The sequence below is a fragment of the Rhodanobacter sp. MP1X3 genome, assembly GCF_014207165.1.
Classification (GTDB): domain Bacteria; phylum Pseudomonadota; class Gammaproteobacteria; order Xanthomonadales; family Rhodanobacteraceae; genus Rhodanobacter.
The window spans coordinates 114,697-538,794 of sequence record NZ_JACHCO010000003.1 but is presented as its reverse complement, the minus strand read 5'-3'; the positions used below and the strand labels follow the sequence as shown (position 1 = coordinate 538,794).

Genomic DNA, 424,098 nt, shown 5'->3' with positions numbered 1-424,098 from the left:
GTGGCCGACATCACTTTCGCGGCGGCGGCCGCATCGCCGATCAGCAGGTTGCCAAAGACGTTGATGCCGCCCACCTGGCCGGTACCTGACAGTGTTGTGCCCGCATCGACCTGCACGTCGCTGGTGATCGCGCCGTCCACCTGCAAATCACCGGACGCGACCTCGGTGGCGCCGGCGTAGGTATCGACGGCGGTCAATGCCGTGGTGCCGCTACCGGCTTGCAACAGACCGCCACTGCCGGAAATCACGCCGCTGAAGATGGCGTTATCGGAGCGATCGAAAGCGAGAGTGCCTTGATCCACGATATCGCCCAGCACGCTACCGCTGCTGCTGCCCGTACCTAGCTGCAGCATGCCGCCACTGATCGTGGTGCCACCGGTGTAGGTATTGGCACCGCTCAACACCAGCGTGCCAATGCCGATCTTGGTCAGGCTACCGCCGATGCCGCCGCCGATGCCGCCATCCGTGATGGCGCCAGCAAACACCGTGGAGTCCGCCGTGCCCACGGTCAGGGCATGACTGCCCAAAGCAATGACACTACCGGCGGCGCCGCTGAGATCCTGCAACGTCTCCGCACCCGCCTGGGAGATATCCAGCGTGGCACCGGCACCGGTCAGGGCGACACCGCTGCTGGAGGCGATACTGCCGGCGACGCCACTGCTGTTAGTGCCCAGATACAGCGTGCTGCCGGTGCCGATCGTGGTCGCGCCGGTGTACGTGGTGTTTTCCAGCAAGGTCAGCGGCAGTGCGCCGATCTGAGTCAGGCCGCCACTACCACTGATGTTCGAGAGCGACACGGCGGTAATGCCATCTTGCGCGCCGACGACGTTGTCGACGAGCAGTGTACCGTTGTCGGTGATGCGATCCGTGCTCAGTCCATCGGAGCTCTCGGCCGTCAGCAAACTGCTGTCGCCGCGCGAGCTGGAAAAATAACCGAGCTGACCTGGCGTGCCGGTGGAGTTGCCGACCGTACCATCACCCAGCTGCAGGATCGTGCCAGCATCAATCTGAGTCAGACCGTTGTAATCCCCCGGCTGAGTAAAGATGACATGGTTGGCATTGCTGGCGTTGCCGGTAATCACCACCGATCCGATACCGGGGGTGGACGTCGAGTCGTGATAGATCCCGCCGCCGATCGGCGTATCCAGGGTGACCGTGCCGTCGTAGTCGAAAGCGAGAATGCCGCCGTTGTGCAGATTGATGTAGCTGGTGTATTCGTTGCCAGGCAGGAAGATTTTGTCGGTGGTGCCATCGCCGAACTGGACCATGCCGCCTTCGATATTGAAGCCGCGCGTGCTGGCACTGCCGCGGATGATGGTGTAATTCAGGCTCGAATTAGACAGCGATGGATCGGTTTTCGCGTTTACTCCGCTATCGGTGTAACTGTAGACACCCGACAATACGATCAATCCACCATTACCGTCGATGTTGATATCGTTGCCGTAATGATTCTGCCATACGTTCTGAGACACCGACATGACACCGGGATTGCCAGACCCGTCGTTGATTGGCGTGTTCAGAATGAACGAGCCGTTGTTGAAAACGAACGACGAATCGGGGATAGCACCGTAAGTGTGATCGGTCCCCAAAAATAGCGTCTGGTTGTTTTCGATGATGGTCGCACCGGTATAGGTGCTTACGTTGGCAAGATAGGGCGAACCGGTTATCAGGTGCAGCGAACCGCTACCGCTGATGCTGCCGAGCGAAAACGCAGAACCATCGTTCGCGGCATTGATGGCGAGGGTGCCGTTGTCTTCGATATTGGCGTAGACACCCAGCGAACCCGTTACGCCGCCACCGCCCAGTTGCAAGGTGGCGCCGCTGTTGATGAAAACCTCTGGCGAATTGGGATTGACGAGGTTGTAGATCCAGCCACGAAACGGAGCCCCCGCAATGCCGTCGTAAATTTCGGAATTATCGTTGTAGTAACCCTTTGCTGCCGTGGTCTCCGTAGGGTTGGGCACGGTGAACGTATTGGTGCCGGTAAACACCAAGGTGTTGCTGGCGCCATTGACGGTCAGCGTGCCGGTGCCCGATAGAACGCCGCTATACGTGGTGGTCCCGCTCGGCAAGGCGACAGAATAGGCAGGTCCCTGAAGAACGATATTGTCGGTTCCCGCATCGGCTTGTAAAAGCGCCGTAATGTCGCCGCCGGAGCTGGGTGCGTTGACTGTCGTCTGGGCAAACGCGTCGACGCTGGTAGCAGCCAAGGCGATGCCGAGCATCGCTGCAAGTCGCTTTCTGACTGGCTCGCCATGGCCGGACTTTTCTCTCAACCGCCGACCGTCATAGCCGCCACCGACAATGTGCTTCATCTACTCGTCCCCTGACCTAGATTTCTCGATAAAGATGTCAGGGGAGTCCTGCGACAAGCCAAGGCATCAAGAGTCCCGAACTTCGGTTCGGAGCCTCTGACCTTTGCTCTTATCCAGCGATTGCTTGCGATGTCCCCCACATCGATCTGGCGCATCCTGCGATGCCGAAAGATCACCTACAATTATGAAATCGCGTACGACGATTCATGTTTTCCAAATTTGCGATGCTCTCGTCAATTCCAGCCAGCTAAAGTCGGGTTTCTCCTGCAATGACGTCGGCCGCTTTAGACGTTCTTCAGAGCAAACTGTGTTTGATAGGCAAGCATGTCCTGGAACACGCAATACTCCGGCGAACCTAATTCAATGACAGGCAGCTTTTTGTTGAGTCTATGCAACATCTTCACGTAGGAGGATCGATAGCTCGCCTCCGCAGCCGGCGAAAACAAACGCACGTAATACGCGAAGCTTGTGTGGAATCGGTAGTCATCATGATTGGCATGCCGGATGCCCGTTGCCAGGGAAATTGCGTCGCGTAATTTCCGCAGTCGGCGGTTTTCCGCTGCATCGACTGGTTTCAGCAACACGCCGGCCGGGATATTCTCTACTTCATCCATATCCACCACCATGCGAATGGGCGCAGCGATGCCTGCGCTCATATGCTGCAAGCGGTCAGCCACGTCGCGATTGCATTCGTCCATGCTTGCATTCAACGGCAGCATCTGCGGCCAGTCGCCGGGTCTGCGGTTCGCGTTTGTTGCCCCATCGAAAATGGTCGAATGGTATGAACTGGGTGGAAGCCATGCCAGATTTCCGGCACGTGTGTTAGTCCGTAATTCTTCATAGGCCGCGCATAGTTCGTCGAGCGCCGGATTGGATTCGGCAATCGGGCAAATGATGGTATTTCCCGGATAAGGCTGCGCCGCTCCATCGACACTGAATTTTTCGCCCGGCCCGACATCCCGCGGCACAGCTGGCGGAGAGGCCAAACAGTTCATCGCACTTTGACGGTTTTGCGCAGCCCCTACACGACTCCATAACCCGGCCGTCACCACACCCGCATATCCAACCGAATTTCTAACAAGAAAGTTGCGTCGTGCTCGATCCACCATATCCACCATATCCACCATATCCTCGCTACTTTTGGCACTCCCCGAATCCAACGCACCCCAAAACATTCGCTTGGATAGGTGCGCAGGACCTATAACAAACTGTGGGAATAGCCAGCCTGTCAGAATTTGTATTTCACTTGAAAATTGACTTCTCGCCCCTCGATGGAGCGAGCCAGAATGACCCCACCCGTGCTGGCCGTGCCGAGGATGCGGGCATTGCCTTCCGTCAGGCCAATCTGGTTGGTGACGTTAGTTCCCTGCAGCCGGTATTCCCATCGATCGCCCACATCAGCCACCACGCCAAACGCGAGATCGTAGTAGTGACCGAGTGGCTGCAGTTCCTGCTGATCGCTGTAATGGCTACCGATATATTCATAGGTGAGCCATGCAGATAGCGAACCCCAACTGGTAGGTAATGTGTAGGCTGGAGTCAGGCGAGCTTGAAACGTTGGCTGTCGCGCCAACTGATAGCCATCGAAATCATTCTTGGCACTGCATACCAACTGGGTCGTCGTGCCTTGATAGGTATAACAGCCGTTGCTGCCGGTGTAATGCGAATCCTGATAGTCCCCTGACAACGCGATCGAGAAATGCTCAAACGGCTTGATGGTCATATCGAAATTGATGCCCTTCGCCTCGGAGCCGTAGAGGTATGAGACCGTTTCTGTCGTGTCGCCTACGGCGACCAAAAGGCTGTTGGGTACGTCATCGAACAACCGGCGATAAACCGACACGTCGGCATAAATCCAGGTGTCCTGGAACTTGAAGCCTGCCTCCATGTTGTGGACTTTTTCCACCGGCATGCTGGAGAAGCTTATAAAGTCCGTAAAGGCCGGGAAGTGCACGCCATCGTTCAAGCGCACATAGGCGCTCATATTGCTGTTGAACTCGTAGTTGGCGCCGATCGTCCATGAGGGCGCTATCTTGCCTTCGTAAAGGTTATGGCTACCGGCTGCCTGATAGCGCGAGTTGTTGTTGTACAGCGTGTACGGATCATCATCCAGGTCGCCCGTGGCGGTGTTGGCCTGATTGACTTTTACATACTGATATTCGTCGCGAACGCCGGCGTCAAAGAGCCAGTGTCCAGCCTTCCAGCTATCACTTAGAAAGAACGCCGTGTTGAAGCCGGTACCAAGCAAATGGATGGCTGTCGTAGGGCCGCTGGTGAAACCTTGCGGACCAGCAAGCTGCCACGTTTGCGCGCCGTTGCTCAGGTTGACGGCAATAGGCGTTGGATTGCTTTTGGCCTGCAGCAGCATATCGCTGCCTTGAATGGCCAGTTCATTGGAGGTATAGGTAGTAGTGTAATTGCCCAGCGTTAGGGTGTTGCCTTCAAAAAGTTCCTTGCTGACGTGGAACTCATTGCTGACCACATGGAACTGCTGTGATATGTCGCGAAGTTCCTGCGTCACCACATTCTGATTCATGTTAGCTGCACCGCCCGTCGTATACGTTGCGGTAGCCACCAAGCTGGCCGGCAGGTGGTCGGCGGTTTCGGCATGCGCAATGTAAGTGGATAACGGCATCGGGTTGTTGCCGGTGCTAAAGAATGCAAGCACGCTCATCGTGCCACCGTTGAAACCCAACTTGTCGGAAATCGACCAGCCATTGCCAAAATCCCAATCAAAATTGGCGCCGGTAAAGAACACGTCTGGGCCACGGCCGTTGGCCAAATTTACTGACTTGCCGCCCGGTGTGCAGCCCGATGTGTAGCAAGGCGTGGTCTGCAGAAATTCGTATTGATCTGCCCTGCTACCCATCGTGCCCGTTAGCGGACTAAACCCCGGGTAGGCGTCGAACTGACCGCGACTCGGATTGAGAATCGGCGTATCGGTGACGAACTGGTTTTTGTCGTTGAGATAGCGAGCAAAGAACATCAATGAACCGTTATCCCAGTCACGCGTCAGTGTGGCCGTCAACTGACTACCTTTGTCAGCGGTAAATTGCGGATCACGCACGCCATCGGATTGCCGGAAGAAACCACCGACGCTGCCATACCAACCACTGTCCTTGGCGAGCGGAAATCCCACAAAGCCATCGATGCGTTCCATCCCTTCCGAACCCACGGTGAGACCAACATCGCCACGCGGTACATCGGTGCCTTGCTTAAGGATGAAATTGGCAAACAGGCCCGGCTGGGCGCTGCCGTACAACACTGCCGGGCCGCCTTGGACAAGTTCTGCGCGCTCGACGGTATCATCTAGGCGAAGCAGCGAGCCTTGCTCCAGATCGCCCAGTCCGGACATGGGGTAGAACGGTACACCCTGAAGCCCGATGGTGACGTATGGCGAACCACCGCTGCCGGGAAAACCGGCCACCTCGATATTGGCACCGGTCTGGCCACCCGATGATTCCACGTGCACGCCAGGCGAAGCTTTGAGCAGATCGTTGGCACTAGTCACATTGGCCTGACTGATCTGGTCTGCGGTGAGTGTCGTGATCGAGTAACTGGCATCGAGTTTCTTGACGCCACTCAGCGCCGCGTTGCCGGTAACGACGACCTGTTCCAGGCTCTTGGCATTGCTCTGGTTTGCTGTCGAAGTCGACGGGTTCTTATCCTTCGCCGTATTGCTCGGTGAGCTGGTGTTTTCAGGAGCTGCCTCTTGTGCCCAAGCGGGGCTAAGAGCGCTCAAGATGGCCGCTGCAAACAGGGTTCGTCGAAGCAGCGTACGGGTCGCAAGTCTGGTCATGGTTATCCCCAAAAGTCAGAAGCCAAAGCAACGGTGTGAAATTTAGTTACTTTAACTAGCTTATTCTAGTAATTTTTCGGCTTGATGACAGTCATTTTGTGCCAAAAACTTGTCATCTCAGCGCTTCCATGGCAAAAGTAGGAAGATTTAAATACATTATGTAGATAAATATCAGGATGACGATGGACAGTAACCTGGGTTACAACGAGCGGCGGATCCTGGACCTGTTGCGCAGCAACGGGCCGATGTCACGTGCCGGCCTGGCACGTATGACCGCCTTGACCACGCCAAGCCTGACCCGCCTGACTCAGGCGCTCTCGGACAATCAGCTGTTGCTGGAGCTGCACAAGGTGCGCGATGGCCAACGTGGCAAACCGGCACAGCTGATCAAGCTCAATCCGGATGGCGCCTTCGCTGTCGGCATCGCGGTGCAATCGGAATACCTGTCGGCCTGCATCACCGATTTCGAAGGCAATCTGCGTGCGAGCGCTGCGCACAATCTCGCAGAAGCCGACCCGACCGTTGTGGCGAATCTTTCGGCAACCATGCTCGATCGGTTGCTTATCGAGGCCAATGTTCCACGCGATCGTGTGCTTGGTGCCGGTATCTGCATGCCAGGCACCACCATGGGTGAATACGGTACGGGCTTGAAGCTTACGGGCGTGCATTCCTTTCCGGAGGAGTACAGCGCATGGAAGCAACTCGATATTCCCACCCACTTCCAACAGGCGCTGGGGTTTCCTTGCTGGCTGGAAAACAGTTCCAAAGCCGCCGCTTTGGCCGATATGTATTTTGGTGCAGGCCAGCGGCTGCGCAATTTCGCGGCTATCCACATCGCCTACGGCATCGGTGGCGGACTGATCCTGGAGCGCCGTCCTTATCGAGGTACGTTAGGACGTGCTGCCGAATTTGGCGGGCTATATCCGTATGGAGAACCAAGACCCTCTGGCCGCGACTTATTGCTTTTCCTCGCCGACCGGATGACAAAACCACCACAACTCATGCGTGATCTTGCCCAGTCGCATATCCCCGATGGTTTGATCATGGAATGGATTGAGCGAGTGGGACCTTATCTGCTCGACCTTTCGCGCCAATTGAGCGTCATCCTCGATATCGAGGCGATCGTATTGAATGGCCTGCTGCCACTCTCTGTCTTCACACATATCGCGCGTATGTTGCGTGAGCAGTTGCCGCGTGCGATCCCTGAAGGCTTGAGTGTGCCGGAGATTATCGTGTCGCAAAATGCCAAGTCGGGCCTTGAGCTTGGCGCATCAAGTCTTCCCTTGCACTTTATGACTTCCATTACGTCGTACTCGGAGCCCCAAAAGGGATGATCAAAACGATCATCTGCATCGCGCATTGAAATCAACACGCATACAGATCATTTTTTCACGATGCCATAAGCGCTGGCGTCAACCTGCAAGAATCCATCGCCATCCACGACGACGGGCATGGGATCGGTGAGATCGCCAACGAAACGGCCATCCTGATCGTTTTTGAGAAACGCCATGAATTGCAGCGAGCCGTCTTGAGCACACATCACGCGGCCGGCATACAGCCGTCCCAGCGCATCGCCCACCAAAAAATCGCCCGCTGCGAGACGCCATTCACCGAGCGGATGATCGGCGATCAGGTAATGCGTGCCGATCACGGGCGTCGATGCCGAGTCAGGTGTTTGCGTATCGGCACTTGCGGTTGTTCCTGTGCAGAACAGGCAATACCAGCGCCCTTCCAGCTCGAAGATTTGCGGTACTTCCATATGTCCGAATAGGCCGGATCGAAACAACGGCGGACGCAGCGACCAGTGCTGCAAATCCTTCGATACGGCATGAGCGATAACACCGCGGCCGCTGCCCGGCCCAACGGCTTCGCGAGCGGTGAACACCATATGCCAGCCATCACCGTCCGGATCTTCGAAGACCCAGGGATCGCGGCAAGCCTCCTCATACCAAAGTTCACGGTCCAACGTTTCGTAAAGCGTGCCATCGGCTTCGAGCACGGGATTGTCGTGCAAGCGTTCCCATTGATGCAGATCATCCGAAGCCGCCACACCAATCCGTTGAATCACCCCCTCTTCCGCACGACTGGTACCGGTATAGAACATCAGCCACTTGCCCTGCGGCGAGCGCACGACCGAACCGGTCCACGTGGTGTAGTCATCCCAGGCCGACATCAGCGCGGGACGTAGCGCCGTGCCGACCTCGGTCCAATGCAGCAAATCCTCCGACACGGCATGACCGATCGACACATGCCAATGGCGTTGATTGGGATCGTCTAGCGACTTGGGCGCCTGCAGGAAAAAAAGGTGTGTCCGTGCGCCCTCCTGGACCATCCAGAAATCCCAAACCCAACGGTCCTCCAGACGGAAAGCCATGTCGTTCGCTCGCAAGAAGTCAGCGCCGGTTGCGCCGAAAAATACTACTCATAAAGTTAGTTAATTGCACGCAAACTGACTTATTTAGATCTCGATAACATGCCTTCGCACGCGGACGATTCCTTACCTACGGCAAATTTTCCCATTTATACAGGTCTTTTTGGAGACAGAACGACGTCAAATTGAGACTATTAGCTTGAGCGAGAGATTGTAAAAAATATGACACACAATGAGTGATAATCTCTGCAGCATCGATTTCTACACCGGCGGCCGCGCGAAACAGCTCGCGCATGATCGGCCGAAGGACGCCTTCTCCATCGGCCGCATTTTGACGTACGCGCCGCATTCGCTTTGAGGTTTTCTGAAAATGCTTGACAAGCTCCATCAGCCGCTTAGCCACCTCAATCTCAAGTTCGATGCGCATGGCAACGTGCTGCGCCATCCAGGCAATACGCTTATTTGCCACGTCCCGTTGTTCACACCGTTATCGGATGGCTTGGTCGAGGTGCGCGATCGGATCAAGGCCGGCCCGTTCGCCGATTGTGTGACCATGCTGCCGCCGGAGAGCTATCACATGACGGTGTTCGAAGGCGTGGTGGATCAGCCTCGATCGAGGGAGCAATGGCCAATCGAGTTGCCGCTGAATACCACTCTGGCCGAATGTACGCGCTTCATGGCGAGGCGATTGCGCGCCTTTGACCTTGGCGGCGAGCCATTTTTTCGCATGCGGATCGCCGAGGCTGCCGAGCAGAGAGGTATCGGCATGGTGACGCTGGTCCCAACTGATGCCGAGGAGGTACGCAAGATTCGTGACTTACGCGATCGCCTGTCGAAGTGCTTGGGTATCCACAGTCCTAACCATGATCATTATGTGTTTCATATAACGCTTTCCTATCTCATCAAACCGATGAGCCTGGAGGCGGTGAAGCAGGCTCTGGATTTCAACAGCACGCTTTATAGCGAGCTAGCAGAACACATCGGCACCATCACGCTGGGCGCGCCGGAGTTCTGTACGTTCAACGATATGCACTGCTTCGACAATCAGTTTTTGCTGCTGCGTCAGGAGCACCCCGCATGAAGTCCAGCGCTGGCGCACGCATCCTCGCTTGGGTGCTGTCGGCTTTAGTAGCCGCAGCCCCGGCGGCGACGTGTGCTGCAGCGGATTTTGACTTCTGGTATGCGCACGGCGGGATTTACGCGCAAGCCATCGAATCGATGTGCGCGAACTTCAATGCGGCATCACTGCAGGATCATGTTCACTGTTTCCCGCAAGGCACCTACGAACAGACCTTGCGCAAGACGGTGGCTGCCTATCGGGCCGGTCGCCAGCCAGCGCTCGTTGAAATCTACGATATCGGTAGCGCCGACATGCTGCTGAGTGGCGCCGTTTATCCGGTCGACACGCTGATGCAAGCCATGGGTCACCCCATCGATGCATCGGATTACCTCAAGGGTATTCGGCGGTTTTATGCAACAGAGAATGGACGTCTGCTCTCGCAGCCGTTCAGTGCATCGACGCTAGTGCTTTATGCCAATCGGCAAAAATTGACGGCAGTCGGTGTGGACCACCTCCCGCAAACTTGGGAAGCTTTCGAAGCGGCGATGGAAGCACTACACGCGCACGGAAAAAGTTGTCCTGCTGTGTCCGACTACACGCCATGGAAGATGCTTGAACAAATCAATGCCGTGCAGGGAGCGCCCATCGCAAGCGCCAATAACGGTCATGAAGGGCTTCAAGCACGTTATGAGTTTGCCGACGGCGTGCATCGGCGTTTCATGAATGACGTAGCCCGCTGGTACTCACGAGGGCTGCTCGTACCCGCGATCATGACGCGCGCCAACGACCAGACCTTGGCGTTTGCCGACGGCGAATGTGCGATGTCGGTCGATGCGACGGGTGCCTATGCCATCGTGAAAAAAGCGGGACTAGTCGATGCCGAAGTTGGCCTGCTTCCTGTCTACGCAGGTACCAAGCGTTACGGCACCACGATCGGCGGCTCATCGCTGTGGGTACTCAAAGGACAGAGTGCTTCTGTCTATCCGGCTGTAGCCAGGTTCCTCGCTTATTTACATGACCCTCGACAGCAACTCATGTTCGCTCGGCGCACGGGTTATCTGCCGCTGACCCACCAAGCAGAAGAAGTCCTTACCATCGCACCGGACGCAGAGCCCGATGCGATCCGTGTGGGACTCGCTTCCTTGGAACTGCCAGACAACGACTATAACGCCGGCATACGATTGGGTTTCACGTCCCTGTTCCGACTGATCTGGCAGGACGAGGTGCAGCGTGCTCTGGGCGGCAAAGAAACCATGGATGCTGCGCTGGAAAATGCCCAGGCACACGGCAATCGCCTGCTTGAACGTTTCCAGGCGACTTATATGGCTGCGCCGCAAGCAGAGGCTGGGCCATGAAGTCCAGTGCACGCTTCCATGGCCATTGGATCCCCTTGGCACTGGGTTTGCCACAACTCGCGCTGATCACCTTGTTCTTCTATTGGCCAACACTCAAAGCGTTCTGGTGGTCGTTGCACCTCGTGTGCCCCTTTGGCAACTGCTCGACGTTCGTTGGCCTGGGCAACTACACACGCGAACTCACAGACAGCAGTTTCTATGCGGCACTACGCACCACAGCCCTCTTCGCCGCGTTTGGCGTCAGCCTGTCCATAGTCGTTGCACTGTTCTTAGCTGCCATGGTGGAGCTACACCGTCGCACCGGCGGATTATTCCGCTACCTGCTTATCTGGCCTTATGCAGTGGCGGGCTCTGTATTGGGCGTCATTCTCAAAGTCGCCGCCAGTCCCAGCATCGGACCGCTGGGCTATCTCAATACGTTATGGCCTGGCTTCTGGCAGCCCTATCTCAACGGAACACAGTCCATGCTGATGGTCGTGTTCGCTTTTGCCTGGACGCAGATACCGTTCAACTTCATCGTTTTCGTGGCCGCGCTGCGAGCAATTCCTGCAGAGTATCTAGCCGCTGCCGCGATCGATGGCGCTGGGCCTGTACGCCGCTTTATCGATATCCAGTTGCCGATGCTCAAGCCGCAACTGTTCTTCCTGGCCACCATCAACCTGATCGAATCCTTCACCAACAGTTTCGCGATCGTCGACACGATGACGCAAGGCGGTCCCGGGGGGGCGACGAACATCTTGGCCTATAAGATTTACACGGATGGCTTCATTGGTCTGGATCTCTCGGGCTCTTCCGCCTTGTCGATGATGCTTATGCTGCTGGTGTTCGCGGCATGCTTCGTCCAGTTCTTTGTTTTCGAACGCCGCGCACGGCAGGATGGCTGAGCATGGTCGAACGTCACCCGCTATTGAAAACCACCATCTTGATCTTGCTGGTTGTGGGTTTGGTCTTTGCACTGGGCCCCATCTATCTCGCGTTGTGTTCGGCTTCGGTAACGAGCCGGCAGATTCTTGTTCATGGATTGGCTTTGCTGCCAGGCCGCCATCTCTGGGAAAACCTGCGTATCGTCCTGCGCGATGCGCACATCGGGACTATGCTTTTCAACAGCTGCGTGGTGTCGCTGATCGTCGTAACCGGCAAATTGGCATTGGCCTCTACCAGTGCTTTCGCCGCGGTGTATTTCCGCTCACGCATTCGGCATGTGGTGTTCTGGGGCACATTCGTCACACTGTTGTTACCGTTGGAAGTGCGCATCGTGCCGACTTACGCGGTGGCATCCGATCTGTTCGAGCCGCTTCGCAGGCTGATCGCTGCCGTTACCGGACTACATCTGTCGGTGTCGATAAATCTGCTCGACAGTTACGCGGGCCTCTCCTTGCCATTGATGGCCTCGGCTACCGGCACCTTCTTGTTCCGCCAGTTCTACCTCACCGTGCCGACCGAACTGTCGGAGGCTGCACGGATGGACGGTGCGGGCCCGATTCGCTTCTTCATCGACATCCTGTTACCGCTGTCCAAGGCCAATTTCGCAGCCCTTGGCACCATCGTTTTTCTTGGCACCTGGAAGGACTATATGTGGCCTCTCGTTGCGACCAGCCGGCCTGACATGCGCACCATTTCGCTGGGCATTGCCACGTTTCTGCCGACCGAGACCGGCCAGCCGCCGGAATGGAATCTGGTCATGGCGGCGGCGTTGATTGCACTTGCGCCGCCGCTGTTCGTGATGGGGGTGACGCAACGCTGGTTTGTACGCGGCGTGACGGGGATAGGCAAATGAGTGCTGCAGCGATTCGCGTCCAAGGGCTATCGAAGCGCTTTGGCAGCCGTCTGGTCATGAACGACCTCGACATTGATTTTGCTGCGGGGCAATTCACCGTTGTGCTGGGGCCTTCCGGTTGCGGCAAATCCACGCTGCTGCGGTCGATTGCTGGTCTGGAAGAGACCGATCGCGGCACGGTGCATATCGGCGGCGCCGACGTCACCCACATCCCGCCCCAGCACCGTGGTTGCGCGATGGTGTTTCAGAATTACGCGCTGTATCCGCACATGAGCGTGAGCGACAACATCGGCTATGCCCTCAAACTGGCCGGGCTGGATCGTAAAGAACGCGAGCGCCGCATCAGCGAGGCTGCCGAACTATTGGGACTTGGCGCGCTTCTGGATCGTCGCCCCGCTCAGCTCTCTGGCGGCCAACGCCAGCGGGTAGCTATCGGCCGTGCCATCGCGCGACGACAGCGTGTGCTGCTGTTTGACGAGCCGTTATCGAACCTCGATGCCAAATTGCGTCAAGAGATGCGCATCGAGCTACGCCGCCTGCATGATGAGATTGGTGCGACGACCATCTTCGTTACCCACGACCAGACCGAGGCGATGACATTGGCCGACCATATCGTGCTGCTGAATAACGGACTCGTCGAACAAGCGGGCACACCGATGGCGCTTTACCACCAGCCACGCACGACCTTTGTCGCTGGTTTCATTGGAACGCCCCCGATGAATCTGCTGACCGCGCGCCATGAAGGCCACGACATAGTCGTCGACGGCGGCGGCTGTTTCCCTGCCGCCATCAAGGCGAATTCATCGGCAGCCGTGATGATCGGTATCCGACCGGAAGCCATCGATCTCGATGATCCACGCGGCATGGCGGCCGTCGTAGAGGCAGCCGAAGACTTGGGGAGTCATCGGGTCATCTATGCTCGTATCGGACAGCAGCGTGTCCTGGTTACCTACAGCGGTACGCGCACTTATGTCCGGGGTGAAACACTCCGCCTGAGCTTTTCATCACAGGCCATCTGCTGTTTCGACGCTATCAGTGGCGAACGCATCGAACCATACAGCACCCGACCCGCTTCTTTTTTGGCAGAAGGATGTCAACCTTGATTGATTTATATGCGCGTCTGCAGGCTGCCATTACCCTTGTCGAGAAAGGCGGCGATATTGCTCGCCGCTATTTTTCCGAACGTGAACAACTGACAACCACGTACAAAGGATTGATGGACTTCGCAAGCGACGCTGACACTACTGTCGAGCGATTTGTGCGCGATGAAATTGACACGCACTTTCCAGGTGAGGCAGTGGTCGGCGAGGAACTGGGCGGTGAACTGTGTGCGCATGCCTGGGTTGTCGATCCGATCGACGGCACCGGTAATTTTCTCCGCGGCTCACCGCTATGGGGCGTCGCAGTGGCCTACATAGCCGACACCGTTCCGGTGATCGGAGCGATTCGTTATCCGGCTTTGGACATGACCGTCGCCGCCGGCGCAGGCCTGGGCTTTTTCCTCAATGGCGTGCAGATAGAGCGCAAGGTTCCGTTTCCCGATGTCCGCATCGCCGCCATCGGTACCAATCCAATGTGGGCAACCACACAATCCGCGGCGCTTGAGGCCGAACTCAAACGCCGTCGCTGGTCCGTCACAGGCTATCGCTGCGCCACTATTGGTATGGGGTTTGCGGCACTAGGGCATGTCGATGGTTATTTCGAGGACTACACCAATCTCTGGGACGTTGCGGCAGGCATGGTGTTGTGTCGCGAGGCAGGTCTTATTGTCGATGCGGACTACACCACCCGCCGTCGCGGTGTGCGTATTGCTGTGGGTACCGAGCCGCTAATGCGTGTAGCCGGACCTCTGTGGTCGAAATTGAGCGGCGAATGTTGCGATGGTCACGCCTATATGTCCAAGAGTGAAGCAAATCCATGAACGCGAAAAGGGGGGGAAAGACGGCCTCACTATCAAAGCCTGCCGTGCCGAAAAAAAACGACGGTCTTTTGCTATCTCCTAGCGAGCGATTGATCCTCAATATCGTCCGCCGCCATGGCACGATGGCGCGAGCAGCCATCGCCGCCGAAACCGATATGGTGCAGCAATCGGTGCATCGCCTGGTCGAGCAGTTGACAGCGCGCGGGCTGCTGCGCGCAGGTGCCACCATCCGCAATGGTCGTGGCCAGCCTAGTCCGCGCATCGAGCTGGTGCGTGAAGCGGCATATACCGCCGGCATCTCCATCAACACCGATTCCATCACGCTGTGCCTGGCTGACCTGAGCTGCCACATCCTGGAAGAAGTACATATCCGGACCCCGCCCACGCACCGTAACGCATCGCTGACGGCCATCGGCGACGCACTGGAGCGCATCCTCGCGCGCAATGGCGTATCGCGCGAAAAACTGATCGGTGTCGGCGTGGCGATCGGTGGATTTTTCGTCGCCGGGCGACGTCAGATGAACGCGCCCGAGCCCTTGCAGGATTGGTCGCTGATCGATCTGGTGCCGATCCTGGAGGAGGCGTTGCATTTGCCAGTTTGGCTCGAAAACAATGCGACCACGGCAGCGATTGGCGAGAGCCTGCTCGGCGCCGGACTGTGGGCGCAGAACTTCGCCTATCTCTCTTTCAACTATGGCTTCGGTGCCGGCATGGTCGTCGGCGGCAAGCCGCTGTTCGGCACGCATGGCAATGCGGGTGAACTCACCTTGTTCACACCGGAGGAAGCCGCGCATCGACCCACGCTGAGTTCGCTGATGACCGAATTGCGCGCCAACGGTATCGCGATCGACTCAGTGGAAGATTTGCGCCAGCGTTTCGATCCGACATGGCCGGGTGTGGAAAGCTGGATTCAACGCACACTGCCGGCGCTGAATCGCACTGTCAACGCCATGACCGGCTTGTTCGATCCGGAAGCCATCGTGTTCGGCGGGCAATTACCGCTGCCGCTGGGGCGCCTGTTGATCGAGCGCGTGCGATTCGTCGATATCCATCGCTACGGCGTGGGCCCGGATCGGCCCAAGCTGGTATTGACTGAAACCAATGGCGATACCTCGGCCATCGGCGCCGCTCTTCTACCTCTGAAGGAGCGATTGTTCGAATAAACCAAACCACGTTTTTCCTGCACTAAGCACAAGCACGTACTCGAACTACGTCTGCCATTGGGGCAGACGGGCCGCCCAAGAACACTAAGACAGGGATTTCCGACGTTATTGAACTTCGACGCTTTGCGCCGATGCAGGTTTCTGCATGCTTTTTTTCATCCATGCCTGATAGCAATCCCACCCAAGTACCCCACTACTGACTGGAGTCTTTACCGTGAAGCACTTGTTCAAACGTAAACGCAGTTCGCTATTGATAGCGCAGACTCTAGCCGTTATGGCAGCGAGCCTGGCGATTCCCGCGCATGCCCAGTATTACAACGTGATTGACAGCAATACCCGGACGACCCTCATCGGCCTTCTGCAATTTCGTTTGCCAGGCGGTGCAAACAACCTCTCGGCCTACGACAAAGCTCCGGTGATTGTGGCCGCGCATCGGGGCGTGGTGGACGAGAATCATCCAGAAAATACCGTCGAGTCCGCAGTCAATACCATGAACTACGGCATTGAAAGTCTCGAACTGGACGTTTACGAAAGCAGCGACCATGTGCCCTACCTGATGCACGATAAAACTCTGCAGCGCATGGTCAATCGTCCGGAATACTCGGACATTTATCGCTGGGCACGGGAAGGCGGCGCCGCTGACTTGGAAACGCCCTCATGGTCCGACATTACCACCTCGCGGATGTGTACCGGCGCGGACGGCTACGGCAAGACCGACGCTCATCCCTTCTGTTACGACAGCAGCACGGCTGCCATGTTTCCCGACTCGCTCGAGGACGCTTTCCAGGCACTGTACAACGACAGCTACGAGGGCCTGGTATTCCTTGATCTACGCGAATACCAAAACGTGAGGGATGTGGCGGCACAAGTCGCCCGTGATGTGGCCGCTGGCAATCAATACGGTTTATGGGTGGCCAGGCATGTCGTACTCAAGTTCCAGACGGTGCTGTTCAACGGGCCGGAAGACTTCTATCAAAAGACCGCTAATTACTACCAGACAAGTTATGGCGGCACGCTGACGGAATCGAGCCTTGCCCAGTTGTATGTGATGCCGGTCTATACATCCAATGTAGCGGCGAACCAGGACGGCGGCGGTGCCAACGATTGGGCCATAAACGATTACAGCAACTGGATCAATTGGAATGAGGGCAACAACAACGTGTTGTCGCCAGAAGCCAGCCTCAAAGCCATCGGCAGCAGCCTTAACCATGGTCAAGACGATATGTTTACGATCCTATGGCAGGCTGGTCGGAATATCGGTGCCTACATTCCCGAATCGCTATGCACGGTGGCCCAACCGAGCGCGAGCAACGCCAACCTCAGCGGTAGCGAGGGCACCTATTGGGAGGGCGGCTTCTGCGGTCCTGTCGTACCTCCGATGAACGCCAACGAATGCGGCAATGCCAGTACGACGGAGTTCAACCGCGGGGGTATTGGTTGCACTGACCATCGTCCGTTCACCGAGTTCTGGCACGATTACGCCAACTTCGGTTTCATCATCACTGACCGTGCGGAAGCAGCGGTGCAGTACCTCTCGGGGTTTCCTGGCCAGCGTCCCAGTAACGCAAATACAAGCTGCACAGGCTCCACCACTGGCTCTTGCAACGAGGTCATCCACCTCCAGCAGCCTGCGCTGGTGGTCGCCGCCGACGGCAGTGGCAGCTATACCACCATCAATGCCGCGCTGGCTGCCATGCCTGCCACTGGCGGCATGATCCAGATCCGTCCCGGTACGTATCACGAAAAGGTCAACATTACCCAACCCAACGTGGAGCTGGTAGGTACAGGCAGCGATGCTTCCCAGGTGGTGATCACCAACGACGACTACTCAGGCAAGGTCGATGCCCTTGGCAATACACTGACCACCAGCACCAGCTACACCGTCAAAGCCAGCGGCGCCAATTTCTACGCCAGTAACCTGACCATCCAGAACACCGCCGACTACGAGTCACCCAATTTCCAGAACAATGGACAGGCCGTAGCCTTGTTCTCGCTGGGCGATCGCGCCGTGTTCCGCGCGGTGCTGCTGCTGGGTGGCCAGGACACGCTCTATCTCGGTAACGACAGCCGCGCCTACTTCAATAACAGCTATATCGAAGGCTACGTCGACTACATCTTCGGTAATGGCAAGGTGGTGTTCGACAACTGCCTGATCAAGACCAAGGTGCATGGCGACCTTAACGGCGAAGCGACCATCACTGCGCAGAACCGTGCGAGCGCGAGCGAAGACAGTGGTTTCGTGTTCACCAACTCGCAACTGCTGTTCGACAGCCCGTACATGACCAATGTCTGGTTGGGTCGTCCATGGGGAGCCTACGCCACCACTTACTTCCTCAATACCAAGATGGGTCCGGAAGTTGTAAAGCAAGGCTGGATCGAATTCATTCCGCTACCGGTTTCGCAAGGCGGTACCAACAACCTGCCCACCTCGACGTATCGCGAGTACGACTCGTATTACCCCGGCGCCAACAGCACCTGGACGACCTTCGATCTCAGCCAACGCGAAAGCACCTCGCCGCAGAGCAATGTGCCGCTCACTTCGTCGCAAGCCGCGGCACTGGCGCCCAACGTCTATCTGGCCGGTAGCGATAGCTGGACACCGATCTCCGTCACTTACGGCGGCAATACCAACCAGACACTGCCCGTTCCCACGCCCGCCGTCGGCGTACCCAACGCCCCGATCATCACGGCCACCACCGGCGGCAACGGCAATATCCAGGTGACCTGGGCCGGTCAGCCCGCCAACCCGGTCGAGCAGGGCTACACGCTCACCGCCACGCAGGACGGCAACACGTTCGGGCCGGTCAGCCTGCCACCCTCCGCTTCCACCAGCTATATCGATGGTCTGGCTAACGGCGTACCGGCGAAAATTACGGTGATGGAGTTCAACGCGCAGGGCAGTAGCGGCCCGTCGATTTCGAGTTCAGTGACACCGGTATCCCACGATCCGAGCGCACCAACCGACGTCCAGGTAACGCCAACTTCCAACTCGGCGACAGTGAATTTCAGCATCAAGGACCAAGGCATCCAGCCCGTATTCGGCGGTACGGTTGCTCATGCTGGCGTCTATGGCGCGCTGTATGCGAGCCAGGCCGATGCCTATGCCGGCAATGCGATCGCCGGTACCAACCAAGGGTTCACCACCAGCAGTTGGACCGTAACCAACTTGCAGCCCAACACTACGTACTGGTTATCGCTACAGGCCTATAACGGCTATTGGAGTCCGATAATGATCACGTCGTTTACCACTAATCAATAAAGCACTAACAGTCACGTAGACGTTCTCCGCATACAACCTGATCCAACTCGGCTCCTATCACTAAATGATAGGAGCCTTCTTTTAATGGTAGTCACTTCTGGATGGAGTCCCTGGTGAAAAAATTGAAATCGCACAAAGCGTGCACACGCGTTGAGCAATTCCCACCCACAGCCTCCGAACACGAACCAGCATTGGACCATGGCTTGATCGACGCCGACTTGTCGCGTCGTGGCTTTCTGTTTGGCTTGGGCTCCCTGGCACTCATGGCCTGCACTGGCCGCACATTCGCTTCGCAGCTCGGGACGATAAGCAGCAACGTTCCCAGCGCATTTGCGCATCCCGGTCTGATGCATACGCAGGCCGATTTTGTTCGGATGGCGCAGAAACACATCAGGTCACCCTGGGTCGGTAGTTGGGATTTGCTAGTTGCCAGCCCCAAGGCAACGCTTTCGTATAGCTCCGCCCCTGTGTCCACAATTTATCGTGGTCGCGATGTGACGCAGAATTTTTCGAGGCTCTACAACGAGTGCGCTGCGATGTACGGTATGGCGTTGCGGTGGAAGATTACGGGCGACGCGACATATGCCGCCAAAGCCACGAGCATGCTCAACGGCTGGGCCTCCACCCTGACCTCGATCCAAGGCAGAGACCGCGCGCTGGTCTCCGGCCCCCAAGGCTTCGAGCTTGCCAATATCGCGGAAATGCTGCGCGACTATAGCGGCTTCACTGACGGCAATTTAGCCTCAGTCAAGAACATGTTACGCACCATCTTCTATCCGATTTCGCATGACTTGCTGAGCAATCACGGTGGTCGCAGCCCACTGCAGATCAATGCCAACTGGTATCTCTTCAACATGGCCGCCATCATGGCCATCGGCATCCTGTGCGACGACCGGGTACTGTTTGACGAAGCTGTTGGCTATTTCAAGACGGGCAATGGCAATGGCTGTGTCATGCGTGCCGCGTACTACATGCATCCAGGTTATCTGTGCCAGTGGCAGGAATCCGGCCGCGACCAACCCCACACCATGGACGGCATTGCGGCTATGGCCGTAGTGTGCGAAATGGCCTGGCATCAGGGCGTGGACCTTTACGGCTACGACAACAACCGTTTCCTGGCCGGGACAGAGTATTCCGCCAAGGCAAACGTTATTGCATCGGGGACCACTTACTACACCGTTCCGTATGTGCCCTACCAGAACGGTGTCTACACCTGGAACACATTCTCAATCCTGAAGCAAGGCGACGCGACGCCATGCTGGGCTCTTATCTACAACCATTACGTCAACCGCAAGGGGCTTGCCGCGCCGTACTCCACCAAGAAGGCACTCGCCATTCAACCTGAAGGGGGCGACTGGGACTTTATTGGTTACGGCACCCTGGCCTACACGCTGGACGCGATTCCCACCGGCGCAGCACCGAGCGGACTTTCTGGTTACATCAGCGCGGGCGCTGTCGTGTTGTCCTGGTGGGGCGGTGTCTATGCCATCGACTACACCGTCAAGCGCTCCGCGCAGGCGGGCGGGCCATATACAACAGTCGCAAGCGGCATCACGGATTTGCTCACCTATACCGATACCCCACCAGCCCCTGGCACCTGGTATTACATCGTCACGGCCAACACCCCTCACGGTGAAAGTGCGCCGTCCAACGAGACAGCCGTGCTGACGGGCACACACTTGCATACGCATCTGCCATTCAACAACACGATTGGCACGAGCGCGGCAGATTCCAGCAGCAACGGCCACGCGGGCACGCTCAATGGCGGCGCTACCTGGGTCGCTGGTAAACAAGGCAACGCGCTTTCGTTGAATGGCAGCAACGGATATGTCGCCCTACCCAACCAGCTCATGGACGATGTCGCGGACTTCACGGTTTCCGTGTGGGTGTTCTGGAACGCCTCCAGAAATTCGGAGCGCGTATTCGATTTTGGCGCGGGCACCGATCGCTACCTGATGCTCACGCCATGCGCGAGCAGTGGCGTGACCTGCTTTTCCATGACCATTACCGGAGTCAGTGGTGAGCGGAGCATCAACGGCAACGCTGCACTGCCAATCGGGACCTGGGTCCATGTCGCGGTGACGCTGTCCGGCAGCGTCGGCACGCTGTACGTGAATGGCCTCGCGGTGGGCTCAAATACCGACATGTTCCTCGCTCCGTTCCGGATTTGGGATTCGAACCAAAACTGGATCGGGCGTTCCCAATACAACAGTGACCCTTACTTCAACGGCAAGATCGATGACTTCCGCATTTATCACGGCGCCCTCAGCGTGGACGATGTCGCCTCGTTGGCGAATGCGCCATAAGCGCTAGCGCGCCGGGTGACACGTGCTCGGAGTCCCTGTCTCAGACAGGCTGATGAACCGTGACGCGTGCTCGCGCCCTGTCCGGAAATGCCAGATAGGTGCCGCCCCGTGCGCTCTGTGACATGCTCCTCCCCAGCACCGCACTCGCTTGGCTGTAAATGTGCTCCTGTCATTGACGGGCTGGGGATCGCGCCGAAGCGCTTCGATTGAAAGCTGCAGATGGACAAGGGTAAATTACAGAACGCATAGAGCAAGATCTAATGTGGCACTCCCGCGAAGCGATTGGACGTGGTTCTGGCTGAGTAATACACCTCGCGAATTGCCAACTTGTCGCTCGTCCTCATGCCCCTTTGGTTCCAAGTCATCCTAATCAGATGGTGTGTACCCATGAGCTCCTTGCGGTAAGCAGTGAAAGGCGTGTGTAGGCCCGGAAATACGGGACCAGCAGGAAGTGCGTGATCTTCTCCGCTTCACCGGAAGTGAAAGGGTCGCCAACGTGTCGCTAGGTACTGGAACGTATCTAGGAAAAGGACGTCACTAAGATCGAAGTGTATCCACAATTTGTGTAGGACTTTTCTGACATGATGGCTCGAAGTCCACACGTTGGAACGATTAGCGTTAGACCCAAAATGTATAAAGTGATTAGCGTTAGACTGCAAGTTGTATAAAGCATGGAGCGCCGATTTATGCATAGCCAAAGCATGGCTGAACCGGGCAACACGTCGCATAGCTGTGGTCTCCCCAGCTATGCCGAAATGCGTGTATCACACAGTCAAGCTCTGATTGTTCTCTCCGTCGACGACCAAATCATCCCGCTCGGGACGATGGCGACCGAACACCTTCTATGGAGGCAGAAATTCCATGCTTAACCGCTTGACTGCAGTGCTGCTCTTTTCTCTGACCCTGATCACTTCCGGATGTGGCGCATCAACAATGAAAACTCCCGACATCAAGCAAAACCCAAACCCGAAGATGCGCTACGAAATCACCATCACGGTTCATGGGGCACCAAAGGATTTTGATACGGTGAAGGGATCGATGCAGTACGAGGTGAAAAGCAGCGATACCTGTGTGGCCGCCGATTCGATCAGCGGGCATCACAGCAACTTGGCACAGTTCATACCATTCGAGATTAAAAAAGTAGATGACCACACATACAAGGGAACAGTGGTCACTGATTATTTTCTCGATGAAGACTATTACGGCTTGGGCGTCTGTCATTGGGTCATGTCGTCCGCAATGACCGTGTTTAAGATCAATGGCAATGGCGTGGACTTCGGTCCGGGTATAGGTCTGAGTGATGTGCAGGGTCAAAAGTCGGTGGACCTTTATTTCCCGATTAAAACCCTCTCAAACGGCAGCGACCTAAGCTACGGCGATGGCGGACAAAATTTGTCGGATACGGTTAAGAAGCACAGGAGCGATTTCTTCGTCATCACGCTGTCTGCCAAGGGAGTCGCGCCATGACTATCGGTACCGAAGATCATGCGATGCTCGCGGACGATGCATACAACACCCACCGAATTGGCCAAGAGGTGATTTTGGGCAACGTTCACTACAAAGTTTTAGATGAAGTTCACAATAAGTTGAACGGGTATCAGGGAACTGCCTACGTGCGCGTGGACACGGGGGATATTGTTATTGCCCATTGCGGAACCGATGCACCTAGGATGAAGTACCAAGACATTGCGACCGATGCAGGAATGGTCACTGCCGGAGTTAATGCGCAGACACCCGACGCGATGGCTTTCACAAAAAAGGCTTTAGAGGAAGGAAAGCGCTTTGACGAACAAAACTATTTGTCCTTCCATGCCACCGTCACCGGCCATTCCCTGGGTGGCACACTGGCCGAAATAACGGCCTATAGATGCGGCCTGCATGGAGAAACCTACAATGCGTATGGGGCTGCTGGGCTTTTTCAAGGCATTCCCGAGGGCGGGAACCAGGTCATCAACTACGTGCGTGCTACCGACGTGGTCAGCGCAGCGAGCAAGCACTTTGGTGAGACCCATATTTACGCTTCGCAGCAGGATATCGACAGGCTTCAAAAGGCTGGCTATCGGGACAACGCTGGGCCGCTTAACCTCGGCAACCCGATTAAAGGAACGGACTTTGACGCGCATAGCGCGACCAATTTTCTCCCCAATAATCCCCGTCTCGGTCACTCGATTATTTCCAAGGAAAACGAGGCGCTATACGAATCCCATAAAGGGATGATTGACCATTACCGTCAAGATGTCCTCGTCACACGTTCCGTAGTTTCTTTGCCTTGGGAGGAGAGGAAAGCAGTTGTTGAGGTCGGTATGGCGACGGGGCACTTTGTCGACGAGAAGGCGATCCAAGGCGTTCACGCGACTGAGCAAGCCGCGCAATACGTTGGCCACGAGGCGCACCAGGGTTACGACTACGCTAAAGAAAAGGCGATTCAAGCAGCTCACGCGACCGAGCACGGGGCGCAGTACGTTGGCCATGAGGTGCACCAAGGTTACGACTACGCTAAAGAGAAGACGATCCAAGCAGCGCACGCGACCGAGCACGGGGCGCAGTACGTAGGGCATGAAGCGGTCAAGGGCTATAACGCCACCGTCGATGCCACGTCGCGCGGTATTGAGGCGACCGCGCATGCCGGACACCAAGCCTACGATGCAACTTCCCGCGGGATGGAGGACGTTACGAATTTCGCCAAGGCGCATCCGATCCAGCTGAACCATCCATCGCATCCCGACAATAAGCTGTTTCAGCAGGTGCATGACGGTGTAAAGAAGATCGATGCCCAGCACGGCCGCGCGTCGGACCATCACAGTGAGAATCTGGCCGGCGCCTTGACGGTCGAGGCCAAGGCGCAGGGCTTGAAGCGGATCGACACAGTTGCGCTGAGCGATGATGGTTCAAAGGCGTTTGCTGCTCAGAACGTCATCCCTGGCGCATTCAAGAACGTTGCTGGTGTCGAGACAGCCCAAGCGGTCCATATACCCATTGAGCAGAGCACACAGCAGATGACGCAGGTCAATCAGGCTTTGCCGCAGCACGCTCAGACGCAGCAGCAGGTTCAGTCACAACAGCAAGCAGCACCAGTGAATCCGCAACAGAGCAGTCCGACGATGACACGGTAGAGGTACTTGCGACAGGGCTATTCCGCCCATCTCTATCTAAAGTAAAAAGCAAATATTTAGCCGATCAGCTAGCGCCACACCGGCGCTTCCCTGTCTCAAGGGATGAAGTCGGCCGCTACCCGCCTGCTTGTTGGGCGTAACTATATGCAATCCTTTTTCGAGCCAACCGGAGGCGACATATCACTTGCTCGACATGATCGCCAGCGATCCAAGGCCCGCGCTGATCAGCTGTTATGTCTCTTGGGTTCTAACTAAAACATCCGGAAAGACGCTTTCCGGCGGCGCTATTTACCAAAACTTTGTATACATAGACTTGCTTTCGGGCACGCAAGAGAAAAGTGACTCGGCCGCCGATGGCGGACGAAAGCCCGCGGCAGGCGAACACGATTGCGTAAGTCGCCACAACTATCGCCGCCAATGATCAGCATCCCACCGGCAATGACAGGCAACCCTACCTTCCCCGACAATCACAAAGAGCCGATTCAGCGCAGCGCCCACTCCCTCACAATCCGATGAATCGCATCCAACCCATCAAACAATGCTGCCGGCCCCGGCTGCAAAATGATCGGTGATTTGATTTCGTAGAGATCCCCGTGGATCACCGCAGGAATGGTTTCCCAACCCGGTCGCGCCGCGACTTTTTCAGGTCGGAACCGTTTGCCGCACCATGAGCCGAGGATGATGTCCGGCGCGCGCCGGATTACTTCGTCACCATTGGCCAGAATGCGCTGCTTGGCCAGCGGCTCGCGCGCGAGTTCGGGGAAGCAGTCGTCGCCGCCGGCGATGCCGATGATCTCGGCAACCCAGCGGATACCGGTGATGATCGGCTCGTCCCATTCCTCGAAATAGACTTTCGGCCGGCGTGGCAGCTTCGCAACCGCCGCACGGATATCAGCGATGTACTGCTCGGCGCGTTGCGCGTAAACCTCCGCTTTTTCGCTTGCACCAACCATCGCGCCGAGCCGACGGATATAGGCGAGGATGCCATCGACGCTGCGATGATTGCTGATCCAAACCTCGACGCCGCACTTGATCAGCTCACGCGCGATATCGGCCTGGATATCGGAGAAACCGATGGCCAGATCGGGTTCGAGCTTCATGATTTCGCCGATCTTGGCGCTGGTGAAGGCGGAGACTTTCGGCTTTTCCTTGCGCGCCCGCGATGGCCTCACGGTGAAGCCGGAGATGCCGACAATGCGGTGTTCCTCACCGAGCGCGTACAGCACTTCGGTCGGCTCCTCGGTGAGGCAGACGACGCGTTGCGGATAATGATCCAACGGCTTGCGATCAGTCACGCGCGACGCGTCCAACGCTCATTGACCCAGCACCGTCACCATGACCTTGCGCTGGTGCGGATCGGTGCGGTGTTCCCACAGAAAAATGCCCTGCCATGTGCCGAGCTGCAACTTGCCGCCATGCACCGGCACCGTAAGCGTGACGCCGGTCAGCGTGGCACGGATATGCGACGGCATATCGTCCGGACCCTCTGCGTCGTGCTCAAAGATCGCATCGCCATCGGGTACAGCGCGAGCGAACCACCGCTCCAGGTCGCGGCGAACGGCGGGATCGGCGTTTTCACTGATCAGCAGCGAACAACTGGTGTGCGCGGTAAAGATATTCGCGATGCCCGTCTGCACATGGCTGGCTGATACGAGATTGTCCACCCGTGCCGTGATGTCGCTGAAGCCGCGACCATGCGTGTGCACCGCGAAGCTGTCCTGTGCGACCTGCTCGGCGGACATCGCGCGATTCATGGATAAAGCAACCGGCTGGTCCAGGTCTGGCCGTGGCGGTTCCAGCGCACGCGTTCGTGCAGGCGGAACTCGGCGCCGTACCAGAACTCGACCGTGTCAGGCTCGACCAGAAAGCCGCCCCAATGCGGCGGGCGTGTGACATCGCGGCCTTCGAATTCCTGCTCGTACTTCGCCACGCGTTGCTCGAAGGTTTCACGGTCAGGCAATGTCTGCGATTGCTGCGAGGCCCACGCGCCGATCTGGCTACCGCGTGGCCGGCCGGCGAAATACGCGTCGGATTCGGCAGCCTGCAGCTTGCGCGCGGCGCCTTCCACACGCACCTGCACGCCGTGGCGCAGCTGCTTCCAGTGGAAGCACAGCGCGACCTGGGGATGCACGTCGAGCTGGCTGCCCTTGTCGCTCTGGTAATTGCTGTGGAAGCGGAAACCGCGCTCATCGACGCCCTTGAGCAGCACGATACGCGAGGCCACCCGGCCAGAACCGTCCACGGTGGCCAGGTTCATCGCCGTCGGCTCGAGTTCACCGCTGGCCCTGGCTTCGTCCAGCAGCTGTACAAAAGTATTAAGAATTTCGGGGTTGAGCATGGCGGTAAAAACTTTCCTTTTGCATCGAGGCCAACACGCGCCATCATGGCGCGGATGAACACGACCGATGATAGTGCAATGCCGCATCTATCCCGTAACGCCCATGCATGTGGCGTGATGGCGCATTGCTGCGACACGGCTTTGCATCGCGGTTATCGCATGCCAGTTCTTGGCCGCTACCCGGGCCGTTCGCCATGACGGCCCAGGCCAGTGCGCAGAACGAGGCTCTTGCCGGCCACCTGCTGGATCAGTATGCCGGCCGCATCGCCCGCTCGCGTCGACCTTATATTCTGGGCCTGTCCGGCCTGCAGGGTAGCGGCAAAAGCACGCTCGCGCGGGTGATGAAGGCGCAGGCCGAAGCGCGTGGCTGGCATACCGACGTGCTGTCACTGGATGATTTCTATTACTCGCGCAGCGACCGCGAGGCACTGGCTCACCAGATTCACCCGCTGCTGCGCACCCGCGGCGTGCCAGGCACGCATGAGATCGAGCTGATGCTGTCTGTGCTGGCCGCGCTGCCCAAGGCATCGGACAAGCTGCCGGTGGCGCACCCGCGTTTCGACAAGGGCCGCGACACGCGCATTCCCCCCTCGCGCTGGCCACGTTCGATCCGACCGCCGAAGCTCGTCATCGTGGAAGGGTGGGCATTGGGCATTCGTCCGGAAACCGAAGCCGCCCTTGCCGACCCGGTCAACGAGCTTGAGCGCAAGGAAGATCCCGACGGCAGCTGGCGCCACTGGGTCAACAAGCAGCTGCGCGGTTATCAGCCGCTATGGCGCAAGTTCGATGCACTGATCGTGCTGCAGGCGCCGAGCTGGGATATCGTGAGTCGCTGGCGCAGTGAACAGGAAGAAGATCTGCTGGCGCGCCATGCGCCGCTGGCGATGGATGCCGAGGCGATGGTCCGCTTCCTGGCCCACTACGAACGCCTCAGCCGACATGCTCTCGCGACCTTGCCGGCAATCGCCGACAGCTGCGTCGAGTACGACGACGATCGGCATGTGACCGGACTCAGCCACGGTTGAGCTGGTCGACAACGATCGAACGATACAACTGCCGCGGATCTCGTTGCTGGTGCTGGCCAGATGATGCTGTTCGCCATGAGTGTTCTCTGTGGTCAAGTGAATGAGCTATCGAGCACAGCCGCGTAGCCCTCGCGCGAATCCGGCCAGCGCGGTGCAAAACCGCTGCCGCGCAGGCGCGCATTGCTGAGTCGCTTGCTGCCGATCGCGGCGGGCGTCGGTCCGTCCTGCGGCGGATCAACGCCGATCAGTTGCGCCAGTGCGTCGTACAACACATCCAGTGGCAGCGGCGTGTCGTCGGTACCGAGGTATAGCGGTAGCGGATCGGCGAGTTGCAGCAAATGCACGATCGCCGATGCCGCATCGTCGGTATGGATACGGTTGGCCCAATGTTTCGTCCTGCGCGGTACGCGAACCTGCTCTGTGCGCAGACGATCGAGCAACTGCAATTGGCCAGGACCATACAGCCCGGCAAGACGCAACGTGATTGAAGTAACGGATTGGCTCGCCAGCCACTGCTCCGCATCCAGCAAGACTTTGCCGTTGAAACCGCAAGGTGCCGCAGGCGTCGATTCATCCACCCAGTCACCGCCATGCTCGCCGTAGACCGCGCTGGAGGAGACAAACAGCACACGTTGCAATGCAGCACCGCTCAGCGCATCCAGCACATATCGCAGCCCATCGATAAAGGTGGCGCGATAGGCCGCTTCATCCCGCCGATCCGGCGTCGGCAGATAGACCAATTGCGTGATACCTGCAGGCAAGACGTGCAGGCTGTCGGCATGGGTGAGATCACCGCACAGCCAATGGACGCCGCTGTCGTCATCCACCGGCGGTTGGCGACGTAGCGCCCATACCTCGTCGCCACGCGCTAGCAGCCGATGCGCGACACGCAGACCAACGTCGCCACAGCCCGCCAGCAATACGCGTTCGCTCAATGCATCATCCTCAGTCGCCACAGCCTCGCTACAGCAACGGGTACGCGCCCTGTTAGCATTTGCGCATGAACCCGTCACGCAACCTGTTCATCGTCGGCCCGACCGGCGCCGGCAAAACGTCCATCGGGCGTCGCCTCGCCGTGCATTATGGCCTGCCGTTCGTCGATATCGATCAGGAGATCGAACACCAGTGCGGTGTGGACGTGAGCACCGTGTTCGAGATCGAGGGCGAGGCGGGCTTTCGCCAGCGCGAAACCGCGGCCATCGACGAATGCAGCCAGCGCAACGGTGTATTGATGGCCACTGGCGCTGGCGCCGTGCTGGCCGCATACAATCGCGCCTACCTGCTCGATCGCGGTTACGTGGTGTGGTTGCAGGCCAGCATCGCGCAGCAGTTGGAGCGCCTGGAACGCGACCACCATCGCCCACTGCTGGAAGTCTCCGATCGTCACGAACGGCTGCAATCGATGGCGCTGATCCGCGAACCGCTGTACCGCGACGTCGCCGATCTCGCGGTACCAGGCGAACACGGCAGCGTGGCCACCGCGACCGAACGCTGCATCGCGTTGATCGATCATTATTGGCAGCGTCATCCCCTTGCCTCATCCCAGCAGACCGCATGAATCTCCCCGACATCCAGACCATCACCGTCGCACTCGGCGAACGCAGCTATCCGGTTGAAATCGGCGCCGGCCTGCTGGCCGATCACGCACGCTGGCGCGCCGCGCTGCGCGGCCGACACGCTCTGGTGATCAGCAACACCACGGTGGCGCCGCTGTACCTCGATCACGTGGCGAAAGGGCTGGAAGGCCTGTCGTGGTCGTCCCTATTGCTGGAGGACGGCGAGGCACACAAGACCTTCGCCAATGTCGGCCTCGCGCTGGACGCGCTGGCCAAACTCGGCGCCACTCGCGACGCCAGCATCATCGCGCTGGGTGGCGGCGTGATCGGCGACATGGCCGGCTTCACCGCCGCCTGCTGGATGCGCGGCATCGACTTCATCCAGATGCCGACGACGCTGCTGGCCATGGTTGATTCCTCGGTTGGCGGCAAGACCGGCGTCAACCTGCCGGCCGGCAAGAATCTGGTCGGCGCATTTCATCAGCCGCGCGCGGTATTCGCCGATATCGACACGCTGATCACCCTGCCCGATCGCGAATACCGCGCAGGCCTCGCCGAAGTGGTGAAAGGCGCGGCGATCGGCGACGAACCGTTCTTCCACTGGCTGGAACACAACGCCAATCTGCTCGCTGCCCGCGACAGCAACACCTTGCTGGAGGCCATCGCGCGCAAAGTGCGCTACAAGGCCGGCGTGGTGGCGCGCGACGAGACCGAACAGGGTGAGCGCGCCCTGCTCAACCTCGGTCACACCTTCGGCCACGCACTGGAAACCGCCGGCCATTACACCACCCTGCTGCACGGCGAAGGCGTCGCCGTAGGCATGCTGTTGGCCGCACAGCTATCCGAACGCCTGGGCATGAGCGATCCAGCCGACACCACGCGCCTGCACAGCCTGCTGCACGCCATCGGCCTGCCCACGGCCATTCCACCCGGCATGGATCCGCAGCAGTTGCTGGCGCTGATGCGGCTGGACAAGAAAAACACTGCCGGTTCGCTGCGGCTGATTCTGTGGCGCGGAATGGGAAGAGCGGAGATTGTTTCGGATGTTAGCGAGGCGGATGTGCTTGCGACGTTGACTGCAGCCATCTAAAGAAATACACCCCATGACCGCAAAAATAGTATTTGCCATGCTTGTGGTTTTAAGCATCGAGGAACCGGTTAGCGCAGCGACTTTTGCGACGCCAAAGTTTTCGGACTATCCCGTAGTCGAGAAGCCTACTGCAAATGTTTCAGAGCCGCTTCTGAAGACCCCAAAAGATCACGAATACCAATCAACGATCCGTAACGCTGCACATATCGGCAAGGTCAACTTTGCAGGGCATTACGTTCTTTCAGCTGTCGGCTGTGGAAGCAGCTGTTCGATGGTTTTCATCTTGAATGCGAAGGACGGCAGCGTTTACTGGCTGCCCTTCACTGTGAGTTATACGGACCAGGCCGATCAAGGCATCGGCAAAGAATTTTATGCTTTTGATTTTCGTAGCAATAGCGAACTTCTCGTTATTCAGGGAAGCCGTAACGAACATGACGACAATGGCCTTTATTACTACGTTTTCAGTCATGGCCGCCTTCAACTCGTCAAATCGCAACGTTATCCATACAAGCATTAAGCATTAGCGCAAATACGCGCTGCGCAGACTAAGCTCGCTACCGAGCCGCCAGCCTTCTAGAATGCCAAGCTTTACGGTCTGTCTCGCCGTACTGCACATCGGGAAACCATGCGCCTCTATCTGCAAACCGTGCCCGGCAATTCCGACGCACCGCGCTACGTCCAGATCACGCTGGAGCAGGATCTGCTCGGCGGCTGGACGTTGTACCGCGAATCCGGCAATCAGGGCGGTCGCGCCTCGCTCAAGCGCGAGCAGTATCTGGAGCGTGACGAGGCCATTGCTGCGTTCGAGAAAGCCCGCGACGCGCAGCTAAAGCGGGGGTTTCGCGTGATGTTTGCGCAAGGCCTGGAAGGCCCGTACGGACGCTGACATGACCGAACTGAAGAACGACCGATTCCTGCGCGCACTGCGTCGTGAACCTACCGATACCACGCCGATCTGGGTGATGCGGCAGGCTGGCCGCTACCTGCCGGAATATCGCGCTACCCGCGGCCGCGCCGGCAGCTTCATGGCGCTGGCACAGAACCCCGAGCTGGCCTGCGAAGTCACTCTGCAGCCACTCGAACGCTTCGAACTCGACGCAGCGATCCTGTTTTCCGACATCCTCACCATCCCCGATGCGATGGGACTGGGCCTGAGCTTTGCGCAGGGTGAAGGCCCGCGCTTTGCGCACCCCGTGCGCACGCACGCCGACGTCGAAAAGCTCGCCGTGCCCGACATGGACACCGAGCTGCGTTACGTGATGGATGCCGTGCGGCTGATCCGCAAGGAGCTCGACGGTCGTGTGCCGCTGATCGGCTTCTCCGGCAGCCCATGGACACTGGCCTGCTACATGGTCGAAGGCTCGGGCTCGAAGGATTTCGCCACCCTCAAGGCGATGTGCTGGAACGAGCCCAAGCTCGCGCACCGGCTGCTCGATACTCTCGCGCAAGCCGTCGCTGCGTACTTCATCGCCCAGGCCGCCGCCGGCGCACAGACGCTGATGGTGTTCGATACCTGGGGTGGCCTGCTCGGCCCCGCCCCGTTCCGCGAATTCTCGCTGCGCTATATGGCTCATGTCGTCGATGCACTGAAAGCCAGCCCGCACAGCCGCGATCTGCCGATCGTGCTGTTCTCCAAAGGCGCTGGCCAGCACCTCGGCGCACTCGCTGATACCGGCTGCACTGCACTCGGCGTTGATTGGACCATCGACCTCGCCGATGCCCGCGCAGCCGTCGGTGGCCGCGTGGCACTGCAGGGCAACCTCGACCCCGCCATCTTGCGCGCCAGCCCGGAGGTTATCCGCCATGAGGCGCGCGCCGTGCTGGATAGTTACGGCAATCATCCGGGCCACGTGTTCAACCTGGGACACGGCATCACGCCGGAAGTCGATCCCGAGCACGTGAAGGTACTGGTGGATGAAGTCCACGCTTACGGGCGCACGCTGCGCGGCTGAGAATCTTCCGCTGGACGCTCCTGGTATAAGCCAGTGTTTGATCGCGACCCCGCTGTTTTACCAGGCGATGACGGCTGTCCTGATATACCTCTAACCCTCCGAGCGACTATCAGGGCAACAACATGGACCTGCAACTTTCCGGCAAACGCGTACTGATCACCGGTGGATCCAAAGGCATCGGGCAGGCCATCGCCGAGCTGTTGGCGGCCGAAAGCTGCGACCTTCGACTGGTCGCCCGCGATGCCGCTGCACTAGAAGAGGTTGCCACGGCTTTACGAGCTCGATTTCCGGTGAACGTGGAAACCATGGCGGCCGACCTGTCGACCGACACTACCGTTCGCGCTGTCGCCGACTGGGCAGGCAACGTCGATATCTTGGTGAACAACGCCGGCGCGATTCCGCCCGGCACGCTGACTTCGATCGACGACGCCGCATGGCGCAAAGCCTGGGACCTCAAGGTATTCGGCTATATCTCGCTCAGCCGGGCCGTCTATCCGATGATGGCCAAACGCAAACACGGCGTCATCGTCAACGTGATCGGCGCTGCCGGTCAGTGGCTTCCACCGGGCTATCTCGCTGGCGCCACGGGTAATGCCGCACTCATGGCTTTCACCAAGGCGCTGGCGCGTGGCAGCCATGTCGATGGCATTCGCGTGGTCGCCATCAACCCCGGCCCGGTCGAAACCAAACGTCTGGAAACCATGCAGCGCGCCAACGCCGAACGTGAACTGGGCGACGCCGAACGCTGGCGCGAAATGTTCAAGACCATGCCGTTCGGCCGCCCCGCCAAGCCGGCGGAAATCGCGGCGGCGGTGGCGTTTCTGGCGAGTCCGCTATCCGGGTATACGTCGGGGACGGTTTTGACGATTGATGGCGGGGTGTAAGCGCCAGACACCCGCCATTTTCCGGGGAAAGCTCTTGGCTTCAACAAGCTCACGAAGCGACAGCACTAGGGCCCACCGTTGAGTCGCACTGCACGATAGCGCATCAGTGCTTAGCCGCACTCGCCCTCGTCCACACCGCCACATAATCCACCACCATTGGATGCCCTGGCTCGGTCGTCTCATTTGGCGTTGGTATAGCGCCGGCCATCGCGTACGAAAATCCGCCACCCATGGCCACATTCAGTAGAAGAAAGTAGCCGCCCTGCCCGGTGATTTCCTTCCATGTTGCCGCCGGCAGCTGGTTTTGCGATACATGGTCAAAGAGCGTGCCATCGACGTACCAGCGTAATTGCACCGGCGATACGCTGTTGTCCCACTCGAAAGCGTAGATATGGAATGTGGCCTGGCACGTCGCGGGAGCGCACGCCGCACGGCGGCCGAGCCCGTCGGGTTCGCCGCAAGGACCTCCGGGGTAAACGCCGCAGTGCAGGATACCCCATACACTGTCGATGCCATTGACGTTTTCCATGATGTCGAATTCACCAGCCTGCGGCCATTTACCGTTGCGACGATAGCTATGGCCGAGTGCCCAGAACGCGGGCCAGTAACCCAGTGCGGCCTTGTCGCTGACGTCTGGCATCTGGATACGCGCTTCGATGCGCAACAGACCACCCTTTGGCGGCTTGAAGTTGTCTTTCCTGGTTTCGATGCGGGCCGAGGTCCAGTTGCCGGCATGATCGCGCAGTGGCGTAATGCGCAGGTTGCCGTGTCCATCCAGGGAAATATTGGCCGGATCAGCGGTGTAGGCCTGTATCTCGCCCGTGCCCCATTTGGGAGGGCCTGCCGGATACTGGTGGCCGGTATCGAAGCGCCATTTGGCCCTGGATGGGAGCTGATTCGCCGCCCCGACAAAGTCGTCACTGAATTGCAGAGTCCAACCTTTTGGCTTGGGTATTTCCGCGTACGCGTTGGAAATCCCCATCACGGAGATTGCGGTGATCCAACAAGTGGCCAGAATCCACGGCATATGCCGCTGCGGCCACCGAAAACACGCTTCCATCTTGTCCAGCACATACGTTTTGATCAATCGCACGCAAAAACCTTTTTTGGCCAAACCTTTTGGTCACACATCTTGCAGCAGACGCCTTGTTATCATCCCGGCGCCGAAATCAGGCAGCATCCACTTCAGATGCCCTGACAATATACGGTGGCGATGACGTGGGAGACGCGTCACTGCGGAGCTCGCCACCCATAGTCGTGGCAACAGCCGGACCATTAGGTGAACGCTGGATCTCGCGGACAGCCGCTCACTGAAGGCAGCTCCGCAGGGCAATCACCATTATGAATGCTTTGGCAGCTCTATCCCTGCCCCGTACAATGGGATTTCTGCCGTTGCCCATCTGCGCGCCCGAAACGGTGCGCCATTGCGAGTCCCCATGGAAAAGAGTTTCGAACCCGCCCAGATCGAGTCCAAGTGGTACGCGCGCTGGGAAGCCAGCGGTGCGTTCAAGCCAGCGGGCCATGACGATAAAAGCCGGGGCGAGCCGTATTGCATCCTGCTGCCGCCGCCAAATGTCACCGGCACGCTGCACATGGGCCATGCGTTCCAGCAGACAGTGATGGACATGCTGGTGCGCTACCAGCGCATGCGCGGCATGAATACGTTGTGGCAGGTGGGCACCGATCACGCTGGCATCGCCACGCAGAAGATCGTCGAGAACCAGCTCGCCGTCGAAGACAAGACACGCCACGACCTGGGTCGCGAGGCCTTCGTCGAACGCGTGTGGAAGTGGAAGGAGGAATCCGGCTCCACCATCACCAACCAGATGCGCCGGATCGGCACGGCAGCCGACTGGTCGCGCGAGCGCTTCACCATGGACGAGGGCCTGTCGGCTGCCGTGCGCAAGGTGTTCGTCGAGTGGTATCGCGCGGGGCTGATCTATCGCGGTAACCGGCTGGTGAACTGGGACCCGGTGCTGGGCACGGCGGTGTCCGATCTGGAGGTGAACAACGTCGAGCGCGATGGTTCGATGTGGTACATCCGCTACCCCTTCAGCGATGGTCCGATCGACGGCCTCGACGGCATGACCATTGCCACCACCCGCCCGGAGACCATGCTGGCCGATGGCGCGCTGGCCGTACATCCGGACGATGAGCGCTACAAACATCTGGTGGGTCGCTACGTCGACCTGCCGCTGTGCGATCGCCGCATTCCGATCATTGCCGATACCTATGTCGAGCCCGAGTTCGGCACCGGCTGCGTGAAGATCACCGGCGCACACGACTTCAACGATTACGAGGTGGCCAAGCGGCATAACCTCGAAATGATCATCATCATGACGCTTGATGCGCATATGAGCGACAACGCGCCGGAAGCGTATCGCGGGCTGGATCGCTACGACGCGCGCAAGGCCGTGGTGAAAGACCTCGAGCGCGACGGTTTCCTGGTCAAGGTCGAACCGCACAAGCTGCAGGTGCCGGTGAGCGATCGCTCCGACGCGGTGATCGAGCCGATGCTGACCGACCAATGGTTTGTTGACCTGACATCCGACACGCTGCCGGATGGACGTCCCGGCGGCCGCAAGGCAATCACCGAACCGGCACTCGATGCCGTGCGTTCGGGCGAGATCAAGTTTGTGCCGGAGAACTGGACCAGCACCTATACGCAATGGCTGGACAATATCCAGGACTGGTGCATCAGCCGCCAGCTCTGGTGGGGACATCGCATCCCGGCCTGGTACGACGAAGCGGGCACCATCTTTGTCGGCGAGGACGAGGCCGATGCGCGTGCCAACGCCAGCACACCGCCCGTCGGTGCGTTGCGCCAGGACGAGGACGTGTTGGATACCTGGTTCTCCTCCGCGCTGTGGCCGTTCTCCACGCTGGGCTGGCCCGCCAACGGACCGGTGAAGAACGAGCGCGGCGACATCGTGGCCAACTGGGAACACGACAAGATCTTCCTGCCCAGCGCCGTGCTGGTCACCGGTTTCGACATCATCTTTTTCTGGGTCGCGCGCATGGTGATGGCGACCAAGTATTTCACCGGCCAGGTGCCGTTCCGCGAGGTGTACATCAACGCCATCGTGCGCGACGCGGAAGGCAAGAAGATGTCCAAGTCCAAGGGCAATACGCTGGACCCGTTGGACCTGATCGATGGCATCGAGCTGCAGCCGCTGCTGGAGAAATCCACCAAGTCGCTGCTGATTCCGCAGGTGCGCGAGAAAGTCGAAAAACGCATCCGCAAGGATTACCCCGACGGCATTCCCTCGATCGGCACGGATGCGCTGCGCTTCACCTTCGCCGCGCTGGCCAGCTACAGCCGCACGATCAATTTCGACATCAAGCGCGCAGAAGGCTACAAAGCCTTCTGCAACAAGCTGTGGAATGCAGCACGCTTCGTGCTCATGAACGTGTCGGAAGGCGAGATAGCCACGCCCATGGGAGCACCAGCTACTGAAGCCGAACGCTGGATTCTTACCCGTCTCAAACAGACGTTGAACGAAGTCGAGCAGCACTTCGGCAGCTATCGCTTCGATCATCTGGCGCAAGCGCTGTACGAATTTGTCTGGAACGAGTTCTGCGACTGGTTCCTTGAGCTGTCCAAGCCCGCGCTGAGCGGTGACGATGCGGCCGCGGCGGCATCCACCCGTCGTACCTTGCTGGTGGTGCTGGAATCGGTGCTGCGCGCGCTGCATCCGATCATTCCTTTCATCACCGAGGAGATCTGGCAGGAGTTGCCTGCCCGCTCCTCCCTGAGCGCAAAGAACACGCCAGCATCCCTACCGGACTCTTCCAAGGAGCTCATCCTTGAATGCGCCTACCCGCGCGCTGACGACTACGCCGCAGACGATGCGGCTACTGCCGAAATCGAGTGGTTCAAGAACGTGCTCAGCGGCATTCGCCGCATCCGCTCGGAGATGAACATCTCGCCCGGCAAGGTGATCCCGCTGCTGCTTGCCGACGGCGATGCCAACGACCGTACGCGCATCACGAAATTCGCCGCGCAGATCAGTTTCCTCGCCCGCGTCGACGCACCGCAGTGGATCGATAGCGGCGCCGATGAACCTGCTGCGGCTGCCGCCGTAGTCGGCGCCCTGCGCGTGATGATTCCGCTGGCCGGCCTGATCGACCTCGGTGCCGAAAAGGCCCGCCTGGCCAAGGAAATCACCCGCATCGAAACGGAAATCAAGAAGTGCGAAGGCAAACTCAACAACGCCAACTTCGTCGCCAATGCCCCCGCTGAAGTCGTGCAACAGGAACGCCAACGCATCACCGACTGGACCCAACAGATCGACGCCCTGCGCGAGCAGGCGCAGAAGCTGGGGTAAGAAGGGGGAAAGTTACTCAGGCTCCACAGGAGCAGGAAAGCCCCACCTCGCATATCAATCCTCTCCCTAACGGGGAAAGGAGACAAAAGCGCAGCGTGCTACGTCGACGCTGCGCCCAACACCAGCACCATCACAATCGCATCTTCCCGCCCATTCTTGGCCGGGTAATAACGCGGCCGCTTGCCGATCTCCCTGAACCCGATCGACTCGTAGAGTGTCTTCGCCAGAGGATTGGACGGTCGGACTTCGAGGAAAATGCGCTCGGCGCCATTCCAGCGCGCGATATCCAGCAGCCGCCGCAGCAGATGCCGGCCAAGTCCCTGGCCGCGATACTCCTGATCGATGCATATATTGAGCACGTGCGCTTCGCCCGCACCCATCGACAGGATGCCGTAACCGGCAACCAACGCGTCCACACACAGCACCCAGCAAGGGTGGCCGGCTTTCAGGCAGTCGGCGAATACGCCAAGCGACCAGGGAAAATCATAGGAAGCGATTTCCAGTTCGCTGACCCTGGCCAGATCGTCGCTGCGCATCGCGCGTACCTGGATGACGGGCTTGACGACCGCGACCATCGCTCAGTTCTCCGGAGCGGCCAATGCGCGGCGCAGATTGCGCAACGCACTCCATAGCCGTCGCTTGGCATCAGCAGCGGTCAGCACCAGCGTCAGTTCATCCGCCAGCACGATCTGCGCGCGATGCATGACCGCCGCCGGCAACGTCCGCCCCAACGCATGCGCCTGCGCCTCGCCGAAAACCAGATAGGCTCGCGCGTGCGGCACGTCGGCCGTCAGCTGGCCGCCAACCACCCTGACGCGTGCAGCTCGGGCCAAGGTTGTCCCGCAAGCGTTGAGCAAGCGTCCGAGCAGATCGAGCTCGCGCGTGCTGCAGCCTTCGGGCAACACCACCACGCAGGCAACGCCGACCGCCAAGTCATGCGTGGAAAGCACAGGCTCGACCGCATCGGTTACAGGCACACTACGCTCAACGCGTTGCACCCAGGGCGTTACACCCAGAGCCCGTAGCACCCGGACTCGCTGGTTGGCGGCAACCGGCTGGCGCATTGGCATCGTCATCAGGCGTTGCTCCGGCGAATGCGGCGCCGATGGGTGGCTAGTCCCCACATCGTCCACAACGGCCCGGATAGCAGATACATCGTAAAGCCGACGAACAGCACCCATGCCGTATCGAGCACGAGCAGACCGAGCAGCAGTACCGCGCAAACCATCCAGCCGAACGGCACGCGTCCGCGTTCACCCATCGTCAGCGACTTGAAACTGAAGTAGCGGAACCGGCTGACCATCAGCAGGCCCACGATCACCGCAATGACCGGCGTGATGAAGCAGAACTCGCTGCCGGGCAAACCGGTCTTGTCCACCACCCACACGAACGACATGCACACCGCCGCCGCCGCCGGGCTCGCCAGGCCCTGAAAATAACGTTTGTCTGCCACGCCGACCTGCGTGTTGAATCGCGCCAGGCGCAGCGCGGCGCAGGCGGCATAAATAAAGGCGGCGGCCCAGCCCAGCTTGCCCCACAGCGGGCCAAAGTCCTTTAGCGTGGACAGCGACCATGTGTACATCACGAGCGCCGGCGCCAGCCCGAAGCTGATCAGATCGGACAGCGAGTCGTACTGCACGCCGAATTCGCTCTGGGTGCCGGTGAGCCGGGCCACACGGCCATCCAGACCATCCAATACGGCAGCAATGAACACCGCGACTGCCGCATCGGTATAGCGTCCGCCGATGCTGACGATAATCGCGTAGAAACCTGCAAACATCGCCCCGGTGGTCACCAGGTTCGGCAGCAGGTAGATACCGCGATGGGGCGGTTGACGGACAGGCATCGGTTCGCTCATGAATCAAGACCGTGGCAGGATGCGCGCAGTGTAAACCATCGGTCACTTGAGTCCGGACGGTAGGGGTGCTAACTAAGAACCGTTGATCTGGCCATCCGCCGGATTCATGATGATTTATCGCACGTCGATTTACCTCTGTCGTCGAACCACTTTTTAGGGAGAAAACCATGCATCGTTCACTCATCGCCCTGGCGCTGTTGTTGGTGGCCCCGCTCATCAGTGCACAGGTCTACAAGTGGAAAGATGCCAACGGCACGGTGCATTACTCGCAGTCACCACCCTCGACCCAGGGAACCAAGTACAAAGAAATGAAATCCAGCGGCGTCATTGATCCGGATACGCCGCCCCCTGTAACGGCGGCAGCCGCCAGCAAACCCGATGCCACGCCGACACCTGCCACCACAACGCTGGCCGACACCCCGGAGAACCGCAACAAGCTGTGCAGCTCGCTGACAACCAATCTGGCGGCCCTGCAAGGCAGTGCTCCGGTGGTGATGCAGCAGGACGGCAAACAGACCGTGCTTGATGACAGCGCGCGCAAGCAGCAGGCCAGCGCGGCACAGGCGCAGTACCAGCAGTACTGCGGGAAGTAAGTCTTTTCCCATTTGTCATACCGGCGCCCTGTTCTGCGCCGGTGGAGGTCTCTGCCGCACTCGGTGCCATTCACCTGAACGGCCTCGCCAGCGGCCCGCTACAATTGGCGTCTTTCATCACGCCGGAACCCCGCATGCGCCTCAGCCAATTCCACCTGGCCACCGTCAAGGAAGTACCCGCCGACGCCGAAATCGCCAGTCATCGGCTGATGCTGCGCGCGGGCATGATCCGCCGGCTGGCCTCGGGCCTGTACACCTGGTCGCCGCTGGGCCTGCGCGTGCTGCGCAAGGTAGAAAAGGTGGTGCGCGAGGAGATGGACCGCGCCGGCGCCATCGAAATGTTGATGCCCTCGATCCAGCCACGCGAATTGTGGGACGAAACCGGCCGCTGGCAGAAATTCGGTGGCCAACTGCTGAAGATCAAGGACCGCAAGCAACAGGAGTTCTGTTACGGCCCCACGCATGAGGAAGTGATTACCGACTTCGCCCGCAACGAGCTGAAGAGCTACAAGCAGCTGCCGGTCAACTTCTACCAGATCCAGACCAAGTTTCGCGACGAGATCCGCCCGCGCTTCGGCGTGATGCGCGCGCGCGAATTTCTGATGAAGGATGCCTATTCGTTCCACCTCACGCAGGAATCGCTGGCGGCAACCTATGAAGCGATGTACCAGGCGTACACGCGCATTTTCACCCGGCTTGGCCTGACCTTCCGCGCGGTGCTGGCCGATACCGGGGCGATCGGCGGCAACGCCAGCCACGAATTCCAGGTGCTGGCCGATTCGGGCGAGGATGCCATCGTGTTTTCTGACGGTTCGGATTACGCCGCCAATATGGAGAAAGCCGAGGCGCTGGCGCCCACGGCCGAGCGTCCGGCTCCGGTCGCCGAATTGCAGCGTGTCGATACACCCAGCCAGAAAACCATCGACGAAGTCTCGGCGTTCCTCAAGGTTTCACCACAACAGTGCATCAAGACCTTGCTGGTGCGCGGCCGCGACGGGCTGGTGGCGCTGTGCCTGCGCGGCGACCACGAGATCAACGAAGTAAAGGCCGGCAAGCTGGCCGAACTACCGGAGGAGTCCGTGTTGGCCTCGGAAGAGGAAATCCGCGCCGCCACTGGCACGCGTCCTGGTTTCATCGGCCCAGTCGGCCTGCCCGACACCGTCCCCGTCATCGTCGATCGCGATGCCGCGGTGCTGGCCGACTTCGTTTGCGGTGGTAACGCCGACGGCAGCCACTTCACCGGCGCCAACTGGCTGCGCGATGCGCGGGTTACCCGGATCGCCGATCTGCGTAACGTGGTCGAAGGCGATGTCTCGCCGGACGGCCACGGCATCCTGCATATCGCGCGCGGCATCGAGGTCGGCCATGTGTTCCAGCTCGGTCAGAAATACGCCGAGGCCCTGAAGGCGACCGTGGTCGACGACGACGGCCAGAGCAAGGTGCTGACCATGGGCTGCTACGGCATCGGCGTCAGCCGCATCGTGGCCGCTGCCATCGAGCAACGCCATGACAATGCCGGCATCGTATGGCCCGACGCGATGGCCCCATGGCGCGTGGTGGTGTGCGTGATCAATCCGAAGAACCTGCCGGAGGTCAGCGCGGCTGCCGAGGCGCTATACCAATCACTGAACGAACGCGGCATCGAGGCCGCGCTGGACGACCGCGGCCTGCGCCCCGGAGGCATGTTTGCCGACATGGAGTTGATCGGCATTCCGCACCGAGTGGTGGTAAGCGAGCGCGGATTGGCCGCAGGCACGCTGGAATATCGCGCCCGGCAGGACAGCGAAAGCCGCGCCGTCAGCCAGGACGAACTGCTCGCCCTGCTGGATTAACTCGCTGAATCGGAAATCACCCGGTAAAGGTGTCTGATTAAACACGCTCAACCAGACCCACCCGGACTTAATCGAAATGGCCGCCCTTGTGCGGCCATTTTCGTTTCGGTCATTCGGGTGGCACAGACGTCATTTCAATAGGTCGCGACAGTTATCGATCCGGCATGAATTAATCACCAGCTATCCGAAAATAGGTACGCCGATACCCATACCTTTACAATGCTTTGATAAATCAGCCAGAATCACCGGTGAAACACGATGATTGGGCCTGCCTTCCCTGCATAAGGGCCAGACCCTTTAATCAAAAACACATTAAAACGAATCGTTCAAAAAACCAATCAAACAGTCTCAATCAGACATCCTTACCCCGGGAATTCATCATGGCCGTCGATATCAAAAGTCTCAATCACACCCAGCTCAAAGACCTCATCAGCAAGGCGCAGATTCGCCAGACCGAGTTGAGCAAGGAAAAGGTCGTCAAGCTGCGCGATAAAGTCCACGCGCTGATCAAGGCCGAGGGTTATACCTTCGAAGACATTTTTGGTCAGGCTCGCGGCAAAGCCAAGCGCGCCGGCAGCCCGGTGGCGCCGAAATATCGCAACCCTGCCAACCCGGCACAGACCTGGTCCGGCCGTGGCAAACGTCCGCATTGGTTCAACGATGCGTTGAAGGCCGGCAAGAAGGAAAAGGATCTGGCGATCTGACCAGCGGGCCTATTTCACCAAGTTCTGGCGCAAGATTATCTAGCGCCGTTCCGTAAAGAAAAACACCGGCCTCAAGCCGGTGTTTTTCTTTACGGAGAACATAGATGCGCGTTCAGAAAAGATCGCTAAAGCCGGCTTTACTTACAGCGATCGACGTGGTGAAACCAGCAGCTCACCAAACATCAGTCCGCCAACAAGCGACACGAGCAGGGTCAGCAACAGCAAGCCCGTATCCATACCCAGCGATGTATCGCGTTGAAGCAGAAACGACATGCTGCGAAAACCAACACTGCCCGGCACCAGCAGGATAATCCCTGGCTCGCGGATCACCGCACCCGGTCGGTGGGCAAAGCGCGCATAGAAATTGGCCAGCGCACTCAGTAAAAAACCGCCGAGAAACACACCAAACGGCGCGGCCGGCAGCGAACCGGAAATCCTGCCACCCCAGCGCGTGGCGAGATAACCGACAATCACCGCCCCCATCACCACCAGCCAGTCTTTGCGAGCCGCGCGAAATAGAATGGCAAACCCGAACGCGCCAATGACCAGTGCCGGCAATTCGGTCCAACCCGGTAACGGCGGTAGCGTGTAATCACGCGCCTGAATGCCCACGGCCGTGCATAGCGTCGTTGCCGCCACCGTGCCAAAGGTCAGCTTGAGCAAGGTCGCGACCGCACCGCCCATACGCGCCATGCCGGCCACCAGATGCTGGCTGGAAATCTCGCGCACCGCCGTGGTCAGCGACATGCCAGGCACCAGCACAATCAAGCTGGCCAGTACCACCGACTTGATCGCCAGCGGCACCACGAAGGCGCTGACCACGATCGCCACCGTGGTCGCCACCAGCGCGCAGATCGCATCGCTGGCGATCGACAGTCGCGGTCGCTTGGCCGCCATCACGGTGATGCTGCCGATGATCAAGCCAATGAAGGCGGCCGTTAAGAGATCGGGCCACGCGCTGTGCAGAAACAACGCCACCACGCAGGCTGCCGACAGGCCGTAGGTCGCGATCACCGCCGCCTGTTCGCGCCGTGTATCCGGCCGGCCCAGTGCGCGCAACCGATGAAAGCCTTCGCGCAGACCGACCTCCCCGGCAATTACCTGATCCGCGATCTCATCCGCCTCGCACAACCGTGCCAGATTCACGTCGCCAGGCGCCAGACGCATAACCTGGGTGGTCTGTGCGACGCCTTCCTCACCCTGCCCCAGATCGGTAAACGAAATAATGACGGCGGTCGGGCTGGACCATACATCGGCCAGCAATCCCAAGCGCTGCGCTGAGCTGGAAATCGCCATCTCCAGTCGTGGTGACGCCGCACCGTACTGATGCAGCCGGCGTGCCAACTCCAGCAAAAACGCCATGCGCGTGCTGATCGCGGTGGTCGCGAACGACGGATGGATCACGCCGCTGCTGGCGCTACTCGCACTCATGCCGCTGCGCGTACCTTCAGCGTGGTGCCGTCGATCGCAACGACTTCGACCAGGCTGCCCAGCGGCAGATCGGGCCCGTTCACCAGCCACTGGCCATCGCCGACGCGCGCCTTGCCGCGACCGTTGATAATCGGTTCGATCAGCTCGTAGCGCTGGCCGATCATCCGCTCGCCGCGACGGTTGAGCGTCTCGCTACCGGGCTCGCGCTTATCCAGTTTGGGTCGCAACACGCGGGCATAAAGCACACAGGCGGCAAACGCCAGCACAGCAAATAGCACCGCCTGTACCAGCAACCCGAGCGGCGGTGTCAGCAAAAGCACCGCACCCACCGCTGCCGCGGCCAGACCGATCCATAGCAGAAAATACCCCGGCAGCAGCACCTCACTGCCGATCAGCAGCAGCGCGAGAATCCACCATAGGTAATGCACGGGAAAAGGCATGGCATCAGCCTCAGCGCTGCGGCGGCTGGAACGAAGTGGGCGTCGGCGGCTGCGCGATCGAGCGCTGCTGCTGACCCAGCGACTCCTTGGCCAGCTCGGCAATGCCGGCCAACGAACCGAGAATGCCGGTGGCCTCGATCGGCAGCAGCAGCATTTTCTGATTCGGTGATTTGGCCATCTCTTTCAGCGCCTCGACGTAGTTGTTGGCGACAAAATAATTCAGCGCGTTGACGTTGCCACCGGCGATCGCATTGGACACCATCGTGGTGGCCTTGGCTTCAGCTTCGGCGGAACGCTCACGCGCCTCGGCGGCACGGAACGCGGCCTCCTTCTCACCCTCGGCCGCCAGAATGACCGACTGCTTCGCGCCCTCGGCCTTGAGAATGGCCGCCTGACGGAAACCTTCGGCGTCGAGGATGTTGGCGCGCTTCTCGCGCTCGGCCTTCATCTGTCGCGCCATCGCGTCGATCAGGTCGCGCGGCGGCGCGATGTCCTTGATCTCGATACGGTTGACCTTGACGCCCCACGGGTGCGTCGCCTCGTCCACCACACGCAGCAGCTTGGCATTGATGCCGTCGCGCTGGCTAAGGCTTTCATCCAGATCCATCGAGCCGAGCACTGTGCGGATATTGGTCATGATCAACGCCAGCGATGCCTGTTCGAGATTGGACACCTCGTACGCCGCCTTGGAAGCGTCCAGCACCTGATAGAACACCACACCATCGACGCGTAACACCGCGTTGTCCTTGGTGATCACGTCCTGCGAGGGCACATCGAGCACCTGCTCCATCATGTTGATCTTGCGGCCAACCGTCTGATAGATCGGAATCAGCAGATGCAGACCGGGGCTTAGCGTGTGCGTGTATTTGCCAAAAGTTTCCACCGTCCACTCGAAACCCTGCGGCACGATGCGCACCAACTTGGCCAGGGTGATCACGACGACCAATACGATGACTAACGCGAGAATCTGACCCATTGCCTGTCCCCATCCGTGACGAAGTCACAAGTATAGGCGAGCTGTTGTTACGCGCACTGTCGGCGCTCGCCAATAAGAGCCTGTTTACGATCTCCACGTGGCCCGCGCCGGGAGCGGTTTGCGCTCAGGCCAAGGAAGAAGGAGGGAGTGTACGTCGGTACACGACCGAGTGATGACGCCGGCATGGGGGCAAACCGACCCGGCCCGAAGGGTTGCGTCGTGGCGACCGCCACGGCGCAACGCGAGCTACGTGGAGATCGTAAACAGGCTCTAACGAAGAACGGCAGTCTGCGGAAGCAACAGCGTAACGCGCAAGCCACCATCTTCACGGTTCGCTAGCAGCACGCGGCCACCATGCGCCTCGGCGATTTCACGAGTCAGGGCCAGACCCAGCCCGGTACCGGCACGCTTGGTCGAATAGAACGGCAGCAGCGCCTGCGCCAACACGGTTTCGGTCATGCCCGGCCCGCGATCGGCCACCTCGATGCGCAACTCGCGACCGACCTCGATGATGGAAAGCGTGACATCGTCTTCCGCACTGCCCGACTCATGCGCGTTCTTGATCAGGTTGATCAGCACCTGCTCGATCTGTACCGCATCGAAGTGGCCCGGCCGCGTCGGCGCGGGCGAGGCGAGGCGATAATTGCAGTGCAGCGCCAGCCCATCCAGGAAAGGCGCCCATTCGATAGCAACCGATTGCGGTGTCGGCAATTTGGCGAAACTGGCGTAGCCGGAGATGAAGCTGTGCAGATGCTTGGCCCGCTCGCTGATAGTGGCAAACACGCCGGGCAGCCGATCGATATCGCCGCGCCGCGCCAGCTCGGCACCGGAGTGTGCCAGCGAGGAAATCGGCGCCAAGGAATTGTTGAGCTCGTGGCTGATCACGCGGATCACCCGCTTCCAGGTCGCTACTTCCTGTCGCGACAGCTCGCGCGTCATCCGCCGGAACAACTGCAACCGATGTGGCCGGCCCTGCAGGCGAAACGCCCGCTGCGAAATGTGGAAGGTTTCCTCGCTGCCGTCCATTTCCACGCTGAGAAGAGCATCTTCGCCGTCTTCCACCGCGCGGCGCAGTGCCTCGGGCACCCCGTCCAGCAATCGGGCAAATTCCAGCCCGTGCAGGCTGCGTCCCTCGTTGAAAAGATGCCGCGAGGCAATATTGGCGTAGGCCACGCGGCCGACGCTATCGGTCAACACGAGGGCTACCGGCGTGTTCTGCACCACGGTATCCAGCAGCAGCTCGCGCTGCGCCAGATGCTGGCGCTGCTCGCGCAGGGTCTGACCCAGCGCGTTGTGCATGTGGATCAGTTCACCCAGTTCATCGCGACGGTGGATCGCGATGGAGATACTGAAATCACCGTCGCGATAGCTGGCTACGGCACCTTCCAGCGCGCGCAACAGGCGGCTCACCGGCGCCATCGCCTGGCCGGCCAGCCAGGACGCCAGTAGCAGCAACAGCACCGCACAAATACCGAGCGCGCTGTAGATGCCCAGGTGCGTTACCGGCGCGGCCTTGACTGCCAGAGATGCTGTCGAATCGTTGACCGTCAGCTCCGTCTGCATCCATGTCAGCAGCTGCGGTAGCGGCCATTGCGTAACGCCCGAGTAGATCAATGCGCCGGCCACGCTGGCCAACGCCAACAGCACGGTGAGCCGCGTCTGCAGTGAATTCAGGCGACGCCACATGTGACTCTCCCTGGCGTTTCATTTGGCCATCCCAATACCATCAGGCCGGTGCCGCCAGACCATAGCGCTCCATTCGCCGATACAAAGCCTGCCGCGATAGTCCGAGATTCTGCGCCGCGCGGCTGACGACACCGTCGGCCTTGTGCAGCGCGGCTTCCACCGTTTCGCGACTGGGTTCGTCGAGATTGCGCGTGACAGCAGAAACATGCGGCGCGAGATTCAGCAGCTCGGGCGTGATCGGAACGCCGCCAGCGAGCAGTGCCGCGCGTTCGATCGCATTCTTCAATTCGCGTACGTTGCCAGGCCATGGATAGTTGAGCATCGCATCGCGCGCCGCATCGCCGATCTCGGCACGGCCATCCAGAAAGAATTCCGCCAGCGGCAGAATGTCGTCGCTGCGTTCAGTCAACGGCGGTAGATTTACCTCGATCACGTTGAGCCGGTAGTAAAGATCCTCGCGAAAAGTGCCGGCGCGGATCATTGCCTTGAGATCGGCATTGGTCGCACTCAGCACGCGTACCTTCACCTGTCGCGTACGACCGGAACCAAGCCGCTCGAACTGGCCGGTTTCCAGCACGCGCAACAGCTTCATCTGGCCGGGTAACGGCAAGTTGCCGATCTCATCCAGAAACAGCGTGCCGCCATCGGCCAGCTCGAAGCGACCCTCGCGTGCCTTATTGGCGCCGGTATAGGCACCCGCATCGGCACCAAACAGTTCGGCCTCGATCAGCTCACCCGGCAATGCGCCGCAATTCACCGCGACAAACGCGCCGCGCCGCACGGCCGAATTGGCGTGCACGATCGCAGCAATCCGCTCCTTGCCGGTGCCATTGGGACCCGTGATCAGCACCGGTACGTCAGCCTTGGCGACCTGACAGGCCAGTTCCAGCGTGCGCGCCATCGCCTCGGAAGCAAATACCAGGTTGTCCAGCTCGTATTTGCCCTGCAGCGCCTCACGCCGACGTTTGCGCTCGCGCCGGGTGCGTGCCACCTCGCGGGTGGACTCCGACAGCTCCAGCAGATTTTCCACCGTGGCGATCAGTTTGCTGTCGTCCCACGGCTTGGCCAGATAATCCGCAGCGCCAGCCTTGACCAGCTCGACCGCAGTTTCCAGATGCGTCCAGGCCGTCAGCAGAATCACCGGCAGATCCGGATGCTGCTGGCGAATGGCCCGGAACAGTGCCACGCCCTCCTCGCCCGACGTGGTGTCGGCGGTGAAATTCATGTCCTGAATCACCACGTCGATCGACTCGTGCTGCAGCATCGCCAGGCCTTCGTCAGGCGTCAGCGCGGTGAGTGGTCGAATATCGTTTAACGACAGTGCCAGCGAAAGCGCCTCGCCAACGGCCGGGTTGTCGTCAATGATGAGTACGCTACGTGTCATTTTTTTTCTGCACATGCGGACATAGATGCCGCTCCGAGCCCAAAGGTTTGCATGACTATCGGGCTAGTGGGGTATCGATGGCAACGAAATGTATGAACGAGGTCATTTACTGGGTGAGGTCGGTTGTCCCGGCGATACGATACGTGAATAGTCGGCGGCCGCCACGGTAATCACCGGCGTGGCATTGCCACGACGCACATTCAGCTTCACCGTGGCCGCCCGGCTCGCACGCAATTGTGCCATCAGCTCGTTCACATGCTTCACCGGATGATTGTCGACCGCGGTGATCACATCGCCCTGCCGCAAACCCCACAAAGCGTCGGGGCTGATCTTGGTAACCGTAATCCCGGTCGTATTGTCCGACTGCAGTTTCAATACGTGATCGGGGATGCGCCAGCTGAGGCTGTCATCGGTATCGTGCTCATAGGTATACCAACCACTCTCCATCACGGGCGATGTGGGCGGTAAAGACGGAGCGGATGGGGCCGATGGCGTAGGCGGTACGGGCGCGGCGGGCGCGACCACTTGCCCGTACTCAGCCGCCGTCACTGTCAGCACGGGTGACTCGGCACCGCGACGCACATGCAACTTGACGTTGGAGGGGCTACTCGCACGCAACCGATCCATCAGCTGGCTCACGTGTTTCACCGGATAATCGTCAACCGCGACGATGACATCGCCCTTCTGCAAGCCCCAGACAGGCTCGGCGCCGATCTTGGTAACCGTGATGCCTGTGGTGCTATCCGAATGCAGCTTCAACGCATGATCAGCGATGCGCCAACTCAGGCTGTCGTCCGAGTTGAACTGATATTTCCAGTCAGCCATTGCCGACTGAGTCAGCATGCTGGCCAACACCAGCGTTCCGCCAAGTATCAGTCGTCGCATCACAACTCCCCGTATGACGTGATCAAAAGCGCTGCCCGAACCATGCCCGGGCAGCGCACCTGGATCAGCTCGCAGCCGCCGCCGGATGTGCCGGCGCCTTGCCTGACTTCACCGCCGCAATCCACGCATTGACCCGCGTCTCCAACACGTCCAGCGGCAGCGCGCCGCCATTGAGGATTTCGTCGTGGAACGCGCGGATGTCGAACTGGCTGCCCAGTTCCTTTTTCGCCCGCTCACGCAGCTCGAGAATCTTCAACTCACCGGTCTTGTACGCCAGCGCCTGGCCCGGCCAGGTGATGTAGCGATCGGTCTCGGCCTGTACGTCGGGTTCGTCCTCGCTGGAATGGGCATGGAAGAAATCGACCATCTGCTGGCGCGTCCAGTGCTTGTCGTGCACGCCGGTGTCGAGTACCAGTCGATCGGCACGCAGCAACTCGTCGGAGAGACGGCCGTAATCGGACAGCGGATCCTGATAGAAACCGATGTCCTTGCCCAGTTGCTCGGAATACAACGCCCAGCCCTCGATATAGGCGGTGTAGCCGCCCTGCTGGCGGAACGGCGGCAGCGCTGGCAGCGTCTGCGCAATCGATATCTGCAGATGATGACCCGGAATGCCTTCGTGGTAGGCGGTCGACTCGATCGTCAGCACGCTGCGATTGGCGAAGTCGCCGGTATTGACAAAAATCTGCCCGGGCCGCGAACCGTCCGGCGTGCCCTGATGATATTCGGCAGCAGCAGCCTCTTTCTCGCGGAAGGCTTCAACCGGCACCACCACGACCTTGGTTTTCGGCAACAGACCGAAGAACTTGGGCAACTGCGGCTGCATCTGCGCCAGATAGCCACGATAGCGATTGAGGATGTCCTCACGCGACGTCGCATGGGTCTTCGGATTGGCTTTCAGCGAGGCGCGAAAGCTGGCCAGATCAGCAAAGCCCTGCGACTTGGCGATGCCCGTCATTAACCCTTCGATGCGCTTGACCTCGGCCAGACCTAGCGCGTGAATCTGCTCCGGCGTCTCCTTGGTAGTGGTCATCTGCTCGACGTCGAAACGGTAAATGGCGTCGCCGTTCGGCAAATTCCAGATACCTGGTTCGGCGCGTCCGTGCGGCGCGTAATCCTTCGCCACAAACTCGCCGAGCTTCTTGTACGCCGGGCGCACATTGTCATCGATGGCTGCGAGAATGGCGTCGTGCAGGCGCTTCTGATCAGCCGCCGATACCGACGCCGGAAAATGCTTCAGTGGCTCGGCGAACACGCTCTCCATACCGGCCGATTTCTCAATGTTGTCGATCTGCACCACGACTTTTTCCAGCACGTACTTCGGCGGCATCATCTTGTCGCGCAAGCCCTGCTTCGCGACCTCCGTCACCTGATCGAACAACTTCGGCACGGCCTTCAGGCGGGCGAGGTAATCGTCATATTCCTTCGTGTTGTCGAACGGGATCGAGCTGACGAAACCGGCCAGCGCAATATGCGCGCCGCTCATCTGATCCAGCGGCATTTCATACAGCTTGAGATCGGTACTGCGCAGGCCGTCCTTGAGCTGGCGCACCATCAGCTGCTGGTTGAGCGCGTCGCTGTCGGAGAAACCAGTCGTATCGATTGCCTCGAAACGCTTGAGGAAATTCTCGGTAATCGTGCGTTCGCTCGCCACATGCGCCAGCGATGCATCGCTCCACAAACTGTTGTAGCGAAGATCGCCGAGCGTGGTGGCGAACTCCGGGCTGCTCTCCAACTGATGCTGCCACTGCTCCGCCAGCAACGCATTGAGCGCCGCCACACGACTTGCCACACTCATCGACGCCGCCTGCGTCGCAGGAGCCGCCTGCACGGATGCCGCAAGAGTCATCGAGCCCAGCAGGCTCATCGCAATCAACAACGGTAGCGTTTTCATCAAGCACCTCTCCCAGAATGTGAACCCCGATTGTGCCCCCAGCCACACCGATCCTCCCGTGCCAGAGTGCATGGTTTGATGAGAGACGAGCGGCGAGTAGCGAGGACGCAAGCGCATATGGCAGCGACGAACGTGTTGATTCCATCGCGACAACGCACCGCGATATTCATCGGTTCGCATTGGTCACACATAGCCACCCTCACACCTCACTACCCGTTCCTCATTCCCAATCTCCTTCACACCGACCGCGTCGCCACCACCGGCGACACGGCGGCGGCACGCAGCGCCGGGCCAAGTACCGCCAGCTGACCCAGCAGCCACAGCATCAGCGCACCGATCGGCAGGTAGTACAGCGGCAGCCGCGGCAGTTCGTAGAACTTCATCAGCGTGAGGTTCAGCGCAAAGGCCTGCAGCATGCCCAGCGCGATACCGAAGCTCACGATCAGGAAATTTTCGGTCTGGAAGTAACGTAGGATGTCGCCACGGGTGGCGCCGAGCGCCCGGCGAATGCCAATCTGCTTTTGCCGCTGACTGACCCAGAAACTGGACAGCCCAACGACGCCGCCAACGGTCGCCGCCAGCAGCACCGCGCAGATCATGCCAAGCAGAAGCGTCATGCCGCGATCGCGCCGGTAGCCCGTCTCGCGCAGGTCGCTGTAACGCTGCATCCCGCCAGCTTCATCGAGCACACGCATGCGATTGAGCGTGAACAGTGCGCGAGGTGCAGCACGCATGACGGCATCGAGCTGCCCCGATTGAGCCCGCACGATGTAGTAGCTGCCGTTATTGAAAAAGTTTGCATTGCGCCTTGGCAACAGCACCGCGCAATAGGCAAAGCTGTGCGTGCCGATGGCCGGCACCTGCAGATGCGCAATGACGCCGATGATCGTGCTGGGCGTGTTACCCAGATATACCGCTCTGCCGACCGCCACCTGGTGTGGAAAAAGCCGCTCGGCGAGATCGCTGGTAATAATGATGACCGGCGGCATCTGCGTGTCGGCATCGCCAACCGCCATGATTTCATCAGCCCTGAAATTTCGTCCCGCAATCAGACGAAGACCCAGCGTGGGTAGCGCATGATCGTCAGTGTAGTAAGGCTCGGCGTGCGAGGTCAGTGTGTGTTGATCGCGCGTCAAGCGAACGCTCGACAGTTGCGCCATCGGCCCGACAGCGGGGTATGTGTAGTCGTCATAGGCATCGACCACGCCCGGCAAACGCTGCAATGCCGCGAGATCACTTAACGTCATCGCATCCATCTGTGCAGTCGTGTACTTGCCTATCCACTGGTTGTGAATCACCGCGATATTTGCCTCATCGATACCCGTGGGCCGCGCGATGTGCTCCAGCCGCTGCTGGATGATGAATAGTGCGTTGCAAACAATGCCGAGCGTCAACGCGATCTGCAGCACGATAAGCACGGTGGCACCGCGGTGATGCCTGAGCGCGGCGAGGACGGGGCGGATCTGCAGGCTCGCCATATCAGTTGGCCTTCAATTGCCAGGCAGGCTGCACCTGCGCGGATCGCCAGGTCGGGTACAGCGCGGCGATAACCGTGGCCACGATGGCGGTCAGCAAGGTAAGGCCGAGCAAGCTCACATCAACATGCGCCAGCCGCGCCACCCGCGGTTCGAAAAATGAGCCCATGCCCGACACACCGAGAATGGTCAGCAGCAAACCCAGCGCACCGCCGGCAACACCGATCATGCCCGCCTCGGTCAAGAACTGCACGTAGATCGCGCGACGCGACGCTCCGAGCGCGCGCCGCACGCCGATCTCGACGCGACGGCGCATGAATTTGGCCAGCAGCAGGCCGATCGTATTCACCAGACAGACCAACTGCAGACCCATTGCCAGCAAAAACGAGACATGCGTTTCCTCAGGCACCGCATGCACGTAGTCCAGCCAGGGCAAGAGATTGTGCAAGCGATTGTTCGGCGCCCAGTGAAAACGCCCAACACGCTGTTGCTCGACGGCATAGCCGTTCAGAAATTCGCGATAACGTTGCACGGCGCCGGTCGTTGGCAGCTGTACCCAAAACGAAATCCATACGCACTCCGTTTGCAGCATTGCCTGCCAGTCCGAGTCCTTGGAGTAATCATCCGCTGGGCAAAAATTACCCCAACGCGACGTCATTTGTTGATTCACTGCGCGTGTGAATGGCAGAAAAAAGTCCGGTGCTTCGCCAACTTCACTGACGTCATGAATGTCTGCATTGGCATAAAACCGCGGCTGCGGATTCCAGTCATTCGCCACACCGATCACGCGATAGTCGTGATCGTCCAGACGCACTGCGCGCCCAATACTGTCGGTGCCGTCAAAAAGTTTTTCGTTGAGTCGGCGGCTTATCACCAGCGCGTTGCTGCCTTCGGTATCGTCCTTTTTGCTCCAGTCGCCACCGTAGAGAAACGGCACGCCAAACATCGCAAACGTATCGCCCGTCACCGCATAGCCCTGCACCGTAAAAGGCGCATGCGTCACGTCGGCCGGCACCAGCGAAAAACTCACCGGATAAAGAGCCGCTTCTCGCTCCGCTCTGTGTGCACGCAGTAATGCCATGGTGTCGATATAGCTCAACATCAGCGGCGGCTCGCCATCCGGCGTGCCGTGAACCGGCCCGAAGTTGTCGATCTGCGGCACAAAAAGCTGTGCCGATTTCGCCGGCAGCGGATCAGCCGTGATCGCACGTAGCGCCGCAAAGGTAATCATCGACGACGCCACGCCCGCGCCAATCAACATGATCATCAGCGCAGTAAGCGCCGGATTTCGCCTAAGGCTATGCAGCCCCAAGCCCAGGTAATAACGAAACATCGGTCAATCGCCCACTGACTTCATATCGATCAAACCGATCTCGTCGCCACCACCGGCGACACGGCGGCGGCGCGTAGCGCCGGGCCAAGTACCGCCAGCTGACCCAGCGCCCAGAGTGCCAGAGCGCCGATCGGCAGGTAGTAAAACGGCAGACGCGGCAGCTCGTAGAACTTCATCAGTGTGAGATTCAGCGCAAACGCCAGTGCCATGCCCAGCACGATTCCGCCACTGACGATCAAAAAGTTCTCGGTCTGAAAGTAACGCAGAATGTCGCCGCGCGTAGCGCCCAACGCGCGGCGAACGCCAATCTGTCGACGTCGTTGCTGCACCCAGAAGTTGGCCAGGCCAGCAATGCCAAGGGCTGTCACGAAAAGCAGGCCAAGACCTGCAGCCAGTAACAACCCGACCATGGTCTGGTCGCGATGAAAATAGCTGTCACGCACCTGAGTAAATGTTTGTGGCGATTTGAGGATGCGATTGCCATTAAGCCGGACCAGCACGGCGGAAGCTTCTTTCAGCACACGCTCACGGTCGTGCGGTGCAGTACGCATCACGTAGGTGACCTCGCTGTCATCGGGCTTCATTGGGAAAAGCATGGCGTATTCATTGGTAGCCGGATCGCGCAACGCTGGACGCAGCATGTGATCGACTACCCCAACGATGCGGGTGGGGTGAGTCCCGCTCGCGTAAATATCCTTGCCCAGTGCGGACTGCCCCGGAAACAATTGCTCGGCCAATGCCCGGGTCACGATGGTGACGGGTACCGTGTCGATACCCTTGTAACCATGCGGCACATCTTCGGCGATGTATTCATCGGCCTGGAAATCACGCCCCTCGATCAGGTGCAGGCCAAGCGTCTGCAGTTCACCGGGTGTGCCGTTGTATGCGCTCGCCCCCACATGTGTATCGGCATCGGGAACGGTGGTAATACCGTTGGTCCAGTTGTCGCGGTTGAGCGGCAAGGCATCTACCACCACAGCCGATTTCACACCAGCGATGCCGCGCAGAGCGACCAGATCCTGCTCGTGTCTGACCAACGGATTCTCGGTCGCATCAATACCCACCGAGTCGATCATGGCCAGCTCGTTTTCCGCGATACCACTGGGCAGACGCATCTGGCTGGTGCGGGTAGCAATCATGAACATCACGTTGCAGACAATAGCGCACGTGAAGGTCACTTGCAGTATCAGAAGGAACGCCGTGAGCTTGTGACGCGTCAGGCTGGAAAGGATCGGCCTCAGTTGCATGACATCACCTTATTGGGTCTTGAGTTGCAGGGCGGGCGTAATGCGGCAGGCACGCCAGGCCGGCAGCAGACCTGCCAAGACGCTGGCTACAATGGCCAGTACCAGGGTGCCCAACAACATCGAAACATCCATTTGCGCGAGATGCGCATAGTCATCCGGACGATGGCGCACGCTCCAAAGCCCCAGTTGTGCGATGCCAAGTCCGAGCAGGCCACCGGCGACACCGATCACGGCCGACTCGACGCCGAACTGCAGGAAGATGTCGCGCCGGCGTGCACCCAGCGCCCTCCTCACGCTCACCTCACCACTACGGCGCAAAAACTTGGCCAGCAGAAGGCCGACAATGTTGACCATGCACACCGCAAGAAAGCCCAGTGCCAACCACAGCTGCAGACGCACATCTCCAGGTACCAGCTGCATGTGGTCGAGCCATGCCAGCAGACCATAGAGCTTTGCATCAACCGGCCGTGCGAAGCGACCATGAGCTTGTTGCCGGCGCCAGTAATCCTCGAGAAACTGCTGGTACGCATGCACCTTGGTCGGGCCATCCAGGCTGACCCAGAATTGCAGCCAAGTGCATTCTCCGCTGGTGCGCTGATCTCCACCCGATCCCCAGCACGACATATTGCCGTTACTGTCGAATTTCAGATCCATCGCCGTCGTCAACGGCAGGAAAAATTCATCGGTCTTGCCAAAGGCATGGCCGCTCGTATCGCCATAAAAGGCGGGTTGCGGATACCAGTCATTCAGCACGCCGATGACCCGGAAGTCGGTGTCCTGCAGCCGAACGATCTTGCCGGTAGCGGACGTGTCGCCGAACAGCTTGCGAGCAAGGTCGCCATTGAGCACCACGACCCGCTCATGTTGCTCGTCCTGCACCTGCGTCCAGCCGCCGCCCGCGCGGAACGGCACGTCGAACATCGGAAAGAAATCCGCGGTGATGTAATGACCCGTCTCGAAAAACGGCCGCAGACTGGTTTGTGCCGGACGCACGAGAACGCTTCCACCCGCCATCGCCGCCTGTCGATCTCCTCGATGAGCTTGCAAGAGATTGCTTGCATCGATCCAGCTCAGATTCGCGCTGGGGTCAGGCGCATTCTTGTCGTCCTTCGAACTGAGCGGACGTGCATCGAGATGCGGGTAATACAGCTGCCCGCTGTGCTCCGGTATCGGGTCACCCGACATCACATGCAGCACCGTGAGCATCGTCATGCTCGCGCCGATGCCAAGCCCGATAGCCAGCACCATCATCGCGGTGAGAATCGGGCTGCGTATCAGGCTACGCCGTGCCAGATCGAAGTAATAGCCGAACATCGTGCCCCCTTGAGTACTTGAGTCATTGTTTCCTACTGATTGAAATGGCGTGGCGTGCGCAGCTTCATCCCGACCGCGTCGCCACCACCGGCGGCACGGCGGCAGCGCGCAACGCCGGACCCAGCACGGCAAGCTGGCCGAGTCCCCACAAGATCAGGGCTCCGGCGGGCAGGTAGTACAGCGGTAGTCGTGGCAATTCGTACTGCGTCATCAGCAACAGGTTCAACGCGTACGCCAGCAACATGCCGAGTGCGATACCCGACGTAACGATCAGGAAGTTCTCGGTCTGGAAGTAGCGCAGGATGTCGCCACGCGTCGCACCGATCGCGCGGCGGATGCCGATCTGCCGGCGCCGTTGCTGCACCCAGAAACTGGCGAGACCGACGATACCGAGCGCGGTGACCAGCAGCAGAGCCACGATCACGCCCAGCAGCATTCCCGCCATGATGCGGTCCTGACGGAAATAGACTTGCCGCAGATCGCCGATCGTCTGGCTGGCCTGTTGTTCGACTACCGCATCCGGCGCCAACTTGGCGATCGCGGCGCGCGCGTCCCGCAAGACGCGCGGGAGCTGTGCCGGATCGGCGCGCAGCAGGTAGACGCCCGAGAGATTCGCGCCCGGTTGTGCCGGCGTGAATACCGACCACTCGATGGTGCCGGGACCACCCTCACCGGCACTCGGACGCGCCAGATGCGCCACCACGCCTGTCACGCGAAAGTGGAAGTCCCCGCACCAGAATTCCTTGCCCAACGGATCGGTGTCAGGCCACAGGTGTTCGGCCAGTGAGCGGCTCACGATCACGTTTGCGCTCAAAGGAAGAAACGCTTTCATCGGTTGAAAATCATCTGCCCGCGGTGCGCGTCCGGAGATGAGCTGCAGGCCCAGCGCCTCGAAATTTCCCGGGCCGGCCACGTAGAAATCGACCACGCCAGCGAACTTCTGACCGGCGCTGTCCAGCGTGATGCCAGCGTTACCGGCGGTCTCGCCGAACGGCACCTCATTGATCACGCTGACCGACTGCATGCCCGGAATCTCGCGCAGACCGGACGTCACGCGGGCATTGAGATCGCTGGCCTTAGCCTCGTCGTAACCGGTCAGCTTGATCGTAGCCAGGGAACTCTCGTCCACGCCGCTGTCGACATGTGTCATCTGGATACGGCTGGCAATCAGAAAGCATGCGTTGCACAACACCGCGCACGCCAGTGCGATCTCCATGGCGATCAGGATGGTGGCGAGGCGATGGCGACGCAGGGCGGCAAGAACCGGCTGGATCTGCATGTCGAAAGTACCTGTAAGAAAACGCTCTTTTTGAGGAGTGCGGCCACGGATGGCCGCTTTCACGCGCATGGAAAGCGCATCACAAAGTCTTCAGTTGCAGACCAAGCGCAACACGGCTGGCACGCCAAGCGGGCACCGCACCTGCGAGCAGGCTGGCGACGATGGCCATGACGAACGTCGCCAGGAACATCGTGCTATCCAGGTGCAGCAGATCGGCGTACGCCACCGGCTGCTGGCGGATCAACGCAAGTCCGAGCAGTGTCAGAAGCCATCCGCCGAAACCACCGATCAACCCGATCAGACCGGCTTCAACCAGGCACTGCGTCAGCACGGCACCACGCGTCGCACCGAGCGCACGGCGTACACCGATCTCGCCGGAACGGCGCAGGAATTTCGCCAGCAGCAGGCCGACCGTGTTGAACAAACAGATCAGCAGGAACGCGAATGCCAGCCAGGTCTGCAGGCGCACGTCGCTGGGCACGACCTGGTTGAAATCGAGCCACTGCATCAGGCTGGGCATCCTCGTGTTGTCGGCATGCGTCAGGCGACCGAGCGCTTTCTGCTGCGTGGCGTAGTCGGTGATGAAGGCCTTGTAGTCAGCGACTTTGGCGGCGTTGCCGAGCTCCACCCACAACGCAACGCTGACGCAAGGCGATGTCGTCATCGACGTACCCGGATCCGGCGCACGCCAGCAGGTGAAGGCCATGAAGCCGTCGGTGTTGATATCCAACGAACTCGAAAACGGCATGAAGACTTCCTGCGGCTTACTGTAGAAGTCTGCCGTCTGGCCGTTCGAGAAACGGCCACCGACCAAGTCGTAGAACTGCGGCGATGGCCGCCATGGCGCGAGAACGCCGATAATGCGCACATCGCTGTCCTTGAGTCGTAACGTGCGGCCGACACTATTGGCGCCGCCGAATAGCTTGATGTTGAGATCAGAGGAAATCACGGCCACGCGCATGCGCTGCTGATCGTCCTGAGGCTGCCAGCTATCGCCGTACTGGAAAGGCACCGCGAACATCGGGAAGAAATCCGAAGTGGTCGAGAGCACTTGCGCCATCAATGGCGGCTGGTTCATATCGGGCGCGGTCAAGCGCAACGCACTGCGGCCGATGAGCGCCTGGCGATCGGCGCGATGAGCACTCCACAGATCCGTCGCCGAACGGTAATCCATCATGTCCCACGGTTTGTGGGTGTTCTCCGGATCGGGCAACGGCGACGGATCCACCTGCGGATAGAAGATGTGCTGGCTGCGCCCAGGCAGCGGATCACCGGACAGCAGGTGCATTACCGTCAGCGTGGTCATGCTCGCACCGATACCGACAGCAATCGCGATTACCATCAGCGCGGTCAGCATCTTGTTGCGCATGAGACTTCGCAGGGCAAGGTTGAGGTAATAACCAAACATGCTCATTCGCCCCCTGAAAAGTAAAGCATCTGAAAACGCCTTGCCCTCACACCGGATACGAAGCTCATACAAACTCCGCAGCAACGCGCTCATCGGATCGAGCCCGAGCCGCCAGCAGCAGAACGAATCCCGCCAAGACGTGAAGGCATGGGCTCAGTAGAACCAGGCAACCAGCCTCATGTGGGATAGCGACCCCAAGCGCGGTGATCGCGTTTGCGGCAGCATGGAAGACAACGCAGAGCAAGATGCTTGCGGTACGGCTGTACAGCCAGCCCAGCATCAGAGCCATGCCGACCACGCCCAGTGCAAAAACCGGGAAGTTGCTGCCGTACTGACTCACACCGGGGAGGAAAAAGAGCGGAACATGCCAGAGAGCCCAGACCAGGCCGACCCATAAAGCTGCCTTCGCAGACCCGATGGTGTGCGCGATCTCCGGTTGGGCAATACCCCGCCAGCCGGGCTCCTCCAGGCCGCCGCCCACGATCATGACGGCGAGCAGCGGCACGAACATGTACCAGGGCCGGATCGAAAGTGCGCTCGACAGATCCGGACGGAACAGCACGGCAATCATCGTCGAGGCGATAGCCAGAACTACTGGCAGGCCAATGGTCACGGCATACCACCAGCCGGCAACCCGCCAACGAAACAATCGTTGATGAAATTCCCTGAGCGGAGCCTGCGACGAAGTCGACAGCACGGCTACATATGCTCCGATCATCGGCCCGAGACCGCCGAGCACATAGAGCAGCATGAATGGCCATTGGCCATAGACGAGTTGCTGCGCACGTGCGAGCCAACCCAGGATGCCCCACGCACTCCACGTCACACTGAAGCAGACGATCAGGAAGACCAACAGACGCCGGCTCACAAAAGACTTCATCATCATGCCGACCTCGTCGCCACCACGGGCGGCACTGCTGCTGCGCGACGCGCCGGCCCGAACACAGCGAACTGACCGATCAGCCACAACGCAATCGCGCCACCTGGCAGGTAATACCAGGGCATGCGCTCCATCTCGTAGTGCTGCATCAGATACAGATTGATGCCGAATGCCAGACCCATGCCAATGACCACGCCAGCCGTACTGAGTAGAAAATTCTCGGCCTGGAAGTACTGCATGATGTGGCCGCGCGTGGCGCCCACGGCACGGCGAATGCCGATCTGCCGACGACGCTGCTGCACCCAGAAACTGGTCAGGCCAACGATGCCGAAAGCAGTCACCGCCAACATCACCACGCATACCAGCACCAGCATCCAGGCCATGCTGCTCATGTTCGCGAAATACCGTTCGCGGATATCGGTGTAGCTGTGGCCCTTGACGACCGCAATCGGGTCGAGCTCGCTCAAAGTCTGTTGGGCCTGCCGAACCACGCGGTCGCGATCCTGCGGCGCACTGCGCACCACGTAGTAGCTCAGCGCACCGTCGGGGCTGAGCGGAAAGAAGGTGCTGTACCAGGCCTTCTGGCTGTTCACGAACGGGCGCAGCACATCAGCCACCACGCCGACCACCGTGTAGGCCAACGGTTTGGAATAGAGCACCTTGCCCAGCGCCGACTGCCCCGGCCACATCCGCTCAGCCAAGCTTTGCGTGATGATGACGACATGCGTATCCACCAGTGGCATCGAGCCCCGCTTGCTGTCGGCGTATTCGTCTGAGCTGAAGAAACGTCCCTGCAGCAATTGCAGGCCAAGCGCCCTGTCGCCACCCTCACTGAGGAAGTACGCCGAGATATTCACGGCGTCGTTGAATCTGCTATCCGGCGTGGCACCAAACGCCCAGCCCCAGTTGTTGTTGCTCAATGGCACCGTGTTGGTTACCGCCACCGCTTGTACGCCGGCTATGGCACGCAACCGTGCAAGATTGCGCGGGATGTCACTGGAAGCCATCTTCGGGTCGCTGCCGTCCACGGTAATCACCCCGATGCCCCGCTCGTCGATGGCATTGGACCGCTGGATATCGACCACACGCTGGCCGATCATGAATACCGCATTGCACAGCACGGCACAGGCCAGCGCGATCTCCAGCACGATCAGGATGGCCGGAATCCGGTGTTTGCGCAGGCTGGCGAGAATCGGTCGGATTTCCATAAGTACCTCAGGCAGCCTTCAGTTGCGAACCGGGCGCAAGCCGGCTGGCCCGCCACGCCGGCAGCAAGCCGGCGACCAGGCTGGAAACGAGCGCCACCAGGAACGTAAGCAGAAACATGTGGACGTCCAGATGGGCAAGTCCGGCATATTCGGCCGGCTGGTGGCGGATGCACCAGAGACCAAACTCCGCAAAGACCAAGCCCAGCAAACCGCCTGCCAGCCCGACCATGCCGGCTTCGACCATGAACTGCGTGAAGATCTCACGCCGCATGGCGCCCAAGGCACGGCGCACACCGATCTCCTGCGAACGGCGCAGACACTTGGCCAGCAACAGGCCTACCGTGTTCACCACGCAGATCAGCAAAAAGCCAAAAGCGAGACCGGCCTGCAAGCGCACGTCGTCAGGCACCACCTTCTCGTTGCGCAGCCATTGCATCAGATCCGACAACGCCACCTCAGGGCGATAGAAGCGGCCCAGTGCGATCTGCTGCTGCGCATAGTTCGACAGGAATTGCCTGTACGCGGCGACCTCGGCATCGCTGGATAGCTCCACCCAGAAGCCCAGCCATATGCAAGGCGCCGTTTCCAGCTTGGTGACGTCAGCAACCGCCCAGCAGTCGTCGTTCGTCGGATCCATGTTGGCGGCACGCGCGGTCTGCAACGGCAGGAACACCGCATCACCGTCGCCATAGCTGCGTCCGCCCAACTCCTGCGCGTAGAAGCGCGGTTGTGGCGCCCATTTTTTCAAGACGCCGATGATGCGTAGATCGTGGTCATTGACGCGAATGATCCGGCCCACACTGCTGACGCCCCCAAACAGCTTGTCGTTGAGGAAGTCGGAGATCACCACGACCTGTGCACGGCTCTCATCGTCCGCCGAAGTCCAACCGGCGCCGTACTGGAACGACGCATCGAACATCGTGAAGAAATCCGCCGTGGTCATCACACCGTCGCTGAAAAACGGATGCTCGCCGCTGCGCAGCGGTGCAATTCTTGCGTCGGTCAATGCCAGCGCGACCTGCCGCTCGGCCTGGTGTGCGTGCAGCAGGTTCATCGCGTCGGTGTAGGCCATCAGGCGCTGCGGCTTGGTTTTCCCTGCCTCATAGCCATCCTTGGTATACGGATCGACTTGCGCATAGAAGAGGCGCGCACTCTTTTGTGGCAACGGATCGCCTGAGAGCAAACGCAGCACCGTCAATGTGGTGATCGACGCACCGATGCCCAACCCCAGCGTGACGATCATCAGCGCCGTAAGCACTTTGTTGCGCCGCAGACTGCGTAGCGCCAAGCCAAGGTAGTAGTCGAACATTTCGTACACTCCGTCAGCTTCTCCGCCCCTGCAAGCAGCGGAGGCAATCACATCAAGTCACACCGACCGCGTCGCCACCACCGGCGGCACCGCCGCCGCACGCAATGCCGGGCCAAGCACCGCTAGCTGCCCGATCACCCACAACGCGATCGCGCCAACCGGGAAATAGATGGCGGGAAGTCGTGGCAATTCGTAGTGCTGCATCAGGAACAGATTGATGCCGAAAGCGAGCGCCATGCCGATCACGATGCCGATGGTTGCCAGCAGAAAATTCTCGGTCTGGAAGTACTGCAGGATGTTGGCGCGGGTGGCGCCGAGCGCTCGGCGCACGCCGATGGTGCGTCGACGCTGCGCCACCCAGAAGCTGGCGAGGCCGACAATACCCAGTGCGGTGACGATCAGCAGCGCGAGGCACACGCCCACCAGGATGCCGGTCATCGCGCGATCGTTCGCGAAAAATGCGTGGCGCGCCTCGTCATAGGTGCGTTTCTGCAGCACCACGCGATTAGGGTCCAGCTGCTTCAGCGCAGCCAGCGCGGATTTCACAGTACCCGCTCGCGCTCCTGCGGCGCGCAGCGGATCAAGAAGCTGGCGCCCTGCGCCACGTTCATGCTGATCGGCCATACCGTGCTGTATTCGACGCCCTTTGACAATCGGTTCGGCCGAGCCAGGTGTGCGACCACGCCGACCACCCGGAACGGAAGGCCCTGGCCCAGATAGATCGGCTTGCCCAGCGCGCTCTGCCCCGGCCATAGCCTTTCGGCCAGCATCTGGGTGATCACCAGCACTTGCGGCAAGCCCTTGAGGTTCCCGCTGTGCAGGGCTGTCACGGCAGCATCGAGATCGACGAATTCGTCCGGCCGGAAATCACGCCCTGCCACCAGTCTTGTGCCCAATGTAGACAACAGGTTTTCACCCATGTACTGGGTGACGTCTACCGTGTCCTCCTGCTGCTGCGGATCGAGCTTGATACCGCTGTTCGACGAACCACCATCGGTGAATGGCATTTGGAAGACCAACGCCACCTGGGTTACACCCGGAATCTGCCGCAATGCCGCCAGATCGGTTTTGGCGCGCGCCTCGGCATCGGAGCGGTTGCCGATGTTGGCCAGTTGGACCTGCACCAGCTCATGCTCGGCGATGCCGCTGGGCAGATTCATGCGCTCCAGGCGCTGGCTGATCAGGAACACCGCGTTGCACACGATCGCGCAGGTCAACGCGATTTCCAGGATGAGCAGCCATGCGGTGATCTTGTGCCGCCGCAGAGTGGAGAGAATCGGCAGGATATCCATGTCAGTTGCTCTTCAGTTGCAGGGCAGGAGTGATCTGGCAAGCGCGCCAGGCCGGCAACAAGCCCGCCAGCAGGCTCGCGCCTAGCGCCAGCAGGAAGGTGGTCAGCAGCATCCAGGGGTCCAGATGCGCCAGTGCCGCGTAGCTGGTCGGTTGCTGGCGCACAAGCCACAGACCGAGAAAGGCCAGTAACAAACCGCCAATGCCGCCGCTGAGACCAATCACACCAGCCTCCACCAACAGCTGCCCGAACAGCGCACGGCGCGAGGCGCCCAACGCTCGGCGCACACCCAGCTCACCCGCTCTGCGCATGAACTTGGCCAGCATCAGCCCCACCGTATTGACCAGACACACCAGCAGGAAGCCGAACGCCAGCCATACCTGCAGGCGCACGTCCCCGGGCACCACCATGTTGTAGTCCAGCCAGCCCATCAGATTGCGCAGGCGTACATTCGGCGGCCGCTGGAAACGCCCTAGCGCTTTTTGTTCCTGCGAGTAATGCACCAGGAACTCTTTGTAGACCGCAGCCTGCGCCGGGTTGTCCAGTTGCACCCAGAACTGCAGCCACACGCAAGTTCCGCTGTGGTCCGGGCGTTGACCCGCCCCACCGTTGCCCCAGCAATCGACGGAGCCATCATGGACAAGCTGCAGATCCTGCGAGGTGGACAGTGGCATATAAACCCCCTCGCTCTCGGCATAGTTGGTCACATTGAGGTCATAGAAATGCGGGTTCGGGCGCCAGTCGCCGAGCACGCCGACGATGCGCAATGCCGTGCCCTCCAGCCGCAGCATCTGGCCAGTACTGTCCTTGCCGCCGAACAACTTGTCGTTCAACGCGCTGCTGATCACCACCAACCGTGCGCTGCTGTCGTCATCAGCAGCGTTCCAGCCATGGCCGTACTGAAACAGCACACCAAACATCGGAAAGAAATCGGCGGTGGTGAAGCGCGCGTCCTCGTAGAACGGGTCGAGCGCGGACTGCGTCGGCTGGACCGCCACCGTGCCGCCTGTCATCAGCGCTTGACGATTCGCACGCTTCGCTTGCAACAGATTCTTGCCGTCAGTCCAGCTCACCTGCTCCATCGGCTCTTTGTCGGAATCGTGACCGGCGCTGTCACGAGGATCGACCTGCGGGTAATACAATGTGTTGCTGCGCTCCGGCAGCGGATCACCGGACAGCACATGCAGCACGGTCAACGTGGTCATGCTGGCACCAATACCGAGCGCGATCGCCAGTACCATCAGCGCGGTGAGCGCCCTGTTGCGCATGAGGCTGCGCAAGGCCAGTTCGAGGTAATAGGCGAACATGCATCAGGCTCCGGGAAAAAGTAAGAGACGAGGGGCGAGTCGCGAGAGCGCAAGTCCGCGAGATGACCACCAGCCCGGCGGGTGCAAAGGCAACAGCACAACGTCGACAGCAGGCAACATGTGCAGCCCGACGCTGCTACCCTCGCCCTCCACAACTCGCCCGTCGCCCCTGCCTCCCATCACGCCGCTCGCGTCGCTTCGACCGGCGACACGTTGGACGCGCGCCGTGCGGGAACGAAGACAGCAACCTGGCCCAGTATCATCAGCGCGACCAGACCGACCAGCACGTAGGCCAACGGGATGCGATCCATCTCGAAATGCTGCATCAGCCAGGCGTTGAGCCCGAGGGCGAGTAGTACGCCAGTCACCGCGCCGATGCCGGCGATCATCAGGTTCTCGATCTGGAAGTAATGCAGGATGTCGATCTTGCGAGCCCCCAGCGCGCGCCGCACGCCGATCTGCCGATGTCGCTGACCGACCCAGAAACTGGTCAGGCCGACAATGCCCGCCGCGGTAACCCCGAGCAGAATCAGGCAGACCACACCCATCAGGATTGCCATACCGATATCGGCTCGGTAGGCACTGGCACGGATATCGGCGAACGACTTGACGCTGTCGTCGTCGAGGACGCGCAGCGGGTTGACCTTGTAGAGCGTCGACGGTATCGCACGCATAGCCGCCTCCAGACGACCCGGCTTGGCACGTACCACATAGCGCGCATAGTTGTGGTCGATCCGGGTTGGCTCCAGCGTGGCGTTGTAGGCGAAATTGTTGGTCCAGCTGCCGGAGCCCGGTACCTGCAGGCGTTCGACCACGCCAATGATGGTGGTCGGCGTGGTACCTCCATCGAGATACATCACCTTGCCGACCGCACTTCCCTGCGGAAACAGCTTGTCCGCAATGGGCTTGGTGACAATGACGATCGACGGTTCGGTCTGATCACGAAAACTATGGTGCTGGATGTCGCCCGTATTGAAGGCACGCCCGGCGATCAGACGCAGCCCCAGCGTGGAAAGCATCTGTTCGTCGCCAAAATAAAAGGTCGTCCGCGTGTTGCCCTTGCTCTCGGTCGCTCCCGGCTTGAGCGAAATCTCACCGTTCGATGAGGAGTTGAGCAACGGCAGCGAATTGATCGACGCGACCGAAGCGACATCCGGCAGAGTGCGCAGCGCGACCAGATCTTCCTTCTGCATGCTGTCGAGTTTTTCGACGCCGGCAGGGTCATCGCCGCTGGGAGCACCTACCCACTGTTGGGTAACCAGAAACAGGTTGCTCTCGTCGAGCCCGGTGAGCCGGTTCACCCGTTCGATACGCTGACCGATGATGAAGATGGCATTGCAGACGATCGCCAAGGTCAGCGCGATCTGCATCGAAATCAACACGACGCCGGACTTGTGCTTGCGCAATGCCGCGAGAATGGGATGGAGAGCCATGACGTTGTCCTCAGTTCGACTTGAGCTGCCACGCGGGCTGAACGCGTGCAGCACGGAAAGTGGGGTACAGGCCAGCCAGCAGCGTCGCGACGACGGCAATCAGCAGGGTCATGGCGAGCAACATCAGATCCACCCGGGCCAGCGCGGCGATGTCCTTCGGCAACACCCAGCCAACACTGGCCACGCCCACGCCGGTCAACAGCAGGCCGAGTACGCCACCGGCCAGACCGATCATCCCGGCCTCGGTAAGGAACTGCGCGTAGATCGACAGGCGCTGCGCACCCAGCGCGCGGCGCACGCCGATTTCGCTGCTACGGCGCAGAAATTTCGCCAGCAGCAGACCGGCCGTGTTGACCAGGCAGACGATCAACAACCCAAGCGCCACCAGCAATGAGACCTTGGTGTCACTGGGCACCACATGCTGCGAATCCAGCCAGTCCGGCAGATTGCGCAAGCGATTGTTGGGCGCCCAGGCAAAGCGGCCGGATTGCTGCTGCTGATGCGCATAACCGTCCAGATATGCCTTGTATGTACTTGCCGTCGCCGCGTCATCCAGTTCGGCCATGTAGGCGATCCAGACGCAGCTGGAATGCTGCAGGCCGACGAAACCCGATTCCGCAGGGATTGCGTTGCAGTTGGTGTTGCCGTCGTTGGGGATGGAGAGCGCAATCGCCCGCTCGAACGGCAGAAACACGTCGTCCAGACCGGTCGAGAATCCGCCGCTGTTAACGACATCGTAGAAGCGCGGCTGCGGATTCCAGTCGTTCGTCACACCAACCACACGGTAGTCCTTGCCTTCGACATTGACCGTCTTGCCCACGCTGTTGGCACCACCAAACAATTTCTCGTTGAGCTTGCTGCTGATCACCACCACCGCAGCGCGCTGCTCGTCGTCGTCCGCACTCCAACCGTTGCCATATTTGAACGGCACGTCCAGCATCGGAAAAAATTCGCTGTATACGGCATGCCCACTGACATTGATCGGATGTTTGCTGGCATCGGCCGGAACGATAGACGGGGAAACCTGGTACATCGCCGACTGCAGTTTGGCGCGGTGATCGCGCATCAGTTTCATCGCATCGGTATAGTCCATCGCGACGGGTGGCTCGCCATCGTCGCCGCGCCCCGTTGGTCCCCACATGTCGATCTGCGGTACGAACAGCTGTGATGATTTCCACGGAATCGGATCGCCCGACACCGCACGAAACACCGAATACGTCGTCATCGATGCGGCCACACCGAAACCGATCGAGAGCACCATCAGAATGGTCAGTCCGGGGCTGCGCTTGAGGCTGCGCAGGGCCAGTTCGAGGTAATAGGCAAACATGCGTCAGGCTCCGGTGCGGGTGAGTGGTGAAGGCGCAGAAAATAGAGAGGGGGAACGAGCAGCAAGCAACGAGGGTGTCGGTTCGTGAGCCTTCGATATGCAGGGCGTGAGCAACGCCGGCGCCACGGCGTTGTCACTGTTGCCCTTCACGATTCGCCCCTCGTCCCTGCTTTGCATCACGCCGCCCGTGTCGCTTCGATTGGCGACACGCGCGAAGCGCGGCGTGCCGGTACAAATACTGCCGCCTGACCCAGTGCCAGCAATGCGACCATGCCGATCAGCACGTAGATCACCGGCATGCGCGGCATCTCGTACTGACTCATCAGCCACAGGTTGAGCCCGACGGCGAGTACGACGCCGACCACCACGCCACCACCGGCAATCATCAGGTTTTCGATCTGGAAGTAATGCAGGATGTCGACCTTGCGTGCGCCAAGCGCGCGGCGCACGCCGATCTGCCGGTGCCGCTGGCCGACCCAGAAACTGGTCAGGCCGACGATACCTGCCGCGGTGACGCAAAGCATGATCAGGCAGACCACCGCCATCAAAATGGCCATGCCACGGTCGGCTCGATAAGCCTCGTGGCGTATCTCGGCAAAGCTGCGAATGCCACGATCCTCGTCGATGACCCGTTCCGGGTTGGCGGAAAACAGTGCTGTGCGTGCGGCCGCCATCACCGCGGCCTGCTGGCCCGGCCTGGTTTTCACTACATACCGCGAGATGTTGCCGTCCTGACGAACCGGCTCGATTATCGTGTAGTAATCGGAGTTATTGCCGAAAGTTTCCACCATGGACGACTCCAGCAGCTTGACGACGCCAATGATCGTGGTGCCCTTGGTGTCGCTGTAGATCGTCTTGCCCACCGCACTCTGGTTCGGAAACAATTTTTCGGCAGCGGCCTGACTCACGATGACCGAGGGCGGCAGCGCGTCATCGCGGAATCCCTGGTGCTGAACGTCGGCCGCGGTGAATGCACGCCCGGCAACGAGCTGTACACCCAGCGTGCTCATCAGCTTTTCGTCACCCAGAAACATCGTTGCCGACAGCGTCGAATTTTTCTGGTCCGGCGTCAGCGTGATGCCATTGATCATCGAGCTGTTGAACAGCGGCAGCGAATTGGTAGCGGCTACCGACTCCACACCTGGCAGCCGCCGCAAGGTATCCAGATCGGCACGCACCAACGAATCGATTTTTTCGACAGCGTCTGGCGCGCCATCCTCGGGCGTGCCCACCCATTGCTGCGAAATGACAAACAGATTCGCTTCGTCAATACCGGTGGGACGGTTAACACGATCGACACGTTGACCGATGATGAAGATCGCATTGCAGACAATAGCCAGGGTCAACGCAATCTGCAGGGCAATCAGGATGACGCCGGCCTTGTGTCGGCGCAGAGCGGCGAGGATCGGATGCGTGCTCATGATGGATTCCTCAATTCGATTTCAGCTGCCACGCGGGTTGCACGCGTGACGCACGGAAGGTGGGGTACAGGCCAGCCAGCAGTGCGGAGATCACCGCGACGACAAGGGTCAGCAGCAACAGCGAGAAGTTGACGTGCGCCAGCGCGGCAATGTCCTTGGGCAGCACCATGCCGACGCCGAGCACGCCCAGCGCCGTAAACACCAAGCCGACTACACCGCCTGCCAGACCCACGATGCCGGCCTCGGTAAGAAACTGTGCATAGATCGCCGCCTGCGGTGCACCCAGCGCACGGCGTACGCCGATCTCGCTGCTGCGACGAAGAAACTTGGCCAGCAGCAATCCAACCGTATTCACCAGACAGACGATCAACAGGCCCAGTGCCACCAACAGCGACACCTTGGTGTCACTCGGCACTACGTGCTGGTTATCGAGGAAGGCCGGCACATCGCGCAGGCGATTGTTCGGCGCCCAGGTGAAACGACCGGCGCTTTTCTGCGCCAGCGCATAGCCGTCAAGATACTCACGGTATTTTTGTATGGCGGTGGCATCGTCCAGCTCCGCCATGAACTCGATCCAGACACAGCTTGAACGCTGCATTCCTGCGAATCCGGCTTCCGCAGGATTGCTATTGCAAGAAGTGTTGCCGGCGTTGTTCATGTTCACGGCAATGGCGCGCGTGAAAGGCAGAAAAACGTCATCGGTATCGGTATCGAATCCGCCAGTGTCGACCACGTCATAGAACCGAGGTTGCGGGTCCCACTTACCGAGTACGCCGACAATCTGGTAATCCTTGCCGCCGATATCCAGTGTCTTGCCGACACTGTTCTGGCCATCGAACATTTTCTGATTGAGCTTGCCGCTGATCACTACAACAGCCGCCTGGTTGGTATCGGCATCGACCGACCAACCGCTGCCATAAGCAAACGGCACGTCCAGCATTGGAAAAAACTCGCTGTAAACCGCATGCCCGGAAATGCTGATCGGATGACGACCCGACCCCGGCACCTCCATCGTTGGCGCCACGCGGTAGCTCGCCGACTGCAGTTTGGCGCGGTGATCACGCATCAACGCCACGGCGTCGATATAGTCCAGCGCGTTCGGCGGCTCGCCATCCGCCCCTCGTCCGGCCGGTCCCCACATGTCGATCTGCGGTACAAACAGCTGCGACGATTTCCATGGAATCGGATCACCCGACACTGCGCGAAACACCGAGTACGTTGTCATCGACGCCGACACACCAAAGCCGATGGCCAGCACCATCAGAAGGGTAAGTCCGGGGCTGCGCTTCAGACTGCGCAGCGCCAGCTCAAGGTAATAACTGAACATGCGTATCTCCGGATTGGGGCGCCATCAGACAGGTAAATTCGATGGGATAAAATTTGAGGGTGTTCATACCGAGCGGGTTGCCTCCACTGGCGACACGCGCGAGGCACGCAGGGCCGGTGCCAACGTGGCGAGTTGGCCGAGCAGAAGCACCACAAGGACACCGACGCCGACATACGCAAGCGGCATTCGATTCAATTCGAAATACGCGATCAGCCCCAGATTCAAGCCCACTGCGAGTACCGAGCCGACTATCACACCGCCGGTGCTGATCAAAAGATTTTCGGTCAGGAAGTAGTCGAGAATATTGCGTCGAGTCGCACCCAGCGCACGGCGCACGCCAATCTGCTTGCGCCGCTGGCCCACCCAGAAGCTGGTAAGCCCGACGATGCCGGCAGCGGTGATCGCCAAAAGCACCACGCAAATCAAACCCATCATGATCGCCATGCCGCGATCACTCTTGTAGGCCTTGGTGCGTACATCACTTAAACGCTGCACACCATCCCGGGGGGAAATAATGCGCAGTCGATTGGCTGCGAATAAAGCCTTTGATACGCCATCAAACACCGCATCCATCTGACCCGGCTTGACACGCACCACATAGTTGTCGCCCCGCAACGTCGACAGCTGATCAGGCACCAGCGTCGAGCGCTCGGCCCAGTTGTCGGCAAAACTGTAGACCCATGGCACCTGCATGCGTTCGACGATGCCGACGATGGTGCTCGGCTTGGCACTGAGGTAAACCGCCTTGCCCAATGCATCGCCACGCGGAAACATTTTTTCGGCCAGGTCCCGGGTAACGATGATTTCCGACAACGCCATGCTGGAGACATCTTTCGCCTGCCTGATTTCATCCGCTTGGAAATTTCGCCCTGCGATCAACTTCAGACCGAGCGTCGGCAACGTGTGCTGATCCGCGAAGTAGATGGCCGTACTCGTCACCGATGCCTGCTTTTCAGGCGTGTAGCCCATGCCGAACGAGATGCCTCCGTTACCCAGTGGCCACGCATTGGTGGCGTAGGCATCGGCCACACCTGGTAACTGCCGCAACGTGGCCAGGTCGGCGGCCATCAACGACGACATTTCATCCGTCGAAGGTTTACCAGCCCACTGATTCTGGATGACCAGCAGACTCGCCTCATCGACACCGGTGGGACGGGAGAGATGCGCCATACGCTGACGAATGATGAATAACGCGTTGCACACAATGGCCAGCGTCAGCGCGATCTGCAAAGCGATCAGCGCCGTACCGGACTTATGGTGTCTGAGCGCAGCGAGAATAGGTTTTATCTGCATGCCGGCCATCTCAGTTTGACTTCAATTGCCATGCCGGCTGTACACGCGCCGCACGCCAGGTGGGGTAGAACGCGGCAACAACCGTAGCTGCGACCGAAACCAGCAACGTAAATCCGACCAGGCTGACATTGAGGCGCGCCAGTCGCGCTATTTCAGGTTCGAAAACCAGGCTGATACCCAGTACGCCAAATGCCGTCAGCAACAGACCGAGCAGACCGCCAGCAACACCGACAACCGCCGCCTCGGTGAGAAACTGCGTGTAAATCTGACGACGCGATGCGCCCAGCGCGCGACGCACACCAATCTCCGATGCACGGCGCATGAATTTGGCCAGTAGCAGACCAATGGTGTTGACCAGACACACCAGTAGAAAGCCGAGCGCCAGCACCAACGAGACCGTCGTTTCCTTGGGCACCACGTGTTCACGATCGAGCCATTGCATGAGATTGCTCAGCCGAATATTTGGCACCCAGTGAAAGCGACCGGCATGCTGCTGATCGGCGGCATAGGCTTCCAGATAGGACTGGTAGCGCGCCACGGCATTGGCATCGGGTAGCTCCACCCAAAGTGAAATCCAGGCACATTCCGAATGGAGCCAGCCGTCCCAACCCGGTGCCTGGCCTGTGGTGCCGTAGCAATTGTTGTTACCCAGGGTTTCGGTCTGAAGATCGATCGCACGCGTCAATGGCATGAACACATCGGGAGCATCACCGAAGCCGCTGCCGTTGTTGACGTCGTAGAAACGCGGCCGCGGATCCCAATCTGCCACGACGCCGGCAATACGGTAATCACGACCGTCCAATTGAATTCCGCGACCTACGCTGTTGGCGCCAGCAAAGATTTTCTGATTCAGCTCACTACTGATAACGACGACGTTGGCTCGATTATCGTCATCGGCGCCTTGCCAGCCGCTGCCATACTGAAAAGGCACGTCGAACATCGCAAAAAATTCGGCGTATGCCGCGTATCCATTGACGGCAAATGGCTGACTCGATGGATCGACCGGTACCAGGGTGAAACCGACCGGATAGATCGCGGTCTGCCTGACGGCCTTGTGCGCGTGCATCAAGGCCATGGCATCGGTGTAGCTAAGCGACTCCGGAAGATTGCCACCCGTCTTGCGACTCTGCGGCCCCCAGTTATCTATCTGCGGCACGAACAACTGACCTGACTTATCAGGTAGCGGATTGCCTGACACGGCACGAAACACGGCATATGTCGTCATCGACGCCGCCACGCCGAAGCCGATCGCCATGACCATCAGCGCCGTCAACACCGGGTTGCGCCGCAGACTGCGCAGGCCGAGTTCAAAATAGTAGGCAAACATTTCAGGCCTCCGTCATGTCGAACGTGTCGCTTCGACAGGTGACACGCGCGAAGCCCGCAAGGCCGGAGCCAGCGTGGCAAGTTGGCCGAGTAACAGCAGGATGATCACACCGTCGATCACGTAAGCCAGCGACAGCCGTGCCATCTCAAACCGAGCCATCATCCAAAGGTTGATCCCAACCGCCAGCACCGTGCCGACCATCACGCCACCCACGCTGATCAGAAAATTTTCGGTAAGGAAATAGTTGAGGATGTCTCCGCGACGGGCACCCAAAGCCCGGCGCACACCGATCTGCTTGCGCCGTTGGCCGACCCAGAAACTGGTCAGCCCGACGATGCCGGCAGCAGTGATCGCCAGCAATACCGCGCTGATGATGCCCATCAGGATCGCCATGCCGCGGTCGCTGTCATAGATGCGTTCGCGGATCTGGGCATAGTTGCCACCATCCTTGGGATCGATGATGCGCATGCGGTTTTGCGCGTATAGGGCCTGCGGAACCGCGCGCATAGCAGCGGCGAGCTGGCCCGGTTTGGCGCGTACGATGTAGTAGAGGCCATCTGTGTCCTCGCGCATCGGCCACAACAAGGACTCGTAGGCGTAGGGCTTGCTCCAGGTCTTGACGTCCTGTCTCTGCAAACGTTCGATGATGCCAATGATGGTGCTCGGCGTGCTGCTCATCGAGTAGATCGGCTTGCCCAGCGCCGAGCCATCCGGAAACAAGTGGTCGGCCAGGGCCTTGGTCACAATTACCACAGGCGGAATCACCACTTGGCGCGACGTCATCTGCATGACTTCGGAAGCGTTGAAATTGCGCCCGGCAATCAGCTTCACGCCCAGGGTATCGAGCATATGCTCGTCGCCCATATACACCGACGCGTCGGTGGTCTTCTCGATCTGCTCTGGCGTCAGCATCACGTAGTTGTCCCAGCCACCGCCGGTCAGCGGATAGCCATCGCTTGGCGAGGCATCGCGCACACTGGGCAACTGTCGCAAGGCGGCCAAGTCAGCCTGGATCTGCGCATCGACCTCTTGCGGCGACCTATGACCCGCCCATTGGTTGGAGATCACCAGCAGGTTCGCTTCGTCGATACCGGTAGGCTCGGACATATGCGCCAACCGCTGCTGGATAATGAATAGCGCATTGCAGACGATCGCCAGAGTCAGCGCGATCTGCAAGGCGATCAGCACGGTGCCGGCCTTGTGACGGCGCAATGCGGCGAGAATGGGTTTGATCTGCATGCCGGTCTCCGCCTCAATTGGATTTCAGCTGCCAGGCTGGCTGCACTCGCGCCGCACGCCAGGCGGGGTAGAACGCCGCCACCACGGTGGCGAGAATCGCAACAGCCAGGGTCAGCGCCACCAACGAAAAGTCCAGGTGCGCAAGGCGCGCGATCTGCGGCTGAAACAGCAGACCCACCCCGGAAATGCCCACGGTGGTAAGCAGCAGGCCCAGCACGCCACCGGCCAGTCCCACAGTAGCCGCCTCGATCAGATACTGCGTATAGATTTCCCGGCGCGAGGCGCCCAAGGCACGGCGTATCCCGATTTCGCCCGCACGACGCAGGAACTTGGCCAGCAGCAGACCAATGGTGTTGACCAGGCAGATCACGAAGAAGCCCAGCGACACCAGCAGCGAGATGCGACTTTCCGGCGGTACGACATGCTGGTAGTCAAGCCATTGCATCACGTTGCGCAAGCGCACGTTGGGTGCCCAGGCGAAACGCCCTGCACGCTGCTGATCCGTTGCATAGTCTTCGAGGAACTTGCCGTAGCGCGCAACTTCCACCGCACTATCCAGCTCCACCCATGGCGTGGCCCAGACGCAACTGCTGCGCAGCCAGCCGTCCCAGCCAGAAAAGTCCATATGCCCACGGCAGCTATTGCTACCCGGATTAGCCTGCACATCCAGTGCGCGAGTGAACGATAGATAGAAATCCGTGGCGTCCTTGAAACCGCTGGTGTTGAACAACGAGAAAAAGCGCGGCTGGGGATCCCAATGTCGGGTGACACCAGCGATGCGATAGTCGTGCCCATCCAGAGTGATTTCGCGGCCGACGCTATTGGCGCCGTCGAACAATTTCTGATTGAACTCCTCGCTCAGCACTACCACGGCCGCGCGCCGATCGTCGTCCGCCATGTTCCAGCCGCCACCGTAAAGAAAAGGCACTTCGAACATCGGAAAGAAGTCGCCGTATACCGCATAGCCGTTCGCGGCGACAGGCAAGCTGTCGTTGCCACTCGGTAGTACGGACATACCCACTCCATACAGCAGGGTCTGTCGCCGGGCCCGATGCGCACGCATCAGCGCCATGGCATCGATGTAATTCAGCGCGTCAGCAGGTTCGCCCTTGAGATTCTGCTGCGGGCCCCAGCTGTCAATCTGCGGCGTGAACAGCTGCGCGGATTTCTCCGGAATCGGATTGCCCGACACGGCGCGAAATACCGAGTAGGTAATCATCGATGCCGCTACACCAAAACCGATCGCCATCACCATCAGCGCGGTTAGCGCCGGATTGCGCCGCAGGCTGCGTAGGCCGAGTTCAAAATAGTAGGCAAACATTTAATAGGCCTCCATCATGTCGAACGTGTCGCTTCGACAGGCGATATGCACGAGGCGCGCAGTGCCGGTGCCAGCGTGGCAGCCTGGCCGAGCAGCAAAAGCAGCAGCACACCAACCAGCACGTATGGCAGGGAAAGCCGCTGCGTCTCGAAATGCATGACCAGCCACAGGCTCATACCGAGCGCGAGAACAATGCCAGCCAGCACGCCACCGAGACTGATAAGAAAGTTTTCCGCAAGGAAATAGCTGAGGATGTCCCCGCGCGTAGCACCCAATGCCCTACGCACGCCGATCTGCTTGCGTCGCTGGCTAACCCAAAAACTGGTGAGCCCCACAATGCCGGCAGCGGTGATGATCAGAAGTACCGCGCAGATCACGCTCATGATGATCGCCATGCCGCGATCGCTTTTGTAGGCCTGCTCACGCACCTGGGCGAAGCTGCGCACACCGGCACCCTCACCTTCGCCATCGGGAATGATCCGCATGCGATTGGTCTTGAAAAGTGCGGTTCGCACGACCTTGGTTATCGCGCTCAGTTGGCCGGGCTGCGCCCGAACCAGATAGGCATTTGACTTGTCGGTGAGCAGCTTTGGCTCGAGCACCACATAGTCTGAAATGGCATCGGACCAACTGCTCGCCGAACCTCCTTGTAGATGATCAATGATGCCAATGATCGTGCTGGGAGAAGTCGCAGCTGCAATGTACAGCGGTTTGCCCAAAGCCGACTGATTCGGATAAACCTTGTCGGCCAAAGCCTTGGTGATGATCAACTGCGCCGGCGTAACAAGGTTGTGCGAGTCCACCACGCGAATTTCGTCCGGACGAAAGTTGCGTCCGGCAATCAGTTTCGCTCCCAATACCGACAGCACATGGTCATCCACAAAGAACCGCCAGGCCAAGGCTGCAGATTGCTTGGCATCAGGTTTGGTACTTACGCCGTCGTTCCAACCACCACCGCGAAGCGGATAGCCGTAACTCACTCCCACATCCGCCACACCGGGCAGTTGGCGCAAAGTCTGCAAATCCGTGCGAACCAGAGATCCGACCTCCGCCCCACTGGCATTGGTCCATTCACTACCGACCGTCAACAGATCGCTTTCGACAATCCCGGTAGTCCGCGAAAGATGCGTCACTTTTTGCTGAATAAGGAAAAGCGCGTTGCAGACAATCGCCAGCGTCAGCGCGATCTGCAAACCGATCAGCACGGCACCTGCCTTATGCCGTTTGAGCGCAGCGAGAACAGGCTTGATCTGCAGCATGACCATCACCTCAGTTGGACTTCAGCTGCCAGGCGGGGGCGATCTGTGCTGCCCGCCAAGTGGGGTAAAACGCGGCTAGTACTGTCGCCAGTACGGCTACCCCTAGCGTCAGCGCGACCAGTGAAAAATCGAGCGTGGCCAACCGTGCAATCTGCGCGTCAAAGATCAAACCGACGCTCCAGACGCCTACACCTGTCAGCAACAAGCCCAGCACACCGCCGGCTAGACCAATCGTCGCGCCCTCGATCAGAAACTGCGCATACACCGTTCGACGCGATGCACCCAGCGCCCGGCGTACGCCAATGTCTGAGGCGCGGCGCATGAACTTGGCCAGCAGCAGCCCGACCGTGTTGACCAGGCAAATCACCAAAAAGCCCAACGACAAGTACAGCGAAAGCTTGCTCTCCGGCGGCACGGCATGTTCATAGTCCAGCCACTGCGATACATCACGCAGGCGTACGTTGGGAGCCCAGCCATACCGGCCTGCCCGTTGCTGCGCGGCGGCATAGTCACGCAGGTACTGGCGATAAGCATCGGCATCCGCCTTGCTCGGCAACTCGGCCCAGTAAATAACCCAACTGCAGCTGGAACGCAGAAAAGCATCCCAGCCAGTTCCGTAGTTCTGGGCACCGCAGTCCGTACCGCCTGCGGTAATGAGCTGCAAATCGACCGCGCGACTCATCGGAATAAACAACTGGATGGCATCGGCAAACCCGCCGTTACTCGCCAGATCGAAGAACAGCGGCTTGGGATCCCAGCTGTCCATGACGCCTGCGATGCGATAGTTGTGCCCGCTGAGATTGATTTCACGACCCACGCTATTCGCGCCGTGAAATAGCCGATCGTTGAGCGTCCGGCCGATCACCACGACCGACGCCCGATTTTCGTCGTCCTCCGCACCCCAGCCGCCGCCATACAGAAACGGAATATCGAACATCGGGAAAGCATTGCTGGAGACCGCATAGGTGGTCGGTCTGATCGGAAACTGACTTGCGTCATCCGATATCACCGAGAGCTTCACCGGGTACAGGGCAGTCTGTCGCGGAGCCCTGTGCGCCTTCAGCAACGCCATCGCATCGATATAGTCCAGCTCATCAGGCGGTTCGCTGTTCTGATTGTTCTGAGGCCCGAAATTGTCTATCTGCACGGCATACAGCTGCGAAGATTTCTGCGGAATCGGATTGTTCGATACCGCACGAAACACCGAATACATCGTCATCGACGCCGCCACGCCAAAGGCGATCGTTACGATCATCAACCCGGTTAACACCGGATTGCGCCGCAGACTGCGCAGGCCGAGTTCAAAATAGTAGGCAAACACAGTTCTGCCCTCCGCTCAGCTGCTCAGGCTTCCACTGCATGGCGTTTTGGCGGCGGCCGGCATTCACTGCAGCAACCGGTTGATATCTTCGAGATCGTGCATGTCGACGGTCCCGGCAGCCTGCTTGAGCAACAGCTTGTTGAGGATGAACTGGTGGCGCACGACGGTGTACTGGCTCTGTACTTCGGCCAGTGTCTGGATGGCGAACACCACGTTGGTTAACGTTTGCGTGCCGATGGCATAGCCCGCGCGCATCGAAGCCACGTATTTCGTGGCGGCCTCCTGCGATGTACGCGCGCTGCTGACCTGCTCGATGCCGTCGGTGACGAGGTTGAAATAATTGTTGGCGTCACGAGCGGCCTGGCGACGCAAGGTTTCGAGATTGCCTTCGTCTTCATCGCGCTGGTAGATCGCCTGACGCACCTGGGATTGTGTGAGTCCGCCACTGAAGATCGGCACGTTGAGCACCAGGCCCACCGTGGTGATGCCAGGCCCATTGGCGGAACTGCCAGGCACGGCACTGGACCAGCTGCCGAACTTGCCATAGTTCAGAGTGGCGCTGATGGTGGGCAGATGGCCGGCACGTGCAGCGGTGATCTTCCGCTCATCAGCGGTGACCGCGTAGTGACCGGCAAGAATCGTCGGGTTGGTTTCCATCGCTGCGTCCACCCAGGCTTTGGCATCATTCGGCACTGGCGGTTGCATGGGCAGATCTTCACGCAGTTTTTTCAGGGTGCCAGTGGGCTTGCCGGTGATCTGCTCAAGCCCACGCAGAGCGTCTTTCAGATTGTCTTGCGAGCTGATCCGCTGCGTCTTGATGTACTGGTAGTACGCCTGTGACTGCGTCATGTCTGCCGCAGTGGCAAGGCCATCCTTGAAGCGCTCGCTGGACTGCTCATACTCCTGCTTGTACGCATCCTCGTAAGCCTTGTTGATGTCGAGCGAGTCCTCCGCGACCAGCACGTTGAAGTAGGCCGAGGCGACGCGCACGTAAAGATTTTGCAGCGCTGCACGATAGGTCTGCTCCTGCGAATCGCTGGTGGCGTGTGCCGCGCGCAGCGTGGCGATGCTGGCGAAGTTGATGATCGGCTGACTCAACTGGGTACTGATGTCTCGCTCGCGGGTGTGGCCGATGCTGCTGGTAGTCACCGAGTTGCCGTTGGCGTCGACCGTCGAGCCGTCGCTGCCGTGGATCTGCTCCAGCCCAAGGCTGGCGGATAGCTGCGGCAGCAAGGCAGAACGCGCCTGCGGCACGCCCTCGGCAACCACCAGGCGTGTGGCATCGGCGGTACTCAGCACCGGGTCATTGGCGATGGCCTGCTGGTAGGCCTCCATCAAATCCTCCGCGTGACCCGACAAGGGAGCGATGGCCAGCAGGAGTAGCACGGGCAGCAACTTCACACGCATGGATGAATCTCTCAGGTTATAGACGGATAAACGGCCATCGCGAGACAGCAGATGAGATCAGTCCGAACGGGCGCCGCCCTGTGCCGCGACCACCGCACCGTGAAAGCGCGGGTCTTCCGACAGATCCACCACCTGGCCATCGATCACGTGCACGTTGCGCTGCGCGCGCGCAGCCAGCTCAGGATCATGCGTCACCATCACGATGGTGGCGCCGCCACGGTGGATGTCTTCGAGCAACTCGAGCACGCTGCGAGCCATCTGCGTATCGAGGTTGCCGGTCGGCTCATCGGCGAGCAGCAGACGCGGGGAACCAGCCAACGCACGGGCAATCGCCACGCGCTGCTGCTGACCGCCGGAGAGTTCGGCCGGGTAATGCTTGGCACGCGAAGCCAGACCGACGCGTTCCAGCGATTCCATGATGCGCTGCTTGCGCTCGGCGGCCTTCATGCCGCGGTAGCGCAAGGGCACCTCGATGTTGTCGAACACGTTGAGATCGGGAATCAGGTTGAACGCCTGGAAGATGAAGCCGATCTTTTCGTTGCGGATCTTCGAACGTGCGTTGTCGTTGAGGTTGCTCACCTCGATACCGTCGAGGTGGTACTCGCCACCGCTGAAGGTTTCCAGCAGACCGGCAATCGTCAGAAAGGTCGTCTTGCCCGAACCGGATGGCCCGGTGACAGCGACAAACTCGCCCTCTTTCACGTCGATATTGAAATCGCGCAGCGCGTAGGTCTCGACCACTTCGGTGCGATAGACCTTGGACAGGTGGCTCATCTTCAGCATGATGTTTCCTCGGTGGTGGTAGTTAGGTAGAGCGTGAACTGGAGAACGTGGAACGTTTTGATTGGAGCTTGCTTATGTTTTTCGTGGAGTGGGAGCTTGGTCGTGCCATGGGTGGGAATTTCACCGCACCGCATGTTCCGTGCCCCCTGCTCCACGCCTTCATCAATTACTGATGGCAACCTTTGCCGCATTCTTGAAGTTGTCGGTGCCGGAGATAACGATACGGTCGCCTTCTTTCAGACCGCCGAGTATCTCGACCTTGTCGATGCTGCTGGTGCCGACGCGAATCGGCGTTTTGGTGGCGATACCGTCGCGCACCACATAGGCATAGCTGCCACCGGATTCGTCGACGAACGAGCCGCGCTGCACCGTGAGTACGTTGTCGCGCTTGTCGAGTAACACGCGCACAGACAGACGCTGGTTCTGGCGCAGCTGTTTCGGCGTCTGGCCATCGAAACGCAGCCGCGCGGCAACTTCGCCATTGACCACTTCGGGTGAGATCGCACTGACCAGACCTTTCCACACGTTGCCGTTGCCGCTGATCTCACCACCCATGCCGATACCCAGATCGCGCGCGAAGCTTTCCGGCACCTGCATCTCCACCTGCAGCGCAGACAGATCGATGACGCTGAGCAACTGCGCGTCCTTCGCCACTGTGGCGCGCTCGGCAATAAACAGCTGACCCACCTGACCATCGACCGGCGACTTGACGTTGAGGTTGTCGACCTGGCGCTGCAGGTCCTGCACCACCAGCATCTGGTTATCGTGAGTGAGCTTCTTGGACTGGATGTTGAACTTCAGGCTGTCGTTGTTCATTCCCAGATCGGACTTGGCATGCACCAGCACGATGCGCGCCTTTTCCAGCGCGTCCTTGGACTGATCGACTTCGACGCCGGTGGCGGCACCAGCGGCAAAGGCTTTCTGTTCGCGGGCCAGATTGGTTTCAGCACTCTTTTCGTCAATCTGCGCGTTGTCGAAGGCTTTCTGCAGATCGCTGCGCTTGGTGCGCGCGTCAACCTGCGACTGCAGATAGTCCACCTGCATGGCATCAGCCTTGGACTGCTCCTGCGCCAGCTTGTTGCGCAGCTCGGGGCTATCAATGGTGGCCAGCACCTGATCTTTTTTCACCGTGTCACCGGCATGCACCTGCAACGTGACAGCGCCGCCGTAGGTGGCATATAGCGTCGGACTCACTGCTGCGACGACCTTGCCCTCGGCGGCGATGTCATTGATGAATTGACCTCGTTCGACCACGGCGAACGACAGCCGTGAACTGCTGACCGATGACGAGGCAGAAAACAGGCGACCAATACCCGGCACCAGCCATACCAGCAGAACCAGTACGACCACGCCGCCGCCGATCAGCATCAGCCGGCGCTTGCGGTTGGGTTTGACCTCGACGATACGGTCTTGCGCAGAAGTGTCGCGAATCATGTGATGCATCCCTGACCGCGCACCGGGCGGTCCCACACAGGGCATTGCAATCCACATGCCAACGCGAAGAATGAGTCAAAGTAAGGCTTTGCGCTCGTCGGAGACGCAGTGATCAGTGTCCGCGGACACTGCGGCGAGCGTGCCGGACAGTCACGCTGTACGCGGATCGCGCGTCGCTGTTTGATTCAGCCGACGCACACGTATTGCCCTTACGGCAACATGGGTGATCCATGCAGTAACAGTGGCTGCGCGCCCGCAATCGCCTGCGCGATGACCCGTCCCAGCGACGAGATGCGCGGTGGCAAAGCTTCGCCCAGACAGGTGATGGTAGCCAGCGACTGGCAGCGGAAGCGGATCAGATGCGTGGCCGCACCGCGGAACATCCGTGCTCTGCCATATCGCGGCACGCTATCGATCGTAACGCTTTCGCTGGGCAGGTTGTCCCAAGCCAGATAGTCGGTATCGGGCAATAAATGCAGCTCAGCGAGAATCTCGCCACGTACATCAAGGCATTCGATCCATTCGCGCGGGCCGTCCGCACTGACCATACCGAGTACCCGCAGATAAGACGTGCGGAGCAGCGGCGTCAGCAACGGACTTTCGCTGAGCAGGCCATTCGGCAATCGCGCGGAAGAATCAGCATGCATGCGCGAAGGCACGTACAACACGCTGCCTAGCAACGGCAACCACTGCACGAGTGCCGTGGGCGTGGTGCGCAGGCAGCGTTCACTCGGATCAGTAAACCATGCGCGCGCCGCGCATAGCGAAGTATCAAGCCAGCCGTACATGGTACCTCCAGCGGTAATGGGCATGCGGTGATGGCCGGCTGGAACCCGCAAGCAGCGGGCGGTCTGGCAAGGGCCTCGGGGTGCAGATGCAGCCGCGCAAGCACGGGCCTCGCGCGTCTACGAAACGAATTACTTGGTGAGGATCAGCTTGTCGTTGCGGGTCAGCCGCAGGTGGTATTCGCCACCTTGATGCTGAATCACCAGCTCGCGACCACCATCCAGAAGCAACTGGCTGGAGATGCGAGGGATCGCCGATGTATCCGGCGCCGCTGCTACCCGCGTACTCACCAGTTGCAGCGATCGCGCATTCGCCGTGATGGTAGGCGCAATGGAATGAGACTGAGACAGGGTGGAAATCGACATGGCACGCTCCGTAGAAAGTCAGTGACGCCTTTAATGATAATGATTCTCATTTAAGTGTCAACTGCTGTCTATCGCTGCGATTCACGCTGGCTATTGAACGACGGCTATTCGCAGACTAAATGACTTGCTGCGCGATCCTGCTGTCTGACATGGAACCGAAATGGCGACCAGCATGGACGAATACGAGCCGTTGGATTTACTTCAGCGAATTACCGTCGAGCGACGCCCCAAAGCGATTCCAGCGCGGCAAGTCATAGCGACCCGGATCAAGCGATGCGACCACGTAGCGCGAGCGTCCAACGATCTCCGCACGCGAAAAGAATCCCAGGTAACGCGAATCCTCGCTGTTGTCGCGGTTATCGCCAAGCAACAGGTAGTGCCCCTTTGGCACCTTCACTGGTCCGAAACTGGTGATCGGCGACGGCCGGTAAATCGAAAGGCGGATCGCATGGCTGACGTTGTCGACACTCTCGAGCGCATAACGCGCCGGATCATTGGCGTCATCGCGAATACCGGTCACCGACCCTGCAGCGTAAATCGCCGGTTTGCCATTGATGATGAGCTGGTTATTGCGCATTGCCACTACGTCGCCGGGCACACCGATTACGCGCTTCACCAGCTTCTCGTCCGCCGCATGCGAGTCCAGCACCACGATGTCACCTCGCATGGGATCAGCAAGATGCACCAATGAAACGTGAGTCAGCGGCAGGCGGATGTCATAGGCCGCCTTGTCTACCAGGATGCGATCGCCAATACGGATCGTCGGCTGCATCGAGCCGGTCGGAACTACATTCCAGTCCGCTGCCGCGCTGCGGAACATCACCATGCCAATCACGAAAACGAACAGGCCCCTGTTTCTGGCCAGAAACTGCATCAGGTTCTTCATGGTTGTTCCCTTGTGTTATCCGAGCCGTTGAGATCGATGCCACACGTACGCTCTACCCACAACCATGGGACTGCGCGCGTGGCACGAAGTTTCATCGCGCCGACAACTAGGGCGTGTCATCAATGACCAAGCGAGCCACTTGGTCATTGATGACACGCCCTAGACCATTGAGAACCGCGGGTTACACGACTGCCTGCCCGATCCGTTTTTGCAGCGCCTTGTCGATACGCGGCAGCACATCAAGCGCGTCGAGATTCTTTTCCAGCTGTTCGGTCTTGCTGGCACCCAGCATCACCGTGGAGACATGCGGATTGAGCAGGCACCACGCGATCGCCAGCTGCGCGAGCTCGACACCCAGCTCATCGGCGATCGGCTGCAACGCGCGTACCTTGTCGATCCGCTCCTTGCCTTTGCCAAGCACGCTCTCACGCAACCATTCGTAACCCGGCTGGGCGATGCGTGAATCCGCCGGCACACCATTGTTGTATTTACCCGTCAGCAGGCCGGACGACAGCGGCGACCAGATCGTGGTGCCCATGCCGTAAGCCTCGTACAACGGTGCGTATTCAACCTCAACCCGCTCGCGGTGCAACAAGTTGTACTCGGGCTGCTCGACCACCGGCGCGTAGAAATGATTTTCACGGGCCACCCGGTGTGCTTCGCGGATCGCCTCTGCCGACCATTCGCTGGTGCCCCAATAAAGCACCTTACCCTGCCGGATCAAGGTATCCATCGCCGCCACCGTTTCCGCAATCGGCGTATCGGGATCGGGTCGATGACAGAAGTACAGATCCAGGTAATCGACGCGAAGCCGCTGCAGCGCCTGATGACAGGCTTCGATCACATGCTTGCGCGACAACCCCCGCTGGGTCGGCAAAGGATGGTCCACCGCGCCAAAAAACACCTTGCTCGATACGCAATAGCTGTCGCGCGCAAAACGCAGGTCTGCCAGCACGTCACCCATCAGCTGCTCGGCCACGCCGTTGTTATACGTCTCGGCGTTATCGAAGAAATTCACCCCACGATCGTGCGCCAACGCCAGCAGTTCGCGCGCCTGCGAACGCCCCACCTGCTTGCCGAAGGTAACCCACGCGCCAAACGACAACACAGAAAGTTGCAGACCGGTAGTACCGACACGGCGGTATTGCATGGGGATGATCCTTTGGCAGGCAACAGAGATGACGAGCATGACAACAATGGCCTTAGCGCGTCCAACCCATGCGTCGGTTTGCCGGTGCGGAGTTGTGTAAGCTCCATGCAGCAATGACAGCGACGGGGGCAGAATGAGCACTATCGGACGCCGGACCTGGTGGGATCGCCACTGGAAGTGGTTCATGCCCGTCTTGTGCGTCATGGCAGCAGCGCTGTTTGCCGGTTTGTTCGTCAGCATCTTTGTGCTGGTGCTCGGCATGATGAAAAACTCGGGCGCCTATCAACAGGCGGTAACACAGGCAAGCAGGGAACCGGCCGTGATCGCTGCTCTGGGCCAGCCCATAGCAACCAGTTACTTCACCACCGGCAATATCAGCACCAGCAATGAGAATGGCGAGGCCCGTCTGATCATTCCACTGCATGGCCCCAAAGGCTCTGCCGCAATACATCTGCGTGCAAGCAAGCACGATGGCATATGGACTTATTCGCTATTGGCCGTCGATATCGACACAACGCACCAGCACATTGACCTGCTGCAGTCGCAGGTCGGCGCTCCAGCAAACTAGCTCAGCCGGCTAGGCCACGACACCGACATAATCCGCGAGTGCCAGCGCGAGATGGTCGAATACGAGACGCGTGCGGCGACTGGCTTTGAGATCCTCGTGCATCACCAGCCAGGTATCCAGGTTGGGCGCGAAAGCCTGCGGCAACAGACGCACCAGATTTTTATCGCGCTCGGCAAGAGCACACTGGCAGCCACCGATGCCGTACCCGGCACGGATGGCCGCCAGCTGCGCCAGATCACTATCGGTCCGCAGCGAAAAATCCTCGCGGCCAAACGGCAGCTTGTCGCGGATGGCACGCAGTGCCGGCATGTCATGGTCATAGCCGATGGTCGCGTGCCGATGTAAATCAGCCAACACCAGCGGCGTGCCGTTGGATTTCAGATAACGACGATGCGCATAGAGTCCAAGCGGGATAGCGCCGATATAGCGAGCCACCAGTGCTGCCTGCACCGGACGGATCATGCGCACGGCGATATCCGCATCCTTGCGCAACAGATCCTCGCTCCGATTGGATAGCGATAACTCGATCACGATGCCGGGATGCTGCTGGCGCAAGGCAGCCAGAATGGGCGGCAGCACCTCGGCGCCAATCACCTCACTGCAGGTCACGCGCACGACACCACGCACCTCGGCATTGCTGCCCGAGGCGGCACGACGCAGGGCCGCGGAGCTCGCGTACATCGCCTGGGCGTGTGTCGCCAGTTCATCGCCAAGATCGGTGGGAGCGAGCCCTTGCGGAGAACGCGTAAACAGGACGGCATCAAGATCGGATTCCAGCTGCCGGATATGCCGCCCCAGACTTGGCTGGGTCATGCCCAGGCTGCGCGCCGCTGCCGACAGGCTCCCTTCGCGGATCACCGCGAGGAAAGACCGATACAGCTCCCAACCCGGTTCTTTTATAGCCATGCATATATGTATAGCAGAAGTTCACATTTAGCCAATTTTCATTTGGCCTCGAAGCGCCCATCCTGATTCCCACATTCAACGGGAGAAGATCATGGAAACAGCACGCATAGCTCTGGTACTTGGCGCTACGGGCGGATCCGGCAGTGAAATCGCTTCAGCGCTTGTGCATCGCGGCTGGACGGTTCGCGGACTGGTTCGTGACGCCACGCGAGCCCACTTGGCGGCTGGTATCGAATGGCATGAGGGCGATGCCATGAACGCAAATGATGTAGCGAAAGCAGCGCGCGGCGTTGGCGTCATCGTGCATGCCGTCAATCCACCCGGCTATCGAAACTGGAATACGCTGGTGCTCCCGATGCTCGACAACACCATCGCCGCCGCAAGGGAAAACAACGCGCGTATCGTGTTGCCCGGCACCGTCTACAATTTCGGACCAGACGCGCTACCGCTGTTGGCCGAAAGCTCGCCGCAGCAACCGGAGACGCGCAAAGGTGCGATCCGGGTGCAGATGGAAAAGCGCCTCGAAGCAGCAGCGGTTGACGGCGTACGCGTGCTGATACTTCGCTGCGGTGATTTCTTCGGCCCACGGGCCGGCAACAACTGGTTTAACGCCATGGTGAAACCGGGGCAGAAGCTACGCTCCGTAAGTTATCCGGCACAGCGCGACTTGCCTCACGCATGGACTTATTTGCCGGATGTCGGCACCACGGTTGCGTTGCTACTGGAACGCGAGAACAAGCTGGCGGCCTTCGAGAGATTTCATTTTGGCGGCCACTGGGTTGACGGCAATACCTTGATGCATGCGGTTCGAAAGGCTGCCGCCAATCCGAAACTGCCCTTGCGATCGTTCCCCTGGTGGCTCGTCACGCTGGCATCGCCCTTCGTCACGACATTCCGCGAAGTACGTGAAATGCGCTACCTGTGGCGTCAGCCACTGCAACTCGACAATCGCAAGCTGGTCGCCCTGCTCGGTGCCGAGCCGCACACGAAGCTCGATACCGCGATTGCCGATACCTTGCAAGGCATGGGCTGCCTGTGAACGAACGCAGAGCGCTCGGTTGTTGCGAAGCGACGCATCACGCCCCACCGGAGCAAAAGCGCGTTTTTGCTAGCGACTTGAATACATCGCCAACGCCAGCACGATGGCCGCGAAAATCCCTGCCGCCACATCATCCACCATCACGCCCATGCCGCCCTTGAGGTGCCGATCCATCCAGCGGATCGGCCATGGCTTCCACACATCGAACAGGCGGAATAACGCGAAGCCAGCCAGCAGTAGCCACCAGATCGACAGGCGAATCGGCAGCAGCGCTGGAATCAATAATGGGACCAGCGCGATCCACTGGCCGATGAATTCGTCCCAGACCAGGCTACGGTGATCGTCCACGCCCAATGCACGACCGGCGACATCGCAGGCCCATACGCCCACGACGAAACCGACTACTAGTACCAAGAGGTAAAGCGGCATCGACAGGCTGCGCAGCAGCAGCCACGGCAATAATGCGGCAAGCGAACCAAAGGTGCCTTGCGCCACGGGTGTCAGGCCCGAACCAAAACCACAGGCCAACCAACCGGCGGGTGTGGAGAGCAGCGCGCGCCGTTGCTCGGCGCTGAGCGTTTTCTTGGTGCTCATGCGAAGTGGTCCCAGCCAGCGTACCCGCTTTCCAGCCATTCGCCATTCGCGCCACGCACTTTCACGCCACTACCTTCGACGATACGGCCGATGCGCGTAAAACCGCAGCCGATACGCGAAAGATCGGACTGCACGTTAGCCAGCCGTGCCATCGGTACGGTGAAGCACAGCTCGTAATCGTCACCGCCGGTGAGCGCAAACTGCTGCGCGCTGGCATCGTCGTAAAGCGCCATCAGTGCGGGCGACAACGGCATCAGCGCGGTGTCGATTTCCGCGGCAACGCCGCTTGCCGTGCAAATGTGACCGAGGTCGGCTACGAGTCCGTCAGAGATATCAATGCAGGCATGCGCCAGACCGCGCAGCGCTGAACCAGCAGCCAATTGCGGCGTGGGCCGATTGAGCCTGGCGACAAGAAAATCGCGCGCGCTGCTGTGCTTATCGTCTGCCTGGAATGGATTGCCCAGCGCATGCAAACCCGCCGCTGCATCGCCCAGCGTGCCGGTCACCAGTACCGCGTCGCCCACCTTCGCACCAGTGCGCACCAGCGCTTTTTCCGGCGCGACAAAACCATGCACCGCGACACTGATGCTCAACGGTCCGCGCGTGGTATCGCCACCGACCAACGCCAGCCGGTGCGGCCGCGCAAGCTCAGCGAAGCCTCGAGAAAAATCCTCGACAAAAGCCTGATTCGGCTGCGGCAAAGTCAACGCCAGTAGAGCCCAGGCAGGGCTTGCGCCCATCGCCGCCAGATCGGAGAGATTCACCGCCAGCGCCTTCCAGCCGATGTCGGCCGCCGCCGTGCCGGGCGGAAAATGCACACCTTCAACCAACGTGTCGATAGCAACGGCCAGGTCCTGCCCGACCGGAACAGACAGCAAGGCAGCGTCGTCGCCGATGCCGAGTCTGACGTCGTCACGCGGTTGTTCGGTGAGCGCGCGAATGCGTTCGATCAGGCTGAATTCCATCTCCTTATCTCTGGCAGCGTAGCGTTTACGTATCGCGCGTGAAGACGTGCACGGTAGAGCCGTGAACCTGGCCTTCCATCCAGAAGTTGAAGCCGGCTTTCGCGGCCAACCGCGTCGACGCCACGTTTTCCGGATCGATGATGCAGCAGGAGCGGTGCTTGCCGAAATGGCTGTCGCCCCACGTCTGCACAGCGGCCAGCGCCTCGCTGGCGTAGCCCTTGCCATGTGCCCGCGACGCCAGCACCCAGCCCAGCTCCGGCATACCATCCAGCGAAGGCGTCATGCCGCGGCGAAAGTCAGCGTAACCGATATCGCCGATCAGCTGGCCGCTGGCCTTTTCCTCCAACGCCCAATAGCCGTAACCGAGCAACGACCACAAGCCGGGGTAGCGCAGCAACCGCATCCACGCATCAGTCGGCGAAGCCGGTTGGCCGCCGAGAAAGCGATATACCGCCGGATCAGCCCAGGTCGCCGCGAACGCCGCATGGTCATCCGCCCGATGCGCGCGCAGGCGCAGACGTTCGGTTTCCAGCACCGGCGCAGCCATGTTGTGCTTACCGGCCGCGCCCGACATCAGCCGCGCTTCTCCACCGAACGCAATTCGGCAGCCAGCTTGTCCAGCACACCGTTGACATAGCTGTGGCCGTGATCGGCACCGAAGCGCTTGGTGACTTCGATCGCCTCGTTGATCACCACGCGATACGGTACGTCGGGGCGAAACTTCAGTTCATACGTGGCCAGTCGCAGCGCAGCGCGCTCGATCGGATCGATCTGTGCGACCTCGCGGTCGATATGCGGGCGCAACGCTTCGTCGAGCGCGTCGACGTTTTTCTCCACGCCGTGCAGCAAATCCTCGAAGTATTCGAGGTCGGCAATTTCCATGTCCTGTTCGTGGCGGAACTGGTCGATCACCGCGTTCATATGGCTGCCGCTGAGCTGCCACGCATACAGCGCCTGCAGCGCACGACGGCGTGCGCGCGAACGCGCGGCCATGTCCAGGCCCTGCGGCGCCTGTGCCATCACAGCTTGCCGTACAGGTTGACCATCTCGAGCGCGGCCAGTGCAGCGTCGACGCCCTTGTTGCCGGCCTTGGTGCCCGAGCGCTCGATCGCCTGCTCGATGCTGTCCGTGGTCAATACGCCGAACGCCACCGGCACACCGGAGCTGTATGCGGACTGGGCAAGACCCTTGGCGCACTCGCCGGCGACGTAATCGAAGTGCGGTGTGCTGCCGCGTATCACTGCGCCCAGTGCGATGACTGCGGCGTACTTGCCGGAGTTGGCCAGCTTGTGGGCGGCCAGCGCGATCTCCCAGGCGCCCGGTACGCGGATCAGCTCAATCGCGTCGTCCTTCACGCCATGGCGTACCAGCACATCGCGCGCACCGGCGACCAGTGGCTCGACGACGAAGCCGTTGAAGCGGCCGGCGACGATGGCAAACTTGCCCTTGGGTGTGGCGAAATCGCCTTCGATGATCTTCATTTACGTATTCCTTGGTGGACCGCAGTCCAGGCTGACTGCGTATTTTACGGGTTTGCCGGCACTCCTGCTTGATTGCGGGTGCCGGATGGCTATTCAGGCATTAGCGCTTGAGATGCGGATAACCGCTGAAATCCAACTGCGCCTTGCCGCCAGACGCCCGCAACCGCGCTGGCGCACCGAACGGCAAGGTGAATTTTTTCGGTTCGTGGCCGAACGGCAAGCCGTCGATGACCGGAATATCGACCACACCACGCAACTGCGCGAAACCTTGCGTCAGGTCGTAGCCGTTGTCGTAGCTGCTGGCCTTGCACTGGGTGAAGTCACCCAGCAACAGCGCGCGCTGGCGACCCAATACACCCGACAAATGCAGCTGATACAGCAGCCGTTCGATGCGGAACGGTGGCTCGGTGACGTCCTCGACAAACAGGATGCCGCCGTCGATCGCCGGGAAATACGGCGTGCCGATCAGGCTGCACAGCATCGCCAGATTGCCGCCCCAGAGCGGACCTTCCACGTCAATATCGACCTGATCGCTGGTACTCCAGGCGGCTGAAGACTGCGGCGCGCGCACGGTGCTCCAGAAATGCTGCAAGGTGAAATCGCTGGCGACCTCGGCACCGAAATCCGGCCCCAGCATGGGACCGCCGAAAGTCAGCAGCCCGCACTTCGCGTGCAGAGCCATCTGGATCGCAGTGAAGTCGCTATGACCGACCAGCACGATATCGCTGCCGGTCAAGCGTTCGCGCAATGCCTCGTAGTGCAGATGTGGCAACAGGCGCGTGGCACCGTACCCCCCACGCACCGCGAGTGCGATGTCGGGCAGGGAATCCATCGAAGCTAGCGCGTTGATATCGGCAGCGCGCTGCGCATCACTGCCGGCATAACGCAACTCGACGCGATCGAGTACATCCAGTCCACTCACCTCGCAGCCCGACTCACGCAGACGCGTCACGCCACGCGCCATCGCAGCGCGATCGTGCGGATAACCGGAGGGGGCCAGCAGGCGGACAGCTGTATGTGTCATCGTCACGGTCAGTCGGTGAGAAAGCTGGAGTATGCCGGTAAGCAGTACCTGCGGCATGTTGAAAACGGGGCACCAAAGAGCATTTGCGGTGGCGCGTCGCGCTCAGACGTACTCAGTCACCTCAAGTCCGAAGCCACCCAGGCCCACCAGCTTGCGCGGCGTGCCGAGTACGCGCAGCCGATGCACGCCCAGATCGACCAGGATCTGCGCACCCAAGCCGTGCTGGCGCCATTCCTGTTGCTGCATTTCTTCAGGCGCCTGCGTGGTGGGCTGGCGGTTGAGGCGTGCCAGCAGCGCTTCGGGCGTATCTTCGCCGGATAGCACCAGCAGTACGCCGCGATCTTCATCGGCAATGCGGCGCAAGGCCGAGGTGACGGTAAGGCCCAGATCGTCGCGCTGCAGATGAAGCACGTCCGAAAGCGTGTTGCGCACGTGGACGCGCGACAGCACGGGGGCGCCGTCATCGACGGTGCCGCGCACCAGCGCGTAGTGCAGGCCCTTGCGAATGGCGTCGCGATAGGCAATCAGCTTGAATGGACCGAATTCGGTCTGCACCTCGTCCTCATAGACACGTGTCACGGTCTTTTCGGTTTCCAGGCGATAACGGATCAGGTCGGCGATCGAGCCAATCTTCAAACCGTGTTTGGCCGCAAAGACTTCCAGCTCGGGGCGACGTGCCATCGAGCCGTCTTCATGCAACACCTCGATCAGCACGGCGGATGGCTCCAGCCCAGCTAGGCCAGCCAGATCGCAACCTGCCTCGGTGTGGCCCGCGCGTGTGAGTACACCACCCGGTTGTGCAGTCAGCGGGAAAATATGGCCAGGCTGGTTGATGTCTTGCGGCTTCGCATCGGGCTTCACCGCCACCTGGATGGTGCGCGCGCGATCGTGCGCCGAGATACCGGTGGTGACGCCTTCGGCCGCCTCGATCGAGACAGTGAAATTGGTGTGGTATTGCGAGGTGTTGTCACTGACCATCGGCTTCAGGCCAAGCTGGCGCGTGCGCTGTTCAGTCAGCGTCAGGCAGACCAGACCGCGCGCTTCGCGCACCATGAAGTTGATGTCTTCGGCGCGCACTTTCTCGGCAGCCATGATCAGATCGCCCTCGTTCTCACGGTCCTCGTCATCGAGGATCACCACCATGCGACCAGCGCGGATGTCTTCCAGAATTTCAGGAATGGTATTGAAGGCCATGAGTGTTCCCTGCAGGTTTTTTTGCGCGACGCCAAAGGCATCGCGAACTAGAAGCGTTGAACTCAGGCGAAGCCGTGTTGTTTCAGAAAGGCCTCGTCGAGCTTCGGCGCATCGCCGCTGGTCAGCAGGCGCTCGACGTAACGCGCGATCACGTCCACTTCGATGTTCACCGCATCACCGGCGCGACGCGCGTGGAAAGCGGTGTTTTCGACGGTATGCGGAATCAGGTTGACGCCGAAGCGCTGCCCGGCCACTTCGTTGACAGTGAGACTGGTGCCGTCGATACAGACCGATCCCTTGGCAGCGATATAGCGCGACAGCGCGGCGGGCACTTCGAATACCCAACGCTGCGAACGGCCATCCGGCGTGATCGACACCACCTTGCCCAAACCATCGACGTGACCGGAAACCAGATGACCGCCGAGACGATCGGCCAGGCGCAACGCCTTTTCCAGATTCACCGGGTCGCCGGCTTTCAGCTTGCCCAGTGTAGTCAGTGACAACGTCTCGTTGGAAACATCGGCGCTGAAGCCGCGCGTCTCCAGCGTGACCGCGGTGAGACATACGCCAGAGACGGAAATCGAGTCGCCCAGTTGCACGTCGGCGAGATCGAGTCCGGCCGTATCGATGGCCAGACGCACATCGCCACCACGCGGTTCGAGCCGCGCGATACGACCAACGGTTTGAATAATGCCGGTAAACATCAGCGCACCTCCGGCAGGAGGCGGATGCTCGAGAGGATGATCGACTGGAACAACTGGATCAATTTCATGAAACGTTTCCCGCGTTGAGTACATGCGAAGAAACGCCCCAAGGCACGAGGTCGGCGCGCAACCGCGAGGCTGCACGTTCGACCGTCTTCTTTTATCCGGACTTTCTGGAAACTGTCGCCAGCTTCCAACCGTCGGCTCCGGATTCTGACCGGATCTGCTGACCCTCGGTGTAGCTCCTCACGGAGTTGGCCGAGGCGCTCGCGGGCTCGTCGTTGGAAAGCCTCCGTAAAGACCGCCCTTCAACCTACCGCCGGTGGGGAATTTCGCCCCGCCCTGAAGACGCTAATGGTGTTTGCCGGCGAACCGGCTCACGAAGTTTAACACCATCTCTGGATTCGCCCGCGGCCGCCAGCGTGCATGGTGCAGGACGCTGTGTGTCAAACGATCTTATCAACCGGTCGCAACGTCTCTACCAGATAGTCGATCAGCCGCCGCAAGGCGGGCGCACTATCAGCGCCCGGAAGCCACAACAATTGGATCGGCGAGCTAGCAAGCTGCCACTCCGGCAGCACTTCAACTAACCGGCCGCTCGCCACCAGAGGATCGCCCATGTAGTCGCCCAGGATCCCGATTCCAACCCCTGCCAGTATCGCGTCTCGTGTGGCCTGGGAGTCGTTGCAGGTCAGTACCGGATCGATACGTACCGAGCTGCGTCTGCGCTGCTGACTGAATTGCCACAATGTGCCGGTGCGCAAGCCGCTGAAGGCAATGCAACGATGTGTCTTTAAGTCAGCAGGATCTGTAAGCGACGGAGCCGTCCGCATGTACGCTGGCGAGGCACACAGATAGCGGCGCATCGTGCCTAGCCGGCGCGCCACCAGCTGCGTATCCGCCAACCGGCCAATACGCACGGCAAGGTCGATCTTCGCTGCGACCAGATCAATATAGACATCGTCATAAACCGCCTCCACACGAATTTGCGGGTGCCTTTTCATGAAGGTTGCCAGTAAAGGCGCTATGCAATGACGTCCGTAAGCGCTCGGCAGATGCAGGCAAAGTCGCCCGGAAGGCTCACCTCCACGTGGACGAAGGTCTGCGGCCAGCTCTGTCATCACCACTTCCAGCCGCTCGCAATGCATCAGCAACTGCGCGCCTCGCGGGGTCAGCGTCATGCGCCGCGTAGTACGGAGGAACAGCTTGCCACCCACAGCCTGTTCTAGCGACGCGATGCGCCGGCTCAGCACTGAGGGCGTGCAGGCGACCTCGCGCGCCGCCTGCGAAAAATTGAGGCGCCTTGCCGCGATGGCAAAGCTACGCAGCTCGCGCAACCTGGTCGGCGTCAGCTCAAGCGATTTGTTCATACAGTGAACTAAAGATGTGTTGTTTCGATGGATTATCACCTAGGAACAATGGGCCCACCATGACTCCATTCCTAATGTCACGGAGCATCAGCATGCGCGCCCAACAACTCACCGCTTTCGGCTTGGACCATCTGCAGCTCATCGACCTACCAGCCCCGCGTCCTGGCCCGGGAGAAGTGCTGGTGAAGATGGAGGCCGCCTCGCTCAATTATCGCGATCACTTGCTAGTCAACGGCCAGCTCTACCGCGGCGTGAATCTGCCAATCGTGCCGGTCTCTGACGGCGCTGGCACGGTGCTTGAGGTCGGTACCGGCGTTACGCGCTTCAAACCGGGCGATCGCGTTACCACTTTCTACAAGTCGCGCTGGACCGCTGGCGCGATGCGACCGGAGTGGGAAGGTGCCGACATCGGCGGCCCTCAGGAGGGTGTGATGCGCGAGCTGACCTGCTACGACGCCTACTCGCTGGCACGCGCACCCTCGAATCTATCCAGCCTGCAGGCAGCGACACTGCCTATCGCCGCGCTCACCGCATGGACGGCGTTGGAACAGGCACGCGTTACTACGGGCCAGACGGTGTTGTTGCTCGGCACCGGCGGCGTCTCGCTGTTCGCCCTACAGTTTGCCAAGTTGCGCGGGGCACGCGCGATCTTGCTTTCATCGAGCGACGCCAAACTGGCTCGTGCGAAGACGCTCGGTGCCGATGTCGTCATCAACTACGTGGAACATCCCGAATGGGGCTCGATAGTGCGCGAGGCTACCGGCGGTATCGGCGTAGATGCCGTGATCGAAACGGTGGGCGCCTCCACCTTTGCACAATCGTTGGAAGCGGTCAGCATGCATGGCTTCGTGGGTGTGGTGGGCTTCATGGGCGGCATCGAGGCCACAATATCCCTGACCAAGATCATCCTAAAACGTGTAAAAGTTCAGGGAATCTCGGTGGCGTCACTGGAAGAACACGAACGCATGGTGTCAGCCATTGAGTCGACCCATTTGGTACCGGTACTGGATGACGTGTTCGGCTTCGAAAAGCTGACCGAAGCGTTCGAATATCTTGTGCAGGGCAAGCACTTCGGCAAGATCGGCATCGACTTTGCACGCTGACGGACCAGACTCTGCGCCCATTGGCGTAAAGCAGTGGATAGAGTCCAGATTTGCCATATGCAGGGGGTTTGCATAGCTTTTTAAGTACCGATCTCAAGCGTGCCTATCACTAGGCGTAAAACCTCGATCATGCGCCCTACCCATAGTCATCGGCCTGGTTGGCAACGATGCAACGTTGAATCAAGCAACTTTTATTGGACGCAAGCGACAACGCCAGTCGCTGCCCACCTGGCGCTGTTCGATCATCTGCAGTTTCCAACGGTCGGCCATGTCACTTAGCGTGGGCAGTTGCAGCAGTGGTCGCGCACTGTCGCCAAGTAGCAGCGGTGCGATGTAGAGCAACAGCTCGTCGACCAGGCCGGCGGCGAACAGCGCGCCACAGAGTACCGGGCCGGCTTCCACCTGGACTTCATTGCAACCGCGCTCGGCAAGCAGCGTCAGCACAGCCTTCAGGTCGAGCAGCTTGCCCTGCTCCGGCACGAACAGGTATTCAGACGGACTGGAGGGTCCGTCGCCTTCGTCAGCGGAATCAGCGATCGTCGCCGAGTGAAGAATCAGAGTCGGCACACTGCCGTCCAGTACATGACTGTCTGCCGGCGTGCGCCGCTGGCGATCCAGTACCACGCGCAACGGCGGTGTAAATACCTGATCGTCGGGCAACCGCACGGTCAGTCGCGGATTGTCCGCCAGCACTGTGCCACTGCCGGTGAGGATGGCCGAGCTGCGCGCACGCCAGCGCTGCACGTCGACCCGCGCGGCTTCGCCGGTAATCCACTTGGACTCGCCGTTGGCCAGCGCGGTGCGAGCATCCAGACTCATCGCCAGCTTGATGCGCAACCAGGGCCGGCCGCGCTCGATGCGGCTGAAGAATCCGATATTGAGTTCGCGCGCGGCATCACGCATCAAACCGTTTTCAACGCTGATGCCAGCCTCGCGCAGCATGGCAATACCTCGTCCAGCGACCTGTGGGAAGGGATCTTCCGCGGCGATCACCACGCGTGCCACGCCCGCCGCGATCAGCGCCTCGGCGCATGGCGGCGTTCTGCCGTGATGTGCGCAAGGTTCCAGTGTGACGTAAGCGGTCGCGCCACGCGCTTGCTCACCCGCTTCGCGCAGGGCGAACACTTCCGCATGCGGTTCACCGGCGCGCTGATGCCAGCCTTCGCCGACGACCCTGTCTCCTTGTGCGATGACGCAGCCCACGCGTGGATTCGGCTGCGTGGTGTAAAGCCCAAGCTCGGCCAGTCGCAGCGCGTGTGCCATATGGCCATGATCGATGGCGCTGAAAACCGTCACGAACTGGATGCCGCTTTGGATTCAGGGAATGGCGCCCAGCAATCCAGCGCACTTTCCAGCTCCTGCGGCGGCAGGCGTTCGATGATCGCCAGGGCTGCGCGCTCGCGCATGCCGGACTCGGCGTCATCGCCTTCCATCAACTGGAAAAAATGTTCGCGTGCCTCGCGCGAGGTCCACCGTGCGATTGCAACCCAACAGCCTTCCGTATCCTTGAACAGACTGGAGCCGCCCGAGCCGGCCGCAACTCCCAACAGCGTAATGCGGTGCCAGTTGGCGATGAAGTCCTGCTCCAGCTCGGGGTGCAGACGCCAACGGTAGATGGCCACAAACATGCTTGCTCCTTACATCGGTGCGCGAAGCCGATCAGCTTTTTTTGGTGCGCCTGGCGGCGGTTTCGCCGAGCAGCTGCAGCTGCAGTGTTTCCAGCCCCGGCAGATCGCGCTCGAGCTTTTCGATCTCTTCGCGAAAGGCGTGTACGTCTTCGAAACTGCGATAGACCGAGGCGAAACGCACGTAGGCTACCTGGTCGAGATTCTTCAGTTCGCGCATCACCAGCTCGCCAACCTCACGCGACGGCACCTCGCGGTCGCCGCTGCGGCGCAGGTCATTGACGATGGCGCGCACCGCGGCATCCACCGCGTCGCTGGTGACCGGACGTTTCTGCAGCGCACGCTCGAAACTCACCCGCAGCTTGCGCTCGTCGAACGTCTCGCGGCGCTCGCCACTTTTCACGATGGTTGGCAGCTTCAGGTCGGCCGTTTCGAACGTGTTGAAACGCTCGCCGCACTGCGGACACTCACGCCGACGCCGCACCGTTCCGCCGTCCTCGGCGAGGCGTGAATCGATCACGCGGGTGTCTTCGTGCTGGCAGAAGGGGCAATGCATGGTTACCGAGTGTGGATGATGGCTTCGACGAACGCACGCACCGGCGGTGATAGCCGACCTTTGAATACGTTCCGCTCATGCTGGAACAGCGTGGCAACGAAGAACGGATGGTTATCCAGTTCAATGCCGCGAATATCGTCACTATCATCGAGCGCGCTGACGCGGAGCGGACTGTCCGTCAGCGCGTGGCGAAAGTCGGCACTCAAGCCATAGCTGCAGTGATATCCCTCGACAATCGATGTCTCGCCATACGCGCGCGCCAGCCGCGAACCTTCGACCAGATGCACCGTGTCGGCAACCTCCACCAGGGAGCAGAGCAATGGCACGATGACCTGGCGTTCCGCCTGCGGCGCCGTCTCGGCATGCTCGGCATCCGTCCAGCCCATGACGTTGCGGGCGTATTCGATGACGGCGTGCTGGAAACCACCACAGGTACCCAGAAAGGGAATCTGTTGTTCGCGCGCGATGCGAATCGCCGTGAGCGCGCCATCCATATCGCGATACGGACTGGCCGGCACACACCACACGCCGTCAAGCCTGGACAAAGCCGCGCCATCACCGATTTGATCCGTGCCGATCCAGATAACGTCAATCGACACGTCACAAGCAACGGCCGCCATCTCGAGCGTCAACGGGATAGCGCGATGCGCAACGACAGAGTCATTGCGATCACCGATGAGTCCGATCTGCAAGGACGACATGCCAGAAAGCTCAGCCGTAAACCGGAAACTTCTTGCACTGAACGGTGACTGCCTCGCGCACCTTGGCAATCACGGCCTCATCGCCTGGCTTGTCCAACACGTCGCAAATCCAGTTCGTCAGCTCGATCGTATCGGCTTCGAGATAACCACGCGTCGTGATCGCCGGCGTACCGACGCGCAGACCAGAGGTGACAAAAGGCTTGCGCGGGTCGTTCGGTACGGCATTCTTGTTGACGGTGATATGCGCCTTGCCCAGCGCCTCTTCCGCGTCCTTGCCGGTAACGTCCTTGCCGATCATGTCGACCAGCATCAGGTGGTTTTCGGTACCGCCGGAAACGATCTTGTAGCCGCGCTCGATAAAGGTCTTGGCCATCGCCTTCGCGTTCTTGATGACCTGCGCCTGATAAGTTTTGAACTCCGGCTCCAGCGCTTCTTTGAAAGCCACGGCCTTGGCCGCGATGACGTGCATCAACGGTCCACCCTGGATGCCGGGGAACACGATCGACTGCAGCTTCTTCTCGATCTCTTCGCCTGCGCTTCCGCTTGCATTGCGGCTGGCGACGATGATGCCGCCGCGCGGGCCGCGCAGCGTCTTGTGCGTGGTCGAGGTGACCACGTGCGCATGCGGCAGCGGGCTCGGGTAGACGCCAGCCGCGACCAGGCCGGCGATATGTGCCATGTCGACAAACAGGTAGGCACCGATCTTGTCGGCGATGGCGCGGAAGCGCGCCCAGTCCATCAGCTGCGAGTAGGCGCTGTAGCCAGCCACCACCATCTTCGGCTTGTGTTCCACGGCGAGGCGCTCGACTTCGTCGTAATCGACCATGCCGTGTTCGTTCACGCCGTACTGCACGGCGTTGAATATCTTGCCGGAGAAATTGACCTTGGCGCCGTGGGTGAGATGGCCACCATGGGCGAGCGACATGCCGAGAATCGTGTCGCCCGGCTGCAGCAGCGCGAAATACACCGCCTGATTGGCCTGCGAGCCTGAGTGCGGCTGCACGTTGGCGTAGTTGGCGCCGAACAATTCCTTGAGCCGCTCGATCGCCAGCTTCTCGGCAATATCCACGTATTCGCAGCCACCGTAGTAGCGCTTGCCCGGATAGCCCTCGGCGTACTTGTTGGTGAGTTTCGACCCCTGGGCTTCCATCACGCGCGGGCTGGCGTAGTTCTCCGAGGCGATCAGTTCGACGTGATCTTCCTGGCGCTGGCCTTCGTCGGCGATGGCCTTGGCTAGTTCTTCGTCGTAACCGGCGATTGTGCAGTCCTTGGGGAACATTCGAACCTCATGGGTAATAGGCGGGGATGAACTCCGAAGTGTAGCGGCCATGGGCAATGGGGGCCATCGCCAGGCCTTGCGCAGGCATTTCCGTACGGTGTACCGTACGTTGTACGCAATCAACATTGAGGACCTCCATGCCGATCTCCATCCGCAGCGTTGCCACGCGCGCGTGGTGTCTCGCGATCCTGCTGCTCGTTTCTGCGCCTTCCGGTGTCTTCGCTCAGGGCACTTCCGGCGTGGGGTTCCATGCCATCCACATCCACGATCCGGTGAACAACGGCACGATGCCCGGCTGGGTGTTCTACCCCACAGCCCAGGCACCCGGCGAGACCACGATTGGCCCCTATCATGTCGCCGCCACCATTGATGCGCCGGCCATCCCGGGCGCGAAACCGCTGGTGGTGATTTCACACGGCAATGGCGGTTCGAATCTCGGTCACAACGAACTGGCGACCTATCTGGCAAGCCATGGCTTCATCGTTGCCACGCTCGAACACCCCAAAGACAACTTCCACGACGTGAGCGGCGTGGGAAACGCGTCGGTGCTGGTTGGCCGCCCCATTCAAGTCAAAGCAACGATCACGATGCTGCTCAACGATCCGCGCTGGAAGCCGCTGATTGATGCGAATCGCATTGGCGTCTCTGGTTTTTCGGCTGGCGGCTACACAAGCCTGATGGTTGTCGGTGCCATACCGCAATTTCGCCGCTTCATCGACTTCTGCCATCGCTATCCGAACGATCAGGGAGTTTGTCACGACGCGAAGCGAAGGATCGCTGAAGCGCAAAGCCACGGTCAGACCATTGAGCAAGTGATGGATGGTATCGAAAGCCAGCTCACGCGATGGGGCAATACCGCCGATCCGCGCGTCAAAGCAGCGTTCGTGATGGCGCCGCTGAGCTTGATCTTCGACCAGGCCGGTATCGAGAAGATCGATCGCCCGGTGTTCCTTTACTACGGCGATGCAGATCATGTGCTGATTCCGCCGGAAAATGCCGCACGCATCCAGCCATGGATGAAAACCTTGGTCGGCGTCAAAGTGGTACCCAGGGCAGATCACTGGGTGTTTATCGATCCCTGCACAGCGCAACTGAAGCAAGAGAACGCGATGATCTGCAGTGATCCGCCCGGCGTCGATCGGATCAAGGTACATCAGCAGCTCGATGCAGATGCGCTGGCGTTTTTCCGCAAGACACTGAACATATCGCCAAGCCACTGATCCGGAATCCGCGTGCCCAAAGCACTCAGCGAAAACGAAACCGAAGCTTTCCGCGCTCGTATCTGCCAGGCAGCGGCAAAAGTCTTCGTTGAAGAAGGCCCGGCGGCGGTCACCATGCGCCGCCTGGCTACCGAACTGGGATGCGGCACGATGACGCCCTATCGCTACTACGGCAGCAAGGACGAAATCATCACTGCGATACGCACGCGCGGCCTGCACGGTCTTTCCGAGACGTTGGAGAATGCGCTCGATTCACCCGGCGATGGCCGCACACGTAGCCGCAATGTACGCGATGCCTATATTGACTTCGCGCGCAACAACACCGCGACCTACCGGTTGATGTTCGAATATCCGGAGACCAACCGCGACGATCCGGCCTACCGCGAAGCGCATGCGCGCATGTGGCGCTGCATTGCGGCCGACACGCAGGTGATGATCGACGAAGGCACCATCGACGCCGAGGCGCCGATCCTCGGCCATCAGATATGGGCAGCCTTGCATGGTGCGGTGATGCTGGAGATCGCCGGCCTGCTGCCGCAAGATTTCGATGCCGCCACGCTGCATACACTCACCTTTGCCGCGTTGATGGAATCGGCTCGGCCATCAAAGCGCTAGGTTGGCGGTGAGCGATACAACAAGCACGGGGTCGGCAGCGAACGCTAATGGCTTTTGTAGGTTGGGTTAGCGCAGCGTAACCCAACAAATTCCGCAAGTTTTCGTTGAATTACGCTGCGCTAACCCAACCTACAAGGGCTTCGCAGGCTTGTTGCTCTTGCGTGCTGCCACTGCACTCACCATCACATAGCTGATGATCATCAACAAAAACCACGCGCCCAGTTTCGACAGCGGCACCATGGTCCATCCATGATGCTGCACCGGGTAGCGCCAGGCGGCGGTGAAGGTACCGATGTTCTCGGCGATCCAGATAAACGTCGCTACCAGCACGAAGCCGAGCAGCAGTGGCATGCGCCGATGCACTTGGCGAATACGGAAATAAACCCAGGTACGACCGAACAACAGCGCCACCACCGCGAACAGCAGCCAGCGCAGATCGGGCAGAAAATGATGAGTGAAGAAATTCACATAGATCGCCACTGCCAGCACCACGGTGGAACGGAACGGCGGATGACGTGTGAAGTGGAAATCGAACAACCGCCACGCCCGCGCGAGGTAGCTGCCGATCGACGCATACATGAAGCCGCTGAACAGCGGTACGTCGCCGAGCCGCAATAGCGACGGCTCGGGATATTCCCAGGAGCCGACCGAGGTCTTGAACAGCTCCATCAGCGTGCCGACGACGTGAAACAGCAGGATCACCCGCGCCTCCTCGATGCTTTCCAGCCGCGACAGCAGCAAGACCAGCTGGATCGCCAGCGCCGCCAGCGTGAGGAAGTCATAGCGCGCCAACGGCGCATCGGCCGGATACCAGCGCCAGGTAGCCAGCAGCAGCGCCACCATCAGCCCGCCGAACAGGCAGGCGGACGCCTGCTTGACGCCGAAGCACACAAACTCATGGGCAAACACGGCCAGACGTCCGTGCGGGCGCAGGCGTCGAGCCAGCTGCCAGTCCAGCACGTTCACATAGCGCCAGGGCAGCGCGATGGCTTTGAAGTTCATGGGCAGGCGTTCCAACCATCGGGATTCACCGAGGATCAGCCACCGTCATGGCCATGCCGCAGCGCGCTGGAGGCAATCCGCGGGCAGATAACAGCCGACCTGCATGGACATGCCTCGGAGGTGTGACTCGATCAGGACCCGGAGCACTCGCGAAAGCGCCCTCCGTCAACGTCCGATCACCACAAGCCGCTATAATAGGCGGCTAGACTATTTTTCTTTTCGTGTCGCCCTCTGTGGACGGCGCGGTAAGCCTACGGAGGCTGCATGCAGTACATCTACACCATGAACGGGGTGAGCAAGATCGTTCCCCCGAAACGTCAGATCATCAAGGACATCTCGCTGTCCTTCTTCCCTGGCGCCAAGATCGGTCTGCTCGGCGTCAACGGCGCCGGCAAGTCCACCGTGCTGAAGATCATGGCCGGCGTGGATACCGACTTCCAGGGCGAGGCACGCGCCAACCCCGGCACCAAAATCGGTTACCTGGCGCAGGAACCGCAGCTCGATCCAGAAAAGACCGTGCGCGAAGCCGTTGAGGAAGGGGTATCCGAAATTCTGGATGCGCAGAAGCGGCTGGAAGAGGTCTACGCCGCCTATGCCGAAGAAGGCGCCGACTTCGACAAGCTGGCTATCGAGCAGCAGAAGCTCGAGAACTTGCTGGCCGCCAACGACGCGCATGCCCTTGAGCGCCAGTTGGAAGTGGCCGCCGACGCGCTGCGCCTGCCGCCGTGGGATGCCAAGATCGGGCCGCTGTCCGGTGGTGAAAAGCGCCGCGTGGCGCTGTGCCGTCTGCTGCTGTCCAAGCCAGACATGCTGCTGCTCGATGAGCCGACCAACCATCTGGACGCCGAGTCGGTCGACTGGCTGGAGCAGTTCCTGCACGACTACGCAGGTACCGTGGTAGCTGTGACGCATGACCGCTACTTCCTCGACAACGCCGCCGAGTGGATTCTCGAGCTCGATCGCGGCCGCGGCATTCCGTGGAAGGGCAACTACACCGAGTGGCTGGAGCAGAAGGGCGAGCGTCTGGCACGCGAAGAAGCCTCAGAAAAGGGTCGCCAGAAAGCCCTCGCCCGCGAACTCGAATGGGTGCGCTCCGCTGCCAAGGGCCGTCAGTCCAAAGGCAAGGCGCGTATCAATCGCTTCGAAGAGCTGAACTCGGTCGAGTACCAGAAGCGCAACGAGACCAACGAGCTGTATATCCCGCCGGGCGAGCGCCTGGGCCAGGAAGTGATCGAGTTCAAGAACGTCAGCAAGTCGTTCGGCGACAAGCTGCTGATCGACGATGTGTCGTTCAAGGTGCCACCGGGCGCCATCGTCGGCGTGATCGGTCCCAACGGCGCCGGCAAGTCGACCCTGTTCAAGCTGATCATCGGCCAGGAAACGCCGGACCAGGGTGAGGTGAAGCTCGGCCACACCGTGCAGTTGGCCTACGTCGACCAGTCGCGCGACAACCTCGATGCGAAGAAAAACGTGTGGCAGGAAGTCTCCGGCGGTGCCGACATCATCACCATCGGCCGCTACGAACTGCAGTCGCGCGCGTATATCGGTCGCTTCAACTTCAAGGGTACCGACCAACAAAAACTCGTTGGTTCGCTCTCCGGTGGTGAGCGCGGTCGCCTGCACCTGGCCAAGACCTTGATGCAAGGTGGCAATGTACTGCTGCTCGATGAGCCGTCCAACGATCTGGACGTCGAGACGCTGCGCGCACTGGAAGATGCGATGCTCGAGTTCCCCGGCTGCGCGATGGTGATCTCGCATGACCGCTGGTTCCTCGACCGCATCGCCACGCACATCATCGCGTTCGAAGGCGATTCGCACGTCGAATTCTTCCCCGGCAACTACAACGAGTACGAAGCCGACAAGAAGCGTCGCCTCGGCGAAGAAGGCGCGCGACCGCACCGAGTGAAGTACAAGAAGTTGGCGTAATTCGCGGACGCTGCAATTGTGCTGAAATCGCATGCCAGCTTTTGATAAAGCCGGCATGCTTACAAAGACGGGAGACCACGATGAGTTTCATGCAGTCGCTGCAGCAGGCATGGGCACGCAACAACTCGCTGGTCTGCGTGGGGCTGGATCCGGAGCCCGCGAAATTTCCCGCCGCATTCCACGGCGAACCGGATGCGGTATTTGATTTCTGCCGCGCCATCGTCGATGCCACCGCCGATCTGGCCTGCGCATTCAAGCCGCAGATCGCACACTTCTCCGCGCTGCGTGCCGAGGATGCACTCGAGCGACTGATCGCACATATCCATGATAAGCACCCCGGTGTGCCGGTAATCCTGGACGCCAAGCGCGGCGACATCGGCTCTACAGCACAGCACTACGCCACCGAGGCGTTCGATCGCTACGGCGCCGATGCCGTGACGCTCAATCCTTACCTCGGTCGCGACTCGGCCCAGCCGTTTCTCGATCACGCCGACAAGGGCGTGATCCTGCTCTGCCATACCTCCAACCCTGGTGCGGCCGATCTACAGGATCTCAACGTGTATGACGCCAACGGCGTCGCCAAGCCGCTCTATCAGCATGTGGCGCAGATCATCGCTCGCGACTGGAACGCGAACGGCAACTGCGCCCTGGTCACCGGCGCCACCTGGCCAAAGCAGCTGGCCGAAGTCCGCGCCCTGATCGGCGACATGCCCCTGCTAGTGCCCGGCATCGGCGCGCAAGGCGGCGACGTGGAAGCCGTGGTGCGCTACGGCCAGACCGCCAACCACACCGGCCTGATGATCAACTCGTCCCGCGCGATTCTCTATGCCGGCAGCGGCGAGGATTTCGCTGAGGCCGCACGCGCTGCCACGCAGGAATTGCGCGATAGCATCAATCGCTATCGCTGAGCGATCCCCACGTCATTGCGCTACTGTCATCCGGTCTCCCGGATGACAAGTCCCATGCGCCAACCTTCCGATCACACCGATAGTTTCGATCCCTCCCGTCGACGCCTGCTGCTGGCCAGCGGCCTGGCCCTGACCGCCGGCACGCTGCCACTGCGCCTGATGGCGCAAGCCACCAACGCCAAGCCTCGCTCGCGTCTGATCCTGCTCGGCACCGCCGGCGGCCCCACGCCGAAGGCGGATCGATCCGCGCCGGCCAACGCCATTGTTGTCGACGGCGTGGTCTACGTGATCGATTGCGGCAACGGCGTAGCGCGCCAGATGGTAAAGGCCGGGCTCAATCTTGGCGCAATCCGCAACGTCTTCATCACCCATCAGCACTCCGACCACAACGCCGACTACGGCAACTTGTTGTGGCTCTCCTGGGCCGGTCCGCTGCATACACGCGTGGATACGTGGGGACCGCCGCCGCTCGCCGAGATGACGCGGTTGTTCCTGCAAATGAACGACTACGACATCCGCACGCGCATCACCGACGAGGGACGACAGCCCCTGGCGCCGCTCATCGTGCCGCACGAACTCAGCGGCGCCGGCGTGGTGATGCAGGACGCACGGGTAAAAGTTACCGCCGCCCTGGTGCAGCATCCACCCGTCACGCCCGCGTTCGCCTATCGCTTCGACTGCCCCGACCGTTCCATCGTGTTCTCCGGCGACACGCGTCCCTCCGACAATCTGATAGCGCTGGCGCGCGGTGCCGACGTGCTGGTGCACGAAGTGATGTATCTGCCCGCACTGGAAAAGCTGATCGCCACCGAACCCAACGCCGCGCGACTGCGCGAACATCTGCTCGCCAGCCATACCACCACCGAACAAGTCGGGCGCATCGCCACCGAAGCCGGCGTGAAGACGCTCGTGCTTACCCATTTCGTACCGGGCGGCTATCCGCCCATCGCCGACGAGGTATGGCGCAACGCGGTGGCCCCGCACTTCAAAGGGCGCCTGATCGTGGGACACGACCTGCTGGAAATCTGAGCAGCGACTCAGGCGTTTTCGTTCGCCTGCGCCAAGCGCATCGATGACTTCGCCGTGATCAGCCGTGCGCGCAGCCACTGCTCGGATGGCAGGGACACATAGCGTTGCACCGCACGTCCAAGCACCCAGCACAACGACAAGGCCGGCAGATACCACAGAAAGCCGAGCGTGATATCGCCGCCCATGGCCTTGTAGATGCGCACCATGCCGTACACAACGAACATGTGGCTAAGATAGATCTCGTAGCTGAGCCTGCCCCACGAAGCCAGCCAGCCGAATCCGCGAACTCGCGATACCGGGCGTGCCTGCAAACCGATTAACATCAGCATCGCCGATAGCGTGAGCAAGAGCAGGATGCTGTCGCCAATCAGCGACCAGAGAAAACGGCCATCAAACATCTCCGCGATCATGCCGAGCCCGCCCACGACAATCAAAACGCGCGCCTGCGTCACCGAAAGTACCGGCCAGCGCCGCGCCAGCAGCGCGCCAATCACGCCGATCGCGATGGCCGACATGCCCGGCAGATACGCCTTCTCCTGCCAGATCTCATTGTCCGTCAGCGCCGCGTGTGTCCACGGCATCGACACGGCCAGCAGCACCAGCAACGGTGCGAGTATCCAGACGCGGCGCGTAAGCAGGCAGACAATCGGAAAGCCGATATAGAACACCTCTTCGATTGACAGCGACCACAGCACGTCCCAGTTGCCCGGCAGGTAACCGGTCATGCCCTCGTACCAGTTCAGATGCAGGCCGAGCGCGGCCAGAACGGCGCGAGGTAGCGACTGCCCAGGACGATCAATGACGTAATCCTGTACGCCAAACCCGTGCAGTGCGCTTAGCAAGGCCACCAGCAACAGCAGGCATGACACGATGCGCGAGAAGCGCAGCGCATAGAAGGTCTTCATGTCGATTCGCGCCAGATCGCCCCAACGGCGCAGCGCGTTACCGGTAATCAGGAAACCCGATATCACGAAGAACACGAACACCGCTTCGTAGCCGTTGTAGTTCAGATCGGACAGAAAACGCGCCGGCAGCAAATCAGCCAGCGCGGTCTTCTTCAGCGGAATGCGAATGCCAATATGGTTGAAAATCACCAACACGATGGCCAGACCGCGCAGCAAATCGATGCCAACATTGCGCGGTGTGCTGGCCGGCACACCCGCATGCTCTGTCGCAAAACGGCTCACTCTGACGACCTCACGCATGCGGCGCCTGCCGACCTTCATCGCGCAGGCTGAAGGGATTGAAGCGCGTGCCGTAATCGAAGGTATCCACGTTTTCAGTGCGCTTGAGCCAGCCGATCACGGCATAGGTCACCGGCGTCAGCACCACTTCGACCAATACCTTCATGGTCCAGTTGAACAGAATCACTTTGACCAGGGTCGTACTTTCCCAGATGCCATAGAAGGCGATCGGGTAGAAGGTGATGCTGTCGAAGGCCTGGCCGAACACGGTGGACCCGATCGTGCGCGTCCACAGATGCCTGCCCTTGGTGAGTAGCTTGAGCCGGGCCATCACGAACGCATTGACGAAGTCGCCGACCCAGTAGCCGATCATCGAGGCCACGGCGATACGCGCGGTACCACCGAAGACAGTCTCCAGTGCTGGCTGCAACTTTTGATTGAACGGCTCGGCGCCGCTGGGCGGCATGTGGATGACCACATACGACATCACCGTGGCGAAGATCATCGCGCCGAAGCCGGCCCAGATCGCGCGCCGCGCCCGTGCATAGCCGTACACCTCGGTGAGCACGTCACCGAAGATATAGCCGATCGGAAAGAACAGATTGCCGGTGCCAAAACTCAGTGCACCGATCCACGGCAGATCGATCACGCTGACCTTGGCCGGGCCGATCAGGTTGGAACACAACAGAACCGCGACCATGCCGGCAACCAGCATGTCGTAATAGCGAAAGCCACGCGCAGGCGCGGCGCCGGACACATTCATCAGATCGCCCCAAAGAGTGATGGATGAAGCATACCCGGGGCGACGCGATGTTTACCTGGCTCTGATCAAAAGCCGCGATCGATGATCGACTTCAGCGACCCGCGACAGATCGACCCGCACCAGAGATCAGACCACCTCGACCCCGTGCCAGAACGCCACGTGATCCTTGATCTCTTTCGCGGCGTCCTTCGGCTCCGGGTAATACCAGGCGGCATTGGCGTTTACCTCGTCGCCGACCAGCACGTCGTAATAGCTGGCTGTGCCTTTCCAGCCGCAGACGGTATGGTGATCGCTGCTGCGAAAGTTTTCCTTGCGCAGTGACTCGACCGGAAAATAGTGGTTGTTCTCAACTACCACAGTCCTGTCACTCTCGGCCAACACGACACCTTTCCACAATGCACGCTTAGTCATCGGTCAACTCCTGTCCGGGGAACAGCACGTCGGTGTAGCCGAACTTGCTGAAATCGGTAATGCGGGTGGGATATAGACGGCCAATCAGATGGTCGCATTCGTGCTGCACCACGCGCGCATGAAAGCCTTCGGCAGTGCGCTCTATGCGCTCGCCTTTCGGATCGATGCCCTCATAGCGGATCAGGCTGAAGCGGCTCACCGCACCGCGCAGGCCAGGAACGGAGAGACAGCCTTCCCAGCCTTCTTCCATATCCTGCGACAACGGAGTGATCACCGGATTGAGCAGGATCGTCTGCGGCACCGCCGGCGCATCAGGATAACGCTCGCTGCTCTCGAAACCGAAAATCACCAGCTGCATGTCGATGCCGATCTGCGGCGCGGCCAGACCGACACCACCGACCGAATGCATGGTCTCGAACATGTCGGCGATCAGCGTATCCAGCTCGGCGCTGCCGATCAGTGCTTCGGGCACCAGCGGCGCAATGCGCAGCAGGCGCTCGTCGCCCATCCTCAAAATCTCGTGAATCATGCAAGCCTCATCGTCTAAAACGCTCTCTTGACTTGATGTGGTCGCATCACGCGAATGCAAGTCAATGCGCCGGGTTCAGCGTCTACTCAAGCAGCATCGACGTTCAAAAAACGTTGCGGCGCTAATTGCCGCCAAACACCTTCTTCAGCAGGTCGGTGCTGCGCGCCGCGGGGTTCTGCCGAATCGACTGCTCCTCCTGGCCGATCATGGCAAACAGGCCATCCAGCGTTTTTGCGGTGACATAGTTGTCCAGATCGAGCGGGCTGCCGTCCGTGTTCGATTTGCCACCGCCGAACTTGCCCAATGCACCGCCCAAGCCACCGAGCGCACCGCCGCCACCGCCACTGCTTGCTGTGAATGCCTTGTACTTCTGCGTGACGCCGACGCTGTCGGTGGCTTGCGCCACGATCGGGTGGATCCGTGCGGTCAGCGCATCACCCGCCACGCGACGAAAGAAATCGGTGGCGGCATGATCACCGCCGGTGAGGATGCCGCGCGCATCGTCCAGCGTCATCTTGCGTATCGCGTCACCGAAGATGTCGGCAACCTGCGGCACGGCTTTTTCCGCTGCGCGATTGAGACTCAGCTGGAACGCATCAACCTTGGCACCCTGCCCCAGCTTGCGCGCCAGATTGCCGGCCTGCTCGAGCTTGCCCGGCAGCGGAATCCGCACGCTCGGGTTATTCGAGAATCCGCCTTCGTGGCCGAGGTTGTTGATCGCATTGGTGGTTCCCTTGGCCAGCGCCTCCTTGATGCCTGAGGCGATATCGCTGGTCGGCAGGTTGCTGCCCAGGTTCGATGATGACGAACCGTGCGCGGCCTGCTTTGCCTTGTTGAGCAAATTATCCAACTGGCCAGCGCCGGCCGCGCTCAGCGACAGCGCGGCGCTACCAAGTACAACGCCGAACACACAACGGGCGAAAGTGCGCATGACGGACTCCTGCAAAGTGATGGTAGCGCCGAGTTTACGCATCAAACGGGATGACAGCACGCTTCCCGCGAGGCCATATTCCATTAACTGGAACCCATAGAGAGCATTGCAGCATTGACCGCTGCCTCCAGCCCCGCGACTCTTGCCTTATTAGCCGCACGAGATAGCCTCCATGCCCGATTCTCTCAACACTCCCGGTGCCCCAGTCACCATCGCCAGCCGCCTGCTGTGGGCGGTCATCGCCGTGATCGGTGCGGCATGCCTCGGTGTGGTGGCCCTGCGTCGCGGCGAACCGGTGAACGCGATCTGGCTGGTAGCGGCATCGCTGGCCGTGTTCGCCATCGCCTACCGCTTCTACAGCCGCTTCATCGCCAGATTTGTGTTGCGCATGGATGCGACCCGCGCCACGCCGGCCGTGTTGCGCAACGACGGGCTGGACTATGTCCCGACGAACAAGTGGGTGGTGTTCGGTCATCACTTCGCCGCCATTGCGGGTGCGGGCCCGCTGGTCGGTCCGGTGTTGGCGGCGCAGATGGGTTATCTGCCCGGCACCCTATGGATCCTGTTCGGCGTGGTTTTTGCTGGCGCAGTGCAGGATTTCATGATTCTCGCACTGTCGCTACGCCGCGACGGCCGCTCGCTCGGCCATATGTTGCGCGAGGAATTTGGCCCGACGCCCGGTGTGGTGGCGATGTTCGGCGTACTGGTGTTGATGATGATCGTGCTGGCGGTGCTGGCGCTGGTGGTGGTGAAAGCGCTCACGCACAGCCCGTGGGGCACGTTTACCGTGGCTGCCACGATTCCCATCGCGCTACTGATGGGCATCTATCTGCGCTGGTTCCGACCGGGACGCATTCTGGAGGTGTCGTTGATCGGGCTGGCGCTGCTGCTGACCTCGATCGGGTATGGCGCGCACGTCGCTGCGTCATCGACGCTGGCGACGCTCTTCGACTTCGACGCCAAGGCGCTGGCATGGCTGCTGATCGCCTACGGCTTCTGTGCCTCGGTGCTGCCGGTGTGGCTGCTGCTGGCGCCGCGTGATTACCTCAGCACGTTCCTGAAGATCGGTACCATCGCGCTGCTGGCGCTGGCGATCTTCATCGCCGCGCCAACGCTGCAGATGCCGGCGGTGACGAAATTCATCGACGGCACAGGGCCGGTGTTTCAGGGCGGCCTGTTCCCATTCCTGTTTATCACCATCGCCTGCGGCGCCGTATCCGGCTGGCACGCGATCATCGCCTCGGGCACCACGCCCAAGCTGATCGGCAACGAGGGCGAAGCGCGACTGATCGGATACGGTGGCATGCTGATGGAAGCCTTCGTGGCGATCATGGCGCTGATCGCTGCCGCTTCGCTGCATCCGGGCATCTACTTCGCGATGAATGCACCGGGCGCATTGATCGGCAGCACGGTGCAAAGCGCGGCCATGGCGATCAGTCAGCTGGGTTTCGTCGTCACGCCAGACGAGCTGTTACAGACCGCGAAGAACATTGGTGAAACCAGCATCCTCAGCCGCGCCGGCGGTGCACCGACGCTGGCTGTCGGTATGGCGCAGCTGCTGCACAATATCCTGCCCGGCGGCGGCATGATGGCGTTTTGGTACCACTACGCGATCCTGTTCGAGGCACTGTTCATCCTCACCACCGTCGACGCCGGCACGCGTGTGGGCCGCTTCATGATCCAGGAGATCGCCGGTCTGATTCACAAGCCGCTGCAGGCCACCGAATCGTGGACTGGCAACCTGTTGGCCACCGTGATCTGCGTATCGCTCTGGGGTTACTTTTTGTATCAGGGCGCGGTCGATCCGCTTGGCGGCATCAATACGTTGTGGCCGTTGTTCGGCATCGCCAACCAGATGCTGGCGGCCATCGCACTGATGCTGGCGACCGTGGTCGTGGTGAAGCTCAAGCGCCAGCGTTACGTGTGGGTGCCTGGCATCCCCGCTGTGTGGCTGATTACCTGCACGCTCACCGCTGGCTGGCAGAAGCTGGTCGGCCCGATCAGCTTCACGGCTGCCGCCACCAAATACACGCAGGCCGCGCAACAGAGTCATCTGCTGGCACCGGCGAAGACCGCCGCCGAGATGCAGCGCATCGTCACCAACAACCAGGTCGACGCCGCCCTCACCGGCCTGTTCATGCTGCTGATCGTGACCATGCTCGCCTTCTCGCTACGCGCGCTAGTCAAGGCGTGGCAAACCGAGAAGCCAACGGCGAACGAAGAACCCTACGTGGCACTCAACAGCGTGACGCACTGAAAGGATGCAACGATGACCCGATCAGCAATCACCACTGCCCTGCATCACGGCTGGAAACGCGCCGTGCAAACTGCCCGCCTGTGTTGCGGCGTACCCGATTACGACGCGTATGTGAAACATCTGCACGAACATCACCCCGAGCGCGAAGTGCCAAGTTACAGCGCGTTTTTTCGGGAACGGCAGGTGGCGCGTTACAAGGGAACGGGTGGGCGGTGTTGCTAACATGCAAAGTGCAAACTCGGGCAATAATCCGAGGTAGTAAGCAAACTTTGTGAAACGCCCCGCCGTCTAGGCTCTAACTACGACTAAATCATGAACGCTGGAATCGGCATTTCGACAATCGCGTTATTGATATCTCTGCTCAGCGCTCTTTACTCGAGACGATCTGTGCTTGAGGCGAAAAGTGCGAACCATATTTCTACGCACGGGCATAAGGCCGAGATTCTAGAAAACTTCAAACGCTTTCAAGCAGCCCTTTGTATCGATGGAGAAGCTTTTGATAAAGCGAATTTACTTCCTATGCTTATTTCTGCCGATAAGGCAAGACTTTATCTTAAGCCGGCATTGGCGAACAAACTTGGTCTTTACGCAGGTACAGCCTATGAGCTGTTGATAGCTCGTGATGCCGCCAATCGATTCAACTCCGTAAATATCGAAGTACCTAAGCAAAAATGGAATGAGATTTTTGGACTTGTTGACCGTTGCCGAGAGCTTGAAAGCAATTTGCTTGCTGAACTTGAATCAGAAACCCAAATTGTTGAGCGTTAAGACTTGCTTTTACCGCTTAGATTGGACGGCGTGAGCGCGTAGGTTGGTGATGAGCGCAGCGAATCCCAACGTCACGGCGCCGATCTGTTGGGATTCGCTGCGCTCATCACCAACCTACCAAAGCTGCGCGACCGCAAACTTCCCACAAAACCTCTCACGCACAACCTCGCGCATCTCCAGCTCAATCCCTTTGGGCGTCAACTCGAACATGCGTGGGCAGTGCAGTTCCGTGATCAGCCGATTGGAAACGGTCTAATCCCAACTGTTCATCGGCATCGGGTTGATCCACGCAAGGCGCGGAAATTTCGTTGCCCGCCACTGTAGCCAGACACCGCCGGCTTCAGCATCGTTGTGCCCGACGCTGCCACCTGGGTGGGTGATTTCATAGGACGTCGTGGCGACGGCGAAGCTCAGCCGTGTGTCGGCTCACCCGCCTCATTTCGGCGGCGGAAACCACATATTCAAAATCTTGCCGTTGCGCACCTCATAGACCGCCACCGCCTCAGGCTTGCCCTTCTCCGCAGGCAGACCAAGCGCGCGCTCGTGATCGACCACGATTGGCCCGCTGACGATGCGCTTGACGATCTCCACATGGAAATCCTTCGGCGATGTGCGCAGGAAGGCATAAGCGTCCCTGAGCGCAGGAAGACCGTTGCGCACTGGCCGTTTGCCAGCGAGGTCCACGATGGCGACATTGTCGGCAAAGCACGCGGCGAAGGCCTCGATATCGTGCGCATTGAACGCATCGACCTCGGCCTGCACGACGTGTTCGGGATCGGTGAATGTGCCACAGGCGGCCATGGCCTGCAATGACAGCAGACTCAATGGCAAAGCCAACCAGACGATGGAGCAGAACTTCGGCATAGAGTCTCCGGGGATGCAGGTAGTAAAGACATGGACGATGCCCGTGGATTATTGCCACGCACAAATAGCTCCCGATACGGATTACGAAAATACTTTGAGTAGTTCTTCAGAAACGTCTAACCGGCCATCAGCTCAGCGCACCAGTTCCCGCATCGCCAGCTCAATCCCTTTGGGCGTCAACTCGAACATGCGCGGGCCGAGCAGTTCGGTGATCAGACGGTTGGAAACGGTGTAATCCCAGCTGTTCATCGGCATCGGGTTGAGCCACGCAAGGCGTGGGAATTTGGTGGCCATCCGCTGTAACCACACGGCACCAGATTCGGCGTTATTGTGCTCGACGCTGCCGCCGGAGTGGGTGATTTCGTAGGGCGCCATGGCGGCATCGCCAACGAAGATCAGCCGCGTGTCGGGTGGATGAGTGCGCAGCACTTCCAGCGTGTCGATGCTGTTGCTGTACGTTCCGCCATCGCCTTGCCACAAGCGCTCGTACACGCAGTTATGGAAGTAGTAATGCGTCAGCCGCTTGAACTCGCCGCGCGCGGCGGTGAACAGCTGTTCGCAGGTGTGCACGTGGTCATCCATCGAACCGCCGATATCGAGCAACAGCAGCACCTTGATCGCGTTACGGCGCTCTGGCCGCATCTTGACGTTAAGCAGGCCGGCGTCGCGCGCGGTGGCGTTGATGGTGCCACCAAGATCGAACTCTTCCTGCGCACCCTGCCGCGCGAAGCGGCGCAATCGGCGCAAGGCCATCTGCAGGTTGCGCACGCCCAGTTCGGCATCGTCGGCGAGCCCGCGGAATTGGCGCTTGTCCCATACCTTGACCGCGCTGCGATTGCCGCCCTGGCCAACGCGGATACCTTCCGGGTGATAGCCGCCCGAACCGAACGGGCTGGTGCCGCCGGTACCGATCCAGCGGTTGCCGCCGGCGTGACGTTCTTTCTGTTCCGCAAGACGCTGGCGAAACGCTTCCATCAACGCGTCCAGGCCGCCGAGTTTCTCGATCTGCGCTTTTTCCTCGTCACTGAGTTGGCGCATGAAGTCACGCCGTAGCCACTCTTCGGGAATCAGCGCATCGGGCGTCAGCGGTTCGGTGACGACGCCCTGCCACCACGCGCCGAACGCTTGGTCGAAGCGGTCGTAATGGCGCTCATCCTTGACCCAGATCAACCGTGTCAGTTCGTAAAAGTCGTCCTGGTCGGCAAATGCCAGATGCGCCTGCAGCGCACTGTGCAGGTCGAGCAGTTCACGCAAGCTCACCGGCACGCCAGCCGCCCGCACTGCATTGAACAGACCGATCAACATGCGCCATCGACCTCAGCGCGACTGACGACGGTGCATGAAGGCCAGCCGCTCCAGCAGCTGCACGTCCTGCTCGTTCTTGATCAGCGCGCCATATAGCGGCGGTATGGCCTTGCCGGGATCACGCTCGCGCAGCGCCGACGCAGGGATGCGATCGGCCAGCAGCAGTTTGAGCCAGTCGATCAGCTCCGACGTCGACGGCTTTTTCTTGATGTTAGGCACGTCGCGCAGCTGGAAGAACATCGCCAGCGCTTCATCGACCAGCGCCTTCTCGATGTCGGGGAAATGCACGGCCACGATCTGCTGCAGTGTTTCCGCATCCGGGAAGGCGATGTAGTGGAAGAAGCAGCGACGCAGGAACGCATCCGGCAGCTCCTTCTCGTTGTTGGAGGTGATGATGATGATCGGGCGATGGCGGGCGCTGATGGTTTCGTCGGTCTCGTAGACGTAGAACTCCATGCGGTCGAGTTCCTGCAACAGGTCGTTGGGAAACTCGATGTCGGCCTTGTCGATCTCGTCGATCAACAGCACCACGCGCTCGCCCGACTCGAAGGCCTCCCACAGCTTGCCCTTGCGCAAATAGTTGCGCACGTCGTGCACGCCTTCCACGCCAAGCTGTGAATCGCGCAAGCGACTCACCGCGTCGTATTCATACAGGCCCTGCTGCGCCTTGGTGGTGGACTTGATGTGCCAGGTGATCAGCCGCGTCTGCAGCGAGCGCGCCAGCTCCTCGGCCAGCAAGGTCTTGCCTGTGCCTGGCTCGCCCTTGATCAGCAGGGGACGCTGCAAGGTGATGGCCGCATTGACCGCGAGGCTGAGATCGGCGGTGGCGACGTAGGTGTCGGTGCTATGGAAAGTCATGGGGTCGGGTGTCGATGGGGGCTTGTCTACAAGGGTAGCTCAGGCACGTGAGCGTGATGTTGTAGTTGTAGGTTGGGATGAGCAACGCGACAGTGAAGGCATAATGCCGGAACGAACATTCGTGAAACGAATGGCCCGAAGGGCGAGCCGCAGGAGCGGCTCGTAATCCCAACGCGTCGGAGGTAACCATGTTGGGATTCGCTGCGCTCATCACCAACCTACCAAAGCCACGGCGATAGCCGTGTAGGTCAGGCGGAACGCAGCGAACCCCAACCTACGGGAGCGGCGTGCCCGCCAACCAATCCGTTTTCTGAAGCTGATCAAGCAACGCCACAACCGCGTGTCGCGCCTGCGTGCCATGCGTGGGCAGCACGAGCAGATCACCGTCTTGCGCCCAGTTCAGCAGGCCGCGTACGGCGTCGATTTCATCGAGGCTGTCGACGATGGTGTCGGCGGGCATGGCCTGGCGTAGGAGTTCGGCACGCAGGATGTCGGTCACATCGCCTGGCTGACGACCACGCAGCATGCCTTCGATGTCCTTGAGCACGACACGCTGGGGGTTGAAGCTGGCGGCGACGGAAGCGAGTTCGCGAATCTCAGCGTCTTCGCGATTGCCGGCCTGGCCAAGTACGAGGCCAAGTCGCCCGCTGCTGCCTGCACTCATCGCCACACCCAGCAGGCCGCGCAGGCCTTCGGGGTTGTGTGCGTAGTCGACGAAGATCTGCAGCTGGCCGAACTTCCAATGTTGAAGGCGACCGGGATTGTCGGCGTGAGTGCTGCCGAAGCGTGCCAGTACCTTGCCGATGGTGTCGGCCGGGATGCCCAGCGCCGTAGCGGCCAGCGCGGCAGCAGAGATATTGGCGACGTTGTAGGTGGCGCTACCGACAAAACTGAGCGGCATGTCGGCAACGATGCCCAGATCGTGATCGATGCCCTGATGGAACAGACACAGATGACCATCGCGCACGCCGCAAGTGCTGCCGCCCCGTTCGCGATGAGCAAGCAACAGCCGATGAGTGTCGTCGAGCGAAAACCATGCCAGCGGCACAACGATCGTTTCGGCGTGCTTTACCAGCATGGCATCGTCAGCATTGAGCACCAGCAAGCCGTCGTGAGCCAGCACGCGGGCGACGGTGAGCTTGACCTCAGTGAGATCGTCGAGATTATGGATGCCGTATTCACCGAAGTGATCGTCGCTGACGTTGGTGACTACGGCCACGTTTGCACGCTGCACGGCGAGGCCGCGGCGCAGGATGCCACCGCGCGCGGTTTCCAGAATGGCCGCTTCGACGGTCGGCTGGCGCAGTACTTCGCGCGCGCCGGCCGGGCCGGAAAAGTCGCCGGTGTCGATCGCTTGGCCATCGATAAACACGCCATCGGTGCAGCTGTGACCAGCATGCCAACCGTGTGCGCTGGCCATCGCTGCCAGCAGCCGCACGGTCGTGGTCTTGCCGTTGGAGCCAGTAACCACGGCAACAGGAATATCGTGCAGCGATGGCCAGTCCACCGCAGTGACAATGGGCAGTTCCGAGATCGGCCAGACACGCGAGCCGATACCTTCGCCAATCGACAATGCATCCTCATCCGCCAGCGCAGCGATTCCACGTGCTCCGGCGGCGCGTACTAGAGCCAACAATTCGGGGCGACGTTCGGCGGCTACAAATGCCCGCAACGTGTGGAAAGCGGAATCGTTATCCCACGTCGCCGGATGGCCCGGCGCATGCAGGCCAACGTTCACCGCGGACGCGTCGGCCAGCGTGGCCAGCCACGCCCACTCGTTGAGCTCGGTGGCGCTGTACAGCTGGTCGACCGGCGCCTCGAAGGCCAGCGCGGCACCACCGACGTGCTGACGTTCGAACAATGGCGCGTGTGGCCAACCGAGTGCATCGCGGGCTAACGAGACCTGCTTGCGCCACGCACGCACCAGTGCTTCATCAGGCGGCACACCGAGCGTTTCGAGTACCGCGCCGGTCCCGGCAAAATAGAGGTTGATACCGGTGAGCCGCCGCGAGTCCTCGAACGGCATAGGCTCAGATGACACCGGTGTGGACGCCGCGGAAGTAAAAACTGCCGGATCGGAAGGTTCAATCGCAGGCATCGAATTAGTCGTCGCTCTCGCGCGAGAAGCGCACGCCGCGCTCGTCGCGCACCACGTCACCAAGATCGGCAAAGCTCGTCTCGTCGAAAACCGACTCGCCGATCACGGATACCACAGCACTCGTGGCGGACTCCGCGCGAACTTCTGGCGCACCCTCGGGCCGAAACTTGATGATCTGCTTCCACGAACGCACCAGCGCATCGGCGAAGATCAGCAACAGATCGCCGTGGCGACCCATATGCAGCGCGGCGTCGATGGCCTTCTGTTCGTCCGGGATGATCGAGATAGCTTCGTCGGGTATGCCGGCCGCCTGTAGCGCACGCGCCAGGATGCCCGGCACCTCGTCGCCATCGCGGCCGCGCAGTGAATCGTCGCGACGGCAGATGTAGTGATCGAAGCGGCCGGCCACCGCGTTGGCGATGGCGACTAGATCCTCGTCGCGGCGATCGCCAGGTCCACAGATCACCACGATGCGCCGACCGGTGACATCGAGCCGCTGCGCAAGATCGGCCATCACCGATACCGCGTGCGCGTTGTGGCCGTAGTCGAACAGCACCTTGAACGGATGCTCGCTGTACACGTTCATGCGACCCGGCGCCTGGAAGAACGTGGTGTCGAACGTGCGCAAACCTTGACGGATCGCATCGAGCTTGATGCCCAGCGAGAACGCCATCGACGCGGCAACCATGGCGTTCTGCACGTTGTGCAATGCGCGGCCTTCCATCGTCGCCGGAATCAGGTGCGTCCACAGCAGCGGGATGTGGCTCCCCTTGTCGTATAGCGTGATCATCGAACCATTGACGCCCGCCTCCAGCGCGCAAGCGCGGCCGCCCGCGCGCACGTGCTCGCGCACCAGTGCATGCGAGGGGTTCATGGTGACGTAGCAGATCACCTTGGCATCGGTGTAACCGGACATTTTCAGCACCAGCGGATCGTCCGCGTTGAGCACGGCGCAATCGGTGGCGACCTCGACGACAATCCGCTTGACCTCGGCCAGCTGCTCCAGCGTATCGATGCCCTTGAGCCCCAAATGATCGGACTGCACGTTGAGCACCGCGCCCACATTGACCTTGGGCACACCCATGCCGGCACGGATCAGACCGCCGCGAGCGGTCTCCAGAATGGCGATATCGATCTGTGGATCGGACAGCACCATACGCGCGGAGACCGGCCCGGTCATGTCGCCCTCGACCGTGCGCTGACCGTCGATGTAAACACCATCGGTAGTCGTCAGTCCGGGCGTATACGCGGCCATCTTGGTGATGTGCGCCAGCATGCGCGCCGTGGTGGTCTTGCCGTTGGTACCGGTGATCGCCGCAATCGGCACCTGCGAAGGCGTGCCCGGCGGAAACAGCATATCGATCACCGGGCCAGCGGCATCACGCGGCGAGCCTTCGCTGGGGCTGACATGCATGCGGAAGCCCGGCGCGGCGTTGACCTCGCAGATGCCACCGCCGATGGTCTTGTAGCTCTCGGCAATATTGGTGGTGAGGAAATCCACGCCGCCGACGTCCAGGCCAATGGCCCGAATGGCCCGTACGGCCATATCGCGATTGTCGGGATGGATGATGTCGGTGACGTCGGTCGCCGTGCCACCGGTGGAGAGGTTGGCGGTGGAGCGCAGAAAGACCGTCTCGTCGGCCTTCGGTATCGACTCGGCCGTGTAGCCGACACGCTCCATCATCATCTCCGCCTGTGCGTCGAGCACCAGCCGAGTCAGCACCTTCTCGTGACCGACGCCGCGGCGTGGATCGGCATTCACTGCATCGACCAGCTGCACAATCGTGTGCGTGCCGTCACCGATCACATGGCCAGGCGTACGGCGCGTGGCAGCCACCAGTTCGCCGTTGACTACCAGCAGACGATGATCGTCGCCGCTGAGAAAATTCTCCACAATCACCGAACGCGAAATTTCGCGCGCCTCGTTGAAGCCGGCGATGATTTCCTCGTCAGTCATCAGATGGATCGAGATGCCGCGACCGTGGTTGCCGTTGAAAGGTTTCGTCACCACCGGTACGCCAAGCCGGCGTGCGGCGCGTAGCGCGCCATCCTCGCTGGTGACCAGCTCCTGCTTCGGCACCGGCAGGCCGAGGGTGGCGAGGATCTTGTTGGTCTCTTCCTTGTCGCTGGCCAGCTCCACCGCGATATGCGGCGTGCGGCCAGTGACCGTGGCCTGGATGCGCTGCTGGTATTTGCCATGGCCAAGCTGCACCAGCGACTGGCCGTTCAAACGCAGCCACGGAATGCAGCGCTCTTCGGCGGCACGCACCAGCGAAGCGGTCGATGGCCCCAGCGCACGGCGCTGCGCATAGCGGATGAACTCATCGCGTGCCGTCGGCCACTCCCAGCCTTCGGGCACGCTGCCGCGCGTTCGCAGTTCTTCGGGCAGCAATGACGAGAGCAGGCGCAGCGCGAGTTCGCCCGCCGCGATGCCCTCCTCCTTCTGTGCGTACTCGTAGACCACGGAATACACGCCGGGCTTGTCGACGCTGCGGGTCTTGCCGAAGGTCACGTCTTCGCCGGCGACGTTCTGCAGTTCGATCGCCACGTGTTCGAGCACATGGCCGAGCCAGGTGCCGTCGCCTTCGCGCATGCGGCGGATAAAACCGCCTGGCTCGCGATACGAACAACCGTGTTCGGCCAGGCCTGGCAGCGCGGAAATCAGTCCATCGACGAAAGCCGCGCCAAGGCGACCGGTCGGCCACTGCTCCAGCTCCCCCAGATCCAGCTCGAGCCGGATAACCGGAAAATGCGCATACAGCGACGGACCGACAAAAACAGAGCGTTCCAGAATGCGCATGCGGTTTCCTTGGAAGATTGAATGGGCTACGGCGGTCTCGCTGGGTCGTGCTTGGGTCAGTCGCTTTTTTTCGGTGTAGCCAGCGTACCCGCCGAGGCGTGGCGCGTCTGCATGTTGAAGGTGGCGCCAGCAATCAGCACGTGAATAGTGACACCCAGCATGCACACCGGATCGTGCTCGCCAGCCTGCGCCATCGAGGAAAACTGCAGGTTGCCCGCGTCCAGCACAGTGACCGAGCCGCTACCTTCGACTTCGACCGTGTTGTCCGGGCGGATAAACGCGGCGGTGTCCTCATCCAGGCCAATGCCAACGGCATAGGGGTTGTACGCCAATGCAGCCATCAGCCGACCCAACCGGTCACGCTGGCTGAAGTGCTGATCGATGATGAAGCGGTTGGTCAAGCCCAGGCCCGGCGCCAGTCGTACGCTGCCCGCGGTGGGTGAAAGACCTTCCTTGCCGAAGGCGATCATGTGTTCGCTGAGAATGCTCGCCCCCGCACTGGTGCCACCCACATGCACGCCACGCGCATTCAAGGCACGTATGCGCTGCGCCACCGGCGTACCACCCAGCATCGTCGACAGGCGCAACTGATTGCCGCCGGTGAAAAAGATACCGGTCGCCTGATCAAGCCGCGCAAGGCGGTTCTTTTCTTCGGTATCGCGGCGCATGTCGAAGTCGAGCACACCGACCTCGCCCACGCCCAATCCGGTAAACAGTTTTTCGTAGCGCTCGCCCGTATCGGCCAACTGACTCGCCGTGGGAATCACCACGATATTGGCATCGCCGCCACCGCACAACTCGACGAATCGCTTGAGTATCCGTGGGTCGTTTTCTTTTTCTTCCGCACCACCAATTGGTACGATCCAGCCTCGCTGCTCCCCTTCCACCACCCTGCTGGGACTCATCCTGCCCTCATCGATTTCGTTCTCGTCTTTATTTGGAGTCATGGGTTCTCTGGGTCTCTGGGATCAATGGAGTTAGCCCATCGATCGTGACGCATCGAACGTCGGTTAAATGTTCATGGCGCACGATTGCGCCCTGCAGATAGTGCGACAACGCACGTTGTGCCGTTATGTCGACATATCCTCGAACGTGCCGTGGTGTTTGATGTGTCCGTCGCGCACATGCACCACGCCACGAGCAATGACATCGTGCGCGGCACCCGCATCGTCCAGCGCCACCAGATCGGCATCCGCACCGACACCGATGTGCCCCTTCGACGCCAGTCGCAACAACCGCGCCGGGTTGCTGGTGAACGCTGGCAGCGCGCGCTCCAGCGGCACGCCGCGTGCGACGACTTCATTCAAGGTTTCCAGCAACGCGCCCGATTCGCCCACACCCATGCGGCAGACGTGGCCATCGGCATCAAAGGTCGGCAGGCAGCCGCCGGCATCGGAACTCACCGTAATGCGTTCGGCCGGCGCATCGCTGTCGAGATAGCGCAGCAGCGCATCGGCAGCACTCCATGCATCTTCACCCTCTTCCACCGGAAACGCGGTGAGGTCGATCGTGCAACCGCTCGCGGTGAGCGCCAACGCCTCGTCGAACAATCCCTTGCGCCGATTGACGTGAGTGGGATGAAACACGCGTGGCGGCAGCTCGCTTTTTTCCAGCGCCTGACGCACCAGATCGAGCCCGCGCAGGCCATCGCCGAGATGCAGATGCAGCACGCCGGCCTTGCCGGTCATCAGGCCGGCGACGTGCGCGTCCGAAGCCAGCCGCATCAGCTCGTCCAGCGTGGGCTGGCTGGAGCGGTGATCGCTGATCGCCACTTCACCGATGCCGATCAATGCCTCGATAAACACCAGATCGCCGCGCACACTGCCAGTCAGCGTCTGCGGCGGCACGTGATAGCCGCCAGTGAATGCCAGCGCGCTCAGCCCTTCCTCACGCAGCGCATAGACGGTCGCCAGCAGATCGCGCGGCCCGCGCGCGACATCGTCGGTACCGAGCAAGCCCACCACCGTGGTGATGCCAGCGCGGGTGAAACGCGACACGCCAACCGGCGGCACGCGCGTGCGAAAACCCGCTTCGCCACCGCCACCCGTCACATGCACGTGCGCATCGATAAAGCCGGGAATCAGCCGGCGGCCTTGCAGATCGATCGTCTGTACCGACAGCACGGCCGGTAAATCGGCCAGCTGCGCGCCCATCCACAGAATGCGTCCACCGCCCAGCAGCAGATGCTGCAGGCCCAGCGGTTCGGGCGCATAGACCTGCGCATTTCTCAGAAGCAGAAGATTCATCCACGCAGCGTGCCGACCGGCTGCAGTGGCGTCAAGCTGAACCGCGATGGCTCCAGCGGCGGCGAACATCTGCCACTGGTTGTTGCACGGCAGTTTTCATCGAACAATCATGGAACAAGCCGTTGCATCGACCATTCACCCCGTAAAGGCGACAATAGCCCGCTAGACCCACGAAACGACCCCATGTCCGACATGTCCAGCTCGACCGCTTCCGGCAACGCAGGCCAAGGCACGACCAAGCCCCCCAGGCGTGAATCCCAGCACGGCGTGGGCCTGCGGGTTATCGCGATCTACAAGGCAGTCAAGACGGTCGGCCTGATCCTGGTCGCCATCGCCTCGTTCCATCTGTACAAGACCCAGAATTTCGACGGGCTGGTGCACTGGCTGGAACATCTATCGTTGGCCGACAGCAACGGCCTGCGCTGGAAGTTGGTGCAACTGCTGGAGGACATGGGGCCGAACAAGTTTGTCGCGATCGGCCTCGTGGCGCTGGCCTATGCCGCGATTTTCGCCACCGAAGGTATTGGTCTGTGGCTGCAGAAGTACTGGGCCGAATGGTTCACCGTGATCGCCACCGGATCGCTGATCCCGCTGGAGATTTACGAGTCCATCAGCCACTTCAGCTGGCTCAAACTGGCCGTGCTGATCGCCAATACGCTCATTGTGATCTATCTGGTCCGCATTGCCTTGCAGTCGCGAGCAGAGATGAAGAAGGCAGCCGGCTGAACGAGGCCTTCGGACACTCAGGCATCTGATTGGCATGCAGCGTCAGCATCAGACTTCATGATGAATCGCCTCGGCCGGTAGCTCGCCGGCGTCGCTGCCACGTCGCGGCATCAGTTCCACCGTATACATCGCCGCCAGCACCAAGCCACCGCCGACCAGCATGCGCCAGGTCAGCAGATCGCTGCCGAAGGCGACGGCAAAACCGGCGGCAAACACCGGCTCGGTGGTCATCACGATCGCCGCACGCGTTGCCCGCAGATGCGATTGCGCCCAGGTCTGCATCAGCATCGCCCCCGCTCCGGCGATCAGTGCCATGTACAGCACAGCGAACCACGCGCTGCGATCCGGCGGCAACGTTGGCCCATGCGGCGCGGTGGCCAGTAGACAGACAATGGCGATGGCCACCATCTGTACCGCCGACATGCCGAATGCCTCGCCACTACGCGACCACTGGCCGAGACCAACGATATGCAGGCCGTACATCAAGGCCGAAACCAGGGTGAGCCACACGCCAAGATCCACCGACACGCCGTTGAGCGAAAGCAGCGCCAGCCCGCCTGTCGCCAGCAGCACCGCCAGCCACACCACGCCGGGCATGCGGTGACGCAGCAGCACGGTGGCCAGGATCGGCGTAAACACCACGTACATGCCGGTAACGAAACCGCTGACGCTGGGCGCAATACGCGAAAGTCCCCAGGTCTGCAGCAGCTGTCCTGCGCCGTAGACAACGCCCAGTATCAGGCCGCGCAGAATCTGCTGACGTCCCAGGCGCATCACCGGCCGCGCAAACAGCGCCAGCATCACTGCCGCGGCGACCACAAAACGCACCGCCAGAAAATCCGCCACCGGCATGCGGGCGACCACGTCCTTGATCAGCACGAAGGTCGATCCCCAGACGGCAGTCATCGCCAGCAGACCGAGGGTAGCCAGCAGCTCGATCCGTCGGGAGCCGGGTTCCGACAAAGTCACTTGCGCCGCAACAGCTGCCCGGGAATCTGCAGCAAGTAATGCGACCAGATACCCACCCAGACGACGCCCGCAATCATCGGATTGCGCCCCGCCGGATCGTGCTTGCGGAACCATCGCCACATGCCGCGATGCTTGTTGCGGCTGACGAATACCGGTCGGTGCACGCTCGATGTGCCCTTGGCATGCGTCACGCGTACATCGCCAGCCAGCAGCACCTGATAGCCCATGTCGCGCACGCGACGACAGAGGTCGAGGTCTTCGCAATGCAGGAAATAGTCCTCATCGAATCCGCCGAGGCGATTGAAGACGCTGCGCGGCATCAGCATCAGCGCACCGGAAACCGCCTCGGCGTCGATCACTTCTTCGGGAATGTCTTCGTTGATATTGACGCCTTCGCCGGATCGCCCAAGCATCGTGTTGAGCGCACGCCGCAGCAGCGGGTCGCGACGCCATGAGGCAGGATCGGGATGGCCTTCAGCGTCACAGACCACCGCGCCGATCACGCCAGCCTTCGGATTGCGCGTCAAGACTTCCAGCAAGCGAGACAGGTCAGCTTCCTGCACCAGGCAATCAGGATTGAGCAGCAGCAGCGCCTGGCCGATGGCCTTGGTGGCGCCGATATTCATCGCTGGCCCGAAGCCGAGGTTGGCGCGGTTATAGATCACGGTGAGACGCGGGTCGCCCTCATAGGCGCGACCGATGGCCTGCGGCACGCCGTCGGTGGAGCCGTTGTCGACCAGGATCACTTCTAGCGCCAATGTGGTGTTGAGCAGACGGCGCACGCAATCGCGCATCATTGGACCGCTGTCGGCAGACACCACGATGACGCTGAGTGCGATCGCAAATGGCGAGCGAGGGGAATCTGGACTATTCACCTGATCAGTATGCTTTAGGTTGAGTGATGGGAGAACCTTGCAACATCGAACAATCGAGCCGAATGTGCGCCAGGTTCATGAATTGCATCATTCCGTCACAAAATCGAGGGAAAGGAACGCGCAACGGCGTGCACGCCGAATCGACGGATACGGGAACGGCATCAGTCAACGGCAACATCCTCGCCCAGCACCGCGCGCAAGGCCAGCGGCATGTCGCCATCACGCTTGACGAGCCACGGTTGCTCGCGATACCAGCCGCCCAGTCGCCAACCACGCAAACGGTGCACCCTGCCCTGCTCACGATCGCGCAACACGATACCGCGATCGTTCTCCATCCGCGCCGCAAACCAGCGACCCGAAGGACTGAATCCAGCGTGCGGGCTGACACGCTCGACTTGCGTGCCGTCGTCGAAACGAAAAGCGCCATCGCGATAGATAACGCGGCCACCGTTCGGATCTTCCATGCCGTCGACGTCGGCATGCCAGACCGGCAGCTGCAGCTCGATGATTTCTGCCGGCGGTCCGATCGGCGCCAGTGCCAGTCGCGGCCATTCCATCGACTTGTCCACAGCCGGCTCGCTTGCGCCGATAGCTTCTACCGCTCTCGCGCGACGCAGATCGCGATCGAGCCAAGCCTCCAAACCTGCGAGCAGAGTGTAGCCAGTCAGCACACCCAGCAGCGCGATTACCCAAGCGAAGACATTGCCGCCAATCGCGCGCTGCAGCGCGAACAATGCGCCGGGCAGGCCCCAACTCAGGCCGTGCCTCAGCAGCCGGCAGTGCTCGGGGGCAAGCCAATGTTCAAGCAAAAGCAAAGCCGCGACCATCGCCAGCAACAGTGGAAAACCGATCCACCACGGCGACAACGCCAGCACGACGGCCCATGCAATCCTCGACAGCCAGACTGCCGGTGAAAACGTAAAGCGCCGGGCCATGGCTCAGCGCAGCCTTGCATCAGCAAACAGGATCAGCCGCACCACACACGGGCGTTGCGGAACATGCGCATCCATGGCGAATCCTCGCCCCAGCTCTCCGGATGCCAGCTCATCTGCACGCTGCGGAATACGCGCTCGGGGTGTGGCATCAGAATCGTCACACGGCCATCGGCTGCCGTGAACCCCGCCAGCCCGCCGGGCGAGCCATTCGGATTGAGCGGATAGTTTTCGGTCGGCTTGCCACGGTTGTCGACGAATCGAACCGCCGCATGCGCCTTCGCCGGGCTGCACGAACTCGGGAAACTCACCCGACCCTCGCCGTGCGCCACTGCCACGGGAATGCGCGAACCGGCCATGCCCTTGAAGAACAGGCTGGGCGAATCGAGGATCTCCAGCGTGGCCACGCGCGCCTCGTACTGCTCCGACGCGTTGCGCAGAAACTTCGGCCAATGCTGTGCGCCGGGGATGATCTCCTTCAGCTGCGCCATCATCTGGCAGCCGTTGCACACGCCCAACGCGAACTTGGTTTCATCGGCGAAGAATGCGGTGAACTGCGCACGCAACATCTCGTTGAACAGGATCGACGTAGCCCAACCGCGGCCAGCGCCAAGCACGTCGCCGTAGGAAAAGCCGCCGCAGGCCGCAAGACCACGGAAGTCGGCCAGCTTGATCCGGCCGCTGGCCAGATCGGACATGTGCACGTCCACTGCATCGAAACCGGCGCGAGTGAATGCGGCCGACATTTCCACCTGGCCGTTGACACCCTGCTCGCGCAGCACCGCGATGCGTGGCCGCTCGCCGCTACCTTTGGACGCGGCGATAAACGGCGCGGCGACATTCTCAGTCGTACTGAAGCCGAGCTTCGGCGTGATGCCGGGATCGGCATCGTCGCGCCGCCAGTGCTGCTCGGCATCGGCGCTGGCCGGATTGTCGCGCAGGCGCTGCATCGCGTAACTGGTTTCATTCCACGCCTCGAACAGCGTGCTCCAGTTCCACTTGAACAAGGTGTCGCCACCGAGGAACAGCTTGATGCCGAGCTTTTCCTTTGGCCGTCCAATCCGGTGACTGATGGCAGCCAGGCCGTGCTTGACCAGCAGCGCCTCGAACGGTTCGCGGTTGGCTTCGGCCACCTGCAGGATCGCGCCCAGTTCCTCGTTGAACAGGCCGCGCAGGGTCGCTTCGGCCCAGCCGTCCAGATGAATTTCCAAACCACAGTGGCCGGCAAAGGCCATCTCCAGCAGGGTGACGATGGCGCCGCCGTCCGAGCGATCGTGATAGGCCAGCAGCAGACCGCCGGCGTTTGCTTCCTGCACCAGATCGAACAGCGCTTTCAGCCGCTTCGCATCTTCCAGATCCGGTGGCACGCCGCCGCCACGGTTGAATACCTGGGTCAGCGCCGAGGCGCCGAGACGATCGCGCCCCGCGCCGAGATCGATCAGCCACAGGTCGGAGTGGCCGTGATCCAGTCGCAATTGTGGCGTCAGCGTGCGGCGTGCGTCACTGACGCGGGCAAAACCGGTGATCACCAGCGACACCGGCGATACCGTGCGCTGCGATGTGCCATTGTGCTGCCATTGTGTCTGCATCGAGAGCGAGTCTTTGCCGACCGGGATCGAAATCTCCAGCGCCGGACACAGCTCCATGCCGACTGCTTTCACCGCATCGAACAGGGCGGCATCTTCGCCGGGATGATTCACCGCAGCCATCCAGTTGGCCGACAGGCGGATCTCGCCGAGGCTGGCAATTGGCGCAGCGGCCATATTGGTGATCGCCTCACCGACCGCCAGACGCGCGGCCTGAGCGCTGTTGAGTACGGCCACCGGCGCGCGTTCGGCCATCGCCATCGCTTCGCCGACGTAGCCATCGAAGTCGGCCAGCGTCACCGCGCAATCGGCCACCGGTATCTGCCACGGCCCGACCATCGGGTCCCGATGATTGAGCCCGCCGACCGTGCGGTCGCCAATGGTGATCAGAAAGCTCTTGCTGCCCACGACCGGCAGCCGCAGCACGCGCAGCAGCGCCTCGTTCATGCCGATACCGGTGAGATCGGGCAGCACGTCGATGCGCGGCTTGATGTGCTTGGCGTTGCGATGCATGCGCGGCGGCTTGCCGAACAACACGTCCATCGGCAGGTCGATCACTATCAGGTCGCGGCGCGGATCGGTTACCCGCAAACGACGCTCCTGCGTCGCATCGCCGACCACCGCGTAGGGACAGCGCTCGCGTAGACACATCGCCTCGAACTCGGCCAGATTCTCCGGACCAATCGCCAGCACGTAGCGCTCCTGCGACTCGTTGCTCCACACCTGCATCGGCGAAAGCTGCGGATCGTCGCAGGGGATTTTCGACAGGTCGATCTCACCGCCGACGCCGGCATCGTTGAGCAGTTCGGGGATTGCGTTGGACAGGCCACCGGCACCCACGTCGTGCACGCTGACGATCGGGTTGTCATCGCCGCGACGGCAGCAGGCGTCGATGACTTCCTGGCAGCGCCGCTCCATCTCGGCGTTGTCGCGCTGCACCGAGGCGAAATCCAGCTCCGCGCTAGAACTACCCGACGCGACCGACGATGCCGCACCACCGCCGAGGCCGATCAGCATTGCCGGGCCACCCAGCACGATCACCTTGTTGCCCGGCTGCACGGCATGCTTCAGCACATGGCCAGGACGCAGGTTGGCCAGGCCGCCGGCCAGCATGATGGGCTTGTCGTAGCCACGACGCAGGCCGGCTTCGCCGGTTTCGTGTTCGTACGTGCGGAAATAGCCACCCAGACACGGACGGCCAAACTCGTTGTTGAACGCCGCCGCACCTAGCGGGCCGTCGCGCATAATTTCGAATGCGCTGGCCATCCGTGGTGGCAGCGGACGCTCCACTTCCCACGGTTGTGGATGGCCAGGAATACGCAGATCGGACACCGAAAAGCCGGTGAGGCCGGCCTTCGGCTTGCCGCCGCGACCGGTAGCGCCTTCATCGCGAATTTCGCCACCGGCACCGGTAGCCGCACCGGGCCACGGCGCAATCGCGGTGGGATGGTTATGCGTCTCCACCTTGATCGCGAAGTCGATGCGCTCTTCGTGTGCGCGCCAGATGCCATCTTTGGCATCGGGGAAGAAACGCCTGCCGACACTGCCCTCGATCACCGCGGCGTTGTCCGAATACGCGGACAAGGTATGCGCCGGCGACTGCTCGTGCGTATGCTTGATCATGCCGAACAGGCTTTTCTCCTGATCCACACCATCCAGCGTCCAGCTGGCGTTGAATACCTTGTGCCGGCAGTGCTCGGAATTGGCCTGCGCGAACATGAAAAGTTCGGCGTCAGTCGGGTCGCGACCGAGCTCGGCGTAGCGATCCACCAGATATTCGATCTCGTCATCGGCCAACGCCAGGCCCAGCCGGCTGTTCGCCTCGTCCAGCGCGCCCTTCGGGTCGCCACTGAGCGCGATGTGCACCAGATCTCCGGGCTGGCCTGCCAGGAACAAACCTTGCGCCTCGTCGATATGGGTCAGCATCGACTGCGTCATCGCGTCGTACAGTTCCGCCATGATCGCCGCATGGTTCGGCGCGCTAGCCGGCGGCAGCCCGGCAATCTGCCAGGCCATGCCACGTTCGACGCGGCGAATGTCCGAGCCCGCCGCACCAAAACCCGCGCCGTGCAGAATGTCAGTCGCCTTGCTCGACCAGGGCGAGATGGTGCCCAGTCGTGGCACTACCCATAGCGTGGCCGGCTCGGGCTTGGCATCTTTCGCTTCGAGCACGGCCAGCAGGTGTTGCCGCAGCGTTCCCTGCGGCGCCGTATCGGTGTCGATGAAATAGACAAACCACGAGGCCTGCACGCGCACGCCGTGATGCAGGGCATCCAGGCGGGCGTTGAGGCGTTCAAGGCGGAACGGCGAGAGGGCGCTCTGCCCGTCGAGTGCGATCATGCGGGGAACGGCGCTTTGCAATGGAAACGCCAATTCTAACCGATGCAGCCTGACCGATGCTGCAGTACGGCATGGCTGTCCGACGAAACCTGCGACAAAAGAGCAGCTTGCGCGCTATTCGCCGGTGCCCGGATCTTCGCCCTGGTCGCTGCCTTCCCCGTCGCTGCCATCGGCAATCGCCTTGAGCAACTGATCGGGGGTGACATAACCGCCCAGCGTGCGGCCGTCAGGGCCGAAAATGGTCGGCGTGCCGTCGATACCCAGTTTCAGGCCCAGCTCGAACTGGTCCTTGACCGGGTTGGTGCAGGTGGCCGCCTTTGGCGCATGGCCCGCAGTGGCGTCACTGAACGCCGCGTTGCGATTACTGGCGCACCATACCGACACCATCTCCGTGTACGTCGGCGTAGGACGACCAGCCGTGGTAACCACGCCCTCGCGCGGCCACGCCAGGTACTCCACCGCGATGCCTGCCTTGTTGAAATCGGCGATGTGCTCGTGCAGCGCCCGGCAAAAAGCGCAGTTGACGTCGGTAAATACGGTGATGGTGACCTTGGGATGCGCTGGTGCGAACACGATGCGCTGCGCGGCAGGCACCTTGGCCAGTTCGGCCTTGCGGAATGTCGCCCAGGCAACCTTGCTGACATTCTGCTTGTTGCCCAGATCCAGCATGTCACCGTTGAGCAGGTACTTGCCGTCGGCGCTGACGTAGAGCATCTGGCCCGAGGCAATCACCTGATAGAAACCCGGCATCGGCGCCAGCTCGATCGAATCGATTTCGGCCTTGGTAGACAACACGGCGATCGACTGGCGCACGATCTTCTCGGCTGCGGGCGTGACGCCCTTGCCAATCATCGCGATGGTCGAGGTCGCCGTAGCTGCAGTTGTATCTGCCGCGACAGCGCCAAAGGAGAACCCGGCCACGCAAACAGCCAAAAACAGTTTCTTCAACATCCAAAACCTCATGCGTTCAGTACAGACGCCCGATGACAATGTCGGTACGGCATTCTCGCACAGGCGGATGAACGCTCCTCGGCCGCGGAAACGTTGCAGCTTTGAGTCTGCATTGCCTCGGCAAGGTCGCTCAACGAAATTGCAGTATCTGTAAAACCCTCATCAGTCCACTCCGATCCGGCTGTCCGTATGGCAGCTGGGTGCTTTGTTTGCCAATGGAGTGAACAGTCAAATGAATATGCGCCCGATATTCGAAAAAGATCCGGCTCTTCGTTCAATGGTAAATTGAACCGAATGCCAGGGTCTGAAACGGCTCAGTAGATAACTTGTCGCGTATTCGGCTCCTCCTCCAAAGGCTTGAATTGCCAGGCGGATTCATTTTGATTATTTGTGCCCCAAACGTATTGGCCGCCGAGGAACTCGCTGCGGTGCGCAACGAACTTCAGAGCGCTTCGTTCGTTGACGGTGCGAGCACCGCCGGCTGGTCGGCACGCGAAGTGAAGAAAAACCTGCAGGTCACCCACGACACCGAAAGCCAGGCGAAGCTGCAGGAAATCGTGCGTGCCGCCTTTCTGCGCAATGCCATGCTGCAAGCAGCGACTCTACCGTCCCTGCTGACACAGGTACTGTTCAATCGTTACGACCTTGGCATGGAGTATGGGCCGCATGTGGATGCCCCTGTGATGGGCAGCCTCGGCAATGCAGTGCGTAGCGATGTGGCGATCACGATTTTCCTGTCTGATTCCAAAACTTATGCTGGCGGTGAACTGGTAGTGGATGCCAATGGCATGGAATGCGCGTTCAAGCTGGATGCTGGATCCGCCATCGCTTACCCTGCCAATTCCCTGCACCGCGTTACCCCCGTTACCCAGGGAGCACGTTATGCCGCCGTTATCTGGGTGCAGAGCCAAGTACGCGATGCCAGTAAACGCGAACTACTGTGGGATCTGCATAATGCCAAAAGGCAGATCTTCGGGCGCGAAGGAAAAAGTGCGACTTTCGACGCCATCAGCAAGTCACACGCAAACCTCATGCGCATGTGGGCAGACGTGTAAGGCACCATCGGTGCTTTTTCACCCCCTCGGATGGTGCTGCGCGTGCAGCCGCTTCAGGCCTTCCTTCGCCACCAGGGTGTAGATCTGCGTGGTACTGAGCGAACTGTGGCCTAACAGCATCTGCAGCGCGCGCAGGTCGGCACCGTGATTGAGCAGGTGCGTGGCGAACGAATGCCGCAACACGTGCGGCGAAATGCGCTTGGCATTGATGCCGACCTTCAACGCATAGCGTTTCACCAGGGTCCAGAACATCTGCCGAGTCATACCCTCACCCCGACGACTGAGAAACAACGCTGCAGGTTGGCGGCCTTTCGCCAGCTCGGGTCGGGCGCTGGCGAGGTAGGTATTGATGTATTCCAGCGCCACTTCGCCGACTGGCACCAGCCGGTCCTTGCCGCCCTTGCCCGTCACCCGTAGCACGCCCTGCCGCGTATTGAGCGAAGCCAGCGGCAGCTCGACCAGCTCGGACACGCGCAGGCCGGAGGCGTACATCAGCTCCAGCATTGCGCGATCGCGCAGGCCCAACGTGGTGGGAGTATCGGGCGCGTTGAGCAGACCCACGATCTCGCGCTCAGCCAGCGCCTTCGGCAGGCTGCGCGGCATGCGCGGCCGCTCGATCAACAGGGTCGGATCGGCAAAGCCTGGCTCGTTCCGCGCCAGAAACGCGTAGTAACGGCGAAACGCCGACTGCCGCCGCGCGATCGAACGTATCGCGACCGGCTGCATGCCGCTCGACGCACGGCCGTGATACGCGGAAATATCCTCGCGTTGTGCCGTGGGCAGTGTGCGGCCACGGCCAGCCAACCAGCCAGCCAACGCCTCCAGATCGCGCCGGTAAGCCTCCAGCGTGCGATCGGCGAGTCCGTCCTCCGACCACACCCGCTCCAGAAACGCAGCGATGCTGTGCCGATCGGCTTCGGCGATACTGGTACGACTTTCTTCCTTTTTCATGCGCACGATGCTGGCCATTGCGCGCGCACTACGCAAGCGATAAGCCGCCGATGCCGACCACGCTGCAAACAACTCCGCTCCATGCCAGCTCGATCCCCTGCCCGCTGTGGCGGCGACTACTCGCCTTGGTCTACGACCTGCTGATCGTGGTGGCGATCGTGATGGTGGTAGGTCTGCTGTGCCAGCTGGCTACCGGCGGCAAGCTGATCAGCACCGGCGCAACGACTTCGGTGCCCGTCTGGTATCAAGTGTTGCAGGGCTTGGTCGTCGCGGCGTATTTCATCAGCGCATGGCGCCGTGGCGGACAGACGGTGGGCATGCGGCCCTGGCGCATTCGCGTCATCTCCACGGCCGGCGCGACACCATCGCTACCGCAGTGCCTGGTCCGATTACTCGTCGCTGCCGCACCCTTGTTGTTGCTTCTGCTGGAACCCGTGCTGGGGCTTCGCGCCACGCTCTGGACGGTGCTAGTCATATGGTTCACATGGTTTGCGGTAGCGTTGCTCAATGCCCGTCGGCGGACACTGCATGACCTGGCCGCCAATACCGAGATTCGCCTGCTCGGTAAATCCTGATAATCCGTTCAGTCTCTGGATTCCACTCGACAGATGTCCAGCCAGCCAGCCCAAACTCGCAATGATTCCGAGCTGATCCGCGCCAATCGCGGCTTTTACGAATCGTTGTGGGCCGAGTCGCAGCTGATCGATCCCGATCGCTTCAACACCTGGCCACTGCTCAGCGAACTGGCCGCCAACGCGCCGCATCGGCTGGAAGTGGCACCCGGCCTGCGCCCGCGCATGCCGCTCGATGGCACCTGTTTTATTGACCTCAGCCACGCCGCGCTGCACCGCCTGCACCAGCGTGGTGCGGACGCCGTACATGGCATGATCGGCGCGCTACCCTGCGCCAATGCGCGTTTCGACCTGATCTGCGCGCTGGATATTCTCGAACACGTTGACGACGACAACGCCGCACTGGCCGAGCTTGCAAGGGTTGCCACACCAGGTGCGACCCTGCTGCTGTCCGTGCCGCTGCATCCCGAGGCCTGGACCGCCTTCGACGATTTCGTCGGCCACTGCCGCCGCTACGAGCCGGCGCAGATCGCCACTCGACTGGCCCAGCACGGTTTCACCATCGAACACAGCGCCGTCTACGGCATGCAGCCAAAATCCTCGCGCCTGCTCGATGTCGGCCTGTGGTTCCTCACCCACCAGCGCAAGCGCGCCATGTGGTGGTACAACCGGGTTTTCATGCCGCTGGGCGTGCGTTTCCAGAAACCTCTGGCGTGGCGCACCGGCATGGGTGACACGCGCGGCGTGGACGAGCTGCTGCTGCGCTGCCGCTACCAGTAACTTTCCAAGTTCGTCCGCAACTACGGTCACCGCCAAGTGACTGATTGGAAAAGTTTCTGAACCATTCCCGCAGGGAATTGCGGCATTGCAACAAGCCAGTGCAAACCGCGCTAAGATGGGAGAATTCCTTTTCCCGGCCAGCCCTTCCGATGCTTTATCAACTCCACGAATGGCAGCGCGCATTTCTCGGCCCGTTGAGCTACTTCGCGCAAGCCAACGCGCGCATGCTCAACGACAACAGCAGCCCGCTCGGCAAGCTCTCCGGAGCGCAGCGTCTGGCTGCCGGCTACGAGCTGATGCATCGGCTGGGCAAGGAATACGAAAAGCCCGAGTTCGGCATCACCAGCGCCACGGCGCACGATCACGAGATCGCGGTGATCGAACGCGTTGCGCTGGACAAACCGTTCTGCCAGCTGAAGCGCTTCAAGCGCTTCAGCGACGATCCGGCCACCATCGAAAAGATGAAACACGATCCGATCGTGCTGGTGGTCGCGCCACTGTCCGGCCATCACGCCACCTTGCTGCGCGACACCGTGCGCACCCTGCTGCACGACCACAAGGTCTACATTACCGACTGGGTCGATGCGCGGATGGTGCCGAGCGAATTCGGCCCGTTCAACCTCGATGACTACGTCGCCTATATCGAGGAATTCATCCGCCATATCGGTGCTGCAAACGTCCACGTGATTTCAGTGTGTCAGCCCACCGTGCCGGTGCTGGCCGCCGTCTCCCTGATGGCCGCACGCGGCGAAGCCACGCCACGCAGCATGACTATGATGGGCGGCCCGATCGATCCACGCTGCAGCCCCACCAGCGTCAACAACCTGGCCACCACCCAGCCGCTGTCGTGGTTCCAGGGCAACGTGATCCACACCGTGCCGGCCAACTATCCCGGCCACGGTCGCGAGGTGTATCCAGGCTTCCTGCAACACGCGGGGTTCATTGCGATGAACCCGAATCGCCATCTGAATTCACACTGGGATTTCTATCAGGACCTGCTGCGCGGAGACTTGGAAGACGCCGAGTCACATCGCAAGTTCTACGACGAATACAACGCCGTACTCGACATGCCGGCCGAGTTCTATCTCGACACCATCGAAAAGGTATTCCAGGAATTTCTGCTGCCGCGTGGGCTGTGGGATGTCGCTGGCGAACGTGTCACGCCAAGCGCGATCAAGACCAGCGCGCTGCTGACGATCGAAGGTGAGCTGGATGATATTTCCGGTCTGGGCCAGACGCAGGCAGCGCATGACCTGTGCAGCGGCATCCCGGCGAAGCGCCGGGCGCACAAGGTGATCGATGGTGCCGGGCACTATGGGATTTTCAGTGGGCGGCGGTGGCGCGAGACTGTTTATCCACAGGTGCGGGATTTTATTCGGAAGTTTGACAAAGTGGCGGTGGCGGGGAAGAAGGCGCCTGCGGCGGGCTGAGCTGACATACCTGCGGTATCGCTCTTTAGTGCAATAGACGCCCGAGGCCACGGGCAAACCCTGCTTCACATCTTCCGACTTCGTTCGCCCTGAGCTAAGCGGAGCCGAAGGACCCCCAACATCGTTGTTACTTGATGCTTTTTGATCGGAGCGGCGAGCTTTCGTCCTCCTTCGGAGGGCGAGTCACTTTCTCTTGCGTGGCCAAGAGAAAGTAACCAAAGAGAAGGCCACCCCACTTGGCGCTTGCCGGGCTCTGCCCGCCAAGTCCGTGAGCCGTAGCCGGGCTTTTCGACAGGACTCCTGTCCTGACGAAAAGGAATCGACATCCCTGTCGATTCCCCTGCGGGCCTATCGACCACGCCTCACCGCCGCACAGGGGAGTTGGAAAAGCGCAGCAGTTTCCCGCAAATTAAATTAAGCCGCATTAACGCTGGAATTAAGCTGCGGCGCGCCCATCCGCTTGGATGGGTGGCTCGGCTTCCTCAATGAAGCCGAGCCTTCAAGTAATTCACAAACGACGAGCAAGACACAAGAAAGTATCGCGCATCGGCAGCACTTAGATTCGGTTCGTCAAGCATGGCATGCCGAATGCCTTGTTCGTCACTTGTGTAGCCATACAACTTTAGAAACCCTTCTTTGAGGGCAGGATGAAGCTGACCGCTCTTCTCGATGGCCTTCAGCGCATCGCCGAGTGTTGCCTTCTCGTTTCCTGAAACCAAGCGAGTCATGCTCTCAACTGCAGAGATTGATTCCTTGATGGAGTTTCGATAGTCGGGATTCTCACGGTCGGCGTAGAGCTGTAGCGCGCGATCGACATGCGCAGACACTCCGGCAAAGCGGGAGTCTCTCGCTGCTTCTTCGATCATCGTGAGTTCTTCTTGACTTGTGATATCAGCCAGATGTCCCGCTACAAACCTGTACCCAGAGAGCTCCCGATCAAGAAGGTCATTAAGGAACTCGGCGAGCCGAGGGGTAGAGCGCTTGCGCTCGGAGACGATGAACTCCAAGAAGTCATAGACCTCGTGCCACTCGCAAGAAAAGAAATAATCGCGGATGGTGGCCAAGATCTTGTGGGCTCGATCTGGACGCGAGTCGATCGGCTTTTTGAAGTAGTCGAACCACAGAGCCAGACTAAGAGGCATTATGTTTGGCTCGCCATATTGGCGATAGATGAAGTCGTCGGTAGACCACAGCGCGACATCAAGACCATTCCAGAGCGAGTTCCGTAGCGCCTCGTTCATGGATTTGATCTGGATGACCTCGGAGACCTGCTTGAGGCCTTTGCGCTCGCTAAATGTCTTCATGACGTCCTGGGCCCTAACGCTTGAATTAAGCGGCACCGAAGGTGTCCGCTTGGATGAGTTGTTAGGTGCCAACCGACTAGCCGGCACCACCTTTGGGCGTTGGACCACTGTCTCGGACTATGCCCCATGCGATGGCGCAAGCTAAAAGGGCCAGCCCCCAAAGGGGGATGTAGAAGATCCATGCGAAGCCATCATCCGGCGCAACAGCCAATAGAACCCAAAGTTGATATGTGACGAGTAGAACATTGAGAAGGGAAAGCACCCAGAGAAGGGTTGGGCGTCGGGCTTCTGGCCAAATGACTAAAAGGCTGACCAGCAGGTGTGGAGCAGCCATAAAAAGATAGTTAGGAAGCAGGTATTCAATGCCTAAGGTGCGTCCGTCATACAGCCCAACTAACAAGTACACTGCGGCCGGAACGCAGAGATGCAGAAAAACCAAAGCTAGGAATCGCGGTGATCTTGCCATTGGCACCTAACGCCTAGTAGACCTCAAATTGAGGCATATGCAATGGATGTTCAGGCTCGGTAAGCATTCCGTCAAGCGACGAAAACCCAAGCGGAATAAGGGCTGGCAATAATGTACTGCTGATGCGACGAATGCTGATGTCGTTGCATATCTTACAAATCGAGTCGCTATGTTTTATCCACCTCAAAATGCGGTAATAACCGGCACCTGTGGCCGTACTTGCGCATGCGATTGTTGGCTGAGGCCAATCAACGTTTGCTTATCAAACACCAAAGTTTGCTGACCGAGGTGATGTACTCAGATACACCGACTCATAACTAGTCAACGAGAACCACCACGTACGCGGCATGAGTAGCCCGAGGCGGAGTTTCTTGGGGTTTGCGGCGCAATGTATTGACTCGGCAAGCGCAGGATGCGTGTTGCTCTTAAACGTGCCCCCTGTGCGGCGGTAAGGTGGGGTCGACAGGCCCGCAGGGTGATCGGCAGGAAGCCGATCACTTTTCGCCGGTGCAGGGATGCGCCGTCGAAAAGCCCGGCCGCACCTCACGGACTTGCCGGGCAGGGACGCCCGGCAAGTCCGTGAGGTGGCCTTCTCTTTTGGTTACTTTTCTCTTGGCCACGCAAGAGAAAAGTGACTCGGCCGCCGGTGGCGGACGAAAGCCCGCGGCAGGCGAGCCAGATCACGCACACGATCGGTTGTCGCCAATCCCCACCATTCAGCCGCGTGCGAAGAAAGAGCAAAACGCCTCCAGCACCCTCTCAACCCCCTCATCATCCACATCCAAATGAGTAACCAACCGCAACGTCGGCAAATACCCAATACTGATACGAACACCCACTGCCCGCATATGGACGTCCAAATCCTTCAATCGACCGGCGGGTACATCGACGTAAACCATATTGGTAAATTGCCCCAGCAGATTCACGCCAGCGATCTCGCGAAGACAGCCAGCCAGATAAGCCGCCCGCCGATGATCGTCGGCCAGCCGCGCCACGTGATGATCGAGCGCATAGATACCTGCCGCAGCGAGCAGGCCGGCCTGACGCCAGCCGCCGCCGGTGACCTTACGCCAGCGCCGCGCCTTGTCGATCAACGCATGCGAACCCACCAGTACGGAGCCAACCGGCGCACCCAGGCCTTTCGACAGACATACCGACACGCTGTCGAAATGCCGGGCGATTTCGCGCGCCGGCACATCAGAGGCCACAGCGGCGTTGAACAGACGCGCACCATCGAGATGCAGGCCAAGCCCGCGCTCGCGACTGAAGTCGTGCGCGGCCTTTAGATAATCCAGTGGCAACACGCGTCCCCACCATGTGTTCTCCAGCGCCAGCACTTTGGTGCGCGCGAAATGCGGGTCGACCGGCTTGATCGCTGCGGCGACCTTGTCCAGCGGCAACGTGCCGTCGGCATCCTGCGGAATCGGCTGTGGCTGGATGGAGCCGAGCACGGCAGCACCCCCACCTTCCCAGCGAAAAGTATGCGCGTCGGCGCCGACCAGATACTCGTCGCCGCGCTCGCAGTGCGCCATTAGCGCCAGCAGGTTCGACTGCGTGCCGGTCGGCACGAACAGCCCAGCCTCGAAACCGAGGTCGTCGGCGAGACGCTGCTGCAGTAAGTTGACCGTCGGGTCTTCGCCGTAGACATCGTCGCCAACGTCGGCCAGTAGCATCGTTTCACGCATGGCCTGCGTGGGCTGCGTGACCGTATCGCTGCGTAAATCGACAACTCGCATGGCGGCGTCTCACTGGTTGAATGGGATTGGGAGGATATCGCCTACGGACCGATGGCAGGCCGTTACCAGGGTCAGCCGCTGCGGCGGAAATACAGCCAGCCAGCTACCGCCAATATCACGATCGGCAGCAGGTTGGCGAGCAGCGGCGGCATACCGTAAACCGTACCGAAGTTGACCATTGCCTTCTGCAGAAAATACCAACCGATCGCCAGCAGCATGCCGATAAACATGCGCTTGCCCAGGCCGCCGGAACGCAGCGCACCGAAAGCAAACGGCATCGCGCACAGCACCAGCACCAATACACTGAGCGGATACAGCGCCCGCCCCCAGAAAGCCACTGCGTAGACACCGGGTGTTTCGCCATTGGCAGCGCGATAGCGGATATTCCGCTGCAGATCGCGCATCGAAAGGTATTGCGGCAGGATGATCGACTGCGCCAGCACCTGCGGGTTGAGACCCGAAACCCATGGCTGGCTGGCCAGCGTGGTGGTGTGCACGCCGGTCGCGTCCAGCGTGCTGTCGCGCACGTCTTTCAGGATCCACTGCTTGCCGTTGTGCTGCGCCGACTTGGCCCATTCGAAACGGGTCAGCTGACCATCGGGCGTCATGGTAAAGATGCGCACGTCCGCCAGCTCCACGCTGTCTATGCCGCCGCGATGGGTCAGCATGGTGCCGCGTGCGTTGATGAAGTTGCTGCCGTCGCGCGCCCAGGTACCACTGCTGGTGGCGCCGACATTGTTGTTTTTCATGCGCAGTTGCATCGCCTGCGCTTTCTGGTCGCCCCATGGGCCGACCGTTTCGCCCATGATCACCACGCCAACGATCAACACGGTCACCACGCCAACCGCCGACACGGCAATACGCAGGCGCGACATGCCGGCAGCGCGCAGCGCGGTCAGCTCGCCGGTAGAGGCCAGCCCGCCAAGACCCAGCAGGCCGCCGATCAGCGCAGCGTTGGGGAACATTTCGTAAAGCCGACGCGGAAACGTCACCAACACATAAACGATGGCGTTGTTCAGCGTGTAACCGTTCTTGCCCACGCTGCCAAGTTGCCGCAGAAACTGGGTCACGGCATCAAAGCCGGTCAGTACCAGCCAGACCATCAGCACCGAACCTATGACACTGAGCATCACCAGCCGATCGACGCGTTTTAAAGTGAACATGTTCATGCCATGTCACTCATGCGGGTGCGCTCACACGTGCCTTGCGAGGCGCGTACTGCTTCCACATAAGCCAGCCGGCTATACCGATGACCACGAGATGCAGCGCCCACATGGGCGCCTCGCTGTGCCAGTGCCCTTTGGCAATCTGAGCGCGACATAGTGCGAGTACCACGTAATAAAGATAAAAAGTGACGATCGCCAGAAACAGGCGGCCATAACGAGGCTCGCGCGGACTCTGACGCGACAGCGGTAACGCCAGCAGCAAGAGCACCAGTGTCAGGGGCGGCGAATTGATACGCCATGCCAGCTCGGCGTGCGCGTCGGGATCCCTGGATCGGATCAGGGAAAGTGTATCCATGGAATGGCTTGGATCAGTGTCATCGTCATCCGACTGCACGCTGGACAACGATGAATCGTTGCGCACGTACTGCATCTTGCGCCAGTTATCGGCGCCCAGCGGAATGTCGTACTGCCAGCCGGTGCGGAACGTGATGAAGCGATCGGAGGCGTCACTTTCCTGGTAGAGCTCACCATGATCGGCGCTCACGACTTTCACATGCGGCGGGCCATCCTTGGTATCGCGCTGGGTCTCCACGAAAGCATGGCCGAGCTTGCTGCCATCCCGGCTGAGCGTGTCGACAAAGATGATGCCGCCCTTGCCCGGCAGATCGGTAAAACGCCCTGCGTCGAGACCGGCGGCAATCACCGAACGGTTGGCCACCGCAACCATGTTGTCACTCGTGCTCACCGCCCACGGCCCGACCCACAGCGATACGATGGCGGTGATTGCTACCAGCACCACGCCCATGAGCAGCACAGGCTTGAGCAAACCACCGGGGCCCATACCGGAGGATGAGAGCACGTGCATTTCGCTCTCGCGGTACATCCGGCCCAGCCCCATCAGCACGCCGAGAAAGCTGGCCAACGGCATCATGTTGGTCAGTCCGTCGAGCGTTTGCAGACCCAGCACCTGAAACATCACGCTGGCCGGAAAACTGCCGTTGGCCACCTGCTGCAGCACCTTGGCGAACGCGCTGCCGGCCACCACAACCAACAGCACCACGACAGTGGCGGCAACGGTTTGCGCCAGCTCGCGCAGGAAATAGCGGTCGAGAATGCTCAGCATGAGATAAACTTAAGTGATCCTTCGCCGCGACCGGTCCGGTCGGCAAACCTTAAGTCTAGCCGGTTCGACCGCTGTCGCGCCCGTACAGGAAACACCCGATGACACTTCAGTTCAGCCTCGGCGCCACCGCCCCGGAAACCGCCGATACCGCCTGCGTGCTGGTTGGGGTGTACGAACACGGCATGCTGACCAGCGCCGCTGCGCGCGTCGACAGCGCCGCGGACGGCGTGATCAAGCGCCAGGTGGAAAGTGGCGACATCAGCGGCAAGGCCGGCAGCACCACCGTGCTGTTCGCACCGAACGGCGTGACCGCCAAGCGCGTACTGGTAGTCGGCCTTGGCTCGCAGAAAACATTCGACGCGGCGCGTTATCAGAAGGTAAGCATCGAAGCGGCGCGTGCATTGGGCAAGCTGCCGGTGGCCGATGCGGTGTCGTTCCTCACCGAAGTCGACGTACCCGGCCGCGACATCGACTGGCGCGTGCGTATTGCCGTGTTGACGACTGACCATGCGGCGTATCGCTACACCGCGACGTTCAAGCCGCGCGACAAGAGCAAACAGCCCGTGCTCGCCAGCGTCAGCTTTGCCGGCAACGCCGACGCCCAGGCCGGTCTGAATCAGGCATGCGCGCTCGCGGCCGGTATCGAGTTCACCCGCGAACTGGCCAACCTGCCGCCGAACATCTGCAACCCGGCATATATCGCCACTCAGGCCCAGACCTTTGCCGACGGCCAGGACGGCAAGGTCAGCTGCAACGTGCTTGACCATGTCGAGATGGAAAAACTCGGCTTCGGGTCGCTGCTGGCCGTGGCGCGCGGCTCGGTCAACAAGCCCAAGCTCGTCGTGCTGGAGTACAAGAACGGCGTCGAAGGCGACAAGCCGTATGCCTTTGTCGGCAAAGGCGTCACGTTCGACACCGGCGGCATCAGCCTCAAACCCGGCCCGGGCATGGAAGAAATGAAGTTCGACATGGGCGGCGCCGCGGCGGTGCTCGGCGCGTTTATCGCGGCTGTGAGGATGGAGCTCAAGGTCAACCTGGTCTGCGTCGTGCCGGCGGTGGAAAACATGCCCGACGGCGACAGCTATCGCCCCAGCGACGTGATCACCAGCCTCTCGGGCCTGACCATCGAAGTGTTGAACACCGATGCCGAAGGTCGCCTGATTCTCTGCGACGCGCTGACTTATACCGCGCAGACGTTCCAGCCGCATACCCTCATCGATGCCGCCACACTTACCGGTGCCTGCGTGATCGCGCTCGGCAAGCATGCCACCGGCCTGATGAGCAAGCACGATGACCTCGCTGCCGAGTTGCTGGCCGCGGGCGAAGTAACGCTCGACCGTGCCTGGCGTCTGCCGCTGTGGGACGACTACCAGATCCAACTCGATTCCGGCTTTGCCGACATCGCCAACATCGGCGGCAAGAGTGCCGGCGCGATTACCGCAGGGTGCTTCCTCTCACGCTTCACGGAGGGCCAGCGTTGGGCGCATCTGGATATTGCCGGCACCGCATGGGACGAAGGCCGCAAGGGTCTGGCTACCGGTCGCCCGGTGGCATTGCTGACGCAGTGGCTGATGGATCGCGCGGGCTGATTGTCGGAGTCGACACGCCATGCCTCGCGCCGACTTCTACCTGATCGACAAGCCGCGCTTTCGCGAGCAGCCGCTGCTGCTTGTCTGCGAGTTGACCAAGAAAGCCTTCGCGGCGCAGCAACCGACGCTGATTCTCACGCGCGATTTCGAGCAGGCGGAAGCTATCGACGAATTGCTGTGGGCGTTTGACGAGGATGTATGGATTCCGCATCAGCTGGCAGGTGATGACGACGATGCGGATACTGCCGTGCTGATTGTGCCACCTGGCATCGAGACGGCCGATCGCCCGTTGCTGATCAACCTTCGCGACAGCTGCCCCACGGGTCATTATCAGCGCGTGCTTGAAGTGGTCGCTGCCGATCCGGCCGAGCGCGACGGCTCGCGCGTGCGCTGGCGTGAATATCAACAGCTTGGCGTCGAGTTGCAAAAGTTCGACATGTAGCCCGCTGCTGGCGCGGGCTACGCGTAGACCGTAAACAGGCTCTTAGTGCGTTTCGTCGGTTTCCTGCGCCGTACAGGCGATGACCTTGGCCAGCGCCTCAGCCAGTTGCTCGCCGCTCAGCGGCTTGCGCAGAAATCCGTCCATGCCTGCTGCCTGCGCGCGCAGCTCATCTTCGCTGCCCGAACGCGCCGTCACCGCAACGATCGGCATGCGCGAACCATCGTGTTCGCGCTGACGGATCAGCCGGGCAATCTGGAAACCGTCCACACCCGGCAGATCCAGATCGAGCAGCACCGCATCGAAGTTCGCGTGCGCCAATTCGGCCAATGCTGCCAGTCCATTGGCCACGTGAAAAATGCTGTGCCCCTGTTGCTCCAGGAGACCGGAGATCACCGCGGCAATGATCGTGTCGTCTTCGACCAGCAGCAGGTGATAGTTGCGATGCCCTGTGTCGGCCGTTGCGGGCGGCGTCACTGCAGCCGGTTCGGATAGCGGCAGTCGCACGCGGAATGTGCTGCCGTAACCCATCCTCGATTCCAGTTCGATGCTGCCGCCCATCATGTCCACCAGCTCGCGGCATATCGCCAGACCCAGGCCGCTGCCGGCGCGGCGATGCGGCCCCTCTTCCTGCTCGAAGCGCTGGAACAGGCGCGCCTGACTGGCCTCGGGAATGCCTGGCCCGGTATCGCTGACGCTCAAAACCAGACCCTGCGCCGAACGCTCGGCGCGCAACGTCACACTACCGCGCTCGGTGAATTTCAGCGCATTGTTCGCCAGATTCAGCAACACCTGTTTGATGCGCACCGCGTCACCGATCAAACGCGGCGGCAGATCATCGGCGACATCCAATACAAAACGGATGCCCTTCATATGTGCCAGACCTTGCTCCAGCTGGGTCACGTCCTCGACCAACTGGCGCGGATCGAACGGCACCGGCTCCAGCTCCAGCCGACCCGCCTCGATGCGGGCCAGATCCAGCGCGTCGTTAAGCAGCTTGAGCAACATGCCGCCGGAGCGCTGCATGGCCTTGGTGTAGTCGTGCTGCAACGGTGTTAGCGGCGTGGTCAACATCAGCTCGGCCATGCCCATCACGCCCGTCATCGGCGTGCGTATTTCATGGCTGAGCGTGGCCAGAAATTGTGTCTTCGCCGCACTCGCCGCTTCAGCCAGCTGTCGCTGCTGTTCAATCATCTGCATGCGGTGCCGCTGCGCCAGACGCCGGCGCCAACTGCGCAGAATCAGCACTGCGATGAGTATCGTCAGCAACGCATACGATACCCACGCCCACCAGCGATCCCAGGGTGGTGCCTGTACCGTGATCTGCAGCGGAATCGGCAGGCCGCTCCAGGAACTGCTCTCGCCGGCACCCTGCACGTTCAAGGTGTATGTGCCTGCGGGTAACCCCGCAAAATCGCGCTCGCCGCGGCTATCCACGTCCACCCAGCCAGTATCGAAACCGCTCAGCTTGAAACGGTAATGGTTGCCTTTCGGGTTGATGAAAGAAGCCGCTCGCGCATCTACCCGCAGATCCCGATCGCGCCAGCCCAACGACACCGTGCGGCTGTCCAGTGGCATGACATAAACATCGCCATCCCTGCGTACTGTCACTCTGGTCAACGTGAGAGGCGGCGGCGGCGTGGCATTGTCTTGTGAGGTGAACTGTTCGGGCTGGAACATCAGCACACCAGCGCCGTTGATCGCGAATAACGTACCATCGCCGGCAATGGCGTTGCTGGTACTGTCAAAATCGGCGTTGAACAGACCTTGCGATGGCCCGAACACATTGAAACGTCGCGTGCGGGGATCGAATCGGAACAGTCCGGGGTTGGCAAACACCCATAGGCGACCCAGCCGATCGACTTGCAGATCGCGCATGTCGGTGACGAACGATTCGTGGCTGACGTCGATACTGTCGTCTTTGACCGCTTCGCCATTGGCATAGCGATAGTGCTCGATTGTCGACTGGGTCGCGACCCAGAAACCGGTGACATCGAAGGCAAAGATCAAAATATCTTGCCGCGGCACGCCACGCACGAACACCAGTTTATTCGCCGCATTATCCCATCGCATCAAGCCGCCGGCACAGGCGTACCAGAGGCTGCCTGCATGGACGTCGATCTGTTCCGATACCAGGCTGTCGTCAGATGCACCGGCTGCCGAGGAGGTTTCATGTGGCAACGGCGTAATCGCAAAGGTATCTGGATCAACCTCGACGACGCCTTCATTCCAGGAGGCAACATAGATGCGCCCATCGGCGCCGGACGTAATGTGGACTGGGCGCGACATCGGTGCATTGCCGGCCGGAATCAACGTCAATTTGCCATGATCAAACACGTGCAATTCGCCAGAGCTGTCGATCCACAGACGGCCGCGGGGGTCTTCAGTCATTTCCAAAATCTGTGTATGCATATCCTTGACGATATGCGTCACTTGGCCGGTACTGACATCCAGCTTGTCGATCCAGCCATCGTTGCCAGCCACCCATAACAACCCATCCCGTGCGATCTCTACCGAGGAGGCCACGATGCCTGTGAGGCTGGCCGGATCATCCGGAATGTGCGTGAAGCGGGTGAAGCCGTTCCAGGCCGGCGGCAGATACGCCACGCTGGATTGCTCGAAGGTAATCCACAGGCCGCCTTCGCGATCCAGCATGGTTTGCCAGATCCTGTTGCTGGGCAGTCCACCGGGCAACAGGGGCTGGCCAGTGATCGACTGCAGCCGACCATCGCCTTCGTCCAGGAACATGCCATTGACCGTGGCAATCCACAGCCGGCCATGCGCATCACGCGTGCTGCTCATCACACGCAACGAAGCCAGCGATTCTTGCGCAAACGGTCGCGCCACGCCATCGGACCCAATGATCAGCAGGCCGCCCTCTACCGCAACACGTACTTCACGCTGACTGGCATCACTGAGCCCACCCTCGATACGCCAGATCTTGCCGATGTCACCGTGAAACGCGGGATCGATCGGCACGCGATGCAGCGTGCCGTCGACGTCACGCAGATAGAGTCCACTTTCCGTACCGATCCATAGCCGGCCATCGGGCTCAGCCAGCAAGGCGCGGGTGGTGCCGAATGACGCAGCATGCTTGCCATCGACATTCAGCGGCAGATGATCGAAACCACGGCCATCCTTGCGCATGCGATCGAGTCCCTCGCCGGTCGCCACCCATAATTCGCCGTCGGTGGTCTGCGTAATACCCCACACTTCGTTGTCGGCAAGGCTGTTCGGGGTGACGTCGTCATGCGCCCACTGCTGGAAGCGCTCCGTCTGTTGGTTGTAGACAATCAAACCCGTCGAGATACCGCCGGCCCAGACCTTGTTGTCACTATCAACGTACAACGCATACGTAGTATTGGCCGGCAGCGAGCGTGGATCATCTGCCGCATTGCGAAATGTCTGGAAACTCACGCCGTCATAACGCATCAACCCGGCAGCGGAACCAAACCACATCAATCCATGATGATCCTGTGCCACCGCGTAGACTTGCCCGCGCAACACGCCGTCTTCCACGCCGTAACGACGGAACTGCGGTGTCGCCAGAGGTTCCGGTGTGGGTGCTCTTACCATCGGCGCATTCAGCGCGGGTAGGGTTGAAACCGGCCCGGTCATCGCTGGCATGTGTGCCGCCGGCGCTGCCAAAACCGGCGTCAACGATTCCGCTTCAGCCCTGCCATTGACGACAGGTATCAGCAAAATAAACGCGAAAACAGCCTTTCGCAAAAACGATGCAGCCATGCAGAAATCCCCCAACCCTGGCTCATCATGCCAAAACCGGCCCACGGCAGCGAGCGCGGCATTTGCGTGTGCCAGCGAAACAGTGCGTCCAGCAGTCGCATGCTGGCATGGCCAGGAAAGATCAGCCAGACTCTCTTTCATGCTCCGAAACCGAACAATCCGCCGGCTGTCGCTATCTGCGGCCCTGCTGTGGGCGCCATTTGTGCTGCATGCAGCAAGTCATCGCTACCAATATGACTCCGTACACAGCCAGATCGTTTTCAGCATCGATCACAACGGCTACTCACGGCCGTTTGGACGTCTGCATATTGCTCGTGGCTGGCTGCAGTTCGATCCAGACGACTGGAGCACGGCTTCCACCGAACTGGACATCGATCTGGCCAGTGTCGATATGGGCGACGCCGAGTGGAACGCCGCCGTATGCAAACCGGCACTGCTCGACTGCGCGCACGATCGCTACGCCCATTTCGTCAGCACCAGCGCCGAGCGCAAGGACGATCAGCATGGCGTGCTGCACGGCCAGTTGACCCTGCACGGCGTCACCAAACCGGTCGACCTGATGTTCACTCTCAACCGCGTGGCCCGAACCATCTACGGCCTGCATACAGTCGCGGGCTTTTCTGCCAGCGCCTCGCTGCAGCGAGAAACGTACGGCATCACCGCCTTCGCCAACTCGATTGGCCACGATGTCGCCATCTGGATGGAGCTGGAAGCCATCCGCGGCGATGATGACAAGAATTCAGAGAAGGACAAGCCATGAGTCTGCGTAGCGATAATCGTCGTTGGGGTTCAGTGGCGCGGTTCTTCCACTGGATCACGGCGCTGGCCATTATCGGCAACGGCATCTTCGGCCTGCTGATGGATCTGGCACACGGACCCATGCAAAAGATCAACTGGCTGGCACTGCACAAGTCGATCGGCCTTACCGTACTCGCATTATTCCTGCTGCGTGTGCTGTGGCGATTGATCGATCGTCGCCCGCCGGATGAACCCGGACCGCACTGGCAGCAGCTCGCAGCACATGCCGTTCACGGCGTGCTGTATGTGCTGATCGTCGCCATCCCTCTCAGCGGCTGGTGGTTCAACTCCGTCAGTGGCAAGCCTCTGCAGTGGTTCAAGCTGTTCAACCTGCCGTCGCTGGCGGCCAAGAATGAAAACATCGCCGACACAGTGTTAGCCGTGCACGAATACCTGTTCTGGTTTCTGGTAGCCGTGCTGGTGGTGCATGTCGGCGCCGCGCTGAAGCACCACGTATTTGATAAAGACAATGTGCTGCGCCGGATGCTGCCATTTGGCCGTCCACGCAGCGATCTCTAAATACTTCCGCTCGACAGGAGAACCTCGATGAAAGCTCTTTTATCCGCCCTGCTCACACTGACTCTTGCATTGCCAGTTGCCGCGGGCGCCGCCGATTACACCGTGCAACCGACAGCCAGCACACTGGGCTTTGCCGGCACGTTCCAGGGTGCCGGATTCAACGGCACGTTCGGCAAATGGACCGCTGTGATCAACTACGATGCGGCGCATCTGGTCACGTCAAAATTTGATGTGAATGTCGATCTGGCCAGCGCGAAAACCGGTGACAAGGATCGCGACACCGCCCTACCCGGCGCCGATTTTTTCAATATTGCCAAGTTCCCGCAGGCGCATTTCGTCACCACCGGCTTCCGTCAGGTCGGCGCGCAGGTAATAGCCGACGGTAACCTCACCCTGCACGGTGTGACCAAGCCGGTGACACTGAACGTAACCTTCAAGCCGCAGGGCACCGGCGCTGTGCTGGACGTGGCCGGCACGGTGAAACGCCTGGACTTCGGTGTGGGCGGCGGCGATTACGCCGATACCTCGGTGATTGCGGCGGACGTCAAAGTCATCGCACATCTGCAGCTCGCCGCGAAATAACCCGCGATGAACCGGCGCTGGCGGCGAATGATAGAGCCGCTAGCGCAAGGCGCCGATAAACGCGCGCACGCGCGTCGCGTCAAACGGCCAGTCCAATTCGCGCCCATCGCGGTCATCGCGCAACACCGGCACCCTAGTACCGTAGCGCTGTGCCAGCAGCGCGCTGTCGTCGACCCAAACGCTGTCGAAATCCGGCGCAGACGCCTCGGCCAGCACGGCCAGCGCCTGATCGCACAGATGACAGTAATCGCGCTGGTAGAGGATCAGCTTGGACATGCGGCTGCGAATGGCTGACGGCGACGCGTAGAATAGCCGGTCATCTCCACCGATCAGTAGCGTAGCCATGGCCGTCAGCGTATTCGACCTGTTCAAGATCGGCATCGGGCCATCCTCCTCGCATACGGTCGGGCCGATGCGCGCCGCCGCCCGCTTTGCCGAACGCTGGCTGGACGGCAACGGCATGCTGGATCGTGTCACCCGCGTGCGCTGCGAGCTGTTCGGCTCGCTGGCCATGACCGGCCGCGGCCATGGCACCGACAAGGCCGTGCTGCTGGGACTGGAAGGCGAACATCCCGATCGCGTTGATCCCGACCGCATCCCCGCGACGCTCGAGCGCATTCGCAGCACGCATCAATTGCTGCTGCTCGGCAAGAAAATGATCGCGTTCGAGGAAAAGCGCGATCTGGTGTTCAACAAACGCCAGAAACTGCCGTTCCATACCAACGGCATGCGCTTTTCCGCGTACGACGCCGGCGACAACGAACTGGCCAGCCGCGATTACTATTCGGTCGGTGGTGGCTTCGTGGTCAATAACGACGAGGCCGCGGAAGATCGCATCGTCGCTGACACTACCGAACAGCCCTACCCGTTTTCCACCGGCGATCAGATGCTGGCGCTGTGCAAAAAGCACAACCTCACCATCGCGCAGCTGACCATGGCCAACGAAAAAGTCTGGCGCAGCGAAGAAGAAATCCGCGCCGGCCTGATGACCATCTGGAAAGCGATGCAGGACTGCGTCGCACGCGGACTGCGTTCGCCCGGCGTGCTGCCCGGCGGTTTGAAAGTATCCCGCCGCGCCCCTGCGATGGCTGCCGAACTGCGCGACCAGCCCGAAGCCGCGCTGCGCGATCCGCTGACCATCCTCGACTGGGTGAATCTCTACGCGCTGGCGGTGAACGAGGAAAACGCCGCCGGCGGCCGCGTCGTCACCGCGCCGACCAATGGGGCGGCGGGCATCGTGCCCGCGGTGCTGCATTATTACCAGCGCTTCTGCCCCAAGGCGAACGACGACGGCGTGATCGACTTTCTGCTCACCGCCGCCGCCATCGGCATTCTCTACAAGGAAAACGCCTCGATCTCCGGCGCCGAAGTCGGTTGCCAGGGCGAGGTCGGCGTGGCCTGTTCGATGGCCGCCGGCGGACTCACCGCGGCACTTGGCGGCAATATGCTGCAAGTTGAGAGTGCCGCCGAGATCGGCATGGAACACAACCTCGGCCTCACCTGCGATCCGATCGGTGGCCTGGTGCAGATTCCCTGCATCGAACGCAACGCAATGGGTTCGGTCAAGGCCATCAACGCCAGCCGCATGGCCATGCGCAGCGACGGCAAGCACCACGTCTCGCTCGACAAGGTGATCAAGACGATGCGGGATACCGGACGCGACATGAAGGACAAGTACAAGGAAACGTCGCGGGGCGGGTTGGCGGTGAATGTAATCGAATGCTGAGAGTTCGGCTTGGCTTCGAATCATTGCACTGGACGTTGTAGGGCCTCTTCAATCGCGACACTCTTCGTCGATTTCTATATGCCAAGAGCTTTCGTCCTTCTGCCGACGGCGAGTGGCTATCTCTTGCCTGGCTGTGGCCGAAGAGAATTGACTCGCCCTCTGCAGGAAGATGAAAGCACTTAAGCCCGATGCCGAACAAAGCCCCAAACCCCTCGGGCTGACAGCTCACAGCCCCTCTGTCATTATCAAACGTTGACGCCATCGGGAATGGCGGTCACACCCATTACCCATGTTCCCCGGAGATTCCATGTCCTCATCCAGCCCCATCCGCCGCGATGTCGGCCCGTTCGCCCTGATGCTTACCGGCCTGGGTTCGATCATCGGCTCCGGCTGGCTGTTTGGCGCTTGGCGCGCAGCCGGATTGGCCGGACCCGGCGCGGTGTGGGCATGGGTGCTGGGCGCGGCGATCATCATGACTATCGCGCTGACCTACGCGGAGCTGGGCGCGATGTTCCCCGAGTCCGGCGGCATGGTGCGTTACAGCCACTACTCGCATGGCTCGCTGGTCGGCTTCATCGGCGCCTGGGCGAACTGGATCGCGATTGTCTCGGTGATCCCGGTAGAAGCGGAAGCATCGGTGCAGTACATGGCCTCGTGGCCGTTTGCATGGGCGCAGGCGCTGTACATCCACATGCCCGACGGACATGGCGAGCTGGCACCGATCGGACTGTGCATCGCCGCCGTGCTGGTGGTGATGTATTTCCTGCTGAACTTCTGGAGCGTGAAGCTGTTCGCGCACTCCAACACCGCGATCACCGTGTTCAAGCTGGTGGTGCCTGCGGCGACTGGCCTGGCGCTGATCGCCAGCGGTTTTCATCGCGAGAATTTTTCGGTGGGTATTCATGGCGGCGCGCATGCGCTGGATTTCCCCGCCATCCTCACCGCCGTCGCCACGGCCGGCATCGTTTTCAGCTTCAACGGCTTCCAGAGCCCGGTAAACCTGGCCGGCGAAGCGCGCAATCCGGGCAAGAGCATTCCGTTCGCGGTACTGGGCTCGATCGGGCTGGCCACCATCGTCTATGTGATTCTGCAGGTCGCGTATATCGGTGCTGTGCCACAGGAGATGCTGGCCAAGGCCGGCTGGCATGGCATCGATTTCCGTTCGCCGTTCGCTGAGCTGGCGATCATCGTCAACCTGCACTGGCTGGCCATGCTGCTGTACGCCGACGCGTTCGTCAGCCCCAGCGGCACCGGCATGACCTACACCGCCACCACCGCACGAATGATCTACGGCATGGAGCGCAACGGCACGCTACCGAAAATTCTCGGCCGCATCGATCCACGCTGGGGCGTGCCGCGTCCGGCGATGTGGCTGAACCTGGCGGTGTCGTTCCTGTTCCTGTTTTTCTTCCGCGGCTGGGGCACGCTGGCGGCAGTGATCTCGGTGGCGACCGTCATCTCCTACCTCACCGGCCCGGTCAGCGTGATGACCCTGCGCCACACCGCACCGGACATGCATCGACCTTTCCGACTCACAGGCCTACCCGTGCTCGCCGGTGTCGCTTTCATCATGGCCACCGAGTTGCTGTACTGGGCCAAGTGGCCACTCACTGGCGAAATCATCCTGCTGATGGTCGTGGCACTGCCGGTGTATTTCTACTATCAGGCCAAGACCGGCTGGCACGATTTCGCGCGACAGATCAAAGGCGCTTGGTGGCTGATTGCCTACCTGCCCACCCTCGCCCTTGTCTCATGGGCCGGCAGCACTATCTTCGGCGGCAAGGGTTATCTCTCGTATGGCATCGACCTGGTCGTGGTCGCCGTGATCGGCCTGGTGTTCTACCTGTGGGGCGTGAAGTCGGGCTGGCGCACGCCATCGGTCGAGGCAGCGCTTGAGGAAGCTCGCCACCATTGAATGTTAGCCGCGTGTCCGACTCGCGATGAGCTGGCGAGGACTCCATGCATGTGTAAACAAAAAACCTGGCCATACGTTGGTATCCAAACGACGGTGTGAAACCGGCCAGCTTCGACCGGCACCAAATCTCATCAAGTTCGTATGTGTTCCAGCACCGCGACTTCAGAGGACTCGACATGAAACGAATGGGGGGAGTGGCTCTGGCTCTGGCCATTGTCGGCGCTAGCCTGTCGATGTCGGCGGCCTCAACCGATACATCTGCTGCAACGCCAGCAGCGCCGGCTGATGAAAAGATCTACTACAACAGCTGCATGGATGGATTGGAACAAATTCTTCCCGGCGACTATTACGCCTGCCGCGCCCGTTATTATTTCCAGAATGGTCACAACCGGCTGGGGCTTTCGGAACTGGATGAGGCGGCCTATTGGGCCAGCAAGGATGCGCAGTACGCGCTGGGCCTGATCTATTTCAATGGCGACATGAAAGACGTTCCGGCAAACCATCCGCTGGCGCTGGCATGGTTTGCCCTGGCGGCCGAAAGAAATGACGCGCCCCATCAGCAAGCCTACGCAATAGCTCGCGCCAAAAGCAGCGATGGAGAGATTCAGGCCTCCGAACCGCTGTTGAAAAAAATGAAACTGAAGTACGGCGATAAAGTGGCCGGCGTTCGCGCCATGCGCCGGTTCAATCACGAAATTGCCCCGCTGGAAGACGCAGCCAATAGCGGCGGAATCGCTTACATCAGGGGATATTCACCCTTTCCCGAAGATGCCAACACCGTGGTCACTCAGTTACACGCGGAAGCCGACAAGGCCTTCCAGGGTCTGATCGGCACCGTCACAGTCGGCCCGCTGCAAGTGAGATAACCGCCAACCTACGAAAGTGCGAGAACATCACCCAGCAGGGCTTGTGCTGTCACTTCAGGGCCTGCACCCGGCCCCTGAATAACCAGCGGCTGGGTGTTGTAGCGGGTAGTGGTGAGGGCGAACTGGTTGTCGGTGCCATAGAGGCGTGCGGCAGGATGGGTAACGGGGACTTCGGCAATGCCGACGCGCGCCTTGCCGCGCTGGTTGAGACGGGCGAGGAAGCGCAACACGTTGCCGCGTGATTTGGCTTCGACGTGACGCGCGGCAAGCGGTTCGTCCAGCTCCGTCAGCCGAGCCAGAAACTGCTCGGCAGTGATCGCACGCAGCGGTTCCGGCACCAGGCTTTCCACCTGTACCTCATCGACGCCCAGAGCGAAGCCTGCATTGCGGGCGATGATCAGCAGCTTGCGGACCACGTCGTCGCCGGAGAGATCGGAGCGTGGATCGGGCTCGGTATAGCCCAACCGGCGCGCTTCCAGCAGCAGGGTGGAAAACGGCTGGTTGCCGTCGTACTGATTGAACAGCCACGACAGCGAACCGGAGAACACGCCTTCCAGCGTCAACAGACTGTCGCCGCATTGACGCAAGCGACGCAATGTTGAGAGCACCGGCAAGCCCGCACCGACGGTCGCGGAATCGCCGTAACGCGCACCTTGCGCAGTCGCCGCTTGCAGTGCGCGCCAGCCCGACAAGTCGCCGCCGGCCAACGCCTTGTTGGCGGTAACCACGTGATAGCCGCGTGCCAGCCACTCTGCGTGGCGCGATGCCAATACGGTGTTCGCGGTGGCATCCACAATGACCTTGTGCAATACGCCGCTGGCATCCAGTGCGGCCAGCAACACCGCGTCATTGCGGATATCACCATCGTTGTTCAACTGCTCTCGCAGCGTACGGCTGGCGAGGCTTGCCGCATCCGTATGCTGCCGACGCGAGTTGGCGGCACCCACGAGACGAATGCTTGCCGCCGCCGGTGTGTTCAGCAGCTTCAGCAACGCACCACCGACCACACCGGTGCCGAGCAAAACGATGCCGGTCGTGGTGGCGGTTACAGCGGTTACCGCTGATTTCGATGCAGCGGCAGGCGCAACCACCACCGAACTCATGCGTGAATCCGACCGGCAGCGGCGGGACGTGCAGACTTTGCAGCCAGCGTTTGCGCGCGCTCCAGCGCCGCGTCGATATCGCGCAGCAGATCGTCGCCGTCCTCGATACCTATCGACAGGCGCAGCAGGCTGTCGGCAATACCGGCGGCATGACGCGCTTCGGGTGCCATTGACGAATGGGTCATCGAAGCAGGATGGGCGATCAGGCTTTCCACACCGCCGAGGGATTCGGCCAGCGAAAAATATTCCAGGCCATCAACGAAGGCTTCGATCTGGCTCACGTCGCCTTCCAGCTCAAAGCTCAACATCGCACCGAAACCCTGCTGCTGGCGAGCGGCCAACGCGTGGCCGACATGGTTTTTCAGGCCGGGATAGTAGACTTTGCGGACCGCCGAATGGCCATCCAGATGCGTAGCGATACGTTCGGCGTTTTCCTGATGCTGGCGTAGTCGCACGGACAAGGTGCGCAGTCCACGGAGGGTGAGGTAGCTGTCAAACGGCGCACCGGTAAGGCCATTGCAGTTGGCCCACCATTTCAGTTGATCGTAAACCGCTGCGTCCTTCGCCACCGCCGCGCCACCGACCACATCGCTGTGACCGTTGATGTACTTGGTGGTGGAGTGAACCACCACGTCCGCGCCCAGCAGTAGTGGCTGCTGCAACGCCGGCGACAGAAAGGTGTTATCGACTACAAGTAGCGCACCGGCCGCGTGCGTGGCTTGCGCTACATGGCGGATATCGGTGATGCGCAGCAAGGGATTGGACGGCGTCTCCACCCATACGAGCGCCGGCTTTTTGGCGAGGCCGGCAGCCAGCGCGGTGCTGTCGGTGAGATCGACGAATTCCAGCGTGAAACGACCCTTCTTGGCCCACGCATCGAGCAGCCGCCAGGTACCGCCGTAACAGTCGTGCGCGGCAAGCACGTGGCTGCCAGCCGGGACCAGTTCCAGCACCAGCGCCACCGCCGACATGCCGCTGGACGTGACTACCGCACCGGCGCCCTGCTCCAGCTCCGCCAGCGCATTGCCGAGCAAATCACGGGTCGGGTTGCCGCTGCGCGAATAGTCGTACACGCGCTTGCGACCGAGGCCCTCGAAACTGTAGTTGCTCGACAGATGCAGCGCCGGTACCACCGCGCCATGCTGGGTATCGGTTTCGATGCCGGCACGCACGGCGCGGGTACAGGGGGTGGACTTGCTCATGGGACTCTCCAGACCAATCGTTCGGATCAATACAAAGGGGATAAGAAAAATTTACGCCAGCGCGCTACGCAGCAGCGGCGCCAGCTGTTCGGGCTCTTTGAGGAAGGCATCGTGGCCGTACGGCGAATCAACCACTTCCAGCGTGGCCGCACCATGCAGGCGGCTTTGCAGCTCACACAGATCGGACAACGGCACCAGCCTGTCGGACGGAAACCCAATCAGGGTGGACCGCACAGGCACCAATTCGGGTGCCACATCATGCAGGTCGATCGACTCCGACAGGGCCAGGAAGCGATCGGCATCGAAGCGCTCGACGAAGCGACGACCGGCATGCTCCAGATAATCCTCGACCGGGAAATGAAAGCGGCCATCGCGAAACTCCGGGCCACCGGCAAAGCGCTTGCCGAATTCGGTGCTGCCGCGATAGGTGGTCATCGCCAGCTGACGGGCCAGCGACAAGGCCTCGTCGACCTGACCGCTGGCCTGGCCCAGCCGCACGATGCCACGCTGCACGCTGCGCTGTGCGGTCGCCAGCGGGTGCGGTCGATGCGCGCCAGCCAACAGCACCAGCCGATCGACCGAGTGCGGATGACGTGCGGCAAAGGCCAGCCCCACCATCGCGCCGTAAGACGAACCGATGAAAGCATGTGCCTGCGGAATAGCCAGCGCCTGCAGCAGTGCAGCCAGGGCGTCGGCTTGATCCTCACTGGATACGGTGTTGGTGCCCAGCTCGACGGGGGTCAGCCAGTCGATGGCCAGCACGCGCCACTGGTTCAGATCGATCGCCGCACCGGCACCCACCAGGGCCTGCCACCAGCCCGGTGCCGCATCGCGATCCAGTCTCACCACGTCGCGATCAGCCGAAATGCCCCCCTGCACGATCAGCGTCGGCGCATCCGGCGCACCGCTCCACGAATAACGCACGTCGACCTCGACCGGACCACTGCCATATTTCGGATTCAGCGTAAGCCGCCGCATGCTGCGCCGGACCGTCAAGCTGGGGCGATGACGCAACGGCGCCAAAATCGCAGCAATTGCCGCGTTGGTCGTTGTAGCAGCTAGGGTTTCGGGCAAACAGGTCATCTGGTCTCTCCGGTCGGCATCGTCCTGCGAAGGGCCGGAGAGGTCGTCATGCATGGGATCGACAGCGAAAAGCTGCGAGACATGACGCCCATCTTCCGGATTGGCGCCAGATGACGCTTCCGCAGGAATTAGCACCGTTGCGGAAACGCTCCGCAGGTTGCCCCGGCTTCAATGGGCCTGTCCCTCAGCCGGTCTCGATGAGTCAGTTGACAGTAAAGGTTGATCTTTTGTTTGTCAATAGACGTCTAAACATCTAAACGTATAGACTTTTCAAATACTGAAAAACTTTTAACCACATGGTCGCAACGCCCATCCATGCGCCATCACCAAATTCAAACATCTCGCGAGTAAGCTCTTTCCTGCGCAAAGACCTCCTCGGCCATCCCTGCTCAGTCAACCGGAGAAACGCATGAGTCTGCAATTGGGCGAAATCGCCCCCGACTTCACCCTCGACTCGACCGAGGGAAAGATCCATTTTCATGAATACGCCGGCGACCACTGGGTGGTGTTTTTTTCGCACCCCAAGGACTTCACGCCGGTGTGCACCACCGAGCTGGGCGCATTTGCCCGTCGCAAGAATGAGTTCGAAACGCGCAACACCAGGCTGCTCGGCCTGTCGGTCGATTCGGTCGAAGACCACAAGCGCTGGTCCAGGGATGTGGAAGACGTTGGTGGCACAGCCATCAACTACCCGCTGCTGGCCGACCCGGATTTGGAAGTCGCCAAGCTTTACGGCATGTTTCACCCCAAAGCCGATCCCAAGGTCACCGTGCGTTCGGTGTTCATCATCGACCCGAACAAAAAGGTGCGACTCACTCTTACCTACCCGCCGAGCGCCGGCCGCAATATCGACGAGATTCTGCGCGTGCTCGATTCCCTGCAGCTCACCGAGGGTCGCAAGCTCACCACGCCAGTCGACTGGAAACCGGGGGATGACGCAATCATCGCGCCGTCGGTTTCCGACGAAGACGCCAAGACGCTGCACCCCGGTGGCTGGAAAACGCTGAAGTCGTATCTGCGACTGGTGCCGGCACCGAAGAACTGACGCAAACCCTTTGCGAGACCTCCAGGGGCGGATGCTCGGGAATCGTAAAGACCCGCGGCCGCCCCTTTTTAATGCACCATTCCTGCCTTACCCATCCATTCACGACAAGATGCCATGAGTAGCCGACCCGACCTTGCCGCCACCATCGGCCATACCCCGCTGTTGCGCCTGCGCCACGCCTCCGCGCTGACCGGCTGTGAAGTGCTGGCCAAGGCCGAGCTGATGAATCCCGGCGGCTCGATCAAGGACCGTACTGCGCTTGGCCTGCTGCTAGACGCCGAGCGGCGCGGGCTGATCCGCGCCGGCGGCTTCATCGTGGAAGGCACTGCCGGCAACACCGGCATCGGATTGGGATTGCTCGGCGCCAGCTTGGGCTATCGCACCGTCATCTTCATGCCGGAAACGCAAAGTCGCGAAAAGATTGATGCGCTGCGGATCACCGGCGCCGAAGTTCGACTGGTACCCGCCGTACCCTACAAGGACCCCAACCACTACGCACACCAGGCCCGAGCCCATGCTGAAGCATTGAACGAAAGCGATGCGGGCAGCGCGTGGTTTGCCAACCAGTTCGACAACACCGCCAACCGCGACTTCCACGAGGCCACCACTGGCGTGGAAATATGGGAGCAAACGGAAGGCCATATCGACGGCTTCGTCTGCGCCTCCGGCACCGGCGGCACGCTGGCCGGTGTCGGCCGTGCGTTGAAGGCGCGCAACCCGGGCGTACGCATCGCGCTGGCCGACCCCACGGGCTCGGCGTTGGCCAATTACGTCAACACCGGCGAGCTGGTGGCCAGTGGCAATTCGATCAGCGAAGGCATTGGCTCCAGTCGCGTCACCGCCAACTTCGATGGCGCGCCCATCGATCTGGCGTGGTCCATACCCGACGACGAATCGATTCCGCTATCACACCAGCTGCTGCACGAGGAAGGCTGGTGTGTGGGCGGTTCCAGCGGCGTCAACGTGGCTGGCGCGATTCGCCTTGCGCGCGCGCTCGGTCCTGGCCATACCGTTGTCACCATCCTTTGCGATGCCGGTACGCGTTATCAGGCCAAACTGTTCAACCCTGGCTTTCTGCGCGAGAAAAATATTCCCGTGCCGCCGTGGCTGGATCAGGCGTTCCCAGGCTGAAGCCATCCGCGAGATCGCTTGCAGCGTAGCCGACGGATATCTCCCTCCCCGGCGCTGCTGGTAACGTAGCGCCATGAGTTCTCAATCCGATCTATCAGCGCTGCATACCCGGTTACATAGCGAGGGCTTTGCTTTTCTCGGTGCCGAGACGATGGACGGCCTGCTTGATGACCCACAGTCGCTGGACGACTGGGATGCATTCACCGAAAGCTGGAATGATCTGGCGCCCGATGCCTATCTCGCGGCCAAGGGCCGCAAACGTCGTCGCCGCCATGCGACGTTCAAGATCACGGCCGACGGCGCCATCACACGCAATCCGCAGCAGCCGCACGTGCAGACTCTGCAGAACAACAAGCTGCAGGGCGGCATCGAGCGCTGGTTCGTGCCGATTCGACCAAAAATCGCCGATGGCGCCAGCCTTCGCCGCATCCTCCAGTTCAGCCACACACTGTTCGGTTCGCTGGCGCCACGCATTCCGCAGTGGCATGTCGAGGCGCATCAGTTCCGCATCGAGGCGAGCATCGGCGAGGCCGGCGAGCCCACGCCCGAGGGCGTGCATCGGGATGGCGTGGACTATGTGCTGGTGCTGCTGATTGATCGCACGAATATTGAAAGCGGCGTCACAACCATTCACGCCAGCAACGGTGAGCTGCTTGGCAGCTTTACCCTGACCCACCCGCTGGATGCCGCACTGGTCGACGATGCCAAAGTCAGCCACGGCGTTACCGCCGTCACTCCGTTCGATCCGGAGAAGTCAGCGCACCGCGACGTGTTGGTGGTGACTTTCAAAGCTGCCGCGTAGCATCACCGCCAGCCGATGATTGGCGTCGATTACGACCAGCCGCGACACGGCCATCACTGCCAATGAGTTAGTATGCAGACCGTATTCCCTCGTCAGGCTTCCCCATGCCCCTCGATTCATTACATCGCAGGGACAACGCTGCCGAACCATCCTCGCCCGATGCAACCAGCGAGCGGCTGAAGTTCAGCGGCGATAACAGCTTTCATCGCGAGCTGCGCCGCAGGGTGGATGCCGAATTCAAGCGCAGCGGTACTCGTCAGCGCGACAGCCTGCAGATGTATCTGAAGACGGTGATCATTCTCGCCACGTTCGCACTCAGCTATGTGGGACTGGTGTTTTTCGTGACAAATGGCTGGGAGGCAGTCGCCCTCAGCATCGTGCTTGGCGTAGCGATCGCGGGTATCGGTTTCAATGTGATGCATGACGGCGGCCATCAGGCCTATTCGGATCGACGATGGGTCAATCGACTGACGGCGCTGACGCTGGATATGGTCGGTGGGAGTTCGTACATCTGGCAATGGAAGCACGCGCGATTCCATCATACCTGGGTCAATGTCGCCGGCCACGACAGCGACATCGATCTCGGTATTCTGGGACGGCTCTCGCCGCAGCATCCGTGGCGATCGTGGCACCGCTGGCAGCACGTTTATCTTTGGGTGCTGTATGGCGTTACAGCGATCCGCTGGCATCTGTACGGAGATTTCCGCGACATGATTACCGGCACCATCGGCGAGCGGCCATTCGAGCGACCGCGCGACTGGGATCTGGCGGGTTTTGTGATTGGCAAAGGGGTGTTTTTCGCTCTCGCGTTTGCGCTGCCGATGATGCTCCATTGGATCGGTGCCGTGCTGCTGTTCTATACGATCACCTCGGCCATCGCTGGCGTGTTGCTGGCGCTGGTGTTCCAGATGGCGCACGTCGTGGAAGAAGCCGACTTTCCGCTGCCAAACGAAACGGGCCGGCAAATGGATACACCGTGGGCAATCCACCAGTTGGAAACCACGGTGGATTTCGCGCGCGATAACCGTGCGCTGAGCTGGTTGATCGGCGGTCTCAATTTCCAGATCGAGCACCATCTGTTTCCACGCATCTCGCACGTGCACTATCCCGTCATCGCGCGCGTGGTGGAAGCTACCTGCCGCGAGTTCGGCATGACCTACCGCACTCATCGCAGCTTTGCCGCTGGCATCGCCTCGCATTACCGCTGGCTGCGGCAACTGGGCCGACCGGTCATCGTGACGATCACGACTCCAGCACCGTTGCCGGAGCCCGAGCCGCTGCCGCAGACCTGAGCTACAGGCGTCTTCCATAGTTACGAAGGGCACGCGTGACTATCGTACGCGCGTGAAAGGCGCACTGCCAAGAAATTCACACGCAAAGAGCCTGCCGCCTGCGATGGTGTAATTGCAGTAGCCATGCCTTCGGTACGGTTTCACCTCCGGGCAGGTGCGTGCGCTGACATTTGCCGCTGTCCTTGACCTGTGGCTCCGCCACAAGCTTGGCATTCATAAAGGACAACTCATGAAAACGAAACTTGTCATGGCTATGTGCGCAGCTCTGCTGGCATCCAGTGCAGCAATGGCAGCGCAGTCCGACGATCAAAGCGGCGGCACTGTTCAGACGACGAAAACCGTTACCACGACCGTGCAGCACGTCAACGGTGCCGACACCACCTGGTACAAGGAAGGCGGCGTAGTACCTACCGAGTATCGCGACAATCGTTATGTCGTTCAGCACTGGCAGACCGAACACTTGAACGAACCCGCTCAAGGATCCCACTGGGTGCGTGGCGACAATGGTGACTACTTGCTGGTCGACGAAAGCAGCGGCGCGATCACCAGCATCATCCACCAGCACTGACTGACCCATCATGGTACGGCTTCTCCCGCCGTACCCATGCAAACGGATCCATGGCTCTCATGGATCCGTTTTTTTGTTGCGGCATTCAATCTGCCGGTAGCTTGAACTCGATGGCACAAAGCTACCCATCAAGCGGGCAGCACGGCGATGAAGCCCCCTCCCTGGTCCGCAGTCTGCATCCAGCCTCGTATTTTCCGATGGCGCTTTGCATTTGCGATCAACCGGGCCGACTGCGACACTGCCAGTCCGACGCTCCGACCATGGAGCGTCATGGGTCCAGCCATCCAAGGGGAACTACATGTCCATCGCCGGCAACGTCGTCGTCGCCATCATCGCGCTACTTCACATCTATTTCCTGGTGCTGGAAATGTTCCTGTGGACCAAGCCCGCCGGCCGCCGCGCGTTCGGCCTCACGGCAGAGTTCGCCGAGCAGTCGAAAACGCTTGCCGCCAATCAGGGGCTATACAACGGCTTCCTGGCCGCCGGGCTGATCTGGGGCTTGAGCCTCGGCATTGCCGGCTTCAACGTGAAAGTATTCTTTCTCGTCTGCGTGCTGGTGGCCGGCATCTTCGGAGGGCTCACGGCAAGCCGGAAAATTTTGTGGATTCAGGCACTCCCGGCGGTGATCGCACTGTTACTTTTATTCCTCGCCTGACCGTGTCTTTACGTCAGCAACTTTCACTAGGTTTTGAAGCGATGAATTCCACAACACTCGAGGCCGTCGGCAAACGGTACGACGCCACTCTTATGCAACATGCCCGCGAAAAAAGCTGGGCCGCGTTGTACGGCATCCGCGAGCGCATGCGTCCGGGTATCAGCGAGGACGAAGCCAAGGTCGAAGCGGCCGAGGTGTTCCGCGAACTGGGCATGGAACGGCTTTGGCATCCGGTACTGATTCGCATCGGTGCGAACACGACCAAGACGTATCGAGAGAAATCTGATCCGACGGTACGACTCGGCGAGAACGACAGCTACTTTATCGACATCGGGCTGGTGTTCGACGGTCACGAGGGCGATGTAGGCGATACGTTTGTCACTGGTCACGCGCCGGAACAGCAGGCCTGTGCGGAAGCGGCGCGCACGCTGTTTCACGAAGTCGCCGATGCGTGGCGCACGCAGGGCCTGAGTGGTCAGGCGTTGTACGCTTTTACCGACGAGCGCGCACACGCACTGGGCTATCGACTCAATCATGCCGTCAAGGGCCATCGCGTCTGCGACTTTCCGCACGCGATCCACAAGGGTGGCGACCTTGGCGCGTTGGGCTCGACACCATCCAGCGGACTGTGGATTCTGGAAATCCAGATTGCGCATCCGAGTGAACCATTTGGCGCGTTTTACGAAGATCTACTATGTCATGAGGAACACCCAAATACGGGCACTCGTCATGTTCAATGAGCCATTTTTATGGGTTGTCCGTTGGTCAGCATGCTAGCGACAGCCATGGAGACGCTATCCCCACGCTGGCATCGATTCTGGGTGACGCGGTGACGTCTTGATACCTGGTGGCGCTCTTTACATGTCTCATGGGCAACCGGCGACATCGGCAGATTTCTGACAATCATCCCGGCCTGAAGCATGAATGCGCGTTGCTGCAAGCATAGATTTTGATTCACTCGCCGCGCCATATTCTCCAATAGGTGCGAACCGAGAAGCTTGACTCCTCATTGGTTATGGATGTATAGACGTCCATATGAAATTAATCGTGCAGTGCAACATCCCCTTTGGCTTTGCGGCCACGGGCTGTACTGGCTTCGATTTCGCACGACGCGGTGGTAGCGGGCGATGTTTATGGAAGTAGCCACTTCCGTCCGCTCACTTCACTTCCACGTCCTATTGCGAACAAACCCATGACCCTGACTCAGCTCCGCCACCTCGTCGCGATCGTTGATTGCGGACTCAATATCTCCCTCGCCGCCGAGCGGGTGCATGCCACCCAGCCGGGGCTGAGCAAACATCTGCGGCATCTTGAGGAGGAGTTGGGCTTTTCGATGTTCAACCGGCGTGGACGCAATCTGGAAAGCCTAACGCACGTTGGCGGCCGGGTCCTCGAGAGCGCACGCATGATCCTGGCCGAAGTGGATTCCATCCGCTCGGTGGTGGCTACCATGCACAGTGTCACGCGTACCATGCTGCGCATCGCCACGACGCATACCCAGGCGCGCTATGCGCTGCCTGCCACGATTGGCGCATTAAGTCAGCGCTACCCCAGCCTCAGCGTGCATCTGCAGCCAACGGCGGACGCACTGCTGATCGATGTGCTAGACAGCGACGGTGCCGACATCGCCATCGTCAGCACCTCGGGTGGCCCGCCGCAGACCAATGGCCTGGCGCTGCCAGCCTATCGCTGGCATCGGGTGGCACTGGTACCGCGAGAACACGCCTTTGCCAAGCTGTCGCGCCCGTTGACGCTGGACGAACTGGCGAAGGTGCCGCTGATCAGCTACGACTCGTCGCTGAAGCCGGACTCCTCGCTACGCCAGATTTTCGAGAAAGCCGGACTGCACCCACAGATTGCCATGACCGCCGGCGATGCCGACCTGATCAAAACCTACGTCAACGCCGGGCTTGGCGTGGGCATTCTGGCGGAGATGGCGCTGCTGCCGGCAGACTCGGAACATCTGCACGCATTGCCAGCCGATCATCTTTTTCCGACCTGCACCACGTGGATCGTGCTGCGGCGTGAAAGCCCATTGCGCGAACAGGCGCTCGAGTTTGTAGCGCAGTTCGCACCACACCTGGATCGTGCCCAAGTCGGCCAGGCACTCGGTAGCGGTATCGATCTGTCCAGCCAGTGGCCGGTAGCGCCGTACTGGCGGCATCCCGGATCGGAAACCGGTCAAGTGGTGCCGTTCCCCGCGAGAGGGGCGCATCGGTAAGTCTGGCGTCAATCGGTCCAGCATCACTCCGGCAAGGTCATGACGACCCGCTGACACCGCGATTTCAACCTCCGAACGCCTCGCCATCGCAGGCCAAAAACCAGCCCCAGCGGGGCTCAAGCGGGTTTTGTGCGCCTTGAAACCGGGCGAATCACAAATCGGACCCGGAAACACGCTAAAATCAGGAGTTAGCCGCTGCCGGCCTTCACGGTTGATGCCTTTCGGACCCGATTCGAGGCACACCATGTGAAGCGCGGCCGCAACGTGGGCAGCCTTGGGCGTCCCGCAGATCGACCCTTTAGCTTGTCCAACGATTACCCATCCAACCACGCTTGATATTTTCGGAACCCAGGTCATGGCCAGAAACAAACCACTCACCCTTTATCGCAACATCGGCATCATTGCGCATATCGATGCGGGCAAGACCACGACCACCGAGCGTGTTCTGTACTACACCGGCAAAAAGCACCAGATCGTCGACGTGCATGACACCAAGGACGGCAAGGGCTCGACCACGACCGATTATCTCGAGCAAGAGCGCAAGCGCGGTATCACCATCCAGTCGGCTGCCGTGTCGACCGAGTGGAAGGGTCACCAGATCAACGTGATCGACACCCCGGGACACGTGGACTTCACCATCGAAGTGAACCGTTCGCTGCGCGTGCTTGACGGCGCCGTGGTGGTCTTCGACGGCGTCGCCGGCGTGGAACCGCAGACCGAAACCAACTGGCGCCTGGCTGACCAGTACAACGTGCCGCGCGTCTGCTACGTCAACAAGATGGACCGCATCGGCGCCAGCTTCGCCCATTGCGTCAAGGGCATTCGCGAGCGCCTCGGCGCACCGGCCCTGCTCTGCCAGATTCCACTGGGCAGCAGCGACGAGTTCTGCGGCATGGCCGACCTGGTCGCCAACGTGGCCTATATCTGGGCCTCCGATGACAAGGACAGCACCTGGGAAACCGTTTCCTTCGAGGAAGCCAAAGCCCGCCTGAAGTTCGGTTCCACCGTCGACAACGACTGGATCGACCAGTTGCCCAAGCTGCGCGAGGAAATGCTGGAAACCGCGCTGGCGATGGACGACGACGCGTTCGAAAAGCTGATCGAGACCGGTGAGCACGATCCGAAAAAGCTGAAGGAATGCATCCGCAAGGGTTGCGTCACCGGCAAGCTGGTACCGGTATTCTGCGGTTCGTCGTACAAGAACAAGGGCGTGCAGCAGCTGCTGGACGCCGTGGTCGACTACATGCCCTACCCGGGCGAGAACGGCGGTATCTCGATGGTCGACGAGGACGGCAACATCATCGGCGAGCAGGAAGTACGCGACGACGCACCGGCACGCGCGCTGGCGTTCAAGGTCATCAACGACCAGTTCGGCACCCTGACCTTCTGCCGCGTCTACTCGGGCGTGATCAAGAAGGGCGACACCCTGCAGAACGTCACCCGTGGCAAGAAAGAGCGCGTGGGCCGCATCGTGGAAGTGCAGGCCAACGCGACCAAGGAAATCGACGAAGTGCGTGCTGGCGACATCTGCGCATTCGTCTCGATGAAGGACACCGAGACAGGCGACTCGCTGAGCGATCCGGCGCACCCGGCGCTGCTGGAGCGCATGCGCTTCCCGGATCCCGTGATCAGCGTGTCGGTCGAGCCGAAGACCCGCAACGACGTCGACAAGATGTCCACCGCGCTCTACAAGATGGTCAAGGCCGATCCGTCGCTGCGCATGGAAGTGGACAAGGAAACCGGCCAGACCGTGCTCAAGGGCATGGGCGAGCTGCATTTGGAAATCACCCTCGACCGCATGCGCACCGAGCTGGGTGTGGATGCCAACATGGGCAAACCCAAGGTCAGCTTCCGCGAGGCGTTCGGCAAGACCGTCGAGCACACCTACACCCACAAGAAGCAGTCCGGCGGTTCGGGCCAGTTTGCCGAAGTGAAGATCATCTTCGAGCCAGGCGAGTCCGGCACGGGCGTCGTGTTCTCCGACGAAGTGGTCGGTGGCCGCATCCCGCGCGAATACATCCCGGCTGTGCAGCACGCGATCGAAGTCGAGTCGCGCCAGGGCCAGGTCGCCGGCTACGAAGTGCTGGACTTCAAGGCACGCCTGATCGACGGCAAGTACCACGACGTCGACTCCTCGGCTCTGGCCTTTGAAATCGCCGGCCGCGCCTGCTTCCGTGAGGCGCAGAAGCTGTCCAAGCCGAAGCTGCTCGAGCCGATCATGAGCCTGGAAGTGGTCACCGAAGCGACTTACCTCGGCGACGTCATCGGCGACATCAACCGTCGTCGCGGCAGCATCTCCGACCAGGGCCACAAGGGTGTATCGGCCTTCGTCCAGGGCTTCGTGCCGCTGTCCGAAATGTTCGGCTACATCAACTTCCTGCGTTCGGCCACCAGCGGCCGCGGCACCTTCACCATGATCTTCGATCATTACGAAGAAGTGCCAGCCAGCATGGTCGAGAAGCTGATGGAGAAGGAAGCGAAGTAAGCGATCCGGCCTAAAACACCGACTGCTTTACTGGCCAAGGCCCCTGTGGGTAACCACCGGGGCCTTGGCATATCCGGGGTGGGCTCCGTGCCGCTGGCATACCCCGCCGGCATCGCCGACACTCGGGGCTTCGTCGATGTTGATCTGGGGATCATCCATGTCTCGTTTTCTACTCCGCAGCTGCCTGGCCACCGCCCTGGCCACCAGCGCCGTATCGGTCAGCGCCGAAACGACGGCCCAGGCCCTGCCTGAAACCATGCAGATGCTGCAACAGGCGATCGAGACGCCCACTTTCGAGGGCAATGGCCAGGTGCCGGTACTGGCGCGTTATCTGGCCATCCGACTGGAATCGGCAGGGTTCGCGGCGACCGACATCCAGATCATCCCGGTCGGCGAGACGGCCGCACTGGTGGTCCACTACCGTGGCAACGGCCATGCCAAGCCGATCCTGTTGTCCGGACATATGGACGTGGTTGCCGCGCATCGCGCCGACTGGGTCCGCGATCCGTTCAAGCTGATCCAGCAAAACGGTTATCTCTACGGCCGCGGCACCGCCGACATGAAAACCTCCTTGGTCACCTTGGTCGAAACCCTGATGCGACTGAAACGCGAGGGCTTCGTACCCAGCCACGAGCTGATCCTCGTCGCCTCCGGTGACGAGGAAACCGAAATGGCCACCACCCGTGAACTGGCCAAGCGCTATCACGATGCCGCCTTTCTGCTCAATGGCGACTCCGGCGGCGGCACCTATGGCGCCGATGGCAAGCCGGTGGTCTACGAGATCCAGGCGGCGGAAAAAGCCTATGCCGATTTCCAGCTGACGGTGACCTCACCCGGCGGCCACTCCAGCAAACCGATCCCCGACAACGCGATCTACACCCTGGCCAGCGCCTTGAAGCAGATTCAGGGCTACGCCTTCCCGGTGCAGACCAACTCGATCACCCTGGCCTCGCTGCAGGCGCTGGGCGCGCATACGCCCGGCCCGCTGGGGCAGGCCATGCAGCAGTTTTCCGCCCACCCGGACGATGCCAAAGCCGCCGCCACTATTTCGGCCGACCCCGCCTATGTCGGCCAACTGCGCACCACTTGCGTCGCCACCATGCTCAGCGCCGGCCATGCCCTCAACGCCCTGCCCCAGCGGGCCACCGCAAATATCAATTGCCGTATCTTCCCCGGCGACAGCATCGCCTCGGTGCAACAGACCCTGGCCAAGGTCATCAACGACGCCAAGGTCAGCATCAGCGTGCAGCCGCCGACGCCGGTGGAAAGCCCGGCTTCGCCGATTCCGACCAATGTAATGGCAGCGGTGACGGAGACGTTGCACCAGCGCTTCCCCGGCCTCGAAGTGGTCCCCGGCATGGATGCCGGCGCTTCGGACAGCATGTATTTCCGTAACGCCGGCGTGCCCAGCTACGGCGTCAATCCGATGTTCGCCAAGCCCAACGACAGCTTCGCCCACGGCCTCAACGAAAAATTGCGCAGCAGCGAAGTCGAAGGCGCACTCGATTTCTGGTACGGCGTACTGACCCGGCTGGCGAAATAGCGCCGGGCTCGCCTCCTGCCGCCACCGCAGCACGCACTTCTATGGACTCCGTCGCCGTATCGACCCAGCGGGTCGGTACGGCGCTGCCAGCTGACGGTGCCGGGGACCAGGCTGATTTTGGTGATTGGCGTTCGGCCGCTTTAAAGCACTTCCGTGGCACCTCTGGCCGGGGTTTTCAGCCCGCTGAAATACCCACAAGCACAAATTGATAACGTTATCATCTGATGTTAGTGTCGATGGCACTACGTCAGCGCAAGAGGTCGTCGATGTATTTTCCGCATTGTCCCGCATACCGCCCGTGCAAGGCCGCTGCCATGACGTCGCCAGGTTATCCTCCGGCCTTGGCGGGCCGCGCCGACGCAGGCCGATGATCAGTCGCCGCGATGCGCTTCGACTGGCCGGCATCGGGTTCATGCATGAATCCTTCGACCAGGACGACCCCAGCCACTACACCCGACCCTGGTTTGCCTGGGCCAACAGCCTGTTCGGCGAGCTGATTCTGAAGTTGGCCCGCGAACGGCCGCGCCTGCTCGCCTCACTGTAGACCTTCCCCAGATCCACCCCGAGAGATTCGCCACGCATGATCAGCCGCCGCCGTTTCTTGCAACACGCCCTGCTGGCCAGCAGCTTGCCGCTGGCCATCCAGCGTTCACTGGCCCAGACCACCAGCTCGTTCACCACGCCGCCCCTGGCGCAGGCCAAGTGCACCCGCCATGTGGATGTCTTTATTGGCACTGGCGGGCATGGACATACCTTTCCTGGTGCCACGGTGCCCTTCGGCATGGTTCAGCTGAGTCCGGATACCTATAACGCCATCTGGGATTCCAGCTCGGGCTACCACCGCGGCGATGGCTCGATCATGGGGTTTTCGCATACCCATCTGAGCGGCACCGGGGTCGGCGACATGCTGGATGTGCTGGTGATGCCTGGCGTCGGCCCCGTGCAGACCAAACCAGGCGACCCCGACCCGGCGATCCAGCTGTATCACTCGCGTTTCGATCCCGTGCATGAGAACGCTGCCGCGCCGCGGACCGCGCCGGTCTATGGCCATACCCCCGGCTACCGGGCCGCATTCACCCGCGCCGACGAGATGGCCGAACCCGGCTACTACCGGGTGCATTTGCGCGACCGCCAAGTGACCGCCGAACTGACCGCTACCCGCCGGGTGGGGCTGCATCGCTATACCTTCCCCGCCAGTGCCCACAGCCACCTGCTCGTGGATCTGCAACATGGCATGCAGGACAACCCTGACGTACCGACCCGCATCATCGACAGTCAGCTGAAGATCGTTGGCAACGATACTTTGCTCGGCGGCCGCCGGGTCGATGAATGGGCCTCCGGACGGCATATTTATTTCGCCATGCAGGTATCGCGCCCCTTCACCCGCCACCAGCTGTTCACCACAGAGCAGCCGCAGGGCAGCGATGCGACCCAGGCCCAGTCCAAATCGATCCAGTGCGCCCTGCATTTCGATACCCATGCGGGCGAGACCATCGTGGTCAAGGTAGGTATTTCCGCCGTCAGCCCGGAAGGTGCCTTGCGCAATCTCGACAGCGAACTACCGGGCTGGGATTTCGACACCACCCGCCAGGCCGCACTCCAGGCCTGGGAGCGCGAACTGGGCAAGATCCAGGTCCAGCTCGCCGACGAGCGCCATCGCCGGATGTTCTATACCGCGATGTATCACAGCCTGATCGTGCCGACCCTGTTCTCCGATGTCGATGGCCAGTATCGCGGCATGGATATGGCCGTCCATCAGCTGCCGCAAGGCGCCGAGAATTACACCGAATTCTCGCTCTGGGACATCTATCGTGCCGAGATGCCGCTGTTGACCCTGATCCAGCCGGAGCGGGTGCCGGACCTGGCCAACTCCTTGATCCGGATGGCCGAGCAAAGCCCGGCTGGGGTACCGGTATGGCCGCTGCAAGGACACGAAACCGGCTGCATGATCGGCTACCACTCGGCGGTCGTGCTGGCTGAAGCGCAGGCCAAGAAATTCAACGGCATCGACTTTGCCAAAGCGTGGCCGTTATGGCGCAAGCGTGCCATGGATGATGCCTATCAAGGACTCGATCTATATCGCCAGCAAGGTTATGTCCCTGCCGACAAGGAAGCAGAGTCGGCCAGCAAAACACTGGAATACGCCTACGACGACTGGGCCATGGCGCAACTGGCCAAAACGGCCGGCGCCGATGACGACCATCAACGGCTGCTGGCGCGTTCACGCAACTACCAACACGTTTTCGACCAGGCCGACAACTTCGTCAAGCCTCGACTTGCCGATGGGCAGTGGGCTGCCCCATTCGATCCGCGGGCCATGGGACATTCCAGCCAGTGGCGTGATTTCACTGAATCCAACGCCTGGGAAGCGACCTTCCTGAACCAGCACGACATCTATCACTACATGGCTATGTTCGGCAGTGAGCAGACCTTTGTCGACAAGCTCGACCAGCTGTTCAGCATCAGCTCGCAACTGCCGGCGGATGCGCCGCCCGATATCGCCGGCATGGTGGGTCAGTACGCCCATGGCAACGAACCCAGCCACCACGTGAGCTATCTCTATGCCTACGCCGGCCAGCCCTGGAAAACCCAGGCGCGTGTGCGAAGCCTGCTAGAGACCATGTATGACGACAAACCCGATGGCGAAGCGGGCAACGACGATTGCGGGCAGATCTCCGCATGGTTGATCCTCAGCGCGCTCGGCTTTTACCCGGTGGACCCGGTGAGCGGCGATTATGTGTTCGGCAGTCCGCAGGTATCGCGTGCACTGATCACCCTGCAAGGTGGGCGGCAACTGCTGATCGAAGCCCATGGCAACAGCAGCAGGAATGTATACGTCCAGTCAGTACGACTGAATGGCCGCGCATATCCGCAGAACTGGATCAGCCACGCCACCCTGGTCCAAGGTGGGCATCTCGAATTCGAGATGGGCGCGCAACCCAACCACGCCTTTGGCAGCGATCCGGCACATCGCCCGCCATCGTTCGGGCAAACAGCCGTCTGAAATTATGCCAGCGGTTGGGCTGGACGACTCCAGCGCGACCCCAACCGCTACGTTAGCCTGATTGCCGCATCCCGTCAGAGTGCCGAACCCGCCTCTGCCGGCAGCGACTGGCTCAGTTCGATCCGGTAGGCATAGGCATGCAGTCCCGCCGGCTGGGCGGGAAGCTGCAGGTACAAGCCTTGTTGATCCTGGTTGAAAGCAAGCTTGCGATGGCCATCCAGCAAGGTCACCGTCCGCACCGGCAGGCTCGCCGGCAGCGAAGCAATCAAGGCCTTGCGATCATCAGGCCAACCCAGTTCGATCGCATACAACACGCCGGCATGAGTCGTAAAACGGAAGTCCTGGGCCGTATACGGCTTGGTCTTGGTGTCCTGCATCGAGCCCGTTGCCACCTTGGTCGGGCCTTCGCCAAAATGGGTCCAGGGCCGGCTGGCGTAGATCGCCTCGCCATTCGCCCGCAGCCACTGCCCAAGCGCCAGCAAGATCGAGCGCGCCTCGGGCGGAATGCTACCGTCCGCCTTGGGTCCGATATTCAACAGCAAGTTGCCATTCTTGCTGACCACATCAATCAGCAGGTGGACGATGACATCCGGGCTCTTGTAGATGTCGCCTTCGGCATAACCCCAGGAATCATCGCTGACCGAGGTTTCGGTTTGCCAGGGCTGGCGACGGATATCACCCAACTCACCGCGCTCGATATTGAGTGTGGCGGCACCATCTGGCAGCGCATCGGATTTGTAGTTCAGCACCACCTGCTGCCCACGTGCCGCCGCCTGGTCGTAGTAAAAAGCCGTCAACCGGGTCAGCTGATTGCGAAAACTGGCCTGGCCGATCCACCAGTCGAAGTACAGCAGGTCGGGGTGATAGTCCTGCACAAATTCCGCTGTGCGTGCCAGCCAGTCATCCAGAAATGCCTGTGATACCACGGTTCCGTCGACATCTTTGCCATCGGCCTTGAACGCACGCATGGCGTGCGCCGGCCCGTACAACGCGGCATAACGCGGATCGTTCACATCCGAATTGAAGCTGCGGCCGTATTCATAGAACCAGTCATGCTCGGCACGATGCGACGACAGGCCCAGATACATCCCCTGCGCCCGAATCGACTTGGCCAATGCTCCGATCACATCGCGGTGCGGGCCCATTTTGGCCGCCGTCCAGTCGCTGAGTCTGGAGTCATACATTGCGAAACCATCATGATGTTCGGCCACCGGCACCACATAACGGGCACCCGCCTGTTTGAACAAACGTGCCCAGGCATCGGGATCGAAGTGCTCCGCCTTGAACAGCGGAATCAGATCCTTGTAGCCTTTTTCAGGCATCGTGCCGTAATGGGCCAGCTGATAGCGGTAGCGATCCGAATTCTCGCCGGTCCGTTCATACATATGCCGTGGATACCACTCTCCCTTGAATGCCGGCACCGAATACACCCCCCAATGGACGAAGATGCCGAACTTGGCATCGCGGTACCACAGGGGCGTCGTGTAATGGACCAAGCTGACCCAATCGGGTTCGAACGGTCCTTGCGCAACGGCAGCATCGACCTGCTTCAGGATCGCCGTACGAACACCATCGAATTTGCTATTGGCGGCTATCCACTGCCGTTCAATGGTGGCGGCATCGGGTGGCGTTACGCTGGCAGCACTGGCCGGATCCTCCGCAAATGCCGGCGCCGGGACGATGCATGTCAAGCCGACCAGAGCCAACCACAAGACGGCCAATCTGGCGTTTGAACGGATGCTCATCAGATCTCCTTGCCACCAACCGATCGGTCGGCGACTGCACGTGGTCATCGCCTAAAGCGGATCACCGGGAAACAAAGAATGACCAGGCCCATATTGCAATTTGTTGATACTCGGCCGGAGTGAGGGGTAATCCAACGGCCTGCCCATGCTGTCGTAGGCCGTCCCACTCCAGAACAACTGACCCGCGGCGGGGATGGCGTCTTTCAGCAAATCGTGAACCGTGTCGGCGTAGGTGTAATCGCGCTGCCCCTGGTCATTCCACACGCTGATCTGACCACCACTCAGTCTGGCCGCCGTGTCCGCTGCCACAGGCAGATGACTGGCCCAGCCGGCATACAGCTGATCGCCACGCAGCCCGTCGGGATGGAAGTAGGCTGGTCCGAAAGGCACGATGTACCAATCGCCATAGGACTCCGTCCATTCGAAACCGAGCTTGCCCCAGTCGATGCTCGACTCATCGCCCCAATTGATCCAGCGCTGGATCCGAAACGATTTATCCAGTCCAGCCGCAAAGCTGGCGTCGCCCCATACCTCGACCTGCTTGCCCTGCTGTTGCAGATAGCGCCCCAGCTGATTGATGTAGCTGATCTGGCTGGCCACGCTGACGCCGCCCTTGTTCACATTGACCTCGTCGCCACCGATATGAATCAACGGCGAGTGGAACCACGGCAAGAACTCGGCGAAAACCGCTTCCACATAGCTCAGCGTTTGCGGTCGGGTCGGGTCCAGCGTGCCCCCGGGCGGCGAATCACCGGCATAGCCCCATTGAGGCTGTGCTGCGACCAGTGCACCCGCATGACCTGGGGTATCGATTTCCGGCACGATAGTGACGGCGTTGGCGGCCGCTACAGCCTCCAGCTCGTCCCAGTCCTGGCGGGTGTAATACAGGCCATCTGCCGGAATCAGCCCGCGGAATTCCGAACGATCACTCTTCAGCCGGAAAGCCCGAATCTGCCAGGCATCGCCCGCTTGATTTTTCACCTGATCATTCAGATGCAGATGCAAGGTATTGAGCTTGTACCAGCCCATGAAGCGCAGATAGGCCTCCAGAAAACGCTTGTCGGCGAATTTTCGGCCCACGTCAAACATCACCGAGCGCTCGCGATAGCGCGGTGTGTCCACCACGGCACCCTTGGGAAGGGTTGCGGCCCGACCGCTTGCATGCCCCTGGACAACGAGCATCTGCAGTATCGTACGCGTTGCATAGAAGGCACCGGCCAAGGCATGCGCCCGGATCTGAATCGAGTCGCCCAGATCAAGCGCATATCCTTCATCGCCGAACGCGCCGGATCCCGTAGCGTCTGCAGCCACCAGCCGCAAGACGATATCGCCAGGCCTACTTCCCGTACCTGAGCGAACCCGCAGCGGCTGCCCGGTCAGCTGACCAAATTCATCAGCAAGTCGCCGGCCGAGCACGTGCAGCGGCTGACCCCCAGCTGGATCTACCCAGACGATACTGGCTGGATGCCGGCGCCAATATCCATCGCCGCCATGCCAATGCTGCAGGCTGGGAATCACCAGCGGAGCAGGATTCGATGCCGCAATGGCCGCACCGACATTCGCGACCATGCCGATCAGCAGCATCACCCACGCGGCACTCGTCCACCAACTACCTCGCCCCAAGCCCCAGCGGCCGCCCGATATCATGGATACCATGGCGAACCATCCAGTCGGGCCACGCTATCCAGCCGATGCGGCTGGCTGTCCATGCTGCGCGGCGCACCTGCGCTGCCAAACGCGGCGTCAAACAACGGCACCACATACGGCGTACCCGCTGGCCGGACCAGGGCCGGGTCGACCATGGCCACACCATGGTCCGTTGTCGTGCTGGCATTGACGGCCGATGCCACCAAGGCAGACGACCATCCCGGCACGATCGACAAACCGATCGCCAGCACCGTCGTCGGCAAAAATTTATCCATGCAGGCCATGGGTGCTCCTCTTGCAAACTGCCCAGCCCAGGCGACATTGCGGCCACTTCGTGGCCCAGCGTGCGCTGGCTCGGCATGAAATCGCGGCTGCATTCAGCCTGGATCTGACCTGTCGACATGTCTACAGACTGGCGTGCCGCCATCGGCCAAAGCAGCGAGCCCGGCGCTGACCGGGCTCGCCCTGCTCCACATGAATCAGTCGAGCTTGTAATCAAACGTCAGGAAAAATTCGCGACCGTTGTATTCACTGGCGGTCTGCCCCGTCGTGACGAACTCGAAACCACCGGCGTAGTACGGGATCGACGAGACCTTGTTGAAGATGTTGGACACGGTGAACTTCAACTTGGTATCCGGGTTGATCTGCCAGCCAATCGAGGTGTTCCAGGTGATCCACACCGGCGTCCTGCCCAAGTACATGGTGTCGGCAACGTCGGTCGGGGTGCCATTGAGTGTCACCTGGCAAACACCGGTAGGAATCGACTCGCTGCCATTGGCCACAGTAACCATGCTCGGCTGGATGCCATTGGGCAGCACATTGCAGCCTTGATAGTTTTGGGCGCGCATGCTGCCATCGCGCACACCGGAGATCGACACGTTCCAGTTGCCCTTGCTCCAGTCGCCGATCCACGTGACCCTGCTCGCCACATTCTGATAGCGGGTGTTTTGCAGCGGGTCGGAAGCCAGCACACGCTGCTTGTACGCGAGGTTGTCGGTGTAGTTGATGCCGGCGCGGAAGTCACCGTGATCCTCGGTGTGTAGTTTGTAGTCCAGCGAGGCATCGATGCCGCTCACGTAAAGCGAAGCCTCGTTGATCGGTCCGGACTCCACCGAGGTGATCTGGCCAGCCGCATTGCGCTGAACCATCTGGGTCACCATGCTGCAATACGCCGAACCCGGCACGTGCGCCGTATACGGTGACAAACTGGATGTACCGTTAGCCTGCTCGCCGGTAAGGCAGCCAGCCTCGTCGATCAGCACCTGGCTTTGGCTGAGGTACTGGATGGCGTTGTCTACGCCCATATGCCAGTAGTCGGTAGACAGCGAGAGGCCCTCCACGCCCGGGACCTGCCACACGAAACCGTAGGTCCAGGAGTGGCCGGTCTGCGGCAGCAACAAGCGGCTGCCGCCCGTGATCAGGTTGTAGTACTGCGAGGGGGAGCGCTGCACCAGGTTGCACCACGTGCTGTTGGTCTGGCCGGCCTTGATGGCGTCGATGCACTGCAAGGGGTCGATGTAATTACCCTGCGGCTCAGTGGAGCCGGTCTGATAGACCGCCTGCATGTCCGGCGCCTTGAAGTTGGTGCCGTAGCTGCCGCGAACCAGCAGACTTTCGATCGGGCGCCACTCGAGGCCGGAGCCCCAGGTACGGGCCACGTCGGCGCGGCTGGCGTCGTTGTACTTGTCCAGACGACCGGAGATGGTCCAGGTCACCGTATCCAGCACCGGCACGCGGAACTCGGTGCCGAACGAGAAGCGCTGGCGGGTGCCGCCACCGGTGTTGTACTCCTCGAACGGGTTCATGAACGTCGCGGCATTGGCCCCACGCGGATCGGGCGACAGCAGGAAGCCGTTGTGCGCGGCTTCGAGCACCGCCGCCCAACCCACCGGCTCGTTCACCCACGGCAACTTGAACAGGTCACCGTTGATGCGGAACTGCGCCTGGTCCAACCACGACGACGAGGTGTTCTCGCCATTGGCCGCGAACTGGCTGTATTGCTGTGGCGTGATGGGGTTCCACCACTGCTGCCAGTTCATGGCGTAAATGGGCAAGCCGGCGCTGGTGGTGCCCAACTGCTTGCCGAGGAAGAAGTTGTTCATGGCCTCGCCGTCGTAGGCCGTGTAGTCCTCGCGCACGGTGTACTTCTGGGTATTGAGGTTCAAGTCCCAGTTGAAGTCGCCATCGAACATGGTGCCGCGCAGGCCGGCCTGGAGGTTCCAGTTCTGCTCGCGGTCGTGGGTATTGGCTGCCGTGCCGATTTCCTGCTCGGTCAACTGGCGGACGGCCTGACTGATGACCTGCCCCGTGGTCTGGTCATAGAACTGGCCCGTGCCGAATTCGTTTAGCTGGGTGTTGGAGTACCCCACCGAGTCATACAGGGCTGCCGAGCCGTAAAGCTGCAAACCGTCGCTGAAGTCGTACTCGCCAGACACGTAACCGTTGTTGCTGCGGCTGCCGGGTGTCAGCACCCAGTTCTGAAACAGAGCGGGCTGCGAGCAGTAGTAACCATTGTTGGTCACGCTGGCGATCTGGGTGCCATTGGTGGTGACGGTATGCGACTGGCTCAACTGCGAGTTGGTGAACTTCGAGCAGGTGCCCGTCGGCGGCGTGAGGTACTGGCCATTGCCGTTCATCGCGGAGAGGGCGATGGCGCCAGACGCGTCGTACTGGTAGCCGAACATGCGGTCAGCCGGGCCCCAGGCACCGTATCCCGCATCGGACACCGAGTCTTGATAAGGGCGATCACTACCCCACAACGCCGTGCGGTTAGACTTCTCCGCGTTGTAGAGGATGTGCCAATTGTCACCGGACCTGCCACCGAAGAAGTTGACGTCACCATACGCGCGGCCACCGCGCGTGGCGCCACCGCCGGTCACCTGCAGTTCGTCACCCTGATAGTTCTTCTTCAGGATCACGTTGACCACGCCCGCCACCGCTTCCGAGCCGTAGATCGACGAGGCGCCGGAGGCCAGGATTTCGACATGGTCGATCATGCCGGTGGGTAGGTTGTTGTAGTTCTGGAAGTTGCTCTGCGCGCTCAGCGGCTGCGGGTAATCCACCACGCGATGCCCGTCGATCATCAGCAGGCTGAAGCCAGGACCCAGTCCGCGCAGGTTGACCGAGCGCGCATTGACCGAGGTGGAACCCCAAGCGGCCGGGTCCTGTGTCTGCTGGCCCACCTGCGGCAGCGAATCCAGGAATTCCCACAGCGTGGTGAAGCCCTGCTGCTTGATCTGCTCGCCGGTGACGCTGACCACGGGAGCGGGCCCCTCGATTTCCACGCGCGGGATCATCGAACCGGTGACCGTGACCGTACTCAGTGCAACCGCCTTCTTTTTCGCCGCATCTGACTCGGCAGACTGACTGCTGCTGGCAGGCGTATTTTGTGGTGTGGCCTGGGCGTCGTTCGACGACGACCCGACTGCTTGCGCGTAAACATGCGGAGCGCAAAGCGCCAGCGCCAATGCGCTGGCGAGTGCACTGCGACAACAACGGATATTGTTCATAAGTTAGACCCCTCTCGCGAAACCCCATAGTGTTTGCTGACACCGATTCTCGAATCAGCACAGCCGCTTTGACACCGCCACCAAGCTGACGACACTGCCGTTTGCCCCTCACCGCATGCCCCTTATTGCATGCCCTTTACCAGCTGCCGTTCATCCGCCCATCGGCGCAGATAGCGACAGCACACTCGACGCGATCCCCCGTCGAGACTTCCTAGGTCACCGCGCCTCCCGCGATGCGCCCACAACTAAATTCTTGTCCGTACCTAGCAGCTCGATGCGGTACGCGTAGACCGGCACGCCCGCCGGCTGTGCCAGCAAATCGAGATGCAGACCATCGGCCTGCTGGCTGAAACTCACGGCCTTGGCATTGGCCAGCAAGTAGGGATCGTCGATCGGCTGCAAGCACAGCAGATCCATTTGCACCGACCCAGACAGCTGTGCCGGCAGCCACTGCCAACAGTGCCTGCGCCGTCGGCGTGGTCCGGCGGAACGGCCAACCCGTATCCAGTGACTGCTCTACCGGCTCACCGGCCAGGCAATAGCGCAATGGCAGAACCGCTAGCAGCAGTCCCGTCCATAACCTAAGTTGCAAGGCGTTGTTCCACATGAGGCGGGATCAGTGACGCACAACCGGGAGCTCGCCCCAGATTGCGGGATCTTCCGCGCCCAGCACCCACGAACAAAAACCCTGCAGATCATCCTTGCCGACCAGCGCGTAGCGCTCCTTGAAACTGCGCGCATCGGGCATGAAAACCCATTCACGCAGATCATCGCGGTAGAAGTAATACCAGGACTCATGTTCGTAGGCATCCCACTGAATATCCGCCTGATGCGCCTGCGCCAACGGCAGCGATTCGTCGTAATCGATGTAGTCGCCCGAGATATTCGGCCGCTCCTTGCCCGTGCCAGCATCGACCGGATCCCCGGCGTACCAGTGGTAGCCATACAGAGGAATACCCAGCGACAACTTATCCTTGGGCACATATTTCAGCGCGTAATCGAGCTGCTTCTGTACCCAGGGCATACCGTCCACCGGACCTGGCGTGGTCCAGCGGGTGTTCTGGTCGTAGGTCATCAGGCAGATCAGATCCATTACCTTGGCCAGTGCCGGCACATCGAATACGCCGCGCCACTCACTCCACATCCAGGTGCCGAACGCCGTGCTGCCGGTGAAGTAACCCGGTGCATTCGGCACCACCGCAATGCTCAGCTTGAGTCCGGCGTGATGCAGTGCCGTCGCGGTCTCGCTGGCCAGTCGGGTCAGCGCATCGCGATCGGTATAGTCGATATCCTCAAAGTCGAACTGAAAGCCGCTATAGCCTTCTTGATGGCCGATTCGGATCAGCGCAGCGATCAGCGCCTGGCGCGCGTCCGCATCACCCAGCAGGGCGTGAAACCCTGCCTTGCCGGCATTCGCTGAAATAATCGGCATGAGCTCAACGCCCTTGCTTCGAGCCAGCTGCATGACGCTGGCGTCGGGCGTCCCCTGCACCAGCCCCTTCGCATCCACGCCGTACCAGGTAGGCACCAGGATATCGATCTTGTCGGCATGCGCCAGGAACGAGCGCACCGACTTGGGTGACTCCACCATATAGAAAAGCGACTTTGGTGCCGCCACGGCGTCAACGCATAACGTGCAGAACAAGCCCGCAGCCAACAGACATCGAAACGCGGATTTCATCGGCAAAGCTCCGGCAAAAGAAAGATCAGATCATTGCCATCCATGGGTCAGCCATACCGCAGCCCCCACCACTCCCAACTGGCCATGCTGGAGCAGCCGCACCGGCACCTGCTCCAACAAGTCACGCATCACACCCTTATTGAAAAACCGCTCGCGAAAGCTGCTGTCCAGCAGAAATTCCTGGAATCGGCTGAGAATCCCGCCGGCCAGATAAACCCCGCCGGTAGCACTGAACAGAATCGCCAGATCACCTACCAGGCTGCCTAGCAGGCCGCAGAAAATCTGCAAGGACTCGACCGCCAGCGGATCGCTGGCGGCAACCGCCGCCGTACTGACCTGGGCAGGCGTGTGACAACGCACGGGCTGATGGTCCAACTCGGCCAGCGCCCGGTAGATATTCAGCAAACCCGGTCCTGACAGGGCATGGCCGGTGGGCACATAACTGCGTCCACTCGCCATGCGCGCGACTACCGCCAGCTCCCTCTCGGTACCCGGCGCAAGCACGATATGCCCCGCCTCTGTGGACAATACCCGCCGTGATCGACCACCCGGTAACAACACCGCACAACCCAGTCCGGTACCGGGACCAACCACCACCACCGCACCCGCTGGATTGATGGCCGCTGCATGCATGCCAGTCGACTCGATGATCGCCACCGAGTCGCGACGGGCCAGGAAAGGCGTGACATAAGCCAGCGCCTCAAAATCATTGATGACCTCGAGCTGCTCCAGCAGTAGACCTTGTCGCAACGCCGAGATCGAGACCGGCCAGGGCAGATTCTCGTTAACGATAACATCGCCATGTATATAGCCTGGCGTAGCCACCACAGCGCGCCGGATCGCCGAGCCAGCCGCATGCCGCGCGACAAAATCCGCCAGAATCGCGTCCAGGCTCGACCAATCGGCGCAGGTATAGGTATGACTGCTTAGCAGCTGGACAGGCAGGCCATTCGCGGGTTCCGCACGAACCAGGGCCAACCGCGCATGCGTGCCGCCCACATCAGCTGCTAACACCTCCCGCACCGATTCCGCGCTGGTCGCATGGGCAGACACCATTGGCTCGATCACCCCGTCCCCTTGACACATTGCAGCGCTGACCTACGGATGCAGGCCTCTTTAGATCGATCCTAAACGGTAATGATAACGTTATCAAGCTGTATTGAATAATTCATTTCAGCCCAGTCTGGCGCATCCCAGCACGACCGCTGCAAGCCAAAAATCCCGCTCAACGCAAGCGTATTTCCGATGCATCGTGATGGCTGGCAGCAAGCAAAAATCGCCATGCACCGAACTTATCTCCCGCCACGGACTGCCTGGACCCTATGCATTCGGCTACGATGACCCATTGATTTCTGGAGCCTCACGCATTGCGCAAACCCACCATCAAGGACGTCGCCAAACAGGCGGGGGTATCGCTGATGACCGTGTCACGCACCATCAATCAAGAGGAATCGGTGCGTGAAGTCACCCGACAACGGGTATTGAAGGCGGTGGATGAGCTGGGCTACGAACCGGATGTCACCGCCCGTAGCCTGCGCGGCACGCAGTCGTTCGCGATCGGCCTTGCCTATGATGACAACCCGAATGCCAACTACGTGCTCAGCATGCAGAAAGGGGTACTGGCAGCATGTCGCGAGCGAGGCTACGAGCTGCTGATCCATCCCTACGACGCCAGCGCACCTCGATTGGTTGAAGAGCTATGCAAGCTGGCCCGCAACGTGCGGCTAGCCGGCCTGGTACTCACTCCACCGATGTCCGAAGACCCGGCCCTGCTGAGCCAATTACAAGCCGCCAATATCCCATTCGTGCGCATCATTGCGGCTCGCCAGGAACCGGACGACGGCATGCCCTGCGTTTATGTGGATGATCACAGCGCCGCCTATGCCATTACTGCACACCTGATCCAGTTGGGCCACACTCGTATCGCCTTTTTGTGGGGCGACCCGCAATACCACTCCAGTCCGGAGCGCTACCAAGGTTATGCCGATGCCTTGCGCGATCACGGCATCCCGCTACGCAAGAAATTTGTCTTGCCGGGCACCTATGTCTACGAGGATGGTTTCCGCCGCGCCCGCAAGCTGCTGGCAGCCAAGGAAGTACCCACGGCTATTTTCGGCAGCAATGACGAAATTGCCGCCGGCGTACTCGCCGCCGCACACTCAATCGGCATCAAGGTTCCAGGTGAGCTGTCGATTGCCGGCTTTGAGGACAACCCGTTCTCACGACGGGCATGGCCAGCACTTACCACCGCCCGCCAGACCACCAGCGAAATTGGCCGCCATGCGACCTTGCGCCTGATCGCCGAATTACTGCAAAAGATCCCACCCGGCGACCCGATACAGATTCGCTTCACACCCGAACTGGTCATTCGCGATTCGACCGCTCCGCCGCAAACCAATCCGCCACGCGACAACTCTCCGGCATAAGGTCAGTCTGCAAAACAGCCGCATCCCGCGCGGATACATCCCGGCCGTGCAGCACGCGATCGAAGTCGAGTCGCGCCAGGGCCATGTCGCCGGCTACGAAGTGCTGGACCTCAAGGCACGCCTGATCGACGGCAAGTACCACGACGCCGACTCCTCGGCTCTGGCCTTTGAAATCGCCCGCCGCGCCTGCTTCCGTGAGGCGCAGAAGCTGTCCAAGCCGAAGTTGCTCAAGCCGATCATGAGCCTGGAAGTGGTCACCGAAGCGACCTACCTCGCTGTTGTGCGGCGGCTTAAAACTGGCACAGGAGTCAACCTACAAAAGCCAAGCCAGATCGTGCTGTTCCCCGTGGCGCCTCACTGCGAGTCATGGCATATACCCTTTTGGTTCTAAGCTTAGTCGATCTATTTCTTTGCGCCCTGCCCATATCCGGGCCTACATTCGTCGTAGACGCGGCGAAGTCGCATATCGGTAGGGCTATAGATGACCATCGTGCTCGAACACAGTTCCGTAGCGGAATCGTTCGAAACGTCCCATTACGTCGACGCCGCCGCGGTTGTTCTGCACCGCGATAGGGTGTCGCCACGGGAAGCCTGGCGCCTGTTTGCCGCGGATGCGGCGAAACTTGTCGATGTGCGCACCGCCGAGGAGCGCTTCTTTGTTGGTCACGTGCCGGATTCGATCCATATTGCCTGGGCAACAGGCACGCGGCTCGTGCGCAACCCGCGGTTCGTGCGCGAGCTCGAAGCCAAGACCGGCAAGAATGCAACCATACTGTTGCTCTGCCGCAGCGGCGCGCGATCGATAGCGGCGGCCGAAGCCGCCCGCGCAGCGGGCTTCAGCGACGTGCGTGCCATTGAAGAAGGTTTCGAGGGCGAGCTGGACAAGCAAAATCATCGCGGCACGCGCAACGGCTGGCGCAACGCGGGACTGCCTTGGATACAGGATTAAACGGGACCCGCCAAGCCCAGAAGGGCGCGAGGCACCCGGCTCACATCGCTGTACCCAGGCACGAAAGCCGCGGTTTCGCCGCGGCTTTTTCTTAAGCTTATGTGAGCGATCACGATACGGATGACGGCCAAGAAATCCGCTTCTGTCCGGACTAAATTTCGTTTGCTAATGACTGCATGGCGTGCTTAACATTGATCGCTACGCCGAATCATTCGCTACCCTCCGGAACCCACCATGGCCGATAAAAAGACCCCGCAGCTCTCGCTCGGCGACGCCGGTGCGCGTCAGCTTGCAAACACGACCAAATCCGCGCCGAAACTCGAGATCATTTCGCCGCGCTGGGTTACCCATCTATTGCAGTGGCTGCCGGTCGAAGCGGGCGTGTACCGGCTCAACAAGGTCAAGAATCCGGAAAATGTGGACTTCGCCTGCGCCCGACGCGACGAGTCCGATCTGCCAGCAACCTTCGTCGACTACGATCCGAAGCCGCGCGAGTACGTACTAAGCGCCTGCTCGACCGTACTCGAAGTGAACACACGCATTGCCGATCTCTATTCGAGTCCGTTCGATCAGGTGAAGGAGCAGTTGCGCCTCACGATCGAGACAATCAAGGAGAAGCAGGAAAACGAGCTGATCAATAACCCCGATTATGGCCTGCTCGCGAACGTCGCCGAATCGCAACGCGTGCAGACGCTGACCGGCGCGCCGACGCCGGATGATCTCGATGAACTCCTGACCAAAGTCTGGAAAGAGCCGGCGTTCTTCCTCGCTCACCCGCTCGCGATCGCTGCGTTCGGCCGCGAATGCACGCGCCGTGGCGTGCCGCCGCCGACTGTCAGCCTGTTCGGTTCGCAGTTCATCACCTGGCGCGGCATTCCGCTGATCCCGTCGGACAAGGTGCCGGTCGAGGATGGCAAGTCGAAGATCCTGTTGCTGCGCGTCGGCGACAAACGCCAGGGCGTCGTCGGCCTGTTCCAGCCGGGTTTGCCGGGCGAACAGAGTCCGGGGTTGTCGGTGCGCTTCATGGGCATCGGCCGCAATGCGATCTCTTCTTATCTCGTCTCGCTGTACTGCTCGCTCGTTGTGCAGACCGACGATGCGCTCGCGGTGCTCGACAACGTCGAAATCGACAAGTACCACGAGTACGCACACACGTACGTGAGCTAGCGCCTGCAAGCTCTATCGGGACGGGTCACGCCGCGCTTGAGCGTGTGCGGGGCAACGAAGAATGAGAGGATTTATGTCGATAAATGACCGAGTGATGACGCCGCACCGCGCACGCTCAAGCGTGGCCCTTGGGGTTGCCGCGTCCGGTCGCCATGCGGCCGCGCGCGGCTTGAACAGGCAGCCGGCCTGTCGCAGCGCCTCGCGCGACCACCTGACGACCGGACACGACAACGTGACCTGTCCCGATAGCGCTAGCAGGCCCTGACGATGGCCGCACCGACGCCATCCATTCCGCTCTCGCCCGAACTACCCGCCGGCTTGCCTGATACGCTGCAACTCGCGCGCTGGGCCGGCGAGCTGTTCAACGCGTTGCCGAACGGCGCGCAGCATCAAGCGCTGACGCCGCCCGATCCAAACGGCATCACGACACCGCTGCCACACCAATTGCCGACCAATATCGCGCCCGAGTCAGCGCAAAGTGCGCAAGTGATCGCATCAGCTGCGCCAGCGCTCGTTCCCGACGCGCAGGCCGGAAATGGCGTGCCCGACTTCGCGGCAACACACCCGCACGGTTTCATCGGCAGCCGCGGCGGCCATGCGCAAACGGTGCCGCAAGCTTATGCGGCGGTTCCCGCGGCCGACGTACCCGCGCCGCCGGCGACGGATCAGCTCTTCTACTTCCTGGCCGAGCCGCAGACGCCTGCGCTGCCGTCGTCTTCCGCACCCGATCAGCGTCTTGGCTTGTCGGCATATGCTCTGCCGGGTCTGGACGATCTCGCGGGACTGATTCTCGCCGAGCCGCGCACGACCGATGCGCCGGTCACATCGACGTCGAATTTCTATTTTCTCGACGGTTCGCTCAGCCCGAACGCCACGCCGTTCGGCGAAGTGCCGACGCAAGAGCCCGAGCGCCGTGTCGCCTTCGACGTCAATACCGTGCGCCGCGATTTTCCGATCCTCGCCGAGCGCGTCAACGGTCGCCCACTCGTCTGGTTCGACAACGCCGCGACGACGCACAAGCCGCAAGCGGTGATCGACCGTCTCGCTTATTTCTACGCACACGAGAACTCGAACATCCATCGGGCAGCGCATGAGCTCGCCGCGCGCGCGACCGATGCATACGAAGATGCACGCAAGAAAGTGGCGCGCTTCATCGGCGCCGGTTCGACCGACGAGATCATCTTCGTGCGCGGCGCCACCGAAGCGATCAACCTGATCGCCAAGACCTGGGGCAAGAAAAATATCGGTGCGGGCGACGAGATCATCGTCTCCAACCTCGAACACCACGCCAACATCGTGCCGTGGCTGCAACTCGCGCAGGAAACCGGCGCGAAGCTGCGCGTGATTCCTGTCGACGATTCCGGACAAGTGCTGCTCGGCGAATATCAGCGATTGCTCTCGCCGCGCACCAAACTTGTTTCGGTGACGCAAGTTTCCAACGCACTCGGCACCGTCGTGCCGGTCAAGGAGATCATCGATCTTGCCCATCGTGTGGGTGCGAAGGCGCTCGTCGACGGCGCGCAGTCGGTTTCGCATATGCGCGTCGACGTGCAGGCGCTCGACGCGGATTTCTTCGTCTTCTCCGGGCACAAGGTGTTCGCGCCGACCGGTATTGGCGTTGCTTATGGCAAGCGCGCCATTCTCGAGGACATGCCGGCCTGGCAAGGCGGCGGCAACATGATCAGCGATGTCACCTTCGAGCGCGCGCTGTTCCAGGGTCCGCCCTCTCGTTTCGAAGCCGGCACGGGCAACATCGCCGATGCGGCGGGTCTGGGCGCCGCGATCGACTATGTCGAACGCATCGGCATCGAGAACATCGCCGCGTACGAGCACGAACTGCTCGACTACGCTACCGCGTTGCTCAAGGATATTCCGGGCCTGCGCCTGATCGGCACCGCGCAGGACAAGGCGAGCGTGCTCTCGTTCGTGCTCACCGGCTACGCGCCCGAAGAAGTCGGCAAGGCGCTCAACGAAGAAGGCATTGCCGTGCGCGCAGGCCATCATTGCGCGCAGCCCATCTTGCGCCGCTTCGGCCAGGAGGCCACCGTGCGCGCCTCGCTCGCGTTCTACAACACGCGCGAGGAAGTCGAACTGCTCGCTGCGGTGTTGCGCCGACTGCGCACGGCGCGTCCGGTATAGCATCGACTGTGTGGATTCGGATGCTTTGGCTACGCTCCCGCGTGGCCCGCGGACGGGCTTATCCATCGAGTATGGCGGCCACGCCTGCTTCCGTGAGGCGAGCTGTCCAAGCCGAAGCTGCTCGAGCCGATCATGAGTCTGGAAGTGGTCACCGAAGGGACCTACCTCGGCGACGTCATCGGCGACATCAACCGTCGTCGCGGCAGCATCTCCGACCAAGACCAAAAGGGTGTGTCGGCCTTCGTCCAGGGCTTCGTGCCGCTGTGCGAAACGTTCGGCCACATCAACTTCCTGCGTTCGGCCACCAGCGGCCGCAGCACCTTCACCATGATCTTCGATCATTACGAAAAAGTACCAGCCAGCATGATCGAGAAGCTGATGGAGAAGGAAGCGAAGTAAGCTTCGTTTTCGATGGCGCGCTGATCTGATTGTCAGCTCCAAGCAAAAGAACCCGAGGAGTGATACTCGGGTTCTTTTTCAAAGCTCTGAAGACTAGCGAATGGAAAGTGCCTTAAGTTCTGCTTGCGATGGCGGTCTCAACCGGCCTTTAAGCCCTTTAGCCTGAAGCGTCATCCACAATTCCATATCTGGCTGGTCTATGTGAGAAAAAGCCTCCCAATCGTTCTTATTTTGGTCGCTTCCCTTGCGCTGTCGGCATGCAGCCACCCAGCGTCGACGTGCAATCCATCGACGCAGAACAAACATTCAAAGGGACTTGAGGAGCTGAGATCGCTGAAGCTAAACAGCGCAACCAAAGACGCTGCGAGCGCGTATGCGAGAGGCGATGCTCAGTTGTTGGGGGTCTATGGTTTTTCCGTAGAAGTTCCCGGTTACGACGGCGACCCCTATGCGCACAAAAGCAAAATAAGAATGTTAGAGGGCACGGGTGACGCGTTCTGTACGAGGGAAGAGGCAGACCTCAATCACAACGCGAGGACCTACGCCAGGAAATACAACGACACCATGCTAGACAAGCTAAGACAGGCGGGCATCTATCTCGATGCACATCGTTAGCTCGTAGGTTGGGATGAGCGCTGGCGAACCCCAACATTCCAGCTCGTGTGGCGTTGGGATTCGCTTCGCTCATCCCAACCTACCTTAGCTTCGCTTAGGTCCACGGAGGACGGGCCTGAGGCCGATCCACGGTATCATTGCCGGCTAACGCTCCAGCCGACCTGCCCGCATGTCCACGCATTTGCAAGAAACCCTTCGCCGTCGCACGTTTGCCATCGTCAGCCATCCTGACGCGGGCAAGACCACGTTGACTGAAAAACTGCTGCTGTTCGGCGGTGCGATCCAGATGGCCGGCTCAGTGAAGGGTCGCAAGGCAGCACGCCACGCCACGTCCGACTGGATGGCGCTGGAAAAGGAGCGCGGCATTTCGGTGACCTCGTCGGTGATGCAGTTTCCGTATGAGGGCAAGATCGTCAACCTGCTCGATACGCCCGGCCACGCGGACTTTTCCGAAGACACCTATCGCGTGCTGACCGCAGTGGATTCAGCGCTGATGGTGATCGACTGCGCCAAGGGCGTGGAAGAACGCACGATCAAGCTGATGGAAGTCTGCCGGCTGCGCGACACACCGATCATGACCTTCATCAACAAGCTAGACCGCGAGGGCCGCTCGCCGATCGAGCTGCTGGATGAAGTCGAATCCGTGCTGGGCATCGCCTGCGCGCCGCTGACCTGGCCGATCGGCATGGGCAAGCGGCTGAAGGGCGTGTACCACCTGTTGCTGGACGAAGTGCACGTGTTCGAGCCCGGCAAGAATTTCACCCGCCAGGATTCGACCATCTTCAAGGGCCTCGACGCGCCAGGCCTACTGGAAAAGATCGGCGACGAGGCGATGCACGAACTGCGCGAAGAACTCGAATTGGTACAGGGCGCCGCGCCCTCGTTCGATATGGACGAGTACCTCGCCGGCAAGCAGACGCCGGTGTTTTTCGGCTCGGCGGTGAACAACTTCGGCGTGCAGCTGCTACTGGATTTTTTCGTGGCGAATGCGCCCTCGCCGCGCCCGCGTGCCACGCTGACGCGCGAAGTGGAGCCCGAAGAAGAAAAACTCACCGGTTTCGTTTTCAAGATCCAGGCCAACATGGACCCGGCGCACCGCGACCGCGTGGCGTTTATGCGCGTGTGTTCGGGCACCTATACCGCTGGCATGAAGATGATCCAGACGCGTACAGGGAAGGACATCCGCATCGCCAACGCGCTGACCTTCATGGCCAGCGATCGCGAGATCGTCGAGACAGCCTACCCGGGTGATGTGATCGGCCTGCACAACCACGGCACCATCACGATTGGCGATACCTTCACCGAAGGCGAGTCGATCAATTTCACCGGCATCCCGAACTTTGCGCCTGAGCTTTTCCGCCGCGCGCGGTTGCGCGATCCGCTGAAGATGAAGGCGCTGCAGAAAGGTCTGGCTCAGCTCAGCGAGGAAGGCGCCACGCAGTTCTTCCGTCCGTTGATGAGCAACGACCTGATTCTCGGCGCGGTAGGCGTGCTGCAGTTCGATGTGGTGGCGTACCGCTTGAAGGACGAGTACAACGTCGACGCCAGTTTCGAGCCGGTTACGGTGACCACCGCGCGCTGGGTGCACTGCGACGACGAAAAGAAGATGGCGGAATTCCGCGAGAAAAACGCGATGAACCTGGCCATCGACGGTGCCGGCGAACTGGTCTATATCGCGCCGACGCGGGTCAATCTGCAGCTCGCGCAGGAGCGCTGGCCGCAGGTCCGGTTTGCCAACACCCGTGAGCATGCGGCTTCGGTGGATCTGTAAGCGCGATCGTCGAACCTCGTGAGCCGTTGTGCGGCGTGACGGATGGCACTGAGGGCAAACGTCCAACCTTGACAGCCTGCATCCATCCACCAGGCGGACAGACATGCAAAATCCATCCCTCGCTTTCGCCACACCAGCCGACGCACCGCGCTGGCTGCGTTGGCTGGTTTTTTCGCCGGCGGCACGCATCGTTTTCTTTGCAGCGATGCTTGTGGGCATCGGCTTTTTAACCCACGCCGTCGTGGCGATGCTGGGCTGGACGGCAAAAACGGCGACACCGCTGCAGCACGCGCTGGCCACATTGAGCCTGCAACTGCTGCCGGCGCTGATCGCCTATCTGATTGTGGTGAAGCTGATCGAGCAACGTCGCGTGCGCGAACTTTCCGTGCGCAATCTGCCGACGTTCGGCCTTGGCGGCCTGCTCATCGGCGCCCTGCTTTTCAGTCTCGTGGTCGGCGTGCTGTGGCTGCTCGGTGTGTATCACGTGACCGGCACCAACGCGCACGTGGACTGGCTGCCACAGGTCCTGGTCGCAGGCATCGGTGCGGGCATTGGCGAGGAGATCATCGCACGTGGCGTGCTGTTTCGCATCGTAGAGGAAGGCCTGGATACGTGGTCCGCACTGGCCATCTCGGCGCTGCTTTTTGGTGGTGCGCACATCTTCAATCCCGGCGCCACACTGTGGAGTTCGGCTGCCATCTCTATTGAAGCCGGCGTGATGTTCGGTCTGCTCTATCACGTGACCCGTTCGCTATGGGCCTGCATCGGCCTGCATGCTGCGTGGAACGTCATGCAGGGCACGATCTACGGCATTCCGGTGTCGGGCGGCGCGGTCGACGGCTGGCTGGTTTCGAATCGCACCGGGCCCGTATGGCTAAGCGGCGGCGTGTTTGGTGCGGAGGCTTCGGTAGTCGCGCTGGCGGTTTGTTCGTTGCTGTCGCTGACCTTGCTGGCCGTGGCGTTGCGCCGAGGCTCGATCATGCCGTTTCGACGTACTCGCTGAGCCCTCTGCTGCCGTTAGGCGCCCATTGTCCTCCGCTATGGTGCGAGGATGACACCGGCTACTCTGTCCGCAGATGCCACCCTACCCGGTGGCCGTAACCGATTGCCCATGAACCACGACGGCCAGCGCATGCCACCGACCACGTCCAAATCATCGAAACAATCGTGGCTGGCCAATCAGCCGCTGCAGCGCAAAATCATCCTGGGGATTGGCCTGCTTCTGGGCCTGTTTCTGGTAACGAGTGCAATGCTGAGCATTTCGCTGCGCCAACAGGAAATACATAGCCAATGGACGGACCATACCTACGAGGTGATGCTGGCGCTAAGCGATCTGAGGCATGCGGCACAGACCAGCCAGATCGGTGCGCGCGGCTTCATGCTGACACAGGGTGCCGATCAGCTGGCCATGTTCGAGAGCGGTACGAAGGACATTTCCATACGCATCGCTCAGGCACGTCAGCTGACCTCGGACAATGCCTTGCAGCAGTCGCGTATCGGCACGCTTGAAGCCATAGCGACCAAATGGCAGTTGGAGGTCACGGCGCAGGTGCTTGACCCTGTCAAGCAGATGAAAATCGCCGATCCTGCGGCAGCAAGTCTGGAACGCCACCGCATTCAGCAGAGTTATCTCAGCCATCGAACGGTGAACATCGACGAAATACAGGGCGTGCTGGACAGCATGGTCGTCGAGGAACGCCGGCTGCTGGCGGTTCGCAACAAGGACCTGCATAACACGCTGCGTTTCAACAAAGTGGTGAACGGCGTTACCGCACTGCTCGCGCTGTTGATCAGTATCCTGATCATTCGCCTGACCTCGCGCCTGGTGACGCGGCCGCTGCATCGGCTCACCGACATGATGGCCAGGCTGGCCAATCACGATCACGACTTCGAGATCCGTCGGCTGGATCGGCAGGATGAGATCGGCAAGATCTCGCGTGGCCTGCAGGTGTTCAGGCAAATGGCGATCGATACGCAATCGCAGACGTGGCTGAAGACCCAGGTGAGCAACGTTTCTCATCGACTGCAACAGGCGGCCACCCATCGCGAATTTGCCCAATGGCTGACCAGTGAGCTGGTGCCACTGTTAAAGATGGGCGTAGGCCTGTTCTACTCGTTTGACGAAACACGCTTCCGTCTCGATCTGCTGGGCAGCTACGGCTTGCGCCTGGACGGCCATTTGGCGGACAGCTACATGCCGGGCGAAGGTCTGGTCGGGCAGTGCGCCCTCGAGCGCAAACCGATCCTTGTGGACAACGTGCCGGTCAATTACGTGCACATCGATTCCGGCAGCGGCGGCGCACTGCCCAGCACTATCGCAATTCTGCCGGTGCTCTACCGTGATCGCCTGATCGGCGTGCTGGAAATGGCCGGCTTTACGGCGATCGAACCGCTGTACCGTCAACTGATCGATGAACTGCTGCCGATCATCGCGTTGACGCTGGAAAACCTCAACCGTGCTGTCAACACGCAGGATTTACTGGAACGCACGCAGGAACAGGCCGACGAACTGCGCGTGTCCGAACTGGTCATGCGCCAGCAGAAAGATGTTCTACGCGAAAACAATGATGCGCTGCAGGCCAAGACAGCGGAGCTGGAAGAACAGTCCGAACGACTGATCGCCTCCGAGGAAGAGCTACGCGTTCAGGCCGAAGAACTGCAGGCCTCCAACGAAGAGCTGCGCGAAAAGACCGAGAGCCTCAACCGGCAGAAGCACGTTCTTGTCGATCTGCAGAAAGACACCGAGGAAAAAGCGCAGGAACTGGCGCGTGCCAGTCAGTACAAGTCCGAATTTCTCGCCAACATGTCGCACGAACTGCGCACGCCGTTGAACAGTCTGCTGATTCTCTCGCGCAGCCTGTCCGACAACGACACCGGCAATCTCGATGAAGAACAGATCGAATCGGCGCGGATCATCCACGATTCCGGCACCAGCCTGCTGCATTTGATCAACGACATTCTTGATCTGTCCAAGATCGAGGCTGGCAAGATGGAACTGGTGATCGACGAGCTCCCGCTGGCCGACATGCAGCGACGACTGATGCGCACCTTCGGGCACGTGGCGGAGAAAAAGCAGCTTGGCTTTACCGTGAATATCGAACCGGGCCTGCCGACGATCCTGCGCACCGACGGCGCCAAGCTCGAGCAGATCGCCAATAACCTGCTGGGCAATGCATTCAAATTCACCGCGCAGGGTTCGGTGACCGTGCGCATTGGCCGCCCCGACAACGCAATCAACGTGCCGGATGCCCTGGCCGATCAGCCGTTGATTGCCATCAGCGTCAACGACACCGGCATTGGTATCCCCGCCGACAAGTTTCAGCACATCTTCAACGCATTCGAGCAGGTGGACGCCGGCACCAGCCGGCAGTTCGGCGGCACCGGTCTCGGCCTGGCCATTTCGCGGAAAATGAGCCTGTTGATGGGCGGCGATATTCTGCTGCAGAGCGAAAGCGGCCGCGGCAGCTGCTTCACCGTGCTACTACCGGAGACACCGCCGGAGCGTACCGTCGAAGCGATCGAACATACACTGCAGAAAGTGTCACCGGCGGCCATGCTATCCGCCTCGCCGCATCTATTGCCCGAAGCCATTGACGACGATCGCAACACTTTGCAGCCGGGCCAGACCACGATTCTGGTGATCGAGGATGACCCGGCTTTTACCCGCATCCTGATCGACATCATCCATCGCAAGGGTTATCGCGCGCTGGCGGCGAACAACGGTGAAGCCGGCCTGCAGCTGGCACGCGAGCATCATCCCACCGGCATTCTGCTGGACGTGATGTTGCCGATGATGGACGGCTGGACGGTGATGGATCAGCTCAAGACCGATGCCCATACACGAGCGATTCCCGTGCATTTCATTTCCGCCACCGACGAAGCGACGCGCGGGCTCGAACAGGGGGCGGTTGGCTTTCTCACCAAGCCGGTGAGCCGCGAATCGATCAGCATGGCGTTCGAACGACTGCTGCATTTCGCCGAAGGGCACCAGCGTCATCTGTTGATCGTCGATGACGAGGCCGATTCGCGCACGGCCGTGCGCACGATGTTGCGTACAGACAATGTGCTGATCGATGAAGCTGGTTCCGCCGAGGAGGCGCTGGAGAAAGCGGCCGCAACGCGCTACGACTGCATCGTGCTCGACCTAGGGCTACCCGGCATGTCGGGGCTTGAACTGCTCGAACATCTGTCGAACGCGCATGGTGGCGTACCGCCGGTTGTGGTGTATTCCGGGCGCGACTTGAGCCGCGAGGAAAACCTGCTGCTTCGCCAGTACACCGACTCGATCGTGGTCAAAGGCGCACGCTCACCGGAACGCCTGCTCGATGAAGTGAGTCTTTTTCTGCACAGCATCCGGCATGCACCCAAGCGGGCGGCGAATGCTGGCCACGGATCATCAAATGCCGAGCTGGCCGGTCGTCGCGTGCTGTTAGTCGATGACGACATGCGCAATCTGTTTGCACTGTCCAAAGTGCTGCGCGGCTGGGGCCTGGTGGTAAACATGGCGCAGGACGGCCAAAAAGCGTTGAAGGCGCTGGCCGATGACGAGGCGCCGGAGCTGGTGTTGATGGACATCATGATGCCGGTGATGGACGGCTACGACACTATTCGCGCCATTCGCGCGCAGGCACCGTTCATCAACCTGCCCATCATCGCGCTGACCGCGAAGGCAATGCGTGGCGACCGCGAAAAATGCATCGAGGCCGGCGCCAGCGATTACCTCTCCAAACCCATCGACATCGACAAGCTGTCGTCGATGATTCGCGTCTGGCTGCAACACTGAGGTTCCATGTCGATGCCGCTACCTGATATCGAACTGGAACAGATCGAGGTGGATCTGTTCGTGCTGGCGCTCAAGCGCCGACACGGCTTCGACTTCAGCCAGTACGCGCCGGCATCGCTGACCCGACGGGTGCGCCAACTGGTACAGGTGCACCAATGCGCGAGCATCACCGAACTAACCGCACGACTGCTGCACGAAGCGGATTTCGTCACGCAGGTGGTGCAGGGATTATCGGTGCCGGTATCGGAAATGTTCCGCGACCCGGCCGTGTTTCGCGCATTGCGCGAGCAGGTGCTTCCAATGCTCGCCTCTTATCCGCGCATCAACGTCTGGCAGGCCGGCTGTGCGAATGGACAAGAAGTGTATTCGCTGGCGATTTTGCTGGAAGAGGCGGGCCTGTACGAGCGCAGCCATATCTTCGCCACCGACTTTAATCCCGATGCGCTGCAACGCGCCAGCGAAGGCATCTATCCGGCCAAGGATGCACAGCTGTGGTCACGCAACTATCTGGAGGCCGGCGGCAGCCACACGCTCGCCAACTACTACAGCGCCCGCTACGATTTCATTCGGCTGCACGAGCGCCTGCGTCGCCATATCACCTTCACCAACCACAACCTGGTAACCGACAGGATGTTCTGCGAGGCGCACCTGGTGCTGTGCCGCAACGTGCTGATCTATTTTTCCAACCCGTTGCAGAATCGCACGCTGGCGCTGTTTCGCGACAGCCTAGTGCGAGGCGGCTACCTCTGTCTGGGTCTGCGCGAGAGCCTGGACTTTGCACCGGTGGCGGTTGATTTCAGTGCCGTCGATGCCGGCATGCGGCTGTATCGACGCACGCTGCAACTGACCTCTGAAACATGCGATGCGCCGGCCTGAATTGATTGCCATCGGCTGCTCTCAGGGTGGCTTCAACGCGCTCAGGATTTTGCTGGGCGGCCTGGATCGACGGTTGTCACAAACACTACTGGTCTGCTGTCATACATCCGGTAATGTCGATTCGTTGTGCGAACTACTGGGCAACCATTCCGCGTTGCCAGTGATGGAAGCACGCGAACGGCAGTTGGCCACTGGCGGCGCCGTGCACATTGCGCCCGGCGGCTATCATCTGCTGATTGAGAACGATAGGCATTTTGCATTGTCCGTCGACGAGCAAGTGTGCCATTCCAGACCATCGATCGACGTGATGTTCAGCTCTGCCACCGACGTTTATCATTCGGCCATGATCGGCGTGATATTGACTGGTGCGAATCGCGATGGCGCCGAAGGTTTGGCGAGGATTCGCCAACGCGGCGGCATCGCGGTGGTACAGGACCCCGAAAATGCCGACGCATCGGCCATGCCGTGTGCAGCGCTGGACCTTGCCGGCGCTGATTACTGCGTAGCGCTGGAACAGATAGCGCCATTGTTGAACCATCTTTGCCTGGCCTAAGTTTGTCTACCTTGAATACGATGCTTCCGAAAATTCTCGTCGTTGACGATACCAACGCCAACCTGGTCGCCATGCGCCGATTGCTGGCGCGCAGCGGCGCAGCGATTTTCGAGGCGACCAGTGGCAACGAGGCGCTGGCACTGTGCCTGGATCATCAGTTCGCGCTGATCCTGCTCGACGTCAACATGCCCGATATGGACGGTTTCGAAGTGGCCGCCCTGCTCAGCGAAACGGAGCAGCTGCACGAGACACCGATCATCTTCGTCACGGCAGCCTACGCGGATGACATGAGCCGGCTCAAGGGTTATCGATCCGGTGCGGTGGATTACGTGGCCAAACCAATCAACGACGTGATCCTGCAGTCGAAGGTGCGCATCTTTCTGGAACTGTACGCCGCGCGTACCGAACTCGAACAGGCGATGACATCGCTGTCCGAGCGTAACCAGCAGCTGACGGTGGAAATCGCCGAACGCAAAAAAGTCGAGGCGCTGGTGCGCCATCAAGCCAGCCACGATGCCCTCACAGGCCTGCCCAACCGCATGCTGTTTCACGATCGATTGAACGTTGCGATCAATCATGCGCAACGCCATCACGGAAAGTTTTCACTCGCCTGCATCGACATCGATGGTTTCAAGAACGTCAACGATGAACACGGCCATCCCGCAGGTGATGCGTTGCTGCAGGAAATCTCCAAGCGCCTGGTTGAAGAACTACGGCGCAACGACACCGTGGCACGCATTGGCGGTGACGAATTCGCGCTGATTCTCGAGGAAATCGACGATCCGAAGCTCGCCCTTCAGCTCGGTCAATCGCTCTGCAAGGCACTCGCCGAGCCATACACGCTCACCGTGGGTGAAAGCACGATCAACGTGCGCGTCGGTGCCAGCATCGGCGTGGCGCAGTATCTCGAAAGCGATCGTCAGGATGCCGACGAACAGCTGATCCGGTCAGCCGATCGTGCCATGTACGAAGCCAAACACGCCGGAAAAAATTGTTGCGTAATGGCGGATATATCCACAGCGGCAACTTGAGTTTTGCCTGACCTGCCAGCACGGGGGAAAACAAAAACGGCGAGCAGATTAACTGCCCGCCGTTTTTTTGTTTATGCCGTCTGGATTTATGCCGCCTGGCCGACCTTAGCCTTCGGCGTTCTCGGGCGTACGCACCTCGGGCTTGCGAACCCATGCATCGGCCTGCGCTTCGGCCTGCCGATCTGCACGGGTCTTGAACGCGCGTAATTCGTCCGGATGGAAGTCATCGACCGAAATGAACTCAAACACGCTCTCGCGTACATGCTTGAGTAGGGCTGCCTCCGTAGCGCTCAGCACGCCAGCCTTCTCCGCCTCGACCAGCTGCTCGAAGTAATCGTGCGCCTTGAACTGGCCGCTCTTCTGCGCCTTGGCAAATTTGCGATCCACCGGCTCGGACAGAATGACTTGTGGCAGCAGTGCGTTCATACGGCCAACCACGTTGTTCGGTGTCGGCGTGAGGTAGGCATACTCCAGCAAGCGATCGCGTGCTTCGCTAGGACCCGTGATCAAGGCAGCCACGCGGCGCCCCAGACGATCGGACGGCGGCACCTCACGGCGACCGAACGGGAACACCAGCGCACGCAGCAGCCACGACACCGGGCGGACGGGGAAATTACGGATGGCGCCATCGAGCGCTGTCTGCGTACGCCACATGCACTCGTGGAACGCCCACGCCAGCAGTGGACGATCAGCCTCCGGCCGGCCGGCGTCTTCATAGTTCTTCAGCATGGCACTGGCGATGTACAGATTGCTCAACACGTCGCCCAAACGCGCGGACAGCTTTTCCTCGAACTTCAGCTTGCCGCCCAGCACGCCCATGAATACGTCAGCACACAACGCCAGCGCTGCCGAGTAACGGTCGAGCTTGCGGTAGTAACGACGGGTGTAATTGTCACCGGCGCTCTCGCCGATGCGCGAGCCGGTAAGACCGAACACGAAGCTGCGCACCGCGTTGGACACACCGAAGCCGAGATGACTGAACAACAGACGGTCGAATGTCTTCAGCTGTTCGCTGCGATCGGTGATCGCCAGCGCCTGCATTTCCTTCAGCACATAGGGATGGCAGCGGATCGCACCCTGACCGAAGATCATCAGGCTGCGCGTCATGATGTTGGCGCCCTCGACCGTGATGGCAATCGGCACCGCCTGGAACGAGCGGCCGGCGTAGTTCTTCGGACCGAGCTGCACACCCTTGCCACCCAGCACGTCCATCGTATTGGCGGCGACTTCACGACCCCACTCGGTCGCGTGGTATTTTGCAATCGCCGAGGTCACTGCCGGCTTCTCGCCACGGTCAACCGCGGCTGCTGTCGACTTGGACAAGGCAGCGGTGGCGTAAGCCAGGCCACCGATGCGTGCGAGCGCCTCTTCCACGCCTTCGAAGCGGGCAATCGACAGGCCAAACTGCTTGCGCATGCGCGCATACGCGCCCGTTGCTGCAACCGCACCGCGAACCGCGCCGGTGGCACTGGAAGGCAGCGAAATCGCACGACCGACCGACAGACACTCGACCAGCATGCGCCAGCCGTGACCCGCCATGTGCGGGCCACCAATCAAGGTGGACAGTGGCACGAACATGTCCTTGCCGTGGATCGGGCCATTCTGGAACGGCACGTTCAGCGGGAAATGACGGCGACCGATCTGCAGCCCCGGCGTCGTACGCGGCAAGAGCGCCAGCGTAATGCCGAGATCTTCCTTCTCACCCAGCAGATGCTCGGGGTCATACATACGGAAGGCCAGGCCGACCAGGGTGGCGATCGGTGCCAGCGTGATGTAGTGCTTGTCGAACGTCAGCTTGAGGCCAAGCGTCTCGACACCATCAACCGTCTGCTTGCAGACAATGCCGAAGTCGGGGATCGAGGTGGCATCAGAGCCGGCATACGGACCGGTGAGTGCGAAACACGGAATCTCTTCGCCGACCGCGAGACGTGGCAGATAGTGATTTTTCTGCTCGTCGCTGCCGTAGTGCAGCAGCAGCTCGGCTGGTCCGAGTGAGTTGGGCACAGCCACGGTCGAAGCCACCGTGGACGACATGGTCGACAGCTTCTGCAGCACGGCCGAATGGGCGAGCGCGGAGAACTGCAGACCACCGTACTGCTTCGGGATGATCATGCCGAAGAATTTGTTCTTCTTGATGAAGTCCCAGACGTTCGGCGGCAAATCAGCCAACTCGTGCGTGATCTGCCAGTCGTCGATCATGCCGCAGAGTTCTTCGACCGGGCCGTCCATGAACGCCTGCTCTTCTACGCTCAATACCGGCTTGGGCTGCTTCATCAGCACGCTCCAATTCGGCTTGCCCGAGAACAGCTCGCCCTCGAAACCGATCGTGCCCGCTTCCAGCGCGGTCTGTTCGGTATCGGAGAGCTTCGGCGTGACCTTGGCGAACGTCTTCAGGATCGGCGCACTAATCTGGCGGCGACGGAAACTCACCATCAGCAGCGGCACGGCGATCGCCAGCTCGATGATCAGCAGGATCAGCATGGTCAACGGCGCGCCCGCGATGAGGCCAACCACGAATGTGGTGACTATCGTGGCGATCGCCCATGTGCGCAGGCTGGAACGGTGGTAAGCGCAGGCGCCAGTCGCTATCAGCGCTGCCAGGATGGTCAGTAACACAGACATATCAACACCTCATCACGGTTGAACAGCACCGGCATAGTGCCGGTCATCGGGTCGATCCAGATCTTGTTGATTCGACAAGTCGGGTTGGCTCGAGTTTGGTTGGGCCAGATTTTGTTGAACGAGATCCTGTTGCACGAGATCTTGCACAAAGCGCGCAACTTCGCGTGTAAAGCCATCATTCGAATCGCCGGCCACCATATGCGTGGCATGCGGCAACTCCACATGCCGTGCGTGTGGCACGCGCTGCAAAAATTCCTTGACCGTATCGCTCGATACCACGTCGCTGCTTGCCCCGGACAGCAGTAATACCGGCACGTCGATCCTGGATGCCGCTGCCAGCAGGCGCGGCTGGTAACGCTCGCTTTGGCTTACCACACCGGCCAACAACGCAGGATCCCAGTGCCAGCGCAGCCGACCATCGGGGCCTTTACGTAACAGCGGACGCAGCTGTTCTTCAGTCTTGCGTTCGCGTCGCTGCGGCAGATAGCCCGCGATCTTTTCGGCCGCTTCGTCATAGTCGGCAAAGCCCTCTGGATAGGCCTGCATAAAGGCGAGAATGCGTTCCACCCCAGCGGTTTCCCAACGCGGTGTGATATCGACAAGAATCAGTGCCCGGAACGGTGACGGTGTCATTTCCCCCGCCACCAGCATGCCCAACAGCCCACCCATGGATGCGCCGACCAGAATCGGTGGCTCGGGTTGGGCTTTGGCGATTCGAATCAGATCATCGGCGAACTGCTCCATGCGATATTCGCCATCAAGAACCCGATCGCTTTCGCCATGGCCGCGACTGTCGAACGTGACACATCGACAGCCCTCTTCAGCCAGGGCAGTCGCTGCAACATTCCACGCGCCGCGCGTCTGCCCGAAGCCATGCGAAAAAAGCAGCACCGGCCGACCCGCAGCGTTACGCGTTTCCACCGCCAAATTCAGATCGGCGACCGGAAAACGACAGACCTCAGCGTTGGCAGTATTCGGGGAAACCATACGGATGAGTATGGACTGTCGCGGCAAGTGCCGTCAATACGCCGGTTTTCCGCCATCATTCGCCAGCTCAAGTGCCAATAAATACCTTGAAATTTCAATGATATAAATCGCGCCGCATTACAAATTCAAAGCGTGTGGCTACCATGCCCCAATGAACGCCGCCATAAAACCGGAACGCACCCGCCTATCCGCCGAGGATTGGGAACTCGCCGCGCTGCATCTGATCGCCGAGCAAGGCGTGGGTGCCTTGGCCGTCGAAGCGTTGGCACGACAGCTTGGCGTCACCAAGGGCAGCTTCTACTGGCATTTCCGCACTCGCGAGGCCTTGCTGAACGCCTCGCTGGAGCGTTGGGAGCAGTACGGCGAGCGCGAAGTGATCAACCAGATCGAGCAGATCGCCGATCCGCGCAAACGTCTGCCCGAATTGTTTCGTCGAGTCGCCCACGAGTTGCAGCCGCACCGTGTGTATGCCGCGCTGCTGAAAGCCCTTGATCATCCACAGGTAGTCCCGGTGATGGCACGGGTGTCGCAGCGGCGAATGGAATTTCTCACTACCGCCTATAGCGAAGCCGGTCTGCCTTCGATCGAAGCTCTCAACCGCGCACGCCTGACCTACGCTGCTTACGTGGGCTTTCTGCAGCTCAACTTCACCCTGGGCCTGCCGCGCATCAACCACGAAGAGTTCGATGCCTACGTGGAACACATGATTGCGACCCTGATCCCAGCCTGATCCGTTCATCACATTGGAAGTGATTCCATAAGCCGCCCGGACGGCCTTTTGCTGCGTCACGCCTTGCAATGCCAATGTCTGCAAACTACCGTTTCCATTCTCAATTCATGCAAGACCAGAGGGAAAACGATGGCGAGTAAGCTGGAAGCACTCGAGCAGTGGGTCAATGAAGTCGCGGCCCTGACGAAACCCGATCGCATCTATTGGTGCGATGGTTCGGACGCCGAATATCAGGCGCTGGTGCAGCAAATGCTGCAGACCGGCGACCTGATCGAGTTGAATCAGCAGACTCACCCCGGCTGCTATCTGCACCGCTCCAATCCTTCTGACGTTGCGCGCGTCGAGCACCTGACGTTTGTCTGCCATACGGACAAACGGGACAGCGGTCCGAACAACCACTGGATGGCACCGGCCGAAGCGCACGCGAAGATCGACGCACTATTTGATGACTGCATGGCTGGCCGCACGCTGTACGTGATTCCCTACTGCATGGGTCCGATCGACTCCCCGTTGGCGCGCTGCGGCGTGGAGATCACCGACAGCCCCTACGTCGTCGCGAACATGCGCATCATGACCCGCATGGGCGCAGCGGCACAGGCGCGGATCGAGCGCGAAGGACATTTCGTCAGGGGGCTGCACTCCACCGGCGAACTCGATCCCGAACGTCGCTTCATCATGCATTTCCCCGAAGCGCTCACCATCAAATCGTATGGCTCCGGCTACGGCGGCAACGCCCTGCTGGGCAAGAAGTGCCATGCACTGCGTATCGCCAGCAATCAGGCCCGCACGGAAGGCTGGCTGGCCGAACACATGCTGATCGTCGGCATCGAGAATCCCAAGGGCGAGACGCATTACATCGCTGCCGCGTTTCCTTCTGCCTGCGGCAAAACCAATCTGGCCATGCTGATTCCGCCGGAAGGCTATCGCCAGGACGGCTGGAAGGTCTGGACGATCGGCGACGACATCTGCTGGATGCGGCCCGGCGAGGATGGACGTCTATACGCCATCAATCCCGAGGCTGGTTTCTTCGGTGTGGCCCCGGGTACCAGCGAGAGCAGTAATCCGAATGCGCTGGCCACCATCGCACACGACACCATCTACACCAACGTGGCGGTGACTGCCGACAACCAGCCGTGGTGGGAAGGCCTGCCAGGCAAGCCGGTCACCGACTGGCAAGGCCGCCCCTACGATGCCGCCAACGGTCCCGCGGCGCATCCGAATTCACGCTTCACCGTAAGCGCAAAGCAATGCCCGACTTGGTCTGAAAAGGCCGAAGCGCTGCAGGGCGTGCCGCTCAGCGCCATCGTGTTCGGCGGTCGTCGACCCTCGCTGCTGCCGCTGGTGATGGAAGCCCGTGACTGGACACACGGTGTCTTGATGGGGGCTGCCATGGGCTCGGAAACCACGGCGGCGGCAACCGGTGAGGTCGGCGTGCTGCGACGCGACTCGATGGCAATGAAGCCGTTCTGCGGGTATCACTACGGCGACTACTTCGCGCACTGGCTGTCGTTCGATCAAGCCAACGCCAACTTACCCAAGATCTTCCACGTCAACTGGTTCCGCAAAGGCCCTGACGGCAAATTCCTGTGGCCCGGTTTTGGCGACAATCTGCGCGTGCTGCAGTGGATGATCGATCGCGTCGAGGGCCGCGTTACCGGCGTCGATACCGCGATCGGTACGCTGCCGTTGGCTGATGAACTTAATCTCGATGGACTGAAACTCGACCGCGTCAGGCTCGATGAACTGCTCGAAGTGGACAGCGCCGCCTGGCAGGATGAACTCGCCGCCATCGGCGAATATCTCGATACTTTCGCACCGCGCCTGCCGGAGCGCCTGCGAAAAGAGCAGCAACGCGTCGCACGGGCAGTCGCCAAGGCAGTCGAGCAACCGCACCGGAAGGCTGCCGCCTCCTGAGTCGACCGATCGCAGCCGTTCGCCAATCGCCTGTGATCGGAACTCATGCCAGCGACCTGATGCAACTCAGTCGATTCAAACCCTTCTGCGCTTGGATGCATCCAAGCTGGCAAGATGATCTCCACCTGCCCTGCCATTGGACCTTCCATGTCACCCGTCGCCACCGCGGTAGCCAACGACGGTGACGACGTTCGCGCAGCGGCAGCGGGTGATCGGCGAGCGTTCCAGCGGCTTTATCACCTCCACGTGGGCCGCGTGCATGGCGCGGTCTATCGACTCGCCGGTTACGATCACGCTCGCGCGGAGGATTTGACACAGGAAGCCTTCGTTCGCGCATGGCAAAAACTTCCCGGCTTTCGCCATGAAAGCGCATTCGGCACTTGGCTGTATCGACTCGCGGTCAATGTGGCGCTGATGGATATTCGCGCCCGCGGCGCTGATCCGGTCAGCATGGTGGACGATGAACACCTGCCTGATCCAGGCCAGACGCCGTTTTGCGCCGCCGAGCGCGAAGAACTCCAACGCGCTATCGCTTTGCTGCCGCCACGCGCCCGCGCGGTGCTGGTACTGCACGATATTGAAGGCTGGCGACACGAAGAAATCGGCAACGAACTCGGCATGGCCGTTGGCACATCAAAAGCACAACTGCACCGCGCCCGCGGCCTACTACGCAAGACATTGGGATCCGCAGCTGCGGGAGAAATGACATGAACGAATTCGAATGGCGCCGGCAAATGCGCGACCTGCGTCAGCCACTCACTCCTCGCCAGGATTTGTGGAACACGATCGGCGCTGCACTGGACAATGCCGGGCCGGCAGTAACCGACAGCGCGTCGACTGCGAAGCCTCGATCGGGAAATCCACGGCGCTGGCTGATCGCCGCCGGTTTTGCAGCATCGTTGCTGCTCGCCGGCTTTGTCGGCTGGCACGCGAGGTTTGCGTCAGCGCCGACACCGATGGCCAGCACACAGCCGACCACGACAAATTGGAAACCCACTGACCCCCGCCTGACCGGCGCGGCCACACAGCTGAATGCTGCGCGCATGGAATTGCAGCAGGCAATCCAGCAAGCACCCGATTCACCAGCGCTGCAACGTTTACTCATGCGCACCGAGCGTCAACAGAACCAGCTTCGTCAGCTGGCGAGTGACGCCGGCTGATGCGCTCAGGAATGACCATGAAAACTACCCATTACTTTCCACTACTGCTGTGTTTTTGCATTGGTCAGGCCTCGGCTGAGACACCGATCAATCTGCGCCACGACGCCAGCGCCACGGCCCGCGTCAGCGTCAGCAACGTCGCCGGTACGGTGACCGTCATCGGCTGGGATCGCAATGAAGTACAGGTCAGCGGTCAACTCGGTGATGGCACCAAACCCTTGGCGATCACCGGCAGCAACAGTGACCTCTCGATCAAGGTCGAACCCCAGGGCGGCTCAGGCTGGTTGAATTGGAGCAGCGACAGCAGGATGTCACCGAGCACACTGGAGCTGCACGTGCCCAAGGCTGCTTCACTGGATATCAATGTGGTCAGCGCGCCGCTGGTCCTCGATGGGCTCGACGGTGGCAACATCGAGATCAGCAGCGTCAGCGGCAGGGCGCGCATCAGTGCGCGCACACCGTCGCTCAAAGTGGACAGCGTCAGCGGCAATATTGAACTGGCTGGCCATGCCGAAATAGCCAGTTTGCAGACGGTCAGCGGCGACATCCTTGCGCCGACCCTCGGCAACGAAGTAAAGCTGGAGACGATCTCCGGCCATATTCAGGCCAATGGCGGCCCTTGGAAAAAGCTGACTTTGAGCACCGTGTCTGGCGATGTGCAACTGGCTGGCAGCGTTGCTGCCGATGGCAATATTGGGATCGACAGCATGAGCGGCAACGTGCAGTTGCAACTGCCTTCAACCATCTCCGGCTCGCTTCACGCGAGCAGCTTCAGCGGTGATCTGCGCAGCGACTTCGGCACGCCGGAAAAACCCGAGCACGGGCCAGGCAGCAGTCTGGATGTCCATTTGGGCAACGGCAGCGGCAAGATCAACATCGAAACCTTCAGCGGCGATCTGCACATCCGCAAACAGGACTGATCGTCAGCCGCTTGGTCGCAAACACGTTTGCAGAGTGCAGAGCCTTAAATGGCACGCTTATAGGTCTGCTGGCCATAAATGGCACGATCAAAAATCCGCTTGCCATAAATGGCGCAATCACAAACTGCTTGCCATAAATGGCGTAATTAAAAATTTCGCTTGCCACAAGCGAAAATGCCATCGTGTGAGCGATGGCGTTTTCAAGTTCGGTTTCGAAAACCAGCGAACGATCAGAGATCCTGGTGGTACTGCACATAAGGCGTACGCGACTGATCCGGCTCGGGACCGACCGGCGTATTGGAAGGCGTACCGGATGACCAAAGATTCTGCGCACCGACGCTCAACTGGCCGCGCCACGGCAGACGCCACGTGACACCCAGATCGATACTGTTCCAGCGGCGGTCGGGACTGAAATTGGCGCCGGGGACGCCAAGCTGCGGCTCCATCGTGCGACCAATCAACATGCCGCTCAACGCGCCATGGTCAACGCCAAAGCTCAAGGCTTTCTGGTCCAGCGTATTGATGCCCAGCAGATTGCCCGGCAGCAAGTGGATGCGGCCAACGCTGGCACCCAAATCGATACCACTGGTATTGCCGAATGCCAATCGACCACGTGCATTGACCTGGGCACTGCTGTCAAAGCTCGACAAGCCATCAACACCCGCCGCAACGCTTGGAAGTATGCGCGGCAACGTTGGGTTGTTGTCCTGCGTGCTGTTGGCGCCGACGCTGAAGCCAAGGCTGTAGCGTCCGGCGTTATACGTGGCGCCCACTTCGCTGCCGATAACGCGGGTGGGTTGATTGACCCAGGTGTGCTGGCTGATCTCCGCGTTCGCTTGCAGATTCGGCGCCAAGCCATATTGCAGACCGGTCGACGTGACGCTGGATGCGTCAACCACGTGAAAGGACAGCAGCGAGTTGTTGCGCAGCGCATCAGCGCTGCTACCGTTATCCGCCTTGAGCGCCAGCAGATGACCATTGGCACCAAGCCAGAGCGGCACAACTACGCCGGGTCCAACTTGAGCCATCTGCGCCGGCTGCTGTGACAGCAGCTGTTCGGCAACCGCGTTATCTCCAACCGCAGACTGCCCGGCCGCAGCGAGCGGCAACAGGAACATCAGCAGTGGCAAATACAGTCGGCGCATGAGCTTGGGTAACGTCGTTTCCGGTGGATATCTTGCGAATGCAGTATACCCGAACTTTACAAATAACTAACACCCTTCAAATACAGTCAAAAGCCCCTACCAGCTCACAAAAAGCGGGCCAAGGCCCTTGAATGACCTTTGAAAGTATTGAGTTCCCCGTACGTCACAAAGCTGGCTACGAAGCCAACTTACACGATATAAGCTTACACAACAAAACGCTGTACCGATACGTCGATCACAAGACCGGCCCGGAACTATTACCTCCATGAGTGTCACGCCAACGATCCGTCAATCCCAGCCATTTCTTGTGGCGCGAGATCTTGCGTCTCTGCGTGATGCCGTCGAACGACTGTTCGAGGCGTCCGATGCGGGTGGTGTGATGGACATTGGCGAGCTGATGGTGCGCAGCCTGGGTATTCACGGACAGCTTCGCTGGCGACACAAAGATGAACAACCGGCTCCGTTGACGGCCCAGCTTGAACTCGCCGAGGATCCCCAGGGTTCACGTACACTGACCATGGAGTGGGACGGTCAGCCGTTGCTGGATGACGTGCTGGAACAATTGGCCTGGCTTGGACGACTTTCCGGCGCGCGTCTGCGCCAGTTAGCCGAAACCAGCCGGCTCTACGAGGCCATCTCGCGTCTGGCCTTGGCCGAGCGGCTGCAGCGCGCCTTGTATGCCATCGCCGAACAGGCCGGTGCCGGACACGACATGCCCGAGATGATGCGCTCGCTGCATGCCATCGTCAGCAGCCTCATGTATGCCGAAAACTTCTATATCGTGCTACACGACACCACGACTGACACCATCCGCTTCCCTTACTACATCGACACCGTCGATACCGATCCGCCGCCGCCCGATCAGGACATGCCGCTGCAGGAAATGCTGCACGGTCTGACCTGGAACCTGTTGCATGAGGGTCGGCCGATGATGGGCTCGATCGAGGAACTGGGGCAGCAGTTCGGCGAGCGCTTCGTGCTGATGGGGCCTAGCTGCGAACACTGGCTGGGCGTTCCGCTGCTGCGCGCAGGCAAGGTCGTCGGCGGCATCGTGGTGCAAAGCTATCGCACGGATACACACTACTCCCGGCATGACCTTGAGCTGCTGAGTTACGTTGCACAGCACGTGCAGACAGCGTTGGAGCGACGCGAGGCGCATCTCGAACTGGGCCGCCGGGTGACCGATCGCACTGCCGCGCTGCGCGAGGCCAATCGTGTGCTGCGCCAGCAGGTTCTGCAGCGCCAACGTGGCGAACGTCTGCAAGCTGCGCTGTTCCGCATTGCCGAGCTGGCCAATACCTCGGGCAGCCTGGAAAATTTTTACACAGCCGTGCATCAAGCGATCAGCGGTCTGCTCTACGCACGCAATTTCTATATTGCGCTGGTCGATGAGGAAACGGAGTCACTGACTTTCCCCTACTCCGTCGACGAGATTGATAACGTGCGCCCTCCGCGCATGCATGGTCGCGGTGCGACCGAATATGTCCTGCGCCACGGCACTCCTTTGCTAGCGTTTCCTGCCGACATTGATCGACTGGTAGCGACGGGCGAAATCTCACACTTCGGCGCGAGTGCCGTCTGCTGGCTTGGCGTGCCGCTGGTCTGGGGCGACAAAGTCATGGGCGTACTGGCGCTGCAAAGCTACTCGCTCGAACACAATTATCACGAACGTGATCAAGAGCTGCTTACCTTCGTCAGTTACCACATCGCCAACGCGCTGCAGCGCCGATATGCCGACTCATCACTGAAGCAGGCTTATGCGGGGCTGGAACGTCGCGTCACCGAACGTACCCGCGCGCTGGCGTTGGCAAATCGCGACCTGCGCGAACAGATCGCCGAACGCGAACGTGTCGAGCGACGGCTGAAATACGAGACGCTACACGACTCGCTGACCGGCCTGCCCAACCGTACCCTGCTGCTGCAACGGCTGGAGCAGGCCATGCAGCGTTACATCGAAAATCCGATCGAGCAGTTTGCCGTGCTGTTTATCGACCTGGACCGCTTCAAGGTCATCAACGATTCGGTGGGTCACCTGATCGGTGATGATCTGCTGTTCCAGGTCGGCGGGCGTATTCGGGCCTGCCTGAAGACCCGCGACGTAGTCGCACGGCTGGGCGGCGATGAATTTGCCGTACTGCTCGAGGGCATTGCCGACACCGGCAAGGCGATGGTGATCGCCGAACGCATCATCGTCGAGCTGCAGACGCCGTTCCGGCTTGGCACCAAGGAGATTTTCACCTCTGCCTCGATCGGTATCGCCCTGTCCAGCCCGCACTACAAGCAGCCCGAAGAGCTGCTGCGTGATGCCGACGCAGCGATGTACAACGCGAAGGATGGTGGTCGTCATCGGGCAGCGATGTTTGACGAACGGCTGCGTCGCGAGGCGCTGTCGCTGCTGGACATGGAGAGCGATCTACGCCACGCGCTCAGTCGCAACGAGTTCGTGCCGTTCTATCAGCCGATCGTGGAGCTAGCCGATGGCCGGGTTGCCGGATACGAAGCGTTGCTGCGCTGGCATCACCCCCAGCGTGGGTTGCTGTTGCCACATGATTTTCTGCTGATCGCCGAGGACTGCGGCTGCGCCGAGGCGATCGACTGGCATATCTTCGAGCAGGTCTGCAAACAAGGCATGAAGCTGATCGGTGCCGATGGCTTTATCAGCATCAATGTATCCGGTCGGCATTTTCGCTCTCCCGATCTCGATCAGAAGCTGCTCGCGTTGTTCGAGCAATATGCGGTGCCTGCACAATGCATCCGCATCGAGGTCACCGAACACGCCTTGCTGGAGAATCCCAACCAGGTGAAACAGATGCTGCAGAATCTGCGCAACCATGGCATCGGTATCGCGCTGGATGATTTCGGTACGGGCTATTCGTCGCTCAGCTATCTGCATCGGTACCCGTTCGAGACGCTGAAGATCGATCGTTCCTTTATCACCGAGCTGCCTGTCGACGATCAGGAAACCCAAGGGCTCGCGCTGGTGCGCGCGATCCAGGTGCTGGCCGACTCACTGCAGATGAAAGTGATCGCCGAAGGCATTGAGGAAGAATCCCAGCGGCAGGCGTTGATGAAAGTCGGCTGCCGCTATGGCCAGGGATTCCTCTTCGCCATGCCGCAGGCTGCGGAAACCTGGCTCGGCGCCGTCACGCCACCGCGGCGGACCTGATCCTTTCCTCAGCGACAACGCGTCGAGCCATGCACCGACGCCTTTCCGTCCCGATATTCAGACCGACTCAGCCCATGCACTATTGTGTCGTGTCTGGCGTTCCCAACACTGCACTGTCGCTGAGCAGATGCTCCGCGTCGATTCGATCGAACAGATAACGTTGCGCGCAGAACTCGCAGATCACCTCGATCTCGCCTTCGCGGGCCTCCAGCGCCGCGTCGACCTCTTCGCGCCCCAGCGAGCGCAGCATCGCCGTCACCCGTTCGCGACTGCAGCTGCAACCGAACGCCAGCGGACGCGATTCGAACAGCCGCACGGACTCCTCGTGATACAGCCGATACAGCAGCTCCGCCGGCGCCGTGGTCATTAATTCGTCAGCGCCCAGCGTGGCCGTGAGCTGGACGACACGGTTCCACGCGTCCTTGTCATCCGACGCGTCGCGGCCGCCTTCGTCGGGCACCTTCTGCAACATCAGGCCAACGGCGTAATCAGCGCTGGTGGCCAGCACGATGCGCGCGGGCAGCTGTTCGGACTGGACGAAATAATTTTCCAGCGCATCGGCCAACCCAGGATGCTGCAAGTCAACGAGCCCTTGATAGCGCTGACCACGTTCCACGTTGCCGATGGTGATCGCCATGATGGCATCTGGCAGCGCATGCAACTCCAGCGGCTCGATCAGCGGATCATTCCAGCGCGCTAGGCCACGCAGGCGACCTTCGTCGTTGCATTCAGTGAACAGCAGGCGCAATGCGCCAGTGCTTTTCAGTTCGATCGACAGCGCACCGTCCAGCTTGATGTTGCCGGTAAGCAGCGCACTGGCAGCCAGCGCCTCGCCCAGCACAGCATGCAGCGCCGGTGGATACTCCGCGCGACCCGCCACATCACGCCATGCCGGACCCAGCCGAACCAGCGCGCCGCGGATACCCGCGTGCTCGAGCAGGAAGCGATAGAGAACGTCGTCGACTGGCAGGTTTTCCAAGGCAAGAGCCCTCGTGAGATCGGAGTGTTGTGGTCTGGGCACGCATTTGCGGCAAGGCATTCAAATGGGGGCGCGGCCGGCTCGGAACAACGCCCTTATACTCGCCATACTTCCGATTGCGTGTCGCTATGTCCAACCTTTCCCGTCGCTCTCCATTGCGTCGTCTGCTACGCCTGCTGGCGATCATAGTGCTGGCATGGCTGCTCATGACGTGGCTGCTGGTGCTGGTGCTGCGCTTTGTGCCGCCATGGACATCGGCAGTGATGGTCGAACGCCAGCTTGGCGCGTGGGTGCATCGCGAGCCGAATTTCCATCTGCGCCAGCGCTGGGTACCGTGGAACCAGATCTCCCCATGGGTGCCGCTGGCCATGGTGGCGGGTGAAGATCAGAAGTTTCCCTACCATCACGGCTTCGACTTCGACTCGATTCATAGCGCCATCGACGAAGCCGATGACGGCGGGCGCTTGCGCGGCGCCAGCACGATCAGCCAGCAAACGGCGAAAAACCTTTTCCTGTGGAACGGTCGCAGTTTCGTGCGCAAAGGACTGGAGGCGTACTTCACCGTGCTGATCGAACTAACCTGGCCGAAGCAGCGCATTCTCGAGGTCTACGCCAACATCGCCGAGCTGGGTGACGGCGTTTACGGCGTGGGCGCTGCCAGCGATACGTTTTTCCACACCGCCCCTGCACGACTGAGCCCCGCGCAGGCGGCCCGACTAGCGGCCGTACTGCCAAGCCCGCGTCGTCTGCATGCCGATCAGCCCAGTGCTTACGTGATGCGTCGCGCCGGCTGGATTGAGCAGCAGATGACGCAGTTGGGCGGACCGGGCTATATCGAAGGCCATGCAACACCGCGGATGAAGCGCTGACGGTCCGCCGTCGCCGATTCGCCTGACCGGCAACACTTGGTTAGCATGGCGCATCCTTTATTCGGCGACATCTATGCCGCAACTTACCGTCGTCGTTCCCGCGTACAACGAATCGGACGTGCTGATGGTCTTCCATCGGCGCCTGAGCAAGGTATTGGATAGCCTTTCGCTGGATTGCGATGTGCTCTACGTCGATGACGGCAGCAAGGACGATACCTGGTCAATTATCGAGAAGCTGGTAGCCGACGATCCACGCACCGGCGCGATCAAACTTTCACGTAATTTCGGCAAGGAAGCCGCGATGACCGCCGGCCTCGATCACGTAACGGCCGATGCCGCCGTGGTGATCGATTCTGACCTGCAGGATCCACCGGAACTCATCCCCGCGCTGGTTGAACAATGGCGCGCCGGCTTTGACGTGGTCTATGCCACACGCAGTGCGCGGGAAGGCGAAACCGGCTTCAAGCGATTCACCGCGGCAGCCTTCTATCGGAGCATGAATCAGCTGTCCGACACCGCGATACCGCGCGATACCGGCGATTTTCGTCTGCTCTCGCGGCGCGCACTGGATGCGCTCGCTCAACTGCGCGAGCGTCAGCGTTTCATGAAAGGCTTGTTCAGCTGGATTGGCTACAGGCAAACCGCCGTGCGCTACCTGCGCGAACCTCGCCAGGCCGGCACCACGAAATGGAATTACTGGCGGCTGGCACAGCTGGCCATCGAAGGTATTACCTCGTTTTCCACGGCACCGTTGCGCCTGGCAACCTGGGTCGGTATCGCCTCAGCCGGGTTGGCTTTCGTGTATGGATTCATCGTGCTGATCAGGGCGCTGTTCTACGGCGATGCGGTACGTGGCTACCCGACCCTGATGCTGGTGATCCTGTTTCTCGGCGGCGTGCAGCTGTTGGCACTGGGCGTCATTGGCGAATATCTGGGCCGGAACTATGCGGAGAGCAAACGGCGGCCGTTGTATTTCATCGAGGAGCAGCGCCAGCCGCGCCAGTTGCATTGAGTTTTGAGGATTTTGATTGCGCGATGGACACCAAACGCCGGCCGGACAGGTCTTTACAGGATCACTACATTCTGGTAGCTGAGCGGGGGTAGACTCGACTGACTCGGCCCGCCCGGGCCTGTGGGAGACCCAAGCATGCATCAGGTCAAACATCTGCTGGAAAGCAAGGGCAACGCGATTTTCACCATTGCCCCCGAAGCGCCCGTGCTCGAAGCGATCAAGCACATGGCCGAGCACCGCGTTGGCGCGCTGCTGGTGATGCGCGATGGTCACCTGTTGGGCATCGTGTCGGAGCGCGATTACGCACGCAAAGTCATCCTGCAGGGACGATCCTCGGCGCAGACCGCCGTATCCGACATCATGAGCAGCGAACCACTGACGGTGAGTCCGGATACCGACGTGTTCGACTGCATGCGGTTATGTACCGACAGCCGCGTGCGGCACCTGCCGGTGGTGCAGGACCATGCCGTGGTCGGCGTGATCTCGATCGGCGATCTGGTCAAGGCGGTGATTGACGCGCAGGCGGAACAGATCGAACATCTGCAGCGCTATATCACGAGCTGACCCACATCGCCTGAGATCGAAACCCTTCTGCCACCGCCACGTTCGCGGTGGCAGGAATGAAGTCACTTCTGCGGCGGCTTCGGGGCTTCGATCACCCGCGGCCCATCGGGCGCCAAATCGGGAGACCAGCCCGCGCGCCGCGCCACCGCTGTTGCCAGCGCGGCGACACCGGTGCCGAGCAATGCCAGTCCCGCAACGCCAAGACCGAACGCATGCAGGCCGTTCACGGAACTGGTCACCAGCAAGTCGCCGAAACGCCATACGGCCGTCTCGACAAAATTCTTGCCCTTGTAGCGCGTCTCGAGCGGCACGCGGGTGTACAGCGAATCCACTGCCGGCTTGGTCATGCCGTAGGCAAAGCCGCGCGTCGTGACAATCAGCACCACCAGCACGGACACACCGTAGCCGAACACCGTGATGCTGCCACCACCGAGCCATGCAACGCCCGCCAACAAGACCAGGTTGACAATCGACGGCAACACCAGCCCCCAACCGGCGCCGCGGCGAATCAACAGCCAGGGCGTCAGCGTGAGCTGCAGCAGCGCGCCAAGTATATTGGTATACAGATCCAGATCGTTGTAGAACGCCGTGCGCGCTACGTTGCCGATGACATGCGCCTTCGCGTAGTCGGCGACCAACGCATAGGCCAAGGTGCCGATGCCGTCACCGAACAGCATCAGGAGCGCCATATAGCGCAAAAATGGGCGCGACCAAAGCTCGCGCACGCCAGCCCACAGCGAGCCACCCACAGCTTCTTCGCCATGGCTGCCCGGCTGCCGATCGTGCTGAGCGGAAATTCGCAGCAGCAGGATCAGTGCCAGGCCGAGCGCTACCGCTGAGACCATCAGCAATGGGGCCACGCCAATCCACTGCACCAGGAATTTGGTCACCAGTGGACCAAAGATGGCTCCGGCCATGCCGCCCAGGGCAATCAGCGAAAACACTTTTCGCGCCTGAAGACTGGAAAAGATGTCGGCCATGAAACTCCAGAACAGCGACACCACGAAGAGGTTGAACACGCTGACCCAGACAAAAAACACCACACCGAGTTCGCGCGCCCCGATGCGGTCCTGCACGACGAAAGCCGGCACGAATGCCAGCAGGCAGAGAATGAAAAAACTGTAGCTCCAGCCCAATAGTTGCCGGCGCGGAAAGCGCGCTACCAACAAACCGAATACCGGTGTCAGCAGCAGCATCACGACGAACACGGCGCCGTAGAAAAGCGGCAGCGACTGCGAGCCAACCGCACCGCTCAATTGATTCCCCACGGGCCGGACGATGTAATACGACGTCATCACGAAAAAAAACGCCAGCGCCGACAGCATTGGCGCGGAGGCCTGCGCCACAATAGGATGACCTACAACGGCATGACGAGATGAGTTCAAGAGCGTATCCACGGGGGTGCACAAAAAGACTAGCACGCACCTGCGGCGCTTCTGCCACAGCATGCGATTTTCCTGGCTAGATCCTCGGTGCTGCGAGGAGATGTCTGAATTCGCAGATACGCATCGCCAATGAGCGAATCCTGCTAGACGTGCTGCAGCTCCACTTGCGGCGGCAGTGGGCAGTGCAGGCTCGCGCAGATCACTCGCACCAGCTCAGCCTCTTCGGAGGTGACCACGCCATCAGCCTGAATCGCACTGACCAGACTCTGGATCAACATCTCCTTCGCAGTTGGCATCAATCCGTCCAGATCAGCCAGCGCTCGTTCGAACGGCGCCTGCCACGCCGCTGGCGGCATTTGCCAGTCGAGGGCCTCACCAGGGAACGCCTGCTGCATCGCCAGCAGCCACGCGCGTCGTGAGGACGTCTCCTCGGTGGCGCCGTAAGTAGCGACCACGGCACACACCAACCGCACGCTATCGCGGCAGGCCGGCAATTTTTTCTGACCATCCACCGGCGCACGTCGTGGCTGCGTGGCCTCGATCAGCTGCATGCGTAGCAGTCGAATCAGGCAGTAATCGTCCAGATCGATCCGGTCATCCATTCGGACCAGTGCTTCGAGGGTGACCAGCAAGGTCTGGCGGCGCCCATCCGGCAGCTGCTTGAGTGCTGGGAAAGCCAGTGAGACCAGCGGCATGCGCAGCGCGGGTGACAGGGTATTCACGTCGGTGGCGAGCACGGTCGCAGCATGCTGCACATCATCACCGAACGCATCGGCGATGAGTCGTTGCTGCGGCATCTGCAGCGTATTGTGCGTGGATGCTGCCAGGGCAAGCACCAGCAACAGCGCCGACTCGGGTTGCTGCGCGGCAAGTGTCAACGTGTCCGGAAGGCTTTGCCGCAAGACACCAGCGTGCTGGAAACTGCCTGCGGAAGGGCTGGGTTGCGCCGCGACAGCAGACGTACTGGCGTTGGAAACCGGCAACGGCGGCGGTGCAAAACCCAATGTAGACGGATCGTCGGTCTGGGCAGCACCGCGTGCTGCCGGCGCGTTTCGCAGCGATGTCGCCAGCCGCTCTAGCTCCGCTTCCTGAAAGCCGGGCTCCAACGCGCGAATGCGCTTCAGCAGCGGCGGGTGCGTGGCGAACAGCGCGTTGAATGCACCTGCTTCGCCGAACAGCATGTGCGCCACCTCCTGCTTGTTGGCCACCTGCAACTCGGAACCTTCGCTGAGGATCGCGATTTTTTTCAGTGCGCCGGCGATACCTTCGGTCTGCCTGGTGAACTGCACCGCCGAAGCGTCGGCCAGTGATTCACGCGAGCGCGCTACCGCAGCCTGGATCAGCCGCCCGAAAAAGTAGCCGATATAACCGACCGCAACCAGCGCCAGCCCGATCATCCAGACCTGACCACCGCCATCGCGACGATTGCTGCGGCCGCCACCGAACCAGATCACTTGGCGGCCGACGATCGCCAGCACCAGGATGCCGAACAGCAAACCCATCAGACGGATGTTGAGCCGCATGTCGCCATTCAGGACATGACTGAACTCGTGAGCGATCACGCCTTGCAACTCGTCACGACTCAGCTGATCGAGGCAGCCGCGGGTCACGCAGATCGCGGCGTCGGATGTCGAATACCCGGCGGCGAAGGCGTTGATGCCCGGTTCGTTCTCCATCAGGTAGATATCCGGCACCGGCACACCGGCGGCGATTGCCACTTCCTCGATCACATTGCGCAGCTGGCGCAGCTGTGGGTCACGGGTATCCGGTGGAACGGGAACGCCACCCACGCTTTCGGCCACGGTTTTGCCGCCACCGGACAGGCTCATGATGCGGAACAACGAACTGAACGCGATGCCGCCAATCACCACGATGGTGCTGGTGAGCAACAGCGTCACGTTCGACCTGACCGGTTCGCCGTTGACGGGCCGGTGCCCCAGGCTGATCCATACCACCGCATCGATCACCGCGACGATCGCGACGACCGCGAGCACGAACAGCACTACCAGTCGACGGCTGCTGCCGCGCACGCGCGCCTGCTGAGCAAAAAAGTCCATCGTGTCTCCTGCGGAATACCTGGCACGAAAATCTATCGTGACTCACATCACGCCGGCATCGGCTATCAGGTGAAGGAAACCTTCGGCACGTCGCGCACGGCCGGATCCTCGACCTTCAGCGGCTCGGCCGCGGCAAAGTTGAAACTGTTCGCCACAAACGAGCTGGGAAACACCTCGCGCTTGTTGTTGTAGGTCAGCACCGAATCGTTATAAGCCTGACGCGCGAAAGCGACACGATTCTCGGTGGAGGTGAGCTCTTCGGAGAGCTGCATCATCGTCTGGTTGGCCTTCAAATCCGGATACGCCTCGCTGAGCGCGAACAAACGACCCAGACTTTGGGTCAAAGCGTTTTCGCTGCCGGACAATTGCTGCATCGCAACTGGATCGCCGGGGTTGGCCTTGGCGCCAGCCAGCCCGCTCACTGCCGCATTGCGCGCCTGCACCACTGCCTCCAGCGTTCCCCGTTCATGCGCCAGGTAACCCTTGGCCGTTTCCACCAGATTCGGAATCAGGTCGTGACGCCGGGTTAACTGCACGTCAATTTGCGCGAAGGCATTCTTGTAGCCATTGCGCGATGTCACCAGTCCGTTGTAGATCGCCACGAAGTACACGACAATCAAAACGATAAGCACGAGAAAAATGATCAGCCCCATCGACATACTCCCCACTTTGTGGCGCATCCCCACGCCGGAACCACGTCAGACTACCATGCAGTTCAAGAAGTGTTTTTTGCTGATCGCGGGCGCGCTCGGAGTGGCCAGCCCCACTATTTACGCAACGCCCCCGGTCGCACCTCCGAAATCGCCAACGCCTGCTGCCACGGAACGGGCTCTGCCATCGGCACGAGTCAAGGACACTCTGGCCGACTACCAGCGCTGGCTCGATCAGCTCGCCGAACGTCATGCCGTTGCCGGCCTGGCGACGGCGGTAGTGATCGATGACAAGGTCGCTTTCGAACGCACTGTCGGCTACGCCGATGCGTCGACACAAAAGCCGATCACACCCGATACCGTATTCCGACTTGCCTCACTGTCCAAGGCCTTTGCCACCGCGCTTGCCGGTTTGCTGGTGCAGGACGGCAAGCTGAGTTGGGATACCAAGCTGGTGGACGTGCTGCCGTACTTCAAGCTCAAGGATGCACAGGCTGGCGCAACGGCGACAGTCAGCGACATTCTCGGGCAGCGTCTCGGTCTTCCGCGCAACACCTACGACAATATGCTTGAAGGCGAGATCCCCTACGAAGAACTGGTGCGCAAGCTGGACGAAGTCGACATGGCCTGCGGCGTGGGCCAGTGCTACGGCTACCAGAACGTGGCCTTCGGCATGATCGGCGACGTCGTCCTGGCGCGCACCGGCGACTTTTTCTACCGGCTGGTGGACAAGCGCATCTTCTATCCGCTGGGCATGACGACGGCGAGCTACGGCCTGGCGGCGCTGGAGTCGAGCGAGAGCTGGGCGCGTCCACATCGGCCGTCGGTCCATGGCTGGATACCGTTCGAGCCGACCGAAACCTACTACCGCGTAGCACCGGCCGCTGGCGTGAATGCCAGCCTGCGTGACATGGAAAAATGGTTGATCGCGCAGATGGGTGGGCGTCCGGACGTCCTTCCGCAATCCATGCTCGACGTGCTGCATACGCCCGGCGTCACCACCCCCACCGAACTGCGTGCCACCCCCTGGCGCAGTGCACGCCTGAAGTCGGCCGACTATGCCCTGGGCTGGCGCGTCTACAACTACGCCGGCGAAACGCTGATTTACCACGCAGGCGCGGTCGCCGGCTATCGCACAATGATCGGCTTTTTCCCGAAGTATCACGTCGGCGTCGTCACTCTGTGGAACTCGACCGGCCCGGTCCCCAGCGGGTTGATGCCCATGGTGTTCGATGGTCTACTCGGCTTGCCACACGTCGACTGGGCCGGGATCGAAGGTAACGCTGCACCGGCAGCGGCTACATCACACAAGAAAAGCAAACCTCGCACGACACGTGGACATCACTAATTCAATGACTGGCCCAGCATAAAAAACGGCGCCTATCTGCGCCGTTTTTTATTTCCACGTGCGAATCTGCTGTCAGAGATTGAACTCGATTCTCTGCTCTCGCGCACTCGGAACCGCTTCACCATTTTTCATTGCGGGAGTAAAACGATAGCGCGCCACAGCATCTATGGCGGCACGCTCGAATACATGCTTTGGCTGCGAGCTCGTTACATGAATATCGTTCGTGCGGCCGTTGGGATCAATGGTGAATGCCACTACCGCCCAGCCGCTCTGATGCGCGCGTAGAGCAATCTGCGGATAGATCGGCTCGGCACCTTTCACCAAAATAGCCTCGCTGTTTTTCCCGCTATTGCCAATCCCGGCGCTATCGCCGGCATCACCAGCTGCAGGCTTTACTGCTGCAACCTGCTGGGCGGGCTGTGGCGTTGCGCGAGCTTGACGTGCCTTCAGCTGTGCGGCTTCGGCTGCCTGAATCTTCTGCTGCTCTGCAAGTTTGTCGGCTTCGGCCTTTTCCGACGCGGCTTTCTGCGCCGCTACCTGCTGAGCCTTCTGCTGGTCCACCACCTGCTGCTGTTGCTTGTCCAGCAGCTTCCGCTGGGCATCAAGCTTGGAACGCAGAATGGTCAGCGTGAAGTTCGCTGGGTCAGCCTTGGCCAGCAGATCGATCTGTCGCTGCGACTCGTCGAAGTCGCGCGCGTTGATGACCTGCTCTGCCGACGTGGCAGCATACGGGAAGGTCTCGCGCAGTGCGTCCGACGCCACCTGATTGCTCGGCTGCTTTTGCAGCACCCTCAGATAAAATTCGAAGGCATTGTTTCCCACCGGCGCCAGATAACGCTGCTCGTTGATCGCCTTGCGCGCTTCGCCAAGCAGCTGGTTAACGTCCATTGATGCTACGTCGGCCGGCGGCGGCGTCTTGCCCGTGGATGCCAAGGCGGGTCCGGATGGGTGACCACCCGCATCTTCGAGCATCATCTCCTGATGCGGCTTGATGATCAGAAACCATGCACCGATTACCAACACGGCGAGCACGACAATGATTGCAACGACCAGAGGCTTGGCAGCCCCGCGCGCACGATGACGCTTATCGAGTAAGTTTCGGGTATCCATGGTCTCTCGCTGAGTATCGACTAGATACCCGCGCTTTTTCCCCCTGTAGGAGCGAGCAGCCCCCAGACTGATCACGGCGCGGATGTGCCAAAGGTAACCCCAATGACGCAGCACGGCAAATCGCGTGAGCTATGAGGGCGTATCGGGAGAATTGACGCGAAGGCCCGCAAGAAGATCCGTCTCCCGCAGCGCCATGCAAAACCCGCCAGAATCGAAGCAAGCAGCTGACCAGGAAGCCAAGAACTGCCGTGTCGGCGACTTTGCAAACCCCAGAAACGAAGCGTCCCGGCAAGCCGGGACGAATATTCTCGAAGTGCTCTCCCCGCGCTGGGCACCGCAGGGAGAGAAGTCTCGATTACCTAGTTTTATTGATGTACGTAGAGCGTCGCTTACTTCTTGGAGGTCTTGGTGGCTTTTACCACCTTGGCCGGTGCAGCTTTCTTGGCGGCCGGCTTCTTGGCGGCAGCCTTCTTCACAGCTTTCTTGGCTGCCGGCTTCTTGGCGGCAACTTTCTTGGCGGCCGGCTTCTTGGCGGCAACCTTTTTCACTGCAGCTTTCTTGACTGCAGTCTTCTTGACGGCAACTTTCTTTACGGTGGATTTTTTAGCAGCCTTTTTGGCGGCCGGTTTCTTTGCGGTGGTTTTCTTGGCAGTGGCCATAGTTCGTCTCAGCTCCTCATCAGTTGGCAGTGGTTGCCCAGTAAAAGCGTGCAGGAACGCTTCAACCAACAAGTCGCTGTTGGTAGCGTGCCGAAGGTTGTTCACTTGACGGTGCGTACGCAAATCGGAAAGCCGCCGCAAAACATGCAGCGGAATCGAGACAGTGATCTTGCGTACCGCGTTTGCCTTTTCACCGTGCTCGACATACGGCTTAATGAATTTTGCTGTTGCCATAACGCACATTCCCCGTGATCTGTTGCGAAAGCTATCCCTGAAGATTTCAACTGTCAATTGATTTTAACCATGAAATCAATTGACTTCACCCTTTTCGGAACCCCCTGAAATCCTGCTACAGCAACGCTTCTGCGACCATGACTGGTAAAACACATGGACTTCCAGACGTCTATATGAAAAACGCAATTAAAATATCAAATCGCCCGAAACCTTTGCAGCACAACGATTTCAAGCCATTCGATGTCTACAGCAGAATAAATGACCCGATAAAAGCGTGATGAAAACGCGCTGGTTTTCGACGAATCGCCAGGCGCCCTGGACATGAACGGGACACCACTGAAATTCCAAAAAAATATTTTTCTGGCGCCCCGAAAAATATCCTTCTTTGCGACCCACATGTCTCTCGATGGCGCCACGACGAGGCAACCATCGCGCCTCCGACTTTGTCACACCAGGCAAAAACCGAAGGCTGGTTGCCATCACGTTAGTCACTGCAATGATCGATCTATGCCGCTGCGGTATCGACGTCCACCGCACAAAAGTGTGCTGACCAGGTTCACGTTCGCCTCCCGATGTGCAACCTCATCGAGCAATTGAAATCTCAGCGAACCTGTCTCGCCACAACGATACTTTTTGTTCCGCGTGCACTTCAAAACAGCCACCTCAAAACATCAACGGCCGCAAAAGCGGCCGTTGATGTTTTGACGCGGAAGCCAATGCTTCAGTGATCTTCGTTCTCGACCAGTTCTTCGTACTCATTCGCATCGAGAAGCTCATCAAGTTCGGCACGATCGCTGGGGCGGACCAGAAAGATCCAGCCGTCGCCATAAGCGTCTTCGTTGATGGTTTCCGGCTTGTCGCTGAGCGTCTCGTTGATCTCGACGATCTCACCGGAAATCGGCGAGTAGATATCAGATGCCGCCTTCACCGACTCCACCACTGCAGCACCGGTACCGGCTTTCACGTCGGAACCAACCTCCGGCAGTTCAACGTACACCAGATCGCCAAGCTGGCTCTGGGCATGGTCGGAGATGCCCACACGAACCAGGCCGTCGTCTTCGACGCGGGCCCACTCGTGGGACTTGAGGAATTTCAGATCGCCAGGAATCTCGCTCATGATCGGGTCCAGTGGTTGGTTAAGCAGGTTGATGGGGGAATTCTAGCTGCATCCGACGCAGGGCAAAACGTACGGCAACTGAATCACGGCCCATGTGTATTTCAGATGCCTTCGCAAGGCTTGCCATCGCGCACAAATGGATACTTCACCACTCGAACCGGCACTTCTCGACCGCGGATGTCCACCCGCACGTCGCCAGGCGCACCGGCCGGAATACGGGCAAATGCCACAGCCTTGTTGAGCGTCGGCGAAAAGCTGCCGGAAAGTATCTCGCCCTCGCCATTGGCGGTGAGCACTTTCTGGCCATGACGCAACACGCCCTTGTCATCCAGCACCATGCCGACCATCACTCGTGGCACGCCAGCCGCTTTCTGCAGTTCAAGCGCTGCCCGGCCGATGAAATTGCGGCCCTCGTCCAGCGAAATGGTCCAGGCAAGGTTGGCCTCCCACGGCAAGACATCCTCGTCCATATCCTGGCCGTAGAGATTCATGCCAGCTTCCAGCCGCAACGTGTCACGTGCCCCCAGTCCCGCCGGAGCGACGCCGGCAGCGGCGAGCGCCTCCCACAACGCGACGGCATGCTCGGTTGGCACGATGATCTCGAACCCATCTTCGCCAGTGTAGCCCGTGCGCGCGATAAATAACGGCATGCCGTGCGGCCCCTGCGCCGCGGCCGATGAGAACTTGCCGAGCTTTTCAATGCGCGGGCGATCGTTTTCGTTCAGCAGACCAAACACCTTGGCGCGCGCGTTCGGACCCTGCACCGCAATCATCGCGAACTCGGGACGCTCTTTCACCTCGACTTCGAATGCCTTGGCCTGCTGCTCGAGCCAGGCGATATCCTTGACGCGAGTGGCGGCGTTAACGACCAACCGGAAGTGCGCCTCGTCAAAGAAGTACACGATCAGATCGTCGATGACGCCACCGCGTTCGTTGAGCATGCACGAGTACAGCGCCTTGCCGGTGACCTTGAGCTTGTCCACGCTGTTGGCCAGCAGGTGGCGCAAAAATTCACGGGTGCGTGCCCCCTGCAGATCGATCACCGTCATATGCGACACATCGAACATGCCAGCGTCGCGCCGCACGGCGTGGTGCTCCTCGATCTGCGAGCCGTAATTGATCGGCATGTCCCAACCGCCGAAGTCGACCATGCGCGCGCCGAGCGAACGATGGGTGGCATTGAGTACGGTCTTGTCGGTCATTGCGGTGTCGCCTGCAGGAAAGTCGCCCATTATCGTCGCCGGGTCGGAGCAATCCAAGCGACAGCGTGCCACGGCCTTTGCTGGCTTCACTCATACGCGGGATTCAGTCGGGCGCCTGACCCACCCATCGAAAGGTAAGGTTGATCCGCTCGGTGCTTACCGTGCGGGTCTTGGGCACCTCGTGGCGATAAAGGCGCTGTGTATCGCCAGCCATGCGCAGCAGGCTACCGTGCGACAACGGCAGACTCAGCGTGTCGCCTGGCTCCGCCTGCACACCTCGCGGAAACTTGCGGCGCAGGCGTAAGGACCGGGTAACACCCAGGCTCAATGAGGCGATCACCGGTTGCTCACCCAGCTCAGGCTCGTCATCGCTATGCCAGCCCATCGAGTCGCGGCCATCACGATAGAGGTTGGCCAGCACACTATTGAAGGACGCTCGGCAATCCGCCTCGATATGACGACGCAACGCCATCACAGACGCAGGCCACGGCCGTGGCTCGAAGCGCGTTCGCGAATAGGTGTAACCGGTGCCCGCATCACCGATCCAGCAACTCAGCCGTGGCGAAGCGACCTCGCGACCGAACAGTTTGATGTAGTGCATTTCCCACGGAACGGTCGCCAGCAAATCGGCCTGCAACACGTCCGCTTCATGCGGCAGCAGCCACGAAGGCCACAGCTTGACGTCAGCACCCGGCAGATCGATCCGTTGCCAGGATGATCTCAAGATATCTGTCACGGCAGGCGAATGGCTGTCATTGGGCAGACTCTTCCGTATCGCCGTCGACCACATCATGAGGCGCTGCAATGCCGGCCAGTAGCCGTTCGGTCAATTGCTCGGCCAGATGCTCGGCATGTTGACCTGATGAGTGCAGATGCACATCCGGGGATTCTGGTCGTTCGTAGGGAGCATCGATACCGGTGAAGTTACGGATCAGGCCAGCGCGTGCCTTCTGGTAAAGACCTTTTGCATCACGGCGCTCACACTCCTCCAGCGGCGTGTCCACAAAAACCTCCATGAACTCACCTTCGGCAAACAACTCCCGCGCCGAACGCCGCTCGCTGCGATAGGGCGAGATGACGCTGACCAGCACGATCAGGCCGGCGTCCACCATCAGGTGAGCCACCTCCGCGATACGGCGGATGTTCTCGACCCGGTCCTCGGGCGTGAAACCCAGATCCTTGTTGATGCCGTGGCGTACGTTGTCGCCGTCCAGCAGATATGTGTGATATCCCAGAACGTGCAGGCGTCGTTCAACCAGATTCGCAATGGTCGATTTGCCGGCACCGGAAAGACCGGTGAACCAGAGGCACAACGGGTGCTGCCCCTTGCTGCGGCCCCGCACTACCTTGTCGATATCGACATGCTGCCATTGCACGTTGGATGAACGGCCCAGCGCATAGTCCAACATGCCGCAGGCCACCGTGGCATTGCTCTGACGGTCGATCAGGATGAATCCACCGAGCGTCGGGTTGGTCGCAAAGGATTCGAAGGCGATCGCGCCATCCATCCCCATCGTGCAGTAGCCGACCTCGTTGAGCTCCAGATGACGCGCTGCAAGTTTCGCCTGCGTGTTGACATCCACTTTGTGCTTGATCGACATCACACGGGCATTGACCTCGCGTGTGCCGATCTTCAGCACATACGTGCGATTGGGCAGCAGAACGGCATCGCCCATCCACAACAGATGGCAGTTGAACTGATCGGCGACAGGCGCCGGGCGCAGCGCGGCGGCGATGACGTCACCACGGCTGGCATCTAACTCGCGGTCCAGACAGAGCGTGACGGCCTGACCGCTGGATGCACTCAGCAGATCGCCGCTGGCTGTGACAATGCGTTCAATACGTGCGCGCTGCACGCCGGGCTGCACTATCACCTCGTCACCACAGGTCACACGACCGCCGCAGATAGTACCGGCATAGCCGCGAAATGATTGGTCAGGTCGACTTACCCACTGCACCGGCATGCGGAAATCGTCGGCCTGCGCGATCGTTGCATCCGTCGACTCGAGCAACTCAAGAAGACACGGGCCGTCATACCAAGTCATGCAGGAAGACCGCGTGCCAACGTTTTCGCCCGTTGGCGCGACCACCGGCAAGCACTGCACACGAGCGATGCCGAGATCCTTTGCCAGCATGCAGTATTCGTCCGCGATCGCATCGTAGACCGCCTGGTCGTAACCGACCAGATCCATCTTGTTGACCGCCAGCACCACCTGTCTGATACCTAGTAACCCGCATATATAGGTATGCCGGCGCGTTTGCGTCAGCAAACCTTTGCGCGCATCTACCAGCACTACTGCCAGCTCCGCGTTGGAGGCGCCAGTCGCCATGTTGCGCGTGTACTGCTCATGACCGGGACAGTCGGCCACAATGAAGCTGCGCCGCGCGGTATGAAAATAACGGTATGCCACGTCGATGGTGATGCCCTGCTGACGTTCCGCATCCAGGCCGTCGGTGAGCAGAGAGAAGTCGAGCTTGTCGCCCAGCTCCGCGTGCAGCTTGCGGCTGTCGCGCGTCAATACGGCCAGTTGATCCTCCGGCACCATGCCTGCGTCGTAGAGCAGGCGGCCAAGTAGCGTGCTTTTGCCATCGTCCACGCTACCGCAGGTAATGAAACGGAGCAGTTGCTTGGCAGCCGCGGCTGGTATCTCAGTTGGCGTAACGGTTCCCGTCGCCATCAGAAATAGCCCTCCTGCTTCTTTCGCTCCATGGATGCGGAAGGATCCTGGTCAATCACCCGCCCTTGTCGCTCCGAGCTGCGCGAACGCGCCATCTCGTCAATGATTTCAGCCAACGTCGACGCCGACGATTCCACCGCGCCAGTCAGCGGATAACAGCCCAGCGTGCGGAAACGCACCTCACGCATCTGCACGGTTTCGTCTGGCTGCAAAAGGAAGCGATCATCATCGGTCATGATCAATGCACCATCACGTTCGACCACCGGCCTCGGCTTGGCGAAGTACAGCGGCACTACTGGGATGTTCTCGCGCTGGATATAAAGCCACACATCCATCTCGGTCCAGTTCGACAGCGGAAATACGCGCACGCTTTCGCCTTTGCGGATGTGCGTGTTGTAGGTATGCCAGAACTCCGGTCGCTGGCTTTTCGGATCCCAGCGGTGCTGCGCATTGCGGAAGGAAAAGATGCGCTCCTTCGCACGCGACTTTTCCTCGTCGCGCCGGGCGCCGCCGATCGCGGCATCGAAACGATATTTATCCAGTGCCTGTTTCAGTGCCAACGTCTTCATCACATCGGTGTGCACCGTAGCGCCATGCGTTTGCGGTGATATGCCCTGGCGCACACCCTCTTCATTGATATGCACCAGCATTTCGACATCGCCTGCCGCGGCCACTTCGTCGCGGAACGCGATCATCTCGCGGAATTTCCAGGTGGTATCCACATGCAGCAAGGGCATCGGCGGTCGCGCCGGAAAAAAGGCCTTGCGCAGCAGGTGCAGGAGTACCGAGGAATCCTTGCCGATGGAATACAGCATCACAGGATGCTGGAAGCTCGCCGCCACCTCGCGAAAGATATGGATGCTCTCCGCCTCCAGGTCATCGAGATGGGAGTGCCGCTGCGGGGATTGAGTTGTCATGGCCATCGAATGAGTGGCAGGAAGCCGCCATAAGGGGCTATATGTTACGCGATCATCACGCAATGACTGGATACGCTGGCTCGGCATCCAACGTGGCCGCGCACACCGACGCCAGTTCCAGCAGACGCAGATCCGAGCCACGCGCACCGACCAGTTGCAGACCGATCGGCAAACCATTGGGCAAGGTGCCCATTGGCAGGCTCACCGCCGGGCAACCGGCAAGGCTGGCAAAGCTGGTGAGGTCGGCCTGCGAATCGGGTACCGGGCCATCGAGTGGAAAGGCGCCCTGCGACGTGGTCGGCAGGACCAGTACGTCGACTTGGGCGAACAGTCGGCGCATCTTCAACGTAGCTGCATCAAGTACGCGATCGGCAGCAGCATAGTCGGCGGCACTCTTGCGAGATGCATAGCCGAGCATCTCGCGAAAGCGAGCCGATACCGGGTACTCGGTATCGGCTAGATCAGACGCGAAGGTGCCAAGCATTTCTGCTTCCATCAATAACAGTCCAGCGCGCCGGGTACGGGCAAAATCCCAGTCATCGAAATCCACCGTTCGCCGATCACCGAGCGCGTGCGGCAACTTTGCCATGGCTGCCTCGAACACGGCGATTACCTCCGACTGCACGCCAACGGCAGACAGATCAGGCAGCAGGCCAACGCGCAGATTGCCCGGATCCCAATCCGGCAGCGCGAAGGCAACGCGTCGCCGGCGCGAACGCGCGTCATCGGCGTCATAGCCGGTCAGTACCTGCAGCAGCACGGTGAGATCCTCCACGCTGCGTGCCAGCAGGCCTACGGAATCGAGCCGACGCGCAGCAGGTACCAGACCACGCGCGGAGATTTCGCCGTGAGTCGGCTTCAATGCATACACACCACAGTAACTGGCCGGAATCCGGATCGAACCCAGGCTGTCGGAGCCCACCGCCGCCACGGCGAGGCCCGCGGCAACCGCCGCGGCCGCACCGCCGGACGAACCGCCGGCGGTATAACCGTGACGATGCGGATTTTGCGTCGCACCGAAGTGCGGATTGTCGGTCACCGCACCCAGCGCGCCTTCATCCATATTGGTTCTGCCTACCAGCACGGCGCCGGAGGCACGCAGCCGCTGCACGACATGCGCGTCATGCTCTACTGGCTCGCGCCTTCCGGGCAAACCGGCGCGAGTCGGCCAGCCGGCCACATCGAAGTTGTCCTTCAACGCCAGCGGAATGCCGTCGAGTCGTCCGATCGCGCCATCACGACGACGGCGATCGGCCATATGCGCCTGATCCTGCAACAGGCTGGAGCGCAGATCGACGTAGGCATTGAGCTGCGGATTGATCCGTTCAATCGCCCTCAGATACGCCTCGGACAGCGCGCGCGCCTGTACTCGCCCGCTTGCCAGCCAATGCAGCAGCTGGCACAACGTGGCGCGGCGCAAGTCGAGATCGGCAATCGGCGACGTCGAATTCATGGTGTCTCCTTGAGATGCCTTCCGATTATCGCGTTGAGCGGTTAACAGATTGCAAGTTGGGCGGTATGCGTTGCCGCGCCACGCATGAATCCGGACAATACCCATGAATAATCGGTTTGCAACCGATCCATGCTCATTCTTGTAGAAATTCTTTTAAAAAACGGAGCCAGCCATGAGCGAGCGCGAGACGATGGAATACGACGTGATCGTCGTCGGTGCCGGGCCAGCCGGCCTGTCGTTCGCGATCCGCCTGAAACAGCTCAAACCGGAGATCACCGTCTGCGTGATCGAGAAGGCCTCCACCATCGGCGCGCAGATTCTTTCCGGCGCGGTGATCGAGCCGCAACCGCTGGATGCATTGCTGCCAGGATGGCGTGATAACCCGCCGCCGATCTGCGTGCCAGCCGCTGAGGACGAGTTCTGGCTACTCAGCAAGGAAGGCGGTCGCAAGCTACCGGTGCCGCCGGGCATGCGCAACCACGGCAACTTCATCGTGTCGCTGGGCGCGATGTGCGCGTGGCTGGCGCCACAGGCCGAAGCGCTGGGCGTAGACGTATTTCCCGGCTTTGCTGCTGCCGACACCATTTTCAATGAGGACGGCTCGGTCGCCGGTGTCAGCATCGGCGACATGGGCGTGGCCAAGGACGGTTCGCACAAGACCGGGTACACGCAAGGTATCGATATCAAGGCCAAGGTCACCGTACTCGCCGAAGGCGCGCGCGGCAGCCTGACCAAACAACTGATCAAACGCTTCGAACTGGACAAGGGCAAGGATCCGCAGGGTTATTCCATCGGCATCAAGGAGCTGTGGCAGCTGCCGGCCGGCCGCGGCACACCGGGCAAGATCGTGCACAGCTTCGGCTGGCCTGCAGACAGCCACACCTACGGCGGCAGCTTCATCTACCACCTGGATGGCGATCGCGTAGCCCTCGGCTATGTAAGCGGACTCGACTACAGCGACCCCGATTACAAACCGTGGGAAGCATTCCAGCAGTGGAAGAACCATCCTTCGCTGAAGCCACTGCTGGACGGCGGCGAAATTCTGTCCGCCGGCGCGCGCGCCATCGTCACCGGTGGCTACCAGTCGTTGCCAAACGTCGAGATGCCCGGCGCGTTGCTGATCGGCGATACCGCAGGCCTGCTCAACGTGCCTAAAGTGAAAGGCACGCACCAGGCGATCAAGAGCGGCATGCTGGCCGCCGAGCATCTGGTCGCGAACGATCTGAAATCGGCCGGCTTCGACGCCAAGCTGCGCGCCTCCGACGTGATGGCCGAGCTGAGGAAAGTCCGCAACATCAAGCCCGCCTTCAAGAAGGGACTGTGGTTCGGCCTGATGAATGCCGCATGGGAAACCGTGCTCAACGGTGCCTCGCCGTGGACGCTGAAGAACAAGGCCGACTGGTCCTCATTGCATAAGCTCGGCGTGCAGGAAGAGCCAAAGCGCGACTACGTGCAACGAACGCTGGCGCCGCGTGATCGTCTGGCGGGCGTCTACTTCGCTGCGACCGAGCACGACGAGGATCAGCCGATCCACCTGCATGTGTCCGACACTTCCATATGTGTCACCAAGTGCGCCGAGGAATACGGCAACCCCTGCACGCGCTTCTGCCCGGCCAGCGTCTATGAAATCGTGGACGATGCTGCCGGCAAACGCCTGCAGATCAACGCCGCCAACTGCGTGCATTGCAAGACCTGCGACATCAAGGACCCGTACCAGATCATCAACTGGGTCACGCCGGAAGGCGGCTCGGGGCCGAATTACCAGAACATGTAGTGGCTGCAGCCACATCGGGATCAATGCGACAAGGCATTAGATTCGTCAGCGCAGCAGGTCGGCAGGACACGCACCCTGCCGACCACGCAAGCCATCCAAAAGTCCGCGCAACATGAAGCGCAGATTGCGCCACCGCGGTCCGATCAGCACGCCAAATAGAAACAGCTTCACCAGCACGCGCGGTACATCCTGTGCAATCCACACCCATGGCGTGTGCCGAATACCGTACAGCCGCAGTCGATTACGCATCATGTAATACAGTCGCGACGGCCCGTGCACCACGATTTTCCCCACGCCAAACGGCAGCGCACGACGATCATCGCCCAAGTGATGATGCATGGTGGCCGAACATACGCCATACAGCGCATAGCCTTTGGCCCGGGCGCGAAAACTCCACTCCATATCGACGTTGTCGATAAACAGCCCGGCATCCATCGCACCGACGCGATCAAGCACTTCGATCGGAATCAGCGCACCCGAACTGATCAGAAAATCGCAGGCGATGGACTGCGTATCGCTTTCGCACCACACCTTTTGACTGCGTGGAAAACCGATGCGCACAAACGGCGCATCGCGATCCTCGCGTCGATCATGAAAGCGTGGCCCGACTGCACCGACCTGGTTCTCGCAGGAAAGGTTCTGTAGCGCCGTCAGCAATGCCACCACCATCCCTTCACCCGGCTCGCTGTCCTGGTCCAGCAACAGGACATGCTGGAAGCCCTGCGAGCGTGCCCAGTCTATGCCCGCGTTCTGTGCCGCTGCCAGCCCGACATTGCACGGCTGTCGCAGCAGCGCTCCACGACAGGCCGCCAAAGTCTGGCTCAATGTCTGTTGCCAGACACCATTGCTGGCGTTGTCGACCAGCACCACCGCGCCGACCTGCGGCGCAACGGCACTGATCAGCTGCTGCAGGGACTGCAGTTCCGGCTGATAACTGACGATCACTGCACAGACCGTCATGGCAGAATAATTACCCACGTCGCAGCATATCCCGCAGCGCGGAGCGCCCATCGACTCCATAAGTCCGATAAAGACCCGCCCGGACTTCTCGCAGGATGGGCAGTACACGTTGACAACGCGGCAGTCGCCCGATCGCCACGCGCCGTTCCACATGCGCCCGTTTGTGTCTGACTTGCGCCGCCCGTTCGCCACCCACGTCCGATCCGTCTTTTGCCAGGAAGCGCTCCAGCCGCCTCAATCGTTTCGCTTCGGCGCGCAGCAGCCGTCCACGCGAACGGACCAAGTCATGCCATTTTTTCACCAGATTGCGTTTTCGCATGCCGATCTGGTTACCCGCATGCTGGCGATAGTCGATAAGCGGCTCGTCGATGAAGTCCATCCGACCCGATGCCGCCACCACCGCGGTCAGCCATTCGTCGTGAATCCATCCCTGCGCCACAGGTAACGCCATCTCAACCAACTCGCGGCGCAGGGCCGTCGTGGCACCGGTGGCAAAGCTCCGACGCAGGGCAACCTCGAACGCACGACCACTGTGGATGGCCTGTTTATCTTCCGGAGTCATCTGCAACGCATCGAACAGCGAGTAAGGCAGGGAAACACCCTTGGCATCCACCAGGCGTGCGTCGGTGTGCAGCAATAACAAGGACGGGTCGCTACTGAAACGCGCCGCCATTAACGCCAGCTTGTCGATACGCCAGACATCATCCTGATCACAAAGAAACAATACGTCACCACTGGCCTGCCGCATGGCCAAAGAAAAATTTTCCACACAGCCTATATTTTGTGCGTTCTGCAGCAGGCGTATCTCCACACCCAGATGACGAGCCTGTTCGGCAAATGCCTGCAACATGTCCATGCTGGCATCGGAGGACCCGTCATCGCTGATCACGATTTCATCCGGCAGGCACGTCTGTATCAGCAAACTGTCCAGCTGAGGCTGGAGGTGGATGGCTCCGTTATATGTGCACATCACAATGGAAAGGCGTGGTTGCGTCATGGTTACTACGTTGTTTGATAAGAGGAACCCTGCGCCAAGCCATCGCGCCACAGCACCGATCTGCTCAGCGCGTTATATGCCGCTCAGAATGACTCATGACGATACCCGATGGGTATTTTTGTGCCTGTTTCACACCCCGTTCGCGCATCATACTGAAACGCCCCGGTGGCCATCTGAATCCCGTGATATCCAATAAGAACAGAGCCCATCTGGCTCCGGCTCCAGCTCCGGTTAGAATAGTCCATTGTCTGATCGCCGCAGGCACCCCGCGGATACCGTAATTAAAAGGAATCGTTGATGAAAATTCTGGTCGGCTACAAGCGCGTCGTGGATTACAACGTACGTATTCAGGTCAAATCCGATGGCAGCGGCGTGGTCACCGATGGCGTCAAATTGTCGGCCAATCCGTTCGACGACATTGCGCTGGAAGAAGCGTTGCGCCTGCGCGAGAAAGGCGTCGCCGAGGAAGTGATCGTGGTCGGTATCGGCCCAGCTGATCTCACCGCGCATCTGCGCAACGGCCTGGCCATGGGTGCCAACCGCGCCATTCACGTCGTCACCACCGACGCCGTGCAGCCACTGACTGCAGCGCGAGTGTTCCTGAAGCTGATCGAGAAAGAACAGCCGGGGCTGTTTATCGTAGGCAAGCAGGCAATCGATGACGACGCCAACCAGACCGGCCAGATGCTGGCGGCCTTGTGGGACCGTCCGCAGGCGACCTTCGCCGGCAAGATCGACGTATCTATTGAGAGCGGTACCACTGGCAAAGTCACGGTCACTCGCGAAGTCGATGCCGGCCTGGAAGTGATCGAGGCCGAACTGCCGGCAGTGATCACCACCGACCTGCGACTCAACGAGCCGCGCTTCATCAAGCTACCCGACATCATGAAGGCGAAGTCCAAACCGATCGACAGCATCGAATTCGCGTCGCTGGGCGTTGAAGCTCATGATCATCTGAAGACCACGCACTACGCCGCGCCAGCCAAGCGCAGCAAGGGCGTGATGGTGAAGGATGCGGCCGAACTCGTCGCGGCGCTGAAGCAGAAAGGTCTGCTCTAAGCAGCGCTCTGACTTCCAGCCGCCCGACATCTACATAGAAATCCCGGAGATTTCCCATGAGCAAGATTCTTGTTATCGCCGAACATCTGGACGGCAAACTCAACCTTTCCACGGCACGCGCCGTGAGCGCAGCGGTAGCCGTGAAGCCCGAAGCGATCGACGTACTGGTGCTCGGCGACAACGTTGACGCCATCGCCACCGATGCGGCGAAGATCGAGGGCGTGAGCCGGGTGCTCACTGTCGCCCGTGCGGAAAATGCACACCCGCTCGCTGCCGTGCTGGCGCCGCAAATCGCCAAGGCCGCCGACGGCTACAGCCACGTGTTCGCACCGTCCACCACCTTCGGCAAGGACGTCGCCCCGCGCGTTGCCGCCCTGCTCGGCGTGGCCCAGGTCAGCGACGTGATGAGCGTCGAATCCAGCCACAGCTTCAAGCGGCCGATTTACGCCGGCAACGCTATCATCACGGTCGAGGCGAATGCCGATCACGCCGTGGTCGCCACCATCCGCACCGCGTCGTGGCCGGCCGCCAGCAGCAGCTCCAACAGCGCGCCGATCGAAGCGATGACCTTGGACGTCACGCTGCCAACGCATACACGCTTCGTCGAACTGAAACAGGGCAGCAGCGACCGTCCTGACCTGCAGAGCGCCGGCAAGGTCGTTTCCGGCGGTCGCGGCGTGGGCTCGAAGGAAAACTTCGAAATCATCTACAAATTCGCCGACAAGATCGGCGCCGCCGTGGGTGCCTCCCGCGCCGCCGTCGACGCAGGCTACGTACCGAACGAAATGCAGGTCGGTCAGACCGGCAAGATCATCGCCCCCGAGCTGTACATCGCCATCGGCATCTCCGGCGCCATCCAGCATCTCACCGGCATCAAGGATGCAGGTACCATCGTCGCCATCAACAAGGATGGCGAAGCGCCGATCTTTGAAATAGCTGACCTCGGACTGGTGGGGGATTTGTTCAAACTGATTCCGGAGCTTGAGCAGATAGTGAACTGACACCTGACGAAGGAATGCAACCGAAGCATCAACACAGATACCTTGCGTCACAGCAATAACCAACGGGTATTACTAGCGAATAGCAAAGAATATTTTTGCAAGGACCGGACAACGCTCCTTCACTGTCGAATGGCCTTGATCGCTAATTCGCTCACTAATTACAAAGACAATTACTCATGATTGAAGGCAAAAAAATTACAGTCGTTCTTCCGGCCTATAACGCCGCCAAAACATTGATGAGGACGTACCGCGAAATTCCGCTTGATTTGGTCGATGACGTCATTTTGACCGACGACGCGAGCAAGGATGAAACAGCCAAGTTAGCCCGTGAGCTTGGCATTCATACGATCTCCCACGACAAAAATCGTGGTTATGGCGGCAACCAGAAAACTTGCTACAAAGCGGCGCTGGATCGTGGCGCTGACATAGTCATCATGTTGCATCCAGACTATCAGTATACGCCGCGATTGATCCGAGCCATGGCCGCCATGCTCATTTCAAATCATTTCGATGCCGTGCTTGCATCACGAATTCTTGGCAAGGGCGCGCTACAAGGTGGCATGCCTCTTTATAAGTATGTTGCTAACCGGGCGCTGACTTCCATCGAGAACTTGATGCTTGGTGTAAAATTGTCCGAGTACCACACGGGCTATCGCGCATGGACGAAAGAAGTTCTTGAAGTATTGCCCCTCGATACGTGCTCCGACGATTTCGTCTTTGACAATGAAATGATTGCCCAGGTCGTCTACTACGGTTTTCGCATCGGCGAAATATCGTGCCCAACGCGCTATTTTGAAGAAGCGTCTTCCATCAACTTCTCCCGCAGTGTCACCTATGGTCTGGGCGTTCTGGAAACGGCGGCCAAGTTTCGTGGGCATAAATGGGGCATCTTCAAGTCAAAGCTTTTCCCTGCGTCGGTGACGCCACGGAAAAAATCGGCGGATGGTGAAGACTTATGAAGTCAGGGTCGTTCAAGCGGTGGTTGATTGCGGCAGTGCTGGTCGTGATGACGGCGGGTGGGGTCGTTGCCTACAAGCTCTGGTCGGGGCCGATCAACGATCGGATTCAGGCACTTATTACAGGCCTACAGTCCCATGGTCCGGCAGGTTGGGGGATGGTGGCATTAATCCAGGCGGCTATTGCTATAAGTGGCTTACTACCCGCCGCCGCCATGGGCGTTGCTGCAGGGGCGATCTATGGCACGTGGCTGGGCTTTTCCCTCACTGCTGTCGGCACACTGCTGGGAGCGTCGGTTGCGTTCCTGCTCGCGCGTTCGCTTTTTCGACCGCTGATTCAGGGCTATCTCTCACGCAAACCGTACATGGCCAGACTGGATAGCGCTATTGCAACTGACGGCTGGCGAACCGTCTGTCTCTTACGTATGTCCCCCGTCATGCCTTTTGCTGCAGGTAGTTATGCATTAGGGCTGACATCCATCAGGTTCTCCCATTATCTGCTTGGCTCGCTTGCTGCTCTTCCTGCGCTTCTGGGATACGTATTTCTTGGCCATCTAGCCCGACAAGGCTTTGGTGACGCAACACATGGAACCGGCCTTGTTCATCTGGCGTTCCTTGGCATAGGCATCATTGCGACATTATTCCTAATTCTGCACATCGGTCGCCTAGCAAAGCGCGTCGGGCTAGCAAAATCTTCATTTGAGTAAGTGGGTATTTTTTATTTTCTACATCATTCGATATTTGCTGGAGATTTAATTCCTTTTTTAAATATTTGTCGTTGGATTTTTGGTTTTTTCAACAGGCTTCATGTGTGGCTCAACTGCGCTTCATAAGTTCAATATCTTCTCAGTGGCCATGTTTGGGGTTGCCTTACTCAAACCGCTGATTTCCACATCGTTGCCGCAGTGGCCGATGCTAATAACTCCTCAAGCTGGTAACCCGGTATTTTCTGTTTCCGATGCTAGTGACCTCCACCTGCCAGAAATGGCGACAGCACCAAGTATCAGCTCATCAAAACAAAAAATCGAGTTCTTCGAATTCTCCATCTGATAAAACCGTTCTCCTCAAACTACAGAAGTCAACGTAACAGTTCCGTCGCTAGTCCTAAAGATTGAAATCAAGGTCGGGGAAGTTTCATTTCTCCATGTCCGACGTTATAGACATCAACCAAATACGGGCCCACGTGCAAGATCTCTACCGGCGTTCCGAAATCCCGGATCACGGTTTCCTGCGACAGTTCCAGAGATCCGGTACCGGAAGCTCTTGCGACGAAGAACACTTGTCCTCGCCATCCGGTCGAAGCCGCGCTATACCAGTCCTGATTGGCAAACCAGCGCATCGGCCGCAGTCCATCCGATCCGCCATCCGTCAAGGCCAGCACACGAATGTCCTCCTTCGTCAGGGCCGTGATTATGGAACTTTGCCAGTATCCGGCATATCCGTGATGCAGGTCATGCGCGCGCAGCACATTGCTCAGAAGCATCACGTTTTCGTCCGCCATGACCGCCCGGCTCGGTCCGTTCTTGAGAGTGTGGGCTTCGGACAGTACCGATCCCGCCAAGCCAACGGCGACATAGAGTGCAAAGAACGGCGTGGCAGCATAGGTCCGGGCCAGCAGGATCGCTCCGGCGACCGTGGCGGGCAGGAAATAGCGCACGCAGCTCCCGTCCACGATGGCGGTCGTGACGATGGCGGCCGTTGCGCCAAGGACGACGCTGGTAAACAGGAGCTGATCGAGACACCCCGGCCCTACGGCGACGGCCTGTCTGTCGGGCCAGCGACGGAACTGCTTCAGGCACAGAAAACCCACCTCTGCGAGCGCCAGGAAAAATAACAGCAGGAAGGGAAAGCGCAGGATGAAGATGTAAGGCCCGTCCAGAAGCGAAGGGGTGACCGGCTTTCCGGAAAAATCCGCGCCTAAATTTTCGGCAAAAGCGTGAAGGGAAAACAGGGTGTGAGCAATAATCTCGTTGAAACCGGCGAAATCGATCTGAAGCGTCAACTGTTCGAACCCGCCAGCATGGCGGAGCCTATGCTGGATTAGGCGGGACAACGCTAACCCACTCAGTACGACGCATAGGACAGCCAGTTTGTCGGCATTACGCCCGCGTCTCGTCAGTCGCATGAAACACGTCACTAGTACCGGCAGGCAGCCCATGACCACATAGGTCGGATCGGCGATACTGCCCATGATGACTGCCAATCCGAGCAGCGCCACGCGAGAAAGGCGGATCGGCCCGTCCCGTTCGCACACCTCCACTGTCATCCAGAACGTTAGTAGGGCAAGCAGGATGGGAAATGCGTGCGACGCCACCGCGGTGGTGACTAGCATGATCCCATTGCCCATCTGGACGGTGAAGGCCAGCAGCGTGATCACCGCGACCCCGGCCACGATGGATTCCCTCACGCCGCGCCCCCGGGCGGCAAGCAGGATTCCGGTCATGACGATCATCGCCCATAACACCGCTTCCAGGACCTGCATCAGAAGCGGATGGACCCCGAACACCCTCGTGAGAACGGCGATGCCCAGCACGTCGGTTGTGTAGAAACTGTCCGGCGCCATAACCCAGCCGTGCAGGTTCCAGTTGCCGCGTCCCATCTCGACGCCAGCAAGAAAATTATTTGCGTCATCGGAATTACGCGCAGCGGGGAAGGACACCACCAAGCGAAGCATCGCGAGCACCGCGAACGCCACGAACACGACCACGCTCCACACGAAGACACGCCGCTTTTCTGGCGAAGTCGCCCATCTCGGGCATATTTTTTCGGCATTCATCTACTTTGTACTACTCCTGTATTCCTACGCAGGCCGTGATCCGCCCGATTTGAAGGGTCAGTGCGAGGGAAGCACGCAATGCTACGCCAAGCTTGGTCCATGCGTAACATCTCCGCCCCTTCCGCGCCGACCTGCAATTCAACAGCTCTGACCAAAGACTGCAGAGACTGCAGCTCCGGCTCATAAGTGACGATTACCGCACAGACCGTCGTGGCGGAATAATCACCTACGTCGCAGGAAATCCCCCAGCGCGTTGCGATCGATACCATAGGCCTGATAAAGGCCTGCCCGTGTTTCTCGCAGAATGGCTAGCAGTGTTGAGTACGCGGCAGCCGCCCGATCGCCAAACGCTGTTGCAGAAGCGTTCGTTTATGTCTAATCTGCGCCGCTCGTTCGGCCCCCACGTCCGATCCGTCGCTTGCCAGAAAGCGCTGGTCTTTGGCGACAGCGTTGACACCATCGCTGCCGATGCCGCCAAGATCGAAGGCGTCAGCAAAGTCCTCACGGTCACCCGCGCCGAGAATGCGCACCCGCTCGCTGCCGTACTGGCACCGCAGATTGCCAAGGCCGCCGACGGCTACAGCCACGTGTTCGCACCGTCTACCACCTTCGGCAAGGACGTCGCCCCGCGCGTTGCCGCCCTGCTCGGCGTGGCCCAGGTCAGCGACGTGATGAGCGTCGAAGCGAGCCACACCTTCAAACGGCCGATTTACGCCGGCAACGCCATCATCACGGTCGAGGCGAATGCCGATCATGCCGTAGTCGCCACCATCCGCACCGCGTCGTGGCCTGCCGCCAACAGCAGCTCCAACAGCGCGCCGACCGAAGCGATGACCTTGGACGTCACGCTGCCAACGCATACACGCTTCGTCGAACTGAAACAGGGCAGCAGCGACCGTCCTGATCTGCAGAGCGCCGGCAAGGTCGTTTCCGGTGGCCGCGGCGTTGGCTCGAAGGAAAACTTCGAGATCATCTACAAGTTCGCCGACAAGATCGGCGCCGCCGTGGGTGCCTCCCGCGCCGCCGTCGACGCCGGCTACGTCCCCAACGAAATGCACGGCCAGACCGGCAAGATCATTGCCCCCGAGCTGTACATCGCCATCGGCATCTCCGGCGCCGTCCAGCATCTCACCGGCATCAAGGATGCAGGTACCATCGTCGCCAAGGATGGCGAAGCACCGATCTTCGAGATTGCGGATTTCGGCCTTGTGGGCGATCTCTTCAAAATCCTGCCGGACCTTGAGCAGGCACTTGCGTGACGGAAGATACCCTGCGAAACATGCGGGAATTCATGATGCGTGACAAAGGCCGGGCCGCCACCACTAAATGATAGAGTTTATCGGACGCCTCGCACGCTTCGGTGTACGTCTCTCCATAGGCGTACTCCCCGAATCCCTAGTCTCTTTCCTGATCGCAGGTAACCCGAGTGTTTGCGCGCGCTGAGTAATCATTGGGCAGCACGATATCGCCGCGGCCAGGAGGTCATTGCCGTAAATGCAGCCCCCTGTATCGTGCGCCTCTCCAAAAGGGATGCACAAATAAACCGCTCGTATCGTGGACAATGCAAATAGCGCCAAGGTATTTAGCCCTCATGAGCCATGAACTTCATATGCTGTGGATTGCTACATGCGCATTCAGATCAAGCTTGGCAGCAACGACGTCATGGTCGATGACCTCAAGCTTTCCGCCCATCCGTTCCAAGTTGATTCCTGAGCTGGAACAAACCAATGGCTGCGGTCCACGTCGTCATGCCGATTGATGTCCGATACTAAAGCCATGCACATTCTCTGCTGGGGCACCTATGACACCGGCAAACCTCGTGCACGCATCTTGCTCGATGGCCTTCGCTCCACAGGTGTCGAGGTAGAGGAATGTCGCGCCGACATATGGCGCGGCGTTACCGACAAATCCCAGATACGGGGTTTCCGGCATCGACTTTGCCTCGGGTTGCGCTGGCTGTTTTCTTATCCTCGGCTGGCTTGGCAGCTTGGACGTGCAGCGCGACCTGATGTCGTACTGATCGGCTTTCCCGGCATCCTGGATATTCTGGTTGCTGCACCGATCTGCAAGTTGCGTGGCATACCATTGGTCTGGGACATGTTCATGTCACTCTACGACACCGTCGTGGAGGACCGGCAGTTGGTGCGTCGCGGTGGTCTTATCGCACGACTGCTACATGCACTGGAAGGATTTGCGTTGCGCCGTGCGGATCTCGTTTTTCTTGATACGCAGACGCACGCACGTCGCATCGAAACGCTGTTCAAACTTGATCCAGGCAGCGTTGCTGCGATCTGGGTGGGCGCCGAAACGGAATACTTCCACACAGACCCTGCAGAAACAACCGATACTCGAACCGCAGGCACCACTTCCGACCTGTGCGTGCTGTTCTACGGCCAGTTCATCCCGCTGCACGGTATCGAGACCATCGTGCATGCTGCTCGCCTTACCCGCGATGAGCCCATCGAGTGGCAGTTGATCGGCAATGGACAGGAGACAGATCGAATTAAGGCATTGCTGGCCGAACAAGCCTTGCCGAAACTCCATTGGGATGCGTGGGTGGACTATAGACAGTTGCCACATTGCATTGCCGCAGCCGATGTATGCCTTGGCATCTTCGGCACATCGGAAAAGGCGGCCAGCGTCATCCCCAACAAAGTCTTCCAGATCGTCGCCATGGGCCGTCAGCTGATCACGCGGGATTCCCCTGCCATTCGCGAAATGCTGGATAACACATCTCCCTGCGTCCAGCTGATCCCGGCCGCCAGCCCGACCGCACTGGCCAACGCAGTCCGCGCCCTCGCCCGACAAGACCGCCCTCCAATGCACTGCCATGCAGCACTTCAAGGCAAGCTCGGCGCCGCAGCCATTGGCCGGCAATGCACCACCCTACTGAAAAGCCACCTCGGACTGGAATCCTGACCCATGGAAAACCTGCCCCTTCTTGGTCCCGCAGCCCCCGAGGAAGGCTGGGTACCAGCGCCGCGCTACCTGCTTCGCCGCCAGCGCATCCTGCGCCAGCTGCGTGACATGCACCCTTGTGATGTCATCGAGATAGGTTGTGGTGCAGGCATGCTCCTCCAGGAACTCGCCATGCGTGGCTTTCATTGCGAGGCGCTGGAAACCTCACCGCAGGCGCGTGAACTGATTGATCGCCTCACGCAGAAAACCGGTCACACCATAAACGTGCATGACACGCCGAAAGCCTCATGGGCAGGCCGCTTCCCGCTCGTAATGGCCTTTGAGGTACTTGAGCACATCAGGGACGATGTCGACGCCATGAAACAATGGGCCTCATGGCTGGCTCCTCGTGGAACCTTGCTGATGTCTGTGCCTGCGCATCCGCGACTGTGGAGCGCTGCCGACGAATGGGCGGGGCATTATCGACGCTACCGCAAATCCGATCTGATTCGTGTGGTGACTGCGGCTGGTCTGGAGATTGAGCATATTGAATGTTTCGGTTTTCCCCTCGGCAATCTCACCGAGCGAATGCAGGCCCGCGGGATCAGGCGCCAACTCCCGGAAACCTCTGGTGATATCGATCACCAGGCCAACAGCAACCGTAGTGGCGTGGAACGTGACCACATCATGCGTTGGTACCCGATGATGCGCTCACTGCCCGGCCGGCTAGCCTTGGGCGGCGCATTTGCTGCCCAGGCAGTGACCCACAAGCTGCCCCTCGGCAATGGCTACCTGCTGCGAGCCCGCACAAGATGATCAAGCAGCTGGTTCGCTGGCTGGGTCTGCTGCTGGCGCTCGCCGCAGGCATCTATTTCGTGCTGTATGCGCATCACGCGCTGGCCGGCAAGGATTTATCGGGTTTGCTGGACAGCAGCGTGCTGGCTGCAACTGCAGCGTTGACCGTGCTGTACGTCGTGCTAATTCCCACCACAGCCATCGCGTGGACCTGGCTTTTGCGCGCCATGGAACAACGGGTCAGTTATGGCCGCATGTTACCCATCCTGGCCACCACCCAGTTTGGCAAATACCTGCCAGGCAACGTTGCCCAACACATCGGCCGTATCGCACTGGCGCGTGGCGCTGGCGTGCAATTGCCAGCGGCGCTGTTTTCGGTAGCCTACGAAATGCTGCTGATGCTGGTCGCCTGTGCGCATATCAGTGCACTGACCTTGCTGTGGACGCCACCGGCGGCGCTGTTGCATTGGAAGCTCGCCGAATATCGTCTGCCATTGCTGGCCCTGGTGACGCTTGGCGCAGTCGCCGCCTTGCTTCTTGCGCCACGTCTAGCTTCTTGGCTGGCACATTACCGTGCCAGCAAGCGGGATGAACGGGACTATGTACTGCCGAGGCTGCACCTAAACGCAACCACGGTGCTCGCCTGTTATGTCATGTATGCAATCAACTTCTGCCTGATCGGTGGTGGACTGTGGCTGGTTGCACACGCATTACTGGCAGGTACTACATCGACACCGAGCGTGATCTTTCTGATCGGGGCCTTCGCCAGTAGCTGGATTCTGGGGTTCATTGCTCCCGGTGCACCGGCTGGGCTGGGCATCCGCGAAGCCATCCTCAGTAGCTGGCTGAGCGGCGCGCTACCGCCCGCACAAATCGTGCTATTAGTTGTGGCTCTGCGCATCGCGACGACGACGGGCGATCTGATCAATCTGGTTGGCGGGAGCATAGCCACAACGCGCGTTCGAGAGCGCAACCTGCCGATTTAAAGGACCATCATGCCTTTAGCCTGAAGACCAGCACGCAGTGGTAGAACAGTAACCATGCGAAGCATATCGAAGCAGTGACAGAGTCCAAGCGCTAACATCCAGCAAAAAACCTGAGAAAGAACTTCGGTGCGGACGTAGATCGTCAGCCCCGCGCACAAGGAACACGTCCTCATGAAGCTCATCATCCAGATCCCCTGCCTCAACGAGGCCGAAACCCTGGCCATTGCTCTCGCGGAACTGCCGCGCGAGGTCGAGGGTTTCAGCACAGTCGAATGGCTGATCATCGACGACGGCTCGACCGACAATACGGCGGAAGTCGCCCGTCGGAACGGCGTGCACCACGTCGTGCGCCATCCGGTGAATCGTGGCCTCGCCGAGGCTTTCATGACAGGCATCGACGCCTGCCTGAAGCTGGGCGCCAATGTGATCGTCAACACCGATGCCGACAATCAATACAACGGTGCGGACATCCCCAAACTGACCACCCCCGTCCTTGCCGGCGATGCCGATATCGTGATTGGCGCCCGGCCTATCAGCGAGACGGAACACTTTTCATGGATCAAGAAGAAGCTGCAGCATCTGGGCAGCTGGGCGGTACGCGTTGCCAGCCGCACCGAGGTAGCCGACGCCCCGAGCGGGTTCCGCGCCATTTCACGCGAGGCGGCAATGCGGCTGAACGTGTTCAATGCCTACACCTATACACTCGAGACGATCATCCAGGCGGGTCAGAGCAACATGCGGATCATCTCTGTTCCGATACGCACCAATGCCGATCTGCGGCCATCGCGACTGGTGAAGAGCATCTCGAGCTATGTGCAGCGTTCGCTCGCCACGATCCTTCGTGTATTCGTGATCTACAAGCCGCTGAAGTTCTTTGCTTTCTTCGGCGCGATTTTCACGTTCGCCGGAGTGATCGCCGGCGCACGCTTCCTCTGGTACCTGTTGGAAGACAACGGCGAAGGTCACATACAGTCCGTGATTTTCTGTGCCCTGTGCATCATTGCGGGCCTGCTCCTGTTCATGATGGGCGTCATCGGCGATCTCATCGCCACCAACCGGAAGCTGCTGGAACGCATCAACCTGCGACTTCAGCATATCGAGCATCAACGAGACTGAAATCTTTCGTTGTAGTGTCCTCGATAATTCAAGCCATCAAGAAGTAGAGTTTCTCCAAGAAGGAGCTCTGCATGAAGAAGCCGAAGTTCACCGAAGAACAGATAGTCCGAATCCTCAAGGAAATTGAGGCTGGCGCGAAGGCCGCCTAGACGTGTCGCAAACACAGCATGAGCGATGCCGACATACCACGTTTGGAAGGTGAAGTACGCGGGCATGGAGGTGTCGCATATGCGGCAGTTGAAGGATGTTGAGCGCGCGCTGGCACGGCTCAAACAGATGTATGCCAACTTATCCTTGGAGCACCATTGCGCTCAAAGATGTGCTCTCCTGAAAAGCCTGAGCCCGGCCCAGCGGCTGATGTTGAGTCTGGCGATGCAAACCCGGTTATGGACTGAGTGCTCGGCGCGCTGATCGCGCTGTGGGCCCGTCACGTTCGGCGCGTCATTATCGACTTCGTTGTCGCGATGATGGGCGGCTGATCGCCGCCATCGAAACCCATCAGAAGGACAGCCCTGGTCATGGTTTGGGCTGCTCTGCGATCAGGCATTGCGACGTCAGGGCTTTGGCAAAACTCGATCGCTATGTCTTCACCGCACTCGATGAAGTACACCGCGTGAGCCACAACTGGAAGCACCGTTACAACCACGATCGCCCTCATCGATCATTCCGTGGTCTGTCACCCATCCGATATGCCATGGCATCATCGGCTACCTCTACGTCTGAATGACTCGGATTATCGAGGACACTGCATTGAAGAAAATTCCGAAAAATCGCCTTCGAGGTGCTTTTCCGAGTCAACGCGTCAAGCACTTGTCCGGACGCACCCTTGGCGAAAAGTTACCGGATATTTATCGCAGACCACCTCATGCACAGATCAGTCGACGCAACTCATCGGTCTTGCCTTGAAGTAATGACATGTCGCCACGCGTCTCCACATTGAGCCTCAACAGTGGCTCTGTATTGGACGAGCGTACATTGAAACGCCATGTCGGGAATTCCAGGCTCAAGCCGTCCGTTCGATCGATTGTCGGAGCGTCTACTGCGTAGTGGGCAAGAATGCGGTCCAGCGTGCCTGCGGCATCCTCCACGCGGAAATTGATCTCGCCACTGCACGGATAGGTCTGCATGCGAGACTCGACCATCTCGGCCAACGGGATTCCGGTACGGCAGATGCGCTCGGCGATCAGCAGCCACGGGATCATCCCCGAGTCGCAATAGGCAAAATCACGAAAATAATGGTGCGCACTCATTTCGCCGCCGTAGACTGCATCCTCGGTACGCATGCGCTCCTTGATGAATGCGTGGCCAGTCTTGCCAAGCACCGCTATGCCCCCTGCCTCGTTCACCATCTCGATGGTGTTCCAAGTCAAGCGTGGATCGTGGATGACCCGGCCACCGGGATTCTTGGCCAGCAATTGAGCGGCAAGCAGGCCGACAAGGTAATAGCCCTCGATGAAGCGACCTTCGGCATCGAAGAAGAAACAACGGTCAAAATCACCGTCCCATGCGATGCCGATATCCGCACCCGATTCGCGCACGGCCTGTACCGTCGCAGCACGATTCTCCGGCAGCAACGGATTAGGTATGCCATGCGGAAAACTGCCATCCGGCTCATGATGGATACGAATGAACTCGAACGGCAGGTACGATGCGAGCTCGTCGATCACCAGACCAGCACCGCCATTGCCGGCGTTGACGACAATCTTGAGCGGCCGCAGGGCCGCACGGTCGATATAGCTGAGTAGGTGCGCGATATAAGCGGATTTGTCGTTATCGACCCGCACGGAGCCGATCTGGCTCGATGGCGCGAAATCGCCTGACTCGGCCAACGCCTCGATGTCCCTGAGCCCGGTGTCCCCGCTAACCGGTCGCGCGTCTTCGCGCACCAGCTTCATGCCATTGTAGTCCATGGGATTATGGCTGGCGGTCACCATGATGCCGCCGCCGACACGACGATGCGCGGTCTGGAAATAAACCTCTTCAGTCCCGCACAAGCCGATGTCGATGACAGCAGCACCAGCATCGTTGATGCCGCGCGTCAGCGCCGCTGCAAGCGTCGGGCTGTCGAGGCGCACATCCTGACCGACCACGACATCGCGCGGTTTCAGAATTTCAACGTAGGCTCGGCCAATCCGATAGGCGATGTCCTCATTGAGTTCATCGGGTACACGGCCGCGTATGTCGTAAGCCTTGAAACACTTGAGCATGTGCAGGTTCTCAATGCAATTTATGTATATCGGACACCACCGGCGCAGCGGCTCCGCTGATTGGTGGTGACGACAGCTGGCTGGCCGAATCGAGTGGTGATGCTGTCATCGTCTGCAACTGGATGCCCAGCACGCGCGGATCGCTACTCATGCCGATAGACTGAGGGGATACGGCATCAGGAAGATCAAAAGCGATACGAGTCCCGTTTGATGAAGTTGTATCGGCAGCAGGGACCACGACATCGAACTGCATCTGGTTGTTCGGATAAACCACCTCATGCGTACCGGCGGCCATACCGTTGACACTCACCTGAATACGCTGGCGCGGATGCTCTTTCGTCACCAAGCCATACACCTCGAAATTCAGGTGAATGCCTTGCACAACGTGCGATAACTCCTGCGGGTCAATGGTGATCTCGGCGTGTGTCCCACTGCTCCATACGCCCCCGGCTTCCGGATCGCTCCAGCCACTCGTCAGCCACTCGTTCCAGGCCCCAGGTGCCTTGAAGCTTTCCGGATGTCCAAGCGGAAAGATCGGCTTGTTCAGACGATAGAGGAACAGGCGTGTATCTACGCGCATGAACAACTCATGTGGAAAAGAGTGGTCCCATTCATATGCCTTGACCCGGAACCGAGTGCTGCCCATCGAGTCAAAGCCTTCGGGAGCCACAGCCGACGGCGAGATCAAGAATACGTCATCGTAGCGTGCATTGAGTGCAGCAATATATGCATGATCGGCAAGACTGGCCCCACTCACCGTGACTGCACTAAGGCCAAAGGTAAACACGATCGGCGTCTTGAGCTCATTGTTGTCCGGCACGCCTGCTCTCGATTCCAACGTGTCGAGCAGAATGATGTCGCCGCTGTCGACCGGCGCCAACAACTGTGTCAGGGACTGGTACGCCCCCTCGTTTTCATTCTTTCCCAACTGACTTGCAGTTGCTGTAACGCTGTAGATCAGGGTGATTGCCAGAATCGCACTCAGAATACGGCGGATACCGTTCTTTGGCATGCAGGCCCATGCCACCACGGAGAACAACAGCATGTATGGAACGGCTTCGCTAAGCAGATAGCGCGCATAGTAAGGACCATAGGGTACCGTCCATTGCAACAACACGATATAGACAAAAAATCCTGCCACGAATAGCCGCAAAAATTCAATGCGTGGCTCATCCTGGCGCCGTAGGACAAGACCAAGAAATGCCAACGGCAACAGCGGCCCTGTGTAGACGAAAAATGTCACCAGACTGCTAGCTTTCACGGCTCCCCAGTGGCTGCCGGCCAGCCCCCACAGCGTATCCAGCCAGACATCGCCTTGATAATGAGCCGTCCAGCCCAGTTGATAGATTTTGTAAATGCCCAGCGCGAGACTGATCAGGACAATGGGCGCGACGGCAAGACGTAACGGTACGACAATGAACCTGTCGATACGTAGGCGCATGCCGGTTTGCGCCAGCGCGACCAGACAAAACCAGACCAGCAGCACCACCACCACTAGAGCAGCCACACCGACCTGCCAGTGAGAAGGGAAGATACGTTCGAAGGAAGCCCGATAAATATCCGCTGCGTACTGATGCGACCAGCGCAATCCATAGGCCACTGAAATGGCATAGAGCGCTACAACACCCAGCACCCATATCTGCATGTAATTCCGGCGCACGCGATCTGCGTCATTGGCGGCACTCGCCACCGCCACGACGATCAGGAACGGGACATACATGAAGCCGCTTATGTGGGTCACAAACATGGCACCGAAGCTGAGCATCGACACTAGCAACCAGCACCTGTGGCGCGAGCCTCCTTCGGCACGCCAGAACAGCGCGAGATAGGTGAACCCTATCAATGAGAATGCCAATGTAGGCACCTCAGTGACTGGAAATTTCGAAAAGAAGGCATGCAGTGGATTGATTGCCAGCAGCAATCCTGCAATCAGCGCTGCCCGCGACGATCCGGTCAGCACCAGCGTCAGACGGTACATAAACACCACAGAAAGCAATGCAAACAACGTCAATGCGTACACCGCGAATGTAGTGCCGAACAATCCTGCAACAAGCGCCATCCATACTGGAAACAAGTGGTAGAACTGAAAGTCGAGAACGTTGCTCTGATGGCTACGTACATAGACACCGCCGACGTACGCTTCCATTTTCGACAACTCGGGGTGGGGTGGCAGAAACCGATTTTCATCGAGATACGTCTGGACAAAAGGCGTTCCCTGCAACTTGTCGAGTGGCGTGTCCCATACGACGAGACTTCCGGTGCGCTCGATGTAGTTGGCCATATTGACGTACACCCCCTCATCCTGGCCGCCCAGCACATAGTTGAAAGCAGGCAACCTGAAAAACAGGCATACCAGGATCAGCAAGATCACGTGCTTCGGTTTTGCGCCAGCCAACGGATTTGAGGATCTGCGCCCTCGGGTACGCCACACATAGATCCCTGTCAGGAGGGTGGTGGCAATGCATACCTGCGGCGCGAGAAAATGGTGCGCGAGCGTAGCTGCCAAACCCAACCCACTGGCAAGCAGCACCCAGACAACGACCCATTCGAGTACGCGATCGACCAGGCCATTGGCCTCCCCAACTGTCTGATCCATATCACCCCCTTTCATCACTGCAAGACCCGTCTCAAATCCCCGTCGATACAACACGCCGAGCCCATCGCTGTTCACAATCAATCGCCGGCATACATCCATGCCAACGTTTCCCGCAAGGATCGGACTGCAACCGTCCCCAGCACAGAATGAATACTGGCATTGGAGCCGACCAGTCGCGCCACCTCGTTCGCCCGCACAAACTGTGGATTCACGCGAACTTCCATCCTATAGCCCGCGATCTCGCACATCATGTCCAGCACATCGCCAAGGGAGTGACCAACACCCGTGCAGATGTTGAAAACCCCATTCACAGGCATGGAGCGAACCAGACCCGCATATGTTGCGGCCACATCGCGTACATCACCGAAATCCCGCACTACTTGCGTATTGCCAAGTTCGATGACTCTTTCACCGCGACGGAAGTGGGCCACTATCTTCGGAATCAGGAACTGTTCGGATTGTCCTACTCCGGTGTAATTGAACGGCCGAGTGATAACGATGGGCAACTTGCCCATCCACAGTCGAGCCAAGTACTCCATGGCGCACTTGCTTACCGCATAGTCATTTTCCGGCGCCAGAGACGTTGCCTCGGTGATCGGTTCGACATCCGTGTTTCCGTAGACATTGGCGCTACTGGCCAGCACAACCAGTCGCGGCAATTTCGGCGCAGATGCCAGGGCATCAAGCAGGTTGCGCGTACCGACGACATTGACGCGATAGATCTCGTCCACATCGCCGTGGGCAACGAATGAAATCGCCGCCAGATGCAGCACCACATCCGGCTGCACTACGGCAACGGCTGCATGCACTGCTTCGCGATCGAGCAGGTTGGCGGTAATCGAGCCCGTATCCGCGGGGTCCTGCCGGTCGCTCAGGCCAACAACCTCATATCCAGCAGCCTCTAGTTCACGGGCCACATACTGGCCCGTGAACCCATTGCGACCGGTTAGTAATGCGCGTGGTCGATCCACGTCAGAACGACGCCCCACGCTCGTTACGGCTGATATCAGCAACTACCATCATGCGGCAAAGCTCTTCCAGCGTGGTCTTCGGCTCCCAACCTAGCTTGCTGCGTGCCTTGGTGGGATCACCGATCAGCAATTCCACTTCCGCCGGGCGGTAGAAGCGCGGATTGATGCGCACACGGACTGTTCCGCTGGCAGCATCCACACCGCGCTCAGCTTCACCCTCACCCCGCCACTCGATGTCAATGCTGGCAGCCTTGAATGCCATGCTCACGAAATCACGCACGGTTTCCGTGCGGTTGGTTGCCAGCACGTAGGTATCCGGCTCGTCCACTTGCAGCATGCGCCACATCCCCTCCACGTATTCCTTCGCATAGCCCCAGTCGCGCTTGGCATCCAGGTTGCCCAGCTCCAGCACATCAAGTTTGCCCAGGGTGATCTTGGCCACGGCATCAGTGATCTTGCGTGTCACGAATTCGCGACCTCGCAGCGGCGATTCGTGGTTGAACAGAATGCCGCTGCTGCCGAAGATGCCGTAGGACTCGCGATAGTTGACTGTCATCCAGTGCGCGTAGAGCTTGGCCACGCCATACGGGCTACGCGGATAGAACGGCGTGGTTTCGATCTGCGGCACAGCCTGCACCTTGCCGAACATCTCCGAAGTCGACGCCTGATAGAAACGGATATTGCGATTCACCGTGCGGATGGCTTCAAGCATGTGCACCGCACCGATGCCGGTGATGTGGCCGGTGGTAATCGGCTGGTCGAAGGAAACACCCACGAAGCTTTGTGCCGCAAGGTTATAGATCTCGGCCACACCCGTCGTCTCGATCAATCGAATGCTCGATCCGAGATCGGTGAGGTCGTACTCCATCAACGACAGATTGGGGTGCTGATCGATGCCAAGCTCTTCGATACGCCAGAAATTGACCGAGCTGGTGCGACGGTAGGTGCCATAGACGCGGTAACCCTTGTCCAGGAGCAACTGCGCGAGATAAGCGCCATCCTGACCGGTGATTCCGGTAATCAAGGCAGTTTTCATATCCGTATTGCTGTTCAAACAAATATCCTCAGATAATTTCACTTTGCTGGTCAGATGATCAGTTGGCTTCGGCGACATACGCCACACCCTCGATATCCATGCAATTGATGTCGCGCATCTAAACCGTGGTCGGCGACATATCAGACAGGCGCAAGTCCACCCAAGGACTCATCACCAACTCGTCGATCCACAGATCTGCATCCGCATCCACTTCAACGCGGATAGCCAAATCCTTAACGTCCACCTTCAGATTTAGTTCCACTTCCACCAGATACCCATCAATCGACGAATATTCGACGCCAAATTCACATTGCGCATGAATCCGCGTCCCCGACTCACTGGTGATATCCAACCGCGCGGGAGCTGGTTGATCGCGCCAACCGCCGGACAACAACACGCGATAACGCCCTGCCAGCATCGGTACAGATGGTCCACATAATAGCAGCCCAGCAACACCTCTCGATTCCATACGACCGCGCACCAACCTGCCGACCTCTGTCCGGAATCTGTGGTCATAAGCCTTGTGACGATATAATGGTCCGGGCATCCATGTATGTATCCAATGTTCCTGGCTCACAACATCGATCAACTGGGCAGTGGATTCGCCCCAGGTCTGCCAGCGCATGCCAGCTGACTGCGGCGCATCTCCTTGCGCATCGAGGGCTAGCCATGCACTCAATGCATCGGCCAGATTTTCCGCATCGTACCCGCTGAAGTAATAGCCGTACTCAGCGACGATTTCCCGAAAAACCGGCAGGTCGCGGGTAATCAGAGGCACGCCATGATGCGCTGCCTCAATCAACGGCAGACCAAAGCCCTCTCCCTCCGACGCCATCAGCATTGCGGAGGCACTGTGGTAGGCCGCGAGCAAAAGGTTGTCATCAGCGGTGTCGAACCAGAACAACTGCTTGCCTTGCTGCGGATGCTCGCGCAGGCGCTGCATGACATGGTCGCTCAGCCAGCCGGCGCGCCCGATAATCAACAAATTGGCTTTTATGCCCTGTTGCCAGAGTCGCTCAAACGCTTCCAGTGCCTGCACATGCCCCTTGCGCGGCTCGATCGTACCCACCATTAGGAATGTCGGACGCTCGCCAAGTCCAGCCAGTTGTGGATGGACATGTGCACCAGATGCGTCGCCTACATCTGCTTTGGCGATATCGGCCCCCAGGTGGAAGTAACCAATAGCCAGAGGACGCTGGCGCGCCGGCATGGACTGATACAGCCAGGACTCAAACTCGTCGGCAACGGCGCGGGAAATGCACACGACGCTATCCGCCACTTCGGACACTGCCTCGTACCAGGAGCGGAACATAGCTAACAGCTCGGGCCTGAAGCAGTCGGGACGCATGATAGGCAACAAGTCATAGACCACGAAATGCTGCCGTATCCCGCGATAACGCATCTCCCGGAAAAGGTCGATATATTGCGGAACAAGATGTGCACCCAGGTCCAGCCCGAGATAGACATCTCCGACAGAAAATTCAACCACCTCATCCACTGGCAGTGTTTCGCCCGGGAAATAGCGTCTCGCACAGTAACTTCGCGCGTAGTGAAATGCCCCGTCATTGTCCAGGTAGACAGGCTCGACACGGTAACCGGATGGGGGGGCCACAAATAACTCGTCAAGTACATGACGCACCACACGCTGAATGCCGGTGCCAGCATCCCAAACGATGAGTTGCGAGATATCGACTAGCCATTGCGGATCACCCGCAGACGTCAGAATATTTTGGGAAATCGCCACCGCCACGCGGGTCCAATCCCCTTCCGAAGCATCCACACTCCCTTCAAGCGTAGTCAGCTCCACAGCAACGTCGCGCACACGGTCCCGCCAGTTCCATCCGACACGCGCCATACCGCTGGCACTTGGCTCGCCATTCGCAAGCAACTGACAATGACCAAGTGTGGACAGACTCTCCGGACTTACCTGAGCGCCAAGGATGCCAGCGGAAAAGTCCGCATTGATGGCTGCCCGCAAAGCCCTATATCCGCCGGACCGGTAGAGCAGAGAAACAACCAGCTCGTGCCCGGACTTGTCTGCAGCAAGTCTATGCAGCGCCGCGCCAAAGGTCCTGCCATGCAACAGGATATCGGCTACGCCATCCACAGCGAGTGCAAGAGTCTTGGCGCAGTAGGGATGATCGGCCAGCTCGATGAGCACCCGATCGAAACGCTGTCGCTCGTCTCGAAAGCGGGCAAGCGAGCGCCTGGAGGCGACGCCTTCACAATCACTGTCAGCATAGACCACAGCGGAATCAATACCATGGCCGGTAGCGATTGATCTCGGCGCCGGGAGGAACGCAACGGAATCACGTTGCCCGGGGACGACGATGGACGTTGTCGGCTGGCGTCGCTCTACCGCGGCCTCGAACGCTCCGATGGCACGTCTGGCCGATTCCTGCCAAGAAAATTTCAGCGGCTGCTTGAGGCCATGATTACGAAGACTTTCGCGAAATGCCGCATCCGTTAGTGCTTCAACGATTTTGTCAGCAATAGCTTGGGGACGGAAGGGATCGAACAACGATCCTGGATGCCCGATGACCTCCGGCAAACTGGATGTATTGGCCCCGATGACAATAGCTCCACTGGACATTGCTTCCAGCGCTGGCAGCCCGAAGCCTTCCTGTAGCGACGGAAAGACATACAGCGCGCAAAGGTTGTACAGCTTGACCAGATCACTGTCCGGCACATAGCCGGTAAACACTACCTCATCGGCAGCGATACCGACCTTCGCCATGAGGGCGGTCAATGCATCACGCTCCGGCTCTGGCGCCCCCCCAACGATGACCAACTGATGGGCGCAACGCACCGCGCCGGGCAGCAACGCAAATGCTTGGATCAATGCACCAATGTTCTTTCTTGGATCGAATCCACCCGCGTACATCACGAATGATCTGAGCACACCGTACCTGCGCATCAATTCCTGCCGGAAACCTTCTGCACCAACAAGTGGCTTGAAGATGGCATCGGCGGCCCCTGAAATATCAGTGAGACGGTCCTGCGGGATCGACAACAGCTCATGCGCCTCATCACAGGTAAATCGGGATATGCCGAGCAGCACATCGGCACGACGAAGATACTCGATCTTCTCCATGTACCACTGCCGGTTACGGGGGTCCAATAGATACTTCTCTGGATGCGCCAGCGGGATCAGGTCGTACAACGTGGCGGCGTTCGAATACCCTTTCGCGGTCGCTGGAATTGTAGCTACAGGTTCCTCCGCAAATCCTTCAATCATGCTGGCAACATGCACAATATCGGGCTTAAGCTGTCGCAGGACCTGCAATCGCAACATCTCGGAAGCCTCTCTCCTGAACGTGTTGGCAGTATCCATGTACGCCGTGGGCGCCACCGCATCCCAAGTTATCAGGCGTGCTTGCGGCAATAATCCATCGAACTCACCACGCAAGTATTCGATCGACTCACTCATCGCCATGTTGAGCAGCACGGTGATGTCATGGCCACGCGAATGCGCGGCCATGGCTTTGGCCAGCGCCAGGGAATAGCGACCGATCCCGCGACGACGGCCTTCTGGTGACTGACACGCCTGCAGGTCCAACACAATATGCAAAATCCATCCTCCTTCTGGATGCTGTGAAAGCGAATGCAACTATTTCTGCTTCCTGACTTGCTCGACCACTTCAAGTACGCGAATGGCAGATCGTGTCAATGGTACTTCCGAAAGTATCGCCCCCTTTGCCCGTGCCGATGGTGGTGCACCGAAAAGGAACAGACGCGCCTTCACAACAATCCGTGACTCATGTCCTGCGATGGCAACCGCAGACGATCTCAACCATGGCCATTGCACGATCTTGCGCAGCAGCGGCCGGACAAGACGTGCCGGCCATCGAAGTATCTGATAGGCCAAACCGCGACCAAAGCGTCTCAGAACGCGCACTGCTCGACCCACTGCCCGTAACGGAGCCGTGACACGCCAAGATGTACTTTCATTGATCAATTGAAGCGCTGCATTCAATCGCCCGATTTCCTGATTGCGAGCCGCGACCGCATAGTGCAGCCGACCAACCTCCTGATTGCCGACCGCAATCTCATGCTGTAAACGATCGATTTCAGGGGCTCGGAACTTGGTCTCGTCGTGCAGTCGCAAGACTTCATCGGCGCTATGCCGCATCATTTCGTTGGCTTGGGTAAGTTCATCCTTGGCTTGGATCAGCGCATTGTTGGATTGGACCAGCGCGCATTCGCGCTCTTCCAATACCCTCCTCAATTCAACCAGAGTCACTTCGCGGCGCTCGTTCTCCGCATGCAAACGCGCCATATGCTGTGCATCAATGGCGATCGCCAGATGACCTTGGACCTCGCGTAGATGGTCATGCGCAGCCACTTCATTTGCCAGGACAAATTTATCGAAAACGTTAGGTGGATATGCAAAAGCCCCGAGCAGCGCTGCATGCTCGTCCGCCACATAGAACCGGTTTAGCCCATCGGCATATGCAAATCGGTAACCTCGCTGCGTGAGTAGCGGTTCCCATTCGGCATAGGCTGGCTTCTGACTATTCGGCTCAGTAGCCTCAAGGAGAATAATCCATGGGCGCACCCGGTTAAGCGATATACCGCGCAAAGCTGCAGCTTCTGCTCCCTCGCAGTCAATTTTGAGGAAGTGAACATCGATGACCCCATGCACCTCACAGATATGATCAAGAGTCACACAGCCGACATCCGACTCACGAATACGGAATCCGGCCTGTGCATGTCGTTGTGCAAACTCGGGGTCGGTTGTTGAAAGTCCACTATCTTCGACTTCGAACAAGTGCAATTGTCCGGGCACGTCGGACACGGCAAGCTGCAGATTGATGTCATGCGGTCGGTCAGTCAGCAGGCGCTCAAACCAGTGCGAAACCGGCTCGATATTGATGCCATGCCAGCCTCGCTCGTAGAACATCTTGGTTACCGAATCTATAGTCGGATCCTGCGCGCCGACATCAATGTAGAAACCACGCTGCACTCCGCTTAGCGCACGGAGCAACATTACGTCTTCATAGTTCTGAGCATAAGAAACGTTGGTCACGACATTTCGATCCTGATATCGGGTGGCACCCAAGCTGACCCGATAAACTGCGCATGGTTCATATTGGAAACGGTAAAGACAAGCGCCAGATCTCGCCATTCGTAGTTGTTGACCAGATGGGTATCGGTGCTGACGAGTGCCGTCGAGATCGAATAGCTGCCTTGACCGAAATTCATCGGAAACGCAATTTGAAACTCGATCCGCTGGCCAGCCTTGACCAGCTCAATGGCCTGCCCCGTGAAGTGGGTATTGGTGCCGAATACTGGCTGACCCAGTCGATCCTTGATCATGTAACCCAATACCAGACGTGGCACATCAACACTGGCCGCCACCACTATGCGCAGCGTCACTGACTCCCCAACACCCACAAACTCGATCGGCTGGTCGTCTCTGCTCAGCAGCTGTATGTCTTCGACACGTGCTTCGCCGGTACCAGAAACAGTCTGCTTTCTGCCGCTCTGATGTTCCATGATCTGGACTGTACTGTTCTCGCGCTCGGCAATCAGCGCGTTGTATAAATCCATGACCTCGGCGGGATCGCCATCCTTGATCAATGCACCGCCCTCGAGCAACAGCGCACGGTCGCACAGATTCTGAACTGCACTCGCATCATGCGAAACAATCAGGAGACTGGTGCCCTGTTCGCGAAATTCACGAATCCGCTTGAAGCACTTGTGCTGGAAATAAGCATCGCCGACCGATAACGCCTCATCGACAATGAGAATATTCGGCCTGAATGCGGTAGCGACGGAGAACGCCACGCGCATCTGCATGCCGGTGGAATAAGTGCGCGCGGGTTCATCGAAGTACCCACCGATCTCCGCAAATGCCTCGATATCATCGATGACGCTGTCAATGGCCTGTCGGGAAAAACCCATCAGCCCTGCCGAATGGTAGACATTCGCGCGTCCGCTGAGTTCGGGACTGAACCCCATGCCAAGCTCAAGGATCGCCGCAATACGCCCGTTCACCGCCACGGTTCCCGTGGTGCCCTTGAGGGTCCCGGTGATCAGCTTGAGCAGAGTACTCTTGCCTGCGCCGTTCTGGCCAACAATACCGATGGATTCCCCTGGCGCGACACTGAACGAAATATCGCGCAAGACCCAGCTTTCTGATTTTGTCGAAACTCTGAAACCGAACCATCCCGCGAAGCGCTGCCATTCAGAGCGGTATTCACGAAAGGCCTTGCCCAGCCCTCGAACAGCTAAAAGAGGTTCGTTCACAGTACGTCCACCATTTCCGGCGCCGCGCGCCTGAACAAGAACAGCGCAAACAACAACAGGATTATCGACGCTACCGCGAGCACGATCAGGCCGTTGATACCTGGTGCGCGTCCATAAAGCAGCACATTCTGGAACGCAACCACCATGTGCATCATTGGGTTGAACTCTAGTATCACGCGCAGACGATCTGGGATGATGGTCGGCATGTACACGACCGGGGTCAGCCAGAACAACAACTGCAACACCACGGTCATGACCTGGGCCACATCCCGCACAAATACGTTAAGGACACCCAAGATCAGGCCGAGGCCAAGCCCAAAGGCCAGGTTGATACCGATCAGCAGTGGCAACCACAGCATTGCCAGGGTTGGCGGGTGGCCGATCAGCAGGAACACGCCCACCGCCGTCGCCAGCAAGAGCAAATTGTTCACCAGCGACGAGCCGCCAATGATAATAGGCAGACAGACCCGCGGGAATGCCATCTTCTTCATCAAGTTGCCGCTGTCCACGAATATGGTCAGCGATCGCGTCACCACTTCGGCGAACAGCGACCAGGCGATCATGCCCGCCATCAGGTAGATCACATACGCATAGCGGTTGTCGATACCCGGTAGCTTGGCCGCCATGATGCGCGACAGCACCAGCGCGTAGATAGCAACCTGCGCCAAAGGCTGCAGAACCATCCAGAGGGCGCCAAGCTTACTGCGCGCAAATCGTGAACGCAGGTCGTTCTTGATCGACGAAACAATGAAATGGCGATAACCCCATATCGCCGCCAAAATTTCTTTCATGAAGCGATACCTTTATGTGGTGCCAGTTGCCGAACGAGTGCCTGCGGCGCCGTATGTATCGGAAGGCGGCGACAACGCCTCCAGTCGATGAATGATCCGCTCTGCCGCAGTATGTGGCGAAAGCTTGTCGCGAATGTCAAACGCTGCCTGAGCACCGATACTTGCTGCGAACTCGCGGTCATCCGCCAGCCGCCGCATGTATGTCGCCGCATGGTCTATGTCCGGCTCGGCCCAACGCTGACCGACGTGATGGAGATAATCACCTTCGCCCACCGGCACCAATCGATAATCGACCAGACAACTGTTTTCAGGTGTCATGAATTCCATGTTGCCAGACCACGCTGTGGCAATCACCGGCTTGCCTAGCCGCATACACTCGGCAAGCCCGAGCCCGAACCCCTCGGCACGATGCAGCGAGACGTACGCATCTGCGCACCGCTGGAGCGCCTGCACGTCACTGCGATCAATCACCTCGTCGCGGACTAGAATGCGCTGATCGCCCACTATCGCGTTCAACAGCTCGCGCAACTTGTCGGGATGACGATGACCGTTGCTGGACTTGATCAGCAGTCGCACATCCGTTCGACCAACAGCGAAAGCACGGTGAAACGCTTCGATGACGGCGAATGGATTCTTCCGGGTCAGGAAGGAGTTGAAATCGAAACTGTTGAGGAAGATGAAGACATCCTCTTCCAAACCAAAGTCCGCCCGAGTCAAACCGCTGTCATCAATTTCATCGACAGGCAGCGGCACGTGCAATATAGGCTTGTCCGTAACTGGCCTGATCACTTCCCCGATAAAACTTGACGAGACCATGATCTCGTCGACTACCTGCAGTGCAGGAAGCCATTCTTCTGGAAACTTCTCCAGCTCCCAGAACCAGCATGCCATCGTGTAGCGACCGGCGAGACGCTCGCGCCCGATGTTGGCAATGGCATCGTCGAGATAGTCCGGATTGACGAAAACCAGATTGATGCCGTGCGGCGTATCCGTACCGATATGCTCGTCCAGGCTGGTGTCGTCCATGCCATGGGGTATATCGATATCTATGTTGTGCACAGCCACGGGATAGCCCTCGGCCAGCAAGGCACGCACATACAGACGCGCACTCTCACCGAGTCCGGACTGTCCACGCGCATAGGCAAACACGTTCACGCCGGCCGCTGCGCCGAACTTGCGGTTAGCCATCTCCACACTCGGAGAGATGGCTAACCGTGCGCGATGCTCCCAGTTCGATGTCCGCTGAAATCTGATCTGTGTACTGGCACGCGAAGCGAGCGTTTCGGACACCTTGTTGCGCAGCGGCTGCGGGAAATGGCGATAGACTTCCTTCAACCAAGGCTGTCGGCGAATCCACGCCGACAGGTTGAGCAACATGAGCCCCACGCTTCTCCGTGGCTTACCGGCGCCACTCACCGCAGACCTCTGATCGATATACCAGCGTTCGTATACATGCACGCCATGGCTCAGTTGCCCAAAGCGTACGTCAGCTCCGCACGAAGATCGGCAAGATCCTCCACACCCACCGACAATCGGATCAAGCCATCGCTGATGCCCAAGCGCTTGCGGATGGCGACCGGGACCGAAGCATGAGTCATGATCGCCGGGTGTTCGATCAGGCTTTCGACGCCACCCAGCGACTCGGCCAGTGCGAACAATTCGCAACGCTCAAGCATCCGCTTGGCTTTTTTCAGGCCACCCTTCACTTCGATCGTGATAATGCCGCCGAAACCATTCATCTGGCGCTTCGCAAGGGCATGCTGCGGATGGCTCTTGAGGCCCGGGTAGATCACCCGTTCGACCGCTGGGTGCTTCTCCAGCCACTTCGCCAGTTCCAGCGCACTCTCGCAATGCGCCTTCATGCGCAGATGCAGAGTCTTCAAGCCACGCATGGCGAGGAACGCATCGAACGGGCCAGCCACGGCGCCGACCGAGTTCTGCAGAAAACCCATCTGCTCGGCCAGTTCCTTGCTACCGGCAACCACGATGCCGCCGACCATGTCGGAATGGCCGTTGAGGTACTTGGTTGCCGAATGCAGCACAAGATCCGCGCCATATTCAAGTGGGCGCTGGATCATCGGCGAGCAAAAGGTGTTGTCCACCACCAGGATCAGGCCATGCTTCTTCGCGAACGCAGCGACCTTGGCCAAGTCGACCAGCTTGAGCATCGGATTGGTCGGCGTTTCAGCCCAGATCATCCGCGTATTGGGCTTGAGAGCCGCCTTCATCGCAGCGCTGTCGTTCAGATCGAGAAAGCTGAAGTCCAGCCCGGCCGAGCGCCGCCGCACCTTCTCAAACAAACGGTAAGTACCGCCATAGAGATCGTCCATCGCGATCACGTGACTACCCGAATCGAGCAGATCCAGTATCGTCGCCGCGGCGGCCAGACCGGAGGCAAACGCGAAGCCGGCCATGCCGCCCTCCAGATCCGCAACGCAACGCTCGTAAGCCATCCGGGTGGGGTTCTGCGTGCGCGAGTACTCGTAACCCTTGTGCTTGCCTGGACTCTCCTGCACATAGGTCGAGGTGGCGTAGATCGGCGTCATGATCGCGCCAGTGCTGGGGTCGGGGTGCTGACCGGCGTGGATGGCACGGGTGCCCAGACCAAGTGCCTCAGGTTTGCTGCGGTTTTTCATGGCGGTCATGGCATCCGGAAGAAATCGGCACGGGGCAAAACGTCTATCTTAGCTCGCCATGCCATCACTGGCTGAACGGCTGTCGTGAAATCTGTTCATGTATATGGCCGCCGTCTTGAGGGCGGGTATCAGGCACATTTGGCATGACCCAGTCGTACCCGTGATCTATTGCACATCGCGCCTGGAAACGCGATCTTTAGCCCCGCCGTGCGCGCGACACGCCCACGGCGGCATCCAGTCAGCCGGCTGTTGACCCAGCGAGAAATCATTACATGATCAACACCCCCAGCGATTCTATGCCTCTCGACGTACTTGAGGGTGTGGTGGATGGATTGACCGGCAACGTACTCAGAGGATGGGCATGCAGCTACGATACAGCGCCATCGCAACTGCATGTGGAAGTACGAGCCGACGGGATCCTGCTGGGCAGCGGTGCCGCCACGATGTTCCGGGCCGACCTGGCCAATGCCGGCAAAGGCGATGGGCATTGCGCCTTTGCCGTCACGCTCGGTCCGATCCCGGAAGCTGGAACCGTGCTCACGGTCATCGCCGTGGGAGCCAACGGTACTCAGCCACTGGTCGGCAGCCCGTTCACCATGCCCGATCATGATCCGGCAAGCTCCAGCACACACCACGCCGACATCCTGCCACTACCGATAGGCCTCGCACGCCTGCAGGGCTCGCTGGATCAATGTGGGCCGGATCGACTGCACGGGTGGGCGCGCTGGTTGGATGGGACAAATGTCTCGCCGGTCCTTTCGCTACATGAAGGCGATCACGAGTGGTTGCGCTTCGACGCCAATCAATGGCGCCCCGACATTTCCGAAATACATCAGGGTGACGGGTGCTGCGGCTTCGACGTTCGGTTGCCTGAAGGGCTTCGTGATGATCGCCTGCACGTGCTGGAACTGCGCATAACGGAAGCTGATGCGATTCTGCTCAGGACGCCGTTCCACGCGCGCATACCCTCTGCAACGACAAATCGCACGCCGGGTACATCGACGTCGCCCGCACCACTTGTGCGCGATGCATCCAGTGACAAAATCACGCTGTCAGTGATCGTCAATTTCTACAATATGCGACGCGAGGCGGCACGCACGCTGGCATCGCTCAGCAGCGACTACCAAACCGGCAGTGACGCTCTCGATTACGAGGTTCTATGCGTCGACAATGGCTCCGATCCGCCGCTGGAAGCGGAGTGGGTCGCCAGCTTCGGTCCGCAGTTCCGGCTGATCCGCCCCAGCTGCCAGCTTTCCTCGCCATGCGCCGCGCTCAACGAAGCGGCGCTGATGGCCCGTGGCAAGTATCTGGCGATACTCATCGATGGAGCGCATGTAGTCACTCCCGGCGTTTTTCGGGAAGCGCTGCAGGCCTGGCGGGAGCATCCCGACGCCGTTGTCGCGCTGCGCCAGTGGTTTATCGGTGGCGATCAACGCTGGCTGACCCTGGTCGGATACACCCGTGAACAGGAGGACCAGCTATTTGAGCGTATCCGCTGGCCGCTCAACGGCTACGATCTGTTCCGGATCGGCTCGCCCATGAGCGACAACCCCGAGCACTGGTTCGACGGCATCACCGAAACCAATTGTCTGCTGCTGCCCACGGCACTTTACGATCGTATTGGCGGTTTCGACGAGGGATTCGATCAGGCCGGTGGTGGGTTTGCCAATCTCGATCTCTGGCGCCGGGCCAGTACGTCGGCCGCGGCTCCACTGGTGGCGCTGATCGGCGAGGCCAGCTTTCACCAGTTCCACGGGGGTACCACGACCAACGTCGACGACCTCGAGAAAGACCTGCGCGTGCGCTCATACGCGAACGCTTACCGCAGTCTGCGCGGCGGAGATTTCGTCAGGGTGGAGCGCGGTAGTCTGACGTTCCGTGGCCACATGTCTTCGGAATTCGCCACCGGCGTGCGCCAGCGCACGCTGATGCCGATGCATCTTGGCGTGACCGAGCAGATCAGACCCGGCAGGCTGTCTGCGCAATTCGATGATGGCGCACAGTCGCACCTGATGGCGGTCTACGCCGAGTGCGACTTGAAGCGCGACGTACGCTGGCTGGGTCTGCCGACAGGAGTAGCGCCGGCAGACCTGATCAGCATCCAGGAAATCATCCACCAAATTCGTCCCGACGCGGTTATCGCCGTGGGAGCCGAGGCCGGGCTGGTCGGCTTCATCGACAATACGCTGCAAGCCGTGGACATCGTCGGCGCACGGATCCTGCATGTGACGAACTCAGCCACAGCGACGATGCGCTCGTCACGAATGACTTCCTTGCACGTGCTGCCGGACGATCCCGCCACTGCTGTGTACGCGCGTGACTGGGCCGGTGGTGCTGAAACGGTTTTGGTGCTTTTCGCAGTCGACAGTACGGATAATTTCTCGGCGGCCACGCTGAAGACCTGGGGCGGCCTTGTCTCCCATCGCTCCTTCCTGATCTGCCTGGGTACTGTATTTGGGCAGCCCTGGCTGGGTTATTCGAGCCGTCAGCATTTCAGAACCATTCGCGAGTTCGCCACGGGCAATTCGCCTTTCGTCATCGATCGCAGCTGGACCCGTCAATTGGTCAGCACCTGCCCCTACGGCTATCTGCGCAAGGTCGGAGGAAACATCACGGCAGCCCAGTGCGATGTCGCGCTCGACGACATCGCACCGGATCAGCAAGCACTTCTGGAGAATCCGCAATGAACCGCTTCTGGCCCCGTTACATTCGTCCCCTGTTCGAAACCGTGCAACCGAAAAAGATCATGGAAATTGGCGCCGAATTCGGCTGGAATACGCGCCTCATCCTGAGTTACTGCCGCGCCCATGGCGCCCACGCCGACATCATCGATCCGGCTCCGCTGCCCAGTCTGCTCGAGGAACTGGCGCAGTTTGGCCCGGCTGAATATCGCTTCCTTGCGCTGAAGAGCCTGGCGGCGATCCCACAGCTGGAGGCGCCCGACATCGCACTGATTGATGGTGATCACAATTGGGCCACTGTCTTTCGCGAGCTCAACCTGCTGCAGGCCCGCGCGGAGCAGACCGGCCGCGCACCACCAATTGTGCTCTCGCACGATGCAGCATGGCCCTACGCCCGACGCGACATGTACTACAGCCCGGACGATCTGGATGGCTGGCAACGGCATCCTTACAGCTACAAGGGGATGGTGCCGAACCAGTCCGAGCTGGACGAGCGCGGTGTGAACGGCTGGCTGGCCAACGCGACGCACGAAGGCGGCCCGCGCAACGGCGTGCTGACTGCCATCGAAGACTACATCGCCAGCGCCGGCATCGAATTCACCTTCCGCAAGCTTCCCTTCTTCAACGGGCTGAGCATTCTGGTGCCCGCAGCACGGATGACACCCGCCCTGCAGACGCTGATCGACAGCTTCTTCAGCGCCGAGAGCATGCTCGCTGCCTGCGAGTCGCTGGAGGCCGACGGCATGCAGCTTCGCGCCATGCTCAGCCAGACCGAAACCTGCCTGGGTCGACGTACCGAAGCATTGCAGCGCGCGCGCGCGATCATCGAGGCACAGCGCCGGCAGATCGCGGAACTTGAACGCGGGATCGCTGCGGAACATGGAACACAGGACGCCGCCTAGAGCTTCAGCGGCACCTGTCCGGCCGGGTAAGCTGATGGCGCGAAGAACCACGATTCGATTGCGTAACGGTCTTTCGCTATCGCCGCAGGGACACCGGTGCGGTGAAGGAAGAAATGGTCGAACAACAGGGCATCGCCCGGTGCGAAGACTGGGCTGGTGGTCGCCATCCCAGCCGCCGCTTCGGTGACCATGCCAGGCCCCACCGACCAGTCGAAGTAAGCGCCATGGCTGCCGGTGGGCAACACCCGTGACAAGCGTCGCGGCAGAAACTCGAGTCCCGACGCATCCTCTCCACAATGAGAGAGCCCAAGCCATACATTCACGCTGCGGATGTCGGCTCCCATGAAGGCCCCATCCTGATGCCAGTCGGCGTGACGAATCGACCCCGGCACGCAGCGCAGGGTCGACTTGCCGACCGACAGCATCGGCTGCTCGCCAAAATAGTCTGCAATCATGTCCGTGATCCCGCTGGATCCGAACAGCTCGGTCAACTCATAAAGCATGCGTGGCGAATCGGCCAGCCAGACGCCACCGGCCCCCTCCTCGATCCAGGGCCGCGCCTGCGCCAGCTCGCAGCCCTCCTGCAGCGGCAAGCGCGCATACCATGAGTTGTCGAATGCCCCCTCGCCGCGCGCATGCCACGCCGCGCAAGCGTCGAGGGCCTGCCTCACACCATCGGCCAGCTGCAACGCGATATCTGCCGACAACAGCCCGCGCACCAGCAGCGCCCCATGATGACGGATGCCAGCAGCCAGCGTATTGGCATCGAGCTTGCTGGCCGGTATTTCCGGCACACCAACCACATCGCCAAACGGGTCAGGCGGAGCAGTCAACCACGGATCAGCAATCGCCGAACAGGGCGGCTGGGCCAGATAGGCCTGATACCGGCACAGTGCCAGCAGTAGCTCAATACCCTCATCTGGCTGTTGGCGCCGACAGGTTGTCAGCCATTCGATCGCATCGTCGTAGCGATGCTGCTGCATCAACTCCCGAGCGCGAACCAAGCTCTCGTCCGACAGTTCATTGCACGCCATCATGCCCTTCCATCTGATGCGCTTCAGGTGTCGCGTTGCTTGACTGATCCAGGCGCTGCTCATCGCACAGCGTGTCGACGATCGCCTGCCCACGCTGCAGGAAATCATCGTGTTCCGCCTTCATGACAGCCATTGCGGGCTCATTCAACACATGCCGGAAGAACAATGACATCACGTGACTCACCCCGTCTTCCAAGATCGAACGACGATCGTCAGCAAGGTATTCACGACCGGCAGCGTTGACGATCTCATAGGCCGGAAAATAATAGACATCCGGCAGACGGCTCACCTGTTCGGCCGCTACCCGCAGTACCGCCTTGGAATAGGTGGACGCCAGCAACACATGCTGCTTTGCCGCCGTCGCAGCCAAGGATACCGGTGAGACCGTAAGAATCACTTTCATGCGTGGATTGGCCTCACGAATCTCCTCGATGAAGGCGCGCAGATCGGCAACCACTTCATCCACCGTGAAATTGAACAGGATATGCCGATCAGCGTCGAAACTACCTGCCGCCACGCCCGGGCATAGCGGATAGACGGCACCATCCTCGCGCGAACCCCAGCACTCGGTGAGACCCAACGTGAAAACAAATACATCCATCTCGCTGAAGGCCCGACGCACCGCGGCGAAATGCTGGTGGCGGTCCTCGTGGTACTCGCGCATGGAGCTGAAACCACCCGGCTGGATGGTCGGTCGAAAAGGATCGAACCAACAACCCTCATCGCCCTCCCAGAGGTCGTCCCTGGGAACGAATGCGCCCGACGCGCGTCGCCATAGCTGCAACAACTGGCGCGACGTGTAGATATTGCCGTAGCGCGCGGAGTAAACCCCATAGCCGAAGGCTTCGGCCAGAGCGGGGGACAGCAGTGGATGTGCCGGCTCGGTTTCGTAACACGCAAGCCCGTGTTCACGCAGATGGCGCGCCACGTGCTGGGCAAAGCAGCTTCCGGCAGTCACTACCCGCATATGTGGTTCGATCAGGAACGGCGGCGTCAGGACGGGGTCGATGTCCGCGCTGGCACGACCGGCCATGGCACGGCTCCAGCGTTGCCGATCGTCAATGTCCAGGTAGGGATGGGTCATACCAGACGCCTCATCTGCTCCAGCACCAGCTCACCGTAAGCCACATTCGCATGGGCGCCATCACCATAATACGGCTCACGCATGAAGCCGCTTTCATCGATGGTTTCGGGTGGACACGGTACAAACAATACCCCGGCCTCACTGCACCATTCGCCAATTATCTGCGAATGCAGACGCCAAAGCTTGTAGCGGAAAGCTGCTGGCGAAATTTCGTGGCACATGCCCGGATACATTCCCCATGGCATATCCGCGTGCATGCGGCCGGCATCGGCGTACGGCGGCGGCGATTCGATATGGCACATTTGTCCCGCACAAAGCCGATGAACCTGCGACATCAGGGCCAGGTACTCCACCGTCAGGGATTCAAGCACGCGCCGGACCGCCAGCGCTGGCAAGACCTCGGCAGCAGGATCCAATGGCAGCAAAGGCTCCGCCGGCAGCACGAAGTCAAAACGACGTGGATGCACCAGCATGCCAAGCACACCATGCGCCGCACCGCCGACCATCGAAAACACCGGGCCAGGATGCTCCCGCAACTGCTGCTCGACCTGCAACGACAGGCGCGGCACACCGTTCTCCAACGCGATGGCGCCAGGCATTTCCCAGAAATTGAGGGCCTTAAATGGAATGCCTAAAGCCGCAGCGGCCTGCGCTACGCTGACAACATGGCTATGACCAATACACAATATCGGCTGCTGCATATCCATAAGCGCATGCGGCAACGTGGACATCATGCGATTGAGACCTTGGTCCGGGGCGCCGCATCGAAGCTTGCAGCCTCGATAGCTTCGGGCTCGATCGACAACGGTTGCCATTCGCGCGGAGGAAAGGCCAGCGTGAAAGGCTCCCCTGAAAGCGTGAGATTCGGGTTATAGATCGGATCGTGATCCAACTGGATACCCCAGCGGATCTTCATGAACTCCATCTCGTGCATGAAGCGCGCGCGCTTCTCCGCCGTATCCTCATGTCCGCGCGAAGCGGATTCATGATGGTAAAGCTCGGCAAACGGTGTCCATATATTGGTATAGCCGAGGTGTCGCAGGCGTAGGCAGAAATCGATGTCGTTAAAGGCAATCTGCAAGGCGGTATCCAGACCACCCACCTCAAGGTAAACCTCCCGTCGCACCATCAGGCAAGCCGCCGTGACCGCGCTCATACCCTGTGCCAGCTTTGCACGCGCCATCTGGCCTGGAAAGCCTCGTGGCATGCCGCTGTAAAGATGCGCCGCCACGCCATGCACACCAGTCACCACACCCGCATGCTGGATGGTGTCGTTGGGGTAATACAGCATTGCCCCCACGGCACCCACGTGCGGCCGCATCGCATGGCTCGCCAGTTCTTCCAGCCAATCCGGGGTAATGACCTCGGCGTCATTGTTGAGCAGACAAATCAGCTCACCTCGACAATCAACCACTGCATCATTGTTGATGCTTGAATAGTTGAAAGGCTGATCGTGCTTCCTCACCCGTACCTTTGGGTGATCATCGAAACTGGAGAAGTAGACAAGCGACTCCGGCTCGACGGACTGGTTGTCCACGATGAGGATCTCGTAGTGCGGATAGGTTGTCCGCTCCAGGATCGACTCCACGCAACGGCGCAACAGATCTAGTCGATCTCTGGTGGGTACGATGATGCTGATGAGCGGCCGCGGTTCGGGCAACAGATAACGAACCCGGAATGCCCCCAGCATGCCGTCAATCTCCAGCACTTCCGCCGCCACACCGGTCCGTTCGAAATGTCCACGCAGCGCGCGACGGCCAGCTTCGTGGGCATAGCTTTTCTCGCCCACGCCCTGCGCGGTCGACCCGGCAATCGCACGCCAGTGATAGAGGACTACGGGTACATGGCCAATCTGCTCCGATGTCAGCCGTTCGCTGCAGCGCAATACCAAGTCCCAGTCCTGACTACCTTCCAGCCCTTCCCGGAAGCCGCCCACCGCATTCAACAGCGCCCGCGAATAGACACCCAGATGGCTGACGCAGTTCTGTCCATGCAACAGGTCCGGGTTCCAGTTGGGCTTGAAGTAAGGATCGTAGCGCTGACCATCGGCATCGATCTTGTCCTCGTCCGTGTAAACGAACTGCCATTGTGGATGGCGCCCCCATGCCTCGACGATCGAGGCCAGCGCAGCCGGATGCAATTCGTCATCGTGATCGAGCAAAGCGACACAATCGCCGCGCGCCATGGCCAGCGCGCTGTTCGATGCCGCCGAGATATGACCATTGCTTTCACGCCAGATGATACGGATGCGTGGATCGCGCTTCGCATAGGCTTCCAGCACTTCACGCACCTGCGGCTCAGTGGAAGCATCGTCGGACACGCACAATTCCCAGTGCGGATAAGACTGCGCCAACACACTGTCAAGGCAACGCCGCAACCATATCTCCGGCGTATTGAAAGTGGGCAATAAAATCGAGACCAGTCGTACTGGAAGCGTCCGAGTCGACACGACAGACTGGTCGTACAGCTTCAGCCAGCGTTTGTAAGTTGGTGCCTTGAAGTTGCCATATGCCATGTAACGTTCATGCAGCCACGTCGCAAAGGCGTGCCGGCCGCCGGCCCCCCGGAGCTTCCGCCAAGCATCCAGCATCAACCCGCGAATACCGGGGCCACGCACATTCCGATCCGTTGCCACCGCATGGAGCATGCGCCAGGCCGCACCGACACGACTTAGTCGACGAAACCTGAGGTCTCGCACATGGAACTTGCACGGAACACTTGCCGGATCGAAGCGCAACCGCTGGACATCGAATGGAAGCAGCACAACGCCGACATGGCGTCTGGCAGTGTTCCGAACGAAACCCAAGTACAGGGACCAGGTCTCGTGCATGCCGTAGCCATAATCGAAATACAGCATCGGCTCCAACCGGTCGCCCTCCATGTCTTCCAGCTCAATCGAGAGACGATACCAGCCGGCCTTCAGCGGGAAGCCTGCGGCCACGCACGCAAATTTCGGATCGTTGCCGTTGGCCTGCCATACCCGTGCCTGGCCTGTCACCGGCTCCAGCTGTTCGAGCGGTTGCAGCGACATGTCATACGGTCGTCCATTAAGACGCCGCACGATGCCACGCAGGCAGCGCCACACTAGTCGATGCACTGACGGCATGCTTCGGTGCCCCTGCTCAATGGCCACGTTTGATAAGCCTCCTGAGCCATGACCAGAAACCACGCCTTGCCAGCAGGTCGATACTTTGCTGAAGCTGCTGCAGGGTCGCCAGCGCTTCTATCCGTTGCTGCGAAAACTCCTGGGCCAAATCCTGGATGTTCCCTCGTTGCTGCGAAAACTCCTGAGCCAAACCCTGCATGCTCCCTCGTTGCTGCGAAAACTCCTGAGCCAAACCCTGCATGCTCCCTCGTTGCTGCGAAAACTCCTGGGCCAAATCCTGCATGCTCCCCTGCTGCTGCGAAAGCGTGCGGGCCAGGTTCTGCACGTCCACTCGTGCGCGTGAGAGGTGACGCATGCTGACAATTGCCTGCTGCTCCAACAGGCGATGCAACACGGGATTGGAAACCACTACCTCGTAGTCGACCCTGATGGTCACCTGCAGCCCTTCATTGCTGGCCGCTTCCGCGAGCGCACTCCCGACCTCGAATTCGACGCTGGGATCGTCATCGAAACTGACGAGGCGCAAGGACTGTATGCCGGCAGCCTCCACCCATTCCCCATTGACGTGACCCAAGCGACCCGGCAACTGGGGCAATTCTTTCCCTTGCGAGTCGCTGCTCTCCTGCAACATGACTCGCCTCAACCCGTAGATGCCGGGGAAATCAGCCGGATCAAGCCGCAGATAATCTGGACGAACGCCCGCCGGCAAACGGAATTGCAGATCCACCACACCGTCTTCCCCGTCGACCGGCTGAGAAATCATGCGACTTTCATCGTAAGCCTCGTCATGACGCCGATAGAAGAGATGGCTGACCACCGGTTGCGGTTCGATCACGGCCGACGTCAGCGGCCGATTATTCGCATCCACAAGAGTCCCTGCCAGCGCCTCGAAAAAGCCGCGTATCGACTCAGGCGAAGCCGCGGCCTCACGCATGAAGGCGACGAATGCCGCAGGCAGCTGTGAACCCACGGCCACCACGCCAAGACCGTGGCTGTGCCTGAAGTCAAAACATGCATGGCGATTCGAAAGCTCTTCAAAGAATTTCCCGACGCCGAAGCCGCGTTCGCGAACATCCGTATCATGCAAAAGCACCACTGCGCGATCGCTGAGCTTTGGCAGCCAGCTTTCAAAGTCGTGACGCACCGCCTCGTATGTATGCAGGCCGTCGATATGCAGCAGGTCGATACTGCCATCTTCGAACTGGGACACCGCATCATCGAAGCTTGCACGCAACAGCCGTGAAAAATCCCCATATAGCGGGTCATGCCGGGAGCGAAGCGATTGATAGACCTGCTCTCCGTAATGCAGAGCGTGCGCATCACCTTGCCACGCATCCACGGCCATACACCGGCAGTGCAACTCCAGCGCGCGCACCGCCTGGCAGAATGCCAGATAGGAGTTGCCCGAATGAGTGCCCAACTCCACCAGGCAGCGCGGCCGCAGAAGATCGACAACAAGGTAAGCAAACGGGATATGGCCAACCCAGCCGTAAGGCGGCACGATCCGTGGCCGCATCAATACCAGCGGGTGGCCTTGAAGCTGGAAATCACCGTTCATTCTGTACCCGCTCCAACCGAACATCCAGCATCGGTATGCCGATCAGGCCCGCGACCATGGAGCCTCCCGTAGCAGTGAAGTGCAACGCCTCATGCAGCCAGTGCTGAACCACATGTTGCTCCTGAGTACCTTCGGCGACACCCGCGGCAATGAAGTATTCGCCGGAAAGCAGGCGAGGCATGACGAAGCAGAAACTGGCATGAAAATGCTGCCCCGCGGTTACCGGAAAGTCATCCTCGTAACTCAGACCGGTGTTATCACCAAACAGCAACTGACCAAGACGATCCTTCACGTAGAAGCCGGCAATCACGTTGTCGGCGCTTGCTTCGGCAAAAAGCTCGATGCGCAGCGTGACGTATTCGCCAGCTACCACGGCTGCCACGCCCTGCCCATCCTCGTTAAAAAAGGAGACATGAACAATCCGCACCTTGAACTCGCCAAATCCTTCGGCATCGGGCCGAAACGGAAGAATACGCAGATCATTGCGCAGGGTGGAGCGATCGATGAGCTCCTGCCGCTGATCCAGCTGATGCTCCCGCGAAACCCTGAGCTGGCTTGCCGGCTGTTGGTGTCCGCGCGCCTGAAACCCACCCTGCTGCTCAGCCAGCGAAGCTTCCATGTAGGCCTCCATCACGTTGCGGGCCTCGCCGACGCGCTGCACGCGACCGTGTTCAAGCCAGATCGCACGATCACACAAACTGGTCACCGCGCTGCCGTCATGGCTGACAAACAGCATGGTGCCGCGCTTGCGGAATTCCCGCAGGTAGCGCATGCATTTCTGCATGAAAAACGCATCTCCGACGGCCAGTGCCTCGTCGATGATCAGGATATCGGCATCGACATGGACCACCACGGCGAACGCCAACCGCATGACCATGCCCGTCGAATAATTGCGCACTGGCTGATCGACAAATTCGCCAATATCTGCATACGCCAGAATATCGTCGATGCGCGCATCCACCTGGCTGCGGCTCAGTCCAAGAATCGACGCATTCAGATACACGTTCTGACGGCCGGTGAACTCCGGATTAAAGCCACTGCCCAATTCCAGTAAGGCCGCCACACGACCGTGGATGCCGGCACTCCCTTCGCTGGGTTTGAGCGTGCCAGCGATCAATTGCAGCAAGGTCGATTTGCCGGCACCATTGCGACCGACGATACCCAAGGTTTCACCACGCCGCACTTCAAAATTGATATCACGCAGTGCCCAGAATTCCCGGTAAAAACGCTGTCGCCCACCGATCAGACTCTGCAACATGCGGTGCACCGGCTTGTCGTAGAGTTGGTAGCACTTCCCCAGCGCATGCACCTCGATCACCACCTCGGCGACCGATGCCGGTGGTGCCACGATCGCTTCAGAGGACATCGGCAAATCCATCCCGCGTGCGCTGGAACCAGAAATACCCGAACAGCAGCACGGCCACCGATGCCAGTGTGTAGATCCCCAATGCATGCCAATCCGGTGACTGTCCAAACAGCACCAGCTGACGCGTCTGTTCGATCATCAAGGTCAACGGATTGAGCGCAATCCAGTCGCGATATGGCTCATGCAGGTTTGACGCCGGGTAGAACACCGGACTCAGGAACATAAGCATCGACGAAATCACGCCCGCAAGCTGCGTTAGGTCGCGGATAAACACGCCCAACGACGCCATCAGCCAGCTCACCCCGCACAGCAGCAGCACGTAAGGCGCGTATAGCAGCGGCAGATACAGCACTGTCGGGTGCAGCGTGTGCCGTGAGATCAACACGAAAATCAGCAATACCAGCAAGCTTAGTAATGCATTGAACAGGGTCGAAGCCACCATGACGCAAGGCAGGATGGCCAGTGGAAACACCACTCGCTTCACCAGATTGCTCTGCGAGACGATGACACTTGGCGCGCGCATGATGCATTCGGCCAGCAGCGAATGGACGATCATCCCGCAGAAGATCATCAGCGAGAAATCAGCACCCGACTCCATGTTCGGCCAGCGCATACCTAGAAATACCCTGAACGCGAGCGTATAGACAGCCAGCATCAACAGCGGATTTAAAAACGACCACAATAGTCCGAAGAAGGATCCGCTGTAACGCCCTGCCACATCGCGCTTGGCGAGCTCCCAGAATACATTCCGCCTTATCCAGATACGCCTCGACAGCGACATTCTTGCTGTTTCCATTCTTAACTGGGTTACCGTTTCCATTCTTAACTGGCACCTCACCCCAAAACTGTATGACGCTGAAGCGTCGCGACCAGCAAACACCTGCCCCAGTCTGTTTTTCAATCTTTACGGCCAATCTAATGGCAAACTATTCATCGCTCCGCTGTCCGCTTACACGCCTGCACATTCACTCAACCATACCAGCTTACCGACTGACCATTCGCACCCGAATGTCCACCTATGTGACACCAAAGAAGGCCCGATGAACAGCCCATCACCTCAAACACAATCGCTCATGGTCACCGGCGGAGCCGGTTTCATCGGTGCCAATTTCGTACTGCAGGCCGTCGCCGACGGCCTGCGTATCATCAATCTTGACAAGCTCACCTACGCCGGCAACCCGGATACCCTATCGTTGCTGCATGGCAACAACCGACATGTGTTCGTGCAGGGCGATATCGGTGACCGGGATCTGGTGACCAGGCTGCTGGCCGAACATCGCCCGGATGCCATCATCAATTTCGCCGCAGAGTCGCACGTTGACCGCTCGATCGACGGGCCGGCCGAATTTGTGCAGACCAACGTGGTCGGCACACTGGGCCTGCTGGAGTGCACGCGTGATTACTGGCGCGGCCTTGATGGTGAATCGCGCGAGGCCTTCCGCTTCCTGCACGTGTCGACCGATGAGGTTTATGGTTCGCTCGGCGCGGAAGGCAAGTTCACCGAGCAAACGGCCTATGCGCCCAATTCCCCTTATTCCGCGTCAAAGGCAGCGTCCGATCATCTGGTTCGCGCGTTCCAGCACACCTATGGCCTGCCAACGTTAACCACAAATTGCTCCAACAACTACGGCCCTTATCAGTTCCCCGAAAAACTCATTCCGCTGATCATCCAGAAAGCCTTGGCTGGCGAGCCGTTGCCGGTTTACGGTGATGGGCGCAACATCCGCGACTGGCTGTTCGTCGGCGATCATTGCAGCGCGATTCGCCGAGTACTGGAAGCCGGTCGCGTGGGCGAGACATACAATGTCGGCGGCAACGCCGAACGTGAAAACATCACCGTGGTCAAAAATGTTTGCGCCCTGCTCGATGCACGCCAGCCGCTGGCAAATGGCAAACCTCGCGAATCGCTGATCGCGTACGTGAAAGATCGTCCCGGCCACGACCGTCGCTATGCTATCGACTCCAGCAAATTGCAGAACGAACTTGGCTGGCAGCCGTCTCAAACGTTTGAAACCGGTATCGCACAGACGGTCGACTGGTATCTGGGCAACCAGTCATGGAGCGCACGCGTGCTGGACGGCAGCTACCGCATGGAACGTCTCGGATCATGAGCCAGACACAGAAAGGCATCATCCTCGCCGGCGGTTCCGGCACGCGGCTATATCCCATCACACGCGCCGTCAGCAAGCAGCTGCTGCCGGTGTACGACAAGCCGATGATCTACTACCCGCTCGCCACGCTGATGCTCGCGGGCATTCGCGAGGTACTGATGATCAACACGCCGCACGAGCAGGAAATGTTCCAGCGCTTGCTGGGCGATGGTTCGCAGTGGGGCATCGACATTCAGTACGCCGTGCAACCATCGCCAGACGGACTGGCACAGGCGTTCACCATCGGCCGCAATTTTGTCGACAGCAAACCCAGCTGCCTCGTACTCGGCGACAATATTTTCTACGGCGTGGGTCTGACCGAACGACTCAAGCGTGCGGCGTCGCGCGATCACGGAGCCACCGTCTTTGGCTACTGGGTCAGAGATCCGGAGCGTTACGGCGTCGCTGAATTTGATGAAGCTGGCCGTGTGATCGGACTGGAAGAAAAGCCGCCCCAGCCGAAGTCCAGCTACGCCGTGACCGGGTTGTATTTCTATGACGGCCGTGTTTCCGATTACGCGGCCTCCTTGAAGCCATCTCCGCGTGGTGAACTGGAAATAACCGACCTCAACCGCTGTTACCTTGACGACGGATCACTGCATCTGGAGCAGCTCGGCCGTGGCTTCGCCTGGCTCGACACCGGCACCCACGACTCATTGATGGAAGCCGGCAACTACATCCAGACCATCGAGAATCGCCAGGGACTCAAGGTCTGCTGTCCGGAGGAGATCGCCTACAACAACGGCTGGATCGATGCAGAGCAACTAATGGAGCTGGCTGCGCCGTTGGCCAAGACCGGTTACGGCCAATACCTTCAGCAGCTGACTCGGCAGGGCTACGCACAATGAAAGTGATTGAAACCTCGCTACCCGGCACGCTGATTCTCGAACCACAGGTATTCGGTGACAGCCGCGGCTTTTTTTACGAGAGCTACCATCAGGCCCGCTATCACGATGCCGGCATTATCGGCAACTTCATCCAGACCAACGTCTCGCGTTCGGCCAAAGGTGTGCTCCGCGGCCTTCACTACCAGTGGCCAAATCCTCAAGGAAAGCTGGTGAGCGTTATGGAGGGCGAGGTATACGACGTCGCCGTCGATATCCGCCAAGGCTCACCGAACTTTGGGCAGTGGATTGGGGTAATGCTGACTGCCGCCAACCATCGCCATTTCTGGATACCGGAAGGCTTTGCGCACGGGTTTTGTGTGCTGTCTGATTTTGCCACTTTCACGTACCAATGCACCGCACTGTACGATCCCGTGGCCGACGCAGGCGTGCGCTGGAACGATGCGGATATCGGTATCGACTGGCCAGTCAGCGAGCCACTGTTGTCCGGCAAGGATGGCAAGACACCGCTGCTGAAGGATGTCGCCGTCGATCGGCTACCGGTTTTTGTACGGTGAAAATTCTTCTACTGGGCGCAAACGGACAACTGGGCCGCAGCTTTGTCGATGAAGGTGAATTGACCGCACGCGACGAGCTGGTTGTCGCCAGTCGCGACGGTGTGCTGACGCAGGGAGGTCGTGGCGAGATCGCCGACCTTTCCGCGCCAACCACGCTTACCGCATTGCTCGATCGTGTGCAGCCCGAGGTAATCATTAATACCGCCGCCTACACGGCAGTTGATCGTGCCGAGCAAGAACAAGAGTTGGCCAATCGCGTGAACGGCGAAGCCATCGGCCTGCTCGGGAGATGGGCCTCCTCGCATGCTGCGAAGGTCATTCACTACTCAACCGATTACGTGTTCGATGGTCATCAGTCGCAGCCCTACGCCGTGGATGCGCCCAAGGCCCCGCTGGGCGCATACGGTCGCAGCAAGCTGCTGGGCGAAGAACTTCTGCGTGACAGCGGCGCCGATCACCTTATTCTGCGCACGGCGTGGGTGTACGCTGCGCACGGGCAGAATTTTCTGCGCACCATGCTGCGTTTGGGCAGCGATCGCGACGAGCTGCGCGTCGTCGCCGATCAGCACGGAACACCCACCGATACCAAACTGATCGTGCGAGCAAGTCTCGCGGCTCTCGATCGCTGGATATCAACCGACGGCAGCCGATTGGGCGGTACTTACCACCTGGTTGCTGGCGGCAGCACTACATGGCACGGCTTTGCTGAAGCGATTTTCGAGCAGGCCATAACTCTTGGCTTAATGAAACGCCGACCAACGGTAATCGCCATCCCCAGCAGCGATTTTCCAACGCCAGCCATTCGCCCGGCATGGTCTTTACTGGATAATCGCGGTTTTGAGCGGCGCTTCCATTTTATGCTGCCCGATTGGCGCAATGGATTGTGTGACGTCATGCAAAAGTTGGCCGTTTCTAGTCATTGATCGATCAAGGATTTCGGACATTATGTTAATTCCACTCATTCTTAGCGGCGGCAGCGGCACCCGATTGTGGCCGGTGTCGCGCAAAAACCTGCCCAAGCAATTCCTCGCTCTGGCTGGCGACAGCACGCTGTTCCAGCAGACGCTGGAAAGGACGCGACAATTGCCGGATGTTGCTCCACCGATCGTGGTGGCCAGCGACGATCACCGCTTTCTCGCCGCTGACCAGTTGCTGGATCTCGGCATCGATAACGCGACCATCGTACTTGAGCCATTGGCACGCAACACAGCGCCAGCCATTGCCTTGGGTGCGCTGCAGGCTCTGCGTCGAGGAGGCGATCCGCTATTGCTTGTGCTGCCCGCTGATCACTTGATCGGCGACAAGGCTTCGTTTGTTGAAGCGGTAAAGCAGGCGATTCCATTGGCCGAGCAAAGCTGGCTGGTTACCTTCGGTATTCGTCCGGACCGGCCGGAAACAGGATTTGGCTATATCCGTCGCGCAGGTGCCATCAATAAAGACGGTTTCCAGGTGGAGCAATTCGTCGAAAAACCTGATCTCGCTACGGCTGAAACCTATCTGGCCGATGGCGGCTACGACTGGAATTCCGGCATGTTCCTTTTCAAGGCATCGCGCTATCTGGAAGAACTGGCCGAACACGCTCCGGAAATGCTCGCCGCCGTACGGGAAGCGGACGCCAAGTCGTCCACCGATCTCGATTTTGTACGAATTGATCAGGAAACTTTCTCACAAGTACCTGACCGATCCATCGATTACGCCGTGATGGAAAAAACGCGACGCGCTGCGGTGATTCCCGTCAGTTGCGCATGGAGCGATATTGGCTCGTGGTCAGCACTTTGGCTTACTGGTCAAAAAGACGCTGATGGCAACATGAGCGAAGGCGATACACTTGCCATCGATACACACAACTCTTTGCTGCGTTCGCATGATCGCCATTTAGTCGCTACTGTTGGTGTCGACGATCTGATTGTAGTAACCACTCCCGATGCCACGCTGGTCGCCCATCGCGATGCGGCGCAGGATGTAAAGCGCATCGTTGAACAACTCAAAGCCTCCGGCCGCACCGAACACTCACTGCATCGAGTGGTACATCGGCCATGGGGAAGCTATGACTCGCTGGAAGCTCGCGACCGTTTTCAAGTCAAACGTATTGTGGTCAAGCCTGGCGCAAGCTTAAGCCTGCAAAAACATCACCATCGTGCGGAACACTGGATTGTGGTTTCCGGCACCGCCGAAGTCACCTGCGACGAAAAGGTATTTCTGCTGGGTGAGAACCAGAGTACCTACATTCCGCTGGGCAGCGTCCACCGTTTACGCAATCCGGGAAAGGTTCCGGTGGAGTTGATCGAAGTACAGTCGGGTAGCTATCTTGGCGAAGACGACATAGTGCGCTTCGACGACGTCTACGGCCGATGCTAAGTGGCTAAACGCTAGAAAAGGCCGGACTGAATGCCCGGCTGTAGATCGAAAATAAGGATCTATCCTAAAGCCTGCCTGCAGGCTAGACCCTACATCTGGAGAGGAGAAGGATAAAAACTAAGTTCTATCCTAGGACACCCAGTACGCCAAAGTCGCTCAAAGAAACCACGGAATAAAGTTCTTTCCCTAGCTATCGGGTTGAAGGCACGCTTTGGCGAATCCTACTATGGCATAGCGCTAGCTTACGAGACCGTCTCCAACCCGATGCGCATCTAAATGGGTGTCGGATTAGCATCTATCTAATGCAGCATCTTCGACAACCAACATCGATCGCGGCCACAAGCAACGCGATCCATCCGATCCGACTTATCTGCTTGATCATAAGCTCGCAATGACTCAGGTGTCGTTGGGTTTGATCGTGACCGACGCGCCTGCATGAAGCGCGATCGGCTTCGTCCATGCACCGCATTTCACGCGCGTCTGTTCGCCGCCGATGCTTCGCACCGTGACCGACACGATTTTGCCTTGTCGCCAGGAGAAGTCGACCTGAAAGCCGCCGCGCGCGCCCATGCCCGTCACGCTACCCGAGGCCGTCCAGGCTTTGGGTAGTGCCGGCAGCAGCTCGATCAAGCCGGGGCGCGAATACATCAACATCTCCAGCATCGCTGTCGGCGTGCCGTAGTTGGCGTCGATTTGGAAGGCGTCGCTGTCGGCGCTTATGTTGTACACATCGAAGAAATTCTGCGCGGTGCCGTTGCTATGGTTTTTCGATGGCAACAGATTGGTGAGCAATAGCTGATAGGCCTTTTCTGCTTTCTTGAGGCGCGCCCAGCAAATCGCACGCCAGGCGCAAGCCCAGCCATAGCCGCTCGTACCTCGAGCCTCGAGCAACCGGGTAACGCCTTCGATCAATGCAGGTGGGCTGGTGTCGAGGCGAATGCGATCGCCGGGAAAGAAGCCCACCAGCGGCGACAAATGCCGGTGCCTCGTCTCACCGAGATTGTCTGGCGTCATCCATTCCTCCAGCCAACCATTCTTGGGGCTCACCTGAGGCAGATAGAGACGCGCCTGCAGCTGCGCTATCGATGCGGCATAGTCCGCGTCCTTGCTTAATAGCGAACTTGCCTGACGATAGTTCTCGAACAGGTCCCAGACCCATTCCTGTGCATAGGTGATGCCCTTGGCATCGAGCGGCCCCTGCTCCGGCGACCAGTCGGCGTCATCGATCAAGACATCGCGCGCGACGCCCGTCTTCGGATCCATCACAGTGACGGTAAGCAGTCGCGACTCCCAAAACTCGCAGGCGCCCTTGAGCAGGGGATAGATGCGCGCAAGGTGGTTCCGATCCTGGGTGTACTGATAGTGCTGCCAAAGATTGTTGCACAGCCATGCACCGCCAGCCGGATGCCATCGCCAGCCTCCGCCGCCATAGATATTGGTGGAAATGCCCATTGTCCAGCCGGCGATCTTGCCCGAACTATTGCGAAACACATTACGCGGATCGTTGAAGTGCTGACGCGTTATGGCCGTCCAGGAGGCCACCTGGCTGAGGCAATAGTCGGTCAAGGCATCGAAGCACGAAGGCAGGCCGGCGCGGTCCGGCAGCCAGTAATTCATCTGGATGTTGACGTCGCTGTGATAGTCGGCCATCCAGGGAGGCGCGTTGTCGCTTATCCAGAGGCCCTGCAGACCGGTCGGCAAGCTGCCGCGCGAACCGGCAATCGTCAGATAGCGCCCAAACTGTAGATAAGATGCCTCCAGTTCCGGATCGGCGGGTGAGCCGGTCGTGGCCCGTGCCTGAAGACGCGTCCACGTATCCATCTCGCGCTGTGCCTTCGTCGACGCACCGAAGTCGACACTCATCGTGTCGAACAAGGAACGATAATCGACCACGTGCGTATGCAGCAGCATTGCCGGCGTATGTTTGGCGGCAGTTTCTGCTTTCTTCACCGAAAGCTTTAATGGATCGAGCGAGGCATCCATGTAGCTCATCGCCAGATCCGGGGTGTAGTTGGTGCCTCCGCAGAAGATGACCGTAAGCGCCTCGCAGTTCGCAAAACGAAGCCCCTTGGCATCCGCCGTTACCGTGCCGGACACCGCAACGGCCTTGATGTTCGCCGCGTACTTGAGGCCATTGTCCAGGACACCTTCGAAATGGCTGCTTGCACTCTCGGCTTCATGGTGGGCGGCTTCGCCATGCATGCCCTGCAACTCGATAGAACCGTTATAGACGCCACCGCCGATTTGAGACAGATGGACGGCAATCATGTCATCCGGGTGACTGGCAAAGATTTCACACGCGTAGCCGAAGCCATTTTTTTGATACGTCACGCGAACGCACCCCTGGCCCAGGTCCAGCTCGCGGCGGTACCCGGTGATGTTCGCAGCCTCATGCCCTTCTATCGACAGGTACAACCTGGCCAGCATCACCAGGCTGCCGAAGTGCGCCGTCGTGTACTCAAACTGGCCGTCGTCACCCAACGGTACATCGCGCTCGCCGAGCCACATCGAGGCATCGGTGAGGTAAAGAAAATTTCTCGCCGGATCGCCACCAACCAGGGCACCAAGATGCCCATTGCCGATCGGCAAGCCCTCGCGCAGCACGTTCGACTCCGGTGCTGGCGTGTCATACCAAAGCGTATGCGTTGACACCGCCGCCGGCAGGGCGCCGACGGGGCGTTGTACGGAGCCGCCTTCGGCAAACCTGGGTAAACCAAGCCATGGCAGCATGGCTGCCATGGTGCCGGTCATTTTCAAGAACCGGCGCCGGGCCATCAGATCCGAACGCGCGTCATCCAGGTGCACCTGCTCTTCTTCGTTACTCATCGACGCTCTCTTGGGACCTTATCGTCGGCATCTCAGGCAATAACTACTTGCCGCTCGGACAGGTTTGGGTGGTGTCACCGGCAGATGACCAAGCCGAGCCAACGACCGGCGCCACCACGATGCGATCGAGATCGGGCGCAAATCCGTTCACATTGGGGTTGCCCATCTGGATGGTGTTGGCGCCGGCCTTGAGCGGTACCGTAATGATCGTCGGCACGGGATCGTCGAATGTGCTTCCGTTCAAATCCAGCTGCCGCGCCTGGCCGCCATTGACGGTGACAAACAGTGTGCGCTGACCGTTGGTCGCATAGTCGATCTCCAGCTGATAGACACCGGATACGGGAACGGTCACGTTGGTGAAGGTCACCGTATTTGCCGGCCCCCCACCGATATTTCCCGCCTTGGAAAGCCCCGATGCATAGTTGCTGAAACCTGCCGTTACCGTGCCGCCCAAGGTGGCCGCCTCAGCTTCGTACACGGTGGCTGTCGGCAAGACCGCATGGCCATCGCCGCTGATCACGATGCGATCCATATCCGGCGAATAGCTGGTGGGATTGCCAAACTGGATGCTGTTGTAGCCGGCTTTCAGGCACACTGGCACCGTGCTCGCCGATGGAATCGAAAAGCTGCCGCCGCCGGAGTTGAAGGTTTGAAACGGGCCGTCGTTCACTTTGTACAGCGACGAACGCAGACTCAGCGTCATCGAATCGATCTGCATCAGGTAGACGCCAGCGTGGCGTACGTAGACGTTGTTGAACGTCACCGTGTTACCTGCGCCGAGGCCAAGGCCGCCAACCTTGCTGCCGCCGGAACAACCGCTGCAACCGGCAACGGCAGCCGTGCCGGCCAATGTCGCAGATTCGGCTTCGTAGCCCTCGCTGGGTGTCAGTGCAGCGTGCCCAGGTGTCGTCGAAATCTTGAGCAGGCGCACACCATGCCCTTCGAGTCGCGTCGAGAACGATCGCGATGAGCTACCCAGTTCGGTATGCGTCCACAAGTCGCGAACCTCCCGTGCGCCATCCAGGCCAAGCTCGTTCCAGGGTAACTCGACCACTGCCGGCAAGGCATTCATATTGAATAACGCAACGTAGTACTCGCCATGCCCAAGATCGGAGACCCATACCTGGTGATCGCCGCCCAGTACTTGCGTCGCCGGCTTGCCGGATTGATCGACGGCAAGTACCTCATCGTTGGTCATCAGGCGTTTACCGAAATCGTCGATCTTGGTGAGATCGCCGCCGAGATACATCGGAGCGTTGGCCATCGCCCATAGCGTTACTGCCGAACGTTTTTCATCCTTGGTCAGCCCATCCAGCTCGTCGTCGCCAACGTCGAGTGAATCCAGATCGTTCCATCCCAGTGTCGCATTGGTTGCATGTTCCCAACTTGGGATATCGCGAAAGCGCTTGTAGATGCGCGGCCAATCGGTCAACGTCGCGCAGCGGCCTTCGCATTCGACATCGTCATCGATGCGCCGCGCGTTGGAAAACTGCTGCCACGTGCTGATGTAGTCCTGATCGACCTGCCATGACACCGTCAGCCAGATCGGTCGCCCGCTCCTGCTAATCGCCTTCGACCAGGCTGCGACATCATCGAGATTGTTGATGCTCAGATTGTCGCTATACGAGCCCGGCGTGACGCCGTCGAGCTTGATGAAGTCCACGCCCCAGGAAGCGAACAAGGCCACTACCGAGTCGATGTACTCCTGTGCACCGGGTTTGCTGAAATCGATCTTGTAGTGATAAGGCGACGTACCTGGCCCACCGAATGCGTTCCCGGCCGTATAAGGCACCGCCAGGATGTCCTGGATGTGATACGACGAGCCGAGAATCGGCGAGTTGGCCAGCACCGCCGGCTCTTCGACACCAGGGATCCAGTAGATGCCGGCCTTCTGGCCGTTCTGGTGGATGTGATCGATCAACGCCTTGATATCCGGAAAAATCGGCAGATTGGGCGTCGGTCGGCCATTCACATCGAAACTCCCCTGCCAGCCCGAATCCATATTGATGTAGTCGAAGCCATGCGCCTGCAGGCCCGACGAAGCCAGCGCATCGGACTGGAGAATCATGTTGGCCTGGGTCAGATAGCTCGAATCGAGCGTCTGCTGACTGAAGCTGCTCCAGCCGAGATAAGGCGTGTGCGCGACGCCATTGACCTGCGCGTTCGCCACAGCGGCAATGCCGAACAAACCGATAGCCAATGCGCAACGCGGAAAAATGGAGTTGATTACACGCCGCAGGGAGAGGCCTTGGCTGCGTGCGGCGGAAGTGACTACGTTCGGATCGCGGGGCGCCCATACAGAGACATTCATTGAAGAATTCGTCCTTTAGGTATTTAACGGCCACAGCCGGGCTTTCACCGAAGCATCCCCACGCCCGGCAAAAGTATATTTGTAGTACAAATTAAACTAGGCCTGCGCGGCGCACCCTGTCAAGAATTATTTGTAGGACAAATGAGAACTGCGGCATGCGGCATAGCTATTGCGGCGATGCAATATTTTCTGGAGGAGGAAACTGCAGAAAAGACAGAAAAGACTTGACGATGCACGCGATGGTCACACGGTCATCGAGCTTTCAGGTAAACGCCTGGTGGACCATGCCTCCATGGTTGGCATGGTCGCCTCCTTGAAGGGAAAGCAGATCGAAAATCTATTTGTCGTATTATAGTAAAATCATTACTTGGCTTGCTTACCCATCCTTGTCAAGAGTGATTAAAAATGTGGGCGCGGCCACTACTGAGCGTGCTCGGTCGCACCGGTCGCAAAATGACCGGCGGCAGTTAAGCAAACAACAAAAGGGGTTCCTCGCCTGATGAAATTTCCAAGAACATGCGCCCACCGTTACATGGCGATCCTTGGCGCGATGATGTTGGTGGCATGTGGCGCGATGGTCGACGCACGAGCGGCGGCCAGCGACAGCGCAGCACACATCGATGTATCGGGCCATGTCTTCCGGTTGGATGCGGCCAAGGTGACCTACGCGCTCGGGGTCAACGAAAAGGGGCAACTGCAGTCGATCTATTGGGGGCCACGACTGGCACCGGGCGACCCTTTGCCGGCACCCGTCGCACCTCCCGGCGGCGACTCGATCAATGGCGCAGTCGACGCGGTGCCGCAGGAATATGCCGGTTGGGGTGAAGGGCTCTACTACGAACCGGATCTCAAGGTGACGTTTCCAGACGGCAATCGCGACCTGGCCCTGCGCTACCTGTCGCACAGTGTGCACGGCAACATGCTGTCCGTCGTTTTGAAGGACATCGAGCGCCCGATCGTCGTCACCTTGCAGTACGAGATCGACCCGGGCACCGGTATCCTGCGGCGCAGCGCGGTCATTGAGAACCGGACGGTGACGCCGGTTATCGTGGAACAGGCGAGCGCCGGCACATGGTTCTTGCCGCGCAGCCACGATTACACGCTGCGCTTCCTTGCCGGCCGCTGGGCGGCCGAGAACAGCATCTACGAGCGCCCGGTACAACCGGGCAAGACCGTGCTCGAAAGCCGCCGCGGCAGTACCGGTATGCAGAACGCGCCGTGGTTCGCCATCCGCCGTAACGACGCGAGCGAAACACATGGACAGGTCTGGTTTGGCGCCCTGGCTTGGAGCGGCTCCTGGCAGATTGCGATCGAGCAGGACCAAACCGAACAGATACGTGTCACTGGTGGCTTCAATCCGTTTGATTTCGGCTACAAGCTCGCACCCGGTGCAAGTCTGCAAACACCTAGCTTCTATGCGGGCGTCACCACCGGCGGCATGGGCGAGGCTTCGCGCCTGCTGCACCGACTGGAACTCACTCGCATCCTGCCGCAAGCGCCGCACTCGCGAGCCCGGCCCGTGCTCTACAACTCCTGGGAGGCGACCGGCTTCGACGTCAACGAAGCCGGGCAGACTGCGCTTGCGGAGAAGGCGGCAAGTATCGGCGTCGAACGTTTTGTGATGGATGACGGCTGGTTCGGCGCGCGCAACAGCGACAAGGCCGGGCTGGGCGACTGGACCGTCAACCCGCAGAAATTCCCGCATGGGCTGAAGCCTTTGATCGATCGCGTCCATGCGCTAGGCATGGACTTCGGCATCTGGGTCGAACCGGAGATGGTCAACCCGGACAGCGACCTGTACCGCGCGCATCCAGATTGGGTGCTCAACATGACCGGCCGCCCACGCACCCTGGGCCGTAACCAGATGGTGCTCAACCTCGCGCGGCCGGACGTGCGCGCCTACGTGTTCGGTGCGCTGGACAAATTGCTGAGCGAAAACCAGATCGCCTTCCTCAAATGGGATTACAACCGCAGCTGGTCCGAACCAGGTTGGCCACAGGTGTCGCCCGACCAGCAGAAAAATGTCTACGTCGACTTCGTGAGCAATGTCTACGGCATTCTCGAAGAACTTCGTCGCAAGCACCCGAACGTGGAGATTGAATCGTGCTCCAGCGGCGGCGGTCGCGTGGATCTTGGCATCATGCATCTCACCGACGAAGTCTGGCCTTCCGACAACACCGATGCGTTCGACCGTCTGCGCATCCAGGACGGCTTTACCCAGGCGTATACGCCTGGGGTGATGATGGCCTGGGTCACCGACTCGCCCTCCTCCATGGATGGGCGCAGCATGTCGCTGGAATACCGTTTCCTGTCAGCCATGCAGGGCTCGCTCGGTATCGGCGCGAACCTGACGAAATGGACCACGCAAGACGTGACCACTGCACAACGTCTGATCGCCGACTACAAAGTGGTCCGCGAGACCGTGCAGCATGGCGACCTGTATCGCCTGGTCTCGCCCGATAGCGGCAGCGAGCATTCGGCCACCGAGAACGTATCGCCCGACAAGGCACATGCCGTGCTGTTCGCGTTCCTGCATTCCAGCACCGAAGGCTATCTCTACCCGACGGTGCGGCTCCAAGGGCTCGATGCGGATGCGCGTTACCGCGTGCGCGTGCTACAGGGAACGTTGGCCGAGCGTACGCCAACGGTGGCGAGCGGTGCCTACTGGATGAACGTCGGCATCGACGTCGTGATGCGTGGCGATTTCCAGGGTGCTGCCATCGCCTTCGACCGCGAGTAGCGGATGCGCCGGCCGATGATCGAGGAGGAGGGTTGCTGGCTCGAGAACACGCATTTGCGCGTGCAGGTGCTGCCAACGCAAGGGGGCGGGCTGGGCCGCTTCGAGTGGCTTGGACGAGACGTCGCCTTCCCCTTGCTGCGCCCGTATATGCCGGCGCCTACGGATGGCAGCGCGGCGTTCGATCCCAACCGCCTGGCCTGTTATGCCCTCGTGCCGTGGAGCAACCGTATTTCGTGCGGAGGATTCGACTTTGCCGGCACATCGGTGGCGTTGTCGCCCAACTGTCCAGGCGAGCCATATCCCATCCACGGCAGCGGCTGGCGCCGCACGTGGACGATGCAGTCGCATATTGCCGACGAGGTACAACTGGTGCTGGACGAGCGAGCGTCGGACGCGTACACCTACCGCGCCATGCTCACTTATTCACTGCGTGGGGACGCGCTGGAGATCGAACTGTGCGTGACCAATACGGGTGACGCGAAGCTGCCGTTCGGGCTTGGCCTGCATCCGTTCATCGCACTGCACGACGGCGTTACCTTGCATGCGCCCGCTGCTCGCGTATGGCAGAACGACGGCCTCTCGCCGCTGCCATTGGAGAACGTGTCAGTACCCTCCAACTGGGACTTTCGGCAGCCGAAGGCATTGCCGAGCGAAGTGCTCAATCACTGCTTCCTGCCCTGGTCGGGCAAAGCCACAGTGCATTGGCTCCGGCAAGGACTGCGCTTGCACGTCTTGGCGGATGTCGGCGCATTCCTGCTCTACACGCCGGACAAAGCCGATTTCTTCTGTTTCGAGCCAGTCGACCATCCGATCGATGCCGTGCATTTGCCCGGCGGACCACTGGCGCACGGTATGACGGCTCTGGCACCAAGCGGACACCTGTGCCGGCATTTTTGCTTTCGCGTGGAAGACGATGGCGCACCTCTCGCCATGCCATCGGTCACCGCAACTTTCGGAAAAGGAGAACCACGTGAAGCCACGCCTTGAGAACCGAACCGCCTTGATCACGGGTGCCGCCAGTGGCATCGGCAGCGCCATCGCCAAGCTTTTCGCGCGCGAAGGAGCCTCGCTGGCACTGCTGGACGTGGATGCGGACGCGGCCAAAGCGCTGGCGCGTCAGCTCATAGACTCGGGCCACCGTGCCATCGCGGTGCGAGCAGATGTGTCGATTGCCGACGAGGTGCAGCACGCCGTGGCGCAGGCCCAGGAAGCACTCGGTCGCATCGACATCCTGATCAACGGCGCCGGCATCAATGTCTTTCGCGATCCGCTGACCTTGAGCGAAGCGGATTGGCAGCTCAACCTCGGTGTCAACCTGCAAGGTGCCTGGCACTGTGCCCGCGCGGTGCTGCCGTCGATGCTCGAGGCAGGCTACGGGCATATCGTGAACATTGCATCCGTGCATGGGCACAAGATCATTCCAGGCAGTTTTCCCTATCCGGTCGCAAAACATGGCCTCATCGGACTCACTCGCGCGCTCGGGCTGGAATACGCAGCCCATGGTATTCGCGTGAACTCGATTTCGCCGGGACTGATCCTGACGCCGGCGACCGAACGCTATTTCAAGTCATGCCCGGACCCCGAAGCCGAGTGCCGCAGGCAGACTGACCTTCTGCCCTGCAAACGTATCGGCGAACCCGAAGAGGTCGCCTATGCCGCGCTATTCCTGGCTAGCGACGAGGCGCGCTTTATCAACGCGACGGACTTGCTGATCGACGGCGGCCGCAGCCAGCTTTATCACGCCTGAGCTCTCAGCGCACATCGGTGCGGCGTTCGAGCCGAGCTTCCAGTACCTCGAGCGGTATGCCGGCAGTCTCCGGAACACGTCGCAGTACGAACAGGAAACCGGCACCGCAGATCAGCCCATACAACCAGAAACTGCCGGCCGGCCCAAGATGGGTATTGAGCCAGGGGAACGTATAGGTGAGTACGAAGCACGCGGTCCAGAGACAAAACACACTCATGGCGATCGCTTGTGCGCGGATCCGATCCGGGAATATTTCAGACAGCAGCACCCAGGTGACCGGCGCCAACGTTGTCGCGTAGATCGCGATAGCCGCGAGCACGAGCAGCAACACCGGCAGGCCGAGCAAGTGCAGTGCATAAGCGCCACCGATCAGCAGATAGACGGCAAACAGACCACCAGCGCCAATCAGCATGAGCTTGCGCCGGCCCCAGCGATCCACCAGCACCAGTGCCAGCAGCGTGAACAACAGATTCACCGAGCCGGTGGCGACAATCGACCTCAGCCCTTCATTGATGTCGAATCCCGCCGAAGCGAAGATGTCCTGCGCATAGTTGAAGATAACGTTTATCCCACACCATTGTTGGAACACCGCTAGCGTCACGCCAATCACGGCAACCGGACGTACACGCCGGTCGAGCAGATCGCGCCAGGTCGCGCGAACGCCAGAGGTAGAGTCCTGTACCGTGCGGATGGCTGCCAGCGAAGCGCGGGCGTAGGCGCCGCCGCCGATCTTCATCAGTACCCTCTCCGCCTCATCGTGACGACCTCGTCGGCTTAGCCATCGCGGCGACTCGGGCATGACCATTGCGAACACGAAGAACAGCACCGCCGGCACACCGCCGCTCAAGAACATCCAGCGCCAGCCATGCTGCACGTTCCACGATTGCAGCAGCGCGTGCGCGTCAAGGCCCGGCGGCACCGGCCGGGCGATCGACAGATTCACCAACTGTGCCAGCAGCACGCCGACGACGATGGTGAACTGGTTGATCGCCACGAAACGTCCCCGATGTGCTGCAGGGCTGACTTCAGCGATATACAGCGGTGAGATGCTGGAGGCCAAGCCGATACCGAGTCCGCCGATGATACGGAAAGTCGCAAAGGTGCCGGCACCGTCCGCCCATGCAGTGCCCAGCGCGCAGATTAAGAACACTGCCGCCGAGACGATGAGCACTGCGCGCCGGCCGAAACGGTCGGCAAGCTTGCCCGCCATCGCAGCTCCAGCGATGCAACCAACCAGGGCTGCACTCATCAGCCAGCCGGACATCGCCGGGTCGTGGATGCCGAAATAGGTTTCGTAGAAAATCTTGGCGCCGCCAATAACGACCCAGTCGTAGCCGAAAAGCAGACCGCCAAGCGCTGCGACCAGGCAAATTAGCCATATGTAGAGGCCGCTATCGGCATGCACGGCATGGGCGTCATCGGGCACGCCATTCGCGATTTGCACGGACAATTCCTTTGGATACTGTCGCTCTCGATTCGTCGCATGAACGATGCGGCGATAGCGTCTGCACGCCTGCCCCGAGTCCGGTACGACACTGGTCTTTCGATTCTGCAGGAAGCGATAGGTCCACGCAATCGAAGCTGCCGCAGCGAAATCCGATCAGCTACCTACGCTCTTCAACACTCCATTCATAGGCTAGACACGCCACGATGGCGTGCGTGTAATTCCCATTTTTACGTCACCGAAAAATCTGAGCAGGGTGGAATTACCTGCTGAGCTGGCATACAAACTGCACGTCCGTAATCTCTTTGAGACAAGACGAGAGTGTGCGTTTCCTTTGAACTCAGGGTCTGACTACAACGCCCATACTTTTTGCGGACAATTCGCGAGTGAAACAAGCCTATCTCTTAGAGATATTGCACCTCGTTAGCACCTTGTGGTCGCCGTTGCTCAAGACGCTGCGCCGCATGCCTGCCATCAGCGACGCCTACACGCGGCGGGGTTTTGGACTGATCCTGTCAGCGATGGATGAAGTCGAATCGGCCCTGCGCCGCGAATGGTCACCATAGAGGAGCGCAGCGAGCACGGTGTGCAGCGGTCGCGCGAATGAACCCGGTCGCCTGACGAAGCCAGCGTCATTGCCGACGAGGCGTCTGCCAAGCAACTATTTTGTATTATAATTTCACTTGGTCAAGCCGGGGATGGTTCTCGACTTTGGTTGTCGGTGCATCCATTTCGAGAGTGCCATGCCATGGTTGTGAAACCCATTACCGTGCACAACCTACACAAACAGGTGGTCCATGAGCTCGGGCGGCTGATCGTCGCCGGCGAACTCAAGCCCGGTGAAAACCTGCCGCGCGAAGAGTTGCTTGCCGAGCAGATGAGTGTGAGTCGCACCGCATTGCGCGAGGCGATCAAGGTGCTTTCCGCGAAGGGATTGATCGAGTCGCGGCAAAAGACCGGTACCCGCGTGCGCGACCCGATCTACTGGAATCAGCTCGATGCCGACGTGCTGGGCTGGCGCTGCGCCTCGATGCCAACCGAGAGTTTCGTCGAAAAGCTGGTGGAGATGCGCGAGATCATCGAGCCGGCTGCCGCCGCCGCTGCCGCACGTCGCCGCACGACGGCGCAACTGGCCTCGCTGAAAGAGGCGTATGAGGCCATGGCTGCCGCAACCGACCTCGATGCCTGGGCCGTGGCCGACCTGAGCTTTCACGAACGTCTGCTGCGGGCCGCCAACAACGAACTGATGTCTTCGCTGTTCTCGGTGATCGAAACAGCGCTGGGGACATATTTTCGCCTATCCGCGCGCAATGCTTCCAACTTCAACGTTGCCCTGCCGCAGCATCTGAAAGTCTACGAGGCGGTGCAGCGCAAGCAGCCGGAAGTGGCGCGGCAGGCGATGATCAAGATGGTCGGCGATTCGCGCAACAACATCCGCCGTCGCGCTCGCAAACCGACGCGTTCGTAACCGGGTTCGATCCGCTCAATCGTGTAACGAATCGAACTCGCAGAAACGAACCGATCCGCAGCGTCGCCACGGGCTCCTCCCGCCGATTCGTGCAACGACATTGCACTGCGCGCGGCTCACCTGTATGCACCCGCCATGCGCGCTGCCAACCGCTGCCGTGAATCGGTAACGGCTCGTCTTTGCTATTGGGCGATAGCGGAATCGGCTGGCCGCGGGCGCGTCAGTCGAAGCCGGCCAGTCCGCCGCCGACTTCGAACACGATGTGCACGCCGAGGGTCGCGTTCTCTATCTCCAGCACGGGCAACTGCTACCTCGTGTTGCTTGCGCTGGCGGGAACGATTTTCGCACCTCAGCGGCGGCCGATGCGATACATCACGGTGGCATGTGCCGCCAGCTCGGTCTTGATCGAACCGTCTCCCTTGGTCTGGGCGTGCGCCCACAGATCCCGTACGTTGTAGCTCTGGCCGGCCTTCAGGCCCAGCTCGCTGGCGGTAACGGTGACGTCATGTGCCGCATCGGTTTCATTGAACACGGCCACGGCTCGGCTGCCGTCCTTGAGCGGTTTGACGATGACATGGATGCCGCTGGTGTCGCGCACCTGATGGCCCTGGACACCGAGCGGGTCCTGGTCCACCGCAATGACTTCCTTGTTGAGCAGTATCTGCAATGCATCGGGCTTGATCGTACGCAAGTCCGTACCGATCAGCAGCGGCGCTGCCATGATCGACCACAGGCTGAAATGGCTGCGGTACTCGAGGTCGGTCATGCCGCCATTGCCCACCTCGAGCATGTCCGGATCGTTCCAGTGGCCGGGGCTGGCGTAGCGGTCGAGCACCACGTTCTCCTTGAAGATCTTCAGCATCGAGGCGTAGTTGTCGCTGATATCACCGGTGGTGCGCCACGAGCCGGCATCGACCGGCGGCTTGCCGGCCCACAACCAGGGCTTGTTCTCACCCCATTCGCACATGCTGAAGAAAATCTGCCGACCGCTTCCGCGCAGCGCCTCGGCCATGGCGGTATAACGCTTATGGGCGTCGACTTTCTGGTTGTTGCAGTTGTCGTACTTGAGATAGTCCACATCCCAGGAGGCAAAGGTCGCCGCATCGTCTTTCTCGTGGCCAAGGCCGCCGGGAAAGCCGCGATTTTCCTGCAGCGGCTCGCAGGTGGAAACGCCGGCACTCGAATACAAGCCAAACTTCAGGCCATGCCGGTGAATATATTCGGCCAGCGCCTTGATGCCGTCGGGGAAACGCTTGGGGTTGGGCTGCAAATGGCCGTCCTTGTCACGCTGCCAGTTTGCCCAGCAGTCGTCGATGTTGACGTAGCGGTACCCGGCATCACGCAAACCAAGGCTGATGAATTTGTCGGCAATGCCGCGAATCATCGCCTCGTCAAACTCGTCGCGACAGTGGGTGGAATTCCAGTTGTTGAAGCCCATCTGCGGCAATGCCGGCGTCGCTGCATCCGCGCGCACTGGCGTGGCGGTCGCCGCAATGGCGGCGACGAACACGAATGGAACTGCCGCACGCAACAAGCTTGGAATAGAGTTTTTCATCGATGTTCCCCGTGGCTGTTTGAACGAAATCGGATACAGCGATCACACCATGTCATGCGTCATGGCATCGGTACCGTGGGTGTGCCAAGCATGGGCTGCTTTCGCGTGGCGAGTACCGGCTGGCCTTCTACCAGCAAATCCATCACCACCAGATGATTGCCGCTGGGCTTCAGCCAGACACCGGGCACGTACAACGTACGTTGCGGGCCAATGCTCCAGACCCGGCCCAACGGGTGCCCGTTGAGCCAGACGAAGCCCTTGCCGAGGCCGGCTGTGTCCAGGAAGGTGTCCGCGGCGGCGCTTCCGGAAACGGGAGCATTGAACGTGCCGCGATAGAAACACGGTGCATGCCGGCATGGGCCACGGTTGTAGTTCAACGCGCTATTGCCGGTGAACGGCAACGAATAGATTTGCCAATCCTGCAGTGCCCTGCCCTGCAGACTGACAGACCCCAAAATGCCCTTGCGCTCGGCGAGCAGCTTCTCGCCGAAGTTGATACGTCCGTCGTTCTGCACCAGCAGATCCAGCGTATCGCCCTTGGCAAGCTTGAGCGATAGATGATCCTGCTTCAGCCGGCGATCGAGCGTGCCAACGAGCCTGCCGTTGACGTAGACCAGCGCGTAATCGTGCAAGCCATCGATGCGTAGTTCGCCGGAGGCATCGGTCACCATGCGCTTACGATAGAGAATATCGCCGTACGCCTGATCCAAGGCTTCCATGGTCTTGAGTTCATGCGATGCCGTAGGTGTCGGCAAGACATCCCACAGTGAAACCGCTTCATCCAGCTTGATGCCATCGATCGCCTGCGTGGACGGCGTTGCCGGCACCGGCGGCAGTGTGGCGCCGGTTTCCTTGGCGATCACCTGGCGCATTGCATTGTACTTTGGCGTGGGCCGACCGCTTTCATCCAGCGGACTGTCGTAGTCGTAGCTGGTGACGTCGGGCTGGTAATTGTCGTCATCCCAGTTGGCGCCGTTCATCCAGCCAAATGAGGTGCCGCCATGAAACATGTAGAAATTGACCGAATACCCTTGCTGCAGCATCCAGGTCAGTTCGCTCGCCACTTTCTTTGGATCGGCAACGTGATGCGGTGCACCCCAATGATCGAACCAGCCCACCCAGTATTCGCCGGCCATGTAAGGGCCGGTAGATTGCCACGTATGCAGCTTGGCGAATTTCTCGCGCGCGTGACCGACGCCGAAGTTGATCACCTTGAGCAAGCCCGGCAACGAGCCGGGCTGCTGGGCGCTATCGGAGGTAAACAGCAGTGATGTGTCGAAGCCGCTGTCGAGCAGGCCCTGGCGAATCTGCTGCAGGTAAGGACTGTCATCCTTGCCGAAGCTGCCGTATTCGTTCTCTACCTGCACGGCGATGATGTTGCCGCCGTGCGTGAGTTGCAGTGGCGCCAGCTCCTGGCCCAACCGATGCAACCAACGCTGCGCCGGCTGCATGAATTTCGGATCGGTGCTGCGCACCTTGGTATCGGGGTCCTTCAGCAACCAGGCCGGAAACCCGCCGAACTCCCACTCGGAACACACATAGGGGCCCGGTCGAAGAATCACATACAGGCCTTCCTGCTGCGCCTCACGGATGAATTCGGCGACGTCGTTCTGCCCACTGAAGTCGTAGTGGCCAGGCGTCGCTTCGTGCGCGTTCCAGAACACGTAGGTGGTAATGGTATTGAGGCCCATCGCCTTGGCCATCTTCAGGCGCGCTCGCCAATATTCACGCGGCACTCGGGCGTAATGCATCTCGCCGGAGATGATCCGAAACGGCTTGCCATCGAGCATGAAGTGGCCCTGCTCGACGGCGAGGCCGTGATTGGCTGGTGCCGGCGCTGCCATCATGTTGCCGGAGAACAATGCACCGAGCAGCACACCGGTTAAGACGTTTCTCAATGAACTCACTGAAATACCTCGTTGCAAGACTCAGCTCCGCGGCATCATCCGCGGAGCCGATGCCAGTTAGACAGCACTCATTCCATCGAAAACACCTCAGAAGGTGCCGCGGAAACCGACCGTGTACACCGTGCCATCCGCTTCGGCATAAAGGAACCGATTCGGGTAGACGGAGTAATCGTAGAGGTGCTGATGGGTCAGGTTAGTGCCGGATACGAACACCGACAGGTACTTGTTGAGGTCGTAGCTCGCGCTCAGGTCGAGCTGGCCATAGGAGTCTCGCGTTGCCGGTTGCGCGCCGGAACCGTAGGCCAGGCTCTCCAGATACGAACCACGCCAGTTGTACGCAAGACGCACCTGCACCGGACCCTTCTCGTAGTACAGGCTCGCGTTGGCCGAGTTACCGATGCCGGGCACTGCGAACTTGCCCGAGGCAGCGATCGTGCCTGGGCTCAGGTTGGTGCTGCTGGAGACGCGTGTGTAGTTGACGGCGACGCCCAGGCCATCGAACGGATCGGGCAGGATGTGGGTGAACTGGTAGTTGAAGGTGAATTCTTCGCCGTAGATATTCGATGAGTTCAGGTTGATTGGCTGGGTCAGCGACCAGATCAGCGGCTGGCCATTGGCCTGGTTCGTCAGGAATTCCACCGGCGTGCTGACCAGCGTGCTGAAGTTGCTGACCTTCTTGTAGAAGCCTTCCAGCGCGATGTAGCTCGCATCATCGATGTACCATTCCAAACCCGTGTCGAAGTTCCGCGACGTATACGGCTGCAGCTGCGGATTGCCTTGCGAGATGGTCAGCGAGTTCGGACGCGTACCGAAGCTCCTGTTGTAGTACAGGTTGCTCAGTTCCGGCGGGGTCAGCGTCTTGGATACCGAAAAGCGATAGACCAGGTTATCGAGCAGGTTCAGCTTGAAGTTCAGCGACGGCAGCCACTTGTGATACCCACCGTCGGCGGACTCCGGCGCCAGCGCGCCATAGGTGACCTGGCCATCACTGGTGTCGTTCGGATCGATGTAGTAGCTGATCGGCGGCTGGTTGATCGCCGTGGACGTCGAATCAATGTCCATATAGCGCACACCGACATCCAGCGCCCAGGGCTTCTCCCACACCGTGCCTTCAAACACGGCCTTGCCGAAGAATGACTTCTCGTTCTCGGTCACCTTGTTGTAGCTGCCCGGGTTTGGCGCCGCATTCAAGGTGCCCCCGTTGGCGGCCAGACCCGCAAGCAGCGCCGCACGCTTGGCAGCGGACAACTGGTTGTAGGCCGCTGGCGAGGCGAGCCAAGCGAGGTAGGCGCGCGGATCGTATTGGATCCATTGCGATGGTAAGCCCGGTGAAGAAACCCCGCTGATCTTGGGCGGCGCCGTATAGATATAAGCACCCACAGCATCCGGTGGAACGGCAATGCTGTAGCCGCAATAGGCATTGCAAAGGATGCTGTCGGGCGTTCCCCAACTGACCGACTTGACCGACTGATCGGTGATCTGCCCGCCAAAATCCAGCTCGGAAAGCACGCCGTCCTTGAAGCTTTTCGTCAAGTTGATCTGGTATTCGTTGACGTTGTTGGTAACGTTGTTGCCAGAGCCCGCATTGCAGCAATGCGCATCCAAATCCCCCTCGTCCGTCGACGAAAGAATATTGGAGTAGCTCGGCGGTTCGTTGTCGCCGTTGTTGGTCCAGGTCGGATTGACGCCGAAGTTCTTTGCGCCGATCACGAGGAAGTAACCGTTGGGGCTTTGCTTGTTCCAAGCCTTGGAATTGGAGATATCGAGGCTGAGCTTGGTCGACTCGTTGATGTCGAAACCGAGGTTCAAGCCGTTCTGATAGCTCTTTTCATAGCTCGGCGTGTACGACATCACATAGTCGTTCGCCATGACGTTGGGACCCGAGCTGTTACGCGTGAAGCTGGTCACCGTGTTGTTGGCGTCGGTCGTCAACGACTGGATATCGGCGGTATTGCCGTACTGGCCGAACTCGTGCTCCAGCGGATCGACCTTGTAGCTCGAATACAAGGTGTCGAACTGAACGGTCAGCCGATCGATCGGCTTCCAATCGATGGCGCCGCTGAAGCCCTTGCGCGTACGTGTCTCGTCGACGACGTTGCTGGCCAGGGTCTCGGGCACCGCAACATTGGTGTAGCCGGCAGTGCCAGGGCCTGGCGACAGCTGAGAAATGTTCTGGTTGGCATACCAGGAATTGGCCTGCGTATTGAGCTGGGTATCCTTGCGCTTGGAATAGGTGGCCGAGGCGAGCCAACCGAAGGTATTGTCCGAATTCGTCCAGCCGAAGACACCCGATGCCTTGGGCGTGGTCTTGCCCTGCCAGTCCCCGGTCAGGTTGCTGTTGACGCCTGCCCCGCTCCACGCGCCGTGGAAGCCATGGAAGTCCAGCGGACGCGCGGTCTGGATGTTGACCACGCCGCCGATGTCGACTTCGGGAATGTCCGCCGACGAGGTCTTGTTGACCTGGGCGACGCTGATGATTTCAGACGGCAGCACATCGAAATTGAAGGCACGCGAACCGGAGGCCGTGGCCATCTGGCGGTCGTTGATCGTCACGGCGACAAATTCGGGGCCAAAGCCGCGAATGGCAATCTGGCTGGATTCGCCGCCGCTGCGATTCACCGACACACCGGGCACACGCTGCAGGGCATCGGCGACATTCGGATCGGGAAATTTCCCTGCCTCTTCCGCGGAAACCGAATCCACCACATTGACGGCATCCTGCTTGATGGCCTGTGCCCGCCGGATCGCCGCCAGCTGGCCGGTCACCGCGACCTCATTCAGCGTGGTCACGGTTTTGTCGTCGGTTTTTTTCTTGGCATCCCCGCCAGGGTTGCCCTGATCCGATGGCGTCGATGCCGTGGCGCTGGCTGCCGCAGTCGCAGTCGCTGTCGGCGTGGCTGTGCTGGTTTGCGCGTGCCCCTGCACGCTGTAACCGATCAGGCAGGCGGCGCCTATTGCCGCCAGTGCCTGGTGCACCGAAATCGCCATTTTGGTTCGTTGCATGGATTGCCCCTTGAATGTGGAATGCCCTGAATGGAATGCCCGTCAACCCCCGGCATGATGGCTGCGCGACGTCAAGCGACGCTTCGCCGGCAATTCATGCGATGTCACACCTGCTTCGTTGGCCCGATTCCTCAGGCAGCACGCAGCCGCTCCAAAGTTCTTCGCCCGTCACATCCCGAAGCGATCCGACAGCCCCTCGCTGTCGCGTCTTATCCCGATCGTGCGATTTCGTATTGTCTTATTATTTGATAATACTATTCATGGACAGGTCGGCAAGTTGCGCCGCAGCATCAATGCCGGGGTGGGCAGGAAGGGCCTCTGCGCAGCCTTCACGAGGCCGGAGGCTGATGGCACTGTCGTAGCGGTTCTTCTTCAGCCGTTGAGGTGCCGGCAAAGCGGCGGCGTAGATCGTATGGCTGACCTGCACGCGGGGGGCGTACTTCGTCGATCAATTTGGCGGGCATTTCGCCTAGGAAACGCGAGGGGGACGCCAGCATTTCGGTGCCATGCATACGACGCGATTCGGCGTGTTTGGTTTCTAAGAACTTGTCACGCAGGATCGGCGACAATGCATCCGAGAAAACTTCGCCGCGACAGTGCTCGAAGCCTCTCGCCGTAATGAGCAAGCATCCGGGATAGATCTTTAATTCGAGATTTACACCCGGCTTTTTATCTATATGCCGCTTATTCCACCGTGACTGATTTAGCCAGATTACGCGGTTGATCGACATCCGTGCCACGCAGCACTGCCACGTGATAAGCCAGCAATTGCAGCGGCACGGTGAATACGGCCGGTGCGATGAAGCTGCCGCCGGAGTCGACACGGAGCATCGCGCCATACGCTGCCATATCGTCCATGCCGGCAGCACCGTCAGCAAAAACGATCAAGCGGCCGCCGCGGGCGCGCACTTCCTGCAGGTTGGATTTGAGTTTGTCGAGTAGCGGGCCATTCGGCGCTACGGCGACTACTGGGATGTTTTCGTCGACCAAGGCCAGCGGCCCATGTTTGAGTTCGCCGGCCGGGTAGGCTTCCGCATGGATATAGGAAATTTCCTTGAGCTTGAGCGAGCCTTCCAGCGCTACCGGGTAATGCGCGCCGCGGCCGAGAAACAGCGCATGCTCGTGATGGATGAATTCGGCCGCCAGCGTGATGATCGCCGGCTCCAGTTTCAGCGCGTTTTCGATCGCGCGCGGCAGATGCAGCAACTCGGCGCATAGCATCGCGTAGCGCTCGGGGTCCAATCCATTACGACGTGCCAGCTCGAGTGCCAGCAGCGCCAGCCCAGCAAGCTGAGTAGTGAAAGCCTTGGTCGATGCGACGCCGATTTCCGGACCGGCGCGCGTCATCAGTTTCAGGTCTGCCTCGCGTACCAACGAAGACTCAGGCACGTTACAGATCGCCAACGTACCGAGATAGCCGCGGCGGCGCGACTCACGCAGAGCAGCCAGCGTGTCGGCCGTTTCGCCGGACTGCGAGATGGCCACGAACAGCGTATCGAGCGGAACCACGGCATCACGGTAGCGATATTCGCTGGCTACTTCGACGCTGACCGGCAGCCGCGCGTATTCCTCGATCCAGTACTTGGCCACCAGACCGGCGTGATAGCTGGTGCCGCAGGCGATGATGTGCAGCGCGCGCGCGCGCTGCAGCAGCGCATCACTATCGATGCCGAAGATATTCGGCAGCACGCCCTTCGGACCGATGCGCGCTTCCAGCGTGTCGGCCACGGCACGCGGCTGCTCGAAGATTTCCTTCTGCATGTAGTGACGGTATTCGCCGCGTTCCACCGCATCGGACGACAGCTCGCTCTCGTGCACTACGCGCTCGACCGGCGCACCATCGAGACCGTAAACCTGCACGCTGTCGCGGGTGATCTCGACGACATCGTCTTCGTCGAGATACAGCATTTTGTTGGTGACCTGGATCAGTGCCTGCGCATCTGAGCCAAGGAAGTTTTCACCAATGCCCAGGCCCACCAGCAGCGGCGCGCCGCGGCGTGCACCCACCACGTGACCGGGTTCATCGCGGCTGATCACGGCGATCGCATACGCGCCTTCCAACTCGCGCACGGTGGCGAGCACGGCCTCGCGCAAGTTCATGCCTTGAGCGGCGATACGCTCTTCGATCAGCAGCGCCATGACTTCGGTATCGGTATCCGAGGTGAATACGTGGCCTTTCACCTGTAGCTCATTACGCAGGCTGACGTAATTTTCGATGATGCCGTTATGCACGATGGCCACGCGGCCGGCGACGTGTGGATGCGCGTTGGCTTCGTTCGGTACGCCATGTGTGGCCCAGCGCGTGTGCGCTATGCCGGTGCCGCCGGGAAACGGATCGGCGAGATACAGCGCTTCCATCTCGCGAACCTTGCCTTTGGCGCGCACGCGCTGGACGGCGCCACGATCAAGCACCGCAATGCCAGAGGAGTCGTAGCCGCGGTATTCGAGCGCCTTGAGGCCAACGATCAGCAGCGGCGCAACATCCCGCTGGGCGGCGGCTGCAACAATTCCACACATGGGCAAGTCACCTTGAGGTTATTGTGGGGCTCCAGGCTCCCTCACAAACGTTGACTTTGGCAAAGACGCATTGCTGCCAGCTTTCATCATCCGGCAAAACCGTCTGCCGGAGATGTGGCCAAATCCATGCTTAGTTCACCTTGCGCCGCAGATAGTTCAACAGATCGATACGGGTGATCAGGCCCAGGAACTGCTCGCCGTCCACCACGATCGCCACATGCCCGCGCTCGAACACCGGCAGTAGCGATTCGATCGGTTCACTCACGGACAACATCTGCAAGTTGCTCATCATTGCGGTGGACACCGGATCGCGGAAACGCGTCTCGTCGGCATGCACATGCATGAGCACGTCCGACTCGTCGACGATGCCGACCAGCTTGTGACCATCCATCACCGGCAGCTGCGACACGTCGTAAAGCTTCATGCGGTTATAGGCGGTAATCAGCAATTCGTGCGGACCGATGACCACGGTGTCGCGCTGCGCGAAGGGACGCAACAGCAGATCACGTAGATCGCCGTGCGGCTCACGTTCGAGAAAACCGTTGTCGAGCATCCAGTAGTCGTTGTACATCTTCGACAGATACTTGTTGCCGGTATCGCAGACCAGCGTCAGCACACGCTTGGGCCGCGTCTGTTCCTGGCAGTACTTCAGCGCCGCAGCTACCAGCGTGCCGGTGGACGAACCACCCAGCAGACCTTCCTTCGCCAGCAGCTCGCGCGCGGTGAGGAAGCTTTCCTTGTCGGTGATCGCAAAGGCTTTGGTGACCCGTGTGAAATCGCTGATCGAAGGCAGGAAATCCTCACCGATGCCTTCGACCATCCAGCTGGCGGACTTGGTCGAGAGCGTGCCCTCGTTGATGTATTGGGTAAGAATCGATCCAACCGGGTCGGCCAGGATCAGCTCGGTGTGCGGCGAGTGTTCGGCAAAGTAACGCGACAGGCCAGTGATCGTACCGGACGAGCCGCAGCCGACAACGACCGCATCGATGTTGCCATCCATCTGCTCCAGCATTTCCGGACCTGTGGTCTGCACATGTGCCGCCGGATTGTCCGGGTTGCCGAACTGATTGATGAAATAGGTGCCGGGCGTTTCGCGCGCAATGCGCTCGGCCATATCCTGGTAGTACTCGGGATGACCTTTGGCCACGTCCGAACGGGTCAACACGACCTCGGCGCCCATCGCCTTGAGGTTGAAGATCTTCTCGCGGCTCATCTTGTCCGGCACCACGAGGATCAACCGATAGCCCTTCTGCTGGGCAACCAGCGCCAGACCGAGACCGGTATTGCCTGCCGTGCCTTCCACCAGGGTGTCGCCCGGCTTGATCTTGCCAGCCTTTTCCGCGCCCTCGACCATCGACAAGCCGATACGATCCTTGATCGAGCCACCGGGATTGGTACTCTCGAGCTTGAGGAACAACTCGCACAATCCGGTATCCATACGCTGCGCGCGAACCACCGGGGTTCGCCCGATCAGTTCAAGAACACTCTGGTGGACGGTCATGAAAACTCCAAGGCTGGAAGCTTGGCCTACGCCTGGCGCGTCGACCTGAAAAGACCGCCATGATAACCGAGCCATCCCATTGCAAGCTTTTTGAAGCGTCATAAGCACAGCGGCCCCGGTTCTCCAACTTCGAAAAGCAGAGAACCAGAGCCGCAATGTGTATGAGTTTAGCTGAGAATTTATCTATGAAAAGCCGCGCGGGATCAGTGGATGATCGGCGCGCGATCTGCCCACATGCGCTCAAGTCGAACCTTCGCCTGCAGCTTTTCTTTTTTCATGCTGCTCAAGGTTGCGTCATCAATGGGCAACACGCCGATATCGGCGTCGTGTACTTTGCTATCCAGATGCTTGTGGTGCTGGTAGAGCCGGCGAAATTCAGCGTCCGTTTTCATCAATGCTTCGACATCATCACGCCGCAGGTTTTCAAACATGATCCGACCTCCTCGAAAGTGGATTGGCGGATGCTCTGAAACCGGGCATCCGAAGACGCTTGAACTCAATGCGCCTGCTCGTCTCGCATGGTCTGCACCGAGACACCGATGCAGGGCAAAACAGACTGATAACTCGCGTCTATTACCCACACTGAAAGATGCAGCGTGGAAGATTGACCGTACTCTTCCGATCAGAGCAGTGCAAGCCGCCTGACTGAACCCGGAAGACGCTGATAGACGCGATACGTACGATGTCACAAAGACGACTTGTTGGCGGTTTGATTGGCCGTTTTAGCCAGTCGACCGCAGTAGGCTAGTCGCCTAAAGTGATCAACTGCTCGTGACGGGCACCGGGTCCCATCACGAAGTGTCTTACTGCTGATCGTCCGGCTGCTTTTTAGGCTTTTTGTGTGTAGTGGGCGCTGGCGTGTCAGAGGAACTGGAATCCCCGCCCTGCATCTGCGAGCGCATCGCCTTGGCGGCTTGCGCGGCCAGTGCAGCCTCACGACGCGCGGCGCCAGCGACCTTGCTCTGTGCCGCGGCGAGCTTCTTCGCCTGATCAGCTTCGGCGCGCGCCTGATCGGCCGCTTGTGACGCTGCCTCACCCTGCTGCTGCAGGCGGGCAGACTCTTCCTGCGCCAGCTGGTATTGCACGCGCTGACGCTCCAGTTCGCGCCGCGCTATGTCAGCCTCATTACGGCTGTTGTCGAGCAGAATCTGATCATGTTCACGATCCAGTTGGGTCGACTTGACCTGGGCATCCTGCAACTGTGCGGCGGCCTTGGCCAGATCGACGCGACGCTCGGCGAGATAAAGATCGTGTGGACGATCTCGCGATTTGGCCTGCGTCAGCCGATTGATGGCATCGCGGGCGCGCGCCTGCTCCGCCTGGGCATAGTTGCCCAGAGTCGGGTCATTGGCTAGCTGGTCAAGGCTGCCGGTCAGCCGATTGATGTCATCGTTCTTGCTGGCGTAAGCGCCTGTAGCGACCAAGGCCATCGCCAAAGCGGCGAAAGTGACGGTAAATCGCCTCATGGGTGGCCTCCTTGGTTGGTAGCATCGGGATTATTGGGGTCGACAGGCTGACCGGATGACGGCTGGGGCAGCGTCTGATCGGGCAAGGTCTGATCGGGCATCGTCTGGAAGCCACCGCCCTGCGACGGTTGGGAAAGAGCCGACGAAGAGGGCGCTGGCATGTCTGCCGGGGTAGGTGTCGGAATGCTGCTGGAACTCGCGTTGGCCGGATCGGCCTGCATCTGTTGCTGTTGCTGCTGCAACTGCTGTTGTTCCTGCTGCTCCCGCTGCTCGGCCGCGGCCTCGACCTGCTGGCCCTCCGCACGCAGGCTGGCGTTGTCCTGCGTCTTGTTCCGGATCTGTGCCCGTGCCGCGCCTAATCGCGCCTTGGCAGTGGCCAGTTCGGCATCGGCACGCGATTCTTCCGCCAGATTGGTCGCATCGGCATATTTGCGATCGGCGAATGCCGCTTGCGCCTGCTGGAATTTGTCCTGCGCAAAACCGAGATCAACCGGGGCATAGTCCGCAGCACCCGCGTCACGTGCCGTCTGCAGGCGTGACTGAGCCTCATTCATCGAATCATTGGGCGGCGGCGCCGAGGCGCAGCCGCCCAGCGTCAAAACCAGCGCCAGCAAGGCGCTTGCTGCCGGAAGGCGGCCCAGGGAGCCGGCCGTTCGGGAAAAGATGTGCACCATCACATTCCTCATAGAGTGTCGCGTCGTATTGTGGGCGGGCATAATCCATTATTGCAACGCGCAATTTCTCGACACATGGCCTTGATGCATCATTTGCACGCACAATGCGTGCGTAATGACTCGGAAACAGACGCCATCGTAACTGGCGCATTCATAACAGAGGCTACACGTGGATATCGGTTACTTCCTCAAGCTTATGGTAGACAAAGGTGCGTCGGACATGTTCCTGACGACTGGCGCGCCGGTAAACATCAAGGTCGAAGGCAAGCTTTATCCACTCGGCAATACCGGCCTGCCGGCCGGCATGGTCAAGAAGATCGCCTATTCGCTGATGGACGAAGGCCAGGTGCCACAGTTCGAGCGCACGCTGGAGCTGAACATGGCACTGGCGGTCAAGGAAGCCGGCCGTTTCCGCATCAACGTGTTCAAGCAGCGCGGCGAAGTCGGCATGGTCATCCGCGCGATCAAGAGCGAGATTCCCAGCATTGACCAGCTGCAGCTGCCGAATATTTTCCGCGACCTGATCATGGAGCCGCGCGGACTGATCCTGGTGGTTGGCGCTACCGGTTCAGGCAAATCCACCACGCTGGCGGCGATGATCGATCACCGCAACATCAATACACCGGGCCACATCCTGACGATCGAGGACCCGATCGAGTATCTGCATCGGCACAAGAAGTCGATCGTCAACCAGCGCGAAGTGGGCCTGGACACACACAGCTATAACGAGGCGCTGAAAAACGCGATGCGCGAGGCGCCGGACGTCATCATGATCGGCGAAATACGCGACACCGAGACGATGGAAGCGGCGATCGCGTTTTCCGAAACCGGTCACCTGTGCCTGGCCACGCTGCACTCGAACAATGCCGATCAGACGCTGGAGCGCATCCTCAATTTCTTCCCCGAGGCGTCACACAAGAACGTGTTGATGAATCTGGCGCTCAATCTGCGCGCGGTGATCAGCCAGCGTCTGGTGGTGGGCAAGGACGGCCGCCGCATTCCCGCCGCCGAGGTACTGCTGAACACACCACTGATCCGCGACATGATCCGCCGTGGCCAGACCCACGAGATCAAGGAAGCGATGGATCGCAGCCTGCAGGAAGGCATGCAGACGTTCGATCAGTCGTTGTACCGGCTGTACAAGGACGGCCGCGTGTCGCTGGAAGAAGCACTCAATAAGTCCGATTCACGCGACGGCCTGTCGTTGAAAATCCGTCTAGCCGAGGGCGGCGGTACCGACAATCAGGAGTTGGCCGGTAACGATCCTTACGGTATGGGGTTCTAGAAACCGCTTAGGCAGGCGATGCAACCGGCGCATCCGGCTGGGCTTCCGGCGCCGCCCGCTGAAACGCTTCCAGCGCGTTGCATTCCCCGTAGATCCGCTGCAGCGTCGGATACTCTTCCAGCGACAGCTTCCAGCGCAGTGCGTTATAGAACTGCGGCACCAGACAGGCGTCGGCCATGCCGGGCACGTCACCGTGACAGTAACGGCCGGTGGCTGCATTACCGGCCAGCATGGTTTCCAGCGCGCTGAAGCTCACGGCGATCCAGTGCCGTGACCACTCAACCCGCTGCAGTTCATCGACATTGAGCTGCGACTGGAGATACTGCAAAACGCGCAGATTGCCGATCGGATGGGCGTCACTGGCCACCGTCATGGCCAGCGCCCGCACCCGCGCCCTGCCCCGCGCATCGGCCGGTAGCAACGCCGTCTCGGGGTGGGTTTCGTCGAGGTATTCCATGATGGCCAGCGACTGCGTGATCACCCGCTCGCCGTCGAGCAGCGCTGGAACCAACTGCTGCGGATTGATGGCCTGGTAATCCGCGGCGTGCTGCTCGCCGCCGTCGCGGATCAGGTGCACCTGGCGTGACTCGTAGCTCAATCCTTTCAGATTCAGGGCGATGCGCACACGATAGGCTGCGCTAGAGCGCCAATAGTCGTAAAGCACAAGGCCCATCGTCGTTACCTGCTGCATGCCAAAAATGCAGTTTAGCCAAGCCGGAGCATGGATACGCCTGCCTGCCACGCGTCGTTTTCGGCGCCCTGCCCTGGCACGCGGTTTGCATCGACTCCGATGGCGGCCGACAATAGCCGGCTGACGGCTGTCTACAGCCCTCCCTATTTTCACTCTCGAACTGCTACCGGAGTTACGCCGTGTCCGTCATCCGCATGAGCGACCTTGATTTGCGCGACCAGCGCGTGCTGATCCGCGAAGATCTGAATGTCCCGATCGACGACCACGGCCACATCACTTCCACACAGCGGCTGGATAGCTCCTTGCCAACCATCGTGGCGGCCCGCGATGCCGGCGCACGCGTGATGGTGCTGTCGCATCTGGGACGGCCGAAAGAAGGTCGTTTCGATGCCGAATCCTCGCTGGCGCCCGTTGCCGAATGGCTGAGCAAAAAGCTCGGCGCACCGGTGCGGCTGGTGGCGGATTATCTCGACGGCGTTGAAGTGGCCGCAGGGGAAGTGGTGCTGCTGGAAAATTGCCGCATGAATATCGGCGAAGGCAAGGACGACGAAACACTCGCCAAACGCTATGCCGCGCTGTGCGACATCTTCGTCATGGACGCGTTCGGCACCGCGCATCGCGCGCAGGCATCCACGCATGGCGTGATCAAGTTTGCACCGATTGCTGCCGCTGGTCCGCTGCTGTGCGCGGAACTCGATGCCCTGGGTGAGGCACTGGAACATCCCGCGCATCCACTGCTGGCGATCGTGGCAGGCTCCAAGGTATCGACCAAGCTGACCCTGCTCGAAAATCTCATCGGCAAGGTTGACCAGTTGATTGTCGGCGGCGGCATCGCCAATACCTTTATCGCGGCCATGGGTCACTCGATCGGCAATTCGCTGTTCGAGCCGGCGTTGATCGACGCCGCCAAGAAAGTGATCGCCGATGCCAAACGCCGCAAGGTCGATCTGCCGATGCCGGTCGATGTCGTTGTCGCAACGGAGTTTTCCGCCAATGCCACCGCGACGGTCAGGCCGGTGCATCAGGTGAAGGAAGACGAGATGATTCTGGATATCGGGCCGGAGACTGCGGCGCGCTACGCCGAGCTGATCGCCAAGGCCGGCACGGTGGTGTGGAACGGTCCTGTCGGCGTGTTCGAGTACGACGCCTTCGGCAAGGGCACCGAAACTCTAGCGCGCGCAATCGCTGCATCGCCAGCATTCTCGATCGCTGGCGGCGGCGATACCCTGGCAGCCGTCGAAAAGTACGGCATTGCCGATGATGTGTCGTACATCTCCACCGGCGGCGGTGCGTTTCTCGAATTCCTGGAAGGCAAGGAATTGCCGGCTGTCACCGCGCTCAAGACCCGCGCAGTCAAGTAATGCTCTGCCTGTTTGACCTCGATGGCACCTTGATCGATTCCGAGCACGGCATCGTCGCCTGCGTGAAGCATGCGCTGGCAAAACTCGACGTGCCGGCGCCACCGCAGGAGGAACTGCGCGAGTGGATCGGGCCGCCGTTGCGAACCAGCTTCGCGCCGCTACTGGATCACGATCCTGTGCGTATCGAGGCGGCGGTCGAGCATTACCACGAGCGCTTTCATACCGACGGCTGGCGCGAGTACGACATCTATCCCGGTATCGAGCTGCTGATACAGCGCTTGCTGACGACCGGTCATCGACTCGCCGTGGTCACCAGCAAGCCGCAGCGGCACGCCGCGCCGATCATCGCGCATCTGCCGTTCGGCGATGCGTTTCTACGCATGTACGGCCCGCATCCGAATAGCGCGCACAGCGAAAAGGCCTCGATGATCGCCGCCGCGCTGGCAGACTTCGACGCCGATCCTGCCGATACGGTGATGGTTGGCGATCGCCGCTATGACATCGAAGGCGCCATGACCAACGGCGTGCGCGGCATCGGCGTACTGTGGGGCTTCGGCAATCGTAAGGAACTGGAACTAGCCGGCGCCGCGGCGATTGTGGCAGCGCCAGCCGAACTGGATGCGCTGCTGCGTCCGTGAACCGTCTCGCACACGACGGGGCATGCCAAGATCGCTGCTATCGGCTTAGCCCGAAATGATCCGACGCACCGTGGCGATCACCCGCTCAACATCCGCATCGGTCAGTGCCGGTGACAGCGGCAGGCTTACTGTCTGCCTTCCCAATCGCATCGCATGCGGCCACTGCTCCAGGCGCCAGCCAAAACGCTGCTGGTAATACGGGTGTTCGGGTACCGACAGATAGTGCACACCGGTGCCGATGCGTGCGGCGTTCATCGCATCGAGAAAGCCATCGCGCGTGATGCGGCATCGCGCGGTATCGACCATCACGGTGTACAGGTGGAAACCGTGGCGCGTATCGGTCTCGGGTTCGGCCGGCAATTCCAGCGGCAGATCGGCCAGCGCCTGCTGATAGAACGCCCAGATCGCGCGGCGGCGCTGCCAGTGTGTATCTACCTTGGCCAGCTGATGCAGGCCGATGGCCGCCTGCAAATCCATCATGTTGTATTTGAAACCGCACTCGACCACTTGGTAATGCTTGTAGCCGGCATCACCAAAACGATGCCACGCATCCTTGCTCATGCCGTGCAGGGCGAGAATGCGTGCGCGTGCAATACGATCCTCGTCGCGCCCCAGAATCATGCCGCCCTCGCCGGTGGTCACATTCTTGGTGACGTAGAAGCTGAAGCAGCCGAAGTCACCGAACGTGCCGGCCGGCCGGCCGTGGTATTCGGTTTCGATGGCATGCGCACAATCCTCGATCACGACCAGGCTGTGCTTCTCGGCAATGGCCATGATCGCGTCCATGTCGCACGGCCGGCCGGCGAAATGCACCGGCACGATGGCCCGCGTACGCGGCGTGATCGCCGCCTCGATCGCCGCCGGATCGATGTTCTGCGTGCGCGGGTCGACATCGGCCATCACTGGAGACAATCCGGCATGCAGGATCGCATTGACCGTGGCGCAGAACGTCAGCGGCGTGGTGATGACTTCGGCACCCGGTTCCAGCGACGCGGCCACCATGCTCACGTGCAGCGCTGCGGTGCAGGAATTGACCGCAGCGACCTGGCTGGCTTGCACGCGTCGATAGGCAGCGAAATCCTTCTCCAACTGCGCAACGCGCGGACCGGTACCGAGCCAGCCCGAGCGCAGGCAGGCTTCGACCTCGGCGATTTCTTCCTCACCGATCTTCGGCGCGCCGAAGACCAGGAAAGGTTCCTCTGTTGAATCGCTCATGCGAACCAGAAACCGAATTTCAATGAGTGACTAGTTTTACACACTCACTCAGCCAGCGACCCGCTTCACCGCATCAACCACATTAGGCGTAGTGATACCAAAGTACTCATACAGCTGCGGTGCTGGCGCAGATGCACCGAAGGTGGTCATGCCGATCACTTCGCCATCCAGGCCCACGTATTTGCGCCAGTAGTCGGCGATGGCGGCCTCCACCGCGACACGCGCACGGCACCACCCGGGCAGCACGCCCTCGCGGTATTCCAGCGGCTGCGCGTCGAACACCTCAGCGCATGGCATCGACACCACACGCACAGGCACGCCCTGCTGCGCCAGCGTGCGCATCGCCTCCATCGCCAGCTCCACTTCGGAACCCGTCGCAATGATGATCGCCTTGAACTTCGTATCCAGCGGATCGGACAATACGTAGCCGCCCCGTGCAATGTCGGCGACCTGCTGTTCGCTGCGCTGCTGGTGCTTGAGCGTCTGCCGCGAAAAGATCAGGCAACTCGGTGCGCCAGCGCGCTCGATCGCCAGCTTCCAGCACATCGCCGACTCCACCGCGTCGCACGGACGCCACAGGTGGTTGTTGGGGATATAGCGCAAGGTCGCCATGTGCTCGACTGGCTGATGAGTCGGGCCGTCCTCGCCAAGGCCGATCGAGTCGTGCGTATAGACATGGATGTTGTGCGCCGGAATCAGCGCGCTCATGCGCACCGCATTGCGCGCGTAGTCGGAAAACACCAGGAAGGTGGCATCGTACGGAATGAAGCCCCCATGCAGGGCGACACCATTGGCGATCGCCGTCATGCCGAACTCGCGCACGCCGTAATGCACGTAATTGCCATCTTTTTCGCTGATGTCGATGCTGCCTTTCCACTTGGTGAGATTGGAGCCAGCCAGGTCAGCCGAGCCACCGAGCAATTCCGGCAGCAGCGGGCCGAACGCATCCAGCGCCATCTGCGATGCCTTGCGCGAGGCCACTTCTGGGCCTTCGCTCTGCATCTTCGCCACATAGGCATGGGATTTTTCGGCCCAGTCAGACGGTAATTTCCCTGCGAGGCGGCGCTTCAGTTCTACCGCCAGTTCAGGGTGATCTGTGGCATAAGCGTCAAAAATCTTGTTCCAGTCCTGCTCACGCTTGGCCCCGACCTCTTTCGCATTCCACGCCGCATAAATGTCCGCAGGAATTTCAAACGGTGCGTGATGCCAGTCGAGCTGATCGCGAGCGGCGGCAATCTCGTCCTTGCCCAGCGGGGCGCCGTGGCTTTCTTCCTTGCCCTGCTTGTGCGGCGCGCCGAAACCGATGATGGTCTTGCAGCAGATCAGCGTCGGCTTGTCGCCCTGTGAGGTAGCCTGGATCAGCGCCTGCTTGATCGCCGCAGCGTCGTGGCCGTCGACATGACGGATCACGTTCCAACCATAGGATTCGAAGCGGGCCGGCGTATCGTCAGTGAACCAGCCGTGCACTTCGCCGTCGATCGAGATGCCGTTGTCGTCATAGACCGCCACCAGCTTGCCGAGCTTCCAGGTACCGGCCAGCGAGGCAGCTTCGTGTGAGATGCCTTCCATCAGGCAGCCATCGCCGAGGAAAACGTAGGTGTGATGATCGACCACCGCATGGCCGGGGCGGTTGAAGTGTGCTGCGAGCGTCTTCTCTGCCAGCGCGAAACCCACCGCGTTGGCCAGACCCTGACCGAGCGGGCCAGTGGTGGTTTCCACGCCCGGCGTTTCGTTGGCTTCGGGATGGCCGGCGGTCTTGGAGTGCAGCTGGCGGAAACGCTTGAGCTGCTCGATCGGCAAATCGAAACCTGTGAGATGCAGCAGCGCGTACTGCAGCATCGAGCCATGGCCGTTGGACAACACGAAGCGATCGCGATTGACCCACTTCGGGTTACCCGGATTGAACTGCAGGAAGTCGTTCCACAGCACCTCGGCGATGTCGGCCATACCCATCGGCATGCCCGGATGGCCGGACTTGGCAGCCTCGACGGCGTCCATAGCGAGGGCACGCACGGCGTTGGCAAGTTCGCGGCGGGTAGTCATCAGCAGATCTCCAGAAGGCTCGGCAAAAAATGAATTGTCGCCGATCAGCTAATCGCTGTCGCCAATCCGATCCGATCCGGTGCACTGCCTCGTTGTCGTAGCAGCGGCGCAAATGGGCGCCATCACGCTCACTGCACACGGGCATTGCTGCGTGACAACAAAAAATCAGCGAATTAACTCATCCTTAATTTCTCCAAATCGGATATCGCTTGGCTTCAGGCTTCCAAGTGTTAAATGCATGTTGTGCGATCCCCGCGCACGACCGTTGAACGCATCCCCAGGCGCTCTACGGGTTGTTGCCTAAAACCAAGCATAAGAATTTAAGAAGAGGTGTTCCCCATGAAAAAGACATTACTCGCCCTCGCCCTCGTCACCACTGGTCTAGTAGCCGCTCCTGTCTTTGCACAAGATGCGGCCCCTGCCAGCGGCAACTATCAGTCCAGCCAACCCGTCGGTAGCGGTAACTGGTTTGTCGACCTCAGCGCTGGCCGCACCGACGGCTACAGCAAGAACAGCGACTTCGGCAGCGGCTTCAGCAATGGCTCTGGCAGCCTCTTCAGCAACAAGAACGGTCGCCGCACTGGTTACAACGTGCTTGGCGGTTACCGCTGGAAAGTTGGACAGGATCTTGGTCTGGGTCTAGAAGCCGGTTACACCGATCTGGGTAATTACAAGCTCAGCAATCTGACCAGCAGTGGATCCGTCAACCAGAGCAGCAGGGAAAACGCGTTGCGCGGTTGGCAGCTGGGCGCGAACGGTCGCATCAACTTGTTGCCGCAGTGGTATATCAGTGCACACGGCGGCTACTTTCATGCCAATAACGATGGCGGTGCCTATAACGACACCGTTAGCCAGGATCTCTTCCATGGTGGCGATCGCGGCGGCTTCTACGGTGGTCTCGGTACCGGCTGGGATATCAACCAGCACTTCGGCGTAGGCGTGAAGTACGACTACTACCATGTGTCGGCCGGCAACATTTATGACACCCCGACAAACTCGAACTTCGCAGTGCGTCGCTCGACCGGTATCGTGTCGGTGGATGCCGAGTATCGTTTCTAAGCAACGCTCTTCACAGCACCAGCAAAACGAAAAACGGGCGCCCCAGGCGCCCGTTTTTTATCCCTCGTTTTGTACGAAGAGCGACATCGTTACTTGATGTTCTCCACTGACCCAGCGCCTCCAGACTGTTGTCGCGCCTCCAGACAAGCATCTGCAAGTCCTTAAAAAAGCTTGACATTAACGCTGGCTTAATTCTGCACTTAACGGTATTGAAACTCTTCAGGTGCATTCCCATCTAATGCACCAGCACCGCCTAGAGCAGGTGCGCCGTTTGCGTTCAACCGAACCCCCGGAATCGCAGACGGACCCAAAAAATTAGGAGTACACCCCGATGAAAAAGACATTGTTTGCTATCGCACTCGCCACAGCCGGCGTTCTCGCCATCCCTGCAGTCTTTGCGCAAGACGCCAGCACCACTGACAGCAGCACCACACAGTCGGGCTGGAAGTCGCATTCCGGTTGGTATGTTGATGGCGACCTTGGCGCCAGCCGCGCCAATGACAATCAGACCTATCGCAAGGCCAACTATGCCGGTTCACTAACCGGTGGCTACCGCTGGGCCGTAAGCCCGGACATGTCGGTCGGCGCCGAGCTGGGTTACGTCTACCTTGGCAAGTTCGACGCAAAATCCAGCGCGAATGACGCCTATCTGGCGAACGGCGGCACTATCGGTGACTCGCGCTCGAGCCTGCGAGGCCCAACCCTCGGTGGCGCGATGCGTCTGAACTTCACTCAAGCCTGGTACATCAACCTGCGCGGCGGTGTGTTCGATGCGCATGGTTCGACGCTGTCTGAAGATGCCGAGTTCCCGGTGCGTCGCAGCTTCTCCAACAATATCGGCTACTACGCCGGCGTTGGTACGGGCTGGGATATCAACCGGAATTGGTCGGTCGGCGTCAACTACACCTACTACGGCGTCAACCGCGACCCGAGCCTGACCAACGGCCAGTTCGCCGGCACCCGCGTCGGTCTTGACACCAACACGCTGACTGCCAGCGCCGAGTACCGTTTCTAAGAAGTACTCGCAAAAGGGCGTCAGGGATTTCCATGACGCCCTGATATCTAAAGAGCAAAAAAAACGGGCGCCTAAGGCGCCCGTTTTTTATCTCGCTTACGAAACCAGCAGGATAAACGACCGAATTACTTGGCGTTCCACTGACCCAGCGCCGCCAGGCCATTGTCGCGCGCGCGCGCATGCACGGTCTTCTGGGCTTCGGCGTAGTTCGCCTTCATGTCTTTCGCCCACAGCTTCAGTGCCGCCTGCTGCATGGCACGACCGTAGGAGAACGACAGCGGCCACGGGTGCGGCCCGATGCGGTTCATCGCGTTGAGGTGTGCCGTGGACTGCTCGTCGGTCTGGCCACCGGAGAGGAACACGATGCCCGGCAGCGAGGCCGGCACGGTGGTCTTGAGCACGCGCACGGTAGCCTCGGCCACTTCCTCGACGTCGACCTGCTCGTCGGAATCCTTGCCTGGAATGACCATGCTGACTTTCAGAATGGTGCCTTCCAGCATCACGTTCTGCTCGTACAGCGCATTGAACAGGCTGCGCAGCACGGCTTCGTGCACCTCGTAGCTGACTTCGATGCTGTGGTCGCCGTCCATGATCACTTCCGGCTCAACCATCGGCACGATGCCCGCTTCCTGGCACAGCGCAGCGTAGCGGGCCAGCACGTGGCAGTTGGCTTCGATGGCGGTGGAGCTGGGGTTGTCTTCGCTGATGTTGATCACCGCGCGCCACTTGGCGAACTGTGCGCCGAGCTTGGCGTATTCCTGCAGGCGCTCGCGCAGACCGTCGAGACCTTCGGTGACCACATCACCGGGGAAGCCGGCCAAAGGCTGCGGCCCCTTGTCGACCTTGATACCCGGAATGATGCCGGCCTTCTTCATGATCTGGGTGAACGGCACGCCGTCCTTGGTCGACTGACGAATCGTCTCGTCATACAGGATCGCGCCGGAAATATGATCGGACAGGCCCGGCGTGGTCAGCAGCAGCTCGCGGTACGCCCGACGATTTTCTTCGGTATTTTCGATGCCTACGGACTCGAACCGCTTGGCAATGGTGTTGGTCGACTCGTCGATGGCGATGATGCCCTTGCCGGGCGCAACCATCGCCAATGCGATGCTTTCGAGATCTTCAATACTCATGATGACTCCGTAGTGCGAAGGCGATGCGTGACCGCAAAAAAGATAGCCGCTTCGGGGTGGAAGCGGCAGGGTTCAAAACGTGAATTATAGGCCAGATTGGCGAAACGGACGTGTCGGTGGCTCAGCAACGGGCCTTTTAGCCCGGCGACGGCTTGCTTACTGGTTGTATCCGGGCAGCTTGCAGGCATCCATCAGCGTCTGGCGCTGTGCCTTGTCGTCGGGCGAATTGAACGGCACGACGTAATAGGTATCCACCGGATCACCATCGTGGTTGGTCAGCGACGGGCCGTAGCGAAAATTGGAAACCGCGCTGGCCGCGGCCGGGCCCAGATCGCTGCGCGGTACGACCTTGGCCACCTTCACGTTCATTGGAATGCCGCCCGAGCCCACGGTGTAAGTCACCGCCACGCAGCCGGGCTTGTCCAGATTCAGGCCGCTGTTGGGTGCGTCCATCTGCACATTGGTGTTGAGCAAAATCCAGTAATGAAACAGATTTTGCGGGTCGATTCTGTGCGACTGCGCCATCGCGGGCGCGGCGCACCCAAGAGCCAAAGCCAGCAACAAACCCTGAGCTAGCGGGCGAAATATCGATTTCATGGCGATCTCCTCGGTGGGGCGCTGGGAAGCGTGCGGTCAGAGTGTAGCCGTCTCTTCGATGCACGACACACCACCCTGGAAAAGATCAGGAACCCCTCAAGTCATCACAGATCTCGCAGGCTTTCGACCATCCCTTCTGCGCCGACCGAAAGCAGTTTGAGCGTATTGGTACCACCACCCTGGCCGACGTGGTCACCATGGGTGAGCACCACGCGATCACCCTCACTCAACTTGCCCTCGCCGAACAACTGCTGCACGGCGGCGCGTGCGGACGATGCACTGGTCAGGCCGACGTGGTTGAACTTGACCGGCTGCACATCGCGCAGCATCAGCATGCGACGGCGCGCATCGTCGAACGGCGACAACGCGTAGATCGGCACCGCGCTGCGGTAGCGCGACAGCCACTGCGCCGTGGCGCCGGACTCGGTCAGTGCGACGATCGCGCGCACACCCAACTCGCTGGCCAGCAGCATGGCCGCCAGCGCGATCGCCTGGTCGGTACGGTCGATTTTGCGATCAAGCCCAGTGAGATCTTCCTTCGGTTCGAACTGACGTTCGGCGCCGAGGCAGATTCGGCGCATGGCCGCCACCGCCTTGTCGGGATGGGCACCGGCGGCGGTTTCTTCCGACAGCATGACGGCGTCGGTGCCGTCGATCACCGCGTTGGCGACGTCGAGTACTTCAGCACGGGTGGGAATCGGCGAGCGCACCATCGACTGCAGCATCTGCGTGGCGGTGATCACCGCACGGTTTCGCTGCACCGACTCGCGGATAATTTTTTTCTGCAGACCGGGCAATTCGGCGTCGCCGATTTCAACACCCAGATCGCCGCGCGCCACCATAACTACATCGGACGCGTCGATGATCTCGCCCAGCACCGGAATCGCATCGGCACGCTCGATTTTCGCCACCAGCGCGGCGTTTCCACCGGCATCGTGCAGCAGCTGGCGAGCCTGATTCATATCCGCGGCAGAGCGTACGAACGATACGGCCAGAAAGTCCGCGCCGATCTCGGCGGCCAGCTTGATGTCGTTGCGATCCTTGTCCGACAACGCCTCCACCGAAAGCCCACCGCCCTGACGGTTCAGCCCTTTGCGATCGGACAGCTTGCCGCCGATCTGCACGAGGCAATGAATGTCCGCACCCTGCACGGTGATCACGTCCAGCGCGACCAACCCATCGTCGAGCAACAGCACGTCGCCCGCTTGCACGTCATGTGGCAGACCGTAGTAGCTCACGCCAACGTGGTCGAGATTGCCCGGAGCCGCATCGGGCCGGCACTCCAACACAAAGGTGGCGCCCGTTTGCAGCTCGATCGGGCCATTGGCGAAGCGCTCGATGCGAATTTTCGGGCCCTGAAGATCCGCCAGGATGCCCACTTCCCGTCCCACTTTCGCTGCCGCTTCGCGCACGGCAATAGCGCGAGCCCGATGATCATCGGGTTGCCCATGCGAGAGGTTGAGTCGGACTACATCCACCCCCTCGCTAATGATGCGCTCCAGCATGCCGGGTGCATCGGTAGCGGGCCCCAGGGTGGCAACGATTTTGGTACGACGTGTCTGCGTGAGTTCGTTTGTCATCCGGACAACTTAGCAATTTCGACGCAGGGTTGCCACGATGCAACGCCACAACTGGCCACTTCCACGCCTTTTCATAAAGCCGGATGATAAAAAATATCACCGCACGTACACCGCCGACACACTTGAGTACAACTGCACCGAGGCGCTGGCCTTGTCCACCGGCTCAGTTCGACAGCGCCTCGTTCAACACTTCAGCCAGACGCACACCACCCTGCTCCAGGCGCGTCTGAATCACCGGCCACGCCTTCTGCTGGTAACGCTGCGACCATGCATCGCCTGAGGGCTTGTCGATATCGACATAAGCCACATCCTGCGCCAGCTTGTGCGATTCGTCGGCCCAGACGATCGAGGCGTCGACGATCTGCGGCAGCAGGTTTTCCGTTGCCCACGCTGCGCGCTGGGTCGGCGTGATGGCCGCATCCAGCGTCATCGCATCCGCCTGCACAGCGGCGTGATCGAACGTGTAATGCGGCCCGGGTTGAAGGCTGAGTGCCTGCCGGATAATGCCGCCATCCCAGATGGAATGCAGATTGGTACCTTTGCCGAAAAACTGCACCTGGACCGTGTTGCCGCCTTTGTCGTCATTGTCCTCGGCATGCAGGGGCTGATGAATGTCGCCAACCAGATGCACAACCCATTTCAGCGCGAGTAGTCTTGCCTGCGGCGTGGCCGTCTTGTCGGCCAGCACATGCGTGTTTTCATCCAGCTTGGCCACGATGCAGTTGCCCTGCACGCAGTCGCGCGTCGCGTCGTAGTTATCGGCCTTGAGCGGAATGTCGACGTAATGCCAGCTGCCGGTGCCGGGAAACTCCTTGCGATTACCGTCGGCCCACGAGGAAATCTGGTCCAGCCGATCGAATCCCTCCAGCTTGAGCAGTGAGGCAACTTCGGTCGCCGCCGCCGGATCCAGATGCGCCTGCGCGATATCGGCCACGATGGCATGCCCTTCCGGCCCCCAGGACATCGCCAGTGGGGCAGCCAGCCCAAGGAGACCAGCGCAAACCATGACCGCAAGGCGATTCGGACGCAGATTCATGAAGTTCGACCACAATAGAAACAGGTAGGGTTGGGAAGTCTGCCATACCCTTGTGACAGCACTCGACCAGCACGTTCTTCCGATCACCCAGCGTGTGTACCGCCGTCCCGCCTGGATGCCCTGCTAGAATCAACAGTTCATTCAACGAGCTGCGCTGCGCGCGGGAGTTTCCAGCAATGACGATCAAGGTAGGCATCAACGGCTTCGGCCGCATTGGCCGCAACGTGCTGCGTGCAGCCGTGCAGAATTTCGGCAACGACATCGAGATCGTCGCCATCAACGATCTGCTCGAGCCGGACTACCTGGCCTACATGCTGCAGTACGACTCCGTGCATGGCCGCTTCAAGGGTGAAGTGTCGGTCGATGGCACCACATTGGTGATCAACGGCAAGAAAATCCGCCTGACCGCCGAGCGCGACCCCGCCGCGCTGAAGTGGGACGAAGTCGGTGCCGAGGTGGTGATCGAATCCACCGGTATTTTCCTGACCAAGGAAGGCGCGCAGAAGCATATCGACGCCGGCGCGAAGAAGGTGATCCTGTCCGCGCCGTCGAAGGACGACACACCGATGTTCGTCTATGGCGTCAACGACAAAAGCTACAAGGGCGAGGCAATCATCTCCAACGCCTCGTGCACCACCAACTGCCTGGCACCGCTGGCCAAGGTGATCAACGACAAGTGGGGCATCAAGCGCGGCCTGATGACCACCGTGCACGCCACCACCGCCACCCAAAAGACCGTCGATGGCCCGTCCAGCAAGGACTGGCGCGGTGGCCGTGGCATCCTCGAGAACATCATTCCCTCGTCCACCGGCGCGGCCAAGGCCGTCGGCGTGGTAATCCCCGAGCTCAACAAGAAGCTCACCGGCATGAGCTTCCGCGTACCGACTTCGGACGTGTCCGTGGTCGACCTGACCTGCGAGCTGGAAAAGCCAGCGACTTACGCCGAGATCTGCGCCGAAATGAAGGCCCAGAGCGAAGGCGCGCTGAAGGGTGTGTTGGGCTACACCGAAGACGCCGTGGTCGCTACCGATTTCCGCGGCGAAACCCGCACCTCGGTATTCGATGCCAACGCCGGCATCGCGCTCGACTCGACCTTCGTCAAGCTGGTGTCGTGGTACGACAACGAGTGGGGCTATTCCAACAAGTGCCTTGAAATGGTGCGTGTTGTCGCGAAGTAATCCGTCATAAGTTGCCAAAGAAAAAGCGCCCTTGCGGCGCTTTTTCTTTTTGTCCATGGTCGCCAGCTCTGAGTAAAAGCCTGCGCCTGGAGAGCCGGACTTTCTCTTTCGAAGTAGAAGCCTGATGAATTGACGCCGATTACTTCAGCACAGCCAGTGCGGCATCGTAATTCGGCTCGTTGGCGATCTCGCCGACCAGCTCGGTGTGAATCACCTTATCTTGCTCATCGAGTACCACGACCGCACGCGCGGTAAGACCAGCCAGCGGGCCTTCGGCCAGCGCAACGCCGTAGTTCTTGATGAACTCGTGCCCACGCAGCGTGGACAGGGTCACCACGTTGTCCAGGCCTTCAGCACCACAGAAGCGTGCCTGCGCGAACGGCAGGTCAGCGGAGATGCAAAGCACCACGGTGTTGTCGAGCTGGCTGGCGGACTCGTTGAAGTGGCGCACCGAGGTCGCACACGTCGGCGTATCCACGCTGGGGAAAATATTCAACACTTTGCGCTTGCCGCTGAAGTGGGTCAGCGTGACATCGGCGAGATCTTTTCCCACCAACTTGAATGCCGGCGCTTTGTCGCCAACGGCGGGAAAGGTGCCATCAACCTTGACCGGATTGCCGCGGAGTGTGACCTGAGACATGGGGGATTTCCTTGTAGGGAGAGGATTAGAAACAACGGGGAACGGATGAAACGCCACGATACCGCGTCGAGATGGCATACGCGCATCTAGACAGTGACGCGTTACATCAGTTCACCGCTATCAAGATTTCAGCGGGGCAATTCGCTGCTCAATCGCGCCGAAGATACTATGGCCGTCCGCGTCCGTGACATCGATACGCAAGCTATCGCCGAACGAGAGGAACGGCGTCTTCGGCTGCCCGTCGCGCAGCGTTTCCACCGTGCGCTGCTCGGCCAGGCACGAGGCACCCTTGCTGGTGTCCTGATTGGCGATGGTGCCCGAGCCGACGATGGTGCCGGCGGTCAGCGGCCGCGTTTTCGCCGCGTGTGCCACCAGCTCGGCAAAATTGAACTGCATGTCGACGCCGCACTCGGCCTCGCCGAACCATGCACCGTTCAACCAGGTACGCATCGGCAAATGTAACTTGTCGCCCTGCCACGCATCGCCAAGTTCATCGGGAGTGACCAGCACCGGGGACAGCGCCGAGCGCGGCTTGCTCTGCAGAAAACCGAAACCCTTGGCCAGTTCGCCAGGAATAAGACCCCGCAGACTGACGTCGTTGATCAGGCCGATCAGCTGGATATGATCGGAGGCTTGCGCAGCGGTGGCTGCCATCGGCACGTCATCGGTGACCACCACAACCTCGGCTTCCAGATCGATGCCGCAATCCTCGCTGGGCACGATCACCGGATCGCGCGGCCCGAGAAAGCCTGCGCTGGTCGCCTGATACATCAGTGGATCGGTGTAGAAGCTGGCCGGCACCTCGGCACCGCGCGCCTTGCGCACGCGCTCGACGTGCGGCAGGTAGGCGCTGCCATCGACAAACTCGTACGCGCGTGGCAATGGCGATGCGAGCAGACTCATGTCGAGTGCAAAACTGCCGCCGGCCTCGCCGTCGTTGAGTTGCTCGTATAACGCGTTGAGCCGTGGAGCGCTGTTCGACCAGTCGTCCAGCGCGACCTGTAGCGTAGTCGCGATGCCGCCCGCTTTGACGGCCTTGGTCAGGTCGCGGCTCACCACGATGAGCGTGCCGTCGCGACCGCCTTCCTTGAGACTTCCCAGCTTCATAGTTTTCTCTCGACAGAGTGGATGGCGGCTTACGCCTGCAATGGATCGAAATGCTTGGCGATGCCTTGCCAGCATTCGTAATAGTTGCTTTGCCGCTGCGGCGAATCCAGCGCCTGCTGTACGGGCCGGATGACCTTGCGCGTCTCGAACATGAAAGCCATCGTGCCTTGGATCACGTTCGGTTTGGACAAATCAGCCGACGAAGCTTTCTCGAATGTGGCCGCATCCGGGCCATGGCCGCTCATGCAGTTGTGCAGCGACGCGCCGCCGGGCACAAAGCCCTCGGCCTTGGCATCGTAAACGCCGGCGATCAGGCCCATGAATTCGCTGGCTACGTTGCGATGGAACCACGGCGGTCGGAACGTATGCTGCGCCACCAGCCAGCGTGGCGGGAAGATCGCGAAATCCATATTGGCCGTGCCGGCGGACTCACTGGGCGAGGTGAGCACGGTAAAAATCGACGGATCCGGATGATCGAAGCTGATCGAGCCGATCGTATTGAAACGGCGCAGGTCGTATTTGTACGGCGCGTAGTTGCCATGCCAGGCCACCACGTCCAGCGGCGAATGATCGATCTTCGCCGACCACAGCGCGCCCTGGAATTTGGCAACGAGCTCGAATGCACCCTCAACATCCTCGTACGCCGCATGGGGCGTCAGGAAGTCGCGTGCGTTGGCCAGGCCGTTCGAACCGATCGGCCCGAGATCCGGCAGGCGCAGCAGTGCGCCAAAGTTTTCGCAAACGTAACCTCGCGCCGCACATGGATGTGCAAGTGTCGCGGGCGCAGGATGCGCAGGAGCGACCGCCTGGTCGTCCAGCAACTCCACCCGAAAACGCACACCTCGCGGAATCACCGCGATCTCCTGCGGCTCGATCTCCAACACGCCCAATTCGGTCGCCAGCCGCAACCTACCCAGCTGCGGCACGATCAGCAACTCGCCATCGGCGCTGTAGAAAAAGCGACCCTGCATCGAGCGGTTGGCTGTATAGACGTGGATGCCCACGCCCCCCTGTTCACCGGCTCCGCCATTGCCGGCCAGCGTCACCAAACCATCAATGAAATCGGTGGGTGCCTTCGGCAACGGCAGCGGGTCCCAGCGCAACTGGTTCGGCGTGGCCGGCGCTTCGTCGAAGCGATTGTGGAATGTGGTGTGCGGCAACGGCTGAAACGGCTCGTGCACGGCAGCCGGGCGAATGCGGTACAGCCAGCTGCGGCGATTGGTTTGACGCGGCGCCGTGAATGCCGTGCCGGACAGTTGCTCGGCATAAAGGCCATGCGCTACTCGTTGCGGCGAGTTCTGCTCAACCGGCAAGGTGCCGATGAGTGCCTCGGTAGCGAACTCATTGCCGAAGCCGGATTGGTAGGAAGAAGGCTTGCCGGTATCCATGGAGTACTCCGCAAAAGTAAGCATGTTGGAACATGCCGTGCCGACGATTTGTTTTTACACATCCAACTGCTGCTAACTTAAGCCTGCCGTGAGGTAGCGAACGGCATCACATCACATGAGGGGAAGTCATGTCGTCTCAGTTCACTCCGCCGCCGTATGGCGGCAATACCACGGATGTCTCCGATCTCGCACTGCCCCTGTCGATGGGCAAGGGCTGGATGAAGTTCGTCGGCATCATGAGCATTATCCAGGGTGCCTTTATCGCCCTCAGCATCATCGGCATCTTGATCGCCTGGCTGCCGATCTGGCTTGGCATCCTGATCATGCAAGCCGCTGATGCCATCGAGCGAGCCCAGCTTTCGGGTGACGCGGGTGCACTGAAAGAAGCGCTCGGCAAACTCAAGACCTATTTCGTGATTCAAGGCGTGCTGTATCTGGTCGGCATCGTGATCATGGTGCTGTACGTCCTGTTCTTCGGCGCCATGATGTTCGCGATGTTCAAGAACGGTACGTTCCCGCACTGATTCGGGAAGAAGCAGCGCGGCGCTGCCGCTCTGCTTTCTCGCGCCTTACAGGACGCCGCGCCGCTCCTGATCGCGCTCGATACTCTCGAACAGCGCCTGGAAGTTGCCCTCACCAAAACCCTCGTTGCCCTTGCGCTGAATGATCTCGAAAAAGATCGGTCCGATGTTGTTCTGGGTGAAAATCTGCAGCAGCTTGCGCTGCTTGGTTTCCTTGTCAGCATCGATGAGGATCTTGTTTTTGCGAAGACGCGGTACGTCTTCGCCATGGTTTGGCACGCGCAAGTCGATCACGTCGAAATAAGTATCCGGCGTGTCGAGAAACTCTACGCCCTGCTCGCGCATTTTCTCGACTGTGCTGTAGATGTCGTCGGTGAAGCAGGCGATGTGCTGGATGCCTTCGCCCTTGTAGGTATCGAGGTATTCGTTGATCTGCGACTTCGGATCGTTCGACTCGTTGAGCGGAATACGCACCACCCCGTCGGGGGCGGTCATCGCCTTGGACACCAGCCCCGTCTTGACGCCCTTGATGTCGAAGTAGCGGATCTCGCGGAAGTTGAACAGCCGCTCGTAATAGTCCGACCACTTCTGCATGTTGCCGAAGTAGAGGTTATGCGTGAGGTGATCGATGAAGGTGAGACCGAAGCCACCGGGGTTCTGATCGGCGCCAGCGATAGGCTCGTAATCCCCATCGTAGGTGCTGCCTGCGCTGCCGTAGCGATCGATCAGATACAGCATGCAATCGCCTATGCCCTTCACCAACGGCGCATCGACTGCCTTGCTGGCCGCCTTGTGTTCGATCTGCTCACCGCCGTTGCCAAGCACCGTCTTCAGCACGTCCGTGGCGGGGTGCTTGAAACGGATCGCAAAGCCGCAGGCGCAAGGGCCGTGGGCATTGGCGAAATCCGCGGCGAAGGAATCGGGATCTTGGTTGAGCAGAAAGTTGACGCCATTCTGGCGATACACCGTGATTGGCCGCGACTTGTGCTTGAGCGCCGCACTGAAACCCATCTTGCGGAACAACGCGTGCAACTCGCCGGCACGACCGGCAGGCGCAGCGAATTCCACGAATTCGAAACCATCGATACCCATTGGATTTTCGAAAGTGGTGACCTGCATGCCGAGATTGGGCTGTGCGTTCATGGCAAGCTCCTCATATCGATTACGCCATTCATGGCAATCTCCTAATGTGGATTACGCCATTCATGGCGCTCTCCTGCTATCCGTTGGATGATGGCGGAAACCTGCACAAGCATGCGCGGCCTTCCGCAAAGAATCTGCGTAGAACACGTTATAGTTACACATGAAACCATTTGCAAGGAAAATTGCAGCATGTCCGCCTCGACCAAACCAAAATTTGCGTCCGACAAACCGACAGTGGCCGAGCCAGCAGCAACCGCGACAACCCGCGAGCACGCACCGATCGAGCTGGAGAACTTCCTTCCTTACAGGCTCTCGATCCTCTCAAACACGGTCAGTCAGGCCATCGCAGACGACTACCAGCAACGTTACGATCTCGGTGTGACCGAATGGCGGGTGATGGCGGTGCTCGCGCGCTTCGATGGCTTGTCCGCACGCGAGGTCGCCGAGCGCACGGCGATGGACAAAGTGGCGGTCAGTCGCGCACTGGCGCGATTGGTCGGCGCCGGGCGGGTCAGCAGGCACATGCACCACAGCGACAAACGCCGCTCCGTACTCGACCTCACCGAAGAAGGCTGGGCCATCCACGAGGTAGTCGCCCCGATGGCCCGGCAACGCGAGCGCGAGGTGCTGAACAAGCTCGATGAGCAGGAGCGCATCTGGCTGAACCGCATTCTGGACAAGCTGCAGGGCTGACGCACGAAAACTGGCAGGGAAGTGACTGCTGCTCGGCCAGCCAACCTGAGGGGCTAGATACCGGCGAAAGACTCATGCTTTCACCGGAAACGTGACACGCCTCAAATCAGGCGCCCCGTGGCTGCAAGGTAGTGCGCACCTCGAAGAGTTCAGGGAAGAACTCCAGATCCAGCGCCTTCTTCAGGAATGACACACCGGACGAACCGCCGGTGCCGCGGCGGAAGCCGATGATCCTTTGCACCGTACGCAGGTGTCGGAAACGCCACAGTTGGAACTGCGTTTCCAGGTCCACGAAGTCTTCGCACAACGCGTACTCGCGCCAGTAGCGGTCGGTATCTCCGTAGACGCGCTCAAACACCGGCAGCAGCACGGGATCGGCCACGTGTGGCTCAGTCCAGTCGCGCGCCAAATGTCTGACCGGGATCGCGTGATCGAAGCGGGCGAGATAGCACAGGAACTCGTCGTAAAGGCTCGGCGCCTCAAGCGCGTCGCGCAGGGCCGCCTGACCCTGCAGGTCATGGTCGAACACCTTGAGCATCGCTGCGTTCTTGTTGCCGAGCATGAACTCCATCACCCGGTACTGCAGTGACTGGAAGCCCGACGAGGGGCCGAGCGTCTCGCGAAACTCGAGATACTCCGATGGCGTCAGAGTCTCCAGCACGGCCCACTGTTCGGTCAGCTGGCGCAGTACGGACTTGCAGCGGGCGATCACCTTGCGCGTCTGCCAGACTTGATCACGCCGCAGAAAAGCAATCGCCGAACCGAGTTCATGGATCATCAGCTTCATCCACAGCTCGCTGACCTGATGCTGCACGATGAAGAGCAATTCGTCGTGCTGTGGCGGCTGGCTGCGTGGCTGCTGAGCGGCGAGCAGCATGTCCAATCGCAGATAGCCGCCGTAAGTCATCTTGCCATCGAGATCGGTCTGGATGCCGGCTTCGAGATCACGCTGGTTTTCAGTCATGGAGATCGGACGCACTTCAGAAAGCAGTCATGTTAACGGTTAAGCGAGAACCAGGCCTTGATCACCCTCCGGAAGCCCCGTGCGGCCTGATGATTCGCGATGATCTCCCCAGCCCACTAAACATCCGCAGTCTCTGGAACAGCTCCAATACGCCCACGCATTGCTGCGCCGTACCTTGCAGTGCAACATGAGAGCCTGTTATCAAGCGCGGTCTTGTTTGATCGTTTGCGTGCATCGGCAACCGACGGTGCGCGTGATCTTTAACCGCTTTCCCCGCATTCCCCACTCCGGAGCGAGTCGTGACCATCGCCGCCAAGTTTGAAATCGAATACCTGCAATACCTTGATGCCGAAGGCAAAGAGGTTCGTGATGATCTACCCGAATTTGCGAAAGACCTGCCGCACATGGTCGAGCTGTACAAGCTGATGCTGTCGACCCGCGTATTCGACGCCAAGTCGATTGCCCTGCAGCGCACGGGCAAGCTGGGTACCTATGCCAGCTGCCTGGGCCACGAAGCTTCGCACGTCGGCATCGGCAGCGCGATGCGCCCGGAAGACGTGCTGGCGGTGAGCTACCGCGAATACGGTGCCCAGCTCTACCGCGGTGTGCAGCCGCGCGAGGTGTACATGTACTGGGGCGGCGACGAGCGCGGCAACGACTACCAGAAAGAGCCGGCGCGCCATGACTTCGCCTGGTCGGTGCCGATTGCCACGCAGTGCCTGCATGCGGCCGGCACCGCACTGGCATTCAAGATCCGCGGCGAGAAGCGTGTGGCCGTATGCACCATCGGTGACGGTGGTTCATCCAAGGGCGACTTCTACGGCGCCATCAACATCGCCGGCGCGCAGAACCTGCCGCTCGTGGCGGTGATCGTCAACAACCAGTGGGCGATCTCAGTGCCGCGCAAGATCCAGTCCGGTGCGCCGACGCTGGCGCAGAAAGGCATCGCCGCCGGCCTGTTCTGCATTCAAGTGGACGGCAACGACATCATCGCCGTACGCAAGGCGATGGAGGACGCACTTGAGCGCGCGCGCAGCGGCAACGGCGGCAGCGTGATCGAGGCGGTGACCTATCGCCTGGGCGATCACACGACGGCCGATGACGCCCGTCGCTACCGCGGCGAGCAGGAAGTGAAGGACGGCTGGGAACGCGAGCCGATGAAACGCCTGCGCAACTGGCTGGTGGCCAAGGGCGTGTGGGACGACGCGAAGGAAGAAGCCTGGAAGGCCGAATGCGACGAGTGGATGGACAATGAGGTGAATGCTTACCTCGAGACCAAGACGCAGCCGGTATCGGCGATGTTCGACTACATCTTCGCCGAAGTCCCTGCCGATCTCGCCAAACAACGCGATTACGTCCTCTCGCTTGAAAACAAAGGTCACTGAGTCATGGCACAAATCACTCTTATCGAAGCCGTCACCCAGGCGCTCGCCTATGAAATGGCGCACGACGACAGCGTTGTTGTGCTGGGTGAAGACGTCGGCCTCAACGGCGGTGTGTTCCGCGCCACGCAGGGCCTGCAGGAAAAATTCGGCGAGCTGCGCGTACTCGACACCCCGCTGGACGAAGCCACCATTGCCGGCGTCACCGTCGGCCTCGCCGCAGCCGGCATGAAGCCGGTCGCCGAGGCGCAGTTCGAAGGCTTCATCTACCCGATGATGGAGCAGATCGCCTGCCACGCCGCACGCCTGCGCAACCGCACGCGCGGCCGTATCACCGTGCCGGCCGTGTTCCGCGCCCCGTGGGGCGGCGGCATCCGCGCGCCGGAGCATCACTCCGAGGCGAACGAACATCTGTTCACCAACATTCCCGGCCTGCGCGTGGTACTGCCGTCGTCGCCTGCGCGCGCCTACGGCCTGCTGCTGGCGGCAATCCGCGATCCCGATCCGGTGATGTTCTTCGAGCCCAAGCGCATCTATCGCCAGTACAAGGAAGAGGTGCCGGACGACGGTGAGGCGCTGCCGCTGGACGTGTGCTTCGTGCTGCGCGACGGCACCGACGTGACCCTGGTGACCTGGGGCGCGCAGGTCAAAGAGTGCCTTGAGGCTGCGGACGAGCTGGCGGCGGCCGGCATCAGCGCCGAAGTGATCGACGTGGCCACACTGACGCCACTGGACTTCGATACCATCGCCGAGTCGGTGCAGAAAACCGGCCGCTGTGTGATCGTGCACGAAGCCCCGAAGACGGCCGGTTTCGGCGCCGAGATCGCCGCGCGCCTGTCGGAGGAATGCCTCTACGACCTGCTTGCGCCGGTCGAACGCGTCACCGGCTTCGACACGCACATTCCGCTGTTCCGTCTCGAGATGAAATACCTGCCTAGCGTGGAGCGCATCGTTGATGCCGCCAAGCGCACCCTGGCCGCCAGCTAATTATTAAACGGACCCGATTCCATGGCTGATATCAAAACGTTCTACCTGCCCGACCTCGGCGAAGGCCTGCCCGACGCGACCGTGGTCGAGTGGCATGTGAAAGTGGGCGACAACATCAAGCTCGACGCGCCACTGTGCTCGATGGAGACCGCCAAGGCAGTCGTCGACGTGCCTTCACCGTACACCGGCAAGGTCACCAAGTTGCACGGCGCGCCGGGCGACATCATCGAAACCGGCGCCGCGCTGGCCGAGTTCGAGCCCGATCCAAATGCCAAGCAGCGTGCCGAGTCCGAATCCACCGGTCATCAGCACGGCCCGAAGAAAAGTGTCGGCAGTCCTGCGCCGCAAGACAACGAAAAAGTCGTCGCCTCGGATGAGGGCGGCGAAGTCGAGGAAGCCATCGCCGTCCGTGAAGACGAAGGCACCGTGGTCGGCGCAATGGTCAGCGGCAATCACGTGCACGTCGAACAGGCCGCCAGCGTCGGTGGCGTCAAGGCCGTACCGGCCGTGCGGGCATTGGCGAAGAAGTTGAAGATCGACCTCACCCGCGTCACGCCTACCGGCGCCGAGGGTGTGGTGACGTTGAAAGATGTGAAGGATGCCGCGGCCAACGGCTCCGCTGCACTCGGCGCTGCGCCTTCGCGCGCAGTTCCCGCTTCGGCCGGTCGTCACCTTGCACCAGAACTGCCGCAGCCCGGCCGTGCCCCACAAGAGCAGTCACGCTCGCCGGTGTCACTCGCCGGCAAGCCGGTACGCACTTCCTCGCCTGGCGCACAGGCCAGCGGCCAGCCGGAGCAACTGAAGGGCGTGCGTCGCAATATGGCCCGTGTGATGGCCGATGCGCACGCGCAGGTCGTGCCGACCACGATCGTTGACGACGCTGACCTGCACGCCTGGATCGGCAAGCAGGACATCACCGCCCGCCTGGTTCGCGCCATCGTCTTTGCCTGCAAGACCGTGCCGGCACTGAATGCCTGGTTCGATGGCAAAAATCTCAGCCGCACCCTGCATCCGCATGTCGATATCGGCATCGCGGTGGATACGGACGATGGCCTGTTCGTGCCAGCTCTGCGCAATGCCGACGTGCTCGACGCAGCAGGCGTACGCTCGGCGATCAAGCGCCTGCGCACGCAGGTCGAGGATCGCAGCATTCCGGCCTCGGAGCTGTCGGGTTACACCATCAGCCTGTCCAACTTCGGCATGTTCGCCGGCCGCTACGCCACACCCGTGGTGGTGCCACCCACCGTCGCCATCATCGGCGCCGGCAAGCTCAGCCACGACGTGGTCGCTGTGATCGGCGGCATCGAAGTCCATCGCCGTATGCCACTGTCCGTCACCTTCGACCATCGCGCCGCCACGGGCGGTGAGGCCGCGCGCTTCCTCAAGGCGATGCTGGACGATCTGTCACTGCCGAATTAAGTCGCCGGCTACAGCACCAACCGTGAGAAGCAAAACGCCGTCCTGCAGGACGGCGTTTTGCTTTGGATGGATCAACGGATGGACCGTCGCGCCAACCGAATCAGGAAACTGAAAACGGCGGCTCAATAATCCCGCACGTCCAGCATCACGAAGGCGCTGGCGGTGTAGTCATGTGAACTGGGCCATTCAACAGAATTCAATGCCTGCAGGCCTGCCGGCCATGGCTCGTTGTCGAGCAGCACGTCGGTGCGCCCATCACCGTGGCTATCGTGGCGATGGATGACCCGCAGCCAGTGCAACTCCGGCGTCAGTGATTCGCGCTTGAGCGCCGTTTCGATCGACGTCATGGCACCGGGCGGAATCGGCACGGTATTTTCGTCGGCGCCACGCACAGTGAATGGCCCGATGAATACGTCCCACGTGCGCACGCCGATATCCCAGGCGGTGATCTGCATCAGGCGGTCGTCAGTGACGTACCAGCAGGCAGCCAGCACGAGATGGAAGGTGTTCTGCTCGAAGGCGCGCAGCGCGTCACGGCAGGCGGCATCACCCTGACCGAATCCCGCAAAGCTTTCCTCGATGCGACGCTCTTCGCTGATCACGATGTCGATATCAAGACGACCGGGCGCATCGGCACTGGCAGCCGTCCAGTTGGCACGGATCGCCGGAAAATCACCGTCAGTCACCAGCCAGTCTTCCTCATCTTCCTCGAGTTCAACGTCGTGACGCTCGAACAATCGCAACAGATACTTTTGTAGCGCGGCGCTATCCATGATGATCCTCAGTTGTGTGCATTGGCGTCGTCTACCGACGGCAGGTCACGCCAGGTCAGATATACGCGCAGATCAAACTCCAGCTGGTGGTAGTCCGGCAGCATGTACTGGCACAGCTGGTAGAACGCCTTGTTGTGATCGAGTTCCTTCAGATGTGCGAGTTCGTGTACCACGATCATCTGCAGGAACTCTGGTGCCGCGGCCTTGAACAATGCGGCTACGCGAATTTCCTTTTTCGCCTTGAGCTTGCCACCCTGTACGCGCGATATCGCCGTGTGCAATCCCAGTGCGCGCTGCACCACGTCGAGCTTGCTGTCGTACAGCACCTTGTCGATACCAGGCGCGTTTTTCAGATGCTGCTGCTTCAGCGCCATCGTGTACGCATACAGTGCTTTGTCGCTCTGCACGGCATGGCGCTGCGGGTAGCGTGCTGCAAGGTGGTCACCCAGCTTGTCACGCGCAATCAGGTCGCGCACCTTGTCCTGCAAGTTCGCGGGGTAAGCCTGAAGGTATTTGAGCGGCGTCATGGCAGGTATTGTCGCATCCCATCACCCTGGCATCAGACGCTGGAGTTGATTGACCCGATTCGCCGCATGGGCATGTATCCATGCCGGCCGACCATCTGATTCAGCGACGGCGCCCCCACACCATCCAGCGCAGCCCCATCGCCACCGCCAGCACGATGAGCAGCGCGCCGTAACCGTAGAGCGCGGGAAGCACCTGCTGCCAGATGCCACCACTGGCACGACCAAACGGACCGATCATCGGCAGTTCGACCGCATCGAAGCCAGACACCGCACTCTGCATGGCAGCAGCCATCGCCAACAGCACCGCCGCAACGTCAAACGTCCGCCGACCTCGCGTGTGTGGCAGGCTTTTGGGGTAAGCCCAATACGCCCAGCAAAGAATCAGCAGCCACGGCGTCAGCAAAACGATGGCGAGATAGCGCATCGATCAATGGTTCCCTGCACCAGCGATTTTTCGCATCACGCTTGCGCAGCTAATTGATCAAGCGCTTGACGCAGCTGGGATAGCGCGGCTTCGCACGTCAGCTCGTCGTGATAGTGGGTTGAACTGGCCACCGGCTCGCCATCCAGCTCAAGCACGATGCGCAGCGCGTCGACCTGCAGCACGACGCCATCCGTGCCAGCCGCCTTGATGCGCTTTTGCAGAACGCCACCCGCCTTGGGATCGGCGAACGGCACCGACAGCAACAGTTCTTCGCCTTCCGCCGAAAACAGGCGGAAACGGAAGCTGCCGTCGACATCGCGGAAGCTCGCGAAGCGCGGCATCTTGCTGGACTTCGTTGCGACCTGCGGCGGACTGGCCTTCGACACATGTACCACCGGTGAGGCCGAACGCAAGCCAAGCGCGTCGCGCAAGGCCGCCATTTTTGGTGTGGCAATAGCGCGCGCCTTGAGCGCACCCTGCTGCAGGATCGTCTCGATGCCGATCGGGTCGGCGATCAGCGCTTCGTAGCGCTCGCGCATTGGCGCCACATCGCTCTCGATGCGCTCGTAAAGAACCTGCTTGGCATCGCCCCAGCCGATACCGTCCAGCAGCGCCTTGCGGAATGCTGCCGTTTCCACCTCGCTGGCGAACGCGCGGAAGATGGTGAACAGCGCGCTGCTATCCGGATCCTTCGGCTCGCCGGGTAGGGACGAGTCGGTGACGATGCGCATGATGGTTTCGCGCAGCTGCTTCTTGCCACCGGCGAACAGCGGGATGGTGTTGTCGTAGCTCTTGGACATCTTGCGGCCGTCCATCCCTGGCAGCGTCGCTACCTGCTCCTCGATCAGCGCCTCGGGCAACACGAAAAACTCGCGTCCGTGGATATGATTGAAGCGCTGGCCAAGATCACGCGCCATCTCGATGTGCTGGATCTGGTCACGCCCCACCGGCACCTTGTTCGCGTCGAATGCAAGAATGTCCGCCGCCATCAGCACGGGATACATGTACAGCCCGGCGTTGATGCCGGCATCGGCGTCTTCGCCGGTTTCCGTGTTGCGATCCACCGCGGCCTTGTACGCGTGCGCGCGGTTGAGCATGCCCTTGGCGGCAACGCAGGTGAGAAACCATGTCAGCTCAGGGATTTCCGGTACGTCGGACTGGCGATAGAACGTGACACGCTGTGGATCGAGCCCAGCCGCCAGCCAGGTGGCGGCGATCTCCAGCCGGGAGCGCTCGATCCGGTCGGCATCATCGCTCTTGATCAGCGCATGGTAGTCGGCCATGAAATAGAACGCGTCGACATCATCGCGCTTGCTGGCCTCGACAGCGGGACGGATCGCCCCCACGTAGTTACCCAGATGAGGGGTGCCAGTGGTAGTGATGCCGGTCAGGACGCGAGTCTGCATGGTGTTCGCTTTTAGGTTATCGATGGTTGAGCGGTGACTATCAGCGGATGAGCGTCGACTTGCCGAACAGCGACTCGACCAGATCGACCGCAAGCTTGGCCGTCTGATTGCGCTTGTCGTAGGCAGGGTTCAGCTCAACGATATCCAGCGAGGCCAACCGCCCGGTATCGGCAATCATCTCCATGCACAGCTGTGCTTCGCGATAATTCGGGCCGCCGCGCACGGTGGTGCCGACACCCGGCGCGATGCTGGGATCGAGAAAATCAACGTCGAAGCTCACGTGCAGATGGGTGCCCTCGTCCATATCAGCCAGCGCGTCTTCCATCGTGCGCTTCATGCCCACTTCGTCGATATAGCGCATGTCGTAAACGCCCACATTCGCTTCGCGCACCAGTTTCTTTTCACCCGCATCGACCGAGCGGATGCCTATCTGCCGAAATACCTCCGGCCTGACCGCCGGCTTGTGGCCGCTGAGCTGGGTCAGCACATCGGGACCGTTGCCGCACAGACACGCCACCGGCATGCCGTGGATATTGCCCGATGGTGTAGCGAGAGCGGTATTGAAGTCGGTATGCGCATCCAGCCACAGGATGCGAAGCTTTTTGCCTTCGTCTTCGCAATGACGGGAAACCGCTGAAATCGAGCCAATCGCCAGGCAGTGATCACCGCCGAGCATGATCGGCAGCCGACCCGCCTGAAGCTCCTGGTGAACAGCCGTATAGACGGCCGTATTCCAAGCCACCACTTCGTCCAGATGCCGATAACCATCCATCGGCGGCTGCCACGGATTGATCGGCCCCTGCAGATTGCCGCGGTCGATCACCTTCAGACCGCAACGCTCCAGCCGGGCGAACAGGTTGGCGACGCGCAGCGCTTCCGGCCCCATCGACGCACCGCGATGTCCGGCACCGATATCGGTCGGTACCCCTATCAATGAAACGGTCTTCATGCTCATAACTTGATATACCTGAGTACCTTATCCCGACAGGCACCGAACGAAGTCCGCGCGCAAACCAAGGATATCGGTGTCGAGTGGCCGGCAACGCCGGTAACACGCCAATACGTCGAAGCGATCAACTACCGCTTCTAAGCGGTAGAAAGTTACGGCAGAACCTGCCCGTAAGCCGCTGAAGTTTAGCGGATTGGGGCAAGAACCGCTCTGCGCGTCGACGAAGGCCGATCATCCACACTGGCTGCCGCCAGGCCCCCAGCGCCAGTCATCACACACTCTTTCCAGCCGATGGGATTTGATCTGTCGGTCCAAGGACATAAAAGGAATCACCATGACGATGCGATATTCCCAACGGGCACTCGTTTCAGCGTTGTTCCTGGGCTTTGCCTGGACTTCTGCTGCGCAGTCAGACAACACCGGCGGCGGAAAAGGCGGCCTCAGCGCAGCCGACACCGTATTCATCGAGAACGCCGCCAAAGACGGCATGGCCGAGGTGCAGATGGGTCAGATGGCCATCAGCAAATCTTCCGACGATCAGGTGAAGCAGCTGGCGCAGCACATCGTCGACGACCACACCAAGGCCAATGTCGCACTCAAGACATTGGCCGAAAGCAAAAAAGTGAGCTTTCCTTCAAATACTGCCAATGACGCCCAGAAGCAGAGTGACGGTCTGAAAGCCACGAAAGGCACCAGTTTTGACCAAGCCTGGTCAAAGGCCATGGTCAAAGATCACCAGGACGCAATAAAGATGTTTACCGATGAAGGCAAACAAACCAAGGACACCGACATTCAGCAGTTCGTGAAGACGACGCTTCCCACGCTGAAGTCGCATCTTGAGTCAGCACAGAAGCTCGCCGCCGTGCCAGATGCGCGCGACAAAGCAATGGATCAGGCGACGAAATCGATGAGTAGCACCATGGACAACACACCAGCCAGCGTCTCGACAGCAAAGGCATCGGCAGCCATACCGGTACCGGCACCTACCGCAGCGACAGGCGCCAAGCACTGATGCTTGCCTAAAGGAAGTAGCGAACAAAACCCATGAGCGCCGGCCGGCTATCTCGGCAAGCTGACAAGTCGGCGCCATGCGGACTACCCAGCAAGCATTGGAGAAATCACGACTCGCCATGCAGATTCTCAGCGCCATTGACCACGCCCTGTGGCTCTCGCTCACGATGTTCTGGCAGATTTTCTGGGGACTGAGCCTGGGCTTCACCTTTTCCGCGATCATCGAAGTGGTGGTGTCCAAGGAGACAATGTCGACCCTGCTGCCTGATCGTAGGCCACGCTCGATCGTGATCGCGGGGCTGCTCGGTGCGGCGACCTCATCGTGTTCCTACGCAGCAGTGGCGATGGCGCGTTCGATCGTGCGCAAGGGTGGCGATTTCACCGCCGCCATGGCGTTTCAGTTCGCCGCCACCAATCTGGTGCTGGAACTGGGCGTGCTGCTGTGGGTATTGATGGCGTGGCAGTTTGCGGCCGCTGAATTTGTGGGAGGCACCATCATGCTGATCCTGCTGGGCGCCGGTTATGCGCTGCTGTTGCCGAAAAAGCTGGAGCACGCTGCGATTGAACACGCCAGGGGCGATGCCACCAGTTCGATGGATGGCCATGCCGCCATGGCGATGGGCAAACGTACCGGTACCTGGCGTGAGCGCCTTGCTTCGCGCAAAGGCTGGATCGCGATCAGCCACTACTACGTGATGAACTGGACGATGGTTTGGAAAGATGTGCTGGTAGGGCTATTGATCGCAGGCGCGCTGGGTGCCTGGGTGCCAGATCACTTCTGGCAGGTCTTTTTTCTGCAAGGCCAGAGCACGTGGCTGATCGCCCTGTGGGGTGCGGCGATCGGCCCCTTGATCGCGATTGCCGCATTCACCTGCTCGGTCGGGAATGTGCCGCTGGCAGCCGTGTTGTGGAACGGGGGTATCAGCTTCGGCGGCGTAGTCGCCTTTATCTTCGGCGACCTGATCATTCCACCCATCCTGAATATTTATCGCAAGTACTACGGAAGCAAGCCGACGCTATTTCTTTTCATCACGTTCTACCTCGTGATGGTGCTGGCGGCACTTTGCGTCGAAGGAATATTTTTTCTGCTTGGATGGATACCATCGCAACATGGGAAAAACGTATCCATGGCAACGATCAGCTTCAACTACACAACGATGCTGGACATCGCATTTTTTATTGTCGCCAGCATTTTGGCCATCACGTTCTTCCGCAGCGGCGGCCCTCGAATGATGCGCATGATGAGCGGCGGTGGTCATGACCATGCGGATGCGAGCCACGCACACCATCATGATCACTGCTGCTGACCTTGGTCGAGCCGCACACCAGTTATGACCGTCTACGTCGATAGCCTCTACAATTATGGCTGGGTGGTGCATGGACAGGTAACGCCAAGCTGCCATATGTTCACTGACATGCTTGATCTGACCGAGCTGCATGCGATCGCATCGCAAATAGGCATGCGCATCGAATGGTTTCAGAACAAGGTCAGCGCACCGCACTATGACCTGAAGCCGGACCTCCGCGAAGCGGCAATCAAGGCGGGAGCGATAGCCGTTGACAGGAGAACCGCCGCACTTATCTGGCGAGCACGGCGTGCGCTGGTGAAAACAGCTGATGACGTACAGTCAAGGCCACCGGAAACATCATGAATGTGTCTGTTGTCATGGCCAAACTCTGCGCATGACGGCCGTGTCGGAAATGCGTGGCGACTGTGGAATCAAGGATCTTGCGACCGTCTTGAATGCCCGGCTCGCCTCACTCATGGGCGCAGACCGACTTCTTGGCAAAAATCTTGCTTCGAATCCTCATTCAGAAACTGATGAGCACGCGGAATGTTGAAGTATGCCGGCCTGTCGATATGCCTTTGCCTAATGGCGATGGGGCTGAACCAGGTCTTTGCAAATCAGACCACTGCACAGCAACACATCCAGAAAAGCGCGCACAGCGTCACATATGGCTCGAATGCGGCCGCCGGGAAACCGAAAAAAGCCGACTGGTGGAAATTTTAGATTTCTTTCATCGAGTGGCTGAACGCATCGTCCATCCGTGTACGGCACATTTGCCTTGAAGTCCTGAGTACTAAAAGAGCTAGCCATGTACAAAATTCGAAAAGCTGGAACCCGAGCTGCGTCGAACCACCCCTAAAAGTCGCGCCGTGCCGCATGTCCTGCCGACACAGCTGAATGAGACCATGCCGCAGCTGATCGCGTAAACCGGATGGCACCGGCTTCATGCCGCTGTTTGCCGATCGTGCGGATGCCCTCGCCCGCCCGGCCGATATAGCCGACCATCAATGGTTGATGGAACGCGTTGACGCTGTACTCGAAAAGAACGGCAAGCGGGATGACGAACACTCGCCACCCTACGACTTGCTAGCCGTGTAGTTTCGATACCCCGCTTAACCGGTCAACAAAAAGCCCGCATCACCTCGTGATTCTGGATGAGGGATCTCCAGCAGCAATGGTCAGCTGATCACGAGCCGCACAAGTCCAACGCCGAAAGACCAGCTGCCGCTGATGCCATGACGCAACGGCCATACTGTTGTAGGGCTAGCTCTCGACAACCTCACGTCGTGCACTGGTTCGCTCATGCGCACGATCCGTCGCAGGCGTAACCCCACTGCGCTGCAACCAATGCCGCACATGATCAAGCAGCAGCTGCCGCTCCAGACACCATTCGCAGGGTCCGGAGGCTTTCCGCCCGGGCGCAAGGGCAGATGCATCTTTTTTGCCACACTGCGGACAGTCCGCGTGGGCAAGCATCCCAGCCGTTTGGGCAAAAAGCTCAATAGGGTTTAGAACGGACATGGAAAAACTCCAAGCAAGTGATCAGAAATCGTCAGCCATTTCCCTACGTTCAGATACGTAGCAATCTAACTGACGGATTCACGAACGCACATCACCTTTGCTGCGTTTCAGCCGCACGCATGGCAGTTTGGTGCTCTAGGTGAAATCCAGTGTTATTTCGTACAGCAAATGCCGTACCAACTCGCCCCAAGATCCGCACGCCATCACACTCGCGAATGTTTTGCTGCCCAAAGTCTTGTCCGAAATTCTAAATTTAGAGCAACAAATAAGGCCTGCACCTCCGCAAGCCTTTGATATTTCTGGTGGCACTCTGCACAGATATACTTATATCAAGTAACTGAGTGATTTTGAAAATTTTTTATCACGCTGCCGAAGTTACTCACAGAACCTACCCACAGCGCCCCGGCAAGATTCTGCACAGCAGGCCTGATGTGAGCCAATCAGGCAAGCAACATAGTCCCAGGGGATGCGCGCGCGAAGGGGCGCAAAACTGAGACAAACACCTGTCATTCGTGACTAAAAATCTCCGCTGGCCCATGAGACGCCTCCCATGGCACTTCCGACGGTCTAAGTAACTTGGCAGCGCTCTTGCTTTGATCCCTGCGTCCGAACAAAACGGGGATCCAGATGTTCAAGCACATCAGCTTGTCTTTATGCCTTTGCCTGCTGGCGATGGGGCTAAATAGCCTCTTGGTCACGCCAAGTGACGCGCAGCAGCAACCTCAGCAAAGCGCACAAAGTGTCACAAATGGCTCGACCACGCCCATCGAGCAAGGGAGCTACGTCAATCGTGAGGGACATTCGATCCATAACGCATGGGTTGCAGTAGCCGCCAGCTCTACCGCCCAATGCCACGACACCAGCCACAGCTTCAGCATGAAACACCGCGGGACGTGTCCACACCATGGCGGAGTGTCGAAATGGCTGTGAACGTCAAATTCAAAGAACTTCTTATCCGAATCGTCCAGAATGAAACCATGAAAAGCCTGGTCCCCGGGGTCGCGTTGGTGATCGCTCTGACCACATCGTTCCTTTCCGCATCGATGCCGCTGTGGTCGAAGCTGGTGGCGGTCATCGTGGCCGTAATGACGGTCACCCTCGCGATATGGGCGGCTCCTGCCAGTGCGAAGACTCAAGCCATGCAGAAACAGGCGCATTCGAATAGATCCGGTCCATGCGCTGAAAACGCCAGCCCCCAACAATAGACGCTGCATACGGGGCCAGTCGCGGGCGCCAGCTCTCAAAAGAGAAAGGCCCCCTTTCGGGGGCCAGTGAACCGCGCATGGGGGATTGCTTACGGTTCGTGGCACTCGGTGCATCGGTGAGGAACCAGACTTCCCGGGCGAAGACAGATTGCCGCCATCGCGACAGGACGCCTAGCGGGGAATGACTTATGACTGTGTAGGCATTCGCTGATGCGCTGTCAGTCTCTGGGGCGCACGATGTCAGCCACAGGATCAAGTCCAAGACCTCGCCGTGATGTGAGACCGCTCCGAGGTTTCCTCCGGCGGAGCCGATGACCAACACCAAACACATGCGGCTACCGTCGCTATAGCGTCATCAGCACCCGCCATACTCGCCGGCTGAGATCGACAGGGGGTACTTATGCGCTGGGTAGTGAGGTTAGTTGCGATTTCTTTTTCGCTGATCGTCAGCGCGCTGATTCTCGTCGTTCTTGCCATTTTTTCGGCAGGCAACTTTGTGGCGGAGTCGGCCAGAAAATAAGACAGATAGCCCCCATCATCGGCTCTATCGGACGTTGCAGCGTCGGCTATTGCCTGCCCCTGTGGAGTCGGACCGAACTCACGGAGCAGCGACAAGCCGCTCGCACTCGACTTTGATCAGGAAGTCTTCGAGGCAGGTAGAGATTTGATAGGCTGTAGATATTCCAGGGGACTAGAAGCAAGATGAAGGGAAGGCTTTTTTTGATGCTCGCACTCACTGTTGCGGGCGGTTCCGTACAAGCAGCCAAGCACACCAGGGGATCGACCCCAAAGCCCGCACCCAGTTTTGAGGCGTTTGGTTTCACTCTCGGACAGCGACCGACCCTGCTCACCTGTCCGACCACCAGAGAAGGGTTTTTCGATGGCAAGGCCTGGTCAGCAACCTTAGACGCCACTTGCCTGGAGTCACCGACCCATGGCGAGGCAACCGCTGACGGACGCTCTAAAACCACCCCTGTCCATTTCAACCACTCAGATGAGCCTTGGGTGGTTTCGAACAACCGCGCAGGCAGCCTCGAGCTGCAAATACTTGACGGGACCGTACAGGGCATTCGTGTACGTACAAGTGGAGTGGATAGCCAGAAAGGTATCTACGCCATGCTCAGGAAGAAGTACGGCGTTCCTACGACGCTTACCAAGAAACATGTACCGAACAGGATCGGAGCGCAGCTCGATGGCATTAGCGCCGACTGGCTCTTTTCAAACCTCCGGGTCACCTTCGAAGGCATCGGGGCAACCCCCGACGAGGGGTCGCTTTCAATAACGACAACCGGCGCTTTCGAATATGCGATGAAGTCGCTCCCATCTACGCTTCCGATAGGTCAGGAGAAATAGCTCGTTCGCAACAGGACAGGCCGCACCTGCGTTTTGCCGGCTTCCTGTTGCTCTTCGATTTTTGGTAGCTACGTGACACTCGCAGCCTTCCTGTCGAAGGAGTTTTCTCAAGGATGATCTGGACGTGGGTTGGACACCGCACCAAAGAAAAAGGCCTGCATCTCTGCAAGCCTTTGATATTTCTGGTGGGCACCCGGCACAGCATAGTCAATCTAAGTTGCTGACTTAAATTGAAATTTACTATGAAATTTCGCGAAGATACTCACGAAATTACTCACAACTGCGCCAATATGGGCACTGCAGCTTTCTGGACGTTTCCCCCTGATATCGCTCGTCACGCGACCACATCGACGGCGCGTAAACTGAGCCTATGAAGCGCAAGCGCAACTGGGCGTTCCTCGCTTTCGTCACGGCAACGATCGCGATACTGGTCACAGGCTTCTATCTGGGCATAACGCACCAAGAGGCACGCCGGGCTGACAACGGGCCGACTGGCGCGGGGCCTTGGTTCGATCTGCTGGCCGACTGGTCGGCCTTCGCCGCGCCGCTCCCCCGACATGACGCCGCAGCATATTGTTATGAAGAACTATCCTTTGCGGGCATGCGGTACATCCATGATCCTGCACCCATCGCCCTAGACGCGTCGGTGTCCTCCCCGGAGCTCCCATCCTCCCCTAGGGAGCTGAAGCCTGCTACGTCTAGGGCGAACCACTTCCCACCCGACACCAAGCCAGCTCAGTGCGGGCTTTTTGTTGCCACTGAGACCTCGCCACAATTAGGCGATGGAAGTGTTCGGTCATCGGTTTCACCCGATACAGCGGTGAGTTTCTATCTAAGCGTCATGCATCAATAAGCTCGGCCGTCTGAGAACTCGACGCAAGGGACGAACCCTTAGCCAATGCGCCCAGCACCTCTTCAGTATCACCATGCATCGGAATATGAAGCCACGCCGCAACATGGATACGGGCATCGCGCAGTAACTGCGAATATCGGGAAGCGTTACTTACCTGAAAGCCTGCCGTACGAAGCTTGCGCAATTTGATACTGACCGGTTGATTACGGAGTGTGTATTGACACCGAAGAACCATCCCAGGGAGGGTTCCATGAGGTTGCATCTCCAAGGCAAGCACGGCTTCCTGCACTCCAAGGATCACGGAACAAGCTGACGAAGCGGGTGCCGAATCTGCATCGCCCAGCAGATGGTATTCCGCGGCCCATTTTCTCAAACGAACTTCCAACTCCCCTTCACTCCGCATGCTTGCTCCCGATAATGCGTGTCGTGATCTACGTAATCATCCATACAGCAGATCCGAGTCAACGTACAGCACGGGAATGCTTCCGGTCATCGGCTCACTGAACGTCACGGGCGTTGCCGCGCCAGATAGAACTAGCGCCGTGTTGTCGGAGGTTTCCACGCTTGGAGCTGCGCGCACGACTCGGCAATCACCAACTCGGCAACAAGCTCCGTAGCCTCGTCCTTGCTATCAAACCGCATGATCGGCTCTTGCTCTGTCGTGTCGAAAACGACGAAGCCTGCTGACGATGACCTGATCTCGAACATGGTGCGTCTCGCATCAAGAAGAAGCGCCCGTTCGTCGGTTCCACCTGACGTTACGGCATCGGCTACTGCCTGACACCTGTCGGCTTGGGCAGGACTCGCGGAGCGTGTCCAAGATGCGCCGCAGCGACTCTGATGGCTATCAGCGACAAGATCGGCCTCGTGTAGGCGAGGGCTGACGCAGTGTTGTGCCCTTCCCTTGGGACTATATTCGCCCGCACCTACTTACACTTTGAGCGGGCTGCAATGGGACGACCGCGGATGATATGGCACAAAAAAACCCGCTTTATGCGGGTTTCGATGGATTCTTGGGCCGATATGGGATGGCTTGGGATGGTCATTTGGTGCCGGCACCCGGATTCGAACTGGGGACCTACTGATTACAAATCAGTTGCTCTACCAACTGAGCTATGCCGGCAAGGGCTGCGATTCTAGCAGTCGTGTGGCACATGCTCAAAGCATACGGTCCAAACTTAAACTGCGCGACTCAAAAACAGCTGGTGCTGTGAGAGTTGACACCGCTGGCGCGAACGCGGCTGCGCCATTCAAACCGGGGGCTGTTACTGGCAACCAGATCGAGCCAGTACTCGGGTACATTCTCGCTGCGCTCGCTCATGCGGGCGGGAAACCCTGCAGCCACCACTTCATCGCGACGCTTGCGCGCATTGGTTGGGTCCTTGAACAGGCCCAGCGAGACGGTATTGGGCTGATCGCCGCCACTGACGACGAAATAATCCTTGATGTTGTGCGCACCAAGCTGGCGCGCCAACTCGAGTGCCTGCGCGTGATTGCTGGTGGCCGGCAAATACACCCACCAACCGTTGGATTGGGTGGTCTGCTCCTGCCGCGAACGCATCCGCATGACCTGTGCGTCCAGCGTCTGGCGGGCGTTGCGTAAATCCTGCGGAGTCGCAAACGGCCCCAACGCAAGGCAGATTTGCGGGACAGGCGCCGAAGACCGGCTTGCTGCGGCATTCACTTGAGCCACAGGCACGGGAGGGGGAACCGGCGCAGTCTGTGATTCAGCGACAGACGATGCCGCACTGGGCGCAGCGGCAGTGACAACTGGTTGCGGCATTTCCGAGAGCAAACGCAATTCGCGCACACCCGGATCAGCGGCACTACCGTTGTGCGCATAAGGCTGACCAAGCAGCAGCCACGCGCCTACCGCGATATTGAGCGCACTCAAGAGGACAAACAGCAGACGCAGAAACATCGGACCCCCATCGCCAGGCAGCGACATTCTAGATCGGTGAAGGCGTCACGGTCTGCGTATTTGCCCACACCGCCAGACCGCGTAGCACGCCATCGCGGGTCATCTGAACCGGCAGCGTCAGCAGTGGCTGCAACTCGGCTGCGTCGCCACCGCCAAGGATCAACGTCGGCAGACCGCCCAGGGTCGGCGCCATACGTGTGGCAAAGCGTTCGATCAAGGCCGCAGCTGCCTGCCAGCAACCCGAAGCAACCGCGTCGGCGGTGTTGTCGGCCAGCTCCAGCACCGCGCCGGGTCGCTCTGGCCTCACGCGCGCGGTGGCATCCAGCAGGGAGCGTTGCATCAGCTGCGGACCCGGCGCGATCAGCCCACCGAGATGCTGTCCATCCGCTGTCAGCGCATCGAGTGTGAGTGCCGTGCCCGCACCGGCAACGACGCATGGCGCATAGCCATCTGCGTACGCGGCGACCATCGCCAAAAAACGGTCGACGCCGAGCCGCTGCGGCTCAGCGTAGGCATTGCGCACACCGCAGGCGCTGGTCGGGGTGCGCAGCCAGATGGGGTTGTTGGCAAACAGGCGACTCATCACATCCGCAACCTGCGCCTCACGCGCGGCGTCGACCACCGAAGCCGCGACGATCATCTCCGGCTTCGGCAACCCAGTCAGCGCTGATACCAGCGCTGGCTCGAAACCCTCCTGCCAGTCCAGCGCGCCCTGCGCGAGCCAGCCATCCGGTTGCAGCATCAGCGCCCACTTCAGCCGGGTGTTGCCAAGATCGAGCAGCAGCCTCATGCGCGACGCACCGTGACTTCAGCACTGTCGACCTGGCGGACGCTGCCGTCGCTCATGCGCACTTGCAGCGCACCACGATCATCCACGCCCACGCCGATGCCATCGAACAGACCGAGCGCACCACTCAGCTGCAGCGGCTGATCTTTCAGAAGATCGTGCAGGGCATATTCGTTGGCGAAGCCCGCAAAGCCGCCACGCTCGAACTGATGCAGGCCTTCGATGAGCGCTGAGATCAGCGTGGCGGCGACGCGATTGCGATCCGGCGGCGAGTCATTCGTCAACGCGGCCATGTCGCTAGCCGGCTGTCCGGCCTGTTCGCGCAATGCGGGGGTAAGCCGTAAGTTGAGGCCAATGCCGATGATGGCTGCGCACGGCCCCTGATATTCGCCGCTGAGTTCGACCAGGATGCCGCCAAGTTTGCCGTCGGCAGCCAGCAGGTCGTTCGGCCATTTCAGGCCGGCGCCGGCAACACCAAGGGTTTTCAGGGTCCGCATCACGATCACGCCGATGGCCAGCGACAGACCGCCCAAGGCGGCGAAGCCGTGATCGAAACGTTTGAGGCAGGAGAGATAAAGGTTCAGCCCCGGCGGCGACAGCCACTGACGACCGCGGCGGCCGCGGCCGGCGGTCTGGGTTTCAGCCAGCAGTACGCTGAAATCCACGGCAGTGGCGCCCCGTCGCTGCAGCTCGCTGGAGGTGGAATCCAGCTCCCAATGGACTTCAAGCGCACCCAGCTGTTGCGCAAGCGGTGCAGGCATCGCGGCACGTATTTTTTCGGCATCCAACATCTGTAACGGCCACGGCAGGCGATAACCGGCAGCGCCCTGTGCCTCGATGGGAACGCCGCGTGCGCGCAAAACTTCGATCTGCTTCCAGATCGCTGCACGGGTGATACCGGTCTGTGCCGCCAGACCTGCGCCGGAGACAGGTTCACCCGTGGCCAGCGCCGACAATAATTGGGCTGGCTGCATCAGCGGCCACCGACGACAAGAATCATCTTGGCTGATGCGCATCGGATAAGTGATCGGCATGACTGTATTGGCATCCCCGCAGTTTAGCCCGGCTTGAGACCCACGCCGATCACCACGCATCGCTGGCGTGCCATAGCACTGGCATCGCACGGATGTTTCTGAGACGATCGGGATCTTCGCTTGCGGGTCAGGGAGTTCGATTGCCATGCGCGTCAAACATTGGCTCATCGGTTGCGCCATCTGTTTTGCCGGCATCGGCGGTGCGGCGGCAACGACGGCGGATAGCCATGACCTGGACAACGCCCTGCACGGCGCGGGTGACACGAGCAGCGCACACGACGGCAGCAGCGGCATTGAACCGGGCGTGGCCCGGGACAACACGCCGCGCAACACAGGCAGCGATTCGCGCAAGGGCTCATACAACGGTACCGACCATGCCAGTGGCGACATCACGCCACCGGCTCATACCCAGCAGACCCATCTTGGCTGGCAATCGCTGCTGCCTGGATCCATCCAGTAAGCGTTCTAGGCCATGTCCGGGCGTTGGTGGCAATCGCTGCGAGCTCGTCTCGAACCTCCGCCGATCGCTGATCCGCTATGGAAGCGTGCACTCGCGGGATGTCCTTTGGTGCGCGGTCTGGATTCGGAACGGCAGCAACGCCTGCGCCGGCTGGCCGCACTGTTCCTCGCACGCAAACGATTCCTCGCCCTTGCCGGCGCCGTGCTGGACGACTACTGGCGACTGTTGATTGCCATGCAGGCGTGTCTGCCAGCGTTGCAGCAGGGAGCTGGCAGCCTGCGCGGCTGGCGCGAGGTGCTGATTTATCCCGGTGAATTCAAGGTGCGCGGCAGCCATCACGCCTGCCACAGCAGCGTGCTCCGGGCCGGTGATGACACGCGAAGCGTCGACACGTGGGAACGCGGCCCGCTGGTGCTTTCGCTGGCTGACGTGCAGCTGGATCTGGAGCAGCCATGGGACGGCTACAACGTGGTGCTGCATCAGATGGCGCACAAGCTGGACATACTTGATGGCCCAGCCGACGGTATTCCACCGCTGACGGACATTCCACGGCGACGCTGGGTCGAACAGTTCGGGCACGCATATCACAGCCTCGCCAACACGCCAGCGCAGGATTGCGGCAATCCAATCGATCACTACGCCGCTGAGAATCCCAGTGAGTATTTCGCGGTGGTCACCGAGCTGCATTATTCGCAACCGACGCTGCTGCGAGAGGCCGAACCGGCGATCGCCGACCTGCTGGAAACGTTTTACGGTCCATCGCCGGCGATGGCGAGCGAACTATCCAACGTCGTTTACCTGCGCGGAAAGCCTGCCGCGCGTTAATTTGGATCAGGTCGGCGTCAACGTCACGCTGAAGCGCGCGCCACCAAGCTCAGCTGAGCGATCGACCAGCAGTTCGCCCTGGTAGGCATGCACGATGTCCTGCACGATCGACAGCCCGATACCGTGACCTTGCACGCGCTCGTCACCACGAACACCACGTTGCAGCACTTTTTCGATCTTGTCTGCAGCGATACCGGGGCCGTCATCTTCCACGCTCAACCACAGGCCCGGCCGCTGCCGGGCGGTTGTCGCCTGCGCCTTCACCACCAGCAAGACACGGTGATCGGCCCACTTGAACGCGTTCTCCAGCAGGTTGCCCATCAGCTCCAGCAGATCGCCCTGCTCTCCGTAAAACACCGCGCTCTCGTCAATATCGAACTCGCACAGCACGTTCTTGGCTGCGTAGACCTTTTCCAGACTCTGCACCAGATCCTCGGCATGACCGGCGATCGGCACGGCGATGGCGAAGGTCTGTCGACCCGACGTCGCAGCGCGAGACAACTGATACGCCACCAGGTCGTCCATGCGGCGCACCTGATCGAGCACGCCGCTGCGACGAAGGGGATCGTCGGCAGCTGCCGATTCCAGCTGTGAACGGATTACCGCCAGCGGTGTTTTCAGGCTGTGCGCAAGGTCGGCCAGAGTATGCCGATAGCGCGTGCGCTGTTCGCGCTCGTTGTCGATGAATACGTTGATGCGCTCAGTCAGGCCAGTGAGCTCAAGCGGATACTGACTGTCCAGGTGCTCGCTGTCGCCGCGCTCCACACGCGTCATGTCACTGGCTACCTTGCGCAGCGGTGTGAGGCTCCAGCGCAGCAGCAGAAATTGCAGCACGATCAGCATGACGCCAAGAATGGACAGCCACACGACCAGCGAGCGCCGATACACCGCATTGTCACCTTCGAGCTGATCTTCGGTTTGCGCCACCATCACGGTGAGTCTGGCCGATTTTCTATCCACCTCGTCGTCCAACGCCACGCCATAGCTGTAGTAATACAACCGGCCCATATGCGTATCGACCGGGCCGACGAATTCTTTCTCGCCCGGCGCCAGTATTTTCATAAAACTGAAGTCTCTACCAATCGCTGATGGCGATCCCCAGCGATAGCTGTTATCGCCTACAGACACCGCGTACAAGCCGGAACCGGGCCTTAAAAAATTCGGGTCCGGCGACGTGTCGGGTGGCAGCAGTTTGCCGTATCGGCTTATTCCGGTATCAGTGATGTAAGCGAGAGCGAAGTTCTGCAGACGCTCCTGCAACGCGCTCAACGCACGACTCTGGTTGGCTTGCGAAAGCGTCAGGCCTACCAGGCCAAGAAAACCGGCAAGCACAAATCCCGTGGCGATCGCCGCGCGGGCCGCCAGTGACAGCGGGCCACGCGGCGGCGCAGGATTACTCGTCGTCGCCGTCGGTGCGCGGGATGGCAAAGCGGTATCCGCGTCCACGTACCGTCTCGATAGGTTTGAGGGTGCCTTCCGGATCGAGCTTGCGCCGTAGCCGACCGATGAACACTTCGAGTACGTTGGAGTCGCGGTCAAAATCCTGCTGATAGATATGTTCGGTGAGGTCGGCCTTGGAGACCAGCTCGCCGGCATGCAGCATCAGGTATTCCAGCACCTTGTATTCGTAGCTGGTGAGATCGACCAGCTTGCCTTCCACCGTAACCGTCTGCGCGGTAGTGTCGAGCTTGATCATGCCGCAGGCCAGGATAGGCTTGGACCAGCCGCTGGCACGGCGCACCAGCGCATTGATACGCGCCAGAAGCTCCTCGACATGGAACGGCTTGACCAGGTAATCGTCGGCGCCGTATTTCAGGCCCTCGACCTTGTCCTGCCAGCTGCCGCGTGCGGTCAAAATCAGAATGGGGTAACGCTGACCATCCTCGCGCAACGCCTTGACCAGATCCATGCCGGACATCTTCGGCAGACCCAGATCGATGATCGCCAGATCGAACGGCACTTCGCGACCGAGGTAAATACCCTCCTCGCCGTCCTGTGCCGCATCGACAGCGAACCCGTCACGCTTCAGGCGCGCCGCCAGGGTCTCGCGCAGTGGCGCCTCGTCTTCCACCAACAGTATGCGCATCAGTGTTTCTCCTTGCTGCCCGGGTTTCTGCCAGGCGGATTCTTGAGTGATGGTGTAAAAACTGGTGTAGACATCGGACCCTTGTTCGCCTCGGACGGAATCGCCATCACCCGCACGTGCCCCTGCGGCGTCAATACCTTGATGCGATACTCCACCCGTCGCCCGACGTGATGCGGCTCGGCAGAAAGCACCTTGCCGCCCGTCTCCTGCTGCACCTTCTGCACGGCCTGATCCATTGTCACTTCCGGTTCGTCGGTTTGCGCCGACGCGGTCAGTGCCATGCCAAAACCCAGTAATGCAAACAGAGCTGTAGTGAAGAATTTGTGGGTTGCCATACGTCAACATTCCGACTGGCAGTTGCCAGAGCGTTCAGATTAGGCAATCAGGGCTGAATACTGACCGGACGAACGCACGCTGTCACGCCGCAACCGAACAGGGCGGCAGCGCCCGCTCGATCAGCTCCCAGCCCGCCCCGGGCAAATGGGCACCCTCGCTGATTGCGCGACGGAACGCGCGCGCTCCCGGCTCGCCCTGATACAAGCCCAGTAAATGGCGGCTGATATGCTTCAGCGCGGTCCCCCGGGCCAGCTCGGCTTCCACGTATGGACGCATGTGCCGCAATACCTCGTCCCTGCCTGGCAGCGGCTCGCCGTAGAGAACGGCCTCAATCTGCGCCAGCAGGTAGGGATCGTGGTACGCGGCGCGACCCAACATCACCCCGTCGACCTGGCGCAGATGTTCCTGCACCTGCTCGACCGTGCCGATGCCGCCGTTGATCACCACCACCAGCTCTGGAAATTCGCGTTTTAGCCGGTAAACGCGCTCGTAATCGAGCGGCGGAATTTCACGATTTTCCTTCGGCGACAGCCCCTTCAACCAGGCCTTGCGCGCGTGCACCACCAGTATCTCGACGCCCGCTTCCAGCATGGTCTCGGTAAAATGTTGCAGGCCGGCATAGTCGTCCTGGTCATCGACGCCAATGCGGCATTTCACGGTCACAGGCACGCTCACCGCGTTACGCATCACCTTCATGCACTCACCGACCAGTGCCGGCTCGCGCATCAGGCAAGCGCCGAAGCGGCCTGACTGTACCCGGTCAGATGGGCAGCCCACGTTGAGATTGATCTCGTCGTAACCCGCCTCGGCGCCATAGCGTGCAGCCTGCGCCAGCTCATGCGGATCACTGCCGCCAAGCTGCAGCGCCACCGGATGCTCCTGCTGGCTGTGTTCGAGCAAGCGCAGCTGCCGCCCGCGCACCAATGCCGCACTCGTCACCATCTCGGTATACAACCGCGCCCTTGGCGACAACAACCGGTGGAAGTAGCGGCAATGGCGGTCGGTCCAGTCCATCATCGGCGCCACGCATACGCGAAAATCGGCGATAGACGGCGCCTTTACTAGGTTTTCCGGGCGTTTCAGGCCTTCAAGGGTTGTCGTATTTACTGCCATTTCCGGGGGTTTCTGGACGTTTTTTCTACGGATTTGCTCCACGGAGAGAATGTAGCAAATGGGAACGATCACCGCCCGCAAGCGTAAGGACGGAAGCACAGGATACAGGGCGCAAGTCCGAGTCACGCGCGACGGCAAGTCGCACAGCGAGACGGAAACCTTCGATCGGAAAGCGCTCGCGCAACAATGGATGCGCATGAAGGAAGCCGAGATCGATCGGCGCCGCATTCACCCGCGCTTGCAAATCCCTGGACATCCGGAATTTGCATTTCCACGACTTGCGGCACGAGGCGACTAGCCGATTTTCTGAACGAGGCTATTCAATCCAATAGGTGGCACATTTTACGCTGCACGATTCTTGGGGAACGTTGAAGCGATATACGCATCCACGCCCAGCACAGCTACCCGAACGAAAGGGATAGATCCATTTGTCCGAGTCCTCGCAGGCCACCATTCATGGATATCAGAAGGGGCGAATTCAATTCTGAAGTGCACCACCCGTCGATGTGAAGAGGCGCAGGCACAATAGCCTGTACAGCTTCACCGCCAAGTGGGACCGCACATGAGCCAGTACGAACGCTACCAGAGCAAGCAGGTTGAGAAGCTCGATATAAAGCGGCTTGCGGTGCCATAAAGTCGTCGGGCAATGCGCGGCTTACTTGCCACGCGCTTTCAGCTGCGCGTCCAAGCGTGGATAGATGCGGCGGGCATTGCCTTCCAATACCTTGTGCCTGTCTTCGGCTGAGATGTCCAACGAGTCGATGTAGCGGAGGGTATCGTCGAAGTAGTTGCCGGTGGTCGGATCAATGCCGCGCACGGCGCCGACCATTTCCGAGCCGAACAGGATGTTGTCGATGTCGATCACCTTGAACAGCAAATCGATACCCGGCTGGTGATACACGCAGGTATCGAAGTACACGTTCTTCATGACGTGCTCGCTCAGCGGCGGCTTCTTCATCATGTCAGCCAGGCCGCGGTAACGGCCCCAGTGGTACGGCACCGCGCCACCGCCGTGCGGGATGATGAAGCGCAAATTTGGGAAATCCTTGAACAGGTCGCCCTGCAGGAACTGCATGAACGCGGTGGTATCGGCGTTGATGTAGTGCGCGCCAGTAGCGTGGAAGTTGGGGTTGCAGCTGCCGGATACATGGATCATGGCCGGCACATCCAGTTCCACCATCTTCTCAAAGAATGGATACCAGGCGCGGTCGGTAAGCGGCGGTCCATCCCAATGACCCCCTGATGGATCGGGATTGAGGTTGCAACCCACGAAGCCCAGTTCATTGACGCAGCGCTCCAGCTCGGCGATCGAATTCCTGATCGTCACGCCATGCGATTGCGGCAGTTGGCACACGCCGATGAAGGTTTCCGGGTAGAGCCCGACCACGCGAGCGATCAGATCATTGCAATGGCGCGTCCATACCTGGCTGACCGCCTCGTTACCCTGGTGGTGCGCCATGGTGCTGGCGCGTGGCGAAAAGATGGTCATGTCCGCACGGCGTTCACGAAGCAGGCGCAGTTGGTTGGCTTCGATGCTTTCGCGGATGTCATCGTCGGAGATGTTGGGATAGACCGGCAGTGGTTGCGACGGGTCATCGAAGTGCTTCAGTTGCGCGTCGCGGAAAGCGTCGTGGTCTTTGGGCGCGGTGGTGTAGTGCCCGTGGCAGTCGATGATCATGAGAGGCTTGCACCTTGGATATGGAAGACGTCGGCACGATTTCTGCCGAACAGCGTGCCTTCGAGCAATTTGTGCGCGCTACACAATGTGTCGGCGCACACGCGCTGAGCGGCAGCTACAAAGCCGAGGAAAAATCTGTTCTTGGAAGTGCCCTCACGCATCCACATCGCACGTATGTTTTCGAACTGGATTGCCTCAAACATATTTGAGACCTTTCTGGGCCAGGCGCTCGCGCATGTCGTAGATGTCCAGGCCCAGTTCGCCCGCAGCCAGGCGCTTGCGTTTTTCCTCTTCCCTGGCTTCGCGTTGGTTGGCCTTTTCCAACGCTTGGGCGGCGCTGACGCGCGGCACCACGCAGACGCCATCATCATCGGCGATCACCACGTCGCCCGGATTGACCAGAGCGCCGCCACAGATGACCGGCACGTTGACCGAGCCGAGCGTTTCCTTGACCGTACCCTGCGCATGGATGGCGCGACTCCAAACAGGGAAGCCCATGGCGGTGAGATCACGCACGTCGCGTACGCCGGCGTCGATGATCAGGCCGCGGCAGCCATGCGCCTGCGCCGAGGTGGCCAATAGATCGCCGAAGTAGCCGTCTTCGCAGGGGCTGGTGGGCGCAGCGATAAGCAGATCGCCTTCGCGCAACTGCTCGATGGCCACATGCAACATCCAGTTGTCGCCCGGCGGCATCAGCACGGTGATCGCCGAGCCGGCAATGCGTGCGCCGCTATAGATCGGGCGCAGGCAGGAATGCATCAGGCCACTGCGTCCCTGTGCTTCATGCACCGTGGCGACGCCAGCACGGGCCAGGCCCTCGATCACGTTTGCGTCGGCGCGTTCGATACGGGTTATCACGACTGACATATTCAATTCCTCGCTATCTTCAATCACTGGCCGCGGCGGGACGGAAGCCCATCAATACGCCGAAGTCCACGCGCAGGCTGATCGCGTATACGAACAAGTTCTTCGGCAGTACCGGCGTTTTCGCGATAGCCGAATTGTCCGGATGCACGATGTACTGCAGGCTCGGGGTCAGCTCCAGCCCTTTGATCAGGTGGATGGTGTAGGTGAGGTCAGAGGCGAGCTGGTGACGCGCATTCAAGCCGCTACCGCCGGCCTTCTTGCGTGCTTCGGCGAGGTAGGCCTGCTCTGCCTGAGTCAGCTCGAACGACGAGACATTCAGGCCAAGCGTGTCATACGGCCGGAATGCGAGCGGCCCGGTCATCACGAAGCCGCCGTAGATCTGCTGGCGCATGATCTCCTGGCCTTCCAACTGCTGTACCCAGCCACCGAACACGTTGAAACTGCGTGGCGAATTCGGATCGGGACGCCAGATGACCTTGTCACCCATGATGTAAAAACCATCGCGGATATGGTTATCGGTGGCCGCAGTACCGCCATACGTGCCGAGCGGCTGGCCCTTGGTGTTTTCATTGATGTCGGTCAGCGGCGCCGTGCTCCCATAGACACCGCCCTTCAACTCGAACGGATATTGCACGGTCTTGGGGTCGTTCTGCACCCAGCCGAATTCGATCGGCAAGGTATAACCGGTCGAATGTTTGATTTCCCAATCCAGGCCGTTGCTGGGCTGCACGTCTGGATTGACCTCGAAGACACCGACATCGACGTAGGTGTTCGGCGTCGTCTTGAACTTCACGTTGGTACCCCAGGTCGCCGAGGGCAGCAGGCTGAGGCCGGTTTCGGAAACCAGCATGCGCGGCTCGCCGCAGGTGTTCGCCGAAACGAACTGGCAGTTGACCACCAGGTGGCCGAAGTAAGTGGTACTGCCCAGACGGCCTACCTGGATGTCCAGGCGATCATCCATCAACTTCTGCTCGTACGAGAACAGGCCCAAGTGCCAGCGTGTATAGGGATTCTTGTAGATGTATTGCTGTTTGGTATAGGTGCCGGTATCGAGCGTGTTGAGGCTCAGTCCGTAATCGCGATACGCAGTGAAGTGGAAACTCGCGCCGGACCACCCGAAGATCTTGCCGAGGTCGAAGTCTGCACCGATATAGAACTGGCCAACGTTGCGGCTACCCTGCCTGACGCCGCCGGTGGTGTTCTTGGCATATTGGTCAATTTCGTTGGCGCGGATATTGACGCCGTCGTCGAGCAGTTTCTGCACCAGTACCGAGCGCGGCAACGCTCGCTCCTTGGAAACCGGCTGCGCACCCACCGGTGTGCCGGAAGGATCAACAGTACCGTTGCCAATGTTTTGTTGCGGCTCAGTTTGCGCCACGGCATAGGCATCCGCCCAATTCGTATTCGGGCCGCCATTTTGTGCTGGCTGCGCGGTCTGCGCATGCACGGCAGGAACCAGCAGCGTGGTGACGAGGCCCAGGTACAGCGATTTACGTGCTATCAGCCTTTTCATTGACGCAATCCTCCCCATCGCGGTGCCGATGGGGACCGCGAGATATGTTGATTTGAAGGCATGATCGAACTGCCTGTTAACCCGCTTGTAGTTCTCGTTGAAGCTTGTCGCGGTCAACCACTTTCTCCCAGTGGCCGATCACTACGGTCGCAACGCAATTGCCGACGATGTTCACGAACACGAATCCCGCCGACAGGATGCGATGCACACCGAGAATCAAGGCGACGCTACTGACCGGAATGGTCTTGGTCGCCGCCAACGTCATGGTCAGTACCGCGATGGCCGAGCCGGAAACGCCCGCGCCACCTTTGGATGTGACCAACAAAATCAGCAGCAGGCCCAACTGTGCCTGCCAGCCCAGCGCGGTACCGGTGGCCTGCGCCAGGAACACCGTCACCGCGGCGAAATAAAGACAGGTGCCGTCGTGATTGAAGCTGTAGGCGGTAGGCAGCACCATGCCGACCACCGATTCATCCACGCCAAGGCGCGTGAGCTTTTCGGTGAGCTGCGGAAACACGCTCTCCGACGAACTGGTGCCGAGCACCAACACCAGCTCCTCGCGAAAATAACGCATCAGTTTGAACAGGCTAAACCCGCATACATGCGAAATCGGGGCAAGCACCACCAGCAGGAACACCACGCAGGTAAGCGCGAATTCGGCCACCAGCTTGGCCAGCGGCAACAAGCTGCTGAGGCCGAACTTGGCCGTGGTGAAGGCGATCGCGCCGAAGGCGGCGATGGGGGCAATCTTCATCACCATGCGGATGATCCAGAACAAGGTCTGCCGGATGGCATCGACGATGCGCAGCACCGGTTGCGCGTTGTCGCCGAGACTGGCCAAGCCGCAAGCAAACAACACCGAAAACACCAGAATCTGCAGGATGTCGCCGCTGCTGAACGCACCGAGTGCTGAGGTCGGCACCAAATTGGTGATGAACTCGCCAAAGCCATGCGGCACTGGCGCCCCTTGATTGCCCGCGTCCATGCCGTGCTGGAGTGCGGCCGGATCGACATGCATGCCTACGCCGGGCTTGAGCACGTTGATGGCGACCAGGCCGATCACCAGCGCCACACTGGTGACTACTTCGAAATACACCATCGCCTTGAGCGCGATGCGCCCGACCTTGCCCAGGTCGCGCACGCTGGCGATGCCATGAGTGACGGTGCAGAAGATGATCAGCCCCACCACCATCTGGATCAGGCGGATAAAGATATCGCCGAGCGGCTTGAGCGCGCTGCCCACATTCGGCCACAGCACACCGACCATCACGCCCAACGCCATGCCGACGACCACCTGGAAAGTCAGGTCGCGGTAGAACGGGCGCCGCTGCGAGGTCAAGTGCATTTGGATGTTTACCGGTTGGGTCATGGTAGAGCTGAACTCTTGGCAGGTGCCGCTTCAGCGCTTCGTGCGTCGGAGCGATGGGCAATGTCAGACGGTCTCGCCTTCCAGCAAAACGTGAGCGGGGCCCAACACCTCGTCGAAGCTTAGCTTGCGTGGCAAAAGCGCCTGCTCCAAGCAAGCGTCGATGATCCATTCCAGCGGACCGCGCAAGGCGTCAAAACCGGACAGGGTTTTGCGGGGGCCACTCGCCGCCGCGACCTGGTGACTTTCTGCCTGCGCCAGCAGGCCATAGGCGGCACGCACGGCAGACGGCTCACGCTTGCAGATCTCGGCGCTGGCGGCCACCACATGGTTAATCGGCACGAAGCCATGCTGCTGCGCCCAGGCCAGATCTTTGGCCTTTGCATTGGCGATCACCGGCACATAGTTATCGCCCTCAGGTAGATCGTTGCCGAAGATCGCTGCATCGATGTCGCCGTTGTGCAGCATGTCCAGCAGGCCCATGTCATGGGCCGGATGCTCGACGAACGGCGGATCCTGATACTGCTCCACATGGGCCGGGTCATGAGTGATCCAATGGATATCGGGGGTGGCCAAGCCATAGTCCTCGACCAGATGCGCGCGCACCCACATACCGGTGGTCTGGGTGTACGAGCGCACGCCGATGCGCTTGCCACGCAGTTCTTCGGGTTTGACTTCACCATGCGGGCGGTACGAAACCAGGCAGCCGCGCTGGAAGCGCGAGGCCACGACCACCGGCAGCAGCACGATGTCCCGCTTGAAGGCGATCGCCTGCAGGGCGGTGACGATAGCCAATTCCGAGATGTCGAACTTTGCCTCGCGAACCATCGGCGCGAACGCCTTGTGGATCGGGTTGATCTCGGTGAAATCGAGCACCACCTGCTCACTCTTGAGCGCACCGTCCTTCAGCGGCGTGGTCAGGGCAGTGGTCTTCAATACGGTATGTAGATGGACTGGCTGGCTCATGCCGCCACTCCCGCCAGCGCTGGATAAATGCGTTCAACGGTGCCGCCGAAGATCATCGCCTGCTGGTCCTTGGACAAGCTGGACAGCACGTCGCGCGCCGTCGCCACCAGTTCATGGAGTGAACCTTCGGCTGCCGGGAAGTTGGAGCCCCAGGCGATGCGTTCGGCACCAAAGGTGCTCACCAGTTTCTCCAGGAAAGTAGCCGGGTTGGAGTGACCCTCGGTGGCTGCGGCCAGCGTGCGGTTGGTTAGCTTCAGATGCACGCCCCCGAACTGCGCCATATCGAACAGCGCCTGCGCAGCCTTGTACGGTGCGCCGTCATCCAGATCTGGCCGGGCGCAGTGATCCAGCAACACACGAGACTTGGGAAAATGTTCCAGCAAGGTGCGCAGCGTTGGCAGGCCCTGCATGGTCATCTGCAGGCAGACGGGAATGCCGATCTTTTCAGCGTGCGCCCAAGCCGGATAGGAATCCTTGTGACCAAGCCAATCCGATTGGCCGGGCATGGTGGTGCCGGTGGTGAAAAGGCGAAAGCCATGCAAGCCCTGAGCCTCCCAATGATCGATCCGCTCCACCGCATCCGGCGCCAGCGCATCGATGGAATACACACCGACCAGGCGCTCCGGGTAGGCACGCACCGTATCGACCACATAGCTGTTGTCGTGCCCATAAACAGTCGAGGCCTGCACCACTACCGCCTTGGCGATACCGGCGGCATCCAACGCCTTGATCACGCCTTCCGCATCGACCGGATGACTTTGGGACCACGCGGACTGATGACCACCGATCGGGCTCTTCGGATACTTCAAGGTGTCCGAAGCGATGGCGTGCAGGTGGGAATCAATGAGGTTCATGAGAGCGATCAGTTAATTATTTAAGGTATGGAGTAGGGCTAAGCGTTTTTCTTGCGTCGCAACAATTGACCAATGGATGTAAGCGGTGAACTGATGCCTTCTGATGCTGCGTTGCGCAAAGATAAAAGTGCCTCTCCGACTTTCGAGTTTGGTATCGACTGTCAAAGGAGTTTTTTCGCCCTCGCATTTCGAGAACGGAATTTGCGCGAAAAAGCTCGCGTTGCCAAATTCGTTTTACTGTCCTTGTATAAGCAAATACTATCGATTGTGTATGGATAAGATTTATGCCTTGAACCTTCGCCACCTGGATGCGCTCAGCGTGATCGCCCGCGCTGGCAGCATGAGCGCGGCAGCCGAACAGGTCAGCCTTTCGCAGCCGGCGCTGGCTCAAGCCGTCGGCAAGCTCGAACGCAACCTTGAAATTCGCCTGTTCGAACGCCGCGCCGCCGGCATGCGCCCGACTGCGACCGGGCTCGCGTGGATCATCCGAGCCGAGCGCGCGCTGCGCTATCTCACCCAAGGCGTGCGTCTGGTACGCCGCTCGGCGCGCCTGGCGCCGCTCGCCCATATCGAGCGGCGTGTCAGCATGGTGCAGTTACGCGCCCTGGTGGCAGTTGAGCACTGCAGCAGTTATGCCGCCGCCGCCGACCAGATCGGGCTATCGCAACCGGCCGTCTACCGCGCCGTGCAAGAACTGCAGGACACGTTGGGTGCGGAATTGCTGGTGCGAGCCGGACGCGCCGTACGACCCACCGATCTAGCCAGCCGTTTCGTGCGCTTCGCGCGCCTGATGTTGGCCGAGTTGCGTACCGGACTGGACGAAATCGCCGCCGGCAAGCACGGCGTCGGCCGCATCAGCATCGGTACGCTGCCGATGGCGCGCGCGGTGTTCCTGCCCGATTTGCTGGCGCGATTCGCACAGGAGCATCCGGGCGCATCGGTGGAAGTACGCGAAGCTCCTTATGACGAGTTGCTGATTGCGCTGCGCCATGGCGACATCGACTTGGTGATCGGCGGCGCCATGCGCCATCCGGCACCAGCCAATGATGTGGAACAAGAAAGTCTGTTCGATGACGAACTCTTTATCGTCGGCAACAGCGCTCATCCGCTACGGCGCAACAAGGTCGTCACCATTCAAGACCTGCTCGCCTATCCCTGGGCAGTGCCGGCACTCGGCGTACCGATGCGGCTCAATTGGGGGACCCTGTTCCGCACCCACGGCGTTGAACCACCGACGCCACGCATCGAATGCGGCTCGGTTCTGGTCACGCGCGGACTCATGCTCAAGGGCGAATGGTTGACCCTGATGTCGCTGGACCAGTTTCTCTTCGAGCGCCAGGCGGGCGCTCTGGCCGAAATACCCATCGAGGGCGGCGTCCTGCGTCGGCGCATGGCTATGATCCGGCGTAGCGATTGGCGCCCAACTTCCATGCAGGAACACTTTGCGACCATGGCGCGAGAGATGGGCGCCGAACGCCCTCACCTGCTGCCATGACCCGGCTAAAAAATTGACCTTCCCCCGCAGGTGTTCCCACAACCTTTGCTGAGCGCAAGCTTCTGCACTTTGCGCTGCGCGGGTGGCCAAGCAACAACTCGGCAAGGTGATCAGTCAAGTCCGCCACCCAAAGCAGGCACGGATATAAATCTGTGTTCGCCGACTCCAAACTGCTCTTGAACGAATAATTGCTGGCAGCTGATCTGGCCGCAGCCGTCATCGCCGCCAGTTGCATGGCTGGCTGTGATCCATCGGGCGTCTTGTTTACTCGTTTGCTTTCAGGATTTTCTCGATATCTTCCAAAGTCGAGTTGGTAAGCGTCTTTGCCAATTCGCCGGTAATGCGTTTCGTCGTCTCGGCATGTAGCTGCGGCCGAACATCGCCCAACGTCTTCGGGTCGGCAATCAAGAACAGATGCTCGAACTCTTGCTTTAATGCCGCAGCATTGAGGCGATGGACAAGCTGCTTGGCAAAGGTCGCCTCATCGTTCTGCTCGGGGCTTTCCTCGGGCGGGCGATGACCCGAGGGACCTTGCCCTTGTTCATCAGTGACCTCGAACTTCATGATGTCTTCCTGCAACAGGCGAAGCGCGTCTCCTTTGCCGACATTGTGAAACAAGCGGGCATGAGTGCCGTCAGCGACGACGACCCACGTACCAGTGGGAATCTTGTGCATCAGCTTCTCCTTCATTAGCAGCGCACCAAAAGCGTTGCGCCACTTCCTTGACCTTAGCCACCGGCGCGTGACAGCTTTGGTAACAGATCATCCCTAATGAAAATCACTCGACCGCGCGTCGAGTGATCCCAGCAAATGGGCCAGATCGCACAAGTGATGGGCGATCAAATGGCACGCACCATCCTGAACTTCCCACCGCCTCAACAGCATATGCCCTGGATATGCCCTACGCTGCCAGCGCTAAGCTTCAGCGCGCCGAGTCTCGAAGTTCTGACTCGGCGGGTTCGGCCTGACCTTACCCAGGCGGAAATGCCGGATTCCAACGATAAAGCTAAGGACCTACCAGCGCAGTATCATGAAGCGGGGTGCTGCCTCATATTTTAAGGGAAGATTCCTTCAGTCGTAGCCACGATCTTGACAGCCGCGCATGCCTCATCACGAAGAAGTTGAAGAGGCGACAAGCCGCCACGCGCTAGCCGTATGTATCGACACACAAATCACCGCGAATGGTCGGCGCGCACATGCTGAGAAGCCACACGATCAGTGGAAAGACAGCGATAAAAACGAAACGGAAAGCTGCTCGCTGCTTGATATTTGCCACATGCTACATATTGCAAAGCCACCAAGCCTTATCCAAAGCGGCTCACGAAACTTCATACATCTAGCCCATCATCGGTGCCACGCATACGCCCATGGCGCGATCGTGGATTCGATGCTGGCAAGGGTATATCGGGACGGGTAACAGGATCGGTCGTCTCGCCGCTATTGCCCGGGATTGGTGTTCCCATGGGGAGCCTGTGCTTCACCGCCGCTGAGCGCACCGGCTTTGGCCGAGCGCTCCAGCCGCACCGATGCAACGCGCAAGCCCGCACCCACAAGCATGACCAGTGCAGCCACCAGCTTCAAATGCAGGCTATAAAGCGCCACCGCACCAAACACAATCGCCACGAACAACTCCTGCAACAGCCATCCCCACGCGCGCGAACGTGGCACATCCGGCGCGAGCTGAGCGATGAAAGCGGCATAGCCCCAGCCGACTGCCAGACAGGCATAGTTGGCCATCAGCGTGACCGAGTAGATAAGCATGCCGGTGGAATTCGCACCCATCGCGTCGCTGAGCAATACCCGTATCACGACTGGCATGAGTGCAACCAGACTCAGCAAAAGCAGGCTGATCAACGTCATCGGCATATCGACATAACGCAAATGTGCCAGCGTGCGTCGATGCCTGATCCACACGCTACCGATAATGGCGAAGCTGATGAAATAGGTCAGTAATGGGCCGACCCATGCATGAAGCAAATTTTCACCGGGCTGAGGCTCGGGCTTCAGCTCCACCGCCGACAGCGTCATCGCAATCGCGAATACACCGTCGGACAGCATCACCAGCCGGTCGAAATGACGCTGATGGACGTGATGCCCTTTCACGGGCAATGACGCGCCTGATTCCATACCACACTCCCCAAGGTCGGCTGCCCGCATGATGCCTCAGAATGCTGCAGTGGTCTTTCAAATTACTGCACACAGGCAAGCGGATCGCGGATCGCGTAAAATGTAGCGGGCACAAGCCACACGCAGCCATCGCCACGCTCCCGCCAGTGCTTCGTCACCCTGCGACTCGCCATCATGACGCATGACGATTCCGCCCCAATCCACCTTTCTTGAGACGATAGCACCATGGCAGCAATGGCGACCGAGCACGTGATCGACGTGCATCACTGGAACGATTCGCTTTTCAGTTTCCGCACTACGCGCGATCCCGGTTTTCGCTTTGACAGCGGCCAGTTCGTGATGATGGGGCTGGAAGTGGATGGGCGTCCGCTGATGCGTGCGTATTCCATCGCCAGTGCCAACTACGAGGAACACCTGGAATTCTTCTCGATCAAGGTCGCCAACGGGCCGCTCACTTCGCGCCTGCAGCACCTGCAACCGGGTGACCCGGTGCTGGTCAGCCGCAAGCCCACCGGCACGCTGGTGCTGAACGATCTCAAGCCCGGCCGGCATCTTTATCTGCTCGGCACGGGCACCGGCCTCGCGCCGTTCTTGAGCCTGGTACGTGATCCGGAAACCTACGAGCGTTTCGAAAAGATCGTGCTGGCTCACGGCGTACGAAACATCGGTGACCTTGCCTACGCCGACCAGTTGGAGCGCGAGCTGCCGCAGCACGAATACCTTGGCCCGCTGGTACGCGAAAAACTGATCTATTACCCAAACGTGACCCGTGAACCCTTTCGCAATCGTGGCCGCATCACCGACGCCATCGCCGATGGCTTGATGAGCGAGACGATTGGCCTGCCGCCACTCGATCCCGCCATCGATCGCATCATGCTCTGCGGCAGCCCCGCGATGCTCGACGATTTGAGCACACTGCTCGATGGCCGTGGTTTTCATGCATCGCCGCGCACGCGCGAGCCGGGCGATTATGTAATCGAGCGGGCGTTCGTGGAAAAGTAGTCAACCACACATCAAGCCAGGCCGACTCGGTCGGCCGAGGAAACCCCGGATGGACATCGCGCTTTATCTGCTGGCCACGGCGCTGATCATCGGCGGCCTGATTGGCTCGGTGATCCCCGCCTTGCCGGGTTTGCCGATGATCTTCGGTGGCGTCTGGCTCGTTGCTGCGGTGGACAACTACCGACATATCGGACTGTGGTGGCTGCTGCTCATCGGTGGGCTCGGTACGGCCGGCGTGATCATCGAATTCATTGCCAGCACGCTCGGCGCCAAACGCGTTGGTGCGAGTCGTCTGGCGCTGTGGGGCGCGAGTCTGGGTACGCTGGTGGGGATGTTCTTCAGCATCCCGGGTTTGCTGCTAGGGCCTTTCATCGGCGCCCTGCTCGGCGAGCTGGCCTCCGGTACCAGCGTGCTGCGCTCGGCGCATGTAGGCGTGGGTACCTGGATAGGTCTGTTGTTCGGAACCCTGCTGAAGCTGGTGATCTCGCTCATGATGGTCGGGCTGTTCGGGCTAGCGCTGTTGCTTGGCTGATCAACTTTGACCGGTCGTCCCAACCATCACACCGATGCGTCGGGTATCACGTAAAGCAGCACGGCCAGGAAATGCAGCACACTGCCGCCGAGCACACACAGGTGCCACAGCGAGTGGTGGTACGGCAACTTGCGCCAAAGATAGAACGGCACTCCCAGGGTGTATGCCAGACCGCCCGCAATCAGCAATGCGGTACCGCCGCTCTGCAGATACGCGCTCAGCGGTTTGAACGCGATCATGCCGATCCAGCCCATGCCGACATAAAGCAGCACGGCAAATTTTCGGTAGCGCTTCAGTGGCCCAACTTCCAGCGCGCTGCCAAGCAGCGCCAGCGTCCAGACCGCGACAAACAGACTCCAACCCCACACCCCGGGCAGGGCAATCAGGGTGAACGGCGTATAGGTGCCGGCGATCAGTAGAAAGATCGCGATGTGGTCCAGCGTGCGCAGGGTAGGCTTGGCTTTGACCAGGGGAATCGAGTGATACAGCGTGGAGGCGGTATACAGCAGAATCAGCGTGGTGCCATAGACTGCGCTGGCCGCGATCACGCGTGCATCGCCGTGGCGCGCGGCAAACGCTACCAGGATCGCCAGGCCAGCGATGCTCAGCACGATGCCGATACCGTGAATAACGCTACTGGCCAGTTCATCGCCAAAGCTGTACCGCGGAGCGGCGATCTGAGATGTAGCGTGCATGGCAACTCCTGATCAATCAGGAGACCTGCAGCGGCGCTCCCGGATACGTTATTGGTGGACCACGATGACCCGGGGTCATCGAAACCTGGCTAGGCGACTGAGCAACCGGCCGCCCTGCCTTCACTGGACTGATTCGGCAAAACAAGCGTTACAAGATAACGTGTCTGTTGGTGGATATGGACGTCCAGCCGTCCACTTGAAAAACAACGGCAAGCTCACTTGCGCAACGGCATGAAATGAGCATACGCTGCAATTGCTGCGGCGCAATACCCAGCTTGTAGGGCCGCGGCGCCATCGCACGTCCCAAACTGCCATCAGGAGGTCGCTTATGTCTTCCGCAAGTCTGGCCCACGCTCGTCATACGCAGCATCACCCCAACCATCCTGATGCCACCCGGATTACCGCGCTCAGTGCAGCGATAGCGCTCAATCTGGCCGTCCTCCTGATTGCAACCCGTCCCATGAGCGCGCCTTCGCTACCCACGCTGGAGCAGCCAGCGCCGGTTCCGCAGATTCGGCTCATCACTCCTCCCGCCGTGGTACCGCCACCGCCGGCGATCGTGATGAAACCGCTGCCGCATCCGCCCAAGACGGTAGCTCACAGCCAGCCAAAAGTGCCGCCGGTCGTCGCACAACCGTTCGTGCCGACCGTAGAAGGTCGCGTTGCACCGCCTGCAGCGATACAGACCATCACGCCAAGCACGGCAACGCCCGGCAATTCGGCACCAGCAAATCCTGTCGAAGCCAGCCTGGCCTATCGGTCCTCACCGCTGCAGTTTCCGGCGCAGGCTATGCGCCAGCAGCTGCACGGCACTGTGCTGCTGCGTGTACTGGTTGATGAGACCGGCAAACCGATCGATGTGCTAGTTGAACACACCAGCGGTTACGCCCTGCTCGACCGCAGTGCACGCGAGCAGGTGCTTGCATCGTGGAAGTTTCAGCCTGCGATGGTCGACGGAAAAGCCGTGCGCGCCTGGGCACGCGTGCCGGTGAGTTTCGATCTGCACCAGCAATGATGAAACGGGCAGTGACGGCGTAAGAAATGGTGAGCGACATATCCCGATCGGCGCTCATGCGCTGACCTGGATCGTCCGCGCAACGCACGCCAGGAACATTGTTGTTGACCGGCAGCCTTTGACGTCGGCGCGACACCGCGCAAGCGTTCTCAGGCCTCAAAACCCAGGCTCCGTACGGCATGAAACAAGGCCGCAGCGGCGTTTCCGCCACGCGCTGCGAACATGCGAGCCGCATCGCAAAAAAATGCCGCTTCCGTCTTACGCGTCTTTAACGAGACGCATGCTCCACTGTATTCGTTTGAAATACAGCCGAGTTTTCTGAATGGGCAAATATCTGCACACCTTGAAGACCCTGCGCGAGATCGCACTTGAACATGGCGCAGCCGAACAGCCCGACCTGGCTTCAATGGCGCGAGAAATCGGTCGCGTGGTGCATCAGGATACTGAAGCGTTGACAACGCGCTTTGCTCCTTTGCGTGCGCGCAACCATGGCTTCGAACGCTGGCTGGTGGCCGAACGAAGCAAGCCAGCGATCAGCGTGCTGGTGATGGCCTGGCCGCCGAACCACATCACGCCCGTGCACGACCATGCAGGTCTGTGGGGCCTGGAAGTCACCTTGCTCGGTGCATTGGAAGTACAGTCCTACGAGCGCGATCCGATATCCGGGGATCTACGCGAGCTTGGGCGCGATTGGCTGGGCCCCGGTGATGGCACCTGGTTCGAAGGCGGCGACAGCCATGCGCACCGCTGCCGCAACCTGTCGCAGCACGATACCGCGCTAACGCTTCACGTTTATGGTGGTGATCTGGCACAGTACTTCGCCTACGAGAAGGCTGAGCCGGAAGCGGGGTGGGTGGCTAAGCTGCAGCGCGCCGCCGTCTCTGGCCATATCAGCTGATCGCCACACCGCCATTTGTTCAAGGAATTTCATGTTTCGACGGGTCGCCATCATCGGCGGTGGTGCCGCGGCCGCTACGTTGCTCAGCGAATTGCTGGAGCGCAAGCCGTCGCAGCCGCTGCACCTTGACTGGTACACAGGCAGCGGTTCACTGGCTCGCGGGGTCGCCTATGACACCGTATCGGATCGCCATCTGCTGAACGTGCGTGCGGCATCGATGAGCATGTTCGCCGGCAAGCCCAGCGGCTTTCTGGATTTTGTTCAGCGTGATGATCCAGCGATTGCCGGCACCGACTTTCTGCCGCGCCGCCGCTACGGCGATTACCTCGAAGCCGAAGTCGCACACGCACTCAAACAGGCCAAAGCAAACGGCCACGATGTGAACGTGGTGCCGTTCCCCGTCGAGGCCATGGTGCCCGAGCGCGATAGCGTTACCGTCATCCATGGCGAAGAAAGCCATCGGGTAGATGCGGCCGTGCTGGCGCTGGGTTCCCTGCCGCCGCAGCCGCTGAGTGGCGTGAGCAGCGATGCGCTGGCAAGCGGCCGCTATGTGGTGGATCCGTGGCCCCTGCTAGCTGGTACTGAAAACCATCCTCCGCCAAGCAAGGTCGTGTTGATCGGGTTGGGCTTGACCGCCGTCGACGTGCTGCTCGAACTTTCTACACGCTGGCCGCACACTGAATTCACTGCGATATCGCGTCACGGCCTGCTGCCCGAGGCGCATCTGAATGCAGCCGCCGCGCCGGCTGGCGACAGCGCCGAGCTGATCGAATCGATGCGCGACACCCCGGACATCCATCACTGGCTGCATCTGCTGCGCGAAGCGACTGCCCACGAGCGCGACTGGCGCACCATTCTCGATAGCCTGCGGCCGCACACATCCAGTCTGTGGCGCGAACTGGACGTCGATCAGCGCGCACGCTTTCTGCGCCACGCGCGCTGGGCATGGGAGCGGGCGCGGCATCGCATGCCGCCACAGGCAGGCAAGTCGATCGCAATGCTCGAAAGCGAAGGCCGGCTGCATCGCCAGCGCGGACGCATGCAGTCGGTGGAACTCGTCGGCGATGCATTGCAGATGCATCTGGCTCCGGCACACGCCAGCTCAGGTCAGGCTCGACCGGCCCAGACTCTGCATGCCGACCTGGTGATACAGACCACCGGCATGAATACCGACATCCGCCGCACACCGCATACGCTGGTCAGTCAACTGCTCACCAACGGGCACATCACGCCAGATCCGCTCGGCCTCGGCATGCAGGCCATGCCCGATGGGCGGCTCGCGCACGACAACGACTATTGGCCAAACCTGTTCGCCATCGGCAGCATGCTGCGCGGCACCTTGTGGGAATCGACCGCCATGCCGGAAATCCGCCAGCAGGCGCGCAGCCTGGCTGACCGACTGCTCGCCCAATAACCGGCGCTGCCTGCTTCGATGACTTCGCATTCGATGGTCGCGCGCCGATGACTGCCAGCATGATCACCGCAGGTTTTGTGCTATTCCACGTGCTCGGCGTGTTCGCAGCCATGCATGCCGTGATGCACACACGCACGCCGCAGGGCGCGATCGGCTGGGCGCTGGGCCTGATCTTTTTGCCGTATGTCACGCTACTACCCTATCTGTATCTTGGCTCCAATCGGTTCCTCGGATACCTCACCAGCCAGCAGTCCAAGCTCTCGTCGCGCGCGCCCGACGGCAGCGGCAATACACCGTCGATCGATCCTGACTGCGCGCGCTACGCTGCGATCAGCGCGATTCAAGGTCGACCATTTCGCAGCGGACACCAGCTGAAGCTGTTGATCGATGGCGATGCCGCCTTCGAGGTCATGCTGACCGCGATGGCCGAAGCCAAGCACTGCCTGCTGATTCAGTTTTTCATCTTCCATGACGATCAACTGGGTCGACGCGTGCAGCAGCTCCTGCTTGAGCGCGCGGCAGCCGGTGTGGCCGTGTGCGTGCTGTTCGACGGCGTCGGCAGCCACGATCTACCCAAGCACTACGTCGAAACGCTGCTCGCCGGCGGCGTGGCGATTCATCCGTTTGCCACCCATCGCTGGCGCAACCGCTTCCAGCTCAACTTCCGCAATCATCGCAAGATTGTCGTGGTAGATGGCGCGCGCGCGTTCGTCGGTGGTCTCAACGTCGGCGACGAATATCTGGGCCTGAAGCCGCCGCTGGCACCGTGGCGCGATACCCATATGGAGCTGCGCGGACCGGCGGTGTCCGATCTGCAGCAGTTGTTCGCACGCGACTGGCAATGGATCACCGGTACACCGCCGCCGCTGCTGCCCTCGCCGCCTTGCGCGGGTGAGGCCAGTGCGCTGATCGTGGCCAGCGGCCCGGCCGACGCGCAGGAAACCTGCTCGCTGTTTTTCACCGCAGCCATTCATGCAGCACGCGAGCGGCTGTGGCTCACCACGCCATACTTCGTGCCCGATCACTCGGTGCTGTCGGCGCTGCGACTGGCCGTGGCGCGCGGCGTTGATGTCCGTGTGCTGATTCCTTCGCGACCTGATCACCGTACCGTGTTTCTCGCGTCCACACTGCACGCTCACGAGGCACTTGGCGCCGGCATCCGCATGTTCCGTTACCAGCCCGGCTTCACCCATCAGAAAGTGCTGCTGATCGACAACGACACCGCCGCGGTCGGCAGCATGAACCTCGACAGCCGTTCGTTCCGTCTCAACTTCGAGGTGAGCGCGCTCATCGTCAATCAGCACTTTGCCGGCGAAGTGGAAGCGATGCTGAAGAACGATTTCGCCAAAGCGCGCGCCGTTGATAAAAGTGAATACCTCGATGCGCCTTATCTGCGCCGTGTAGCGATGCATGTAGCGCGGCTGTTCGATCCACTGCTCTAAGGCGGAGACCAGCAGCATGCTGCAACATGACTTGCGTCAGCTCAGGCGACAGCCTTGAATAGGCTGACACCTCAACGGACATCATCCATGCGTCTGCGCTTTTCCCTGCTGCTTCTATTGCTGGTATCCAGCGTCTGCGCTCATGCCGACGATACCGCCCACTTTGTCGAACGCAGCCTGACGCTTCAGGGAAAAACCTATCGCTATCAGGTTTTTGTTCCAGATGGCTGGACGGCTAAACAGCATGGATCGGAAGACGTATGGCCGATCGTGCTGTTTCTGCACGGCAGCGGTGAAGCCGGCAACGATAATACGAAGCAGATGACTCAAGGGCTGCCGCCGTGGCTGCGAGAACATGGATCGACATTTCCGGCCGTGGTGGTGATACCGCAGGCACCGGAGCACACTTACTGGAACGGTGAAATCGAGCAGATGGCACTGCAGGCGATGCAGAACAGCATCACCGAGTTCCACGGCGACCGCCATCGGCTCTATCTCACCGGCCTGTCGATGGGCGGTTTCGGCGCGTGGCAGATCGCGATGGATCATCCTGGCCTGTTTGCCGCCGCAGCGATCATCTGCGGCGCGATCAATCCGATTTCAGACGAGCCCGCGCTGCACGTGGTGGGCATTCCCGCAGGCGTCGATCCCTACACCTGGGTCGCCTCACACATCGCCAATCTACCCGTGTGGATATTCCACGGCAGCGCCGACACCGTAGTGCCACTTACCGACGATCACCATCTATACCCTACGCTGCAGGCGCGCCACGTCGACGTGCGTTACACCGAATTCCCCGGCGTCAATCACGGATCGTGGGTGCCTGCGTATGCACTGCCCGAGCTGTGGCCATGGATGTTCTCGCACCGGCTCGACAACGTGCGCGCCGTGCACTGAACGTCAACGACGTTTCAGCAACCGCACTCCCCAGGGTGTGTGGCATAGCATCCATCCCACATAGATTCCAATCACGATACCGAGCAGTTCGCACAGCACGCGAACGCCGATACTGTCCGGATCATGCACCTCGGCCAGCTTCGCACGCAGCAGGTCAATCGACTGCAGCTGACCGTAGTTGAAATAGAACAGGTCCCATAAATCGCCGCTGGCAGTGAGCAGCGCAGCCACCAGAATAGTCCAGCTGATCTGGGGGCCGTAGCCCCAGTCGTTGCGTTGGCCTAGCCAGTGGAACACCGCGAACAGCAGCAGCGCCGCCATGGCGGAAATCGCGCCTGCCTCGATGCCACCTACAATGCCGAACCCCATCCAGCTCTGGTTGTAATGCATGGTGTGTTTCGCGTTCTGTAAGTCGGAGTGACCGGCATCATTATGCAGTGAAGTATCGCCTCACAGCGTAGTGGCATCGACGCCAGCAGTCGTCGGCTCGCAATCACGCACGGCATACCAGCGCAAGCTGAATCTGCCGGGATGAAGCACCGCGCAAACAGAAGCATGCAATGACGTCTGCGCGTAATAGGCACGACTCACTGCCACCTTGTCGCCGCTCGTTTCCGGCCCCCACGGAGCCAATACCAGATAAGGCTGAGGATGTTTGCCGCTGGAAATATATTTGCTCAGCCCCTGGGTCGGAAAAACCTGCGGCACCTGATGATCGAACACTACATCGGACAGGCTGAGCAAACCGCCGCCGTAGGGCAATGCCACCAGCGCCAGAAAAAGTAACGGCCAAGCCCATGCACGGGGCTGGTCGTTCCGATTATTGACCATAAGCACCGCCGCCAGCAGCGGCAATCCCGCAAGAAAGCCAAGCTCGAGCGCCGGCTTCACATCGAGCAAGTTGATGTCGAACAACGTGCGCATACCCAGCACCATACCCGGCAGCAGCAACATGATGGCGATGTTCGGACGCACATCGTTACGCGATGTGTCGAAGTGAATCAGGCCACGTGACCATGCGACTATCGCCACGGCGCACCAAGGCAACAGAGCCAGCGTGGCGATGACCAGCGGATAGGGGCGCGGATAAATATAAGCCCATCCGCTTGCTGCCAGCGTCACACCGTGGGCGACTTTGGCTATCTGCCGCGCCTTGGCCAGCCTGTCGAGGCGCTCTTTCGGGTTGGCGCCGTAAGTTCGGTCCGCCGCCAGCTTTGCCTCCGACGCTTCGCGCTCCTGCAGGTCGATATCGGGCAAGGCCGCAATCCAGGCCTCCAGCACGCTATCGCGTTTGTAGCCCGAGTCGAGACGCAACTGGCGCCCACTTCTGGGTACCAATACCTGTATCGGTTTGCCACGCGTGGGCAATAGGCGACGACCGAGGATCTCGTCGCGGCGCAGCCGCCGCGTGCTGAACAACCCACGCACTTCAATCGCATCGGCCCGCAGCGTCAAGCACGATACGGCGCACGACGACGCCATGAAAAGGCCCAGACAAAACGCAGCCAGGCCCACCCACAGCAGTATGGTCGGTGACGACGGCTGGCGGATTTGCAGGCTGGTTGCCCACACGCCACCACCCATCATCGCGACCGCGATCACATAGATGAAAGCACGCAAGGCCGGCGAGTAGCGATAAGTCCGCGGATAACTCGCGCTCGCCAATACCGACTCCCGGTAGCCGGTGCCGCTGGAAACCTGATCCATCCCCTTCTCCCCTTTAGCATTCCTTGTTTCGGCCGATTCTGATCTATGTCACATTTTTGCGAAACCCGGCGCCGCAACGCGCGGTAAACTCCTGCCAGCTAGGCCTATTTTGCGCGGCTCGCTTATGAAACCAATCATTGATCAACATGCCGCACTGATCGTCGTCGATCTGCAACCCGATTTCATGCCCGGCGGCCCGCTGGCATGCCATGAGGGCGATACGATCGTGCCCGGTATCCGTGCACTGCTGAAAGCTCGCGTATTCAGTCATGTAGTCGCAACCCAGGATTGGCACCCCGCCGGCCACATCTCGTTTGCCAGTTCGCATGCGGGCACCAAGCCGTTCGATCAGATCGACCTTTACGGACATCCACAGACCCTGTGGCCGGATCACTGCCTGCAGGCTACGCACGGCTCAGCGCTGCACGCGGATGTGGACTGGTCATCGCTCAATGCGATTATCCGCAAAGGCAGTCATCCAGACGTGGATTCCTACAGCGGCTTTCGCGAAAACCATGGGCCCGACGGGAGGCGCCCCTGCACAGGTCTCGCCGGCTGGCTGAGCGAACGTGGCGTGGACGAGGTCTATGTGTGCGGACTGGCACGCGACGTCTGCGTACTGTGGACAGCGCAAGACGCGGTGTATGCCGGCTTTCGCACGCATCTGCTATGGGATCTCAGCCGACCGGTCACCCCGACGACCGATGCAGCAACCCGCGAGACGCTGATCGCCAAGGGTATCGCCATCACCGAGGCGAGCAACCTGCAGCGCGCCTGATCGCCCGCTGCAACCACGAAAACTCAAGCTTCCGTCAGCGACCACTGCTCCGGCAGCAGGATCGAAAACAGCCCCGCACTGCGTGAACGATGATCGAGCTTCAGCAGCTCCTTGTCCTTGCTGATCAGCCAGCTCGCCTTGCTAGCCAACGCCAGCTCCAGAAATTTCTGATCATCGGGATCGGCGCAGCGCGGCAGCGACGCATCGTCATGCGTCGTAGAGGCATACGCGGGCAGATGATGGATCAATGCATCGAAAGCGTCGCTAACGCCTGGTCGGATTTTGTCGTCGATCGGCAGCTGCGGATAGTGCAGCACCCGGCGCCATTCATCGCGGCAATCATCACGGGTCACCGCCTGCACGGCACCGCTGCGCAACGCAGCCATCAGATCCACGCACTGAGGATCATTGAACAAAAAAAGATCCAGGCAAACGTTGGTATCCAGCACGATACGGGGCGCGGACGGCTTCGAGTGCGTCATCACGGCAGGCTGGCGCAGACAAGAGGCGAGCACAAGGCCATCGTGATCAAGCGTCGTTCTCGCCCGCCGCATTCACCTGCGGCTTGCCATCATCGTCAATGCGCACGCTCAACGAGATTGGCCGGCAGCAGACCTGGCAATCCTCGATATAGAACTGATCACCGGCAGACTCGTCGACCAGAATCTCGATCGGCTCGCCGCAATACGGGCAGGAAATATCACAAGGCGTAGGCATGAGCACATGACCGCAACACGGTGGGCCAGCTTGCCACAGACCTGCCGCCGGATGCAGGCAATCCGCGCGCTACAATCGTCGCACCGCTGGCTGAGCACTTGGTCGGCCATTCCATTCCCGCGATGAGAGCTGGCGATGAATTCCCCGCAAAAGCTGCGTTTCCGGCGTCGCCCGCGCATTGTGAACATCGGTGGCCGGGCGTTCGTCAGCCAGGGCCTGTCGCGACGCTTCTGGGATGACATCTACCATCGTGCGCTGACGATACGTTGGCCGACATTCTTCGCACTCGCCGGCGCGATCTTTCTGTTACTGAACGCCCTTTTCGCCATCGTTTACCAGCTCGGCGACGGATCCATCGCCAACCAATATCCGCGCGGCTTCGGTGGCGCATTTTTCTTCAGTGTCGAAACGCTGTCGACCGTGGGCTACGGCGACATGCATCCGCAAACGGTCTATGCACACATCGTGGCGACGGTGGAAATCTTTACCGGCATGGTCTGCATCGCGGTGGTCACAGGCCTGATTTTTTCGCGCTTTTCGCGTCCACGCGCCAAGATCCTGTTCGCCAACTACCCGGTTGTGCGGATGATCGATGGCCAGCTGACGCTGATGATCCGCGCGGCCAACACGCGCCAGAACGTGATTGCCGAAGCCTCTGCGCAACTGCATCTACTGCGACTGGAGACGTCGCCCGAAGGCTTCAGCCTGCGCAAGATCTACGATCTCAAGCTGGTACGCGACCGGCATCCGATCTTCATGCTCAGCTGGAGCCTTATGCACGTGATCGACGCCAGCAGTCCATTGTTCGGCGAATCGGAGGAGAGCATGGGCCGGAACCAGTCCACGCTACTGCTCACCATCGAGGGCATCGACGAAACCACCGCGCAGTCCATGCTGGCACGCCAGCGCTGGAGCCATAGCGACCTGCGCTGGAACCACCGTTACATTGATCTCGTCAGTGAAGACGCCGATGGCGTCAATACCATCGACTACGCCGTTTTTCACGAGGTAAGGCCGCTGGAAGACACCGAAAAACCGCTTGGCTGACGTGACCCGGCGACCCGCAAAACCCCTGTTACGGGCAAGGCGATACACTGCGTGCACTGAATCTTGATGCTGCACGGGATAACACCAATGGCCGAGCGTGAGTTCAACCACTACCTGGCACGCTCCGGCGCCGCGCTGGAAGGCTCGCGCTATACCGCGTATCTCGCCGTGACACCTCGCGGCCACGGCTTCCCGATGTATTTCGCCATCTGTGAAAACCGCAGCTTCCGCGCCAAGGAGGTCGCCGAAACGGCGGCGGCCAAGGCGTTGGCAGACATGACCGGATTGGAGGACGACGGCACGCCGATTTTCCCCGACGGCTACACCGGCTTCGACGATGACGCGCCGGCGGATAGCGCCGAACCAGGCTGATCTGGCGCGTCTGATGCGCGCCCATCCAGCGCGCTGAACGCGTTACACCGTCAGCAGCACCTTGCCGACCGCCTCCCGGCTTTCAAGGTAGGCATGCGCCTGAGCGCCATCCTTGAGCGCAAAACGTGCGGCAATGTTCGGCAGCAACTGGCCGGCACTTATCTGCGCGAACAAGGTGGACGCCCGTTCACGACGAATGGTTGCGCTGGTCAGCACATTCCACAGGTCGCCGCCGGTTAGCGTCAGTGAGCGATCCATCAGCAGACGCGGGTCGACCGGATCGGGATCACCCGCCGCCATACCGTAGAACACCACCGTGCCGCCGATGCGTGCAACGGCGAGGCTGTCGCCGAGTGTTGTCCCGACCGAGTCGTAAACCACATCCGCGCCGCGACCACCAGTCCATCGCCTCGCTTCAGCGATCCACTCTTCATAACCGACCGCCGCATCCGCACCCGCTGACAGCACAGCGGTGCGTTTCGTTGCGCTGGATGCCACGCCGATGACCGTCGCGCCGCGGGTCTTGAGCATTTGCACCAGCAGCTGCCCGACCCCGCCGGCTGCAGCGTGTACCACGGCGACATCCCCGCCGCGTACCGGATAGCTGTCGGTGACCAGGTATTGTGCGGTCAGGCCCTGCAGAAGAACCGCCGCGGCCGTGTCGAATGAGATGTCGTCAGGCAGAGGAATCAGTTTGTCGAGATCCACCGCAACCAGCTCGGCATTCGCATAAGGCATGTCCGCGAAACCGACCCGCGTGCCGACCGGGAAAAGCGGATCACCTTCGGCCGGGCGCTCAATCACTCCGGCACCCTCGTAACCGAGAATCCAGGGCGCGCTTCCGCTCAGATGGTAATTGCCGTTGCGCCTATAGACATCCGCAAAATTCAACCCGATGCCATGCATGCGCACCAGCGCCTGACCTGCAGCTGGAATCGGATCGGGCTGTTCACGCCATTGCAATACGTCGGCGTCGCCGAATTTTTCAAATATCAAGGCATGCATGGATCAGGTTCGGCAAGTAATTCGTAGTGATAACCGTGGGGCCTGGCCAGCCGGGATTCAAGCAGCCGCGCGCTGTGCCAACTCCGCAACGGCTGCCGGAATCGCCGAGGGCGACGCCACCGAAATCACCCGCTGTTCGTCCTCGCCAAGACCGGTTTCCAGCTCGTGCGCCCAGGTCACGTGGTACGGCAGATGCACGCCCCAGCCACCGAGCCGCACCACCGGTTCGATATCCGAACGCAGCGAATTGCCGACCATCGCGAACTGCGCCGGCTGCAGTTTGAATTCGCCGAGTACGCGTCGGTACGTCGCCGCGTTCTTCTCCGACACGATCTCGATGCGCTGAAACAAATCGGCCAACCCGGACTGCGCCACCTTCTTTTCCTGATGAAACAGATCGCCCTTGGTGATCAGCACCACCGTGTATTGCGCAGCCACCTGTTCAACCGCCTCGCGAATGCCCGGCAGTAACTCCACCGGATGTTGCAGCACGCTTTTGCCCAGCTCGACAATCTGGTGGATATCTGCCGCCGTAATACGCTTGTCGGTCATTGCAATGGCGGTTTCCACCATCGACAGCGTCATGCCCTTGGCGCCATAGCCAAACAGCTTCAGGTTACGCTGCTCGGTTGTCAGCATATCGGCCTGCACCCGGCCATCGGCCAGATCTACGTAGCGGCCGACGATAGTGGCGAATGTCGCGTTGGCCTGCTGGTAGTAATCCTCGCTATGCCACAGCGTGTCGTCACCGTCGAAGCCGATAAGTTGAAGCATGTCGATAAGGCCGTCTGTTCGTAGACCACCATTTTACGCTGTCGGCCAACGCGATCGTTTATTGTGTTCGTTCAGCGCACCAACGACTTTTGTCAGCGATCGAGTGGCAACAGCTGGCGCGTCAAGGCGTACAGAATGCGCAGGTCCTCGGCATCCAGCGTGTCGCCGTCCATGCCGCGGTAGTGGTGATGAAACGCGCGCACCACGGCGGCGTGATCATCGGGCGGATAGCCGATCACGCCCAATGCTATCCACGGATCGAAGCCGGTCGGTGGATCAACCAGCACGCCTTGCGGCCACAGGCCAAAGCCGGCATCCGCCAGCTGCTTCCACGGGAACAGTGGTCCCGGATCGTTCTTGCGCGTCGGTGCGAAATCCTCGTGGCCGATGATCTGCGTGCGTGGAATGCGCAGACGGTCGGTGAGGTCAGTCAGCAAGTGAAGCAGGCTGGTAATCTGCGCTGAGGCAAACGGCGACTGGCCATCGTTATCCAGCTCAATGCCGATCGAGGCGGAGTTCACGTCGGTGATCGAGCCCCAGCGCCCCTGCCCGGCGTGCCACGCCCGTAAAGAATCGGGCACCAATTGATAGATATGTCCATCGCCGCCGATCAGGTAATGCGCACTGACCGGCCCTTCGCTATTGCCGGTGCGCAAGGTCTTCAGGCTGTTCTGTACCGACGTCTCGTCGGTGAAGTGCAGCACGATCAGCTGCGGGCGACGCTCGCCATAGTTCGGCGAAGGTACCCAGGTAGCGAGTGGATTACGCACCGGCGTGGCGGCGCAGGCCGCCAGCAGTGCAATAAAAGCCAGCAACATCGTCTGCCGCAAAAGAACGCGCACTTTTGCTTTATCACGCTTCGCCGAACCCATCGAGCCCGCTCCTGTTGGTCTGCCGCTTTTCCACAATCAAACGGATGGAAAGCCATTCGAAGACAGCGCGCCTCAGCTAACTTCGCTACCCAAACGCAGGTTCACACCCAGCATGGTAGCCAGTTCGCGCATCGGTTCGTTGTCGCGGGTCAGCGTCATCCAGCCGGCGTGGCTCTCGCTTTCGGTCTCCCATGCCCACAGCGTGTAGCCGAATTCGGCGAGGCGATCGTAGGCGATGCCGAACAGGCCGGCTGCATCGATGTCGTCGAAAAATTCGTCGTCGTCCGGATCACCGTTCCAGTCGATCAACAGATTCCAGCGCGAGGCCAGTTCGTTGATTGCCTGCACCAGCGAGCGCAGATCGTGCTCGTCCACGATAAAGCCCGAGCGCCAGTCGATCACACGGCCAATCACCTCGACCGGCACCACATCTTCGGGATCAATCTCGGCAACCGCCTCGCGGTAATCGGCAAACTGCTGCAGCGCCATGTCGTCATCGCCGGGATTGATCAGGCGCAGCAGCTGCCAGACCTGCGACTCGACCGAATCATCATCGGCTTCATCGAAGTCGTACTCGTTATCGAAATCGTCTTCGTCGTGGCTCATCGGTATATCACTTTGTGGAAGCGAAGCATGGTGCGCGCGTGGTGGACATTTTGGAAGCGTGACGAGGGATGGGAATCCTGAGAAGACACCCCTTTCGGCCACCTTGAACCACCCGATGAGCCTGGCGGGGAACATCATTGCTCAGGTCACTGTCACGAAGGCCATCGCGACGATCACGCCCTGACGATGGGATACTTAACCTTATGCAAGACATACCAAATGGCCTCACTTTCTCGCCGATTGCCTTCGTTCGCTCGCCCTACGCGCGGCGAATCGACGCGCCACATCAGTCGACGGTAGTGGCGGGTACCGAGAGCGGTACGCTGGCCGAGGCGACGATTGAATTCACGGAGAGCTTTCCCGCGACAGCGTTTCGTGACCTGGTCGGGTTCGAGCGGATCTGGCTGGTATTCGTGTTTCATCGCAGCGAAGGCTGGAAACCCGAGGTGCGACCACCACGCGGCGGCGGCAAGCGCAGCGTGCTAGCGACGCGCTCACCACATCGACCCAATGCGATTGGCCTTTCCGCCGTCGAACTGGTTGCCGTCGAGGAAAACGCCCTGCGCGTGCGCGGCATGGATCTGCTCGACGGCACGCCTATTCTCGATGTCAAACCGTATGTGCCGTATGCCGATGCGTTTCCAACATCGCGCGCGGGCTGGATCGATGCGATCGATGCTATGCAAGGTAACCACTCCGCACCCGGTCCGAAACGTCCGCGCAAAAAATGAGCTGATCGAGAATCACGCGACCCACAGCATCACGACGATAGCCAAATAAAAAGCCCGGCATGGCTGCCGGGCTTTTCAACAACGCTGGTTGTCTAGATGCGCCCCATCAGCAGCAACACAATCACAATCACCACGATCAGGCCCAGACCACCGCTGGGGCCGTAGCCCCATGAGCGCGAGTAGCCCCAGTGCGGCAGGCCACCGATAAGTGCCAGAAGAAGTACAACCAGAAGAATGGTAATAAGCATGAGCAGAGACTCCGTCGGCATTGCGGAAGTAGGGCTATACGCAACACCCGGTGATGCATGCTGCGCTCTTACTGCGTATAGGTCGTGTGAGTGGCAAGCACTGCGGTCGATCTGGCCAGTGATGTTTGTCTGCAACATGTGCCGGACATCGACGCGACGCATGTATCGACTGGTCTTTGTGCTGATCCAATACACGAAAGCGGGAATTTCACTTTATGAAGAGACGCCGCATGTCGCCTGAATCTGTTCAATGCATGATTCGCAGGATGTGAGACACCTGCCAATTAACTTTGCCCTGCCCGATCGGTCCCTCCGACGACGGCACCGATGCACTGGCAGTGGTCGGTTTTTACCCCTCTTGCCGCGCCAAGTCTTCGCTTGGCGCGGCTTTTTTTATGAAGGCTTTCTGGGCCTTGGCAGTTGTCACGGAAAAGTGGTCGAAGCGTTCGGTGGCAAGAGCAGCGCCTTCATCGCGCAGGGTGACCATCTGAAACCCACATTCTGGGTGAAACCTTTTACAGCCAGGTACCCACACTGCACTGACCGTACATCGCGTAGTTCTCGATTACTCCCGCATTGCCGGAGTTGAGGACGCTCACCACGCAGCGGTGATTTGCATAACAAGCTCGGCGGCATTGACTGCCCCCTCATTGCCGAAATACATTTCGTGTCTTAGCTGGAAAAGAGAAACTTCGACTACCCGATTTGGCCGCAGTTGCATCCAGCGATGCCCGTCAAAGCGACGTCGTCAGCTTCGTCAGCCAATCGGGACTGATCGAGAGAAGCATCGTTTCGAGCTTGCGATCAAAGCCGCTCAAGATGAGAACGCCAAACACGACGAACAGACCGCCCATGGCTGATTTTGCCGCATGACCGATCGAGGAGAGCGAACCACGAATTCGCATCATCGTCGCGTGAGAGAGTCCACCAAGGAGCAGAAGCGGCAGGCCCGCGCCCAGGCCGAACAGAAGCATGAGCAGAGCGATCTGTCCGAGATTCTTTCCCTGCGCCGCGAGGGTTGAAGCGGCACCAAGCGTTGGCCCGACGCATGGGCTCCAAACGAGTCCCAGCAGCAGGCCGATCGCGAATTGACTGGCCAGGCCCTCACCTTTGATCGAGCCGAGTGCTTGCTGCCCGCTTGATCCGATCCGGGAGCTGATCCTGCCGAATGCAAGCTGCAGTCGGGGAGACAGCATCACCAGGCCGAACACGACCATCAGCACCGCAGCGACCTGACGCAAGGTTTGCGCGCCCAGGCCGATCGATGCACCCAGCGTGGCGATGAACGTTCCCACGATCGCAAACGACAAGGCCAATCCAAGCGCCAACGCGGCCGTACCGAGGCGATGCTTCGACAAGGCCGACGCAATCAGGATCGGCAGGATTGGCAGCACGCAAGGTGACAGAATCGACGCGGCCCCGGCCAGAAAACCTACCACATAGGTGCCGAGTCCAAAATCCATCACAGTGCCTGTTGCAGAACGGCGCGGATGGCAGGCTCCTGGGTTTGACCGGTGGATCGTGTGACTTCGTGCCCTTGCTTGAATACAACGAAAGTCGATTGCTGACTCACGTTCATGGTTTTTTCCAGCGCGGTTTCCGTGTCGAAGTCCGCTTCGTAAATCGTTACCGGCTTGAACACTGGCTCTAACGCCAGCCGGGCCACAATGGGTTGCTGCACGCGACAGGTTGGGCACCAGTCCGCATGGAAATAGACCACGACGGGTTTCCCGGCAGCCCTGGCCTGATCGAAGGCTGCCTGATTGAAGGGCACCTCATTGGCCACGGCACTGCCTGCCAGCAAGAGCAGGAGCACAACTGAAGCAGATTTCACGCTGTTCTTTTTCATGACGACACATTCCTCAGTTGTTTGCTTTGCCTATCGTTGGTGCAGTGCATCCCATAACTCACGCCGGGAGAAAGCCGCAGTAACAATCGAGTACTTCTCATCACCGCGCACCCATGGCTCAAGCCTGCGTACGGATGCCAAGCCAGCGGGCAATGAAGGTATCGACACTGACCTTGCCCGGCCCGGCGATGAGTAACCAGAAGAAGATCAGGCTGTAGACGATCTCATCCGCCTCGACGTAATCGTCCAGACTCGTCAGATTGGCCGATACCACCAGGGCCACCGCAACGGCCATATTGATGATCATCGGAATGCAGATCAGGCGGGTGAACAAACCGAGCAGGATGAAGAGTCCACCGATGAGCTCGGTCCAGGCCGAAAGGCCGGCGTTGAACGCGGGATACGGTATATGCCACCCGACAAAGCGCTGGGTAAAACCATCCAGGTTCTGGACTTTGGCAATGCCTGTTTCAAGCCAGAAATAACCAAATACCAGACGGACCACGAGAGGACCGACCCAGCGTACAGCCTGAAGTATTTCGAGCAGGCGTGAAGCCTTGTCAGCAATGAACTGGCGCATCTTGAATTCCTGTGGGCGTGATGTGTCAGCATCATGCGTGCCCCAATCGAGCCCCGCCATGTTCGTGCGTCCATGCTTTCTTGCCGCGCGTCCAATCGTGCGCCGGATGTTTCTGTCCCGGACGATCGGGCACAAAAACGGGATGCGCGGGAACAGCCAGAAGCATCGGTAACTATCGAGAATATGATTGTCGAAACCGGCGTCAGGCGATCTTGAGCCAGATCCGGGGAGACATCCTTAGCCGCAGCCCATTGCGGTAGACACCACTTATCAGGAGTTACCTAATGAAGAACACACTCAACGGTGCCGCGATGGCAGCCATGGTTGCCGGCCTGTTTGCGATCACCTCGATGTCGGCTGCTGTTGCATCCCCCGCCGGTGCAGGCGATACAGCCGCGGTGAAGTGCATGAACTCGTCGTCCTGTAAAGGCCACGGCGCATGCAAGCAAGCCAGCAATTCCTGCAAGGGTCAGAACTCCTGCAAGGGTCAGGGCTTCACCATGCAGAAGACACAGGCCGAATGCGACGCAGCCCAGGCATCCGCCAAGGCCAAGTAATACGCCATCCGGGGCTTTCCGGCTAGAGGGATCGGAAAGCCCCGCTCACTGCACCTGTCAGCGGTCGACTGAAATCATGGCCATCAAGACAACATCACATCAGCTGCCTTACCTGGGTTACGGTTTGGGCTTGCGCGTAGAGCACTACGAAAGCCTGCTCGAAGAACCCGGCAACGTCGAATGGCTGGAAATCGTCTCCGAGAACTACATGATTCCGGGCGGTCGTCCGCTCGTCTGGCTGGATAAATTCCGCGAACGCTTTCCGCTGGTGATGCACGGCGTATCGCTATCGATCGGTAGCACCGATTCGCTGGACGATGATTACCTCGCACGTCTTTCCGCCTTGGCCCGCCGCGTGGAGCCCGCGTGGATTTCCGACCATCTGTGCTGGACTGGCGTGCAGGGCATCAATCTGCACGATCTCATGCCACTGCCGTATACCGAGGAAGCGCTCACGCATGTAGTCGATCGCGTGCGGCGCGTACAGGACGTGCTGGGGCGACGGATCCTGCTGGAAAACGTATCCAGTTACATCCGCTTCGCTGACGCGCAATTGACCGAATGGCAATTCCTGGCTGCGGTAGCCGAACGTGCCGATTGCTTGATCCTGCTGGATATCAACAATATCTATGTCAGTGCGCACAACCATGGTTTTTCACCGCTCGACTATCTCGACGGCATTCCCGCATCACGCGTTCAGCAGTTCCATCTCGCCGGTCACGAAAACGGCGAGCAGCTGCTGATCGATACGCACGACGCGCCGATCATCGATGATGTGTGGCAACTCTATCTGGAGGCCGTCCGCCGCTATGGCCGGATCTCGACCATGATCGAGCGTGACGACCGCATGCCACCGCTGGCTGAATTGCTTGCCGAACTCGACTACGCACGAATGCTGGCCAAGCCGCTGCTTCAGGCCGCCGCGTGAGCCTTCAGGAACTTCAGCAACAAATCATGCAGGCGGTGCTTGCCGAAGAGTCGCCGCGACTGCCGGAACTGCACGGCGATGCCAGAGCTGATGCCGCGACTCGCATGGCTATCTACCGCAATGGTTATCGGGTGCGTCTACGTGATTCGTTGACAACGGAGTTTGCCGGATTAGGCCATCTGATGGGTCGTCGCTTCAACGCCATGCTGGAAAGCTATATCGAGGCGCATCCATCCATGCATTACAACATCCGCTGGCACGGTGCGGGCGTTGCGGCCTTTCTGGGATACAGCCTGCCATGGCACACCTCGGCGGAATTGGCCGAAATGGCCAGCCTGGACTGGGCTATTTCCACAACATTCGATGCGGCCAACGAGCCGGTGCTTGCTGCCGCCGATCTGGCCCATGTACCTGCAGATGCGTGGGCGAACTTGCGCTTGCGCCCGCAAAATCATCTGCAGATCCTGTCGGTTCAGCATAACGTCGATGCTTTCCGCCGCGCCGCGGACTCCAACAGCAAGCGCCCGCGACTACGCCGTCATGCGAAGGTTTGCCATCTTCTGGTCTGGCGGCATTCGCTGACCGTACGATACCGCACGGTCAGCGCGGATGAGCTATCCGCATTGACCGGGGCGATCAAGGAGGAGTCTTTCGCCGCACTGTGCGAACGACTCTGTGAGTTTCACGAGCCCGCCGACGCGTTACCGCGCATGGCCAGCCTTCTGCATCAATGGCTTGCCGACGGCCTGATATGCAGCTGGTCAATGCAATAGCACGCCACTCCGCAACCGATGTAACCGCTGGTGGGTAGACCGCGAAGAGAAGCTATCAGAGCTTCTCGTCGAAAGGATCACCCATGTATATCGAAGCCAATCCGATGCTCGCGAGTGAGCCGCGTACCTCGCTCATCGACCCGGCACTCGAATCCCTGCTCAATCAGTCGATGTTACGTGTCGCGGTCGTCGCCGAGCTGCACCGCTGTGGCTCCTGGTTCCTCGATGAACCCCAGTACCACTGCGGGCTTTTCCATCTTGTCGGTGCTGGACAGTGCAAGGTCGAATCTGCCGCGCTGGACCGCGTGATGCACCTGAACACCGGAGATCTCATCCTCTTTCCGCAGGGCGATCCGCATCGACTGAGCGTCGAGGGTGAAACGACTGTTGAAGCAGCTGATCGCACGAGTTTTATTTGCGGCGAAATGCGCTTCTTTGGCAACACACACCATCCGCTCAATCAGGCATTGCCAGCTTGCTTCGTGGTACGCGCAAAAGACGCGGGAGACACGTTTCGCCAGTTGTCGGCCATGATGGTAGACATAGTCAACGCGGGACAAGACGGTCGACAGGTGCTGTTGAACAAGCTTGCCGATGCGTTGTTCACTCTGGCTGTCTGCGACTATGCCAAGCGGGCAGGCAATCGACGCGGTTTGTTTGCCGCGGTGGCCGATCCGCGCATAAGCAAAGTCTTGCAATCGGTGCACGAAAATCCTGGCGGTGCATGGACCATGCATTCGATGGCGGGCATGGCCTGCATGTCTCGCTCGGCTTTCGCCGAACGCTTTACCCATTTGATGCAGATGCCCCCAATGCAATACGTCACGCAATGGAGGGTAAGCGTCGCCGAACAGCTATTGCGCGATCGGCAGCAGTCCGTAGCGTGTATTGCAGAGCAGCTCGGCTACAGCAGCGAAGCCGCTTTTCGGCGCCTCTTCAAACGCGTCAGTGGCACATGCCCCGGCCAAATAAGAGCGGATAGCGCTTCCCATTCGCTGAACTAAGCCTGGAGCACCGACCGGATACCTGATCATGTCGGCCAATGAAAAGTCGCCTCACGGCGACTTTTCTGTTTCGACTGGCGCAAACCGAAACTCAGGCCTGCTGGTTATGCAGCGCATGTTTCAGATCGCGCATCTGGTCATGGCCCTGACGCACCGAAGCGTAAGCATCCGTGATCACCTGCTTGGTCGCGACGGTCAGATCGTTGTCCTTCAAGGCATCCTCGAACTTCGCCTTGATGTGATCTTCGCCGCGCTCGACTTCATCCACAACGGCAATGTCGCCCTTGCTGATGGTATGGCGCAGGTTGACGAACATGCGATGAGCCGAGGCGAGTACTGTCCCATTGTCTTCCGGCTTGCCGCCCAGTGTGATCACCTGCTGCTGCAACTTCGACGCTACCTGATGACGCTCGGAACCACGGCTCTGGAAGGCGGCGGTATAACGCGAATTGTCAGCATCCTTGGCCGCTTCTTCATAGCCTTCGGCACTGTCGATGGTGGTCTCGATGAGGCCGTTGAGAATTTTTACATCATGGTCGTTCGTGCTCATTGCAAAGCTCCTGGGGAATGGATTGGCACAGCAGGAAGGTTGTCACTGCCGCGCACAGCGCTCATGGTTGAACGCTGGAACCAAGGTTAGAGACGCACTTTGCATGAGACCGTGAAAATAAGTGCATGACGTTCTTCATCTGTACTTGATCGATCAGAATTTGCACGCACATCACTTTATCAATCACTACCATCGTTCAACCATGATCGATGTGTGATGCATGCAGATGGCACGCCATCGATTCGCCATGACAATCGCTCAACGCATTCACAAAGGACACACCATGGATCTGCAACTGAAAAACCACACTGCAATCGTCACCGGCGGCAGTGCCGGCGTTGGTCTGGCCATCGTCGAAACCCTGCTGGCCGAAGGCGTTTCGGTAATCGTGCCGGGCCGCAGCCGGGCCAAGCTCGATCAGGCATTTCCCGACAACCCCGCGGGATTGCAGAAAGTCGTTGCTGATCTCGCGACGGCCGAAGGTGTCGCCGCATTGATTGCCGCGGTACCCGATGCCGACATCCTGATCAACAACCTCGGTATTTACGAAGCCAAGCCATTCGCCGACATTACCGATGAGGACTGGCTGAAAATTTTCGAGGTCAACGTGCTCAGCGGCGTGCGCCTGTCGCGCCACTACTTTCCGCGCATGCTGAAAAAGAATCGGGGCCGGGTGATCTTCATCTCCAGCGAATCCGGCATCATGACGCCACCGGAAATGGTGCATTACGGCGTCACCAAATCCTCCCAGCTGGCCTTGTCGCGCGGCCTGGCCGAGCTCACCAAGGGCACCGGCGTCACCGTCAACAGCGTCATGCCCGGCCCCACCCGCTCGGAGGGCATTGTCGACTTTCTCAAAAATATCGCCACGCCCGGCGCCAACGCCGAAGAGGCCGAACACGAGTTCTTCGAGAAACACCGCAGCAGCTCGCTGCTGCAGCGCCTTATCGACGGCAGGGAAATCGCCAGCCTCGTCGCCTACCTCGCCAGCCCGTTATCGGCCGCGACCAATGGTGCTGCACTGCGCGCGGAAGGTGGCCTGCTACGTTCCATTGCGTGAGCCTCACGGCCGTTTCTTTCGAGACTTCAACGCTCGCTCCTCACCCAATAGCAGCAATCGTCGGTATGAAAGCCGCATTGAGGCTTAGCGATGCAGCGTACGGATCGCATCGACGATGACCTTGGGGCTGTGCAGTCCCTTGTAGACCGCTGGTGGCTTCTTATCCAGCTTCAGTAAGGTGTATACCGCGGTCATCGCACAGCGTACTGAATACTCCACGGTAAACACCACGTCATCGGGCTGCTCGGCGTACTGACCCATGAACGCGAGGTTGGTCGATCCCTGTGGAATTACCCTGGGCCGGTCGCCAGCCTTGCGCACCATGAACTGACTGGTGATATACGGCATGGTGCAGGGAATGCAGTTGGAACTGGCGATGATGGCGTCCTTGTCCTGCTCGCTGAAGTGCAGATGCCCCAGCACCTCCTGCAGGATTTCGGCACCGTTGCATTCGGCCATGGGCTTTTTGACATAGTCGCCGGGGCGGTCGTGGAACAGACCATAGCCCCACCACACAAACGTGTCTTCGGGCTGGTTGGGGAAGAACGGTTGATGGTAGATGGAGATCGTGATCAGCCAACTGGAGTCCTTGAAGGTAATCAGTCCTCCCGTACCGGGTTTGCTGCCGCTGAAGCTTTCGATCAGCTCGAAGAACAGCGGGTCCTTGACCGTGACGGTGTACGAAATCCATGACGATTCAGCGATGTTGCCGTTGAACGCTGCAGGGTTGCCGAAATGCGGCCTGCCTTCGGCCAGCGTTTCCCATAGCTTCCAGGCACCCGCCTTGTTGCTGCGGTCCATGAGCGGCGCCTGCGTCATCGATCCGAACACCTTGTCGGCCGTCATCGAACCGTTGGTGACAAACACCATGTCACCGTCGCCGATATCGATACGACCATTGGCGCCCTGCTCGTGGTATTCGATGCCGGTTACCGTGATCGCATCGGTTCCTGATTTGAAATGCAGATCGTCGACGCGCACACCATAGCGAAAATCCACCTGCCGATCCTGCAGCCAGCGCACCAGCGGTACGGCAAAACTGTCGTACTGGTTGTACAGGCTGCGGTAGATGCTCTCCTGCGTATCGATCGTGGAGAAATGATGCACGAATCGTTGCAGATAGCGCTTGAATTCGATTGCGCTGTGCCAGCGTTCGAATGCAAACAGGGTGCACCATTCAAACCAGAAGTTGGTCTGGAAGAAATGCTCTTCGAAACAGTCGGTAATGCGCTTGCTGTCGAGCATTCCTTCCGGCTCGGCCATGATCTTGACCAGGTCCAGCCGGTCCTTCTCGGTAAAGCCCATGGTGTGAAAATCCGGAATCTTGCCGTTGCGGTCGACCAGCCGCGCCTTGTTGTACCAAGGTGTCGCCTTGTTGGAGAGATCGGTTTCTTCTTTGACCGAAATGTTGGGATTGCTCACGGAGGGAATCGATGCCAACAGGTCAAACGTGCACTGGTACATCGCTTCAAACATCCGGCTCCCACTCATGTAGTAACCGGTATCGGCATTGCCATGCGCGTCAAACGCGCCGCCGAACTCGTGCGACTCCTCAAGGATCACAATGTCCTCGCCTGACACACCGCCATCGCGGATCAGAAACACCGCGCCGGCCAGTGAAGCGATACCGCTCCCTACGAAATAGTATTTGCCCATGGGTCACCTGCCTTGTGTGGAACACGCGGAGATATGTACCGAAAAGCACCTACGATTGTATCGCTCGAAGCGAAGTGACTATTCGAGTGCAAGAGACTCGTCAACGCTCGGTGAAGCAAGTACCAATGGTGCCGCACTGCGCGCGGAAGGTGGGCTGTTGCGTTCGATAGCGTGAGTCTACGGATCGTACTCTCCGCGACTTTCAATAATCGTGATCAACACTTCTTATTGGACACTCGTCATTACCAAGCATGTGTTGGCGCTCATCATCGCCGCACAAGCTTGATGCATATCGCGCTTGCAGAGGATCAGTGTTGATATGCAGCCCTTGAAGCGCTTGCATCAAAATGGCGGATGCACATCCTCAGCGCTGTGGTGGACCCGGCTACAGCGAACAGCACCGGCACCAGATAGTCGTGATCGACATGGGTGAATTCAACGGCAAGCACAATTGCGGTGATCGGCATTCGCATCGAAGCGGCGAGAAAGGCCGCCGCACCGACGATGGCAAATGTGCCCAATGGGACCACCGGACATACCGCGTTCCAGAGACCGCCGGTGATGATCGCAAGCATCGCGCCGATCGTCATCCCTGGCGTCAGCTGACCGCCCTCCGCACCTGCGCGCAGGCTCCCCGTTATGGCCAAAAGTTTCAACAGCAGCAAAGTCACGGCCAGTGGAATGCTGACAGCATCGTTGAATCCCAGCTGGATCGGACCGTTGCCGTTGCCTAGCAGCTGCGGATAAGGAATCGCGACCAGACCAATGATGACGAACGCCACCATGCAACAGGGAAGCAAGCGCCAGTCACGCGGGGCCTTCGCACGCGCAGCAGCAGTCAAGTGAGAGAACCAATAGGCGAGGAATCCGAAGACAGGTCCGATCACGATCGACCAGATGACCAGGGAATAGCTGATCTGGAAGTGCGGGACCGTGTATTGCGAATCGTTGCCCAGCCCGATCCACGCCACCGCCGCCGCAATCACCGATGTAAGCAACGCCGGGATCGCAACCGCTGAAGTGAATGTGCCCAACAAGACTTCGAGCACGAAAATGGCGCCGCCGAGCGGTACGTTATAGACGGCCGCAAGACCCGCACCTGCACCGCACGCGACCATGATCCGGCTTTCCTTCGCGGTCAGACCGATACGGTGCGACAACCAACCTGCAAACGTGGCCCCGATCTCTCGCGGCGCCACTTCGCGGCCGAGCGGTGAGCCGAGCGCCACAGTGATGATCTGCAGCAAGGCATGTGCAACCGTCGTGGCGACCGGCATGCGCGGATCGTCCGCCTTGATCGCCTTGCTGATGCTTACAAGCGGTCGGCCCAGGCGATAGACCGCCCACCAGCCAAGACCCGCCACACAGCCACATATCAGCAACACCAGAACTCGCCGCGCCGGCGCAGATGCGGTCACGCCCTGCAGAAAGCTTTGCGAACCCATCACCGCGCCCATGCTGTATCCGTAGGCGAGGTGCTGAAGAAAATGCAGCAGCAAGGCCAATGCCATGCCACCCAGCCCTGCACCTACGCCTATGCAAACCGTGACGCCAACAAGAATGAACATCGGCGTATTTGAACGTGTCCCCGATGGCCCTACTGAAATCTGCTCGCTGTCACTCACGATGGTGGTCTCCGGAAGTCACCGAGGCTCGGGGAGAAGTATTCGACCAACATCTTTTAGAACGATCAAGCTGAAGACCTCCGGCAAAGAGACAGGCACCAACGTCACGTCAAAACCCATTCAAGGCAACAAGTCGTTGCATGGCGACGTCCTTCTACGTTGCTCGATAGTATTCCCCCACCGGAAAGAAACCACCCATCAAAGCGTCGACTGCCGCTTCGCCCATACCACTTCCTTAGCTTGTCTATCGCCCGTCATGGCAGCAGCACGCGGTCCTGCTGGAATGCTTCGCACGTGACTCATAGAAAACTAGACATTTGTGACAAGCCACAGGAAGAACCATGGATACCACTCGCCCGCACGTGCGCATCGGGTGTCGCTGCTGACGCAGGCTGATTCGATCGAATGTGTGGCGTCGATGAACTCGTCCTCTCCACCGGCCCGCAATTTATTTCGGCAAGAACATAGTGACCCACTGCAACATGCAGGCCGATGGTTAGTGGGACATCTGCGCCTTCATACATATCGGGAGCGATTGACGGAAGCAACGCGCGATGCCGATTTCGCGCTCACTCGCAATCTCTTTCGATTCGTCATGAGAAAGTCCACTGCCAACATGTGCCTTGGAGTTGATGCGCTACAGCGGCGTATGGACATCCACTTAGACGAGGCGATCTAGATAAGTAGCCAAGGATGTCGCTTCCGCGAAGTCACGGTGAAATATCTGCACAACATTCGTGCAATCAGATTCAGTTGAAATGGGAGGGCCGTCATCTGCAAGGCGTGCCTAGGGGAACGCTTAAATCTTTCCACTCACCTCAAGGGTGCTTCATAGCGTTGCTCCGCGCTCCACCACGCATTGCCCTGCTTGCCGCTTTTCTGTTTCCAGCGCGACCCAATAACTCCACACCCGCCATGCCGTCAGCGGCGCCACCCGCGTCGTTGTGACACTCAGTTACAGACCATCTGGAGAGACCCTTGAAAGTCAATAAGATCGCCTTCGCGGTGCTGACTGCGCTCGCTGCGACCCCCGTGTCCTATGCCGCTGATAACACCACACCCACCAACAGCGCACCAACCACCGCCACGCTCGGTGCCACGTCGCCCGCAGCAAGCTCGCCCGACGCGACGCCGGCCACTGCCGCTAGCCCGTCCAATGCGAACACGCTGCAGACGGTAACAGTGACGGCTCAGCACACCACCCAAGACATCCAGGCCGTTCCGATCACGATTCAGGCCTTCACCGGCAACACCTTGCAGCAGTTGAATGTCACGTCATTCAATGACCTGATCAAATACCTGCCCAACGTGACCTTTGCCGCAAACGGCCCGGGCCAGGGCAACATCTACATGCGCGGTCTGAGCACCGGCTTCCTTGGCAACCAGTCCAGCGCGACCATCGCACCGTTCCCGAACGTGGCCGTCTATCTCGACGACCAGTCCATGCAGTTCCCCGCACGTAACCTCGATATCTATATGGTCGACATGGAGCGCGTCGAAGTGCTCGAAGGCCCGCAGGGCACCCTGTTCGGTGGCGGCGCCGAAGCCGGCGCCGTTCGCTACATCACCAACAAGCCGAATCTCGACAAGGTCAGCGGCAGCGCCGAAGCCAGTACCAGTGTGACCGCCGGTGGCGCTCCGAACAATTCGGCTAATGCTGTGCTGAATCTGCCGATCATTCCCGGCACCTTCGCTATACGTGGCGTGATCTACAACGATCATCAGGGCGGTTACATCGACAACGTGCCGAGCACGTTCACTCGTCAGCCCACCGACGGCGGCGGTGCGATGGCTCCCTATGTGGCCGCCGGTGGCACCTCGGTTTTCAACAACTATTCCGTGGCACAGAACAACTGGAATCCGGTCGATACCCAAGGAGCGCGCCTGTCCGGACTGTGGAAGATCAACGACGACTGGAACCTCCTGGTCGCCGAGAGCTACCAGAACCTGGATGCCAAGGGGCAGTCATCAACGTATCCGGTGGGTGCGGACGGCCAGACGCTTGGCACCAACCAGATCACCGCATTCGTGCCGGCCTGGAACAATGACCATGACACCAACACCGCCTGGACGTTGAATGGCCAGATCGGCGACCTCTCGGTGGTGTACACCGGTGGCTACACCAATCGCCGCATCAGCGAGCAGCAGGACTACACCAACTACTCGCGCAGCGCGGGTGGCATGTATTACCAATGCACCGGTACTTCGGCAGGTATTTCCAGCGCTGGCAAGCCGGTCTGCTATTCGCCGGAAGGCTATTGGAACGACCACGTGACCAGCACGCATCAGAGCCATGAGCTGCGGCTGAGCACACCGGAAGACTATCGCTTCCGTGTCATCGGTGGTCTGTACTACGAAGACTTCAACATCGACGACCACATGCGGTTCAACTACAACACGATTCCGTCCTGTACGCCGCAAAACCTCGCCAGCGCCCTCACCGGCGGTAATCCCTGCGTAGCCGTTGCGGAGTCCTCGCCGGGTGTCGCGCTCCCCGCTGGCACGGCCTTTGGTGAAAACGCAAAGCGCGGTTACAAGCAGGAGGCCGCATTCGGTTCGATGTCGTATGACATCATCCCGGATGTCCTGACTGCGACCGCCGGCACGCGCTATTACCACTACTCCGAGTATGAGACCGGTACGGAGTTCTATACCACCAGTGCCCAGGTGAACGTCCCCAACGGTACCTATGTGGGCGATGACACGGTGATAAATTCCCACACCACCTACCATGGCTTTAAGAGCAATGCGAACCTGACGTGGCACATCACGCCGGACACGATGGTGTATTACACCTTCTCGCAAGGTTTCCGTCCGGGTGGTTTCAACCGTACGTCCTCGGACGTGGCGAAGCTCGATGGCGAGCCGCAGTACAAGAAGCCGATCAGCTACGCGCCCGACACGCTGACCAACAACGAAATCGGCTTCAAAACCGAGTTCCTCGATGACCGCCTGCTGATCAACGGCTCACTGTATGACATGCGGTGGGACAACGTGCAGATGCAGTTCTTCAATCCGTTGGTGCTGGGTAACACCACCTTCGCGGTCAACGGACCGAACTACAAGGTGCAGGGTCTGGAACTGCAATTCCAGGCGCGCATTACCGATGGCCTGTCCCTTATCGGCTCCGGTTCGCTCAACCATGCCAAACAGACCAACTCACCGTGCCTGGTCAACAATATTCCGGGGTCGGCCGGCTATAACTCGTGCATCGTCGAAACCGGAGCCATTGGCGCCGAGTCGTCGTTCGCCAATCCGTTCGGCGACGTGGGCAGCACGCCGGCGTTCTCGCCCCGTTCGCAGTTCAATATGCGCTTCCGTTACGACTGGGAGTTCGGCGGCGGCTACAAGGCCTTCTGGCAGATTGGGGCAAACCGCACCGGTTCGATGTACAACCAGCCGGCCACCTATCCGAGCGGCGCGGGCGTGACGGATATCACTACGGTGGAGCTGCGTTACCTGCAGGCCGGTTACAACACCGTCGACGCATCGGTGGGTGTGGCCAAGGACAACTGGAACGTGTCGCTTTACGGCACCAACCTCAACAACAGCCATGCCAGCGTGTTTACGTCCTCGGCCCAGTTCATCGAGTCGCAGGTACCGATACATCCGCGCGTGATCGGTCTGAAGATGGGCTTCAAGTTCTAAGAGTCTGTCTACGGTCTCTGTGTAGTTCGCGTTGCGCAGGGATCGTAGGCAGGCTCTAAGCTAACGTCGCCCGAAGTCGATGCAAATAGAATGGGGGTGGGCTTCAAGCCTGCCCCCATTTTTAATGGTTTTCCTTGGTCCCCATGAACGCTACGGCAACCGATCCAGTCTTCCCGCCGCTGGAGCTTCAAATCCAGCACATCCGCCAGCTTCACGTGGACGGGCAGTACGCGCCTGCCTTGCAGGCAGCGCAGGCGTTGCTGACCGAGGCGCCGGACCATTACGAGGTGCTCTATCTCGTAGCCCGCAATCAACGCTATCTGGGACAGATCGACGCCGCGTTGCAAACGCTGGCGCGGATGGAACAGGAACATCCTCATTACAGTCGTGTGTACGAGGAGCGCGGCCACTGTTACGTGGTGTTGCGCGATGCGCCGCACGCGATCGACGCGCTGCTGCGTGCGGTCAATATCAATCCAGCGCTGCCTTCGAGCTGGAACCTTCTCGAAGGCCTTTACCGCATGACGGGCGATACCGCCAACGCGGCGACCGCCGCCTCGCAGGTCGCCACGCTCAAGCGCCTGGCGCCCGATGTCGTGCGCGCGACCAGCCATTTCTCGGACGGCGAACTTGAACCTGCCGAACAGATCATCCGCGCCTATCTGCTCAAAGCAGGCAACGATGTCGAGGCGATGCGCCTGCTCGCGCGTATCGGCCTTGTGCGCGACGTGCTCGACGATGCCGAAATACTGCTCGACGCCGTACTGAAGATCGCCCCGGATTATCGAGCGGCACGTTACGACTATGCATCCGTACTGCTCGAGCGACACCTGTATCAGCGTGCCTGCGAGGAGGCCGAGAAGCTGCTTGCGATCGAGCCAGATCATCTCGATTACCGGGCGCTATACGCCAGTGCGAGCGTCGGTTTGGGTGAACACGATCGCGCCATCACGCTGTACCAGAACCTCCTGCAAGAACTGCCCGGCGCGGCCGACCTGTATCTGTCGCTCGCGCATTCGCTGAAGACGCAGGGGCGGCAGGCCGAATCGATCGAGGCCTATCGCGCCGCGGCAGCGGCTCGTCCTGATTTCGGTGACGCGTACTGGAGCCTGGCGAACCTGAAAACATATCGCTTCACCGATGAGGAGATCATCCGGATGCGCGCTGCGGAAGCAGCGCCGACCACGCCAGTCGTCGATCGCTACCATCTGTGCTTCGCACTCGGCAAGGCGTTCGAGGATCGCGGTGATTACGCCGAATCGTGGCCTTATTACAGCCAGGGCAACGCGCTCAAACGGTCCGAGAGCCGCTACCGTGCAGAAATCATCGAAACCAACACGCGCCAGCAGATCGAAGTCTGCACGCGCGAGTTCTTCGCCAGCCGCGAAGCCTTTGGCGATCGGCGCCCGGACCCGATCTTCATCGTCGGGCTGCCGCGTGCCGGCTCCACCTTGATCGAGCAGATACTGGCATCCCATTCGCGCGTCGAAGGTACCCATGAGTTGGGCGAGATTCCACGCATGGTCCTCGATCTGCAAGGACGGGAACTCGACCTCGACAACCCGCGTTATCCGGGCGTCCTGGCGGATCTCGCGCGCGAAGATTTTCTGCGACTTGGCAAAAAATATCTGGACGATACCTGCATCTATCGCGGGAACAAGCCGTACTTCATCGACAAGATGCCGAACAACTTCCGGCATATCGGCCTGATCCATCTGATCCTGCCCAACGCGAAGATCATCGACGTCCGGCGCGAACCGATCGCCTGCTGCTTCAGCAATCTGAAACAGCTCTTTGCGACGGGTCAGGAATTCGCCTACAGCGTCGAGGACATCGCGCGGTACTACCGGACCTATCTCGATGTCATGCAACACTGGGACGAGGTATTGCCGGGCCGCGTACTGCGCATCCATCATGAGGATGTAGTCGATGATCTCGAGAGCAACGTGCGGCGGATTCTCAATTTCTGTGGACTGGCCTTCGAGCCATCCTGCCTTGAGTTCTACAAGACGGCGCGCAGCGTGCGCACGGCCAGCTCGGAACAGGTACGTCAACCGATCTTCCGCGATGGCGTCGATCAGTGGACGAAATACGAGCCCTGGCTGGCTCCGCTGAAGGAAGCCCTCGGCGATGCACTGGTTCGCTATCGCTAGTAGTTGCCGCGCCCTTAAGTTCCGACGCACCGAAGACGTGACCCTATCTGCCAATTCCTGAGTTGAACGGCACACCCGTCCAACTGGATGCGTTGTCAGGTTCTGCGTAACTCACCACCACGGTCGCGACGAGAGCCAGTGGCAATCAGGATCCCAGACACACAACCTATCGTGGGTAAAGCGCTCATGTCAGGGATGACTTTGCAATTTGAGCGCTTCCTTTTCAGCCGGCAACAAGGCTCGATGTCCGTAGCTGATGACTCGCGTCATCAACCATTTCCCATCCGTGTTCTGCCAAATCATCAAAAACTTGGCAGCGCCTTCGCATGCACCTGTTTTTATCTCACAGAAAATGTGTTCGCCCTCCTCAATGGCGCCATAGTCCTTGACTGGATAAACCTTGAGAGACCCTTGAACCAACTCCCGGTGCACTTTGTCGCAGATATATTTGCGGGTGTTCATGACAACTGTTTCGCGGTCATAGGTCACACCACCTTTGTCGTGATAAAACTCGACCGTTGGCGAGAAGTAGCTGCCAAACGCCTTAAGATCGCAGCTGTTGTATGCATCGAAAACCTTCGCATCGAGCGCAGTGATAGTGCGTGTCAGTGCCGCGTCATCACTTTCCGACTGGGCATGGGCCGGCGTTATCCCCAACGCAAGTTGAGCAAGAAAATAGGCAGCCCATGCCGCTTTACTGAATCGATTGATAGCCAAGTGGACTACTCCTTGATGGATGACATCTGTCCGCGTTTCAATGCGGCGTTACCTGCCTGAGCTATTCAGGATGCCTCATGCTTGCGTCGGTGACTCAGCTGATCAAGCTTTCGATGGCCGCGACAGGAGCATGGCTGACCGCAACGCTCGGCACGGTTATTTGCGAAGTGAGCATGGCACCCAGGGTCAGTAGGCAGATCAGCAGGCAGGCGGCGAAAAGACTCTGCAGCATCAAGGTCTCGAATTTCATGGCGGTTCTCCGTGAGTAGGTAGGAAGCTTTCAATGAGACATATGGCAAAGCTCGTGCCAAAGGCTCGAATCTCTTGAAAGCCGCATTCCCAAGCCATTTCATCCATAGCCTTTCGGCAAGAACGATTGCCCGCGGACAGGGCCACTACTGTCCGGACAGGGCACGGACAGCGGACGAACGATCAGTTGCCGCACCGACGGATGAGCTTGATTCCTGACTTCGGGAAGCCGATCAGCTTCATCAGGTGACGCTCTGAGCGTCATGCGCGCGATCTTCCAAAGCTTGGCTACTTACGCCATGCGCCGTTTGATCGGTTCGTTGACCAACCTTATTTTCAGAGGCCGTTGGTTAGCTGCCGTCCTTGCGGATCGATCGGCTTCTCGGCGGAAACATCCATTTGTAGCCAAGAAACGCACATTTGAGAGAGACGGTTACGCGTATCGAGCCACTTGATCGATGAGGATCTCAGCAAAGCGTTCGGGCTGTTCAATGTCGGGAAAGTGCCCACAATCCTGGAAATGAACGATCTCGGCCTGCGGGATACATTCGTGCAGGGAGTTGGGATCGGTACCTCGGTGAGAGTGATCTTTCTCACCCCAAATCATCGTGCATGGCACCGTCACTCCACACAACGAAGCCATCTTTTCTCTGGCCAATCCTTGAACGACGCCAGCAACGCAAAAACATGCCCCACCAGAAAGAGCATTCAACGCCGTTTCTCGAAAAAATTGCGGATCTGTCGTCCTGGGAAGTGCTATGCCATACCAGCTGGTCGCAGCCTTTTGACGAAAGAGCCACGCAGCGATCTGCCCTATGACAGGAACACGCAGTGGTCTCGGGATAACGCGGGCCGTCCAGGCATGCATGGCTGTGAGTGATGGAGTCTGCGACAGGACCAGATTTGGAATCCGCTCCGGCGCAAGCTTGGCAGCACGCAAAGCGTAAAAGCCGTTGGCACAGCTAACCGCCAGGGTTGCCCTCTCTATGCCAAGGCCATCAAGTACGCCCAGGACAGCATGGGCACCTTGATCCAGCGAATGCTCATACGAATGCAGTGGGTGGGAGTAGCCAAAACCGGGCATGTCGAAACACACCACACGCAACTGCTGTGAGAGCAGATCGATCACTACATCGTAGTGCTCGATGACGTTGGGTCCATCGGGAACCATCACGACGCATGGCTTTGTTGATCCGGAGTCATACACGCGCACTTTGCCCACAGGCGTTTCGATGAAACGAATGTGTTGGAGCTCTCCGGTAGTACGCGTCTGTCGCCTCGCCGAAATACGCGCCAACAGACTATCTACAAACGCACTTATCATGCGTATCCTGCCGGCACGCTGGATGAAATGCCTGCGGTTAAAGTCTTGGTCAATGTGTCTCCCATGTCTACTTCGGAAGTGGACATACACAAGAATACGATGTGCGTCGCCCACTACTGTTCATGGCGAATTATGTGGAAACCCTCTTCGTGAGATGGCGGCAAGAAGAACCGGGTGATCTCATCAAACTCGACATCAGTCGGCGCGTATGGGTGTGAACCTGTGGCATTGCGGTTTCGCAACCGCATTTTGCAAACTTCATCGGGTATATCAAGGTAATGCAATACATGCGCTGCGCCAGTACGGTCGATAATGTCCTTCATCCAACGACGGTTGTTGAGCGTGTTCGCTGGGAAATCGAGGACCACCGAGAGGCAACCTAGCAGTAGTGACCCAACGTGAGGAGCAAGGATGCTGCGCAGCTGACGCGAACGACGGACGTAATCATCGAGCGTACGGATCTCATCCGCATAGAGCTGCGACAGCCAAATATCCTCGCTGATAAGCACCGTCTTTGGGCGAGCAGCGAGCTTCTGGGTGAGCGTTGATTTTCCTGAAGCAATCTTTCCGCATACAAGGTAAAGAGCCGGAGACTGATGACTATCGATATTCATGAAGGACTCCTATTGGCTTCGAATGCCCAGGAGGTGGATATAAAAAAACCCGCCTCAAGGGCGGGTTTTAGCTACTCGGAAACGTGTGCTAACCCACCACTTCTTGAGTGGTGCAAATAATCAGCGAGGGTTGAGCGTCTACGAGGTTCATGTGTTTTACCGTAAATGACGAAATCATCCACGTCAATGCCAGTGTCCTTCGGGTGGCCATCAACTCTCACGTCCACCATGGACAAGAGGCACGTGGTTCGCGGTAGCATGAGCCGCCTGGAACGTTGGAGCTCTTCTTGTCGTCTTTCTCTGACCCGAAAGCTGTCGCTCGCTACGCTGAAGGTCCCATCAAGCAGGTTCCAGGCTTTCATGGCCTCCAGCAGATGGCGGCGCTACTTCTTGCCGAAACCATCCCTCGCGATGGTCAAGTACTTGTACTCGGTGCCGGGGGTGGTTTGGAGTTGAAAGTCTTTGCAAGCGCCCAGCCAGAGTGGCACTTCGTGGGTGTCGACCCGTCAGCTGAGATGCTGAAGCTTGCAGAGATCACCTTAGGCCCACTCGCATCACGTGTCGGGCTCCATGAGGGTTACATCGACACCGCACCGGAGGGGCCATTTGATGGCGCTACATGTCTCCTGACCTTGCATTTCCTTTCTGCCAAGCAGCGTCTGCATACGTTGGCCGAACTGAGGCGACGCTTGAAGCCCGGTGCACCGCTCGTTGTTGCCCACCACAGCTTTCCCCAAGCCGAAGATGAGAAATCGCGCTGGCTTTCTCGCTACGCGGCATTCGCAATGGCATCCGGCATTCCTGCATCGGATGCAACGAATGCAGCCACCGCAATCAGCAATCGACTGCCCCTGCTTTCTCCCGAGCAGGACGTAGCCCTACTAAGAGAAGCAGGATTCGATGATGTCGAACTGTTCTACGCCGGGTTTACGTTCAAGGGCTGGGTCGCCTACAACCCATCCTGAAGCGTCATCTCCGTAGCACTTTTTCAAGCGCACAACGTTAGTCATACGCGGAGTCGGCTCAGGGTGGCGGTCTCAACGCAACCATTGCTCGCTTGAACGACTACGCGAGCCAACAGATCAGCCTCAAACGCACTGTTGTGTTTTCCCACAGCTGCCACCCAAACCGGACATCTCCGCGTCTGCCAGCACGCATTGACCGGACGTCCACGAACCTGTCCGCGGACGCTGACACCTGACCGTAGCTGGCCATCAAGTGCTTGAATTGACTTGCTTGAGTCGCGAATCCCCCGCTGGCACATGGCTTGCCCGACTTCGATACAACGGCGCCGTGTTCGCTTGTGTCCACGGCGGCAGCCATTGCCCACTTTCGCCTGACTCGTTGAGCTCAGTGGGTTGCCAGATATCCGTACCAGGGGAGTTTTCTTGACTATGTTGCGCACACATCTTCTTTTCATACTGGCAGTGGTTGTCGGAATGGCCGCGGCCAATGCCTTCTCTTTCACGTTGCCCGCTGGCGCATCCAGCGCGGCGGCCACGCCGGCTCAGGGAAAACCGCCGCAAGCCGCGCCTATCGACTCGGACTGGCCTACGAACGGGCGCTACGCCACGGCACAGGGCGTGGTCTACGTGGGCCATACCGCAGAGCCGCCGACCAAGCCTCAGCTCGAATACTTCGACGTGGCAACACATCGCACCGGCAATTTGGTGAAGGTGGAAGGTGATCGGTACCGCACGCAGGAAAAACCTTATCTGGACTTTGACTTGCGGCGGCCAGAGGTCGCGGTGATCGAGGACAGGCATGCAATCGACGACCACCAAGGGCGCTTTGGCTTTTCGCTCTGGCATATCCGTGATGCGACTCATCGACCCTTGATCGTGCTGCTTGAAGGGGCCGATGACTCAACCCGCGACATGGGTTTCCTGATTCCGTATTTCGTGGCAAACGGCTTGGATGTGTTGACCTTCGACCAGCGGGGAACGGGTGTTTCCAGCGGGAACTGGCGGTTTACCGGACCGGCTGACAAAGCTGAGGATGTCGAGGCAGCCCTGAAATCGCTGGTCGGCGACACCGCCGTGGATTTTGCGCGGGTCGGTGCATGGGGACCCAGCAACGGCGGTTGGGTGGCTCCGATCATCGCCCACCATTACCCCTTGGCTTTCATGATCCTGAAGAGCGGTTCGAGCGGCACGATCATCGACAACGTGTCCTACGAGGTCAGACAGGATCTGCTCCACAGCGGTCGTTTTTCGCCGCAGCAGATCGACGATGCGATGCGGTTCGAGAGGGGCTTGTTCCGCAATTTGGAAACCAACAGTGACTGGGCATCAGCGGGCACAGCGTTGAAGAAAGCTCGCACACAGCCGTGGTTTCCGTTGATGCGTATCCCGCCGGGCATCACAATGCCTCCCGCCCCCGCGATGTTGACAGCGTTGCGCGCTTCATTGATTTACGATCCGCAATCCACACTCGAACATGTCACGACCCCAACGCTCGCGTTGTATGGCGCGCTGGATCGCAACGTCGATGTAGCGGACGGGCAGCGCGGGTTTCGTGCGGCCTTTGCCAGATCCGGCATGCGCGACTTCACTGTGCATGTTTTTCCAGGAGCTGACCATCTACTAATGCTGTCGAAGACCGGCTACGAGAGCGATGCGTTGGATCCTCCCCGCTTCGTACCAGGTTATCCTTCGATCATGATCGACTGGCTGAGCCGGCTCGGGCTGATGGCCAACACGACCCAAGCTACTCCTGTCGAGCAGACTCGGTCGGAGACGAAATGACAACTCCTGCGCGACACCGTTTTTCGTTCTCACTGGCAAAAAGAACGGTGGGCTGACGCCGCGTAACCGCCTCGTATGCGACAACACAAAATCTCAGCCACCCGGCTTGATGGCCGCCGTTGAGCGTCTGCTTCTTGGCCGAAGTTGTGCGAAAACACCCTGCAAGGGTGTGCCAGTAGCATCACCCCGTCACGGCGATGGGTTGTCGCATGAAGCGATTTGTCGAAGGTGCCGATCGTTCGCTGAGTATTCTGTTTCCCAAGCAACCGGACGACTACACCGACGAGGCGAATCCAGTTTGGCTGATCGATGTAGTCGTCGATGAGCTGGACTTGGGCGAGCTGGGCTTCGCTGGCATGCGGCCCGCGGTGACCGGACATCCGGCGTATTACCCCAGTACCCTGCTTAAGATTCACATGTACGGCTGCCTCAACCACAACCGCAGTATAGAATATTGACTGACTAGTCACTTATTCATATAGTAGGCATGCAACTCAAGGACAAAAGCTATGGCCAGACCGAAAAGCGACGACAAACGGAACGCCATCATGGCGGCAGCGACCCGCATCATCGCTTCCCAGGGACTGGGCGCAGCGACGGCAGCGATCGCGAAGGAGGCGGGCGTCTCCAATGGGTCACTCTTCACCTACTTCGAGACGAAGGCTGACTTGTTGAACCAGCTCTATCTCGAAATCAAGACGGAGATGGCTGCAGCAGCCCTGGATGGACAGCCCGCTGGGAGCAACATCCGCAAGCAGATGCTGCATATGTGGTCCTACTCGCTGCGTTGGGCGATGGCCTACCCCGAGAAACGCAGGACTCTCGCGCATCTCGGCGTGTCGGGCGATATCACCGCAGAAAGTCGTCAGACGGGGCACCAGACAATGGCCGGCGTAGCCAAACTGCTGGAGCGGAGCCGCGAAAATGGGCCGATGCGCGATGCTCCGTTGGGATTCGTCGTTGCCCTGATGAGCGCGCTGGCTGACACGACGATCGACTTCATGATCCATGACCCGACCAACGCCGATAAACATGCCATGGCAGGGTTCGACGCTCTTTGGCGGATGGTCGGCTAATTTTTTGACTTGATAATGTCTGACTAGACAGGTAATTAAATGGAGGCAAGTATGGCAAAGACTGTTTCGATGGGAAATCCCAGAGATCGCAAGGCCTACATCATCACCGGCCCGACCTCCGGCATCGGTCGCAGCACGGCACTCGAACTGGCCGAGCACGGCACCGTCGTCCTGGTCGGCCGCGACCGCGGGAAGCTCGACGAACTGCAGAAAACCATCACGCAAAAGGGCCAGCACGCGGTGTCTGTCGTGTGCGACCTGTCGGATCTTGCGAGCGTGCGGCGCGCGGCCGCGGAGATCGTCGCACTCCATCTTCCGGTCGTCGGCCTGCTCAACAACGCGGGCATCATGCAGATGCGCCCCACGACAAACGCGCTGGGCTGGGACATGACCTTCGCGACGAACCACCTCGGCCCGTTCGCGCTGACAGAGGCGCTCGTACCGCATCTCCCCGACGGTGCGAATGTCGTCTTCGTCGCTTCCGCCGTGGAAGATCCCGAGCGCAAGCCCGCCAAAGCCGTCGGCTTCCGCGGCGCGCGTTATATTTCAGCGGACGCGAGCGCGCGCGGCGAGTGGCAGCAACCCGGCGGTTCCAAAATGCCGGGCGCGGACGCCTATGCCACGTCGAAGCAATGCAATCTCGCGACGGTGATGGTCTTCGCCCGTGAAACGCCGCGGCTGCATTTCAACGCGGTCGAGCCGGGCGTAAATCTTGCCACCGGTCTCGGGCAGCGCGATGCCAATGCCTTCGTGCGCTTTCTGTTGAAATACATCATTCCGCTGCTCGTGCCGCTGCTCATGCCCTTCATGAAGTTTTTGAGCACCCCGAAGCGAGCAGCGCACGTGATCACGAAAGTCCTGATCGATGCGTCCGGTCAGACTGGCGTCTATTACGACGAGAGCGGCCATCCGATGCTCGGCTCCGCCCTCGTGCGCGACCCGAAGTTCCAGGACCGCATCGTCGCCGAGACACGCGCCTTCCTTTCGACGATTCCAGCATAAAAGGAGGAAGCTATGATTTCCTCCAGCCGCCCGCGTTTGGCATTCGTCACCGGCGCACCCTCCGGCATCGGTCGGGACTTCGCGTGACGACTACGTATTCCGATCAAACCCGCCACCCGAAATGCTACCAAACCGTCCATCTGGAATGCTCCCGAACCTGCCACCCCGCGGACTATTGAACGGCACGCTCTAGCGATGCCTTACGATCGGCGCTGATCTGGCAAGAGGCCACCACGAAGATCGGCGCGACCGTCCCAAATCGGTCTATTCTGTTGAAAAACTCACTTCAAAAACTTGAGCTCGTTTGGAGCGAGAAAAATCGGCCGTGACAGTCGACTTCTGCCGAACTGAATGTGCAAATTTGTGCAGAATCGAATTGTCGCGACCATCGTGATACAAAATATGGACGTCCATTCGTTAAGACGGAGTTTTTCAACAGAATAGGCCAGGATCGGTCAGTCGTCATCGCTATCTGTCCACCAGATAGCGGACGTTGAAAGATCCTACCAACAGGAGATCAAACGCTCCTCGTCGCCACAACCGGCGGCACGGCGGCGGCGCGCAGCGCCGGCCCCAACACGGCGAGCTGGCCGATCAACCAAAGCGCGATCGCGCCGACCGGGAAATAGATCGCGGGCAACCGCGGCAATTCGTAATGCAGCATCAGCAACAGGTTGATGCCGTAGGCCAGCACCATGCCGAACGCGATGCCGATCGTGGCTAGCAGGAAGTTCTCCGTCTGGAAGTAATGCAGGATGTTGCCGCGGGTGGCACCGAGTGCGCGGCGCACGCCGATGGTGCGGCGGCGCTGCCCGACCCAGAAGCTAGCCAGTCCGGCAATGCCCAGCGCGGTGACGATCAACAGCGCCGCGATAACGCCCACTAGCATACCGGCCATGGCGCGGTCGTCCTGAAAGTAGTCATGGCGTAGTTCATCATAGGTGCGCTGCTCCAGCACGATGCGGTTGGGATCGAGGCGGTTGAGCGCAGCCAGCGCGGATTTCAACACCTGCTCGCGATCCCCCAAGGTAGTGCGAATCACATAGCTTCCACCCTCCGTCGCGGTCAGCCGTATCGGAAACACGATGCTGTTCTGGGCGCCCATCTGCAGCGAGTCCGGCCGTGCCAGCGGCGAGCTCACACCGACCACCTGCATCGGTATATCGTTGCCGAAGTAGATCATCTTGCCCAGCACGTTCTGGCCTGGCCACAGGCGTGTGGCGACTGCCTGATCGATGATCACGGTGTGCGGCAGATTTTTTATATCGTCGCTGTGCAACGCGGGCAGCGCGGTTTTAAGGTCGACCAGCTCATCGGGCTGAAAATCGCGCCCCGAAATCAGCCGTAGACCCAGCGTCGCCAGTAGGTTCTGGCCGTAGTAGCTTGCCACCTCAAGCGATGTCTGCTGCTGTTGAGGGTGCAGCTTGATGCCACTGTTGGACATGGAATAACCACTCAGCGGCAGCTGGTTTACCAGAGCTACCGCCTGCACCCCAGCGATCTGCCGCAGTGTCGCCAGATCGGTTTGCGCCTGCGCATAGGCATCCGGTCGATCGCCGATGTACGCAAACTTGATCTGCAGCAGTTCGTGGTCGGCGACGCCGCTTGGAATGTCCATACGTTGCAGGCGTTGATGGATCAAAAACACCGCGTTGCACACGATGGCGCACGTCAGCGCAATCTGCAGGATCAGCAGCAACGAAGTGATCTTGTGCCGGTGCAGGGTAGACAGAATCGGGCGGATATCCATATCAATGGCTCCTCAGTTGACGGGCGGGAGTGATCTGGCAAGCGCGCCAGGCCGGCAGCGCGCCGGCCAGCAGACTGGCAACCACCGCCAGCACAAGCGTCATCATCAGCATCGCGCCATCGAGATGCGCCAGCGGCGCGTAATTCGCCGGCTGCTGTCGCACCAGCCACAGTCCGAGGTACGCCAGAAGCAGGCCGCCAAGGCCACCCGCAAGCCCGATCACGGCGGACTCCACCAGCAGCTGCATGAACAGTGCACGCCGCGATGCGCCCAGCGCACGGCGCACGCCCAGTTCGGCGGAGCGACGCAGGAACTTGGCCAGCATCAGGCCTACCGTATTGACCAGACACACGAGCAGGAAACCCAGCGCCAGCCAGTTCTGCAATTGCACGTCGCCGGGCACGACCTGCTCGTAGTCCAGCCACTGCATCAGATTGCGCAGGCGTACATTGGGCGGGCGCAGAAAGCGGCCCAGCGACTGTTGCTCTTGCGAGTAGTGGATCAGAAACTGCCGGTACGCGTCGGCCTGGGCCGGCGTATTCAACTGCACCCAGAATTGCAGCCACACGCAAGGTGCCGTATGTGAGGGAGTGGCGCCGTCGCCACCATTGCCCCAACAATCGGCGCCGCCGAGATGCGCCAGATGCAGATCCTGCGAGGTGGACAACGGCAGGTAGATTCCTTCGTCCGCACCGTAACTCTTCAGGTTGAGATCGTAGAAATGCGGGTTCGGCCGCCAGTCACCCAGCACGCCGATGATGCGCAGGGCATGACCCTCCACGCGCAGCATGCGTCCGCTGCTGTCGCGACCACCGAACAGCTTGTCATTGAGCTTGCTGCTGATCACTACCACGGCTGCGCTAGCCGCATCCTCGGGCACGCCCCAGGTATGGCCGTACTGGAATGGCACACCGAACATGGGAAAGAAATCGGCCGTGGTGTAGCGTGCGGTCTCGTAAAATGGATTGAGTGCGGACTGCGCTGGCTGGATAGCCACCGAACCGCCTGTCATCAGCGCCTGGCGATCCGCCCTCTTCGCCCGCAACAGGTTCATGCCATCGATCCAGGTAACTCGATCCGGCGGTTCGCCATGCGGTTGATAGTTACCCATATCGCGCGGGTCAACTTGCGGCGCGTACAACGCGCTGCTGTGCCCCGGCAACGGATCACCGGACAACACGTGCAATACAGTCAGCGTGGTCATGCTGGCACCGATACCCAGCGCAATAGCCAGCACCATCAGCGCGGTGAGTACCTTGTTACGCCGGAGGCTACGCAAGGCAAGGTCAAAGTAGTAGCCGAACATTCCTTTTCCCCTTCATTCACTTCCGCTTCTACAAATAAGCGTACGGACAACTCACACTTCCCATCACCGCAGACAGGAACAGCAAGGTGCGCATCACAGGACGCTTGCAACAGCCATCAAGTTCTCGCCTCGCAGCGATAAGCAGAAGCTTGATCCACCCGCAACCAGCTGGCAGCACATTTGGGGTGAATGGAGAGCTCGGCGTGGCAAGGGGGAACTACTGCCCCATGCGGACGAATAACGCTTCGCGATACCGTCGGCTGAGCCGGAGAATGCGGCCGTTGTTCAGATGGATTTCGTAGTCGCCCTTGAAGAGGGGGGTGAGTGATTCGATTGAGTTGATGTTCACCGCTGTCGACTTGTGAATCCGCACGAAGCGCTGTTCACCCAACTGGGAAAGCAGATCCTGCAGTGTCCTGCGTAACAGGTAGCTGCGCGCAGGCGTGTGCACGTGGACGTAGTTGTCGTCGGCTTCTAGCCATTCGATGGATGCAGCGTCGATCAGCTGTAGCCGTTCGCGATCCGGCACGAGCAAGCGCTCGCAAGAAGGAGCCCGTGCTCGTCCAATCGCCACCGCTGTAGCGCCGGACTCATGGGCGTGCAGCCGTTCGCGGACGCGCTGCACGGTGCGCGTGAAACGATCCTGGTCGTAAGGCTTGAGGAGATAGTCGACCGCATTGAGATCAAACGCCTTCACCGCATGCTCGTCGAATGCGGTCACGAAGACGATCAGCGGCGCGCTCGATAGCTCAAGCTGCCCCACGACCTGGAGTCCCGACAACATAGGCATTTGGACGTCAAGAAAGGCCACGTCCGGGCGGAGCTGTTCAATACACTGCGCCGCAGACAATCCGTCCTCAACAGCCCCAATCACGGCCACGTCCGGTTGTTCCACCAGCCAGCGTTCGAGCTTTTCGCGAGCCGGGGCCTCATCATCGGCGATGACGACGCGGATCATTGAATGATGCCCGTCAGCGGTATGGAGACTCGCGCGGCAACGCCGTCACCCTCGTTGCAGACCCGCAGGGACGCCGCATCGCCGTAGATGATGCCCAGCCGCTCCCGGCAGTTGCGGAACCCCATCCCGTCATGATGCTCCGGTGCCAGCATGGAGCCGGAATTGCTCACGACGATTTCCAGCGAGCCGCTTTCGCGTCGGACGCTGATAGTGATGCGTACGCGCGTCACCGTAGGCTCGACACCGTGTTTGAACACATTCTCAAGCAAGGGCTGCAGCAATAGTGCCGGAACGGGGATGTCGAGGAGCGTCTGATCGGTCTGCCAGCTCAGCGTCACGCGATCCCGAAACCGCTCATGCATGATGCCCGCGTATAGCTCAAGTGTGCGAAGTTCTTCGGCGAGCGGCGTCATCTCATTCTCACTTGATCGAAGACTGATACGCAGCAGATCGCCAAGCGTCGCCACCAAGCGGTCGGCTCGTGCTACGTCTGTATGCATCAGGGCAGAGACGGTGTTGAGTGCATTAAACAAAAAATGCGGCCGCAGCTGACCCTGAAGCTGTGCAAGCTGCGCCTGGGCCAGCGCCTTCTGCGTTTGCAGCAAACGGTGCCGCTGGAGTTGCCACTGCCCATACGAATCGATACCAAACAGGATCCCGAGCCACAGTCCCGTAAAAATCGTCAGTTTGAAGCTCTCGTAAACAACGACGAAGCCCCAGGTTGGGTGCTCGTAGATACGGCCCACGGCGGCATAGACGCCATGCCGTATCGAGTAAACCACCGTGATCCACGTGATGAAGACCAACGGCAACCAACGCAGGTAGCTAGCGAACCAGATCAAGGGCTTGTCCAGATACGGCGCATAGCGCTCGCGAACCCGGACGGCAAGCCACATCCATCCTGTTGAGACCAGTGCCGAACTCCCTTCCGACAGGACTGGCTCCCACCACCGGGTGAGCGGATCACGGAGTTGATCCTCGATGGAAACACCGATCATGAGCAGCCAGAATGCTGCCCACAACGCCCAAAACGTGGCCAAGGTCTTCGGAGGAAACGTCGCGCCGTAGTCGGTGTGGACGCCTGCCGGCAATGGGCGAGATAACACGTTCATGGTGATTGAGTGTAGCCGCGCCTGCGGCAACGGACGTTGCCTATGTGGCAAGCGGGACCTGAGAGGGGTAAAACGGCCATGGTCATGGCATTGAACGTCGCTTTGTCGGCACTTTGATGGCGCAGTCTCCTTTCCCCATCTCTAAGGTCAGTGGCTGCTTAGGTAGCGGAGCTGCTTCCGCTGGCAAGCTCCAGCGGCATTTCAGAGGCTACGCTGCTCCACGAACACGTACTCACGCTGGCCATCGCGCAAGGTCAGAGTGCGCTTTCCGTGCTGCTCTGCGGCGAGGAATTCGGTGTCCGATATATCCTCTCCCAAGGTGATGAAGGTCATACTTCCATCGCCATTGGCGCGTGAGGCAACCATGCTATGCCATTCGTCGAAGTGGAAATCGATGTTCTTTCCTGACCGCATCACCACGAGATTGCCGAGCGCGTCGTTGTGATACCGCGCCGCCAGGCGGTTGCCAGCCAAGCGATCGGCCGGAATCTGCAATGACTGGCGGAAGGCACGAACGTCGCTCTCGTTCCGCGTAACCGCGGCCTGCAGTTGTCGATCGGCCTCAGGCTCTCCATCGAACACCTGTTCCATGAGCTTGCGCGCGAACGGGTCCATCAGCTCTCCGCCGGTATCGGAATTGGTCAAGATCACCGCACCGATGCCGTAATCCGGCAACCACATCATGTAGCTCTCATAACCTGGTCGGCCACCGCTGTGGTTCACCACGGTGACGCCCCAGTGCTTGTCGATCACCAGACTCATGGCGTATTGAGTATCTTCGCTGACCAATACATTTGGCGCACGACGCTGCAGAAGATTTTCCTTCGATACCAGCTGATGACCGTTCGGCAAGACGCCATCAGCTAACTCCATCATTACGTACTGACTGAGGTCATACGCAGTGGTCCAGAGTCCTCCTGCGGGTCGTCGTGCACCGTAGCTTTGGGTATAGGTCATCGGGCTGACGACGAGCTTGCCATCAACATCTTCGTCATGGGGTCGCGCGTAATTGCCCTGCATCGCCTTGGTGAAATCGAACGTGCTGCGCGTCATGCCAAGCGGATCGAGCACCTTGCTTTGCATCGCGTCGTCGTAGGCAGCTCCGGGTTCCTTGCCGGGTTCGGCGACGCTGCCTGCGATGAAGCCCGCTGCAGCTGGCAACATGTCGCTGTAAATAAAGACCTTGCCGAAAGGGGCGGTCGGTTGCATGGTGCCCAGGAACTGAATCAATCCGGTGGGCGTCATGCTCCGGTTATGGAAGTACGAATCATAGTTCTGTGCCGGCATCCCAGTGCACTGGCAGGCCAGGTGCTTGATCTGAACTTCGCGCGTGACTTTGGCATCACCAAACTTGAAAGACGGATAGGCTTCAGTAACAGGCTCGTCCCAACGCAATTTCTTCTCATCAACCAATTCGGCCAGCAGCAGGGTGGTCAGCGCCTTGGTATCGGAAGCGGCGATGAACCTGGTGTCGGCATCCACAAGATCAGGCTTGCCCAGTTCGCGCACACCCATGCCGCCAACGTAAACGATCTTGCCGTGATCGATAAGGCTGAACGCTACGCCGGGTATGCCTAGTTGCTTCATTCCACCAGCGACGAAATCCTGCATGACATGAATCACGTGCGCGTCGATCGGTCGTGCCGTTCTGCCGGCAAAACTCTCGCGCCGGTACCGCTTTGGGTGGAAGCTCTGCATGACGCCGACGATCGAACTCAGCCGCTTTTCCCTCGTGGCCAAGCCTCCTTGATAAATCACAACCAGCCAGCGATTGTTTGCGCGTCGCGCGAAAGCCCTGACGATGCGCTTTTCGTTCGGCGACACAAGATATTCAAAGCGCTGGCTCTGCTCCCAGCCGCCGCCGGGCGTGAGTGGTTCTGAAAGTTGCAAAGGCCGTTTGAAGCCCGGCTCGAAGTCGTGCCATGCAGACGACACTGCCGTGTCGGCGTCCGGCGCCTGACTATCCGTCACGGCGATCTGGAAATCCCCTTCGGGAGCACTCAGCACGATAAAGGAACCGCGCGTAGCCATAGTCCAACCGGTTGGGACGGTAAACGTGGTGCCGCCCCTGGTTACACTTGGCGTGTCGGCCGCCATGGTTTTCGGCTGATCACTGCCGGAAGCTGGTGAGTTCGCCGGGGTGGCACTCATCGCGAAAGCGTTCGACGCCAGCAACAACGGCATGCAACCGATGATTCTCTTGAACATCACCCACGCTGGCGTCTTGGCCACCCCCTATCCCCTTTGGCATTCTCCGACAGCAGCATCCAGCCTAGCCGATCTTCGCAACAGTCGTTAGCGCCCTTTCCGGCCGAATGGCGTGCCTTCATCTAACGAGGCGCTCATCTAACGTTTTAGGTATGCAGTACTCGCTTTGAGCCCAAACCGGCAACGTCCGCGCTATGGGTGGCCGTCAGGTAAAGGCACTTGTTTATGTTGCTGGCGTCAGCGATACCGCGGTGAGCCAATACCTCTGAGGATGAGATCGATCCCGGCGAGAAAATCGACACGGTCGTCGTGAGCGCGCAACTGTCCGGCGACACTGCGTGCGAACGGATACTCATTCGGATCGAGCTGAGACCATGCAGTCGCCATCGCGTCCAGGAAGTTGGATCTGTCGAGGTCTCGCGTCCGAGCGAACTGCGTATTGGCGGCGTTCTGTCCAGCGACGCCAAGGATGTAATGCAGCAGCGCGGACACCGCTGCCCACTGTTCTTCATCCGGCACGCCAAGAGCGCGAACCTGCTGACCCAGGCATTCGACAATGCGCACCATGGGCAACTGCCCAGCTGCATGTGTGAGCGCCGAGCCAACCCACGGATGCGCGTCGATCGCGTCGAACATGCCTAGCGCGAGGGCACGAATGGTCGCCTCCGGTGTCACGCCGACCACGCAAGACGCCATGGTGCGAGCGATGATGGCATCACAGGCGGCGGTCAGCAGATCGCTCTTGTTCTCGACGTGCCAGTAAATGGCACCAGCACCGGTGGCGAGCCGCTCGGACAGGGTGCGGAATGTCAGTCCGCTTTCTCCCCTGCTGTCCAAGAGCGCGATCGACGCTTCAATGATGCCATCCCGCGAGAGCGATTCTTCGCGTCGTTGAGGACGACGTGGAGTGTTGCGTGCATTTTTGACCATGCCGCATCTTGACACGTATGGAATGACGTTCCAATATAATGGAATGACGTTCCATGGCTGCCTGCGGGATTCCCGGTGGCGGCCTCAAGCAACGAAGGAAGCAGGATGAATACCCCCTTCACAATCAACGGCAAGAAATCCGCACAGAATCAATCTATTCACGATGTGATCATTTCCGGCGCAGGCCCCGTAGGTTTATTCCTCGCCTGTGAGCTGGCCTTGGCCAAATGTTCCGTCCTGATACTGGAAAAGGCGGAGGATCCGCGCTCGCCCCTAAAGCAGCTTCCTTTTGGGATACGGGGACTCTCAGCGCCTAGTATTGAAGCGCTTTACCGTCGTGGGTTGCTACAGGAACTTGAGGTCCATAAACGCCTCAAGAATCCCCACCAAAACTCCGGACAAGGAGCGCGTCGTCAGGCGGGACACTTCGCCGGCATTCCATTTCACGCCGACGATATTGATACCTCTCAGTGGACATATCGCCTGTCGAGTTCCACCGAAACCAGTTTGATATCTGAATTGGAAGAGCTCGAAGTCGTGCTGTCTCGCCGCGCAGAAGCCCTGGGTGTCGAAATCAAGCGAGGGCTTCCCGTTACCGACTTTCATCAAGCCGAAGACGGAGTCACTGTTCATTCCGGCAACCAAACTTTTGAAGGTCTATGGCTCGTGGGTTGCGATGGAAGTCGCAGTGCTGTTCGCAAGGCAGGCGGTTTTGAATTCGCCGGTACGGAGCCGGAGTTCACCGGCTACACCGCTAAAGTGGACATTGCCGATCCCCAGAAGCTCAAGCCGGGCCGAAACGTGACACCCACAGGGATGTACTTGCAATCGCAGCCAGGTTACCTGGTGATACAGGATTTTGATGGCGGCGCATTTCATAGTGCAGGAACGCCAATCACGCGAGAACACGTGCAGGACGTTCTACGCCGCATCTCGAACACCGACGTGACTATCAATGTTTTGCACATCGCGACCACGTGGACGGACCGAGCACGGCAGGCGACAAGCTACCGCAACGGACGGATTCTTTTAGCTGGCGATGCCGCGCACATTCATGCGCCGCTTGGAGGCCAAGGGCTTAATCTTGGACTGGGCGACGCCATGAATCTGGGTTGGAAGCTCGCCGCAACCATCAAGAAGAAAGCGCCGGAAGGCCTATTGGACAGTTATCAGAAGGAACGACACTCGATCGGTGCACGGGTTCTGGATTGGTCACGCGCCCAAGTCGCCATCATGAGACCAGACCCCTATGCCCACGCGCTGAATGCCGTTATTCGCGACCTTATCAACACGCGCGATGGTGCCACCTACTTTGCAGGAAGGGTGTGGGGCGTTTTCACAAACTACGATCTCGGTGGCGGCCATCCTCTCGTCGGCCATAGCGTTCCCAACTTTGAGTTCGAAGACGGCGTAACCATTGGCGAACTGATGCACGATGGCCAAGCGATGCTGCTTGATTTTGAGAGCACTGCTTCACTTAAAACTTTGACGAGTGAATATGGCGACCGAATCAAGTACGTTTCTGGCCGGGCGAAAGAACCATTCGGCTTGAACGCTGTACTCATACGCCCCGACGGGATGATCGCCTGGGCTTCTGAGAACGACCCGGATCACAGCGAACTTCAAAACGCTGCCGCTCACTGGCTAATGAAAGAGCCAATATGAATATTCCAATCGCGATCATCGGTGCCGGACTTGGTGGCCTGACACTTGCTCGTGTTCTCCACGTTCACGGTATTGCAGCGACTGTCTACGAAGCGGAAGTTTCGGCGGACGCGCGAGCGCAGGGAGGCATGCTCGATATCCACGAAAACAACGGGCAGCTTGCGCTCAAGGCGGCGGGGCTCTTCGATCAATTCCTCGACATCATCCACGCTGGCGGCCAGGCAACGCGTGTTCTCGCCAAGGACGGCAAGGTCCTGTTTGAAGATTCCGACGATGGCACAGGCGGTCGACCTGAGGTACCCCGAGGCGAGCTTCGTCGGATTCTGCTTGAATCGCTTCCTGCCGACACGGTCTGCTGGGGACACAAGGTCACAACGGTGTCTCCGATCGGCGGCGGACGGCACATGCTGACCTTTGCTGACGGCTCAACAGTGACTACCGACCTTCTTGTGGGTGCCGACGGCGCCTGGTCGAGAGTTCGTCCCCTTCTTTCCGAGGCGATACCGGCTTACGTGGGCACGTCATTCATCGAGACGTACCTGTTTGACAGCGTCACCCGTCACAAGGCCAGTGCGGAAGCGGTTGGCGACGGTGCGCTGTTTGCGCTGGCGCCGGGAAAAGGCATCGCCGCACACCGTGAGCCTAATGGCGTGCTGCACACCTATGTGCAGTTGAGCAAGCCAAAGGACTGGATTGACGGCATCGACTTCTCCGACCCCGAGGCTGCCTTGGCCAAGGTTGCCAAGGAGTTCGATGGCTGGGCTCCGAAGCTGACAGCGCTCATCACCGACGGTGAGACTGATCCTGTGCCTCGCCCTATCTATGCGCTCCCGGTCGAGCACCGATGGGCTCGCGTGCCCGGGGTGACGTTGCTCGGTGATGCTGCGCATCTGATGATCCCGTCTGGCGAAGGAGCCAATCTCGCCATGTTCGACGGCGCTGAGCTCGGGAAGGCCATCGCCGCCAATCCCGATGATGTTGAAGTCGCACTCGTCGCGTATGAAAAAGACCTCTTTCCCCGCAGCGCGTCCGAAGCTGTGGAGGCGGAAGGAGTACTCAAGATGTGTCTCGGCGCCGACGCGCCCCAGAGCATGGTCGACTTCTTTACCAAGAACCAGCCCGTCAAGTAGTTGTCATGCACGCCAGCAAATCGTGCCCTTCGGCGAGCCGGAGGGCGAATCCCACACCCGCCATTTCGGAGAGAAGATTTTAGGACTTCACAACCCCTTAGAGTTGGCATCGTCGCAACCTGTCCGAAAATCGGAGCGACGTCATGGGACCGGCGAGTAGAGAGCAGCCGAGTCCACTTAGACGCTCCCTGTTGAGTGGGAAGCGGACATGACAGCCAATGACTAAAGTGCCACAAAGGCACACATTTCAGCATCGAAGAAGTGTGCGCCTTAGCCGCTGAACTAGAATGTCTCCACATCGAGTGGAGAGTGGCTTTGCTGGCCTATTTTTTTGTGCTGGTTGTGGCGCTGGTCGCGGGTTGCCTGAGTGGCGTTATCGGGACTGGATCATCGATCATGCTTCTGCCGGTGCTCGTGTTCGCTTATGGCCCCAAGGAAGCTGTCCCGATCATGGCCGTCGCGGCCGTAATGTCCAACGTGTCGCGTGTCGCGCTCTGGTGGCGTGACATGAATTGGCGGGCGTTCCTTGCCTATGCACTGCCAGGAGCGCCGGCAGCGGCACTGGGTGCGCGTACTCTGTTGGCATTACCAACACATGTTATCGAAGGCGCACTGGGTGTTTTCTTTCTGGTCATGGTCCCTGCACGCTATCAGCTCGCCAGGATGGACGTCCGTATACGATTGTGGCAACTGGCTGTTGCGGGCGCTTTCATCGGGTTTCTAACCGGCCTGGTGCTCTCGACGGGGCCGCTCAGCGTTCCGGCATTCACGGCATATGGGTTACTGAAAGGGCAATTCCTTGCCACTGAGGCGGCCAGCTCCTTGGCGCTGTATACCAGCAAGGTCTTTGCATTTCGAGAGCTAGGTGCGTTGCCTGAAAGCGTTGTCTTCAAAGGTCTTATTGTTGGCTCATCGTTGATGGTCGGAGCCATTGCAGGAAAGGCCATCGTCTTGCGTATGAGTCCGGCACACTTTCATCTCATTCTCGACGGGGTGATGATCGCTTCGGGGTTGTCTATGTTATGGGGCGCATTCCATTAGCCCACTTCCCTAGGCGTCTCATCGTGCACGCATCAATCCGAGCAAATCTTGATCGACCAAAAACGCATAGCTGCATTTTCATACAGCCTTCGGTCGATAGCGGACGTTTCAGATCAGGCCAGGCGCCTTGAGGCCGAGAGCAGCCGCAATGACGTCGGTATATTTCAAGCCGGCTCCCGTGTTGAACAGTACGACGCGATCGGACTCGTCGAGAACGCCGGATTTGAGCAGCTGCGAATAGGCCGCCGTGGCGGCCGCTCCCTCGGGTGAAAGAAAGATACCCTCGTTGGCGGCCCAGTCTTTCAGGGAGGAAAATATATCCTCGTCGGAAACGGCAACGGCCATGCCACCAGACGCGCGCAGAATGTCCAGAATGATGTAGTCACCATAGGCTTTGGGCACGCGCAGACCTGACGCGGCCGTTTCCGGGTTTTGCCACATCTGGCTTGCGTCAGCACCTTCGTTGAATGCGCGCACGACGGGAGCGCATCCGGAAGACTGGATGGCAAACATGCGTGGGCGCTTGCCTGGCTTCACCCAGCCCAATTGCTCCAGTTCGTCGAAGGCCTTCCACATGCCGATAAGACCGACGCCGCCGCCGGTGGGATAGAACACGGCGTCGGGATATTCCCAGCCGAGCTGCTCGACCAGTTCGTAGCCCATGGTCTTTTTGCCTTCCACACGAAAAGGCTCCTTCAGCGTGGATATATCAAACCAGCCTTCTTGCTGCTTACGCTCGCCGACCATTCGCGCGCAATCAGAGATGACGCCATCGACGAGCGTCACCTTCGCACCGTATGCCGTGGCTTCCACATAGTTGGCGAGCGGCACGTCGCGCGGCATGAAGATGTGCGCCTCGATATCCGCTAGAGCGGCATAAGCCGCCAGCGCTCCTGCCGCGTTGCCTGCGGAAGGAACCGCCAACTTGCGCAAGCCGTAATGCCGCGCCATCGTCACGGCCAATGCCAGTCCCCGCGCCTTGAATGAGCCCGTGGGATTGGCACCTTCTTCTTTCAGGTAGACGCCACGATGCCTCTTGCTGCGAAGCATCGGTGTCCACCCTTCGCCCAGGGTCACCGGCTCCACGTCGGGAAGCACGGCGTGATACCGCCACATGCCACTCCACGGCAGCGAGGCCGCTTGACCCACAATATCGTCGGGCGAACTGCCATGCAGATGCGTAAGGTCGTACCTCACATAGAGCGCACCGGCTGGCTGGTCTGGACACCGCGTACAAAGCGTCTGCGGCGTGTCGGCCGACAGCCGTGCATGGCAACGGGAGCATTCAAGGTAGGCGATGGCGGGCATATGAACTCGTTATGCGGTGGATGAAAAATAGCTGAAACCCATTTAAAAATTGACAAACACATTGCTATGAAAATTTTTTTCTAGTCATTGCGGTGAAAGCGCACTGCCGTCCGAGGGGAACTTGAGCGAACAGGCTTTGGCTCTTGTAGGTTGGCTTAAAACCCAACATTGCCATACACACGCTTGCGCCTGTTCAAACATTGCGTGTGAGGTTTGGCATTGCGATGTTGGGTTACGCTGCGCTAACCCAACCTACAAGAACCGGCTGCACAAACCAGGCGGCACAACACTATTGATCGCTCACCGTAGTTTCTGCTCAGCTGCGTCCTCCCAAGTGGTGACTACGGCAGCAGCGACGGAGTTGCCAACGATATTCGTGGCCGATCGCTCCATATCGAGGATGTGGTCAACGGCAAGCACAAGCGCTATGCCGCTTTCGGGAAGTCTGAAGTAGTGCAGCGTCACCGCGATCACGGCAATGGCAGCGCGGGGTACACCGGCGACGCCTTTGGTCGTCACGATGAGCAAGCCGAATAGCGCGACCTGCTGGGCCAGCGTCAATTCAATGCCATAGGCCTGCGCGATGAACAGGATCGCAAACGTGCAGTACATCATCGCCCCGTCCAGATTGAACGAATAGCCAAGCGGCAGCACAAAGCTTGCGATGCGCCGTGGAATACCAAAGTCGACCAGTTGTTCCAGCAGGCGTGGATAAGCGGCCTCCGAAGACGACGTAGCGAATGCCAGCAAGACGGTATGTCGGATACTGGAAATCAGACGAAGGCCGCGTGGTCCGACAATGACCACAAGCGCGGCAATCAGCAGAGCCCACAGGATGCCAAGCGACAGATAGAAACCTGCCACGAACCGCGCATACGTGCCGACGATGCCGATGCCATGAAGGCATATCGAGCTGGCCAGTGCGGCGAAGATCGCCAGTGGTGCGGTCTTCATCACATAGTCCGTCACCTTGAACATGATGGCCGCCAATTGTTCAACCAGCTCGACGAGCTTGGATGCCTTTTCCTTGAGCGCCGCCGCTGCCGTTCCGATAAAGATCGAGAAGACGACAATTTGCAGGATCTCGTTGTTGGCCATCGCTTCGACGATTGAACGCGGTATCAGGTGTGTCATGAAATCCGTCAAACCAAAGCTTTCCGCGTTACCGCTGCTCACGGCCACTGGCGATACTTGCGCGTCCGCGTGCAAATGCAGTGCTGCACCGGGTTGAAGCCAGTGCGCCATCACCAGGCCAACCATCAATGAAATGCACGACGCACCGAGAAACCATGCCATCGTCTTGATCCCGACGCGCCCGATCTCGGCGGCATTGCCCATCCTGACGATCGCCGACACCAGTGACGCGAATACCAGTGGCGCGATGACCATCTTGATGAGTCGAAGAAAAGCGTCGGTGACGATGGAGAGGTTCGCGGCAACCTCAAGCGCCTTCTCCGGTGGCAGGGAACGGTTGCATAGCCACCCGACGACAATACCCAGCACAGTAGCCGCAAGGATAAAGACCGTGAACAGCCGTTGCCTGCCCAGCATCACCGGCGTGCAGCCATTCGGCTTGCATACCGCATGGAATGTCTCATCTCGCACCTGTTGACGATGACCGTACTCCCGCTTTGTGATTCGAGGTTACCTCAGACATCCGCTCGGGTCTTCGAGTGACCTCGCATCATCGTTGCGATCACTCGCAGTTTCTGCGCGAGCCCTCAAACGGTGTCGCGTGGTGTGCGCGGCGTAATCATAAAGAGCAGGATCAGCACGACGGCCAGTACCAGGTAAGCCCCCGTGAACTGCCAAACCAGTTGACGTGACACCTCATCCAGCGACCACGGCAGATAGACACCGCCGCTGAGCTGCACCGAATGAATGATGCCAAATAGGCTCAGTGCGCTGCCAAGTAGCAGTATCCAGGCGGCACGCAAGGCCCGGCCCTCGATCAACGCCACCAGGAAGCTTGCCCAGAGCATCGAGGTGATGATGAAACCATTACCGAGGATGGTGATCACCGCCAGTTCGGAAATACCATGGCTATGGTCGGCGAACAGCACACCGAAGTGGTCGCTTGGCACATAGGTGGGATCGCTGAGCTTGATCGTCACCATGCGCGCGATGGCAGGAAAAAAGCTGAAGACCACCGCGGCCGTATAGCGGACCGGGGTCGCTTCGAATGCCTGCACGGTGATGCCAATCGCCACAAACACCAAAATCGGCGCCAGCACGGACAGAGGCAGCAGCTCGACCAGATTGGAGAGGTAGCCAAACACACCGCCAAGACCAATGACCAACCCGGTCAGCAAGGTATAGCCACTGCGAGCTCCCATCGCCTTGTAGGACGGCTGACCGATATACGGCGTGGTCTGCGCTACGCCGCCGCAGAAACCCGCTACGAGGGTAGCTAGTGCCTCCACCAGAAGGATGTCCCGCGTGCGGTAGTCATCACCCGCAGCGCGTGCGCTTTCCGTGACGTTGATGCCGCCTACCACCATCAGCAGACCGAACGGCAGGATCAACGGCAGATAAGGCGTGGCTGCCGCCAAGCCATCGATCCATTGCAACGTCGGCAAGGGCAACGCAAAACGCCATTGCCAGGCGACCGGCGGGTGATAGCCACTGCCTAGCCAGCCCAGTGGGCCGAGCCCGTAATACAACAGCGCAGCGACCACAAATGCCACCAGCACGCCGGGTAGCCCCAACGGCATGCGTGCCCGCGCCACCAATGCGTACAACACCACGCCCAGGCCGGCAAAACCCACCACCGGCACCTTGAGTATCTCGACTAGCGGAAGAAAGCCCATCAGCACCAGCGCGATACCCGCAATGGAACCGAGTAGGCCCGCGCGCGGCACGTGCCGCTGCACCATACCGCCAAAGAACGACAGCACAAACTTGAGCACGCCCATGATGACCAGCGACGCCATGCCCAACTGCCAAGTGGCAATCGCTGCGGCATGTTCGTCCAGACCGCTCTGTTTGAAATGCAAAAAGGCCGGGCCAAGCACCAGCAACGCCATGCCGATGCTGGTGGGTGCATCCAAGCCCAGCGGCATGGCAGTGACATCGTCGCGGCCGGTCCGTTTAGCCAGCCGACGCGCCATCGCGGTGTAGGCGAGGTTACCCAACAGCACGCCGAACGTGGTGCCGGGAAACATACGCAGGAACACGATATCGGCAGGAAAGCCGAAGATGCCGATCAAAGCAGTGGCAAGGAAGGCCATGATCGACAGGTTGTCGACCACCAATCCAAGAAAGCCATTGAGATCACCAGGCGATAGCCAGCGTTGCGGGCGGTTCGTGCCCATGTCAGAACGACACCTCAGCTGGCTGCGTTACGCGCAGCACCGACTGGTCGCCAGTGCACTGCTTCCACGCTGTGCGGATCGCCTCCACCTTCGCGCGATTGGCAGCGGTGTCCGGGTAGTCGACGACCAGCATTTTTGAGCGCAGCCGCTCCGGAACCGCCTGCCCCTTGCCCTGCCATTGGCCGTAGACATCGACGACGCTCAACCCGTCCGGGAAACGCGGGGTCACCTCAGCATCGAGAAAGTCACGCCAGCGCTGCTCGCTGACACCGTTGACCGTATCACCGGCAACGCCGAGCCCGAAATACAACTTCGTATCCACCCAGCCCTGAGCCTGGGCTGGGTGGGCCGCGTCGCCCTGCAAGGTAGCCGACGTCGGAGCAACCGAGGCGATGCAACCCGACAGCAATGCGGCCACTAACACGAACGACGAAAAACGCAAATAACCCATGGCTATTTCCTCATGTCCATTTGGACATCTATACGGATAAATGGACAAAGATATTTCGATATCCCCAAAGTATTGACAAGATATCTTACGCAATGCAACAAATAACCACCGGCCGCGATGCGGACCGGGCCCACTGCCAGTTGTACCCCGGGGAACCAAGCTTGTCGAACATGACGGACAGCATGCTTGCGAACCCACACGCGCCGCATGGCATCACCATGCGGCGATGTTGTCCAGGCTAAATCCTAGCCCACGCTCCATCCACAGTCTCCGCCTTCAGACTCATCCCATCCTGCGGCAGCCATAACGACCCGCGTGATGAATTGTTGCACCCATAAGGAACCAGAGCGGGACAACAAACGTTGGGTCATGCTCGCCCGCCAGGGCGCCACCACACGCGTCTTCGATTTTGGCGACGGTTACGTCTCGACGCAAACCTATGTACCGCGCTTCTAACTGGATGCCGAAGTCGAGTATCGGGCGAGGGAGCAGATCAGCTTTGCGCTGGGCGGCGACAACATCACCACCAGTACCCCACCCGCTCCGACAGCGACATCAACTATGGCGGCAACTTTCCGTACGACCTGATCTCGCCGATCGGCAGCAATGGCGCGTAGTGGTAGGGACGGGTGCGCTACACGTTTTAAGCGAGGCAGCACCGTACTCCCGCAGGCCACCACCATCTGATTGACCGCCTCTCAGATCCTGAGCCGATCTACGGTGGAGAAATCGGCGGCCTGGCAATGGTGCTTGCAATGCGCTGCGCAGGAACTTTGCGAGCGACGGGGCGGTCCATCCAAAGCCTGTACCAGGGGAAGGTCGACTGTGAAAGTAGGATTGGGGAAGTCCAGCAGCTTGCACGAGTCGAGTTACCGGGTCGCAGTGCTGGTCGTGGTAATCAGTTGCCATCTTGGTTTGTTGATGCTGTTGCTGCGGCCAGCAATCTTCTATCGGGATACGACTCCGGTCGAAAGAAGCAACCCGTTGGTACTCAAGCTGCGTTTCTTCCAGCCGCCGCGGCCGTCTTCACCGCATCTTGTATCACCGGCACTCCATCTGATCGCTGCAGCAGTGCGCATTCATACAGCACTATCGGGGAGGCCATCCAAACCGCTAGCAGTTCAACAAGCCGCACACCTTGACGCACAGTCATCCGAAACGCATTTAACCAGCGCACCAACCACACCAGACGTGGACACGAGTAATGAAGTTTCCACCAGCGACGGAGGCTTTCAGCAGCGGCTACTCAATGCCCAACACTCCTATGCGGTTCACGGAGTGCCCGGATCAGATACGTCCTCTGCACCTGGCATCCATCTGATCGATCCAATGAACCAGGGTATAGGCGCAGTGGCGCGCACGACACAACGCGCTTTTGGCATTAAAGACAGTCACTGTATTGATGTCGATGTGTGGCGCGGCCTCACTCCACAGGAGTTGAGCGCACGACATATCTCGCCTAGTGACGTGGATAAAGTTGACGAAAAATATGATTGCAATAGACCGCCAGGGCTGAGTTTCTAGTCTCGCGAAACCATGGATGATTCACCGTCATCTTGCGGCCCGTACGCACTGCGCGGAAAGCGTTTGATTTCTTAAGCAGGTCGCCTCAAGTTAGAAATCTTTTCAATCGGTAACGTCCGGCTTGGTGAAAGCAGACATTATGAAATTGTGGTTTGACCGTCTTTGATGGAGTGACCACCAACGACCATCAAGGATGAACATTTTAGCTAGGTGACCCCGGTCAACGATGGATAGTTGCCGCTCAATGCGCCATCAATCACGGCGACCTGCAATGATTTCCTGAAGAAATCGGATGACCGCATAGTGAGCGCCATCTCGCACGAGCTCAGCTGCTGTTTTGTTACCCAGCTCATGAATTTTCGCAGTCCTGAACCAGTCAAGGGTGTGCGCCTCGTTGGCGTCTATTCGAGACGCCCAACGCAGTACCGTTGCAACCGCGACACACGGAGAGACCGAATGGCTTAATGGAACAAATATCATGACCTGTGCACGATTGATGGCAGAGTGTGGTTGCAATGCTCGCGACTGACTGGCCAATGTCAGCGCCGCGAACTGATGAGAGATGTCATGCTTGAGCACTTCGCCTGATTTGCGCGAGTCCACCCGGATGCATCTTCAGCGATCTGGATAGCCAACTTGCCGACGGCGCGTTGCTCAGCTCTTGCCAGCTCGGGATAGCCGCCCAGGGCCGCTTCATTGAACTGGCCACGGCAGATCAAGTGAGCGTGATTCGCATCATCTGCATAACCCATACTCCAGTCCGCATCGAGTTGGACCGTCTGTCCCGGCCATGCGTCGAAGCGATGGACCTGCAACTTTATTCTCAGCACGGGCGTGTTTATCGGCTGCGGGAGTTCGGCGATATCCAGGGTGCCAAGACGCTGCACCAATTGTGCGGACAGCGCGGCGCGTAGTTCGTCGCTCAGCGGTGCAGCCCATCGCTCACCATCGAGTACTGCAATGCCACTGTCGCCTTGTCGCACCACCCATTGCGGTTGATCGAGCTGGGCGGGGACACCGATCGGGAGGACATCGATCAGGAACGAGGCAGGTGGCAAAGCGGGGCTTGTTGTAGTCACCGGCTCAAGCAGTGTGTAGTAGTGCACCGGTGCAGAAGCGCAAGCCGTCAGGCCGAAGGTGAGTACGATCACGCAATGACGAATGGAGAGATTCATCGCGGGAACTCTTGTGATGCAGAGACAGAGCGAGAGCCGGATGTAACCGGTGGCGCATCATCTGGACGGCCACGCAGCAGGGCTTCGGGATGACGGCTCAGCAGATCGGTCAGCACACGCAGCGAACGAGCCGTTCGTTGAACCTCCTGCAGCGTCTGGCCCAGGTTCTGTTGCAACGGCGCATCGCTAGCCAGCATGCCTTGCACCACACCGAACGTTTGCCTGGCTTGCTGCAGAGTCTGTGTTGTCGCTGGCAGCAGTTGGACGTTGACCTGCTTGAGGGTCTGATCCAGATCCACCAGGGTGGTGTTGAGATTGTTACCGATCGCTTCGAGCGGCATTTTGTCGATCTTGCCCACGATGGAGGCGACCTGTTCCTGCAGCCGGTCGAAGCCACCATCCATGGTAGGCACGGCGAGAGGGCGCGCATCGACGTCGAATGTGACCGGCGTGGCATTCGGCATGAAATCAAGCGACACGTAGAGTTGTCCGGTCAACAGGTTGTCGGAACGTACCTGCGCGCGCAGACCGTGTTCGACCATTCCTCGCAAAAACTGGGCGGCTTGTCGTTGCGGGTCGCCATCGGGTTTCGGCAGCTTGTTCAGTACGCTCCCCATTCTTTGGGCGTAGACCTCGATGCCGACGACGGAAAAAAAGCGATGTCCGATCGGGTCATAGTCCAGATCGATCGCGACCACCCGTCCGATATCCAAACCGGAAAACTCCACCGACGCGCCGACCGACAGGCCGTGCAGCGATTTCTCGAAGCGCAGCTGGATATAGCGCGCCGGTCCGTCGGGCGGCGCCATCGCACTTTGCTGATCCTTCGCCAAGTCATAGGCCGTGATGGCCGGGGCGCCTACATCGTCGGGCGGCGTGGCAAAAGCGATGCCACCAGCGATGAGGGTGGTCAGTGACTGCGTACTGAGTTTGAGTCCTTTGGCGTCGAGGGAAACATCGACGCCGCTCGCATTCCAGAAACGTGTGCCAGCCGCGACAAAGCGGTCATACGGCGCATCAATGAAGATCTGCACACTGACGTGTTTTCCATCCGGATCAAGCTGGGAATACGCCACATGTCCCACCTGGATGCGTCGGTAATAGACCGGCGAACCGATGTATAACGAACCCAGATCATCGGTATGCAGTACAAAACTTCTGCCGGGTGCTCCGTTGATGACGGTTGGCGGTGTTTCCAGGCCCGCAAATGCCTTGTTCGACTGGCTGGACTTGCCCTTGTCCACACCGATGTAGGCACCCGAGAGCAGCGTGTCGATACCCGACACACCATTGAGGCCAATGCGTGGGCGCACCACCCAGAAACGCGTATCTGCGCGAGCCAGACTCTCGGCACTCTCCAGCAGCGCGACGGTGGCGATTACATGCGAGCCATCGTCGCTCAAAGTAATCGAAGACACCGTGCCGACCGTGACGTCCTTGTACTTGACGGGAGTCTTGTCGACTTCCAGTCCCGCCGCAGTCTGGAACGTGATAGTGATGACTGGTCCAGCCGAGAGCCACGCCTGGACCAGCATCGACAGACCGATCAGCGCGGCAACCAGCGGCACCAGCCAGACGAGCGACAATCGCCGGCCACTTCGAGACACCACTGGATAACCAGGTTCGGTCATCCGTTCAAAGGTGTCATTCATCCGTTGCCATGCCGTCCCAGATCAAGCGGGGGTCAAAATTTAGGGCCGATAGCATCGTCAGGATCACCATCGCGCCGAAGAAGAAGATGCCGATGCGCGGTTCGATGTCGCCCAGAGCCTGGAACTTGACCAGGGCGGCGACCGTAGCCACCACCAGCACATCGAGCATCGACCAGTAACCGACCAGCTCGATCAGGCAATAGAGTCGGGCACGTTCGCGTTTGGCCCAGCGGCTGCGCCGTTGAGAGGTCACCAGCAACAGGCCAAGGATCAGAAACTTGGTGCACGGCACGACGACGCTGGCGACGAAAATCACCAAGGCAATGCCATACGAGCCATCTTTCCAAAAGGAGATGACACCCTGCAGGATCGTGTTGTTGCTGCTGCTGCCGAGCAGACCGGTGTACATCACCGGTAGCGCGTTGGCCGGAATGTAGAAAACCATGCCGGAAAGCAGGAAGGCCCAGGCCCGCCCGATGCTGTCAGGGCGGCGGCGACGCAAAGCCGTATGGCAGCATGGGCAACGCGCATGCCCCCTTTCGCCAAGCCGGTCCTCGCAAACCAGCCCGCAGACATGGCAACCGATGACACCTAATTGACGCGCACGCGGGCGTCCACTCATACCCCCGGCCTGCCGGGTAGAGGGTGATTGTCGGTTATGCCCCACAGCCAGTGGATGTCGCGACTGGCGATGAGCGTGATCAGCACCATCAGTCCCGCCATGGCCCAAACGCCATCGCCGGGCGTCACCTGCACGACATTCGATAATTTGATGATCGATATCAGGATGCCCAACATGGCGACCTCAACCATGCTCCACGGCCGCAACGTGGCAAGCACCTTCATGGCCATTGCGAAGCCAGGAGCCCGGTGCCCGGCCCGCGCGAAGGCCAGCACCCAGCCAAGCAGCAGTATCTGCAAACCAGGCACGACAATGACCGACAGCGCAGCCGGCACTGCGATGGGAGCCGCCGCACCATGCGCCAGCACCGCGACGGACTGCCAGAGCGTGACTTCATTATGTTGTCCATGCAGGCTGATGCGGATCACGGGACAGACATTCGCCATAACGAGCGCGATGGCAGCAGCGACAGTGAGGGCCAGCCAGCCATCGACGCTCATGCGATTGGCGCGATAGAGCGTGGCCGCACAGTCCACACAACGCGCCATGTCGCCCGACTCTACGGAGACGCGTCGGTATACGGCATCGCAATGCTCGCAGACGATGAGATGTGGAAAGGTTTTCATGAAATGAAAGACCTGATGGCCTCTGCTATCGGCCTGGTCGCGTGAATGACAGAAGATCGCATCGATGCGCTTCTCAGCGCATCGAACGAACAGAGCCAATCACGTCAATTCAATCGTGCGATCAGGTCTTCTGCGCCTTTCTTTATTCCGGTCTTTGAAGCACTCATTGCCCCAAAGGTGGCTTTTACATTCATGGCATTGGGATATTGCTTTGCCACATAGGCGCTGAGAAGCTGATTGGTGGACGCGTCATAGATTTCGACGGCATAGCTGACGGAGCCCGACAGTGCACCCTCTTTGCCGCGAATGGACTGCACTGCGTTATACGGCCCACCAGCAAGATCGAACTT

370 protein-coding genes, 1 tRNA gene, 3 pseudogenes and 2 riboswitches (1 of these 376 only partly in view) are annotated in these 424,098 nt (G+C 59.9%); of the genes and pseudogenes, 158 read left to right on the top strand and 216 right to left on the bottom strand.

From position 1 onward, the window contains the following. The 3 genes from HDE79_RS11510 to HDE79_RS11500 all read right to left on the bottom strand — a co-directional run. On the bottom strand, positions 1 to 2,315 hold a 2,315-nt coding region (locus HDE79_RS11510; protein ID WP_184602096.1), incomplete at its 3' end, for an autotransporter-associated beta strand repeat-containing protein. 284 nt (positions 2,316 to 2,599) lie between these two features. Next, positions 2,600 to 3,433: a DUF1868 domain-containing protein gene (locus tag HDE79_RS11505; protein ID WP_184602095.1), complete on the bottom strand. Its 834-nt coding sequence runs from the start codon at positions 3,431 to 3,433 to the stop codon at positions 2,600 to 2,602. Between the two features lie 110 nt (positions 3,434 to 3,543). Next, the gene (locus HDE79_RS11500; RefSeq protein ID WP_184602094.1) at positions 3,544 to 6,114 is read right to left on the bottom strand and encodes a TonB-dependent receptor; all 2,571 of its coding nucleotides are present in this window, start codon (positions 6,112 to 6,114) and stop codon (positions 3,544 to 3,546) included. Positions 6,115 to 6,296: 182 nt separating this feature from the next. On the opposite strand from HDE79_RS11500, the gene HDE79_RS11495 reads away from it, so the two are divergent. Then, positions 6,297 to 7,448 carry an ROK family transcriptional regulator gene (locus tag HDE79_RS11495; protein ID WP_184602093.1) on the top strand — a complete coding sequence of 384 codons (1,152 nt, stop codon included), beginning with the start codon at positions 6,297 to 6,299 and terminating at the stop codon, positions 7,446 to 7,448. A gap of 47 nt (positions 7,449 to 7,495) precedes the next feature. Here the strand turns inward: HDE79_RS11495 and HDE79_RS11490 are convergent, their stop codons facing one another. Then, the gene (locus tag HDE79_RS11490) at positions 7,496 to 8,488 is read right to left on the bottom strand and encodes a glycoside hydrolase family 68 protein (protein WP_184602092.1); all 993 of its coding nucleotides are present in this window, start codon (positions 8,486 to 8,488) and stop codon (positions 7,496 to 7,498) included. Between the two features lie 127 nt (positions 8,489 to 8,615). Further along, complete coding sequence (locus HDE79_RS11485) at positions 8,616 to 8,954, bottom strand: hypothetical protein (RefSeq protein ID WP_221440133.1); 339 nt, start codon at positions 8,952 to 8,954, stop codon at positions 8,616 to 8,618. Here HDE79_RS11485 and HDE79_RS11480 point away from each other — a divergent pair. From HDE79_RS11480 to HDE79_RS11425, 12 genes are all read left to right on the top strand, one after another. Then, the gene (locus HDE79_RS11480; protein ID WP_184602091.1) at positions 8,856 to 9,566 is read left to right on the top strand and encodes a DUF1868 domain-containing protein; all 711 of its coding nucleotides are present in this window, start codon (positions 8,856 to 8,858) and stop codon (positions 9,564 to 9,566) included. The genes HDE79_RS11485 and HDE79_RS11480 overlap by 99 nt on opposite strands. Then, positions 9,563 to 10,900, top strand: a complete 1,338-nt coding sequence (locus HDE79_RS11475; protein ID WP_184602090.1) for an extracellular solute-binding protein — start codon at positions 9,563 to 9,565, stop codon at positions 10,898 to 10,900. Before HDE79_RS11480 ends, HDE79_RS11475 begins: the two co-directional genes overlap by 4 nt. Before the next feature lie 35 nt (positions 10,901 to 10,935). After that, positions 10,936 to 11,784: an ABC transporter permease subunit gene (locus HDE79_RS11470; RefSeq protein ID WP_221440121.1), complete on the top strand. Its 849-nt coding sequence runs from the start codon at positions 10,936 to 10,938 to the stop codon at positions 11,782 to 11,784. Between the two features lie 2 nt (positions 11,785 to 11,786). After that, positions 11,787 to 12,677, top strand: coding sequence for an ABC transporter permease subunit (locus HDE79_RS11465; RefSeq protein WP_184602088.1), 891 nt, complete (start codon positions 11,787 to 11,789; stop codon positions 12,675 to 12,677). Beyond that, positions 12,569 to 13,780 (top strand): sn-glycerol-3-phosphate ABC transporter ATP-binding protein UgpC, encoded by a 1,212-nt coding sequence (ugpC, locus tag HDE79_RS11460; RefSeq protein WP_221440120.1) that lies wholly within the window; start codon positions 12,569 to 12,571, stop codon positions 13,778 to 13,780. Before HDE79_RS11465 ends, ugpC begins: the two co-directional genes overlap by 109 nt. Next, positions 13,777 to 14,598 carry an inositol monophosphatase family protein gene (locus HDE79_RS11455; protein ID WP_221440119.1) on the top strand — a complete coding sequence of 274 codons (822 nt, stop codon included), beginning with the start codon at positions 13,777 to 13,779 and terminating at the stop codon, positions 14,596 to 14,598. The genes ugpC and HDE79_RS11455 overlap by 4 nt, the downstream gene beginning before the upstream one ends. Continuing rightward, a complete protein-coding gene (locus HDE79_RS11450; protein WP_184602086.1) occupies positions 14,595 to 15,761 on the top strand; it encodes an ROK family transcriptional regulator in 1,167 nt (388 codons plus the stop codon). The genes HDE79_RS11455 and HDE79_RS11450 overlap by 4 nt, the downstream gene beginning before the upstream one ends. 214 nt (positions 15,762 to 15,975) lie before the next feature. Next, the gene (locus HDE79_RS11445; RefSeq protein ID WP_184602085.1) at positions 15,976 to 19,020 is read left to right on the top strand and encodes a pectinesterase family protein; all 3,045 of its coding nucleotides are present in this window, start codon (positions 15,976 to 15,978) and stop codon (positions 19,018 to 19,020) included. Between the two features lie 203 nt (positions 19,021 to 19,223). Next, entirely contained in the window at positions 19,224 to 21,326 is a 2,103-nt protein-coding gene (locus HDE79_RS11440; RefSeq protein ID WP_221440118.1) for a LamG-like jellyroll fold domain-containing protein, read from the top strand. Between the two features lie 861 nt (positions 21,327 to 22,187). Continuing rightward, positions 22,188 to 22,793: a hypothetical protein gene (locus HDE79_RS11435; protein WP_184602083.1), complete on the top strand. Its 606-nt coding sequence runs from the start codon at positions 22,188 to 22,190 to the stop codon at positions 22,791 to 22,793. Further along, on the top strand, positions 22,790 to 24,439 hold the full coding sequence (locus tag HDE79_RS11430; RefSeq protein ID WP_184602082.1) for an XVIPCD domain-containing protein: 1,650 nt from the start codon (positions 22,790 to 22,792) through the stop codon (positions 24,437 to 24,439). Before HDE79_RS11435 ends, HDE79_RS11430 begins: the two co-directional genes overlap by 4 nt. A 184-nt stretch (positions 24,440 to 24,623) precedes the next feature. Continuing rightward, positions 24,624 to 24,860 carry a hypothetical protein gene (locus tag HDE79_RS11425; RefSeq protein WP_184602081.1) on the top strand — a complete coding sequence of 79 codons (237 nt, stop codon included), beginning with the start codon at positions 24,624 to 24,626 and terminating at the stop codon, positions 24,858 to 24,860. 61 nt (positions 24,861 to 24,921) lie between these two features. Here HDE79_RS11425 and HDE79_RS11420 read toward each other — a convergent pair whose 3' ends face one another. Genes HDE79_RS11420 through pdxH form a run of 3 tightly spaced genes read right to left on the bottom strand, consistent with a single transcriptional unit; the run spans position 24,922 to position 26,777 of the window. Then, entirely contained in the window at positions 24,922 to 25,734 is an 813-nt protein-coding gene (locus HDE79_RS11420; RefSeq protein ID WP_184602080.1) for a cobalamin-binding protein, read from the bottom strand. Between the two features lie 18 nt (positions 25,735 to 25,752). Further along, positions 25,753 to 26,193: a secondary thiamine-phosphate synthase enzyme YjbQ gene (locus tag HDE79_RS11415; RefSeq protein WP_184602079.1), complete on the bottom strand. Its 441-nt coding sequence runs from the start codon at positions 26,191 to 26,193 to the stop codon at positions 25,753 to 25,755. After that, complete coding sequence (gene pdxH / locus HDE79_RS11410; RefSeq protein ID WP_184602078.1) at positions 26,190 to 26,777, bottom strand: pyridoxamine 5'-phosphate oxidase; 588 nt, start codon at positions 26,775 to 26,777, stop codon at positions 26,190 to 26,192. The genes HDE79_RS11415 and pdxH overlap by 4 nt, the downstream gene beginning before the upstream one ends. A 194-nt stretch (positions 26,778 to 26,971) precedes the next feature. Here pdxH and HDE79_RS11405 point away from each other — a divergent pair, with 194 nt between their 5' ends. Next, the gene (locus HDE79_RS11405; RefSeq protein ID WP_184602077.1) at positions 26,972 to 27,802 is read left to right on the top strand and encodes a kinase; all 831 of its coding nucleotides are present in this window, start codon (positions 26,972 to 26,974) and stop codon (positions 27,800 to 27,802) included. Between the two features lie 92 nt (positions 27,803 to 27,894). Here the strand turns inward: HDE79_RS11405 and HDE79_RS11400 are convergent, their stop codons facing one another. After that, positions 27,895 to 28,737 carry an SDR family oxidoreductase gene (locus HDE79_RS11400; protein ID WP_184602076.1) on the bottom strand — a complete coding sequence of 281 codons (843 nt, stop codon included), beginning with the start codon at positions 28,735 to 28,737 and terminating at the stop codon, positions 27,895 to 27,897. Positions 28,738 to 28,802: 65 nt separating this feature from the next. Between HDE79_RS11400 and HDE79_RS11395 the strand changes: the two genes are divergently transcribed. The 6 genes from HDE79_RS11395 to HDE79_RS11370 all read left to right on the top strand — a co-directional run bounded on the left by HDE79_RS11395 (position 28,803) and on the right by HDE79_RS11370 (position 33,284). After that, positions 28,803 to 29,360 carry a shikimate kinase gene (locus HDE79_RS11395; protein WP_184602075.1) on the top strand — a complete coding sequence of 186 codons (558 nt, stop codon included), beginning with the start codon at positions 28,803 to 28,805 and terminating at the stop codon, positions 29,358 to 29,360. Beyond that, positions 29,357 to 30,448 (top strand): 3-dehydroquinate synthase, encoded by a 1,092-nt coding sequence (gene aroB, locus HDE79_RS11390; protein WP_184602074.1) that lies wholly within the window; start codon positions 29,357 to 29,359, stop codon positions 30,446 to 30,448. Before HDE79_RS11395 ends, aroB begins: the two co-directional genes overlap by 4 nt. Positions 30,449 to 30,461: 13 nt before the next feature. Beyond that, positions 30,462 to 30,965, top strand: a complete 504-nt coding sequence (locus HDE79_RS11385; protein ID WP_184602073.1) for a hypothetical protein — start codon at positions 30,462 to 30,464, stop codon at positions 30,963 to 30,965. 108 nt (positions 30,966 to 31,073) lie between these two features. Beyond that, entirely contained in the window at positions 31,074 to 31,334 is a 261-nt protein-coding gene (locus tag HDE79_RS11380; RefSeq protein ID WP_184602072.1) for a WGR domain-containing protein, read from the top strand. 1 nt (position 31,335) lies between these two features. Then, positions 31,336 to 32,400 carry a uroporphyrinogen decarboxylase gene (hemE, locus tag HDE79_RS11375; RefSeq protein WP_184602071.1) on the top strand — a complete coding sequence of 355 codons (1,065 nt, stop codon included), beginning with the start codon at positions 31,336 to 31,338 and terminating at the stop codon, positions 32,398 to 32,400. Between the two features lie 122 nt (positions 32,401 to 32,522). Further along, positions 32,523 to 33,284 carry a short-chain dehydrogenase/reductase gene (locus tag HDE79_RS11370; RefSeq protein WP_184602070.1) on the top strand — a complete coding sequence of 254 codons (762 nt, stop codon included), beginning with the start codon at positions 32,523 to 32,525 and terminating at the stop codon, positions 33,282 to 33,284. Between the two features lie 103 nt (positions 33,285 to 33,387). Here the strand turns inward: HDE79_RS11370 and HDE79_RS11365 are convergent, their stop codons facing one another. Next, positions 33,388 to 34,377: a glycoside hydrolase family 16 protein gene (locus tag HDE79_RS11365; RefSeq protein WP_343205951.1), complete on the bottom strand. Its 990-nt coding sequence runs from the start codon at positions 34,375 to 34,377 to the stop codon at positions 33,388 to 33,390. Positions 34,378 to 34,720: 343 nt separating this feature from the next. Here HDE79_RS11365 and HDE79_RS11360 point away from each other — a divergent pair, with 343 nt between their 5' ends. Beyond that, the gene (locus HDE79_RS11360) at positions 34,721 to 37,612 is read left to right on the top strand and encodes a valine--tRNA ligase (protein ID WP_184602069.1); all 2,892 of its coding nucleotides are present in this window, start codon (positions 34,721 to 34,723) and stop codon (positions 37,610 to 37,612) included. Between the two features lie 98 nt (positions 37,613 to 37,710). Here HDE79_RS11360 and rimI read toward each other — a convergent pair whose 3' ends face one another. The 3 genes from rimI to pssA are packed head-to-tail and all read right to left on the bottom strand — an operon-like array spanning position 37,711 to position 39,470. Continuing rightward, the gene (gene rimI, locus HDE79_RS11355; RefSeq protein ID WP_184602068.1) at positions 37,711 to 38,187 is read right to left on the bottom strand and encodes a ribosomal protein S18-alanine N-acetyltransferase; all 477 of its coding nucleotides are present in this window, start codon (positions 38,185 to 38,187) and stop codon (positions 37,711 to 37,713) included. Positions 38,188 to 38,190: 3 nt separating this feature from the next. Continuing rightward, positions 38,191 to 38,688 carry a hypothetical protein gene (locus HDE79_RS11350; protein ID WP_184602067.1) on the bottom strand — a complete coding sequence of 166 codons (498 nt, stop codon included), beginning with the start codon at positions 38,686 to 38,688 and terminating at the stop codon, positions 38,191 to 38,193. Then, positions 38,688 to 39,470 (bottom strand): CDP-diacylglycerol--serine O-phosphatidyltransferase, encoded by a 783-nt coding sequence (gene pssA, locus HDE79_RS11345; RefSeq protein WP_184602066.1) that lies wholly within the window; start codon positions 39,468 to 39,470, stop codon positions 38,688 to 38,690. Before pssA ends, HDE79_RS11350 begins: the two co-directional genes overlap by 1 nt. A gap of 167 nt (positions 39,471 to 39,637) precedes the next feature. Between pssA and HDE79_RS11340 the strand changes: the two genes are divergently transcribed. From HDE79_RS11340 to HDE79_RS11330, 3 genes are all read left to right on the top strand, one after another. Then, positions 39,638 to 40,063, top strand: coding sequence for a DUF4124 domain-containing protein (locus tag HDE79_RS11340; protein WP_184602065.1), 426 nt, complete (start codon positions 39,638 to 39,640; stop codon positions 40,061 to 40,063). Between the two features lie 134 nt (positions 40,064 to 40,197). After that, entirely contained in the window at positions 40,198 to 41,895 is a 1,698-nt protein-coding gene (locus tag HDE79_RS11335; RefSeq protein WP_184602064.1) for a proline--tRNA ligase, read from the top strand. Positions 41,896 to 42,275: 380 nt separating this feature from the next. Then, positions 42,276 to 42,599: an H-NS histone family protein gene (locus HDE79_RS11330; RefSeq protein WP_184602063.1), complete on the top strand. Its 324-nt coding sequence runs from the start codon at positions 42,276 to 42,278 to the stop codon at positions 42,597 to 42,599. Positions 42,600 to 42,740: 141 nt separating this feature from the next. Here HDE79_RS11330 and HDE79_RS11325 read toward each other — a convergent pair whose 3' ends face one another. From HDE79_RS11325 to HDE79_RS11155, 36 genes are all read right to left on the bottom strand, one after another. Then, entirely contained in the window at positions 42,741 to 44,030 is a 1,290-nt protein-coding gene (locus HDE79_RS11325; protein WP_184602062.1) for a threonine/serine exporter family protein, read from the bottom strand. Beyond that, positions 44,027 to 44,470 carry an NfeD family protein gene (locus HDE79_RS11320; protein WP_184602061.1) on the bottom strand — a complete coding sequence of 148 codons (444 nt, stop codon included), beginning with the start codon at positions 44,468 to 44,470 and terminating at the stop codon, positions 44,027 to 44,029. Before HDE79_RS11320 ends, HDE79_RS11325 begins: the two co-directional genes overlap by 4 nt. Positions 44,471 to 44,480: 10 nt before the next feature. After that, on the bottom strand, positions 44,481 to 45,446 hold the full coding sequence (locus tag HDE79_RS11315) for an SPFH domain-containing protein (protein ID WP_184602060.1): 966 nt from the start codon (positions 45,444 to 45,446) through the stop codon (positions 44,481 to 44,483). Positions 45,447 to 45,716: 270 nt separating this feature from the next. Then, a complete protein-coding gene (locus HDE79_RS11310) occupies positions 45,717 to 47,132 on the bottom strand; it encodes an ATP-binding protein (protein WP_184602059.1) in 1,416 nt (471 codons plus the stop codon). A gap of 40 nt (positions 47,133 to 47,172) precedes the next feature. After that, positions 47,173 to 48,516: a sigma-54 dependent transcriptional regulator gene (locus HDE79_RS11305; protein ID WP_184602058.1), complete on the bottom strand. Its 1,344-nt coding sequence runs from the start codon at positions 48,514 to 48,516 to the stop codon at positions 47,173 to 47,175. Positions 48,517 to 48,618: 102 nt separating this feature from the next. Then, positions 48,619 to 49,401 (bottom strand): PDZ domain-containing protein, encoded by a 783-nt coding sequence (locus tag HDE79_RS11300; RefSeq protein WP_184602057.1) that lies wholly within the window; start codon positions 49,399 to 49,401, stop codon positions 48,619 to 48,621. Between the two features lie 64 nt (positions 49,402 to 49,465). Continuing rightward, a complete protein-coding gene (locus HDE79_RS11295; RefSeq protein WP_184602056.1) occupies positions 49,466 to 51,295 on the bottom strand; it encodes a DUF885 family protein in 1,830 nt (609 codons plus the stop codon). A gap of 236 nt (positions 51,296 to 51,531) precedes the next feature. Continuing rightward, positions 51,532 to 52,773 carry an ABC transporter permease gene (locus HDE79_RS11290; RefSeq protein ID WP_184602055.1) on the bottom strand — a complete coding sequence of 414 codons (1,242 nt, stop codon included), beginning with the start codon at positions 52,771 to 52,773 and terminating at the stop codon, positions 51,532 to 51,534. A 1-nt stretch (position 52,774) separates the two neighbouring features. After that, complete coding sequence (locus HDE79_RS11285; protein ID WP_184602054.1) at positions 52,775 to 54,103, bottom strand: ABC transporter permease; 1,329 nt, start codon at positions 54,101 to 54,103, stop codon at positions 52,775 to 52,777. A gap of 29 nt (positions 54,104 to 54,132) precedes the next feature. Beyond that, positions 54,133 to 55,350 (bottom strand): FtsX-like permease family protein, encoded by a 1,218-nt coding sequence (locus HDE79_RS11280; RefSeq protein WP_184602053.1) that lies wholly within the window; start codon positions 55,348 to 55,350, stop codon positions 54,133 to 54,135. Between the two features lie 9 nt (positions 55,351 to 55,359). Further along, positions 55,360 to 56,664: an ABC transporter permease gene (locus tag HDE79_RS11275; RefSeq protein WP_184602052.1), complete on the bottom strand. Its 1,305-nt coding sequence runs from the start codon at positions 56,662 to 56,664 to the stop codon at positions 55,360 to 55,362. Positions 56,665 to 56,728: 64 nt separating this feature from the next. Then, positions 56,729 to 57,943: an FtsX-like permease family protein gene (locus HDE79_RS11270; protein WP_184602131.1), complete on the bottom strand. Its 1,215-nt coding sequence runs from the start codon at positions 57,941 to 57,943 to the stop codon at positions 56,729 to 56,731. A 79-nt stretch (positions 57,944 to 58,022) separates the two neighbouring features. Then, positions 58,023 to 59,351, bottom strand: coding sequence for an ABC transporter permease (locus tag HDE79_RS11265; RefSeq protein WP_184602051.1), 1,329 nt, complete (start codon positions 59,349 to 59,351; stop codon positions 58,023 to 58,025). A gap of 64 nt (positions 59,352 to 59,415) precedes the next feature. Then, positions 59,416 to 60,204, bottom strand: coding sequence for a type II CAAX endopeptidase family protein (locus HDE79_RS11260; RefSeq protein WP_184602050.1), 789 nt, complete (start codon positions 60,202 to 60,204; stop codon positions 59,416 to 59,418). Between the two features lie 29 nt (positions 60,205 to 60,233). After that, a complete protein-coding gene (locus tag HDE79_RS11255; protein WP_184602049.1) occupies positions 60,234 to 61,439 on the bottom strand; it encodes an FtsX-like permease family protein in 1,206 nt (401 codons plus the stop codon). 7 nt (positions 61,440 to 61,446) lie between these two features. After that, positions 61,447 to 62,748, bottom strand: coding sequence for an ABC transporter permease (locus HDE79_RS11250; RefSeq protein WP_184602048.1), 1,302 nt, complete (start codon positions 62,746 to 62,748; stop codon positions 61,447 to 61,449). A 57-nt stretch (positions 62,749 to 62,805) separates the two neighbouring features. Further along, entirely contained in the window at positions 62,806 to 63,294 is a 489-nt protein-coding gene (locus tag HDE79_RS22250) for an FtsX-like permease family protein (RefSeq protein ID WP_343205950.1), read from the bottom strand. Further along, positions 63,291 to 64,040 (bottom strand): ABC transporter permease, encoded by a 750-nt coding sequence (locus tag HDE79_RS22245; RefSeq protein ID WP_343205949.1) that lies wholly within the window; start codon positions 64,038 to 64,040, stop codon positions 63,291 to 63,293. Before HDE79_RS22245 ends, HDE79_RS22250 begins: the two co-directional genes overlap by 4 nt. A 1-nt stretch (position 64,041) precedes the next feature. Continuing rightward, positions 64,042 to 65,346 (bottom strand): FtsX-like permease family protein, encoded by a 1,305-nt coding sequence (locus tag HDE79_RS11240; protein ID WP_184602047.1) that lies wholly within the window; start codon positions 65,344 to 65,346, stop codon positions 64,042 to 64,044. A 179-nt stretch (positions 65,347 to 65,525) separates the two neighbouring features. After that, complete coding sequence (locus HDE79_RS11235) at positions 65,526 to 66,779, bottom strand: ABC transporter permease (protein WP_184602046.1); 1,254 nt, start codon at positions 66,777 to 66,779, stop codon at positions 65,526 to 65,528. Positions 66,780 to 66,789: 10 nt separating this feature from the next. Beyond that, the gene (locus HDE79_RS11230; RefSeq protein WP_184602045.1) at positions 66,790 to 68,106 is read right to left on the bottom strand and encodes an ABC transporter permease; all 1,317 of its coding nucleotides are present in this window, start codon (positions 68,104 to 68,106) and stop codon (positions 66,790 to 66,792) included. Between the two features lie 176 nt (positions 68,107 to 68,282). Beyond that, positions 68,283 to 69,527 carry an ABC transporter permease gene (locus HDE79_RS11225; RefSeq protein ID WP_184602044.1) on the bottom strand — a complete coding sequence of 415 codons (1,245 nt, stop codon included), beginning with the start codon at positions 69,525 to 69,527 and terminating at the stop codon, positions 68,283 to 68,285. A 10-nt stretch (positions 69,528 to 69,537) separates the two neighbouring features. Then, entirely contained in the window at positions 69,538 to 70,854 is a 1,317-nt protein-coding gene (locus HDE79_RS11220) for an ABC transporter permease (protein ID WP_184602043.1), read from the bottom strand. A gap of 63 nt (positions 70,855 to 70,917) precedes the next feature. After that, positions 70,918 to 72,147 carry an FtsX-like permease family protein gene (locus HDE79_RS11215; protein WP_184602042.1) on the bottom strand — a complete coding sequence of 410 codons (1,230 nt, stop codon included), beginning with the start codon at positions 72,145 to 72,147 and terminating at the stop codon, positions 70,918 to 70,920. A 10-nt stretch (positions 72,148 to 72,157) separates the two neighbouring features. Next, positions 72,158 to 73,474, bottom strand: coding sequence for an ABC transporter permease (locus tag HDE79_RS11210; RefSeq protein ID WP_184602041.1), 1,317 nt, complete (start codon positions 73,472 to 73,474; stop codon positions 72,158 to 72,160). Between the two features lie 12 nt (positions 73,475 to 73,486). Next, the gene (locus HDE79_RS11205) at positions 73,487 to 74,713 is read right to left on the bottom strand and encodes an FtsX-like permease family protein (protein WP_184602040.1); all 1,227 of its coding nucleotides are present in this window, start codon (positions 74,711 to 74,713) and stop codon (positions 73,487 to 73,489) included. A gap of 13 nt (positions 74,714 to 74,726) precedes the next feature. Continuing rightward, positions 74,727 to 76,034, bottom strand: coding sequence for an ABC transporter permease (locus HDE79_RS11200; protein ID WP_184602039.1), 1,308 nt, complete (start codon positions 76,032 to 76,034; stop codon positions 74,727 to 74,729). Positions 76,035 to 76,048: 14 nt separating this feature from the next. After that, positions 76,049 to 77,293 (bottom strand): FtsX-like permease family protein, encoded by a 1,245-nt coding sequence (locus HDE79_RS11195; protein ID WP_184602038.1) that lies wholly within the window; start codon positions 77,291 to 77,293, stop codon positions 76,049 to 76,051. Between the two features lie 10 nt (positions 77,294 to 77,303). Then, positions 77,304 to 78,614 carry an ABC transporter permease gene (locus HDE79_RS11190; protein WP_184602037.1) on the bottom strand — a complete coding sequence of 437 codons (1,311 nt, stop codon included), beginning with the start codon at positions 78,612 to 78,614 and terminating at the stop codon, positions 77,304 to 77,306. 63 nt (positions 78,615 to 78,677) lie between these two features. Then, positions 78,678 to 80,021, bottom strand: coding sequence for a TolC family outer membrane protein (locus tag HDE79_RS11185; protein ID WP_184602036.1), 1,344 nt, complete (start codon positions 80,019 to 80,021; stop codon positions 78,678 to 78,680). Between the two features lie 57 nt (positions 80,022 to 80,078). Continuing rightward, on the bottom strand, positions 80,079 to 80,804 hold the full coding sequence (locus HDE79_RS11180; RefSeq protein WP_184602035.1) for an ABC transporter ATP-binding protein: 726 nt from the start codon (positions 80,802 to 80,804) through the stop codon (positions 80,079 to 80,081). Between the two features lie 162 nt (positions 80,805 to 80,966). After that, positions 80,967 to 82,238: an efflux RND transporter periplasmic adaptor subunit gene (locus HDE79_RS11175; protein ID WP_184602034.1), complete on the bottom strand. Its 1,272-nt coding sequence runs from the start codon at positions 82,236 to 82,238 to the stop codon at positions 80,967 to 80,969. A 209-nt stretch (positions 82,239 to 82,447) separates the two neighbouring features. Further along, the gene (locus tag HDE79_RS11170; RefSeq protein ID WP_184602033.1) at positions 82,448 to 83,026 is read right to left on the bottom strand and encodes a hypothetical protein; all 579 of its coding nucleotides are present in this window, start codon (positions 83,024 to 83,026) and stop codon (positions 82,448 to 82,450) included. Between the two features lie 129 nt (positions 83,027 to 83,155). Further along, on the bottom strand, positions 83,156 to 83,389 hold the full coding sequence (locus HDE79_RS11165; protein ID WP_184602032.1) for a hemin uptake protein HemP: 234 nt from the start codon (positions 83,387 to 83,389) through the stop codon (positions 83,156 to 83,158). A gap of 196 nt (positions 83,390 to 83,585) precedes the next feature. Continuing rightward, positions 83,586 to 84,275, bottom strand: coding sequence for a signal peptidase I (gene lepB / locus HDE79_RS11160; RefSeq protein ID WP_184602031.1), 690 nt, complete (start codon positions 84,273 to 84,275; stop codon positions 83,586 to 83,588). Between the two features lie 181 nt (positions 84,276 to 84,456). After that, positions 84,457 to 85,425, bottom strand: coding sequence for an aldo/keto reductase (locus tag HDE79_RS11155; protein ID WP_184602030.1), 969 nt, complete (start codon positions 85,423 to 85,425; stop codon positions 84,457 to 84,459). A gap of 184 nt (positions 85,426 to 85,609) precedes the next feature. Here HDE79_RS11155 and HDE79_RS11150 point away from each other — a divergent pair, with 184 nt between their 5' ends. Continuing rightward, on the top strand, positions 85,610 to 85,993 hold the full coding sequence (locus HDE79_RS11150) for a cytochrome c oxidase assembly factor Coa1 family protein (protein ID WP_184602029.1): 384 nt from the start codon (positions 85,610 to 85,612) through the stop codon (positions 85,991 to 85,993). Positions 85,994 to 86,002: 9 nt separating this feature from the next. Here the strand turns inward: HDE79_RS11150 and HDE79_RS11145 are convergent, their stop codons facing one another. Further along, positions 86,003 to 86,899, bottom strand: a complete 897-nt coding sequence (locus HDE79_RS11145) for a LysR family transcriptional regulator (protein ID WP_184602028.1) — start codon at positions 86,897 to 86,899, stop codon at positions 86,003 to 86,005. Between the two features lie 91 nt (positions 86,900 to 86,990). Between HDE79_RS11145 and HDE79_RS11140 the strand changes: the two genes are divergently transcribed. After that, entirely contained in the window at positions 86,991 to 87,938 is a 948-nt protein-coding gene (locus HDE79_RS11140) for an NAD-dependent epimerase/dehydratase family protein (RefSeq protein WP_184602027.1), read from the top strand. Positions 87,939 to 88,007: 69 nt separating this feature from the next. On the opposite strand, the gene HDE79_RS11135 is transcribed toward HDE79_RS11140, so the two are convergent. From HDE79_RS11135 to HDE79_RS11095, 9 genes are all read right to left on the bottom strand, one after another. Then, positions 88,008 to 88,532 carry a phosphatidylglycerophosphatase A gene (locus tag HDE79_RS11135; protein WP_184602026.1) on the bottom strand — a complete coding sequence of 175 codons (525 nt, stop codon included), beginning with the start codon at positions 88,530 to 88,532 and terminating at the stop codon, positions 88,008 to 88,010. Continuing rightward, positions 88,529 to 89,497, bottom strand: coding sequence for a thiamine-phosphate kinase (thiL, locus tag HDE79_RS11130; protein WP_184602025.1), 969 nt, complete (start codon positions 89,495 to 89,497; stop codon positions 88,529 to 88,531). The genes HDE79_RS11135 and thiL overlap by 4 nt, the downstream gene beginning before the upstream one ends. A gap of 25 nt (positions 89,498 to 89,522) precedes the next feature. Beyond that, positions 89,523 to 90,071, bottom strand: coding sequence for a GNAT family N-acetyltransferase (locus HDE79_RS11125; protein WP_184602024.1), 549 nt, complete (start codon positions 90,069 to 90,071; stop codon positions 89,523 to 89,525). Beyond that, a complete protein-coding gene (gene nusB, locus HDE79_RS11120) occupies positions 90,071 to 90,517 on the bottom strand; it encodes a transcription antitermination factor NusB (protein WP_184602023.1) in 447 nt (148 codons plus the stop codon). Before nusB ends, HDE79_RS11125 begins: the two co-directional genes overlap by 1 nt. Then, on the bottom strand, positions 90,517 to 90,978 hold the full coding sequence (ribE, locus tag HDE79_RS11115; RefSeq protein WP_184602022.1) for a 6,7-dimethyl-8-ribityllumazine synthase: 462 nt from the start codon (positions 90,976 to 90,978) through the stop codon (positions 90,517 to 90,519). The genes nusB and ribE overlap by 1 nt, the downstream gene beginning before the upstream one ends. Before the next feature lie 100 nt (positions 90,979 to 91,078). Continuing rightward, the gene (gene ldcA, locus HDE79_RS11110) at positions 91,079 to 92,002 is read right to left on the bottom strand and encodes a muramoyltetrapeptide carboxypeptidase (RefSeq protein ID WP_184602021.1); all 924 of its coding nucleotides are present in this window, start codon (positions 92,000 to 92,002) and stop codon (positions 91,079 to 91,081) included. Positions 92,003 to 92,104: 102 nt separating this feature from the next. Further along, a complete protein-coding gene (ribBA, locus tag HDE79_RS11105) occupies positions 92,105 to 93,196 on the bottom strand; it encodes a bifunctional 3,4-dihydroxy-2-butanone-4-phosphate synthase/GTP cyclohydrolase II (RefSeq protein WP_184602020.1) in 1,092 nt (363 codons plus the stop codon). 62 nt (positions 93,197 to 93,258) lie between these two features. Further along, positions 93,259 to 93,900, bottom strand: coding sequence for a riboflavin synthase (locus tag HDE79_RS11100; protein WP_184602019.1), 642 nt, complete (start codon positions 93,898 to 93,900; stop codon positions 93,259 to 93,261). Positions 93,901 to 94,048: 148 nt separating this feature from the next. Then, positions 94,049 to 94,254: riboswitch (FMN riboswitch) on the bottom strand. Between the two features lie 92 nt (positions 94,255 to 94,346). Next, positions 94,347 to 95,237 carry a LysR family transcriptional regulator gene (locus HDE79_RS11095; RefSeq protein ID WP_255488375.1) on the bottom strand — a complete coding sequence of 297 codons (891 nt, stop codon included), beginning with the start codon at positions 95,235 to 95,237 and terminating at the stop codon, positions 94,347 to 94,349. A gap of 125 nt (positions 95,238 to 95,362) precedes the next feature. Between HDE79_RS11095 and HDE79_RS11090 the strand changes: the two genes are divergently transcribed. Next, positions 95,363 to 96,373: an NAD(P)-dependent alcohol dehydrogenase gene (locus HDE79_RS11090; RefSeq protein WP_184602017.1), complete on the top strand. Its 1,011-nt coding sequence runs from the start codon at positions 95,363 to 95,365 to the stop codon at positions 96,371 to 96,373. 180 nt (positions 96,374 to 96,553) lie between these two features. Here HDE79_RS11090 and ribD read toward each other — a convergent pair whose 3' ends face one another. The 5 genes from ribD to glyA are packed head-to-tail and all read right to left on the bottom strand — an operon-like array spanning position 96,554 to position 100,534. After that, positions 96,554 to 97,636 carry a bifunctional diaminohydroxyphosphoribosylaminopyrimidine deaminase/5-amino-6-(5-phosphoribosylamino)uracil reductase RibD gene (ribD, locus tag HDE79_RS11085; protein ID WP_184602130.1) on the bottom strand — a complete coding sequence of 361 codons (1,083 nt, stop codon included), beginning with the start codon at positions 97,634 to 97,636 and terminating at the stop codon, positions 96,554 to 96,556. Between the two features lie 29 nt (positions 97,637 to 97,665). Further along, positions 97,666 to 98,001, bottom strand: a complete 336-nt coding sequence (locus tag HDE79_RS11080) for an antibiotic biosynthesis monooxygenase (protein ID WP_184602016.1) — start codon at positions 97,999 to 98,001, stop codon at positions 97,666 to 97,668. Between the two features lie 31 nt (positions 98,002 to 98,032). Continuing rightward, positions 98,033 to 98,554 (bottom strand): transcriptional regulator NrdR, encoded by a 522-nt coding sequence (nrdR, locus tag HDE79_RS11075; RefSeq protein WP_184602015.1) that lies wholly within the window; start codon positions 98,552 to 98,554, stop codon positions 98,033 to 98,035. Between the two features lie 2 nt (positions 98,555 to 98,556). After that, positions 98,557 to 99,255, bottom strand: coding sequence for a CTP synthase (locus tag HDE79_RS11070; RefSeq protein WP_184602014.1), 699 nt, complete (start codon positions 99,253 to 99,255; stop codon positions 98,557 to 98,559). Between the two features lie 10 nt (positions 99,256 to 99,265). Continuing rightward, positions 99,266 to 100,534 carry a serine hydroxymethyltransferase gene (glyA, locus tag HDE79_RS11065; RefSeq protein WP_184602013.1) on the bottom strand — a complete coding sequence of 423 codons (1,269 nt, stop codon included), beginning with the start codon at positions 100,532 to 100,534 and terminating at the stop codon, positions 99,266 to 99,268. A gap of 137 nt (positions 100,535 to 100,671) precedes the next feature. Here glyA and HDE79_RS11060 point away from each other — a divergent pair, with 137 nt between their 5' ends. Further along, on the top strand, positions 100,672 to 101,754 hold the full coding sequence (locus HDE79_RS11060) for a hypothetical protein (protein WP_184602012.1): 1,083 nt from the start codon (positions 100,672 to 100,674) through the stop codon (positions 101,752 to 101,754). Positions 101,755 to 101,766: 12 nt separating this feature from the next. Then, entirely contained in the window at positions 101,767 to 102,369 is a 603-nt protein-coding gene (locus tag HDE79_RS22240) for a TetR/AcrR family transcriptional regulator (RefSeq protein WP_184602011.1), read from the top strand. 129 nt (positions 102,370 to 102,498) lie between these two features. On the opposite strand, the gene HDE79_RS11050 is transcribed toward HDE79_RS22240, so the two are convergent. After that, positions 102,499 to 103,371, bottom strand: coding sequence for a DUF817 domain-containing protein (locus HDE79_RS11050; protein WP_184602010.1), 873 nt, complete (start codon positions 103,369 to 103,371; stop codon positions 102,499 to 102,501). A 264-nt stretch (positions 103,372 to 103,635) separates the two neighbouring features. Between HDE79_RS11050 and ettA the strand changes: the two genes are divergently transcribed. The 3 genes from ettA (at position 103,636) to HDE79_RS11035 (ending at position 107,234) form a co-directional block, all read left to right on the top strand. Beyond that, positions 103,636 to 105,297, top strand: a complete 1,662-nt coding sequence (ettA, locus tag HDE79_RS11045; protein WP_184602009.1) for an energy-dependent translational throttle protein EttA — start codon at positions 103,636 to 103,638, stop codon at positions 105,295 to 105,297. An 80-nt stretch (positions 105,298 to 105,377) separates the two neighbouring features. After that, complete coding sequence (gene pyrF / locus HDE79_RS11040; protein WP_184602008.1) at positions 105,378 to 106,205, top strand: orotidine-5'-phosphate decarboxylase; 828 nt, start codon at positions 105,378 to 105,380, stop codon at positions 106,203 to 106,205. A gap of 54 nt (positions 106,206 to 106,259) precedes the next feature. Then, positions 106,260 to 107,234, top strand: coding sequence for an MBL fold metallo-hydrolase (locus tag HDE79_RS11035; protein ID WP_184602007.1), 975 nt, complete (start codon positions 106,260 to 106,262; stop codon positions 107,232 to 107,234). A gap of 8 nt (positions 107,235 to 107,242) precedes the next feature. Here HDE79_RS11035 and HDE79_RS11030 read toward each other — a convergent pair whose 3' ends face one another. From HDE79_RS11030 to HDE79_RS11010, 5 genes are all read right to left on the bottom strand, one after another. Next, positions 107,243 to 108,439, bottom strand: a complete 1,197-nt coding sequence (locus HDE79_RS11030) for an acyltransferase (protein WP_184602006.1) — start codon at positions 108,437 to 108,439, stop codon at positions 107,243 to 107,245. Continuing rightward, entirely contained in the window at positions 108,432 to 109,181 is a 750-nt protein-coding gene (locus HDE79_RS11025; protein ID WP_184602005.1) for a queuosine precursor transporter, read from the bottom strand. Before HDE79_RS11025 ends, HDE79_RS11030 begins: the two co-directional genes overlap by 8 nt. A gap of 126 nt (positions 109,182 to 109,307) precedes the next feature. Then, positions 109,308 to 109,592 carry a DUF427 domain-containing protein gene (locus tag HDE79_RS11020; protein ID WP_184602004.1) on the bottom strand — a complete coding sequence of 95 codons (285 nt, stop codon included), beginning with the start codon at positions 109,590 to 109,592 and terminating at the stop codon, positions 109,308 to 109,310. Further along, positions 109,585 to 110,121, bottom strand: a complete 537-nt coding sequence (gene def, locus HDE79_RS11015) for a peptide deformylase (protein WP_184602003.1) — start codon at positions 110,119 to 110,121, stop codon at positions 109,585 to 109,587. Before def ends, HDE79_RS11020 begins: the two co-directional genes overlap by 8 nt. Positions 110,122 to 110,242: 121 nt before the next feature. Further along, on the bottom strand, positions 110,243 to 111,052 hold the full coding sequence (locus HDE79_RS11010; RefSeq protein ID WP_184602002.1) for a DUF4197 domain-containing protein: 810 nt from the start codon (positions 111,050 to 111,052) through the stop codon (positions 110,243 to 110,245). A gap of 172 nt (positions 111,053 to 111,224) precedes the next feature. Here HDE79_RS11010 and HDE79_RS11005 point away from each other — a divergent pair, with 172 nt between their 5' ends. The 3 genes from HDE79_RS11005 to HDE79_RS10995 all read left to right on the top strand — a co-directional run bounded on the left by HDE79_RS11005 (position 111,225) and on the right by HDE79_RS10995 (position 114,077). Then, positions 111,225 to 113,309, top strand: coding sequence for a carbon starvation CstA family protein (locus tag HDE79_RS11005; protein ID WP_184602001.1), 2,085 nt, complete (start codon positions 111,225 to 111,227; stop codon positions 113,307 to 113,309). 12 nt (positions 113,310 to 113,321) lie between these two features. Beyond that, positions 113,322 to 113,531 (top strand): YbdD/YjiX family protein, encoded by a 210-nt coding sequence (locus HDE79_RS11000; RefSeq protein WP_184602000.1) that lies wholly within the window; start codon positions 113,322 to 113,324, stop codon positions 113,529 to 113,531. Between the two features lie 90 nt (positions 113,532 to 113,621). Next, the gene (locus tag HDE79_RS10995; RefSeq protein ID WP_184601999.1) at positions 113,622 to 114,077 is read left to right on the top strand and encodes a hypothetical protein; all 456 of its coding nucleotides are present in this window, start codon (positions 113,622 to 113,624) and stop codon (positions 114,075 to 114,077) included. 435 nt (positions 114,078 to 114,512) lie between these two features. On the opposite strand, the gene HDE79_RS10990 is transcribed toward HDE79_RS10995, so the two are convergent. The 7 genes from HDE79_RS10990 to iadA all read right to left on the bottom strand — a co-directional run bounded on the left by HDE79_RS10990 (position 114,513) and on the right by iadA (position 124,248). Further along, on the bottom strand, positions 114,513 to 114,941 hold the full coding sequence (locus HDE79_RS10990) for a nuclear transport factor 2 family protein (protein ID WP_184601998.1): 429 nt from the start codon (positions 114,939 to 114,941) through the stop codon (positions 114,513 to 114,515). Positions 114,942 to 115,073: 132 nt separating this feature from the next. Next, positions 115,074 to 116,246 carry a VWA domain-containing protein gene (locus HDE79_RS10985; protein WP_184601997.1) on the bottom strand — a complete coding sequence of 391 codons (1,173 nt, stop codon included), beginning with the start codon at positions 116,244 to 116,246 and terminating at the stop codon, positions 115,074 to 115,076. 12 nt (positions 116,247 to 116,258) lie between these two features. Further along, complete coding sequence (locus tag HDE79_RS10980; RefSeq protein WP_184601996.1) at positions 116,259 to 117,104, bottom strand: MoxR family ATPase; 846 nt, start codon at positions 117,102 to 117,104, stop codon at positions 116,259 to 116,261. A 274-nt stretch (positions 117,105 to 117,378) separates the two neighbouring features. Next, positions 117,379 to 119,145: a Mur ligase family protein gene (locus tag HDE79_RS10975; RefSeq protein WP_343205948.1), complete on the bottom strand. Its 1,767-nt coding sequence runs from the start codon at positions 119,143 to 119,145 to the stop codon at positions 117,379 to 117,381. Positions 119,146 to 119,206: 61 nt separating this feature from the next. After that, a complete protein-coding gene (gene cphA / locus HDE79_RS10970) occupies positions 119,207 to 122,002 on the bottom strand; it encodes a cyanophycin synthetase (RefSeq protein WP_184601995.1) in 2,796 nt (931 codons plus the stop codon). 56 nt (positions 122,003 to 122,058) lie between these two features. Further along, complete coding sequence (locus HDE79_RS10965; RefSeq protein ID WP_255488374.1) at positions 122,059 to 122,949, bottom strand: cyanophycinase; 891 nt, start codon at positions 122,947 to 122,949, stop codon at positions 122,059 to 122,061. Between the two features lie 123 nt (positions 122,950 to 123,072). Beyond that, positions 123,073 to 124,248 (bottom strand): beta-aspartyl-peptidase, encoded by a 1,176-nt coding sequence (iadA, locus tag HDE79_RS10960; protein ID WP_184601994.1) that lies wholly within the window; start codon positions 124,246 to 124,248, stop codon positions 123,073 to 123,075. 192 nt (positions 124,249 to 124,440) lie between these two features. On the opposite strand from iadA, the gene HDE79_RS10955 reads away from it, so the two are divergent. Further along, entirely contained in the window at positions 124,441 to 124,974 is a 534-nt protein-coding gene (locus HDE79_RS10955) for a DUF2127 domain-containing protein (protein WP_184602127.1), read from the top strand. Positions 124,975 to 125,022: 48 nt separating this feature from the next. Here the strand turns inward: HDE79_RS10955 and HDE79_RS10950 are convergent, their stop codons facing one another. The 5 genes from HDE79_RS10950 to HDE79_RS10930 form a co-directional block, all read right to left on the bottom strand. After that, entirely contained in the window at positions 125,023 to 125,937 is a 915-nt protein-coding gene (locus HDE79_RS10950; RefSeq protein WP_255488389.1) for a DMT family transporter, read from the bottom strand. 2 nt (positions 125,938 to 125,939) lie between these two features. After that, positions 125,940 to 126,818, bottom strand: a complete 879-nt coding sequence (locus tag HDE79_RS10945) for a glycosyltransferase family 2 protein (RefSeq protein WP_184601993.1) — start codon at positions 126,816 to 126,818, stop codon at positions 125,940 to 125,942. Positions 126,819 to 126,979: 161 nt separating this feature from the next. After that, the gene (locus tag HDE79_RS10940) at positions 126,980 to 127,753 is read right to left on the bottom strand and encodes a hypothetical protein (protein WP_184601992.1); all 774 of its coding nucleotides are present in this window, start codon (positions 127,751 to 127,753) and stop codon (positions 126,980 to 126,982) included. Positions 127,754 to 127,785: 32 nt separating this feature from the next. Continuing rightward, positions 127,786 to 131,676: a phosphoribosylformylglycinamidine synthase gene (purL, locus tag HDE79_RS10935; RefSeq protein WP_184601991.1), complete on the bottom strand. Its 3,891-nt coding sequence runs from the start codon at positions 131,674 to 131,676 to the stop codon at positions 127,786 to 127,788. Positions 131,677 to 131,790: 114 nt separating this feature from the next. Then, the gene (locus HDE79_RS10930; RefSeq protein WP_184601990.1) at positions 131,791 to 132,627 is read right to left on the bottom strand and encodes a DsbC family protein; all 837 of its coding nucleotides are present in this window, start codon (positions 132,625 to 132,627) and stop codon (positions 131,791 to 131,793) included. Positions 132,628 to 132,953: 326 nt separating this feature from the next. Between HDE79_RS10930 and HDE79_RS10925 the strand changes: the two genes are divergently transcribed. Then, a complete protein-coding gene (locus HDE79_RS10925; protein WP_255488373.1) occupies positions 132,954 to 133,682 on the top strand; it encodes a Fe2+-dependent dioxygenase in 729 nt (242 codons plus the stop codon). Between the two features lie 18 nt (positions 133,683 to 133,700). Here the strand turns inward: HDE79_RS10925 and xerD are convergent, their stop codons facing one another. Continuing rightward, entirely contained in the window at positions 133,701 to 134,633 is a 933-nt protein-coding gene (xerD, locus tag HDE79_RS10920; RefSeq protein ID WP_184601989.1) for a site-specific tyrosine recombinase XerD, read from the bottom strand. Positions 134,634 to 134,650: 17 nt separating this feature from the next. Between xerD and HDE79_RS10915 the strand changes: the two genes are divergently transcribed. From HDE79_RS10915 to phaZ, 3 genes are all read left to right on the top strand, one after another. Beyond that, positions 134,651 to 135,208, top strand: a complete 558-nt coding sequence (locus HDE79_RS10915; protein WP_255488372.1) for an RDD family protein — start codon at positions 134,651 to 134,653, stop codon at positions 135,206 to 135,208. 33 nt (positions 135,209 to 135,241) lie between these two features. After that, entirely contained in the window at positions 135,242 to 135,985 is a 744-nt protein-coding gene (locus HDE79_RS10910) for a methyltransferase domain-containing protein (protein ID WP_184601987.1), read from the top strand. 149 nt (positions 135,986 to 136,134) lie between these two features. Continuing rightward, positions 136,135 to 137,415, top strand: coding sequence for a polyhydroxyalkanoate depolymerase (gene phaZ / locus HDE79_RS10905; protein WP_184601986.1), 1,281 nt, complete (start codon positions 136,135 to 136,137; stop codon positions 137,413 to 137,415). Between the two features lie 482 nt (positions 137,416 to 137,897). On the opposite strand, the gene HDE79_RS10900 is transcribed toward phaZ, so the two are convergent. The 4 genes from HDE79_RS10900 to lptF form a co-directional block, all read right to left on the bottom strand. Then, positions 137,898 to 138,719, bottom strand: coding sequence for a hypothetical protein (locus HDE79_RS10900; RefSeq protein WP_184601985.1), 822 nt, complete (start codon positions 138,717 to 138,719; stop codon positions 137,898 to 137,900). A 1,182-nt stretch (positions 138,720 to 139,901) separates the two neighbouring features. Then, complete coding sequence (gene ltaE, locus HDE79_RS10895; RefSeq protein WP_184601984.1) at positions 139,902 to 140,921, bottom strand: low-specificity L-threonine aldolase; 1,020 nt, start codon at positions 140,919 to 140,921, stop codon at positions 139,902 to 139,904. A gap of 71 nt (positions 140,922 to 140,992) precedes the next feature. Next, on the bottom strand, positions 140,993 to 142,090 hold the full coding sequence (lptG, locus tag HDE79_RS10890; RefSeq protein WP_184601983.1) for an LPS export ABC transporter permease LptG: 1,098 nt from the start codon (positions 142,088 to 142,090) through the stop codon (positions 140,993 to 140,995). A gap of 10 nt (positions 142,091 to 142,100) precedes the next feature. Next, on the bottom strand, positions 142,101 to 143,210 hold the full coding sequence (gene lptF / locus HDE79_RS10885) for an LPS export ABC transporter permease LptF (RefSeq protein ID WP_184601982.1): 1,110 nt from the start codon (positions 143,208 to 143,210) through the stop codon (positions 142,101 to 142,103). Between the two features lie 98 nt (positions 143,211 to 143,308). Between lptF and HDE79_RS10880 the strand changes: the two genes are divergently transcribed. Both HDE79_RS10880 and HDE79_RS10875 read left to right on the top strand, forming a co-directional pair. Further along, positions 143,309 to 144,799, top strand: coding sequence for a leucyl aminopeptidase (locus tag HDE79_RS10880; RefSeq protein WP_184601981.1), 1,491 nt, complete (start codon positions 143,309 to 143,311; stop codon positions 144,797 to 144,799). Between the two features lie 19 nt (positions 144,800 to 144,818). Then, on the top strand, positions 144,819 to 145,241 hold the full coding sequence (locus HDE79_RS10875; RefSeq protein WP_184601980.1) for a DNA polymerase III subunit chi: 423 nt from the start codon (positions 144,819 to 144,821) through the stop codon (positions 145,239 to 145,241). A 42-nt stretch (positions 145,242 to 145,283) separates the two neighbouring features. On the opposite strand, the gene HDE79_RS10870 is transcribed toward HDE79_RS10875, so the two are convergent. Then, positions 145,284 to 148,982: a hybrid sensor histidine kinase/response regulator gene (locus tag HDE79_RS10870; protein WP_184601979.1), complete on the bottom strand. Its 3,699-nt coding sequence runs from the start codon at positions 148,980 to 148,982 to the stop codon at positions 145,284 to 145,286. A gap of 139 nt (positions 148,983 to 149,121) precedes the next feature. Here HDE79_RS10870 and HDE79_RS10865 point away from each other — a divergent pair, with 139 nt between their 5' ends. From HDE79_RS10865 to HDE79_RS10855, 3 genes are read left to right on the top strand one after another with little or no spacing between them, the layout of a single operon-like run. Continuing rightward, positions 149,122 to 149,742: a YceI family protein gene (locus HDE79_RS10865; RefSeq protein ID WP_184601978.1), complete on the top strand. Its 621-nt coding sequence runs from the start codon at positions 149,122 to 149,124 to the stop codon at positions 149,740 to 149,742. After that, complete coding sequence (locus HDE79_RS10860) at positions 149,739 to 150,299, top strand: cytochrome b (RefSeq protein ID WP_184601977.1); 561 nt, start codon at positions 149,739 to 149,741, stop codon at positions 150,297 to 150,299. Before HDE79_RS10865 ends, HDE79_RS10860 begins: the two co-directional genes overlap by 4 nt. 27 nt (positions 150,300 to 150,326) lie before the next feature. Next, positions 150,327 to 150,881, top strand: coding sequence for a YceI family protein (locus tag HDE79_RS10855; RefSeq protein WP_184601976.1), 555 nt, complete (start codon positions 150,327 to 150,329; stop codon positions 150,879 to 150,881). 39 nt (positions 150,882 to 150,920) lie between these two features. Here the strand turns inward: HDE79_RS10855 and HDE79_RS10850 are convergent, their stop codons facing one another. Then, positions 150,921 to 151,157 (bottom strand): glutaredoxin family protein, encoded by a 237-nt coding sequence (locus HDE79_RS10850; protein WP_184602124.1) that lies wholly within the window; start codon positions 151,155 to 151,157, stop codon positions 150,921 to 150,923. A gap of 67 nt (positions 151,158 to 151,224) precedes the next feature. On the opposite strand from HDE79_RS10850, the gene HDE79_RS10845 reads away from it, so the two are divergent. The 3 genes from HDE79_RS10845 (at position 151,225) to HDE79_RS10835 (ending at position 155,388) form a co-directional block, all read left to right on the top strand. Then, on the top strand, positions 151,225 to 152,607 hold the full coding sequence (locus tag HDE79_RS10845; protein WP_184601975.1) for an L-serine ammonia-lyase: 1,383 nt from the start codon (positions 151,225 to 151,227) through the stop codon (positions 152,605 to 152,607). Positions 152,608 to 152,914: 307 nt separating this feature from the next. Further along, entirely contained in the window at positions 152,915 to 154,522 is a 1,608-nt protein-coding gene (locus tag HDE79_RS10840; RefSeq protein WP_184601974.1) for an APC family permease, read from the top strand. A 176-nt stretch (positions 154,523 to 154,698) separates the two neighbouring features. Then, positions 154,699 to 155,388 (top strand): SEL1-like repeat protein, encoded by a 690-nt coding sequence (locus HDE79_RS10835; RefSeq protein WP_184601973.1) that lies wholly within the window; start codon positions 154,699 to 154,701, stop codon positions 155,386 to 155,388. Between the two features lie 8 nt (positions 155,389 to 155,396). Here the strand turns inward: HDE79_RS10835 and HDE79_RS10830 are convergent, their stop codons facing one another. The 3 genes from HDE79_RS10830 to HDE79_RS10820 are packed head-to-tail and all read right to left on the bottom strand — an operon-like array spanning position 155,397 to position 158,776. Then, positions 155,397 to 156,491, bottom strand: coding sequence for a homoserine dehydrogenase (locus tag HDE79_RS10830; protein ID WP_184601972.1), 1,095 nt, complete (start codon positions 156,489 to 156,491; stop codon positions 155,397 to 155,399). Next, positions 156,488 to 157,693 (bottom strand): cystathionine gamma-synthase, encoded by a 1,206-nt coding sequence (gene metB / locus HDE79_RS10825; RefSeq protein WP_184601971.1) that lies wholly within the window; start codon positions 157,691 to 157,693, stop codon positions 156,488 to 156,490. The genes HDE79_RS10830 and metB overlap by 4 nt, the downstream gene beginning before the upstream one ends. Before the next feature lie 51 nt (positions 157,694 to 157,744). Further along, positions 157,745 to 158,776, bottom strand: a complete 1,032-nt coding sequence (locus tag HDE79_RS10820) for a homoserine O-succinyltransferase (protein WP_184601970.1) — start codon at positions 158,774 to 158,776, stop codon at positions 157,745 to 157,747. 85 nt (positions 158,777 to 158,861) lie between these two features. Next, positions 158,862 to 158,980: riboswitch (SAM riboswitch) on the bottom strand. 205 nt (positions 158,981 to 159,185) lie between these two features. On the opposite strand from HDE79_RS10820, the gene HDE79_RS10815 reads away from it, so the two are divergent. From HDE79_RS10815 to HDE79_RS10760, 12 genes and pseudogenes are all read left to right on the top strand, one after another. Then, positions 159,186 to 159,821, top strand: a complete 636-nt coding sequence (locus HDE79_RS10815; protein ID WP_184601969.1) for a peroxiredoxin — start codon at positions 159,186 to 159,188, stop codon at positions 159,819 to 159,821. Positions 159,822 to 159,935: 114 nt separating this feature from the next. After that, entirely contained in the window at positions 159,936 to 160,952 is a 1,017-nt protein-coding gene (locus HDE79_RS10810; protein WP_184601968.1) for a cysteine synthase A, read from the top strand. A gap of 73 nt (positions 160,953 to 161,025) precedes the next feature. Next, the gene (locus HDE79_RS10805) at positions 161,026 to 161,754 is read left to right on the top strand and encodes a 2OG-Fe dioxygenase family protein (RefSeq protein WP_184601967.1); all 729 of its coding nucleotides are present in this window, start codon (positions 161,026 to 161,028) and stop codon (positions 161,752 to 161,754) included. Between the two features lie 104 nt (positions 161,755 to 161,858). After that, on the top strand, positions 161,859 to 163,046 hold the full coding sequence (locus tag HDE79_RS10800; protein WP_184601966.1) for an acyl-CoA desaturase: 1,188 nt from the start codon (positions 161,859 to 161,861) through the stop codon (positions 163,044 to 163,046). A gap of 229 nt (positions 163,047 to 163,275) precedes the next feature. After that, positions 163,276 to 163,614 (top strand): RcnB family protein, encoded by a 339-nt coding sequence (locus tag HDE79_RS10795; RefSeq protein ID WP_184601965.1) that lies wholly within the window; start codon positions 163,276 to 163,278, stop codon positions 163,612 to 163,614. A gap of 298 nt (positions 163,615 to 163,912) precedes the next feature. Beyond that, the gene (locus HDE79_RS10790) at positions 163,913 to 164,269 is read left to right on the top strand and encodes a DUF1304 domain-containing protein (RefSeq protein ID WP_184601964.1); all 357 of its coding nucleotides are present in this window, start codon (positions 163,913 to 163,915) and stop codon (positions 164,267 to 164,269) included. A 41-nt stretch (positions 164,270 to 164,310) separates the two neighbouring features. Then, positions 164,311 to 165,009 (top strand): M24 family metallopeptidase, encoded by a 699-nt coding sequence (locus HDE79_RS10785; RefSeq protein WP_184601963.1) that lies wholly within the window; start codon positions 164,311 to 164,313, stop codon positions 165,007 to 165,009. Between the two features lie 452 nt (positions 165,010 to 165,461). Beyond that, entirely contained in the window at positions 165,462 to 166,490 is a 1,029-nt protein-coding gene (locus tag HDE79_RS10780) for a LysR substrate-binding domain-containing protein (RefSeq protein ID WP_184601962.1), read from the top strand. A 355-nt stretch (positions 166,491 to 166,845) separates the two neighbouring features. Next, positions 166,846 to 168,975, top strand: a complete 2,130-nt coding sequence (fusA, locus tag HDE79_RS10775; RefSeq protein ID WP_184601961.1) for an elongation factor G — start codon at positions 166,846 to 166,848, stop codon at positions 168,973 to 168,975. 157 nt (positions 168,976 to 169,132) lie between these two features. Beyond that, positions 169,133 to 170,518, top strand: coding sequence for a M20/M25/M40 family metallo-hydrolase (locus HDE79_RS10770; protein ID WP_184601960.1), 1,386 nt, complete (start codon positions 169,133 to 169,135; stop codon positions 170,516 to 170,518). A gap of 397 nt (positions 170,519 to 170,915) precedes the next feature. Continuing rightward, positions 170,916 to 171,062 (top strand): annotated as a pseudogene (locus HDE79_RS10765) (glycoside hydrolase family 125 protein); the annotation flags it as partial. Between the two features lie 36 nt (positions 171,063 to 171,098). After that, positions 171,099 to 173,522 carry a GH92 family glycosyl hydrolase gene (locus tag HDE79_RS10760; RefSeq protein WP_184601959.1) on the top strand — a complete coding sequence of 808 codons (2,424 nt, stop codon included), beginning with the start codon at positions 171,099 to 171,101 and terminating at the stop codon, positions 173,520 to 173,522. Positions 173,523 to 173,596: 74 nt separating this feature from the next. Here HDE79_RS10760 and HDE79_RS10755 read toward each other — a convergent pair whose 3' ends face one another. The 7 genes from HDE79_RS10755 to HDE79_RS10725 form a co-directional block, all read right to left on the bottom strand. Then, the gene (locus tag HDE79_RS10755; RefSeq protein ID WP_184601958.1) at positions 173,597 to 175,267 is read right to left on the bottom strand and encodes an alpha-L-fucosidase; all 1,671 of its coding nucleotides are present in this window, start codon (positions 175,265 to 175,267) and stop codon (positions 173,597 to 173,599) included. A 51-nt stretch (positions 175,268 to 175,318) separates the two neighbouring features. After that, complete coding sequence (locus tag HDE79_RS10750; protein ID WP_184601957.1) at positions 175,319 to 176,923, bottom strand: family 20 glycosylhydrolase; 1,605 nt, start codon at positions 176,921 to 176,923, stop codon at positions 175,319 to 175,321. After that, positions 176,911 to 177,198, bottom strand: a complete 288-nt coding sequence (locus tag HDE79_RS10745; protein ID WP_184601956.1) for a hypothetical protein — start codon at positions 177,196 to 177,198, stop codon at positions 176,911 to 176,913. The genes HDE79_RS10750 and HDE79_RS10745 overlap by 13 nt, the downstream gene beginning before the upstream one ends. A gap of 195 nt (positions 177,199 to 177,393) precedes the next feature. After that, on the bottom strand, positions 177,394 to 180,423 hold the full coding sequence (locus HDE79_RS10740) for a TonB-dependent receptor (protein ID WP_184601955.1): 3,030 nt from the start codon (positions 180,421 to 180,423) through the stop codon (positions 177,394 to 177,396). Positions 180,424 to 180,639: 216 nt separating this feature from the next. Next, positions 180,640 to 180,840, bottom strand: coding sequence for a hypothetical protein (locus HDE79_RS10735; RefSeq protein ID WP_184601954.1), 201 nt, complete (start codon positions 180,838 to 180,840; stop codon positions 180,640 to 180,642). Between the two features lie 199 nt (positions 180,841 to 181,039). Continuing rightward, on the bottom strand, positions 181,040 to 182,104 hold the full coding sequence (locus HDE79_RS10730) for a glycosyl hydrolase family 18 protein (protein WP_184601953.1): 1,065 nt from the start codon (positions 182,102 to 182,104) through the stop codon (positions 181,040 to 181,042). A gap of 30 nt (positions 182,105 to 182,134) precedes the next feature. Continuing rightward, on the bottom strand, positions 182,135 to 183,160 hold the full coding sequence (locus HDE79_RS10725; RefSeq protein WP_255488387.1) for a glucokinase: 1,026 nt from the start codon (positions 183,158 to 183,160) through the stop codon (positions 182,135 to 182,137). A gap of 311 nt (positions 183,161 to 183,471) precedes the next feature. On the opposite strand from HDE79_RS10725, the gene HDE79_RS10720 reads away from it, so the two are divergent. The 12 genes from HDE79_RS10720 to HDE79_RS10665 all read left to right on the top strand — a co-directional run bounded on the left by HDE79_RS10720 (position 183,472) and on the right by HDE79_RS10665 (position 198,813). Further along, on the top strand, positions 183,472 to 184,530 hold the full coding sequence (locus tag HDE79_RS10720; protein ID WP_184601951.1) for a LacI family DNA-binding transcriptional regulator: 1,059 nt from the start codon (positions 183,472 to 183,474) through the stop codon (positions 184,528 to 184,530). After that, positions 184,478 to 184,921, top strand: coding sequence for a hypothetical protein (locus HDE79_RS10715; RefSeq protein ID WP_343205954.1), 444 nt, complete (start codon positions 184,478 to 184,480; stop codon positions 184,919 to 184,921). Before HDE79_RS10720 ends, HDE79_RS10715 begins: the two co-directional genes overlap by 53 nt. Positions 184,922 to 185,011: 90 nt before the next feature. Beyond that, positions 185,012 to 185,479, top strand: coding sequence for a rhodanese-like domain-containing protein (locus tag HDE79_RS10710; protein WP_184601950.1), 468 nt, complete (start codon positions 185,012 to 185,014; stop codon positions 185,477 to 185,479). Positions 185,480 to 185,713: 234 nt separating this feature from the next. Next, a complete protein-coding gene (locus tag HDE79_RS10705) occupies positions 185,714 to 186,646 on the top strand; it encodes a family 2A encapsulin nanocompartment shell protein (RefSeq protein ID WP_184601949.1) in 933 nt (310 codons plus the stop codon). 267 nt (positions 186,647 to 186,913) lie between these two features. Next, complete coding sequence (locus HDE79_RS10700) at positions 186,914 to 188,785, top strand: family 2A encapsulin nanocompartment cargo protein cysteine desulfurase (RefSeq protein WP_184601948.1); 1,872 nt, start codon at positions 186,914 to 186,916, stop codon at positions 188,783 to 188,785. Positions 188,786 to 188,917: 132 nt separating this feature from the next. Further along, on the top strand, positions 188,918 to 189,184 hold the full coding sequence (locus HDE79_RS10695) for a hypothetical protein (protein ID WP_255488371.1): 267 nt from the start codon (positions 188,918 to 188,920) through the stop codon (positions 189,182 to 189,184). 784 nt (positions 189,185 to 189,968) lie between these two features. Then, on the top strand, positions 189,969 to 191,570 hold the full coding sequence (locus HDE79_RS10690; RefSeq protein ID WP_184601947.1) for a peptide chain release factor 3: 1,602 nt from the start codon (positions 189,969 to 189,971) through the stop codon (positions 191,568 to 191,570). A 103-nt stretch (positions 191,571 to 191,673) separates the two neighbouring features. Further along, the gene (locus HDE79_RS10685; protein WP_184601946.1) at positions 191,674 to 192,573 is read left to right on the top strand and encodes a type II CAAX endopeptidase family protein; all 900 of its coding nucleotides are present in this window, start codon (positions 191,674 to 191,676) and stop codon (positions 192,571 to 192,573) included. Between the two features lie 129 nt (positions 192,574 to 192,702). After that, entirely contained in the window at positions 192,703 to 196,353 is a 3,651-nt protein-coding gene (locus tag HDE79_RS10680; RefSeq protein ID WP_184602123.1) for a response regulator, read from the top strand. Between the two features lie 6 nt (positions 196,354 to 196,359). Further along, positions 196,360 to 197,229: a CheR family methyltransferase gene (locus tag HDE79_RS10675; protein WP_184601945.1), complete on the top strand. Its 870-nt coding sequence runs from the start codon at positions 196,360 to 196,362 to the stop codon at positions 197,227 to 197,229. Beyond that, on the top strand, positions 197,216 to 197,782 hold the full coding sequence (locus tag HDE79_RS10670; RefSeq protein WP_184601944.1) for a chemotaxis protein CheB: 567 nt from the start codon (positions 197,216 to 197,218) through the stop codon (positions 197,780 to 197,782). The genes HDE79_RS10675 and HDE79_RS10670 overlap by 14 nt, the downstream gene beginning before the upstream one ends. Before the next feature lie 20 nt (positions 197,783 to 197,802). Next, positions 197,803 to 198,813 (top strand): diguanylate cyclase, encoded by a 1,011-nt coding sequence (locus HDE79_RS10665; protein ID WP_184602122.1) that lies wholly within the window; start codon positions 197,803 to 197,805, stop codon positions 198,811 to 198,813. Between the two features lie 105 nt (positions 198,814 to 198,918). Here HDE79_RS10665 and HDE79_RS10660 read toward each other — a convergent pair whose 3' ends face one another. Together HDE79_RS10660 and HDE79_RS10655 are read right to left on the bottom strand one after the other, a co-directional pair. Next, positions 198,919 to 201,435, bottom strand: a complete 2,517-nt coding sequence (locus tag HDE79_RS10660) for an acyl-CoA dehydrogenase (protein ID WP_184601943.1) — start codon at positions 201,433 to 201,435, stop codon at positions 198,919 to 198,921. A gap of 12 nt (positions 201,436 to 201,447) precedes the next feature. Further along, on the bottom strand, positions 201,448 to 202,422 hold the full coding sequence (locus HDE79_RS10655; RefSeq protein ID WP_184601942.1) for an alpha/beta hydrolase: 975 nt from the start codon (positions 202,420 to 202,422) through the stop codon (positions 201,448 to 201,450). Between the two features lie 151 nt (positions 202,423 to 202,573). Between HDE79_RS10655 and HDE79_RS10650 the strand changes: the two genes are divergently transcribed. The 5 genes from HDE79_RS10650 (at position 202,574) to HDE79_RS10630 (ending at position 207,146) form a co-directional block, all read left to right on the top strand. Next, positions 202,574 to 203,152: a TetR/AcrR family transcriptional regulator gene (locus HDE79_RS10650; protein ID WP_184601941.1), complete on the top strand. Its 579-nt coding sequence runs from the start codon at positions 202,574 to 202,576 to the stop codon at positions 203,150 to 203,152. 129 nt (positions 203,153 to 203,281) lie between these two features. After that, entirely contained in the window at positions 203,282 to 205,066 is a 1,785-nt protein-coding gene (locus HDE79_RS10645) for a phosphoenolpyruvate carboxykinase (GTP) (protein ID WP_184601940.1), read from the top strand. Positions 205,067 to 205,213: 147 nt separating this feature from the next. Then, complete coding sequence (locus HDE79_RS10640) at positions 205,214 to 205,777, top strand: sigma-70 family RNA polymerase sigma factor (protein ID WP_184601939.1); 564 nt, start codon at positions 205,214 to 205,216, stop codon at positions 205,775 to 205,777. Next, entirely contained in the window at positions 205,774 to 206,226 is a 453-nt protein-coding gene (locus HDE79_RS10635; RefSeq protein WP_184601938.1) for a hypothetical protein, read from the top strand. The genes HDE79_RS10640 and HDE79_RS10635 overlap by 4 nt, the downstream gene beginning before the upstream one ends. Positions 206,227 to 206,243: 17 nt before the next feature. Further along, a complete protein-coding gene (locus HDE79_RS10630; RefSeq protein WP_184601937.1) occupies positions 206,244 to 207,146 on the top strand; it encodes a DUF4097 family beta strand repeat-containing protein in 903 nt (300 codons plus the stop codon). Here HDE79_RS10630 and HDE79_RS10625 read toward each other — a convergent pair. Next, on the bottom strand, positions 207,112 to 207,402 hold the full coding sequence (locus HDE79_RS10625; protein WP_184601936.1) for a hypothetical protein: 291 nt from the start codon (positions 207,400 to 207,402) through the stop codon (positions 207,112 to 207,114). The two genes, HDE79_RS10630 and HDE79_RS10625, sit on opposite strands and share 35 nt — an antisense overlap. Then, on the bottom strand, positions 207,377 to 208,291 hold the full coding sequence (locus HDE79_RS10620) for a hypothetical protein (protein ID WP_184601935.1): 915 nt from the start codon (positions 208,289 to 208,291) through the stop codon (positions 207,377 to 207,379). The genes HDE79_RS10625 and HDE79_RS10620 overlap by 26 nt, the downstream gene beginning before the upstream one ends. 265 nt (positions 208,292 to 208,556) lie before the next feature. On the opposite strand from HDE79_RS10620, the gene HDE79_RS10615 reads away from it, so the two are divergent. Next, the gene (locus HDE79_RS10615) at positions 208,557 to 211,457 is read left to right on the top strand and encodes an EAL domain-containing protein (protein ID WP_184601934.1); all 2,901 of its coding nucleotides are present in this window, start codon (positions 208,557 to 208,559) and stop codon (positions 211,455 to 211,457) included. A 79-nt stretch (positions 211,458 to 211,536) separates the two neighbouring features. On the opposite strand, the gene HDE79_RS10610 is transcribed toward HDE79_RS10615, so the two are convergent. Further along, positions 211,537 to 212,436, bottom strand: coding sequence for an Hsp33 family molecular chaperone HslO (locus tag HDE79_RS10610; RefSeq protein ID WP_184601933.1), 900 nt, complete (start codon positions 212,434 to 212,436; stop codon positions 211,537 to 211,539). A gap of 128 nt (positions 212,437 to 212,564) precedes the next feature. Here HDE79_RS10610 and mtgA point away from each other — a divergent pair, with 128 nt between their 5' ends. The 3 genes from mtgA to HDE79_RS10595 all read left to right on the top strand — a co-directional run bounded on the left by mtgA (position 212,565) and on the right by HDE79_RS10595 (position 214,881). Beyond that, positions 212,565 to 213,305: a monofunctional biosynthetic peptidoglycan transglycosylase gene (mtgA, locus tag HDE79_RS10605; protein WP_184601932.1), complete on the top strand. Its 741-nt coding sequence runs from the start codon at positions 212,565 to 212,567 to the stop codon at positions 213,303 to 213,305. 73 nt (positions 213,306 to 213,378) lie between these two features. Then, the gene (locus HDE79_RS10600; RefSeq protein ID WP_184601931.1) at positions 213,379 to 214,317 is read left to right on the top strand and encodes a glycosyltransferase family 2 protein; all 939 of its coding nucleotides are present in this window, start codon (positions 213,379 to 213,381) and stop codon (positions 214,315 to 214,317) included. Between the two features lie 135 nt (positions 214,318 to 214,452). Then, on the top strand, positions 214,453 to 214,881 hold the full coding sequence (locus HDE79_RS10595) for a CBS domain-containing protein (protein ID WP_184601930.1): 429 nt from the start codon (positions 214,453 to 214,455) through the stop codon (positions 214,879 to 214,881). 62 nt (positions 214,882 to 214,943) lie between these two features. Here the strand turns inward: HDE79_RS10595 and HDE79_RS10590 are convergent, their stop codons facing one another. The 3 genes from HDE79_RS10590 to HDE79_RS10580 form a co-directional block, all read right to left on the bottom strand. After that, a complete protein-coding gene (locus tag HDE79_RS10590) occupies positions 214,944 to 216,206 on the bottom strand; it encodes an MFS transporter (protein WP_184602121.1) in 1,263 nt (420 codons plus the stop codon). Positions 216,207 to 216,409: 203 nt separating this feature from the next. Next, positions 216,410 to 218,323: a M48 family metallopeptidase gene (locus tag HDE79_RS10585; RefSeq protein ID WP_184601929.1), complete on the bottom strand. Its 1,914-nt coding sequence runs from the start codon at positions 218,321 to 218,323 to the stop codon at positions 216,410 to 216,412. 65 nt (positions 218,324 to 218,388) lie between these two features. Beyond that, a complete protein-coding gene (locus tag HDE79_RS10580) occupies positions 218,389 to 218,976 on the bottom strand; it encodes a LemA family protein (RefSeq protein ID WP_184601928.1) in 588 nt (195 codons plus the stop codon). Between the two features lie 55 nt (positions 218,977 to 219,031). On the opposite strand from HDE79_RS10580, the gene HDE79_RS10575 reads away from it, so the two are divergent. Continuing rightward, positions 219,032 to 220,321: a serine hydrolase domain-containing protein gene (locus tag HDE79_RS10575; RefSeq protein ID WP_184602120.1), complete on the top strand. Its 1,290-nt coding sequence runs from the start codon at positions 219,032 to 219,034 to the stop codon at positions 220,319 to 220,321. A 72-nt stretch (positions 220,322 to 220,393) separates the two neighbouring features. On the opposite strand, the gene HDE79_RS10570 is transcribed toward HDE79_RS10575, so the two are convergent. The 8 genes from HDE79_RS10570 to HDE79_RS10535 form a co-directional block, all read right to left on the bottom strand. Beyond that, the gene (locus tag HDE79_RS10570; RefSeq protein ID WP_184601927.1) at positions 220,394 to 221,431 is read right to left on the bottom strand and encodes an energy transducer TonB; all 1,038 of its coding nucleotides are present in this window, start codon (positions 221,429 to 221,431) and stop codon (positions 220,394 to 220,396) included. A gap of 389 nt (positions 221,432 to 221,820) precedes the next feature. Next, positions 221,821 to 222,324, bottom strand: coding sequence for a met regulon transcriptional regulator MetJ (gene metJ, locus HDE79_RS10565; protein ID WP_184601926.1), 504 nt, complete (start codon positions 222,322 to 222,324; stop codon positions 221,821 to 221,823). Positions 222,325 to 223,045: 721 nt separating this feature from the next. Continuing rightward, positions 223,046 to 223,441: a glycine cleavage system protein GcvH gene (gcvH, locus tag HDE79_RS10560; protein ID WP_184601925.1), complete on the bottom strand. Its 396-nt coding sequence runs from the start codon at positions 223,439 to 223,441 to the stop codon at positions 223,046 to 223,048. 101 nt (positions 223,442 to 223,542) lie between these two features. Then, the gene (gcvT, locus tag HDE79_RS10555; RefSeq protein WP_184601924.1) at positions 223,543 to 224,643 is read right to left on the bottom strand and encodes a glycine cleavage system aminomethyltransferase GcvT; all 1,101 of its coding nucleotides are present in this window, start codon (positions 224,641 to 224,643) and stop codon (positions 223,543 to 223,545) included. A gap of 103 nt (positions 224,644 to 224,746) precedes the next feature. Continuing rightward, entirely contained in the window at positions 224,747 to 225,370 is a 624-nt protein-coding gene (locus HDE79_RS10550; RefSeq protein WP_343205953.1) for an alpha-ketoglutarate-dependent dioxygenase AlkB, read from the bottom strand. Between the two features lie 25 nt (positions 225,371 to 225,395). Beyond that, the gene (gene cysC / locus HDE79_RS10545; protein ID WP_184601923.1) at positions 225,396 to 227,321 is read right to left on the bottom strand and encodes an adenylyl-sulfate kinase; all 1,926 of its coding nucleotides are present in this window, start codon (positions 227,319 to 227,321) and stop codon (positions 225,396 to 225,398) included. After that, positions 227,321 to 228,238: a sulfate adenylyltransferase subunit CysD gene (cysD, locus tag HDE79_RS10540; protein WP_184601922.1), complete on the bottom strand. Its 918-nt coding sequence runs from the start codon at positions 228,236 to 228,238 to the stop codon at positions 227,321 to 227,323. The genes cysC and cysD overlap by 1 nt, the downstream gene beginning before the upstream one ends. A 55-nt stretch (positions 228,239 to 228,293) precedes the next feature. Further along, a complete protein-coding gene (locus HDE79_RS10535) occupies positions 228,294 to 229,691 on the bottom strand; it encodes an amidase (protein ID WP_184601921.1) in 1,398 nt (465 codons plus the stop codon). A gap of 172 nt (positions 229,692 to 229,863) precedes the next feature. Between HDE79_RS10535 and HDE79_RS10530 the strand changes: the two genes are divergently transcribed. Further along, entirely contained in the window at positions 229,864 to 231,465 is a 1,602-nt protein-coding gene (locus HDE79_RS10530; protein WP_184601920.1) for an electron transfer flavoprotein-ubiquinone oxidoreductase, read from the top strand. 45 nt (positions 231,466 to 231,510) lie between these two features. On the opposite strand, the gene HDE79_RS10525 is transcribed toward HDE79_RS10530, so the two are convergent. Together HDE79_RS10525 and HDE79_RS10520 are read right to left on the bottom strand one after the other, a co-directional pair. Beyond that, the gene (locus HDE79_RS10525; protein WP_343205947.1) at positions 231,511 to 232,443 is read right to left on the bottom strand and encodes a glycosyltransferase family 2 protein; all 933 of its coding nucleotides are present in this window, start codon (positions 232,441 to 232,443) and stop codon (positions 231,511 to 231,513) included. Next, a complete protein-coding gene (locus HDE79_RS10520) occupies positions 232,436 to 233,473 on the bottom strand; it encodes a glycosyltransferase family 2 protein (RefSeq protein WP_343205946.1) in 1,038 nt (345 codons plus the stop codon). Before HDE79_RS10520 ends, HDE79_RS10525 begins: the two co-directional genes overlap by 8 nt. Positions 233,474 to 233,719: 246 nt before the next feature. Between HDE79_RS10520 and HDE79_RS10515 the strand changes: the two genes are divergently transcribed. The 5 genes from HDE79_RS10515 (at position 233,720) to HDE79_RS10495 (ending at position 237,488) form a co-directional block, all read left to right on the top strand. After that, positions 233,720 to 234,481 (top strand): electron transfer flavoprotein subunit beta/FixA family protein, encoded by a 762-nt coding sequence (locus HDE79_RS10515; RefSeq protein WP_184601919.1) that lies wholly within the window; start codon positions 233,720 to 233,722, stop codon positions 234,479 to 234,481. 56 nt (positions 234,482 to 234,537) lie between these two features. Next, a complete protein-coding gene (locus tag HDE79_RS10510; protein ID WP_184601918.1) occupies positions 234,538 to 235,482 on the top strand; it encodes an FAD-binding protein in 945 nt (314 codons plus the stop codon). 176 nt (positions 235,483 to 235,658) lie between these two features. Beyond that, complete coding sequence (locus HDE79_RS10505) at positions 235,659 to 236,441, top strand: glycosyltransferase family 2 protein (RefSeq protein ID WP_184601917.1); 783 nt, start codon at positions 235,659 to 235,661, stop codon at positions 236,439 to 236,441. Further along, positions 236,438 to 237,145 (top strand): VTT domain-containing protein, encoded by a 708-nt coding sequence (locus HDE79_RS10500; protein WP_184601916.1) that lies wholly within the window; start codon positions 236,438 to 236,440, stop codon positions 237,143 to 237,145. The genes HDE79_RS10505 and HDE79_RS10500 overlap by 4 nt, the downstream gene beginning before the upstream one ends. Positions 237,146 to 237,245: 100 nt before the next feature. Continuing rightward, positions 237,246 to 237,488 (top strand): hypothetical protein, encoded by a 243-nt coding sequence (locus HDE79_RS10495; RefSeq protein WP_184601915.1) that lies wholly within the window; start codon positions 237,246 to 237,248, stop codon positions 237,486 to 237,488. Positions 237,489 to 237,555: 67 nt separating this feature from the next. Here HDE79_RS10495 and HDE79_RS10490 read toward each other — a convergent pair whose 3' ends face one another. After that, complete coding sequence (locus HDE79_RS10490) at positions 237,556 to 239,214, bottom strand: hypothetical protein (RefSeq protein WP_184601914.1); 1,659 nt, start codon at positions 239,212 to 239,214, stop codon at positions 237,556 to 237,558. Positions 239,215 to 239,585: 371 nt separating this feature from the next. Between HDE79_RS10490 and HDE79_RS10485 the strand changes: the two genes are divergently transcribed. The 6 genes and pseudogenes from HDE79_RS10485 to HDE79_RS21970 form a co-directional block, all read left to right on the top strand. After that, entirely contained in the window at positions 239,586 to 240,473 is an 888-nt protein-coding gene (locus tag HDE79_RS10485) for an FAD-binding protein (RefSeq protein WP_184601913.1), read from the top strand. A gap of 517 nt (positions 240,474 to 240,990) precedes the next feature. After that, positions 240,991 to 242,133 carry a glycosyltransferase gene (locus tag HDE79_RS10480; protein ID WP_184601912.1) on the top strand — a complete coding sequence of 381 codons (1,143 nt, stop codon included), beginning with the start codon at positions 240,991 to 240,993 and terminating at the stop codon, positions 242,131 to 242,133. A 3-nt stretch (positions 242,134 to 242,136) separates the two neighbouring features. Then, positions 242,137 to 242,928 carry a class I SAM-dependent methyltransferase gene (locus HDE79_RS10475; protein ID WP_184601911.1) on the top strand — a complete coding sequence of 264 codons (792 nt, stop codon included), beginning with the start codon at positions 242,137 to 242,139 and terminating at the stop codon, positions 242,926 to 242,928. Beyond that, on the top strand, positions 242,925 to 243,893 hold the full coding sequence (locus HDE79_RS10470) for a lysylphosphatidylglycerol synthase domain-containing protein (RefSeq protein ID WP_184601910.1): 969 nt from the start codon (positions 242,925 to 242,927) through the stop codon (positions 243,891 to 243,893). The genes HDE79_RS10475 and HDE79_RS10470 overlap by 4 nt, the downstream gene beginning before the upstream one ends. A gap of 171 nt (positions 243,894 to 244,064) precedes the next feature. Next, positions 244,065 to 245,009 (top strand): glycosyltransferase family 2 protein, encoded by a 945-nt coding sequence (locus HDE79_RS10465; RefSeq protein WP_184601909.1) that lies wholly within the window; start codon positions 244,065 to 244,067, stop codon positions 245,007 to 245,009. Positions 245,010 to 245,080: 71 nt separating this feature from the next. Further along, positions 245,081 to 245,234: pseudogene (locus HDE79_RS21970) on the top strand (transposase); the annotation flags it as partial. 638 nt (positions 245,235 to 245,872) lie between these two features. Here the strand turns inward: HDE79_RS21970 and HDE79_RS10455 are convergent. From HDE79_RS10455 to HDE79_RS10410, 10 genes are all read right to left on the bottom strand, one after another. Then, entirely contained in the window at positions 245,873 to 247,216 is a 1,344-nt protein-coding gene (locus HDE79_RS10455) for a phosphomannomutase (protein WP_304625075.1), read from the bottom strand. A 10-nt stretch (positions 247,217 to 247,226) separates the two neighbouring features. Next, positions 247,227 to 249,911: a phospholipid carrier-dependent glycosyltransferase gene (locus HDE79_RS10450; RefSeq protein WP_184601907.1), complete on the bottom strand. Its 2,685-nt coding sequence runs from the start codon at positions 249,909 to 249,911 to the stop codon at positions 247,227 to 247,229. Next, positions 249,890 to 250,783 (bottom strand): NAD-dependent epimerase/dehydratase family protein, encoded by an 894-nt coding sequence (locus HDE79_RS10445; RefSeq protein ID WP_184601906.1) that lies wholly within the window; start codon positions 250,781 to 250,783, stop codon positions 249,890 to 249,892. Before HDE79_RS10445 ends, HDE79_RS10450 begins: the two co-directional genes overlap by 22 nt. 1 nt (position 250,784) lies before the next feature. Further along, positions 250,785 to 251,819: a GDP-mannose 4,6-dehydratase gene (gene gmd / locus HDE79_RS10440; protein WP_184601905.1), complete on the bottom strand. Its 1,035-nt coding sequence runs from the start codon at positions 251,817 to 251,819 to the stop codon at positions 250,785 to 250,787. A 118-nt stretch (positions 251,820 to 251,937) separates the two neighbouring features. Further along, positions 251,938 to 255,381 (bottom strand): glycosyltransferase family 1 protein, encoded by a 3,444-nt coding sequence (locus HDE79_RS10435; RefSeq protein WP_343205952.1) that lies wholly within the window; start codon positions 255,379 to 255,381, stop codon positions 251,938 to 251,940. Between the two features lie 48 nt (positions 255,382 to 255,429). Then, complete coding sequence (locus HDE79_RS10430) at positions 255,430 to 256,848, bottom strand: FkbM family methyltransferase (protein WP_184601903.1); 1,419 nt, start codon at positions 256,846 to 256,848, stop codon at positions 255,430 to 255,432. Further along, the gene (locus HDE79_RS10425) at positions 256,845 to 258,071 is read right to left on the bottom strand and encodes an ABC transporter ATP-binding protein (protein WP_184601902.1); all 1,227 of its coding nucleotides are present in this window, start codon (positions 258,069 to 258,071) and stop codon (positions 256,845 to 256,847) included. Before HDE79_RS10425 ends, HDE79_RS10430 begins: the two co-directional genes overlap by 4 nt. Beyond that, a complete protein-coding gene (locus HDE79_RS10420; protein WP_184601901.1) occupies positions 258,068 to 258,862 on the bottom strand; it encodes an ABC transporter permease in 795 nt (264 codons plus the stop codon). Before HDE79_RS10420 ends, HDE79_RS10425 begins: the two co-directional genes overlap by 4 nt. Positions 258,863 to 258,874: 12 nt before the next feature. After that, positions 258,875 to 260,239 carry a glycosyltransferase family 4 protein gene (locus HDE79_RS10415; protein WP_184602115.1) on the bottom strand — a complete coding sequence of 455 codons (1,365 nt, stop codon included), beginning with the start codon at positions 260,237 to 260,239 and terminating at the stop codon, positions 258,875 to 258,877. 89 nt (positions 260,240 to 260,328) lie between these two features. After that, a complete protein-coding gene (locus HDE79_RS10410; RefSeq protein ID WP_184601900.1) occupies positions 260,329 to 261,498 on the bottom strand; it encodes a PLP-dependent aspartate aminotransferase family protein in 1,170 nt (389 codons plus the stop codon). A 272-nt stretch (positions 261,499 to 261,770) separates the two neighbouring features. Between HDE79_RS10410 and HDE79_RS10405 the strand changes: the two genes are divergently transcribed. Continuing rightward, positions 261,771 to 264,185: a CmcI family methyltransferase gene (locus HDE79_RS10405; protein ID WP_184601899.1), complete on the top strand. Its 2,415-nt coding sequence runs from the start codon at positions 261,771 to 261,773 to the stop codon at positions 264,183 to 264,185. Next, entirely contained in the window at positions 264,182 to 265,081 is a 900-nt protein-coding gene (locus tag HDE79_RS10400; RefSeq protein ID WP_184601898.1) for a class I SAM-dependent methyltransferase, read from the top strand. Before HDE79_RS10405 ends, HDE79_RS10400 begins: the two co-directional genes overlap by 4 nt. On the opposite strand, the gene HDE79_RS10395 is transcribed toward HDE79_RS10400, so the two are convergent. The 7 genes from HDE79_RS10395 to HDE79_RS10365 all read right to left on the bottom strand — a co-directional run bounded on the left by HDE79_RS10395 (position 265,078) and on the right by HDE79_RS10365 (position 274,010). Continuing rightward, on the bottom strand, positions 265,078 to 266,115 hold the full coding sequence (locus HDE79_RS10395; RefSeq protein WP_184601897.1) for a hypothetical protein: 1,038 nt from the start codon (positions 266,113 to 266,115) through the stop codon (positions 265,078 to 265,080). The genes HDE79_RS10400 and HDE79_RS10395 overlap by 4 nt on opposite strands. Next, positions 266,102 to 267,199, bottom strand: coding sequence for a GSCFA domain-containing protein (locus tag HDE79_RS10390; RefSeq protein ID WP_184601896.1), 1,098 nt, complete (start codon positions 267,197 to 267,199; stop codon positions 266,102 to 266,104). Before HDE79_RS10390 ends, HDE79_RS10395 begins: the two co-directional genes overlap by 14 nt. Beyond that, positions 267,196 to 267,933, bottom strand: coding sequence for a hypothetical protein (locus tag HDE79_RS10385; RefSeq protein WP_184601895.1), 738 nt, complete (start codon positions 267,931 to 267,933; stop codon positions 267,196 to 267,198). The genes HDE79_RS10390 and HDE79_RS10385 overlap by 4 nt, the downstream gene beginning before the upstream one ends. After that, positions 267,930 to 270,230: a glycosyltransferase family 2 protein gene (locus HDE79_RS10380; RefSeq protein WP_184601894.1), complete on the bottom strand. Its 2,301-nt coding sequence runs from the start codon at positions 270,228 to 270,230 to the stop codon at positions 267,930 to 267,932. The genes HDE79_RS10385 and HDE79_RS10380 overlap by 4 nt, the downstream gene beginning before the upstream one ends. 91 nt (positions 270,231 to 270,321) lie before the next feature. Continuing rightward, a complete protein-coding gene (locus HDE79_RS10375) occupies positions 270,322 to 271,863 on the bottom strand; it encodes a class I SAM-dependent methyltransferase (RefSeq protein WP_221440117.1) in 1,542 nt (513 codons plus the stop codon). Continuing rightward, on the bottom strand, positions 271,853 to 273,229 hold the full coding sequence (locus HDE79_RS10370; protein ID WP_255488368.1) for an ABC transporter ATP-binding protein: 1,377 nt from the start codon (positions 273,227 to 273,229) through the stop codon (positions 271,853 to 271,855). Before HDE79_RS10370 ends, HDE79_RS10375 begins: the two co-directional genes overlap by 11 nt. After that, positions 273,219 to 274,010, bottom strand: coding sequence for an ABC transporter permease (locus tag HDE79_RS10365; RefSeq protein WP_255488367.1), 792 nt, complete (start codon positions 274,008 to 274,010; stop codon positions 273,219 to 273,221). Before HDE79_RS10365 ends, HDE79_RS10370 begins: the two co-directional genes overlap by 11 nt. A gap of 259 nt (positions 274,011 to 274,269) precedes the next feature. Here HDE79_RS10365 and rfbB point away from each other — a divergent pair, with 259 nt between their 5' ends. Genes rfbB through HDE79_RS10340 form a run of 5 tightly spaced genes read left to right on the top strand, consistent with a single transcriptional unit; the run spans position 274,270 to position 279,139 of the window. Then, complete coding sequence (rfbB, locus tag HDE79_RS10360; protein ID WP_184601890.1) at positions 274,270 to 275,340, top strand: dTDP-glucose 4,6-dehydratase; 1,071 nt, start codon at positions 274,270 to 274,272, stop codon at positions 275,338 to 275,340. After that, entirely contained in the window at positions 275,337 to 276,227 is an 891-nt protein-coding gene (gene rfbA, locus HDE79_RS10355) for a glucose-1-phosphate thymidylyltransferase RfbA (protein ID WP_184601889.1), read from the top strand. The genes rfbB and rfbA overlap by 4 nt, the downstream gene beginning before the upstream one ends. After that, positions 276,224 to 276,781 carry a dTDP-4-dehydrorhamnose 3,5-epimerase gene (gene rfbC, locus HDE79_RS10350; RefSeq protein WP_184601888.1) on the top strand — a complete coding sequence of 186 codons (558 nt, stop codon included), beginning with the start codon at positions 276,224 to 276,226 and terminating at the stop codon, positions 276,779 to 276,781. The genes rfbA and rfbC overlap by 4 nt, the downstream gene beginning before the upstream one ends. Then, a complete protein-coding gene (rfbD, locus tag HDE79_RS10345; RefSeq protein ID WP_184601887.1) occupies positions 276,778 to 277,704 on the top strand; it encodes a dTDP-4-dehydrorhamnose reductase in 927 nt (308 codons plus the stop codon). Before rfbC ends, rfbD begins: the two co-directional genes overlap by 4 nt. 22 nt (positions 277,705 to 277,726) lie before the next feature. Next, positions 277,727 to 279,139, top strand: a complete 1,413-nt coding sequence (locus tag HDE79_RS10340; RefSeq protein WP_184601886.1) for a mannose-1-phosphate guanylyltransferase/mannose-6-phosphate isomerase — start codon at positions 277,727 to 277,729, stop codon at positions 279,137 to 279,139. Between the two features lie 396 nt (positions 279,140 to 279,535). On the opposite strand, the gene HDE79_RS10335 is transcribed toward HDE79_RS10340, so the two are convergent. Then, a complete protein-coding gene (locus tag HDE79_RS10335) occupies positions 279,536 to 281,965 on the bottom strand; it encodes a glycoside hydrolase N-terminal domain-containing protein (RefSeq protein WP_184601885.1) in 2,430 nt (809 codons plus the stop codon). Positions 281,966 to 282,008: 43 nt separating this feature from the next. Beyond that, positions 282,009 to 284,276 (bottom strand): CBM35 domain-containing protein, encoded by a 2,268-nt coding sequence (locus HDE79_RS10330; protein ID WP_184601884.1) that lies wholly within the window; start codon positions 284,274 to 284,276, stop codon positions 282,009 to 282,011. 499 nt (positions 284,277 to 284,775) lie between these two features. Between HDE79_RS10330 and HDE79_RS10325 the strand changes: the two genes are divergently transcribed. From HDE79_RS10325 to HDE79_RS10315, 3 genes are read left to right on the top strand one after another with little or no spacing between them, the layout of a single operon-like run. After that, positions 284,776 to 287,016, top strand: a complete 2,241-nt coding sequence (locus HDE79_RS10325) for an alpha-galactosidase (protein WP_255488366.1) — start codon at positions 284,776 to 284,778, stop codon at positions 287,014 to 287,016. 3 nt (positions 287,017 to 287,019) lie between these two features. After that, positions 287,020 to 288,003: an aldose 1-epimerase gene (locus tag HDE79_RS10320; RefSeq protein ID WP_184601883.1), complete on the top strand. Its 984-nt coding sequence runs from the start codon at positions 287,020 to 287,022 to the stop codon at positions 288,001 to 288,003. Next, positions 287,987 to 288,763, top strand: coding sequence for an SDR family oxidoreductase (locus HDE79_RS10315; protein WP_343205945.1), 777 nt, complete (start codon positions 287,987 to 287,989; stop codon positions 288,761 to 288,763). The genes HDE79_RS10320 and HDE79_RS10315 overlap by 17 nt, the downstream gene beginning before the upstream one ends. Before the next feature lie 4 nt (positions 288,764 to 288,767). On the opposite strand, the gene HDE79_RS10310 is transcribed toward HDE79_RS10315, so the two are convergent. Then, positions 288,768 to 290,207, bottom strand: coding sequence for a sugar porter family MFS transporter (locus tag HDE79_RS10310; protein ID WP_221437376.1), 1,440 nt, complete (start codon positions 290,205 to 290,207; stop codon positions 288,768 to 288,770). Positions 290,208 to 290,593: 386 nt separating this feature from the next. Here HDE79_RS10310 and HDE79_RS10305 point away from each other — a divergent pair, with 386 nt between their 5' ends. Both HDE79_RS10305 and HDE79_RS10300 read left to right on the top strand, forming a co-directional pair. Continuing rightward, on the top strand, positions 290,594 to 290,773 hold the full coding sequence (locus HDE79_RS10305) for a hypothetical protein (protein WP_343205944.1): 180 nt from the start codon (positions 290,594 to 290,596) through the stop codon (positions 290,771 to 290,773). A gap of 182 nt (positions 290,774 to 290,955) precedes the next feature. Further along, positions 290,956 to 291,675, top strand: a complete 720-nt coding sequence (locus HDE79_RS10300; RefSeq protein WP_184601881.1) for a FadR/GntR family transcriptional regulator — start codon at positions 290,956 to 290,958, stop codon at positions 291,673 to 291,675. Between the two features lie 349 nt (positions 291,676 to 292,024). On the opposite strand, the gene HDE79_RS10295 is transcribed toward HDE79_RS10300, so the two are convergent. The 8 genes from HDE79_RS10295 to HDE79_RS10260 all read right to left on the bottom strand — a co-directional run bounded on the left by HDE79_RS10295 (position 292,025) and on the right by HDE79_RS10260 (position 304,298). Continuing rightward, entirely contained in the window at positions 292,025 to 293,230 is a 1,206-nt protein-coding gene (locus tag HDE79_RS10295; RefSeq protein ID WP_184601880.1) for a glycoside hydrolase family 27 protein, read from the bottom strand. 59 nt (positions 293,231 to 293,289) lie between these two features. Then, a complete protein-coding gene (locus HDE79_RS10290; protein ID WP_343205943.1) occupies positions 293,290 to 295,137 on the bottom strand; it encodes a beta-galactosidase in 1,848 nt (615 codons plus the stop codon). 87 nt (positions 295,138 to 295,224) lie between these two features. Then, a complete protein-coding gene (locus HDE79_RS10285; protein WP_184601879.1) occupies positions 295,225 to 298,140 on the bottom strand; it encodes a TonB-dependent receptor in 2,916 nt (971 codons plus the stop codon). A gap of 684 nt (positions 298,141 to 298,824) precedes the next feature. Next, the gene (gene glmS / locus HDE79_RS10280; RefSeq protein ID WP_184601878.1) at positions 298,825 to 300,657 is read right to left on the bottom strand and encodes a glutamine--fructose-6-phosphate transaminase (isomerizing); all 1,833 of its coding nucleotides are present in this window, start codon (positions 300,655 to 300,657) and stop codon (positions 298,825 to 298,827) included. Positions 300,658 to 300,787: 130 nt separating this feature from the next. Then, the gene (locus HDE79_RS10275) at positions 300,788 to 302,158 is read right to left on the bottom strand and encodes a pyridoxal-phosphate dependent enzyme (RefSeq protein WP_184601877.1); all 1,371 of its coding nucleotides are present in this window, start codon (positions 302,156 to 302,158) and stop codon (positions 300,788 to 300,790) included. A gap of 203 nt (positions 302,159 to 302,361) precedes the next feature. Next, entirely contained in the window at positions 302,362 to 302,589 is a 228-nt protein-coding gene (locus tag HDE79_RS10270) for a YdcH family protein (RefSeq protein ID WP_184602111.1), read from the bottom strand. A 372-nt stretch (positions 302,590 to 302,961) separates the two neighbouring features. Further along, positions 302,962 to 303,624: a DUF4398 domain-containing protein gene (locus HDE79_RS10265; RefSeq protein ID WP_184601876.1), complete on the bottom strand. Its 663-nt coding sequence runs from the start codon at positions 303,622 to 303,624 to the stop codon at positions 302,962 to 302,964. Continuing rightward, positions 303,621 to 304,298, bottom strand: coding sequence for a DUF4398 domain-containing protein (locus HDE79_RS10260; protein WP_184601875.1), 678 nt, complete (start codon positions 304,296 to 304,298; stop codon positions 303,621 to 303,623). Before HDE79_RS10260 ends, HDE79_RS10265 begins: the two co-directional genes overlap by 4 nt. A 169-nt stretch (positions 304,299 to 304,467) precedes the next feature. Here HDE79_RS10260 and HDE79_RS10255 point away from each other — a divergent pair, with 169 nt between their 5' ends. Next, entirely contained in the window at positions 304,468 to 305,583 is a 1,116-nt protein-coding gene (locus HDE79_RS10255) for a PilT/PilU family type 4a pilus ATPase (RefSeq protein ID WP_184601874.1), read from the top strand. A gap of 7 nt (positions 305,584 to 305,590) precedes the next feature. Here the strand turns inward: HDE79_RS10255 and maiA are convergent, their stop codons facing one another. Continuing rightward, the gene (maiA, locus tag HDE79_RS10250) at positions 305,591 to 306,256 is read right to left on the bottom strand and encodes a maleylacetoacetate isomerase (protein WP_184601873.1); all 666 of its coding nucleotides are present in this window, start codon (positions 306,254 to 306,256) and stop codon (positions 305,591 to 305,593) included. Positions 306,257 to 306,453: 197 nt separating this feature from the next. Here maiA and HDE79_RS10245 point away from each other — a divergent pair, with 197 nt between their 5' ends. Together HDE79_RS10245 and HDE79_RS10240 are read left to right on the top strand one after the other, a co-directional pair. Beyond that, a complete protein-coding gene (locus HDE79_RS10245) occupies positions 306,454 to 307,635 on the top strand; it encodes a phosphoglycerate kinase (protein ID WP_184601872.1) in 1,182 nt (393 codons plus the stop codon). Beyond that, positions 307,635 to 308,273 (top strand): HAD hydrolase-like protein, encoded by a 639-nt coding sequence (locus HDE79_RS10240; protein WP_184601871.1) that lies wholly within the window; start codon positions 307,635 to 307,637, stop codon positions 308,271 to 308,273. The genes HDE79_RS10245 and HDE79_RS10240 overlap by 1 nt, the downstream gene beginning before the upstream one ends. 45 nt (positions 308,274 to 308,318) lie before the next feature. On the opposite strand, the gene HDE79_RS10235 is transcribed toward HDE79_RS10240, so the two are convergent. Both HDE79_RS10235 and tkt read right to left on the bottom strand, forming a co-directional pair. After that, complete coding sequence (locus HDE79_RS10235; RefSeq protein ID WP_184601870.1) at positions 308,319 to 309,488, bottom strand: DegT/DnrJ/EryC1/StrS aminotransferase family protein; 1,170 nt, start codon at positions 309,486 to 309,488, stop codon at positions 308,319 to 308,321. 48 nt (positions 309,489 to 309,536) lie between these two features. Next, on the bottom strand, positions 309,537 to 311,531 hold the full coding sequence (gene tkt / locus HDE79_RS10230; RefSeq protein WP_184601869.1) for a transketolase: 1,995 nt from the start codon (positions 311,529 to 311,531) through the stop codon (positions 309,537 to 309,539). Between the two features lie 339 nt (positions 311,532 to 311,870). On the opposite strand from tkt, the gene HDE79_RS10225 reads away from it, so the two are divergent. After that, entirely contained in the window at positions 311,871 to 312,590 is a 720-nt protein-coding gene (locus tag HDE79_RS10225) for a porin family protein (RefSeq protein ID WP_184601868.1), read from the top strand. A 331-nt stretch (positions 312,591 to 312,921) separates the two neighbouring features. Further along, positions 312,922 to 313,605 carry an outer membrane beta-barrel protein gene (locus tag HDE79_RS10220; RefSeq protein ID WP_184601867.1) on the top strand — a complete coding sequence of 228 codons (684 nt, stop codon included), beginning with the start codon at positions 312,922 to 312,924 and terminating at the stop codon, positions 313,603 to 313,605. A gap of 125 nt (positions 313,606 to 313,730) precedes the next feature. Here HDE79_RS10220 and HDE79_RS10215 read toward each other — a convergent pair whose 3' ends face one another. The 4 genes from HDE79_RS10215 to HDE79_RS10200 form a co-directional block, all read right to left on the bottom strand. Further along, the gene (locus HDE79_RS10215; RefSeq protein WP_184601866.1) at positions 313,731 to 314,738 is read right to left on the bottom strand and encodes a class I fructose-bisphosphate aldolase; all 1,008 of its coding nucleotides are present in this window, start codon (positions 314,736 to 314,738) and stop codon (positions 313,731 to 313,733) included. Between the two features lie 156 nt (positions 314,739 to 314,894). Next, positions 314,895 to 315,335, bottom strand: a complete 441-nt coding sequence (locus tag HDE79_RS10210; protein WP_184601865.1) for an energy transducer TonB — start codon at positions 315,333 to 315,335, stop codon at positions 314,895 to 314,897. Positions 315,336 to 315,439: 104 nt separating this feature from the next. Beyond that, positions 315,440 to 316,915, bottom strand: a complete 1,476-nt coding sequence (pyk, locus tag HDE79_RS10205) for a pyruvate kinase (RefSeq protein WP_184601864.1) — start codon at positions 316,913 to 316,915, stop codon at positions 315,440 to 315,442. A gap of 163 nt (positions 316,916 to 317,078) precedes the next feature. Continuing rightward, positions 317,079 to 317,951 (bottom strand): S1/P1 nuclease, encoded by an 873-nt coding sequence (locus HDE79_RS10200; protein WP_184601863.1) that lies wholly within the window; start codon positions 317,949 to 317,951, stop codon positions 317,079 to 317,081. 176 nt (positions 317,952 to 318,127) lie between these two features. Here HDE79_RS10200 and gap point away from each other — a divergent pair, with 176 nt between their 5' ends. Further along, positions 318,128 to 319,129, top strand: a complete 1,002-nt coding sequence (gap, locus tag HDE79_RS10195; protein WP_184601862.1) for a type I glyceraldehyde-3-phosphate dehydrogenase — start codon at positions 318,128 to 318,130, stop codon at positions 319,127 to 319,129. 139 nt (positions 319,130 to 319,268) lie between these two features. Here gap and tpx read toward each other — a convergent pair whose 3' ends face one another. From tpx to hmgA, 3 genes are all read right to left on the bottom strand, one after another. Then, positions 319,269 to 319,769 (bottom strand): thiol peroxidase, encoded by a 501-nt coding sequence (gene tpx, locus HDE79_RS10190; protein WP_184601861.1) that lies wholly within the window; start codon positions 319,767 to 319,769, stop codon positions 319,269 to 319,271. Positions 319,770 to 319,889: 120 nt separating this feature from the next. After that, positions 319,890 to 320,876 carry a fumarylacetoacetate hydrolase family protein gene (locus tag HDE79_RS10185; RefSeq protein ID WP_184601860.1) on the bottom strand — a complete coding sequence of 329 codons (987 nt, stop codon included), beginning with the start codon at positions 320,874 to 320,876 and terminating at the stop codon, positions 319,890 to 319,892. Between the two features lie 29 nt (positions 320,877 to 320,905). Beyond that, positions 320,906 to 322,264 carry a homogentisate 1,2-dioxygenase gene (gene hmgA, locus HDE79_RS10180; protein ID WP_184601859.1) on the bottom strand — a complete coding sequence of 453 codons (1,359 nt, stop codon included), beginning with the start codon at positions 322,262 to 322,264 and terminating at the stop codon, positions 320,906 to 320,908. Positions 322,265 to 322,392: 128 nt separating this feature from the next. Between hmgA and HDE79_RS10175 the strand changes: the two genes are divergently transcribed. Then, the gene (locus HDE79_RS10175; protein ID WP_184601858.1) at positions 322,393 to 322,788 is read left to right on the top strand and encodes a DUF5362 domain-containing protein; all 396 of its coding nucleotides are present in this window, start codon (positions 322,393 to 322,395) and stop codon (positions 322,786 to 322,788) included. A 45-nt stretch (positions 322,789 to 322,833) separates the two neighbouring features. Here the strand turns inward: HDE79_RS10175 and hppD are convergent, their stop codons facing one another. Continuing rightward, positions 322,834 to 323,928: a 4-hydroxyphenylpyruvate dioxygenase gene (gene hppD / locus HDE79_RS10170; RefSeq protein ID WP_184601857.1), complete on the bottom strand. Its 1,095-nt coding sequence runs from the start codon at positions 323,926 to 323,928 to the stop codon at positions 322,834 to 322,836. A 189-nt stretch (positions 323,929 to 324,117) separates the two neighbouring features. Between hppD and HDE79_RS10165 the strand changes: the two genes are divergently transcribed. Continuing rightward, a complete protein-coding gene (locus HDE79_RS10165) occupies positions 324,118 to 324,621 on the top strand; it encodes a MarR family winged helix-turn-helix transcriptional regulator (protein WP_184601856.1) in 504 nt (167 codons plus the stop codon). Positions 324,622 to 324,727: 106 nt separating this feature from the next. Here HDE79_RS10165 and HDE79_RS10160 read toward each other — a convergent pair whose 3' ends face one another. Beyond that, on the bottom strand, positions 324,728 to 325,591 hold the full coding sequence (locus tag HDE79_RS10160; protein WP_184602110.1) for a tryptophan 2,3-dioxygenase family protein: 864 nt from the start codon (positions 325,589 to 325,591) through the stop codon (positions 324,728 to 324,730). Positions 325,592 to 325,884: 293 nt separating this feature from the next. Between HDE79_RS10160 and pdhA the strand changes: the two genes are divergently transcribed. The 3 genes from pdhA to HDE79_RS10145 are packed head-to-tail and all read left to right on the top strand — an operon-like array spanning position 325,885 to position 329,373. Beyond that, complete coding sequence (gene pdhA / locus HDE79_RS10155) at positions 325,885 to 326,970, top strand: pyruvate dehydrogenase (acetyl-transferring) E1 component subunit alpha (protein ID WP_184601855.1); 1,086 nt, start codon at positions 325,885 to 325,887, stop codon at positions 326,968 to 326,970. Positions 326,971 to 326,973: 3 nt separating this feature from the next. Beyond that, positions 326,974 to 327,954, top strand: a complete 981-nt coding sequence (locus HDE79_RS10150) for an alpha-ketoacid dehydrogenase subunit beta (protein ID WP_184601854.1) — start codon at positions 326,974 to 326,976, stop codon at positions 327,952 to 327,954. A gap of 21 nt (positions 327,955 to 327,975) precedes the next feature. Then, positions 327,976 to 329,373, top strand: coding sequence for a dihydrolipoamide acetyltransferase family protein (locus HDE79_RS10145; protein WP_184601853.1), 1,398 nt, complete (start codon positions 327,976 to 327,978; stop codon positions 329,371 to 329,373). A 122-nt stretch (positions 329,374 to 329,495) separates the two neighbouring features. Here the strand turns inward: HDE79_RS10145 and HDE79_RS10140 are convergent, their stop codons facing one another. From HDE79_RS10140 to rocF, 5 genes are all read right to left on the bottom strand, one after another. Next, positions 329,496 to 330,146: a DUF6348 family protein gene (locus HDE79_RS10140; protein ID WP_184601852.1), complete on the bottom strand. Its 651-nt coding sequence runs from the start codon at positions 330,144 to 330,146 to the stop codon at positions 329,496 to 329,498. Between the two features lie 8 nt (positions 330,147 to 330,154). Next, positions 330,155 to 330,673, bottom strand: coding sequence for a M48 family metallopeptidase (locus HDE79_RS10135; RefSeq protein WP_184601851.1), 519 nt, complete (start codon positions 330,671 to 330,673; stop codon positions 330,155 to 330,157). A gap of 100 nt (positions 330,674 to 330,773) precedes the next feature. Then, the gene (locus HDE79_RS10130) at positions 330,774 to 331,097 is read right to left on the bottom strand and encodes a hypothetical protein (RefSeq protein WP_184601850.1); all 324 of its coding nucleotides are present in this window, start codon (positions 331,095 to 331,097) and stop codon (positions 330,774 to 330,776) included. A 35-nt stretch (positions 331,098 to 331,132) separates the two neighbouring features. Beyond that, the gene (locus HDE79_RS10125) at positions 331,133 to 332,503 is read right to left on the bottom strand and encodes a tryptophan--tRNA ligase (RefSeq protein WP_184601849.1); all 1,371 of its coding nucleotides are present in this window, start codon (positions 332,501 to 332,503) and stop codon (positions 331,133 to 331,135) included. Between the two features lie 40 nt (positions 332,504 to 332,543). Then, positions 332,544 to 333,458 carry an arginase gene (gene rocF, locus HDE79_RS10120; protein WP_184601848.1) on the bottom strand — a complete coding sequence of 305 codons (915 nt, stop codon included), beginning with the start codon at positions 333,456 to 333,458 and terminating at the stop codon, positions 332,544 to 332,546. A 328-nt stretch (positions 333,459 to 333,786) separates the two neighbouring features. Between rocF and HDE79_RS10115 the strand changes: the two genes are divergently transcribed. From HDE79_RS10115 to HDE79_RS10080, 8 genes are all read left to right on the top strand, one after another. After that, entirely contained in the window at positions 333,787 to 334,464 is a 678-nt protein-coding gene (locus HDE79_RS10115) for a DUF4142 domain-containing protein (RefSeq protein ID WP_184601847.1), read from the top strand. Positions 334,465 to 334,582: 118 nt separating this feature from the next. After that, positions 334,583 to 335,770, top strand: a complete 1,188-nt coding sequence (locus HDE79_RS10110; RefSeq protein WP_184601846.1) for a permease — start codon at positions 334,583 to 334,585, stop codon at positions 335,768 to 335,770. A 24-nt stretch (positions 335,771 to 335,794) separates the two neighbouring features. Beyond that, a complete protein-coding gene (locus HDE79_RS10105) occupies positions 335,795 to 336,115 on the top strand; it encodes a DUF4031 domain-containing protein (RefSeq protein WP_184601845.1) in 321 nt (106 codons plus the stop codon). A gap of 183 nt (positions 336,116 to 336,298) precedes the next feature. Then, complete coding sequence (locus tag HDE79_RS10100) at positions 336,299 to 336,475, top strand: hypothetical protein (protein ID WP_184601844.1); 177 nt, start codon at positions 336,299 to 336,301, stop codon at positions 336,473 to 336,475. A gap of 222 nt (positions 336,476 to 336,697) precedes the next feature. Beyond that, positions 336,698 to 336,850 carry a hypothetical protein gene (locus HDE79_RS10095; RefSeq protein WP_184601843.1) on the top strand — a complete coding sequence of 51 codons (153 nt, stop codon included), beginning with the start codon at positions 336,698 to 336,700 and terminating at the stop codon, positions 336,848 to 336,850. 1,050 nt (positions 336,851 to 337,900) lie between these two features. Beyond that, positions 337,901 to 338,203, top strand: coding sequence for a DUF3761 domain-containing protein (locus tag HDE79_RS10090; RefSeq protein ID WP_184601842.1), 303 nt, complete (start codon positions 337,901 to 337,903; stop codon positions 338,201 to 338,203). Continuing rightward, positions 338,194 to 338,478: a hypothetical protein gene (locus tag HDE79_RS10085; RefSeq protein ID WP_184601841.1), complete on the top strand. Its 285-nt coding sequence runs from the start codon at positions 338,194 to 338,196 to the stop codon at positions 338,476 to 338,478. Before HDE79_RS10090 ends, HDE79_RS10085 begins: the two co-directional genes overlap by 10 nt. Positions 338,479 to 339,180: 702 nt before the next feature. Beyond that, complete coding sequence (locus tag HDE79_RS10080) at positions 339,181 to 339,831, top strand: hypothetical protein (protein WP_184601840.1); 651 nt, start codon at positions 339,181 to 339,183, stop codon at positions 339,829 to 339,831. An 839-nt stretch (positions 339,832 to 340,670) separates the two neighbouring features. Here the strand turns inward: HDE79_RS10080 and HDE79_RS10075 are convergent. The 5 genes from HDE79_RS10075 to HDE79_RS10055 form a co-directional block, all read right to left on the bottom strand. Continuing rightward, positions 340,671 to 341,069, bottom strand: coding sequence for a hypothetical protein (locus tag HDE79_RS10075; protein ID WP_184601839.1), 399 nt, complete (start codon positions 341,067 to 341,069; stop codon positions 340,671 to 340,673). A gap of 662 nt (positions 341,070 to 341,731) precedes the next feature. Beyond that, positions 341,732 to 341,807 (bottom strand) — tRNA-Thr (locus tag HDE79_RS10070). Between the two features lie 69 nt (positions 341,808 to 341,876). After that, positions 341,877 to 342,605: an SPOR domain-containing protein gene (locus tag HDE79_RS10065; RefSeq protein WP_184601838.1), complete on the bottom strand. Its 729-nt coding sequence runs from the start codon at positions 342,603 to 342,605 to the stop codon at positions 341,877 to 341,879. Between the two features lie 28 nt (positions 342,606 to 342,633). Beyond that, on the bottom strand, positions 342,634 to 343,395 hold the full coding sequence (locus HDE79_RS10060) for a type III pantothenate kinase (RefSeq protein ID WP_184601837.1): 762 nt from the start codon (positions 343,393 to 343,395) through the stop codon (positions 342,634 to 342,636). Further along, complete coding sequence (locus HDE79_RS10055; protein ID WP_184601836.1) at positions 343,392 to 344,366, bottom strand: biotin--[acetyl-CoA-carboxylase] ligase; 975 nt, start codon at positions 344,364 to 344,366, stop codon at positions 343,392 to 343,394. Before HDE79_RS10055 ends, HDE79_RS10060 begins: the two co-directional genes overlap by 4 nt. Before the next feature lie 205 nt (positions 344,367 to 344,571). On the opposite strand from HDE79_RS10055, the gene HDE79_RS10050 reads away from it, so the two are divergent. Both HDE79_RS10050 and HDE79_RS10045 read left to right on the top strand, forming a co-directional pair. After that, complete coding sequence (locus HDE79_RS10050) at positions 344,572 to 344,886, top strand: hypothetical protein (RefSeq protein ID WP_184601835.1); 315 nt, start codon at positions 344,572 to 344,574, stop codon at positions 344,884 to 344,886. A 12-nt stretch (positions 344,887 to 344,898) separates the two neighbouring features. Further along, positions 344,899 to 345,711 (top strand): M90 family metallopeptidase, encoded by an 813-nt coding sequence (locus tag HDE79_RS10045; protein WP_184601834.1) that lies wholly within the window; start codon positions 344,899 to 344,901, stop codon positions 345,709 to 345,711. A 6-nt stretch (positions 345,712 to 345,717) separates the two neighbouring features. On the opposite strand, the gene HDE79_RS10040 is transcribed toward HDE79_RS10045, so the two are convergent. From HDE79_RS10040 to dusA, 4 genes are all read right to left on the bottom strand, one after another. After that, positions 345,718 to 347,139 carry an ATP-binding protein gene (locus tag HDE79_RS10040; protein ID WP_184602109.1) on the bottom strand — a complete coding sequence of 474 codons (1,422 nt, stop codon included), beginning with the start codon at positions 347,137 to 347,139 and terminating at the stop codon, positions 345,718 to 345,720. Beyond that, entirely contained in the window at positions 347,105 to 347,797 is a 693-nt protein-coding gene (locus tag HDE79_RS10035) for a response regulator transcription factor (RefSeq protein ID WP_179481254.1), read from the bottom strand. The genes HDE79_RS10040 and HDE79_RS10035 overlap by 35 nt, the downstream gene beginning before the upstream one ends. Next, on the bottom strand, positions 347,797 to 348,132 hold the full coding sequence (locus tag HDE79_RS10030) for a PepSY domain-containing protein (RefSeq protein WP_184601833.1): 336 nt from the start codon (positions 348,130 to 348,132) through the stop codon (positions 347,797 to 347,799). Before HDE79_RS10030 ends, HDE79_RS10035 begins: the two co-directional genes overlap by 1 nt. 82 nt (positions 348,133 to 348,214) lie before the next feature. Further along, positions 348,215 to 349,246 (bottom strand): tRNA dihydrouridine(20/20a) synthase DusA, encoded by a 1,032-nt coding sequence (gene dusA / locus HDE79_RS10025; protein WP_184601832.1) that lies wholly within the window; start codon positions 349,244 to 349,246, stop codon positions 348,215 to 348,217. Positions 349,247 to 349,304: 58 nt separating this feature from the next. On the opposite strand from dusA, the gene HDE79_RS10020 reads away from it, so the two are divergent. Beyond that, a complete protein-coding gene (locus HDE79_RS10020; protein WP_184601831.1) occupies positions 349,305 to 349,544 on the top strand; it encodes a hypothetical protein in 240 nt (79 codons plus the stop codon). A 357-nt stretch (positions 349,545 to 349,901) separates the two neighbouring features. Here the strand turns inward: HDE79_RS10020 and HDE79_RS10015 are convergent, their stop codons facing one another. After that, the gene (locus HDE79_RS10015; RefSeq protein ID WP_184601830.1) at positions 349,902 to 350,924 is read right to left on the bottom strand and encodes an amidohydrolase family protein; all 1,023 of its coding nucleotides are present in this window, start codon (positions 350,922 to 350,924) and stop codon (positions 349,902 to 349,904) included. Positions 350,925 to 350,938: 14 nt separating this feature from the next. Here HDE79_RS10015 and HDE79_RS10010 point away from each other — a divergent pair, with 14 nt between their 5' ends. Continuing rightward, positions 350,939 to 351,133: a hypothetical protein gene (locus HDE79_RS10010; protein WP_184601829.1), complete on the top strand. Its 195-nt coding sequence runs from the start codon at positions 350,939 to 350,941 to the stop codon at positions 351,131 to 351,133. Here HDE79_RS10010 and HDE79_RS10005 read toward each other — a convergent pair. The 5 genes from HDE79_RS10005 to HDE79_RS09985 all read right to left on the bottom strand — a co-directional run bounded on the left by HDE79_RS10005 (position 351,120) and on the right by HDE79_RS09985 (position 356,490). After that, the gene (locus HDE79_RS10005) at positions 351,120 to 351,791 is read right to left on the bottom strand and encodes a 4-carboxy-4-hydroxy-2-oxoadipate aldolase/oxaloacetate decarboxylase (RefSeq protein ID WP_184601828.1); all 672 of its coding nucleotides are present in this window, start codon (positions 351,789 to 351,791) and stop codon (positions 351,120 to 351,122) included. The genes HDE79_RS10010 and HDE79_RS10005 overlap by 14 nt on opposite strands. 19 nt (positions 351,792 to 351,810) lie before the next feature. Then, positions 351,811 to 353,304, bottom strand: coding sequence for a carbohydrate porin (locus tag HDE79_RS10000; protein WP_184601827.1), 1,494 nt, complete (start codon positions 353,302 to 353,304; stop codon positions 351,811 to 351,813). A gap of 76 nt (positions 353,305 to 353,380) precedes the next feature. Next, positions 353,381 to 354,673, bottom strand: a complete 1,293-nt coding sequence (gene dctA, locus HDE79_RS09995; protein ID WP_221440115.1) for a C4-dicarboxylate transporter DctA — start codon at positions 354,671 to 354,673, stop codon at positions 353,381 to 353,383. A gap of 63 nt (positions 354,674 to 354,736) precedes the next feature. Then, positions 354,737 to 355,636, bottom strand: coding sequence for a hypothetical protein (locus HDE79_RS09990; protein WP_184601826.1), 900 nt, complete (start codon positions 355,634 to 355,636; stop codon positions 354,737 to 354,739). Further along, positions 355,633 to 356,490 carry an amidohydrolase family protein gene (locus tag HDE79_RS09985; RefSeq protein WP_184601825.1) on the bottom strand — a complete coding sequence of 286 codons (858 nt, stop codon included), beginning with the start codon at positions 356,488 to 356,490 and terminating at the stop codon, positions 355,633 to 355,635. The genes HDE79_RS09990 and HDE79_RS09985 overlap by 4 nt, the downstream gene beginning before the upstream one ends. A 271-nt stretch (positions 356,491 to 356,761) precedes the next feature. On the opposite strand from HDE79_RS09985, the gene HDE79_RS09980 reads away from it, so the two are divergent. Continuing rightward, positions 356,762 to 357,985 (top strand): LysR family transcriptional regulator, encoded by a 1,224-nt coding sequence (locus tag HDE79_RS09980; protein ID WP_184601824.1) that lies wholly within the window; start codon positions 356,762 to 356,764, stop codon positions 357,983 to 357,985. A gap of 264 nt (positions 357,986 to 358,249) precedes the next feature. Here HDE79_RS09980 and HDE79_RS09975 read toward each other — a convergent pair whose 3' ends face one another. Both HDE79_RS09975 and HDE79_RS09970 read right to left on the bottom strand, forming a co-directional pair. Next, positions 358,250 to 358,663: a host attachment family protein gene (locus HDE79_RS09975; protein WP_184602107.1), complete on the bottom strand. Its 414-nt coding sequence runs from the start codon at positions 358,661 to 358,663 to the stop codon at positions 358,250 to 358,252. 759 nt (positions 358,664 to 359,422) lie between these two features. Further along, complete coding sequence (locus HDE79_RS09970; RefSeq protein ID WP_184601823.1) at positions 359,423 to 360,112, bottom strand: TMEM175 family protein; 690 nt, start codon at positions 360,110 to 360,112, stop codon at positions 359,423 to 359,425. A gap of 225 nt (positions 360,113 to 360,337) precedes the next feature. Here HDE79_RS09970 and HDE79_RS09965 point away from each other — a divergent pair, with 225 nt between their 5' ends. Both HDE79_RS09965 and HDE79_RS09960 read left to right on the top strand, forming a co-directional pair. Then, positions 360,338 to 361,114, top strand: coding sequence for a ferredoxin--NADP reductase (locus HDE79_RS09965; protein WP_184601822.1), 777 nt, complete (start codon positions 360,338 to 360,340; stop codon positions 361,112 to 361,114). A gap of 49 nt (positions 361,115 to 361,163) precedes the next feature. After that, positions 361,164 to 361,646, top strand: a complete 483-nt coding sequence (locus HDE79_RS09960; RefSeq protein ID WP_184601821.1) for a DUF456 family protein — start codon at positions 361,164 to 361,166, stop codon at positions 361,644 to 361,646. A 26-nt stretch (positions 361,647 to 361,672) separates the two neighbouring features. Here the strand turns inward: HDE79_RS09960 and HDE79_RS09955 are convergent, their stop codons facing one another. After that, positions 361,673 to 362,341 carry a hemolysin III family protein gene (locus tag HDE79_RS09955; RefSeq protein ID WP_184601820.1) on the bottom strand — a complete coding sequence of 223 codons (669 nt, stop codon included), beginning with the start codon at positions 362,339 to 362,341 and terminating at the stop codon, positions 361,673 to 361,675. Positions 362,342 to 362,669: 328 nt separating this feature from the next. Here HDE79_RS09955 and HDE79_RS09950 point away from each other — a divergent pair, with 328 nt between their 5' ends. The 5 genes from HDE79_RS09950 (at position 362,670) to HDE79_RS09930 (ending at position 368,007) form a co-directional block, all read left to right on the top strand. Further along, positions 362,670 to 363,356, top strand: a complete 687-nt coding sequence (locus tag HDE79_RS09950) for an energy transducer TonB (protein WP_184601819.1) — start codon at positions 362,670 to 362,672, stop codon at positions 363,354 to 363,356. Between the two features lie 322 nt (positions 363,357 to 363,678). Then, positions 363,679 to 364,254, top strand: coding sequence for a cysteine dioxygenase family protein (locus HDE79_RS09945; RefSeq protein ID WP_184601818.1), 576 nt, complete (start codon positions 363,679 to 363,681; stop codon positions 364,252 to 364,254). A gap of 31 nt (positions 364,255 to 364,285) precedes the next feature. Next, complete coding sequence (locus tag HDE79_RS09940) at positions 364,286 to 365,668, top strand: FAD/NAD(P)-binding protein (protein WP_184601817.1); 1,383 nt, start codon at positions 364,286 to 364,288, stop codon at positions 365,666 to 365,668. 47 nt (positions 365,669 to 365,715) lie between these two features. Continuing rightward, complete coding sequence (cls, locus tag HDE79_RS09935; protein WP_184601816.1) at positions 365,716 to 367,110, top strand: cardiolipin synthase; 1,395 nt, start codon at positions 365,716 to 365,718, stop codon at positions 367,108 to 367,110. Between the two features lie 87 nt (positions 367,111 to 367,197). Continuing rightward, positions 367,198 to 368,007 (top strand): prolyl oligopeptidase family serine peptidase, encoded by an 810-nt coding sequence (locus HDE79_RS09930; RefSeq protein WP_184601815.1) that lies wholly within the window; start codon positions 367,198 to 367,200, stop codon positions 368,005 to 368,007. Between the two features lie 3 nt (positions 368,008 to 368,010). Here HDE79_RS09930 and HDE79_RS09925 read toward each other — a convergent pair whose 3' ends face one another. Beyond that, positions 368,011 to 368,397 (bottom strand): hypothetical protein, encoded by a 387-nt coding sequence (locus tag HDE79_RS09925; protein ID WP_184601814.1) that lies wholly within the window; start codon positions 368,395 to 368,397, stop codon positions 368,011 to 368,013. A gap of 60 nt (positions 368,398 to 368,457) precedes the next feature. Then, positions 368,458 to 369,714: a hypothetical protein gene (locus HDE79_RS09920; RefSeq protein WP_184601813.1), complete on the bottom strand. Its 1,257-nt coding sequence runs from the start codon at positions 369,712 to 369,714 to the stop codon at positions 368,458 to 368,460. Positions 369,715 to 369,838: 124 nt separating this feature from the next. On the opposite strand from HDE79_RS09920, the gene HDE79_RS09915 reads away from it, so the two are divergent. Further along, positions 369,839 to 370,492, top strand: coding sequence for a nicotinamidase (locus HDE79_RS09915; protein ID WP_184601812.1), 654 nt, complete (start codon positions 369,839 to 369,841; stop codon positions 370,490 to 370,492). 23 nt (positions 370,493 to 370,515) lie between these two features. On the opposite strand, the gene HDE79_RS09910 is transcribed toward HDE79_RS09915, so the two are convergent. Both HDE79_RS09910 and HDE79_RS09905 read right to left on the bottom strand, forming a co-directional pair. Continuing rightward, a complete protein-coding gene (locus tag HDE79_RS09910; RefSeq protein WP_184602106.1) occupies positions 370,516 to 370,974 on the bottom strand; it encodes a putative toxin-antitoxin system toxin component, PIN family in 459 nt (152 codons plus the stop codon). A 46-nt stretch (positions 370,975 to 371,020) separates the two neighbouring features. Further along, positions 371,021 to 371,209 (bottom strand): CPXCG motif-containing cysteine-rich protein, encoded by a 189-nt coding sequence (locus tag HDE79_RS09905; RefSeq protein ID WP_184601811.1) that lies wholly within the window; start codon positions 371,207 to 371,209, stop codon positions 371,021 to 371,023. Positions 371,210 to 371,344: 135 nt separating this feature from the next. Between HDE79_RS09905 and HDE79_RS09900 the strand changes: the two genes are divergently transcribed. Then, positions 371,345 to 372,256, top strand: a complete 912-nt coding sequence (locus HDE79_RS09900; RefSeq protein WP_184601810.1) for an ion channel — start codon at positions 371,345 to 371,347, stop codon at positions 372,254 to 372,256. Between the two features lie 87 nt (positions 372,257 to 372,343). Continuing rightward, the gene (locus tag HDE79_RS09895) at positions 372,344 to 372,628 is read left to right on the top strand and encodes a hypothetical protein (protein WP_184601809.1); all 285 of its coding nucleotides are present in this window, start codon (positions 372,344 to 372,346) and stop codon (positions 372,626 to 372,628) included. A gap of 42 nt (positions 372,629 to 372,670) precedes the next feature. Here the strand turns inward: HDE79_RS09895 and HDE79_RS09890 are convergent, their stop codons facing one another. From HDE79_RS09890 to HDE79_RS09875, 4 genes are all read right to left on the bottom strand, one after another. Next, the gene (locus HDE79_RS09890) at positions 372,671 to 373,633 is read right to left on the bottom strand and encodes a quinone oxidoreductase (protein ID WP_184601808.1); all 963 of its coding nucleotides are present in this window, start codon (positions 373,631 to 373,633) and stop codon (positions 372,671 to 372,673) included. Between the two features lie 57 nt (positions 373,634 to 373,690). Next, the gene (locus HDE79_RS09885) at positions 373,691 to 374,407 is read right to left on the bottom strand and encodes an HAD family hydrolase (RefSeq protein WP_184601807.1); all 717 of its coding nucleotides are present in this window, start codon (positions 374,405 to 374,407) and stop codon (positions 373,691 to 373,693) included. A gap of 92 nt (positions 374,408 to 374,499) precedes the next feature. Further along, positions 374,500 to 375,279, bottom strand: a complete 780-nt coding sequence (locus tag HDE79_RS09880) for an N-acetylmuramoyl-L-alanine amidase (RefSeq protein WP_184601806.1) — start codon at positions 375,277 to 375,279, stop codon at positions 374,500 to 374,502. Between the two features lie 72 nt (positions 375,280 to 375,351). Next, positions 375,352 to 375,885: a hypothetical protein gene (locus HDE79_RS09875; protein WP_184601805.1), complete on the bottom strand. Its 534-nt coding sequence runs from the start codon at positions 375,883 to 375,885 to the stop codon at positions 375,352 to 375,354. 203 nt (positions 375,886 to 376,088) lie between these two features. Here HDE79_RS09875 and tsaA point away from each other — a divergent pair, with 203 nt between their 5' ends. Further along, positions 376,089 to 376,616 carry a tRNA (N6-threonylcarbamoyladenosine(37)-N6)-methyltransferase TrmO gene (gene tsaA / locus HDE79_RS09870; RefSeq protein ID WP_184601804.1) on the top strand — a complete coding sequence of 176 codons (528 nt, stop codon included), beginning with the start codon at positions 376,089 to 376,091 and terminating at the stop codon, positions 376,614 to 376,616. Between the two features lie 92 nt (positions 376,617 to 376,708). Here the strand turns inward: tsaA and HDE79_RS09865 are convergent, their stop codons facing one another. From HDE79_RS09865 to HDE79_RS09845, 5 genes are all read right to left on the bottom strand, one after another. After that, complete coding sequence (locus tag HDE79_RS09865; RefSeq protein ID WP_184601803.1) at positions 376,709 to 376,864, bottom strand: DUF3309 family protein; 156 nt, start codon at positions 376,862 to 376,864, stop codon at positions 376,709 to 376,711. Positions 376,865 to 377,213: 349 nt separating this feature from the next. Further along, the gene (locus HDE79_RS09860) at positions 377,214 to 377,351 is read right to left on the bottom strand and encodes a hypothetical protein (protein WP_184601802.1); all 138 of its coding nucleotides are present in this window, start codon (positions 377,349 to 377,351) and stop codon (positions 377,214 to 377,216) included. A 247-nt stretch (positions 377,352 to 377,598) separates the two neighbouring features. Further along, a complete protein-coding gene (locus tag HDE79_RS09855) occupies positions 377,599 to 378,327 on the bottom strand; it encodes a cytochrome c biogenesis CcdA family protein (RefSeq protein ID WP_184601801.1) in 729 nt (242 codons plus the stop codon). Continuing rightward, a complete protein-coding gene (locus tag HDE79_RS09850; protein ID WP_184601800.1) occupies positions 378,327 to 378,713 on the bottom strand; it encodes a thioredoxin family protein in 387 nt (128 codons plus the stop codon). The genes HDE79_RS09855 and HDE79_RS09850 overlap by 1 nt, the downstream gene beginning before the upstream one ends. A 118-nt stretch (positions 378,714 to 378,831) precedes the next feature. Continuing rightward, a complete protein-coding gene (locus HDE79_RS09845; protein WP_255488365.1) occupies positions 378,832 to 379,293 on the bottom strand; it encodes a DoxX family protein in 462 nt (153 codons plus the stop codon). Positions 379,294 to 379,577: 284 nt separating this feature from the next. On the opposite strand from HDE79_RS09845, the gene HDE79_RS09840 reads away from it, so the two are divergent. The 4 genes from HDE79_RS09840 to HDE79_RS09825 all read left to right on the top strand — a co-directional run bounded on the left by HDE79_RS09840 (position 379,578) and on the right by HDE79_RS09825 (position 382,555). After that, complete coding sequence (locus tag HDE79_RS09840; RefSeq protein WP_184601798.1) at positions 379,578 to 379,850, top strand: hypothetical protein; 273 nt, start codon at positions 379,578 to 379,580, stop codon at positions 379,848 to 379,850. A gap of 76 nt (positions 379,851 to 379,926) precedes the next feature. Further along, positions 379,927 to 380,778, top strand: a complete 852-nt coding sequence (locus HDE79_RS09835; protein WP_184601797.1) for a DUF692 domain-containing protein — start codon at positions 379,927 to 379,929, stop codon at positions 380,776 to 380,778. Then, positions 380,775 to 381,551 (top strand): DNA-binding domain-containing protein, encoded by a 777-nt coding sequence (locus HDE79_RS09830; RefSeq protein ID WP_184601796.1) that lies wholly within the window; start codon positions 380,775 to 380,777, stop codon positions 381,549 to 381,551. The genes HDE79_RS09835 and HDE79_RS09830 overlap by 4 nt, the downstream gene beginning before the upstream one ends. A gap of 83 nt (positions 381,552 to 381,634) precedes the next feature. Continuing rightward, a complete protein-coding gene (locus HDE79_RS09825; RefSeq protein WP_184601795.1) occupies positions 381,635 to 382,555 on the top strand; it encodes an AraC family transcriptional regulator in 921 nt (306 codons plus the stop codon). 91 nt (positions 382,556 to 382,646) lie between these two features. Here the strand turns inward: HDE79_RS09825 and HDE79_RS09820 are convergent, their stop codons facing one another. Continuing rightward, a complete protein-coding gene (locus HDE79_RS09820) occupies positions 382,647 to 383,105 on the bottom strand; it encodes a PA2169 family four-helix-bundle protein (RefSeq protein ID WP_184601794.1) in 459 nt (152 codons plus the stop codon). Between the two features lie 283 nt (positions 383,106 to 383,388). On the opposite strand from HDE79_RS09820, the gene HDE79_RS09815 reads away from it, so the two are divergent. Beyond that, a complete protein-coding gene (locus HDE79_RS09815; protein WP_184601793.1) occupies positions 383,389 to 384,165 on the top strand; it encodes an SDR family oxidoreductase in 777 nt (258 codons plus the stop codon). Between the two features lie 84 nt (positions 384,166 to 384,249). On the opposite strand, the gene HDE79_RS09810 is transcribed toward HDE79_RS09815, so the two are convergent. Further along, on the bottom strand, positions 384,250 to 385,821 hold the full coding sequence (locus HDE79_RS09810; RefSeq protein WP_184601792.1) for an oleate hydratase: 1,572 nt from the start codon (positions 385,819 to 385,821) through the stop codon (positions 384,250 to 384,252). 308 nt (positions 385,822 to 386,129) lie between these two features. Next, on the bottom strand, positions 386,130 to 387,446 hold the full coding sequence (locus HDE79_RS09805) for a chloride channel protein (protein WP_221440114.1): 1,317 nt from the start codon (positions 387,444 to 387,446) through the stop codon (positions 386,130 to 386,132). Between the two features lie 978 nt (positions 387,447 to 388,424). Here HDE79_RS09805 and HDE79_RS09800 point away from each other — a divergent pair. Both HDE79_RS09800 and HDE79_RS09795 read left to right on the top strand, forming a co-directional pair. Further along, positions 388,425 to 391,094 (top strand): TonB-dependent receptor, encoded by a 2,670-nt coding sequence (locus tag HDE79_RS09800; RefSeq protein ID WP_184601791.1) that lies wholly within the window; start codon positions 388,425 to 388,427, stop codon positions 391,092 to 391,094. Between the two features lie 143 nt (positions 391,095 to 391,237). Beyond that, complete coding sequence (locus HDE79_RS09795; protein WP_184601790.1) at positions 391,238 to 393,247, top strand: tetratricopeptide repeat-containing sulfotransferase family protein; 2,010 nt, start codon at positions 391,238 to 391,240, stop codon at positions 393,245 to 393,247. 189 nt (positions 393,248 to 393,436) lie between these two features. Here HDE79_RS09795 and HDE79_RS09790 read toward each other — a convergent pair whose 3' ends face one another. From HDE79_RS09790 to HDE79_RS09775, 4 genes are all read right to left on the bottom strand, one after another. Then, positions 393,437 to 393,964 carry a nuclear transport factor 2 family protein gene (locus HDE79_RS09790; RefSeq protein WP_343205942.1) on the bottom strand — a complete coding sequence of 176 codons (528 nt, stop codon included), beginning with the start codon at positions 393,962 to 393,964 and terminating at the stop codon, positions 393,437 to 393,439. 94 nt (positions 393,965 to 394,058) lie between these two features. Continuing rightward, entirely contained in the window at positions 394,059 to 394,214 is a 156-nt protein-coding gene (locus HDE79_RS09785; protein ID WP_184601789.1) for a hypothetical protein, read from the bottom strand. A gap of 432 nt (positions 394,215 to 394,646) precedes the next feature. Further along, the gene (locus HDE79_RS09780) at positions 394,647 to 395,435 is read right to left on the bottom strand and encodes an alpha/beta hydrolase (RefSeq protein ID WP_221440113.1); all 789 of its coding nucleotides are present in this window, start codon (positions 395,433 to 395,435) and stop codon (positions 394,647 to 394,649) included. Positions 395,436 to 395,650: 215 nt separating this feature from the next. Then, positions 395,651 to 396,151, bottom strand: coding sequence for an ATP-binding protein (locus tag HDE79_RS09775; RefSeq protein ID WP_184601787.1), 501 nt, complete (start codon positions 396,149 to 396,151; stop codon positions 395,651 to 395,653). 287 nt (positions 396,152 to 396,438) lie between these two features. Here HDE79_RS09775 and HDE79_RS09770 point away from each other — a divergent pair, with 287 nt between their 5' ends. From HDE79_RS09770 to HDE79_RS09750, 5 genes are all read left to right on the top strand, one after another. Then, positions 396,439 to 397,116 carry a class I SAM-dependent methyltransferase gene (locus HDE79_RS09770; RefSeq protein WP_184601786.1) on the top strand — a complete coding sequence of 226 codons (678 nt, stop codon included), beginning with the start codon at positions 396,439 to 396,441 and terminating at the stop codon, positions 397,114 to 397,116. 429 nt (positions 397,117 to 397,545) lie between these two features. Further along, positions 397,546 to 398,898: an alpha/beta hydrolase gene (locus tag HDE79_RS09765; RefSeq protein WP_255488380.1), complete on the top strand. Its 1,353-nt coding sequence runs from the start codon at positions 397,546 to 397,548 to the stop codon at positions 398,896 to 398,898. Positions 398,899 to 399,107: 209 nt separating this feature from the next. Beyond that, a complete protein-coding gene (locus HDE79_RS09760; protein WP_184601784.1) occupies positions 399,108 to 399,356 on the top strand; it encodes a hypothetical protein in 249 nt (82 codons plus the stop codon). Between the two features lie 51 nt (positions 399,357 to 399,407). After that, positions 399,408 to 399,974 (top strand): TetR/AcrR family transcriptional regulator, encoded by a 567-nt coding sequence (locus HDE79_RS09755; RefSeq protein WP_184601783.1) that lies wholly within the window; start codon positions 399,408 to 399,410, stop codon positions 399,972 to 399,974. A 51-nt stretch (positions 399,975 to 400,025) separates the two neighbouring features. Continuing rightward, positions 400,026 to 400,976, top strand: coding sequence for an SDR family NAD(P)-dependent oxidoreductase (locus HDE79_RS09750; protein ID WP_184601782.1), 951 nt, complete (start codon positions 400,026 to 400,028; stop codon positions 400,974 to 400,976). Between the two features lie 517 nt (positions 400,977 to 401,493). Here the strand turns inward: HDE79_RS09750 and HDE79_RS09745 are convergent. The 6 genes from HDE79_RS09745 to HDE79_RS09720 form a co-directional block, all read right to left on the bottom strand. Beyond that, a complete protein-coding gene (locus HDE79_RS09745; RefSeq protein ID WP_184601781.1) occupies positions 401,494 to 402,726 on the bottom strand; it encodes an FtsX-like permease family protein in 1,233 nt (410 codons plus the stop codon). A 1-nt stretch (position 402,727) separates the two neighbouring features. After that, positions 402,728 to 404,032: an ABC transporter permease gene (locus tag HDE79_RS09740; RefSeq protein ID WP_184601780.1), complete on the bottom strand. Its 1,305-nt coding sequence runs from the start codon at positions 404,030 to 404,032 to the stop codon at positions 402,728 to 402,730. A gap of 217 nt (positions 404,033 to 404,249) precedes the next feature. Continuing rightward, positions 404,250 to 404,990, bottom strand: a complete 741-nt coding sequence (locus HDE79_RS09735) for a LytTR family DNA-binding domain-containing protein (protein WP_184601779.1) — start codon at positions 404,988 to 404,990, stop codon at positions 404,250 to 404,252. Next, positions 404,987 to 406,102 (bottom strand): histidine kinase, encoded by a 1,116-nt coding sequence (locus HDE79_RS09730; protein WP_184601778.1) that lies wholly within the window; start codon positions 406,100 to 406,102, stop codon positions 404,987 to 404,989. Before HDE79_RS09730 ends, HDE79_RS09735 begins: the two co-directional genes overlap by 4 nt. Positions 406,103 to 406,303: 201 nt before the next feature. Next, positions 406,304 to 408,334, bottom strand: a complete 2,031-nt coding sequence (locus HDE79_RS09725) for a serine hydrolase domain-containing protein (protein ID WP_184601777.1) — start codon at positions 408,332 to 408,334, stop codon at positions 406,304 to 406,306. A 213-nt stretch (positions 408,335 to 408,547) separates the two neighbouring features. Continuing rightward, complete coding sequence (locus HDE79_RS09720; protein WP_184601776.1) at positions 408,548 to 409,240, bottom strand: TetR family transcriptional regulator; 693 nt, start codon at positions 409,238 to 409,240, stop codon at positions 408,548 to 408,550. Between the two features lie 105 nt (positions 409,241 to 409,345). On the opposite strand from HDE79_RS09720, the gene HDE79_RS09715 reads away from it, so the two are divergent. The 3 genes from HDE79_RS09715 to HDE79_RS09705 all read left to right on the top strand — a co-directional run bounded on the left by HDE79_RS09715 (position 409,346) and on the right by HDE79_RS09705 (position 413,076). Then, positions 409,346 to 410,905 carry an FAD-dependent monooxygenase gene (locus HDE79_RS09715; protein WP_184601775.1) on the top strand — a complete coding sequence of 520 codons (1,560 nt, stop codon included), beginning with the start codon at positions 409,346 to 409,348 and terminating at the stop codon, positions 410,903 to 410,905. Next, positions 410,902 to 412,035 (top strand): NAD(P)/FAD-dependent oxidoreductase, encoded by a 1,134-nt coding sequence (locus HDE79_RS09710; protein WP_184601774.1) that lies wholly within the window; start codon positions 410,902 to 410,904, stop codon positions 412,033 to 412,035. Before HDE79_RS09715 ends, HDE79_RS09710 begins: the two co-directional genes overlap by 4 nt. 315 nt (positions 412,036 to 412,350) lie before the next feature. Beyond that, positions 412,351 to 413,076 (top strand): sulfite exporter TauE/SafE family protein, encoded by a 726-nt coding sequence (locus HDE79_RS09705; RefSeq protein WP_221440112.1) that lies wholly within the window; start codon positions 412,351 to 412,353, stop codon positions 413,074 to 413,076. A 108-nt stretch (positions 413,077 to 413,184) separates the two neighbouring features. Here HDE79_RS09705 and HDE79_RS09700 read toward each other — a convergent pair whose 3' ends face one another. From HDE79_RS09700 to HDE79_RS09685, 4 genes are all read right to left on the bottom strand, one after another. Further along, positions 413,185 to 414,384 carry a threonine synthase gene (locus tag HDE79_RS09700; RefSeq protein ID WP_184601773.1) on the bottom strand — a complete coding sequence of 400 codons (1,200 nt, stop codon included), beginning with the start codon at positions 414,382 to 414,384 and terminating at the stop codon, positions 413,185 to 413,187. A 300-nt stretch (positions 414,385 to 414,684) separates the two neighbouring features. Continuing rightward, complete coding sequence (locus HDE79_RS09695; RefSeq protein WP_221440111.1) at positions 414,685 to 415,989, bottom strand: dicarboxylate/amino acid:cation symporter; 1,305 nt, start codon at positions 415,987 to 415,989, stop codon at positions 414,685 to 414,687. 116 nt (positions 415,990 to 416,105) lie between these two features. Next, a complete protein-coding gene (locus HDE79_RS09690; protein ID WP_184601772.1) occupies positions 416,106 to 417,698 on the bottom strand; it encodes a hypothetical protein in 1,593 nt (530 codons plus the stop codon). Position 417,699: 1 nt separating this feature from the next. Further along, positions 417,700 to 418,149 carry a DUF3574 domain-containing protein gene (locus HDE79_RS09685; protein ID WP_184601771.1) on the bottom strand — a complete coding sequence of 150 codons (450 nt, stop codon included), beginning with the start codon at positions 418,147 to 418,149 and terminating at the stop codon, positions 417,700 to 417,702. A gap of 372 nt (positions 418,150 to 418,521) precedes the next feature. On the opposite strand from HDE79_RS09685, the pseudogene HDE79_RS21965 reads away from it, so the two are divergent. Beyond that, a pseudogene (locus tag HDE79_RS21965) lies at positions 418,522 to 418,766 on the top strand (hypothetical protein); the annotation flags it as partial. Positions 418,767 to 418,974: 208 nt separating this feature from the next. After that, positions 418,975 to 419,673, top strand: a complete 699-nt coding sequence (locus HDE79_RS09680; protein ID WP_184601770.1) for a hypothetical protein — start codon at positions 418,975 to 418,977, stop codon at positions 419,671 to 419,673. Between the two features lie 539 nt (positions 419,674 to 420,212). On the opposite strand, the gene HDE79_RS09675 is transcribed toward HDE79_RS09680, so the two are convergent. The 5 genes from HDE79_RS09675 to HDE79_RS09655 form a co-directional block, all read right to left on the bottom strand. Further along, positions 420,213 to 420,848 carry a PqiC family protein gene (locus tag HDE79_RS09675; RefSeq protein ID WP_184601769.1) on the bottom strand — a complete coding sequence of 212 codons (636 nt, stop codon included), beginning with the start codon at positions 420,846 to 420,848 and terminating at the stop codon, positions 420,213 to 420,215. After that, on the bottom strand, positions 420,845 to 422,500 hold the full coding sequence (locus HDE79_RS09670; RefSeq protein WP_184601768.1) for an MlaD family protein: 1,656 nt from the start codon (positions 422,498 to 422,500) through the stop codon (positions 420,845 to 420,847). The genes HDE79_RS09675 and HDE79_RS09670 overlap by 4 nt, the downstream gene beginning before the upstream one ends. Then, a complete protein-coding gene (locus HDE79_RS09665) occupies positions 422,493 to 423,122 on the bottom strand; it encodes a paraquat-inducible protein A (RefSeq protein WP_184601767.1) in 630 nt (209 codons plus the stop codon). The genes HDE79_RS09670 and HDE79_RS09665 overlap by 8 nt, the downstream gene beginning before the upstream one ends. After that, entirely contained in the window at positions 423,119 to 423,622 is a 504-nt protein-coding gene (locus tag HDE79_RS09660) for a paraquat-inducible protein A (RefSeq protein ID WP_255488364.1), read from the bottom strand. Before HDE79_RS09660 ends, HDE79_RS09665 begins: the two co-directional genes overlap by 4 nt. 230 nt (positions 423,623 to 423,852) lie before the next feature. Beyond that, positions 423,853 to 424,098 carry the 3' end of a DUF3313 domain-containing protein gene (locus HDE79_RS09655; protein WP_184601765.1) on the bottom strand. The gene runs 417 nt beyond the window's last position, so 246 of the gene's 663 nt are visible here — the last part of the coding sequence; its start codon lies beyond the right edge, outside the window; its stop codon occupies positions 423,853 to 423,855.

Excerpts from the sequence above, each read along its gene's own strand:
- HDE79_RS11170 (WP_184602033.1), bottom strand. The coding sequence starts at position 83,026 with ATGTACGGCTGGCTTGATACTTCGCTATGCGCGGCGCGCGCATGGTTT.
- HDE79_RS10590 (WP_184602121.1), bottom strand. The coding sequence starts at position 216,206 with ATGCTGTCGGCGCTGGCGTTTTTTTTCGTGATGACGTCGTATTACATC.
- HDE79_RS11330 (WP_184602063.1), top strand. The coding sequence starts at position 42,276 with ATGGCCGTCGATATCAAAAGTCTCAATCACACCCAGCTCAAAGACCTC.
- HDE79_RS10210 (WP_184601865.1), bottom strand. The coding sequence starts at position 315,335 with ATGAAATCGATATTTCGCCCGCTAGCTCAGGGTTTGTTGCTGGCTTTG.
- tkt (WP_184601869.1), bottom strand. The coding sequence starts at position 311,531 with ATGACTACCCGCCGCGAACTTGCCAACGCCGTGCGTGCCCTCGCTATG.
- HDE79_RS10615 (WP_184601934.1), top strand. The coding sequence starts at position 208,557 with ATGAGTGTCACGCCAACGATCCGTCAATCCCAGCCATTTCTTGTGGCG.
- HDE79_RS09825 (WP_184601795.1), top strand. The coding sequence starts at position 381,635 with ATGTATATCGAAGCCAATCCGATGCTCGCGAGTGAGCCGCGTACCTCG.
- HDE79_RS10710 (WP_184601950.1), top strand. The coding sequence starts at position 185,012 with ATGACCATCGTGCTCGAACACAGTTCCGTAGCGGAATCGTTCGAAACG.
- HDE79_RS10220 (WP_184601867.1), top strand. The coding sequence starts at position 312,922 with ATGAAAAAGACATTGTTTGCTATCGCACTCGCCACAGCCGGCGTTCTC.
- HDE79_RS09820 (WP_184601794.1), bottom strand. The coding sequence starts at position 383,105 with ATGAGCACGAACGACCATGATGTAAAAATTCTCAACGGCCTCATCGAG.
- fusA (WP_184601961.1), top strand. The coding sequence starts at position 166,846 with ATGGCCAGAAACAAACCACTCACCCTTTATCGCAACATCGGCATCATT.
- HDE79_RS10045 (WP_184601834.1), top strand. The coding sequence starts at position 344,899 with ATGTCCGGGCGTTGGTGGCAATCGCTGCGAGCTCGTCTCGAACCTCCG.
- HDE79_RS10785 (WP_184601963.1), top strand. The coding sequence starts at position 164,311 with ATGAATTCCACAACACTCGAGGCCGTCGGCAAACGGTACGACGCCACT.
- HDE79_RS10110 (WP_184601846.1), top strand. The coding sequence starts at position 334,583 with ATGCAGATTCTCAGCGCCATTGACCACGCCCTGTGGCTCTCGCTCACG.
- HDE79_RS10830 (WP_184601972.1), bottom strand. The coding sequence starts at position 156,491 with ATGAGTTCGGTGGTGGTTGCGCCTGCCGCTGCATCGAAATCAGCGGTA.
- HDE79_RS11150 (WP_184602029.1), top strand. The coding sequence starts at position 85,610 with ATGCCCGTCTTGTGCGTCATGGCAGCAGCGCTGTTTGCCGGTTTGTTC.
- HDE79_RS11200 (WP_184602039.1), bottom strand. The coding sequence starts at position 76,034 with ATGTTTGCCTACTATTTTGAACTCGGCCTACGCAGCCTGCGGCGCAAT.
- hmgA (WP_184601859.1), bottom strand. The coding sequence starts at position 322,264 with ATGGATACCGGCAAGCCTTCTTCCTACCAATCCGGCTTCGGCAATGAG.
- HDE79_RS10870 (WP_184601979.1), bottom strand. The coding sequence starts at position 148,982 with ATGGCTGCATCGTTTTTGCGAAAGGCTGTTTTCGCGTTTATTTTGCTG.
- nrdR (WP_184602015.1), bottom strand. The coding sequence starts at position 98,554 with ATGCATTGCCCCTTCTGCCAGCACGAAGACACCCGCGTGATCGATTCA.
- pdxH (WP_184602078.1), bottom strand. The coding sequence starts at position 26,777 with ATGCTCAACCCCGAAATTCTTAATACTTTTGTACAGCTGCTGGACGAA.
- dctA (WP_221440115.1), bottom strand. The coding sequence starts at position 354,673 with ATGACCCAACCGGTAAACATCCAAATGCACTTGACCTCGCAGCGGCGC.
- HDE79_RS10145 (WP_184601853.1), top strand. The coding sequence starts at position 327,976 with ATGGCTGATATCAAAACGTTCTACCTGCCCGACCTCGGCGAAGGCCTG.
- rfbB (WP_184601890.1), top strand. The coding sequence starts at position 274,270 with ATGAACAGCCCATCACCTCAAACACAATCGCTCATGGTCACCGGCGGA.
- HDE79_RS10375 (WP_221440117.1), bottom strand. The coding sequence starts at position 271,863 with ATGAACGGTGATTTCCAGCTTCAAGGCCACCCGCTGGTATTGATGCGG.
- HDE79_RS10990 (WP_184601998.1), bottom strand. The coding sequence starts at position 114,941 with ATGCCGAAGTTCTGCTCCATCGTCTGGTTGGCTTTGCCATTGAGTCTG.
- HDE79_RS11020 (WP_184602004.1), bottom strand. The coding sequence starts at position 109,592 with ATGACTAAGCGTGCATTGTGGAAAGGTGTCGTGTTGGCCGAGAGTGAC.
- HDE79_RS11230 (WP_184602045.1), bottom strand. The coding sequence starts at position 68,106 with ATGTTTGCCTATTACCTCGAACTGGCCCTGCGCAGCCTCAAGCGCAGC.
- HDE79_RS11465 (WP_184602088.1), top strand. The coding sequence starts at position 11,787 with ATGGTCGAACGTCACCCGCTATTGAAAACCACCATCTTGATCTTGCTG.
- HDE79_RS11030 (WP_184602006.1), bottom strand. The coding sequence starts at position 108,439 with ATGCGTGAGGTCGTCAGAGTGAGCCGTTTTGCGACAGAGCATGCGGGT.
- HDE79_RS10745 (WP_184601956.1), bottom strand. The coding sequence starts at position 177,198 with ATGGCCTGCATGGATAAATTTTTGCCGACGACGGTGCTGGCGATCGGT.
- HDE79_RS09815 (WP_184601793.1), top strand. The coding sequence starts at position 383,389 with ATGGATCTGCAACTGAAAAACCACACTGCAATCGTCACCGGCGGCAGT.
- HDE79_RS10575 (WP_184602120.1), top strand. The coding sequence starts at position 219,032 with ATGCAGTTCAAGAAGTGTTTTTTGCTGATCGCGGGCGCGCTCGGAGTG.
- lptF (WP_184601982.1), bottom strand. The coding sequence starts at position 143,210 with ATGCTGAGCATTCTCGACCGCTATTTCCTGCGCGAGCTGGCGCAAACC.
- HDE79_RS09795 (WP_184601790.1), top strand. The coding sequence starts at position 391,238 with ATGAACGCTACGGCAACCGATCCAGTCTTCCCGCCGCTGGAGCTTCAA.
- HDE79_RS10820 (WP_184601970.1), bottom strand. The coding sequence starts at position 158,776 with ATGACCTGTTTGCCCGAAACCCTAGCTGCTACAACGACCAACGCGGCA.
- HDE79_RS10535 (WP_184601921.1), bottom strand. The coding sequence starts at position 229,691 with ATGAATTCGACGTCGCCGATTGCCGATCTCGACTTGCGCCGCGCCACG.
- HDE79_RS10465 (WP_184601909.1), top strand. The coding sequence starts at position 244,065 with ATGAAGCTCATCATCCAGATCCCCTGCCTCAACGAGGCCGAAACCCTG.
- HDE79_RS10665 (WP_184602122.1), top strand. The coding sequence starts at position 197,803 with ATGCTTCCGAAAATTCTCGTCGTTGACGATACCAACGCCAACCTGGTC.
- HDE79_RS11225 (WP_184602044.1), bottom strand. The coding sequence starts at position 69,527 with ATGAGCACGCATCCGATCCTCGCCGCTCTGCGCCGACACAAGGCCGGC.
- HDE79_RS10005 (WP_184601828.1), bottom strand. The coding sequence starts at position 351,791 with ATGTCAGTCGTGATAACCCGTATCGAACGCGCCGACGCAAACGTGATC.
- HDE79_RS10800 (WP_184601966.1), top strand. The coding sequence starts at position 161,859 with ATGCCCCTCGATTCATTACATCGCAGGGACAACGCTGCCGAACCATCC.
- HDE79_RS10685 (WP_184601946.1), top strand. The coding sequence starts at position 191,674 with ATGCAAAATCCATCCCTCGCTTTCGCCACACCAGCCGACGCACCGCGC.
- HDE79_RS10910 (WP_184601987.1), top strand. The coding sequence starts at position 135,242 with ATGTCCAGCCAGCCAGCCCAAACTCGCAATGATTCCGAGCTGATCCGC.
- HDE79_RS10450 (WP_184601907.1), bottom strand. The coding sequence starts at position 249,911 with ATGGATGTATGCCGGCGATTGATTGTGAACAGCGATGGGCTCGGCGTG.
- HDE79_RS10215 (WP_184601866.1), bottom strand. The coding sequence starts at position 314,738 with ATGAGTATTGAAGATCTCGAAAGCATCGCATTGGCGATGGTTGCGCCC.
- HDE79_RS11025 (WP_184602005.1), bottom strand. The coding sequence starts at position 109,181 with ATGAATGTGTCCGGCGCCGCGCCTGCGCGTGGCTTTCGCTATTACGAC.
- HDE79_RS10235 (WP_184601870.1), bottom strand. The coding sequence starts at position 309,488 with ATGAGCGATTCAACAGAGGAACCTTTCCTGGTCTTCGGCGCGCCGAAG.
- HDE79_RS11350 (WP_184602067.1), bottom strand. The coding sequence starts at position 38,688 with ATGACGATGCCAATGCGCCAGCCGGTTGCCGCCAACCAGCGAGTCCGG.
- HDE79_RS10985 (WP_184601997.1), bottom strand. The coding sequence starts at position 116,246 with ATGTTGATCGGTCTGTTCAATGCAGTGCGGGCGGCTGGCGTGCCGGTG.
- HDE79_RS10385 (WP_184601895.1), bottom strand. The coding sequence starts at position 267,933 with ATGATGTCCACGTTGCCGCATGCGCTTATGGATATGCAGCAGCCGATA.
- gap (WP_184601862.1), top strand. The coding sequence starts at position 318,128 with ATGACGATCAAGGTAGGCATCAACGGCTTCGGCCGCATTGGCCGCAAC.
- aroB (WP_184602074.1), top strand. The coding sequence starts at position 29,357 with ATGAATCTCCCCGACATCCAGACCATCACCGTCGCACTCGGCGAACGC.
- HDE79_RS11000 (WP_184602000.1), top strand. The coding sequence starts at position 113,322 with ATGACCCGATCAGCAATCACCACTGCCCTGCATCACGGCTGGAAACGC.
- HDE79_RS11280 (WP_184602053.1), bottom strand. The coding sequence starts at position 55,350 with ATGCAACTGAGGCCGATCCTTTCCAGCCTGACGCGTCACAAGCTCACG.
- HDE79_RS10000 (WP_184601827.1), bottom strand. The coding sequence starts at position 353,304 with ATGAAAAGGCTGATAGCACGTAAATCGCTGTACCTGGGCCTCGTCACC.
- HDE79_RS09950 (WP_184601819.1), top strand. The coding sequence starts at position 362,670 with ATGTCTTCCGCAAGTCTGGCCCACGCTCGTCATACGCAGCATCACCCC.
- HDE79_RS11315 (WP_184602060.1), bottom strand. The coding sequence starts at position 45,446 with ATGGGTCAGATTCTCGCGTTAGTCATCGTATTGGTCGTCGTGATCACC.
- HDE79_RS10995 (WP_184601999.1), top strand. The coding sequence starts at position 113,622 with ATGAACGCTGGAATCGGCATTTCGACAATCGCGTTATTGATATCTCTG.
- tpx (WP_184601861.1), bottom strand. The coding sequence starts at position 319,769 with ATGTCTCAGGTCACACTCCGCGGCAATCCGGTCAAGGTTGATGGCACC.
- HDE79_RS09760 (WP_184601784.1), top strand. The coding sequence starts at position 399,108 with ATGAAGCGATTTGTCGAAGGTGCCGATCGTTCGCTGAGTATTCTGTTT.
- HDE79_RS10585 (WP_184601929.1), bottom strand. The coding sequence starts at position 218,323 with ATGGACTTTTTTGCTCAGCAGGCGCGCGTGCGCGGCAGCAGCCGTCGA.
- HDE79_RS11395 (WP_184602075.1), top strand. The coding sequence starts at position 28,803 with ATGAACCCGTCACGCAACCTGTTCATCGTCGGCCCGACCGGCGCCGGC.
- rfbC (WP_184601888.1), top strand. The coding sequence starts at position 276,224 with ATGAAAGTGATTGAAACCTCGCTACCCGGCACGCTGATTCTCGAACCA.
- HDE79_RS09925 (WP_184601814.1), bottom strand. The coding sequence starts at position 368,397 with ATGCATTACAACCAGAGCTGGATGGGGTTCGGCATTGTAGGTGGCATC.
- HDE79_RS10840 (WP_184601974.1), top strand. The coding sequence starts at position 152,915 with ATGTCCTCATCCAGCCCCATCCGCCGCGATGTCGGCCCGTTCGCCCTG.
- HDE79_RS10140 (WP_184601852.1), bottom strand. The coding sequence starts at position 330,146 with ATGGATAGCGCCGCGCTACAAAAGTATCTGTTGCGATTGTTCGAGCGT.
- HDE79_RS10065 (WP_184601838.1), bottom strand. The coding sequence starts at position 342,605 with ATGTTTCTGCGTCTGCTGTTTGTCCTCTTGAGTGCGCTCAATATCGCG.
- HDE79_RS10750 (WP_184601957.1), bottom strand. The coding sequence starts at position 176,923 with ATGGTATCCATGATATCGGGCGGCCGCTGGGGCTTGGGGCGAGGTAGT.
- HDE79_RS10455 (WP_304625075.1), bottom strand. The coding sequence starts at position 247,216 with ATGCTCAAGTGTTTCAAGGCTTACGACATACGCGGCCGTGTACCCGAT.
- HDE79_RS11430 (WP_184602082.1), top strand. The coding sequence starts at position 22,790 with ATGACTATCGGTACCGAAGATCATGCGATGCTCGCGGACGATGCATAC.
- HDE79_RS10595 (WP_184601930.1), top strand. The coding sequence starts at position 214,453 with ATGCATCAGGTCAAACATCTGCTGGAAAGCAAGGGCAACGCGATTTTC.
- HDE79_RS11080 (WP_184602016.1), bottom strand. The coding sequence starts at position 98,001 with ATGTTTGTGGCCATCTACCGTTGGCGTCTGCACCCCGAGCTGGAGCAG.
- metJ (WP_184601926.1), bottom strand. The coding sequence starts at position 222,324 with ATGGCAACAGCAAAATTCATTAAGCCGTATGTCGAGCACGGTGAAAAG.
- HDE79_RS10625 (WP_184601936.1), bottom strand. The coding sequence starts at position 207,402 with ATGTGCAGTACCACCAGGATCTCTGATCGTTCGCTGGTTTTCGAAACC.
- HDE79_RS10240 (WP_184601871.1), top strand. The coding sequence starts at position 307,635 with ATGCTCTGCCTGTTTGACCTCGATGGCACCTTGATCGATTCCGAGCAC.
- HDE79_RS11155 (WP_184602030.1), bottom strand. The coding sequence starts at position 85,425 with ATGCAATACCGCCGTGTCGGTACTACCGGTCTGCAACTTTCTGTGTTG.
- HDE79_RS10135 (WP_184601851.1), bottom strand. The coding sequence starts at position 330,673 with ATGACGCCGCTCAAATACCTTCAGGCTTACCCCGCGAACTTGCAGGAC.
- HDE79_RS10020 (WP_184601831.1), top strand. The coding sequence starts at position 349,305 with ATGGGAACGATCACCGCCCGCAAGCGTAAGGACGGAAGCACAGGATAC.
- HDE79_RS11285 (WP_184602054.1), bottom strand. The coding sequence starts at position 54,103 with ATGTTTCGTTATTACCTGGGCTTGGGGCTGCATAGCCTTAGGCGAAAT.
- HDE79_RS11305 (WP_184602058.1), bottom strand. The coding sequence starts at position 48,516 with ATGACACGTAGCGTACTCATCATTGACGACAACCCGGCCGTTGGCGAG.
- HDE79_RS11140 (WP_184602027.1), top strand. The coding sequence starts at position 86,991 with ATGGAAACAGCACGCATAGCTCTGGTACTTGGCGCTACGGGCGGATCC.
- HDE79_RS10030 (WP_184601833.1), bottom strand. The coding sequence starts at position 348,132 with ATGGCAACCCACAAATTCTTCACTACAGCTCTGTTTGCATTACTGGGT.
- HDE79_RS10755 (WP_184601958.1), bottom strand. The coding sequence starts at position 175,267 with ATGAGCATCCGTTCAAACGCCAGATTGGCCGTCTTGTGGTTGGCTCTG.
- HDE79_RS09670 (WP_184601768.1), bottom strand. The coding sequence starts at position 422,500 with ATGAATGACACCTTTGAACGGATGACCGAACCTGGTTATCCAGTGGTG.
- HDE79_RS10185 (WP_184601860.1), bottom strand. The coding sequence starts at position 320,876 with ATGAAGCTGGGAAGTCTCAAGGAAGGCGGTCGCGACGGCACGCTCATC.
- HDE79_RS11070 (WP_184602014.1), bottom strand. The coding sequence starts at position 99,255 with ATGTCGTCCTTGCAGATCGGACTCATCGGTGATCGCAATGACTCTGTC.
- HDE79_RS09880 (WP_184601806.1), bottom strand. The coding sequence starts at position 375,279 with ATGGGTTCGGCGAAGCGTGATAAAGCAAAAGTGCGCGTTCTTTTGCGG.
- HDE79_RS09865 (WP_184601803.1), bottom strand. The coding sequence starts at position 376,864 with ATGCTTATTACCATTCTTCTGGTTGTACTTCTTCTGGCACTTATCGGT.
- HDE79_RS09755 (WP_184601783.1), top strand. The coding sequence starts at position 399,408 with ATGGCCAGACCGAAAAGCGACGACAAACGGAACGCCATCATGGCGGCA.
- HDE79_RS11125 (WP_184602024.1), bottom strand. The coding sequence starts at position 90,071 with ATGTCGGGCGCGGCCGGTAAGCACAACATGGCTGCGCCGGTGCTGGAA.
- HDE79_RS09715 (WP_184601775.1), top strand. The coding sequence starts at position 409,346 with ATGAATACCCCCTTCACAATCAACGGCAAGAAATCCGCACAGAATCAA.
- HDE79_RS10505 (WP_184601917.1), top strand. The coding sequence starts at position 235,659 with ATGATTGAAGGCAAAAAAATTACAGTCGTTCTTCCGGCCTATAACGCC.
- HDE79_RS10730 (WP_184601953.1), bottom strand. The coding sequence starts at position 182,104 with ATGAAATCCGCGTTTCGATGTCTGTTGGCTGCGGGCTTGTTCTGCACG.
- HDE79_RS10325 (WP_255488366.1), top strand. The coding sequence starts at position 284,776 with ATGAAATTTCCAAGAACATGCGCCCACCGTTACATGGCGATCCTTGGC.
- HDE79_RS10680 (WP_184602123.1), top strand. The coding sequence starts at position 192,703 with ATGCCACCGACCACGTCCAAATCATCGAAACAATCGTGGCTGGCCAAT.
- HDE79_RS11270 (WP_184602131.1), bottom strand. The coding sequence starts at position 57,943 with ATGCAGATCCAGCCGGTTCTTGCCGCCCTGCGTCGCCATCGCCTCGCC.
- HDE79_RS10835 (WP_184601973.1), top strand. The coding sequence starts at position 154,699 with ATGAAACGAATGGGGGGAGTGGCTCTGGCTCTGGCCATTGTCGGCGCT.
- HDE79_RS10640 (WP_184601939.1), top strand. The coding sequence starts at position 205,214 with ATGTCACCCGTCGCCACCGCGGTAGCCAACGACGGTGACGACGTTCGC.
- HDE79_RS10410 (WP_184601900.1), bottom strand. The coding sequence starts at position 261,498 with ATGAAAAACCGCAGCAAACCTGAGGCACTTGGTCTGGGCACCCGTGCC.
- HDE79_RS09710 (WP_184601774.1), top strand. The coding sequence starts at position 410,902 with ATGAATATTCCAATCGCGATCATCGGTGCCGGACTTGGTGGCCTGACA.
- HDE79_RS10115 (WP_184601847.1), top strand. The coding sequence starts at position 333,787 with ATGACGATGCGATATTCCCAACGGGCACTCGTTTCAGCGTTGTTCCTG.
- HDE79_RS10125 (WP_184601849.1), bottom strand. The coding sequence starts at position 332,503 with ATGCAGACTCGCGTCCTGACCGGCATCACTACCACTGGCACCCCTCAT.
- HDE79_RS10470 (WP_184601910.1), top strand. The coding sequence starts at position 242,925 with ATGATCAAGCAGCTGGTTCGCTGGCTGGGTCTGCTGCTGGCGCTCGCC.
- ltaE (WP_184601984.1), bottom strand. The coding sequence starts at position 140,921 with ATGCGAGTTGTCGATTTACGCAGCGATACGGTCACGCAGCCCACGCAG.
- HDE79_RS11475 (WP_184602090.1), top strand. The coding sequence starts at position 9,563 with ATGAAGTCCAGCGCTGGCGCACGCATCCTCGCTTGGGTGCTGTCGGCT.
- HDE79_RS11240 (WP_184602047.1), bottom strand. The coding sequence starts at position 65,346 with ATGTTCGCCTATTACCTCGAACTGGCCTTGCGCAGCCTCATGCGCAAC.
- HDE79_RS10770 (WP_184601960.1), top strand. The coding sequence starts at position 169,133 with ATGTCTCGTTTTCTACTCCGCAGCTGCCTGGCCACCGCCCTGGCCACC.
- HDE79_RS10500 (WP_184601916.1), top strand. The coding sequence starts at position 236,438 with ATGAAGTCAGGGTCGTTCAAGCGGTGGTTGATTGCGGCAGTGCTGGTC.
- HDE79_RS10875 (WP_184601980.1), top strand. The coding sequence starts at position 144,819 with ATGCCTCGCGCCGACTTCTACCTGATCGACAAGCCGCGCTTTCGCGAG.
- HDE79_RS11500 (WP_184602094.1), bottom strand. The coding sequence starts at position 6,114 with ATGACCAGACTTGCGACCCGTACGCTGCTTCGACGAACCCTGTTTGCA.
- HDE79_RS10090 (WP_184601842.1), top strand. The coding sequence starts at position 337,901 with ATGTTCAAGCACATCAGCTTGTCTTTATGCCTTTGCCTGCTGGCGATG.
- hemE (WP_184602071.1), top strand. The coding sequence starts at position 31,336 with ATGACCGAACTGAAGAACGACCGATTCCTGCGCGCACTGCGTCGTGAA.
- HDE79_RS11205 (WP_184602040.1), bottom strand. The coding sequence starts at position 74,713 with ATGCAGATCAAACCCATTCTCGCCGCATTGCGCCGTCACAAGGCCGGC.
- cysC (WP_184601923.1), bottom strand. The coding sequence starts at position 227,321 with ATGGCGACGGGAACCGTTACGCCAACTGAGATACCAGCCGCGGCTGCC.
- HDE79_RS11290 (WP_184602055.1), bottom strand. The coding sequence starts at position 52,773 with ATGGCGAGCCTGCAGATCCGCCCCGTCCTCGCCGCGCTCAGGCATCAC.
- HDE79_RS09730 (WP_184601778.1), bottom strand. The coding sequence starts at position 406,102 with ATGAACGTGTTATCTCGCCCATTGCCGGCAGGCGTCCACACCGACTAC.
- HDE79_RS11405 (WP_184602077.1), top strand. The coding sequence starts at position 26,972 with ATGACGGCCCAGGCCAGTGCGCAGAACGAGGCTCTTGCCGGCCACCTG.
- HDE79_RS10670 (WP_184601944.1), top strand. The coding sequence starts at position 197,216 with ATGCGCCGGCCTGAATTGATTGCCATCGGCTGCTCTCAGGGTGGCTTC.
- HDE79_RS09785 (WP_184601789.1), bottom strand. The coding sequence starts at position 394,214 with ATGAAATTCGAGACCTTGATGCTGCAGAGTCTTTTCGCCGCCTGCCTG.
- glmS (WP_184601878.1), bottom strand. The coding sequence starts at position 300,657 with ATGTGTGGAATTGTTGCAGCCGCCGCCCAGCGGGATGTTGCGCCGCTG.
- HDE79_RS11490 (WP_184602092.1), bottom strand. The coding sequence starts at position 8,488 with ATGGCTTTCCGTCTGGAGGACCGTTGGGTTTGGGATTTCTGGATGGTC.
- HDE79_RS09955 (WP_184601820.1), bottom strand. The coding sequence starts at position 362,341 with ATGCACGCTACATCTCAGATCGCCGCTCCGCGGTACAGCTTTGGCGAT.
- HDE79_RS10175 (WP_184601858.1), top strand. The coding sequence starts at position 322,393 with ATGTCGTCTCAGTTCACTCCGCCGCCGTATGGCGGCAATACCACGGAT.
- HDE79_RS10855 (WP_184601976.1), top strand. The coding sequence starts at position 150,327 with ATGAAAGCTCTTTTATCCGCCCTGCTCACACTGACTCTTGCATTGCCA.
- HDE79_RS11010 (WP_184602002.1), bottom strand. The coding sequence starts at position 111,052 with ATGCGCACTTTCGCCCGTTGTGTGTTCGGCGTTGTACTTGGTAGCGCC.
- ettA (WP_184602009.1), top strand. The coding sequence starts at position 103,636 with ATGCAGTACATCTACACCATGAACGGGGTGAGCAAGATCGTTCCCCCG.
- HDE79_RS10320 (WP_184601883.1), top strand. The coding sequence starts at position 287,020 with ATGCGCCGGCCGATGATCGAGGAGGAGGGTTGCTGGCTCGAGAACACG.
- HDE79_RS11265 (WP_184602051.1), bottom strand. The coding sequence starts at position 59,351 with ATGTTTGGTTATTACCTCAACCTTGCCCTGCGAAGTCTCATGCGCAAC.
- HDE79_RS10645 (WP_184601940.1), top strand. The coding sequence starts at position 203,282 with ATGGCGAGTAAGCTGGAAGCACTCGAGCAGTGGGTCAATGAAGTCGCG.
- HDE79_RS11250 (WP_184602048.1), bottom strand. The coding sequence starts at position 62,748 with ATGTTCGACTACTACCTTGGCTTGGCGCTACGCAGTCTGCGGCGCAAC.
- HDE79_RS11385 (WP_184602073.1), top strand. The coding sequence starts at position 30,462 with ATGACCGCAAAAATAGTATTTGCCATGCTTGTGGTTTTAAGCATCGAG.
- HDE79_RS10225 (WP_184601868.1), top strand. The coding sequence starts at position 311,871 with ATGAAAAAGACATTACTCGCCCTCGCCCTCGTCACCACTGGTCTAGTA.
- HDE79_RS10780 (WP_184601962.1), top strand. The coding sequence starts at position 165,462 with ATGACCCTGACTCAGCTCCGCCACCTCGTCGCGATCGTTGATTGCGGA.
- HDE79_RS09845 (WP_255488365.1), bottom strand. The coding sequence starts at position 379,293 with ATGCGCCAGTTCATTGCTGACAAGGCTTCACGCCTGCTCGAAATACTT.
- HDE79_RS10760 (WP_184601959.1), top strand. The coding sequence starts at position 171,099 with ATGATCAGCCGCCGCCGTTTCTTGCAACACGCCCTGCTGGCCAGCAGC.
- HDE79_RS11480 (WP_184602091.1), top strand. The coding sequence starts at position 8,856 with ATGCTTGACAAGCTCCATCAGCCGCTTAGCCACCTCAATCTCAAGTTC.
- HDE79_RS10570 (WP_184601927.1), bottom strand. The coding sequence starts at position 221,431 with ATGGATACCCGAAACTTACTCGATAAGCGTCATCGTGCGCGCGGGGCT.
- HDE79_RS09660 (WP_255488364.1), bottom strand. The coding sequence starts at position 423,622 with ATGAGCGTCGATGGCTGGCTGGCCCTCACTGTCGCTGCTGCCATCGCG.
- HDE79_RS10660 (WP_184601943.1), bottom strand. The coding sequence starts at position 201,435 with ATGTCTGTGTTACTGACCATCCTGGCAGCGCTGATAGCGACTGGCGCC.
- HDE79_RS09855 (WP_184601801.1), bottom strand. The coding sequence starts at position 378,327 with ATGGATTTTGGACTCGGCACCTATGTGGTAGGTTTTCTGGCCGGGGCC.
- HDE79_RS10690 (WP_184601947.1), top strand. The coding sequence starts at position 189,969 with ATGTCCACGCATTTGCAAGAAACCCTTCGCCGTCGCACGTTTGCCATC.
- HDE79_RS10340 (WP_184601886.1), top strand. The coding sequence starts at position 277,727 with ATGTTAATTCCACTCATTCTTAGCGGCGGCAGCGGCACCCGATTGTGG.
- maiA (WP_184601873.1), bottom strand. The coding sequence starts at position 306,256 with ATGGGCCTTGTGCTTTACGACTATTGGCGCTCTAGCGCAGCCTATCGT.
- HDE79_RS10700 (WP_184601948.1), top strand. The coding sequence starts at position 186,914 with ATGGCCGCACCGACGCCATCCATTCCGCTCTCGCCCGAACTACCCGCC.
- HDE79_RS09840 (WP_184601798.1), top strand. The coding sequence starts at position 379,578 with ATGAAGAACACACTCAACGGTGCCGCGATGGCAGCCATGGTTGCCGGC.
- HDE79_RS10510 (WP_184601918.1), top strand. The coding sequence starts at position 234,538 with ATGAGCAAGATTCTTGTTATCGCCGAACATCTGGACGGCAAACTCAAC.
- HDE79_RS10050 (WP_184601835.1), top strand. The coding sequence starts at position 344,572 with ATGCGCGTCAAACATTGGCTCATCGGTTGCGCCATCTGTTTTGCCGGC.
- HDE79_RS10725 (WP_255488387.1), bottom strand. The coding sequence starts at position 183,160 with ATGGTGTCTGCCCATGCGACCAGCGCGGAATCGGTGCGGGAGGTGTTA.
- HDE79_RS10035 (WP_179481254.1), bottom strand. The coding sequence starts at position 347,797 with ATGCGCATACTGTTGGTGGAAGACGAGGCGCCACTGCGCGAGACCCTG.
- HDE79_RS11100 (WP_184602019.1), bottom strand. The coding sequence starts at position 93,900 with ATGTTTACCGGCATTATTCAAACCGTTGGTCGTATCGCGCGGCTCGAA.
- HDE79_RS10270 (WP_184602111.1), bottom strand. The coding sequence starts at position 302,589 with ATGTTTGAAAACCTGCGGCGTGATGATGTCGAAGCATTGATGAAAACG.
- HDE79_RS11325 (WP_184602062.1), bottom strand. The coding sequence starts at position 44,030 with ATGAGTGCGAGTAGCGCCAGCAGCGGCGTGATCCATCCGTCGTTCGCG.
- glyA (WP_184602013.1), bottom strand. The coding sequence starts at position 100,534 with ATGTTCCCCAAGGACTGCACAATCGCCGGTTACGACGAAGAACTAGCC.
- HDE79_RS11505 (WP_184602095.1), bottom strand. The coding sequence starts at position 3,433 with ATGGTGGATATGGTGGATCGAGCACGACGCAACTTTCTTGTTAGAAAT.
- HDE79_RS09875 (WP_184601805.1), bottom strand. The coding sequence starts at position 375,885 with ATGAGCCACGACGAAGACGATTTCGATAACGAGTACGACTTCGATGAA.
- HDE79_RS09980 (WP_184601824.1), top strand. The coding sequence starts at position 356,762 with ATGGATAAGATTTATGCCTTGAACCTTCGCCACCTGGATGCGCTCAGC.
- HDE79_RS10655 (WP_184601942.1), bottom strand. The coding sequence starts at position 202,422 with ATGGTTTCCCCGAATACTGCCAACGCTGAGGTCTGTCGTTTTCCGGTC.
- rfbA (WP_184601889.1), top strand. The coding sequence starts at position 275,337 with ATGAGCCAGACACAGAAAGGCATCATCCTCGCCGGCGGTTCCGGCACG.
- HDE79_RS09965 (WP_184601822.1), top strand. The coding sequence starts at position 360,338 with ATGGCAGCAATGGCGACCGAGCACGTGATCGACGTGCATCACTGGAAC.
- HDE79_RS10580 (WP_184601928.1), bottom strand. The coding sequence starts at position 218,976 with ATGGGGCTGATCATTTTTCTCGTGCTTATCGTTTTGATTGTCGTGTAC.
- HDE79_RS10420 (WP_184601901.1), bottom strand. The coding sequence starts at position 258,862 with ATGAAAGAAATTTTGGCGGCGATATGGGGTTATCGCCATTTCATTGTT.
- nusB (WP_184602023.1), bottom strand. The coding sequence starts at position 90,517 with ATGGCACAGGCGCCGCAGGGCCTGGACATGGCCGCGCGTTCGCGCGCA.
- rimI (WP_184602068.1), bottom strand. The coding sequence starts at position 38,187 with ATGGTCGCGGTCGTCAAGCCCGTCATCCAGGTACGCGCGATGCGCAGC.
- HDE79_RS10845 (WP_184601975.1), top strand. The coding sequence starts at position 151,225 with ATGGCCGTCAGCGTATTCGACCTGTTCAAGATCGGCATCGGGCCATCC.
- HDE79_RS09700 (WP_184601773.1), bottom strand. The coding sequence starts at position 414,384 with ATGCCCGCCATCGCCTACCTTGAATGCTCCCGTTGCCATGCACGGCTG.
- HDE79_RS09690 (WP_184601772.1), bottom strand. The coding sequence starts at position 417,698 with ATGGGCACGAACCGCCCGCAACGCTGGCTATCGCCTGGTGATCTCAAT.
- HDE79_RS10150 (WP_184601854.1), top strand. The coding sequence starts at position 326,974 with ATGGCACAAATCACTCTTATCGAAGCCGTCACCCAGGCGCTCGCCTAT.
- HDE79_RS09910 (WP_184602106.1), bottom strand. The coding sequence starts at position 370,974 with ATGACGCACTCGAAGCCGTCCGCGCCCCGTATCGTGCTGGATACCAAC.
- HDE79_RS11320 (WP_184602061.1), bottom strand. The coding sequence starts at position 44,470 with ATGCCTTTTCCCGTGCATTACCTATGGTGGATTCTCGCGCTGCTGCTG.
- HDE79_RS10795 (WP_184601965.1), top strand. The coding sequence starts at position 163,276 with ATGAAAACGAAACTTGTCATGGCTATGTGCGCAGCTCTGCTGGCATCC.
- HDE79_RS11360 (WP_184602069.1), top strand. The coding sequence starts at position 34,721 with ATGGAAAAGAGTTTCGAACCCGCCCAGATCGAGTCCAAGTGGTACGCG.
- HDE79_RS10365 (WP_255488367.1), bottom strand. The coding sequence starts at position 274,010 with ATGTCGCTGTCGAGGCGTATCTGGATAAGGCGGAATGTATTCTGGGAG.
- HDE79_RS09990 (WP_184601826.1), bottom strand. The coding sequence starts at position 355,636 with ATGAGCCAGCCAGTCCATCTACATACCGTATTGAAGACCACTGCCCTG.
- ribBA (WP_184602020.1), bottom strand. The coding sequence starts at position 93,196 with ATGGCCTTCAATACCATTCCTGAAATTCTGGAAGACATCCGCGCTGGT.
- gcvT (WP_184601924.1), bottom strand. The coding sequence starts at position 224,643 with ATGACCGACAAGACCGTACTCAATGCCACCCATCGTTCGCTCGGCGCG.
- cls (WP_184601816.1), top strand. The coding sequence starts at position 365,716 with ATGACTGCCAGCATGATCACCGCAGGTTTTGTGCTATTCCACGTGCTC.
- HDE79_RS10630 (WP_184601937.1), top strand. The coding sequence starts at position 206,244 with ATGAAAACTACCCATTACTTTCCACTACTGCTGTGTTTTTGCATTGGT.
- HDE79_RS10490 (WP_184601914.1), bottom strand. The coding sequence starts at position 239,214 with ATGAATGCCGAAAAAATATGCCCGAGATGGGCGACTTCGCCAGAAAAG.
- thiL (WP_184602025.1), bottom strand. The coding sequence starts at position 89,497 with ATGGAATTCAGCCTGATCGAACGCATTCGCGCGCTCACCGAACAACCG.
- HDE79_RS09765 (WP_255488380.1), top strand. The coding sequence starts at position 397,546 with ATGTTGCGCACACATCTTCTTTTCATACTGGCAGTGGTTGTCGGAATG.
- ribE (WP_184602022.1), bottom strand. The coding sequence starts at position 90,978 with ATGAAGATCATCGAAGGCGATTTCGCCACACCCAAGGGCAAGTTTGCC.
- HDE79_RS09675 (WP_184601769.1), bottom strand. The coding sequence starts at position 420,848 with ATGAATCTCTCCATTCGTCATTGCGTGATCGTACTCACCTTCGGCCTG.
- HDE79_RS10475 (WP_184601911.1), top strand. The coding sequence starts at position 242,137 with ATGGAAAACCTGCCCCTTCTTGGTCCCGCAGCCCCCGAGGAAGGCTGG.
- HDE79_RS10965 (WP_255488374.1), bottom strand. The coding sequence starts at position 122,949 with ATGACTCCAAATAAAGACGAGAACGAAATCGATGAGGGCAGGATGAGT.
- HDE79_RS10390 (WP_184601896.1), bottom strand. The coding sequence starts at position 267,199 with ATGACCCATCCCTACCTGGACATTGACGATCGGCAACGCTGGAGCCGT.
- rocF (WP_184601848.1), bottom strand. The coding sequence starts at position 333,458 with ATGAGCATGAAGACCGTTTCATTGATAGGGGTACCGACCGATATCGGT.
- HDE79_RS09860 (WP_184601802.1), bottom strand. The coding sequence starts at position 377,351 with ATGGTCACCCTGCGCGATGAAGGCGCTGCTCTTGCCACCGAACGCTTC.
- HDE79_RS11060 (WP_184602012.1), top strand. The coding sequence starts at position 100,672 with ATGCCGATCTCCATCCGCAGCGTTGCCACGCGCGCGTGGTGTCTCGCG.
- HDE79_RS10275 (WP_184601877.1), bottom strand. The coding sequence starts at position 302,158 with ATGACCGTCCACCAGAGTGTTCTTGAACTGATCGGGCGAACCCCGGTG.
- HDE79_RS09895 (WP_184601809.1), top strand. The coding sequence starts at position 372,344 with ATGGCCGAGCGTGAGTTCAACCACTACCTGGCACGCTCCGGCGCCGCG.
- HDE79_RS10675 (WP_184601945.1), top strand. The coding sequence starts at position 196,360 with ATGTCGATGCCGCTACCTGATATCGAACTGGAACAGATCGAGGTGGAT.
- HDE79_RS11300 (WP_184602057.1), bottom strand. The coding sequence starts at position 49,401 with ATGCGACGACTGATACTTGGCGGAACGCTGGTGTTGGCCAGCATGCTG.
- mtgA (WP_184601932.1), top strand. The coding sequence starts at position 212,565 with ATGTCCAACCTTTCCCGTCGCTCTCCATTGCGTCGTCTGCTACGCCTG.
- HDE79_RS10130 (WP_184601850.1), bottom strand. The coding sequence starts at position 331,097 with ATGCGCTATCTCGCCATCGTTTTGCTGACGCCGTGGCTGCTGATTCTT.
- xerD (WP_184601989.1), bottom strand. The coding sequence starts at position 134,633 with ATGAAAAAGGAAGAAAGTCGTACCAGTATCGCCGAAGCCGATCGGCAC.
- HDE79_RS09720 (WP_184601776.1), bottom strand. The coding sequence starts at position 409,240 with ATGGTCAAAAATGCACGCAACACTCCACGTCGTCCTCAACGACGCGAA.
- hppD (WP_184601857.1), bottom strand. The coding sequence starts at position 323,928 with ATGAACGCACAGCCCAATCTCGGCATGCAGGTCACCACTTTCGAAAAT.
- HDE79_RS11275 (WP_184602052.1), bottom strand. The coding sequence starts at position 56,664 with ATGTTCGGCTATTACTTCGATCTGGCACGGCGTAGCCTGATACGCAGC.
- HDE79_RS11495 (WP_184602093.1), top strand. The coding sequence starts at position 6,297 with ATGGACAGTAACCTGGGTTACAACGAGCGGCGGATCCTGGACCTGTTG.
- HDE79_RS09685 (WP_184601771.1), bottom strand. The coding sequence starts at position 418,149 with ATGGGTTATTTGCGTTTTTCGTCGTTCGTGTTAGTGGCCGCATTGCTG.
- HDE79_RS09890 (WP_184601808.1), bottom strand. The coding sequence starts at position 373,633 with ATGCATGCCTTGATATTTGAAAAATTCGGCGACGCCGACGTATTGCAA.
- HDE79_RS09915 (WP_184601812.1), top strand. The coding sequence starts at position 369,839 with ATGAAACCAATCATTGATCAACATGCCGCACTGATCGTCGTCGATCTG.
- HDE79_RS11195 (WP_184602038.1), bottom strand. The coding sequence starts at position 77,293 with ATGCTGCAGATCAAGCCTGTTCTCGCTGCGCTCAAACGGCATAAGGCA.
- HDE79_RS10695 (WP_255488371.1), top strand. The coding sequence starts at position 188,918 with ATGAGTCTGGAAGTGGTCACCGAAGGGACCTACCTCGGCGACGTCATC.
- HDE79_RS10515 (WP_184601919.1), top strand. The coding sequence starts at position 233,720 with ATGAAAATTCTGGTCGGCTACAAGCGCGTCGTGGATTACAACGTACGT.
- HDE79_RS11255 (WP_184602049.1), bottom strand. The coding sequence starts at position 61,439 with ATGGAAATCCGACCGATTCTCGCCAGCCTGCGCAAACACCGGATTCCG.
- HDE79_RS10485 (WP_184601913.1), top strand. The coding sequence starts at position 239,586 with ATGTCTAATCTGCGCCGCTCGTTCGGCCCCCACGTCCGATCCGTCGCT.
- HDE79_RS10850 (WP_184602124.1), bottom strand. The coding sequence starts at position 151,157 with ATGTCCAAGCTGATCCTCTACCAGCGCGATTACTGTCATCTGTGCGAT.
- HDE79_RS10395 (WP_184601897.1), bottom strand. The coding sequence starts at position 266,115 with ATGGCGTGCAATGAACTGTCGGACGAGAGCTTGGTTCGCGCTCGGGAG.
- HDE79_RS10370 (WP_255488368.1), bottom strand. The coding sequence starts at position 273,229 with ATGTCCTCTGAAGCGATCGTGGCACCACCGGCATCGGTCGCCGAGGTG.
- gmd (WP_184601905.1), bottom strand. The coding sequence starts at position 251,819 with ATGAAAACTGCCTTGATTACCGGAATCACCGGTCAGGATGGCGCTTAT.
- HDE79_RS09920 (WP_184601813.1), bottom strand. The coding sequence starts at position 369,714 with ATGGATCAGGTTTCCAGCGGCACCGGCTACCGGGAGTCGGTATTGGCG.
- HDE79_RS10480 (WP_184601912.1), top strand. The coding sequence starts at position 240,991 with ATGCACATTCTCTGCTGGGGCACCTATGACACCGGCAAACCTCGTGCA.
- dusA (WP_184601832.1), bottom strand. The coding sequence starts at position 349,246 with ATGGCAGTAAATACGACAACCCTTGAAGGCCTGAAACGCCCGGAAAAC.
- HDE79_RS10940 (WP_184601992.1), bottom strand. The coding sequence starts at position 127,753 with ATGGCCCGGCGCTTTACGTTTTCACCGGCAGTCTGGCTGTCGAGGATT.
- HDE79_RS11175 (WP_184602034.1), bottom strand. The coding sequence starts at position 82,238 with ATGATTCGCGACACTTCTGCGCAAGACCGTATCGTCGAGGTCAAACCC.
- def (WP_184602003.1), bottom strand. The coding sequence starts at position 110,121 with ATGATTCACGAGATTTTGAGGATGGGCGACGAGCGCCTGCTGCGCATT.
- HDE79_RS11220 (WP_184602043.1), bottom strand. The coding sequence starts at position 70,854 with ATGTTCAGTTATTACCTTGAGCTGGCGCTGCGCAGTCTGAAGCGCAGC.
- HDE79_RS10095 (WP_184601843.1), top strand. The coding sequence starts at position 336,698 with ATGCCGCTGTTTGCCGATCGTGCGGATGCCCTCGCCCGCCCGGCCGAT.
- HDE79_RS11185 (WP_184602036.1), bottom strand. The coding sequence starts at position 80,021 with ATGCGTGTGAAGTTGCTGCCCGTGCTACTCCTGCTGGCCATCGCTCCC.
- HDE79_RS10930 (WP_184601990.1), bottom strand. The coding sequence starts at position 132,627 with ATGTTGAAGAAACTGTTTTTGGCTGTTTGCGTGGCCGGGTTCTCCTTT.
- ugpC (WP_221440120.1), top strand. The coding sequence starts at position 12,569 with ATGGAATCTGGTCATGGCGGCGGCGTTGATTGCACTTGCGCCGCCGCT.
- HDE79_RS10060 (WP_184601837.1), bottom strand. The coding sequence starts at position 343,395 with ATGAGGCTGCTGCTCGATCTTGGCAACACCCGGCTGAAGTGGGCGCTG.
- HDE79_RS11005 (WP_184602001.1), top strand. The coding sequence starts at position 111,225 with ATGCCCGATTCTCTCAACACTCCCGGTGCCCCAGTCACCATCGCCAGC.
- HDE79_RS09740 (WP_184601780.1), bottom strand. The coding sequence starts at position 404,032 with ATGTTCGGCTACTACTTTGACCTTGCCTTGCGTAGCCTCCGGCGTAAC.
- HDE79_RS10285 (WP_184601879.1), bottom strand. The coding sequence starts at position 298,140 with ATGCAACGAACCAAAATGGCGATTTCGGTGCACCAGGCACTGGCGGCA.
- HDE79_RS11370 (WP_184602070.1), top strand. The coding sequence starts at position 32,523 with ATGGACCTGCAACTTTCCGGCAAACGCGTACTGATCACCGGTGGATCC.
- metB (WP_184601971.1), bottom strand. The coding sequence starts at position 157,693 with ATGAGCAAGTCCACCCCCTGTACCCGCGCCGTGCGTGCCGGCATCGAA.
- HDE79_RS09835 (WP_184601797.1), top strand. The coding sequence starts at position 379,927 with ATGGCCATCAAGACAACATCACATCAGCTGCCTTACCTGGGTTACGGT.
- HDE79_RS10815 (WP_184601969.1), top strand. The coding sequence starts at position 159,186 with ATGAGTCTGCAATTGGGCGAAATCGCCCCCGACTTCACCCTCGACTCG.
- HDE79_RS11310 (WP_184602059.1), bottom strand. The coding sequence starts at position 47,132 with ATGTGGCGTCGCCTGAATTCACTGCAGACGCGGCTCACCGTGCTGTTG.
- HDE79_RS11450 (WP_184602086.1), top strand. The coding sequence starts at position 14,595 with ATGAACGCGAAAAGGGGGGGAAAGACGGCCTCACTATCAAAGCCTGCC.
- HDE79_RS10105 (WP_184601845.1), top strand. The coding sequence starts at position 335,795 with ATGACCGTCTACGTCGATAGCCTCTACAATTATGGCTGGGTGGTGCAT.
- cysD (WP_184601922.1), bottom strand. The coding sequence starts at position 228,238 with ATGACAACTCAATCCCCGCAGCGGCACTCCCATCTCGATGACCTGGAG.
- HDE79_RS10380 (WP_184601894.1), bottom strand. The coding sequence starts at position 270,230 with ATGTCGCTGCAACCGCTCGAACAGCTGGAGCCGGTGACAGGCCAGGCA.
- HDE79_RS11295 (WP_184602056.1), bottom strand. The coding sequence starts at position 51,295 with ATGAAAACGCTACCGTTGTTGATTGCGATGAGCCTGCTGGGCTCGATG.
- HDE79_RS11145 (WP_184602028.1), bottom strand. The coding sequence starts at position 86,899 with ATGGCTATAAAAGAACCGGGTTGGGAGCTGTATCGGTCTTTCCTCGCG.
- HDE79_RS11135 (WP_184602026.1), bottom strand. The coding sequence starts at position 88,532 with ATGAGCACCAAGAAAACGCTCAGCGCCGAGCAACGGCGCGCGCTGCTC.
- HDE79_RS10790 (WP_184601964.1), top strand. The coding sequence starts at position 163,913 with ATGTCCATCGCCGGCAACGTCGTCGTCGCCATCATCGCGCTACTTCAC.
- pssA (WP_184602066.1), bottom strand. The coding sequence starts at position 39,470 with ATGAGCGAACCGATGCCTGTCCGTCAACCGCCCCATCGCGGTATCTAC.
- HDE79_RS10405 (WP_184601899.1), top strand. The coding sequence starts at position 261,771 with ATGATCAACACCCCCAGCGATTCTATGCCTCTCGACGTACTTGAGGGT.
- HDE79_RS11335 (WP_184602064.1), top strand. The coding sequence starts at position 40,198 with ATGCGCCTCAGCCAATTCCACCTGGCCACCGTCAAGGAAGTACCCGCC.
- purL (WP_184601991.1), bottom strand. The coding sequence starts at position 131,676 with ATGATCGCACTCGACGGGCAGAGCGCCCTCTCGCCGTTCCGCCTTGAA.
- HDE79_RS10635 (WP_184601938.1), top strand. The coding sequence starts at position 205,774 with ATGAACGAATTCGAATGGCGCCGGCAAATGCGCGACCTGCGTCAGCCA.
- HDE79_RS11090 (WP_184602017.1), top strand. The coding sequence starts at position 95,363 with ATGCGCGCCCAACAACTCACCGCTTTCGGCTTGGACCATCTGCAGCTC.
- HDE79_RS10015 (WP_184601830.1), bottom strand. The coding sequence starts at position 350,924 with ATGATCATCGACTGCCACGGGCACTACACCACCGCGCCCAAAGACCAC.
- HDE79_RS09885 (WP_184601807.1), bottom strand. The coding sequence starts at position 374,407 with ATGCTTCAACTTATCGGCTTCGACGGTGACGACACGCTGTGGCATAGC.
- HDE79_RS10165 (WP_184601856.1), top strand. The coding sequence starts at position 324,118 with ATGTCCGCCTCGACCAAACCAAAATTTGCGTCCGACAAACCGACAGTG.
- pyrF (WP_184602008.1), top strand. The coding sequence starts at position 105,378 with ATGAGTTTCATGCAGTCGCTGCAGCAGGCATGGGCACGCAACAACTCG.
- HDE79_RS09900 (WP_184601810.1), top strand. The coding sequence starts at position 371,345 with ATGAATTCCCCGCAAAAGCTGCGTTTCCGGCGTCGCCCGCGCATTGTG.
- pyk (WP_184601864.1), bottom strand. The coding sequence starts at position 316,915 with ATGACAAACGAACTCACGCAGACACGTCGTACCAAAATCGTTGCCACC.
- HDE79_RS09945 (WP_184601818.1), top strand. The coding sequence starts at position 363,679 with ATGGGCAAATATCTGCACACCTTGAAGACCCTGCGCGAGATCGCACTT.
- HDE79_RS09810 (WP_184601792.1), bottom strand. The coding sequence starts at position 385,821 with ATGGGCAAATACTATTTCGTAGGGAGCGGTATCGCTTCACTGGCCGGC.
- HDE79_RS10980 (WP_184601996.1), bottom strand. The coding sequence starts at position 117,104 with ATGACTTTCCATAGCACCGACACCTACGTCGCCACCGCCGATCTCAGC.
- HDE79_RS10810 (WP_184601968.1), top strand. The coding sequence starts at position 159,936 with ATGAGTAGCCGACCCGACCTTGCCGCCACCATCGGCCATACCCCGCTG.
- HDE79_RS09735 (WP_184601779.1), bottom strand. The coding sequence starts at position 404,990 with ATGATCCGCGTCGTCATCGCCGATGATGAGGCCCCGGCTCGCGAAAAG.
- HDE79_RS11210 (WP_184602041.1), bottom strand. The coding sequence starts at position 73,474 with ATGTTTGCCTACTATTTTGAACTCGGCCTGCGCAGTCTGCGGCGCAAC.
- HDE79_RS09970 (WP_184601823.1), bottom strand. The coding sequence starts at position 360,112 with ATGGAATCAGGCGCGTCATTGCCCGTGAAAGGGCATCACGTCCATCAG.
- ribD (WP_184602130.1), bottom strand. The coding sequence starts at position 97,636 with ATGGCACACGCGCTGCGACTGGCCGAGCTTGGGCTTTACACCACGCAG.
- HDE79_RS10335 (WP_184601885.1), bottom strand. The coding sequence starts at position 281,965 with ATGAGTAACGAAGAAGAGCAGGTGCACCTGGATGACGCGCGTTCGGAT.
- lepB (WP_184602031.1), bottom strand. The coding sequence starts at position 84,275 with ATGAAGAACCTGATGCAGTTTCTGGCCAGAAACAGGGGCCTGTTCGTT.
- HDE79_RS22245 (WP_343205949.1), bottom strand. The coding sequence starts at position 64,040 with ATGGATATCCTGCCGATTCTCTCCACTCTGCGGCGGCACAAGATCACC.
- HDE79_RS10295 (WP_184601880.1), bottom strand. The coding sequence starts at position 293,230 with ATGAAAAACTCTATTCCAAGCTTGTTGCGTGCGGCAGTTCCATTCGTG.
- HDE79_RS11165 (WP_184602032.1), bottom strand. The coding sequence starts at position 83,389 with ATGTCGATTTCCACCCTGTCTCAGTCTCATTCCATTGCGCCTACCATC.
- HDE79_RS09905 (WP_184601811.1), bottom strand. The coding sequence starts at position 371,209 with ATGCCTACGCCTTGTGATATTTCCTGCCCGTATTGCGGCGAGCCGATC.
- HDE79_RS09850 (WP_184601800.1), bottom strand. The coding sequence starts at position 378,713 with ATGAAAAAGAACAGCGTGAAATCTGCTTCAGTTGTGCTCCTGCTCTTG.
- HDE79_RS10955 (WP_184602127.1), top strand. The coding sequence starts at position 124,441 with ATGTCCAGCTCGACCGCTTCCGGCAACGCAGGCCAAGGCACGACCAAG.
- HDE79_RS10705 (WP_184601949.1), top strand. The coding sequence starts at position 185,714 with ATGGCCGATAAAAAGACCCCGCAGCTCTCGCTCGGCGACGCCGGTGCG.
- HDE79_RS10085 (WP_184601841.1), top strand. The coding sequence starts at position 338,194 with ATGGCTGTGAACGTCAAATTCAAAGAACTTCTTATCCGAATCGTCCAG.
- HDE79_RS10740 (WP_184601955.1), bottom strand. The coding sequence starts at position 180,423 with ATGAACAATATCCGTTGTTGTCGCAGTGCACTCGCCAGCGCATTGGCG.
- HDE79_RS10495 (WP_184601915.1), top strand. The coding sequence starts at position 237,246 with ATGTGTGGCTCAACTGCGCTTCATAAGTTCAATATCTTCTCAGTGGCC.
- gcvH (WP_184601925.1), bottom strand. The coding sequence starts at position 223,441 with ATGAGCGAGATTCCTGGCGATCTGAAATTCCTCAAGTCCCACGAGTGG.
- HDE79_RS10620 (WP_184601935.1), bottom strand. The coding sequence starts at position 208,291 with ATGCGCCGACTGTATTTGCCACTGCTGATGTTCCTGTTGCCGCTCGCT.
- HDE79_RS10415 (WP_184602115.1), bottom strand. The coding sequence starts at position 260,239 with ATGTTGCTCAACCTGTCGGCGTGGATTCGCCGACAGCCTTGGTTGAAG.
- HDE79_RS09775 (WP_184601787.1), bottom strand. The coding sequence starts at position 396,151 with ATGAATATCGATAGTCATCAGTCTCCGGCTCTTTACCTTGTATGCGGA.
- HDE79_RS09960 (WP_184601821.1), top strand. The coding sequence starts at position 361,164 with ATGGACATCGCGCTTTATCTGCTGGCCACGGCGCTGATCATCGGCGGC.
- tsaA (WP_184601804.1), top strand. The coding sequence starts at position 376,089 with ATGCAAGACATACCAAATGGCCTCACTTTCTCGCCGATTGCCTTCGTT.
- HDE79_RS10880 (WP_184601981.1), top strand. The coding sequence starts at position 143,309 with ATGACACTTCAGTTCAGCCTCGGCGCCACCGCCCCGGAAACCGCCGAT.
- HDE79_RS11035 (WP_184602007.1), top strand. The coding sequence starts at position 106,260 with ATGCGCCAACCTTCCGATCACACCGATAGTTTCGATCCCTCCCGTCGA.
- HDE79_RS10400 (WP_184601898.1), top strand. The coding sequence starts at position 264,182 with ATGAACCGCTTCTGGCCCCGTTACATTCGTCCCCTGTTCGAAACCGTG.
- HDE79_RS10805 (WP_184601967.1), top strand. The coding sequence starts at position 161,026 with ATGAGTTCTCAATCCGATCTATCAGCGCTGCATACCCGGTTACATAGC.
- HDE79_RS10735 (WP_184601954.1), bottom strand. The coding sequence starts at position 180,840 with ATGGATCTGCTGTGCTTGCAGCCGATCGACGATCCCTACTTGCTGGCC.
- HDE79_RS09665 (WP_184601767.1), bottom strand. The coding sequence starts at position 423,122 with ATGAGTGGACGCCCGCGTGCGCGTCAATTAGGTGTCATCGGTTGCCAT.
- HDE79_RS10080 (WP_184601840.1), top strand. The coding sequence starts at position 339,181 with ATGAAGGGAAGGCTTTTTTTGATGCTCGCACTCACTGTTGCGGGCGGT.
- HDE79_RS11415 (WP_184602079.1), bottom strand. The coding sequence starts at position 26,193 with ATGAATCGCGCGATGTCCGCCGAGCAGGTCGCACAGGACAGCTTCGCG.
- HDE79_RS09985 (WP_184601825.1), bottom strand. The coding sequence starts at position 356,490 with ATGAACCTCATTGATTCCCACCTGCACGCCATCGCTTCGGACACCTTG.
- HDE79_RS09930 (WP_184601815.1), top strand. The coding sequence starts at position 367,198 with ATGCGTCTGCGCTTTTCCCTGCTGCTTCTATTGCTGGTATCCAGCGTC.
- HDE79_RS10300 (WP_184601881.1), top strand. The coding sequence starts at position 290,956 with ATGGTTGTGAAACCCATTACCGTGCACAACCTACACAAACAGGTGGTC.
- HDE79_RS10100 (WP_184601844.1), top strand. The coding sequence starts at position 336,299 with ATGTTGAAGTATGCCGGCCTGTCGATATGCCTTTGCCTAATGGCGATG.
- HDE79_RS09750 (WP_184601782.1), top strand. The coding sequence starts at position 400,026 with ATGGCAAAGACTGTTTCGATGGGAAATCCCAGAGATCGCAAGGCCTAC.
- HDE79_RS11180 (WP_184602035.1), bottom strand. The coding sequence starts at position 80,804 with ATGCTGAAGATGAGCCACCTGTCCAAGGTCTATCGCACCGAAGTGGTC.
- HDE79_RS10265 (WP_184601876.1), bottom strand. The coding sequence starts at position 303,624 with ATGAGGCGATTTACCGTCACTTTCGCCGCTTTGGCGATGGCCTTGGTC.
- HDE79_RS11380 (WP_184602072.1), top strand. The coding sequence starts at position 31,074 with ATGCGCCTCTATCTGCAAACCGTGCCCGGCAATTCCGACGCACCGCGC.
- HDE79_RS11050 (WP_184602010.1), bottom strand. The coding sequence starts at position 103,371 with ATGAACTTCAAAGCCATCGCGCTGCCCTGGCGCTATGTGAACGTGCTG.
- HDE79_RS10860 (WP_184601977.1), top strand. The coding sequence starts at position 149,739 with ATGAGTCTGCGTAGCGATAATCGTCGTTGGGGTTCAGTGGCGCGGTTC.
- HDE79_RS11215 (WP_184602042.1), bottom strand. The coding sequence starts at position 72,147 with ATGCAGATAAAACCTATTCTCGCTGCGCTCAGACACCATAAGTCCGGT.
- HDE79_RS11435 (WP_184602083.1), top strand. The coding sequence starts at position 22,188 with ATGCTTAACCGCTTGACTGCAGTGCTGCTCTTTTCTCTGACCCTGATC.
- HDE79_RS09940 (WP_184601817.1), top strand. The coding sequence starts at position 364,286 with ATGTTTCGACGGGTCGCCATCATCGGCGGTGGTGCCGCGGCCGCTACG.
- HDE79_RS10600 (WP_184601931.1), top strand. The coding sequence starts at position 213,379 with ATGCCGCAACTTACCGTCGTCGTTCCCGCGTACAACGAATCGGACGTG.
- HDE79_RS10530 (WP_184601920.1), top strand. The coding sequence starts at position 229,864 with ATGAGCGAGCGCGAGACGATGGAATACGACGTGATCGTCGTCGGTGCC.
- lptG (WP_184601983.1), bottom strand. The coding sequence starts at position 142,090 with ATGAACATGTTCACTTTAAAACGCGTCGATCGGCTGGTGATGCTCAGT.
- HDE79_RS10260 (WP_184601875.1), bottom strand. The coding sequence starts at position 304,298 with ATGGTGCACATCTTTTCCCGAACGGCCGGCTCCCTGGGCCGCCTTCCG.
- HDE79_RS10055 (WP_184601836.1), bottom strand. The coding sequence starts at position 344,366 with ATGCAGCCAGCCCAATTATTGTCGGCGCTGGCCACGGGTGAACCTGTC.
- HDE79_RS10900 (WP_184601985.1), bottom strand. The coding sequence starts at position 138,719 with ATGAAGACATTTAGCGAGCGCAAAGGCCTCAAGCAGGTCTCCGAGGTC.
- ldcA (WP_184602021.1), bottom strand. The coding sequence starts at position 92,002 with ATGACACATACAGCTGTCCGCCTGCTGGCCCCCTCCGGTTATCCGCAC.
- HDE79_RS10200 (WP_184601863.1), bottom strand. The coding sequence starts at position 317,951 with ATGAATCTGCGTCCGAATCGCCTTGCGGTCATGGTTTGCGCTGGTCTC.
- HDE79_RS11340 (WP_184602065.1), top strand. The coding sequence starts at position 39,638 with ATGCATCGTTCACTCATCGCCCTGGCGCTGTTGTTGGTGGCCCCGCTC.
- HDE79_RS11235 (WP_184602046.1), bottom strand. The coding sequence starts at position 66,779 with ATGGCTCTCCATCCCATTCTCGCGGCATTGCGCAAGCACAAGTCCGGC.
- iadA (WP_184601994.1), bottom strand. The coding sequence starts at position 124,248 with ATGAATCTTCTGCTTCTGAGAAATGCGCAGGTCTATGCGCCCGAACCG.
- HDE79_RS09745 (WP_184601781.1), bottom strand. The coding sequence starts at position 402,726 with ATGGATATCCGCCCGATTCTGTCTACCCTGCACCGGCACAAGATCACT.
- phaZ (WP_184601986.1), top strand. The coding sequence starts at position 136,135 with ATGCTTTATCAACTCCACGAATGGCAGCGCGCATTTCTCGGCCCGTTG.
- HDE79_RS10865 (WP_184601978.1), top strand. The coding sequence starts at position 149,122 with ATGCTCCGAAACCGAACAATCCGCCGGCTGTCGCTATCTGCGGCCCTG.
- HDE79_RS10330 (WP_184601884.1), bottom strand. The coding sequence starts at position 284,276 with ATGAATGTCTCTGTATGGGCGCCCCGCGATCCGAACGTAGTCACTTCC.
- cphA (WP_184601995.1), bottom strand. The coding sequence starts at position 122,002 with ATGCGCATTCTGGAACGCTCTGTTTTTGTCGGTCCGTCGCTGTATGCG.
- HDE79_RS10650 (WP_184601941.1), top strand. The coding sequence starts at position 202,574 with ATGAACGCCGCCATAAAACCGGAACGCACCCGCCTATCCGCCGAGGAT.